The sequence below is a fragment of the Sphingomonas crusticola genome (assembly GCF_003391115.1).
In the GTDB taxonomy this organism is placed as follows: Bacteria; Pseudomonadota; Alphaproteobacteria; order Sphingomonadales; family Sphingomonadaceae; genus Sphingomonas_I; species Sphingomonas_I crusticola.
This window is the reverse complement of the sequence record NZ_QTJP01000001.1, coordinates 1529717-1979946: the sequence shown is the minus strand read 5'-3', so window position 1 is coordinate 1979946 and position 450230 is coordinate 1529717. Positions and strand designations below refer to the sequence as shown.

At 65.5% G+C, this 450230-nt stretch carries 440 protein-coding genes, 4 tRNA genes and 1 pseudogene (2 of these 445 running past the window's edge); 228 read left to right on the top strand and 217 right to left on the bottom strand.

Annotated features, from left to right (window positions below; all coding sequences use genetic code 11):
* A protein-coding gene (locus DX905_RS09340; RefSeq protein WP_116091107.1) for a serine hydrolase crosses the window boundary here: on the top strand, nt 1-732 show its final stretch. The gene continues 873 nt to the left of window position 1, outside the view; 732 of the gene's 1605 nt are visible here — the last part of the coding sequence; its start codon lies beyond the left edge, outside the window; the stop codon is at nt 730-732.
* 9 nt (nt 733-741) lie between these two features.
* Here the strand turns inward: DX905_RS09340 and DX905_RS09335 are convergent, their stop codons facing one another.
* Nucleotides 742-1758, bottom strand: coding sequence for a histone deacetylase family protein (locus DX905_RS09335; protein WP_116091106.1), 1017 nt, complete (start codon nt 1756-1758; stop codon nt 742-744).
* Between the two features lie 172 nt (nt 1759-1930).
* Between DX905_RS09335 and DX905_RS09330 the strand changes: the two genes are divergently transcribed.
* Entirely contained in the window at nt 1931-3895 is a 1965-nt protein-coding gene (locus DX905_RS09330; protein WP_116091105.1) for a serine hydrolase domain-containing protein, read from the top strand.
* Between the two features lie 245 nt (nt 3896-4140).
* Here the strand turns inward: DX905_RS09330 and DX905_RS16045 are convergent, their stop codons facing one another.
* Nucleotides 4141-4665, bottom strand: a complete 525-nt coding sequence (locus DX905_RS16045; RefSeq protein ID WP_162875542.1) for an inorganic diphosphatase — start codon at nt 4663-4665, stop codon at nt 4141-4143.
* 120 nt (nt 4666-4785) lie between these two features.
* Between DX905_RS16045 and recQ the strand changes: the two genes are divergently transcribed.
* On the top strand, nt 4786-6537 hold the full coding sequence (recQ, locus tag DX905_RS09320; RefSeq protein WP_420822152.1) for a DNA helicase RecQ: 1752 nt from the start codon (nt 4786-4788) through the stop codon (nt 6535-6537).
* Nucleotides 6538-6549: 12 nt separating this feature from the next.
* On the opposite strand, the gene DX905_RS09315 is transcribed toward recQ, so the two are convergent.
* Entirely contained in the window at nt 6550-7479 is a 930-nt protein-coding gene (locus DX905_RS09315; protein WP_116091102.1) for a DUF808 domain-containing protein, read from the bottom strand.
* An 89-nt stretch (nt 7480-7568) separates the two neighbouring features.
* Nucleotides 7569-8549 (bottom strand): YihY/virulence factor BrkB family protein, encoded by a 981-nt coding sequence (locus DX905_RS09310; protein ID WP_116091101.1) that lies wholly within the window; start codon nt 8547-8549, stop codon nt 7569-7571.
* Between the two features lie 72 nt (nt 8550-8621).
* Between DX905_RS09310 and thiL the strand changes: the two genes are divergently transcribed.
* The 4 genes from thiL to DX905_RS09290 all read left to right on the top strand — a co-directional run bounded on the left by thiL (nt 8622) and on the right by DX905_RS09290 (nt 15198).
* Nucleotides 8622-9557: a thiamine-phosphate kinase gene (thiL, locus tag DX905_RS09305; RefSeq protein ID WP_116092452.1), complete on the top strand. Its 936-nt coding sequence runs from the start codon at nt 8622-8624 to the stop codon at nt 9555-9557.
* Between the two features lie 158 nt (nt 9558-9715).
* Nucleotides 9716-11848: a sodium-translocating pyrophosphatase gene (locus DX905_RS09300; protein ID WP_116091100.1), complete on the top strand. Its 2133-nt coding sequence runs from the start codon at nt 9716-9718 to the stop codon at nt 11846-11848.
* Nucleotides 11849-12212: 364 nt separating this feature from the next.
* Nucleotides 12213-13886, top strand: coding sequence for an alpha/beta hydrolase family protein (locus DX905_RS09295; RefSeq protein WP_162875541.1), 1674 nt, complete (start codon nt 12213-12215; stop codon nt 13884-13886).
* A gap of 76 nt (nt 13887-13962) precedes the next feature.
* Nucleotides 13963-15198 (top strand): NupC/NupG family nucleoside CNT transporter, encoded by a 1236-nt coding sequence (locus tag DX905_RS09290; protein ID WP_116091098.1) that lies wholly within the window; start codon nt 13963-13965, stop codon nt 15196-15198.
* Between the two features lie 9 nt (nt 15199-15207).
* On the opposite strand, the gene DX905_RS09285 is transcribed toward DX905_RS09290, so the two are convergent.
* From DX905_RS09285 to argH, 6 genes are read right to left on the bottom strand one after another with little or no spacing between them, the layout of a single operon-like run.
* The gene (locus tag DX905_RS09285) at nt 15208-16173 is read right to left on the bottom strand and encodes a zinc transporter ZntB (RefSeq protein ID WP_116091097.1); all 966 of its coding nucleotides are present in this window, start codon (nt 16171-16173) and stop codon (nt 15208-15210) included.
* Complete coding sequence (locus tag DX905_RS09280; RefSeq protein ID WP_240320799.1) at nt 16170-16898, bottom strand: precorrin-2 dehydrogenase/sirohydrochlorin ferrochelatase family protein; 729 nt, start codon at nt 16896-16898, stop codon at nt 16170-16172. The genes DX905_RS09285 and DX905_RS09280 overlap by 4 nt, the downstream gene beginning before the upstream one ends.
* A 28-nt stretch (nt 16899-16926) precedes the next feature.
* Nucleotides 16927-17799, bottom strand: coding sequence for a UTP--glucose-1-phosphate uridylyltransferase GalU (gene galU / locus DX905_RS09275; protein ID WP_205412231.1), 873 nt, complete (start codon nt 17797-17799; stop codon nt 16927-16929).
* Between the two features lie 7 nt (nt 17800-17806).
* On the bottom strand, nt 17807-19066 hold the full coding sequence (gene lysA / locus DX905_RS09270) for a diaminopimelate decarboxylase (RefSeq protein WP_116091096.1): 1260 nt from the start codon (nt 19064-19066) through the stop codon (nt 17807-17809).
* The gene (locus DX905_RS09265) at nt 19067-19303 is read right to left on the bottom strand and encodes a flagellar basal body L-ring protein FlgH (RefSeq protein ID WP_116091095.1); all 237 of its coding nucleotides are present in this window, start codon (nt 19301-19303) and stop codon (nt 19067-19069) included.
* Nucleotides 19300-20664, bottom strand: a complete 1365-nt coding sequence (gene argH / locus DX905_RS09260) for an argininosuccinate lyase (RefSeq protein WP_116091094.1) — start codon at nt 20662-20664, stop codon at nt 19300-19302. Before argH ends, DX905_RS09265 begins: the two co-directional genes overlap by 4 nt.
* Nucleotides 20665-20680: 16 nt before the next feature.
* On the opposite strand from argH, the gene DX905_RS09255 reads away from it, so the two are divergent.
* Nucleotides 20681-21241, top strand: coding sequence for a TlpA family protein disulfide reductase (locus DX905_RS09255; protein ID WP_240320798.1), 561 nt, complete (start codon nt 20681-20683; stop codon nt 21239-21241).
* Nucleotides 21242-21420: 179 nt separating this feature from the next.
* Here DX905_RS09255 and DX905_RS09250 read toward each other — a convergent pair whose 3' ends face one another.
* The 3 genes from DX905_RS09250 to DX905_RS09240 all read right to left on the bottom strand — a co-directional run bounded on the left by DX905_RS09250 (nt 21421) and on the right by DX905_RS09240 (nt 25315).
* A complete protein-coding gene (locus tag DX905_RS09250) occupies nt 21421-22179 on the bottom strand; it encodes a glutaminyl-peptide cyclotransferase (RefSeq protein ID WP_116092449.1) in 759 nt (252 codons plus the stop codon).
* Entirely contained in the window at nt 22176-23066 is an 891-nt protein-coding gene (locus tag DX905_RS09245) for a DMT family transporter (RefSeq protein ID WP_205412230.1), read from the bottom strand. Before DX905_RS09245 ends, DX905_RS09250 begins: the two co-directional genes overlap by 4 nt.
* Nucleotides 23067-23281: 215 nt before the next feature.
* Nucleotides 23282-25315 carry a M13 family metallopeptidase gene (locus tag DX905_RS09240; protein ID WP_116091091.1) on the bottom strand — a complete coding sequence of 678 codons (2034 nt, stop codon included), beginning with the start codon at nt 25313-25315 and terminating at the stop codon, nt 23282-23284.
* 355 nt (nt 25316-25670) lie between these two features.
* Between DX905_RS09240 and DX905_RS09235 the strand changes: the two genes are divergently transcribed.
* Nucleotides 25671-26972, top strand: coding sequence for an alpha/beta fold hydrolase (locus DX905_RS09235; protein ID WP_116091090.1), 1302 nt, complete (start codon nt 25671-25673; stop codon nt 26970-26972).
* On the opposite strand, the gene dapD is transcribed toward DX905_RS09235, so the two are convergent.
* The 3 genes from dapD to DX905_RS09220 form a co-directional block, all read right to left on the bottom strand.
* Nucleotides 26950-27768 carry a 2,3,4,5-tetrahydropyridine-2,6-dicarboxylate N-succinyltransferase gene (gene dapD, locus DX905_RS09230; RefSeq protein ID WP_116091089.1) on the bottom strand — a complete coding sequence of 273 codons (819 nt, stop codon included), beginning with the start codon at nt 27766-27768 and terminating at the stop codon, nt 26950-26952. The two genes, DX905_RS09235 and dapD, sit on opposite strands and share 23 nt — an antisense overlap.
* Nucleotides 27765-28430, bottom strand: a complete 666-nt coding sequence (locus DX905_RS09225) for a pyrimidine 5'-nucleotidase (protein ID WP_116091088.1) — start codon at nt 28428-28430, stop codon at nt 27765-27767. The genes dapD and DX905_RS09225 overlap by 4 nt, the downstream gene beginning before the upstream one ends.
* 210 nt (nt 28431-28640) lie before the next feature.
* Nucleotides 28641-30956 carry a DNA translocase FtsK gene (locus tag DX905_RS09220; RefSeq protein WP_116091087.1) on the bottom strand — a complete coding sequence of 772 codons (2316 nt, stop codon included), beginning with the start codon at nt 30954-30956 and terminating at the stop codon, nt 28641-28643.
* Between the two features lie 200 nt (nt 30957-31156).
* Between DX905_RS09220 and DX905_RS09215 the strand changes: the two genes are divergently transcribed.
* Nucleotides 31157-31711 carry a hypothetical protein gene (locus DX905_RS09215; RefSeq protein ID WP_162875540.1) on the top strand — a complete coding sequence of 185 codons (555 nt, stop codon included), beginning with the start codon at nt 31157-31159 and terminating at the stop codon, nt 31709-31711.
* Between the two features lie 15 nt (nt 31712-31726).
* Here DX905_RS09215 and purH read toward each other — a convergent pair whose 3' ends face one another.
* Nucleotides 31727-33298 carry a bifunctional phosphoribosylaminoimidazolecarboxamide formyltransferase/IMP cyclohydrolase gene (purH, locus tag DX905_RS09210; protein WP_116091085.1) on the bottom strand — a complete coding sequence of 524 codons (1572 nt, stop codon included), beginning with the start codon at nt 33296-33298 and terminating at the stop codon, nt 31727-31729.
* A gap of 111 nt (nt 33299-33409) precedes the next feature.
* Here purH and nhaA point away from each other — a divergent pair, with 111 nt between their 5' ends.
* Nucleotides 33410-34588, top strand: coding sequence for a Na+/H+ antiporter NhaA (gene nhaA, locus DX905_RS09205; RefSeq protein WP_420822151.1), 1179 nt, complete (start codon nt 33410-33412; stop codon nt 34586-34588).
* A gap of 11 nt (nt 34589-34599) precedes the next feature.
* Here nhaA and DX905_RS09200 read toward each other — a convergent pair whose 3' ends face one another.
* The 6 genes from DX905_RS09200 to DX905_RS09175 form a co-directional block, all read right to left on the bottom strand.
* Nucleotides 34600-34857, bottom strand: a complete 258-nt coding sequence (locus DX905_RS09200) for a ribbon-helix-helix domain-containing protein (protein ID WP_116091083.1) — start codon at nt 34855-34857, stop codon at nt 34600-34602.
* A gap of 9 nt (nt 34858-34866) precedes the next feature.
* On the bottom strand, nt 34867-35589 hold the full coding sequence (gene phbB, locus DX905_RS09195; RefSeq protein WP_116091082.1) for an acetoacetyl-CoA reductase: 723 nt from the start codon (nt 35587-35589) through the stop codon (nt 34867-34869).
* Between the two features lie 32 nt (nt 35590-35621).
* Nucleotides 35622-36629: a ferrochelatase gene (hemH, locus tag DX905_RS09190; protein WP_116091081.1), complete on the bottom strand. Its 1008-nt coding sequence runs from the start codon at nt 36627-36629 to the stop codon at nt 35622-35624.
* Complete coding sequence (locus DX905_RS09185) at nt 36626-38830, bottom strand: xanthine dehydrogenase family protein molybdopterin-binding subunit (protein ID WP_116091080.1); 2205 nt, start codon at nt 38828-38830, stop codon at nt 36626-36628. Before DX905_RS09185 ends, hemH begins: the two co-directional genes overlap by 4 nt.
* A 42-nt stretch (nt 38831-38872) precedes the next feature.
* Entirely contained in the window at nt 38873-40117 is a 1245-nt protein-coding gene (locus DX905_RS09180) for an acetyltransferase domain-containing protein (RefSeq protein ID WP_116091079.1), read from the bottom strand.
* Between the two features lie 63 nt (nt 40118-40180).
* A complete protein-coding gene (locus tag DX905_RS09175) occupies nt 40181-42295 on the bottom strand; it encodes a prolyl oligopeptidase family serine peptidase (protein ID WP_240320797.1) in 2115 nt (704 codons plus the stop codon).
* 104 nt (nt 42296-42399) lie between these two features.
* Here DX905_RS09175 and lgt point away from each other — a divergent pair, with 104 nt between their 5' ends.
* From lgt to DX905_RS09155, 4 genes are all read left to right on the top strand, one after another.
* Entirely contained in the window at nt 42400-43302 is a 903-nt protein-coding gene (lgt, locus tag DX905_RS09170; RefSeq protein ID WP_116091077.1) for a prolipoprotein diacylglyceryl transferase, read from the top strand.
* Nucleotides 43286-44332, top strand: a complete 1047-nt coding sequence (locus DX905_RS09165) for a class I SAM-dependent methyltransferase (protein WP_116091076.1) — start codon at nt 43286-43288, stop codon at nt 44330-44332. Before lgt ends, DX905_RS09165 begins: the two co-directional genes overlap by 17 nt.
* Before the next feature lie 2 nt (nt 44333-44334).
* Nucleotides 44335-45096 (top strand): peptidoglycan editing factor PgeF, encoded by a 762-nt coding sequence (gene pgeF, locus DX905_RS09160; RefSeq protein ID WP_420822141.1) that lies wholly within the window; start codon nt 44335-44337, stop codon nt 45094-45096.
* Between the two features lie 73 nt (nt 45097-45169).
* Nucleotides 45170-45712: a hypothetical protein gene (locus DX905_RS09155; protein ID WP_116091075.1), complete on the top strand. Its 543-nt coding sequence runs from the start codon at nt 45170-45172 to the stop codon at nt 45710-45712.
* Between the two features lie 53 nt (nt 45713-45765).
* Here the strand turns inward: DX905_RS09155 and DX905_RS09150 are convergent, their stop codons facing one another.
* Entirely contained in the window at nt 45766-46527 is a 762-nt protein-coding gene (locus DX905_RS09150; protein ID WP_240320796.1) for a DUF1134 domain-containing protein, read from the bottom strand.
* A gap of 117 nt (nt 46528-46644) precedes the next feature.
* On the opposite strand from DX905_RS09150, the gene DX905_RS09145 reads away from it, so the two are divergent.
* Nucleotides 46645-46734: transfer RNA gene (locus DX905_RS09145), tRNA-Ser, on the top strand.
* Nucleotides 46735-46771: 37 nt separating this feature from the next.
* Here DX905_RS09145 and DX905_RS09140 read toward each other — a convergent pair.
* Nucleotides 46772-48010, bottom strand: a complete 1239-nt coding sequence (locus DX905_RS09140) for an MFS transporter (RefSeq protein WP_240320795.1) — start codon at nt 48008-48010, stop codon at nt 46772-46774.
* 149 nt (nt 48011-48159) lie between these two features.
* On the opposite strand from DX905_RS09140, the gene rutB reads away from it, so the two are divergent.
* From rutB to rutA, 5 genes are read left to right on the top strand one after another with little or no spacing between them, the layout of a single operon-like run.
* A complete protein-coding gene (gene rutB, locus DX905_RS09135) occupies nt 48160-48888 on the top strand; it encodes a pyrimidine utilization protein B (RefSeq protein WP_116091074.1) in 729 nt (242 codons plus the stop codon).
* Complete coding sequence (locus DX905_RS09130) at nt 48885-49400, top strand: DUF3828 domain-containing protein (RefSeq protein WP_116091073.1); 516 nt, start codon at nt 48885-48887, stop codon at nt 49398-49400. Before rutB ends, DX905_RS09130 begins: the two co-directional genes overlap by 4 nt.
* On the top strand, nt 49400-49783 hold the full coding sequence (rutC, locus tag DX905_RS09125; RefSeq protein WP_116091072.1) for a pyrimidine utilization protein C: 384 nt from the start codon (nt 49400-49402) through the stop codon (nt 49781-49783). The genes DX905_RS09130 and rutC overlap by 1 nt, the downstream gene beginning before the upstream one ends.
* A gap of 19 nt (nt 49784-49802) precedes the next feature.
* Entirely contained in the window at nt 49803-50615 is an 813-nt protein-coding gene (gene rutD, locus DX905_RS09120; protein ID WP_116091071.1) for a pyrimidine utilization protein D, read from the top strand.
* A 5-nt stretch (nt 50616-50620) separates the two neighbouring features.
* Complete coding sequence (rutA, locus tag DX905_RS09115) at nt 50621-51679, top strand: pyrimidine utilization protein A (protein ID WP_116092445.1); 1059 nt, start codon at nt 50621-50623, stop codon at nt 51677-51679.
* On the opposite strand, the gene DX905_RS09110 is transcribed toward rutA, so the two are convergent.
* Nucleotides 51676-52584: an AraC family transcriptional regulator gene (locus tag DX905_RS09110; RefSeq protein WP_116092444.1), complete on the bottom strand. Its 909-nt coding sequence runs from the start codon at nt 52582-52584 to the stop codon at nt 51676-51678. The genes rutA and DX905_RS09110 overlap by 4 nt on opposite strands.
* A 143-nt stretch (nt 52585-52727) precedes the next feature.
* On the opposite strand from DX905_RS09110, the gene DX905_RS09105 reads away from it, so the two are divergent.
* Entirely contained in the window at nt 52728-53453 is a 726-nt protein-coding gene (locus DX905_RS09105) for an SDR family oxidoreductase (RefSeq protein WP_116091070.1), read from the top strand.
* 9 nt (nt 53454-53462) lie between these two features.
* On the opposite strand, the gene arfB is transcribed toward DX905_RS09105, so the two are convergent.
* Nucleotides 53463-53876 carry an alternative ribosome rescue aminoacyl-tRNA hydrolase ArfB gene (gene arfB / locus DX905_RS09100; protein WP_116091069.1) on the bottom strand — a complete coding sequence of 138 codons (414 nt, stop codon included), beginning with the start codon at nt 53874-53876 and terminating at the stop codon, nt 53463-53465.
* A gap of 133 nt (nt 53877-54009) precedes the next feature.
* On the opposite strand from arfB, the gene DX905_RS09095 reads away from it, so the two are divergent.
* The 3 genes from DX905_RS09095 to DX905_RS09085 all read left to right on the top strand — a co-directional run bounded on the left by DX905_RS09095 (nt 54010) and on the right by DX905_RS09085 (nt 57351).
* The gene (locus DX905_RS09095; protein WP_116091068.1) at nt 54010-55485 is read left to right on the top strand and encodes a circularly permuted type 2 ATP-grasp protein; all 1476 of its coding nucleotides are present in this window, start codon (nt 54010-54012) and stop codon (nt 55483-55485) included.
* The gene (locus tag DX905_RS09090) at nt 55486-56421 is read left to right on the top strand and encodes an alpha-E domain-containing protein (protein WP_116091067.1); all 936 of its coding nucleotides are present in this window, start codon (nt 55486-55488) and stop codon (nt 56419-56421) included. It begins immediately after the preceding gene.
* Between the two features lie 117 nt (nt 56422-56538).
* Nucleotides 56539-57351, top strand: a complete 813-nt coding sequence (locus tag DX905_RS09085) for a transglutaminase family protein (protein WP_116091066.1) — start codon at nt 56539-56541, stop codon at nt 57349-57351.
* A 14-nt stretch (nt 57352-57365) separates the two neighbouring features.
* Here the strand turns inward: DX905_RS09085 and DX905_RS09080 are convergent, their stop codons facing one another.
* Nucleotides 57366-58091, bottom strand: a complete 726-nt coding sequence (locus DX905_RS09080) for a hypothetical protein (RefSeq protein WP_162875539.1) — start codon at nt 58089-58091, stop codon at nt 57366-57368.
* Nucleotides 58092-58248: 157 nt separating this feature from the next.
* Here DX905_RS09080 and acnA point away from each other — a divergent pair, with 157 nt between their 5' ends.
* A complete protein-coding gene (acnA, locus tag DX905_RS09075; protein WP_116091064.1) occupies nt 58249-60933 on the top strand; it encodes an aconitate hydratase AcnA in 2685 nt (894 codons plus the stop codon).
* A gap of 86 nt (nt 60934-61019) precedes the next feature.
* On the opposite strand, the gene ygfZ is transcribed toward acnA, so the two are convergent.
* Entirely contained in the window at nt 61020-61754 is a 735-nt protein-coding gene (gene ygfZ / locus DX905_RS09070) for a CAF17-like 4Fe-4S cluster assembly/insertion protein YgfZ (RefSeq protein WP_116091063.1), read from the bottom strand.
* Between the two features lie 130 nt (nt 61755-61884).
* On the opposite strand from ygfZ, the gene DX905_RS09065 reads away from it, so the two are divergent.
* From DX905_RS09065 to DX905_RS09055, 3 genes are all read left to right on the top strand, one after another.
* Nucleotides 61885-63210, top strand: a complete 1326-nt coding sequence (locus DX905_RS09065; RefSeq protein ID WP_116091062.1) for a dihydroorotase — start codon at nt 61885-61887, stop codon at nt 63208-63210.
* Nucleotides 63211-63371: 161 nt separating this feature from the next.
* Nucleotides 63372-63653, top strand: a complete 282-nt coding sequence (locus tag DX905_RS09060; protein ID WP_240320794.1) for a DUF3297 family protein — start codon at nt 63372-63374, stop codon at nt 63651-63653.
* A 153-nt stretch (nt 63654-63806) separates the two neighbouring features.
* Nucleotides 63807-65123, top strand: coding sequence for a cystathionine gamma-synthase family protein (locus DX905_RS09055; RefSeq protein WP_116091061.1), 1317 nt, complete (start codon nt 63807-63809; stop codon nt 65121-65123).
* Here the strand turns inward: DX905_RS09055 and DX905_RS09050 are convergent.
* A complete protein-coding gene (locus DX905_RS09050; protein WP_162875538.1) occupies nt 65120-66643 on the bottom strand; it encodes a glycosyltransferase family 39 protein in 1524 nt (507 codons plus the stop codon). The two genes, DX905_RS09055 and DX905_RS09050, sit on opposite strands and share 4 nt — an antisense overlap.
* 102 nt (nt 66644-66745) lie before the next feature.
* Here DX905_RS09050 and DX905_RS09045 point away from each other — a divergent pair, with 102 nt between their 5' ends.
* Entirely contained in the window at nt 66746-68362 is a 1617-nt protein-coding gene (locus tag DX905_RS09045; RefSeq protein ID WP_205412229.1) for a hypothetical protein, read from the top strand.
* Here the strand turns inward: DX905_RS09045 and DX905_RS09040 are convergent.
* The 3 genes from DX905_RS09040 to DX905_RS09030 are packed head-to-tail and all read right to left on the bottom strand — an operon-like array spanning nt 68272 to nt 70438.
* Nucleotides 68272-69024, bottom strand: a complete 753-nt coding sequence (locus DX905_RS09040; protein ID WP_116091059.1) for a class I SAM-dependent methyltransferase — start codon at nt 69022-69024, stop codon at nt 68272-68274. The two genes, DX905_RS09045 and DX905_RS09040, sit on opposite strands and share 91 nt — an antisense overlap.
* Nucleotides 69024-69998, bottom strand: a complete 975-nt coding sequence (locus DX905_RS09035) for a glycosyltransferase family 2 protein (protein WP_116091058.1) — start codon at nt 69996-69998, stop codon at nt 69024-69026. The genes DX905_RS09040 and DX905_RS09035 overlap by 1 nt, the downstream gene beginning before the upstream one ends.
* Nucleotides 69999-70036: 38 nt before the next feature.
* Entirely contained in the window at nt 70037-70438 is a 402-nt protein-coding gene (locus DX905_RS09030; protein WP_116091057.1) for a GtrA family protein, read from the bottom strand.
* 68 nt (nt 70439-70506) lie between these two features.
* On the opposite strand from DX905_RS09030, the gene DX905_RS09025 reads away from it, so the two are divergent.
* Nucleotides 70507-72288, top strand: a complete 1782-nt coding sequence (locus DX905_RS09025; RefSeq protein WP_240320793.1) for an AcrB/AcrD/AcrF family protein — start codon at nt 70507-70509, stop codon at nt 72286-72288.
* A 1-nt stretch (nt 72289) separates the two neighbouring features.
* On the opposite strand, the gene DX905_RS09020 is transcribed toward DX905_RS09025, so the two are convergent.
* The 3 genes from DX905_RS09020 to DX905_RS09010 all read right to left on the bottom strand — a co-directional run bounded on the left by DX905_RS09020 (nt 72290) and on the right by DX905_RS09010 (nt 75828).
* Nucleotides 72290-73498: an NAD(P)/FAD-dependent oxidoreductase gene (locus tag DX905_RS09020; RefSeq protein ID WP_116092441.1), complete on the bottom strand. Its 1209-nt coding sequence runs from the start codon at nt 73496-73498 to the stop codon at nt 72290-72292.
* Between the two features lie 166 nt (nt 73499-73664).
* Nucleotides 73665-74456, bottom strand: coding sequence for an arginyltransferase (locus DX905_RS09015; protein ID WP_116091056.1), 792 nt, complete (start codon nt 74454-74456; stop codon nt 73665-73667).
* A gap of 127 nt (nt 74457-74583) precedes the next feature.
* Entirely contained in the window at nt 74584-75828 is a 1245-nt protein-coding gene (locus tag DX905_RS09010; RefSeq protein ID WP_116091055.1) for a threonine ammonia-lyase, read from the bottom strand.
* A 134-nt stretch (nt 75829-75962) separates the two neighbouring features.
* Between DX905_RS09010 and DX905_RS09005 the strand changes: the two genes are divergently transcribed.
* The 3 genes from DX905_RS09005 (at nt 75963) to DX905_RS08995 (ending at nt 79363) form a co-directional block, all read left to right on the top strand.
* Nucleotides 75963-76829: an NAD(P)-dependent oxidoreductase gene (locus tag DX905_RS09005; protein ID WP_116091054.1), complete on the top strand. Its 867-nt coding sequence runs from the start codon at nt 75963-75965 to the stop codon at nt 76827-76829.
* Nucleotides 76826-78520, top strand: a complete 1695-nt coding sequence (locus DX905_RS09000) for an amidohydrolase (RefSeq protein ID WP_116091053.1) — start codon at nt 76826-76828, stop codon at nt 78518-78520. The genes DX905_RS09005 and DX905_RS09000 overlap by 4 nt, the downstream gene beginning before the upstream one ends.
* A 93-nt stretch (nt 78521-78613) precedes the next feature.
* On the top strand, nt 78614-79363 hold the full coding sequence (locus tag DX905_RS08995) for an SDR family NAD(P)-dependent oxidoreductase (RefSeq protein WP_116091052.1): 750 nt from the start codon (nt 78614-78616) through the stop codon (nt 79361-79363).
* A 2-nt stretch (nt 79364-79365) separates the two neighbouring features.
* On the opposite strand, the gene DX905_RS08990 is transcribed toward DX905_RS08995, so the two are convergent.
* Complete coding sequence (locus DX905_RS08990) at nt 79366-81381, bottom strand: protein-disulfide reductase DsbD family protein (protein ID WP_205412228.1); 2016 nt, start codon at nt 81379-81381, stop codon at nt 79366-79368.
* The gene (locus DX905_RS08985) at nt 81381-82337 is read right to left on the bottom strand and encodes an ArsR/SmtB family transcription factor (RefSeq protein ID WP_116092439.1); all 957 of its coding nucleotides are present in this window, start codon (nt 82335-82337) and stop codon (nt 81381-81383) included. Before DX905_RS08985 ends, DX905_RS08990 begins: the two co-directional genes overlap by 1 nt.
* Before the next feature lie 95 nt (nt 82338-82432).
* Here DX905_RS08985 and DX905_RS08980 point away from each other — a divergent pair, with 95 nt between their 5' ends.
* Together DX905_RS08980 and DX905_RS08975 are read left to right on the top strand one after the other, a co-directional pair.
* Nucleotides 82433-83392 (top strand): MlaA family lipoprotein, encoded by a 960-nt coding sequence (locus DX905_RS08980; protein WP_116092438.1) that lies wholly within the window; start codon nt 82433-82435, stop codon nt 83390-83392.
* Complete coding sequence (locus DX905_RS08975; protein ID WP_205412227.1) at nt 83389-83706, top strand: hypothetical protein; 318 nt, start codon at nt 83389-83391, stop codon at nt 83704-83706. The genes DX905_RS08980 and DX905_RS08975 overlap by 4 nt, the downstream gene beginning before the upstream one ends.
* A gap of 6 nt (nt 83707-83712) precedes the next feature.
* Here DX905_RS08975 and DX905_RS08970 read toward each other — a convergent pair whose 3' ends face one another.
* Genes DX905_RS08970 through DX905_RS08960 form a run of 3 tightly spaced genes read right to left on the bottom strand, consistent with a single transcriptional unit; the run spans nt 83713 to nt 86584 of the window.
* Nucleotides 83713-84939: an SAM-dependent methyltransferase gene (locus tag DX905_RS08970; RefSeq protein ID WP_116091050.1), complete on the bottom strand. Its 1227-nt coding sequence runs from the start codon at nt 84937-84939 to the stop codon at nt 83713-83715.
* 20 nt (nt 84940-84959) lie between these two features.
* Complete coding sequence (gene rlmN / locus DX905_RS08965; RefSeq protein WP_116092437.1) at nt 84960-86144, bottom strand: dual-specificity RNA methyltransferase RlmN; 1185 nt, start codon at nt 86142-86144, stop codon at nt 84960-84962.
* An 8-nt stretch (nt 86145-86152) separates the two neighbouring features.
* Entirely contained in the window at nt 86153-86584 is a 432-nt protein-coding gene (locus tag DX905_RS08960; protein ID WP_162875537.1) for a hypothetical protein, read from the bottom strand.
* 217 nt (nt 86585-86801) lie between these two features.
* On the opposite strand from DX905_RS08960, the gene DX905_RS08955 reads away from it, so the two are divergent.
* From DX905_RS08955 to DX905_RS08925, 7 genes are all read left to right on the top strand, one after another.
* Entirely contained in the window at nt 86802-87353 is a 552-nt protein-coding gene (locus tag DX905_RS08955) for an outer membrane protein (protein ID WP_116091048.1), read from the top strand.
* A gap of 125 nt (nt 87354-87478) precedes the next feature.
* Entirely contained in the window at nt 87479-88588 is a 1110-nt protein-coding gene (gene dnaN, locus DX905_RS08950; RefSeq protein WP_116091047.1) for a DNA polymerase III subunit beta, read from the top strand.
* A gap of 34 nt (nt 88589-88622) precedes the next feature.
* Complete coding sequence (recF, locus tag DX905_RS08945) at nt 88623-89711, top strand: DNA replication/repair protein RecF (RefSeq protein WP_116091046.1); 1089 nt, start codon at nt 88623-88625, stop codon at nt 89709-89711.
* Nucleotides 89712-89749: 38 nt separating this feature from the next.
* Nucleotides 89750-90640 (top strand): alpha/beta hydrolase, encoded by an 891-nt coding sequence (locus DX905_RS08940; protein WP_240320791.1) that lies wholly within the window; start codon nt 89750-89752, stop codon nt 90638-90640.
* 117 nt (nt 90641-90757) lie between these two features.
* On the top strand, nt 90758-93232 hold the full coding sequence (gene gyrB, locus DX905_RS08935) for a DNA topoisomerase (ATP-hydrolyzing) subunit B (protein WP_116091044.1): 2475 nt from the start codon (nt 90758-90760) through the stop codon (nt 93230-93232).
* A 127-nt stretch (nt 93233-93359) separates the two neighbouring features.
* Entirely contained in the window at nt 93360-94616 is a 1257-nt protein-coding gene (locus DX905_RS08930; protein ID WP_116091043.1) for a glycoside hydrolase family 172 protein, read from the top strand.
* Between the two features lie 399 nt (nt 94617-95015).
* On the top strand, nt 95016-95954 hold the full coding sequence (locus DX905_RS08925) for a DUF5996 family protein (protein ID WP_240320790.1): 939 nt from the start codon (nt 95016-95018) through the stop codon (nt 95952-95954).
* A gap of 40 nt (nt 95955-95994) precedes the next feature.
* Here the strand turns inward: DX905_RS08925 and DX905_RS08920 are convergent, their stop codons facing one another.
* A complete protein-coding gene (locus DX905_RS08920; protein WP_116091041.1) occupies nt 95995-97107 on the bottom strand; it encodes a TolB-like translocation protein in 1113 nt (370 codons plus the stop codon).
* Between the two features lie 256 nt (nt 97108-97363).
* On the opposite strand from DX905_RS08920, the gene DX905_RS08915 reads away from it, so the two are divergent.
* From DX905_RS08915 to DX905_RS08895, 5 genes are all read left to right on the top strand, one after another.
* Nucleotides 97364-97795, top strand: coding sequence for a hypothetical protein (locus DX905_RS08915; RefSeq protein ID WP_162875536.1), 432 nt, complete (start codon nt 97364-97366; stop codon nt 97793-97795).
* Nucleotides 97796-97867: 72 nt separating this feature from the next.
* Entirely contained in the window at nt 97868-98140 is a 273-nt protein-coding gene (locus tag DX905_RS08910) for a PadR family transcriptional regulator (RefSeq protein WP_116091039.1), read from the top strand.
* On the top strand, nt 98137-98778 hold the full coding sequence (locus DX905_RS08905; RefSeq protein ID WP_116091038.1) for a hypothetical protein: 642 nt from the start codon (nt 98137-98139) through the stop codon (nt 98776-98778). Before DX905_RS08910 ends, DX905_RS08905 begins: the two co-directional genes overlap by 4 nt.
* Before the next feature lie 272 nt (nt 98779-99050).
* The gene (locus DX905_RS08900) at nt 99051-99857 is read left to right on the top strand and encodes a COG4705 family protein (RefSeq protein WP_116091037.1); all 807 of its coding nucleotides are present in this window, start codon (nt 99051-99053) and stop codon (nt 99855-99857) included.
* The gene (locus DX905_RS08895; RefSeq protein WP_116091036.1) at nt 99854-100609 is read left to right on the top strand and encodes a hypothetical protein; all 756 of its coding nucleotides are present in this window, start codon (nt 99854-99856) and stop codon (nt 100607-100609) included. The genes DX905_RS08900 and DX905_RS08895 overlap by 4 nt, the downstream gene beginning before the upstream one ends.
* A 197-nt stretch (nt 100610-100806) precedes the next feature.
* Here the strand turns inward: DX905_RS08895 and DX905_RS08890 are convergent, their stop codons facing one another.
* Together DX905_RS08890 and DX905_RS08885 are read right to left on the bottom strand one after the other, a co-directional pair.
* Entirely contained in the window at nt 100807-101601 is a 795-nt protein-coding gene (locus DX905_RS08890) for an SDR family NAD(P)-dependent oxidoreductase (RefSeq protein WP_116091035.1), read from the bottom strand.
* Between the two features lie 136 nt (nt 101602-101737).
* Nucleotides 101738-102883 (bottom strand): L-lactate dehydrogenase, encoded by a 1146-nt coding sequence (locus DX905_RS08885; RefSeq protein WP_116091034.1) that lies wholly within the window; start codon nt 102881-102883, stop codon nt 101738-101740.
* Nucleotides 102884-103056: 173 nt separating this feature from the next.
* Between DX905_RS08885 and DX905_RS08880 the strand changes: the two genes are divergently transcribed.
* The 10 genes from DX905_RS08880 to DX905_RS08835 all read left to right on the top strand — a co-directional run bounded on the left by DX905_RS08880 (nt 103057) and on the right by DX905_RS08835 (nt 116282).
* Complete coding sequence (locus DX905_RS08880; RefSeq protein ID WP_116091033.1) at nt 103057-103950, top strand: ABC transporter ATP-binding protein; 894 nt, start codon at nt 103057-103059, stop codon at nt 103948-103950.
* 5 nt (nt 103951-103955) lie between these two features.
* Nucleotides 103956-107543 carry an ABC transporter permease/M1 family aminopeptidase gene (locus DX905_RS08875; protein ID WP_116092436.1) on the top strand — a complete coding sequence of 1196 codons (3588 nt, stop codon included), beginning with the start codon at nt 103956-103958 and terminating at the stop codon, nt 107541-107543.
* Nucleotides 107544-107574: 31 nt separating this feature from the next.
* Complete coding sequence (locus DX905_RS08870; protein WP_240320789.1) at nt 107575-108051, top strand: OsmC family protein; 477 nt, start codon at nt 107575-107577, stop codon at nt 108049-108051.
* Between the two features lie 107 nt (nt 108052-108158).
* Nucleotides 108159-108911: a class I SAM-dependent methyltransferase gene (locus DX905_RS08865; protein ID WP_116091032.1), complete on the top strand. Its 753-nt coding sequence runs from the start codon at nt 108159-108161 to the stop codon at nt 108909-108911.
* Nucleotides 108912-108917: 6 nt separating this feature from the next.
* Nucleotides 108918-110300 carry a glycoside hydrolase family 47 protein gene (locus DX905_RS08860; RefSeq protein ID WP_162875535.1) on the top strand — a complete coding sequence of 461 codons (1383 nt, stop codon included), beginning with the start codon at nt 108918-108920 and terminating at the stop codon, nt 110298-110300.
* Nucleotides 110301-110358: 58 nt separating this feature from the next.
* Nucleotides 110359-111237: an aldose 1-epimerase family protein gene (locus DX905_RS08855; RefSeq protein WP_116091031.1), complete on the top strand. Its 879-nt coding sequence runs from the start codon at nt 110359-110361 to the stop codon at nt 111235-111237.
* 64 nt (nt 111238-111301) lie between these two features.
* Nucleotides 111302-112351 (top strand): type III polyketide synthase, encoded by a 1050-nt coding sequence (locus DX905_RS08850; RefSeq protein ID WP_116091030.1) that lies wholly within the window; start codon nt 111302-111304, stop codon nt 112349-112351.
* Nucleotides 112348-113043 carry a methyltransferase domain-containing protein gene (locus DX905_RS08845; RefSeq protein WP_116091029.1) on the top strand — a complete coding sequence of 232 codons (696 nt, stop codon included), beginning with the start codon at nt 112348-112350 and terminating at the stop codon, nt 113041-113043. Before DX905_RS08850 ends, DX905_RS08845 begins: the two co-directional genes overlap by 4 nt.
* Nucleotides 113022-114092, top strand: coding sequence for an NAD(P)/FAD-dependent oxidoreductase (locus DX905_RS08840; protein WP_116091028.1), 1071 nt, complete (start codon nt 113022-113024; stop codon nt 114090-114092). The genes DX905_RS08845 and DX905_RS08840 overlap by 22 nt, the downstream gene beginning before the upstream one ends.
* 141 nt (nt 114093-114233) lie before the next feature.
* Nucleotides 114234-116282, top strand: coding sequence for a transglycosylase domain-containing protein (locus DX905_RS08835; protein WP_240320788.1), 2049 nt, complete (start codon nt 114234-114236; stop codon nt 116280-116282).
* Between the two features lie 247 nt (nt 116283-116529).
* On the opposite strand, the gene DX905_RS08830 is transcribed toward DX905_RS08835, so the two are convergent.
* The 3 genes from DX905_RS08830 to DX905_RS08820 are packed head-to-tail and all read right to left on the bottom strand — an operon-like array spanning nt 116530 to nt 118313.
* Nucleotides 116530-117264: a M48 family metallopeptidase gene (locus DX905_RS08830; RefSeq protein WP_116091026.1), complete on the bottom strand. Its 735-nt coding sequence runs from the start codon at nt 117262-117264 to the stop codon at nt 116530-116532.
* 3 nt (nt 117265-117267) lie between these two features.
* Nucleotides 117268-117699, bottom strand: coding sequence for a YcgN family cysteine cluster protein (locus DX905_RS08825; RefSeq protein ID WP_116091025.1), 432 nt, complete (start codon nt 117697-117699; stop codon nt 117268-117270).
* Nucleotides 117696-118313, bottom strand: coding sequence for an SCO family protein (locus tag DX905_RS08820; RefSeq protein ID WP_116091024.1), 618 nt, complete (start codon nt 118311-118313; stop codon nt 117696-117698). The genes DX905_RS08825 and DX905_RS08820 overlap by 4 nt, the downstream gene beginning before the upstream one ends.
* 50 nt (nt 118314-118363) lie before the next feature.
* Here DX905_RS08820 and DX905_RS08815 point away from each other — a divergent pair, with 50 nt between their 5' ends.
* Nucleotides 118364-118969: an ankyrin repeat domain-containing protein gene (locus DX905_RS08815; protein ID WP_116091023.1), complete on the top strand. Its 606-nt coding sequence runs from the start codon at nt 118364-118366 to the stop codon at nt 118967-118969.
* Here the strand turns inward: DX905_RS08815 and DX905_RS08810 are convergent.
* The 7 genes from DX905_RS08810 to aroE form a co-directional block, all read right to left on the bottom strand.
* Nucleotides 118966-119448, bottom strand: coding sequence for an MmcB family DNA repair protein (locus DX905_RS08810; RefSeq protein WP_116091022.1), 483 nt, complete (start codon nt 119446-119448; stop codon nt 118966-118968). The genes DX905_RS08815 and DX905_RS08810 overlap by 4 nt on opposite strands.
* Before the next feature lie 147 nt (nt 119449-119595).
* Nucleotides 119596-119922 (bottom strand): DUF1491 family protein, encoded by a 327-nt coding sequence (locus tag DX905_RS08805; protein ID WP_205412226.1) that lies wholly within the window; start codon nt 119920-119922, stop codon nt 119596-119598.
* 2 nt (nt 119923-119924) lie between these two features.
* Nucleotides 119925-120392 (bottom strand): PTS sugar transporter subunit IIA, encoded by a 468-nt coding sequence (locus DX905_RS08800; protein ID WP_116091020.1) that lies wholly within the window; start codon nt 120390-120392, stop codon nt 119925-119927.
* A gap of 48 nt (nt 120393-120440) precedes the next feature.
* Nucleotides 120441-121013 (bottom strand): ribosome hibernation-promoting factor, HPF/YfiA family, encoded by a 573-nt coding sequence (gene hpf, locus DX905_RS08795; protein WP_116091019.1) that lies wholly within the window; start codon nt 121011-121013, stop codon nt 120441-120443.
* Nucleotides 121014-121077: 64 nt separating this feature from the next.
* Nucleotides 121078-121782: a DNA polymerase III subunit epsilon gene (dnaQ, locus tag DX905_RS08790; protein WP_116091018.1), complete on the bottom strand. Its 705-nt coding sequence runs from the start codon at nt 121780-121782 to the stop codon at nt 121078-121080.
* A 7-nt stretch (nt 121783-121789) separates the two neighbouring features.
* Nucleotides 121790-122389 carry a dephospho-CoA kinase gene (gene coaE / locus DX905_RS08785; protein ID WP_116091017.1) on the bottom strand — a complete coding sequence of 200 codons (600 nt, stop codon included), beginning with the start codon at nt 122387-122389 and terminating at the stop codon, nt 121790-121792.
* Nucleotides 122390-122402: 13 nt separating this feature from the next.
* Nucleotides 122403-123257: a shikimate dehydrogenase gene (aroE, locus tag DX905_RS08780; protein ID WP_116092433.1), complete on the bottom strand. Its 855-nt coding sequence runs from the start codon at nt 123255-123257 to the stop codon at nt 122403-122405.
* 128 nt (nt 123258-123385) lie between these two features.
* Here aroE and DX905_RS08775 point away from each other — a divergent pair, with 128 nt between their 5' ends.
* Complete coding sequence (locus tag DX905_RS08775) at nt 123386-123574, top strand: hypothetical protein (RefSeq protein ID WP_116091016.1); 189 nt, start codon at nt 123386-123388, stop codon at nt 123572-123574.
* Between the two features lie 25 nt (nt 123575-123599).
* Here the strand turns inward: DX905_RS08775 and DX905_RS08770 are convergent, their stop codons facing one another.
* Both DX905_RS08770 and DX905_RS08765 read right to left on the bottom strand, forming a co-directional pair.
* Entirely contained in the window at nt 123600-124199 is a 600-nt protein-coding gene (locus DX905_RS08770) for a Maf family protein (RefSeq protein ID WP_116091015.1), read from the bottom strand.
* A complete protein-coding gene (locus DX905_RS08765) occupies nt 124196-125017 on the bottom strand; it encodes a pyruvate, water dikinase regulatory protein (protein ID WP_116092432.1) in 822 nt (273 codons plus the stop codon). Before DX905_RS08765 ends, DX905_RS08770 begins: the two co-directional genes overlap by 4 nt.
* 345 nt (nt 125018-125362) lie before the next feature.
* Here DX905_RS08765 and hemE point away from each other — a divergent pair, with 345 nt between their 5' ends.
* The 4 genes from hemE to DX905_RS08745 all read left to right on the top strand — a co-directional run bounded on the left by hemE (nt 125363) and on the right by DX905_RS08745 (nt 129262).
* Complete coding sequence (gene hemE, locus DX905_RS08760; protein WP_240320948.1) at nt 125363-126397, top strand: uroporphyrinogen decarboxylase; 1035 nt, start codon at nt 125363-125365, stop codon at nt 126395-126397.
* Complete coding sequence (locus DX905_RS08755) at nt 126394-126852, top strand: CopD family protein (protein ID WP_116091013.1); 459 nt, start codon at nt 126394-126396, stop codon at nt 126850-126852. The genes hemE and DX905_RS08755 overlap by 4 nt, the downstream gene beginning before the upstream one ends.
* Nucleotides 126853-127197: 345 nt before the next feature.
* Nucleotides 127198-128454, top strand: a complete 1257-nt coding sequence (gene rho / locus DX905_RS08750; protein WP_116091012.1) for a transcription termination factor Rho — start codon at nt 127198-127200, stop codon at nt 128452-128454.
* 163 nt (nt 128455-128617) lie between these two features.
* Nucleotides 128618-129262 carry a TerC family protein gene (locus DX905_RS08745; protein ID WP_116091011.1) on the top strand — a complete coding sequence of 215 codons (645 nt, stop codon included), beginning with the start codon at nt 128618-128620 and terminating at the stop codon, nt 129260-129262.
* A gap of 25 nt (nt 129263-129287) precedes the next feature.
* Here DX905_RS08745 and DX905_RS08740 read toward each other — a convergent pair whose 3' ends face one another.
* Nucleotides 129288-130004 carry a dienelactone hydrolase family protein gene (locus tag DX905_RS08740; protein WP_116091010.1) on the bottom strand — a complete coding sequence of 239 codons (717 nt, stop codon included), beginning with the start codon at nt 130002-130004 and terminating at the stop codon, nt 129288-129290.
* 101 nt (nt 130005-130105) lie between these two features.
* Between DX905_RS08740 and DX905_RS16180 the strand changes: the two genes are divergently transcribed.
* From DX905_RS16180 to DX905_RS08710, 7 genes are read left to right on the top strand one after another with little or no spacing between them, the layout of a single operon-like run.
* On the top strand, nt 130106-130342 hold the full coding sequence (locus tag DX905_RS16180) for a DUF6489 family protein (RefSeq protein WP_205412225.1): 237 nt from the start codon (nt 130106-130108) through the stop codon (nt 130340-130342).
* A complete protein-coding gene (mnmE, locus tag DX905_RS08735; protein ID WP_205412224.1) occupies nt 130339-131634 on the top strand; it encodes a tRNA uridine-5-carboxymethylaminomethyl(34) synthesis GTPase MnmE in 1296 nt (431 codons plus the stop codon). The genes DX905_RS16180 and mnmE overlap by 4 nt, the downstream gene beginning before the upstream one ends.
* Nucleotides 131635-131686: 52 nt before the next feature.
* The gene (mnmG, locus tag DX905_RS08730) at nt 131687-133480 is read left to right on the top strand and encodes a tRNA uridine-5-carboxymethylaminomethyl(34) synthesis enzyme MnmG (protein WP_116091009.1); all 1794 of its coding nucleotides are present in this window, start codon (nt 131687-131689) and stop codon (nt 133478-133480) included.
* Nucleotides 133477-134103, top strand: coding sequence for a 16S rRNA (guanine(527)-N(7))-methyltransferase RsmG (rsmG, locus tag DX905_RS08725; RefSeq protein WP_116091008.1), 627 nt, complete (start codon nt 133477-133479; stop codon nt 134101-134103). Before mnmG ends, rsmG begins: the two co-directional genes overlap by 4 nt.
* Nucleotides 134103-134882, top strand: coding sequence for a ParA family protein (locus DX905_RS08720; protein ID WP_116091007.1), 780 nt, complete (start codon nt 134103-134105; stop codon nt 134880-134882). The genes rsmG and DX905_RS08720 overlap by 1 nt, the downstream gene beginning before the upstream one ends.
* A 16-nt stretch (nt 134883-134898) precedes the next feature.
* A complete protein-coding gene (locus DX905_RS08715) occupies nt 134899-135777 on the top strand; it encodes a ParB/RepB/Spo0J family partition protein (protein WP_116091006.1) in 879 nt (292 codons plus the stop codon).
* Nucleotides 135778-135833: 56 nt separating this feature from the next.
* Nucleotides 135834-136220 (top strand): hypothetical protein, encoded by a 387-nt coding sequence (locus DX905_RS08710; RefSeq protein WP_162875534.1) that lies wholly within the window; start codon nt 135834-135836, stop codon nt 136218-136220.
* A 60-nt stretch (nt 136221-136280) separates the two neighbouring features.
* Here the strand turns inward: DX905_RS08710 and DX905_RS08705 are convergent, their stop codons facing one another.
* The 4 genes from DX905_RS08705 to DX905_RS08690 are packed head-to-tail and all read right to left on the bottom strand — an operon-like array spanning nt 136281 to nt 141248.
* The gene (locus DX905_RS08705; RefSeq protein WP_116091004.1) at nt 136281-137333 is read right to left on the bottom strand and encodes a PepSY-associated TM helix domain-containing protein; all 1053 of its coding nucleotides are present in this window, start codon (nt 137331-137333) and stop codon (nt 136281-136283) included.
* Between the two features lie 8 nt (nt 137334-137341).
* Nucleotides 137342-138013, bottom strand: a complete 672-nt coding sequence (locus DX905_RS08700; RefSeq protein WP_116091003.1) for a Fe2+-dependent dioxygenase — start codon at nt 138011-138013, stop codon at nt 137342-137344.
* Nucleotides 138010-138753: a tetratricopeptide repeat protein gene (locus DX905_RS08695; RefSeq protein WP_116091002.1), complete on the bottom strand. Its 744-nt coding sequence runs from the start codon at nt 138751-138753 to the stop codon at nt 138010-138012. Before DX905_RS08695 ends, DX905_RS08700 begins: the two co-directional genes overlap by 4 nt.
* A gap of 2 nt (nt 138754-138755) precedes the next feature.
* Nucleotides 138756-141248 (bottom strand): TonB-dependent receptor, encoded by a 2493-nt coding sequence (locus DX905_RS08690; RefSeq protein ID WP_116091001.1) that lies wholly within the window; start codon nt 141246-141248, stop codon nt 138756-138758.
* Nucleotides 141249-141445: 197 nt separating this feature from the next.
* Between DX905_RS08690 and DX905_RS08685 the strand changes: the two genes are divergently transcribed.
* The gene (locus DX905_RS08685; RefSeq protein ID WP_116091000.1) at nt 141446-143563 is read left to right on the top strand and encodes a RelA/SpoT family protein; all 2118 of its coding nucleotides are present in this window, start codon (nt 141446-141448) and stop codon (nt 143561-143563) included.
* 25 nt (nt 143564-143588) lie between these two features.
* Here the strand turns inward: DX905_RS08685 and nusB are convergent, their stop codons facing one another.
* Genes nusB through hisG form a run of 3 tightly spaced genes read right to left on the bottom strand, consistent with a single transcriptional unit; the run spans nt 143589 to nt 145976 of the window.
* Nucleotides 143589-144044, bottom strand: a complete 456-nt coding sequence (gene nusB, locus DX905_RS08680; RefSeq protein ID WP_116090999.1) for a transcription antitermination factor NusB — start codon at nt 144042-144044, stop codon at nt 143589-143591.
* Entirely contained in the window at nt 144041-145324 is a 1284-nt protein-coding gene (gene hisD, locus DX905_RS08675; RefSeq protein WP_116090998.1) for a histidinol dehydrogenase, read from the bottom strand. The genes nusB and hisD overlap by 4 nt, the downstream gene beginning before the upstream one ends.
* Nucleotides 145311-145976, bottom strand: coding sequence for an ATP phosphoribosyltransferase (gene hisG / locus DX905_RS08670; protein ID WP_116090997.1), 666 nt, complete (start codon nt 145974-145976; stop codon nt 145311-145313). Before hisG ends, hisD begins: the two co-directional genes overlap by 14 nt.
* Before the next feature lie 197 nt (nt 145977-146173).
* Here hisG and DX905_RS08665 point away from each other — a divergent pair, with 197 nt between their 5' ends.
* On the top strand, nt 146174-146428 hold the full coding sequence (locus DX905_RS08665; RefSeq protein WP_116092430.1) for a GCG_CRPN prefix-to-repeats domain-containing protein: 255 nt from the start codon (nt 146174-146176) through the stop codon (nt 146426-146428).
* A 140-nt stretch (nt 146429-146568) separates the two neighbouring features.
* Here the strand turns inward: DX905_RS08665 and DX905_RS08660 are convergent, their stop codons facing one another.
* The 4 genes from DX905_RS08660 to DX905_RS08645 all read right to left on the bottom strand — a co-directional run bounded on the left by DX905_RS08660 (nt 146569) and on the right by DX905_RS08645 (nt 148232).
* Nucleotides 146569-147207 carry a general stress protein gene (locus DX905_RS08660; RefSeq protein WP_116090996.1) on the bottom strand — a complete coding sequence of 213 codons (639 nt, stop codon included), beginning with the start codon at nt 147205-147207 and terminating at the stop codon, nt 146569-146571.
* A gap of 24 nt (nt 147208-147231) precedes the next feature.
* Complete coding sequence (locus DX905_RS08655; RefSeq protein WP_116090995.1) at nt 147232-147540, bottom strand: hypothetical protein; 309 nt, start codon at nt 147538-147540, stop codon at nt 147232-147234.
* Between the two features lie 156 nt (nt 147541-147696).
* Complete coding sequence (locus DX905_RS08650) at nt 147697-147957, bottom strand: hypothetical protein (protein ID WP_116090994.1); 261 nt, start codon at nt 147955-147957, stop codon at nt 147697-147699.
* A gap of 86 nt (nt 147958-148043) precedes the next feature.
* Nucleotides 148044-148232: a DUF3606 domain-containing protein gene (locus DX905_RS08645; protein ID WP_116090993.1), complete on the bottom strand. Its 189-nt coding sequence runs from the start codon at nt 148230-148232 to the stop codon at nt 148044-148046.
* 161 nt (nt 148233-148393) lie between these two features.
* On the opposite strand from DX905_RS08645, the gene DX905_RS08640 reads away from it, so the two are divergent.
* Entirely contained in the window at nt 148394-149299 is a 906-nt protein-coding gene (locus DX905_RS08640; RefSeq protein WP_116092429.1) for a histone deacetylase family protein, read from the top strand.
* Nucleotides 149300-149323: 24 nt separating this feature from the next.
* On the opposite strand, the gene DX905_RS08635 is transcribed toward DX905_RS08640, so the two are convergent.
* Nucleotides 149324-149713 carry a GFA family protein gene (locus DX905_RS08635; protein ID WP_116090992.1) on the bottom strand — a complete coding sequence of 130 codons (390 nt, stop codon included), beginning with the start codon at nt 149711-149713 and terminating at the stop codon, nt 149324-149326.
* A gap of 150 nt (nt 149714-149863) precedes the next feature.
* Between DX905_RS08635 and DX905_RS08630 the strand changes: the two genes are divergently transcribed.
* The 6 genes from DX905_RS08630 (at nt 149864) to DX905_RS08605 (ending at nt 153688) form a co-directional block, all read left to right on the top strand.
* Nucleotides 149864-150058, top strand: a complete 195-nt coding sequence (locus tag DX905_RS08630) for a hypothetical protein (protein ID WP_116090991.1) — start codon at nt 149864-149866, stop codon at nt 150056-150058.
* 1 nt (nt 150059) lies between these two features.
* Nucleotides 150060-150542: a hypothetical protein gene (locus DX905_RS16275; protein WP_240320787.1), complete on the top strand. Its 483-nt coding sequence runs from the start codon at nt 150060-150062 to the stop codon at nt 150540-150542.
* Complete coding sequence (locus tag DX905_RS08620; RefSeq protein ID WP_116090990.1) at nt 150539-151048, top strand: hypothetical protein; 510 nt, start codon at nt 150539-150541, stop codon at nt 151046-151048. Before DX905_RS16275 ends, DX905_RS08620 begins: the two co-directional genes overlap by 4 nt.
* Before the next feature lie 457 nt (nt 151049-151505).
* Nucleotides 151506-151943 carry a hypothetical protein gene (locus DX905_RS08615; protein ID WP_240320786.1) on the top strand — a complete coding sequence of 146 codons (438 nt, stop codon included), beginning with the start codon at nt 151506-151508 and terminating at the stop codon, nt 151941-151943.
* A gap of 11 nt (nt 151944-151954) precedes the next feature.
* On the top strand, nt 151955-152956 hold the full coding sequence (locus DX905_RS16175) for a hypothetical protein (protein WP_205412223.1): 1002 nt from the start codon (nt 151955-151957) through the stop codon (nt 152954-152956).
* Between the two features lie 225 nt (nt 152957-153181).
* Nucleotides 153182-153688 carry a hypothetical protein gene (locus DX905_RS08605; protein ID WP_162875533.1) on the top strand — a complete coding sequence of 169 codons (507 nt, stop codon included), beginning with the start codon at nt 153182-153184 and terminating at the stop codon, nt 153686-153688.
* Between the two features lie 47 nt (nt 153689-153735).
* On the opposite strand, the gene DX905_RS08600 is transcribed toward DX905_RS08605, so the two are convergent.
* Complete coding sequence (locus DX905_RS08600) at nt 153736-154332, bottom strand: DUF4328 domain-containing protein (protein ID WP_116090987.1); 597 nt, start codon at nt 154330-154332, stop codon at nt 153736-153738.
* Between the two features lie 155 nt (nt 154333-154487).
* Here DX905_RS08600 and DX905_RS08595 point away from each other — a divergent pair, with 155 nt between their 5' ends.
* The gene (locus DX905_RS08595) at nt 154488-155258 is read left to right on the top strand and encodes an SDR family NAD(P)-dependent oxidoreductase (protein ID WP_116090986.1); all 771 of its coding nucleotides are present in this window, start codon (nt 154488-154490) and stop codon (nt 155256-155258) included.
* A 31-nt stretch (nt 155259-155289) separates the two neighbouring features.
* Here DX905_RS08595 and DX905_RS16170 read toward each other — a convergent pair whose 3' ends face one another.
* Together DX905_RS16170 and DX905_RS08590 are read right to left on the bottom strand one after the other, a co-directional pair.
* The gene (locus DX905_RS16170) at nt 155290-155463 is read right to left on the bottom strand and encodes a zinc-binding dehydrogenase (RefSeq protein ID WP_205412222.1); all 174 of its coding nucleotides are present in this window, start codon (nt 155461-155463) and stop codon (nt 155290-155292) included.
* Entirely contained in the window at nt 155460-156140 is a 681-nt protein-coding gene (locus DX905_RS08590) for an NADP-dependent oxidoreductase (RefSeq protein ID WP_205412221.1), read from the bottom strand. The genes DX905_RS16170 and DX905_RS08590 overlap by 4 nt, the downstream gene beginning before the upstream one ends.
* A 424-nt stretch (nt 156141-156564) precedes the next feature.
* Here DX905_RS08590 and DX905_RS08585 point away from each other — a divergent pair, with 424 nt between their 5' ends.
* On the top strand, nt 156565-157740 hold the full coding sequence (locus DX905_RS08585; RefSeq protein ID WP_116090985.1) for a zinc-dependent alcohol dehydrogenase: 1176 nt from the start codon (nt 156565-156567) through the stop codon (nt 157738-157740).
* Nucleotides 157741-158076: 336 nt separating this feature from the next.
* Here DX905_RS08585 and DX905_RS16040 read toward each other — a convergent pair whose 3' ends face one another.
* Together DX905_RS16040 and uvrA are read right to left on the bottom strand one after the other, a co-directional pair.
* Nucleotides 158077-158979: a hypothetical protein gene (locus DX905_RS16040; RefSeq protein WP_162875532.1), complete on the bottom strand. Its 903-nt coding sequence runs from the start codon at nt 158977-158979 to the stop codon at nt 158077-158079.
* Between the two features lie 508 nt (nt 158980-159487).
* Nucleotides 159488-162520 (bottom strand): excinuclease ABC subunit UvrA, encoded by a 3033-nt coding sequence (gene uvrA, locus DX905_RS08580; RefSeq protein ID WP_116090984.1) that lies wholly within the window; start codon nt 162518-162520, stop codon nt 159488-159490.
* A gap of 276 nt (nt 162521-162796) precedes the next feature.
* On the opposite strand from uvrA, the gene DX905_RS08575 reads away from it, so the two are divergent.
* The 4 genes from DX905_RS08575 (at nt 162797) to DX905_RS08560 (ending at nt 168282) form a co-directional block, all read left to right on the top strand.
* Nucleotides 162797-163300 carry a DUF1993 domain-containing protein gene (locus DX905_RS08575; RefSeq protein WP_205412220.1) on the top strand — a complete coding sequence of 168 codons (504 nt, stop codon included), beginning with the start codon at nt 162797-162799 and terminating at the stop codon, nt 163298-163300.
* Between the two features lie 51 nt (nt 163301-163351).
* Complete coding sequence (locus tag DX905_RS08570; protein WP_240320785.1) at nt 163352-164407, top strand: quinone-dependent dihydroorotate dehydrogenase; 1056 nt, start codon at nt 163352-163354, stop codon at nt 164405-164407.
* Between the two features lie 174 nt (nt 164408-164581).
* Nucleotides 164582-166324, top strand: a complete 1743-nt coding sequence (gene ggt / locus DX905_RS08565) for a gamma-glutamyltransferase (protein ID WP_116090982.1) — start codon at nt 164582-164584, stop codon at nt 166322-166324.
* A 212-nt stretch (nt 166325-166536) separates the two neighbouring features.
* Nucleotides 166537-168282: an AMP-dependent synthetase/ligase gene (locus DX905_RS08560; RefSeq protein WP_116090981.1), complete on the top strand. Its 1746-nt coding sequence runs from the start codon at nt 166537-166539 to the stop codon at nt 168280-168282.
* Between the two features lie 10 nt (nt 168283-168292).
* Here DX905_RS08560 and DX905_RS08555 read toward each other — a convergent pair whose 3' ends face one another.
* From DX905_RS08555 to DX905_RS08525, 6 genes are all read right to left on the bottom strand, one after another.
* Entirely contained in the window at nt 168293-168685 is a 393-nt protein-coding gene (locus DX905_RS08555) for a hypothetical protein (protein ID WP_116090980.1), read from the bottom strand.
* 49 nt (nt 168686-168734) lie between these two features.
* Nucleotides 168735-169463: a hydroxyacylglutathione hydrolase gene (gene gloB / locus DX905_RS08550; protein ID WP_116090979.1), complete on the bottom strand. Its 729-nt coding sequence runs from the start codon at nt 169461-169463 to the stop codon at nt 168735-168737.
* On the bottom strand, nt 169460-170512 hold the full coding sequence (locus tag DX905_RS08545) for an NAD(P)H-dependent flavin oxidoreductase (protein ID WP_240320784.1): 1053 nt from the start codon (nt 170510-170512) through the stop codon (nt 169460-169462). Before DX905_RS08545 ends, gloB begins: the two co-directional genes overlap by 4 nt.
* Nucleotides 170509-170925, bottom strand: a complete 417-nt coding sequence (locus DX905_RS08540; protein WP_116090978.1) for a VOC family protein — start codon at nt 170923-170925, stop codon at nt 170509-170511. The genes DX905_RS08545 and DX905_RS08540 overlap by 4 nt, the downstream gene beginning before the upstream one ends.
* 480 nt (nt 170926-171405) lie before the next feature.
* Nucleotides 171406-172137 carry a tetratricopeptide repeat protein gene (locus DX905_RS08530; RefSeq protein ID WP_116090976.1) on the bottom strand — a complete coding sequence of 244 codons (732 nt, stop codon included), beginning with the start codon at nt 172135-172137 and terminating at the stop codon, nt 171406-171408.
* The gene (locus DX905_RS08525) at nt 172134-172868 is read right to left on the bottom strand and encodes an alpha/beta fold hydrolase (protein WP_116090975.1); all 735 of its coding nucleotides are present in this window, start codon (nt 172866-172868) and stop codon (nt 172134-172136) included. Before DX905_RS08525 ends, DX905_RS08530 begins: the two co-directional genes overlap by 4 nt.
* Before the next feature lie 197 nt (nt 172869-173065).
* Between DX905_RS08525 and DX905_RS08520 the strand changes: the two genes are divergently transcribed.
* The 10 genes from DX905_RS08520 (at nt 173066) to DX905_RS08475 (ending at nt 185527) form a co-directional block, all read left to right on the top strand.
* Nucleotides 173066-173977, top strand: coding sequence for a sulfite exporter TauE/SafE family protein (locus DX905_RS08520; protein ID WP_116090974.1), 912 nt, complete (start codon nt 173066-173068; stop codon nt 173975-173977).
* On the top strand, nt 173974-174735 hold the full coding sequence (locus DX905_RS08515; RefSeq protein ID WP_420822140.1) for a TIGR02186 family protein: 762 nt from the start codon (nt 173974-173976) through the stop codon (nt 174733-174735). The genes DX905_RS08520 and DX905_RS08515 overlap by 4 nt, the downstream gene beginning before the upstream one ends.
* Before the next feature lie 107 nt (nt 174736-174842).
* Nucleotides 174843-175529 (top strand): ribose-5-phosphate isomerase RpiA, encoded by a 687-nt coding sequence (gene rpiA, locus DX905_RS08510; RefSeq protein WP_116090973.1) that lies wholly within the window; start codon nt 174843-174845, stop codon nt 175527-175529.
* A gap of 107 nt (nt 175530-175636) precedes the next feature.
* Nucleotides 175637-177712 carry a transketolase gene (tkt, locus tag DX905_RS08505; RefSeq protein ID WP_116090972.1) on the top strand — a complete coding sequence of 692 codons (2076 nt, stop codon included), beginning with the start codon at nt 175637-175639 and terminating at the stop codon, nt 177710-177712.
* Between the two features lies 1 nt (nt 177713).
* Complete coding sequence (locus DX905_RS08500; RefSeq protein ID WP_116090971.1) at nt 177714-180518, top strand: bifunctional transaldolase/phosoglucose isomerase; 2805 nt, start codon at nt 177714-177716, stop codon at nt 180516-180518.
* A gap of 136 nt (nt 180519-180654) precedes the next feature.
* On the top strand, nt 180655-181632 hold the full coding sequence (gnd, locus tag DX905_RS08495; protein ID WP_116090970.1) for a phosphogluconate dehydrogenase (NAD(+)-dependent, decarboxylating): 978 nt from the start codon (nt 180655-180657) through the stop codon (nt 181630-181632).
* A gap of 61 nt (nt 181633-181693) precedes the next feature.
* Nucleotides 181694-183127: a glucose-6-phosphate dehydrogenase gene (gene zwf / locus DX905_RS08490; protein ID WP_116090969.1), complete on the top strand. Its 1434-nt coding sequence runs from the start codon at nt 181694-181696 to the stop codon at nt 183125-183127.
* Nucleotides 183124-183939 (top strand): Cof-type HAD-IIB family hydrolase, encoded by an 816-nt coding sequence (locus DX905_RS08485; protein WP_116090968.1) that lies wholly within the window; start codon nt 183124-183126, stop codon nt 183937-183939. The genes zwf and DX905_RS08485 overlap by 4 nt, the downstream gene beginning before the upstream one ends.
* Nucleotides 183936-184685 carry an HAD-IIB family hydrolase gene (locus DX905_RS08480; RefSeq protein ID WP_116090967.1) on the top strand — a complete coding sequence of 250 codons (750 nt, stop codon included), beginning with the start codon at nt 183936-183938 and terminating at the stop codon, nt 184683-184685. Before DX905_RS08485 ends, DX905_RS08480 begins: the two co-directional genes overlap by 4 nt.
* Before the next feature lie 170 nt (nt 184686-184855).
* Nucleotides 184856-185527, top strand: coding sequence for a phosphorylase family protein (locus tag DX905_RS08475; protein WP_116090966.1), 672 nt, complete (start codon nt 184856-184858; stop codon nt 185525-185527).
* A 10-nt stretch (nt 185528-185537) separates the two neighbouring features.
* On the opposite strand, the gene DX905_RS08470 is transcribed toward DX905_RS08475, so the two are convergent.
* The 6 genes from DX905_RS08470 to DX905_RS08445 form a co-directional block, all read right to left on the bottom strand.
* Nucleotides 185538-186287 (bottom strand): Crp/Fnr family transcriptional regulator, encoded by a 750-nt coding sequence (locus tag DX905_RS08470; RefSeq protein ID WP_116090965.1) that lies wholly within the window; start codon nt 186285-186287, stop codon nt 185538-185540.
* A gap of 56 nt (nt 186288-186343) precedes the next feature.
* Entirely contained in the window at nt 186344-187450 is a 1107-nt protein-coding gene (locus DX905_RS08465; RefSeq protein WP_116090964.1) for a glycerophosphodiester phosphodiesterase, read from the bottom strand.
* 1 nt (nt 187451) lies between these two features.
* Complete coding sequence (locus tag DX905_RS08460; RefSeq protein ID WP_116090963.1) at nt 187452-190043, bottom strand: TonB-dependent receptor; 2592 nt, start codon at nt 190041-190043, stop codon at nt 187452-187454.
* A gap of 128 nt (nt 190044-190171) precedes the next feature.
* Nucleotides 190172-190876 (bottom strand): DsbA family protein, encoded by a 705-nt coding sequence (locus tag DX905_RS08455; RefSeq protein WP_116090962.1) that lies wholly within the window; start codon nt 190874-190876, stop codon nt 190172-190174.
* On the bottom strand, nt 190873-192252 hold the full coding sequence (locus tag DX905_RS08450; RefSeq protein ID WP_116090961.1) for a M48 family metalloprotease: 1380 nt from the start codon (nt 192250-192252) through the stop codon (nt 190873-190875). Before DX905_RS08450 ends, DX905_RS08455 begins: the two co-directional genes overlap by 4 nt.
* 86 nt (nt 192253-192338) lie before the next feature.
* The gene (locus DX905_RS08445; protein WP_205412219.1) at nt 192339-195011 is read right to left on the bottom strand and encodes an Rne/Rng family ribonuclease; all 2673 of its coding nucleotides are present in this window, start codon (nt 195009-195011) and stop codon (nt 192339-192341) included.
* 569 nt (nt 195012-195580) lie between these two features.
* Here DX905_RS08445 and DX905_RS08440 point away from each other — a divergent pair.
* From DX905_RS08440 to DX905_RS08420, 5 genes and pseudogenes are all read left to right on the top strand, one after another.
* Nucleotides 195581-196399: pseudogene (locus tag DX905_RS08440) on the top strand (N-acetylmuramoyl-L-alanine amidase family protein); the annotation flags it as partial.
* On the top strand, nt 196396-197148 hold the full coding sequence (locus DX905_RS08435) for a class I SAM-dependent methyltransferase (RefSeq protein ID WP_162875531.1): 753 nt from the start codon (nt 196396-196398) through the stop codon (nt 197146-197148). The pseudogene DX905_RS08440 and the gene DX905_RS08435, both read left to right, overlap by 4 nt.
* A 120-nt stretch (nt 197149-197268) precedes the next feature.
* The gene (locus DX905_RS08430) at nt 197269-199752 is read left to right on the top strand and encodes a penicillin-binding protein 1A (RefSeq protein ID WP_116090959.1); all 2484 of its coding nucleotides are present in this window, start codon (nt 197269-197271) and stop codon (nt 199750-199752) included.
* A 107-nt stretch (nt 199753-199859) separates the two neighbouring features.
* Nucleotides 199860-200987 (top strand): peptide chain release factor 2, encoded by a 1128-nt coding sequence (gene prfB / locus DX905_RS08425; RefSeq protein WP_116090958.1) that lies wholly within the window; start codon nt 199860-199862, stop codon nt 200985-200987.
* Entirely contained in the window at nt 200984-201682 is a 699-nt protein-coding gene (locus DX905_RS08420) for a class I SAM-dependent methyltransferase (protein ID WP_116090957.1), read from the top strand. The genes prfB and DX905_RS08420 overlap by 4 nt, the downstream gene beginning before the upstream one ends.
* A gap of 31 nt (nt 201683-201713) precedes the next feature.
* On the opposite strand, the gene DX905_RS08415 is transcribed toward DX905_RS08420, so the two are convergent.
* From DX905_RS08415 to hflK, 3 genes are all read right to left on the bottom strand, one after another.
* Nucleotides 201714-203273, bottom strand: coding sequence for a Do family serine endopeptidase (locus tag DX905_RS08415; RefSeq protein ID WP_116090956.1), 1560 nt, complete (start codon nt 203271-203273; stop codon nt 201714-201716).
* A 142-nt stretch (nt 203274-203415) separates the two neighbouring features.
* A complete protein-coding gene (gene hflC / locus DX905_RS08410) occupies nt 203416-204276 on the bottom strand; it encodes a protease modulator HflC (RefSeq protein WP_116092422.1) in 861 nt (286 codons plus the stop codon).
* 5 nt (nt 204277-204281) lie between these two features.
* Nucleotides 204282-205310, bottom strand: coding sequence for an FtsH protease activity modulator HflK (gene hflK / locus DX905_RS08405; RefSeq protein WP_240320945.1), 1029 nt, complete (start codon nt 205308-205310; stop codon nt 204282-204284).
* Nucleotides 205311-205434: 124 nt separating this feature from the next.
* On the opposite strand from hflK, the gene dapF reads away from it, so the two are divergent.
* The 4 genes from dapF to DX905_RS08385 are packed head-to-tail and all read left to right on the top strand — an operon-like array spanning nt 205435 to nt 209040.
* On the top strand, nt 205435-206232 hold the full coding sequence (gene dapF, locus DX905_RS08400) for a diaminopimelate epimerase (RefSeq protein ID WP_116090954.1): 798 nt from the start codon (nt 205435-205437) through the stop codon (nt 206230-206232).
* A complete protein-coding gene (gene mtaB, locus DX905_RS08395) occupies nt 206229-207491 on the top strand; it encodes a tRNA (N(6)-L-threonylcarbamoyladenosine(37)-C(2))-methylthiotransferase MtaB (RefSeq protein WP_116090953.1) in 1263 nt (420 codons plus the stop codon). The genes dapF and mtaB overlap by 4 nt, the downstream gene beginning before the upstream one ends.
* A complete protein-coding gene (ftsY, locus tag DX905_RS08390) occupies nt 207488-208432 on the top strand; it encodes a signal recognition particle-docking protein FtsY (RefSeq protein ID WP_116090952.1) in 945 nt (314 codons plus the stop codon). The genes mtaB and ftsY overlap by 4 nt, the downstream gene beginning before the upstream one ends.
* Nucleotides 208429-209040, top strand: coding sequence for an inner membrane-spanning protein YciB (locus DX905_RS08385; protein ID WP_116090951.1), 612 nt, complete (start codon nt 208429-208431; stop codon nt 209038-209040). The genes ftsY and DX905_RS08385 overlap by 4 nt, the downstream gene beginning before the upstream one ends.
* Nucleotides 209041-209143: 103 nt before the next feature.
* On the opposite strand, the gene DX905_RS08380 is transcribed toward DX905_RS08385, so the two are convergent.
* Both DX905_RS08380 and tpiA read right to left on the bottom strand, forming a co-directional pair.
* Nucleotides 209144-209764 carry a superoxide dismutase gene (locus DX905_RS08380; protein WP_116090950.1) on the bottom strand — a complete coding sequence of 207 codons (621 nt, stop codon included), beginning with the start codon at nt 209762-209764 and terminating at the stop codon, nt 209144-209146.
* A 74-nt stretch (nt 209765-209838) separates the two neighbouring features.
* Complete coding sequence (gene tpiA / locus DX905_RS08375) at nt 209839-210585, bottom strand: triose-phosphate isomerase (protein WP_275896064.1); 747 nt, start codon at nt 210583-210585, stop codon at nt 209839-209841.
* 107 nt (nt 210586-210692) lie between these two features.
* On the opposite strand from tpiA, the gene DX905_RS08370 reads away from it, so the two are divergent.
* Both DX905_RS08370 and trpE read left to right on the top strand, forming a co-directional pair.
* The gene (locus tag DX905_RS08370) at nt 210693-212681 is read left to right on the top strand and encodes a SurA N-terminal domain-containing protein (RefSeq protein WP_162875530.1); all 1989 of its coding nucleotides are present in this window, start codon (nt 210693-210695) and stop codon (nt 212679-212681) included.
* Nucleotides 212681-214198, top strand: a complete 1518-nt coding sequence (gene trpE / locus DX905_RS08365; protein ID WP_116090947.1) for an anthranilate synthase component I — start codon at nt 212681-212683, stop codon at nt 214196-214198. Before DX905_RS08370 ends, trpE begins: the two co-directional genes overlap by 1 nt.
* 63 nt (nt 214199-214261) lie before the next feature.
* On the opposite strand, the gene DX905_RS08360 is transcribed toward trpE, so the two are convergent.
* Both DX905_RS08360 and DX905_RS08355 read right to left on the bottom strand, forming a co-directional pair.
* Nucleotides 214262-214639, bottom strand: coding sequence for an ammonium transporter (locus DX905_RS08360; protein ID WP_205412218.1), 378 nt, complete (start codon nt 214637-214639; stop codon nt 214262-214264).
* Nucleotides 214636-214932 carry an autorepressor SdpR family transcription factor gene (locus tag DX905_RS08355; protein ID WP_116090946.1) on the bottom strand — a complete coding sequence of 99 codons (297 nt, stop codon included), beginning with the start codon at nt 214930-214932 and terminating at the stop codon, nt 214636-214638. The genes DX905_RS08360 and DX905_RS08355 overlap by 4 nt, the downstream gene beginning before the upstream one ends.
* A gap of 127 nt (nt 214933-215059) precedes the next feature.
* Here DX905_RS08355 and DX905_RS08350 point away from each other — a divergent pair, with 127 nt between their 5' ends.
* The 10 genes from DX905_RS08350 (at nt 215060) to DX905_RS08305 (ending at nt 222371) form a co-directional block, all read left to right on the top strand.
* Nucleotides 215060-215647, top strand: coding sequence for an anthranilate synthase component II (locus DX905_RS08350; protein ID WP_116092420.1), 588 nt, complete (start codon nt 215060-215062; stop codon nt 215645-215647).
* A complete protein-coding gene (trpD, locus tag DX905_RS08345; protein WP_116090945.1) occupies nt 215644-216636 on the top strand; it encodes an anthranilate phosphoribosyltransferase in 993 nt (330 codons plus the stop codon). Before DX905_RS08350 ends, trpD begins: the two co-directional genes overlap by 4 nt.
* Nucleotides 216637-216814: 178 nt before the next feature.
* The gene (gene trpC / locus DX905_RS08340; protein ID WP_116090944.1) at nt 216815-217609 is read left to right on the top strand and encodes an indole-3-glycerol phosphate synthase TrpC; all 795 of its coding nucleotides are present in this window, start codon (nt 216815-216817) and stop codon (nt 217607-217609) included.
* Complete coding sequence (gene moaC, locus DX905_RS08335) at nt 217606-218079, top strand: cyclic pyranopterin monophosphate synthase MoaC (RefSeq protein WP_116090943.1); 474 nt, start codon at nt 217606-217608, stop codon at nt 218077-218079. Before trpC ends, moaC begins: the two co-directional genes overlap by 4 nt.
* A 9-nt stretch (nt 218080-218088) precedes the next feature.
* A complete protein-coding gene (aac(6'), locus tag DX905_RS08330; protein WP_420822150.1) occupies nt 218089-218529 on the top strand; it encodes an aminoglycoside 6'-N-acetyltransferase in 441 nt (146 codons plus the stop codon).
* A complete protein-coding gene (locus DX905_RS08325) occupies nt 218526-219704 on the top strand; it encodes a molybdopterin molybdotransferase MoeA (protein ID WP_116090941.1) in 1179 nt (392 codons plus the stop codon). Before aac(6') ends, DX905_RS08325 begins: the two co-directional genes overlap by 4 nt.
* Before the next feature lie 57 nt (nt 219705-219761).
* Nucleotides 219762-220439, top strand: coding sequence for a transcriptional repressor LexA (lexA, locus tag DX905_RS08320; RefSeq protein WP_116090940.1), 678 nt, complete (start codon nt 219762-219764; stop codon nt 220437-220439).
* Between the two features lies 1 nt (nt 220440).
* Nucleotides 220441-220785, top strand: a complete 345-nt coding sequence (locus DX905_RS08315; protein ID WP_420822139.1) for a VOC family protein — start codon at nt 220441-220443, stop codon at nt 220783-220785.
* Nucleotides 220786-220796: 11 nt separating this feature from the next.
* Complete coding sequence (locus tag DX905_RS08310) at nt 220797-221312, top strand: DUF1697 domain-containing protein (protein ID WP_116090939.1); 516 nt, start codon at nt 220797-220799, stop codon at nt 221310-221312.
* Nucleotides 221313-221432: 120 nt separating this feature from the next.
* A complete protein-coding gene (locus tag DX905_RS08305; RefSeq protein WP_240320783.1) occupies nt 221433-222371 on the top strand; it encodes an alpha/beta hydrolase in 939 nt (312 codons plus the stop codon).
* Nucleotides 222372-222452: 81 nt separating this feature from the next.
* Here DX905_RS08305 and wrbA read toward each other — a convergent pair whose 3' ends face one another.
* Both wrbA and DX905_RS08295 read right to left on the bottom strand, forming a co-directional pair.
* Nucleotides 222453-223052 carry an NAD(P)H:quinone oxidoreductase gene (gene wrbA, locus DX905_RS08300; RefSeq protein WP_116090937.1) on the bottom strand — a complete coding sequence of 200 codons (600 nt, stop codon included), beginning with the start codon at nt 223050-223052 and terminating at the stop codon, nt 222453-222455.
* Nucleotides 223053-223075: 23 nt separating this feature from the next.
* The gene (locus DX905_RS08295) at nt 223076-223774 is read right to left on the bottom strand and encodes a pirin family protein (protein ID WP_116090936.1); all 699 of its coding nucleotides are present in this window, start codon (nt 223772-223774) and stop codon (nt 223076-223078) included.
* Nucleotides 223775-223891: 117 nt separating this feature from the next.
* On the opposite strand from DX905_RS08295, the gene DX905_RS08290 reads away from it, so the two are divergent.
* The 3 genes from DX905_RS08290 (at nt 223892) to DX905_RS08280 (ending at nt 227688) form a co-directional block, all read left to right on the top strand.
* Entirely contained in the window at nt 223892-224815 is a 924-nt protein-coding gene (locus DX905_RS08290) for a LysR family transcriptional regulator (RefSeq protein ID WP_116090935.1), read from the top strand.
* Between the two features lie 21 nt (nt 224816-224836).
* Complete coding sequence (gene ligA / locus DX905_RS08285; RefSeq protein ID WP_116090934.1) at nt 224837-226915, top strand: NAD-dependent DNA ligase LigA; 2079 nt, start codon at nt 224837-224839, stop codon at nt 226913-226915.
* An 80-nt stretch (nt 226916-226995) separates the two neighbouring features.
* On the top strand, nt 226996-227688 hold the full coding sequence (locus DX905_RS08280) for an SIMPL domain-containing protein (RefSeq protein ID WP_116092418.1): 693 nt from the start codon (nt 226996-226998) through the stop codon (nt 227686-227688).
* Between the two features lie 62 nt (nt 227689-227750).
* On the opposite strand, the gene DX905_RS08275 is transcribed toward DX905_RS08280, so the two are convergent.
* Entirely contained in the window at nt 227751-228008 is a 258-nt protein-coding gene (locus DX905_RS08275; RefSeq protein ID WP_116092417.1) for a GlsB/YeaQ/YmgE family stress response membrane protein, read from the bottom strand.
* Between the two features lie 164 nt (nt 228009-228172).
* Between DX905_RS08275 and mnmA the strand changes: the two genes are divergently transcribed.
* Complete coding sequence (gene mnmA / locus DX905_RS08270) at nt 228173-229279, top strand: tRNA 2-thiouridine(34) synthase MnmA (protein WP_116090933.1); 1107 nt, start codon at nt 228173-228175, stop codon at nt 229277-229279.
* Nucleotides 229280-229368: 89 nt separating this feature from the next.
* Here mnmA and DX905_RS08265 read toward each other — a convergent pair whose 3' ends face one another.
* From DX905_RS08265 to DX905_RS08250, 4 genes are all read right to left on the bottom strand, one after another.
* On the bottom strand, nt 229369-230151 hold the full coding sequence (locus DX905_RS08265) for a PhzF family phenazine biosynthesis protein (protein WP_116090932.1): 783 nt from the start codon (nt 230149-230151) through the stop codon (nt 229369-229371).
* Nucleotides 230148-230726 carry a pyridoxamine 5'-phosphate oxidase gene (gene pdxH, locus DX905_RS08260; protein ID WP_116090931.1) on the bottom strand — a complete coding sequence of 193 codons (579 nt, stop codon included), beginning with the start codon at nt 230724-230726 and terminating at the stop codon, nt 230148-230150. Before pdxH ends, DX905_RS08265 begins: the two co-directional genes overlap by 4 nt.
* A complete protein-coding gene (locus tag DX905_RS08255) occupies nt 230726-231913 on the bottom strand; it encodes an acyl-CoA dehydrogenase (RefSeq protein ID WP_205412217.1) in 1188 nt (395 codons plus the stop codon). Before DX905_RS08255 ends, pdxH begins: the two co-directional genes overlap by 1 nt.
* 171 nt (nt 231914-232084) lie before the next feature.
* On the bottom strand, nt 232085-232651 hold the full coding sequence (locus tag DX905_RS08250) for an HNH endonuclease (RefSeq protein WP_116090929.1): 567 nt from the start codon (nt 232649-232651) through the stop codon (nt 232085-232087).
* A gap of 190 nt (nt 232652-232841) precedes the next feature.
* Here DX905_RS08250 and gluQRS point away from each other — a divergent pair, with 190 nt between their 5' ends.
* The 15 genes from gluQRS (at nt 232842) to DX905_RS08175 (ending at nt 247809) form a co-directional block, all read left to right on the top strand.
* Nucleotides 232842-233696: a tRNA glutamyl-Q(34) synthetase GluQRS gene (gluQRS, locus tag DX905_RS08245; RefSeq protein WP_420822138.1), complete on the top strand. Its 855-nt coding sequence runs from the start codon at nt 232842-232844 to the stop codon at nt 233694-233696.
* Nucleotides 233697-233705: 9 nt separating this feature from the next.
* Nucleotides 233706-233945: an HIG1 domain-containing protein gene (locus DX905_RS08240; RefSeq protein WP_240320782.1), complete on the top strand. Its 240-nt coding sequence runs from the start codon at nt 233706-233708 to the stop codon at nt 233943-233945.
* 1 nt (nt 233946) lies between these two features.
* Entirely contained in the window at nt 233947-234519 is a 573-nt protein-coding gene (locus DX905_RS08235) for a cob(I)yrinic acid a,c-diamide adenosyltransferase (protein WP_116090927.1), read from the top strand.
* Between the two features lie 67 nt (nt 234520-234586).
* Nucleotides 234587-235855, top strand: coding sequence for an ergothioneine biosynthesis protein EgtB (gene egtB / locus DX905_RS08230; RefSeq protein WP_116092415.1), 1269 nt, complete (start codon nt 234587-234589; stop codon nt 235853-235855).
* Nucleotides 235855-236832, top strand: a complete 978-nt coding sequence (egtD, locus tag DX905_RS08225) for an L-histidine N(alpha)-methyltransferase (RefSeq protein ID WP_116090926.1) — start codon at nt 235855-235857, stop codon at nt 236830-236832. Before egtB ends, egtD begins: the two co-directional genes overlap by 1 nt.
* Before the next feature lie 183 nt (nt 236833-237015).
* Nucleotides 237016-237885 (top strand): 3-hydroxybutyryl-CoA dehydrogenase, encoded by an 870-nt coding sequence (locus tag DX905_RS08220; protein ID WP_116090925.1) that lies wholly within the window; start codon nt 237016-237018, stop codon nt 237883-237885.
* Nucleotides 237886-237961: 76 nt separating this feature from the next.
* Complete coding sequence (locus DX905_RS08215; protein ID WP_116090924.1) at nt 237962-238648, top strand: queuosine precursor transporter; 687 nt, start codon at nt 237962-237964, stop codon at nt 238646-238648.
* 10 nt (nt 238649-238658) lie between these two features.
* A complete protein-coding gene (gene argB, locus DX905_RS08210) occupies nt 238659-239528 on the top strand; it encodes an acetylglutamate kinase (protein ID WP_116090923.1) in 870 nt (289 codons plus the stop codon).
* 39 nt (nt 239529-239567) lie between these two features.
* Nucleotides 239568-239867, top strand: coding sequence for a YggT family protein (locus tag DX905_RS08205; protein WP_162875529.1), 300 nt, complete (start codon nt 239568-239570; stop codon nt 239865-239867).
* Nucleotides 239864-240754 carry a bifunctional methylenetetrahydrofolate dehydrogenase/methenyltetrahydrofolate cyclohydrolase FolD gene (gene folD / locus DX905_RS08200; RefSeq protein ID WP_116090922.1) on the top strand — a complete coding sequence of 297 codons (891 nt, stop codon included), beginning with the start codon at nt 239864-239866 and terminating at the stop codon, nt 240752-240754. Before DX905_RS08205 ends, folD begins: the two co-directional genes overlap by 4 nt.
* Complete coding sequence (locus DX905_RS08195; RefSeq protein WP_116090921.1) at nt 240751-241335, top strand: hypothetical protein; 585 nt, start codon at nt 240751-240753, stop codon at nt 241333-241335. Before folD ends, DX905_RS08195 begins: the two co-directional genes overlap by 4 nt.
* Complete coding sequence (locus DX905_RS08190; protein WP_116090920.1) at nt 241332-241967, top strand: MarC family protein; 636 nt, start codon at nt 241332-241334, stop codon at nt 241965-241967. The genes DX905_RS08195 and DX905_RS08190 overlap by 4 nt, the downstream gene beginning before the upstream one ends.
* 104 nt (nt 241968-242071) lie before the next feature.
* The gene (locus DX905_RS08185) at nt 242072-243697 is read left to right on the top strand and encodes a DUF5597 domain-containing protein (RefSeq protein ID WP_116090919.1); all 1626 of its coding nucleotides are present in this window, start codon (nt 242072-242074) and stop codon (nt 243695-243697) included.
* A gap of 46 nt (nt 243698-243743) precedes the next feature.
* On the top strand, nt 243744-245135 hold the full coding sequence (locus tag DX905_RS08180) for a glycoside hydrolase family 27 protein (RefSeq protein ID WP_205412216.1): 1392 nt from the start codon (nt 243744-243746) through the stop codon (nt 245133-245135).
* Between the two features lie 142 nt (nt 245136-245277).
* Nucleotides 245278-247809, top strand: a complete 2532-nt coding sequence (locus DX905_RS08175; RefSeq protein ID WP_116090918.1) for a TonB-dependent receptor — start codon at nt 245278-245280, stop codon at nt 247807-247809.
* Between the two features lie 16 nt (nt 247810-247825).
* Here the strand turns inward: DX905_RS08175 and DX905_RS08170 are convergent, their stop codons facing one another.
* On the bottom strand, nt 247826-248479 hold the full coding sequence (locus DX905_RS08170) for a response regulator (RefSeq protein ID WP_162875528.1): 654 nt from the start codon (nt 248477-248479) through the stop codon (nt 247826-247828).
* A 269-nt stretch (nt 248480-248748) separates the two neighbouring features.
* Here DX905_RS08170 and DX905_RS08165 point away from each other — a divergent pair, with 269 nt between their 5' ends.
* The 10 genes from DX905_RS08165 to DX905_RS08120 all read left to right on the top strand — a co-directional run bounded on the left by DX905_RS08165 (nt 248749) and on the right by DX905_RS08120 (nt 271608).
* On the top strand, nt 248749-250452 hold the full coding sequence (locus tag DX905_RS08165; RefSeq protein WP_205412215.1) for a ShlB/FhaC/HecB family hemolysin secretion/activation protein: 1704 nt from the start codon (nt 248749-248751) through the stop codon (nt 250450-250452).
* Nucleotides 250453-250463: 11 nt separating this feature from the next.
* Complete coding sequence (locus DX905_RS08160) at nt 250464-262493, top strand: MBG domain-containing protein (protein ID WP_162875527.1); 12030 nt, start codon at nt 250464-250466, stop codon at nt 262491-262493.
* A gap of 27 nt (nt 262494-262520) precedes the next feature.
* A complete protein-coding gene (locus DX905_RS08155) occupies nt 262521-263540 on the top strand; it encodes a transporter (RefSeq protein WP_162875526.1) in 1020 nt (339 codons plus the stop codon).
* A gap of 125 nt (nt 263541-263665) precedes the next feature.
* A complete protein-coding gene (locus DX905_RS08150; RefSeq protein WP_116092411.1) occupies nt 263666-264874 on the top strand; it encodes a PP2C family protein-serine/threonine phosphatase in 1209 nt (402 codons plus the stop codon).
* Nucleotides 264861-267017 (top strand): cache domain-containing protein, encoded by a 2157-nt coding sequence (locus DX905_RS08145; protein WP_116090914.1) that lies wholly within the window; start codon nt 264861-264863, stop codon nt 267015-267017. Before DX905_RS08150 ends, DX905_RS08145 begins: the two co-directional genes overlap by 14 nt.
* A 33-nt stretch (nt 267018-267050) precedes the next feature.
* Nucleotides 267051-267425, top strand: coding sequence for a response regulator (locus DX905_RS08140; RefSeq protein ID WP_205412214.1), 375 nt, complete (start codon nt 267051-267053; stop codon nt 267423-267425).
* 2 nt (nt 267426-267427) lie between these two features.
* The gene (locus tag DX905_RS08135) at nt 267428-267910 is read left to right on the top strand and encodes an ATP-binding protein (RefSeq protein ID WP_116090912.1); all 483 of its coding nucleotides are present in this window, start codon (nt 267428-267430) and stop codon (nt 267908-267910) included.
* The gene (locus DX905_RS08130; RefSeq protein WP_240320781.1) at nt 267891-268226 is read left to right on the top strand and encodes an STAS domain-containing protein; all 336 of its coding nucleotides are present in this window, start codon (nt 267891-267893) and stop codon (nt 268224-268226) included. Before DX905_RS08135 ends, DX905_RS08130 begins: the two co-directional genes overlap by 20 nt.
* The gene (locus tag DX905_RS08125; protein WP_116090911.1) at nt 268226-269992 is read left to right on the top strand and encodes a uracil-xanthine permease family protein; all 1767 of its coding nucleotides are present in this window, start codon (nt 268226-268228) and stop codon (nt 269990-269992) included. The genes DX905_RS08130 and DX905_RS08125 overlap by 1 nt, the downstream gene beginning before the upstream one ends.
* A gap of 173 nt (nt 269993-270165) precedes the next feature.
* Entirely contained in the window at nt 270166-271608 is a 1443-nt protein-coding gene (locus DX905_RS08120) for a sensor histidine kinase (protein WP_116090910.1), read from the top strand.
* A gap of 128 nt (nt 271609-271736) precedes the next feature.
* Here DX905_RS08120 and DX905_RS08115 read toward each other — a convergent pair.
* The 7 genes from DX905_RS08115 to DX905_RS08085 all read right to left on the bottom strand — a co-directional run bounded on the left by DX905_RS08115 (nt 271737) and on the right by DX905_RS08085 (nt 279368).
* Nucleotides 271737-271812: transfer RNA gene (locus DX905_RS08115), tRNA-Glu, on the bottom strand.
* 63 nt (nt 271813-271875) lie between these two features.
* A complete protein-coding gene (gene recJ, locus DX905_RS08110) occupies nt 271876-273639 on the bottom strand; it encodes a single-stranded-DNA-specific exonuclease RecJ (RefSeq protein WP_116090909.1) in 1764 nt (587 codons plus the stop codon).
* Nucleotides 273640-273846: 207 nt separating this feature from the next.
* Nucleotides 273847-274845: an inorganic phosphate transporter gene (locus tag DX905_RS08105; protein WP_116090908.1), complete on the bottom strand. Its 999-nt coding sequence runs from the start codon at nt 274843-274845 to the stop codon at nt 273847-273849.
* A 12-nt stretch (nt 274846-274857) separates the two neighbouring features.
* The gene (locus DX905_RS08100) at nt 274858-275973 is read right to left on the bottom strand and encodes a DUF47 family protein (RefSeq protein WP_116090907.1); all 1116 of its coding nucleotides are present in this window, start codon (nt 275971-275973) and stop codon (nt 274858-274860) included.
* Nucleotides 275974-276068: 95 nt separating this feature from the next.
* Nucleotides 276069-277100 (bottom strand): MerR family transcriptional regulator, encoded by a 1032-nt coding sequence (locus DX905_RS08095; protein ID WP_116090906.1) that lies wholly within the window; start codon nt 277098-277100, stop codon nt 276069-276071.
* A gap of 79 nt (nt 277101-277179) precedes the next feature.
* On the bottom strand, nt 277180-278364 hold the full coding sequence (gene argE / locus DX905_RS08090) for an acetylornithine deacetylase (RefSeq protein ID WP_240320780.1): 1185 nt from the start codon (nt 278362-278364) through the stop codon (nt 277180-277182).
* Between the two features lie 239 nt (nt 278365-278603).
* Nucleotides 278604-279368 carry a Rossmann-fold NAD(P)-binding domain-containing protein gene (locus DX905_RS08085; RefSeq protein ID WP_116090904.1) on the bottom strand — a complete coding sequence of 255 codons (765 nt, stop codon included), beginning with the start codon at nt 279366-279368 and terminating at the stop codon, nt 278604-278606.
* Nucleotides 279369-279452: 84 nt separating this feature from the next.
* Between DX905_RS08085 and pepN the strand changes: the two genes are divergently transcribed.
* Nucleotides 279453-282050: an aminopeptidase N gene (gene pepN, locus DX905_RS08080; RefSeq protein WP_116090903.1), complete on the top strand. Its 2598-nt coding sequence runs from the start codon at nt 279453-279455 to the stop codon at nt 282048-282050.
* Nucleotides 282051-282052: 2 nt separating this feature from the next.
* Here pepN and DX905_RS08075 read toward each other — a convergent pair whose 3' ends face one another.
* The 4 genes from DX905_RS08075 to DX905_RS08060 are packed head-to-tail and all read right to left on the bottom strand — an operon-like array spanning nt 282053 to nt 285594.
* Complete coding sequence (locus DX905_RS08075) at nt 282053-282646, bottom strand: ABC-type transport auxiliary lipoprotein family protein (RefSeq protein ID WP_116090902.1); 594 nt, start codon at nt 282644-282646, stop codon at nt 282053-282055.
* Nucleotides 282646-283581, bottom strand: a complete 936-nt coding sequence (locus DX905_RS08070; RefSeq protein ID WP_116090901.1) for an MlaD family protein — start codon at nt 283579-283581, stop codon at nt 282646-282648. The genes DX905_RS08075 and DX905_RS08070 overlap by 1 nt, the downstream gene beginning before the upstream one ends.
* 7 nt (nt 283582-283588) lie before the next feature.
* Nucleotides 283589-284485, bottom strand: a complete 897-nt coding sequence (locus DX905_RS08065) for an ABC transporter ATP-binding protein (protein ID WP_240320779.1) — start codon at nt 284483-284485, stop codon at nt 283589-283591.
* Nucleotides 284486-284490: 5 nt separating this feature from the next.
* The gene (locus DX905_RS08060; protein WP_116090899.1) at nt 284491-285594 is read right to left on the bottom strand and encodes an ABC transporter permease; all 1104 of its coding nucleotides are present in this window, start codon (nt 285592-285594) and stop codon (nt 284491-284493) included.
* A gap of 134 nt (nt 285595-285728) precedes the next feature.
* Here DX905_RS08060 and DX905_RS08055 point away from each other — a divergent pair, with 134 nt between their 5' ends.
* Both DX905_RS08055 and DX905_RS08050 read left to right on the top strand, forming a co-directional pair.
* Nucleotides 285729-286403 (top strand): HAD family hydrolase, encoded by a 675-nt coding sequence (locus DX905_RS08055; RefSeq protein WP_116090898.1) that lies wholly within the window; start codon nt 285729-285731, stop codon nt 286401-286403.
* A 214-nt stretch (nt 286404-286617) separates the two neighbouring features.
* Nucleotides 286618-286908, top strand: a complete 291-nt coding sequence (locus DX905_RS08050; protein WP_116092409.1) for a GIY-YIG nuclease family protein — start codon at nt 286618-286620, stop codon at nt 286906-286908.
* 136 nt (nt 286909-287044) lie between these two features.
* On the opposite strand, the gene DX905_RS08045 is transcribed toward DX905_RS08050, so the two are convergent.
* Genes DX905_RS08045 through DX905_RS08035 form a run of 3 tightly spaced genes read right to left on the bottom strand, consistent with a single transcriptional unit; the run spans nt 287045 to nt 289123 of the window.
* Entirely contained in the window at nt 287045-287404 is a 360-nt protein-coding gene (locus tag DX905_RS08045) for a DUF167 domain-containing protein (protein WP_116090897.1), read from the bottom strand.
* Nucleotides 287355-287909, bottom strand: coding sequence for a GNAT family N-acetyltransferase (locus tag DX905_RS08040; RefSeq protein WP_116090896.1), 555 nt, complete (start codon nt 287907-287909; stop codon nt 287355-287357). The genes DX905_RS08045 and DX905_RS08040 overlap by 50 nt, the downstream gene beginning before the upstream one ends.
* Nucleotides 287906-289123, bottom strand: coding sequence for an argininosuccinate synthase (locus DX905_RS08035; protein WP_116090895.1), 1218 nt, complete (start codon nt 289121-289123; stop codon nt 287906-287908). The genes DX905_RS08040 and DX905_RS08035 overlap by 4 nt, the downstream gene beginning before the upstream one ends.
* Before the next feature lie 133 nt (nt 289124-289256).
* Between DX905_RS08035 and DX905_RS08030 the strand changes: the two genes are divergently transcribed.
* Nucleotides 289257-289658 carry an EF-hand domain-containing protein gene (locus tag DX905_RS08030; RefSeq protein ID WP_162875525.1) on the top strand — a complete coding sequence of 134 codons (402 nt, stop codon included), beginning with the start codon at nt 289257-289259 and terminating at the stop codon, nt 289656-289658.
* A 176-nt stretch (nt 289659-289834) separates the two neighbouring features.
* Nucleotides 289835-290275: a GreA/GreB family elongation factor gene (locus tag DX905_RS08025; RefSeq protein WP_116090893.1), complete on the top strand. Its 441-nt coding sequence runs from the start codon at nt 289835-289837 to the stop codon at nt 290273-290275.
* A 58-nt stretch (nt 290276-290333) separates the two neighbouring features.
* Here the strand turns inward: DX905_RS08025 and DX905_RS08020 are convergent, their stop codons facing one another.
* The 3 genes from DX905_RS08020 to DX905_RS08010 all read right to left on the bottom strand — a co-directional run bounded on the left by DX905_RS08020 (nt 290334) and on the right by DX905_RS08010 (nt 293069).
* A complete protein-coding gene (locus DX905_RS08020; protein ID WP_116090892.1) occupies nt 290334-290924 on the bottom strand; it encodes a hypothetical protein in 591 nt (196 codons plus the stop codon).
* A gap of 127 nt (nt 290925-291051) precedes the next feature.
* Nucleotides 291052-291612, bottom strand: coding sequence for a DNA-3-methyladenine glycosylase I (locus DX905_RS08015; RefSeq protein ID WP_116090891.1), 561 nt, complete (start codon nt 291610-291612; stop codon nt 291052-291054).
* Nucleotides 291613-291734: 122 nt separating this feature from the next.
* The gene (locus DX905_RS08010; protein WP_162875524.1) at nt 291735-293069 is read right to left on the bottom strand and encodes an SGNH/GDSL hydrolase family protein; all 1335 of its coding nucleotides are present in this window, start codon (nt 293067-293069) and stop codon (nt 291735-291737) included.
* Between the two features lie 160 nt (nt 293070-293229).
* Here DX905_RS08010 and DX905_RS08005 point away from each other — a divergent pair, with 160 nt between their 5' ends.
* Nucleotides 293230-293664, top strand: coding sequence for a hypothetical protein (locus tag DX905_RS08005; protein WP_116090889.1), 435 nt, complete (start codon nt 293230-293232; stop codon nt 293662-293664).
* A gap of 25 nt (nt 293665-293689) precedes the next feature.
* Here the strand turns inward: DX905_RS08005 and DX905_RS08000 are convergent, their stop codons facing one another.
* Together DX905_RS08000 and DX905_RS07995 are read right to left on the bottom strand one after the other, a co-directional pair.
* Nucleotides 293690-294169, bottom strand: coding sequence for a hypothetical protein (locus DX905_RS08000; protein ID WP_116090888.1), 480 nt, complete (start codon nt 294167-294169; stop codon nt 293690-293692).
* Between the two features lie 226 nt (nt 294170-294395).
* Nucleotides 294396-296321 (bottom strand): transglycosylase domain-containing protein, encoded by a 1926-nt coding sequence (locus tag DX905_RS07995; protein WP_116090887.1) that lies wholly within the window; start codon nt 296319-296321, stop codon nt 294396-294398.
* Between the two features lie 227 nt (nt 296322-296548).
* On the opposite strand from DX905_RS07995, the gene DX905_RS07990 reads away from it, so the two are divergent.
* Nucleotides 296549-297820, top strand: coding sequence for a hypothetical protein (locus DX905_RS07990; RefSeq protein ID WP_116090886.1), 1272 nt, complete (start codon nt 296549-296551; stop codon nt 297818-297820).
* A gap of 519 nt (nt 297821-298339) precedes the next feature.
* Here DX905_RS07990 and groL read toward each other — a convergent pair.
* The 10 genes from groL to DX905_RS07935 form a co-directional block, all read right to left on the bottom strand.
* On the bottom strand, nt 298340-299992 hold the full coding sequence (gene groL, locus DX905_RS07980) for a chaperonin GroEL (RefSeq protein ID WP_116090884.1): 1653 nt from the start codon (nt 299990-299992) through the stop codon (nt 298340-298342).
* Between the two features lie 150 nt (nt 299993-300142).
* Entirely contained in the window at nt 300143-300430 is a 288-nt protein-coding gene (gene groES / locus DX905_RS07975) for a co-chaperone GroES (RefSeq protein WP_116090883.1), read from the bottom strand.
* Nucleotides 300431-300804: 374 nt separating this feature from the next.
* The gene (locus DX905_RS07970; RefSeq protein ID WP_116090882.1) at nt 300805-301473 is read right to left on the bottom strand and encodes an SdpI family protein; all 669 of its coding nucleotides are present in this window, start codon (nt 301471-301473) and stop codon (nt 300805-300807) included.
* Nucleotides 301470-301754 (bottom strand): ArsR/SmtB family transcription factor, encoded by a 285-nt coding sequence (locus DX905_RS07965; protein WP_116090881.1) that lies wholly within the window; start codon nt 301752-301754, stop codon nt 301470-301472. Before DX905_RS07965 ends, DX905_RS07970 begins: the two co-directional genes overlap by 4 nt.
* Nucleotides 301755-302120: 366 nt before the next feature.
* Nucleotides 302121-302993, bottom strand: a complete 873-nt coding sequence (gene phhA, locus DX905_RS07960; protein WP_116090880.1) for a phenylalanine 4-monooxygenase — start codon at nt 302991-302993, stop codon at nt 302121-302123.
* Between the two features lie 77 nt (nt 302994-303070).
* Nucleotides 303071-304093 (bottom strand): cupin-like domain-containing protein, encoded by a 1023-nt coding sequence (locus tag DX905_RS07955; protein WP_116090879.1) that lies wholly within the window; start codon nt 304091-304093, stop codon nt 303071-303073.
* Nucleotides 304090-305619 (bottom strand): tryptophan halogenase family protein, encoded by a 1530-nt coding sequence (locus DX905_RS07950; protein WP_116090878.1) that lies wholly within the window; start codon nt 305617-305619, stop codon nt 304090-304092. Before DX905_RS07950 ends, DX905_RS07955 begins: the two co-directional genes overlap by 4 nt.
* Nucleotides 305616-307202 carry a tryptophan halogenase family protein gene (locus tag DX905_RS07945; RefSeq protein WP_116090877.1) on the bottom strand — a complete coding sequence of 529 codons (1587 nt, stop codon included), beginning with the start codon at nt 307200-307202 and terminating at the stop codon, nt 305616-305618. Before DX905_RS07945 ends, DX905_RS07950 begins: the two co-directional genes overlap by 4 nt.
* Complete coding sequence (locus DX905_RS07940) at nt 307199-308683, bottom strand: tryptophan halogenase family protein (protein ID WP_240320778.1); 1485 nt, start codon at nt 308681-308683, stop codon at nt 307199-307201. Before DX905_RS07940 ends, DX905_RS07945 begins: the two co-directional genes overlap by 4 nt.
* Entirely contained in the window at nt 308683-310188 is a 1506-nt protein-coding gene (locus DX905_RS07935) for a tryptophan halogenase family protein (protein WP_116090875.1), read from the bottom strand. The genes DX905_RS07940 and DX905_RS07935 overlap by 1 nt, the downstream gene beginning before the upstream one ends.
* Nucleotides 310189-310410: 222 nt before the next feature.
* On the opposite strand from DX905_RS07935, the gene DX905_RS07930 reads away from it, so the two are divergent.
* On the top strand, nt 310411-313842 hold the full coding sequence (locus DX905_RS07930) for a TonB-dependent receptor (RefSeq protein WP_116090874.1): 3432 nt from the start codon (nt 310411-310413) through the stop codon (nt 313840-313842).
* Nucleotides 313843-314107: 265 nt separating this feature from the next.
* On the opposite strand, the gene DX905_RS16035 is transcribed toward DX905_RS07930, so the two are convergent.
* Nucleotides 314108-314428: a hypothetical protein gene (locus DX905_RS16035; protein ID WP_162875523.1), complete on the bottom strand. Its 321-nt coding sequence runs from the start codon at nt 314426-314428 to the stop codon at nt 314108-314110.
* 214 nt (nt 314429-314642) lie between these two features.
* On the opposite strand from DX905_RS16035, the gene DX905_RS07920 reads away from it, so the two are divergent.
* Entirely contained in the window at nt 314643-314876 is a 234-nt protein-coding gene (locus tag DX905_RS07920; protein WP_116090872.1) for a hypothetical protein, read from the top strand.
* 223 nt (nt 314877-315099) lie between these two features.
* Here DX905_RS07920 and DX905_RS07915 read toward each other — a convergent pair.
* Nucleotides 315100-315174 (bottom strand) — tRNA-Thr (locus tag DX905_RS07915).
* Between the two features lie 75 nt (nt 315175-315249).
* Here DX905_RS07915 and DX905_RS16030 point away from each other — a divergent pair.
* Complete coding sequence (locus DX905_RS16030) at nt 315250-315402, top strand: hypothetical protein (protein WP_162875522.1); 153 nt, start codon at nt 315250-315252, stop codon at nt 315400-315402.
* On the opposite strand, the gene DX905_RS07910 is transcribed toward DX905_RS16030, so the two are convergent.
* Nucleotides 315377-317170 carry an aminopeptidase P family protein gene (locus tag DX905_RS07910; RefSeq protein ID WP_116090871.1) on the bottom strand — a complete coding sequence of 598 codons (1794 nt, stop codon included), beginning with the start codon at nt 317168-317170 and terminating at the stop codon, nt 315377-315379. The genes DX905_RS16030 and DX905_RS07910 overlap by 26 nt on opposite strands.
* Before the next feature lie 53 nt (nt 317171-317223).
* Here DX905_RS07910 and DX905_RS07905 point away from each other — a divergent pair, with 53 nt between their 5' ends.
* Nucleotides 317224-317928, top strand: a complete 705-nt coding sequence (locus tag DX905_RS07905; protein ID WP_116090870.1) for a DUF899 family protein — start codon at nt 317224-317226, stop codon at nt 317926-317928.
* A 19-nt stretch (nt 317929-317947) separates the two neighbouring features.
* Here the strand turns inward: DX905_RS07905 and DX905_RS07900 are convergent, their stop codons facing one another.
* On the bottom strand, nt 317948-318412 hold the full coding sequence (locus tag DX905_RS07900) for a GAF domain-containing protein (RefSeq protein ID WP_116090869.1): 465 nt from the start codon (nt 318410-318412) through the stop codon (nt 317948-317950).
* Between the two features lie 98 nt (nt 318413-318510).
* Between DX905_RS07900 and DX905_RS07895 the strand changes: the two genes are divergently transcribed.
* Complete coding sequence (locus DX905_RS07895; RefSeq protein WP_116090868.1) at nt 318511-320562, top strand: S9 family peptidase; 2052 nt, start codon at nt 318511-318513, stop codon at nt 320560-320562.
* Between the two features lie 2 nt (nt 320563-320564).
* Here the strand turns inward: DX905_RS07895 and DX905_RS07890 are convergent, their stop codons facing one another.
* On the bottom strand, nt 320565-320981 hold the full coding sequence (locus DX905_RS07890) for a GFA family protein (RefSeq protein ID WP_116090867.1): 417 nt from the start codon (nt 320979-320981) through the stop codon (nt 320565-320567).
* Between the two features lie 137 nt (nt 320982-321118).
* On the opposite strand from DX905_RS07890, the gene DX905_RS07885 reads away from it, so the two are divergent.
* Nucleotides 321119-323203: a TonB-dependent receptor gene (locus DX905_RS07885; protein ID WP_116090866.1), complete on the top strand. Its 2085-nt coding sequence runs from the start codon at nt 321119-321121 to the stop codon at nt 323201-323203.
* On the opposite strand, the gene DX905_RS07880 is transcribed toward DX905_RS07885, so the two are convergent.
* Genes DX905_RS07880 through DX905_RS07870 form a run of 3 tightly spaced genes read right to left on the bottom strand, consistent with a single transcriptional unit; the run spans nt 323175 to nt 325766 of the window.
* Nucleotides 323175-324704: an ABC transporter permease/substrate-binding protein gene (locus DX905_RS07880; RefSeq protein ID WP_116090865.1), complete on the bottom strand. Its 1530-nt coding sequence runs from the start codon at nt 324702-324704 to the stop codon at nt 323175-323177. The genes DX905_RS07885 and DX905_RS07880 overlap by 29 nt on opposite strands.
* Nucleotides 324701-325459, bottom strand: a complete 759-nt coding sequence (locus DX905_RS07875) for an ATP-binding cassette domain-containing protein (protein WP_116090864.1) — start codon at nt 325457-325459, stop codon at nt 324701-324703. Before DX905_RS07875 ends, DX905_RS07880 begins: the two co-directional genes overlap by 4 nt.
* 13 nt (nt 325460-325472) lie before the next feature.
* Nucleotides 325473-325766 (bottom strand): 4a-hydroxytetrahydrobiopterin dehydratase, encoded by a 294-nt coding sequence (locus DX905_RS07870; RefSeq protein WP_116090863.1) that lies wholly within the window; start codon nt 325764-325766, stop codon nt 325473-325475.
* A 106-nt stretch (nt 325767-325872) separates the two neighbouring features.
* On the opposite strand from DX905_RS07870, the gene DX905_RS07865 reads away from it, so the two are divergent.
* From DX905_RS07865 to DX905_RS07855, 3 genes are read left to right on the top strand one after another with little or no spacing between them, the layout of a single operon-like run.
* Nucleotides 325873-326301 (top strand): metallopeptidase family protein, encoded by a 429-nt coding sequence (locus DX905_RS07865; protein WP_240320777.1) that lies wholly within the window; start codon nt 325873-325875, stop codon nt 326299-326301.
* Nucleotides 326302-326345: 44 nt separating this feature from the next.
* Nucleotides 326346-326867 (top strand): heme ABC exporter ATP-binding protein CcmA, encoded by a 522-nt coding sequence (gene ccmA / locus DX905_RS07860; RefSeq protein WP_240320942.1) that lies wholly within the window; start codon nt 326346-326348, stop codon nt 326865-326867.
* Complete coding sequence (locus tag DX905_RS07855) at nt 326864-327499, top strand: heme exporter protein CcmB (protein ID WP_116090861.1); 636 nt, start codon at nt 326864-326866, stop codon at nt 327497-327499. Before ccmA ends, DX905_RS07855 begins: the two co-directional genes overlap by 4 nt.
* 40 nt (nt 327500-327539) lie before the next feature.
* Here DX905_RS07855 and DX905_RS07850 read toward each other — a convergent pair whose 3' ends face one another.
* From DX905_RS07850 to DX905_RS07815, 9 genes are all read right to left on the bottom strand, one after another.
* Nucleotides 327540-328403, bottom strand: coding sequence for a class I SAM-dependent methyltransferase (locus DX905_RS07850; protein ID WP_116090860.1), 864 nt, complete (start codon nt 328401-328403; stop codon nt 327540-327542).
* Nucleotides 328400-329629: a M16 family metallopeptidase gene (locus DX905_RS07845; protein ID WP_116090859.1), complete on the bottom strand. Its 1230-nt coding sequence runs from the start codon at nt 329627-329629 to the stop codon at nt 328400-328402. The genes DX905_RS07850 and DX905_RS07845 overlap by 4 nt, the downstream gene beginning before the upstream one ends.
* Entirely contained in the window at nt 329626-331026 is a 1401-nt protein-coding gene (thrC, locus tag DX905_RS07840) for a threonine synthase (protein ID WP_116090858.1), read from the bottom strand. Before thrC ends, DX905_RS07845 begins: the two co-directional genes overlap by 4 nt.
* Nucleotides 331027-331191: 165 nt before the next feature.
* Nucleotides 331192-331842, bottom strand: a complete 651-nt coding sequence (locus tag DX905_RS07835; protein WP_116090857.1) for an SURF1 family protein — start codon at nt 331840-331842, stop codon at nt 331192-331194.
* Nucleotides 331839-332213, bottom strand: coding sequence for a DUF983 domain-containing protein (locus tag DX905_RS07830; RefSeq protein ID WP_116090856.1), 375 nt, complete (start codon nt 332211-332213; stop codon nt 331839-331841). The genes DX905_RS07835 and DX905_RS07830 overlap by 4 nt, the downstream gene beginning before the upstream one ends.
* Nucleotides 332214-332267: 54 nt before the next feature.
* Nucleotides 332268-333086 carry a cytochrome c oxidase subunit 3 gene (locus DX905_RS07825; RefSeq protein ID WP_116090855.1) on the bottom strand — a complete coding sequence of 273 codons (819 nt, stop codon included), beginning with the start codon at nt 333084-333086 and terminating at the stop codon, nt 332268-332270.
* A gap of 35 nt (nt 333087-333121) precedes the next feature.
* Nucleotides 333122-333685: a cytochrome c oxidase assembly protein gene (locus tag DX905_RS07820; RefSeq protein ID WP_116090854.1), complete on the bottom strand. Its 564-nt coding sequence runs from the start codon at nt 333683-333685 to the stop codon at nt 333122-333124.
* Nucleotides 333685-333807: a hypothetical protein gene (locus tag DX905_RS16385; protein ID WP_275896063.1), complete on the bottom strand. Its 123-nt coding sequence runs from the start codon at nt 333805-333807 to the stop codon at nt 333685-333687. Before DX905_RS16385 ends, DX905_RS07820 begins: the two co-directional genes overlap by 1 nt.
* The gene (locus DX905_RS07815) at nt 333804-334715 is read right to left on the bottom strand and encodes a heme o synthase (RefSeq protein WP_116090853.1); all 912 of its coding nucleotides are present in this window, start codon (nt 334713-334715) and stop codon (nt 333804-333806) included. Before DX905_RS07815 ends, DX905_RS16385 begins: the two co-directional genes overlap by 4 nt.
* Nucleotides 334716-334812: 97 nt before the next feature.
* On the opposite strand from DX905_RS07815, the gene DX905_RS07810 reads away from it, so the two are divergent.
* Entirely contained in the window at nt 334813-335556 is a 744-nt protein-coding gene (locus DX905_RS07810; RefSeq protein ID WP_240320776.1) for a class I SAM-dependent methyltransferase, read from the top strand.
* A gap of 93 nt (nt 335557-335649) precedes the next feature.
* Here the strand turns inward: DX905_RS07810 and ctaD are convergent, their stop codons facing one another.
* Both ctaD and coxB read right to left on the bottom strand, forming a co-directional pair.
* Nucleotides 335650-337326: a cytochrome c oxidase subunit I gene (gene ctaD / locus DX905_RS07805; RefSeq protein ID WP_116090852.1), complete on the bottom strand. Its 1677-nt coding sequence runs from the start codon at nt 337324-337326 to the stop codon at nt 335650-335652.
* Between the two features lie 11 nt (nt 337327-337337).
* Nucleotides 337338-338429: a cytochrome c oxidase subunit II gene (gene coxB, locus DX905_RS07800; RefSeq protein ID WP_420822137.1), complete on the bottom strand. Its 1092-nt coding sequence runs from the start codon at nt 338427-338429 to the stop codon at nt 337338-337340.
* Between the two features lie 169 nt (nt 338430-338598).
* Here coxB and pyrE point away from each other — a divergent pair, with 169 nt between their 5' ends.
* From pyrE to DX905_RS07770, 6 genes are read left to right on the top strand one after another with little or no spacing between them, the layout of a single operon-like run.
* Nucleotides 338599-339186, top strand: a complete 588-nt coding sequence (gene pyrE / locus DX905_RS07795; RefSeq protein WP_116090851.1) for an orotate phosphoribosyltransferase — start codon at nt 338599-338601, stop codon at nt 339184-339186.
* Nucleotides 339183-339908, top strand: a complete 726-nt coding sequence (locus DX905_RS07790; protein ID WP_116090850.1) for a pyridoxine 5'-phosphate synthase — start codon at nt 339183-339185, stop codon at nt 339906-339908. The genes pyrE and DX905_RS07790 overlap by 4 nt, the downstream gene beginning before the upstream one ends.
* Complete coding sequence (gene acpS / locus DX905_RS07785) at nt 339905-340306, top strand: holo-ACP synthase (protein WP_116090849.1); 402 nt, start codon at nt 339905-339907, stop codon at nt 340304-340306. Before DX905_RS07790 ends, acpS begins: the two co-directional genes overlap by 4 nt.
* A 16-nt stretch (nt 340307-340322) precedes the next feature.
* Nucleotides 340323-341201 carry a signal peptidase I gene (lepB, locus tag DX905_RS07780; RefSeq protein ID WP_420822136.1) on the top strand — a complete coding sequence of 293 codons (879 nt, stop codon included), beginning with the start codon at nt 340323-340325 and terminating at the stop codon, nt 341199-341201.
* A complete protein-coding gene (gene lepB, locus DX905_RS07775) occupies nt 341198-342067 on the top strand; it encodes a signal peptidase I (RefSeq protein WP_116090847.1) in 870 nt (289 codons plus the stop codon). The genes lepB (DX905_RS07780) and lepB (DX905_RS07775) overlap by 4 nt, the downstream gene beginning before the upstream one ends.
* 2 nt (nt 342068-342069) lie before the next feature.
* Entirely contained in the window at nt 342070-343125 is a 1056-nt protein-coding gene (locus DX905_RS07770; RefSeq protein ID WP_116090846.1) for an AI-2E family transporter, read from the top strand.
* A gap of 4 nt (nt 343126-343129) precedes the next feature.
* On the opposite strand, the gene DX905_RS07765 is transcribed toward DX905_RS07770, so the two are convergent.
* From DX905_RS07765 to DX905_RS07755, 3 genes are all read right to left on the bottom strand, one after another.
* Entirely contained in the window at nt 343130-343702 is a 573-nt protein-coding gene (locus DX905_RS07765; RefSeq protein ID WP_116090845.1) for an FKBP-type peptidyl-prolyl cis-trans isomerase, read from the bottom strand.
* 14 nt (nt 343703-343716) lie between these two features.
* On the bottom strand, nt 343717-343923 hold the full coding sequence (gene rpsU / locus DX905_RS07760; RefSeq protein ID WP_116090844.1) for a 30S ribosomal protein S21: 207 nt from the start codon (nt 343921-343923) through the stop codon (nt 343717-343719).
* A 123-nt stretch (nt 343924-344046) separates the two neighbouring features.
* On the bottom strand, nt 344047-344844 hold the full coding sequence (locus DX905_RS07755; protein WP_116090843.1) for a DODA-type extradiol aromatic ring-opening family dioxygenase: 798 nt from the start codon (nt 344842-344844) through the stop codon (nt 344047-344049).
* A 63-nt stretch (nt 344845-344907) separates the two neighbouring features.
* Here DX905_RS07755 and DX905_RS07750 point away from each other — a divergent pair, with 63 nt between their 5' ends.
* From DX905_RS07750 to DX905_RS07740, 3 genes are all read left to right on the top strand, one after another.
* Nucleotides 344908-345450, top strand: coding sequence for a (2Fe-2S)-binding protein (locus DX905_RS07750; RefSeq protein WP_116090842.1), 543 nt, complete (start codon nt 344908-344910; stop codon nt 345448-345450).
* A 105-nt stretch (nt 345451-345555) separates the two neighbouring features.
* Nucleotides 345556-346509 (top strand): RcnB family protein, encoded by a 954-nt coding sequence (locus DX905_RS07745; protein ID WP_116090841.1) that lies wholly within the window; start codon nt 345556-345558, stop codon nt 346507-346509.
* Nucleotides 346510-346659: 150 nt separating this feature from the next.
* Nucleotides 346660-347133 carry an RcnB family protein gene (locus DX905_RS07740; RefSeq protein ID WP_116090840.1) on the top strand — a complete coding sequence of 158 codons (474 nt, stop codon included), beginning with the start codon at nt 346660-346662 and terminating at the stop codon, nt 347131-347133.
* A gap of 61 nt (nt 347134-347194) precedes the next feature.
* Here the strand turns inward: DX905_RS07740 and DX905_RS07735 are convergent, their stop codons facing one another.
* Together DX905_RS07735 and DX905_RS07730 are read right to left on the bottom strand one after the other, a co-directional pair.
* On the bottom strand, nt 347195-347863 hold the full coding sequence (locus DX905_RS07735; protein WP_116092405.1) for a hypothetical protein: 669 nt from the start codon (nt 347861-347863) through the stop codon (nt 347195-347197).
* A 51-nt stretch (nt 347864-347914) separates the two neighbouring features.
* The gene (locus tag DX905_RS07730; RefSeq protein WP_116090839.1) at nt 347915-349489 is read right to left on the bottom strand and encodes a lysine--tRNA ligase; all 1575 of its coding nucleotides are present in this window, start codon (nt 349487-349489) and stop codon (nt 347915-347917) included.
* Between the two features lie 101 nt (nt 349490-349590).
* On the opposite strand from DX905_RS07730, the gene DX905_RS07725 reads away from it, so the two are divergent.
* From DX905_RS07725 to DX905_RS07700, 6 genes are all read left to right on the top strand, one after another.
* Nucleotides 349591-350160, top strand: coding sequence for a hypothetical protein (locus DX905_RS07725; protein ID WP_116090838.1), 570 nt, complete (start codon nt 349591-349593; stop codon nt 350158-350160).
* Nucleotides 350157-352880: a helicase C-terminal domain-containing protein gene (locus DX905_RS16165; protein ID WP_116090837.1), complete on the top strand. Its 2724-nt coding sequence runs from the start codon at nt 350157-350159 to the stop codon at nt 352878-352880. The genes DX905_RS07725 and DX905_RS16165 overlap by 4 nt, the downstream gene beginning before the upstream one ends.
* 3 nt (nt 352881-352883) lie before the next feature.
* Nucleotides 352884-353426, top strand: coding sequence for a SixA phosphatase family protein (locus DX905_RS16160; RefSeq protein WP_116090836.1), 543 nt, complete (start codon nt 352884-352886; stop codon nt 353424-353426).
* A complete protein-coding gene (locus DX905_RS07710; RefSeq protein ID WP_116090835.1) occupies nt 353423-353947 on the top strand; it encodes a GNAT family N-acetyltransferase in 525 nt (174 codons plus the stop codon). The genes DX905_RS16160 and DX905_RS07710 overlap by 4 nt, the downstream gene beginning before the upstream one ends.
* A gap of 57 nt (nt 353948-354004) precedes the next feature.
* Complete coding sequence (locus DX905_RS07705; protein WP_116090834.1) at nt 354005-354340, top strand: hypothetical protein; 336 nt, start codon at nt 354005-354007, stop codon at nt 354338-354340.
* 148 nt (nt 354341-354488) lie between these two features.
* The gene (locus DX905_RS07700) at nt 354489-357635 is read left to right on the top strand and encodes a TRCF domain-containing protein (RefSeq protein WP_116090833.1); all 3147 of its coding nucleotides are present in this window, start codon (nt 354489-354491) and stop codon (nt 357633-357635) included.
* Between the two features lie 46 nt (nt 357636-357681).
* On the opposite strand, the gene DX905_RS07695 is transcribed toward DX905_RS07700, so the two are convergent.
* Nucleotides 357682-357755 (bottom strand) — tRNA-Gln (locus DX905_RS07695).
* Nucleotides 357756-357933: 178 nt separating this feature from the next.
* Between DX905_RS07695 and DX905_RS07690 the strand changes: the two genes are divergently transcribed.
* Complete coding sequence (locus tag DX905_RS07690) at nt 357934-358995, top strand: Ppx/GppA phosphatase family protein (RefSeq protein ID WP_116090832.1); 1062 nt, start codon at nt 357934-357936, stop codon at nt 358993-358995.
* Nucleotides 358992-359687 carry an RlmE family RNA methyltransferase gene (locus DX905_RS07685; RefSeq protein ID WP_116090831.1) on the top strand — a complete coding sequence of 232 codons (696 nt, stop codon included), beginning with the start codon at nt 358992-358994 and terminating at the stop codon, nt 359685-359687. The genes DX905_RS07690 and DX905_RS07685 overlap by 4 nt, the downstream gene beginning before the upstream one ends.
* 64 nt (nt 359688-359751) lie before the next feature.
* On the opposite strand, the gene DX905_RS07680 is transcribed toward DX905_RS07685, so the two are convergent.
* The 10 genes from DX905_RS07680 to DX905_RS07645 all read right to left on the bottom strand — a co-directional run bounded on the left by DX905_RS07680 (nt 359752) and on the right by DX905_RS07645 (nt 367860).
* Nucleotides 359752-360171 carry a secondary thiamine-phosphate synthase enzyme YjbQ gene (locus tag DX905_RS07680; protein WP_116090830.1) on the bottom strand — a complete coding sequence of 140 codons (420 nt, stop codon included), beginning with the start codon at nt 360169-360171 and terminating at the stop codon, nt 359752-359754.
* Between the two features lie 5 nt (nt 360172-360176).
* Nucleotides 360177-361220, bottom strand: coding sequence for a sensor histidine kinase (locus DX905_RS07675; RefSeq protein WP_116090829.1), 1044 nt, complete (start codon nt 361218-361220; stop codon nt 360177-360179).
* On the bottom strand, nt 361220-361666 hold the full coding sequence (locus tag DX905_RS07670) for a response regulator (protein WP_116090828.1): 447 nt from the start codon (nt 361664-361666) through the stop codon (nt 361220-361222). Before DX905_RS07670 ends, DX905_RS07675 begins: the two co-directional genes overlap by 1 nt.
* Nucleotides 361663-363153, bottom strand: coding sequence for a sensor histidine kinase (locus tag DX905_RS07665; protein ID WP_116090827.1), 1491 nt, complete (start codon nt 363151-363153; stop codon nt 361663-361665). Before DX905_RS07665 ends, DX905_RS07670 begins: the two co-directional genes overlap by 4 nt.
* A gap of 160 nt (nt 363154-363313) precedes the next feature.
* Nucleotides 363314-364072: a hypothetical protein gene (locus DX905_RS07660; RefSeq protein WP_116090826.1), complete on the bottom strand. Its 759-nt coding sequence runs from the start codon at nt 364070-364072 to the stop codon at nt 363314-363316.
* A gap of 80 nt (nt 364073-364152) precedes the next feature.
* Entirely contained in the window at nt 364153-364326 is a 174-nt protein-coding gene (locus DX905_RS16020; protein ID WP_162875521.1) for a hypothetical protein, read from the bottom strand.
* Nucleotides 364327-364339: 13 nt separating this feature from the next.
* Nucleotides 364340-364510 carry a hypothetical protein gene (locus DX905_RS16015; protein WP_162875520.1) on the bottom strand — a complete coding sequence of 57 codons (171 nt, stop codon included), beginning with the start codon at nt 364508-364510 and terminating at the stop codon, nt 364340-364342.
* A gap of 241 nt (nt 364511-364751) precedes the next feature.
* On the bottom strand, nt 364752-365036 hold the full coding sequence (locus DX905_RS07655) for a hypothetical protein (protein WP_116090825.1): 285 nt from the start codon (nt 365034-365036) through the stop codon (nt 364752-364754).
* Between the two features lie 96 nt (nt 365037-365132).
* Nucleotides 365133-366467: a sensor histidine kinase gene (locus tag DX905_RS07650; RefSeq protein WP_116090824.1), complete on the bottom strand. Its 1335-nt coding sequence runs from the start codon at nt 366465-366467 to the stop codon at nt 365133-365135.
* Nucleotides 366457-367860 (bottom strand): sigma-54-dependent transcriptional regulator, encoded by a 1404-nt coding sequence (locus DX905_RS07645; RefSeq protein ID WP_116090823.1) that lies wholly within the window; start codon nt 367858-367860, stop codon nt 366457-366459. The genes DX905_RS07650 and DX905_RS07645 overlap by 11 nt, the downstream gene beginning before the upstream one ends.
* Before the next feature lie 226 nt (nt 367861-368086).
* On the opposite strand from DX905_RS07645, the gene DX905_RS07640 reads away from it, so the two are divergent.
* From DX905_RS07640 to DX905_RS07625, 4 genes are all read left to right on the top strand, one after another.
* A complete protein-coding gene (locus DX905_RS07640) occupies nt 368087-368389 on the top strand; it encodes a UrcA family protein (protein WP_116090822.1) in 303 nt (100 codons plus the stop codon).
* A gap of 135 nt (nt 368390-368524) precedes the next feature.
* On the top strand, nt 368525-369826 hold the full coding sequence (locus DX905_RS07635; protein WP_116090821.1) for an efflux RND transporter periplasmic adaptor subunit: 1302 nt from the start codon (nt 368525-368527) through the stop codon (nt 369824-369826).
* 16 nt (nt 369827-369842) lie between these two features.
* Complete coding sequence (locus DX905_RS07630; RefSeq protein WP_116090820.1) at nt 369843-370523, top strand: ABC transporter ATP-binding protein; 681 nt, start codon at nt 369843-369845, stop codon at nt 370521-370523.
* A 132-nt stretch (nt 370524-370655) separates the two neighbouring features.
* Complete coding sequence (locus DX905_RS07625) at nt 370656-373163, top strand: ABC transporter permease (RefSeq protein WP_116090819.1); 2508 nt, start codon at nt 370656-370658, stop codon at nt 373161-373163.
* Nucleotides 373164-373187: 24 nt separating this feature from the next.
* On the opposite strand, the gene rfbA is transcribed toward DX905_RS07625, so the two are convergent.
* The 6 genes from rfbA to DX905_RS07595 all read right to left on the bottom strand — a co-directional run bounded on the left by rfbA (nt 373188) and on the right by DX905_RS07595 (nt 378525).
* Nucleotides 373188-374060 (bottom strand): glucose-1-phosphate thymidylyltransferase RfbA, encoded by an 873-nt coding sequence (gene rfbA / locus DX905_RS07620; protein ID WP_116090818.1) that lies wholly within the window; start codon nt 374058-374060, stop codon nt 373188-373190.
* Nucleotides 374057-374935 carry a dTDP-4-dehydrorhamnose reductase gene (rfbD, locus tag DX905_RS07615; RefSeq protein WP_116090817.1) on the bottom strand — a complete coding sequence of 293 codons (879 nt, stop codon included), beginning with the start codon at nt 374933-374935 and terminating at the stop codon, nt 374057-374059. Before rfbD ends, rfbA begins: the two co-directional genes overlap by 4 nt.
* Entirely contained in the window at nt 374935-375990 is a 1056-nt protein-coding gene (gene rfbB / locus DX905_RS07610) for a dTDP-glucose 4,6-dehydratase (protein WP_116092404.1), read from the bottom strand. The genes rfbD and rfbB overlap by 1 nt, the downstream gene beginning before the upstream one ends.
* Nucleotides 375991-376004: 14 nt before the next feature.
* Nucleotides 376005-376568 carry a dTDP-4-dehydrorhamnose 3,5-epimerase gene (rfbC, locus tag DX905_RS07605; protein WP_116090816.1) on the bottom strand — a complete coding sequence of 188 codons (564 nt, stop codon included), beginning with the start codon at nt 376566-376568 and terminating at the stop codon, nt 376005-376007.
* Nucleotides 376569-376670: 102 nt separating this feature from the next.
* Nucleotides 376671-378056: an RNB domain-containing ribonuclease gene (locus DX905_RS07600; protein WP_116090815.1), complete on the bottom strand. Its 1386-nt coding sequence runs from the start codon at nt 378054-378056 to the stop codon at nt 376671-376673.
* 49 nt (nt 378057-378105) lie between these two features.
* Nucleotides 378106-378525 carry a lysozyme inhibitor LprI family protein gene (locus tag DX905_RS07595; RefSeq protein ID WP_116090814.1) on the bottom strand — a complete coding sequence of 140 codons (420 nt, stop codon included), beginning with the start codon at nt 378523-378525 and terminating at the stop codon, nt 378106-378108.
* Between the two features lie 116 nt (nt 378526-378641).
* Between DX905_RS07595 and DX905_RS07590 the strand changes: the two genes are divergently transcribed.
* The 5 genes from DX905_RS07590 (at nt 378642) to DX905_RS07570 (ending at nt 381495) form a co-directional block, all read left to right on the top strand.
* The gene (locus tag DX905_RS07590) at nt 378642-378992 is read left to right on the top strand and encodes a hypothetical protein (protein ID WP_116090813.1); all 351 of its coding nucleotides are present in this window, start codon (nt 378642-378644) and stop codon (nt 378990-378992) included.
* A gap of 115 nt (nt 378993-379107) precedes the next feature.
* A complete protein-coding gene (locus DX905_RS07585; RefSeq protein ID WP_116090812.1) occupies nt 379108-380403 on the top strand; it encodes an NRAMP family divalent metal transporter in 1296 nt (431 codons plus the stop codon).
* A 75-nt stretch (nt 380404-380478) separates the two neighbouring features.
* Nucleotides 380479-380676, top strand: coding sequence for a hypothetical protein (locus DX905_RS07580; protein WP_116090811.1), 198 nt, complete (start codon nt 380479-380481; stop codon nt 380674-380676).
* A 73-nt stretch (nt 380677-380749) separates the two neighbouring features.
* Nucleotides 380750-381154: a hypothetical protein gene (locus DX905_RS07575; protein ID WP_116090810.1), complete on the top strand. Its 405-nt coding sequence runs from the start codon at nt 380750-380752 to the stop codon at nt 381152-381154.
* 77 nt (nt 381155-381231) lie between these two features.
* Nucleotides 381232-381495 (top strand): DksA/TraR family C4-type zinc finger protein, encoded by a 264-nt coding sequence (locus DX905_RS07570; RefSeq protein WP_116090809.1) that lies wholly within the window; start codon nt 381232-381234, stop codon nt 381493-381495.
* A gap of 16 nt (nt 381496-381511) precedes the next feature.
* On the opposite strand, the gene DX905_RS07565 is transcribed toward DX905_RS07570, so the two are convergent.
* Entirely contained in the window at nt 381512-382276 is a 765-nt protein-coding gene (locus tag DX905_RS07565) for a hypothetical protein (RefSeq protein ID WP_116090808.1), read from the bottom strand.
* A 323-nt stretch (nt 382277-382599) separates the two neighbouring features.
* On the opposite strand from DX905_RS07565, the gene DX905_RS07560 reads away from it, so the two are divergent.
* Nucleotides 382600-382833, top strand: a complete 234-nt coding sequence (locus DX905_RS07560; RefSeq protein ID WP_116092403.1) for an HP1242/YdcH family protein — start codon at nt 382600-382602, stop codon at nt 382831-382833.
* A 54-nt stretch (nt 382834-382887) separates the two neighbouring features.
* Here the strand turns inward: DX905_RS07560 and DX905_RS07555 are convergent, their stop codons facing one another.
* The 5 genes from DX905_RS07555 to DX905_RS07535 form a co-directional block, all read right to left on the bottom strand.
* Nucleotides 382888-383304 carry a DUF2541 family protein gene (locus DX905_RS07555; protein ID WP_116090807.1) on the bottom strand — a complete coding sequence of 139 codons (417 nt, stop codon included), beginning with the start codon at nt 383302-383304 and terminating at the stop codon, nt 382888-382890.
* Nucleotides 383305-383420: 116 nt separating this feature from the next.
* The gene (locus DX905_RS07550; RefSeq protein ID WP_116090806.1) at nt 383421-385700 is read right to left on the bottom strand and encodes an FdhF/YdeP family oxidoreductase; all 2280 of its coding nucleotides are present in this window, start codon (nt 385698-385700) and stop codon (nt 383421-383423) included.
* 84 nt (nt 385701-385784) lie between these two features.
* Nucleotides 385785-386717, bottom strand: a complete 933-nt coding sequence (locus tag DX905_RS07545) for an L-threonylcarbamoyladenylate synthase (RefSeq protein ID WP_116090805.1) — start codon at nt 386715-386717, stop codon at nt 385785-385787.
* Nucleotides 386718-386757: 40 nt separating this feature from the next.
* Nucleotides 386758-387105, bottom strand: a complete 348-nt coding sequence (locus DX905_RS07540) for a GntR family transcriptional regulator (protein WP_116090804.1) — start codon at nt 387103-387105, stop codon at nt 386758-386760.
* Between the two features lie 81 nt (nt 387106-387186).
* Complete coding sequence (locus tag DX905_RS07535) at nt 387187-387765, bottom strand: nitroreductase family protein (RefSeq protein WP_116092402.1); 579 nt, start codon at nt 387763-387765, stop codon at nt 387187-387189.
* A 123-nt stretch (nt 387766-387888) separates the two neighbouring features.
* Between DX905_RS07535 and DX905_RS07530 the strand changes: the two genes are divergently transcribed.
* From DX905_RS07530 to thiD, 6 genes are all read left to right on the top strand, one after another.
* Nucleotides 387889-389688 carry a peptide MFS transporter gene (locus tag DX905_RS07530; RefSeq protein ID WP_116090803.1) on the top strand — a complete coding sequence of 600 codons (1800 nt, stop codon included), beginning with the start codon at nt 387889-387891 and terminating at the stop codon, nt 389686-389688.
* On the top strand, nt 389678-391099 hold the full coding sequence (locus DX905_RS07525) for an amidohydrolase (protein ID WP_116090802.1): 1422 nt from the start codon (nt 389678-389680) through the stop codon (nt 391097-391099). The genes DX905_RS07530 and DX905_RS07525 overlap by 11 nt, the downstream gene beginning before the upstream one ends.
* Nucleotides 391096-392385: an amidohydrolase family protein gene (locus DX905_RS07520; RefSeq protein ID WP_116090801.1), complete on the top strand. Its 1290-nt coding sequence runs from the start codon at nt 391096-391098 to the stop codon at nt 392383-392385. Before DX905_RS07525 ends, DX905_RS07520 begins: the two co-directional genes overlap by 4 nt.
* 108 nt (nt 392386-392493) lie before the next feature.
* Nucleotides 392494-393891, top strand: a complete 1398-nt coding sequence (gene pdxR, locus DX905_RS07515) for a MocR-like pyridoxine biosynthesis transcription factor PdxR (RefSeq protein ID WP_162875519.1) — start codon at nt 392494-392496, stop codon at nt 393889-393891.
* Nucleotides 393892-393968: 77 nt separating this feature from the next.
* Nucleotides 393969-395306 (top strand): phosphoglucosamine mutase, encoded by a 1338-nt coding sequence (glmM, locus tag DX905_RS07510; protein WP_116090799.1) that lies wholly within the window; start codon nt 393969-393971, stop codon nt 395304-395306.
* Entirely contained in the window at nt 395303-396130 is an 828-nt protein-coding gene (thiD, locus tag DX905_RS07505; protein ID WP_116090798.1) for a bifunctional hydroxymethylpyrimidine kinase/phosphomethylpyrimidine kinase, read from the top strand. The genes glmM and thiD overlap by 4 nt, the downstream gene beginning before the upstream one ends.
* On the opposite strand, the gene DX905_RS07500 is transcribed toward thiD, so the two are convergent.
* Nucleotides 396127-397218: an AI-2E family transporter gene (locus DX905_RS07500; protein ID WP_116090797.1), complete on the bottom strand. Its 1092-nt coding sequence runs from the start codon at nt 397216-397218 to the stop codon at nt 396127-396129. The genes thiD and DX905_RS07500 overlap by 4 nt on opposite strands.
* Nucleotides 397219-397322: 104 nt before the next feature.
* Here DX905_RS07500 and DX905_RS07495 point away from each other — a divergent pair, with 104 nt between their 5' ends.
* From DX905_RS07495 to DX905_RS07480, 4 genes are all read left to right on the top strand, one after another.
* On the top strand, nt 397323-397964 hold the full coding sequence (locus DX905_RS07495) for a ribonuclease HII (RefSeq protein WP_205412212.1): 642 nt from the start codon (nt 397323-397325) through the stop codon (nt 397962-397964).
* A 94-nt stretch (nt 397965-398058) separates the two neighbouring features.
* A complete protein-coding gene (locus DX905_RS07490) occupies nt 398059-398301 on the top strand; it encodes a hypothetical protein (protein ID WP_116090796.1) in 243 nt (80 codons plus the stop codon).
* A gap of 7 nt (nt 398302-398308) precedes the next feature.
* A complete protein-coding gene (locus tag DX905_RS07485; protein WP_116090795.1) occupies nt 398309-398686 on the top strand; it encodes a PRC-barrel domain-containing protein in 378 nt (125 codons plus the stop codon).
* Complete coding sequence (locus DX905_RS07480) at nt 398686-399345, top strand: HAD family hydrolase (protein ID WP_116090794.1); 660 nt, start codon at nt 398686-398688, stop codon at nt 399343-399345. The genes DX905_RS07485 and DX905_RS07480 overlap by 1 nt, the downstream gene beginning before the upstream one ends.
* 4 nt (nt 399346-399349) lie before the next feature.
* Here DX905_RS07480 and folP read toward each other — a convergent pair whose 3' ends face one another.
* Both folP and DX905_RS07470 read right to left on the bottom strand, forming a co-directional pair.
* The gene (gene folP / locus DX905_RS07475; protein ID WP_240320775.1) at nt 399350-400429 is read right to left on the bottom strand and encodes a dihydropteroate synthase; all 1080 of its coding nucleotides are present in this window, start codon (nt 400427-400429) and stop codon (nt 399350-399352) included.
* Between the two features lie 5 nt (nt 400430-400434).
* The gene (locus tag DX905_RS07470; RefSeq protein WP_116090793.1) at nt 400435-401130 is read right to left on the bottom strand and encodes a VIT1/CCC1 transporter family protein; all 696 of its coding nucleotides are present in this window, start codon (nt 401128-401130) and stop codon (nt 400435-400437) included.
* A gap of 152 nt (nt 401131-401282) precedes the next feature.
* Here DX905_RS07470 and DX905_RS07465 point away from each other — a divergent pair, with 152 nt between their 5' ends.
* The 3 genes from DX905_RS07465 to DX905_RS07455 all read left to right on the top strand — a co-directional run bounded on the left by DX905_RS07465 (nt 401283) and on the right by DX905_RS07455 (nt 403713).
* Nucleotides 401283-401852 (top strand): septal ring lytic transglycosylase RlpA family protein, encoded by a 570-nt coding sequence (locus tag DX905_RS07465; protein WP_116090792.1) that lies wholly within the window; start codon nt 401283-401285, stop codon nt 401850-401852.
* Nucleotides 401853-402039: 187 nt separating this feature from the next.
* Nucleotides 402040-403134 (top strand): zinc-dependent alcohol dehydrogenase, encoded by a 1095-nt coding sequence (locus DX905_RS07460; protein ID WP_205412211.1) that lies wholly within the window; start codon nt 402040-402042, stop codon nt 403132-403134.
* 12 nt (nt 403135-403146) lie between these two features.
* Nucleotides 403147-403713 carry a hypothetical protein gene (locus tag DX905_RS07455; protein WP_205412210.1) on the top strand — a complete coding sequence of 189 codons (567 nt, stop codon included), beginning with the start codon at nt 403147-403149 and terminating at the stop codon, nt 403711-403713.
* 38 nt (nt 403714-403751) lie between these two features.
* Here DX905_RS07455 and DX905_RS07450 read toward each other — a convergent pair whose 3' ends face one another.
* A complete protein-coding gene (locus tag DX905_RS07450) occupies nt 403752-404876 on the bottom strand; it encodes a site-specific DNA-methyltransferase (protein WP_116090790.1) in 1125 nt (374 codons plus the stop codon).
* 284 nt (nt 404877-405160) lie between these two features.
* On the opposite strand from DX905_RS07450, the gene DX905_RS07445 reads away from it, so the two are divergent.
* From DX905_RS07445 to DX905_RS16155, 5 genes are all read left to right on the top strand, one after another.
* Complete coding sequence (locus DX905_RS07445; RefSeq protein WP_116090789.1) at nt 405161-405295, top strand: aa3-type cytochrome c oxidase subunit IV; 135 nt, start codon at nt 405161-405163, stop codon at nt 405293-405295.
* 5 nt (nt 405296-405300) lie between these two features.
* Nucleotides 405301-406428, top strand: a complete 1128-nt coding sequence (locus DX905_RS07440; protein WP_116090788.1) for an NAD(P) transhydrogenase subunit alpha — start codon at nt 405301-405303, stop codon at nt 406426-406428.
* 13 nt (nt 406429-406441) lie between these two features.
* Nucleotides 406442-406879 (top strand): NAD(P) transhydrogenase subunit alpha part 2, encoded by a 438-nt coding sequence (locus DX905_RS16455; RefSeq protein WP_116090787.1) that lies wholly within the window; start codon nt 406442-406444, stop codon nt 406877-406879.
* 39 nt (nt 406880-406918) lie between these two features.
* Complete coding sequence (locus DX905_RS07430) at nt 406919-408328, top strand: NAD(P)(+) transhydrogenase (Re/Si-specific) subunit beta (protein ID WP_116090786.1); 1410 nt, start codon at nt 406919-406921, stop codon at nt 408326-408328.
* Nucleotides 408329-408600: 272 nt separating this feature from the next.
* Nucleotides 408601-409137, top strand: a complete 537-nt coding sequence (locus DX905_RS16155; protein WP_205412209.1) for a helix-turn-helix domain-containing protein — start codon at nt 408601-408603, stop codon at nt 409135-409137.
* 18 nt (nt 409138-409155) lie between these two features.
* Here the strand turns inward: DX905_RS16155 and DX905_RS07420 are convergent, their stop codons facing one another.
* Nucleotides 409156-410088: a methyltransferase gene (locus DX905_RS07420; RefSeq protein WP_240320774.1), complete on the bottom strand. Its 933-nt coding sequence runs from the start codon at nt 410086-410088 to the stop codon at nt 409156-409158.
* On the opposite strand from DX905_RS07420, the gene DX905_RS07415 reads away from it, so the two are divergent.
* Nucleotides 410045-411469 (top strand): hypothetical protein, encoded by a 1425-nt coding sequence (locus DX905_RS07415; protein ID WP_205412208.1) that lies wholly within the window; start codon nt 410045-410047, stop codon nt 411467-411469. The two genes, DX905_RS07420 and DX905_RS07415, sit on opposite strands and share 44 nt — an antisense overlap.
* On the opposite strand, the gene DX905_RS07410 is transcribed toward DX905_RS07415, so the two are convergent.
* A complete protein-coding gene (locus DX905_RS07410) occupies nt 411466-411852 on the bottom strand; it encodes an SET domain-containing protein (protein ID WP_116090783.1) in 387 nt (128 codons plus the stop codon). The genes DX905_RS07415 and DX905_RS07410 overlap by 4 nt on opposite strands.
* Nucleotides 411853-411946: 94 nt before the next feature.
* Between DX905_RS07410 and DX905_RS07405 the strand changes: the two genes are divergently transcribed.
* Nucleotides 411947-413125, top strand: a complete 1179-nt coding sequence (locus tag DX905_RS07405) for an alanine racemase (RefSeq protein WP_338053753.1) — start codon at nt 411947-411949, stop codon at nt 413123-413125.
* Nucleotides 413126-413145: 20 nt separating this feature from the next.
* Here DX905_RS07405 and DX905_RS07400 read toward each other — a convergent pair whose 3' ends face one another.
* The 5 genes from DX905_RS07400 to DX905_RS07385 form a co-directional block, all read right to left on the bottom strand.
* Nucleotides 413146-413343 carry a hypothetical protein gene (locus DX905_RS07400; RefSeq protein ID WP_162875518.1) on the bottom strand — a complete coding sequence of 66 codons (198 nt, stop codon included), beginning with the start codon at nt 413341-413343 and terminating at the stop codon, nt 413146-413148.
* 314 nt (nt 413344-413657) lie between these two features.
* Complete coding sequence (locus tag DX905_RS07395) at nt 413658-414305, bottom strand: retropepsin-like aspartic protease family protein (RefSeq protein ID WP_116090781.1); 648 nt, start codon at nt 414303-414305, stop codon at nt 413658-413660.
* A 197-nt stretch (nt 414306-414502) separates the two neighbouring features.
* On the bottom strand, nt 414503-414955 hold the full coding sequence (locus DX905_RS07390) for a hypothetical protein (RefSeq protein WP_116090780.1): 453 nt from the start codon (nt 414953-414955) through the stop codon (nt 414503-414505).
* A 14-nt stretch (nt 414956-414969) separates the two neighbouring features.
* On the bottom strand, nt 414970-415128 hold the full coding sequence (locus DX905_RS16010; RefSeq protein ID WP_205412206.1) for a hypothetical protein: 159 nt from the start codon (nt 415126-415128) through the stop codon (nt 414970-414972).
* Entirely contained in the window at nt 415119-415781 is a 663-nt protein-coding gene (locus DX905_RS07385; protein ID WP_162875516.1) for a hypothetical protein, read from the bottom strand. Before DX905_RS07385 ends, DX905_RS16010 begins: the two co-directional genes overlap by 10 nt.
* 71 nt (nt 415782-415852) lie before the next feature.
* On the opposite strand from DX905_RS07385, the gene DX905_RS07380 reads away from it, so the two are divergent.
* The gene (locus tag DX905_RS07380; RefSeq protein WP_116090778.1) at nt 415853-416077 is read left to right on the top strand and encodes a hypothetical protein; all 225 of its coding nucleotides are present in this window, start codon (nt 415853-415855) and stop codon (nt 416075-416077) included.
* The gene (locus DX905_RS16005; protein WP_162875515.1) at nt 416074-416238 is read left to right on the top strand and encodes a hypothetical protein; all 165 of its coding nucleotides are present in this window, start codon (nt 416074-416076) and stop codon (nt 416236-416238) included. Before DX905_RS07380 ends, DX905_RS16005 begins: the two co-directional genes overlap by 4 nt.
* A 9-nt stretch (nt 416239-416247) precedes the next feature.
* On the opposite strand, the gene DX905_RS07375 is transcribed toward DX905_RS16005, so the two are convergent.
* From DX905_RS07375 to DX905_RS07355, 5 genes are all read right to left on the bottom strand, one after another.
* Nucleotides 416248-417120, bottom strand: coding sequence for a PEP-CTERM sorting domain-containing protein (locus tag DX905_RS07375; RefSeq protein ID WP_240320773.1), 873 nt, complete (start codon nt 417118-417120; stop codon nt 416248-416250).
* A gap of 100 nt (nt 417121-417220) precedes the next feature.
* The gene (locus DX905_RS07370; RefSeq protein ID WP_116090776.1) at nt 417221-417823 is read right to left on the bottom strand and encodes a phosphatase PAP2 family protein; all 603 of its coding nucleotides are present in this window, start codon (nt 417821-417823) and stop codon (nt 417221-417223) included.
* A 6-nt stretch (nt 417824-417829) separates the two neighbouring features.
* Nucleotides 417830-418450, bottom strand: a complete 621-nt coding sequence (locus DX905_RS07365) for an energy transducer TonB (RefSeq protein ID WP_116090775.1) — start codon at nt 418448-418450, stop codon at nt 417830-417832.
* Between the two features lie 63 nt (nt 418451-418513).
* A complete protein-coding gene (locus tag DX905_RS07360) occupies nt 418514-418804 on the bottom strand; it encodes a hypothetical protein (protein ID WP_116090774.1) in 291 nt (96 codons plus the stop codon).
* Entirely contained in the window at nt 418801-420885 is a 2085-nt protein-coding gene (locus DX905_RS07355; protein ID WP_116090773.1) for a portal protein, read from the bottom strand. The genes DX905_RS07360 and DX905_RS07355 overlap by 4 nt, the downstream gene beginning before the upstream one ends.
* Nucleotides 420886-421177: 292 nt before the next feature.
* Between DX905_RS07355 and DX905_RS16150 the strand changes: the two genes are divergently transcribed.
* Entirely contained in the window at nt 421178-421426 is a 249-nt protein-coding gene (locus DX905_RS16150) for a hypothetical protein (protein ID WP_205412205.1), read from the top strand.
* A gap of 110 nt (nt 421427-421536) precedes the next feature.
* Here DX905_RS16150 and DX905_RS07345 read toward each other — a convergent pair whose 3' ends face one another.
* The 7 genes from DX905_RS07345 to DX905_RS07305 all read right to left on the bottom strand — a co-directional run bounded on the left by DX905_RS07345 (nt 421537) and on the right by DX905_RS07305 (nt 427561).
* Nucleotides 421537-422013 (bottom strand): hypothetical protein, encoded by a 477-nt coding sequence (locus tag DX905_RS07345; protein ID WP_116090771.1) that lies wholly within the window; start codon nt 422011-422013, stop codon nt 421537-421539.
* 141 nt (nt 422014-422154) lie between these two features.
* Nucleotides 422155-423117: a hypothetical protein gene (locus DX905_RS16000; RefSeq protein ID WP_162875514.1), complete on the bottom strand. Its 963-nt coding sequence runs from the start codon at nt 423115-423117 to the stop codon at nt 422155-422157.
* 265 nt (nt 423118-423382) lie between these two features.
* The gene (locus DX905_RS07330; RefSeq protein ID WP_240320772.1) at nt 423383-424687 is read right to left on the bottom strand and encodes a phage terminase large subunit; all 1305 of its coding nucleotides are present in this window, start codon (nt 424685-424687) and stop codon (nt 423383-423385) included.
* Entirely contained in the window at nt 424659-424913 is a 255-nt protein-coding gene (locus tag DX905_RS07325; RefSeq protein ID WP_116090767.1) for a hypothetical protein, read from the bottom strand. The genes DX905_RS07330 and DX905_RS07325 overlap by 29 nt, the downstream gene beginning before the upstream one ends.
* Before the next feature lie 133 nt (nt 424914-425046).
* Nucleotides 425047-425358 (bottom strand): hypothetical protein, encoded by a 312-nt coding sequence (locus DX905_RS07320; protein WP_116090766.1) that lies wholly within the window; start codon nt 425356-425358, stop codon nt 425047-425049.
* Nucleotides 425355-425555 (bottom strand): hypothetical protein, encoded by a 201-nt coding sequence (locus DX905_RS07315; RefSeq protein ID WP_162875513.1) that lies wholly within the window; start codon nt 425553-425555, stop codon nt 425355-425357. The genes DX905_RS07320 and DX905_RS07315 overlap by 4 nt, the downstream gene beginning before the upstream one ends.
* A 599-nt stretch (nt 425556-426154) precedes the next feature.
* Nucleotides 426155-427561, bottom strand: coding sequence for a hypothetical protein (locus tag DX905_RS07305; RefSeq protein ID WP_116090764.1), 1407 nt, complete (start codon nt 427559-427561; stop codon nt 426155-426157).
* Nucleotides 427562-428172: 611 nt separating this feature from the next.
* Here DX905_RS07305 and DX905_RS07300 point away from each other — a divergent pair.
* Nucleotides 428173-428517, top strand: coding sequence for a hypothetical protein (locus tag DX905_RS07300; RefSeq protein ID WP_116090763.1), 345 nt, complete (start codon nt 428173-428175; stop codon nt 428515-428517).
* Between the two features lie 87 nt (nt 428518-428604).
* On the opposite strand, the gene DX905_RS07295 is transcribed toward DX905_RS07300, so the two are convergent.
* From DX905_RS07295 to DX905_RS07265, 7 genes are all read right to left on the bottom strand, one after another.
* Nucleotides 428605-428811 (bottom strand): hypothetical protein, encoded by a 207-nt coding sequence (locus DX905_RS07295; protein ID WP_162875512.1) that lies wholly within the window; start codon nt 428809-428811, stop codon nt 428605-428607.
* A complete protein-coding gene (locus DX905_RS07290) occupies nt 428804-429208 on the bottom strand; it encodes a hypothetical protein (RefSeq protein ID WP_116090761.1) in 405 nt (134 codons plus the stop codon). Before DX905_RS07290 ends, DX905_RS07295 begins: the two co-directional genes overlap by 8 nt.
* Nucleotides 429205-429876: a hypothetical protein gene (locus DX905_RS07285; RefSeq protein WP_162875511.1), complete on the bottom strand. Its 672-nt coding sequence runs from the start codon at nt 429874-429876 to the stop codon at nt 429205-429207. The genes DX905_RS07290 and DX905_RS07285 overlap by 4 nt, the downstream gene beginning before the upstream one ends.
* Nucleotides 429877-429990: 114 nt before the next feature.
* Nucleotides 429991-430719 (bottom strand): Crp/Fnr family transcriptional regulator, encoded by a 729-nt coding sequence (locus DX905_RS07280; RefSeq protein WP_116090759.1) that lies wholly within the window; start codon nt 430717-430719, stop codon nt 429991-429993.
* A 261-nt stretch (nt 430720-430980) separates the two neighbouring features.
* Nucleotides 430981-431418 (bottom strand): DUF2721 domain-containing protein, encoded by a 438-nt coding sequence (locus DX905_RS07275; protein WP_116090758.1) that lies wholly within the window; start codon nt 431416-431418, stop codon nt 430981-430983.
* 99 nt (nt 431419-431517) lie between these two features.
* Nucleotides 431518-431916 carry a DUF3291 domain-containing protein gene (locus DX905_RS07270; protein ID WP_116090757.1) on the bottom strand — a complete coding sequence of 133 codons (399 nt, stop codon included), beginning with the start codon at nt 431914-431916 and terminating at the stop codon, nt 431518-431520.
* Between the two features lie 83 nt (nt 431917-431999).
* Complete coding sequence (locus tag DX905_RS07265) at nt 432000-432656, bottom strand: DUF6629 family protein (RefSeq protein WP_116090756.1); 657 nt, start codon at nt 432654-432656, stop codon at nt 432000-432002.
* A gap of 152 nt (nt 432657-432808) precedes the next feature.
* Here DX905_RS07265 and DX905_RS07260 point away from each other — a divergent pair, with 152 nt between their 5' ends.
* Nucleotides 432809-433087, top strand: coding sequence for a DUF6894 family protein (locus DX905_RS07260; protein WP_162875510.1), 279 nt, complete (start codon nt 432809-432811; stop codon nt 433085-433087).
* On the opposite strand, the gene DX905_RS07255 is transcribed toward DX905_RS07260, so the two are convergent.
* Nucleotides 433084-433929, bottom strand: coding sequence for a LytTR family DNA-binding domain-containing protein (locus DX905_RS07255; RefSeq protein ID WP_116090754.1), 846 nt, complete (start codon nt 433927-433929; stop codon nt 433084-433086). The genes DX905_RS07260 and DX905_RS07255 overlap by 4 nt on opposite strands.
* Before the next feature lie 145 nt (nt 433930-434074).
* On the opposite strand from DX905_RS07255, the gene DX905_RS07250 reads away from it, so the two are divergent.
* Nucleotides 434075-435121 carry an SAM-dependent methyltransferase gene (locus DX905_RS07250; RefSeq protein ID WP_116090753.1) on the top strand — a complete coding sequence of 349 codons (1047 nt, stop codon included), beginning with the start codon at nt 434075-434077 and terminating at the stop codon, nt 435119-435121.
* Nucleotides 435122-435131: 10 nt separating this feature from the next.
* Here the strand turns inward: DX905_RS07250 and DX905_RS07245 are convergent, their stop codons facing one another.
* Genes DX905_RS07245 through DX905_RS07235 form a run of 3 tightly spaced genes read right to left on the bottom strand, consistent with a single transcriptional unit; the run spans nt 435132 to nt 437199 of the window.
* Entirely contained in the window at nt 435132-435818 is a 687-nt protein-coding gene (locus DX905_RS07245) for an RES family NAD+ phosphorylase (protein ID WP_116090752.1), read from the bottom strand.
* 5 nt (nt 435819-435823) lie between these two features.
* Nucleotides 435824-436255 carry an antitoxin Xre-like helix-turn-helix domain-containing protein gene (locus DX905_RS07240; protein ID WP_116090751.1) on the bottom strand — a complete coding sequence of 144 codons (432 nt, stop codon included), beginning with the start codon at nt 436253-436255 and terminating at the stop codon, nt 435824-435826.
* 56 nt (nt 436256-436311) lie between these two features.
* Complete coding sequence (locus DX905_RS07235; RefSeq protein WP_116090750.1) at nt 436312-437199, bottom strand: DMT family transporter; 888 nt, start codon at nt 437197-437199, stop codon at nt 436312-436314.
* Nucleotides 437200-437451: 252 nt separating this feature from the next.
* Here DX905_RS07235 and DX905_RS07230 point away from each other — a divergent pair, with 252 nt between their 5' ends.
* Nucleotides 437452-437880 (top strand): hypothetical protein, encoded by a 429-nt coding sequence (locus DX905_RS07230; protein WP_116090749.1) that lies wholly within the window; start codon nt 437452-437454, stop codon nt 437878-437880.
* 19 nt (nt 437881-437899) lie between these two features.
* Here the strand turns inward: DX905_RS07230 and DX905_RS07225 are convergent, their stop codons facing one another.
* Together DX905_RS07225 and DX905_RS07220 are read right to left on the bottom strand one after the other, a co-directional pair.
* Nucleotides 437900-438514, bottom strand: a complete 615-nt coding sequence (locus DX905_RS07225; RefSeq protein WP_116090748.1) for a hypothetical protein — start codon at nt 438512-438514, stop codon at nt 437900-437902.
* Nucleotides 438514-439242, bottom strand: coding sequence for a hypothetical protein (locus DX905_RS07220; RefSeq protein ID WP_162875509.1), 729 nt, complete (start codon nt 439240-439242; stop codon nt 438514-438516). The genes DX905_RS07225 and DX905_RS07220 overlap by 1 nt, the downstream gene beginning before the upstream one ends.
* Before the next feature lie 101 nt (nt 439243-439343).
* On the opposite strand from DX905_RS07220, the gene DX905_RS07215 reads away from it, so the two are divergent.
* From DX905_RS07215 to DX905_RS07195, 6 genes are all read left to right on the top strand, one after another.
* Nucleotides 439344-439580 carry a hypothetical protein gene (locus DX905_RS07215; RefSeq protein ID WP_162875508.1) on the top strand — a complete coding sequence of 79 codons (237 nt, stop codon included), beginning with the start codon at nt 439344-439346 and terminating at the stop codon, nt 439578-439580.
* Between the two features lie 267 nt (nt 439581-439847).
* Entirely contained in the window at nt 439848-440582 is a 735-nt protein-coding gene (locus tag DX905_RS07210) for a S24 family peptidase (RefSeq protein ID WP_116090745.1), read from the top strand.
* Between the two features lie 451 nt (nt 440583-441033).
* Nucleotides 441034-441390, top strand: coding sequence for a hypothetical protein (locus DX905_RS07205; protein WP_116090744.1), 357 nt, complete (start codon nt 441034-441036; stop codon nt 441388-441390).
* A 29-nt stretch (nt 441391-441419) separates the two neighbouring features.
* Nucleotides 441420-441569, top strand: coding sequence for a hypothetical protein (locus DX905_RS15995; protein ID WP_162875507.1), 150 nt, complete (start codon nt 441420-441422; stop codon nt 441567-441569).
* Nucleotides 441570-441712: 143 nt separating this feature from the next.
* Complete coding sequence (locus DX905_RS07200) at nt 441713-442711, top strand: sensor histidine kinase (RefSeq protein WP_116090743.1); 999 nt, start codon at nt 441713-441715, stop codon at nt 442709-442711.
* 199 nt (nt 442712-442910) lie between these two features.
* Nucleotides 442911-443456, top strand: coding sequence for a DUF3617 domain-containing protein (locus DX905_RS07195; RefSeq protein WP_162875506.1), 546 nt, complete (start codon nt 442911-442913; stop codon nt 443454-443456).
* Nucleotides 443457-443902: 446 nt separating this feature from the next.
* Here the strand turns inward: DX905_RS07195 and DX905_RS07190 are convergent, their stop codons facing one another.
* Nucleotides 443903-444553 carry a hypothetical protein gene (locus DX905_RS07190; protein WP_240320771.1) on the bottom strand — a complete coding sequence of 217 codons (651 nt, stop codon included), beginning with the start codon at nt 444551-444553 and terminating at the stop codon, nt 443903-443905.
* Between the two features lie 135 nt (nt 444554-444688).
* The gene (locus tag DX905_RS07185) at nt 444689-444913 is read right to left on the bottom strand and encodes a DUF3072 domain-containing protein (protein ID WP_116090740.1); all 225 of its coding nucleotides are present in this window, start codon (nt 444911-444913) and stop codon (nt 444689-444691) included.
* A 141-nt stretch (nt 444914-445054) separates the two neighbouring features.
* Here DX905_RS07185 and DX905_RS07180 point away from each other — a divergent pair, with 141 nt between their 5' ends.
* Genes DX905_RS07180 through DX905_RS07170 form a run of 3 tightly spaced genes read left to right on the top strand, consistent with a single transcriptional unit; the run spans nt 445055 to nt 447587 of the window.
* On the top strand, nt 445055-445483 hold the full coding sequence (locus tag DX905_RS07180) for a DUF2231 domain-containing protein (protein ID WP_205412204.1): 429 nt from the start codon (nt 445055-445057) through the stop codon (nt 445481-445483).
* A gap of 20 nt (nt 445484-445503) precedes the next feature.
* Complete coding sequence (locus tag DX905_RS07175; protein ID WP_116090739.1) at nt 445504-446820, top strand: PQQ-dependent sugar dehydrogenase; 1317 nt, start codon at nt 445504-445506, stop codon at nt 446818-446820.
* A gap of 11 nt (nt 446821-446831) precedes the next feature.
* Nucleotides 446832-447587: a TonB family protein gene (locus tag DX905_RS07170; RefSeq protein WP_240320770.1), complete on the top strand. Its 756-nt coding sequence runs from the start codon at nt 446832-446834 to the stop codon at nt 447585-447587.
* A 12-nt stretch (nt 447588-447599) separates the two neighbouring features.
* Here DX905_RS07170 and DX905_RS07165 read toward each other — a convergent pair whose 3' ends face one another.
* A complete protein-coding gene (locus DX905_RS07165; protein ID WP_116090738.1) occupies nt 447600-447881 on the bottom strand; it encodes a hypothetical protein in 282 nt (93 codons plus the stop codon).
* Nucleotides 447882-447995: 114 nt separating this feature from the next.
* Nucleotides 447996-448202 (bottom strand): hypothetical protein, encoded by a 207-nt coding sequence (locus tag DX905_RS07160; protein ID WP_116090737.1) that lies wholly within the window; start codon nt 448200-448202, stop codon nt 447996-447998.
* A 94-nt stretch (nt 448203-448296) separates the two neighbouring features.
* Here DX905_RS07160 and DX905_RS07155 point away from each other — a divergent pair, with 94 nt between their 5' ends.
* Complete coding sequence (locus DX905_RS07155; protein ID WP_116092396.1) at nt 448297-449919, top strand: NAD(P)/FAD-dependent oxidoreductase; 1623 nt, start codon at nt 448297-448299, stop codon at nt 449917-449919.
* A gap of 92 nt (nt 449920-450011) precedes the next feature.
* On the top strand, nt 450012-450230 hold the 5' end (the start) of the coding sequence (locus DX905_RS07150) for an aldo/keto reductase (protein WP_116090736.1). 813 nt of this gene lie beyond the right edge of the window; only the first 219 of its 1032 coding nucleotides appear in the window; its start codon is at nt 450012-450014; the stop codon falls past the right edge of the window.

The window sequence follows — 450230 nt, the reverse complement described above, 5'->3', positions numbered from 1 at the left end:
CGCTTGTTCAGCGAGGCCGCCTCGGCCGAGATGTGGAAGCCGGTCGTGCCGCTGCCGATCTCGCAATTGCCCGGACCGCTCAAGGATGCGTCGCCGAACTTCGATGCGTACGCGCTCGGCTGGGATGTGCAGGATTATAAGGGCGCCAAGATCGTCTCGCACAGCGGCGCGGTGTTCGGCTTCCAGGCTCTGGTGGTGCTGATCCCGGAAAAGAATGTCGGCTTCACCATGCTGATCAATTCGGAAGACGGCGAGCTGATCAAGGGCATGCAATATGTGCTGCTCGATCATTATCTCGGCAAGCCGACCCAGGATTGGCCGGCGGCGTGGCGCGCGTTCAAGCGCGAGCGACAGGCGCGCGCGATTGCCGCGCTTAACCAGCCGAGCGCGCAGCCGGCCAAGGTTGGTCCGTCGCTGCCGCAGGCGACCTATGCCGGTAACTATGCCGATCCCTGGTACGGGCCGATCTCGATCCGCGAAGAAGCGGGCAAATTGCGTATCGACTTCAAGCAGACGCCGCGCATGACCGGCACGCTCGAACATTGGCAATATGACAGCTTCCGTACGCGCTGGGACGACCCCGCGATCGAGCCCGCTTTCGTTACCTTCGCGATCGGGCCGACGGGCAAGATCGATCGCGTGACGATGAAGGCGGTGTCGCCGCTGGTCGACTTCAGCTGGGACTATCAGGACCTGCTGTTCACGCCGGTGGCGGCCGCAGCCGGCAAGTAGCGGGATCAGCTAGGCGGCTGCGTCGAACCCGCTCAGGAAGCTGGCGACATTGTCGCCGAGTGCGTCGACGGCATAGCCGCCTTCCATGACGATCAGCACAGGTAGGCCGAGCTCTGCGATCCGGGAGGCGATCGCGCGATAATCCTCGGTCCTGATCGCGAAATGGCTGATCGGATCGCCCTCGAACGTATCCGCGCCGAACGACACGATCAGCAGGTCCGCGCCGAAAGCGCCGATGCGGGCGAGCGCGGTTTCGAGCGCGGGCATATAGGCCGCCAGGTCGGTCCCTTGCGGCAAAGGCAGGTTGAGCGTGGCGCCCGCACCCGCATCCTCGCCGACCTCGTCGGCATGGCCCCAGAAGAAGGGATAATCGGTCGCCGGATCGGCGTGGATCGAGGCGAAGAAGACGTCGCCGCGTCGCCAGAAGATGTCCTGGGTACCGTTGCCATGATGATAATCGACATCCAGCACCGCCACGCGACGGCCCGCGCGGGTTGCCGCTTCGGCCGCGATGGCGGCATTGTTGAGATAGCAATAGCCGCCGAGATAGTCGGCGCCGGCATGATGGCCGGGCGGCCGGCACAGGGCAAAGGCGTACGGGTCGCGTCCGTCGAGCACAGCCTGCAACGCCGTCAATGCCGTCTGCGCGCCGCCATAGACCGCCTCCCACGTGCCGGGGCCGAGCGGCGTGGCGGCATCGAAGCTGAAGCGGCCGAGCAGCGCATCGATACGATCGAGCTTGCGCGGCTGCCGCGCCACCACCGGCCAGGTATAGCCGATCGCCTGCCCCGGGCGGCCGCTCGCCTGCCAGCGTTGGTAGCCGGTGCGCAGGAACTCGATATAATCCGGATCATGCACCGCGAGGATGGGTTCGAGTCCGAAGTCTTGCGCCGGCGCCAGCGGCGGTAGCGCGGCGACGATCATGTCGGCCCGCGCCGGAACGTCCGAATGCGGCATCCAGCCGCCATTGTGCAGTTCCTGGGCCGGTACGTGATCGCGTTGGACCGGATCGAACACCCCGTACATCAAATCCTCCACCCTGCTTCAGCGCAACGCATCGCCGCGACACGCCGTAATAACAATAGCAGTCCCGCTGTTGACATTTTTTCCGATTGGAGTGCTTATTTTCCGATGAGGATCGGAGCGCAATAGCTTACAGTCAGGGGATGACGGTGCGTAGCCGACAGCGGAGGAACAGATGAAAAAGATCGCCATGAAAGCCGTGCTGGCATTGGGACTGACCAGCTTGTCCGTGGCCGTCATGGCGCAGGCGCCGGCGGACACGCCGGGCAAGAGCGCGGCGGGACTGAGCTATGTCCAGCCGGCGGAGTGGGCGAAATCGAGCGATGGGCCGATCACGTTGTTCACCGCACCCGAAGGGGATCTGAAGATCGCCGTCGTCGAGGTCGGCAAGGCGAGCGATGCGCAGGCGGCGGCGGCGCAGGCGTGGGCCCGGTATCGCCCCGCGATGGTCCGCCCGATTCAGCTCGCCGCGGCCGGGGCGCGTGGCGAGGGATGGGACGAAAAGGTCAATTTGGTCTATCTGACCTCACCCGCGGAGCATGTCTCGGTGTCGGCAGTGGCCTTGCGCAACGGCGAGCTATGGACGGTCCTGCTTCAGGAAGGCTCCGAGGCGACCCTGAACAAGCGATCCGCCGCCAGCTCGGTCATCGCCCAAGGCCTGCGCCCGGCAGGCTATGAGCGCGAGAGCTTCGCGGGTCGGACCGCACACCGCCTGACCCCCGAACGGATCCAGGCGCTGCGCGACTTCGTCGCCGCGTCGGCGCGTGCACTCGAGGTGCCCGGCGTCGGACTCGCCCTGATCGATCAGGGTAAGGTTGTCTGGCAGGGCGGCATCGGCGTGCGTGCGCTCGGCTCGCCCGAGCCGGTGACCGCGCATACCAAGTTCATGGTCGCATCCAACACCAAGGGCATGTCGACCTTGCTGCTTTCGGTGCTCGCCGACGAGGGCAAGCTACGCTGGGACCAGCGCGTGATCGATCTTTATCCTTCGTTCCGGCTGGGGGGCGACGAGACGACACGGGCCACGCTCGTGCGCCATCTGGTGTGCGCCTGCACCGGCCTGCCGCGCAAGGATTATGCCTTCATCCTGGCCAATGAAGGGGCACCAGCCAGCAGCACCTTCACCGAGCTCGCGCAGACCGTGCCAACCAGCAAGTTCGGCCAGTTATTCCAGTATAACAACCTCATGGCAGCCGCGGCCGGCTATGTCGGCGGGCACCTGGCCTATCCCAAGCTCGAACTCGGCGCCGCCTATGACAAGGCGATGCAGACCCGCATCTTCGATCCGCTCGGCATGCGCGATTCGACTTTCGATTACAAAAAGGGCGAAAGCGGCGATTGGGCGCGCCCGCACGGGCTCGACATCGATGGGCGCATGACCCTCATGTCGAACTATTTCAATCTTGCGCCCTATCCCTATCGCCCGGCCGGCGGCGCCTGGTCGTCGACGGCAGACATGGCGCGCTACGCGCAGCTCGAATTGTCCAAGGGGCTGTCGCCGGAGGGCAAAAGGATCGTGAGCGAGGCGAATCTGCTCGAGCGGCGCAAGCCCGGCGTCGCGGTCGATCGCGACACCCGCTACGGCATGGGGCTGTTCGCCCGCGATGCCTGGGGCATTCCGGTCGTCACCCATGGCGGCACCCTGCTCGGCTATCACAGCAATTTCTACGTGCTCCCCGATGCCGGCATCGGTGCCGTGCTGCTGACCAATGCCGACCCCGGCGCTGCGATGCTCGGGCCGTTCCTGCGGCGGCTGCTGGAGGTGGTCTATGACGGCAAGCCGGAGGCGGCGGACGATATCGCCGCCGCCGCCGCCCGGTCCAAGGTGCAGGTCAAGGCACGGCGCGCGCGCCTGACCTACCCGGGCGATCCCGCGGTCCTGGCTGCGCTGGCGTCCACCTACCGCAGCCCCGAGGGCTCGCAGATCACATTCCGTGAGCGCAACGGCGCCAAGTGGATGAAGGCGGGCTTCATCGAAGGCCCGGTCGCGACCCGCAAGAACCCCGACGGCAGCGTTTCGGTCGTTTCGGCCGGCCCGGGATCGATCGGGGCGGATGCCCTGGTCGGGACCAAGGACGGTCTGCGCACCCTCCTGATCCGCGACAGCCAGCACGAATATTTCTACACCGAGGTTCGCTGAACAGCGCGTGCCGCACTGCGCCGTCGGTTCGTCCCGAGAGGCGAGCCGACGGCCCGGGCCGGCCTAATAGCTGATAGGTCTATCGAACGAGGCTACGGCCTTCCCGCTTCGGCGTCTTGTCCATGACGCCGACGACGATCGCGAAGATCATTCTGAACATGGCGCGGCTCCCCTGCTGCACAGTCCGCCGCTAACCGATCCGCGTTGCGATTTGATGACGCGCGTGCAGCGTGCCCACTTCCGCCTCAGCGGCTTGCCTGCGCGATGAGAGCACAGGCGCGGGCGGGATCGCTTACCGCCTTCACCTCGAAATTCTTGCCCTTGAGATCGTTATAGGTCTCGAAGAAGCGGGTCAGCTCGCGCACCATCGCCTCGCCCAGGCAATCCAGGTCGTGGACATCCGCATACATGCGCGATGCGGTGATGCGCGCGATCAGCCGGTCGTTGCGATTGGTCCTGCCGTCACGCTCGGTCTGCACCGCTTCGATCACGCCCAGCAAGGTGACGACCGCCAGGCAGCCGACCGGCAGGGCCTCGTCGGCCAGGATCAGGATATCGACCGGGTCTCCGTCCTCGGCGAGCGTGTTGGGGACGAAACCGAAAGCGAGCGGAAATGCCATCCCGGCCGGCAGCACGCCGTGCAACGCGAACAGGCCGCTTTCGGCATCATAATCATATTTGGCGCGGCTGCCCGCGGGCGTTTCGACGATGGCGCGGACGGTGCGGGCTGCCTGGTCCAGCGCATGGGGATGCAATAACAGGTCGGGCAAGATCGATGCTCCAGAATGTCCGGCTCCAAGTCGCGAAGCGGCCGAATGATCCACGACCCGGCAAAACTGCCGCAACGCCGTGGACTTCCGGCGAGGGTCCGTACAAGCGTCATGCCGACCATGACCCCCCAGGAAGCGCTGCACGACACGTTCGGTTACCATGATTTCCGCGGCCGCCAGGCCGAGGTGATCGATCGTGTCATGGCCGGGCAAAATACGCTGGCGGTGATGCCGACCGGGGCAGGCAAGTCGCTGACCTATCAGATACCGAGCCTGTGCCGGCCAGGGACCGGACTGGTCATCTCGCCGCTGATCGCGCTGATGCACGATCAGGTGCGCGCGGCGGAGGCAGCCGGGATCCGCGCGGCCGCGCTGACCTCGGCGGATGCGGACCGCGATGAAACCATGCGGCGTCTGCGCGATGGCGAGCTCGACCTGCTCTATGCGGCGCCGGAGCGTGCCAACACCGATGGCTTCCGCCGCCTGCTCGATCGCACGCAGCTGGCGCTGATCGCGATCGACGAGGCGCATTGCGTATCGGAATGGGGCCATGACTTCCGGCCCGATTATCGCCAGCTGCACAGCTTGTTGGATGCGCATCGCGACGTGCCGCGGCTGGCGCTCACCGCCACGGCCGACAAGCATACCCGCGCCGACATCCTCGCCCAGCTCGGCATACCGGACGAGGGCTTGATCCTCGCCGGCTTCGACCGGCCCAACATCCGCTATGCGGTCAGCCCGCGCGATGGACTGGCGCGACAGCTCGCCGCCTTCATCGCCGAGACGCCCGGCCCGGGCATCATCTACGCGCAGAGCCGCGCCGAAACCGAGAAGCTCGCCGCCGCGCTCGCCGCGTCCGGCAGGCCGACGCGCGCCTACCATGCCGGGCTCGAGCCCGCGCAACGCCAGGCCAATGCGCGCGCCTTCGTCTCGTCGGAAGACATGGTGATGGTGGCGACGATCGCGTTCGGCATGGGCATCGACAAGCCCGACGTACGTTTCGTCGCGCATGCCGGCATCCCGAAATCGATCGAGGCTTATTATCAGGAGACCGGCCGCGCCGGCCGCGACGGCGATCCGGCGGTCGCGCAATTATTCTGGGGGGCGGAGGATTTTGCCCGCGCCCGCCGCCGCATCGAGACCGAGGTCGAGGATGTTCGGCGCGGCGGCGAACGCCAGCGTCTCAATGCGCTGGCCGGCCTGGTCGAGGCGACCGGCTGCCGCCGCGCGATCCTGCTGCGCCATTTCGGCGAACATCCGCCCGAGACCTGCGGCAATTGCGACAATTGTCTCAACCCGCCCTCGTCGGTCGATGCGACCGAAGTCGCACGCAAATTGCTGTCGGCCGCGTTCCGCACCGAAATGCGGTTCGGCGTCACGCATCTGACCGACGTTTTGTCGGGCAAGGAGACCGACAAGGTGCTCGGCCAGGGCCATCACCGCCTTTCGGTATTCGGCATCGCCGACGAGGAGGAGGTCAAGCTGATCAAGCCGGTCGCGCGTGCCTTGCTCGCCCGCGACGCGCTGCGCGCCGACGATTTTGGCGGGCTGTCATTCGGTCCCGCCGCAAAGCCGATCCTCAAGGGCGAGGAGAAGGTCGCGATCGTGTTGCCGCCCAAACGCGCCGGACGCCGCCGCGACCGCGACAGCGGCCCGGCCGATCCGCTGTTCGACGCTCTGCGCGACCTGCGCCGCGAACTCGCCAAGGGCCAGGGTGTGCCGCCCTACGTCATCTTCCACGACGCGACCTTGCGCGAGATGGTCGCGGCAAAGCCGCAAAGCCTGCACGCGCTCGGCCAGGTCAGTGGCGTCGGCGCGCGCAAACTTGAGACCTATGGCGATGCATTCCTGGCGGTGATCCGCACCTTCTGATTGCGCCGCCCGTCAATGCTTGCGCGGCACCAGATGCAGCAGGGCCACGATCGCGCCGCCCACGATCAGGCCGACGATGGCGGAGCCGAGCGCCGTCGTCACCCAGGCCGCGATCGCGCCGCCAATGGGCACGACATGCTCGACCGCCTTTGCCGCACCATGCAGCCAATGCGCGATCGCGCCCCAGCCGAGCACCTCCAGCCCATGGACGAGGATACCGCCGCCGACCCAGATCATCGCCGCCGTGCCGATCCCCGCCAGCGCGCGCAGCAGGACCGGCATCGCCGCCACCAATCCGCGCCCCGCCGCGCGCACCGCATGCGCCTTTCGCTGGGCCAAATGGAGACCGACATCGTCCATCTTCACGATCAGCGCCACCACGCCATAGACGCCGACGGTGATCGCAATTCCGACCAGCGCGAGCACGATCGCCTGCGAGAGGATCGACATGCCGGGCAGCTGCGCCAATGCGATCGCCATGATTTCGGCGGACAGGATGAAGTCCGTGCGCACCGCCCCGCCGACCTGACGATCCTCGAGCGCCTTGGGATCGGTGATCTCCACCACCTCCTCGGCATGGTGCACCCCGGTGATCGCCTCGATCACCTTTTCCGTGCCTTCGAAGCAGAGATAGGCACCGCCGATCATGAGCAGCGGCGTGATCGCCCATGGCAGCCAGGCGCTCAGCGCCAGCGCCGCGGGCAACAGGAACAGCAATTTGTTGCGCAGCGATCCGACCGCGATCTTGGCGATGATCGGCAGCTCGCGATCCGGCGACAGTCCGGTGACGTAACGCGGCGTGACCGCGGTATCGTCGATCACCACGCCGGCCGCCTTGGTGCCCGCGCGCCCGGCGGCGCCCGCGACGTCGTCCAGCGACGCCGCCGCCAGCTTGGCGATCGCCGCCACGTCGTCCAGCAGGGCTACCAGTCCCCCGGCCATTCAAACTCCTTCCCCAATCGATGCGACGCGGTAGCGTGGACGCCAAGGGGACGCACTCAAAAAGCCGCGAAGGAGATATCGCCAAGCCGCTAGCTTGGCGGCGCCACCTGGTCGGCGACGGTGGCGCCACGCTTGCCGAGCGGCTTGGCCTTGCCGGTGGTGGTATCGCTTTCGACCTGGCGCTCGGTCTCGGCGTTGACCGAGGCGCCGAGCAGGATGGCGTAGGCCGAGACATAGAGCCACATCAGCAGCACCACGACCGCGCCGAGCGAGCCATAGGTTGCGTTATAATTGCCGATCGTCGCGGCATAGGCTCCGAAGCCCAACGTCGCCAGCAACCACAAAAAAGTGGCGAGGACCGAACCGACCGAAATCCAGCGCCAGCGGGCGTCGTGACGATCCGGCGCATAGCGATAGGCCGCGCCGATCGCGACGCAGGCCAGCCCTGCCGCGATGAGCCAGGTCGCCGCGCCGATCGTGATCGTGGTCACCTCGCCCAGCCGGTTCGCCCATTTGCCGAGCAGCGCCAGCACCGACGCCGCCAGCAGGCCGACGATCGCCACCGCGATCGCGGCGATGATCATCACGAATGAAATCAAGGTCGTGCGCAGCAGCGAACGGCGCTCATGCTGTTCGTAAACCACGTTCAGCGCCATGATGATCGCCCCGCTCGCGCGGGTCGCGCCATAGATCGAAACGAGCAATGCGACGAGCAGGCCGAGCCCCTTCTTGCCGGTGGACGCGGTCACCAGGCTGACGATCTGGTCGAGGATCAGCTTGGCCGCATCCTTCGGCACGAGCCGGATGATCGCGCGCATGTGATCGGCGATCGTCGAAGGATCGGCGATCAAGCCGTAGGTCATCACCAACGCGGCGAGCAAGGGGACGAAGGCGAGGAAGGCGTAGAATGCCACCCCTGCGGCCATCAGGCTGATATTGTCGTCGCCGGTTTTGATCCAGACCCGCCCAAGCACTTCCCGCCAGGCATGGCGCGGGAATCCCAATGGGCTCTCCGCCTCGCGGCCGTGCGGGTCCTCTACCGGCGCCGCCATGCTCGCGGTGCTCGCCATCCGTTTAACTCCCTGTTCCCACGCCTGAACGCATGAGTGGCCGGGCCGATGCGTCGCCGCTATGATTTGTCCGTGTCGCGCGAGAATGATTTCATCAATCGGCTGAAGCCTTTAGCGCGGGACCCCGCGGCACGTGGTCTTGCCGACGACGCGGCGCTGCTCAGCATCGGCGGTGCTAGCCTGGTGCTGACCCACGACATGCTGGTCGAGGGCGTCCATTATTTGCCGGACGATCCGCCGCAGGATGTCGCGTGGAAGCTGGTGGCGGTGAACCTGTCGGACCTCGCGGCGAAGGGCGCGCGGCCGATCGGGATCCTGCTCGGCTATGCGCTGGGCAGCGACGAATATGACGCCGCCTTCGTCGAAGGACTGCGTGAAGCGCTGGACAGGTTCGACGTACCGCTGCTCGGCGGTGACACCATTCTTATGCCCGACGGCGCGCCACGCGCATACGGCCTCACCGCAATCGGCGAGGCGGGCCCGGGCGGCACCCCGTCGCGCGCGGGCGCGCAGCCAGGCGATATTCTTTATGTCACGGGCAGCATCGGCCTGGCCGGGCTGGGGCTGGCGATTGCGCGGGGGACACGCGCCGGGCCTGCGGAGTGGCTGCAGGCCTATCGCCGCCCTTGGCCGCGCCTGGCCGAAGGACGGGCCCTTGCGCCGCTGGTCCATGCCATGGCGGATATTTCAGACGGTTTGCTGATCGATGCGACGCGGATGGCCAAGGCAAGCGGGCTTGCCGTCCAGATTAATCTCACGGCTGTCCCGGTGGCGGAGGGTTCGAACCGGGCGGCGCGCCTCGCCGCGATTACCGCCGGCGACGATTATGAATTGCTGTTCGCCGCACCCCCCGGCCTGGCGCTGGGGCAGCCGGGATTTGCCCCGATCACCGCGATCGGCAACTTCGCCTCCGGCAGTGGGCTGCTGCTGACCGATCGCGAAGGCGAAGTGCCGCCGCCGGGACGACTTGGCTATGAACATGGCGCCCGATCAGCCGGCCCTATCTAATAGTCGCCCGAGGCCGCCGGGGAAGAATCGCAGCCTCGTCTCAACTGCATCAATTACCCTCTCCGCTTGGCTTGCCGATAACGCCAAGTCGCACTAAGCCCTCCCTCAACCCGGCCGCGCAATAAAGCGGCGCCAAACCTTTTGGGGGAATTAGGAAGATGCTGATCGTCGAACTGGCCATTCTCTTTGGCCTGCTGGCTGTGCTCTACGGAATCATTACCGCGATGCAGGTGCTGCGCGCGCCGGCGGGCAATCAGCGGATGCAGGACATCGCCGCCGCCATCCAGGAAGGTGCCGGCGCCTATCTCGCCAAGCAATATACCACCATCGCTGTTGTCGGTGTCGTGGTCGCGATCCTCGTCTTCTTCTTCCTCGGTCTCATCCCGGCCGTCGGCTTCGCGATCGGCGCGATCCTGTCTGGCGTGACCGGCTTCATCGGCATGAACATCTCGGTGCGCGCCAATGTCCGCACCGCGGAGGCGGCGCGTCACTCGCTTCAGGGCGGCCTGACCATGGCGTTCCGCTCGGGCGCGGTGACCGGCATGCTCGTCGCCGGCCTGGCGCTGCTGGCGATCGCCGGCTATTTCTTCGCACTCGTCCATAGCGGCCTCACGCCGACCAGCCGGCCGGTGATCAATGCGCTGGTGGCCTTGTCCTTCGGCGCCTCGCTCATCTCGATCTTCGCGCGCCTTGGCGGCGGCATCTTCACCAAGGCGGCCGACGTCGGCGCCGACATGGTCGGCAAGAACGAGCTCGGCTTCGACGAGGATGACGATCGCAACCCGGGTGTGATCGCGGACAATGTCGGCGACAATGTCGGCGACTGCGCCGGCATGGCCGCCGATCTGTTCGAAACCTATGTCGTCACGCTCGGCGCGACGATGGTGCTGGTGGCCTTGCTCGTCGCCGGCGCCGACGCCGCCAAGCTGATGACGCTGCCGCTGCTCGCAGGCGGCGTCTGCATTTTGACCTCGATCATCGGCACCTTCTTCGTCCGTCTCGGCGGCGGTTCGATCATGGGCGCGCTCTACAAGGGGTTCATCGTCACCGCCGTCCTGTCGATCCCGGCCTTGTGGTGGGCGACCCACCTGATCTTCCCGGACATGAATGCCGTCATCGGCAGCGCGGCCGAGGCGACCAGCCTCGACACCGCGCCTGCCGTCGCGGCGCATACCGCCTTCACCGGCATGGACCTGTTCTGGTGCATGCTAGTCGGGCTCGGCGTCACCGGCCTGATCGTATGGATCACCGAATATTATACCGGCACCAATTATCGCCCGGTCCAGTCGATCGCCAAGGCATCGGATTCGGGCCACGGCACCAACGTCATCCAGGGTTTGGCCGTGTCGATGGAATCGACGGCCATGCCGACGTTGGTGATCGTGGTCGGCATCATCGCCAGCTACCAGCTCGCCGGCCTGATCGGCATCGCCTTTGCCGCCACCGCGATGCTCGCGCTCGCCGGCATGGTGGTCGCGCTCGACGCCTACGGCCCCGTCACCGACAATGCCGGCGGCATCGCCGAAATGGCCGGGCTTGAGGGTGAGGTGCGCGAGCGCACCGACGCGCTCGACGCGGTCGGCAACACCACCAAGGCGGTAACCAAGGGCTATGCGATCGGCTCGGCCGGCCTCGCCGCTTTGGTGCTGTTCGCGACCTATACCGAGGATCTGTCGCAATTCTTCGGCAATGTTGCCGTCAACTTCTCGCTGTCCAATCCCTATGTCGTGGTCGGGCTACTGCTCGGCGCGCTGCTGCCTTATCTCTTCGGCGGCATGGCAATGACGGCGGTCGGCCGCACTGCGCAGGCGGTGGCGCAGGACATCCGCGCGCAGTTCAAGGAGAATCCCGGCATCGCCGATCGCAGCGTGCGGCCTAACTATGCCCGCACGGTCAGCCTCGTCACGGCCGGCGCGATCAGGGAGATGATCGTCCCGTCGCTGCTGCCGGTGCTGGCGCCGATCGCGGTCTATTTCGCGGTCACCGCGGTAGCTGGCCAGGGCAATGGCTTCGCCGCACTCGGTGCGTTGCTGATGGGTGTGATCATCTCGGGCCTGTTCGTCGCCATCTCGATGACTTCGGGCGGCGGCGCGTGGGACAATGCCAAGAAGGTGATCGAAGTCGGCGCCTATGGCGGCAAGGGCTCGCCCGCGCACCAGGCGGCGGTGACCGGCGACACGGTGGGCGATCCCTACAAGGACACGGCCGGCCCGGCGGTCAACCCGATGATCAAGATCACCAACATCGTCGCCTTGCTGCTGCTGGCGGCGCTCGCGGCGCACGGCGGCTGATCGGCAGGCGGGTGCGCGTCAGCGCATCCGCCCCGCTTGCTATCGTTGCGCGCCTGAGCCAATTTCCCTTGGGGGGACTTGGATGCCGCGACGGAATCGCACGATCAGGGTGTTAGCGAAATACATCGCTGCGGTTTCCACCCTCTCTGCTTTTCCTGGAACCGCCGCTCATGCGGCTGATGCCGCAGCCGCTCCGCCACCGGAAGCCTTCCTCAAGAAGGCGACATTTTCCGGCCCGATGATCTCACCGGACGGCCGGACGCTGGTAGGGCGTTTCGACGGGGGTACCACCTTATGCGTATTGAGCGCCGCTGACCTCGACGCAGGGTGCCAAAAGCTGATCAAAGGCGTCGGCTCTTCCCCGATGAGCTGGCTCGGCAATGGCCGGTTGCTCACGTCGTGGGCAGCGTTCGTGCCGTTCGGACCGTTTCTCATCCCGTTTCCGGTCCCGGTCACCGTCGATGTCACCTCCGCGAAGGTTGACACCTTGTTGCCAAAAAAAGCGCCCTATCGCGCGGGTGCCGTGATCTGGACAGCGCCGGACGGCTCGAGCGTCCTGTTGAGCGCGACCCGCAACTCGAAGGAGTGGCCCGAAGTCCTTCGCGTCGACTTGGCGTCCGGGCTGGTCACCACGGTGCAGGCCAGTCAATCGCCGATACTGGCCTGGTTTGCGGACGCTAATGGCGTTGTCCGGGCGGGGATTGGGCGCGATGGGAAGCACCCTGCCATCTTCTACCGCACAAAGGCCGATGAACCGCTGCGGCGGTCGACGCCACCGCCGCCGCCAAAAGGCAAAGCGGATGACGGCGGCGATGACATGCTCGAAACGATCCGTTTTGACGGCCCCGGCAATACCAAGCTTGCCATCAGCAATCGTCAGACCGGGCGCTTTTCCGTTTACGAATATGATCTGGAGCACGACACGTTCGGCAAAGCCCTGTTCGAGCATCCCAAGGTCGACGTCGACCGCTTGGTGATAGATGCAGGCGGCTATACCGTGTCCGGTATCGCCTATGAGGATGACCGCCCCCGCGTAAAATGGCTCGATGCGGAACAGGGCAGGCTTCAAGCGCAGATCGATCGGATCTTCCCCAACACCGTCAATACCATGACCAGCCGCAGCCAGGACGGAAACCTTGTCGTCGTCGAGACGATGGGGCCGGACAGCGCAGGCATGTCTTATCTGTTCGATCGCAAGGCGCGTATCATGAAGGGTCTGCTGCCCGCGTTCGACAATCGCGAGACGCTCCACCTTTCCCCGGTTAGGGCATTCGATTTCAAAGCGCGCGATGGGCTTGAGATCCCCGGCTACCTCACACTACCGGTTGGTAAAGCAACCAAGGCGTTGCCCCTTATCGTTATGCCGCACGGCGGACCGTTCGCGCGCGATCGCTGGGGCTATGACCCCTATGTCCAGTTCCTCGCCAGCCGCGGGTATGCCGTGCTGCAGCCGCAATTCCGCGGGTCGACCGGCTTTGGCCGATCCTTCGTCGAAAAGGGTTATGGCCAGTGGGGCGCGGCAATGCAGGACGATTTGCTCGACGGAATTGCCGCTCTCGCGCGGGAGGGCACGATCGATCCCAAGCGCGTGTGTATCGTGGGCATATCCTATGGCGGCTATGCCGCGGAATGGGGCGCGGCGCGCGACGCCGCTCATTACCGGTGCGCAATCAGCCTGGCCGGAGTCAGCGACATACGTGCACAGCTCCGTCATGACCGTTCTCTATTCTACGCCCCGCGCTACGCCGCCGCCTGGGCGAAGAAGGTCGAGGGCGAAGAGAAACGCGACCTGGACGCTTTCTCCCCGCTTCAGCAGCAGACCGCCATCACTATCCCGCTGCTGATCGCGCACGGAGAGGCGGACAACAATGTTCCGGCCAACCAATCCCACCAGCTGGTAAAGGCGCTGCAGAGGCGAAACGCGACGGTCGAAGGCCTTTTCTACAAAGGCGAGGGCCATGGCCTGACCGACGCCAAGAACCAGGCGGACTTCCTGTCTCACGTCGAGGCGTTCCTCGCGAAATACAATCCCGCTTGACGATCGTTGGTCTGAGCTGGCCTCAGCGATCCGAGCGTGTATCGTCACGCGTCGGCTTGAGGGGAAAGTAGCGCGCATGACCGGTCATCTGCTCAGCCTGGCGGGCATCGTCCTGATCCTGGCGGTGGCGTTCGCCTTGTCGTCGAACCGCCGCTGGATCCAGTTGCGCGTGGTCGGCGCGGCGTTTGCGTTACAGGTCGGGATCGCCGTGCTGGTGCTGTACGTGCCCGCCGGCCAGCGGGTGATCGCCGGCATGGCCGGCGGCGTGAGTGCGCTGCTCGGTTATGCGGGCGAGGGCACGGCGTTCCTGTTCGGGCCGTTCGCCGCCTCGCCGCTCGGGCAGAATTTCGCGCTGCAGGCACTGCCGGTGATCATCTTCTTCGCCAGCCTGGTGTCGATCCTCTATCATCTCGGCGTGATGCAGCGGATCGTGCGCTGGCTCGGCGGCGCGATCGAAGCGGTCGTCGGCATCAGCAAGGTCGAAAGCCTGTGCGCCGCCGCCAACATCTTCGTCGGCCAGTCGGAATCGCCGCTCGTGATCCGTCCCTATCTCGCCGGCTTGCGCCCCTCCCAGCTGTTCCAGGTGATGACGAGCGGCATGGCCGGCGTCGCCGGCACGATCCTCGCCGCTTATGCGTCGATGGGGATCCGGATCGAATATCTGCTCGCCGCCAGCTTCATGTCCGCGCCGGGCGCGATCCTGATGGCGAAGATGATGATGCCGGACGATCCGGCCGATCTCGATCTGCCGATCAACGAGATGGTCGACACCAGCCATGCGGACGAGGACGAAAAGCCCGCCAACGTCATCATGGCGGCCGCCCAGGGCGCGCAGCTCGGCGTACGGCTGGCGGTGATGGTCGGCGCGATGGTGTTCGCCTTCGTCGGGCTGGTCGCGCTCGCCAACGGTATCTTGTCGGGCGTGGGCCACTGGTTCGGGATCGCCGATCTGACCTTCCAGCATATGCTGGGCTATGTGTTCGCGCCGGTGATGTACCTGATCAGCGTGCCGTGGGATCAGGCCGGCGCCGCAGGCGGCCTGTTCGGCGAGAAGATCGTGCTCAACGAATTCGTCGCCTACATCCATCTCGGCAAGATCGCCTCGACGCTGAGCGCGCACAGCCAGGCGGTGGTGACCTTCGCCCTGTGCGGATTTGCCAATTTCAGTTCGATCGCGATCCAGATGGCGGTAACCGGCGGGCTCGCGCCCAATCAGCGGCCGATGATCGCCCGGCTCGGGCTCAAAGCGTTGCTGGCCGGCAGCCTCGCCAACCTGATGTCGGCGGCGCTGGCGGGGATTCTTATCTCCTGAACGCTAGCCCTACCGCCTGAACCAATGGGCGTAACCGAACCAGGCGGTGATGCCGCCGGCGATCGCTGCGCAGAAGCCCACCACGCCCCAGAAGGCCCAGGGCTCATGTGCCGCCGGGATGCCCTCGACATTCATCCCCAGCAGCCCGGTCAGGAACGTCAAGGGCAGGAAGATCAAGGCGACGATCGACAGCAGCAACGCACGATTTTCAATCTGTTCCGAGCGGAGGTCGGTCAACTGCTCGTGGATCAGCGCGGATCGCTCGCGCACCGCATCCAGCTCTTCGGCCATGCGCGCGAACCGGTCCGCCGCTTCGCGCAGGTGTAGCCGGTCGTCATCCTCCAGCCATGGCGCGTCGAGCTCCGCCAGCCGCGACAGGGCCTCGCGCTGCGGCGCGACGAAGCGGCGATAGACGATCGCGTCGGCGCGCGCCTCGGCGATCTTGCGGCGGGTTTCGTAGGCATGCTCCGGCGCGATGGCGAGTTCGCAATCGTCGACGAGGTCGCCGAGGTCGCTGATGACCGGGTCGACCCGCTTGGTGATGATCATGGCGAGATGCGAGATGAGATCACCGGGATCCTTGATCTCGCCGGCCACCATCTGCTCGCGCAGCACGTCGAGCCCGTCGAGCGGATGGAAGCTGACCGAGATAGCACGCCCCTGCTCGACCCAGGCGCGGATCGAAACCAGCCGGTCGTCCACCCCTTCCCCGCCCCCCGCGGCCGGGCCACGCAGGTTGATCAGCGCGCCCTGCTCGATCGCCTCGCTGCGCGGACGGGTTTCGGTCGCGGTCAGCGCGTAGATCACGGTGGTCGGCATGCCGCCGTGATCCTTCAGCCATTGCAGCGTATCCTGTTCCCGCCCGTCGAGATGGACCCAGACGAAGGCAGCCGGCACCGCGCGGCTGCACGCCGCGGCCGCATCGACCTCATGGCCCTTGCCGTCGGATTGCAGTTCGAGCGCCCAGTGGTTCATTGCGGTTTCCAGATGAGGTGGAGCGTGAGCCCCGGTGGCGGCGCCGCAGGCGGTTCGCCGACAACGCGCTCGGCGTCGGCGCGGGCCCGGTCGAGGATCGCATTCGGCACTTGCCGGTCATGATAGACATGATCGGCCAGCCCGAGCAGACGCGCCGCACGCAAGGTCAGCGCTTCGGGATCGCCCGAAACGACAACGACCTGCTCGCAGCGATCCCCACGGCGTTCGGCCGAGGCGATCGCGGCGGCGGGATCCATATGTTCCACCAGCGGATCGAGCGGCCCGCCGGCGGCGAGCAGCGCCCCGATCGCGCGCCGCCGTTCGTCGATCGCGGGAAAGCGATGGCGCAACCGCTCGCGCGCGCCGAACAGCGCCTCCGCCAGCCGCCCCAATCCGGCCGGCAACAAAGTTTCCAGCCGCTGGCGCAACGCCGCCGCCAGGCCGGCGGATGCGCCCCCCGTGCCGATCGCGATCAGCACCGGATCGCGATCGATGATGGCGGGCAAGGTGAAGTCGCACAGATCGGGCCGGTCGACCGCATTGACGAGGATACCGCGCGCCTTGAGCCGCGCCACCGCCGCTTCATCGTCCGCGGCGACGACCGCCAGCGACGCCTGCGCCTCTTCGCCGACCAGGATCGCCCCGGCCCGCTCCAGCAGCCGCGCTTTGGCATCGGCCATCGGCCTGGCGCCGACCAGGATGACCGGGCGCCCCTGCAGCCTCACGAAGATCGGCAGGCTGTGCGTAGCCGCCTCAGATCGATCGCACGTAAGCGCGGATCGTGTCGGCAATGTCCGGCCGTTCCAGTGCGAGCGCGATATTGGCGATGATGAAGCCGGCTTTCTCGCCGCAGTCGTGGCGGACGCCGTCAAACGTCTGGGCGTGGAAAGGCTGCTTGCCGATCAACTCCGCCATCGCATCGGTCAGCTGGATCTCGCCCCCCGCGCCCTTCTTGCCGGCCGACAATATGTCGAGCACCTCGGGCTGCAGGATATAGCGGCCGACCGCCGCCAGCCGCGACGGGGCGGTTCCCGCCTTGGGCTTCTCCACCAGGCCCCTGACCTCGGTGACGGCGCCCTCGCTCTCGCCTGGCGAAACGATGCCGTACCGGTCAGTATGCGCTTGCGGCACCTCGACCACAGCGATGACGTTGCCGCCTTTGGCTTCGTAGGTGTTGCACATCTGCGACAGACAAGGCCGCTGCGGATTCCACAGCAATTCGTCGGGCAGCAGCACCGCGAACGGCTCGTCGCCGATCAGCTGGCGGGCGCACCACACCGCATGGCCGAGGCCGGCCATCTGCTGCTGGCGCACGAAGGCGGCCTGGCCGGGCTCGAGCCGGGTCGGGCCCATCGCCTCCAAAATGGCATGTTTCGCCTTGGCGTTGAGGTCGTGTTCGATCTCGAACGCGCTGTCGAAATAATCCTCGATCGCATGTTTGCCGCGGCCGGTGACGAAGATCATCTGCTCGATCCCGGCGGCACGCGCCTCGTCGATCGCATATTGGATCAGCGGCCGGTCGACCACGGGCAGCAATTCCTTGGGCACCGCCTTGGTCGCGGGAAGAAAGCGCGTGCCGAAGCCCGCCACCGGAAACACCGCTTTGCGCACACGCTTGATGGTCATGCTGTCCTCAGAGCCAGGGTGGAAGGCGATCGGCCGCGATCAGGGCTTCGATCGGCTGGCGATCGCGGACAATTGCCCATTCCTCTCCCGAGACCATCGCTTCGGGCACGAGTCCCCGCGAATTATAGGTGTTGGCCATGGTGGCACCATAAGCGCCCGCGGTCATGAAGGCGACCAGGTCTCCGGCGGCAACTTGATCCATTTCCCGGGCGCGCGCGAACGTGTCGCCGGTTTCGCAGATCGGGCCGACGACATTGGCGACGAACTTTGCGCCGTTCGGCTCGACCGCGCGGATATTATGCCAGGCGTCGTACAGGCTCGGGCGCAGCAGGTCGTTCATGCCGGCATCCAGCACCACGAACGGGTAATTCTTCCCCTCCTTGATCCGGATCACCCGCGTCAGCATCACGCCGGCATTGCCGACGATCACCCGCCCGGGCTCGAAGATCAGGCGGACGTCCCAGCCCGCCGTGACCTCGCGCACCATCGCGCCATAATCGGCCGGGCTCGGCGGCACGGGGACCGCCGGATTATAGGGCACGCCCAGCCCGCCGCCCAAATCGGCGCTGTCGATCGCGTGCCCCGCCGCGCGCAAAGCGGCGATCAGCGCGCCGACGCGCTCGAACGCCGCACGGCTGGGCGCGAGATCGGTCAGCTGGCTGCCGATATGGACCGCGACGCCCACCGCCGCGATGCCGGGCATGGCCGCCGCGCGCGCATAGGCATCCGGCGCACGGTCATAGGCCACACCGAACTTGTCGTCGGCCCGGCCGGTCGAGATCTTGCTGTGCGTGCCCGCGTCGACATCCGGATTGACGCGGAAGGCGACCCTGGCGGTCACACCGCGCGCGGTGGCCACCTGCGACAACATCTCCGCCTCGGCCACCGATTCCAGATTGAACTGGCCGATCCCTTCATCGAGACCCAGCGCCATCTCCTCGGCGGTTTTGCCGACCCCGGAAAAGACGATCTTGGCGGCCGGTATTCCCGCCGCGAGCGCGCGCTTGAGCTCGCCGCCCGAAACCACATCGGCGCCGAGCCCGAGCGCGGCGAGCGTCGCCAGCACGGCGCGGTTGGGATTGGCCTTGACCGCGAACGCGATCAGCGGATCGTCGATCCCCGCGAGCGCCTCGCGGAACACGCGCACATGGCGCTCGATCGTCGCCGCCGAATAGACATAGATCGGCGTCCCCGCCTCGGCCGAGATCCGCGCCAGCGGCACGCCTTCGGCATGGAGCATGCCGTCCTTGAGCTCGAAATGATCCATCTATTTGGGCGGCAGATCGAACGGATCGTCGGCGCGGGGCTGCGACTTGGTCAGCAGCTCGTCGCTCCGGGTCGGCCGTACCGCCGCCGGCCGCTTCAGCAATTCGGTCGGTGTCGGCGCCACGGGCGACGTCGCGGGCTTGGGCGGGAGCGCCCCGCCGGCGGGCGGATGCAAAGTCTGCTCATTGCCGCACGCCGTGAGCAGCAGCAGGCCGACGAGGGGGATCGAACGCTTCATGCCGGCTTTCTAGCCTCGGCGATGCGCTTGCGCACCTGTTCAGGCGCCGTGCCGCCATGCGAGGTGCGGCTGGCGACCGAGGCGTCGACCGTCAGCACGCCGAACACGCGCGCGTCGATGCGCGGATCGATCGCCTGCAGCGCTTCCAGCGGCAGGGCAGCGAGCGCCACGCCTTCGCTTTCGGCGAGTTTCACCGCCCGGCCGGTGATGTGATGCGCCTCGCGGAACGGGATATTGCCCTCGCGCACCAGCCAGTCGGCGAAATCGGTCGCGGTCGAGAAGCCGGCTTCGGCCGCGGTCCGCATCCGCTCCGGCACGAACCGCGTCGTCTCGGCCATGCCGGTCATCGCCGCGATCGACAGCGCGAGCAGATCGTGCGCCTCGAACACCGGCGGCTTATCGTCCTGCATGTCCTTCGAATAAGCGAGTGGCAGCCCCTTCATCGTCATCGTCAGCGCGACCATGCAGCCGGCGATGCGGCCCGCATGGCCGCGCACCAGCTCGGCCGCGTCGGGGTTGCGCTTCTGCGGCATGATCGACGAGCCGGTCGAATAAGCGTCGGGCAATGCGATGAAGCCGAACGGCTGGCTCGCCCAGATCACGAACTCCTCCGCCATGCGCGAGAGGTGGAGCGAGCATTGTGTCGCCGCCATCAGATAATCGAGCGCGAAATCGCGGTCGGATACCGAATCAAGCGAATTGTCCGTCGGCCCGTCGAAGCCGAGCGCAGCCGCGGTCGCATGGCGGTCGATCGCGAAGCCGGTCCCGGCCAGCGCCGCGCTGCCGAGCGGCGAGCGGTTGAGCCGCGCGCGCGCATCGGCGAAGCGCGAGCGATCGCGCCCGATCATCGCGTGCCACGCCATCAGATGGTGGCCGAGCGTCACCGGCTGCGCGACCTGAAGATGGGTGAAGCCGGGCATGATCGTCGCGGCATGCTCCTCCGCGCGCGCCAGCAAAACCGCCTCGAATTCGTCCAGCCCGGCGAGCACCGCATCGATCGCGTCGCGTACCCACAGTTTGAAGTCGGTCGCGACCTGGTCGTTGCGCGAGCGCCCCGTGTGCAGCCGTCCCGCCGCCGGGCCGACCAGTTCGGCCAGCCGGCTTTCGACCGTCATGTGAATGTCCTCGAGCGTCAGATTCTCCGGCGGACCGTCGCGCTCATATTCGTCGGCGATCTGCGCCAGCCCCTGGTCGATCGCGGCAACATCGGCCGCATCGACGATGCCTTGCGCACCCAGCATCGCGACATGGGCACGGCTGGCGGCGATATCCTGCCGCCACAGGCGCTTGTCGAATGGGATCGAGGCGTTGATTTCGCGCATGATCGCGCTAGGCCCATCGGCGAACCTTCCGCCCCACATGGCATTGGAGTCCGACATGCGGCGTCTAGCCCTCGCTTCTCTCACGCTGCTGGCCGCGCTCGGCGGCTGCCATAAGCAAGCCGCCCCCGCGCCGCAAGCACAGGAGGCACCGACGCCTGCGGCCGCCCCTGCGCCGGCAGCGCCGGATATGTCCCTGAAGGGCAAGCCCATCCCCGAAGCCGAGATCAAGAATGATCAGGGCGCAACCGCCAAATTGTCCGATCTCAAGGGCAAGCCGCTGCTGGTAAATCTGTGGGCGACCTGGTGCGTGCCGTGCATCAAGGAGCTGCCGACGCTGGACGCGCTCGCCGCACGCGATGCCGCCAAGCTGCAGGTGATCGTCGTCAACGAGGATCTGGAGGGCCCGCGCGTGGTCACGCCCTTCCTCCAGAAGCGCCCGCTGAAAACGCTCAAGCCGTGGATGGACACCGGCAACGCGCTGATGATCCCGCTCAAGACGGCATCTTTGCCGACCACGATCCTGTACGATGCCAACGGCAGGGAAGTGTGGCGCGTTTCGCGCGACATGGACTGGACCAGCAAGGAGGCCGCGGCCTTGCTGGCGCAGGCTGGGTGATCGGAGATCTTCGATCGATTGCATTCATCATTGCGAGCCGATGATATAAAATGCGGGCCGCCGCTCGCGCATCGGCCTGGATTGCTTCGTCGCTACGCTCCTCGCAATGACGACAATATTTGCGGACATCACTCGCCGCGAGGCGAGCCAAAAGTTCGCGCCGGCTTTAGCGAAGGCTACTACCGTCCGCCCGGCAGCTTGATCTCGAACAAGGTCGGCCAGTTCTTGCCCGTCACGAACAACCGCCCGCTTTTCTTGTCGTAAGCGATGCCGTTCGGCACCGCGTCGTCATTGGCCACCTGCACCCGCGTCCACAACGCCGCCAGGTCGATCCACCCCTTCACCTTGCCGCTGTTCGGATCGATCCGGGCGATCAACGCCGTCTGCCACACGTTGGCGAGGATCTCGCCGCGGACATATTCGAGCTCGTTGAGCAACGCGACCGGCTGTCCCTCGGCGGTGACCGTCAGCCGCCGCGTCACCTTCATCGTCTTGGGATCGAGGAAGCGCAGCACCGGCGTGCCGTCGGACATGATGATCTGGCGCCCGTCCTGGGTCATTGCCCAGCCTTCGCCGCTATAGGTCCAATTGCCCGCCGCCTTCAGACCCGGCAAGGTCCAGATGAAGCCTTTGCCGCCGTGCCAGACGAAGCTGTACAGCCGGTTGCCCCAATCGACGATGCCCTCGCCGAACAAAGGGCGCGGGATGGTGATGCTCTGGACGATTCGCCCGGTCGCCAGCTCCTTCTTGCGGATGAAGCTCTGCCCCTCATAGCCGGTGCTCTCGTACAGCCAGCCGTCGCGGATCAGCAGGCCTTCGGTAAAAGCGCTCGTGTCATGCGGATAGGTCCGCACGACCTGCGCCTGCGTGACGGGCAGCGCCGCCGCCGCCGGCCAGCCAAGCAGGACGAGCATAAGGGACAGGATCCGGCATATCATCGCCACCGCCCTAACAGGCGACCGTCGATCGCCGCCAGCCCCATTGCGATCAGCCCCATTCCCGCAAAGTGGCGCGGCGCGAGGCTCTCGCCCAACAGGAATGTGCCGAGCAGGATTGCGGTGACCGGGATCAGGAAGGTCACGAGCAGCGAATTGGTCGCGCCCGCCGACGCCAGCAGCTTGAAATAGAGGATGTAGGCGATGGCGGTCGAGAAGAAGGCAAGTCCCGCCAGCGCCGCCCACGCTTCGGGCGCCGGCGCGGTCGCCTGCCATGGCGGCTCGAACAGCAGCACCAAGGGCAGGAGGAGGACGGCCGCCGCCGTAAGCGATCCGCGTGCGACCGCCACCGGCGGCACCCCCATCACCCGGAAGCGCCGCCCCCATATTCCGGCCAGCCCATAGGATAAGGTCGCCGCCAGACAGGCGAGCTGCGCCAGGACATTATCGCCGATCTGCCCAAGCAGGTCGGCACCGATCATGACGGCCACCCCGCCGAAGCCGAGCAGGACACCGGCGACCTTGGCGGGCGTCATCCGCTCGTCCTGTGTGAAGAGATGCGCGACGATCACGCCCCAGATCGGCGTGGTGGCGTTGAGGATCGAGGCCAGCCCGGACGGGATCGTCCGCTGCGCGAAGGCGAACAGGATGAACGGCAGGGCATTGTTGAGCAACGCCAGCAGGAACAGGGCCGGGACCGCACCGGTCGGCAGCGCCAGCCGGTCCCGGCGGAGCGCCCGCCACGCCCACAACAGGCCCGCGGCAAGGCTGACGCGCAACAACACCAACGTCAGCGGCGCGACCGAATGGATCGCAATGCCGATGAAGAAGAACGAACCGCCCCACAAGACCGACAGGATCAGCAGGATCGCCCAATCGGCGCGGCTCATCTGCCTGTGCATCACCCCACCATGACGAACGGCAAGCGGCAAGTCACCTCGCCGCTTGCGCTCAAAACCGCCGGCATTCGGGCACATCCTCCGTCACCCCGGACTTGTTCCGGGGTCCACTGTGCCTCGCGCGCATCCCTTCAGCTTCTTACGCGGCTCGCGCCGCCTGGTGGACCCCGGAACACGTCCGGGGTGACGCTAAGGGTGGACAACAATCACCAGACGTGGACGCGCTCTTCCGGCGGCAGATACAATTTGTCGCCCGGCTTGACGTTGAACGCCGCATACCAGGCGTCGACATTGCGCACGATGCCGTTGACCCGGAATTCGGCCGGGCTGTGCGGATCGGTCAGCAATTGCTGGCGCAACGCCCCCTCGCGGCGCTTGCTGCGCCACGCCTGGGCGAAGGCGAGGAAGAAGCGCTGGTCGCCGCTATAGCCGTCGATCACCTTGGGCTCGCCATGCTCCGCCACATAATGGCGATAGGCCTGGTACGAAGCCTCGAGCCCGCCGAGATCGCCGAGATTCTCGCCGAGCGTCAGCTGGCCGTTGATCTTGGTGCCGGGGATCGGCTCATAGCCATTATATTGGCCGACGAGGCGCTGAGCGCGGGCGGTATAGCTGTCGGACGTGCCCTTGCTCCACCAGTCGCGCAAATGGCCGCTGGCGTCGAACTTGCGGCCCTGATCATCGAAGCCATGGCCCATTTCATGGCCGATGATCGCGCCGATCTCGCCGTAATTCACCGCCGGGTCGGCGGCCGGATCGAAATAAGGCGGCTGCAGGATCGCGGCCGGGAAGGTGATCTGGTTCATCAGCGGGTTGTAATAAGCGTTCACCGTCTGCGGGGTCATCGTCCACAGCGAGCGATCGACCGGCTTGCCGAGCCGCGACAGTTCCAGCTTCCATTGGAAATCCTGCGCGTTGATCGCGTTGGCGAGCGGATCGCTCGGGCTGATCTGGATAGTGGAATAATCGATATATTTGACCGGGTGGCCGGTGCGCGGCTCGAACGCCGCCAATTTGGCGAGCGCTTCCTTGCGGGTCGCGTCGTCCATCCAGGTCGCGTGGCCGATCTTGTCGGCATAGGCGCTCCGCAGATTTTCGATCAGCTCCGCCATCTGGCGCTCGCTTTCCGGCGGATAATGGCGCGCGATATAGGCCTGGCCGACCGCCTCTCCCATCGCGCCGTTGACCATCTGCACGCCGCGCTTCCAGCGCTCGCGCTGTACCGGCACGTCATTCAGCGTGTGGCTGTAGAAATCGAAGCGCGCATCGTCGAACGCCTTGGGCAGTACCGAGGCATTGTCGCTCACGAAACGATAGGCGAGATACTCTCTCCACGTCGACAGTGGCACGTCGTCCAGTCGCTGGCCGGCGGCGGTAATCGCGCTGGTCTCGGCGGCGATCACCGTCGGTATGTTGCCGAGGCCCTGTACGTCGAGGAATAACGGCCAGTTGAACTGCGGCGCCAGCGCGGTGAGCTTGGCCCGATCCATCGGATGATAGATCGCCTGGATGTCGCGCCTTTTGGCCACGGGCCACTGATCGGTCGCGAGCCGCGTCTCGAGCGCGATGATGCGGTCGGCGCGCGCCTGCGCGTCGGCAAAGCCCGCAAGCTGCTGGATCTTGACGACATAAGCGCGATAGGCGGCGCGGATCGCGTCATATTTGGCGCCGGGCAGCAGATAATAATCGCGGTCCGGCAGGCCGAGATCGGCCTGGCCCGCAAAGGCGACATAGTGCGTCGGATCGGCGAAATCGGGAATGATGCCGACGCCGATCGGCGCCGCATAACCCGGCGTCGCGAACAGCCGGACCAGATCGTCGCGCGTCTTCACCGCATCGATCTTGGCGAGATACGGCTGAAGCGGACGCGTGCCCGCCGCGTCGATCGCCGCCTGATTCATCCACGCGCCGTAAAAGGCCCCGACCTTGCGATCGACGCCGCTGGCATTGGGGTCCTTGGCCAGCCCGTCGACGATGTCGCGCACGTCGATCTCGGCCTGGTCGGCGAGCACCACGCCCACGCCCGCGCTGGCCCGATCGGGCGCGAACTGCGTCGTGCGGTTCCACGTCCCATTGGCATAGGACCAGAAATCGTCGCCCGGTTTCACCGCTTTATCCATGCCGGGATAATCGACGCCCCAGGTACCGAACTTGGGCTGGGCGGCTTGTGCGGCCAGCGCGGGGGAGAGTGCAAGCACGAGCGCAACGAGCGCGACATTGCCCTTTAACGACATTTTCATGCGGAAACCTCGATAGGAAAGATGCGCCTTTCTATGGGGGCGGCGCGGCGCGCGCCAGTGGCGGTTGAACGCCGTTCCGACGCACCCTCACCGCCATTGCTCACGTGGCCCCAGCGGCGGGCGATCGAGCTTCATGGCTTGGTCGCGCAGTCCCAAAGGCGGGCACTGTGGAAACCGGCATATTGCTGCCAGCAAGAAGGAATATCGAGGCTGGATGGGCCCGATCTCGGCATTGCGCGGCACGCTGCCGGTCGACCGGATCCCCCGACCCTAAACCGGGCCGAGGTCGCTCGCACCGACATTTGTGCTTCTCGCATGCCGCGCTTAACGTCGCGTCCAAAGCGGGGTGGAAGCGATGGCGGCCTTTCTCGGGAGAGTGGTGAAGGCGGCGATGCTATCCGCCGGGCTGGTGGCCATAGCGCCGGCATTTGCCGCACCGGCATCGACAGCGACGGCGTGCAATCCGGCGATACTCGCTGTCGGCGGCAACCGTATATGGGCGAGCAAGGCCGGGGCCGGCACGATCACGGTGGTGTTCGAGGCCGGCTTCGGGAATGATTCGACCGTCTGGTCCGGGATCGAACCCCGCATTCGCGCGGCCGGCGTTCAGACTTTCGTCTATGACCGGGCGGGCATGGGCCGCAGCGTGATCGACACGCGCCAGCGCTACAGCCTCGACAATGATGTCCATATCCTGCGGACGATCCTCTCGCGCTGCGGCATTGCCGGGCCGATCATCTTCGTCGGCCATTCCTATGGCGGGGCTATCGGTCTTGCCGCCGCGCGCCACGACCGCCGCCTGCGCGCAATGGTGCTGCTGGACGCCGTCGTTCCCGGCGTCTGGACGCCGGCCGAGGTCGACCGGAATCTGAAAAGCATGCGGCCGCAATATGACGAGATCCGCAGGCAGGCGCCCGCGCTTGCCAAGGTCGCGATCCCCTTTGCCGAGGCGATGCCGAGAATCGCCGCGGCAGTGAACGCGCTGCCCGTGTCCGAACGCCTGCCGATCACCGACATCAAGGCGGAGAAGGGGCAAGCTGATCCCGACAGTGCCAGGGTCTGGTACGACGCGCATGTCGCCTTCACGACGGGGCATCCGGCGCGCCGCTTCATCTTTGCCAAAGGCAGCGGCCACAAGGTGATGGCCGACGAGTCCGGTCTGGTGGTCGGCGAGATTCGCAAGATGATCGACCGCGTTGCAACGCCGCCGATTGTCGGATCGGATTTGGGTGGCGACAGGATCGATTACGAACTCGGCCCTGGCTTCTGCATGGGCTTCTGCCTGTCGCTCAAGCTGGTGGTTTTTTCAGACGGCAGTGTTCGGGTGAGACAGGCATTGGGGCGTGGCCGGGACCAGCTCCCCCAGATCCTCAATCGCGACGTGCGCGTCACCGCCGATCGGATCGCGGCCTTCCGCGACCGGCTGGCCGCCTATCGACCGGAGGGCAAGCAAGCGCTTGTGGAGCCGCCGCAATGCCGGGAATATGTGACCGACCAGGGCGACATCCGCATCAGCTGGGTCGATACCAACGGCGTCGCGCAGCTCGCGTATAATTTCGGTTGCGATCCCGAGCTCCGCAAGGCGATGGCGCAGGCGCTCTACACCGCGCCGGCACTGCTTGGGATCGGCGACCTCAGTCGCGCAGCAGCTCGTTGATGCCGGTCTTGGAGCGGGTCTGCGCGTCGACCCGCTTGACGATCACCGCGCAATAGAGACCGGGGCCGCCGTCCTTGCCCGGCAAAGTGCCCGGCACCACCACCGCATAAGGCGGCACGCGGCCCATGAAGACTTCGCCGGTGGCGCGGTCGACAATCTTGGTCGAGGCGCCGAGATAGACGCCCATCGACAGGACCGCACCCTCGCCGACATGGACACCCTCGGCCACTTCGGAGCGCGCGCCGATGAAGCAATTATCCTCGATCACGACCGGCCCCGCCTGGAGCGGCTCGAGCACACCGCCGATGCCGACGCCGCCCGAGATATGCACGTTTCGCCCGATCTGCGCGCAGCTGCCGACCGTCGCCCACGTGTCGACCATCGTCCCTTCGCCGACATAGGCGCCGATATTGACGAAGCTCGGCATCAGCACCGCACCCTTGCCGATGAACGCACCATGGCGGACGACGCAGCCCGGCACCGCACGGAAGCCGGCCGCGCGGAAATGCTCCTCGTCCCAATGCGCGAACTTGGTCGGTACCTTGTCGAATGCCGGCCCGCCGGCCGCGCCGCCGACGATGCGCGCATTGTCGTTGAGCCGGAAGGACAGCAGCACCGCCTTTTTGAGCCATTGATTGACCTGCCAGTCGTGGCCCACCTTTTCGGCGACGCGCAGCGTGCCCGCGTCCAGCCCGGCCAGTGCGGCTTCGACCGCCTCGCGGATCTCGCCGGCGGTCGCGGGCGTCAGCGTGTCGCGCGCTTCCCAGCCGGCGTCGATCGTGGCTTCAAGCGTCATGTATCCCCCAATATTTCGTGCAACCATTGGCCGAGGTCGGCGGTCCGGTAATCGATCCCGTCGCCCTTGTCGTCTCCGACCTGCTCCGAGCCGTTATCGATCCACAAGGTCGTGATCCCGAGCGCCTTGGCCGGCGCCAGATTGCGGGCCAGGTCGTCCGCGAACAATGCGCGCGCCGGATCGATTCCGAACGCATCGACCATCGATCGATAGGCGCGTGGATCGGGCTTGGGCTGATAGGCCATGGCATGGATATCGTGGATCGCTTCGAACGTCTGCGACAGCCCGACCCGGGCCAGCACGCGCTGCGCGTAAGGCGTATCGCCGTTGGTGAAGATCAGCTTGCGTCCGGGCAGCCGCGCGATCGCATCCACCAACCGCCGATCCTCACGTAGCACGTCCATCTCGATCGCATGGACGTCGCCGAGGAATTCGTGCGGATCGACGCCATGTTCCGCCATCAGTCCGGAAAGCGTGGTGCCATGCTCGCGGAAATAGCTCTTCTGAAGCTGATAGGCCTCGTCGTGCGGCAACCCGGTCAGCCGCGCGACATAGGCCGTCATCCTTTTGTCGATCAGCCCGAACAGATCCGACGATGCCGGATAGAGCGTATTGTCCAGATCGAAGATCCAGGCATCGATATGGGCAAGGGCCGGAAGCATGCCGGGCTGGTAGGCGCGACGGTTGTTCAGGGCAACGTGCGACCTCGAACCCCTGACCCGCTCATCCTGAGTAGGGATCTAGTAGCGGCATAGCCGCGTATCGAGAGCCCGTATCGAAGGACCTTGCCGGCAAGCGTGCTTCGATACGAGCCCTCGATACGCCCCTTCGGGGCTACTCGGTCTCTACTCAGCATGAGCGTACAATAGAAATTAGAGATAGCTCGCCAGGTCGCTCGGCTCGATCAGCACCTCGCGCCGCCCGACATGGTCGGGGGTCGAGATGATGCCCTGCTTCTCCATTCGCTCGATCAGCCGCGCCGCGCTGTTATAGCCGACGCGCAACTGGCGCTGGAGCCAGGAGGTCGAGGCCTTGCGGTTCTCGACCACCAATTGAACCGCCTTGCGATAGGTCGCGGTCTCCGGATCGTCCGGCCCCGACGGCGCGCCCTCGATCTCGTAGCCGCCTTCCAGCGGCTCTTCGGTCACCGCGGAGATATATTCCGGCGGACGCTGCGCCTTCCAGTGATCGGCAACGCCGCGCACTTCGTCGTCGGACACGAACGGTCCGTGCACGCGCACGATCTGCTTGCCGCCGGCGACGTAGAGCATGTCGCCCTTGCCCAGCAATTGCTCGGCGCCTTGCTCATTGAGGATCGTGCGCGAGTCGATCTTGGACGCGACCTGGAAGCTGATCCGGGTCGGCAGATTGGCCTTGATCACGCCCGTGATGACGTCGACCGACGGGCGTTGCGTCGCCATGATCAGATGGATCCCGGCGGCGCGCGCCTTCTGCGCCAGCCGCTGGATGAGGAATTCGACTTCCTTGCCGGCCGTCATCATCAGGTCGGCCAGCTCGTCCACCACCACCACGATCATCGGCAGCGGCTCGAATTCGAGCTTTTCTTCCTCGTAGATTGGCTGGCCGGTGTCGGCGTCATAACCGGTCTGCACCCGCCGGCCGAGCGCCTGGCCCTTGGCCTTGGCCGCCTTCACCTTCTCGTTGAACGAGGCGAGGCTGCGGACCTGGATCGTCGCCATCATGCGATAGCGATCCTCCATCTGCTCGACCGTCCATTTGAGCGCGCGGATCGCCTTGGCGGGCTCGGTCACGACCGGTGACAGCAGATGCGGGATGTCGTCATAGACGCTCAATTCCAGCATCTTGGGATCGATCATGATCATGCGGCACTGGTCGGGCGTCAGCCGGTACAGCAAGGACAGGATCATCGCGTTGAGACCGACCGACTTGCCCGACCCGGTCGTGCCGGCGACGAGCAGATGCGGCATCGGCGAAAGATCGGCGATCACCGGATCGCCCGCGATATTCTTGCCCAGGATCAGCGCGAGGTTGCCCGGTCCTTGGTTTTCGAACTGATGGGTTGCGATCAGCTCCGACAGGACGACGCTCTCGCGCTTCTGGTTGGGCAGTTCGATGCCGATCACCGTGCGCCCGGGGATGGTCGCGACGCGCGCCGACAGCGCCGACATGTTGCGGGCAATATCGTCAGCCAGCGCGACCACGCGGCTAGCCTTGATGCCGGCCGCCGGCTCCAACTCGTACATCGTCACGACCGGGCCGGGACGAACCTCGGTGATGTGGCCGCGCACGTGGAAATCCTCGAGCACCGTCTCGAGCAGGCGCGCATTGCGCTCGAGCGCGGCCTTGTCGAGCTGGCCGGTAACGGGTGGCGGCGGTGGCGAGAGCAGATCGAGCGTCGGCAGCACCCACGTATCGCCGAGCGCCAGCTTGGCCTGGCGCTCACGCTGGCCGCGATTGCTCGGCTGGGTCTGGCGGACGGGCGTGTTGATGGTCGGCCGCGGCGGTTCGGCCTCCTCGACTTCGGGCATGGTCGCCGCGCGCGCCTTGGCCGGCGCCTGACGCAGCGGGCGGGTCACCGCCACGCGTTCGTCACGCGCGACACGTTCGCGCCGCCGAAACAGGGCCGCGCGCTCTTCGGCGTCCAGGCCAAGCGACCACAAAGCCATGGTCGCGCCGATAATGCCGAGCAGCAACACGGCGGCGATACGAATGCCGATCGCCCAGGCCGGCTCCAGCAAGGCGAGGCCGCCGTCGATCAGGCTCGCGGCGCCCAGGCCGATAGCGCCGCCCGCGCCTGCCGGCAGCGAGCCGGATAGGCCGATATGCACCAGGGCGAGTGCGACATCGCACAGCAGCATAGCGAGAATCGTGATCGGCAGGGCGCGCTTCCACTGGCCCGGATGGACGCCCCGCCACAGCCGCAGCGCCACCACCACCAGCGGCGGGATCAGCAACGCAGTGGGCAAGCCGAACAGGGTCAGCAACAGATCCGCACCCCAGGCACCGACCGGGCCGAGCACGTTGCGCACCGGGCCGCCGGCGGCGGTCATCATCGCCGGGTCGGTCGGCGAGTAGCTCACCAGCGCAAAGGCCAGCAGCAGCGCAAAGGCCAGCACGGCCAGCGCGCTCAGCATGGCGCCTCCGCGCTGGCCGATCCGCCGCATCTGGCCCCGCCAATTACCCCCGCCCGCGATCTGCGTCGCCATGATCGAAATCCCTACAGAATGCGCGCAAGTGTGCCTGAAATGTTCCGGCCGTGCAAACCCGCCTGGGGCAGAAGGTGCGGATTGCGCGTTTCCCAAGAGGCCCCCGCCCGATCCTTGCCAGGATGGGAACTGCGGGTGCATGATGCGCATTCTGACCATGAGTATTTTGCGTTGCGTGCACGCCAGCAATGGAGGTTCGCATGGTTCGCCGGTTCGTTGCCATCACCACGCTTTCTGCCGCGCTTCTTGCCAGCCCCGCACTGGCGGTCGGCAAGCCTGGCAACATCAGCTGGGGCAAACCCAACGTAACCTATGCCACCTACAATGCCGACGCGCAGCAATGTGCCAACCGCGCGTTCGGCGTGAAAGTAGGGATGAAGACATCCACGGCGGAGGCGCTCGGCGCGATCCAGTTCGCGGCCTTCTATTCCTTCTTCGACAGCCAGAACTTCTACGCGAACCGCAATAGCGAGGCCGGTAATATGATGGCGGTGGATGCGGTTCGCCCTGACCGCGTGCCGTTCCGTACCACCCTCTACAAGGGCATGTTCGATCATGCCGCCTGGGTCGATATCGTCGAGCAGCTCCAGCAGGTCGTCGACTCCTGCCTGGTCGAGCGCGGCTATCAGAAGTTCCGGCTGACCGATGCGCAGCGGAATCGGCTAAACCGGCTCAGGATGGGCACGGCCGAACGGGAGCATTATCTCCACAATCTGGGTTCGAACCCCGAGGTCCTTGCAAGCCAGCGGATCTAGCGCGACGCCTCCGGTCTAGTGCCGGAAGTGGCGCATCCCGGTGAAGACCATCGCCAGACCTGCCTCGTCGGCGGCGGCGATGACCTCATTGTCCCGCATCGACCCGCCGGGCTGGATAACCGCCGTCGCCCCCGCCTCGACCGCCGCGAGCAGGCCGTCCGCGAACGGGAAGAAGGCGTCGGATGCCACGGCGGAGCCGATCGTGCGGGGTTCCGGCCAGCCCGCCTTTTCGGCGGCGTCCCGGGCTTTCCACGCGGCGATGCGGGCGCTTTCCAGCCGGTTCATCTGGCCTGCGCCGATCCCTGCCGTAGCCCGGTCCTTCGCATAGACGATCGCGTTCGACTTCACATGCTTGGCGACGGTCCAGGCGAAGCGGCAGTCCGCCAACTCCTGCGCGGACGGTGCGCGCTTGGTCACGACCTTGAGCTGGTCTTCACCAACCGAGCCATTGTCGCGCGTCTGCAGCAATAAGCCGCCTGCGATCGACTTGATCTGCAGGCCGGGACGACCGGGATCGGGCAATTCGCCCGTGATCAGCAGGCGCAGATTCTTCTTCCGGGCAAACACTTCCCGCGCGGCCGCATCGGCAGCGGGCGCCGCCACCACCTCAGTGAAGATGCCGGAGATCGCCTCGGCGGTCGGACCGTCGAGCGGCCGGTTGACCGCGATGATCCCGCCGAACGCCGATACGCCGTCGCAGGCCAAGGCCGCTTTATAGGCATCGATCAACGTGTCCGCGGTGGCGACGCCGCATGGATTGGCATGCTTGACGATCACCACGGTCGGCGGCCCGTCGCGAAACTCGCTGACCAGTTCAAGCGCCGCATCGGCGTCATTATAATTATTATAGCTGAGCTCCTTGCCCTGGAGCTGTTCCGCCTGGGCGATACCGCGCGCCGAAGGGCCGAGTGGCACGTACAGCGCCGCATGCTGGTGCGGATTCTCGCCATAGCGCAATTCGCTCGCTTTACGGACCGGCACCGACATCGTCTCGGGAAAGGCCTGACCCTGGTCGGCGAACGCGAACCAGGATGAGATCATCGCGTCATAGGCGGCGGTCGCCGCGAACGCCTTGGCGGCGAACATCCTGCGCTGATCGAGGTTGGTGGTGCCGGCAGCGACCGCGGCATAATCGGCCGGGTCCGTGACGATTGCGACGAATGCATGATTCTTGGCGGCTGAACGCACCATCGACGGGCCACCGATATCGATATTCTCGATGATCTCGTCGCGCGCAGCCCCCTTCGCGACCGTCTGTGCAAACGGATAGAGATTGACCACCACCAGGTCGATCGCACCGATCGCATGCTCGGCCATGGAGGCTGCATGAGCAGGGTCGTCGCGCACCGCGAGCAACCCGCCATGGACCTTGGGGTGGAGGGTCTTGACCCGCCCGTCCATCATCTCCGGAAAGCCGGTCAGTTCGGACACGTCGAGCACGGTCAGCCCCGCGTCGCGCAACGCCTTCGCCGTCCCGCCGGTCGAGACCAGCTCCACACCCTTGGCGGCGAGCGCCTGCCCCAGTTCGGCCAGCCCGGTCTTGTCGGAAACGGAAAGCAGCGCGCGCTTGATAGCAATGTCGGTCATGCGCGCGGCCTTTAGCGAACGACCACGCGAAGGCCAGCCCCAAACGCGGTTGCAAGACGTGGCACGCAGCCCGTTTTTGGATGCGGCAGCGGCGCGGCTCGCTTAGTGCGAATGCCAGTCATGACGCGCGAACGCCCAACCAACGCTCTGCAAGCTTTCCTTCAAGGGGAAGCCGCGGGAGGCATCCTGCTGATCGCGGCCGCGGCGCTTGCCCTGATCGTCGCCAACAGCAGCCTTGGCGCTGCCTATCACGATGCGCTCCACTTCGAGCTGGGCGGGCTTTCCGTGCTCCACTGGATCAATGACGGGCTGATGGCGATCTTCTTCCTGCTCGTCGGGCTGGAGATAAAACGCGAGTTCGCGGTCGGCCACCTCGCTCGCTGGCCGGACCGGCTGTTGCCGGTGATGGCAGCATTAGGCGGAATGGCAGTGCCGGCGGTCGTGTATTTGCTGGTCGCGGGACGAAGCGCGGGCCTGGCACGCGGCTGGGCCATCCCGTCCGCGACCGACATCGCCTTCGCCCTCGGCCTCGTCGCCATGCTTGGCAAACGCGTGCCGACGTCGCTCAAGATCTTCCTTACGACCGTGGCGATCGTCGACGACATGGGCGCGGTCGCGATCATCGCCTTCGTCTATACGGCGGGGATCAGCGCGCCGGCGCTGCTGGCGGCTGCGGGGGTGATCGGCGTGATGTTCGCGCTCAACCGCGGCGGCGTGAGGTCGCTCTGGCCCTATCTGATTTGCGCCGTCTTACTCTGGGTCGCCGTACTGATGTCGGGCGTGCACGCCACGATCGCAGGCGTCTTGGCGGCGATGATGATCCCGGTAAGGGAGGCCACGGCAGCGGACACCGAATCCTCTCCCCTGCATCGCCTGGAACATGGCCTGCATCCGTGGAGCGCATTCCTGATTGTCCCCTTGTTCGGCTTCGCCAATGCGGGCGTTTCGTTCGTCGGCCTGACCCCCGCCGGCCTTCTCGCGCCGCTGCCGCTCGGCGTCGCCGCGGGGCTGTTCGTGGGCAAGCAGATCGGCGTGCTCGGTTCGGTCTGGCTGGCGATCAAGTGCGGCCTCGCCGCCAAGCCGGCGGAAGCGAGTTGGGCCCAGATTTACGGAATAGCCCTGCTTTGCGGGATTGGCTTCACGATGAGCCTCTTCATCGGCGGCCTCGCTTTCCGCAATCCAATCCTGGTCGACGAGGTGAAGATCGGGGTCCTGCTCGGTTCGCTTCTCTCGGCCGCGGCGGGATATACGCTGCTCAGGATCGCCGCCAATCGCGCATCGGTTGAATAGCTGCGCAAAATTCAGCCGGTCCCCGCGGGATCCTCCGCCACGGTCAGCCGGCGCTGCGCCTCCTCCATCAACCACACCCGGATCGCGCTGGCGAGGTTGACCGGCTCCCGGTCCGCAATCCGGCGCGCATCGATCTGCGCCACCAGGGCGCTGATCGGCAGGGCTGCCGTATCGGCCGCCCGCTTCAATGCCTCCCAGAAGATCGGCTCGAGGCTGACCGACGTGGCGTGCCCCGCGATCATGACCGAACGTTTTACGGGACCCGCCATCAAGTGGGCTTAATACATATGCTGCCCGCCGTTGATCGACAAAGTCGATCCGGTGATGAACGCGCCATTCTCCGAGCAGAGGAAGGTGACGCCGCGCGCGATTTCGTGCGCCTGACCGAGGCGTCCGACCGGGATTTTGGCGACGATCTTCTGCAGCACCTCGGCCGGGACGGCGGCGACCATGTCGGTATCGATATAGCCGGGCGCGATCGCGTTGACGGTGATGCCGAAGCGCGCGCCTTCCTGCGCCAGCGCCTTGGTGAAGCCGTGTATACCGGATTTGGCCGCGGCATAATTGACCTGGCCATATTGGCCCGCCTGTCCGTTGATCGAGCCGATATTGACGAAGCGGCCGAACTTGCGGTCCTTCATGCCCGGGAAGGTCGCCTTGGCCATATTGAAGCAGCCGCCGAGATTGGTGTCGATCACGGCCTTCCAATCGTCGTAGCTCATCTTGAGCAAGGTCCCGTCGCGGGTGATGCCGGCATTGTTGACGACGATATCCACCGGGCCGAGCTGCTGCTCGACCGCGGATACGCCGGCGATGCAGGCTTCGTGGCTGGACACGTCCCATTTGAACACGGCGATGCCGGTGCGGTCGCTGAATTCCTGCGCGCGCGCATCATTGCCGGCATAATTGGCAGCGACGGTTACGCCTTCCTCCTTGAGCGCGAGGCTGATGGCCTCGCCAATGCCACGGGTTCCGCCGGTCACGATCGCCACGCGCGCCATCTGTCTCTCCTCAGTTTTTCTCGTTGGCCAGCCTAGGAAGCGGCGACCCAGCCCGCAAGTTCCCGCTGCAGCAAAAGTTGCAGCATTTCGATGCCCGGAGCGCTGTCATTGAGACAGGGCAGGTAGGCAAAGTCGGTGCCGCCTGCTGCCAGGAATGTTTCACGGCCGCGGATCGCCAATTCCTCAAGCGTTTCGAGACAATCGGCGGAGAAGCCGGGCGACAGGATGGCGATGCGCTTGATGCCCTTGGCCGGCAATGCGGCGAGCGTGACGTCGGTCGCCGGCTCCAGCCACTTCGCGCGGCCGAAGCGCGATTGGAACGTGACCAGCAGCTCCCGCCCCAGCGCCGCGCCGAGCAAGCGCCCGGTCTTCTGGCAATGGCAATGATAGGGATCGCCGAGCTCCAGCGTCCGTTGCGGCATGCCATGGAAGCTGGCGAGGATCGCGTCGGGTTCGAACGGCAAGGCGGCGAGCGACGCTTCCGCGCTCGTCTTCAACGCGGCGATATAGGCAGGATCGTCATAATAAGGCGGCAGCGTCCGCAGCGCCGGCTGCCAGCGCATCGCGGCGAGGGCAGCAAAGGCCGCGTCGTTGGCCGTCGCCGTCGTTGCTGCACAATATTGCGGATAGAGCGGCGCGATCAGGATGCGTTGGCATCCGGCTGCCTTCATCGCCGCCAGCTTCTCGGCAATCGCCGGACGGCCATAACGCATCGCATGCTCGACCATCACGTCGCTACCGAACGTACCGCGCAATGCCGCCGCCTGCAGCGCGGTGATCGCGGCGAGCGGCGATCCATCTTCGCGCCAGACCTGCGCATAAGCATGGGCGGATTTCTTCGGCCGCGTGCGCAGGATGATGCCGCGCAGGATCGGCTGCCACAGGATTTGCGGGATTTCCACAACGCGCCGGTCCGACAGGAATTGGGCGAGATAGCGCCGCACCGCGCGTGCGTCGGCAGCGTCCGGCGTACCGAGATTGGTGATCAGGACCCCGATCTTCGGCGTCGGGATCGATGGATGATCGGATGGCGGGTTCATGCGAGGCTGAGCGGCAGGCTGCGCAGCCGCTTGCCCGTTGCCGAGAAGATCGCATTGGCGATCGCCGGCGCCACTACCGGAACTCCCAGTTCGGCGACGCCGCCGGGGGCTTCGTGCGACGCGACCATTTCGACGTGGATGTCGGGGATGTCCTTGAGCCTGGGCAGCGAAAGGCTGTCGAAGCTGACCTGGTCGGGCAAGCCGCGCGTGAAGGTGATGTCGTCGCCCAATGCGGAAGCGAGGCCCCAGACGAGCCCGCTCTCGATCTGCTGGCGGACGATGTCGGGATTGATCAACCGCCCGGCATCCACCGCCGCGACCATTCGCGCGACCTTGATCCGGCCCCCTTCATGCGCAGCCTGAACATACAATGCGATGTGGCTGCCGAAGGCGGAATGGCAGGCAAGGCCCTCGCCGGCATGCGTCTTGCCGCTCCACCCGCCCGCGCCGGCCGCGGCCGCAAGGCAATGTGCCAGCCGCGGCGCATGCGCGAGCATCGCCTCGCGAAATGCGAGCATATCCTTGCCCCTATGCGCGGCCAGTTCGTCGACGAAGCTTTCGGTGAAGAAAGCCGTGTAGGAATGCGCTCCGGAGCGCCACACGCCGCTTTCGATGCCGATGTCAGCCGCGGCATGTTCGATGGCGACTGCCGGGATCGCGTAGGGTGGGAGCGCTCCGTCGACCATGGCATGGCCATCGCTGGAAGATCCGTGCCCCGTCAGCCGCCGCACCCCATCGCCTGCGCCGGTAGCGATGCGCGCACGCCAGGCCGCAATCTCACCGCGGGCGCCAAGCCGTGCCGTCAGCCGCGCTTTGGCGGGCGCGCCGTGGCGGCCACGGCGCATCTCCTCGCCACGGCTCCACATCACCTGCACCGGCCGCTTTGCGCGGATGGCGAGCGTCGCGGCCTGGACCGCTGCGTCATTTTCCAGCTTGCGGCCGAAGCCGCCGCCGACGAGCGTGGGATAGACGATGACGTTGCCGAACCCGGTCGCCGCCGCGACCGCAGCCCGCGCCAGGCCGGGCGCCTGCGTCGGCACCCACACTTCCAGACGGTCGCCGTCGACCCGCGCGGTCGCTACCAGCGGCTCGATCGTGGCATGGGCCTGCAGCGGCACCGCATAAACGGCGTCGATCAGGCCCGGGCCCGAAAAGGCTTCCCCCGCTTTGCCGACCGAAACCAGCGTCTCGCCCGCGCCACCCAGCGCCGTGTCCAGCGCACGCGCGACGCCCGCGCTATCGGGCAGCGTGCCTCCGGTCGCGAAGCGCGGGCGCATTTTGTCCAACGCATGATCGGCCGCCCACCAATTGTTGGCGAGCGCCGCGACCCAGCCGTCGCCGCGCACCACCGCGCTCACACCCCACACCGTGTCGGCCGCAGCCACATCCTCGCCCACCAGCCTGGTGTCGCCGAGCGGCCCGTGACGGACGCTCGCGAACAGCATGTTGGGGAGCCGCACGTCGCCGGCGAAGCGGGCGCTGCCGTCGACCTTGGACGGCAAATCGAGCCGCGGCATCGACTTGCCGGAAATATTGCCCTCGCCCGGTTTGCGCAGCGGGGCCTTGACCGGCGGGGTGAAGCCGGCCGCCTCCGCCGCCAGTTCGCCGAAGCGGAAACGATCGTCGCCGCGAACGACGAACCCCGCTTCGGTGTCGCAAGCCTGCCAATCGACACCCAGCCGCTTGCCCGCCGCCATGCACAGCAGGGCGCGGGCGAACGCACCGGCGTCGCGGAACGGCCGCTCGAACGCGCGTATCGACGTGGAGCCGGCGGTGATCATCAGCGCGTTGCGCGTCGCCCATTCGCCTGCCGCCCAGCGACCCACGCCGCGCAGGAAATGCGGCACATGCGCCTCGCCATAGTCGCCCGCGATCAGGCGATTGGCATAAAGCGGGCTGATCGGTGCCGGCTCGACTCCCACCTGGCGCCAATCCGCGCCAAGCTCATCCGCCAGCGCCTGCGGCAGGGCGGTCCAGATGCCCTGGCCCATCTCGGCCTGTGGCACGATCACGGTGACGCGCCCGGCGGTGTCGATCTTGAGGAAGGCGCCCATCACCGTTTCGCCCGGAGCGGCGGCGACGTTGGCCGGATAGTCGCGCGGCCACAATTCCCAGGCGAGCAGCAGACCTACGCCGAGCCCGCCGCCGATGAGCAACGTGCGCCGATCCAAGCCCTTGTCCGTAATATCCGCCGCCGCCATCCCCGCCTGATACGGCGCGTGTCGCGGCCCGTCACCCTCTTCCTAGAGGTAGGACAACCACCAGTCGCGTCGCCGCGCCTTGATGGCCGAAAACCATATCGAAAGCGGCGCCAGCGCGAGCAAGACAAGCACCCAAACCGCGTAGACGACCGGCAGGCCGAAGCCCCAGTTGAAGTCCTTCACCTTGGTCGACAGGACCACGTCCGTCGCGGTGCCGAGCGGGAAGCCCAGCGCCAGCACCGCCGCCAGCATCAGGAGGTGCAGCATGTAGATATGGCAAATGTAGGTGAATAAGGGCGTGCGACCGAAAGCGAGCAATATGCGCGCCACCGGGCCGCGCAATGCCTCGAGCGCTAGGAACAACAGGATCGAGATGCCGAGGGTCGCGAACACGAAATCCGGCGAGGGCGGATATTTGGACAGGTTCATGAAGGACATGAAGGTCCGCAACGGCGTCGCCTGATAGCTCCAAGGTGCCGGATCGCCATAGGAATCGATCAGGCGCAGCAAGACGAATCCGGCCAGCAGGCCGATCGCGATCGGCAACAATCGCCGGGTGCGCGCGGACCGGTCGAGACGATAGATCGGCCCAAGGCCAAAGCCGAGACACATCACGGCCAGCCAGGGCAAAACCGCATAATAAGCCAAAATTCTGGTGCCAATCACACCGGGCGCCAGTGCCAGCGTGCGGATGATATCCAGCGCATCGGTCGCCCCCGCCCCGGATGATGCCCTGGTCGCATCCACGGAACCTGCCGTCGCCGAAAGAACCAGTGGGTAGAGCAATAATATACCCAGCCCGAGCGCCAATACCCAGCGCGCCGGCAGCCGCGCGATCAGGCTCATGCAGATCATGCTTACGCCGATCGCCCAGATTACCTGCAGGAAGACGAACGGCTCGGCGAAATTGAAGCCGAAGCTGATCACCGTCACTTCCAGGAGGATCAGCCATGCGCCTCGCTTAAGCAGGAAGGCGGAGAGATGCGGCTTGCCGTTCGCCTTTTGAAAATAGATCGAGACGCCCGCCAGGAAGACAAAGGTCGCCGCACAAAGATGCGTGACCCAACGCGTGGCGTAGAGCGCAGCCCAGCTGTTGGCGGGATCGGTCGGATCGAGACGCAGCGCATAATAATGGAAATAATCGCGCGCATGGTCGAGCACCATGATCGCGATGACGAGCCCGCGCAGCATGTCGATCGCATCCAGGCGGTGGGCGCCCGCGCGCGTCAGGCCCTTCGGTTCGGGCTCGACCAGAACGTCGTCATTCCTCCGCGCCGCGGTCGCCATCTCATCCTCCCCATTCCCCCGCGTTGACTATCACGGCGGAGAGGCGGGGTGTAGCGCGATCCGCTATCGCACGGGGGCCGACGGCGGCTCGACCGGGTCCATCAATTTGCGCGTGAAATAGGTGATCTCCAGCGCCACCGCGCGCGCGGCCTGCTTCAGGTTCGCGCCCGCCGCATGGCCGCCCTCGGTATTTTCCCAATAAAGGTAAGGCAGCCCATATTCCTTCATCCGCGCCGCGAACTTGCGCGCCTGCACCGGGCCGACCCGATCGTCCTTGGTGGTCGTCCAGATAAAAGGCTCGGGATATTTCGCGCCCTTGCGCAGCGCCTGATAGGGCGAGGTCTTCTCCCAGAAGGCGCGCTCGGCCGGCACGCTCACGCTGCCATATTCGCCGACCCAGGACGAACCTGCCGACAATTTTTCGTAGCGCAGCATGTCGAGCAGGGGGATCTGGATCGCCACCGCGTTCCACAGGTCCGGGCGCTGCGTCATCTCGACGCCCATCAGCAATCCGCCATTGGAGCCGCCATAAATGCCCAGCCGGCGCGGCGAGGTGATGCCGCGCTTGATCAGATCCTCGGCCACGCCGGCGAAATCGTCATAGATGACCTGCCGCTTCGTCTTGAGCCCGGCCTCGTGCCACGCCGGGCCGAACTCGCCGCCGCCGCGGATATTGGCGAGCACGTAAGCGCCGCCCCGTTCCAGCCAAAGCTTGCCGCGCAGGCCCTGGTAAACCGGCGTCTCGGACACCTGGAACCCGCCATAGGCATTCAGCAGCGTAGGCGTGCTGCCGTCATATTTGATGTCGGCGCGATGGACGACGAAATAGGGAATGCGGGTGCCGTCCTTGGAGGTCGCCTCGAACTGCTCGGTGACCAGGCCGGCGGCATTGAAGCGCGACGGCATCGCCTTGATCTGGCGCGCGCTCGCCTCCGTCGCATTCGCCAGCCACAAGGTGGTCGGAACCGTGAAGCTCTGCACGTTGAGGTAGGCGTCCTCACTCAGCCGATCGGTGCTCACAATCCCGACCGAGGCGTTGTCCGGCAAGGCGATGCGCCTCGTGGTCCAACCGCGCGCGGTGGGAGCGAAGCTCCACGCCTGGCCGCGAACATTGTCGTAGATCACCGCCAGCACATGGCCGCGCGTCGTCGCCACCTCATCGATCGACTGTCGCGGCCCGGGCGCGAACAGCAGGCGCTGTTCGGCGACCTTGCCACCGGCGATGCGATAGCCGACCAGCGACCCCGCCTTGAGGCCCTTCCAATCCTGGTCGATCCGCAGCAGCAGTTGGTTCGCGGCAAAGCCTTGCATCCGGAATTTGGTCGGCAGATCGAGCTTCGTCACCCGCGGCCCGTCGACCACGAACAATTCGGATTCGAAGAAGGTGACGCCGCGCTCGATCACGACAAGGCGATTGCCGTCGCCATCGACCAGGCTTGTCGGGTCGGCGCTGACGTCGCTCGCCTTGCCACGAAAGATCTCGACCGCCTGATCGAGCGGCTGGCCGCGGCGCAGGCGCTTGATCACGAACGGATAGCTCGATGCGGTCATCGTGCCGGGTCCCCAGTCGCGCGCCACCAGCAGGCTGTCGGCGCCCTCCCAGGCTACGCCCTGCTTTGAGGTGGGCAGGGAAAAGCCGCCGGCCACCAAGGATCCTGCACCGAAATCGAACTCGCGCAGCGTGGTCGCGTCCTCGCCACCGTTGGACAGGTTGAGCAGGCACAGCCGCTCGCCGACCGGCTCGCAATTGGCGCCCTTCCACACCCAGCCGGTATTTTCGGCGGTGCTGAGCGCGTCGAGATCGAGCAATGTGCGCCAACGGGGCGTCGCGGTCAGATAGCTGGCCGCTGACGTCGTCCGCCAGATGCCGTGAACATGGCCGGCGTCCTGCCAAAAATTGGTGATCTGGTCGCCGATCTGGTTCGGCATCGGGATGCGGTCCGTGGCCTCCGCGATCGTGACGGCGTCGGCATAAAGGCCGGCGAAACGCGGATCGGTTTCGAGCACGGCCAGCGAACGCTTATTCTCGGACTCGACCCAGGCAAGCGATTCGGGCGAGGAGATTTGCTCGAGCCAGATGTAGGGATCGTTGGCGGGAACGGGATCGGCCGCGACGCTCATCGCGGGCAGGGAGGCGAGCAAAGCGGCAGCAAGCAGTCGGCGGCGGGGCGAAACCATTGGTATTCCTTTTCGATCATGCCCGTTCCTCGCGCGCTCACAAAGAGCGGTCAATGGCGCGCTGTTGGTTTGCCGCTGCGCCCTCCCTCGGTTAGAGCGCGGCCATGAGCCTTGCTATCCTCGCCGCCACCGCTGCCGCGGGTCACCTCTCTTATACCGACCTGAATCTGTCGCCGGTGGCGCTCAACCTCGGAATCTTCCAGATCCGCTGGTATAGTCTGGCCTATATTGCCGGTATCCTCGTGGGCTGGTGGTATCTCACGAAATTGATCGATCAGCCGGGCGCGCCGATGGCGCGGCGCCATGCCGACGATTTCGTGTTCTACGCGACACTCGGCATCATCCTCGGCGGGCGCATCGGCTACATCATTTTTTACGGAGAAAGTCCGGGGCCGGGCGAACCGGCTTTATGGGCCACGCCGCTGCAGTGGTTCAAATTGTGGGACGGCGGCATGTCGTTCCATGGCGGGGCGTTCGGTGTCGTCATCGCGATATGGTGGTTGGCGAGGCGCAACAATCTCTCGATGCTGCGCTTCCTGGACTATGTCGCCTGTTGCGGTCCGTTCGGCCTGTTCTTCGGGCGGATCGCGAACTTTGTGAACGGTGAATTGTGGGGCCGGCCGACCGATGAGCCATGGGGCATCATCTTTCAGAACACGATGTCAAACGGCCTGCCCGAGCCAGCGCGCCATCCCAGCCAGCTCTACGAAGCGGGGCTGGAGGGGATTGTTCTCTTCGCGATCCTCTCTTTCCTCTTCTGGCGGACGCAGGCACGCTACAAGCCCGGCCTGCTTCTGGGCGTATTCCTGGTCGGCTACGGCGCCGCCCGTTTCCTTGTCGAATATTTCCGGGTGCCCGACGCGCAGCTCGGCATCCTGCCTTGGGGCATATCGATGGGGCAGACTTTGTCCGCACCAATGATCTTGGTCGGCCTATATTTCATCATGACCGCCAACGGCCGGCGCGTACGAGTGGAGCCCATTGCCGGCGATGCCAGCGTCGCCTGACATCGGCGACGAACTCGCGGCCCTGATCAAGGCGGAAGGGCGGGTCTCGATCGAGCGGTTCATGGGTGCCGCCAACGCGCATTATTATGCGACGCGCGATGCGATCGGCGCGGCCGGCGACTTCATCACCGCGCCCGAGATCAGCCAGATGTTCGGCGAGATTATCGGCCTCGCGCTTGCCGATCTGTGGCAGCGCGCCGGGAGCCCTGACGATGCGGCGCTGATTGAACTTGGACCGGGCCGCGGCACGCTCGCGAGCGATATGGTGCGCGCGATGAAGGTGGCCGGGCTCACGCCGCCCGTTCATCTCGTCGAGACGAGCCCATTGCTGAGGCAGAAGCAGCTCGACCGGCTGCCGCACGCCTCCTGGCACGAGACGATCGAGACATTGCCGGTCGACCGCCCCCTGCTGATCGTGGCCAACGAATTTTTCGACGCGCTGCCCGTCCGCCAGCTGATCAAGACCGAAGACGGCTGGCGGGAGCGGAGCGTGCGCCTCGGCGAAAGAGGCTTCGAGGCGGTGGCCGGCGATGCGGTTCCCGCGGAAATCGCGGCACATGGGGCTGACGCCGATCCTGGCACGATTGTCGAGCGCAACCCGGCCGCGCTCGCGCTGGCCGGTGCGCTGGCCGGGCGACTCGGCAAGCAGGGCGGAATTCTGCTGATCATCGATTATGGCTATACTGGCGACGGACATGGCGACACGCTTCAGGCGGTCCGCGAGCACGCATTCGCCGATCCGTTCGTTGCACCGGGGGCAAGCGACCTAACCGCGCATGTCGATTTCGCGGCACTCGCGCGGGCGACAGAAGCCGCCGGATTGCGGGTCTGGGGCCCTGTCGAGCAGGGCCAGTGGCTGCTCGCGCTCGGCTTGACCAACCGCGTAGCGGCGCTGACGCGCGCCGCGCCGGATCAGGCGGAGGAGATCGGCGCGGCTTATCGCCGCCTGACCCATCCCGGCGCGATGGGCCAATTGTTCAAGGTAATGGCGGCAACCGCGCCCGGTTGGCCGGAGCCGGGGGGATTCTGAGCATGATCGAGCCCTATCGCGCGCGCGCTCTCGCCGCTGTGCCACATGGCTTTCTCGGCCGGAGGGGCGGCGTTTCCACCGGCATTCTCGCAGGGCTGAACGTCGGCCTGGGCTCGAGCGATGACCGCGCCGCCATCGTCGAGAATCGGCGACGCGCGGTTGGGGCGGTGCTGCCTGGTGCGTCGCTGGTCACGGTCCATCAGGTTCATTCCGCCGAGGCGGTGATCGCGACCGGACCCTTCGCCGAAGACGCGCGTCCGCACGCCGATGCACTCGTCACCGATCGCCCCGGATTGCTGCTCGGCATCCTCACCGCCGATTGCGTGCCTGTCCTGTTGGCGGATGTGCAGGCGGGTGTGGTGGGCGCCGCGCATGCCGGCTGGAAGGGCGCGCTTGGCGGAGTCACCGACGCCACGGTCGCCGCCATGGAGAAACTGGGCGCGCAGCGCGACCGCATCGCCGCCGCGATCGGCCCCTGTATCGCGCGCACGTCCTATGAGGTCGACGACACTTTCGCTGCGCGCTTTGAACAGGCGGATCCGGCCAACGAACGCTTCTTCACACCCGGCCGCAGCGGCCACCAGCAATTCGATATCGAAGCCTATGTGCTGTCCCGTCTGGCTATGGCAGGCATCCGCACCGTCGAGGCGCTCGGACTGGACACCTATGCCGATCCGGAAGCCTTCTTCAGCTTCCGCCGCGCCACGCATCGCGGCGAGCCTGATTATGGTCGCGAAATCTCGCTGATCGGCTTGCCTGCCTAGGCTCTGCTTAGTTTTTGTTGACCTTTTGTTCCGGCCGCGCTCCTTATGCACATCGCCGGAAATGGGGGAGGCTATGAAGCTGTGGCAGTTGGTGATGCTGGCGGGGATGACCGCCGCCCCGCTAGAGGCCAGGGATCCGCCGACAGGCAGTCTTTCGTCCGACGCGATCGAGATGCCGCTTAGTTCGACAATCCAGCAATATAAGAAGTGGCGGATCGAGCAGAACAAGCTGTTCGTCGCTGCGGTGACGACCAACGAAGCCGGATCGCTGTTCGGACTGCTCTGCGGAACGACCTGCAGCTATTATATCAACAACGGTAAAGCGTGCGAGGTAGGTGTCACCTATCCCGGCCTGATCAGCGGCGCGAACGGGGCGCTCGCAGTTACGCTGCGGTGCCTGCACGTCAGGGAAGAGGGTGAGGAATATGCCGTCTTCCTGGTCGACGAGGATGTGACAGAGATGCTCGGGGAAGCAGCGGAGATCGGCATCGTCGTGCCGCTCGCGAACGGTCAGTTCAACGTTTCGCGATTCTCCATGGCCGGCGCCTCCGAAGCCTTGGACGACATGTTCAAGATCGCCGACAAGAAGATCGGCGCGACCGACTTCACCCTGTAACGAACCGCGGCATAGGAACTTCCACCCCGCGAACCCACCGACGCCGATACCGGTTAGAAGGGCAGCCAGCTGCCCTTTTCTCGAAAGCGCATATAGCCGAGGTTGGCGCCGAGCCGCAGCCCGACCCCCAGCCGGATCGGGATCACAACGATATGGCCGCGCCGCAGGTAGGAGGCGGTGAATCCGCCAATGGCGTAAACGTTACCCTCGGCGGCAGGGAAGCGGTGGTAAAGTTCCTGACTGTCGTCGAGATTGTAGACGAGCACGAACGTCTTGGAGGCGTTGGCGCCCAGATCGAAGCCGATCGACGGCCCGGTCCAGAAGACCGGACGCTGGCCCTCGATCTTGTGGAACAAGGTGCCCGATCCGTAGCGCACGCCGATCGCAACCGCGCCGCCCGCCTCATTGCCGGCGATATAGGCGTTGGGGCGACCCTGCTCCTTGAAGATCTTCTCGATCAGATTCGCGAGCCCTGCCGCGCCCTTGCCGAAGACGCCTTCGGCGGCGCCGACGACGTCGCCTTCCTCGAACGTGCCGCCTGCCGAAGCGTCGCGCGCGGCAATCTCGGCCTGGGACGCGGGCGGGGGCGGCTGGGTACCGGCGGGCTGCTCGACCGGGGCCGCCATGGTGCTGGGCGGAGCCGATGCGGGCGCCTCCTCTTCGGCGGGAGGTGGGGAAGCCTCGGCCGGTGCTGCTGTCGGGGCAGGCGCCGCCATCGCACCAGCATTGTTGGGATCGACCGTGCGGACCTGCGCGACTGCGGCCGATGCCGTCAGCAGCGCTGCCAGGATCATGCTTGCCGTTCTGCCGATCATTCCTACCCCCATATTGGACGCCCTATGATAGGCGCCGGCGCGCTTTCCCTGCAATGAACGGCGAAGGCGTTGATTGGCGCGGATCGTCTCGCTATAGCCCGCCGCCTGCCAGGATCCGGAGACGTGGGTGAGTGGCTGAAACCAACGCTTTGCTAAAGCGTCATATGGGAAACCGTATCGAGAGTTCGAATCTCTCCGTCTCCGCCATTCCGCCAAGGCCGCTCCCGAACCGCTCGCTCTAACTTCACTCGGCCGCTGCGGCGCAGGGTTCGCGCACCGAGCGGGCACGGTCCACCAGCAACGCGACCGCCCAAATCGCCAGCCCTGCAAGCGCGAGGCCGCAACCGACCCAGCCGGTCGATGCCCAGCCGTAGCCCGCGGCGATCGCACTTCCGCCGAGCCATGGTCCCAGCGCATTGGCGGTGTTGAACGCGGAATGATTGAGCGCCGCGGCCAACCCCTGCGCATCGCCGGCAACATCCATCAGGCGGGTTTGCAGCACCGTGCCGAGCGCTCCGCCAATCCCGATCGCCAGCACGGCCAGCGTGATCGACCAAAGATGCGGCGTGGCGAACGGGTAGATCGCCAATGCCGCCGCGCTCCAGGCGAGCAGGCCGCCCGCGGTCGGCATCAGCGCACGGTCCGCGAAGCGCGGCACGACGATATTGCCCAATGTCAGCCCGACCCCGAACACGGCGAGCACGAGGGGCAGCGCGTAACCCGGCGCGTGGGTCACCGCCGCCAGCGTCGAAGCGAGGTAGGTATAGACCGCAAACATGCCGCCGAAGCCGATCGCGCCGATCGCCAGCGTCAGCCACACCTGGCTTCGCCGCAGCGCGCCAAGCTCACGCAACGGCGACGCGTTCGCGGCCGGCGGCGTGGCCGGCACGACCGCAAGTACCAATATCGCGGTCAGCAAGGCGATGATCGCCACCACGCCGAAGCCCCAGCGCCATCCCAGCCACTGGCCCAGCGCATTGGCGAGCGGCACGCCGACGATCGTGGCGACGGTCAGCCCCAGCATCACCCGGCCGACCGCAATCGTGCGCCGTTCGGGTGGGACGAGCCCGGCCGCGACGAGCGCGGCAGTGCCGAAATATGCTCCATGGGGAAGCCCGGCCAGGAAGCGAAAGACGAGCAGCACGCCGAATGTGGGAGCCAGCGCGCTCAGCAGGTTCCCCACCGCGAAGGCCGCCATCAGCAGCATCAACAAGGTCCGCCTGCCAAGACGCGCGCCCAGCACGGCAAGCAAAGGCGCGCCGACAACCACCCCCAAAGCATAGGCGCTGATGACGTGGCCGCCCGTCGGCTCGTCCACGCCCAGGCCGTGGCTGAAAGCCGGCAGCAGGCTCATGGTCGCAAATTCGGTGGTGCCGATCGCGAAGCCGCCGAGCGCCAGCACCAGGTGAACGAAACCAGGCGAGAATGCCCGCCGCGGTGCGGACGTGACGGGTTCGGGCGAATCGGTTCGTTCGCGGCTCACTCGCTACGATTCCTCAGAGACGGGAAGAGTCCTTGTCGGTGCGGTTCCGACGAACCTGCGCCGGATCGCAGATGGGCCCGGGGCCGGCAACCCCTGATCGGCCGCAGGGAGGGCTTGCAGTGGGTAAGGTTAGCCGTCACGATCCAGTGATGCAGAGCGATAGCGTCGTCGAACCTTCCATCGCGCCGGGCACGCGGATGGTGACGTTGCCGGCGCGGCCCGAGCCTTTGCGCCTCGCGGCCGATCAGACCGCGGTGGTCGTGATCGACATGCAGAATGCCTATGCCTCCCCCGGCGGCTATGTCGACCTGGCGGGCTTCGACATTGCCGGCGCAGCGGGGACGATCGAGAAGATCGCGACGGTGCTCGACACGGCGCGCGGGGCGGGCGTGCAGATCGTCTACCTCCAGAACGGCTGGGATGCCGATTATGTTGAGGCAGGCGGCCCAGGATCGCCCAACTGGCACAAGTCCAACGCGCTCAAGACGATGCGCGCGCGGCCCGAACTCAAGGGACGATTGCTGGCGCGCGGCGGCTGGGATTATGCGCTGGTCGACCGCCTCGCCCCCCAGCCCGGCGACATCACGCTCCACAAGACGCGCTATTCTGCCTTCTTCAACTCGCAGCTCGACCAGACGTTACGCGCGCGCGGCATCCGCAACATCGTGTTTGTCGGCATCGCCACCAACGTCTGCGTCGAAAGCACGCTGCGCGACGGCTTCCACCTCGAATATTTCGGGGTGATGCTGGAGGACGCGACCCACCATCTCGGCCCCGACTTCATCCAGCAGGCGACGGTCTATAACGTCGAGAAATTCTTCGGCTGGGTTTCGAGCGTGGCCGATTTCTGCGGCAGCTTCGGCCAGATCGGGGAATGAAAACCGGGGCGCCTTCGGGGGTCCGGTCGCTACCGGCTGTCCTCGCCTCACTCCCGCTTCTTCTTTGTCTCGCCGCCGCCGCGCCGCCGCTGGCGAATGCCGAAGCCTATGTCATTGGCATCTACCGACAGATTCCAGGCGACTTTAATTTCAGGATGGTCCGCTATTCCTCGAAACTCGGCGCACTAATGCGGCGTGACGACGCCCTGGCGCGTCGTACTGGGGGTGTCGGCGCACTCGACTGGGTGCCCTTTTGCGAATGCCAGGACACCGATCCAAGTTATCGCATCCGCTCGTCTTCGGTCCAGCCGCGAGGCTCGAACGGCGCGATCGTATCGATATTGCTTCGCAACGGATCGGACGAGCGTTTCACTGTTGATCTTGTCCGCGAGCGCGGCCTGTGGCGCGTTGCCGATGTGCACGGACCCAGCACGCCAAGCTTGCTTGCGTTGCTCCAACGACAGATCCCGCGCGAGGAAAAATCCCTCAGGCAGCAGGAAGGTAAAGAATAGTGCCCTTTGAAGCCATCAACCCGCCCCAATTCCCGACCCCGATCGCGCCTTATTCCGCGGGCGCCAAGGCCGGAAATACGGTTTACGTCTCAGGCGTGCTGGCGCTGGGCGAGGGCGGCGCCGTGCTGCATGTCGGCGATGCCGCTGCGCAGACCCGCCACGTGCTCGAGGTGATCAAGACTACGCTGGAAGCGGCCGGCGCCACCATGGCGGACGTGGCGATGAACCACATCTTCCTCAAGGATCTTGCCGATTATGCCGCCTTCAATGCCGTCTATGCCGAATATTTCCCGGGCGCGAAGCCGGCGCGCTACTGCATTAAATGCGAGCTGGTGAAGCCCGATTGCCTGGTCGAGATCGCGTCGGTAGCGCATCTGTCGTGAGCGGCGCGGAGCCGATCTGATGCCGCATGCCGCCGGGCTCTATTACGAACTGCATGGCCCGGAGGACGGCGAACCCTTGCTGCTCTCGCCCGGCCTCGGCGGCTCGGCGAGCTATTGGCAACCCAATCTCGCGGCCTTCGCCGAACGCTTCCGCGTCATCCTCTACGATCATCGCGGCACCGGCCGCAGCGACCGCGCCCTGCCCGATATGCCGAGTGTCGAGGAAATGGCGCAGGACGCGCTCGGCCTGCTCGATGCGCTCGGCATCGCCCGCGCCCATTTCCTCGGGCACGCGCTGGGCGGTTTGATCGGCATGGCGCTGGCGCTGGCCGCGCCCAAGCGGATCGGCCGGCTGATGGTCGTCAACGGCTGGGGGCGGCTGGAGCCGCACACCGGCCGTTGCTTCGATGCGCGCCTGATCCTGCTGCGCGCCGGCGGCCCGCAAGCTTATGCCGAGGCGCAATCGATCTTCCTCTATCCGGCGGACTGGATCGCGGAGGAGGAGGCGCAGGTCGCGGCCCAGACCCGCGCCAGCATCGACCATTTTCCCGGCATCGACAATGTCGAGAAACGGATCGCCGCGACGCGTGCTTTCGACATTCTCGACCGGATCGGCGAGATCGTCTCGCCCCTGCTCGCGGTCGCCGCCAGCGACGACATCCTCGTGCCGTCGATCGCGTCGGCGCGCATCGTCGATGGCCTGTCCCCCTTCAACGGCGGGACGGAGGTGACGATGCGGTGGGGAGGCCACGCCTGCAACGTCACCGATGCGGACAATTTCAACGAATTCGCGCCCGCCTGGATCGCCGGCGAGCCTTTAATCGAGGAGTGAGCATCATGCAGGTCGGTGTCTTCGTCCCCATCAACAACAATGGCTGGCTGATCAGCGAGACCTCGCCCCAATATATGCCGAGCTTCGATCTCAATAAGGAGATCGCGCTGCGCGCCGAGAAATATGGCCTCGATTTCCTGCTTTCGATGATCAAGCTGCGCGGCTTCGGCGGCAAGACCGAATTCTGGGAATATGGGCTGGAAAGCTTCACGCTGATGGCGGGGCTCGCCGCGGTCACCAGCAAGATCAAGATCTACGCCACCTGCCCGACCTTGGTGATCCCGCCCGCCTTCGCCGCACGAATGTGCAACACGATCGACTCGATCAGCCACGGCCGCTTCGGGCTGAACCTGATCACCGGCTGGCAGCGTCCCGAATATAGCCAGATGGGACTGTGGCCGGGCGACGAGCATTTCCGCAACCGCTACGACATGCTCGGCGAATATGCCCATATCCTGCGCGAATTATGGGGCACCGGCGTGTCCGATTTCTGCGGCCAATATTATCAGATGGACGATTGCCGCGTTCGCCCGGTGCCGACCGGCGACATGAAGATCATCTGCGCCGGCTCGTCCGACGCGGGCCTCGCTTTCTCGGCGCAATATGCCGATTACGCCTTCTGCCTCGGCAAGGGGGTCAACACGCCGAAGGCCTTCGCGTCGAACAACGAGCGGCTCGCGCTCGCCACCGCCAAGACCGGTCGCGACGTCTCCGTATTCGTGCTGATCATGATCATCGCCGCCGAGACCGACGCGGAGGCGATGGAAAAATGGATCCATTATCGCGAAGGCGTCGATCAGGAGGCGATCGCCTGGCTCGGCGAGCAGGGCGCCGCCGACAAGACCAGCACCACCACCAACGTCCGCCAGCTCGCTGACAAGGAAAGCGCGGTCAATCTCAACATGGGCACGCTGGTCGGCAGCTACGAAACCGTCGCGCGCCTGCTCGACGAGATGGCGGAGGTCCCCAACACCGGCGGCGTGCTGCTCACCTTCGACGATTTCATCGAGGGCGTCGAAGCCTTTGGCACGCGCATCCAGCCGCTGATGAAGAGCCGCGGCTAACCAGCAGCGAGCGTCGCGCTGAGGTAATCCCGACCGACTTGCAGCCGTTCGACATCCTGGCGCGGCGGCGCGCCGAACAGCCGGCGATATTCGCGGCTGAACTGGGACGGACTGTCATAGCCGACCGCGAAGCCTGCCGTTCCGGCACTCGCTCCTTCCGTCAGCATCAGGCGGCGCGCCTCCTGCAGGCGCAGCTGCTTCTGATATTCGAGCGGCGTCATGCGCGTCACCGCCTTGAAATGGGCATGGAGCGAGGAATCGCTCATGCCGGCAGCGGCGGCGATCTCGCGGATTCTGAGTTGATCGCGGAAATTGCCGCGGATCGCGGCGATGGCGCGGCTCACCTGGTTGAGGTGGCTGTCGGCGGCGGCGATCTGCCTTAGCGTCGATCCGTGCGGCCCCATGAGCAGCCGGTAAAGGATCTCGCGCTCGATCAGGGGCGCAAGGGTCGCAATGCTTGCGGGCTGCTCGATCAGCCGCACCAGGCGGCAGGCCGCATCCACCAGATCCGGATCGCTCGGATATACGGCCAGCACCGTCGCACCGTCGCGACGCCCCGTCCGCCCCTCCGCTATGATCAGGTCGGCCAGCGCGCGCAGGTCCAGGTCGATCTTGCAGCACAGATAGGGTTCGTCGGCGCTCGCTTCGACGATATGCCCCGTCAGCGGGAGGTCCACCGAGACCACAAGATAATGGGCCGCATCGTATAGCAGGCTGGTGTCGCCGATCGACACCCGCTTCGCCCCCTGGGTGATCAGGCAAAGCGACGCTTCATAGACCGAGGGGATCGGCAGGGTGGGCTGGTCTGCCCGAAACAAGGATAGACACCGCACCGGCGTGGCATACATGCCCGTGGCCGGCGCATGGCGCGTGATGATCGCGCTGAGTTCGGCCATTTGATCCATGATTGCTTCTTCGATCACGAAGTCCACCACCGCAAGTCGCCACGCCCAGTTTCAGAGGATCGTGCAATTTCCTTGGGCGATCAATCTACCGCCTTCAGCCGCTCCGGCACCATTTTGCCGTGACCCAATCGAAAGGAACCGACATGACCGGAGTAACCGACAAGACTGTGCTTATCACCGGGGCCTCGAGCGGCATCGGCGAGGCCGCCGTGCGCGAGCTGGCGCAGGCGGGCGCTCGGCTGTTCATCGGCGCGCGCCGTGGCGATCGCTTGGAGGCGATGGCGCAGGAATTGGGCTCGCAGGTGGCGTGGCAGGAACTGGACGTGACCGACGCCGCGAGCTTCGACGCCTTCGCCGCCGCCGCCAGGGCGCGCTTTGGCCGCATCGACGCGCTGGTCAACAATGCCGGCGTCATGCCGCTGTCGCCGCTCGCCGCGCTGAAGCGCGACGAATGGAAACGGATGATCGACGTCAACATCCACGGCGTGCTCAACGGCATCGCCGCGGTCCTCCCGGACTTCGTGGCGCAGGGGAGCGGGCATATCGTCAATGTGGCCTCGATCGCCGCGCACATGGTGATGCCGACGGCGGCGGTTTACTGCGCGAGCAAATATGCGGTTTGGGCGATCACCGACGGCCTGCGGCAGGAGCATGACAATATTCGCGCGACGATTATCTCGCCGGGCGTCGTCGCGACCGAACTCGGCCACGACATCACGGACCAGGGGGTCGCGGCAGCACTCCAGGAATGGCGCAGGAAGTCACTGACTCCGGACGCGATCGCACGCGCGATCCGCTTCGCGCTTGAGCAGCCCGACGGGGTCGACATCAACGAGATCATCGTCCGCCCGACCGCCGCGGGCATGTAAGCGGGCCACTTAGTCGAGCGCGGGTTTTCCCCGCCCGCGCTTGATCGCCCCGGTGCGCGCCTTGGTGTCGACCCGCTTCGCCTTTGCCGCCTTGCTCGGCTTGGTCTTGATCCGCCGTTCGGGGCGGACGTGCGCGGCGGCGACCAACTCCGCCAGGCGCGCGCGCGCGTCGGCGCGATTGGCTTCGCGCGTCCGGAAACGTCGGGCGGTGACGATGATGCCGCCGTCCAGCGTCCAGCGGCTACCCGCCAGCCCCTTCAGCCGTGCGAACACGTCCGGCACCAGCCGCAGGGCATAAACGTCGAGGCGTAGCTGCACGGCCGTCGCCACCTTGTTGACATTCTGCCCGCCGGGGCCGGTCGCGGCGAGAAAACGCTCTTCCAGCGCTTCTTCCGGCAAAGGTGGGGGAGCGGGGCTTGTCATATTCCTCGCGGGCCACGCTAATGGCCTGCAACGCTTTGGCAATTCCGTTCGTTCTGGCCCCACTACTCTTTCTCTTGTGCATTGCAGCGAACAGCGGCAGTCTGCACTTGCCGAACACGATACCAGGAGCGGAATGCGCGACGCATTTGATGAAGTGTGGGGGACTGGCGGCGACCGTACCGGACGGCCGGGATTCACCGAATTGGCCGGCTGGATCGCCAACACGCCGCTGCACGAACTCGACCGTCGCCAGAAAGCGGCCGAAGCCGCCTTTCGCCAATTGGGGATCACCTTCGCGGTCTATGGCGAGGAAGAGAGCGCGGAACGTATCATCCCGTTCGACATCGTGCCCCGCATCTTCACCCACAATGAGTGGGAACGGCTGAAAGCGGGGCTGGTCCAGCGGGTCGAGGCGATCAACGCCTTCCTCGGCGACGTCTACGGCAAGCAGCAGATCATCGCCGATGGCGTCGTCCCGGCAGAGCTGGTGCTCGCCAACGCCCAGTTTCGTGGCTTCCTCCATGGCCAGAAGCCGCCCCACGGGGTGTTTGCCCATATCTGCGGCATCGACCTTGTCCGCACGGGCCCCGACGACTTCTTCGTGCTGGAGGATAATGCACGGACGCCTTCGGGCGTCTCCTACATGCTGGAAAATCGCGAAGCGATGCTGCGGCTGTGCCCGGAAATCTTCCATCGCTTCCCGGTCTGCCCGGTGGATCGCTACCCCGATCAATTGCGCGACACGTTGCGCTCGGTCGCACCGCGCGGCAGCGGGTCGGAGCCGGTATGCGTCCTGCTCACGCCGGGCCATTTCAACTCCGCTTTCTACGAGCATAGTTTCCTCGCCGATTCGATGGGAATCGAACTGGTCGAGGCCGCGGACCTTGAGGTTGACGACGATGTCGTGTGGATGCGCACGATCGACGGCCGCGTGCGCGTCGACGTGATCTATCGCCGCATCGACGACGATTATATCGATCCGCTGGTGTTCCGGCCGGATTCACTGCTTGGCGTGCCGGGGCTGATCGCGGCCTATCGCGCCGGCAACGTCGCATTGGTCAACGCGCCCGGCACGGGCATCGCCGACGACAAGGCGATCTATTCCTACATGCCCGAGATCGTGAAATATTATTCGGGCGAGGACGTGAAGCTCCCCAATGTCGAGACGTATCGCTGCCGCGAGCCCGAGGCGCTGCAATATACGCTCGACCATCTCGACCAGCTGGTGGTCAAACTGGTCGATGGTTCGGGCGGCTATGGCATGCTGGTCGGGCCGACCGCGACCCGCAAGCAGATCGAGGATTTCCGCGCCGCGCTGATCGCCGAACCGCAGCGTTACATCGCTCAGCCGACGCTGGCGCTGTCGACCGTGCCGACGCTCACCGACAAGGGCGTGGCGCCGCGTCACGTCGATTTTCGTCCGTTCGTGCTCACCGGCGCGGAGGGGGTTCATATCGTGCCGGGTGGCCTCACCCGCGTCGCCTTGATCGAGGGCTCGCTCGTGGTGAATTCCAGCCAGGGTGGCGGCACCAAGGACAGCCTGATCCTGTCGGACGTCACCCAATATCAATCGCAAGGCCCCGACGGGCAGACCCAGCGGCAGTCCTAGATGCTGAGCCGGACCGCCGCACAGCTTTACTGGATCGGCCGCTACGTCGAGCGTGCCGAATTCACCGCGCGCCTGCTGGAGGCGACCTTGCGGCTCGATGCCCTGTCGGCGCGGCCGGCGGGACAGGTGGCGTGGGAAAGCGCGCTGCGCGTCACCGCCTGCGACAAGCGATATAAGGCGACCGGGCTGCCGGTCGATCCGCAATCGGTCGCCGGCTATCTCACGCTTGCACCCGAAAACCCCAACTCGATCCGCTCATGCCTCGATGCGGCGCGGTCAAACGCCAAGTCGGTCCGCACCGCGCTGACGCGCGACGCGTGGGAAGCGATCAACCGCGCCTGGCTCGGCCTGCGCGGCCTCGCCACGACCGGCGGCTATGAGGAGACGCTGGCGCTGACCGCGATGATCCGCGCGGAGACGCGCGGTTTCGAGGGCGCGCTCAATCATATGCTGCGCAACGAAGCCTATCACTTCATCGGCCTCGGCGCCGCGATCGAACGGGCCGACAACACCGCGCGGCTGATCGACGTCAAATATCACCTGCTCTTGCCGGAGGGCGAGAAGGTCGGCGGCGTGATCGATCGCGACCAATGGACCACGATCCTCCACACCGTTTCGGCCAATACCGCCTATCGCTGGCTCTACCGCGAAGGCCTCAAGCCGTGGCTGGTCGCCGACATGCTGATCCTGCGCAGCGAAGTGCCGCGCAGCCTGGCCGGCGCGATCGAAGAGGCGGTCCAGCACCTCGCTTATATCGGCAAGAGGTTGGGGCGGCAGGGCGAGGCCGACCGGCTCGCCCGGCGCTGCCAGACGACGCTCAGCCGGACCAGCATCGACGCCGTCTTCGGGCAGGGCCTGCACGAATATCTCGAGGCGTTCGTGGTCGAGGCCAGCCAGATCGACCGCGCCATCGGCCAGCAATTCAGGTTTGCTTAGGGCATTTCGCGCCGACATTGCGCGACAGCGCTTGCCGTCACCCCCGACATGTTTCGGGATGACGTGACAGAAGCTTCGGGGCTTTTTCCCTCGCCCGCCCTGCCCTAAGCTGAAGCCATGCGCCTCTACGTCTCCCACCGGACCGAATACCGATTTAGCGAGGCGCAGAAGCGGCTCGTGCAGCTGCTGCGGCTGACACCCGGCAATCATGCCGGGCAGAGCGTCGTGTCCTGGTCGATCGATGTCGATCGCGACGCCCGCCTGAAGCCGGGGCGTGACGGTTACGGCAATGAGACGACGATGCTCTATGTCGATGGACCGCTCGATCGCATTGCCATTTCGGTTTCGGGCGAGGTGCTGACGGAGGATCGCGCCGGGCTGCTCGGTGCGGCCGCGGAGCCGCTACCGCCGCTCCATTTCCTGCAGCCAACTGCGCTCACCCGCGCCGATGCCGCGCTTCACGACTATGTAGCCAGCCTGCAATTGCCGGGTGATCCGCTGGCCGGCGCGCATATGCTGGCCGAAGCGGTCCACGATCATCTCGTCCTCGACGAGCCCTATGTCGGCGGCGATCACAGCGCCGCCATTGCATTGGCGGATCGCAAGGCCGACGCGCAGGGGGCGGCTCACCTGCTGATCGCCGCCGCCCGTACCGCGCATTACCCCGCGCGCTATGTCGCCGGTCATCTCTACCGGCCTTATGAGACGGATACCCACGCCGCCCATGGCTGGACCGAACTCTACGTCGAAGGTTTCGGCTGGATCGGCTTCGATCCGCATGAAGGGCGCTGCCCGACCGAATCCTATGTCCGCGTCGCCATCGGCCTGGACCATAGCCAAGCGGCCCCGATATCGGGTGCGCGCATTGGCGGGGGTGCCGAGGCGCTGGCGGTCGATGTCCATGTCGGCCCGGAGCCCGGGCCGCAATAGACCTGACGGCGGCGCTAAGCGTCGAGCCTCGCCGCGAGCGCACGCAGCACGGCCGCCGGCTCGGCCGTAATCGGCTCGCCATGCGAGACGATGATCCGTGCCAGAGAAAGGTCGGATGCCCAGAGCCGGAACTGCGCCGCCAGGGCCTCTGGGTCCGTGATGAGCAGCCTTTTCATATCGCGTGGAATCTGCGGCCCGGACGCGCCGAAGCCGAGCAGCCGGGTCAGCACATGCGCGACGATGCCGCGCGGATGGCGAACATGGCCGATCACATCATTGACGATCAACGTCGATCCGGATGCACGCCGAACGAAAAGCGCGCTCTCACGCGCGCCGCTTCCCGGCACCACCTGGAACCGCGCGTCGGAATCGTCGAGAATGTCATCGGTCGCTTCGACCGGCACGACTTGCGCGACACGCTCCCGGGCGCCGGGGGGCGTGATCACCTTGATGTCGGGATAACGCGCCTTCCAGATCGGTGCATCCATGCGATGATAGCCACTGGGGACGATCAGGAAGGAGGGCCGGCCGAGCGCCTCGATCCGGGCCATCTCCGGCTCGCCCAGCGCCATTGCGCTCCAGATCGCGGTGCGGCCGCCGGAAAGGCCGATCACCGTCATGCGCCGCGGGAAATTGCCGAGCGGCATGGGGATGTCGCCGGAGACGGTCAGCAGCCGATCGTCAATCTGCTCCAGCGGCCCATGCGGAAATACCGTCCAGCGATCGAGTATCTTGGGCATCGCAAGCTCCTCGGCGCAGGAAACCGGCGATGCCGGCGATCGATCCCGCTGCCCATGCCGCAAAAGCCGGAATTTCGATGGCCAAACGCCTTCCCCCACCCCCATCCCCTTGCTAGTGCCCCCGCCATATACCGCATCGCTGTGAGGGATCTCGCCCATGACCGCCGTCGGCCACGACACGCTCAACACTCGTTCGACGCTCGACGTCGCTGGCCGTACGGTCGCTTATTATTCGCTCGCAAAGGCGGCTGAGACACTCGGCGACATTTCACGCCTGCCCTTCTCGATGAAGGTGCTGCTCGAAAATCTGCTGCGGTTCGAGGACGGCAAGACCGTCACCACCGACGATCTTACGGCGATGGTCCAGTGGCTGACCGATCGCACCTCCGAGCGCGAGATCCAATATCGTCCGGCGCGCGTGCTGATGCAGGATTTCACCGGCGTCCCTTGCGTGGTCGATCTTGCCGCCATGCGCGATGCCATCACGGCGCTGGGCGGGGACGCGCATAAGATCAATCCGCTCGTGCCGGTCCATCTCGTCATCGATCACTCGGTGATGGTCGACGAGTTCGGCACGCCCAAGGCGTTCGAGAACAATGTCGAGATCGAATATGCCCGCAATATGGAGCGCTACGAATTCCTGCGCTGGGGCTCCAAGGCGCTCGACAATTTCAAGGTGGTCCCCCCCGGCACCGGCATCTGCCACCAGGTGAATCTGGAGAATATCGCCCAGACGGTGTGGGTGTCCAAGGGCACCGACGGCGTCGACATCGCCTATCCCGACACCTGCGTCGGCACCGACAGCCACACGACGATGGTCAACGGCCTGGGCGTGCTCGGCTGGGGCGTCGGCGGGATCGAGGCCGAAGCCGCGATGCTGGGCCAACCGGTATCGATGCTGATCCCCGAGGTGGTCGGCTTCAAGCTCACCGGCACGCTCGCCGAGGGCATTACCGCCACCGATCTGGTGCTGACCGTCACCCAGATGCTGCGCCAGAAGGGCGTGGTCGGCCGCTTCGTCGAATTTTACGGCACCGGCCTCGACGCGCTCAGCCTCGCCGACCGCGCGACCATCGCCAATATGGCACCCGAATATGGCGCGACCTGCGGCTTCTTCCCGGTCGATCAGGCGACGATCAACTATCTGCGCCTCACCGGCCGCGACGAGGCACAGATCGATCTGGTCGAAGCCTATGCGCGCGCCCAAGGCCTGTGGCGCGACCCGACGCTGCCCGATCCGGTGTTCACCGACACGCTCGCGCTCGACATGTCGAGTGTGCAGCCGAGCCTCGCCGGCCCCAAGCGCCCGCAGGACAAGGTGCTCCTCACCAACGTCGACGAGAATTTCAACAACGAGCTGGTGACCGGCTACAAGAAGACCGGCGACAGCGACGTGCGGGTCGATGTCGAGGGCGAGGATTATCAGGTCGGCCATGGCGATGTCGTGATCGCGGCGATCACGAGCTGCACCAACACCTCGAACCCCAATGTGCTGGTCGCGGCCGGGCTGGTGGCGCGCAAGGCCCGCGCGCTCGGCCTGAAGCCCAAGCCGTGGGTCAAGACCAGCCTTGCCCCCGGCAGCCAGGTCGTCACCGATTACCTCAACAAGGCCAAATTGTCGGAGGACCTTGACGCGATGGGGTTCAACCTCGTCGGCTATGGCTGCACCACCTGCATCGGCAACTCGGGCCCGCTGCCCGCGCCGATCAGCAAGGCGATCAACGAGCATGATCTCGTCGCCGCCTCGGTGCTGTCGGGCAATCGCAATTTCGAAGGGCGCGTGTCGCCCGACGTGCGCGCCAATTTCCTCGCTTCACCCCCACTGGTCGTTGCCTATGCGCTCAAGGGCACGGTGCGCGAGGACATCACCACCACCCCGATCGGCACGACCGAAGACGGCAAGCCGGTGATGCTGAAGGATATCTGGCCGACCAATCACGAGATCAGCGATCTGATCACGTCGGTGATCGACAGCGATATGTACCGCACGCGCTATGCCAACGTCTTCGAGGGCGACCGCAAATGGCGCGCCATCTCGATCGAGGGATCGGATACCTATAGCTGGTCGGCGGGGTCGACCTATGTCCAGAACCCGCCTTATTTCGAAGGCATGACGATGACGCCGAAGCCGGTCGAGGACATCGTCGATGCCCGTCCGCTCGCCATCCTCGGCGATTCGATCACGACCGACCACATCTCGCCGGCCGGCTCGATCAAGGCCGACAGCCCGGCCGGTCGCTATCTCAACGAGCATCAGGTCTCGAAGGCCGACTTCAACAGCTACGGCGCGCGCCGCGGTAATCATGAGGTGATGATGCGCGGCACCTTCGCCAACATCCGCATCCGCAACGAGATGGTGCCCGGAGTCGAAGGCGGGATGACGCGCTATGTGCCGACCGGCGAGACGCTCGCCATCTATGACGCCGCGCAGAAATATAAGGAAGACGGCACGCCGCTCGTCATCGTCGCCGGCAAGGAATATGGCACCGGCTCGTCGCGCGACTGGGCGGCCAAGGGCACGACCTTGCTCGGCGTGAGGGCGGTGATCGCCGAAAGCTTCGAGCGTATCCACCGCTCCAACCTTGTCGGCATGGGGGTGCTGCCGCTGCAATTCCCGGACGGCACCGATCGCAAGACGCTCGGGCTCGACGGCAGCGAACAGTTCAGCATCGACAATGTCGCTGGCCTGCGCCCGCGCCAGATGGTCACGGTTCGCCTCAAGCGGGCCGATGGCAGCGAAGCCACGTTCGAGGCGCGCTGCCGGATCGATACGGTCAACGAGCTCGAATATTTCCTCAACGGCGGCATCCTGCCTTACGTCCTGCGCAAGCTGGCGGCCTGACCCTCGTCATTGCGAGGAGCGGACGCGACGAAGCAATCCAGACCCCAAGCTGGATTGCTTCGCTACGCTCGCGATGACAGTCGTTTCTAAGCGACGGTCGTGGGACCGATCGCATTCGCTAGCCAGTCAGGCACGATCAGCCCATCGTCCCCCGCCGCAATCCGCTCGACCTGCACGCGCTTCACCGCGAGCCCAAGCTCCGGATAATAAGCATTGGCCGCGTCACCCGGGTCCTCGGCCGCGCGCGTCACGACCAGCCGGCGATTGACCTTCTGCCGCCAGTTCATCCGCGCCGTATTCTCCTGCCCGACATAGCAGCCCTTCGAGAAGCTCACGCCGTTGAGTTCGACCGCATTGGTTTCGAGCCACAATGTCTTGTCGGAGCCCAGCTCGGCCGCACCCTCGGTAACTCCACGCGCCAGGCGATGGGCCCGCCATCCCTCCACAGGCTCATCGGGTGGGGCGACCCAGCGCCGGCCAAGCGCGGCCAGACGCGGATCGGCCACGCCCATGTCGCCCTCGCGCGCCCAATGCACCGCCAATTGGTGGTCGAGCGCAATCGTGATCGCCCGCCGCAGCCGGTACAGTGAGAGGCGCCGTGCCAGCGCCTCCGCCTGATCCCGCTCGCAATCGATCAGCAGATCCGCGCCATCCTCCCACACCAGGAAGTCGAACAGCGCCTTGCCCTGTGCGCTCAGCAGCCCTGCCCAGACCGGCAGCGGCCCAGTCACGTCATTGGTCACCAGCCCCTGGAGGAAACCGCGCACATCTTCACCCGAGAGGCGGAGCAGGGCGCGGTCGGCAAGGGTGGTCGCGGTCATGGGAGTCTATGTAGAGGCAGGCTTCCGACTTACCACTTTCTCGTCGCCCCAGCCGGGTCTATCGCCACCCGCGGCGACGCTAGCTGCAAAAGACATGGTCCCAGCCTGGCTGGGATGACGGGAGTGATTGATGGCGACTTACGATCTCCTGCTCAAGAACGGCACGGTGTGGACGCCCGGGGGGCCGGTGGAAGCCTCGGTCGGGGTCCGCGACGGCAAGATCGTCGCCATCGGCGAGTCGGGCGATGCCGGCGAGACGGTCGACTGCACCGGGCTGACCGTGCTTCCGGGCGTGGTCGACAGCCAGGTCCATTTCCGCGAGCCCGGGCTCGAGGCGAAGGAGGATCTCGAAAGCGGCAGCCGCGCCGCCGTGCTCGGCGGGGTGGTCGCCGTGTTCGAGATGCCGAACACCAAGCCCAACACCGACAGCGAAGCCGCGATCGCTGACAAGCTCGCCCGCGCCGAGGATCGCATGTGGTGCGATCATGCTTTCTATGTCGGTGCGACCAGCGCCAATGCCGAATTGCTGGGTGAACTGGAACGGCTGCCCGGAACCGCGGGCGTCAAGATCTTCATGGGTGCCTCGACCGGCGACCTGCTCGTCTCGGAGGATTCGGAACTGGCGCGTGTCCTCGCGCACGGCCGCCGCCGCGTCGCGATCCATGCCGAGGACGAGCCCCGCATGCAGGCCCGGCTCGGCGAGCGGGTCGCCGGCGACCCGTCCTCGCATCCGGTCTGGCGGGATGACGAGAGCGCGATGCTGGCGACGCAGCGCATCCTGCGCCTGGCTCGCGCCGCGCGGCGCCCGATCCATATCCTGCACGTGACCACGCCGGCCGAGCTGGAGGTCATCTCCCGCAACAAGGATATCGCCACCTGCGAGGTGACGCCGCAGCACCTTACCCTTGCGGGGGAGGACGCCTATCCGCGGCTCGGCACCTATGCCCAGATGAACCCGCCGATCCGATCCGCCGCGCATCGCGACGGGATCTGGAACTGGCTCAATCAGGGCGTGCCGGACGTGCTCGGCTCCGATCACGCGCCGCATACGATGGAGGAGAAGGCAAAGCCTTACCCCGATTCGCCGAGCGGCATGCCGGGCGTGCAGACCTTGCTGCCGCTGATGCTCGATCATGTCGCCCATGGCCGCCTGAGCCTGCAGCGACTGGTCGAACTGACCTCGGCCGGACCCCAGCGCGTGTTCGGCATGACCGCCAAGGGCCGCATCGCCGCGGGGTATGACGCCGATTTCACCTTGGTCGACCTCAAGGCGAAGTGGACGATTGAAGAGGATTGGCTGGCGTCGCGCTGCGGCTGGTCCCCGTTCACCGGCATGAATATCACCGGCCGCCCGGTCGGCACGATCGTGCGCGGCCGGATCGTGATGCGGGATGGCGCGCTCGCCGCAAAGGCGATCGGCCGGCCGATACGCTTCGACTCGGCAGCGTGGGATTGACTTTCTGTTCGTGATATGTTCTGTCGGACCCTCGGTTCCAGACCGAGATCATTAAGTTCGTTTCTGGTGTTTTTTTATTTTCCGATGCGGAGCGGCGGTAAACCGGCCGGGTCCCCCACCCCCTGGGCCGCCCCGGGATGACGCAATAAAAGAAGCCCGCTATGGCCGGCACCATGAGCGAAACCACTCCCACCCCGCCCGACCGCCTCTCGGTCGATCCCCGCAGCCCGCATTATGACGGCGATGCCCTCGCACGCGGCATCGGCATCATCTTCAACGGTACCGAGCGGTTCAACGTCGAGGAATATTGCATCAGCGAGGGCTGGGTGCGCCTTGCCATGGCCAAGACGCGCGACCGCAAGGGCAATCCGCTGACGATGAAGCTCAACGGCAATGTCGAACCCTTCTTCCGCGACAGCGCGCCCGAGTCGGAACAGGCGTGAGTCCCGCTCGTTTCGGTTCCGTAGCAGGCTCGCTGGGAGCGTGCCGACGGGAGAGTTCGGATGGGCAAGGGTCTGATTTTGTGGCTGCTGGGCGTCCCGGGCGTCGTCATCATCGCGCTGTTTCTGTTCCGCATCATCTAAAGGTGAATTGACATGGCCGAGGACGACAAGACCGAGGCCGACCTGACCGGGGGCGGGCTGCGGCGTCGTCCACGCCATCAGCCGCTGGAGGTTGGCGGACGCCGCCTCAGCCCCGCGACCCTGATGATGGGCCACGGCTTCGATCCCGCCCTGTCGGAGGGCTCGCTCAAGCCACCGGTCTTCCTCACTTCGACCTATGTTTTCGACAGCGCGGCCGCGGGCAAGCGCTTCTTCGAAGGCGTCACCGGCAAGCGCCCGGGCGGAGCCGAAGGCCTCGTCTATTCGCGCTTCAACGGCCCCAACCAGGAAATCCTCGAGGATCGCCTCGGCATCTGGGAAGAGGCCGAAGACGCGCTGACCTTCACGTCCGGCATGGCCGCCATCGCGACCGTGTTGCTGGCTCTGGTCCAGCCGGGCGATACGATCGTGCACTCCGCGCCGCTATATGCCGCGACCGAGACGCTGATCGGCAAGATCCTCGGCCGGTTCGGCATCAAATGGCTCGATTTTCCGGCCGGCGCGACCCGCGAGGAAATCGATGCGGTAATGGCCGAGGCCAATGCCAGCGGCCGCGTCCCGCTCATCTATCTCGAAAGTCCCGCCAATCCGACCAATGCTTTGGTCGACATCGACGCGGTGACCGCGTCGCGCGACGCGCTCTTCCCAGGCGAAAAGCCGCTGATCGTCATCGACAACACTTTCCTCGGCCCGCTGTGGCAGCAACCGCTCAAGCACGGGGCCGATATCGTCATCTACAGCCTGACCAAATATGCCGGCGGGCATAGCGATCTCGTCGCCGGCGGCGCGGTCGGCTCGAAGGCCGCGATCAACCCGATCCGGATGATGCGCAACACGATCGGCACGATCCTCGATCCGCATCCGGCGTGGATGCTGCTGCGTAGCCTCGAGACGCTGGAACTGCGCATGAGCCGCGCCGGCGAGAATGCCGCCAAGGTCTGTGCCTGGCTCCGCGATCAGCCCAAGGTCGAACATGTCGGCTATTTAGGCTTCCTTGAGGAAGGCTCGCGTCAGGCCGACATCTATAATCGCCATTGCTCGGGCGCGGGCTCAACCTTTTCGCTCTATTTGAAGGGCGGCGAGGCAGAGGCATTCCGCTTCCTCGACGCGCTTAAGATCGCCAAGCTCGCGGTCAGCCTCGGCGGCACCGAAACGCTCGCCAGCCACCCGGCCGGAATGACACATCTGTCGGTACCCCAGGCGCGCAAGGACGCGCTCGGCATCGGCGATAATCTCGTCCGCATCTCGATCGGGGTCGAAAATGCCGACGATCTGATCGCCGATTTCGAGCAGGCGCTCGCCGCTATCTAGGGGCTATTGGGAGAGGGTTTCCGGGTCGCCGGCAATCGCCTGAGGCCGACGATATCGATCGGTCCGTCTTGCCAGTGCCGCACGACATAGCGACCGCGACGTAGCTCCAGCAGGAATATATCGCCTCGATCGAAAGTCGTCGGTCCAAGGCGCAGCAGCCAGATGGTCGGGATCGCCTGCGTCGCCGGCTCCCGCGCGATTGCGCGCAGCTCCCCGCGCGGCAATGACGAGACGCCGCGCGTGCCCGTCGGATGCCAGCCGTGGCGCGCTTCCAGCGCCGGCATGTCGGTCGGGATCGCCCGGATCGGGTAAGCGAGTCCTTTGTCGCGCAACGCATAGACAAGCGGCAATTTGCCCTCATTCGGATAAGCGTAAACCGCGTCGCCGGGCCGGAACCGCGCTGCCAGCCAGTCGACCGTGCGATACCAATCCTGCATCGGCCCGCGCTGGAGCCCCTGCACGTCCGCCACGAGCATCGCTGTGGCAAGCAGGACCGCGCTGCCCCTTCCTATCCATCGATAGCGCCCGGGAGCGGCGGCGCCGATCGAGAGCAGCAGCAACGCGGGCACCGCGACCGGCGTCATGGTCCGGGTGATGAAGACCGGTGCCACCGTCAGGGACAAGATCACTGCGAGGATGACCGGCAGCAAGGCGAGCACCGCGAGACTGGCGAGCAGCCGCGGGCCATTTCGCGCCCGCACCAGCGCGGCTGCGGCAAACCCCGCCAGCACCAGACTGGCGATGCCAGGCCAGCCGGGCGCGGCGTACAGCGTCTCCAGCCGCCCCACGAACCTGCCGTCGAACTGGAAGCGCAGCCAGGTGGACGCGACCCAGGTCGTGGCCTGGCCACGCAGGATCGCCAGCCCAGGCAAATATGCCAGGGCAACCAGCCCATACCCGCCGGTCAACCATAGCCAATCGCGACCTGTCACGCGCCGCAGCAGCGCAATCGCGAGCGCGCAGGTAAGAGCTACGCCGTAAAGCGGGCCCAGATTGTGCAGCCACAACAAGGCCTCGAGCAGCAAAAGGTAGCCGGCAAACGCCGCGCTTGCGACCGGCCTGCCTCGCTCTACGCGTCGCGCGAGCTGCAGCAGCAACAGGATGGCTCCGGCGAAAACCAGGATCATCAGCGGATAAGGCCGTGCCTCGCGCGCCATTTCGACCAGCGCCAGCGACAGACAGGACAGCCCCACCGTGATGAGCTGCAGCCGCCGGCGGTCCGCAGCTCCCCAGCCGATCCAGCGGCCGGCCTCGCCCGCGGCCAGCGCCATCACCGGCAGGGTGGCGAGGCTCGACGCCCACCCAAGCAGGCGCAGCACGATCAGCCCGTCGCCAAACACTCCCACCCACAGATGCAGCAGGCTATAATAAAAAGGCGGGTGGCTCTCATAGAGCGGCACGATCCGCCATAGGAACGCCCAATCCTTGTCCGCGGCATAGGCGCTATACGCCTCGTCCAGCCATAACGGCGCGGCGCCCAGGCCCCAGCTCCGCACGCCGATGCCAATTGCGACCAACAAGCCGATCGCCGCCCAATATCCCCGCCCCAAGCGCATCGCGACGTTGATTAGGGTTGTTACGAGCACTTGTCGCGCGGGCTGACGGCGCCATAAGGGCGGGACATGTTCCGCTCAGCGCTCCCCGAAAACGAGACGCCTGCCGGCTGGTGGAACAGCTGGTGGTTTCTGGCCGCTTTGGTTCTGCTCTCGGCGGTGCCGCTGATCATCCCAACGGTGCCGCCGCTGACCGATCTGCCCGAGCATATGGGCCGCTACCGGATCCAGCTGTCGGATCCGACCTCCCCACTCCGAACGGAATATTTCGACTTCCATTGGGCCTTCATCGCCAATCTCGGCGTGGACCTGTTGATCGTGCCGATGGCGGCATTGTTCGGGCTGGAGCTCGGCGTGAAGCTGATCGTGATCGGTATCGTCATGCTCACCATGACAGGAATGTTGTGGATCGCGCGCGAGGCGCATGGCCGCGTGCCGCCGCCGGCCTTGTTCGCCCTGCCCCTGGCCTATGGCTTCCCGCTGATCTGGGGTTTCGTCAATTTCCTGCTGTCGATGGCGCTGGCGCTCAACGCCTACGCGCTGTGGCTGCGGCTGGGCCGTCAGCAGCGCTGGCGCCTGCGCCACGCTTTGTTCGTGCCGATCGGCCTGATCCTGACGACCGCCCACATCTTCGGCTGGGCGGTGCTCTGCCTGCTGGCCTTCGGTGCGGAAGTGGTGCGCGAGCGCGATGCAGGCCGGACGTTGATACCCAGCCTGTGGCATGGTGGCCTGTCCTGCCTTTCGCTGTCGCCGCCCTTATTGTTGCTGGTCGCCTGGCGCAGCGGGGATGCCGGCGGGCGCAACGTCGACTGGTTCTACTGGCGCGCCAAATATGTCTATCTGGTCTCCAGCCTGCGCAATAGCTGGATGTCGCTCGACCTCGCCAATGTCTACCTGCTGTGGGCGTTGATCGCGCTGGGTTTGGCGGGTCTGTGGGTGCGTATGAACCGGACGCTTGGCATCGCTGCCTTGATGCTAATCATTGCTTATGTCCTACTGCCGCGCATCCTGCTGGGATCAGCCTATGCCGACATGCGGCTGGCGCCCTATGTGTTGCTGATTGCGGTTGTCGCCATCGCGATGAAGGCGCAGTCGCGGCGGCGGGCGGCAATCGTTGCGGCCGTCGCCACCGCAATCTTCATCGGCCGGATCGGCATCCTGACCGCAAACTTCGCACGGCATGAAGCGGACAACCGCCGTCAGCTGGCCGCGCTCGATCACGTCAAGCCTGGCAGCAGGGTTTTCGTCCAGGTGTGGCTGCAATGCCTGGGCCGTTGGGAGACCAGCCGCATGGACCATCTCGGCGCCATGGCGATCGTCCGCCGCAACGCCTTCGCCAACGGTCAGTGGACCGATCCGGGCGCGCAGCTGGTGCGCATCAAATATGCGCCAGCCAAAGGCTATGCGGAGGATCCCACCGAGATTTTGCGGCCGCATGGCTGCCGCGACCGGCGGGCCAAGCCCTATCCGGAGGGCATCAACACCCTGCCGCACGACGCGTTCGACTATGTCTGGCTGATCGACATTCCGCGCGCGCGCTGGAACAGCTTTCCGGGGCTGGAACCGATCTGGACGGGCGGCCGCAGCGGTATCCTCTACCGCGTGCTGCCGCTCCCGCCTGGATCCGGCTCAGCTACCAACGCCAGTGATACGCCGGCTGGCAACAGGCCGCGCACCGCCGCGTGACGCTCGGCCGCGAATAAGGCGCCGAGCAGGCGGTTGACCGGCTTCGGCGGAAGCCGGTCCTCATCCCCGCCCTTGCGACCAAGCAGCCGATTGACGAGGCGCACGCCGACAATCGCGGGCAATAGCAGGCTGTTGAACGCCGCGCGATGCAACCGGCGGAAGCCGGCGGCCCTCACCACCGCATCCAGCTTACGGGCGGTATAGCGGCGCTGATGATGGTGAGCGACATCATGGCCGCTCCACAAGGATGGCATCGCCGGCACCGCCAGCAGCAGGCGCCCGCCCGGTGCGAGCTTGGGTCGCAATGCCGTGAGCGCTCCGATGTCGTCGGGAATATGCTCGAGCACGTCGAGCAGAACGATCAGGTCATATTGCCCGTCATGCAGCGGTACGTTCGGAAGATAGCCGCCTTTGATCGCAAGCCCGGTCCGTTGGGCAGCAAAAGCGCGGGCATGATCGTCCGGCTCGACCGCATCAACGGTGCCGAATTGCTGGAGCATGGCGATGTTCGAACCCGTCCCGCAGCCGACCTCCAGGATGCGCAAGGGGCCGGACTGGGGGCGGAACCGCTCGATCAGCGCCGCCAGAATCCGCCGCCGTCCGACAAACCACCAATGATCGCGGTCGATCTCGGCCATGCGGTCATAAACGTGGCGTTCCATTACTCCTGAACGCCTGCCTCGCCGATCCGCTGGCGGACGATGTAGATTGGTCGCCGCTTGGTCTCCACCAGGATGCGGCCGACATATTCGCCGAGGATTCCGAGCGAGAGCAATTGCACCCCGCCCAGGAACAGCACCGCGACCATCATCGAGGCATAGCCGGCGACGTCGACGCCGTAGAGGATCACGCGCGCGATCAGGAACAGGGCATAAAGCAAGGCGATGCCGGCGATCACGAAACCGATATAGGACCAGACGCGCAGCGGCGCGGTCGATGCGGAGGTAAGCCCGTCGATCGCGAGCTTCCACAACTTGAGATAATTGAACTTGGTGCGGCCGACGGCGCGCTCGGCGCGGTCATATTCGACCGCCGCCTGGCGGAATCCTCCCCAGGCGAACAGGCCTTTCATGAAGCGATTGCGCTCCGGCATCGCGCGGATGACGTCGACCACCTTGCGATCGAGCAAGCGGAAGTCGCCGGCATGTTCGGGGATCTTGTCCTCGCTCAGCCAATTGTGCGCGCGATAATAAAGGTCGGCCGTCAGCCTTTTCGGCAGGCTGTCGGTCATACGGTTGCGACGCACGCCGAACACAACCTCGTGGCCTAGCCGCCATTGATCGAGCATCGCGCCGATCATTTCCGGCGGATCCTGCAGATCGACGTCGATCGGCACCACCGTCTGCCCGCGCACATGATCCAGTCCGGCGGACAAAGCCGCCTCCTTGCCGAAATTGCGCGACAGCGCGATGCCGACGACACGCGGATCGGCGCGGTTCGCCGCCATGATCGCGGGCAAGGTCGCATCCGAACTGCCATCGTCGACGAACAGTATCTCCCACAACACGGGAGCGCCGTCGGGATCGCGCAGATCCTCCAGCACCTTCCCGACCCGCGTCACGAACGGCTGGATTGCCTCTTCCTCGTCCTTGACCGGGACGATCACCGAAATGAGCGGGACTTGCTGCGGAGCCATGATCGCTTGTGGCGCGCTTGCGGGGGCGGAGGCAAGTTTCACCGGAATACCCACCAGCGGTTAAGCGCGAACAGAAGTGCCGGGGTTACCAGCCATATCGGAAGGTAGAGCGTCCAATGGGGCAGCCTGAGCGCCTCCGTTAGCAGCCAGGCCCAAAAGGCGTTGAGCGCGAAACTCGGCAGGGACGCGATCACGAATCGGACCTTGCTGGCATGGTCGCGACTGCCATGATTGCGGAATGTCACCCGGCTATGGAGCACATAGCCGAGCGAGACCGCTGCCACGTAGCCGGCGAAATTGCAGATTTGCAACGGCAGGTGCGTCCAGCTGTCGAGCACGACCAGCACCGCCGAATAGAGCGCCGTGACGATGCTGCCGTTCACGCCATAGCGCACGATCTGCCAGAACATCTCGCGCCGCTGTTGCGCCACCGCGGTCATTGCCGAACACTGTCCCTTGCTCTTTGTCCCCGGGCTCGTAGAGCGCCGCCAGCGGCGAGGGAAGTGCGGTGATCGGCGAAAACTGGGTTCGAGGTTTCGGCAAGCCGGCGCATTGGCGGCGTTGGTTCCTGCTCTTCTGGGCCGCGACCGCAATCTACATGCTCTATTACAAGTGGAACGCGATCCACTGGTTTGCGCTGAGCGACACTGACGACAATCTGCGCTTCGCCCAGGTGCGCGCACTGCTGCAGGGCCAGGGCTGGTACGATCTGCGCCAGCATCGGATCGATCCGCCTAACGGCATTTCCGTTCATTGGTCGCGGCTGGTCGATCTGCCGATCGCCGGCCTGATGCTGATCCTGCGTCCATTCGTCGGCTGGCAGGAAGCCGCGCGCTGGGCGTGCGCGATCGCGCCAATGCTGGCGTTCGGCGCCGCGCTTTACGGCATGATGCTCACGGTACGGCGCCTCGTTGACCGCTGGGCCTTCTTGCTGGCCGCGGCGATCCTGGTCTGCGCCAATTCCAGCATGCTGATGTGGATGCCGCTGCGGGTCGATCATCATGGCTGGCAGCTCGCGAGCCTGATCGTCACCGTCGCCGGCATGGCCGACGCCCGCAAGCTTCGCGGCGGGCTGACGGCCGGCCTGGCCACCGCCTTCTCGCTCACGATCGGGCTGGAGCTGCTTCCCTATCTCGCGGTCGCGGGGGCACTCATCGTTTTGTGGTGGGTGATCGATAACGAGCAGGCGGAGCGGCTGCGCGGCTACGGCCTCAGCCTCGCTGCGGGAGCGGCGCTCGGCTATGCGGTCTTCGCCTCGTATGACAACCGGCAGCTCCTGTGCGACGCGCTGACGCCGGTCTATCTGTCGACCTTGCTGGTAACCGGCGGCCTTGCCGTTGCTTTCGGATCGCTACCGTTCGCCCGGCGCTGGCTGAGAATCGTCGCGGCGCTCGCGGGGGGTGCCGCGATCTGCGCGGGCTTTGCACTTGCCTTCCCGCAATGCCTCGGCCGGCCCGAGCATATCTCTCCGGAACTTTATCAATTGTGGTTCAGCCACATTAAGGAAGCGAAGCCGCTTTACCAGCATGGCTGGCGCATCGCTTTTCCCACTTTGTCGCTATCGATCATCGGTGTGATCGGATCGGCCTGGGCTTTCTGGCGCGCGCGGGGCACCGACAAGGCGGTCCCCTGGGCGTTGGTCGCCTTATTATCGTTATTCTCCGCATTGCTCCTGTTCTGGCAGACGCGGGCCGGCCCGGGTTCGCAGATGCTGGGGGTGATCGGCGCGACCGCACTCGGCTGGCCGTTGCTGCGCTGGACGCTGGCGCACCGTAATATGGCGGTGCGCGTGCTGGGTTCGGCCGCGGCCTTCCTGTTCGTGTCGGGCGCCTTCGCCGGGATCATCGTCCAGAACGTGCGCGAGCAGCGGCCGGCCTATCGCAAGAAGGTGGATATGGCGAACCGCCGCTGTCCCACCCTGCCGGCGTTACGCCCCATCGGCGCATTGCCGCCGGCGACGATCCTGACCTTCATCGATCTCGGTCCGCGCCTGATCGCGGTGACGCATCACAGCGCCATCGCCGGCCCCTATCACCGCAATGGCGGCGACATCCTCGACGTCCAGCACAGCTTTCGTGCGACCGATCCTGAGGTCGCACACGAGGTGATGCGGCGGCATAGCGCCGGCCTGCTGCTGATCTGCCCCGGCCTCTCGGAATCGACCGTCTATGGCAGCGAGGCGCCGAAAGGATTCTACGTTCAACTGGTCAAGGGGAAGGTGCCGAATTGGCTGGCGCCGATGGAGCTGCCGAAAGGCTCACCTTACCGTCTGTGGCGCCGGCTGAATTAGGTCATGCCTTTTCGCGAGCCTGCTTGTCCTCGGACGCGCCGAGCAGGCCTTCGGTAACGAGGCGCCGCCCCTCGACGAAGGCCTTGATGTCGTTGACGCAATCGACGCTGATGACGCGTCCTGCCTTGCGGTAGAGGATGGAAAAGCTGCGCGTGGCCGGATCCCCGCGGACGCTCGCCTCGTCGTGCCCGCTGGAAAGGCCCGCGGTCTGCAGCTTCAGATCATATTGCTGCGACCAGAACCAGGGCAGGGCGGCATAAGCGACGTCCATGCCGATGACCGTCTTGGCGGCGACCACTGCCTGGTCATGTGCATTCTGCACCGATTCGAGCCGGATCATGGCGCCATCGGCATAAGGGTTGGGATGGCGCGCGCAGTCGCCGATCGCGAAGATGTCGGGCAGACTGGTCCGGCATTGCGCATCGACATCCACGCCGTCGCTGCCTGCGGCGCCCGCAGCCAGCAAAGGGCCGACAGCGGGCACGATGCCGATACCGACGATCACCATCTCGCACGCGATCGAGGAACCGTCCGAAAGGCGCACCGCGCGGACTCGATCCTCCCCCGTGATGCAATCGACGAAAGCGCCCAGGCGCAGGTCGACGCCGTGGGCGCGATGTTCGTGCTCGAAGAAGCGCGACAAGGCCTCGCCCGCAACGCGCGCCAGCACGCGGTCGAGCGCCTCCAGCACCACGACCCGCTTGCCGAGCTTGGTGAGCACCGCGGCCGCTTCCAGCCCGATATAGCCGCCGCCAACCACCACCACAGTCGCGACGCCGTCGAGCTCGCTCGCCAGCCGATCGACATCGGCCCGGTTGCGAATGCCGTGAACACCCTTCAAGTCATTGCCCGCGCAGCCGAGCAGCCGCGGGCTTCCGCCTGTCGCCCAGATCAACTTGCCATAGCCGATGGCTGCGCCATCCGCGGTACGGGCGATGCGCGCCGCGGCGTCGACGGCCACGATCTCGCGCCCAAGCAGCAGCGCTACCTGCCGACTTTCCCAGAAAGCCGCCGGGCGGATGAGGATGCGCTCGAACGCCTTTTCTCCAGCCAGATATTCCTTGGACAAAGGTGGCCGCTCGTACGGCAGCTCCGGCTCGTCGCCGACGATCGCGATCGATCCGGTGAAACCATTCTGGCGGAGCGCGATCGCAGCCTGGGCGCCTGCATGGCCGCCGCCAACGATCAGGACATCATAATGTAGCGTCATCATCCGCTACCTTGTGCGCTATCCCGGTCCACCTCAACTCCTGCCGCAGTACGCAGGCGCGGAAAAGCCCGACGCGCGCGGCTTCGCGAGCTGCACGCGTAGACGGCCAGGTCGACCTCTTTCTGTCTCTGGCGGCTGGGAACAGCCCGCCACCCTGATGGATGAATTAGAGCTTGGGAAATTTCATGCCGCCCCTGACGGGCGGCAGCTCCGGTCCGGTCTCGGCCGTATCGAACCGGCGCCAGCCATTGGGGCCAAGCCGCTCGATCGGCTGGAAGCGGACCTTATATTGCATCCGCGCCGAGCCCTTCACCCAATAGCCGAGATAAACGAACGACAGGCGCGCGGCGCGAGCGCGCTGAATATGGTCGAGAATGATGAAGGTCCCGAGCCCCGGCCGCGTCTCGTGCGCGGGATCGAAGAAGCTGTAGACCATCGACAGGCCGTCTGACTGCTGATCGGTCAGGCAGGCGCCGACCAGCTTCCCAGGCCGTCCACCCTGCGGCGGCTCACGATATTCGATCATGAAGGTGGTGACCGGCGTCTGCTCGACCATGTCGGCAAAATCGAGCTCGTCCATCTCGGCCATGCCCCCGCCCGGGTGGCGCGCGGCGAGATAGCGACGCAGCAGCGAGAATTGCTCTTCGGTCGTCCACGGCTCGCACATATTTACCACGAGATCCGCGTGGCGGCGCATCTGCTTGCGTTGGGTAGCATTGGGGCTGAACTCACTTGCCACCACCCGCACCGAGACGCAGGCCTGGCAATCGGTGCAACTCGGGCGATAGGCAACACCCTGACTGCGCCGAAAGCCGATCCGGCCCAGCGCTTCGTTCAACTCGGCGGCATGACTGCCGGCCAGTTCGGTGAAAACCTTGCGCTCCGTCCGCCCCGGCAGATAGGGGCATGGCGCAGGCGAGGTGACGAAGAACCTCGGAAATTTGAACTGCGCACTCACCGCTTACACGCGCCTCGCCCTATGGCCCCGGTCTGTCGATTATGCCGTTCCCGGAGTGGGATGAAAAGCCGATTCACCACCTAAGTTATCGACGGCGCGTCAATTCACCGCATAGTCGTTACGGTCCTCAGGCGAGTTCGACCGGGCTGGCGTCATATCCCTCTGCCTCGAGAGCCGCCATCAGGCGCGCGAGATGGGCCGCATCGCGCGTTTCGCACTCGATATCGGTGATCAGGCCCTTCGCCGGCAGCGTCGAAAAGACGCGCTGGTGATAGACCTCGATGATGTTGACCTGCTCTTGATCGAAGATGCGCGCGACATTGTAGAGCGCGCCCGGCCGATCCTGCAGCTTGATGCGCAGGCGCGCGAGCCGGCCGGAGCGGGCAAGGTCACGCAACAGCACGTTGGCGAGCAGGCGGGTGTCGATATTGCCGCCGCATAGCACGATGCCCACGGTCTTGCCGGCAAAGCGGTCGGGATAGGCGAACAACGCAGCCAGCCCCGCCGCGCCCGCGCCTTCGACAACTGTCTTCTCGATCTGCAGCAGCAGCGACACTGCCTGCTCCAACGAGCGCTCCGAGACCAGGACGATATCGTCGACAAGCTGCGTGACGATCCCCGATGTGATCGAGCCCGGTTCCTTCACCGCAATGCCCTCGGCGAGCGTGTCGCCGTGGCAAGGCAGGCTGGTGCCCTTGATGCGATTATACATGGACGGATAGAGCTCGGCCTCGACGCCGATCACCTCGATGTTGCCCTGCGCCTTGGCAACCGTCGCGCAACCGGAGATCAGCCCGCCGCCGCCAATCGGGATGATCATCGTGTCGATGTCGGGCGCCGCCGCCAGCATCTCCAGCGCGACCGTGCCCTGGCCCGCAATCACCTGCTCGTCATTGAACGGGTGAACGATGGTCAGGCCGCGCTCGGACGCCAGTTCGCGCGCATGCGCCAGCGAATCGTCCACATTCTCGCCGTGCAGGATCACGGTCGCGCCATGGCCCTGGGTCTGGCTGACCTTAACGTTGGGGGTGGTGCGCGGCATCACGATCGTGACCGGAATGCCGAGGCGTGCGCCATGATAGGCTAGCCCCTGGGCATGATTGCCGGCCGAGGCCGCAATCACGCCGCGGGTGCGCGCGGCGTCGTCCATCTGCAGCAACTTATTGAGCGCGCCGCGCTCTTTATAAGCGGCGGTGAACTGCAAATTCTCGAATTTGAGATAAACGGTCGCGCCCGTGAGCTGACCCAGCGTGCGGCTAATAAGCGTCGGCGTCCGCACGATCGACGCGGCGATGCGCGCGTGCGCGGCACGAACATCGTCGAGAGTTATGGGCAGCGGGTCGGCTGCGGCGGACTTGGTAAGCGTGGCCATAGGCCTGCCCCTAGGCGCATCGCGCCGCTTTTTGAACCCCGGGTGCTGGCGCGCGTCCCAGCGCCGCCGTAAGGGACCCATTCTGCGCGTTGTGGACGGCAGCGACAGGCGACGCGCGAAGCATCGGGAGCACCATGGCAAAAATTGGGTTCATCGGAATGGGCGTGATGGGCGCGCCGATCGCCGGACATCTCGCCGCTGCCGGACACGACGTGACCATCTATAATCGCAGCGGCGACAAAGCCGCAGCATGGCTGGCCAAATATTCCGGCAAGAGCGCCGCGACCCCGGCTCTTGCTTCTGAGGGTGCGGATGCGGTTTTCGCCTGCGTTGGGGCGGATCATGATCTGGAAGAGGTGACGCTTGGCGAAGACGGCGCCTTCGGGGCGATGCGTCCGGGTGCACTGTTCGTCGACCACACGACCGTCTCCGCCCACATCGCCCGCCGACTTGCCGTGGAGGGGCAGGAGCGCGGCTTGCTGGTGGTCGATGCGCCGGTATCGGGCGGCCAGGCCGGCGCGGAAAATGGCAAGCTCGCCATCATGTGCGGCGCAACGCATGAGGCGTTCGACCATGCCGAGCCGCTGATGCAAGCTTATGCCGCGCGCATCGTCCATGTCGGCGAAGCCGGCGCCGGCCAGACGGCCAAGATGTGCAACCAGATTGCGATCGCGGGGGTAATCCAGGGTGTGGCCGAATCGCTGCGCTTCGCCCAAGCCGCGGGTCTCGACACCGGCAAGGTATTCGAGGCGATCTCGGCGGGCGCCGCGGGAAGCTGGCAGATGCAGAATCGCTGGGCGACGATGGCGCAGGATCAATTCGATTTCGGCTTCGCGGTCGATTGGATGCGCAAGGATCTGGGCCTCGCGCTGGAGGAGGCGCGCAGCAACGGCGCGACCTTGCCGGTCGCGGCATTGGTGGACCAATTTTACGCCGAGGTGCAGCAGCTGGGCGGCGGTCGCCAGGACACATCCTCGATCGTGCGGAGACTCGGCCGATGAGGCGCGTGATCACTCTCACCCTCATCATGCTGCTCGCCGCTGCGCCAGTGGCGGCGCGCAAGCAACTGCCCGCACTTGAAATCCCGGTCACGCCGCAGGGACTGGTGGATAACGTCAACGGCTACACGATCGACGCGCAGGGAAACCTTGAGCGCTTTAACGGTCTGCTGATCGGCCGCGACGGGCGCGTGGCCAAGCTGCTGCACGATGGCGAGGCGAGGCCCGAGCGGCCCGATTTTCGCCTCGACGGCCAGCGCCGCACCTTGCTCCCCGGTTTGAACGACGCACATGGCCACATTTCCGGCCTCGGCTTCCAGGCGCTCAGCCTCGACCTGACCGAGACGACCACTTTGGAAGACGCCCAGCGTAAGCTGCAACGCTACGCAGCCGAGCATGAGACGCCTGCCTGGATCCGCGGCGGCGGCTGGAACCAAGAGAAGTGGAAGCTCGGCCGCTTTCCTACGGCAGCCGACCTCGATCCCTTTACCAAGGACCGTCCAGCACTGCTGGAGCGCGTCGACGGCCATGCCATCCTCGCCAATAGCGCGGCAATGGCGGCGGCGGGCATTACTGCGCGCACGCAGGATCCGCCCGGCGGCCGGATCGAGCGCGATGCGAAGGGCAGCCCCACCGGCCTCTTCGTCGACGCCGCGAGGGCTCTCGTCGAGAAAGCCGCGCCGCTGCCTTTGCCGCGCGAGCGCGATGCCGCGATCGCCAAGGCACAGGACATATTGATCGCCGACGGCGTCACCGCGACCAGCGACATGGGCACCGACGTCAACGATTGGGAATCGATGCGGCGGTTGGGCGACGCCGGCCGTCTGCGTGTCCGCATCACCAGCTACGGCATGGGCGTCGATGCGGTGCTCACCATCGCCGGATCCCAGCCGACGCCGTGGCTCTACGACGGTCGGCTGCGGATGATCGGGGTGAAGCTTTATGCCGACGGCGCGCTCGGCTCGCGCGGCGCATGGCTCAAGCAGCCGTATAGCGACATGTCCAACACCCGCGGCCTGCAATTCCTGGATGATGCGAAGATCAAGAATCTGATGAGCCGCGCCGCGATGGACGGGTTCCAAGTGGCGGTTCATGCGATCGGCGACGCCGCCAACGCGCAGGTGCTGGATGCGATCGAGGAGTTGTCGGCGACGTACGAAGGTGACCGCCGCTGGCGGATCGAGCATGCGCAGATTATCGATCCCGCCGATCTGCCGCGCTTCGCCAAATATAAGGTCGTGGCATCGATGCAGCCGACCCACGCCACCTCGGATCACATCATGGCGGTCAAACGGCTCGGGCCGGGCCGGCTCAAGGGCGCATATGCGTGGAAGACGATGCTGGACAATCACGTCACGCTCGCCTTCGGATCCGACTATCCGGTCGAAAATCCCAACCCCTTCCCGGGCATGGCCGATGCAGTCACGCGGGAGGACGCGGCGGGCGATCCCCCGGGCGGCTTTCTGCCCGAGGAGAAGATCAGCCTGACGCAGGCCTTGGCGGCCTTCACCACCGGCGCCGCTTATGCCGCCAAGGCCGAAGATCGCATTGGCAGCCTTACGCCCGGTCATTTCGCCGATTTCATCCTGCTCGACCGCGATCCGTTCCAAATCGATTCGCGCGCATTGCGGGAGACTAAGGTATTGGAGACATGGATCGGCGGCGTTCGCGCCTGGGTACGGACTGGCAGCTAATCCACTAAACATTCTGTAACGTATGGTATAGAATCTGTGCGTGGGGTCCGTAACGAATAAGCTTATCTGGCAGTTTCCTCAGGGAGACGTACCATGACCGACCTTACCAATCAGATTGCCCTCGTGACCGGTGCCTCGCGCGGCCTTGGCCGTGCCACCGCCGCCCGCCTGGCCGAAGCCGGTGCCCGGGTGATCGTCCATTACAGCGCCAGCCGCGACGCCGCCGACAGCCTCGTCGCCGATATCCGTGCCAAGGGCGGCCAGGCCGAGGCAGTCGGCGGCGACCTCGCCGCCGCCGACGGCGCTCATAAACTTGCAGACGCCGTTCGTGGGCTGGGCATCGACCGGCTCGACATTCTCGTCGCCAATGCCGGCGTCGCCAATCTCGCGAGCATCGAAGAGGAAACGGTCGAAGAGTTCGATCGCCAATTCGCAGTGAACGTTCGCGCGCCCTTCTTCCTCGTTCAGCAATTGCTGCCGATCCTGGGCGAAGGTTCTCGGATCATCTTGCTCTCGTCGGTGGTCGCCCGGGCCGCATTCGATGGCACGGCCGCTTATTCCGCTACCAAGGGCGCAATCGAGGTTCTGACCCGCAATTTCGCGAAGGAACTCGGGCCGCGCGGTATCCGCGTGAATGCCATCGCACCGGGCGCGATCGACACGGACATGGCGCAAGCCTTCCTCGGCACCGAAGAGGGACGCGATTATATCAAGAACCTGCAGGCGCTGAAGCGGATCGGTCAGCCAGACGACATCGCCGATGCCGTATTATTCCTTGCTTCGGATCAGTCGCGCTGGGTTGACGGTCGCTCGCTGGAAGTCAGCGGCGGCGCCAACCTCTAAATTCAGCTCAATCCCGCGAGCAGTCCCGGCGTCAGGATCTGGGGCAGCTCGCGGGGTTCGCCTCCGCCGGCCGGATAGAAGAGGTAGAAGGGCACGCCCGAGCGCCCGTGTTGCGACAGGAAGCGGCTAATCGCCGGGTCCCCCCGGGTCCAGTCACCGACCATCACCGCGACATGTTTGGTTGCAAAGGCCTGTTTCACCTCGTCGCGCTCGATTGCCGCCTTTTCGTTGACCTTGCAGGTCAGGCACCAATCGGCGGTGAAATAGAGCAGGACCGGACGCCCTTCCTTGCGCAGCTCAGCCAGACGTGTCTCGCTGAATTTCTCATTGCCCTTGCTTACCGTCGCTGCCACCGCCCCATCGCGCGGCATGATCGCGATCAGGCCAGCCGCCAGCAGCAAGGCCGCAAAGACCGGCCACCACGCTCCGGATTTCATTGCCGTCTGACGTAGCCCGGCCCACCACAGCCCAAGAGCGATCGCCAACGCCGCCGCCAGACCGACCGTCATTCCGTCCACTCCCGCTTGCCTCCCCAGGATCCACGCCAAACCCAACGCGGTGACCAGCATCGGCACGGACAGGATATGCCGAAACAGGTCCATCCACACGCCGGGCCGCGGCAGCCAGCGCCGCAGTGCGGGGACGAAGCCCAGCAACAGGAAGGGCAAAGCCAGTCCCACGCCTAGTCCGATGAAGATCGCCATTGCTCCGGCGGCGGGCAACAGCAGCGCGGCGCCGAGCGCCACGCCCATGAACGGTCCGCTGCACGGGGTGGCGACGAAGGCGGCCAGCGCCCCCGTCCAGAAGGCGCCCTGCAGCCCGCCGGCTCCGGCCAGCTTGCCGCCTCCCGAAAGCACCGGCAGTTCAAACAAGCCGGCCAGGTTCAGCCCGACCGCCAGCACCAGCAGCAGCAGCACGGCGATCACACGCGGATCCTGCAGCTGGAATGCCCATCCGGCCAGGCCGCCCGCTGCGCGCAGGGCCAGCAAGCCCGCACCGAGACCGGCGCATATCAACACCACCCCGGCCGTATAGGCCAGCGCCTCGCGCCGCGCTTCGTGCTCGGTCCCTCCGGCCCGTGCGAGGCTCAGCGCCTTGAGGCTCAGGATCGGGAAGACGCACGGCATGATGTTGAGCAACAGCCCGCCCAGGATCGCCCCGCCGAGGGCCGTCAGGAAGGTCCGTAGCCCGCCGTCGCCACTTGCCTGCGAGACAGGCGTGATCTTGCCCGGCATGGCGGTCAGCATCAGCCCGGTGCTCGGCCCGACCCGCAATAGCCCCTCGACTTTGCCCGGTACATTGGCCTTGGCCGCGGTCTCGATCACCAGCCGGTCGCCGTCGCGAGACGCCGTTTGCGGCGCGGCATAATCGATCGCGCCATCGGTCAACGGGAAGAAATAAGGCCGATCCGTTGCCGTCGCGGCCGGAAACGGGACCTCCAACCGAAAGCGCCCATCTGCAACGGCGAAATGGGCGTCGGCGCCAAGCGGCTTGGGCAAAGCAGCGCGCCAGCGATCGAACTGGCTGCGCGCCGAAGGCGCGACCGCACCGTCGCCGGTCGTGAGCGTGATCGCGAGCGTCGCCGTCTCCGGCACGCAGGTCTGCGGATTGCATGCCAGCCAATCGAGCTTCACGGTGATCGGCAGCGTGGTGCCCTTGGCCAGTCCTGCCGGCACATCAAGCTTCACCAGTTCGGCATAGTCGCGTTCGTAGACATAGTTCATCAGCCCGGCGATCAGCAGGGTTTGCGGCACCGGATATTGCAGCGGCCCGAACGCAAGCCCTTTCGGCGCGGTCCACGCCACCCGTGTCTCGAGCCCGGCATCTCCGGGATTCTTCCAATAGCCATGCCATTGCGGCGCGGGCTTCATGATGAACGCCAGCGCGACCTTGCTGCCCGCCGCCGGCGTCATCGTCTCGGCAACGAGGCTTGGCGTAATATGATTGGGCTCCAGCTGTGCCGCCTGCGCGGGCACCGCCATCAGCGCCAGCAACGCGGCCCAGAAAATCCTGATCATCAACCCACCGCCCGCAATCGCCGCGTGTCGACGCTGCGCCGCGCCAGCCACAGTTTGACGGTCAATTCGCCGCCCGCCAGTTCCACCGTCCGCGCCGGCTCCAGGCCGGCGGCCGCAAACCACGATGCCATCTGCTCGTCGTCGAAGCCGAGGCGCGCATGGCCCTCGCGTTCACGCAAATCGTCGCGGTCATGCGCGGCAAAGTCGACGATCAGTAGCCGCCCGTCGGGGCCGATCAGCCGCGCCGCCTCCGCGATCGCTGCGGCTGGCGCCTGCGCATAATGCAGGACCTGGTGCAGCACGACCATATCGGCGGCTCCGTCGTCGAGCGGTAAGGCATACATATCGCCCTGGCGCAGATCGACGCGCTCGATGCCGGCGCGGCCCATGCGAGCACGGGCGAAACGCAACATTTCGGGCGAGCGGTCGATGCCGATCGCGCTGGTGGTGGTTGCGCCCAATAACTCGATCATGCGGCCTGTGCCGGTCCCGATATCAACCATCCTGCCGATCGGCGCATCCGCCAATAGGTCCGTAATCGCCGTCTCGACCTCGTCTTCGGCGACATGAAGCGAGCGAATCGCATCCCATTCGGCAGCATGAGCATCGAAATAGGCCTGCGCTGCGGCCGCTCGATCGGCATGGACCGCCTCCAGCCGGGCCCCGTCGGCCACTTCCCAACGTTCGGCTGCCGCGTCGCGCCAACCGTCAATCATCGCCAGCAGCGGCGCGCTCGCGGCCCGGCCCAGGCCTAGAAAAACCCAACTGCCCTCGCGCCGCCGGTCGCAAAGGCCGGCGTCGGCGAGAATGCGCACGTGGCGCGAGACCCGCGGCTGGCTCTGGCCAAGCACCTGAGCCAGTTCCCCGACCGACAATTCCATGCGCCGCAACAGCGCGATGATGCGCAGCCGCGTCGGATCGGCAAGCGCGCGGAAGATGGCAAGCGGAGAGGTCATGGCCTTGCCAGCCTTCCTGCGCGAGGGCGTGCCGTCAAGCGCCAAGCGCACGCTCATACTTGTGGAGCGCGGCCCGCTATGGCAGGCGCAGCGCCATGATCCCGCGCCGCAACGCAGCACGGCTGCTCGCCCCCGCCACCGCCATGCTTGTGCTGAGCGCCTGTGCGACCGTCCCCGGCCAGAATCGCCTGGCCGAGCGCGATCCACTGGAAAAGTTCAACCGCGGCGTGTGGGGGGTCAACATGGCCGCCGACAAGGTTCTCATCAAGCCGGTCAGTCAGGCCTATCGAGCCGTGGCGCCCCGCCCCGTGCGGCAGGGCGTGACCAACGCGTTCGCCAATCTGACCGAGCCGTGGTCGTTCATCAACAACATCCTGCAGGGCAAGCCCAAGCGCGCGGTGCGCAACCTCAGCCGGTTCATCGTCAACACGACGATCGGCATCGGTGGCTTGTTCGATCAGGCAAGCAAGATGAAAATCCGGCCGGCTCCGGAAGATTTCGGACAGACGCTTGCGCGCTGGGGCGTGAATGGCGGCCCCTATCTCGTCCTGCCGCTGCTCGGTCCATCGACGCTGCGTGACGGTGTCGGCACCGGTGTTGCTTCCTATGCCGATCCGGTGCGGGTCGCGGTCAACCAGGCGGACGTGGACGTATGGTACAAGCGCGGCTTCGTAGCGGCGCAGGTGATCAGCGGGCGATCCGACCTGACCGAGAGCGGGGGCGACGCGTTCCTCCAGAGCAGCCTCGATCCCTATGCAGCGGCGCGCTCCGCCTTCCTGCAACGGCGGGCAGCCGCGATCGTGGACCAGGGCGAAGAATCAGACTCGGATCTGCCCGCGGGCAGCCAGCCTGTTTCCGAATCGGTCCCGACTCCGGCAGGCGATGCTGCGACTTCGCCACCCGCTCCGGATGCAGCCTTGCCGGAAACGGCGGCCCCGATGCCGGGCGACGAGCCGGGTGCTGCGCCGGCGCCGTCGGCAACGCCGCTGCCCGACAGCGCCGCTCCGATGCCGGGCGACGAACCCACGCCGCCCGGTAGCAAGCCTCAGACGTGAGCCGTCCTCTTGCCCTCGGACTTCTGTTTTTGGTGGCCGCTTGCAACCGCGGTGGCGTGGCCGACGTGACGCTGGACGCGGATGCGGCTCAACGCAACGCTACCTCCGCCAAAACGCTCGACGATCTGGCGGCGGCGACCGCGGCAAGCCGGGGACCGGCCCCGATCGTGCACGACGCCGAGCCGGTCAACGTCCAGGCTAAAGCGGAGACCGAGCACGCGGACGAACCGCGGACGGTTGAGCCGGCTGCAGAAGAAAACCAAGGCACGCCGCCATCCAACGATACGGCCGAGCCGGACAGCGAGGTGCGCTGACGGGGCTCAGCCCCTCAGCTTGGCTTCCGCCTCGGCCATATAATCGCGCGTGATCGGCAAGGCATAACGATCGCGGATATATTGCACCTGGTAATTGACCATCGAGCTGTTGACGAACCCGGTCAGCGCCCCCGCCAGGTAGAATTCCCACATGCGATAGAAGCGCGCATCGTACATCGCTTCGATATCGGCCTTGTGCGCTTGCGTACGGCGCAGCCAATGCTCCAGCGTATAGGCGTAATGCAGCCTTAGCGTTTCAACATCCGCCGTAATCATCCGCGCGGATTCGGCGGCCTCCGACATTTCCGAAAGCGTGGGGATATAGCCGCCGGGGAAGATATATTTGGTTGTCCATGTGTCGGTCGTGCGGCGCGTGCCGATGCGCCCGATCGTGTGCAGTAGCATCACCCCGTCCTCGACCAGCAGGGAACGGCATTTGGCGATGTAGGTGCGGAAATGCGCCGGGCCGACATGCTCGTACATGCCAACCGATACGATCCGGTCGAACTTGCCGGTGACCTTGCGGTAATCGATCAGCTCGAACCTCACCTTATCGGCGACGCCGGCCTTCTGCGCGCGCTCACGCGCGATCTTAAGTTGCTCTTCGGACAAGGTGATGCCGAGCACCTCGACGCCCGTCTTCTCGTGCAGGTAAAGTGCCATGCCGCCCCAGCCGCAGCCGATGTCGAGCACCTTCAGCCCGGGGCGCAGGTTGAGCTTGGCCGCGATATGCGCCTTCTTGTCGAGCTGCGCCTGTTCGAGACTATTGTCGCGATCCGTGAAATAGGCGCAGCTATATTGGCGGTCGCTGTCGAGGAAGAGGTCGTAAAGCCGCGCCGACAGATCGTAATGATGCGCGACGTTACGCTTGGAGCGCCGCTCCTGATTATAGGTGCGCAGCCAGCCGAGCGGATCGCCCAGGAGCTTCGACTTCGACTCAAGGTTGCGTTCGTCGGTGCGCTTTTCGAAACGGTTGTTCCAGGTGACCAGATCCAGCAAAGCGTGGATATCGCCCTGCTCCATCACCAGGCGGCCGTCCATATAGGCTTCGCCTGCGCCGAGCGATGGCGACATCACAATCTTGCGGGAGGTCGATTTGTTGGTGAAGCGGACCGCTACCGGATCGCGCCCCGGGTAAGGCGAGCCATAATGATAGACTTTGCCGTCGGCGTCGGTGACGGTCAGCTCGCCCTGGCTGATGAGCTTCTTGAAAGCGCGATCGAACAGCAGCATGGCGCTTATCTAACGCCTAGTTACGCGCCTGCCAGTGCTTTTTCGGCAGCTTCCCTGTCCCTTTCGGCACGACTCTTCTTTTCCGCCGCCGTCTTGAGTTGTCCGCACGCCGCATCGATGTCGCGCCCGCGTGGCGTGCGCACGGGGGCGGAGATGCCGCCCTCGAAGATGATGTTCGAAAATTTGCGGATCCGCTCCGGATCGGAGCATTCATAGGCAGCGCCCGGCCACGGATTGAACGGGATCAGGTTCACCTTGGCAGGCAGCTGATACTTCCTGAGCAGACGGACCAGCTCGCGGGCATCCTCGTCGCTGTCGTTCCGCCCCTTCAGCATCACATATTCGAAGGTGATGCGGCGTGCATTGTTGGCACCGGGATAAGCGGCGCATGCACCGAGCAGCTCTTCGATGCCGTATTTCTTGTTGAGCGGGACCAACTCGTCGCGAATCTCTTTGGTCACGCCATGGAGCGAGACGGCGAGGTTGACGCCGATCTCCTCGCCCGCCCGCGCCATCATCGGCACCACACCGGAGGTCGACAAGGTGATCCGCCGCTTTGACAGTGCGAGGCCGTCGCCGTCCATCACCAGCTTGAGCGCATCGCGGACGTTATCGAAATTGTAGAGCGGCTCGCCCATGCCCATCATCACGATGTTGGTAAGCAGGCGACCTTCGGGCTGACTCGGCCATTCGCCAAGCGCGTCGCGCGCCAGCATGACCTGGCCGACAATCTCGCCCGCGGTAAGGTTGCGCACCAGTCGCATCGTGCCGGTGTGGCAGAAGGTGCAGGTGAGCGTACAGCCGACCTGGCTCGATACGCACAGCGTGCCGCGGTCGGCATCGGGGATGAACACCATCTCGTAATCGTGGCCGTCGGGCGAGCGCAGCAGCCATTTGCGCGTGCCATCGCTCGACACCTGCGCCTCGACCACGTCCGGCCGCCCGATAACGAATCGCTCGGCAAGCCAGGGATGCATAACCTTGGAAATGTCGGTCATGACCGAAAAGTCGGTCGCGCCACGATTGTAGATCCAGTGCCACAATTGCTTGGCACGCAGCTTGGCCTGCTTCGCGTCGAGCCCGCCTTCCGCCAGCATTTCGCGCAGCGCTTCCTTAGAGCGGCCGAGCAGATCGCGCCGTCCGTCGGCGCGCACGACCGCGTCACGCGGGACGGGAACCGGATCGACCAGACCGGGGATAGGCATGACAGCGTTCATGGAAGTCCCCTACTTAAGCGAAATGCCCGGGTTTTTCCACCCCGCACACCGGCGGCGGCGATCGCGGCGGCATCGATCGCTGAGGGTGCGCCCGACAGCAGATAATGATGACGGAAATGACGACCGGTGGTGGACGTGCCGACGATCGTCAGGGCCTCCCCCGTCCGCATTGCCGCAACGATAAGGCGGCTTATGCGCGCGTCGGCGGCTGCTCCCTCCCCGGCTGCGGACAGGTCGAAGCTGAGTGCGCCGACACGCAACTTCGCTACCCGCACGGGCGCGCCGATATACGCTTCCACGCGCAGGTCGCGTCCCACCAGAATATTCAGAAATGGATTGCCCCGGCGCTCGACCGGCTGGGAAATCGCGAAACATTTGCTCGGCTCGTCGCAAAACGCCGCCCATGTGCCAAATCCGCCGATCAGCACGCGTGCGCCGAGCGGAGCTGCCAGCGCGCCGATCAGTAACATTCCAGGGACGAAATGATGGAACCGCATCGGCCTCCCATCCACCGCCACAATCCTGCCCGCAACCTAAACCTCACCTGACCGAAGCATTCATAAAAATGTCAGCCGTACAGGCTCTTAGCGCCGGCCCCGCTCTGGGGACGAGCGGCTCGTCAAGAAGAATGTGGAGTATCAAGTCATGTCGAAAATCATCATTGCCGCCCTGCTGGCCTCGGCCGCAGCGGCCCCCGCTTTCGCGCAGGACACCGCGTCCGGCCCAACCTTCACCGGCGCCCATGTCGAGGCGCTCGGCGGCTGGGACCGCCTTCAGGCGAATAATGGCCACGACGATGGCGTTCTGTATGGCGTCGGCGCCGGTTACGATATCCAGCGCGGCGGCGCCGTGATCGGCATCGAGGGCGAAGCGACCGATTCGACGCAGAAAGAGCGCGTCGGCGCCCTGACCGAGCATGCCTCGCGCGACCTTTATGCCGGCGCCCGCGTCGGCGTGGTCGTCGGCGGCACCAACCTGCTCTACGCCAAGGCAGGCTACACCAACGCCCGCTACGGCGTGAGCGGCACCGGCACCGACACGTTCGCGCACGGCAATCTCGATGGTGTGCGCGTCGGCGCCGGGGTCGAGCATGCGCTCGGCAGCCGCGCCTTCGTCAAGGCCGAGTATCGCTACTCGAACTACGAGCAGGGCGTGACGCGCAACCAGGTGGTCGGCGGGATCGGCCTGCGCTTCTGAAGCCTCAGCATTGCGAGGAAGGGCCGGCGCGCTGCGTCGGCCCTTTTTCGTGGCGCCCCCTCTGGCCAGCCCCGAACGCCGCGCTATAGTGGCCGACCAAATTCTACCGGGGACCGGGGGACACGATGAAGGCGACGATCGAACGGGCGATCCTGCTCAGGGCGCTGGGCCATATCCAGTCTGTCGTCGAGCGGCGCAATACTATCCCGATCCTGTCGAATGTGCTGATCGAGGCGTCCGAGGGCGGGCTTCGCCTGATGGCGACCGATCTCGACCTGCAGGTGGTCGAGACGATCGAGGCCCAGGTCGAGACTCCCGGCGCCACCACGGTTGCCGCCCACACCCTGTTCGATATTGCCCGCAAGATGGCGGAGGGCAGCCAGGTCCAGCTCACCGCCGCCGAAGGCAAGATGCAGGTCGTCGCCGGCCGCGCACGCTTCAATTTGCAGACGCTGCCGCGCGAGGATTTTCCGGTGATCGCGGAAGGCGAATTGCCGACCCGCTTCGATCTTCCGGCCGAGACGCTCAAGCAGATCATCGACAAGACCCGCTTCGCCATCTCGACCGAAGAGACGCGTTATTATCTGAACGGCATCTTCCTGCACGTGTCCGACGATGCGACGCCAGTGCTGAAGGCGGCGGCGACCGACGGTCACCGTCTCGCCCGCGTCACGGTGGCGCGCCCCGACGGGGCGGAGGGCATGCCCGACGTCATCATCCCGCGTAAGTGCGTGGGGGAACTGCGCAAGCTGCTGGACGAAGTCGACGGCTCGGTCGAGGTATCGCTGTCGCCGACCAAGATCCGCTTCGGCCTCGGCACCGCAATCCTGACGTCCAAGCTGATCGATGGCACCTTCCCCGACTATTCGCGCGTCATCCCGACCGCCAACGACAAGTTGCTGCGCATTGACCCGCGCAGCTTCGAGGAAGGCGTCGATCGCGTCGCCACCATCGCCAGCGAGAAGACGCGCGCCGTCAAGATGAGCCTCGATCGCGACAAGATCACGCTTTCCGTAACCAGCCCGGAAAACGGAACGGCGGCGGAAGAAGTGCCGGGCGACTATGCCTCAACCGCGTTCGATATCGGCTTCAATGCGCGCTATCTGCTGGACATCTTAAACCAGATCGACGGCGACATGGTGGAGGTCCACCTTGCCGACGCCGCCGCGCCGACATTGATCCGCGAGAATGACAAGGCCCCCGCGCTCTACGTGCTGATGCCGATGCGGGTGTGACCGCCCGGCTCGAAATGCTAGTTCGAGCCGGTTCATGGTTGCCCTTTCCCGCCTTTCGCTTGCCGATTTCCGCAACCACGCCGAGGCGCTGATCGCGCCCGGCGTGGGATTCGTGATCCTGACCGGCGAGAATGGCGCAGGCAAAACCAACATCCTGGAAGCCGTCTCGCTGCTGACGCCCGGGCGTGGGCTGCGTGGGGCCACCCTGTCGGAGATGGCGCGCAGCGACGGGCCGGGCGGGTTCGCGATCAATGCGCGGCTGGCGAGCAAGGTCGATATCGGCACGGGCACGCTCGCGACCGCGCCCAAGCGGCGGCAGGTGCGGATCAACGGTGCCGACAAATCCGCGGCTGCCTTGGGCGAATGGCTGTCGGTGCTGTGGCTGACGCCGGCGATGGACCGGCTGTTCGCCGAAAGCGCGGGGGGCCGGCGGCGCTTCCTGGACCGGCTGGTGCTCGCTCGTGAACCCAGCCATGCCGCGCATTCCAATCGCTACGAGGCGGCAACGCGGGCGCGCAACAAGTTGCTGGCCGAGCCGGAGGGCGCCGATCCGGCCTGGCTGACGGCGTTGGAGGCGGGCATGGCCGAACATGGCGCCGCGATCGCTGAGGCGCGTGCGCGTACGGTTGCCGCGTTGCGCGAGCGGCTGGCGGCGCAAACGCCCGGTCCGTTCGCGCGCGCCGGCATTGCACTTACGGGTTGGACGCCCGCCTCCGCCGACGCCCGCTCCGCGCTCGCCAGCGAATTGCGCAACGGCCGCGGGCGCGATGCCGCCGCCGGACGTGCGCTGGCGGGGCCGCACCGTTCGGACCTGACGGTGACGCATCTCGACAAGAACATGCCGGCCGAAACGTGCTCGACCGGCGAGCAGAAGGCGTTGCTGCTCGGGCTGATCCTGGCGCATGCCGATCTGGTGGCCGAGCAGGGAGGGAAGCGCCCGGTCGTGCTGCTGGACGAGGTTGCGGCGCATCTCGATCCGTTGCGCCGCGCCGCCTTGTTCGATCGGTTGGCGGTCGCGGGCGGTCAGACGTGGATGACCGGCACCGAGCCCGGCCTGTTCGCCGATGCGCCCGCCGCCGCGACCCGGCTGCTCGTCTCGGACGCGGGGATCGCCGCTGCATGAACGCGCCGCCTCAACCGCGGCGAAGCATTCCCGCAGGCATGGCCTTCGATACCTGGGTGGCTGCTGATGGGTGGGCGCTGCGTAGCTTCGCTTGGCCGCAGCCCGGGCCGGCGCGTGGCAGCATCCTGTTCCTCAATGGGCGCGGCGACTTCATCGAGAAATATCTCGAGCCGCTGATCCATTGGCACGAGCAGGGCTGGACCGTCGCAGGTTTCGACTGGCGCGGGCAGGGCGGATCGGGGCGGCTGCTGGCCGATCCGTTGATCTGCCACCAGCTCGATTTCGATCCGATGGTGCAAGACCTGGCCGGTTTCGTCGCACAATGGGCGGCGACGACGCCTGCGCCGCATGTGATCGTCGCCCATTCGATGGGTGCCCATCTGACGTTGCGGATGCTGGCGCGCGGGACGCACGTGATCGATGCCGCAATCCTTGCCTCGCCGATGATCGACATCCGCGTGATGGGCGTGCCCGGCTGGGCGCTCCGCTGGCTTGCCGGCCTCGCCAGTCTGGCCGGGCTCGCCGAGCGCCCGGTATCACGAAAGGACATCGGCGACGTGGGCGGGCGCATGACCTCCTGCCCGGAGCGGCGCGCCGACAAAGCGTGGTGGAAGGCTTCGCGCCCGGAGCTGGCATCGGGGGTGGCGAGCTGGTCGTGGGTGCGGGCGGCGCGCACGTCGATCCGGCGCCTGCGCCGCCGCGATATCGCTGCGCTCGACATCCCCGTTCTGGTCATAACGTCGCAGCGCGATCCTGTGGTCGACGTGCGCGCGATCGCGCGGCTGGCGCGGACATTGCCCGAGGCCGAACTGATGCAGGTGCCGGGCGGCGGCCACGAATTGCTGCGCGAGGCTAACGCCCGGCGGCTGCCCATCATGGCGCGGATCGATGCTTTTCTCGACCGGATCGGGCCGCCGCTGTCCTGCTAGCAGGGAATTTGCAGCGCCATAACGGGGACAAAATGCGCAATATTGCGCGACGGAGGAGGGTGCGGTGGCCGGCCCATTTTGCTTGGGTTTTGCGACCTGAATCCCTATATACTTGTCATGGCAATATCCCAAGAATCCGAAGATTACGGCGCATCCTCGATCAAGGTGCTCAAGGGCCTCGACGCGGTTCGCAAACGGCCCGGCATGTATATCGGCGATACCGACGACGGCTCCGGCCTCCACCATATGGTGTTCGAGGTGTCCGACAATGCGATCGACGAGGCGCTGGCCGGTCATTGCGACAAGATCGTCATTACTTTGAACCCCGACGGATCGGTCTCGGTCGAGGATAATGGCCGCGGCATTCCCACCGGCATCCACGAGGAGGAAGGCGTTTCCGCGGCCGAGGTCATCATGACCCAGCTGCACGCCGGCGGTAAGTTCGAGAATACGTCCGACGACAATGCCTACAAGGTATCCGGCGGCCTGCACGGCGTCGGCGTGTCGGTCGTCAACGCGCTCAGCGAGTTCCTCGACCTCACCATCTGGCGCGATGGCGAGGAGCATTATATGCGCTTCGCCCATGGCGATGCGGTCGCCCCGCTCAAGGTGGTCGGCGCGGCGCCTCCGGGCAAGAAGGGCACGCGCGTCACCTTCCTGCCGAGCCCCGCCACCTTCAAGATTCTCGAGTTCGATTTCGAGAAGCTCGAGCACCGCTATCGCGAGCTCGCTTTCCTCAATTCGGGCGTGCGCATTTTCCTGGTCGATGCGCGCCATGCCGAGCGGGTCGAGCATGAACTCTTCTACGAGGGCGGCATCGCCGCGTTCGTCAAATATCTCGACCGCACCAAGGCGCCGCTCTTTCCCGAGCCGATCTCGGTCACCGGCCAGCGCGACGATATCGGGATCGAGGTCGCGCTCGAATGGAACGACTCTTATTACGAGCAGACGCTCTGCTTCACCAACAATATCCCCCAGCGCGAGGGCGGGACGCACCTGGCCGCGTTCCGCGCGGCACTGACGCGTACGCTCAACAATTATGCCGAAAAGTCGGGCATGATGAAGCGCGAGAAGGTGTCGCTGACCGGCGACGACATGCGCGAAGGCCTGACCGCGATCGTATCGGTCAAGCTGCCCGATCCCAAGTTCGGCTCGCAGACCAAGGACAAGCTCGTCAGCAGCGAAGTGCGCCAGCCGCTGGAAAGCCTGATGGCGGACAAGCTGGCCGAATGGCTGGAGGAAAATCCGGGCCATGCACGCTCGATCATCACGAAGATCATCGATGCCGCCGCCGCGCGCGAGGCCGCCCGCAAGGCACGCGAAGCCAGCCGCAAGAGCGTGATGGGCATCGCCTCGCTGCCGGGCAAGCTCGCCGACTGCCAGGAGCGCGATCCCGCCAAGTCCGAACTGTTCCTGGTCGAGGGCGATTCCGCCGGCGGCTCGGCCAAGCAGGGCCGCGACCGCAATATCCAGGCGATATTGCCGCTCAAGGGCAAGATCCTCAACGTCGAGCGCGCGCGCTTCGACCGCATGCTCTCGTCCAAGGAGGTGGGCACGCTCATCCAGGCGATGGGCACGGGCATCGGCCGCGACGATTTCAACATCGAGAAGCTGCGCTATCACAAGATCGTGATCATGACGGACGCCGACGTCGACGGCGCGCACATCCGCACCTTGCTGCTGACCTTCTTCTACCGCCACATGCCGGAGATCATCGAGCGCGGGCACCTCTACATCGCCCAGCCGCCTTTGTTCAAAGTCACCAAGAGCCGGTCGGAGACTTATCTGAAGGATCAGCAGGCGCTCGAAGCCTATCTGCTGGATAACGGCCTTGCCGCGGTGATGCTGGACGGACCCGGCGGCCAGCGTTCGGGCAACGATCTGCGCACGCTGGTGGAGCATGCCCAGCGCATGGCCCGACTGATGGCCTATGTGCCGCGCCGTTATGCGTTCGACCTGATCGAAGCGCTGGCGCTGGCGGGCGCGTTCGACCCGACCTTGACCGACCGCAGCGTGGTGTCGGGCGAAGTGGCCGGCTGGCTCGGCCGCGCCGACCCCGAAGCCAAGTGGGAGGTCGAGCCGACCGGCGACGGCGGCTATCATGCGCGGCGCCTGTGGCGCGGCGTGACCGACCATCATGTCGTCGATGCCGCGTTCGTGCAGTCGGCCGAGGCGCGCAAGCTGCACGGCCTCGCGACCGAGCAGGCCGAAAGCTATGTCTCCGTGGCCAAGCTGGTGCCGATCGGCAAGGCCGAAGCCGAGGAGCCTGCGGCCGAGGGCGACGACGATGCGCCGGTGGTGGACAGCAAGGCGGCCAGGCGCATCTCGCGCCCGTCCGAACTGCTGGAGGCGGTGCTCGCCGCAGGCCGCAAGGGCACCGCCATCGCGCGCTACAAGGGCCTGGGCGAGATGAATGCCGAGCAATTGTGGGAAACCACGCTCGATCCCGCCAACCGCGCGATGCTGCGGGTCGAGGTGAGCCAGGCCGACGTTGCCGACGAGATCTTCACCCGCCTGATGGGCGACGTGGTCGAGCCGCGGCGCGAATTCATCCAGGACAATGCGCTGAGCGTGGCGAACCTGGACGTTTGAGGGGGGTGGCCGAGCGGTAGTCAGCCATGATTATCGGCCATCTTCGCCCGAGAACGCCGTCCATCAGGATAATTATTCTAGGTTCGGCGAAGGCCATCTCGCGCCTTACCAGCAGAGGGAGGTTGCGATGCGGTCAAGCTGCGCTGCCCTGATCGCCTTGGTCGCTTTGTGCGCTTCGCCGGTCCGCGCGCAAGATTCGCGCGAAGCCTGGTATCGCGCGCAGCCGGGAACCGTCACGCGCTGGGCCAGCCCGGAAAACCCAACCGCGCAGAAGGGCGCCGGCGGGGTCGAGAATGCGGGTGCGAAGGGGCGTGCATACCAAACCATCCCTGCGGGCCAGGCGCTCGTGCTGGCGGATGTCGCGGGCGCCGGCATAATCGATCGTATCTGGATGACGATCGACGACCGGTCTCCCGAAATGCTGCGCGCGTTGCGGCTCGACATCTATTGGGACGGCGCCAGCACGCCCGCTGTATCGGTACCGCTTGGCGATTTCTTCGGCGCCGGCGCCGGCGCGCTTGTGCCGATGGATAGCGCGCTCATTGCGAGCCCGGAGGGCAGGTCCTTTATTTCCTATATCCCGATGCCGTTCCGCAAGCGCGCCCGCATGGTGGTGACCAACGAATCCGCCAGGGAATTGGCGATGCTCTTCTATGATGTCGACATGCGCAAAATGGGCAGCGTGCCGGCGGACGCGCTGTATTTTCACGCCCATTGGAGCCGCACTCGCGCAACCACGCCCGGCGTGGCGTTCCCGATATTGCCGCCGGTCAAAGGTCATGGCCGGTTCCTCGGCAGCATCGTGACCGTATTTGCGGACCCGCGCTATGGCAGGAGCTGGTTCGGCGAGGGAGAAGCCAAGGTCTATATCGATGGCGACGGTGCTACGCCGACATTGGTCGGAACCGGGACCGAGGATTATATCGGCACGGCCTGGGGACAAGGTGCTTTTGTTGGCCGTTTCCAGGGCTCGCCGGTCGCGGATGAGCCGCATGGCCGCTGGACCTTCTATCGTTTTCACGTGCCCGATCCGATCCTGTTCGATCGCGATATTCGGGTCGACCTTCAGCAGATCGGCGGCGCACCGAAGGCGGACGTCATCCGCATGCAGGGCGCCGGCGTGCCCCTGCGACCCATTACGGTCGATCCGGGTCGGCGATCGGATTTTCGGCAGCTGATCGCCAAGCCGGTTGATCTGACGGATCCCAGCGTGCCCGACGGGTGGACGAATTATTATCGCAGCGACGACGTGTCGGCCGTCGCCTATTTCTACCTCGATCGACCCGCAGACGGCCTGCCATCGCTGGCAAACGTCGCGGATCGGACGGCGGCGCTGCGTCCCCCCGCATCCGACGACAAGAACCCCGAAGCGGCCAGAAAATAACTTCCGCCTTAAACGCGCGGAGATTCCAACACCGACGGAGCTCGAGCGCGATCTGCCGATGTGCGCGTCGCGAAGCTGCGCGTCCGGGGTGAGAGCAATGGCAAGAAGCCGATGCCGTCGGCGCGAAAAAAAACACCAGAAACGAACTTGATGATTTGCGGTAGCGGCGAGCGTCTGCAGGCCGCGGAGACGCGGCAATCCGGCGCGGGCGACGCACGCACCCACCGATCCGCGCCGCCGTCACGCCACTACCAATCTGAGAAAGAGCCGAAAGTGCGTCACGTCGTACGCCTTATGCGTACAAATGTCAAGTTTGACCGGGCGCCAGGTGGTATATGACAATGCGCTGAGCGTGACCAATTTGGACGGGTGGGAATGCCGCCAGTAAGGATTGAAGCGGTGACCCACGGTTGGCCCGATCTGTCATCGCTCGATCTCGCGCCGACGATCGAGGCGCTGCATCTCTGGTCGCAGGTGGTGGGCAAGGTCCGCCTGAGGATGACGCCGTGGGAAAATCACGCCTGGCATGTGCCGCTCTATCTGTCGGCGCGCGGGCTGACGACCGGGCTCATCCCCGCCGACGGGCGTTCGTTCACGATCGAATTCGATTTCATCGCCAGCCGGCTGGAGCTGCGGGCGAGCGATGGCGCGCATGCCGACGTGGCGTTGCGGGCGCAAAGCGTGCGCGACTTTCACGAAGCGACCATGGCCGCGCTGGCGGAGATCGGCATCGCCGTGCGGATCGACCGCATGCCGTCCGAGATTCCCGATGCGGTGCCGTTTCACAAGGACACGAGGCCGCGCGCCTATGATCCGGACGTGGCGGCAACCTATTGGCGCGCGTTGGTGGAGATCGGACGTGTGTTCCAGATTTTCCGGACGCGGTTCGTGGGCAAATGCAGCCCGATCCATTTATTCTGGGGCGCGTTCGATCTCGCGGTCACGCGCTTTTCGGGGCGCGCGGCGCCGCCGCATCCCGGCGGCGCGCCCAACATGCCCGACGCGGTCGCGCGCGAAGCCTATTGCCGGGAGGTGTCGAGCGCCGGCTTCTGGCCGGGCCTGGAGATCGCCGCCGGCCCCAGCTTCTACAGCTACGCCTATCCGGCCCCGGCGGGCTTCGCGCAGGCGCCGGTCCGGCCATCCGCCGCGACGTTCGATGCGGCCCTGGGTGAATTTTTGCTGCCTTATGCGGCGGTGATCGCCAGCGGCGATCCGGACGCGGCGCTACTGGAGTTTCTGGAAAGCACCTACGAAGCCGCCGCCAATCTTGCCGGCTGGGATCGCGCGCACCTTGAGCGATCGTCCGGACCGCTCGGCCACCCGCCGCTGGGGAGCTAAGGACTCAAACGCCGCGATAAACGCCGCACCGCGCCACAGTCTATGAAGGCGGCAATTTGATGAGCACGATGCCGTTGCCCGTTCCGGCATCATCAGCCAGGGTCGCGAGCTGGGCGGCGGCCCATTTGCCGTCGCGGCTGACGACGGGATTGGAGATTTTATAGGGTCCGTAATCCTGCCCGAAGGTTACGCGCGACAGAATCTGGTCCGGGCCTTTGGCGAAGTCGAAGCGGCAGAGATCGAGCGGACCGGCGAGCCGCGGCCCGCATTCGATCAGCGCCCATTTGCCGTCGGGCGCGGTGCCTTCGATCTCGGCATACATGTCGGTCTTGGTATAATATGTGACGACCTTCCCGGTCGCGACGTTCACGCCGACGATCTTCTCGCCGAGGAGCGCGGGGGCGCCCTTGTCGCCCCGCAGCGCGGTGCGGTTCGTCATGTAGCAGGGGGCGAGGATCTCGCTGTCGCCGTTGCGGAAATCCTGCGGCTCCCAATAGCAGTCCGCGATATCCATCGCCTTGACCAGCTTGCGATTGGCGAGGCTGGCATGGAGCCCGTCCGGCGCAACCCGCACGTCGGCGACGTACATGTTCGCCCAGGCGTGGCCGTCGACCGTCTGCGTCATGTCGTGCGGCACGTTTTCCGCCCAGGCGATCTTGTTGGCGGTGCGCGACAAGGCGAAGCCCTCGTGCAGCTGCGCGTCCAGCGGCAGCAGCGGCGCGCCGGGCCTCTTGCCGAGGAAGAACAGATCGGTGTCGGTCGCGCGCACCTTGCGGGTTTCGTCGCGCGTGGCGAATTGCAGTTTGCCGAGGCTGCGGAAGCCCGAAATGATGAAGTTGCCGTCGGCGAGATACTGGACGCGCAGGATGGTCTTGTGCGCGATATGCGCGGTGAGGTTGCGCGTCAGCCCGGTGCTCCGATCATATTCGAAAGCGTCGTAATCGCCGACGAAGGCGATCTTGCGGCCGTCGGGCGAAAAGGCCGCGCGCTCGCCGAAATAGGAGATCTGGCTGGAGCCGGGCGGGAGCCCCCGGGTCGGACCGGAATCGGGATGCTTCACGGAGAAATCGAGCGGCGGCTGGGCCGGCGCGGCACCCGCCGCGAGCAAAGCGGCCGCGACACCAAGGCTCATTTTGAAAAGATCGATGCGCATGACATCCCTCCCTGTCGCGATCCGCTTTCGCCCGATCGCCCGTTGAGGACGTCTCCGGCGGCGCGCTTCCCACGACCCTTTGCTACCGCACCGCCGCTCGGGCGGCTACGACGCGCGGGCATCGTCGTGCCCACCAGATGGGAAAGACCGGCATCGCGACGGCGATCGTCACGCGCCGGCCGTGCAAGCCTCACACGCACGCGCTTGACTCTTAAATCTACATATGTCGTACTTTGCCCGCCTGCAGGGGGAAGCCATGACGATCGAGGTGTCACCGACCGGGAAAGTCGCGCGGTTGGGGGCGCATCATCGGTGGACGATCGGGGCGGCGGGCGTGGTCGCGGTCGTGCTGACGGCGCTCATCGTCCTGATGAAACCGTCGGCCCCGCGAGGATGGGAGAATGGCAGCTTTCTCAACGATTGCTGCGGAGGTCTGACGTTGCACGATGGGGAGATGGCCCTCAACGGCAAGCCAGCGACCCGCTACACAATTGGGCGCGACGCAGGCGGCTTTTATGTCCTGCCCCGCTTCTATGTCGGCGGCATGGACAATCTCGGTTTCGAGATCGACGGCTCGCGCCCGGCGGCCAAGCTGCGGCTCGATCGCCTTCCCGATCCGCAAGAGGTGCAGGTCCCGGGCGCCCGCGAGACCTTCCTGTTCGAGCGACGACCGGGCGTTGTTCCTTGATGGCCAACTTGACATCTAATTCTACCTAGGTTGTTTTAGCCCGTGGCCCGCAACCGACGACCGTCCAGGCAGATGCTCATCCTCCTCGAGGCGCTGGCCGCGCGCGCGCAGCAATGGCATCATGGCTACGAGCTGATGAAAGAGACGGGGCTGCTGTCGGGCACGCTCTATCCGCTGCTGATGCGTATGGCCGACCAGGGGCTGATCGAAGCCGAATGGCGCGAACCGGCGCAGCTCGGCCGGCCCGCACGCCATGCTTATCGGCTCACGTCAGCGGGGATCGCCCTGGCGCAGGCGACGGCCGATAAATGCGTCGCGACACCCGCCAAGCTTGCCTTAGCATGACCATAGCCGCTGCGCGGGGGGTGCTGGCATTGGCCGTCCGCTGTCTCGGCACGGATCGCGGGGAGTGGGGCCTGGCGATGGAAGCGGAGTTCGAAACGGCGGTCGAAGACGGCAAGCCATTGGTCTTCGCGAGCGGCTGCCTGATCGCCGCATGGCGTGAAATGGTCCGACAGGGCGAAGGGCGTCTGGTGCTCGCAAAATACGCACTCGCGCTCGGGCTGCTCCTGCCGATGGCCGTCCTCCAGTTCGAGCGGGCGATCGGCTTCTCGTCCTTTTTCTGGGGCGCCGCTGCCTATGGCATGCCGGGGTCCGGCGCGGGACCGAACCCTTATCTGGTCTGGTCCCAGATCAGCGCGGTGCCGGTGCTGCTGATCCTGTGGCTTTCGCTCGCCATGGCACATCTTGGTCTGGCGTGGGTCGTGGTGGACGGGGACTGGCCGCGTGTCGTCAAGTTCGTCGCCCTGATCGGCGCGGCGACGATCACGTTGTTCCTGTTCATGGGCGTCCTGTTGCTGGATCTGTCGCCGCTGATTTCGCAGGGCACGGCATTGGCAATCGAGCTCGCCGCAATTGTCGCCGCCGCACGATGGCATGCCCGACTGTTTTCGGCCGCGTCGCCCGAATTGCTCGCCCGCTAAGCGTCACGCGGAGCGATAGCCGAGTCTTAACCAAGCTCAAGCGATCGTCGGCGAGATCACGCGCTCCGCTCGGATCGCCGAGCCGGAGGTGCAAGCGGACGTCCATGCTTATACCGGCAAACAGGCCTATAGGGCGTGCGTCGGCCGACTTGCCTGAGCAACCAGGCGTCGGATCGTCACGGTTTTAAGCTGCGGATTTGGCGCGACGCCGCCGTCCTCTGAGGCGCATGGCGGCAGGCCGTCCGGCCACGTGATGGGAGCAAGGAAGCGCTATGGATGACCGCACGAAGGACATGCTCGCCAAAGTGCCGGCGGTGACGCTCGGTTTCTGGGTCATCAAGATTCTCGCCACGACCTTGGGCGAGACCGGCGGCGACGCGGTCTCGATGACCTGGTTGGGCGAGACCACGCCCAGCGCGGAGCAATCGTGGATCAACGGCTATCTTGCCGGTACCCTGCTGTTCGGGCTGTTGCTGGTCGGTCTGGTCTGGGCGCAGATCCGCGCGCGCCGCTTCAACCCCTGGCTCTATTGGGCGACGATCGTCGCTTCCACCACCTGCGGCACCACCTTGGCCGACTTCGCCGATCGCTCGCTAGGCATCGGCTATCCCGGCGGCACGCTCCTGCTGCTCGCCTGCGTGCTCGCGTCGCTGTTCGCCTGGCACCGCACGCTCGGCACGATCGCGGTCGACAGCGTGACGAGCCCGCGCGCCCAACTCTTCTATTGGATCACCATCACCTTCTCGCAGACCCTGGGCACCGCGCTCGGCGACTGGGCGGCCGACGCCGGCTTGGGCTATGCGGGCGGTGCCATGCTGTTCGGGGCCGGGCTGGCGGTGCTCGCCCTTCTCTATTTCGCCACCGGCATCAGCCGCGTCGTGCTCTTCTGGACCGCCTTCATTCTCACGCGCCCGCTCGGCGCCACCGTCGGCGATTTCTTCGACAAGCCGCGCGATCATGGCGGCCTCGATATCAGCCGGCCGCTCGCCTCGCTGATCCTCGCGGTGGCGATCGTCGCGCTGATCCTGATCCTGCCCCAACGGGCGGGCCGCCATCCGGCCGGTGACGCCGCGCGATGACGCAGCCCGGACGGCGACGCCGCGGCCGCCGCACTGGCGCGCTCCTGCTCAGCCTAGCGTTGGCCGGGGCTGCCAGGGCCGGCCCACCCTTTCTGACAGACGATCCCGAGCCGACCGACACCGGCCATTGGGAGATTTATGCCCCCTTTGCCGACGTCGACGGGCGCGGTGGCGATTATGGCGGCGGCTTCGGCGCCGAGCTCAATTACGGCGCGGCCGAGGGCGTGCAGCTGACATTCGGACTACCGGTCAGCTACGCCCATGACGCAAGCGGCCTGCACGCAGGGCGAGGCGATCTCGAAGCGTCGGTCAAATACCGCTTCTATCATGATGAGACCGCCGCCCTGTCGGTCGCGTTTTTCCCCGGGGTGACCCTGCCGACGGCACGGCGCGGCTTCGGCCACCGCCGGGTGACGGCTTTGCTGCCGCTGTGGGTGCAGAAGGATGCCGGTAAGTGGTCCGTCTTCAGCGGCGGCGGCTATGCGATCAATCCCGGCGTCGGCAATCGCGGTTATTGGACCGGCGGGGCCGCGCTTGCGCGCGCCGTAAGCGAGCGCCTGTTGATCGGAGTGGAGGTCAACCGCACCGGCGCCGATGCCGTCGACAGCCGGGCGACGACCAGCTTCGGCCTGGGCATGATCCTCAAGCTCGGCGGCCCTTTCCGATTGCTCGGCTCGGGCGGGCCGACCTTCACCGACGGCCATGCCGGGACCGGCTTCCACGCCTTCATGGCGTTGGGCATCGATATTTGAAGACGACGGCGCGCGACCGGCTGCGACCCTGTGGAGCGCTGCACCTCGCGCCCCTGCACAAGTCGTACGGCGACCCATCGCCGATGGCGCGGCGCGGCGTTCGGAATAAGCGGCACTGCCATGACGGGCGCCGATTGGGCGCTTAGCTGCCTTACGTTGTGGCCTGAACGAACGTCACTGATCGCGCCACCGAGCGCTCAAGCGATAGTCGGCACGATCCCACCCTCCGCCCGAATGGCGGCCCCGTTGGTGGCCGCCGCAAGCGGGCTGGCGAGGAAGGCGACCATCGCGCCGATCTCGTCCGCTTCGATGAAGCGGCGGATCAGCGAGAGCGGGCGCATTTTCTCGAAGAACAATTTCTCCGCCTCCTCATCCGACTGCGCTTCGGGCAGCACGCTCTTCACGAAATCGACGATGCCTTCGGAGCGGGTCGGGCCGGGCATGACCGAATTGACGGTGACGCCGGTGCCGACGGTCTGCGCGGCGAGGCCGCGGGCGATGGCGAGCTGCGCGGTCTTGGTGGTGCCGTAGTGGATCATCTCCTGCGGGATGACGAGGCTGCTTTCGGACGAGATGAAGATGATGCGACCCCAATTGCGGGCGAGCATCCGGGGGAAATAATGGCGCGCGAGCCGCGCGCCGGAGACGACGTTGACCTCGAACAGATGATGCCAGTCGGCGTCGCTGATGTCGGTGAAGGCCTTGGCTTCGTAGATGCCGAGATTGTTGACCAGGATGTCCGCGTCCGGAACCGCCGCGATCAAGGTTTCGGCGCCCGCGGCGGTGGCGACATCGGCGAGGATGGCGCGGACCGTGCCGGCGCCGTCGGCGAATGCGGCGATCTCGCGCGCGGCGGCATCGAGCTTGTCCTGGTTGCGGCCGGTGATCGTGACCGCGACGCCTTCGGCGGCGAGCCGCGCAGCGATGGCGAGGCCGATGCCCGCGGTCGATCCGGTGACGATCGCGCTTTTGCCGGCGAGTTTCAGATCCATGAGATGCTCCTGTTCAAGCGCGGATATGGCAACGCCGGCCTGGGAAGGCGGGCGCCTAGCAATTTTGGGACATGTAGGTGTTCGGGTCCGGCTAAGGAACCCGCGGAGGCGCGCCGGCGAGGCGCCGCGTATGGGTTCAGCCGTCGACGAGAATGTCGCGGCTGACGGTACGAACGTCGCGCTGACCGGTCAGCGCCATCGCCACCGCCAATTCATGACGCATCAGTTCGAGCATGCGCGTCACGCCGGCGCCGCCCTGCGCGCCGAGGGCGAAAGCCCAGGCCCGCCCGAGCAATATGCCGCGCGCGCCGAGCGCGAGCGCGCGCAGGATGTCGACCCCGGAGCGAATGCCGCCGTCCATCAGCACGTCGGCGCGGCCGGCGACCGCCTCCACCACCGCCGGCAGGGCCGCGATCGACGACGGCGCGCCGTCGAGCTGGCGGCCGCCATGGTTGGAGACGATGATCGTCCCGGCGCCCGCCGTGATCGCATCGCGCGCATCGTCGGGATCGAGAATGCCCTTGATCGCCAGGCGCCCATGCCAATGCTGCCGCAGCCAATCGAGATCGGCCCATGTGATCGAGGCATCGAAATTGCGCCCGACCCAGGCGGTGAACTCAGCGAGACCGGCGCCGTCCGGCATGCAGGGCGCGAAATTGCCGAGCGTATGCGGGCGGCCCCAAAGGCCCACGTCCCACGCCCAGGCGGGGTGGCGCGCTATCTCGACCGCGCGCGTCATCCGGGCGGCAAGCCCCTGCTGCCCGGTCAGGCCGGTGCGCAGGTCGCGGCGGCGCGGCGAATGGACGATCAGGTCGACGGTGAGGATCAAGGTCTCGACCCCCGCCGCGGCGGTGCGCGCGAGCAGCTCGGCCATGAAGCCGCGATCCTTGATCATGTAGAGCTGGAGCATGACCGGTTTGGTGACGCCGCGCCCCACCTCCTCGATCGCGCAACAGGACGAGGAGGAGAGGATGAAGGGGATGCCCGCCGCTTCGGCCGCGCGCGCCGCCTGGACCTCGCCCCGGCGCGCATAGAGGCCGGCGAGCCCGATCGGGGCGAGCGCGACCGGAAAGGCCGCTTCCTGCCCCAGCATGGTCGTGCCGGGCGAAATTTCGGACACGTCGCGCATCACGCGCTGGCGCAGCTTGAGCTGCCTGAGGTCGGCCTCGTTGGCGCGCAGCGTATCCTCGGCATAGGAGCCGCCGTCGATATAATCGAACAGGAAGCGCGGCAGCCGGCGGCGGGCGAGTTCGCGAAAGTCTTCGATCGAGGCGGGGGTCATCGGCTACCCATCAGCGTGCGGGCCACACGGATGTCTCCCTGGCGAGGCAAGGGCAAGTCCCACGTCGACGAGGCCGTGAGAAGGTGAGCGCCGATGCCGTCGGCATCCCGCGATTTAGTGCTTTAGCTTTCTAACACACGCGCTAGAATTGCTCCCCACAGGGAGAATTTCGCGTGCTCGAACTCACCGCCGTCACCCATATCTATGCCAACGGAACGCGCGCGCTCGACGACGTGACGCTCAGCATCCCGAAGGGCATGTACGGCCTGCTGGGACCGAATGGTGCGGGCAAGTCGACGCTGATGCGCTCGCTCGCGACATTGCAGACGCCGACCAGCGGCAGCATCCGCTTCGGCGAGCTCGACGTCATCGCCAACCCTGAGAAATTGCGGGAGCGGCTCGGCTACCTGCCGCAGGATTTCGGCGTCTATCCGCGCGTGTCAGCCTATGACATGCTCGATCATATGGCGGTGCTCAAGGGCATCGCCTCGGCCCCCGAACGCAAGGAAACGGTCGAGACCCTGCTCAACCAGACCAATTTGTGGAATGTGCGGAAGAAGGCGATCGCCGGCTTTTCGGGCGGCATGCGGCAGCGCTTCGGCATCGCCCAGGCGCTGATCGGCAATCCCGATCTGATCATCGTCGACGAGCCGACCGCAGGGCTCGACCCCGAAGAGCGCAACCGCTTCCTCAACCTGCTCGCCGAGATCGGCGACCGCGTCGTCGTGATCCTGTCGACCCACATCGTCGAGGACGTGTCGGACCTGTGCCCGCGCATGGCGGTGCTCGCCGCCGGCAGGATCCAGCTGGAAGGCGCGCCGCTGGAACTGATCCGGCAATCGCGCGGCACGGTGTGGGCCAAGACGATCGAGCGCGACCAGCTGGACGAATATCGCCAGCGCTACGAACTGATCTCGACCCGATTGTTCGCGGGCCGCACGATCGTCCACATATTGTCTCCCTCCGATCCCGGCGAGGGTTTCGAGGCGGTCGATGGCGGGCTGGAGGACGTCTATTTCTCCACGCTCGCGCGCACGCGCCGCGCGCCCGTCGCCGAAGCGGCGTGACGTCGATGTTCGGCAAGATTGCCAGCTTCGAGCTGCGCTACCAGCTGCGCAACCCGGTCTTCTGGGTGGTCGCCATCCTGTTCTTCCTGCTGACCTTCGGGTCGGTCACTGTCGAGCAGATCCAGATCGGCGGCGGCGGCAATATCCACAAGAATGCGCCGGTCGCGATCGCGATGACGCACCTGATCCTGTCGATCTTCTTCATGTTCGTGACGACGGCATTCGTCGCCAACGTGATCGTGCGCGACGACGAAAGCGGCTTCGGGCCGATGGTGCGCTCCACCCGCGTCAGCCGGTTCGACTATCTGTTCGCGCGATTCCTCGGCGCCTTCCTCGCCGCCGCGATCGCGTTCGCGACCGTACCGCTGGCGATGTGGCTGGGTTCGCTGATGCCGTGGATCGATGGCGAGACGCTCGGCGCCAATCGCTGGCACGATTATCTCTACGCCTATTTCGTGCTCGCTCTGCCCAATCTGTTCCTGACCGCGGCGATCTTCTTCGCGGTCGCGACGATGACCCGCTCGATGATGTATTCCTATCTCGCGGTCGTCGTCTTCCTGGTGCTCTACGTCGTGCTCAACACGGTGATCCGCGCCAAGCCCGAATTGCGCGACCTGTCGGGCTATATCGAGCCGTTCGGCATCGGCGTGTTCTCCAACGTCACGCGCTATTGGACGGCGAGCGAATCAAACGCGTCGACCCCGGCCATCAGCGGGGCGTTGCTGCTCAATCGCGCGATCTGGTTCGCGGTCGGCCTCGCCGCGCTGGCGCTGGCCTATTCGCGCTTCCGCTTCTCCGAGCGCGGAGCGTCCAAGCGCGCGATCCGCCGCCAGGCGCGGCGCGAAACCAAGCTGGCCGCGACGCAGCCGCTGCTGGTGACGCAGCTGCCCGCCGCCCGGCCGTCGGCGGCGGCGTGGAGCCAATTATGGGCGCGCTGCCGGTTCGAAATGCGGCTGGTGTTCCGCAGCCCCGCTTTCTTCGTGCTGCTGCTGGTCGGGCTGTTCAACGCGGTCGGCGCGATGCTGTACGCCAACGAGATTTACGGCACGCCCGCGCGACCGCTGGCCTTCGCGCTGATCGGCGATCTTGCCGGATCGTTCAGCATCATCCCGATCATCATCGCCATCTATTATGCGGGCGAGCTCGTCTGGCGCGATCGCGAGCGCAAGATGCACGAAATCATCGACGCGACCGCCTTACCCAACTGGGCCTATATGGTGCCCAAGACGCTCGCGGTGACCGGCGTATTGTTCGCCACCCTGCTGATTTCGGTCGTCGCGGCGATCATCGTCCAGGTTGGGCGCGGCCAGACCGACATCGCGCTCGGCCAATATATCGGCTGGTATCTGCTGCCGCAGACGGTCGACATGGCGATCCTCGCGATTCTCGCGGTCTTCATCCAGGCGCTCAGCCCCAACAAATATGTCGGCTGGGGCATCATGGTCGTCTATCTGGTCGGCACCATCACGCTCCAGAATATCGGCCTCGGCTACCCGCTGTACAATTATGACAGCACCGGCAGCGCGCAGCTTTCCGACATGAATGGCGACCAGATCGGCGGTGCGCTCGGCTGGTGGCTGCGGCTTTACTGGGGCGCGTTCGCGGTGATGCTGGCGGTGCTGGCGCATCTGCTGTGGCGCCGCGGGACCGAAACGCGGTTGCGGCCGCGCCTCGCGCAATTGCCGCGGCGGCTGGTCAGCCCGTCGGGCGCGATCCTGGCGGCTGCGCTGGTCGTGACGGTGGCGACCGGCGCCTTCCTCTATCACAATATGAACGTGCTCAACGTCTACCGCACGCGCGAGGACAGCGACAAACGGCTCGCGCATTATGAGAAGAAATATCTAAAATATGAAAAGCTGCTCCAGCCGTCGCTGACCGACATCAGCATGAAGGTCGCGCTTTACCCGGCCGAGCGGCGCGCGGAGACGCAAGGTACCTACCGCTTCGTCAACGATACCGGCGCGCCGCTCAAGGTGCTGCACGTCCGGCTGCCGAGCGAACAGACGCGGATCGTGGCGATCGACATCCCCGGCGCCAGGCTGGCGATGAACGATGCCGACTTCAAATATCGCATCTACCGTTTCGACACGCCGCTTGCGCCCGGTGCGACCGGGACCGTGTCTTTCCGCACCGAGCGGTGGCAGCGCGGGATTCCGGCCAGCAACGACGACACCAGGCTGGTCGCCAACGGCACCTTCCTCGACAATTCCGAGATCGCGCCGCAGATCGGCATGACGCGCGACGGACTGCTGAGCGATCGCGTCAAGCGGCGCAAATATGGGCTGCCGGGTGAACTGCGCAAAGCCAAGCTGGAGGATGTGTCGGCGCAGCGCCGCAATTATGTTGGCGATGCCGATTGGGTGCGTTCGGACATCATTGTCTCGACCGATGCCGGCCAGGTGCCGATCGCGCCGGGCCGCAAGGTCAGCGACATCACCCGGGGTGCGCGCCGCACCGCCCATTTCGTCTCGGGCGCGCCGATCCTGGCTTTCTTCTCGGTCCAGTCCGCAGCCTATGCCGAGAAGTCGGAAATGGCCGACGGCGTCAAGCTGACCGTCTATTACGATCCGAAACACAGCTTCAATGTCGATCGGATGCTGGCGGCGATGAAGGTGTCGCTGGCTTATTACCGCGCCCATTTCGGGCCCTATCAATTCGATTATGCGCGCATCATCGAATTCCCCGGCTATGCCAGCTTCGCGCAGGCCTTCGCCGGCACCATCCCTTATTCCGAAAAGATCGGCTTCATTGCCGACACGCACGATCCCGAGAAGATCGACTATGTGACCTATGTCACCGCGCACGAACTGGGCCACCAATATTGGGCGCACCAGATCATCAGCGCCGACATGCAGGGCGGCACGATCCTGGTGGAGACCATGGCGCAATATTCGGCGCTGATGGTGATGAAGCACCTCTATGGCGAGGACAAGATCCGCCGCTTCCTCAAATATGAGCTCGACAATTATCTGCGCTCGCGCGGATCCGAACGGATCGAGGAACTGCCGCTCGATCGCGTCGAGGATCAGGGCTACATCCATTATCGCAAGGGCGCGGTCGTGATGTATTTGCTGCAGGACCGCTTGGGCGAGGACCGCGTCAACCACATGCTGGCGCAATTGCTCGACAAATATCGCTTCAAGAGCCAGCCTTATCCGCGCTCGCTCGATCTGGTGAACGGCTTCCTGTCGCTCGCGCGCACAGCGGGGGAGCGCCAGCTGGTGCTCGACCTGCTCGATCGCATCACCGTCTACGATCTCAAGGCCAAGACCGCGACCGTGCGCAAGCTGGCCGACGGCAATTTCGAAACCGCGATCTCCATCGATGCCGCCAAATATTATGCCAATGGCACCGGCGTCGAGAAACAGGCGCCGCTCGCCGATCAGATCGACATCGGCCTGTTCGACCGGCGTCCCGGGCTCGGCGCCTTCGCGGCGAAGGATGTCATCTCGATGGAGCGGGAACCCGTCAGATCGGGCCAGCAGCTGATCCGGGTGATCTCGAAGCGCAAGCCGGCGTTCGCGGGCGTCGATCCCTATAATAAATATATTGACCGCAACAGCGACGACAATGTGGTGGCGGTCGCCGGTTGAGGCATGGAAGGTGCCGGAAAGGCGGAAGCACGTGGGCCTGCTGAAGCAGCATGAATATTCCAGCCATGTCGCGTGGACCGGCAATCGCGGCGAGGGCACGGCCAGCTATCGCGGCTATGACCGGACGTGGGACATCGCGATCCCCGGCAAGCCGGTCGTCCATTGTTCGAACGATCCGCTGCTGGGCGGCAATCCCGCGCTCGCCAATCCGGAGGATCTGCTGCTGTCGTCGCTCGCGGCATGCCACATGCTCTGGTATCTTCATTATGCCAGCGAGGCCGGCATCGTGGTCGAATCCTACAGCGACACGCCGATCGGTATCGGCGAAAGCAGCCCGAGCGGCGCGGGGCGCTTCGTGCGCGCGATATTGCGGCCGCAGATCGTCGTGCGCGCGGGCAGCGATCTCGCGCAGGCCGATGCGATCCATCATCGCATCCACGAGGTTTGCTTCATCGCGCGTTCGGTCAATTTCCCGGTTGAGTATCAGCCGCATTGTACCACCGGCTGAAATAGTCGGCAGGCGAGCGCGTCGTGTCGCGAACGACACCGGGTGGCGCGACGGCTCGCACGGAAATTGTTATGGACGCGCATCGATCCAGGGAAGGGGAGAAGGATATGACCAGGTCGCTGAAGTTTGCCGCCGTCGCTTTATTCGCGACCGCGCCGCTCGTCGCGCACGCCGCGGCGCTCCCGCCCGCCATCGCCCGGGCCGCCGCCAATCCCGCGCGCGGGGATCAGGTGAAGCAGGATGCGCGTCGCCACGGCCCCGAAATCCTCGCCTTCGCCGGGGTCAAGCCGGGCGACAAGGTGCTCGATCTGATCCCCGGCGGCGCTTACTGGACGCGGCTGTTCGCCGGCACGGTCGGCCCCAGGGGCCACGTCTACGGCATCTGGCCCAAGCCCTATGCCGACGAGGCGGGACGCGACACGCTCAATTATGCGTCGCTGCCCAAGCAGGGTTATCCTAACGTCACGCTGGCGATCCAGCCGGCGAACGCGCTGACCGTGCCGGAGAAGGTCGATCTGGTCTTCACTGCCCAGAATTATCACGATTATCCCGACGCCTTCATGGGCAAGCTCGACCCGTCGGTGTTCAACAGGGCGGCTTATGCCGCGCTCAAGCCCGGCGGCGTGCTGCTGATCATCGATCATCAGGATGCGCCCGGCACCGGCATGCGCAACACCGACACGCTCCACCGGATCGAAGGGGCGATCGTCAAGCGCCAGGTGATCGCAGCCGGCTTCCGCTTCGTCGGCGAAAGCCGATTGCTCGCGAACCCCGCCGACGACCACAAGAAGAAGGTGTTCGATCCCGCCATCCGCGGCCGGACCGATCAGTTCATCTACAAATTCCGCAAGCCGGCCTGAGTGGCGATGGCCCGCATCGCCCGGCGTAACTTCCTGGCCGCAAGCGCGGCAATGCTCGGCGGCGGCGCGGTGGCACGCGCCACCGCGTCCGCGGACAGCGATTGGGCGGCGCTGGGCGAGGCCGTTAAAAGCGAGATGGCCTGGGCGTGGGATCATTATCGCCAGCGCGCGTGGGGCAAGGATGAGATCAGGCCGGTCAGCGGCGGCGTCTCGAGCTTCCCGCTCAAGACCCACCATCTCGGTCTTAGCCTGATCGAGGCGCTCGACACCTTGTGGGTGATGGGGCTCGACCGGCAGTTCGAGGAGGGCGTGGCGTGGGTGAAAGCCGCGGCCGATTTCGACGTGGACGGCGAGGTCTCCGTGTTCGAGACGTCTATCCGCCTGGTCGGCGGACTGCTCTCGGCGCACCATGCGTGCGGCGATCCGATGTTGCTGGCCAAGGCGCGGGACCTGGCCGACCGGCTGCTGCCGGCGTTCGCGACGCCGACCGGCTTCCCCTATCGTTTCGTCAACCTCCGGACGGGGGCGGTACGCGATCCGCAAACCAATCCGGCGGAGATCGGGAGCTTCCTGCCCGAATGGGCGACGCTCAGCCGGCTGACGGGCGATCCGCGCTATGGCGATGCCGCGCGCAAGGCGCAGCGCGCCTTGTTCGCGAAGCGCTCCAGGCTCGACCTGCTGGCGGTCAAGATCGATGCGCTGACCGGCCAGTGGCTCGATCGCCGTGCGACGGTCGGCTCCTATGCGGACAGCTATTACGAATATCTGTGGGACGGCTGGCAATTGCTCGGCGATCGCGAATGCCTGCGCATGTACCGCGTCTGCACCGCCGCGATCCTGCGCCATCAGCAGGTCCGCCGCGATGGCCAATTGTGGATCGCCGACGTCGATTTCGAAACGGGCGGGGTCATCAGCAGCGAGCAGGACGAACTCGCCTCTTTCTATGGCGGCCTGCTCGGCCAGGGTGGCGCGCGGGCGACAGGGGCAAAGGTGACCGAGAGCTGGGCGGCGCTGCAGGACCGTTTCGGCGTGCTGCCGGAGGCCTATGATTATGCCAGCGGGCAGCCGACCGCCGTCACCAACGCGCTGCGGCCCGAACTGGTCGATGCCGCCTTCAATCTGTGGCTGCTCGACCGCAATCCCCGCTGGCGCGCGATCGCGCGCACGCATTTCCAGGCGATGCAGCGCTGGAACAAGGCGCAATATGGCTACACCGACCTCGCCGACGTGACCGCCACCCCCAAGCGGCAGGCGGATCATTGCCCAGGCTATTGGTGGTCGGAGCAGATGAAATATTATTATCTGCTGTTCGCGGACACGCCGCGCTTCGATTATCGCCGCAATTACCTGACGACCGAGGGCAATATCCTGCTGGGCTTGCGCAAATAGCGGCCGCGACCCCGTCTGCATGGATGCGCTGGCCGCCGCGTATGCATAAGGACGACGCATGACCGACACGATCCGCATCGCCACCGACGCGTTGAGCGCCGAGTTCAGCCTATTGGGCGCGGAGATGCGCGTTTTGCGGGACGAGGCGGGGCGCGACCTTTTGTCCGATGGGCCGCGCGAATATTGGACGGGGCGCGCGCCCTTCCTCTTCCCGATCGTCGGGGCGGTGAATGAGGACGTGATCCATGTCGAGGGGCAGGCCTATCCGATGGCCAAGCACGGCTTCGCGCGGAAAAGCATGTTCACGCTGATCGACCATCAGCCTGCCGCTGCGACCTTCCGGCTCGAATCGAGCGGGGCAACGCGCGCGCAATATCCGTTCGAATTCCGGCTCGACATCGCCGTCGCGATCGAAGGGGCGGCGCTTCACACGTATGTCACCATCTTCAATCCCGGCGACGAGCCCCTGCCCGCGAGCTTCGGCTTCCACCCCGCTTTCCGCTGGCCGCTGCCATGGGGCGGCACGCGCGCCGACCATCGGCTGGTCTTCGCCGAAGACGAACCCGCCCCGATCCGCCGCATCGATACCGCCAACGGTTTGGTCCTGCCCGAACCCCGCGCGACGCCGGTCGAGGGCAAAATGCTGGCGGTGCGCGACGACCTCTTCGTCGACGACGCCATCATTTTCGACGAACTCCACTCGCGCAGCGTCCGCTTCGGCGTTCCCGGCAATCGCATGATCGAGGTTGCGTTCACCGACCTGCCGCTGCTCGGGGTGTGGACCAAGCCGGGTGCGCCATTCCTATGTATCGAGCCCTGGCAGGGGCTGGCCGATCCGGTCGGCTATCGAGGTGAGTTCCGCGCCAAGCCCTATGTGGTCGAGGTGGCGCCGGGCGCCAGCCACGTCCTGAACATGACGATCAGTCTCAAGAACTAAGCAATCGTTCATCTCCGCCGGCGCAAGTGGATCGCTCTCGGTCGGCGACCGTTCTAAGCCGGGGATGCTCCCGATCATTGCCCATATAAACCGAATCGGCACTGCGGTGCCCGACCACGACATTCACGGCCTGTTCGTCGACTGGGCGCATGCGCGCATCGAAGATCCACGCGCCGCCAAGCTGTTCCGGCGCATGGCCGATCGCGCCGGGATCGAGCGACGCTGGTCGGTGCTGACCGCCCCGCCGGGCGGATCCCAGATTGACGGCGGCTTCTATGATGGCGGCATGCCGCCCACGTCGGCGCGGATGACCGTCTATGCCGAAGAGGCGCCGCGGCTTGCGCTGGCGGCGATCGCCCAATTGGGCGAGCTCGGCGAAATCAGCCATATCGTCGTCGCCAGCTGCACCGGCTTCGTCGCGCCCGGCATCGACCAGATCCTTGCGCGCGAGCTTGGGCTGGCGCCGACCGTCGAACGCACGCTCGTTGGTTTCATGGGCTGTTATGCCGCAATCGCCGCCTTGCGCGTCGCGCACCACATCGTCCGCTCGACCCCCGACGCGCGCGTGCTGGTGGTGATGGTGGAGCTTTGTACGCTCCATCTGCAGGGCACGACCGAGCTCGAGCCCTTGCTGGCGATGCTGCAATTCGGCGATGGTGCGGGAGCGGCGATCGTCAGCGCCGAACCCACCGGCTTCGCGATCGATCGCTTCTTCGCCCACACCTTGCCCGACAGCGCCGAACTGATCGGCTGGAAGATCGGTGACGAGGGCTTTGTCATGCATCTTGCCGGCGCGGTGCCCAATCGCATCGGCGAAGCGCTGCACGACGAGATGACCCGCAACGCGTTGCTTGGCGAGGATCGGATCGACCGCTGGGCGGTGCATGCCGGCGGGCGATCGGTGCTCGACGCGGTCGAACGCTCGCTCGACCTGCCGGAAGACGCGCTCGCAGACTCACGTGCGGTCCTGGCGGAAAAAGGCAATATGTCGTCGGCGACCGTCATGTTCGTGCTGGAGCGGATGTTGGCGCGCGGCGGCACCGAAAACGGGCTGACGATCGCTTTCGGGCCCGGCCTTGCCGCCGAAGGCTTTCACTTCCGGAGCGTGGCATGAATCTCGCCGTCCGCTCGCGCGAGCCCGAGCAGATGGATGCGGACGATCTGCCGCCCGACATATTGGCACAGGTTCTCGCCGACCTCGGTCAGGTCAACAGCCTGACCCTGGCACGCCGTCCGACCATCGCCTTCCTCAGGCGCGCGCTGCGCGGCCGGCGCAGCTTCCGCCTGCTCGACGTCGGCTTCGGCGAGGGGGACATGCTGCGTGCCATCGCCCGCTGGGCCGACCGGCACGATATCGACGCCGAACTGGTCGGGATCGATCTCAACCCCAATTCGGCGCCGGCCGCGACCGCGGCGACGCCACCCGACATGCCGATCGCCTATCGCACCGGCGACTATGCCGACCTCGCCGGGCGCGGCTTCGACCTGATCGTCTCGAGCCTGGTCGCGCATCATATGACCGATATGCAGCTGGTCGCCTTCCTGCGCTTCATGGAAGCCGAGGCGCGGCTTGGCTGGATGGTCAACGACATCCACCGCCACCGGCTCGCATATTTCGGCTATCCCATTCTCGCGCGGCTGATGCGGTGGCACCGCATCGTGCGTGAGGACGGCACGCTCTCGATCGCGCGCGGCTTTCGCCCCGCCGAGTGGCCGCCCTTGCTGGCGCAGGCCGCCATTCCCGCCAACGCCGCGCGGGTCGTCCGCCGCTTTCCGTTCCGACTGTGCGTCGAACGGCTCCGCTGATCGTCGGCGGCGGGCCGGCCGGCACGGCCGCCGCGATCACGCTGGCGCGGGGAGGCGTGCCCGCCGATCTGATCGAGCGCACGACGCAGGCGCATGATCCAGTGTGCGGCGGCTTTCTGGGCTGGGATGCGATCGGCGCGCTGCGGAAGCTCGGCATCGACCCCTGGGCATTGGGTGCGCGCCGCATCACCCATGTCCGCGTCCTCGCCGGTGGGCGCCAGGCGGAGGCGGCGCTGCCCCATCCCGCTGCCGGCCTGTCGCGCCGCACGCTCGACGCGGCGCTGCTGGCGGAGGCGGCCAGGCTCGGCGTCGCGATCAGCCGCGGCACGACGGTGCGCCGGATCGAAGGGGGCGAAGTCCACCTCGCCGATGGCGCCGTGCTGACGCCCGACAGCCTGTTCCTCGCCACCGGCAAATATGAGCTGCGTGGCGCCGCCCGCGGATCGGGCAAGCGCGCGCGTGTCGGCCTGCGCGCCGCCATTCCCGCCCAGCCCGATCTGGCCGGCTGGATCGAGCTGCACCTGCTCGATGGCGGCTATGCCGGACTGCTGGTGCAGGATGACGGCCAGGCCAATCTCTGCCTCTCCATCGCCAGCGAACGCCTCGCCGCCGCGGGCGGATCGCCCGAGCGGCTGATCGCGGCGCTCGCGGAGGAAGCGCCGCGTCTGGCGGCGCGCATGTCCGCCCCCGCAACGGCATGGTCGGCGATCGCTGCAGTTCCCTATGGCTGGCGGACGCGGGAGGCGGTGCCCGGCCGCTTCCGCATCGGCGATCAGGCGGCGGTGATCGCGTCGCTCGCGGGCGACGGCATCGCCATCGCGCTGACCAGCGGCCGCAGTGCCGCCGAGGCGTGGCTGGCGGGTGGCCCCGAGGCCGCGTCCACATTCCAGCGTGGCTTCACCCGTCGCTCGGCATGGCCGATCGGCGCCGCCGAAACGCTACGCTACGCATCGGAGCGCCCGTCGCTCGCCAGCCCTTTGCTGTCGCTGGTTGGGATCTTACCGGGCTCGCTCGGGCTGGCGGCGCGCTTGACCCGCATCGGCGCGTGATGCTCAGGCTCGCGCCGAACCGAGCGCAACCGCCGGTGTGGTGGGGTTGTAGGACAGCATGATAGGTTATAATCCGGCGCGGCCTCCATGCCCGATCCGCAAAGTCCTTCCGCGCCTGCGCGCGCCCGCCATACCGGCCGAATGATCCTTCGCGTCATCCTGTTCGGCTTCCTCGCGGCTGTCGTCGCGGTGGTGATCGCCGTGCTCGTGACGATGGCCTCGCTGCCGTCGTTCAGCGATCTGACCCAAAAGCCCAATGGGCAGACCGTGCGCGTCCATGCCGCCGACGGCAGCCTGCTGGTCTCGCTCGGGCCGAGCTATGGCGACTGGCTGACTTATGACCGCATTCCGCCGGTGATGCGCGACGCGATCGTCGCGGTGGAGGATCGGCGCTTCTACAGCCATCCCGGCATCGATCCGGTCGGGGTCGCGCGCATGGTGTGGGTTGCCAAGCGGCTGCACGACAATGGCCGCCGGCTGCAGGGCGCGTCGACCATAACCCAGCAGCTGGCGCGCAACATCTTCCTGACCAACGCCTATAATGCCGGGCGCAAGGTGCGCGAGGCGATCCTGGCGCTGGCGATGGAACGCAAATTCTCCAAGCAGCAGATCCTCGAACTCTACCTCAACCGGGTTTATTTCGGCGGCGGCGCCTATGGCGTTGATGCCGCCAGCCGCAAATTCTTCGGCCATCCGGGCGATCATATGAGCCTGGAAGAGGCGGCGGTGATCGCCGGCCTCGTCAAGGCGCCGTCCCATTACTCGCCGTCGGCCGACGCCCAGGCCGCGCGCGACCGCGCCAAGGTCGTGCTGGAAGTGATGGTCGACGCCGGCGCGATCACGCCGGCCCGGGCCGCCAGCGCGCACCTCGAACGCGTCGTGTTCGCGCCCGAGCCGAAGCAGAATAGCGTGCGCTATTTCACCGATTGGGCGCTGGCGCAGCTCGACACGATCGTCGACGAGCAGAATGTCCCGCTCGATATCTGGACCACGCTCGATCTGCGCATGCAGCGCGCGGCCGACGCCGCCATCCGGCAGAATACGCCGGCCGGGCTGCAGGGCGCATTGGTGTCGATGGAGAATGACGGCGCGGTGCGCGCCATGGTCGGCGGGACCGACTATGTCTCGTCCATCTACAATCGCGCGACCCAGGCGCAGCGCCAGCCGGGATCCGCGTTCAAATTGTTCGTCTATCTGGCGGCGCTGGAGTCCGGCATCAAACCGGGCGATCCGGTCGTCGACCAGCCGATCACGATCGACGGCTGGAGCCCGCGCAACAGCTCGCGCCGCTATCTCGGGCAGATCGACGTGCGCAATGCCTTTGCACTCTCGATCAATACCGTGGCCGCCGCGGTCGGCCAGAAGGTCGGCTTCGACACGGTCGCCGACATGGCGCACCGCTTCGGCATCACCACGCCGATCAACACGCATCCGTCGATGGTATTGGGCACGTCCGACGTCCGCCTGATCGACATGACGCGGGCTTTTGCGGCGATCTCCGCCGGCGGCAACGCGGTCACGCCTTATGGCATCACCAAGGTCAGCACGACCGACGGCAATGTGCTGTACCAGCGCAACGCCGAGCAGCCGCGCGTGCTGGTCGCGCCGTTCGTTGCCGCGGAGATGACCGATCTGCTGCAGACGGCGGTCAATACCGGCACCGCGCGCGCGGCCCAGATCGGGCGGCCGGTGGCGGGCAAGACCGGCACCACCTCCTCCAACAAGGACGGCTGGTTCCTGGGCTTCTCGTCGGGTCTGACGACCGGCGTGTGGATGGGCCGCGACGATGCCAAGCCGATCCCCGGCCTCCAGGGCGGCCGCAACCCGGCGCAGGCCTTCTCCGCCTACATGAAGGATGCGCTGCAGACCCGCCAGCCGCAGGAGTTCCAGACCGAGGTGACCTTGCCCGAATGGCAGCTCGAACCGGACGAGGAAGCCTATTTCGGCGATCCGGATCAGCAGGTCGGCGGGGATCCGGCGCTCATGCCCGACGACGCGCAGGATCCGGCCGTTCCGCCCGACGATGCCGGCGTGCCCGACGAGGAGCCGGCGCCCGCACCCGCGCCGACGCAGGCGCCGCGCCGTCCGGCACCGGCCGATCGCCCTCCGGCCAGCGCTCCCCGCCAGCCGCAGATCGATCAGCGCTGGCTCGACAACGTCCTGAGGGACCAGCCGCGCCAGCCGCGCTAGAGGCTCGTTCCTATTCCGCTCATGCCTAGTGGAGACCGAGTAGCGGCATAGCCGCATATCGAGCTTGAGCCGGTGCGCATTGCCCCCGGCAATTCCCAGCCATGTCCGGGGGACATGGCGTGCCTGCTTCACGCGTATCGAAGCAGCGGTGAGGCAATAGTGCTTCGATACGAGTCCTCGATACGGTCCTGCGGACCTACTCGGTCTCTACTCAGCATGAGCGGATAAAGGTGGGTAAACTGCGGAGTTACCGCCCCACCCGCTGTACTGCCGCGCCATGCGCCTTGAGCCAGGCGCGTTCCGTCTTGGGTGCACGCCCCAGCAGCTGTTCGACCGCCTGGTGGAATTCGGGTCCGTGATGCATGTGCAGGCGATGCGCGACCTCGTGCACGACCGTCGCCTCGCGCACCGCGGGCGGCATCAGGATCAGCCGCCAGCTATAGGCGATGTCCCCGCTCGACGAGCAGCTTCCCCAACGCGTGCGCGGATCGCCGATGCGCACGCGGCCAATCGTCACCCCCGCTCGCAGCGCGACCGCCCGCGTCTCCGCTTCCAGCGTCCGCGCCGCCTCGGCGCGCAACCAGCGTAGCACCCGGCCCGCCACCATCTCTTCCGGGCCGCCGACGATCAGTCGGTCGCCGTCGCGGCGGACCGTGCGCGATCCGGCAGGTTGCCAGTCGATGGTGAGCAGAGCTCCCTCAAGCGGGACCTGCGTACCGGGCCCGATCGGCGCAGACACCGGCAATTTGGCGAGGACCTGTTCGATCCAGGCGCGCTGGCCCTCCGCCCATAATAAAGCGGGCTTGAGCGCGGCGCGGCGCGGCAAGGTCAGCCGCACCGCGCCGTCGCGCGGATCGACTGCGAGCCGCATCCGCTTGGCTTGTGCCGAACGCCGCACCGTCAGCGGCCGGCTATGGCCGCCGCCGGAAAAGGTCAGCTCGGTCTCGGTCAGGCTGTCGCGCGGCGGCCGTGACAGGAACATCGCCTAGAGCTCGCGTTCGACGATATGGAGTTCGAGTTCGCCCGCGTCGACCTCCGACACGGTCCAGCCGCGGGTCGACATGCCCGCGGCATGAACCGTCTCGCGACTGCCGCTGATCAGATGATGCCAATCGTGGAGCGGCTTGCCCTCGAACACGAGCCGGTAGGCGCAGGTCGAGGGTAGCCATTCCAGCTCGTGAAGCTTGGAGGCGCTCAACTGTACGCAATCGGGCACGAAGCGCTTGCGATTGGGATAATCGCGGCACGATCCGTTGCGGCGGTCGAGCAGGCGGCAGGCGACGTTGGTGGGGTAGACCGCGCCCGTCTCCTCATCCTCCAATTTGTGCAGGCAGCATTTGCCGCAGCCATCACACAGCGATTCCCATTCGGGCCGGCTCATCTGCTCGAGCGTTTTTTCTTCCCAGAAGCGGGTCATATCACCCACTTTTCCAGCTCGGCCACCACCGCGTCGGCATTGGCATCGACCGGCAGCAGCTCGATCGGCTTGCCATGCGGATCGAACAGGATGGCGGTGCGCATATGATCCATCAGATAGCCGGACGCGCCCGCCGGAGCCGGCTGTTTGCTGTAGGTGGTCGCATATTCCTTGGCCACGGCGGCAATCTGGGCGTCGCTACCCGTCAGCCCGATCAGGCGCGGATGGAAAGCGCCGACGAACTGCTTGAGCGCGGCCGGGGTGTCGCGCGCGGGATCGACCGAGATGAAGATCGGCTGGACCTTGGCCGACCTTTTCGGATCGCTGGCATCGAACTGGCGCATCGCCTTGCCCAGCACCTGCATGTCGGTCGGGCAGGCATCGGGACAGAAAGTGTAACCGAAATAGACGATCCGATAGCGGCCCTCCAGCGCGGTGCTGGAGAAGCTTTTGCCGTCCTGATCGGTCAGCGTGAACGGGCCGCCGATACGCGCGCCGGCAAGCGGCGCCGTTTCCGGCGGCTGGCGGCTGCACGACGCCAGCGCCAATGAGGCAGCACCGCATGCCGCAAGTCCGAACGCCGCCAATGTCTTGTTCATGGTGTGCTTAGCCATGCTTTGCTATCAGGCCGCTGACAAGCGCAGCGAGCGACGGGGATACTCATATGGCATTGAAGAACGGCGTTTCCAGGGCGATGCTGTGCGGGCTCGCGCTCGCCTGGGCCGTGCCGGCGGCGGCGCAATTCTCCGACAGCTACAATTTCCTGAAGGCGGTGCGCGATGCCGATGGCGACAAGGCGACCGAGTTGCTCGCCAAGCCGGGCGCGCCCGTACTCAACACGCGCGATCCCAGCACCGGCGAGAGCGCGCTGCACATCGTCATCAAGCAGCATAATGACAATTGGGTCGCCTTCCTGCTGAGCAAGGGCGCGATTCCTGACCTCAAGGACCGCCAGGGCAATACGCCGCTGCATGTGGCGGCGCTGGCGGGGGACCCGACCGCGGCCAATTATCTGCTGCTGCAGCGGGCCAAGGTCGACGTCGTCAACAATAATGGCGAAACGCCGCTGATCCTGGCCGTGCATCGCAAGGATGTGGTGGTGGTGCGGCAGCTGGTGGAAGCCGGCGCCGATCCGAAGATCGCCGACACGATCGCGGGCAAGAGCGCGCTGGATTACGCCAATGACGATCCGCGCGGCGCGGCGCTGGTCAAGATCCTTTCCGATGCCAAGCCGGCGCCGAAGAAGGCCATTTCCGGCCCGGTCCGCTAGTCCAGGCCGGCCAGGCCGGGATCGAGCGACCCCAGCAGCCGCTGCGCCGCGCGGCGCGCGAACCGCAGCGTCTCGACCTTGCGCCGCGCGGCCGCGAGCGGCCGCACCTGCGGCGCGCGCAACATCTCCGCATCATAGCGGTCGGCGACGATCAGGCCGGCGATATCGGGCCGGAAATGCGGTTCATCGAACGGCTCCAGCGCAAAGCCGGCCGGCACCGCCCACAGGAAGCGGTCGCAATAATCGAGATATTCGTGCCACTTGCCGTCGCCCCGCAGATCGGCGCGCGAGCATTTGATCTCGACGATGGTGATGCAGCCCTTGGCGTCGATCGCCATGATGTCCGCTCGCCGGCCATTGCCGAGCGGCACTTCGCAAATCCCGACCAGATCCTGCCGCCACAGCAATCGCGCGACGCCGCGCGCGACATCGGCCGCGCATAAAGGCGCGTCGTCGAAGCAGTGAGGCAGGCTGGCCATGATTCGTTGAGATTAGAACAGGTCGGGAACGGGGGGAAGGCATGACAGATTGTCATCCGGGCTTGTTATCGTATCCATCCGACCACGCACGCGGGACGCTATGCGCGGTGGACCCCGGACCAAGCCCGGCGTGATGTTTAGGCTGAGCTAATTGGCAATATCCTCGACCAGCGTCATCGCCTCTGCGACGTCCAGTTCGATCACCCACAAGTCAGGATCCGTCCGCCGCCGACGGGCAATATAATCGCTGCGTTGATCGACATCTTCCGGGCCGGTGGGTGACCATCGATAGACGCCCGCCTCGTCCAGCCGCCGTTCGAGCAGATCGCCGGGCACGCCGCGTTCGGCCAGTTGGATCAGGATCGCGCCCGCGGTCGCATCGCCTTTGGCGAGCACCATGCCGTTGCCGCCCAGCTCCTCGGCGCGGCGGATCAGTGCGGATACGAGCATCCCGGCGGTAAGCCGGGGAGTCACGGTCAGGCCGCGTCGCGCGTGTCGGTGTGGGCGAACAAGGCGTAGAGCGCATCGGGTGAAGCGGCGCCGCGCAATTTGGCGACGAACGCCCGGTCGCGCAGCTTGCGGCTGACGCGCGCGAGCGCCTTGAGATGCTCAACCCCGGCATCGGGCGGCGACAGCAGCAAGAACACCAGATCGACCGGCATGCCGTCGATCGCCTGGAAATCGATCGGCGATGCCAGGCGGGCGACGAGGCCGGTCACATGATCGAGCCCGTCCATCTTGCCGTGCGGAATGGCGACCCCGCCGCCGAACCCGGTCGACCCCAGCCGTTCGCGTTCGAGCAGGCGCTCGACGATGACGCGCGCGTCCAGCCCGGTCAGCGTCGCGGCACTGGCCGCGAGCTGCTGGAAGAGGGCTTTCTTGTTGGGAGCGGCGACGCCGATGAGGGCGGCGTCGGGATTCAGCAGGTCGGAGAGATCGTCCATAATCTTACAAAGTCCGTCGAACAGATGGTCGTGCGGGGCGCGCCCGGATCAGGCGGCGCGCTGCGGTTCCACCCAGCCGATCGTGCCGTCGCCGCGCCGATACACCATATTGAACGCGCCGGTGCCCGAATTCTTGAACAGCAGGGCGTTGGTGTTGCGCAGGTCGAGCATCATGACCGCGTCGGACACGCTCGCCTCCGGCACGTCGACCCGCGTTTCGGCGACCACCGGCGGATGATCGCCGCCAATATCCTCTTCCTCCGCCGGTGGCTGGAAGACGGTATAGCCCGCGCTCGCCTCGATCTCGCCGGCCGCGGGCCCCGCATGGCGGCCCTTGAGGCGGCGCATATAGCGGCGCAGCTGGGTCTCGATCCGGTCGGCGGCCTGGTCGAAGGCAGGATGCGCCTCATTGCCCTGTCCGGCACCCTTCAGGATCACGCCCTGCATGACATGCGCGACGATATCGCACGAGAAGCTGTTGTGCGGACCCTGGCCGAACGTGACGTGGGCCGAGATCGAGCGGGAGAAATATTTCTCCGCCAGCGCCTGCAGCCGCTCCTCGACATGAACGCGCAGCGCATCGCCGGTATCGACCTGATGACCAGACACCCGGATATCCATAACATTCTCCTTACTCGGCGCTGGATGGGAAAGCGGCGCTTACAAGCCCCGCCGCTCGCCCGCGTCAACCCACGGCGGGGACGAGCTCCCACACCGGATCGACCAGCTTCTGGATAAACGCTGCGTGACGCGCCAGTTCCACGTCGCTCGCTTTATGCGGTCGAGCCGGACGCGCAATGCGCTGCACCGCCGCCGAGGCGACCGCGAACGAGACCGCCTCTTCGACCGCGCGCTCTTCGGCGAGCGAGAGGCCGATCTGCCGGCCACCGCACAATTCGACATAGACCTGCGTCAGCAGCTCCGCGTCGAGCAGCGCGCCATGCTTGATGCGCTGGCTGCGATCGACACCATAGCGCGTGCACAGCGCATCCAGGCTGTGCTTGGCGCCCGGGTGACGGCTGCGCGCCATCACCAGCGTGTCGATCATGCGGCTGAGGCAGATCGGGTCGCGCCCGCAATTGGCGAGCTCCCAGTTGAGGAAGCCGAAATCGAACGCGGCATTGTGCGCGACCAGGGGACTGTCGCCGAGGAATTGGATCAGGTCGTCGACGATCGCGTGGAAGCAGGGTTTGTCCGACAGGAAAGTCGCCGAGAGCCCATGCACCGCCTCCGCCTCGCTCGGCATGTGGCGCTCGGGATTGATATAAGCGTGGAACGAGCGGCCGGTCTCGCACCGGTTGAAAATCTCGACGCAGCCAATCTCGACCAGGCGATGGCCGTCATGCGGGCTGAGGCCCGTGGTTTCAGTGTCGAACACGATTTCGCGCATGGGCAGACTATCCGCTTATGCCGCGCGCCATGCAAGCCGCGATGATGCGGCGGACGGCGGCTCGCGTCGTCTGGATCGAGCCTCCGGTCGGGATGACGAAATCGGCACGGCGGCGTTTGGCGGCGTCCGGCAGCTGCAGTGCGCGCACCTGTTCCAGCCGCGCCCAGCTCATGCCGGCCCGCCCGAGCACGCGCGCATTCTGCTTCCAGGCGGGGGCCGACACGACCGCGATCAGATCCACGCGCCGCCAGAAGCCTTTCTCGAACAGCAGCGGCACGTCCGCGACCACCAAAGGCCGCGCGCGATACCGCCGCAGGAACCGGCGCCGCTCGCGCTCGACCTCGGGATGAATCAGCCTTTCGAGCCGGTGCAAGGCGATCTTGTTGCCCATGACCGCCGCGCCGAGCCGCACGCGATCGACGCCGCCCGGCCCGGTCACGCCCGGATGGAGCGCCTCGATCGCGGCGAGCAGCAATCCGCCCGGTCCCTGCAGGCGGCGCACCGCGGCATCCGAATCGAACACCGGTATGCCCTTCTCGCGAAACATCGCCGCGACCGTGGACTTGCCCATGCCGATCGAGCCGGTCAGGCCAAGCACGATGCTCATGCGGCCCCCTTATTCATGCGGTGAGCCGCGCCCGCAACTCGGCTTCGCTGTCCGGGTCGGACGGCGGCACCGCCCCGAAGAAATGCTCGAACGCGATCCGCCCCTGGCCGATCAGCATGCTGAGACCGTCGATAGTCGGATGACCGCGCGCCTGCGCTTCGGCGAGCAAAGGCGTGACCAGCGGCGCGTAGATCGCATCATAGACGATGGCGCCCGGTGGCAGGTTTGAGAAGTCGATCGGCAATGGCGGCTTGCCGGTCATGCCGAGCGAGGTCGCGTTGACCACCAGGTCGAGCCGGTCGCCCGCCTCGCCCCAGTCGAAATCGAGCGGGCGCGCGAACGTATCGAGCGTGCAGACATGCACGTCCTGCGGCCCGAAGGCGTCGGCCAGCGCCTGGGCTTTGGCGAGATCCCGCCCGGCGATGATCAGCGTGAAGCCTTCCTCCCACAGCGCATGCGCGATCGCGCGCGCGGCGCCGCCGGTGCCCAAGATGCGCGCGGTGCGCAGCAAATGCCGCTCGGCCAGCTGCGGCCGCAACGGTTCGAGGAAACCTGGCGCATCGGTATTGTGGCCGATCAGCACGCCGTCGCGCGACACGATCGTATTGACCGCGCCGATCGCCTGCGCCGTCGGATCGATGCGATCGAGCAAGGGCATCACCGCCTGCTTGTGCGGCAGGGTGACGTTGCACCCGCGCCAATGCGGATCGCTACGCCGCGCGGCGAAGAAATCGGGCAAGGCATCGGTCGTCAGATGGCTGCGGCCATAGCTCCCGTCGATCCCGGCTTGCTCCAGCCAGAAGCCGTGCATGATCGGCGACTTGGATTGCGCGATCGGGTCTCCGATCACTTCGGCAAAAGCGTTCATAGGATTTCGTTCGAGCCCGCCGGACATTTTGACAAGCAAAGAATCGCCCATGGAACTTGCCTCGAAGCTGCGGATTCTGTTGTCGAGACGAAACAAGACCTGCCAACCTGAAATAAGAGGGGCGTGTTATGGTCGCCGAGATCTGGGAAAGCCGCACCGGAGCCTGGTTTGGACGGATCGTCGACGAACGAACCGGCTCGACGGTCAGCAAATTATATGAAGCGGGTAGCCGTGGCGGCGTGATCGCCACCATTGTCGGCCTCTATCAGCAAGCGGCATTTGCCTTCCGCGACCGCGTTCAGCCGACGGAATTCTGAGCCCTGATAACGGCGCCGATACGCGCTACGTCGCGACCACTTGGCGCACCCTCAGCCAGTCGAGCAGCGGCAACAGCGGCAGGCCGAGGATGGTGAAATGATCGCCGTCGATCCGGCTGAATAATTGGGCGCCGCGCCCCTCAATCCGGTAGCCGCCGACACATCCGCCGATCGCCGGCCATTCGGCGTCGAGATAGGCTTCCAGGAACTCGTCTGAAAAGGCGCGCATCGTCAACTTGGCGGTATCGACATGGCGCCAGACCGGTACGCCGCTCTGGGCCACTACGGCTGCGCTGGTGAGCCGGTGGGTGGTGCCGGCAAGCGTACGGAGCTGGTTCGCGGCCTCCTCGCGCGTCTCGGCCTTGTCGATCAGGTCGCCGTCGGCGGCGGTTACGGTCGAATCGCATCCCAGCACCAAGGCGGTCGGATGACGCTGCGACACTTTGATCGCCTTCATCTCGGCCAGCGCATCCGCCAGGCGGCGGCCGTCCGTGCCCTCGCTCAGCATCGACTGCTTGATCGAGTCTTCGTCGACCCGCGCCGCCTCGGCCGTGAACGGCACGCCCGCCGCCTCCAGCATGGCGCGGCGCGACGCGGATTGCGAGGCGAGGATCAGTTCGGTCATGCCGGGCCCGCGCCGTCGCGTTCGCCGATCAGGTTGATGATCGCCGCCGCGGTCTCCTCGATCGAGCGGCGGGTGACGTCGATCACCGGCCAGCCACGGTCCGCAAATATACGTCGTGCCGCCGCCAGCTCGCGCGCGACGGCCTCCTGATCGACATAGGCGGTCTCCGTCACCTGGTTGAGCGACAACAGGCGATTGCGGCGGATCTGGATCAGCCGGTCGGGGCTGGTGGTGAGGCCGACGATCAGCGGCTTGGTCACCTCGAACAATTGCCTGGGCGGCGGCGATTCCAGCACGAGCGGGATATTGGCGACCTTATAACCGCGATTGGCGAGATAGATCGACGTCGGCGTCTTCGACGAGCGGGAGACGCCCGCCAGCACGATGTCCGCCTCCTCCCAATCCTCGGGCGCGATGCCGTCGTCATGCGCGATCGTGAACTGGATCGCATCGACCCGCGCGAAATAGGCGGCGTCGAGCGCGTGCTGGCGGCCGGGCTTGGCCTTGGCCTCCTGGCCGAGCAGGCGCTGCAACGCCTCGGTTACCGGATCGAGTGCCGCCACCAGCGGCAACCCCGCCATGCGACAGCGCGCTTCGAGCGTGCGGCGCACCTCCGAATTGACCAAAGTATAGATGATCAGGCCGGGGCGCTGGATGATCTCGGTGAGAACGCGGTCGAGATGGCCTTCGGAGCGCACCATCGGCCAGAAATGCTTGATGACCTCGACCCCGTCGAACTGGGCGACGCCCGCCTTGGCGATCACTTCCAGAGTTTCGCCGGTCGAATCCGACAGGAGATGAAGATGCAGCCGCATCAGCAAGCGTCGATTTTATTGGATAATTGCCTGTGGAGAACCATGGGGGCAGAGCTAGCGGATTAGGTGGCGGGGCGGCAAGGCGATCGGATCATGCCCGACTTGCGAAAGTCGCCGACATGGCCATCCACAGGGGATTCACGCTATGCCCTTGCCTGTGGATATCGGGGGAAGCTTGCGGGACTCGCGGCGAACCGCCACGTCCGGGCATGTCAAGCTGTTGGCAAATCTGGGTGGCGGGAATAAGCCCCGCTAAACGCCAGCCTACTGACTCCTCCAGAATCCTTTTAAACTCTTATATTAAGTAAAAGGATGCATTGCGTGGTCACGGTTCCGGAAAAGATCGCCCTGGAAAATCGGCATGCGTTCGACCGGCCCTTGCTCGGGGTATTGAGCGGGGAACGGCGCGATCCGCCGCCCGTCTGGCTGATGCGTCAGGCGGGGCGCTATCTGCCCGAATATCGCGCGCTGCGGGCGGAGAAAGGCGGGTTTCTCGCTTTGTGCTACGATCCGGTAGCCGCGGCCGAGATCACACTCCAGCCGATCCGCCGCTTCGGCTTTGACGGCGCGATCCTGTTTTCCGACATCCTCGTCATCCCCCAGGCGCTCGGCCAGGATCTGTGGTTCGAAACCGGCGAGGGGCCGCGGCTCGCGCCGCAATTGCTCGACGGCGACATGAGCGCGCTTTCGCCCGAGCCGGCGATGCTCGCGCCGATCTTCGAGACGGTCCGCCGCGTGGTAGCCGAATTGCCGCCGCACACCACGATGCTCGGCTTCGCAGGATCGCCGTGGACGGTCGCGACCTACATGGTGGCGGGGCAGGGCACCAAGGACCAGAATCCCGCCAGGCGGCTGGCCTACCGCGACCCAGCGGCATTCCGGCGGCTGATCGACGCCATCGTCGCCGCGACCGTCGACTATCTGTGCGACCAGATCGACGCCGGCGTGGAAGCAGTGCAATTGTTCGACAGCTGGGCCGGCAGCCTTGCGCCCGAAGAATTCAAGCGTTGGGTGATCGTCCCGAATCGCGCGATCGTAGAAGCGCTGCGCAGCCGGCGGCCGGGGATTCCGATCATCGGTTTTCCCAAGGGAATCGGTGAAAAATTGCCCGTCTATGCGCGCGAGACGGGGGTCGACGCGCTGGGGATCGACGAGACGATGGATCCCGTCTGGGCCGATGGTGCGCTACCGGCCAGTCTGCCGGTGCAAGGCAATCTCGATCCACTCGCGCTGGTGGCGGGCGGCGATGGGCTCGCCACGGCGGTTGCCGGCATTCGCGCGGCGTTTGCGAAACGGCCCCATATCTTCAATCTCGGTCACGGCATTTTACAGGACACACCGATCTCGCATGTCGAGCAACTGCTCGCTATGCTGCGCGCATGAGCCTCCCCAGCCTGGGATATATCCTCTCGTTGACCTACCTTTGGATCAAGGCCGCCCACATCATCTTCGTGATCTTCTGGATTGCGGGGCTGTTCCTGCTGCCGCGTTATTACGTCTACCATCAGGAATCGACGCCCGGCAGCCAGGAAGAGCGCCGCTGGATCGAGCGCGAGGCGAAGCTGCGCAACATCATCATCACGCCGGCGATGACCCTTGTCTGGATCCTCGGCATCACGCTCGCCACGGTCGGCCATTTCTGGAACAGCGGCTGGCTGATGGCCAAGCTTGCGCTCGTCATCGGCCTGTCGGGCTATCATGGCTACATGGTTGGCTATGGCAAGAAGCTCGCACGCGGCGAACGGCCGGTGAGCGGCAAGGCGCTGCGCATCATGAACGAGGTTCCCGGCATCGCGACCGCGGCGATCGTCATTCTGGTGGTTCTAAAGCCGTTCTAGGTTTGGATACCGCTCATCCTGAGTAGCGGTCGAGCAGCTGCGCAAGCAGCGTATCGAGAACGCGTATCGAAGGGTCGTGCTTCGATACGAGCCCTCGATACGGCCTTACAGGCCTACTCGGTCTCTACTCAGCATGAGCGGGGTTGAGAGCTCCGGATCGCCTGCCGCCTTGAACCCGATCCATGCCGACACCATCTCCCGCTTGACGATGGCGCCGGCGTAACTTACGCCCCGAACCACCTTGGGCCCGCATTCCTTGCGAGCGCCCGATCAGCCATCCAGCTTTGAACAGTCGCTTCGTTCGCGCCGTTCCTCCCCCACATCGCACCACCGGATACGCCCCCAATGCATCTCAAAGACCTCAAGAAGAAGACCCCGGCCGAGCTGGTCGCGATGGCGGAAGAACGCGGCGTCGAGGGCGCGTCGACGATGCGCAAGCAGGATCTGATGTTCGGCATCCTCAAGGCGGAGGCCGAGGAAGGCGAAACCATCCTGGGTCTCGGCACGATCGAGGTTTTGCCCGACGGTTTCGGTTTCCTGCGCTCGCCGGAAGCCAATTATCTGGCGGGTCCGGACGACATTTACGTCAGCCCCAACCAGGTGCGTAAGTTCGGCCTGCGTACCGGCGATACGGTTGAAGGCGAGATCCGCGATCCCAAGGATGGCGAACGCTATTTCGCCCTGACCAAGCTCCTGCAGGTCAATTTCGACGACCCGAGCGTGGTGCGTCACCGCGTCAATTTCGACAATCTGACGCCGCTTTATCCCGAATCGAAGCTTACGCTCGATCCGGCGGACCCGACCGTCAAAGACAAGTCGGCGCGCGTGATCGATCTGATCTCGCCGCAGGGTAAGGGCCAGCGCACCTTGATCGTCGCGCCGCCGCGCGTCGGCAAAACCGTGATGCTGCAGAATATGGCCAAGGCCATCACCGACAACCATCCCGAAGTCTTCCTGATCGTGCTGCTGATCGACGAGCGGCCGGAGGAAGTTACCGACATGCAGCGTTCGGTGAAGGGCGAGGTTGTCTCCTCGACCTTCGACGAGCCCGCCACCCGCCACGTCCAAGTCGCCGAGATGGTGATCGAGAAGGCGAAGCGGTTGGTCGAGCACAAGAAGGATGTCGTCATCCTGCTCGACTCGATCACGCGCCTCGGCCGCGCCTACAACACGGTCGTGCCATCGTCGGGCAAGGTCCTGACGGGCGGCGTCGACGCGAACGCCCTGCAGCGTCCCAAGCGCTTCTTCGGCGCCGCGCGCAATATCGAGGAAGGCGGTTCGCTCTCGATCATCGCCACCGCGCTGATCGACACCGGCAGCCGCATGGACGAAGTCATCTTCGAAGAGTTCAAGGGCACCGGTAACTCGGAAATCGTGCTCGACCGCAAGGTGGCCGACAAGCGCATTTTCCCGGCGATGGACGTCGGCAAGTCGGGCACGCGCAAGGAAGAGCTGCTGCTCGACAAGGGCAAGCTGTCCAAGATGTGGGTGCTGCGCCGCATCCTCATGCAGATGGGCACGACCGATGCGATGGAGTTCCTGCTCGACAAGATGAAGGATTCGAAGACCAACGAAGACTTCTTCGATTCGATGAATCAGTAGAGCTTGCCGCTAAGATAACCCGTCGCCCCAGCGCAGGCTGGGGCCCATGGCTCTCATCCCGGAGGCGCCCTTCGGTGGATAGAGATATGGATCCCGGCCTGCGCCGGGATGACGAAGGCGGGTTATTCTCGACACCGCGCCCGACGCTTCATATCAGGCTGCCATGACCGAGCTCTGGCAACATATCATCGCGGACTTCTCCAACATCGGCTCGCCCGCCGCTTTGTCGGCGTTTCTGCAGGTGTTGATGATCGACATCATGCTCGCCGGCGACAATGCCATCGTCGTCGGCGCGATCGCCGCCGGGCTGAGCGTCGAGCAACGCCGCAAGGTCATCCTGATCGGCATCATCGCGGCACTCGTACTGCGCATCGCCTTCGCGCTTGCAGTGACGCAGCTGCTGCAGGTCGTCGGATTGACCTTCGCCGGTGGCTTGCTGCTGCTGTGGGTCGCCTGGAAGATGTGGCGCGAATTGCGCGGCGATCATGCGCAGAGCCACGACGGGCTCAAGCCCGCTCGGAGCTTCGCCGCCGCGGCCTGGGCCGTCGCCATCGCCGACGTGTCGATGAGCCTGGACAATGTGCTCGCTGTCGCTGGCGCCGCGCACGCCCACCCGGGCATCCTCATCATTGGGCTGGTCCTCTCGGTCATCCTGATGGGCGTTGCTGCCAGCTTCCTGGCGCGGCTGATCGAGCGGTATAGCTGGATCGGTTATGTTGGCCTGGCGGTGATCTTCTTCGTCGCGCTGAAGATGGTCTACGAGGGCGTGGTCAATCCCAAGGTCGGCGTGCTGACGTTGTTCAGTTGAACGCGCACCGCATTGTTATCCCAGCCTAGCTGGATCGTAGGAAGTTATGCCTAATCTGATGCTCGAAGAATTCATCGGTTAGCGCGTCCGCATGCTGCGCAGCATTTTCGTTGCGGCGCTTGCCGAAGGCCGCTGCGAAGCCATGTCCGGCGCCGGCATGTTCGTGGATCGTGACGCGCGGGTTGGAAGCCAATGCCTCGCTGATCTTTGCGCGTACATCCGTGGGAATTGACGGATCCTCCTCGCCGAAGTGCAGCATCAGCGGCCTCGCGATCGCGTGCGCTTCGTTGAGGTGCTCGGCGATCAGGCGGCCATAATAGCCGACGCTGGCGTCGGCATCGGTGCGGGTCGCGGCGAGATAGGCGATCGCGCCGCCCCAGCAGAACCCCACCACGCCGACCTTGCCTACGCCGATCGCGCGAGCGTGGCGCAGGGCGGCTTCGACATCGGCCACCGCCTTGTCCGTATCGAACTGGCTGCGCTGCGCCATGGCCTGTGCCAGCTGCTCGGGTATGTCGGGATCGACATCATAGCCGGGCGCAAACCGCCAGAACATGTCGGGCGCGAGCGCAAGATAGCCCTTTGCCGCCCACTCATCGACCTTGCGACGGATGTTGGCATTCACCCCGAATATCTCCTGGATGACGATGATTGCCGCCCTCGGAGCGCCTCCCGGCTCGGCCAGATAGGCGGCAAAGCGCGCTTCGCCGTCGAGTGTCGGGATTTCGATCATCTCACCCATGGATCACCTATATTGCGCGGTCAGCTGCAGCATGGACGCTCCGCTCCGCTTGTTCTACCATCCGCCCCGCGCGCCTCAACCGCAACCGGAGCCAGCGGCCGATGAACATCACCATGAACGTCGATTGCACGCCGGAGGAAGCGCGCCGCTTCATGGGCCTGCCCGACATGTCGCCGATCCACGAACTGTATCTGGAGAAGGTGCGGGAGGCGATGACCAACGGCATGACGCCCGACATGCTCGAGACGATGATGCGCACCTGGTCGCCGATGGGCGAAATGGGCATGAATGCGTGGCAGAAAATGATCGAGCAGATGACGGGCACCGCCAAGACGTGAGCGGGAGCGCCGAGGCGCGGCCTACCATCTTCGCGCTTTCGAGCGGTGCCTTGCCCGCCGCGATCGCCATCGTTCGGATCAGCGGGCCGGCCGCGGGCGAGGCACTGACCTATCTCGCCGGACGCCTGCCGTCGCCGCGCCGGGCGGTTTCGGCGACGTTACGCGATGGGGAGGGCGAGCTGCTCGACCGCGCGCTGATATTGTGGCTGCCCGGCCCTGCAACCGCCACGGGGGAGGATAGCGCCGAGTTGCACCTCCATGGCGGCCGCGCGGTCGTGGCTGCGGTGCTGGCGGCGCTAGGGGTAATGCCCGGACTGCGCATGGCTGAGGCCGGGGAATTCACCCGGCGTGCCTTCACCAACGGTCGCCTCGATCTCGCTCAGGCGGAGGGGCTAGCCGATCTGCTCGCGGCCGAAACCGACGGCCAGCGGCGGCAGGCCTTGCGCTTGGCCGAGGGCGGCCTTGGGCGGCTGGTAGCGGAATGGCAGGAGAGGCTGCTGGCGCTGAGCGCGCGCGTCGAGGCGGCGATCGAGTTTGGCGAGGAGGAAGAGGATGTGCCCGCGCTTGGGGAAGGGGAAAAAGCAGCGCTTGCTACCCTGGTCCAAGATTTGGCTGAGGCACTCGCCCAGCCGCCCGCCGAGCGCCTGAGGGACGGCGTACGGATTGTCGTCGCGGGTCCCACCAACGCCGGAAAGTCAAGCCTTATCAATGGTTTAGCCGGACGAGAGGCGGCGATTGCCTCCCCCGTTGCAGGAACGACGCGCGATATCATCGAAGTGCCGGTCTTACTCGGAGGCGTGGCATGCCTGCTGATCGACAGCGCCGGGCTTCGTACGTCGACGGGCAAGGTCGAGCAGATCGGTGTGGCGCGCGCCAAAGCGGCGATGGAAACGGCCGACCTGATATTGTGGCTTGGGCAGCCCGACGCTTGCCCATATCCCGAACGCGCGCTCCTGATCCGGGCCAAGTCGGATCTCGGCAGACCGGGCGCTGGCAGGAGCGATATTGCCGTCTCGACGTTGACCGGAGCCGGCCTCGCCGAGTTGAAGCTGCTGTTGGGTGCGCGCGTGGCGCGCTTGTTGCCGGCAGCGGACGCGGTGGCGCTCAACGCCCGGCATCGGCAATTGATCGGCGAAGCCCACCGGGAGCTCGACACCGCCCGCTACGACGATCCGATCCTGATCGCCGAGCATCTCCGCCACGCGCGGTTGGCGCTGGACCGGATCACCGGCCGTGCCGGGGTCGAGGATATGCTTGATGCCTTGTTCGGTCAGTTCTGCATCGGCAAGTAATGTTTCACGTGGAACAATTGACTCCAAGTCCAGCCTGCCGTTAGCGAAACCCATGCGCCAGTTTGACGTGATCGTGGTCGGCGGCGGCCATGCCGGATGCGAGGCCGCGACAGCGTCCGCTCGTCGCGGCGCGCGGGTCGCCCTCATCACGATGGACGTTGACCAGATCGGCGCCATGTCCTGCAACCCGGCGATCGGCGGGGTAGGGAAGGGCCATCTCGTCCGCGAACTGGACGTGTTCGACGGTCTGATGGCACGCGCGGCGGATGCGGCCGCGATCCATCACCGCATGCTGAATCGCAGCAAGGGTTCGGCGGTTCATGGCCCGCGCATCCAGGCCGATCGCAAACGTTTCCGTCACGCGACGCAACAGATGGTCGCCAGCCAGGCGGATCTCTTCCTGGTGCCTGGCGCCGTCGACGCGCTGCTGATCGAAGGTGGCGAAGTCACAGGCGTAGCGCTCGCCGATGGCGCGCACATCAGGGCAAAGGCGGTCATTCTCGCTACCGGCACCTTCCTGGGCGCCAAGCTCCACTGCGGACTTGAGCAGACCGCCGGCGGCCGTAGCGGAGAGGCGGCAGCGATACCGCTCGCCGCGCAATTGCGTGAACTCGCCCTGCCGATGGGTCGGCTGAAGACCGGCACGCCGCCGCGGCTCGATGGACGGACGATAGATTGGGCGAAGCTGGAACGGCAGCCTTCCGATGTCGATCCCTGGACGATGTCGCCGCTGAGCAGCGGACGCGCCTTGCCACAGGTCGAGTGCGCGCTGACCAGAACCAATGCGCGAACGCACGACATCATTCGCGCGGGCCTGTCAGATTCGCCGGTGTTCAGCGGCGCGATGGAGGGCTTTGGGCCGCGATATTGCCCGTCGGTCGAAGACAAGGTCGTTCGGTTCGGTGACCGCGACGGACACCAAATCTTCCTTGAGCCGGAAGGGTTGGCCGATCATCTCGTCTATCCCAACGGCATTTCCACTTCGCTACCTGCTGCCGTCCAGCACGACATGGTTCGCTCAATCGAGGGACTGGAAAGCGCCAATATTGTGCGGCCGGGCTATGCCGTCGAATATGATTATCTCGATCCCCGCAGCCTCACCCCCGCCTTGGCGCTGCGCGCGATCCCGGGCCTTTATTGCGCTGGCCAGATCAATGGCACCACCGGCTATGAAGAGGCCGGCGCTCAAGGCTTGATCGCGGGACTCAATGCGGCCGCTCACGCCTGCGGGCTGGCGCCGGTGCTGCTGGACCGTGCCGATTCCTATATCGGGGTGATGATCGACGACCTCACCTTGCAGGGTGTTACCGAACCGTATCGCATGCTTACCGCCCGTGCCGAATATCGGCTGCGGTTGCGCGCCGACAATGCGGTGAGCCGCCTCGGTGCGATTGCGATGGCTTGTGACGGGGTAAGCCTAGCGCGCCGTCGCGCAATCGAGGCGCGGCTCGCGCAAATCGGCCGCGCCGGCGAAGCAATTGCCCGCCGCGAACGCGGCATCTCGCTTGGCGAGCGCATCCGGCAGGGAGAAGATGTGCAATCGGAGCTGAGCGCTTCGCTGGGCGATGATTTTGCCAGCGACGTCATTGTCGAGGCGATCGACGATGCGCGTTATGCGCCTTACCTCGCCCGCCAGCATGCCGAGGTCCAACGGCTGCGTGCGGACGCCAATACCAGCCTCGCCCACATCGCCAGTTATCGGGCGATCGGCGGCCTTTCCAACGAAATGGTCGAGCGGCTCGAAGCGGCACGCCCGTCCGATCTCGCCGCTGCCACGCGTATTCGCGGTATCACACCCGCAGCCTTGGCAGCGATCCTGGTGGCCGCGCAGCGCCGCGCCGCATGACTGAGGACGAGGCCAGATCCTGGCTAGTTGCTCGCAATGTTCCACGTGAAACATTCGACGCGATCGAGCGCTTCATTGCCTTCCTGCGTATCCAGTCGACCGCGCAGAACCTTATCGCCGCTTCGACGCTTGATGCGATTTGGGCCCGCCATATAGTCGACTCCGCGCAGCTGCTCGATCTTGCGCCCGATTGGAATACATGGCTCGACCTGGGCTCCGGGGCAGGGTTTCCCGGGTTGATCGTTGCCCTGCTGAGCGAAGGCCGAAAGGTGACATTGGTCGAATCGCGCGCCAAGCGCATTGCCTTCTTGCAGGGCGCGGCCTTGACCGCAGGTATCGTCGACCGGGTCGAGATCATCGGCAGCGCGCTCGAAAAGATGAAGCCGCGCCGCTTCGACGTCATCAGCGCGCGTGCGTTCGCGCCGCTGGACAAGCTGCTGACGCTGGCGACACCGTTCGCCGATAAAACCACACGGTGGGTATTACCGAAGGGGCGGAGGGCGGCGGAGGAACTGGAAGCGACGCACGGATCGTGGCAGGGTGTGTTCGAACTCGTTCCGAGCGTCACCGATTCCGAGGCGGCGATCATCGTCGCTACGGACGTCACTCCGAGGAAGCGCTGATGATCCGGATCGCGATTGCCAATCAGAAGGGCGGGGTCGGCAAGACCACCACGGCGATCAACCTCGCAACCGCACTGGCCGCGACCGGATTTCGCGTGCTGCTGATCGACTTCGATCCGCAGGGTAACGCCTCGACCGGCCTTGGGGTCGAGCGTTCCGCAAGAAATGTCTCGGTTTATCAAGTGCTTATCGGAGAGTCCGGTTTGTTGGACGCGGTCATCCCGACCCAAGTTCCGCGGCTCGACATCGTCGCCGCGACGCAAGACCTGGCGGCAGCCGAGGTTGAACTCGCCGATCTGCCGGATCGCACCCACCGGCTCGATCGGGCGCTCGCCGGGTCGGAGGCGCGCTGGGACGTCTGCCTGATCGATTGCCCGCCGTCGCTCGGCCTGCTCACCATCAATGCCCTAGTCGCAGCGCGCAGCCTGCTCATCCCGCTGCAATGCGAATTCTTTGCGCTAGAGGGGATGAGCCAGCTCCTGCAGACGGTCGAGCGCGTGCGCGGCCGCTTCAATCCGGATCTCTCCATCCTGGGCGTGGCGCTGACCATGTATGATCGCCGCAACCGCCTGTCGGAGCAGGTAGCGGAGGACGTGCGCGCCGTGGTCGGCGACCTAGTCTTCAAAACCGCCGTACCGCGCAACGTGCGCCTGTCGGAGGCGCCGAGCCACGGCCTGCCGGCCCTGGTCTACGATCACCGCTGCCCCGGCTCGGAAGCCTATATCGCGCTGGCGGGCGAGATGATCGCGCGCCTGCCGGTGCCGGCGGTGGCGGCATGAACCTGAAGGAAGGGCGATGAGCGAGGTCAAACGCGGGCTGGGCCGGGGGCTGTCGTCGCTGCTCGGCGAGGTTGCGCGCGAGCAACCAATCGCCGGGGAGGCGCAGCGCCCGGCCGGTATCCAGATGATGAGCACCGCCCGGCTCACCCCCAACATGGCTCAGCCGCGCCGCCATTTCGACGATGCCGCGATCGACGAACTCGCCCAATCGCTGCGCGATCGCGGCCTGATCCAGCCGATCGTCGTGCGCCCGTCCGAGGCGGGCTATTATCAGATCGTCGCGGGCGAGCGGCGCTGGCGGGCGGCCCAACGCGCCCAATTGCACGAAGTGCCGGTGATCGTCCGCCAAATGGGCGATGCCGAGACGCTGGAAATCGCGATCATCGAAAATATCCAGCGCCAGGACCTCAACGCGATCGAGGAGGCCGACGCCTACCACCGGCTTTCGCGCGATTACGGCCATAAGCAGGAGGCGATCGCGAAGCTGGTCGGCAAGTCGCGCAGCCATATCGCCAATCTCTTACGCCTGCTCGACCTGCCGATGAGCGTGCGCCAGGCGGTGGCCGACGGCCGGCTCAGCATGGGCCATGCGCGCGCCCTGATCGGGTCGGCCGATCCGGAGGCGCTGGCGGAGCAGGTCATCAAGCGCGGCCTCTCGGTTCGCGAAACCGAGCAACTGGCGCGTGGCGGCAAGGCCAAGCGCGCCGAACAGCCACCGCGCGCCGCCCCAGCGGCGGATGCCGATGTCGCGATGCTCGAGCGCCAGCTGCGCGACCAGCTCGGCCTGAAGGTCAGCATCGCCCACACCGGCAAGGGCGGCAGCGTGACGATCGGTTACGCCACGCTCGACCAGCTCGACATGGTCTGTCAGCGGCTCAGCGGCGAGAGCATCTAGTCGGCATGCCGCGGTTACGCCTCGCCGGACTGTCCTTGGCCAGGGCGAGAGGCGTCGTGAATCCGTTTCTGAGGCAGACACACCGCGAGAAGCTGGCAACGGTGGATGGTATCAACCTCTTCTTCGGGGCGCTGCTAGGAGCCAATCTGGGAAGCCTCGATGGCTTGGCATTGGGCGATTATGTGAAGGTGATCATACTTCTGGCCGGAACGGTCATGGCGCTGCGTAACGTGTCGAGCTCGGAGCGAAGGGCCTATGCTTATGTGACGATGGCGCTTTGGGCGGCGATCGTCGCCTCCAGCCTGTTCGTACCTTCGTTCAGGCCGCAAGGCTTGCCCTGGCGCGACGTGCAGCGTCTGGCCGCGACCATAGCCGTCTGGATCGCGGCCGTTCTCGTGATCGAGCTTTCGCCGACGGGTAAAGCGCCCGACGAGAGCCACTAGCGCCGAGATTCCTCGGCACATGCCGATCTCGATCCGGTGGATATCGCCCGACTCGCTTCCTCAGCCGCGCACGCCCGCGCGGCGCTGCGCGACCTGCCCGCGCCACTTGCGGGTCCGCAGCCACATGATGATGCCGGTCACGCCCAATATGGCGGGGGCAATTCCGGCCAGGAAGATGACGATCTGGAAGATCACGCCCATATTGGTGCCGTCGTGGAGCCGCCGATAGAGCGGACGCGCGCGCGGAGGCTCCGGCTTGTTGTCCGCGGTTGCGAGCGTGCCCGTCGCATCATCGATCTTCACAGGGGCGCCGCGCGCCGGCTTGATCGTCCACGGCGTCTTGTCGGTCGGCCATGTGATCGTCACCGGCCCTTTGACGGAAGCGGCGGTCAGCGCCCGATCGACCGTGAGTTGCGGCGTGGCGAGCGGCGCGGACATCGGCCGCCGCATGCCGCCGCCGCCCATCATCTGCGGCCACGCGATGATCACGCCGGTGAGCGACAGCAACGCCAGCGGTAACGATATCCAGAAGCCGATCATGTGATGGAGATTGGCGTCGAGCGCCGGCTGGCGCTGCCAGCGGAAGCCGCGCGTCCAGCGCCCGGACAGCGGCCACCACAACCAGATGCCGGTCAGGGACGAGATCAGCATCAGCACGCCGAGCCAGCCGACGACCGCCCGCCCGGAGCCTGGAATCTGAAGGCTGCCGTGGAAGATGTGCGCCCATCGCAGGACCGGGCTGGCCGATAGCCCGCTGTCGATCAACCTACCGGTGGCGGGATCGATCCATGCCGCCAGCCGCAGTGGCGGCCCGCGCATCTTGCTCGGCTGGGGTGGCGTGGCGGTGACCATCACCGGGCCCTTTCCAATCGCCAGGCTGACGATCGTGCTGCCGGCGGGCAAGCTCTGGCGCGCGGCGGCGACATAAGCCGAGGCGGGCAAAGCCGCAGGACCGGTTTCCGCATAATGCGACGGCTGAAGCAGGCGATCGAGCGGCTCGTCCCACACCAGCATCGATCCGGTAAAGGATAGGGGGATGAATATGATCGCGAGGATGATGCCGATCCATTTGTGGATCTGAAACCAGACGTTCCTCAACTGCACTTTCGTCATATTGCCCCTCAGAGTTCCGCCCAACGGCGCAGCAGATTGTGATAGACGCCGGTCAGTCTTACCAGCGCGGGCGCGCCCGGACCGGCCGACGCGGTCAGTTCCTGGATCGAGCGGTCGAGATCGAACAACATCGTGCGCGCGCTGTGGTCGCGGACCATCGACTGGATCCAGAAGAAACTCGCCGTCCGCGTCCCGCGCGTGACCGCCGTCACGCGATGCACGCTCGAGGCCGGATAGACAATCATATCGCCCGCCGGCAGCTTGATCGGCGCCTGGCCCTCGGCGAGCAACTCCCCGCCGTCATAACTGGCGGGATCGCTCAGAAAGAGCGTTGCCGACAAGTCGCTGCGCACCCGGAAGTCGCTCCCGCTGCGGATGCGTACAGCGCTGTCGACATGATCGCCAAAGCCTTCGCCGACACCGTAGCGATTGAACAACGGTGGATAGACCTTCAGCGGCAGCGCGGCGGCGATGAACAGCGGCGAGCGGCTGAGGGCGTCCAGCACGATCTCGCCCAGTGCACGCGCCTCGGCGCCATCCTCGGGAAGCTGGCGATTGGCCTTGGCCAGCGCGGACTGATGGCCAGAGGTGGCGTTGCCGTCGATCCACGATGCTGCATTGAGCCGGTCATTCATGCTGCGCAGCATTTCGCTATCGATGACCTGCGGAATGACGATCATGCGGCGCGTCCGCTCAGCCGCGCGATGGCCGACAAATAGGGTTCGCCCTGGCGCAGCAGATAGTCGATCATCTGCGCGCGGAAGCGGGCATTGCCGCCATCCCAGGCGCGTTCCATCCAGTGCAGCGCATCTTCGGTTTCTCCGCGCAAGGCGAGCATGCGGCCATGATTGAACTGGCCGCGAAAGTCGCCGCCGGCTGCCGCGATCGCGTAGCGGCGGGCGGCTTCCGCCAGGTCGGGTGCGACCACCCAGCCATCCTCATGAAAGCTGCCGACGAAATTATGCGCCTTGGCATAACCATCGTCGGCGGCCTCGCTAAACAACGTCAGCGCCATTGCCCGGTCCCTCGGCACACCCCGGCCCAACGCCAGCATCGTCGCATAATTATATTTGGCCCAGGTAAGGCCGCGCGCGGCTGCCTGACGGAACCACGCGGCGGCCCGAACCTTGTCCGCCGGCACGCCCCAGCCGAGATCGTAGCAGCGCCCGACCATGTTGGCCGCCTCAAGGTGGCCCGCATTGGCGGCGCGCTCGAACCAGGTGAAGGCCTGGCGCGGATCAGGGGGAATCCCGTCGCCGTCGAGGAGCATCTGGCCGAGCCGGGCCTGAGCCTCGGCCGAGCCGGCTTCGGCCGCTTCGCGCACGAAGGCAGCGACGTCTTCGCGCGGTCCGGACAAGCGGCGCGCGAGCTCATCCGCGCTGAGCGCGTTGATGCTTGCGATCGCCGCTTGGTCCGCCATCCTCAATAATCGACGCTCAGCGTGCCGAACACGGTGCGGCCCGGGGCAACCGAGGCATAGTGGCTGGCATAGGCCTGGTTGAAGTAGCGCTTGTTGGTCAAATTCTGCGCGTTGACGCTTAGCTCGATATGCTTGTCGAGCTTGTAGCTCGCCCGCGCATCGAAGCGCCAATAGCTTGGGATCGAGCGGGCCAATATTGTCGTTGCAGGGTTGATCGTCACCACGCCTGCCGCATTCTGGGTGGCGGTGCGGTTGTCGCTATAACCGCCGAACACGCGGCTGGTGTAGAAGGCGCCGCCGCCGATCGAGAAGGCGTTGGTCTCGTAGGTTGTCCAGGCCGTGAAGCTGTCCTTGGCGGTCTGCGGGAAGCGCTTGCCGTTATTGATGGACGGCACATAGACCGTCTTGGCCGCCTGGCCGGGCACCGCGGCGGCCGTCAGCGCGCTCAGGCCGGCTTCCTTGATCTTGGCATCGAGGTAGGAATAACCACCGAAGATGGTCCAGCCCTTGGCGATGCGTCCGTTGAAGCCGAGCTCGAACCCCTCGACCTGCTTCTTGCCGATGAAGGCAACCGTATTGGCGTCGATCGATACGCGTGCATTGCTGCTCTCGGTGCGGAAGACGGCGGCGGTCAGCGACAGCCGTTCGCCCAATATGTCGGCCTTGGCGCCGGCCTCGAGCGACTTGGTCTTTTCCGGCTTGAGCTGGTCGAGCAGGGGCGTGACGGTCGTTCCGACCGAATTCTGTTCCGACCCCTCACCCAGCAGGCTGTTCGGCGGCGTGACACTGGTCGCGTAGGAAACGTACAGGCTGCTATTCCTGGTCGGCTTGGCGACGAGCCCTGCCTGATAGCTCCAGTCGCGGTCGCGGCGGCGCAGCTCGATCGACGGCGCGGTCACGGTCGCGCGACCCGGCCGCACGGTCGAAGTGAAATCGTCATAACGCGCGCCGACATTGGCGATCAGCCAGTCGCCGAACGAAACCGTATCGAACAGGTAAGCGGCGCGCGTGATGCCCTTGTTGAAAATGTCGCCATAGCCGGGGCTGCGTACGACGGGCGTCGGCACGCTCGACGTGTCGCTTGCGTAATTTACCCATGGATCATTGGGGTTCGGGGCGAACAGCGACGTGCAATAATAACGCGCGATCGTATTGCTATTGCAGCGCGGGCTGATCGTCGATCCTGTTGCCATCACATAGGTGCCGCGGTGCGCATCCTCGCTCGAAAACTCAACGCCGGTGGCGACACTATGCTTGAGCGGCCCGGTATCGAACTTGGCGGTAAGATCGGTCTGGTTGATCAGGGTGTTGGTGACGCCGGCGCGGGTATTGGCGCGCCGCCAGACATAGCCGCCATTGGTATATTGGGTGACGCCGCCGGTGGTGGCGTTGGTGGTCGTGGTGCCGATCACATTGCCGGTCGAATCGTCGGGCAGCAGGAAGCTATAGCCTTGCCAGGTGTGGCTGAAGCGCGCCGTGTTGCGCAGCATGATGTCACTGCCGAAATCATGTTCGGCGCGCATCGTGAACTGGTCGGTATTGGACTTGCGGAAGTCGCGATCCTTGAGCCCGTAAAAGGTGGAATAAGGCACGGTTCCGGTGATGCCACCCTTGGTGGTGACGTGATGGACCGGCTCCGACAGGACGAAGTCGCCAGCCGGTGCGTTGCAGACCGTCGCCGAGCAGACATAACCGTAAGGCAGCCCGCTGTCGGGCAATTCGTTCGAGTGGAGATGGTAATAGGATGCCGTCAGCCGCGTCGGCGTGCCGAGCCCGATCGTGATCGACGGCGCGATGCCCCAGCGCTTCTGCCAGATCGCATCGCGCCCCGCGACATCCTGGTCGTGCCACATGCCCTCGACCCGCACCGCGATGATGTCGTTGAGCTTGTGGTTCACGTCGATCGTGGCACGCTTGTAATCGGCATTGCCATAGCTGACGTCGCCGCGCGCAAAATCGGCGAGCTTGGGCAGCTTTGAAACGATGTTGAGCGTGCCGCCGGCGGAGCCGCGCCCGCCGAGGACGCTGTCGGATCCCTTCACCACCTCGATCTGCTCGATCGCGAAGACCTCGCGGGTTTGCGCGCCGATGTCGCGCACGCCATCCACATAGGTCGAGCCCTGGCTGTCGAAGCCGCGGATGAAAGGGCGGTCGCCGATCGGGTTGCCGCCTTCGGCAGCGCCGAAAGTAATGCCGGGCACGGTGCGAAGCGCGTCGACCAGGCTGGCCGAACCCGTGTCCTTGATCAGCGTCTCAGGCAGGATCGTGATCGAACGCGGCGTGTCGATCAGCGGCGCGGTCAGCTTGACGTTGGCGGGCTTGTCATCGTGGCGGCCGGTGACGACGACTTCAGGCCGGTCGGCAGCGTCCGCTTCGGCCGTGTCGTTGGCGGCATCCACCGCGGCGTGCGCCGAGGAAACGAAGCCGACACAGGAAAGCGCCAGGAAGGCGGGCTTGGCCCAGTCGGAAGGCTTGGTTTCGGCGGTGCGGGCCATGGTTTCCCTTTGCGAAGCTGCCGGCGATTGTTTCGCCCTCGATGCCTGTCCGCTAATGAGAGTCGTTCGCAACGTCAACCTTATTGCGAACGTTTCGCATTCTTAAATGAGGCTGTTTCGCCGCTTCCTGCGCTTTTAAAGCGGCAGAGGAGGCTTGGCGCTTGCCTTGTGCCCGCAGGAAACCCCATCTTGAGTCGATGTTGCGCCAATATGAGCTGGTCGATCGGGTCCTGAGTTACGATCCCACCGCCGACGAGGCCTTGCTCAACCGCGCCTATGTCTTTTCGATGGCGGCGCATGGCAGCCAAAAGCGCGCCAATGGCGACCCTTATTTCAGCCATCCGATCGAAGTCGCCGGTATCCTCACCGACCTCCACCTCGACGACGAAACCATCGCCACCGCGATCCTGCACGATACGGTCGAGGACACGCTCGCCACGCCCGAGCAGATCGAGAAGAGCTTCGGGCCCTCCGTGGCGCGGCTGGTCGACGGCGTCACCAAATTGTCGAAGATCGAGGCGCAGAGCGACAATGAGCGCGCCGCCGAGAATCTGCGCAAATTCCTGCTCGCCATGTCGGATGACATCCGCGTGCTGCTGGTCAAGCTTGCCGACCGGCTGCACAATATGCGGACGCTGAAATTCATTCCGTCGGAAGAAAAGCGCCGCCGCATCGCGCGCGAGACGATGGATATCTATGCGCCGCTCGCCGAGCGCATCGGCATGTACGAATTCATGAAGGAGATGCAGACGCTCGCCTTCGCCGAACTCGAGCCCGAAGCTTATGATTCGATCACCAAGCGGCTCGAGCAGCTCAAGCAGGGCGGTGGCGACCAGGTCGCGCGTATCGCCTCGGGCATCCGCCTGCTGCTAGCGCAGAAAGGGATCAAGGCCGAGGTCGAGGGGCGCGAGAAGCATCCTTATTCGATCTGGCGCAAGATGACCGAGCGCCACATCAGCTTCGAACAATTGTCCGATGTGATGGCGTTCCGCGTGCTCGTGGACGAAACCGAGCAATGCTACCGCGCGCTCGGCCTGCTGCACGAGCGCTGGCCGATGGTCCCGGGCCGGTTCAAGGATTATATCTCGACGCCCAAGCGCAACGGCTATCGCTCGCTCCATACCGCCGTGATGCACCATGAGCGGGTGCGCATCGAGATCCAAATCCGCACGCAAAAGATGCACGCCGAGGCCGAGTTCGGCGTCGCCGCGCACTGGGCCTACAAAGCAGGCGGCATGATCCAGCCCGACGTCAATTCGCGCTGGATCCGCGATCTCGTCGAGATCCTCGACCATGCCGCCAGCCCGGAGGAGCTGCTCGAACATACGCGCATGGCGATGTATCAGGATCGCATCTTCGCCTTCACGCCGCAGGGCGAGCTGATCCAGCTGCCCAAGGGCGCGACGCCGGTGGACTTTGCTTATGCGGTCCATACCGATCTCGGCGACCAAACGGTCGGCGCCAAGATCAACGGCCGGGTCGTGCCGCTGCGCACGCAGATCATGAATGGCGATCAGGTCCAGATCCTGCGCTCCAAGGCGCAGGAGCCACAGGCGGCGTGGATGGGTTTCGCCGCGACCGGCAAGGCGCGCGCCAAGATCCGCCGCTTCGTGCGTCAGAAGGAGCATGCCGAGATGGTCGCGCTCGGCCGGCGCTTCTACGACGCGATCGTCTCGCGCATGCCGGCAACGCTCTCGCCCGATGCGCAGGCAGAAGCGCTCAAGCGGCTCAAACTTCCGGACGCGGACCGTCTGATGGAGAATATCGCACGCGGCACGCTGACCGACGCGCAGGTGATGGAGGCGCTAATGCCGGGCTCGACCGGCGGGCTCGGCGCCAATGTCCGCCCGTCGCAGCAGAGCGCGATCTCGATGAAGGGGCTCACGCCCGGCGTCGCCTTTACGCTCGCACCCTGCTGCACGCCGGTGCCGGGCGACCGTATCGTCGGCGTGCGCCGCCCCGATGCGGCGGTGGAGGTGCATGTTATCGAATGCCCGGTGCTGCAGGCCGCGCCGGAGGGGGATTGGGTCGATCTCGCCTGGGGCGACGGCAGCGACGGCGGCACCGCGCGCCTGTGCGTGATCGTGCGCAATCAGCCGGGCTCGCTCGGCATCATGGCCGGCATTCTCGGCACGCAGGGCGCCAACATCGTCAATATCAACCTCGCCGAACGCGACGAGAGCTTCCACACCTTCCAGGTGGTGATCGAGGTCCACGATGTCGCCCATTTGATGCGCATCGTCGCCGCCCTGCGCGCGGCCGACGGGATCGTCAGCGCCGAACGAATGGAGCCGAGGGCGCCGCTGGCGGCTTGACCTCTCCCCGTTCGGAGAGGGGCGGTTAAACCCGCACGTCCTTCGCTACGGAATCCAGCAGCCCGTTGACGAAGCCCGTTTCGCGCTTGTCGTAAAAGGCGTCGGCGACATCGACATATTCGCTGATGATGGTCGCGGTCGGCACGTCGGCGCGGGCGATCAGCTCATAAGTGCCCGCGCGCAGGATCGCGCGCATCGGCCGGTCGAGCCGCGGCAGGTTCCAGCCTGACGTCAGCCGCTTCGTGATGGCGGCATCGATCTCCTCGCGCCGTGCCTCGGCGCCACGCACGACATCGTCGAAAAAGTCGACCTCGGCATCGGTATATTCGACATCCTCGATCGTCGCCCCGAGCCGGTGGCGGTGGAATTCGTCGAGCAGCCGCGCCAGCGGCGTGCCCTCCATCTCCTGCTGGTACAAGGCCTGCACCGCCGCCAGCCGCGCGGCCGAGCGCGAGCGCGACCGTCCTGCGCCGCGCTTCACAGCCGGACCGCCACGGAGGCGGCGTGAGCCGGCAGGCCCTCCGCCTTGGCGAGCGCGACCGCCGCCGGCCCGATCGCAGCCAGGCTGGAGGGCGTGCAGGCGATGAAGCTGGTCCGCTTCATGAAATCGAGCACCGACAGGCCGGACGCGAAGCGCGCGCGGCGACCGGTGGGGAGGACGTGATTGGGTCCGGCAACATAATCTCCAACAGCCTCGGGCGTGTAGCGTCCGAGGAAAACCGATCCGGCGTGGCGGACCTTGGCGAACAAAGCTTCCGGGTCGTCGAGCGCGAGCTCGAGATGCTCGGGCGCGAGCCGATCGACCAACGGCATCGCCGCGTCGAGCGAAGGTACCACGATCACCGCACCATTGTCGCTCCACGCGGTAGCGGCGGTGGCGCCGGTCGCGAGCGCGGCGAGTTGTGCGGCGACCGCCTGCTCGACCGCGGCGGCGAAGGCGGCATCGTCGGTGAACAGGATCGACTGGCTGGTCGGGTCATGCTCGGCTTGGCTGAGCAGATCGGCGGCGATCCACGTGGGATCGTTGGCCCCATCGGCGACCACCACGATCTCGGACGGGCCCGCGACCATGTCGATCCCGACCACGCCGTAAAGCTGGCGCTTGGCCTCGGCGACCCAGGCATTGCCCGGGCCGACGATCACATCGACCGGGCGGATCTGCTCAGTTCCGTAAGCAAGCGCGGCGATCGCCTGCGCGCCGCCGACGCGCCACACCTCGTCGACGCCCGCGATCTCCGCCGCTGCCAGCACGAGCGGATTGATCTCGCCATTGGGGGTGGGCGTCACCATCGTCACGCGCCCGACGCCGGCGACGCGCGCCGGAATGGCGTTCATCAGCACGGTCGAGGGATAGGCCGCGCGGCCGCCCGGCACGTAGAGACCGGCGGCATCGACCGCATTCCAGCGCGCGCCGAGCCGCACGCCGGCGGCATCGGTCATGTCCCGGTCGGCGGGCTTCTGGTCGCAATGATAAGCGGCGATGCGCGCGGCGGCGAGCTCCAGTGCACCCCGCAACTCGCGGTCGAGCCCGTCGAGCGCAGCGCGGCGTTCCGCGCGGCTGACGCCCCAGCCCGTCACGTCGAGATCGTGCCCATCGAAATCGCGCGTATAGTCGCGCAGCGCGCCGTCGCCGGCGACGCGTACCGCCCGGACGATGGTGGCGACATCGCGCGAGACGTCGCCATCCGCCTCGCGCCGCGCATTCACCAGATCGGTAAAGGCCGCCTCGAATCCCGGATCGGACGCATCAAGCCGCACGATTGGCTCCCGCGGCTTCGCGAAACGCCTCGATCAGCGGCAGCACGTCGCGGGCGCGCGTCTTGAAGGCGGCGCGGTTGACGATCAGGCGGGCCGAGACCTCGGCGATCGTCTCCACCTCGACCAGCCCGTTCTCCGCCAAGGTGCGCCCCGACGAAACCAGATCGACGATGCGGCTGGAAAGGCCGAGCACCGGGGCGATCTCCATCGCCCCGTTGAGCTTGACGCATTCCGCCTGCACGCCGCGCGCCTCGAAATGGCGGCGGGTGACGTTGGGATATTTGGTCGCGACGCGGACGTGGCTCCAGTCGCGCGGATCGTCGCGCTCCGCCAGTTCGCGCGGCTCGGCCACGCTCAACCGGCAATGGCCGATGCCGAGGTCGACCGGTGCGTACAGTTCCGAATAGTCGAATTCCATCAGCACGTCCGAGCCGACGATGCCGAGCTGGGCGGCACCATGCGCGACGAAGGTGGCGACGTCGAAGGCGCGCACCCGGATCAAGCCGATGTCGGCGCGGTTGGTGGCGAAGCGCAGCGCCCGGCTATCCTCGTCGGCGAACGCGGCCTCGGGCTCGATCCCGGCGCGCGCGAACAACGGCATCACTTCGGCAAGGATGCGCCCCTTGGGAATTGCGATGATGATCGGCTCGGCCATAGCGGCGCGGCTTTACGGGCCTTACCCGGGAGGGGCAACCATTGGCCGCCTGCACGGCCCGGTCGGTCGGCCCGCCGATGAACCGGATCGCGCGCAGCGGGTTGAGCAAATCGGCAGCGACGGGAATCGCCCGCCTGCCGCGTTCAAGCACTGCCCGGCGCGGGGCTGCGTCCGCCGGGCCAGTAAAGGAGAACGTCATGAAGAAATATCTGTTGTTGGCCCTCGCTGCCGGAGCCACGCTCGTTGCCGCCGCACCCGCCGATGCGCGTCAGGGCTGCGGCCCGGGCGGTCATCGCGACTATTACGGTCATTGCCGTCCCAATCGCGGACCCGTTTATGCCGGACCACGCACGCTGGTGATCGGCACTTATTATCCGGGCCGCGGCTATTGGGATGGCCGCCGCTATTACCAGCATCGCGAGCGCTGGCATCGCGGCTGGCGTTACCGCTAGGCGAAACCGGGACGGGCGGCGGACACGCCCGGCGCCCGCTCCCACTTGGCCAACGGCAACGCGTGGAAGCGACGCGAAGCTGGGGACAATCGGGAAACGGACGCAGGCCGGCAGCTTGCGCCACCGGCCTGCGTCTCAGATTACAGCGAGTGTTCGCGGCGATAGGTCGCGCGATCGCGGTCGATCTCGTCCGCGCCATACGGCGCGGCGGTCTCGTCGAATGCGGTCCAGCCGGACTGGCGATAATCGGCGCCGCGCGTTGTTGCGCTCACGCCGCGGTTGCCGTCGAGCACGGCTTCAGTCTCGCCAACCAGATCGTCGTCGACCTTGGCGCTAACGAGCGTGCCGCCCCGACGCACGCCTTCCGAATAGACGTTCGCCTCGTCCTCGCTATGGCCGGCATTCTTCAATGCGCCGACGAGGCTGCCCGTCGCAGCGCCACCGGCGCCGCCGATCGCGGCACCGGCTGCGGTCGATGCCAGCCAGCCGGCCGCTACGATCGGGCCGAGGCCGGGGATCGCCAGCAGGCCGAGGCCTGCGAGCAGGCCGCCGACGCCGCCGAGCACCGCGCCGGTCGAAAGACCGCGGCTGACGTCGCCATGGTCATTGACGTCGGTCACGTCATGATCGCCATCCTGATCGTGGCGGCCATGCGTGCCGTGGACATTGTTGGCGACAATGCTGAGGTCGCTATGCGGAACGCCGAGGCGCTCGAGTTCGGTCACCGCCGTCTGGGCGTCGGCATAATCGTCAAACAGCCGCGTGAGGGTCCTGGACATATCTATACTCCTGAGGGGCAGTGATTAGCGGGCGGTAACGTTGCCCTTATAGTCGAGCGTGACGATCACGGCGTGGCGGTGACGCATGGCGCGGCCCTGCCAGCTACCGGCGCTGGTCTTGCGCAGATCGCCGATGTTGGTGAAGCCCGCCTTGGGGATGCGGCCCTTGGCCTGGTTCTCGGTAAAGGAGCTGCGGCCGCGCGCCGGCGTCGGCACGGCGTGGACACGGCTGTCCTTGACCACGGGATTGTGCGAGCCCCGCTGATCATGCTCCTGTGCGATCGCGCCGGTGCTGACAGCAGCCGCAATCGCGGCCAGAATAGCAATCTTCATTCGATTTCCTCTCGATATTGACGGGTGGCGGCCACGGTCGGGCACCCGCCTGAACAGACGGGCGGCGCCGCGGCGACGTTGATGGGATTATGCTGTCGTGAGGGAGTAACCGACGGGCCACGCCGTCGGGGGCACCGCCCCGAAATAAAGGTGCGGCTAGTGCAGCGGCGCCGCGGCTCCGGACCGCATATGCTCGACATAAACGGTCTCGACGCCATGGCTATCAGCCCAGGCGAGGCCGGCGGCTTCGGCTTCTTCAAAGGTCGCGTAAGGCCCGCCACCGACGATCGCGACCGATTCTTCCACGTCCAGTGCGGAGGCGTTCAGCCGGAATTTGCCGTCGCTGCCTTCCTCGATCAGGATACAGTCGGTCTCGGGCGGTGCCTCCTTGCCGATCGCCAGTTTCTCGATCTTCATAAAATCTCCGTCCAAAGCCGCTGCATCAACGGCGCGGCCGGACGATCGATCCTTCCCGGCCTTATGCGGGCGAGGCTCCGGCCGGCTCAGTCATAGTCGGAACGGCCGAGGTGACGCGCGACCGCGGCGGCGCTGTGGCCGGCGGCCTTCACCGCCGCAGCCAGCTCGTCACGCGTGATGTTCCACTTATTGGTCCAGTAACGGACCTCATAATCTTCCTCGAGCGAGATGCGGCTCGCATCCTGCGGGCGGCGCGCGCTGGTATCGTCGGACATCGGGCATCCTCCTGTTTGAGAGGGGGAAACGAGCGACCGTGACGGCGTATCCCCGCACCGCGCCGGGCCGAGTCGCGGGCGCGGCGAAGCGCGTCACGTTATGCCCAGACGGGGCGCATATCCCTCTGCCGCCGCCCCCGTCGATCCTCTAGGGTGTGGCGGTGCTGCACGTCGTCCACCATCCCGATTATGTCGCGCCGGCCGCGCCCGGCAGCAGCTTTCCCCACGACAAATATGGGCTGGTGATGCTGGCGCTGGAGGAAGCGCGCCTGCCCTACCGCGTCCATGCGCCCGAAATCATGCCGCGCGCCTGGCTGGAGGCGGTGCACGACCCCGCCTATGTCGAGGAGGTGCTCTCCTGCGCGGTTCCGCCCGCCAAGGAGCGGCGGATCGGCTTCCCGGTGACGCCCCGCGTCTCGCGCCGCTCGCAGCTGTCGCCGGGCGGCACCTGGCTCGCGGCGCACCTTGCGCTGGAGCATGGCTTCGCCGCCAACAGCGCCGGCGGCAGCCACCATGCGCTCGCCGATACCGGCGCCGGCTATTGCGTGTTCAACGACCTGATGGTCGCCGCCAACCGCCTGATCGCCGAAGGTGCGGTCGGCCGTATCCTGATTCTCGACCTCGACGTCCACCAGGGCGACGGCACCGCCGCGCTCGCCGCCGGCCGCGACGACATCTTCACCCTCTCGATCCATGCCGAGAAGAATTTCCCCGCCCGCAAGGCGCAGTCCACGCGCGACATCGGGCTTGCCGACGGCACCGGCGATGCCGATTATCTCGCCGCGCTGGCCGAGGCGCTGCCGTCCGCGCTCCACGATTTCCGCCCCGATCTGATCCTGTTCCAGGCCGGCGTCGATGCCCATGCCGAGGACCGGCTCGGCCGGCTGGCCTTGTCCGACGCGGGCATGGAGGCGCGCGACCGCTTCGTCGCCGCCGCCGCGCGTGATCGCGCCCTCCCGCTCGCAAGCGCGCTCGGCGGCGGATATGGTGCCGACCGCATGGCGGTGGCGCGGCGCCACGCTTGCACCATGCTCACACTAGCCGCCGAATATGGCGCGGCGGGCTAGCGCGCGATCCGGACAGCCCGCCGATCAATCATGCTCGATATTATCGCCGACGATCTCGACCCAGCGATGCTTGCGATTCTCGTAAACCGAGAAGTTCGGCGCGGGGAAATCCGGATCGGCAAACGCGCCGATCGGGATCGCCACCAGCCCCTCCATCCCTTCGTTGCGATAGGCGATGGTCGCCCCGCATTCCGGGCAGAAGTGGAAGGTCGCGACCCTGCCGCTGTCGCCGGCCTGGCGATAGGCGCGGGCGGCGCCCTCGATCGTGACGTCGCCCTCGGCGAAGCGCGCCTGCGCGGAGAAGGCGCTGCCGGAGCGGCGCTTGCACGGCAGGCAGTGGCACACCGAAATCCGAACCGGCTCGCCGACGCAGCGCGCCGTCAGCGCGCCGCAACGGCATTGTGCGATACGCATGATCCAGGCCTCCTCCGCGCCTCGTACACCAGCGCTTAGCCGTTTTGAACAGGCGCGGCACGCTTTCCGCATTGCCCAACGTTCTCGCTATGTTCTATCCATAATGGATGCCGCGAGTCGGCGAGTCGTTACCAGTATGGAGTAAGAGACATGCGGCACGATGTGCGGCTGCGCGAGGCGGTGCGGGCGATCTTCGACGCCTGTTATCCGTCCGACGATTGGTCCCCGATCCGGTTCGAGGAGGCCGAGCGCTTCGGCACCGTCCATTATCGCCAGGCGGTCGAGGCGGCGTTGCGCGCGCGCGCGACCTTCACCGCGCACGCCACGCAATTGGAGCTGATCTGACATGGCCTCGGCAATGCCCGATCCGGCGGAGCGCCCGTGCCAGCAATGGCTCGACATCGCCCGCCCGATCCAGCCGCGCCTGCCGCGCGATCGCCCGGCGCCGGCGCGGGCGCCGCGCCGTCCCGACGACGTGCTCGCGGCCCGCCAGATGGAATTGCGCATGACCGCCCCCGCGCCGTCGGCCGCGCCCCCCGCGATGGCCGCGCCCGTGATCGCCCCCAAGGCCGAATCGCGAGCGGAGGTGACGGCACCGCCTGCCGCGCCGGTCACCCCGCCCCCGCCATCCTTCGTGAAATGGCTGCTCGCTCAGAACAAGAGCGGCGGTGCGGTCGGCGAGCTGGCCAAGGCGGCGCGCCTCGACCCGCTCTTTCCGAAGGACGGCAACGCCGACGCGGTGCGCGCGCGCTTCAACCAGGCCGGCGCCGACGGCGACGCCTTTGCCGCGCTCGACGATGCGGAGCGAGCCTATGACCGGCTGGCATGAGCAAGGCCCCGCCGCCGCTTCGCATCGAGCGGCACAAATTGGTGTTCATGGGCCTGGTCGCGCTCGATGAGGTCGCCGAACATTGCATTCGCGACACCTATCCGCGCACCTTCGCGCTGCGCGTGACGCTGGCGATGCTCTACGCCTTCAGCGACGGCACGCGCGAGCCCTATGACGATTTCTGGCGCGAATGCGCCGCGCCCGATTCCTCCGACAATCGGCAGATGGCGATGGGCATGCGCAGCAATGCGGTCCACAGCACCTATCACCGGATCTGCCGCACGCTGGGCGTTGCCGACACGATCCGCTTCAGGTCGGACGTCGATGCCGCACGCCGCGATAGCGGCCCGCACGCCCGCGCCTATGACGCGCTCCATCGCGCGCTGCAGAGCGAAGGCGAAGCCGCCCGCCAGCGTTTCGCCGAAATGCTGCGCATCAGCACACGCGAACGCAACGATGCGCGCGAACAGGGCCGGCAGATGCGGGCGTGCAAGCTGAGCGGGTGAGGGCGACCGCATCGCGCACCTACGTCCCGACGCCGGGCCGGATTTTAAAAAAACACCAGAAACGAACTTGATGATCTGGGGGTCGTGGCGATCGGCGGGGCAGCGCAGAGGCGGCAATCCGGGGAGCACGGCGGCGTTGCGCGGCACGAATGCCCGATCCAGGCCGCTGTGACGTCACTGCCCAATCTGAGAAAGAGCCTAAGGTTGCGGTGGGGAAGGATGCCATCCGCGCCCGAACCTCATCATGAGAGCGTACGCTTTGTACGTACGAATGTCAAGTCAGTCAATGCGGACTGCCCGGGTAAGCTGCAGCGCCCCTGGGGGTCGCCTCGTCGATCGTGAGCGGCCTGCGCACTGCCGGGATGTGGGCTTTCATTCCGGAAGCTTAACCACTTGACGACCTGATAAATCGGACCATTCTACTCATAAGCGCGGAAGCGCCTGCCGGGGGGGACCCATGACCAGACTGCTCTGCGCCGCCATCATGGCAGGCCTGATCGCATCGCCGCTGTCCGCGAAACACAAGGACGATGCGGACAATGCTCCCAATATGCTGACGCACGGCATGGCGCAGATGACCCTGCATGTCGGAACGACCACGCAGGAAGACGTGATCACCACCTTCGGCGCCCCCAATATTACGACGCTCGACGCGCAGGGGCAGGAAGTCTGGATTTACGATCGACAGGCGACCGTCACCAGCAGCGGCAGTTCGGGCTTCTCCATCGGCATGCTGATCGGTGCCGGCGGCAGTGGTGTGGCCGGCGGGGGCGGACTCGGCTTCGGAAAGTCGAAAAGCCATTCGTCCGAGACGCAGCGGACGATGACTCTGATCATCAAATTCGGTCCGGATAAGAAGGTTGTCGATTTCAGGAGCCGCAGCAGCTCGTTCTGAGGGGGGGAGCGATGAAACGGGGTGTCGTGTTGCTGGCGCTTTACGGCGCCTTGATATCGAGCGGCGCGAGCGCAAAGAAGCCGCAACTCAGCGGCCTGGAGCTTCAGCAAATCCAGGCGCGCGACTTCGAGGCGTCGAAGAACGTGGCTTTTGCGGCGGTGATGACGGTCCTGCAGGATGCAGGTTTCCGCATCGGATCGGCCGACAAGGATACGGGCCTCATCACCGGCATCGGTACGAGCGAGCGGCACATGACATGGGTGCCGTTCGTCGGCTTCGGCAGCTCCAAGAAGAATCCAGTGATGACGGCTTTCATCGAGGAGCGCGGGCGCTCCGCGCGGGTGCGTCTTAACTTCGTGATGGCGAAGGTGAAGGGCAATGCCTACGGCAACTGGTCCGACGAAGAGGCCATCAACGACGTGGCCGTTTACAAGGACGCGTTCGAGAAGATCGAGAAGGAGATCTTCATTCGCCAAGCGGAAGACGCACCAACCGCAGCTGTAGCCAGCGTCAGCCCCGCACCTGCACTTACCGTGAGCGCCGCGCAGATGGTTACCGCGGTCGCGCCGGCTACCCCATCGTCTCCGCCACCCCCGGCGCCGAAGCCAGCGCCCGTTGCGGCAACGGCCCCGGCTGCGGCACCGACAGTCGCTCCGGCGCCGGCGCCTGTGGTGACTCCGGCGGTTGTGACCCAAGTCGCCAGCGTCTCGCATACCGTGAGCGCACCGGTGGCATCCCTGCCCGTCTATCTGGGCGACGTAGATCGCAAATATCAGATCATCGGCGCGGTGCAGGTCGCCGCCAACAACATCAACCCGAATACGCCTGCCGGTCAGGCCAAGATATTCGGGAAGCTTTGGGACAAGGCCAAGGCTCTGGGGGCGGATGCGGTCATCCACGCGAACATCGGCGAGCCGCATATGACGGCGATGGTGGCGAAGAAAATGGATGTCACGGGTGTCGCGGTGAAATTCGAGGGAGGTCCGGCTGCGGAAATGGCGAGCCGGCCCTAGCGCTGCGCGAAGGGGTGAGGACGTCAGGTCGCGCCGTTCACTTGACGTCCGGCCCGCTACCACGCCGGACCCAAGTGCAGGGCATCATACGCTATATGCTTCAAGCCGAAGGTCTATGACATGCTGCGAGCTTTGCTGCGCGGCATAAGGCCGATCAGCTTCCCGTTGGAGCCTTTCAGCCGCCGAATCGTCCTGTCCACAGGCGCACCCAGATTGGAGGCGAATATGCGCGCGATGATGGTCCTGCCGCTGATGGCGGCGACGATCCAGGCCGGCCCGGCCGCCGCGGTAACGCCCATGTCCCCCACCGCCGGCGCGGACGTGGAAGGCCATGCGATCTTCTATGCCTATCGCCAGCGCAAATGGGACGAGATCGGGGTAAAGCTTCCACCGCCGAGCCGCCTGAGGACGATCATCCCCTTCGCCGAGGGCCGCTTCGGCATGATCAGCTATGAATGCGGCATCCTCAGGAAGAGCGGCCGGCTGTCGGGCTGCCAGACGCGGATCGATCCCGCCAACCAGGGCTATGAAGGCGCGGCGAGGAAGCTGCTGCAGGAGCTGCGCGTGACCGGCCAACCGCCGGCCTCGTCGAGGCCGCCGATCACCTATGTGTGGGTGCAACTGCGCCTGTATAATACGATCCGGCCGGCGCACAGCGGACCATGTTGGCCGCCTGCCTGTGTGGCCACGCCAGCGCCCCCGCCCCCGCCCCCTGCTTCTCCACCCCGGTAGAGCGAAGCTTCCTCGTTTCCCAGGCCCCGCGGATCCTTGTCGCGAGCTCAGGCGAAGGCTGCTTCGCCGGCGGCTTGCCGTTGCGCGGCAGTCACCCGGCGGAAGATCATGACCAGCGCCACGCATAGCGGGACGCCGAAGATGCCGCTGGCGAGATCGAAGGAGGCGGCAAGCGCGGCGTCCTTAATCCTGAAGCTTGCCTGCCCAAGGACATTGTTGAGCAGCCAAAGACCCCACCAGACCGACAGCAACGTCGGTGCGTCGCGGCCGTGCCCCGTGCGATAATGGCTCGCTAGCCAGGTTTCCTTCATCGCCTGGAACGGCCTCACCAGATTGGCGAATGGCACGAAGAACCAGCCCACGGCCCAGCCGGGCGCGATCGTCAGGTCGCTCGCCAGCGTGTGCGCGTTGCTGCTCGCGCGGTAGATCCATCGCCCGACGAGGATGATCGTTGCCGCCAAGATCAGTAGATAGAGCAAGGCGAGATATTCGACCGGGCCGACATGATCCGGCGCGGGGGGTGCTGCCGCGAGATTCAGCTCGTAGAAATTGCCCATGCCGAACAGCAGGTTCACCGCCATGAAAGCCCACACGGCGATGCCTGCCGACCGCGTGATGCCGGACAGATCCTTATAGTCCTTCATAACCCCAAGCCCCTCGCCCCGATTCCACGCACAAGCTTGCACCGAAAAGCCGCTGTCGCAAGCGGAATGTTCTGCCTCTGTTCGGCGGACGGCGTCTCTCGCATCCGGATCGTCATCCCCGCGTTGGGCCCCCGTTGGTATTCAGGGAAGCGGCCATGGCACGGATCTTCATCACCGGCAGTACGGACGGCCTCGGGCTTGCGGCGGCGCAGTCGCTGATCGCGGACGGCCACGATATCGTGCTCCACGCGCGCACGACCGAGCGGCGGGCGGCGCTTGGCGAATTCGCGGAGCGGGCCGCCGGCGTGGCGATCGGCGATCTCAGCCGGGCCGAGGACGTTCGCCGCATCGCCGGACAGGTCGACGCGATCGGGCGGATGGACGCGGTCATCCACAATGCCGGCGTCTACAATGCGCCCGCGCGCGGTTCGACGCCGGAGGGCCATGCCGTCACGCTCGCGGTCAATTTGCTCGCGCCCTACATGCTGACCGCGCTGATGCAGCGGCCGGACCGGCTAGTCGCTATGAGCAGCGGGCTGCATCGCGGCGGCGGCGACGGCGCGCTCGACGATATCGACTGGACGGCGCGGCGCTGGGATGCGGGCCGCGCTTATGGCGAGAGCAAGCTGTACATCGTCGCGCTCGCCTTCGCGCTGGCGCGGCGCTGGCCGGAGGTGCTGAGCAATGCGGTCGATCCCGGCTGGGTGCGCACCAAGATGGGCGGGGCCTCCGCGCCGGTCGACATCGCCACCGGCGCCGCCACGCAGGCGTGGCTGGCGGGAAGCGACGATCCCGCCGCAAAGGTCAGCGGCCGCTACTGGCACCATATGCGGCAGGAGGAGCCGGCGGCGTCAGCGATGGACGAAGGCGTGCAGGATCGGCTGCTGGCGCGGTTGGCGGAGCTGACCGGCGTCGAGCTCGCCTGACTTTACGGGCGGTCGGTGACGTATCCGCTGCTCAGGTGAGCAGCACGATCTTTCCGCCCCCGCCTTTTTCCAGTGATTCGTGCGCGGCGGCGACGTCGTGCAGCGGCATGCGGCGGCTGATCGGCACGACGAAATTGCCGTCGCGCATATCCTCGGCAAATGTGCGGAGGCGGGCGGGATCGGGCTGCGCGAACACGCGGGTCACCTCGACCGACGCGTTTTCGCGGCCTCTTCCGGGAGCACCGACGCATAGCCGAAGCGGCCGCCGGGCTTCACCTTGCCGAGAAGCTTCGCCGCGGTCTCGCCACCGACCGTGTCGGCGACGCCATCGACGGGCTCCAGCCGCGCGATGGCATCGTCGTCGTCGAGGGCGACGGTGGCATCGGCGCCCAGACTTTCCGCCTCGGCCAGCTGGCGTGCGCGGACGCCGGCGATGACCCTGGCGCCGAGCGTCTTCGCGCTGTGGACGGCCGCGCGGCCGACGCTGCCGAGGGCACCGCTGACGAGGATCGTCTGCCCCGGCTGCGCCTGGGTGGCGCGCCGGACGAGCTGATCGCCCGTCAACGATATGAGCGGGATGGCGGCCGCCTCGATCGGATCAAGGCCGTCGGGCAGGTGCGTCACCAACGCCGCCTTGACCGCCACGATCCCGGCATAGGTCGCATCCGCCATGGCGATGACGGTGTCGCCGGGCTTGAAGTCCCGCACGTCACTGCCGACCGCCGTCACCACGCCGCTCACATCCTTGCCGAGAATGGCGGGCAGGTTCAGCGGGAAATCCTTCTGCCGGGCCCCGGAGCGAACCTTCCAGTCGATCGGGTTCACGCTCGTCGCGACCGATTTGATCAGCACGATATCGGGGCCCAGCTCGGGTTCGGGCACGTCGTCCTCATATTCAGGACGTCCGGCCCGCCATATTCATAGATCCGCACCGCTCGCATCGTCGCGCCTCCATATTGTCGCCGGCAGGGTTAACGCACGGGCGCGGATCGTGGCGCTGGCAAAGGCGGCCTGACGGCTCGGTCCGGCGCGATCCGGGCGCGGTGTGGCCTGCCGGGCCACTCTCCGCGTCATGCCAAGGGCTGGCATCCCTCTCTTCGCGCACGTGTGGCGTGCGTGGAGAGAGCCATGGACCCCAGCCTGCGCTGGGGTGACGTGGTCGTGACGCGGCAGGAAAGTCTTTTGATCACATAGGTTAAGATGATCCGCGCCGGGACGATTGTGCGGGCCCGATCGCGCCGAGCGCACGTTGTCCGCACTCATGCACCGACGGCCGGTGCCCTCAATTCGAAATTGGAGAATCCCGATGCGTGCACTCGTCTGGCATGGAAAAGGCGACGTGCGCGTCGACAATGTCGCGGAGCCCGAGATCCAGCATCCGCGCGATGCCATCATCAAGGTCACCGCCTGCGCGATCTGCGGATCCGATCTGCATCTGCTGGACGGATATCAGCCGACGATGGAATCGGGCGACATCCTTGGCCACGAGAATATGGGCGAGGTCGTCGCGCTCGGTTCCGAGGTGACCAATCTCAAGATCGGCGATCGCGTGGTCGTGCCGTTCACGATCAGCTGCGGCGATTGCTGGTTCTGCCGCAAGGGCCTCTTTTCGGCCTGCGAGCGGACCAACCCCAATGCCGAGATGGCGATCAAGGCGATGGGCCATTCGCCCGCCGGCCTGTTCGGCTTCAGCCATATGCTGGGCGGCTATTGCGGCGGTCAGGCGGAATATCTGCGCGTGCCGATGGCCGATATCGGCCCGATCAAGGTGCCGGACAGCGTCTCCGACGAGCAGGCATTGTTCCTGTCCGACATCTTCCCGACCGGCTATATGGCGGCCGAGAATGCGCAGATCGAGCCCGGCGACACGGTCGCGGTGTGGGGTTGCGGGCCGGTCGGCCAGTTCGCCATCCGCTCCGCGCTGATGCTGGGCGCGGGCCGCATCATCGCGATCGACAAAGTCCCGGAACGGCTCGCCATGGCCGAGGCCGGCGGCGCGGAGACGATCGATTTCTCGCAGGTCGATGTCTATGACGAGCTGCAGTTCCGCACCAAGGGGCGCGGCCCGGACAGCTGTATCGACGCGGTCGGGTGCGAGGCGGCCGGCCATGGCGCGGTCGATGCGGTCGTCGACAAGGTGAAGGCGGCGACCTTCCTGGCGACCGATCGCGTGCATGTGCTGCGCCAGGCGATCATGAGCTGCCGCATGGGCGGCACGGTCTCCGTCCCGGGCGTCTATGTCGGCATGGGCGACAAGATCCCGATCGGCGCGATGATGAACAAGGGCCTGACGATCAAGAGCGGGCAGACGCATGTGCAGCGTTACACCAAGCCGCTGCTGGCGCGGATCGAGGCGGGCGACATCGACCCGAGCTTCGTCGTCACGCACCCGGCCAGCCTGGAAGACGCCCCGGAGATGTACAAGAAGTTCCGCGACAAGGAAGACGGCGTCATCAAGGTCGTGATGCGCCCGCACGGGTGACGTAGAGCGCAGCGCCCGGATATTATGTCCGGGCGCTGCGGCGCGTTTTTAGAAGCGAGTTGCCGCATCGCGCGTGGCGAATCTGCGAAGAGCCATGTTGAGCGCCGCCTTGCTGCTGCGATATACTCGCCTCGGCCATTCTCGTTATTGGCAATGCTGCCCTGGCCGGGCGCCGCTGCCGAGCGTTAGAATTGCGTATTGTGTCCCCGGAACTGTCGACGTCCGCGACCACCTCGAAGCCAAGCCGAAGATCAGGATGGATCAGCCGCGCGTGACATGCCGGGCCCGGACGGCTGATGACGTCGTGCGCTGCATCTCTTCCTCCGACCACCTGACTTAGGAGCTTTCTGCGTCCGCAATTATTTGTACAACACGGCTCATAATTGATTGAGCATCAGCGTCAGATGCTTCCATCATGTGAATGTCGATTTCGAACTCATTCTCGCCTATGTTTGTTATAATACAATAAACGTATGGAATTAGATCAATAAGTTTTTCTACTTCATCAGCTTTTTCTTGATCAAAATTTCCTGTCAATTCCGCAATTTTCTTGAATCTCGAAGGAGTTGCGTTTGCTCTTGATCTAGCTCTCGGTGGTGAAGGCGCGCGCTGAGAACGCTCTATCCGCGCGACAGCAGCAGTTAATTCATCAATTCTGTCTTTAATGTATTCGTCAGATGTGAGAGTAACAGTTGCCGGCGTCACGGTCTCAAATCTAAACTGTTCAACAAATGATTGGTAATTTCCGGCCTCAGCCGCAACAGTTACACTTTTAATCTTTTTAGATAATTTCTCTATGAAGTCTTCTATGGAGTTATACTCTAAGTTTCTTTGATATTCTATATATCCAATCGTGCTTATATCAAAAGGTGGCTTCTGAACACGGTCCGTTACTATAATTGTAGGCCGCTTAGTTGAAAGTCTGAGCCCAGCCTCAAGCATTACATTGGGATTAAGTGCGCTAACGTCACATACAACAACATCGTTCTCATAGAGATTTTGCAATATCGCCGATTGTATTACGTCTATTTCGGCATTCTCCCATACGAGCTGAGATCGTAAGCCGGCTCGCTCGATTGCTCGTTGCAAGATTTTTCGCACCCGGCGCCAGTGTTCTTCGGAATATTCATCATCAATCCCGGCAATCGGCATGACGATCCCGCACACTTTGCGCACATCAGACCGCAGCTCAGACGCAGCGGGCTGCTCGTCGGCTAACATTTGCTCCTTTTCAGCCATAATCGTTGCCTTGTTAGCGGGATGACTGTGAACCTGAAGGAACACCAATCCAGATAATAAGCGGGAACAAAACTCCCACTCGCTTATATCCTAGTCCATCTTTTCTCTAAAAGTTGCGCTTATCCTTCTGTGGCTGTCGATAACCGAGTCGAACGTCACTTCTTCGTCCGACATAGCTGCGGCGACAAACTTCATATTCCCGCTCACCGGCTCCGCAACACCGTTGCTACATAGAACGTCACTTCTCCAGCGCGGTCAAGCCACCCAGTTTGCTGCGCAACATTCTCGCTCGACTTTCGCCCCTCCTCCCGCGAATACGACCGCACCAGACGGTTCTCGACGCCCGCGTTGGGCACTGATCAGGATGCTTAGGATCAACTAGCAGGCGCAGCGCTGACGGTGCGCGCAGCAGCGCCAGGGCGGCGAGCCGGCCGGCCTTTCCTTTTTTTCAGGAACGGTCAAATTGGGACTCCCCCTCTCAAACTCCTCCCCGCAAGCGAGAGGAACATCACTCCGCCGCCACAGCCTCGCGCTTCTGATCCAAAAGCGGCTTGAGGTAGTGCCCCGTATAAGACCGCGCCTCCTTAACCACCTGCTCCGGCGTGCCGGTCGCCACGATCTCGCCGCCTTTGTCACCACCCTCCGGCCCGAGGTCGATGATCCAGTCGGCGGTCTTGATCACCTCCAGATTATGCTCAATCACGACGACGGTATTGCCCTGCTCCACCAGCGCGTGGAGCACCTCCAGCAATTTGCGGACGTCGTCGAAATGGAGGCCGGTGGTCGGCTCGTCGAGGATGTAGAGCGTGTTGCCGGTGGCGCGGCGGCTGAGTTCCTTGGCGAGTTTGACGCGTTGCGCCTCGCCGCCTGAGAGCGTCGTCGCCTGCTGGCCGACCTTGACGTAGCCGAGGCCGACCTCGGCGAGCATCGCCATCTTGTCGCGGATGCTGGGCACCGCCTTGAAGAATTCGACCGCATCCTCGACCGTCATGTCGAGCACGTCGGCGATGCTCTTGTCGCGGAACTTCACCTCCAAAGTCTCGCGATTGTAGCGCTGGCCGTGGCACACGTCGCAGGTGACGTAGACGTCGGGCAGGAAGTGCATCTCGATCTTGAGCACGCCGTCGCCCTGGCACGCCTCGCAGCGGCCGCCCTTGACGTTGAAGCTGAAGCGGCCGGGCTTGTAACCGCGCGCCTGGCTTTCCGGCAGGCCGGCGAACCAGTCGCGGATCTGGGTGAAGCTGCCGGTATAAGTGGCCGGGTTGGAGCGCGGGGTGCGGCCGATCGGCGACTGATCGATGTCGATCACCTTGTCGAGATATTGCAGCCCCTCGATCTTCTCATGATGGCCGGCGAGCATGCGCGCGCCGTTGAGCTGGCGCGCGGCGCTGGCGTAGAGCGTGTCGATCGTGAAGGTCGACTTGCCCGATCCGGACACGCCGGTGATGCAGGTGAAGGTGCCGAGCGGGATCGACGCGCTGACATTCTTGAGGTTGTTGGCGCGCGCGCCCTTGACCGTCAGCTTCTTGCCATTGCCCTTGCGGCGCTTGTCCGGCAGCGGGACCATGCGGCGCCCGGTGAGATAATCGGCGGTGAGGCTGTCGGTGTTGGCGAGCACCTCTTCGAGCGAGCCCTGCGCGATGACCTCGCCGCCATGCACGCCCGCGCCCGGGCCCATGTCGATCACATAATCGGCGGTGCGGATCGCATCCTCGTCATGCTCGACGACGATGACGGTATTGCCGAGATCGCGCAGCCGCTTGAGCGTGACGATCAGCCGGTCATTGTCGCGCTGGTGCAGGCCGATCGAGGGCTCGTCGAGCACGTAGAGCACGCCCGACAGGCCGGAGCCGATCTGGCTGGCGAGGCGGATGCGCTGGCTCTCGCCGCCGGACAAGGTGCCGCTGGTGCGATCGAGGTTGAGATAATCGAGCCCGACATTGTCGAGGAAGCCCAGCCGCTCGACGATCTCTTTCAGGATCGGGGTCGCGATCTGGCTCTGCTGCGGGTTGAGATGCTCCGGCATCGCGCGGAAGAAGGCGAGCGCGGGGCCGACCGCGCGGCGGGTCGACATGGAGATATCCTCGCCGGCGATCTTGACCGCGAGTGCCTCGGGCTTGAGGCGGGCGCCGTGGCAGACCTCGCACGGGGCGGCGGATTGGTATTTGGAGAGCTCCTCGCGCATCCACGCACTCTCCGTCGAGAGCATGCGCCGTTCGAGATTGCCGACCACGCCCTCGAACGCCTTGGTGACGGTGTAGCTCTTGCGCCCGTCGATGAAGGTGAGCGGGATCGCCTTGCCCTGCGTGCCGGTGAGGATGGCGGCGCGCTGCTCCTCGCTCAGTTCGTTGAACGGCGTGTCGAGGCTGAAGTCGTAAGCCTTCGCCAGGCTGGCGAGCACCTGCATGTAATAAGGGCTGGGCGGCTGCGACTTGGCCCACGGCACGATCGCGCCCTTCTTGAGCGAGAGATGCTCGTTGGGCACGACCAGCTGCGGGTCGAAATAGAGCTTTTCGCCGAGGCCGTCGCACGCCGGGCAGGCGCCCTGGGGGGCGTTGAACGAGAAGAGCCGCGGCTCGATCTCGGCGATGGTGAAGCCGGAGACGGGGCAGGCGAATTTTTCGGAGAAGACGATACGGTTGGCGGGGATGCCGGTGTTTTTCATCCCCGTTCGTGCTGAGCTTGCCGAAGCATTGTCCTTCCCTTCGCCGGAAGAAGAAGGCAGCCCCCGTTCGACGCCGCCTTCGGCGTCGCTCAGGGCAGGCTTACCAGGCTCAGGGCGAACGGATTTGTTACCGCTCAGCGCTTCCTCGACCGTGCCCTCGGCGAGATCGATATAGACCAGGCCGTCGGCCAGCTTGAGCGCGGTCTCGAAGCTTTGCGCGAGGCGCGTCTCGATGCCTTCGCGGATGGCGAGGCGGTCGACCACGACCTCAATGTCATGCTTGTATTTCTTGTCGAGCGCGGGCGCTTCCTCGATCTCCATCATCGCCCCGTCGATGCGGACGCGGGTGAAGCCGGCCTTCTGCCATTCGGCGAGCTCCTTCTTATACTCGCCTTTGCGGCCGCGTACGGCGGGGGCGAGCAGGTAGAAACGCGTGCCCTCGGGCAGCTGCATGACGCGGTCGACCATCTGGCTGACGGTCTGCGCGCTGATCGGCAGGCCGGTCTCGGGCGAATAGGGAATGCCGACGCGCGCCCACAGCAGGCGCATATAATCGTAGATTTCGGTGACGGTGGCGACGGTCGAGCGCGGGTTACGGCTGGTCGTCTTCTGCTCGATCGAGATGGCGGGCGAGAGGCCCTCGATATGCTCGACGTCGGGCTTCTGCATCAGCTCGAGGAACTGGCGGGCATAAGCCGACAGGCTCTCGACGTAGCGGCGCTGGCCCTCGGCATAGATGGTGTCGAAGGCGAGGCTGGACTTGCCCGAACCGGACAGGCCGGTGATGACGGTGAGCGTCTCGCGCGGAATGTCGACATTCACGCCCTTGAGATTGTGCTCGCGGGCACCACGCACGGAGATGTGGGTCAAGGCCATGGGTCGAGTTTGTTCCAGTTATGTTCGGATTACAAGCACGCCCTCGAAGACTTTGGGCGCCCGCACCTTCCAGATGGGAACGCAGGACGGGATTTGAAGATGCGAAGCTTCTTCCGTCATCCTGAACTCGTTTCAGGATCCATTGTCCCACGCATCCATCGGCCTGGGTTCCTGCGTGCCGATGGATGCTGAAACAAGTTCAGCATGACCGGCGGTTGTATGGTTCCGCGAGCGCACCATCTCGGCGGCTCAATCATAATTCACAGGGAGTCACCCATGCTTTCGCTCTACGATATCAGCGTTCCGGTCTTCATCCGCGCGTTCCGCAATATGGACGCCTTCCTGGCCAAGGGCGCGGACTGGTTCGCGGAACAGGGCCGGCCGGAGAGCGAGCTCACCACCGCGCGGCTGATCGCCGACATGGCCCCGCTGACCGGGCAGATCCAGCGCGCGAGCGACAGCGCCAAGGGGGTCGCGGTGCGCGTCGGCGGGGTGGAGAATGTCGCCATGGCCGATGAGGAGGTGACGATCGCCGATCTGCGCGCGCGCATCGCCAGGACGATCGCATTCCTGGAGGCGACACCGCGCGACGGTTTCGACGGCAAGGAGGATGCGACGGTCGAGATCAAGACGCCCAACCGCACGATGACCTTCAGCGGGCGCGATTATGTGCTCGGTTTCGCGGTGCCGAATTTCTTCTTCCACGTCACCACGGCCTACGCGCTGCTGCGCAGGGAAGGCGTGCCGATCGGCAAGATGGATTATCTCGGCGCCGCCTAGCCGCATCAGGATGGGCCGCCCCGCAACCAGTCCGGGGTGACGAACAAGAAGATGGCGATCTATAGCGCGGGCATGGCGCTTTATCCGCTCGTCCGTCCGTTGCTGTTCACGCTCGATGCGGAGCGTGCGCACGGGTTGGCGTTGCGGATGGCGCGGGCCTTGCCGGCGCGGCCCGCGCGGCACGATGCGCGGCTGGCGGTGGAGGTGGCGGGGCTGAGCTTCCCCAGCCCGATCGGCCTGGCGGCGGGTCTCGACAAGGATGCCGAGGCGCCGGACGCATTCCTGGCGCTGGGCTTCGGCTTCGTCGAAGTGGGCACGGTGACGCCGCTGCCGCAGGGGGGCAATCCCAGGCCGCGCCTGTTCCGGCTGGTCGAGGATCGGGCGGTGATCAACCGCATGGGCTTCAACAATCAGGGCCAGCCGGCGGCGCTCGCGCGGCTGCGCGCCCGCGCCCGCCGGCCGGGTATCGTCGGGGTCAATATCGGCGCCAACAAGGATGCCGCAGACCGCATCGCCGATTATGTGCAAGGCGTGCGGACGATGGCGCCGGTCGCGGATTATCTGACGGTCAACATCTCCTCACCCAACACGCCGGGCTTGCGCGCGCTGCAGGACGAAGGCGCGCTCGACGCCCTGCTGGCGGCGGTGATGGCGGCGCGGACGGACGGGACGCCGATCTTCCTCAAGATCGCGCCGGATCTGGAGCCGGCGGATGTGGATGCGATCGCACGGGTGGCGATGGCGCAGCGGGTGGATGCGCTGATCGTCAGCAATACCACCATCTCCCGGCCGCCGCTGCGGAGCGCGCATGCCGGCGAAGCGGGCGGCCTGAGCGGCGCGCCGCTGCGGGATCTCGCACTGGCGCGGTTGCGGGATTTCCGGACTGCCACCGGCGGCGGCCTGCCGCTGATCGCCGCCGGCGGCATCGCCAGCGGGGCGGACGCCTTCGCGCGGATCAAGGCCGGGGCGAGCCTGGTGCAATTGTACAGCGCGCTGGTTTATCATGGGCCGGGGCTGGCGCGGCGGATCGAGCGCGAGCTGGCGGCGCTGCTGGCGCGCGAGGGCTTTGCCGACGCCAAGGCGGCGATCGGCGCGGATTATCGGTGATTTGGCGGACCGTGGCACTCGTCCTGCGGAGGGCTGAGCCTGTCCAAGCCCGTCTCGAAGGACGTCCTTCGATACGCCACTTCGTCAAGCTCAGTGGCTACTCAGGATGAGCGGTTGTTGGGCGGTTGCATTTTGCACGCTTGCCCGAGGGAGGCCGCGCTCTATCAAGGCTCCATGATTCAACGCCTGTTGCTCGCGCTGTGCGCCGTCGTCCTGCCGCTGTCGGCGGCATCCGCCAAATCCCCGGCCGTCACCTCGGGCATCGTTTCGGCGGCCGATCCGCGCGCGGCGGCGGCGGGGGTGGCGATATTGCGGCAGGGGGGCAGCGCGGCCGATGCGGCGATCGCGATGATGCTCGCGCTTAACGTGGTCGAGCCGCAGAGTTCGGGCATTGGCGGCGGCGGCTTCATGGTCCACCACGACGCGCGCGCCGGCAAGGTCGACAGCTATGACGGGCGCGAGGCGGCGCCGGCGGCGGCCAACGGCTATTGGTTCTACAAGGACGGAGCGCCTCTGCCGCACAATGACGCGGTACCGGGCGGACGCAGCGTCGGCGTGCCCGGCAATCTGCGGATGATGGCGCTGGCGCATAGTCAGCATGGCCGGCTGGCCTGGGCGGCCTTGTTCCAGCCCGCGATCGCGCTGGCGCGGGACGGTTTCGCGATCACGCCGAGGCTCCACAATTCGCTGGCGAGTTACGGCAAGGCGATCATCTCGGACTGGGGCCGGGCGCATTTCTTCAATGCGGACGGGTCGGCCAAGGCGACCGGCACGATCCTCAAGAATCCGGAGCAGGCGGCATTGCTGGCGCAGATCGCCGCCAAGGGCCCGGATTATTTCTACCATGGCGAGCCCGCGCATAAACTGGTCGCGGCGGTCAACGGCGCGTCAGTCAATCCATCGCAGATGACGCTCGCCGATCTCGCCGCCTACCAGGCCAAGCAACGGCCGCCGGTGTGCGGCACCTATCGCGTGTATCGCGTCTGCGGGATGGGGCCGCCATCCTCGGGCGGCATCACGGTGCTGCTGATCCTCAAGCAGCTCGAACGGTTCGACCTTGCCAAGCTCGGCAAGGACTCGCCCGTCGCCTGGCATCTGCTCGCCGAGAGCGAGCGGCTCGCTTATGCCGATCGCGATGCCTATCTCGGCGATGGCGACCATATCGTCATTCCGCAGAAGGGCCTGCTCGACCCCTCCTACATCGCCGCGCGATCGGCGCTGATCGCGCCGCAGACGACGATGGCGGAGGTCGCGCCCGGCATGCCGGCTGGAGCGCCGCCGCGGGTGCGGGTCGCGCCGGGGCCGGAGCATGGCACCACCGACATGGCGGTGGCCGACGCGCAGGGCAATGTCGCCGAGGTCACTTCCACGATCGAGAGCGTGTTCGGATCGGGGCTGAGCGTCGACGGCACCATGCTCAACAACGAACTCACCGATTTCGATATCGAGCCGACCAAGAACGGCTATCTCGCCGCCAACCGGGTCGAGGGCACCAAGCGCCCGCGCAGCTCGATGGCGCCGACGATCGTTTACGGACCCGACGGCAAGGTACGGATCGCGCTCGGCGCGGCCGGCGGATCGACCATCATCGCGCAGGTCGCCAAGGCGCTGATCGGCGTGCTCGACTGGAAGATGAGCGCGCAGGACGCGATCGCGATGGGGCTGATCTACACGCCTTATCCCGGGGGCGTCGTCGAGAAGGGGACGCAATTGGAGCCGATGCTGCCGGCGCTTGCGGCGCTGGGCGAGCAATTGCGCGCGGCGCCGCTGGGGCTCAAGGCCAATGCCATCGAGCAGGTCGGCGGCCGCTGGAGCGGCGCTGCCGATCCGCGCAGCGAAGGCGTGGCGATGAGCGTCACCGGGCAAGGCACGATCATCCATCGGATCGAACGGGGGCCGAACGCACCGCACGAATAACCAGAACACCAGCCCCGATCGCAGCCATGTCCGGGGGACATGGCGTTCCTGCTTCACGCGTATCGAGCACGGGACCGGTCCTTCGATACGGGCTCTCGATACGCCGCTTCGCAGCTACTCGATCCCTACTCAGGATGAGCGGGTGGGAATCGACATGGTTCGCCCTATAAGGGATTTCGATCCGGCGAAGACCGTTACGTCCAGGAGAGGCCATGGCGCTCGAGCACTTCCCCAATCTGGTGGCGATGTTTTTCGCGCGTGCTGCGCAGCATCAAGACGCGCCATTATTGTTCTGGAAGGAGGGCGAGACCTGGCGGTCGCTGAGCTGGGCGGAGACCGCGCGGCAGGTGGCGGCGCTGGCGGAAGCCTTGCGCGGGCTGGGGCTGAAGCGATGCGACCGGGTGCTGCTCGTGTCCGAGAACCGGCCCGAATGGGCGATCGCCGACTTCGCGATCATGGCGGCCGATTGCATCACCGTCCCCGCTTATACCAGCAACACCGTCGGCGATCATGCGCACGTGCTGAACGATAGCGGCGCCAGGGCGGCGATCGTGTCGACCGCGGCATTGGCCAAGACATTGCTGCCGGCGGTGGCGCGCTCGTCGGAATGCGAGATGGTGATCGGGATCGAGCCGCTGCAGCGCGAGCGGATCGGCGCGGTGCGAATCCACGAATGGAGCAAGCTGGTCGCCGATCAGCCGGGCGACGTCGCGGCGGCGGCGGCCCGCGCGACCTACAAGCGCGAGGATATCGCCTGCGTCATCTATACCAGCGGTACCGGCGGCTCCCCGCGCGGCGTGCGCCAGCATCATGGCGCGATCCTGCAAAATTGCGCGGGCGCGGGCGACGTCATCCGCGGGGATTTCAAGACCGGGCTGGAGATATTCCTGAGCCTGCTGCCGATGAGCCATGCCTATGAGCATACGTTCGGGCTGCACTTCCCGATCAGCCTCGGCGGGCAGATCCATTATGCCGAGAGCATCGAGAAGCTCGCGTCGAACATGGAGGAAGTCGGGCCGACGATCATGATCGTGGTGCCGCGCCTGTTCGAATTGCTGCGCGGCCGGATCATCAAGCAGATCGAGAAACAGGGCAAGGCCGCGCAATGGCTGCTCGCCCAGGCGCTCGCGCTCGATGCCAAGCCGAAGAAGAGCGTCGCCGACAAACCGCTCGACCTTCTGCTCGACCTGACGGTGCGCAAGAAGGTGCGCGCGCGCTTCGGCGGGCGGGTGAAGGCATTGGTGTCGGGCGGTGCGCCGCTCAATCCCGAGGTCGGCCGCTTCTTCCGCGCGCTCGGCGTGACCTTGCTGCAGGGCTACGGCCAGACCGAAGCGGGGCCGCTCATTTCGGTCAACCGGCCGCGCGCGGGCATCGCGATGGAGACGGTCGGGCCGCCGGTGATGGGCACCGAGGTGAGGATCGCGGCCGACGGTGAGATCCTCGTGCGCGGCGAGAATGTCATGCACGGCTATTGGCGCAACGATGCCGAAAGCGCGCGCGTGCTGATCGACGGCTGGCTCCATACCGGCGATGTCGGCCATCTCGACGAGGCGGGCCGGATCGTGATCACCGATCGCAAGAAGGACCTGATCGTCAACGACAAGGGCGACAATGTCTCGCCGCAGCGGGTCGAGGGCATGCTCACGCTCGAGCCCGAAATCGCGCAGGCGATGGTGGTCGGCGACCGGCGGCCCTACCTGGTCGGCCTGATCGTGCCCGACAGGGAATGGGAGGCGTCGCTGCCGGACGGGAGCGACGTGACCAAGGCCGTGATGGCGGCGGTCGACCGGGTCAATGCCGGCCTGTCGGTGATCGAGCGCGTCCGCCGCGTCATGATCGCGGACGAGCCGTTCACGATCGAGAATGGCTCGCTCACGCCGTCGCTCAAGGTGCGTCGCCATGTGCTGCGCGATCGTTACGGTGCGCAGCTCGACGCGCTATACGGGGCGAAGGGATAGCTCCCGTCGGTCAGCCTTTAGGACGCGTGTAAGGGACGAAATCGCCGAAGATGCATGCGCCGACGGGGAAGCGCCCGGTGGCGCTGATCAAGTCGGCGCTGTCGCCGCGACATAAGCGTGAGCCTATCGTGTGCGTGACCAGAATCGTGTCCTCGCTCAATTGCGTGCAGTCGTCACTGAAGCGATTGACGTACCACGTTCCGCCCTGGCGATAGGCCATGGCAAGGCCCGGTATCTTCATCGAATCACTGCTGGATCGGCTAAGGCTGATACAGCTCACCGGCTTGCCGGCGACGCGGCCCTGGAGCAGCTTGGCAAGCTGTTTCTCTGGGGTCTGGCGGGCCGCTGCGACTGGAGCCGCGACGAGGCTGGCGGCGAGCAGACCATAGACAAATTCGCGCATCTCACATCTCCTCTGCATCAACGCTCGTCGCGGCTTCCGGAGCCGAGCTTTACCCGCGAAAAACATCCTTGGCCGCGCGCCGCCGGGCGAGTTCCTCGACGCTGCCGGCGCGCATGAACGGGTTGGTCGCGCGTTCCAGGGCGATGGTGGTCGGTACGGTCGCCAGGCCCTGGGCACGGGCGGTATCGACCTCCCGCATCCGTTCAACGACCGCCTGATTGTCCGGCTCGGCCACCAGCGCATAGCGGCCGTTCGACTGGGTATATTCGTGCGCGCAATAGATGCGCGTCGCGGGTGGCAGCGCCGCCAGCCGCTGCATATTCGCCCACATCTGCGCGGGCGTTCCTTCGAACAGCCGGCCGCAGCCCATCGCGAACAAGGTGTCGCCGACGAAGGCGATGTCCGCGGCCGGCAGATAATAAGCGATATGCCCCGCGGTATGGGCAGGCACTTCCAGCACAATCGCCTCGACCGCGCCGATGCGAACCGTATCGCCTTCGCGCACCAGGCGATCGAGCGTGGCGATCCTGGACGATTCCGCCGCCGGCCCGGTGATCGTGCAACCGGTGGCGGCCTTGATCGCGGCGTTGCCACCGACATGATCGGCATGCCAGTGCGTGTTCCAGATCTGCCCTATCCGCCAGCCGCGCGCTTCGGCCTCGGCCAGCACCGGTGCCGCTTCGGCAGGATCGATCACCACCGTCTCGCCGCTGATGTCGTCATGCGCCAGCCAGATATAATTGTCCTGAAGCGCCGGGATGCGGACGACCTCGATCATGCGAGCAACTCCAGCGTCTCGGCGGCAAGGCGCCGCGTCAGGATTTCCGCGCCTTCGGGCCGCGTCAGCCGCGCCGCCTGGCCTGCCCACATATTGGCGAAGGCAGCCGGGTCGGCCTTGCGCAATTCGGCCAGCGCGTCGCCGCCATGCGGGAAGGGCGGAACGACAAGACTGGTCGGGCCCAATTCGCGCGTCAGCCGGGTCGCCATTCCGCGTGCATGCCGCCCGGTGAAGACGTTGGTCGAGACGGTCGCCTCGGCCGCCTCCTCGCCCAACAATGTGCGGTGGAGCGGGCTGATGCGGCTTTCGGGACAAGCCAGAAAAGCGGTGCCGATCTGAACCGCACTCGCGCCGAGCGTCAGCGCAGCGGCGATGCCGCGCGCATCGGCAATGCCGCCGGCCGCGATCACCGGCAGGCGAACGGCATCGGCGATCTGCGGCACCAAAGCGATCAGACCCATGTGGGACGAGGGATCCGCTGGCAGGAAACGGCCGGCATGGCCGCCGGCCTCCCAGCCCTGGGCGATCACGGCGTCGACGCCGCGCTCCGCCAGCCAGCGCGCTTCGCCTGGGCTGGTGGCGCTGGCCAGGATCATCGCACCGGTGGCACGAATGCGGTCCACCAGCGCCGGTGCGGGCAGACCGAAGTGGAAGCTCACCACCTCAGGCAGAAGCTCTTCCACCAGCGCGCACGTCGCATCGTCGAACGGCCGTCGCAGCGGCGGCGGCGCGGCAGGTTCGCCTACGCCATATTCGTCATAATAAGGCCGCAGCGCCGCCAGCCACGCACGATCATCAACGCGATCCGGCAGGTCATGACAGAAGAAGTTGAGATTGAGCGGGCCCGGCGCCGCGGCGCGAACCCTGGCGAGCTGGTCGCGGACGGCATCGGCGGCAAGCAACGCACAGGGCAGCGAGCCGACCGCCCCGCCGAGTATCGCCGCAATCGCCAGTGCCTCGTCCTGCGCGCCGGCCATCGGCGCCTGCACGATCGGCGTCTCGATCCCCAGCCGATCGAGCAGCCTGCGATCGCGCCAGCCTCGCCTCACCAGCTGCCCGTATTCGGCATCGACACCCAGGGCTCCTGCGGCGGCAGATGGCCATCCTGCAGCAGCTCGACCGAGATATTGTCGGGCGTGCGCACGAACGCCATGTGGCCGTCCCGCGGCGGGCGGTTGATCGTCACGCCCGCATCCATCAGGCGCTGACACGTGTCGTAAATATCGTCGACGCGGTAGGCGAGGTGGCCGAAATTACGACCGCCATCATAGCCCGCCTCGTCCCAATTGTGGGTGAGCTCGACCTGGGCATGTTCGTCGCCGGGCGCGGCAAGGAAGATGAGGGTGAAGCGGCCTTTGTCGTTGTCCATCCGCCGCAGCTCGCGCAGGCCGAGCAGCTCGAAGAAGCGAATCGTCGCGGCCGGATCGGACACGCGGATCATCGTGTGAAGATATTTGGTCATAGCGGCGATGCTGTAGCGTGGCAGGTTGCCGAACTGAACCGCTGTCGCGCTTTGCTCAGCTACAATATGCCAAGATAGAATGCCGCTCCCGCGACCGCCATCGACGCCATCGCGGCCAACAAAGTGGAAGGCAATTCGATCGAAGGCGGAGACTGCGCCGCCCAGTCGGCAGGCAGCTGTTCAGGCCGGGCACGCCGCCAGCCACGGCTCGTCCTGATCAAGTCGCTGCCGCAGCGATAACATTCGGAATAGAGGCGATGATCAAGATGAACGACCGGACCGTGTTTGTGCCTGCCCAGCAGGCAGCCCAGTTCGGTTCTGCGACGTGGTCTTCGCATCGAACGAATCCCCTGATCAACAAGCGCCAGAATAACCTTTTCCCGCTGATGCCGCAACGCAACATGACGAATTACACGAAGATTTGGATCATTCTTGTTGCAGCGCGACGGAAACGCGCGCGTGCTTGTTGCGCCCTCGTGGCTATTGCGATGGCGGCTGCGCCAGCGAAGCCGCGGCGGCCTTGCCCGCCGGGTCGGCCGGGCCGATTTGTGCGGCCCGGGTCCAGGCCGCGCGGGCGGCGTCGGTCTGTCCGGCTGCGGCGGCGATATTGCCTGCCTCATATTGGACGGAAGGATCGTCTGCGGCCGATTTGAGCGCGATCGCGATATCCTTCTGCGCGCGCGGCAGGTCCTGTTGGCGGCGGGCGAGCGTGGCCGACAGCAGCCAGGCGAACGGATCCTGCGGCACCAGCGCCAACCCCTTGTCGAGATCGATCCGCGCCTGTGGCAGTTGATCGAGCGCGACGTCGGCGCGGGCGCGGTCGATCCATGCTTCGCCGGCGAGCGTCGGCGGCAGCGCAGGAATGGCGAGCGCCTGATCGATATTCTGACGTGCCTTGGCGGGCTGATCGGCGGCGAGCGCCGCGTTGGCCGCCTGGCTCCACAATTCGGCGGGGCGGCCGATATGCTGGGCCTGCGCGTCGGCCGCCGCCTGCTCGAACGCGGCCTGCGCCGGTGCCCACCGTTCGACAGCAACGAAGGCGAGTCCGAGGCATTGGCGTGAGGCAACGCTCTTGTCGCGCTCGGCCCATGCGCTCGCCTGCTCGACCGCCGCGGCGGGGTCGCGCGCGGCCAAGGCCTGGCAGGCCGCACTACGCGCGGCGTCGCCGGATATATCGGTCAGGGTGGCGGCAAGCAGCAGGAGAGGGATCATAAACTCTCGATGAGGGCGGCGACGGTCGTCAGCAGCAGGCCGAGATCGCCCGGCCGCGACAGGCGGTGCTCACCGCCTTTGACGAGCATCGTCTGCATATCGGCTGAACGGAGGGCGCGGCCCAGCCGGAAGGCGATCGAGGGCGGAACGTCGCTGTCATCGAGGCCGTGCAGAAGACGGACAGGACAATCGATCGGGATCTCCCCATCCAGCAGGAGCTTGGCCTGACCGCTTTCCCAAAATGCCCGGGTGGTGATCTCCGGCGTCTCGTAATCGGGATGATTGCTGACGATCAGTCCATCACTGGCAAGTGCCGCGCGTTGCGCCTCGTCATAGCCCCATTCCGTGAAATCGGGCGCCGCGGCCACGCCGACCAAGCCCATGACGCGCGTCGACCGCTCGAGCGCGATCAGCAGCATCAGCCATCCGCCCATCGACGATCCCACCAGGATCAGCGGCCCCTGGGTGAGGTGGTCGATCGCATCGAGCGCATCGTCGCGCCAATCGTCCAGCGTCGCCTCCCCGAACACGCCCTCGCTCTGCCCGCAGCCGCGGTAATCCAGCCGCAGCATCGCCTGGCCGTGCGCCTCCGCCCAGGCGTCGAGCGCGACCGCCTTGGAGCCCGCCATGTCCGAGCCATAGCCCGGCAGGAAGACGATGGTCGGGCCATCGCCGTCGCGCAGCTCGTAGGCGAGGCGGGGGAGGCCGGGGCGATCGAGATATTGGGTCATGAGGGTTTCTACTCGCTATCAAGGCCGTCATGCCAGCGGAGGCTGGCATCCATGGCTCTTTCAACACGGAATGCCGCCGGCGCGTTGTTGCTACCTCACCGTCCCAGCCCAGCCCTGAGCGACATGGGCCCCAGCCTTCGCTGGGGCGACGGAGAGTGCGGGTTGAAAGGCCAGCCGGGAGCGGGTCTAACGCCGCCATGCACCTTTACCTCCCCATCGCAGGCCTGTCGGTCAACGCGCTGGTGATCGTGCTGCTCGGTGGCGCGGTCGGCATCTTGTCGGGCATGTTCGGGGTCGGTGGCGGCTTTCTGACGACGCCATTGCTGATCTTCTACGGGGTGCCGCCGGCGGTCGCGGTGGCATCTTCGGCGACGCAGATCACCGGCACCAGCGTCTCCGGCCTGCTGGCGCACAGCAAGCGGCAGGGCGTTGATTTCCGCATGGGGGCGGTGCTGGTCGCGGGCGGTGCGGTCGGCTCGGTGATCGGGGGTTTCATCTTCCGCCTGCTTCAGTCGACCGGACAGATCGATACGATCATCGGCCTGCTCTATGTCGCGATGCTGGGTTGGATCGGCCTGACGATGGCGCGGGAATCGATCCGCACCGCGGCGGCGCAGAAACGGGGGACATCGCCCCCCGCGCAGAAACGGCATCGCCGGCTGGTGGCGGCGCTGCCGATGCGGTGGCGCTTCTATGGCGCGGGCCTCTACATTTCGCCGCTCGCACCCTTCCTGCTGGGGCTGGTGACCGGCTTGCTGACGGTGCTTATGGGGGTCGGCGGCGGCTTCATCCTGGTGCCGGCGATGATTTACATCTTTGGCGTATCGACGCGGGTGGTGGTCGGCACCTCCCTGTTCCAGGGGCTGTTCGTAACCGCGACGACGACCCTGGTCCATGCGCTCACCACGCATGCGGTGGATCTGGTGCTGGCGGGGCTGCTGCTGATCGGTTCGGTGATCGGCGCGCAGATTGGGTCGCGGCTGGTTCAGCGGGTGCGCCCCGAACGGGCGCGGCTGATGCTCGCGCTGATCGTGCTGGCGGTGGCGATCCGGATGGCGATCGGCCTGACCTGGCGGCCCGACGCCATCTATACGGTACAAGGCCTGTGAGACGCCGGCTCGCCTGGCTCGCCGCGTGGCCGCTGCTGATGGGTGCGGCCGAGCCGCGGCTGGTGCCCGACGTGTCCGATACCAGGATCGACATTGCCTACAGCTTCACGGGAGCAGACCTGCTGCTGTTCGGGGCGATCCTCTATCCGGGCGGGCGGGCGCCGGCGCCGGATACCGACATCGTGGTGGTGATCAAGGGCCCGTCAGAGCCTCTGCTGGTGCGGGAAAAGGCCATGGTGGCCGGCATCTGGGTCAATCATGCGAGCGAGCGTTTTCGTTCGGTTCCGAGCTTCTACGCGGTCGCGACCTCACGCCCGCTCGATCAACTCGTGTCGCCGCGCACGGCCGCCATTTACGAGATCGGCATCGGCAACCTGCTGCTGTCGCCGGCGAATGGCTCCAGCGCGAACGAGCAGGCGCGGTTTCAGCGCGGCCTGGTGGAGCTCAAGCGTCGCGGCGGGCTTTATACCGAACATGTCGGCACGGTGTCGGTCCGCGAGGGCGTGCTGTATCGCGCGCTGGTGCCGATCCCGGCGCGCGTGCCGATCGGCAATTATACCGCCGAGACCTATCTTATTCGCGACGGCCGGATCGTGGCGGCGGCAACGCGCGAAATCGCGATCGGCAAATCGGGGTTCGAGCGCTTCGTGGCCACGGCGGCGGAGACCTATCCCCTGCTATACGGCCTGGCCGCGATCGCGCTGTCGTTGTTGCTCGGGTGGCTGGCGGCGCTCGGTTTCGGGCGGGTGCGGCGATAGGCGAGGGCGGCCGGAATGGTTTCGCACGCCGAGCTTTGCCATGCGCCGGAGCCCGCCTGAAAGCGCCGGGCTTGTTTGCAGCCTGGCGACGGCGCATCTGACGCGCCATGCCCCAGGATGATGATAAACGCCTCGCCGCAATCGCCGCCGCCGATGAGGTGAAGGACGGTATGCTGGTCGGGCTGGGCACCGGCTCGACCGCGGCGTTCCTGATCGACGAACTGGGGCGGCGGCATGCGGCCGGGCTCAAATTCCGGGCGGTGGCGACGTCGCTGAAAAGCGAGGCGCAGGCCAAGGCGCTGGGAATAAGCGTCCTGCCGTTTTCGGAAGTCTCGTCGGTCGATCTTGCCATCGACGGCGCCGACGAGATCGATCCGCACATGCGCGCGCTCAAGGGCGCAGGCGGGGCGATGCTGCGCGAGAAATGCGTCGCGGCATCGGCCCGGCGGATGGTGGTGATCGCGGACGGATCAAAGGCGGTCGCCCAGCTCGGCGCGATGCCGGTGCCGTGCGAGACGCTGCCGTTCGCGCAGGCGTTTGTGGCGGCCGCGCTGGAGCGGCTGGGTGCCAGGGTCGTCCTACGCCTCCGGGACGGCCAACCGCATCGCACGGATCAGGACAATATCGTCTTCGACTGCCATTTCGGCATGCTGGCCGACCCGGCCGCGCTTGCCGCGCAGCTGTCATCGATTCCCGGCATGATAGGGCACGGTCTGTTCATCGACGAGGTGGACGCGCTCTATTTGGCCGATGCCGGGCAAATAATCGTCCGCGAACGGCTTATCTCGGGCTAAAGCCGCCCTACCTTGGGAGAAAGGGTTAATAGCCCCTGCCAGGCGTTGCACCTGCCGCAATATCGGGTCTATCGGCCCTCTGCCCGACGTCCACAGAAGGGAATCACATGTCGACCCAGCCCGCGCCCACCGACCTTCACGAGGACGGCTCGCCCGACCGGCTAGCGATCGACACGATCCGCACGCTTTCGATGGACGCGGTCGCCAAGGCGAAGTCCGGCCATATCGGCACGCCGATGGGGCTGGCGCCGGTGGGCTATACCTTGTGGTCGCGATATCTGCGTACCGATCCCGACCGGCCGGATTGGCCCAATCGCGACCGTTTCGTGCTGTCGGTCGGCCATGCCTCGATGCTGCTCTATTCGCTGATCCATCTCGCCGGGATCAAGGAGATCGACAAGGACGGCAAGTTGAGCGGCGCCGAAGCGGTCAGCCTCGACGACATCAAGAATTTCCGCCAGCTTTCGTCCAAGACTCCAGGCCATCCCGAATATCGCCACACGACCGGGGTCGAGACGACGACCGGGCCGCTGGGCGCGGGCTGCGGCAATTCGGTCGGCATGGCGATCGCCGAGCGCTGGCTGGCGGCGCGCTATAATCGCGACGGCTACACGCTGTTCGATCACGACATTTATACGTTGTGCGGCGACGGCGACATGATGGAGGGCGTGGCGAGCGAAGGCGCGAGCCTCGCCGGTCATCTGAAACTGTCCAACCTGTGCTGGATCTACGATTCGAACCATGTGTCGATCGAGGGCGGCACCGATCTCGCCTTCGACGAGGATGTCGGCAAAAGGTTCGAGGCCTATGGCTGGAACGTTATTCACGTGAACGACGCCAACGATACCGCTGCCGTCGCGGCGGCGATCGAGACGTTCAAGGCGACCGACGACAAGCCGACCTTCATCGTCGTGCACAGCATCATCGGTTATGGCAGCTCGATCCAGGGCACCGCCAAGGCGCATGGCGAGGCGATGACCGCCGACGATATCCGCGGCACCAAGAAGGCCTATGGCTGGCCGGAAGATGCCCAATTCCTGGTGCCGGACGGCGTTGCGGAGCGCTTCCACGCCGCCATATCCGGGCGCGGCAAGCCGTTGCGCGAGACATGGTTCGAGATGCTTGAGCGCTACAAGGCGGCCGAGCCGGAACTGGGCAAGGAACTGGGCGCGCTGCTCGCCGACAAATTGCCGGAGGGCTGGGACGCGGACATCCCGACCTTCCCGGCAGACGAAAAGGGCATGGCGACGCGCGATGCGGGCGGCAAGGTCCTGAACGCGATCGCGCCCAAGCTGCCGTGGCTGGTCGGCGGATCGGCCGATCTGGCGCCTTCGACCAAGACGCTGATCGATAATGGCGGCTCGTTCCAGGCGGGCAGCTATGACGCGCGCAACCTCCATTTCGGCGTGCGCGAGCATGGCATGGGCGCGGCGGTCAACGGCATGGCGCTGTCGCACCTGCGATCCTATTCGGCGACCTTCATGGTCTTCTCCGATTATATGCGGCCGCCGATCCGGCTTGCCGCGATCATGGAGATTGGCGTTGCGTTCGTGTTCACGCACGATTCGATCGGTGTCGGGGAGGATGGCCCGACCCATCAGCCGATCGAGCAGCTGGTGTCCCTGCGCGCGATTCCGGGCCTGAACGTGATCCGGCCCGGCGATGCGAACGAGACGGCATGGGCCTGGAAGGCCGCCTTGCTTTCGGGCGACCAGCCGACCGCATTGATCTTTTCGCGTCAGGCGATGCCGACGCTGGATCGCACCAAATATGCCGGCGCCGAGGGGCTGATGAAGGGCGCTTATGTGCTTGCCGGTTCGGACGACCCGGAAGTCGTGCTGATCGGCACCGGGTCCGAAGTGAGCCTGGTCGTTGCTGCGCACGAGAAGCTGATCGAAGCGGGCGTGCGCTCCCAGGTCGTGTCCATGCCGAGCTGGTACCTCTTCGAGAAGCAGGACCAGGCCTATAAGGATGCGGTCCTGCCGCCCGGCATCGACGCGCGGATCGCCGTCGAGATGGGCAGCGAGGTCGGTTGGGATCGCTATGTCGGCCGCACCGGCCGCACCATCACCATGTCGACCTTCGGCGCGTCGGCACCGATCGCCAAGCTTCAGGACAAGTTCGGCTTCAGCGCCGACCATATCGTGAAGGTCGCCAACGAACTGCTCGGGAAGGGCAATTAAGATGACCAGTCTGCTCGATCAGCTGCGCGCCAGCGGCCAGGCGCCGTGGCTCGATTTCGTCGACCGCACCTTCCTGAAAGAGGGCGGCCTCAAGAAACTGGTGGAGGAGGATGGCGTCACCGGCGTCACCTCCAACCCCTCGATCTTCGAGAAGGCGATGGGCCATGGCGAGGCCTATGACGAGGAGTTCAGCCAGTTCGTGCAGGCGCATGCCGGCGCCTCGATCACAGACACGTACGAAGCGCTCGCGATCAGCGACATCAAGGCGGCGGCGGATACGTTGCGCCCGGTCTACGACCGCACCGGCGGGCTCGACGGCTATGTCAGCCTGGAAGTTTCGCCTTATCTCGCCAACGGCACCGAGACGACGATCGAGGAAGCGCGCCGCCTGTGGCCGCAGGTCGACCGACCCAATCTCATGATCAAGGTGCCGGGCACCAAGGCCGGCGCGCCCGCCATCCGTCAGCTGATCGAGGACGGGCTCAACATCAACGTCACGCTGCTGTTCAGCCTGGAAAGCTATATCGCGGTGGCCGAAGCCTATGTCGCGGGTCTCGAAGCGCGCGTGAAGAAGGGTGAGCCGATCGACAAGATCGCGAGCGTCGCCAGCTTCTTCGTCAGCCGCATCGACGCGCAGATCGACAAGAAGATCGATACGCGGCTGGCCGCCAATGATCCGGAGTCCGACGCGCTGAAGGCGGTCCGCGGCAAGGTCGCAATCGCTAACGCCAAGATGGCCTATCAATGGTATCTGGCGTTCGTCGCGTCGGACCGCTGGAAGGCGCTCGCCGCGAAGGGCGCGCAGCCGCAGCGGCTGCTATGGGCGTCGACCGGGGTCAAGGATCCGGCCTATCCCGACACGCTCTATGTCGACAGCCTGATCGGGCCGGAGACGGTCAACACGCTGCCGCCCAAGACGATGGACGCGTTTCGCGATCACGGCACGCTGGCGCGGACGCTGGATGCCAATGTCGACGAGGCCAAGCATGTGCTGGCCGAGGCGGACCGGCTCGGGCTCGACCTGCCCGGTGTGACCGAGGCGCTGGTCCATGACGGCGTGAAATTGTTCGCCGATGCGGCCGATGCGCTGCTCGGCGCGATCGCGGCCAAGCGCGCGGCGCTGGCGGGCGACAAGCTCGCGACGCTGGATGCGTCCTTGCCCGACGCGCTGGGCAAGGCGGTCGAGGCGCGGCTCGAGACGGCGCGGGCCGAAGCCTGGACGCGGCGGCTGTGGCAGCATGACGCGTCGCTGTGGACCGGCGGAGACGAGGCTAAATGGCTCGGCTGGCTCGCGGCCGGCCAGGGCAAGCAGGTCGATCATGCGGCGCTCAAGGCGTTGGGCGAGAAGGCCAAGGGGCATAAGGATGTGGTGTTGCTCGGCATGGGCGGCTCCAGCCTCGGGCCGGAAGTGCTAGCCGAGATGATCGGCGCCGCGCCGGGCTCGCCCACCGTGCACGCGCTCGATTCGACCGATCCCGGCCAGATCCGCACCATCGCCGGCAAGATCGACCCGAGCGAGGCGCTGTTCCTCGTCGCCTCCAAGTCGGGCTCGACGATGGAGCCGGAATTGCTGCGGGCTTATTTCTGGGAGCTGGCGGGCAAGGATGGCAGCCGCTTCATCGCGGTGACCGATCCGGGCTCGAAGCTCGAGAAACTCGCCAGGGAGCATGGCTATTCCGCCATCTTCCTCGGCGACCCGGCGATTGGCGGTCGCTATTCGGTATTGTCGGTGTTCGGCATGGTGCCGGCGGCGCTGATGGGCATCGACGTCGACGATTTCTTCGCCAAGGCCGCGCCGATGGTGCAGGCCTGCGGGCCCGATGCGCCTCCCGGCGTCAATCCCGGCTTCCACCTCGGCGCCATTCTCGGCGAAGCGTCGGTTTCGGGGCGCGACAAGCTCACCATCCTGACCACGCCCGAGCTGGAGCCGGTCGGCGCCTGGTTGGAGCAGCTCATCGCCGAATCCACCGGCAAGCATGGCAAGGGCATCGTGCCGGTCGACCTCGAGCCGCTGAGCCCGGCGGAAGACTATGGCAGGGACCGGATCTTCGCGGTGCTGTCGCTCAAGGGCGACGAGGATGCGGAGCTTGACGCCCATGTCGATGCGTTGATCGCCGCCGGCCAGCCGGTGGTGAAGATCGGTCTGTCCGACAAATATCTGATCGGCCAGGAATTCTTCCGGTGGGAGATCGCCACGGCCGTCGCGGGTGCGGTGATCGGGATCGATCCGTTCGACCAACCCGACGTCGAGGACGCCAAGATCAAGACGCGCGAGCTGGTGGATGCCTACGAGCAATCCGGCAGCCTCGCCCCGGAGACGCCGTTCCATGAGCATGCGGAACTCGCCTTCTTCGCACCGGGCGAGCATGAATTCGCGCCGAGCGATCCGGTCGAAATCCTGCGCACCCATTTGGCCAGCGCCAACCCGGGCGATTATGTCGGTTTCCTGGCCTATATCGAACGCAATGACGAGCATGAGGCGGTGATCGCCCGCATGCGCGAGGCGGTGGTCGAGGCCAGAGGCGTCGCCACCATTGCGGGCTTCGGCCCGCGTTTCCTCCATTCGACCGGCCAGGCCTATAAGGGCGGACCCAAGAGCGGCGTGTTCATCGAGATTACGCGCCACCCCGATCCCGACCTCGCCATACCGGGGCGCAAGGCGACGTTCGGCAATGTCCAGATTGCGCAGGCGCGGGGCGATCTCGACGTGCTGGCGGAGCGCGGACAGCGCGTGCTGCGCGTGCACCTCAAGACCGGCGACCTCAGCCGGCTCGAAGCGTTGGTGACCGAAGCGTTGAACAACTGACCTCCTTTTATCGTCATGCCGGGCCTGGCCCGGCATCCACCGCGACGCGAATCCGGGTGACTTGATCGCGCGGCGCGGTGGACCCCGGAACAAGTGCGGGGCGACGAAGTAGAAGTGTCGCAAGCTGGAGAAGTTTATGCGGATCGCGATGATCGGCCTCGGCCGGATGGGTGCCGGCATTGTCCGGCGGTTGATGAAGGCGGGTCACGAGGCGGTGGTCTATGACCGCAACCAGCAGGCGATCGACGATCTGGTGAAGGAGGGCGCGGTCGCTGCCTCGGGCCTCGACGATCTGCGCGGCAAGCTGGAAAATCCGGCGATCTTCTGGGTGATGCTCCCGGCCGGCGATCCGACCGAGCAGACGATCGCGGCGCTGGCCGACCATGCGACAAGCGGCGACATCATCATCGACGGCGGCAACACCTTCTACAAGGACGATATCCGCCGCGCCAAGTCGCTGCGCGAGAAAGGCGTCGAATATGTCGATGTCGGCACCTCCGGCGGCGTGTGGGGCCTCGAGCGCGGTTATTGCATGATGATCGGCGGGCCGGTGGCGGTGGTCGATCACCTCGACCCGATCTTCGACGCGCTGGCGCCGGGCATGGGCACGATTCCGCGTACGCCGGGTCTGGCCCAGGAAGATCTGCGGGCCGAGAAGGGCTATATCCACGCCGGCCCGGCGGGCGCAGGTCACTTCGTCAAGATGATCCACAACGGCATCGAATATGGCCTGATGCAGGCCTATGCCGAGGGCTTCGACATCCTGAAGGGCAAGAAGTCGGACAAGCTGCCCGAAGAGGAGAGGTTCGACCTCAACCTCAAGGATATTGCCGAAGTGTGGCGGCGCGGCTCGGTCATCTCCTCCTGGCTGCTCGATTTGACCGCGATCGCGCTGGCCAAGGACCCCATGCTCGAGAATTTCTCCGGCCGCGTGGCCGATTCCGGCGAGGGCCATTGGACGGTCGAGGCGGCAATGGAGGAAGCGGTGCCGGCCAACGTGCTGACCACCGCCTTGTTTGCGCGCTACCGCAGCCGGGTGGATCACACCTTTGCCGATCAGGTGCTGTCGGCGATGCGCTTCGGCTTTGGCGGGCACGTCGAGATGCCGCAGTGAGGATTGCCGGGGCTTTTGATCTTGCCGCGTGCGTCCTCTTGGCCGGTAGGGTTGCGGCCTAGTGGCGGCGACCAAGCTCAAGCCATCGCCTCCCGCCACGCTGGTGATCTTTGGCGCGACCGGCGATCTCGCGCGGCGGCTGCTGGTGCCGGCGATCGCCAATCTGTGTGGCGACGGGCTGATCGGTGAGGATCTGCATATCCTCGGCATCGGCTCGCGCGACGGCAGTGATGAGGATCTGCGTGCGGGTCTCGACGAGTTCGCGCCCAAGACCGAATGCTGGTCGAAGTTGCGCGGCCGGATCACCTATCTGCAAGGCGACTTCACCCAGCCGCAGGTGTTCGACGACCTCAAGCAGCGATTGGGCGAAGGCAATGCCGCTTTCTACCTCGCCACGCCGGCGCAATTTTTCGGGCCGATCATCGAGAGCCTGACGAAGGCAGGCCTGATGGAGGAAATCGACGGGCGTTTTCGCCGCGTAGCGGTGGAAAAACCGTTCGGTCACGATCTCGCCTCGGCGCGCGCGCTCAACGCGCAGATCCTGGCACAGGTCGCCGAGACGCAAGTCTACCGGATCGATCATTTCCTGGGAAAGGAAACGGTCCAGAACATCATGGTCGCACGCTTCGCCAATCCCTGGATCGAGGCGGTGTGGAATAATCGCTATATCGACAGCGTGCAGATCACCGCCGCGGAGACGGTCGATGTCGGAACGCGCGGCGCTTTCTATGACGCGACCGGCGCGCTGCGCGACATGGTACCCAACCATTTGTTCCAGCTGCTGGCGATGGTCGGGATGGAGCCGCCCAACGATCTTTCCGCCGATTCCGTCCGCACTGAAAAGGCAAAGGTCCTGGTGGCCGTGCGCGAACCGACCCCGGCCGAGGCGCGCGCGGACAGCGTGCGCGGCCAATATGAAGGCTATCGCAAGACCGCAGACGTCGCCGCCAAGAGCAATGTCGAAACCTATGTCGCGGTGAAGCTGTTCGTCGACACGTGGCGCTGGGCAGGCGTCCCCTTCTATCTGCGTACCGGCAAGGCGCTGAAGGCGCGCGACACCGAGGTTGTCGTCACGTTCAAGCCGGTGCCGCTGGCGCTCTTCCGCGACACCCAGGTCGCCGACCTCCCGCCCAGCCGCCTGGTCCTGCAGCTTCAGCCCGATGAAGGCATCGCGCTGGATTTCATGGTCAAGAAGCCGGGGCCGAAGGTGCAGGCGGTGCCGGTCGCGCTCGATTTCCAATATGCGGACAAGTTCAAGATTGGCGGCCGGACCGGATATGAAACATTGCTGTACGACATGATGATGGGCGACCAGACGCTGTTCCAGCGTGCCGACCAGATCGAAGCGGGCTGGTCCGCAGTACAGCCTTTCCTGGACGCCTGGGCCAAGGGAAAAGGCAAGGTCGAACGCTACAAGCGCGGATCGGATGGCCCTGCGGGTGCCGCCGAACTGCTCGCGCGCGATGGGCGCCAGTGGCACGAGATCGGCGAATGACGCTGCGCTTCGTGATTTCCGACGTCGACGGGACGCTCGTCAACAACGCCAAGCGACTGACCCAGCCGACGATCGACGCCGTTGCCAAGCTGCAGGCAGCAGGCGTGCCTTTCACCATCATCAGCGCGCGGCCCCCATCGGGCATTGCCTTCCTGGTAGAGGCGCTGAAGCCGACCGGGCCGATCGCGGCCTTCAACGGCGGCACGATCATCGCGCCGGACGGATCGGTGGTCGAGCGTCACATGCTCGACCGGGACGTGGTCGAGAAGAGTTTCGCCATTGCCGGCAAGTCGGCGGCGACGCCGTGGATCTTCGCCGAGGGGCGCTGGCATATCGTCGACCCGAACAACCCGCACGTGCCGCACGAGGTGTTGGCGTCGGCGCAGCAGCCGGTGATCGAAACCGACATGACGCCGCTCTTCGGCGAAGTCGACAAGCTCACCTGGGTCAGCGACGATCCGGCGCTGCTCAAGGAGCTCCACGCCCAGATGGACGCGGCGATCGGCAAGGCCGCGACCGTCGGGCAAAGCCAGACCTATTATCTCGATCTGACGAGCCCGGTCGCCAACAAGGGCGAGGGCGTCGCGACGCTAGCGCGCACGGCGGGCGTCGACCTGAGCGAGGTCGCCGTGCTCGGCGATCAGTTCAACGATGTGCCGATGTTCGAACGTGCCGGCATTGCCATCGCGATGGGCCAGGCGCCCGACGCGGTGAAGGCAAAGGCCGCCTATCTTTCAACCAGCAACGATGACGATGGCGTGGCGCATGCGATCGAAACGATCCTGCTGCCGATGCTGAAGGGGCAACAATGAAGAAGCTGATTGCATTCGATCTCGACGGTACGCTCGCGCTGAGCAAACAACCGCTGGATGACGACATGGCCGACCTGCTCGGTCAGCTCACCACCGTCGCCATGGTGGACATCATCTCCGGCGGCGATTGGCCGCAATTCGAAAAGCAGGTCATCAGCCGTATGCCGGGCCATGCCAATCTGGCCAATTTCATCGTCCAGCCGACGACAGGGACGAAGCTCTACCGTTACCAGGACGGCGCCTGGACGCAGATCTATGCCGAGCTGTTCAGCGACGAAGAGAGTCAGAAAATCCGCGATTCGCTCAAGGCTGCAGTGGAGCAGGCCGGCTATGCGGGCGAGCAGACCTGGGGCGAGCAGATCGAGGATCGCGGCAGCCAGATCACCTTCTCCGCGCTCGGCCAGCAGGCGCCGCTCGAGGCGAAGGACAAGTGGGATCCGGACCACGCCAAGCGCAAGACGTTGCAGGCGATCCTGCAGGGCATGCTGCCCGACCTGTCGATCAATATGGGCGGTTCGACCTCGATCGACATCACGCGCAAGGGTGTCGACAAGGCCTATGGCCTCAAGCATCTGAGCGAGACGGTCGGCGTCGCGCTGGACGACATATTGTTCCTGGGTGACGCGATCTTCCCGGGCGGCAACGACTATCCCGCCAAGACGCTCGGCCTCGACACGGTGCGCGTGCGCGACGTCGAGGAGACGAAGGCGGTCGTGACGGGGCTGATCGCCTGTTTGAAATCGTAAACCGGGCAAGCCCATTTACCCAGCCCGCTCATGCTGAGTAGAGACCGAGTAGGCCTGTAAGGCCGTATCGAGGGCTCGTATCGAAGCACGCGGTCATGTCCTTCGATACGGGCTCTCGATACGCGGCTGCGCCGCTACTCGATCCCTACTCAGGATGAGCGGGGAGTATCATGAGCAACAAGCCCATCATCGTCGTAACGGGCTTCACGCGTGAGGTGCGCACCGTCGAAGGGCCCGGGATCGTCGCGATCGCCGGTGGCGGCGTGGCCGCGCGGCTCGAGCAGGCGCTGCACGAGGCGGTCGCGGACGGCGCATGCGGGATCCTCAGTTATGGGCTGACCGGTGGTCTGGCCGAAGGACTGCATATCGGCGACTGGATTGTCGGCGACCGCCTCACCGGGGCGATCGAGCATGACTGCCATCGCGGCTGGCGCGATGCGATCGCCGCACGATTGCCGGGCGCGACGGTCGGCACCTTCTTTGCCGACGGGCGGATGATCGACACGATCGCGGAAAAGCGCGCGCTCGGTGTGCGCCATGCCGCCCTGGCAGTCGATATGGAGAGCCATGTCGCGGCGGCGGTGGCCAAGGCGCACGATCTGCCGTTCGCGATCGCGCGGATCGTATCGGATGAAGTGGGCCATCTGCTGCCGCACGCAATCACGGTATCGATGCGGCCGGACGGCGGCTTCGATCGGACGGCGATGCGCCGCTCGCTCGCCAACGATCCTTCCCAGATGCGCGATGTGACCCAGACGATGGCGCAATTCGCCGTCGGTTTCCGCGGGCTACGGCGTGGTGCGCGATTGCTGGGACAGCGGTTGGCGTTTCCCGCCGCCTGAAGCCTGCCGGTCAGAGTAGCGCTGAGACCGGATTGCTATCGAATTGCAGGTAGAGCGGATCGAAATCCGCCGCCGATCTAAGCGCATTCCAGTCCATCACCTTGACCATGCGGCCGCCGATGCTGACGATCTCGGCCTTGCGCAACGCGGCGAGCGTACGGTTGATGTGGATCGCGGTCAGTCCAAGCGCATCGGCAAGATGGGTCTGGTTGATCGGGAAGGGAAAGCTCATGCCCTCCAGCTTGCCGATCCGCTCGTAGCGGGCCGCCATTTCGCACAGCAGATGCGCGACCCGGCTGCGGGCATTGCGTCGGCCGATATTGAGGATCCACTCGGCGGTGATCGCGCCATCCAGGGTACAATCGCGCCAGAATGCCCGTCCGACCGCCGGGTAGCGCTCGACGATGTCGTGGATCGCGGAATGGAGCACGCGGACGGTCGTCGTCTTCGTCAGCGCTGTCAGTGCCCAACTCGATCGTGGCAGCACGTACGAATAGAGGTCGGGCATGTCGCCGGGGATGTAGAGCGCAGATATCTGGCGGCTGCCATCGCGGGTCTCGCCGAAGCGCGCCATGAGGCCATCCGCTACCAGGCAAGTGCGATCGACGATCTCGCCCATGCTCACCAGATCGCGGTTGGGTTCGACCAGGGTGACCTCGCCCGGCAGATTGAGGATCGCGGCCCGTTCTTGGTCCGACAGCTGGGACCGCCCCGCTACCCGGTTAAGAAACAGCGTCAATGCGGCGGTACGGGCGTCCATCGGGTCAGGTTGACCGAAAATCGTGCGAACACAAGTCGAATGCGTCCGCGCCGGGCTTACATGGCCGCCAGGGCCCGTCGGCCAATTCCAGGGTCGTCGCTGAAGAAGCCGTCAATGCCCGCGCGAACATAGGATTGGATCTCGCGGATGGAGCCCGGCTCGTTGCGGAAGGCGGGGTCGCTGCCCTCGCGAAAATCGGCGGCAAGGAAGTAATTTTCGGGGCGGAAGGTCCAGATATGGACGAGCAGCCCCGCTTTGTGCGCGTCGGTAACGAGGGAGGTTGGCGCCCCGAGTTTCCCGTCGGCGTCGAGCGGTATGATGGCGCGCGTGGGGGGCGCGATCACGTCGGCATAGCGCGCCACTTCGGCAAGACCGGCGGGGGTCACCATGTCGGCATAGCTCGGGCCATTGCGCGCCACCACAATATCCGCGGGTTTGCTCGCGGCCGGCTCGACCAATTGCATCAGCCGGACGTTGCCAGGCCGCCCGAGCTTGCTGCGCAGATATTTGAGGTTGGCGATTTCGAACGACTGGATTTCAAGCGGGCAGCGCCTTGTATAATCGTGCGCCGCCAGGCTCGCGAGGAAGCGGTCTTCCAGCGGCAGGCCGATCGACGCGAAATAGGTGGAATGCTTGAGCTCGGGCACCAGCCCGACCATGCGGCCGCGTGCGGCGGACTCGGCGGCGGTGAAGTCGACGATTTCCTGCCAGGTGGGCACGTCGAACTGGCCGTCCATCTTCGCATTTTGCGGACGTAGCTGCGGCAGCCGCTCGATCGCGCGCAGCGTCTTGAGTTCGGCGAGCGTGAAATCCTCGACGAACCAGCCTTCCTGTTGCTGGCCGTCGACCATCTTGGCTGTCTTGCGGTCCGCAAATTCCGGACGCTTTACGATGTCGGTGGTCTGGACGATATTATTCTCGTGCCGGGCCACCAGGACACCGTCCTTGGTCGCGCACAGATCGGGCTCGATATAGTCGGCGCCGTCCGCGATCGCCTTGGCATAGGAAGCGAGCGTGTGCTCGGGCCGCAGCGCGGAGGCGCCGCGATGTCCGAACACCTCCACCGTGCGCGCTGATGCCGCGGCGAAGGCATTACCGGCGCCTGCGGCGAGCGCAGCCAGCCCCATCATCTGCACCGCCTCCCTGCGGTTGAAAGCCATCATATCACAGTCCCAAGGAGAGGGTCAGGAACCACTGGCGCGGCGCAATCGGATAGGCCGAATAGCTGTTGGTGGCAGATCCGACCGAGATCGTCGACAAACCCTTCTTGTCGGTCAGGTTGGTGACGTTGAGCGCAATCTCCGCCTTGCGCAGGTGGAGCCAGTCGGCCGGCACTTGCGCGGCAATGCGCAGCGACGTCAGGAAATAAGAGGATATGACGGCATCGTTGCTGAAGGTGGCGGGCCGGCGACCCACATAATCGCCGATAAGCTGCGCCTCGAAGGGGCCTGCAGACACGGTCGCGACCGTCTTGTTCATCCACTTGGGGATACCCGGCAACTGCTTGCCGCAGGTCGGCACGACGCCGCCCACGACCAGATAGCCGCCGATGCAGGTGCCGGTCGCGGCCCCGATACCGGTCGCCGCCGAAGTATAGTCGCTCTGATATTTCGACAGATTGTACGAAGTCGCATTGTAGAGCGAGGCGCGGCCGAGGCGCAACGTGAAGGCGGCATCGACGCCGTCGGTGTGTACATCGCCGACATTCACCAGGATCGAGGTACCGCCGGTGATGCCGCTGCCCGCAATTCCGCCGGGATTGGTCGAGATGGCGAGCAAGCGGTTGTTGAAGACGACGCGATAATAATTGATCTGCGCCTGCAGGCCGATGCCGTCGCCGAAATTGCGGTTGGAGCGCAGGCCGCCTTCGTAGGTCCAGCTCGTTTCCGGACGCCCTTCGGTCTTGAACGCGTCGAATGCCGCCTGGCTGCCGGTGAACCATGGGCCGCCCCCGCCGGCGAGATAGGCCTGATACTGGCGCAAATTCTTCTGGATGTTGAAATAGACCTGTTCCTGGCTTGTCAGGTCGTAGGTCGCGCCGACAGCGGGCAGGAACCAGCGCTTTGTGTTGATCTGACCCTGGGGCAATCCGCCGGCAAGGCCGGACAGCGAGCCCGCCTTGGGCTGCACGGGAAAGCGGCCGTCGGCCCATTGCGCGCTGGTCTTGAAGCCGGCCTGGACGAGCAGAGATGGAAAGACGCGCCAGCTGTCCTGGAGGTGCAATTGCAGCTGTTCGATGGTCGCGTCGCCCTGATATTGCGTGAACAGCGGATTCGCGACGTCGCGGGGACGGATGTAAGGCGTGCTCGAATCCGGATTGTTGACGTCCACACCGTACCAGCGGCGCCATTGCGTCGTGCTGTTATGCTCGTACCAGCCGCCGAACTCGATCTGATGCGCGCCGAGATCGATGCTCATCGACGAAATCACGCCGTAGCGCGCAATGCGATATTCGGTGGTGCGCGTGATCAGCCCCGATCCGCCGGTGGCCGCAACCAGCGCCGCTCCAGCCGCTGCCGCCTGCGCAGTCGTGAGCGCGGTACACGCCGCCGGGCGAACCCCATTGGCATTGGCGCCGAAGCGGCAATTGGCCGGAATGCTGGCATAATTCGGGTCGAGATAGGCCTGCGCGGTCGTGATGGACTGGCCGAGCGGGCCGGCCACCACGCCGGCGCCGTCATTGTGATGATAATAGCCGGTGGTCGACCAGGTCACATGGCTGGAAAGATGCGCGTCGTAGCGCGCATAAGCGAGATAATCGGTGCGCTGCGCGTCCGAATAATAATTGCGATAATTGCTGCCTACGTTCGCCGGAGAATTGCCGAGCGCGTTGAGGTAGCTGGTGCGGTAGGTTGCGAAGTCGGGATAGAAGAACGGCTTCGTATAAGGCGTGTAGAGCTGGACCGGGGTGGCGGTCCCGCCGGCGGAGGGACGGAAGAAGACGGTCGCGTCCTCGTTCGGCTGCTTGAAATCGTTATAATCGAAATAGAGGGTCAGCTTGCCGGCGCTGTCGTCGTGGACGAACTTCGCATTCGCCTGCCAGCCGCCCTGCTTGCCGTCGAAATCCCACGCGCGGGCGTGCTGCCGGGCACCGGAGAGATAGATCGAATTGGCGCCGTTGGCCCCGAAGCCGCCGCTGTCGACGCGCACGAAGCTGCGCGAGGCGCTGTAGCTGCCGAACGTCTGGGCGGCACGAATGCCGAAGCTTGCCTGCGGATCGGACGAGAAGGTCTCGACCGTGCCGCCGAGATTGCTGTTCGACGCGGTGGCGAGATCGCCCGCGCCGGCCGCCACGACCACGCGGGCGACGTTTTCCGAGATCACCGCGCGTTGGGGGGAGAGACCGTTATAATTGCCGTAGCTCTGGTCGCCCAATGGCAGCCCGTCCATCGTATAGCCCAGCTGATTGGCAGCGAAGCCATGGATGAAGATCTGCGCATTCTGCTCATTATAGCCCCACGGATCGGCGGTGATGTAGAGCACGCCGGGAAGGGTCTGGATCGCCTTTAACGGCGAGACGCCGGGCAGGATCTTCTGGATCTCAGCCTGCGAAATCGCGGTGGCGGAGCGGGTCGCCTTGGCGCCGGTGACGATGATAGTCCCCTCGTCGGCGTCGCCTGCGGCATCGGTCGCCGGGGCGGCCGGATCAGCGGCAGCGCTCGGTGCCGGCGCGACGTCGTTGGTCTTTGCCTGCCCAACGCCGGCTGCCAGGCTCGCGGCCATCAGAGCGATCAACGAAATGTGCGTGCGGACCATGAATTCCCCCCGGATTGCTGCGCTGCAAGATCGGGGGTCGGTAGCGGCTGCTTTGTAGGATTTCCGTGACGGCGGCGTTTCGATTTTATGACGTGGTGCCGGCGTGCAAAAATGCCACGGGGGCGGGATTAGCGGGCCGGCTTGCGTGCCTCGGCAATGGCGGCGACGAGGCCGTCATAGCCAATCGCTCCCTGATACGTGCGGTTGCCGATCACGAAGAAGGGCGTGGCCGCAATCTGCATGCGCCGCGCCAGCGACAGGTTGGACGTAAGCTCGGCCGTAACGTCGGCGGCGCGGGTGTCGGCGGCGAAGCGGGTAGCGGCGAGGCCAACCGATCGAGCGGCGGTGGCGATGCCGTTACGATCCGGATGGTTGCCCGCAAACAGGGCGCGATGGAAAGCGAGATATTTGCCCTGTTTGGCTGCGGCGAGCGCCGCCAGTGCGGCGGCATCGCTGTCCGGCCCGAGCACGGGCATCTCGCGCCACACCACCTTGAGCTTGGGGTCTTCCTTCAGCAGCCGGTCGATCTCGGTCGCGCTCGCGCGGCAATAGGGGCAATTGTAATCCGAGAACATGACCAGCGTCACATCGCCGCGCGGGTTGCCCGCCCAGGCGCTGGCAAAAGGCGTTTCGATCGCGCGGCGGTCGGAGCCGATCCGCAGACGGTCGATCGCCTCGGCAATGATCTCGGGATGGGCGACCGCATAATCGCGTGCCGCGACGTGGCTGGAGGGCACGCCGGGGCGGGGTAGCGCCCAACCGATGGCGAGGCCGGCAATGGCGGCGAGGGCGATCCCGACCAGCGCCACAGGCAAAGTTACCGTCCGGCTCATTTCTTGTGACGACGCTGGCGATCGGCTTCGTCGCGGGCGGTCAGCGCGAGATCCTGCGCGCGGATATAATCCGGCGTGCCGGGCGGAATGCCGCGCATCGCGATCTCGGCATTGGCAGCCGCCATTTGCGGCTGATCCTGCAAGCTATAGCGCTCGGCGCTGGCAAGGCTGGCGCGCGCCTCGTCGCCCATGCGCGTATAGACCAGGCCGAGATCGTACCAGGCCTGCGGATTTTCATTGTCGCGCTGCACGGCGACCCGCAGCACCTGCGCCGCTTCCTTGAGATTGACGGGATTCTCCGTTGCGACCAGCGCGTTACCGAGCAGAGCGGCGATGAGCGGCGTCGAGCGCGACTGCTGCACCGCCTCGCGCAGCGCCGGGATCGCCTCGGCCGGCTTGCCGCTTTCGAGCAGGATCTGACCCTTGAGCTCGAGGAAATAGGGATCGTGCGGCGCCGTCGCCAGCAATGCGGCGACTTCACGATTGGCGGCGTCCGGATAGCCGCCGCGATGCCACGCGTAAGCGCGCGCATAATGGGCGGGCATGCTCTGGTCGCGTTCCGGGAATTTGTTCATCACCACCGGCGGATCGTCGAGATAGCCGACCAGCTTGGCCTTGATCCGCAGGAAACGCGCATGCTTGGCCTGATCGACCGGCGCGTTCCACCACGGCGATTTCTCGAGATCCCCCATCAGCGCCGCCTGCCGCTCCGCGGTCATCGGGTGGTCGACGGCGAACGGGTCGATAGAGGTATAGCTCGGGGTCAGGCGATATTCCTCCTGGCGAAGCTTGCCGAAGAAGCTGATCATCCCCTTGCCGGAATAATGCGCATCATTGAGGTGGCGCACCGCCGAGGCGTCGGCGCTGCCCTCCTGCTGGCGGCTGTAGGCGAGGAATTTGCCCATCGCCGCGCTCTGGCCGGCGGCCATGGCGAGCATGCCGACCGGGCCCGCGACCACGGTTGCGGCAATGCCCGCGAGCAGCGACAGCAAGGTGACGCGGCTGGCGGCTGCGATCGCGTCCCCGCTGCGGACCGCGTCCCCGCCTTCGATATGACCGAGCTCATGCGCGATCACACCTTCCAGCTCGTTGGCATTATCGGCATGCTGGATCGTGCCGGAATTGATGTAGATCGCCTGGCCGGTGGCGACGAAGGCGTTAATCTCGGGATCGTTGATCACATATAGTTTGAGCGCGCCGGGCGAGAGGCCGGCGGACACCGCCATCGGCGCGCTGATATCGGACAGGAATTGCTCGGTCTCGGCATCGCGCAGGATCGATGGCCCCCCGCTTTGCGCGCACGCCTGCTGGGCGGGGAGCGCAAACGACAATGCGGCGGCGCAGGCGATCCGGATCAGGCGTCTGGACGAAAGCATCGGGCGTTACTCAAACGCGCGCCGCTGAACCGCGGCTGAAAACATGCCAGTCCCGCCCCGCCGATGCGACGGAGCGGGACATGGCATCAGGCGCCGAAGGTCCGCTGCCACCAGCCGCGGCGCGGTTCGCCATTGGCATCGAGCCCGCTGGCGTCGCCTTCCGGCTCGGCATCGCCGGGCGTCGAGCCGTTCGGTGCCGCCCCATTGCTCGCCACGACGGGGGCTGCCTCGGGCGCAGGCTCGGCCGGGGCCGCAGCGGCCGCTGCCTTGCTCGCGCGCCGCCGACGCGGTGCCGGTGCGGCTTCCTCGACCGGTGCCGGAGCTTCGGGCTCGACGACCGGCGTAGACGCCTCGGGCGCCTCCGGTGCCGCCTCAACCGCCTTGGTGCGGCGTCCGCGGCGTGGCTTGACCGGAGCCTCTTCCGCCGGGGCGGCGGCTTCAGGTTCCGGTGCGGAAGCGGCCGGTTCGGCTGGTGCAGCCTCGACCGCTTCTACCGCCTTGCGAGCGCGAGGACGGCGGCGTGCGGCAGGCTTCTCCGGCTCGGCAGCCACCACCTCTTCGACCGAGGCGGCTTCCGGCAGCGGCTCGGCCACGGGGTCGGTTTCGGACGATCCGTCTGGCGCTGCTTCGGCGCCTTCGCTGGCACCCGGCGCATCGCCGCGGTTCCTGCGGCGGCCACCGCGACGACCGCGACGGCCACGACGGCGTTCCTCGCCGCCGGCCTCGCCTTCGCCCGCTTCGGCAACAGGACGAGCCTCATCGGCCTCTTCGTCCAGACCGGCCTCTTCCGAAGCTTCGGTGCCGGTCCCGCCCTCACTTGCTTCGTCGCGACGACCGCCACGGCGGCGACGACGACGGCGGCGGCGGCCGCCTTCGCTATCGTCGCGCGGTTCGCGCTCGCGGCCATTCTGCTCGACGGTTTCGGGCTCCTCGGCCTCTTCCTCATAATCCTCGATCAGATCGTCGTCCGGCTCGGGGGCGATCTGCTGCGGCAGGCGCGGTGCGTGGCTCGGCGGCGGGCCGCTCGCCTCGACCGTCATGCGCGAGCCGTCGGGCTGGCCGTCGCTCAATATCTCGATCAACACGCCGTAGCGGTCCTCGATGTCGGCGAGCTCCGCGCGCTTGCGGTTGAGGACGTACAGCGTGGCTTCCTGGCTGGCGCGTAGCGTCAGGCGCGAGCCGCGGCCGCGCGCGGCCTCTTCCTCGAGCAGGCGCAGGGCCTGCAGGCCGGACGAAGACGGGGTGCGGATGAAGCCCGAGCCGTCGCAATGCGGGCAAGTCCGGGTCGAAGCTTCGAGCACGCCGGTGCGCAGGCGCTGGCGGCTCATCTCGAACAGGCCGAAGCCGGAAATGCGGCCGACCTGGATGCGCGCGCGATCGTTCTTGAGCGCGTCCTTCATCGCCTTTTCAACCTTACGGTTGTTGGAGCTGTTCTCCATGTCGATGAAGTCGATCACGACCAGACCGGCCATGTCGCGCAGGCGCAGCTGGCGGGCGATTTCCTGCGCGGCCTCAAGGTTGGTCGCGGTCGCGGTCTGCTCGATATTATGCTCGCGCGTCGAACGGCCGGAGTTGATGTCGATCGAGACCAGGGCCTCGGTCGGGTTGATGACGATATAACCACCGGACTTGAGCTGGACGACCGGCTGATACATCGCCGCCAGCTGATCCTCGACGCCGAAGCGCTGGAACAGGGGAATCGCGTCCGAATAGGGCACGATCTTCTTGGCGTGGCTCGGCATGAGCAATTTCATGAAGGTCCGGGCCGCGCGATAGCCCTCCTCGCCCTCGACGATCACCTCGTCGATATCCTTGTTGTAGATATCGCGGATGGCACGCTTGATGAGGTCGCTGTCGCGATAGATTTCGGCCGGCGCCGACGAATGCAGCGTCTTGTCGCGGATCTCGTCCCACAATCGGGCCAGGTAATCGAAGTCGCGGCGGATCTCAGGCTTGGTGCGCTGCAGGCCCGCGGTGCGCACGATGCAGCCCATCGTGCGCGGCAGATCCAGCTCGGCGAGGATCGACTTCAGCCGCTTGCGGTCCGACGCGTTGGAGATCTTGCGCGAGATGCCGCCGCCATGGCTGGTGTTGGGCATGAGCACGCAATAGCGGCCGGCGAGGCTAAGATAGGTGGTGAGCGCGGCGCCCTTATTGCCGCGTTCTTCCTTGACGACCTGGACCAGCAATACCTGGCGCCGGCGGATCACGTCCTGAATCTTGTAGCGGCGGCGCAGGTTCATCCGCTTCTGGCGGAGCGATTCCACGGCATTGCTGTCGTCGCCGGCAGTCGACGTGGCCTGCGGCGCGGGGGGCTGATCGCCCTCTTCATAATCGCCGTCATGGTCATGATCGGCATGGTCTTCGGCGGCGTCGAGATATTCGCGCGCGCCGTCGTCATCGAGGCGCTCATTGCCCTCGATCTCGTCTTCTTCGTCCTCGCGGGCGCGCAGCGCCTCTTCCTCGGCGGCGTGCTCGGCTTCCTCCCGCAGCAGGGCCTCGCGGTCCTCCTTCGGGATCTGGTAATAATCGGGATGGATTTCCGAGAAAGCGAGGAAGCCGTGGCGGTTGCCGCCATAGTCGATGAACGCCGCCTGGAGCGACGGCTCGACCCTGGTCACCTTGGCGAGATAGATATTCCCCTTGAGCTGCTTGTGCTCTTCGGACTCGAAATCAAACTCCTCGATGCGGTTTCCCTTGACGACGGCCACACGGGTTTCTTCCCGGTGGCGCGCGTCGATCAACATGCGCATGGACATCAAATAGTCTCCGAGCGCCCGTCCTGGCCGGCATGCGGCGGCGGGCGCGATTAAGGTAAGGCCCGGGACTGGCGCAAAAACGCGCTTCTCCCGACCCGACGATGCTTGAAAATGCCTCTGCCGCAACACCATCCGGAGCGCGTTTCGCTCCGGCAAAGCCCGTCACCCGCGCGCCCAGAGCCGGTTCGGCTCGACGGACGGGAGAGGAAAAATGGTACATGCAGCTTCAACCTGGGATGACGGCCGCGAATTTGTTCGCGCCGGAACGGTTCGGGGAAACGATACGCTACGCGCCGTGCCGAACCAGGGGTGCGTAGCATCTGCCCTGGGGCGCGGCAACCGAAAGCTCCGCCGTCCCGGACCTCGATATGGCAATGCTAACCCGACCCCGCAATGCCGGGCGGGGCCCACCGCGCGGGCGGGAGCACTCACGTGTTTGGCAATAGTCGCGGACACAAACCGGCCGGCCAGCTGCGGGATTCCCAGCGACTCGCGACTTTGCTACGCTGGTAGCGATGCCGAACCGCGCTCGTGCACTCCTGTCCCTGCTTGCGCTGCTGCTTGCGGCCGTGCCGGCTCAAGCCGCGCGCACGCCCAACAGCGCCACCGCCGCCATCCCGCCGCGCCCGTCGCGCCTGTCGCTGCCGATGGTGCAGGGACCGCGCCGCGCCGATGCGCCGCTGGTGGTGATCGACGCCGGTCATGGCGGGCACGACCCCGGCTCGTCCTCGTCCGATGGCGGCGAGCAGGAAAAGGATGTCGCGCTCAGGATAGCGAGGGCGATCCGCCAGGAATTGCTGGAGGGCGGCAAGGTCCGCGTCGCGCTGACACGCTCCGACGATCGGTTCCTCGTGCTGCAGGAGCGGCGCGAGATTGCCCGCCAGCTTCGCGCGGATTTGTTCATTTCCGTCCATTGCGACAGCGCGCCCAATGCGGCGGCGCGCGGCGCCAGCATCTACACCTTGTCGGAAACCTCGTCCGACCGCGTCGCGGCGGCCCTGGCCGCGCGCGAGAACAAGGCTGACGTGATCAACGGCATCGACCTGTCGCGCGAGACCAGCGACGTGTCTTCGATCCTGATCGACCTCGCCCAGCGCGAGACGCTCAACACCTCCTCCGCCTTCGCGGCCGTGCTACAGCGCGAGCTGTCGCCCCTGATCGGACTTAAATCGACCTTTCACAAATATGCCGGGCTGATGGTCTTGAAGGCGCCGGACGTGCCGTCGGTATTGCTCGAAACCGGCTACATCTCCAACGACGACGATCTCGCTTTGCTGATGTCGGAAGAGTATCGCCAAAAGATCGCGCTGGGCGTTCGCCGCGCGGTCGAAGCGCATTTCGCGCGCCAGCTGGTCGGCAAGGCCAGGGACCGGGAGGAATTGCCATGATTCGCACCGCCAGCCTGACCGTGGCATTGTTGCTCACGGCCATGCCCTCGCTTGCTGCCGCACCGGCGCCGTCGATCGCCGCTGCCGTCGCGGATCCGGGGCGACCCGCCGCCGACCGCGATCGCGATCCGGAACGCAAGCCTGCCGAGATGCTGGCGTTCGCCGGGGTAAAGCCCGGCATGGTGGTGGTCGATATCCTGCCGGGCGGCGGCTATTTCACGCGCCTATTCTCCACTGCGGTCGGCCCTACCGGCAAGGTGATCGGCTATGTGCCGGACGAGATGTATGCCGGGCGGCCGAAGTCGCTCGACGCCGTTCAGGCGCTTGCCGCCGATCCGGCCCACAAGAATGTCGAGGCATTGCACGATCCCGCGCTGGCCCCCGGCCCGGCCAATATCGCCGACCTGGTGTGGACCTCGCAAAATTACCATGACCTGCACAACATTGCCGGACTGGATGTGGTCGCTTTCAACAAGGTGCTGTACCGGATCGTGCGGCCAGGCGGCGTCTATGTCGTGCTCGATCATTCGGCACCGGCAGGATCGGGCGTGACCGATACCAATACGCTCCATCGCATCGAGGCCGCGGCCGTCCGCAAGGAGGTTGAGGCGGCCGGCTTCAAATTCGATGGGGAGAGCAAGGTGCTCGCCAATCCGGCCGACCCGCGTACGGCCAAGGTGTTCGACCCTTCGATCCGTGGCCATACCGACCAGTTCATCCTGCGCTTCCGCAAGCCGGGCGGGAAATAGGCCGACGGTTGCCTGCGCCGCTCGCGATCAGGCTTCAGAACGGAATAGAGCCTGATCCACGCCGGCCGCGGACGCGCTAAGCGCTTCCACCGCCGACAATCAGGCTCTAGACGCGATTCGGTGAAGCTCACCCTACCCCGTTTCCACCTTCCCGACGGAGCGATCAGGAACGTGCTGGCCCAGCGGCGCGTGCGCTGGCTGCTGGGAATCGTCGGCTTCCTGATCCTTGCCTATGTCCTGTTCTGGCTGATCTTCCTGCGCGGGCTGCCGTCCACGGACAAGTTGCTGAGTTATGAGCCGCCGCTGCCGACGAACGTGCGCGCGCTCGATGGAACGCCCGTCTATAGCTTCGCGCGGGAACGGCGCGTCGAATTGGCCTATGATGAATATCCGCCGCAGCTGATCCACGCCTTCCTCTCGGCCGAGGACAAGACCTTCTTCTCGCACCACGGGATCGATCCATCGTCTTTCCTGTTCGCGGTGTTCGACTATGCGCGCAAAAGCGGCACCGGCAAGCGTGCCCACGGCGGCTCGACCATCACCCAGCAGGTCGCCAAGAATTTGCTGATCGGCAACGAATATTCGCCGACCCGCAAGGTCAAGGAAGCCGCGCTTGCCGTCCGCATCGAAAATGCGATGTCGAAGCAGCAGATCCTCGAACTCTATCTCAATCAGATCTTCCTCGGTCGTAACGCCTATGGCGTCGAGGCCGCAGCGCGCGCCTATTTCGGCAAGAGCGTCAATGAGCTCACGCTCCCGGAAATGGCCTATCTTGCGACGCTGCCCCGGGCGCCGGCCAATTACGATCCGGACCGCCATGCCGAACGCGCGATCGAACGGCGCGCCTATGTGCTGCGCGAGATGCAAGCCAACGGCTATATCACGAAGGCGGAGGAGCAGTCGGCCGCCGCTGCCCCGCTCGGCACGGTCCAACGCTCGGACGCCCGGCGCGACGCGGAAAAGCCGTTCGAAGGCTATTTCATGGAGGAGGTTCGGCGCGAACTGATCGCCAAATACGGCACCGACATCGGGGACGGCGCCAACAGCGTCTATGCCGGTGGGCTCTGGGTGCGCAGTTCGCTCGACCCGAAGGCGCAAAAGGCGGTCGAGCAGGCATTGCGCGACGGCCTCGTCCGCTACGATACCGGCGGCGGCTGGCGCGGGCGATCCGGCCAGATCGATGCCGGCCCCGGCTGGCCTGCGCGGCTCGCCAACGCTCCGGTCGAGGTCGGCTATTCCAATTGGCGTGCGGCGCTGATCCTCGGCAAGTCGCCTAGTAGTGCCGAACTCGGCTTTGCCGACGGCACCACCTCGCAACTCTTCCCGTGGGGAGCCGCGGCACCCAAGCGCGGTGTCGGCGGGCGCGCCTTCGACTTCCTGCAGCGCGGCGATATCGTCATCGTCGCACCCGCCGGCAGCGGCTGGGCGCTGCGCTCGATCCCGGCCATCTCCGGCGGCATGGTCGCCGAGAATGTCCACACCGGCCAGGTCGTCGCGATGCAGGGCGGATTCGACTCGCGCAACAGCTTCAATCGCGCGACGCAGGCGCTGCGCCAGCCCGGCTCGTCATTTAAACCCTTCGTATATTCAGCAGCGCTCGACAGCGGGATGACGCCGGCGTCGATCATCGTCGACGGCCCCTTCTGCGTGTTCCAGACGGCGTCGCTCGGCACCAAATGCTTCCGTAACTTCACCGGCGGCTATGCCGGGCCGCAGACGATGCGCTGGGGTGTGGAGCAATCGCGCAATTTGATGACGGTTCGTGCCGCGAGCGCGGCCGGGATGAGCAAGGTGGTGGCGCTCGCGAAGAAAATGGGTGTCGGCGATTATCCGCCCTACATCGCTTATTCGCTCGGCGCGGGCGAGACGACGGTGCTGCGGATGGTCAATGCCTATGCGATGCTGGCCAATCAGGGGCGCTCGGTCAAACCCACCCTGATCGACTATGTCCAGGATCGGCATGGCAAGGTGATCTGGCGGGCGGACAATCGCCCGTGCGAGGGCTGCAATGCCAAGGACTGGAACGGCGGCCGGATGCCGCGGCCGCGGCCGCGCTCCACCCAGGTCATGGATCCGCTGACGGCCTACCAGATGGTGCATATCATGGAGGGCGTCGTCCAGCGCGGCACCGCCACCGTGCTGCGCGATCTCAACCGGCCGCTGTTCGGCAAGACCGGTACCAATACCGGCCCGACCAACGTCTGGTTCGTCGGCGGCTCTCAGGACCTGGTCGCCGGCGTCTATATGGGCTTCGATCGTCCCCGCCCGATGGGCGGCTATGCGCAGGGCGGCACGCTTGCCGCGCCGATCTTCCGCCAGTTCGCGCAGATCGCGATGAAGGACATGCCGGTCGTCCCGTTCAAGGCACCACCGGGTATTCGCATGGTGCGCATCGATCGGCGCTCGGGCAAGAAGGTGTTCGGCGGCTGGCCGAACGACGCCGATCCGAAATCGGCGATCATCTGGGAAGCGTTCAAGCCCGAGAGCGAGCCGCGCCGCGCGATCGGCAAGCGCGATCTGAACCCGCCTCGCCCCAAGGTCGTGCATCGGGCGCGGACCAACAATGACAGCGACTTCTTGCAGCAGCAGGGTGGCATTTACTAGGTAAGCGCCACGCCAACGCTCCCCGGCGAGAGCCGGGGTCCAGCTCCAACCGTCGAACTGGACCCCGGCCCTGGCCGGGGAACGGAATTCCAAAGGACGTTTCTGATATGCGCGCCGAAGCGCAAGCCCATATTGCCCAGATCGATGCAGCGCTGGCGCTGGTGCGCCGGTTTCTCGACTGGGATCGCGCCGTGCGCCGGCTCGACGAACTCAACAACCGCGTCGAGGATCCGAAGCTGTGGGACGATCCCAAAGCGGCGCAGGCGGTGATGCAGGAGCGCCGCCGCCTGGAAGGCGCGATCGCTGCGGTCAACGCGATCGACCAGGAGCGCACCGACACGGTTGAGCTGATGGAAATGGCCGAGGCCGAAGGCGACGAAGCCCTGGTGGACGATGGCGTACGCGCCCTTGCGGAGCTGGCGGAGCGGGCCGATCACGACAAGGTCATGGCCTTGCTCGCGGGCGAGGCCGACGCCAACAATAGCTATATCGAAGTCAATGCCGGCGCCGGCGGGACCGAAAGCCAGGATTGGGCGGGCATGCTCCAGCGCATGTATACGCGCTGGGCCGAACGCCACGGCATGAAGGTCGAACTGGTCGATTTCCACGCGGGCGAGCAGGCGGGCATCAAGTCGGCGACGCTGCTGATCAAAGGCGAGAATGCCTATGGCTATGCCAAGACCGAGAGTGGCGTGCATCGCCTGGTCCGCATCAGCCCCTATGACAGCGCCGCGCGCCGTCACACCAGCTTTGCCAGCGTGTGGGTCTATCCCGAGGTCGACGATGATATCGATATCGTCGTCAACGACAGCGACCTGCGGATCGATACCTATCGTGCGTCGGGCGCGGGCGGGCAGCATATCAACACCACCGATTCGGCGGTGCGCATCACCCACATCCCCACCAACATCGTCGTCCAGTGCCAGAATCAGCGCTCGCAGCACAAGAATAAGGCGGAGGCGATGAAGCAGCTCAAGGCCCGGCTCTATGAGGAGGAGTTGCGCAAGCGCGAGGCGGAAGCCGACGCGACCAACGCGAGCAAGACCGACATTGGCTGGGGTCATCAAATCCGGTCCTATGTGCTCCAGCCTTATCAGCTGGTGAAGGATCTGCGGACCGGAGCGACATCCACCGCGCCCGCCGATGTGCTCGACGGCGACCTCGACAAGTTCATGGCCGCCGCCTTGTCGCAGCGCGTGACCGGAGAGACGGTCGAAGTGGAGGATGTCGAGTGACCCGGCGCTTGCTGGTCGCGGCCTTGCTGCTCGCCGGCTGCAGCCAGGCTGCTCCGGAAGAGCAGCGCACGGCGGCAGGCTTTCCGAAGGCCGAGCGGCCGGTGGCGGCAACGGTGTCGGGCGGCTGGTCGACCGAGCCCGACCGCGACCGCCTCAAAGAGGCGGAGGCGGTGATGACCGCCGCCGGCATACGGCCGGGCATGACCGTCGCCGACATCGGCGCGGGTGAGGGTTATTATACGATCAGGCTTGCCGCGCGCGTTGGCGCCAAAGGCCGCGTGCTGGCCGAGGATATCGTGCCATCCTATCATGATCGGCTGGCGGAGCGCGTCTATCGCGACCGGCTCGACAACGTCTCGGTCAAGCTCGGCAAGCCGGCCGATCCGGGTCTGCCGCCGCACAGCTTCGACCGGATCTTCATGGTCCACATGTACCACGAGATTGAGGAGCCGTACGAATTCCTGTGGCGGCTGCGGCCGGCGCTTGCGCCGACCGGCATGGTGGTCGTGGTCGATGCCGACCGTGCGACCCAGGCGCACGGCACCCCGCCGGCGCTGCTGGACTGCGAATTCAAGGCGATCGGCTATGCGCTGGTCGAGCGCAAGCCGATGCCGCAGGCAGGCGGCTATCTCGCATTGTACAAGGCTGTTGGCCCCCGGCCGAAGCCGGCGGACATGCACGCCTGCCGCGCATGAACGTCGCCCCGGCCCGAGGCCGGGGCGGGAATTACTTGCCGGTCAGATCGACACCGATGTAGCGCGCCGGGCCAGTGCCGCGCTGAACCAGCAACAGCACGGTCTTGTATCCGGCCCGCTTGGCGGCATCGACCGCGGCGGCGGCCTCGGCCGCGGTCGCAACCGGGCGCTGGGCAATGGCGAGGATGACGTCGCGCGGCTGAAAACCCTTCGATCCGGCGTCGCTCGACTGATCGACACCAGTCACCACCACGCCCCGCGTGCCGGGGGCAAGCCCCAGCTGCTGCGCGATCTGCGGCGTCAGCGTCTGCAGCGACAGGCCCAGCGAATTGCGTAGCGTGGACGGCGAGCTCGAGCCGTTGTCGGGCACCGCATCGTCTTCGCTGCCGCCATTGGCTGCCGCCAGCTGATCCTCCGGCGGGCGCTCGGCCAGCACCGCATTCAGCGTGACCGGCTTGCCGTTGCGGATCACGTCGATCCGCACGCGCGAGCCGACCGGCTGACCGGCGACGATGTAGGACAGCGTGTTGTCGGGAGTGATGTCCTGGCCGTTGACCTTGACGATCACGTCGCCCTGCTGGACGCCCGCGCGTGCCGCCGGCTGGCCGGGCTCGACCCGCGACACGATCTCGCCGCGATCCTTGGGCAGGTTGAGGCCCGCCGCGACATCATCGGTCATCGGCTGGATGCCGACGCCGAGATAGCCGCGGTGGATACGCTGGCCCTTCATCAGCTGCAGAACGACCGGCTTGGCCTGCTCCGCCGGGATCGCAAAGCCGATGCCGACGTTGCCGCCCGAGGGCGAGAAGATGGCGGTGTTGATGCCGACAACGTTGCCGGCAAGGTCGAACATCGGGCCGCCCGAATTGCCCTGGTTGATGGCGGCGTCGGTTTGGATGTAGCGATCATAGGGACCGCTGCCGATCGACCGATGGATCGCCGATACGATACCGGCGGTGACGGTGCCGCCTAGCGCGAACGGATTGCCGATCGCCACGACCCAATCGCCGACCCGGGTCTTGGTCGAATCGCCGAATTCGACGAACGGCAGGCCGGTCGCCTGAATCTTGAGCACCGCCAGGTCGGACGCCGCGTCCTTGCCGACGACGGTCGCCTTATATTCCTTGCGATCGGGCAGCGTGACGGTGATCGAGGAGACCGTGACCTTGCCCTGATCGGTCGGCACGCCCGAAATGACATGATTATTGGTGACGATATAGCCGTCGGCCGAGATGATGAAGCCGGAGCCGAGCGAGGTCGCCTCGCGCGTCACCGGCTGGGTGGTGCCGCTATCGTCGCCACCCTGCTGGCCGCCGAAACGGCGGAAGAAATCCTCGAACGGCGAGCCGGCGAACGGATTTTGCTGCTGGCGGTTGAGCTGAACCTTCTGCGTGGTCGAAATATTGACCACCGCCGGCTGGAGCTTGGCGGCGAGATCGGCGAAACTCATCGGCGCGCCGCGCGGCGCGACGGCGGCCATTTGCGACGGCGCGTTCTGCGCCACTTGCGCGCCCAACGGCGACTGGGTCACCACGGTCGCGGCAGCCCCGCCAAGGAGCATCGCGGCAGTTACAGCATAGGCATAACGCACTGGTTAACTCTCCTGAGACTTACGGCCGGCCTGCGGACGCGGCGCCGTTATCCTGAAACGGATGGCAAAGTGTGGCGATCCACGTCTGAATGCAAATTGAATGGGCTATTGGCGGGCGCGGCATCCTGGAGCGCCGACCGCCTCATGGCTTCTTGCCGGCGAACTCACGCAGATAATCATTGTCGGGTGACAGCAGGATCGTCGCCGATCCACGCGGCTGGGTATCGTCGGTACCGAACGTGTAACGATAGGACTGCATGGCGCGGTAGAAATCGTAGAAAGCCGGATCCTTGCCGAAGCTTGCCGCATAGGTATTGGCCGCGACCGCATCGGCATCGCCCCGGATGATCGAGGCCTGCCTTTGGCCCTCGGCCTGAATGGAGAGAGCCTGCTGCTGACGCGCGGTTCGCATGCGGTTGAAGGCGCTTTCGAGCGGAGTGCCGTCGGGCAGATCGGCGCGCTTGATCCGGACATCGACGATCTCGGCGCCATATTGTGCGGCAACCCGCGCGAGCGAGGTGCGGATATTGTTCATCACCACATCGCGCTCAGGGCTGAGCAGGATGCGGAACGGGCGCTTGCCGAGCTCGTTGCGCAGCGCCGAACCGAGGATCGGCTTCAATGCGTCGCTGACCCGCCGTTCGCTGCCGGCGGAGACATACATGCGCACCGGATTGACGATGCGGTAACGCGCGAATGCGTCCACCTCGACCCGCACCTGATCGGTCGAAAGCACCGCCTGGCGCGGCATGTCGAAATCGAGCACGCGCTTGTCGACCCACACCAGATTTTCGACGAACGGCATCTTGAGCGCGAGCCCGGCCCCCGTCCGCCCGAATTCCTCCCGGCGGTCATAAGCGTTGATGATGCGGATCGGTTCGCCGAAGCGCAGCACCAGCGCCTGGCGGGTTTCGGGGACGATCGTGAGTGAGCTCAGCACGACCGCGAGCACCAGCAAAGCGGCACCGGCCCAAATCACGGGATAGCGCCGCAGCGCGCTGATCAGGCTCACTTGGCCGGCTCCTGCGGCTTGGCCACCGCCGCCGGCGGGGCAAGATAAGGCACGACGTTACGCGGCTCGACGATCGTCTTGTCGCTCTTGGCCAGCACCCGCTCCATCGTGTCATAATACATGCGCCGCCGCGTCACTTCGGGCGCCAGCTTATATTGCGCATAGACGGCGTCGAAGGCGGTCGACTCGCCCTGCGCCTTGGCCTTGACCTGGGTCGCATAAGCGCGCGCCTGATTGAGGTAGGATTGCGCATTCTGCTGCGCGGCCGACACTTCCTTGAAGGCGTCGACAACCTCGCTTGGCGGGTCGGCCTGTTTGATCGCGACGCCCTGGATGACCACGCCGGCATGGTAGGAATCGAGCGTTTCCTGGGCGCGCTGGGCAACCTGCTGCTCGATCTGGCCGCGTTGGGCGCCGATCGCCTGATCGAGCGTGACGCGGGCGATCGCCTCGCGCATCGCGCTCTCGGCCACCTCCTTGATGGTCCCGTCGGGATCCTGCAGCTCGAACATATAGAGTTCCGGGTCGCGAATGTTCCAGCGCACCGAGTAGGCCAGATCGATGATGTTCTCATCGCCGGTCAGCATCAGATTCTGGCCGGTGGCGCCGTCGACGCCGGTGTCGATGTCGATGACGTGGATATTATCGACGTCGATCTTGCTGACGATGTCGATCGGCGCGGGGAACGACAGTCCAAGCCCGGGCTGGAGCGTGCCGACATATTTGCCGAAGCGCGTGATGACGCCGCGTTGCTGCGGGCCGATCGTGTGCGCGCTAGTGAGCGCGACCCACAACAGCAGCAAGGCGAGAATTCCCCAGCGCCAGGCGCCGCCGATATGGAGTCCTGGCGCCCCGCCGCCGCCATTGCCGCCGCCGAGCCGCTCCCGGCCGCGCTGGATCAGCGCGTCGAGCGCCGAGGGGCCGGCGCCGCCGGCGGGTGCCCGCCACGGCGTCTTGCCGCCTTCGCCGCCATCCGAGCCACCGCCCCATGGGCCGTCCTCGCTCAGTACCGCTCCCGCTATCATGTCGTGCATGGGCGCCCTTATAGTGGCCCACAACGGGAAAAATAGTGTTCGTTGGACGGAGCGGCATGGAGACGAAGTGCAAAGCGCTTCCACCGCCACCCTTCACCCTTTACGGCGCCGGGCCATGTCCTTCCGCTTTCACAAGATGCACGGGCTCGGCAACGACTTCGTCGTGATCGATGCGCGCACGGCGCCGATCGCGATGGATCCGGCGCGCGCGCGCGCCATCGCCGACCGGCGCGAGGGGATCGGCTGCGATCAGGTTATCCTGATCGAACCCTCCGAAATTGCCGATGCACGCATGCGGATCTGGAATTCCGACGGCGGAGAGGTCGAGGCTTGCGGCAACGCCTCGCGTGCCGTCGCGCTGCTGCTGGGCCGCCAATCGACGCTCGAGACGCTGGCCGGTACGCTGCACCTCGTCGCAGATGGCGGTCTGGCCACGGTGGACATGGGCAGCCCGCGTTTCGACTGGGAGCGGATCCCGCTCGCTTACGCCATGGACACGGCGCACCTGCCGGTCGGCTGGGACGAATTGAACGACCCCGCCGCGGTCAATGTCGGCAATCCGCACGTCATCTTCTTCGTCGAGGATTGCGATCGGGTCGATCTGGAACGGCTCGGCCCGCAAATCGAGCATGATCCGCTGTTCCCGGACCGGGTCAACGTCAACGTCGCGACGATCGAAGCGGCCGACCGCATCCGGCTGCGCGTGTGGGAACGCGGCGCCGGGCTGACCCGCGCCTGCGGCACTGGCGCCTGCGCGACCGCGGTTGCGGCGATCCGTGGCGGCAAGGTCGAGAGCCCGGTCACGGTCGCCCTGCCAGGCGGCGAATTGCTGATCGATTGGGCGCCCGGCGGCAGCATCAGCATGTCGGGCCCCGCCGCCCATGTCTTCACCGGCGAGTCAGAAGAGTTGTGAGCGGGCCGACGCTGATCAGCCACGGCTGCCGGCTCAACATCGCCGAAAGCGAGAAGATCGCGGCGATGCTCGCTGGCGAAAGCGACCTGGTGGTGGTCAACAGCTGCGCGGTAACGGCCGAGGCGGTGAAGACCGCGCGCCAGGCGATCCGCCGCGCCAAGCGGGAGCGCCCCGACGCGCGCATCCTGGTGACGGGATGCGCGGCCGAGATCGAACCGGAGACGTTCACCGCGATGGCGGAAGTGTCGGGGGTCGTGCCGAACACGGCAAAGTTCGAGCCATCCCGTTATTTCCCGTCATCCCAGCGGAGGCTGGGATCCATGTCTGGCGTGGCCGAAGGCGGCGCTATGCGGGGCAATGACCTTGGGCCCCAGCCTGCGCTGGGGCGACAGGGAGGGGGCCATGCCCGCACCTTCCTTCCGGTGCAGAACGGTTGCGATCATCGCTGCACCTTCTGCATCATCCCGTTCGGGCGTGGCCCGAGCCGGTCGCTGCCCGCCGGCGGCGTGATCGAGGAGGCGCACCGTGCCGTCGGCCAGGGCGCCCGGGAGATCGTATTAACCGGCGTCGACCTTACCGCTTACGGCGCCGATCTGCCCGGCCAGCCTTCGTTGGGCAGCCTGGTCGCGCGCATCCTGCGCCACGTGCCCGATCTGCCGCGCCTGCGGCTGTCCTCGCTCGATCCGTGCGAGGTGGACGCAGCTTTGCTCGAGCTTATCGCGCATGAGCCGCGGCTCATGCCGCACGTCCATCTTTCGCTGCAGGCGGGCCATGACCTGATCCTCAAGCGAATGAAGCGCCGGCACAGCCGGGCGCAGGCGGTGGCGCTGGTTGCGCGGCTGAAGGAGGTTCGCCCGGATATCGTCATCGGGGCCGATCTGATTGCAGGCTTCCCGACGGAGGATGCGGCGATGTTCGGCGAGACGCTCGCCCTGATCGACGATTGCGCCATCGCGTTTGCGCACATCTTTCCCTATTCGCCCCGCGCAGGAACGCCTGCCGCGCGGATGCCGCAGGTCGCCCGGTCGTTGATCAAGGAACGTGCCGCGCAGCTGCGCGCGGCGGGAGCGCGGCGCAAGGCCGCATGGCTCAAGGAGCAGGTTGGAACGGTGAGGCAGGTCTTGGTCGAATTGGATGGCGTGAGTGGCCATGCGGACAATTTCGCGCGCGTGAAGTTTCCGCCGGCGCGGCCAAACAGCATTGTCGCAATCCGCATGGTCGACACCGACGGGGACATGCTGACGGGTATCGCGGCATGAGCACCCCCTGGCACGAGCGGCTGCTCGGCGGGTTCCGCCGCACGTCCGACAAGCTTGGCGAGAACCTGTCGGGCCTGTTCGGCAAGGCGGCGCTCGACGAGGACACGCTCGATCAGATCGAGGAAGCATTGATCGCTTCCGACCTCGGCCCCGCCACGGCAGCTCGGGTGCGGGCGCGGCTGACCGGCGAGCGCTTCGCGCTCGGGCTGACGGAGGCGCGGCTGCGCGAAATCGTCGCCGAGGAAGTCGCCGCAATTCTCGAGCCGGTCGCCAAGCCGTTGGAGATCGAGGCGTTTCCGCGCCCGCAGGTGATCCTCGTGATCGGTGTCAACGGATCGGGCAAGACCACGACGATCGCCAAGCTCGCCCATCTCCTGACCGAGCAGGATTATTCGGTGATGCTGGTCGCGGGCGACACGTTCCGCGCCGCCGCGATCGGCCAGCTCAAGATATGGGCCGAGCGGATCGGTGTGCCGATCATCTCCGGCAACGAAGGCGGGGACGCCGCGGGCCTGGTCTATGAAGGGGTCAAGCGCGGTACCGCCGAAGGGATCGACGTGCTGATCGTCGACACCGCCGGGCGGCTGCAGAACAAGGCGGGGCTGATGGACGAATTGTCCAAGATCCGCCGCGTGCTCGGCCGCCTCAATCCGGCCGCACCGCATGACGTCGTGCTCGTGCTCGATGCCACCACCGGCCAGAACGGGCTCAATCAGATCGAGGTGTTCCAGAAGGAGGCGGGTGTCACCGGCCTGGTCATGACCAAGCTTGACGGCACCGCACGGGGCGGCGTGCTGGTCGCGGCGGCCGAGAAATACGCTTTGCCGATCCACGCGATCGGCGTGGGCGAAACCATTGATGACCTGCGCCCGTTCGACCCCCGTGAAGTTGCCCGAGCGATTGCCGGGATCGAACGCCTCGCCCCGGAGAAATCACGATGAGTAACGCCTCCGCCCAGCGCGCCGATCCGGGCATGGGCATGCGCCTCGCGCTCGATCTCGGGCCGATCGTGGTCTATTTCGCGGCTTTCGCGCTGACCCACCAGAATATCTACGTCGCGACCGGGCTGTTCATGGCGGTGACGGCGGTGGCGATGCTGGTATCGCTGGTGCGCTTCGGCAAGGTCTCGCCCATCCAGATCTTTTCGGCGGTCATGGTGCTGGTGCTCGGCGGCCTGACCATCTGGCTGCACAAGGACTGGATCATCAAGATCAAGCCCACCATCTATTATGTGACGGTCTCGTCGATCCTGCTCTGGGGCATGGCGACCGGCCGGCCGACGCTCCAGATGGTGCTCGGCCAGGCTTATCCCGGCCTGTCGCCGGAAGGCTGGCGGCAGCTGACGCGCAACTGGGCGTTCTTCTTCCTGGCGTTGGCGATCGCCAACGAACTGGTCTGGCGCAACTTCTCGACCGCGACGTGGCTCGGCTACAAATTGTGGGGTTCGATGCCGGCGACCGTGATCTTCGCCGCCTGCAACGTGCCCTTGCTGATGCGCCACGGGCTGGCAGCGGACGATAACAAGGTCGTGCTGCCGCCCGAGGAATAAGCGCCGGCCCAAAATTCGTCATTGCGAGCGTAGCGAAGCAAACCAGGTCCGGTCGACTTGGATTGCCGCGTCGCTACGCTCCTCGCAATGACAACAGAGTGCCTTACTGCTGCTGGTCGGCGCGCGCCGCACCCTGGCCATCGAGATTCTGCGAGACGAAGTCCCAGTTGATCACGTTGGCGAGGATCGTCTCGGCGAACTTGGGCCGCGCGTTACGATAATCGATATAATAAGCATGCTCCCACACATCGAGCGTGAACAGCGGGGTCACGCCATGTGCCACCGGGGTGTCGGCGTCGTGGAATGACGTCACCTTGAGCGCGTCGCCTTCCAGCACCAGCCATGCCCAGCCGCTCGCGAAGTGGGCGACCGCCTCGTCGGCGAGCTTCTTGAGCAGGGCTTCCTGGCCGCCGAAACCGTCGATCAGGCCGGCAAGCTTGGCCGACGGGCTGGTCGACCCGGCCGGTGCAAGGCAATTCCAGAAGAAGGTGTGGTTCCACACCTGCGCGCTGTTGTTGAACAGGCCCTTGTCGCCGGTCGTCTTGGCCTTGTCGATGACCTGGAGAAGCGAGAGGCCGGCAAGGCCCTTCTCTTCGATCCAGCCGTTCGTCTTGTCGACATAGGCCTTGTGATGTTTGCCGTGGTGGAAGTCGAACGTCTCGGCGGACATGTGCGGCTCCAGCGCCGACTTGTCGAACGGAAGGGGGGGAAGTTCGAAGGCCATAAGGTTGCTCCTGCGCGGGCTAGAGAGTCGCGAGCCCCTAACGCCCGACGCCGCACAGGGTCACGCGAAAACGACTATTGCGAGACGTTCGCGGCAGCTTGGACAATCGGAAGGAACTGGTCGGCAGTGAGGCTGGCGCCGCCAATCAAGGCACCGTTGACCTCGGGGCAGGTGAGAATCGCGGCGATGTTGGTGCCGTTGACAGAGCCGCCATAGAGGATCCGCACGCGGGCCCCTTCCTCGCCGATCAGCTGCAGCAGCTTGGCGCGGATGATGAGATGCATTTCGCCGATCTCCGCCAGGGTGGGCGTTCGACCGGTCCCGATCGCCCAGGCGGGCTCGTAAGAGATGACAAGATTGGCGGCATTCGCGTTCGGCGGCACCGATCCTTCGAGCTCGGCTGCGACCACCATCAACGCGCGGCCCTCGTCGCGTTCGGCTTCATCCTCGCCGATGCAGACGATCGCGGTAAGGCCCGCTCCCAGGGCAGCGTGCGCCTTGGATCGGACCAGTGCGTCGCTCTCGCCGAACTCGGCGCGGCGCTCGCTATGGCCGCAGATGACGAAGCGTGCGCCCATCTCGACCAGCATGCCTGCCGAAATGCAGCCGGTATGCGCCCCCTTCGGAGCGGAATGGCAATCCTGCCCGCCGATGACGACGCCGCCGGCACGCGCCGCGGCTTCGGCCAATAGCGTGAACGGCGGAGCAATTGCGACGTCGACCGCAGGCGCGGCGGCGGCGGCTGCCGCGATCCGATCAAGCTCCGCCAGGATCGCTCGGCCGCCGTTCATTTTCCAATTGCCGGCAATCAACGTGCGCAAGCGGTTTCTCCCAATCGTGCCCGGCGGTTAGCAAGTGTCGCACCGACCGCCTAGCCATATGACGGTAGCGCTATCGTACCGATCCGGGCGGGTCGGATGCGCGGCGCTTGAAGCCGGGTCCGCGCACCTCTATTGGGTTCGCCTTCCTCCACGGCCCCGGAACCTCCATGCTCGCCTTCTTCCGTCGTGCGCTCTCCTCCTGGCTGGCGGTCGGCCTGCTTGCCCTGATCATGCTGGCCTTCGTCGTCACGGGTGTCGGCACGCCTGGCGGCCTCACCGGCGGGCCGAGTGCGGACGCGGTAGCGACGGTCGGCGGCAGGCCGATCCCGGTTACCGCGATTTCGGAGCGGACGCAGACCGCCTTGCGGCAGGCGCGCGAGCAGCAGCCGACGATGACGATGGCACAATTTCTCGGCTCGATCGGCGGGCTCAACCCGATCGTCGAGCAATATATCGGTGCGACCGTCCTGTCGGTCTGGGCCGATCGCCACGGCCTGGCTGCGAGCGAGAAGCTGATCGGGGGCGAAATCGCCTCCTTCCCGGCGTTTCGCGGGCCAACCGGCCGGTTCGACGAGAATGTGATGAACAATCTGCTCAGCCAGCGGCGGATGAACTTCACCACCTTCCACGATGATATTCGCGACGACCTTATCCGCCGCCAGTTGTTGGGCCCGATCATGGTTGGCGCGCGGGCACCCGAAGGCGTGTTGCGCGCCTACGCCCAGAGTCTGATCGATAAGCGTGAAGGTGCTGTCGGTATCGTAAAGGCCGATCCGCAAGGATTGGCGGCGCCGAGCGACCGCGAGATTGGCGACTATTACAGAAGCCATATCGCGCGTTACTCGCTGCCCGAGCGGCGCGCGCTGCGCTACGCGCTGATCGGGCCGGAGAGCGTTACCCCGCCAGCCCCGACCGAGGCCGAAATCGCGGCACAATATAAGACGGATGCGGCGAAATATGCCGCGCGCGAGACGCGCACGATCCAGCGCGTCGTGCTTCCCAACGAGGCCGCCGCCCGGGCATTCGCGGCGAAACTGGCGCGTGGTACCAGCTTCGCGCAGGCAGCCTCCGAACAGGGGCTTGCCGCGGCCGATATCACCGTCGGCCCGGTTGCCAGGGAGGCCTTCGCTGGCAGCGATGGTGCGGCGATCGCGGCGGCGGCATTTGCTGTGCCGGCGGCCGGAACCACTGCGCCGGTCAAGACCGCGCTGGGCTGGACGATCGCGCACGTCGACGCGATCCAGCGGCTGCCGGCGCGCTCGCTCGATCAGGCTCGTGCCGAAATCGGTGCGGCGCTCGCCAAGAAGAAGGCCGACGATGCGCTCAATCTGCTGGTCCAGCAGGTCGAGGATGCCGTCGGCGATGGCGCCAATTTCAACGAAGTGGCAGCGAAATATAAGCTGCAGGTGGTCACCACGCCGCCGCTTTTGCCGAACGGCACCGCGCCGGACAATCCGGCTTACAAGCCCGATCCAGTATTGCCGCCGCTGCTGAAGGCCGTCGCCGACGCGACCGCGGACGACGCGCCGACGGTGGAGACGATCGATCCGAACGGCCACTTCGCGCTATTGGGCGTTGCCAATGTGATTCCCGCGGCGCCGGTGCCGCTCGCGCAGGTCAAGCCGCGCGTTGCGCAGGAGATGCTGTTCGAGCGTGCGGCCCTGCGCGCGCGCGATCAAGCGCGGGCCTTGCTTGCCAAGGCCAATGGAGGCGGGCCGCTCGCAGCCGCATTTGCTGCCGCCGGGCTCCCGGCGCCGCAACCCTTTGGGCTGACGCAGATCGACCTGTCACGCGCGGGTGCCGACGTGCCGGCGCCGATCCGCGTCCTGTTCCGGCTCGCGCCCGGCAAGAGCGATGTGGTGCAAGGGCCCAATGGCAGCTGGTTCGTCGTCAAGCTCGAGCGGATCACCCCTGGCGACCCTAAGATCCTGCCGATGGTGATCGGTGCGACCCGTGGCGAGCTGCAGCGCAGCCTCGGCGATGAATATGCCCAGCAATTCGCCAATGCGGCGCGCGACGAAGTGACCGTGAAACGCAATCCTGCGGCGCTTGCCAAGCTGGAGCAGGAGCTGCGCGGCGGCGGTAACGCCCAATAATGGACGGTGCCGGCGCGGAGCATGATGCCGGCGCTGCCGCCAGCCTCGCCGCGGGCCGGCCCGCGCTCGTGTGGCGGCGCCAGCTCGCGGATACCGAAACGCCGGTCGCGGCGGCGCTCAAGCTGATCGAGCCGGGGCGGGGGGATTTCCTGCTGGAATCGGTTGAGGATGGGGCGACGCGTGGTCGCTATAGCCTGCTCGGTCTCGCGCCCGATCTCGTCTTCCACGCCAATGGCAAGGCGGCGGAGATCAACCGCAATTGGCTGCTCGATCGCGAAACCTTTTCGGCTGTCCGCGGCGGTCCGCTCGAAGCGTTGCGCGCGCTCGTCGCCGAATGCCGCGCGGAGGTGCCGGATGGCCTGCCTCCGGCGCTGGCCTGCCTGGTCGGCTATTTCGCTTATGAGACGGTCGGGCTTGTCGAAGCATTGCCGCGCCCCGCCCCCAACCCGCTCGCCTTGCCCGACATGCTGTTCGTGCGGCCGACCCTCATATTGGTGTTCGACCGGCTGGCCGATGCCCTCTTCCTGGTGGCGCCGGTGTGGCCGGGCACGGCGCAGCCCCAGCTCGCGATGGACCGTGCGCTGGAGCGGATCGAGGCTGCCGCCGCTAAACTCGCCGGCGCGGTGCCTGTGGAGCGCCGTGATCCAGGCGCGCTTGCGTTGCCGGCGGCCACGCCGCAGCTGGCACCGGGGCGCTATGGCGAGATGGTGGCGGCCGCGAAGGACTATATTGCCGCCGGCGACATTTTTCAGGTGGTGCTCGCCCAGCGCTTCACCACGCCGTTCCCGCTGCCGCCGTTCGATCTCTATCGCGCGCTCCGGCGGATCAATCCTTCACCCTTCCTCTACCATCTCGACTTGCCAGGCTTCGCCCTGACCGGCTCCTCGCCCGAAATCCTCGTGCGGGTGCGCGACGGCGAGGTCACGATCCGCCCGATCGCCGGGACCCGCCCGCGCGGCGCCACCGCCGCGGAGGACACTGCCAATCGCGACGCCCTGCTGGCCGATCCCAAGGAGCGTGCCGAGCATCTGATGCTGCTCGATCTTGGCCGCAACGATGTCGGGCGGGTCGCGGAGCGCGGCACGGTCGCGGTCACCGACAGCTACACGGTCGAGAAATATAGCCACGTCATGCACATCGTCTCGAACGTGGTCGGCAAGCTCGCCTCGGATAAGGATGCGCTCGACGCGCTGTTTGCGGGCTTTCCGGCGGGTACGGTTTCGGGAGCCCCGAAGGTGCGCGCATGCCAGATCATCGCCGAGCTCGAGCCGGAAACGCGCGGTGCTTATGCCGGCGGCGTCGGCTATTTCTCGCCCGACGGCAGCATGGACAGTTGCATCGTGCTGCGCACGGCGGTGGTGAAGGACGGCGTGATGCACGTCCAGGCCGGGGCCGGCATCGTCGCCGACAGCGATCCCGTGTCCGAGCAGAAGGAATGCGAGGCGAAAGCAGGGGCACTGTTCGCGGCGGCACGCGAAGCGGTCATACGAGCAGGGGAAGCTGGCTTCGGGCAATGAAGCAAAATGCGACCCTGGAGGGTCCCGATCGCTAGCCGACAGCCCGTCCGACTGGGGCCGTGATCAAGCAGCCTTCGTCTTGGCTCGCCGCGATACGCAATAGCCGAGGGTCACCGCGACCCCGGCAAGGACCGCACCCGCCCCGCCCAGCGCCGCGACCCTGATCGGCGCGAACACAAACAGTCCCGTATAGACGAGCCCGCTCAGCACTTGCGACCAGGCCGCCACCCGCTGGGCCTGGCGCGCGTGGGCGCTGCGAGCGATGACGGTCTTGGGAATCCGGTTGCCGTACCAGACAATCAACAGCCCATTGATGCACATGACCAGTCGCGTGACCGTGTCGCCGTCGAGATAGCCCAGCTTGCGCGCGGTGACGGCGCCGAACGACAAAGCGAGGATAGTGCCGGCCCAGATCAGCCCCGCTTTGATTTCCTTGTTCATCGTGCAATCTCCCCTTTGGGCGCCGGCGCCTCCGCACCGAGGCCGAACGAATCGACGAAGCCCAGCAGCGCTTCTTCGAGCACCGAGAGCTTCAAATGGTAGATGACCGATTTGCCGGTCTTCTCGGCGTGGACCAGATCGGCCTCCTTCAGCACGGCGAAATGGGCCGACATGGTCGGCTTGGAGACGTCGAACTGCTCGCTAAGCTCGCCGGCGCTGAGCGGCCCCTTGCGCAGGAGCTGCAGCACCCGACGGCGGGTGGGGTCGGACAATGCCTTGAACACGCTGCTCATGATAAGACAGTTAGCTAATCATCGAACTATCGTCAAGCGTTTTGCAGTTCCCGGGGTGAAGCGCGGCTTCGTCGGCCCCAACCCTCTCTCGGTTGCCTTCGCCGAAGGCGCCGCCTACCTCGCGGCCATGATCCTCGTCATCGACAATTATGACAGCTTCACCTGGAACCTGGTTCATTACCTGCAGGAGCTCGGCGCCGAGGTAGAGGTGGTGCGTAACGACTCGATCGGCGTCGGCCAGGCGATGTCGTCCGGCGCACAGGCCTTCCTGATCTCTCCCGGCCCGTGCACGCCCAACGAAGCGGGGATCAGCCTGGAGCTGGTCGAGGCTTGCGCCGACCAGAACAAACCCCTGCTCGGCGTGTGCCTGGGTCACCAGGCGATCGGGCAGCATTTCGGCGGCACGGTGGTGCGGGCCAAGGCGCTGATGCACGGCAAGACCTCGCCTGTGCTGCACGATAATAGCGGCGTGTTCGCCAATATCCCGACACCGTTCACCGCGACGCGCTATCATTCGCTGGTGGTGGAAGGCGCGCCCGGCACGCTGATCGCCAATGCGCATACCGACGATGGTACGGTGATGGGCTTCCGTCACGCGACTTTGCCGATCCACGGCGTGCAATTCCACCCCGAGAGCATTGCGACCGAATATGGCCACGATTTGCTGGCCAATTTCATGGCGCTGGCAGGGATGAAGGCGGTCGCACGCGCATGACCACGCTGGCGCTCCTGCCCGACCCGGGCTCGCCGTTGGAGCATGAGACGGCTGAACAGGCGTTCGCCGACATTCTCGACGGCAAGGTGGACGACCAGGCGGTCGCCGAATTCCTGACCGCGATGACGATCCGCGAAGAGACGAGCGTCGAGATCGCCGCTGCCGCCCGTGCGCTGCGGGCCCGCATGATCGAGGTACGCGCTCCCGAGGGCGCGATCGACGTGTGCGGCACCGGTGGCGACGGCGCGCACAGCCTCAACATCTCGACGGCAGTGGCGATCGTGGTGGCGGCCTGCGACGTGCCGGTCGCCAAGCATGGCAATCGTGCCGCCTCCTCGAAGGCGGGCGCGGCCGACACGCTGGAGGCGCTCGGCCTTGATCTCGACCGCGCCTCGGCGCGGGCGGAGGAGAGCCTCGCCGATCTCGGCATCGCCTTCCTGTTCGCGCAAAAGCATCATCCCGCGCTTGGCCGGCTGGCGCCGATCCGCAAGGCGATCGGGCGGCGCACGATCTTCAACATTGTCGGGCCGCTCGCCAATCCGGCGCGGGTGACGCGGCAATTGGTCGGCGTCGCGCGGGTCGATTATCTTGCCACCGTCGCCGAGGCGCTCGACCTGCTTGGCACGGAGGCCGCATTGGTCGTGTCGGGCGAGGAGAGCCTTGACGAGCTTTCGATCGCAGGACCAAGCCGCGCGGTAGCGGTGGGGCTGTGCTCGATCGGGACGACGATTTCACCCGAGGATGCCGGGCTGGAACGTCACGGGCTGGATGCGATCCGCGGTGGCGATGCGGCCTACAACGCCGCCGCCTTGCGCGCGCTGCTGCAGGGCGAGCCGAGCGCCTATCGCGACGCGGTGCTGCTCAATGCCGGCGCTGCCCTGGTCGTCGCGGGCGCGGCGACGGACTTGCGCGAAGGCGTGGCGGAAGCGGCCGAAGCGATCGACAAGGGCCTCGCCAACGCCCTCCTCAACTGCTGGATCGCGTTTTGATGGTCCGCGACATTCTTTCCTCTCCGTTCATCCTGAGCAGGGATCGAGTAGCTGCGTCAGCAGCGTATCGAGAGCCCCTATCGAAGGACGGGCGCGGGAGTGTGCTTCGATACGAACCCTCGATACGGTGCTCACGCGCCTATTCGGTCTCTACCGAGCATGAGCGGGGCTTTGGGGTATGACCCAAACCAACCGACTGACCGAAATCCTGGCCGCGAAGCGGGATCATGTCGCCATTGGTAAGTCCCGCCGCACGATCGCGGATCTCGACGCCGCTGCCACCACGCAATTCGGCCCGCGCGGCTTCCGCGCGGCGCTCGAAGCGAAGGCTGCCAACGGCTATGCGCTGATCGCCGAGATCAAGAAGGCGTCTCCTTCCAAGGGGTTGATCCGCGCCGACTTCGATCCGCCGGCCCATGCCCGCGCTTATGAGGCTGGCGGTGCCGCCTGTCTGTCGGTGCTGACCGACCAACCTTATTTTCAGGGTGCGGATGCCTTTCTCGTCGCGGCCCGCGCCGCTTGTTCGCTGCCGTGCCTGCGCAAGGATTTCATGATCGATCCATGGCAGGTGGCGGAGGCGCGCGCTTTGGGCGCCGACGCGATCCTGATCATCGTCGCCGCGCTTGACGACGGCCAAATGGTGGAAATCGAGTCAGCCGCGATCGAGCGCGGAATGGACGTGCTGGTGGAAGTTCACGATGCAAGCGAACTGGAGCGCGCGCTGCGGCTTCGTTCCCGCCTGATCGGAGCCAATAATCGCGATTTGCGCGATTTCTCGGTCGATTTCGCGCGGACCTATGAGTTGGTCGCGCGCGCTCCCCCAGAATGCTTGTTCGTCGCGGAAAGCGGCATCGCCAGCCATGCCGATCTGGAAGCGATGGCCGCGCACGGCGTACGCGCATTTCTGGTCGGCGAGAGCCTGATGCGGCAACCGGATGTCGAGGCGGCGACGCGCGCCTTGTTGGCGGCATGACAAGGCTGACTCACCTCGACGAGGCGGGTGCTGCGCACATGGTCGACGTCTCGGCCAAGGATGTAACGCGACGCGAAGCCACGGCGGTGGGCCATATTGCCATGTCCGAACAGGCGCTGTCGGCGATGAAGGCGGGAGCACTCGCCAAGGGCGATGCGCTCGCCGTCGCGCGCGTCGCCGGGATCATGGCGGCGAAGCGCACGTCCGAGCTGATCCCGCTGTGCCATCCGCTGCCGATTTCCTCGGTCAGCGTTGAACTGAGTTTTGCCGACACCGGCGTGGATTGCAGCGCGACCGTTGCGACCACCGGACAGACGGGCGTGGAGATGGAGGCGCTTACCGCCGTGTCGGTCGCGTTGCTGACGCTCTACGACATGGCCAAGGCGATCGACCGCAGCATGGTCATCGGTCCGGTACGGTTGCTCGCCAAATCGGGCGGCCGATCCGGGGACTGGCACGCGGAGGGCTAAGCCGTGCGGATAGAAGGCGCATCGCACGCAACGCGCGACGCATGGCTGGCGCTGCGCCTCGCTTTATGGCCGGACGAGGATGCCGGAGCGATGGCTGAGGAAATCGATGCCATCCTGGTCGATCCCGGGGCAGGCAAGCTCGCCTGGCTCGCGCTCGACGAAAGCGCCGTGGTCGGCTTCGCGGAAGCCTCCATCCGCCACGATTATGTCAACGGCTGCGAAACCTCGCCCGTCGCCTTTCTGGAGGGCATCTATGTAGCGCCGCATGTGCGGCGGCAGGGCGTTGGCCGCCAGCTCAACGAGGCAGTGATCGCCTGGGCTCATCGGCAAGGATGTCGCGAATATGCATCCGACGCGCTGCTCGAAAATCGCGCCAGCCACGCCTTTCACGCGGCCTTGGGGTTCATCGAGACCGAGCGCGTCGTCTATTTCCGGCAGGCGCTGGCATGAACCTGCTGCCGGTCGCGGAGGCCCAGGCGCGGCTATTGGCGCTGGCGCCGCCGCTGCCGATCGAGACGCTGGCTCTGGTCGAGGCGGCCGGCCGCTGGGCCGCCGAAGACGTCGTCGCGCGCCGCACGCAACCCGCTGCCGATCTCTCTGCGATGGACGGCTATGCCATCCGCTTCGCCGATCTTCCCGGGCCGTGGCAGATGGTCGGCGAAAGCCGGGCCGGCGCCGGAAGCGATCGCGCTGTGGACGTGGGCGAAGCGGCCCGAATCTTCACCGGCGCGCCGATGCCACAGGGCGCCGACACCGTCCTGATCCAGGAGGAAGCCGTCCGCGATGCGGACCTGTTGCAATTGGCGGGGGAAGGACCGCCACGCCAGGGCGCGCATGTTCGTTGCCGCGGATCGGATTTCTTCGAGGGCGCCGCATTGGTCTCGGCGGGCGAGCGGCTCACGGCGGGGCGCATCGCCGCGGCGGCGATGGGCGGTCACGGCAGCCTGGCGGTCCGGCGTCGCCCGCGTGTGACCCTGATCTCAACGGGAGACGAGCTGGTTCCACCCGGCGCGCCGGCCGAAGGCGTGATGCTTCCGGCATCGAACGGCGTGATGCTGCAGGCCATGATCGCCGACGTTGCCGATGTTATAGATGCGGGGCTGGTGCCGGACCGGCTCGATGCCCTCGTAGCCGCCCTGACCGGGCATGAGGCCGACATCATCGTCACGATTGGCGGTGCATCGGTCGGCGATCATGATCTGGTGCGCCCGGCGCTGCTCGAGGCGGGGGCCGCGCTCGACTTCTGGAAGATCGCGATGCGGCCGGGCAAGCCGCTGTTCGCCGGACGGCTGGGCGGAGCGCTCGTGCTGGGACTGCCCGGCAACCCGATGTCGGCATTCGTGACTGCCCATCTTTTCCTGCTGCCCTTGCTCGCCCACCTCGGCGGCGCGCGCGATCCGATCCCCAAAACCGCCCCCGTGCCGCTCGATGCCCCGCTGCCGGCGGTCGGCCAGCGCGACGATTATATTCGCGCGATCATGGTCGATGGCCGTGCCCGCCCCCTCTCCAGGCAGGACAGCGGTGCCGTCGCAGCGCTGACACTGGCCGACGCATTGATCGTTCGCCCGGCCGGCGCACATCCTGCCGCTGTGGATGAACTTGTGGATATTCTGCGCGTCGCTTGACAGATATCACAACGTTTCCTACACGTTCCCTGTACGTTCCTTCCTAGGGGAAACGCTGTGCTGACCCGCAAGCAACATGAGCTGCTCTGCTTCATCAACGACCGTCTCAACGAGACGGGAGTGTCGCCCTCGTTCGAGGAGATGAAGGACGCGCTCGACCTTAAATCCAAGTCGGGCGTTCATCGCCTGATCTCGGCATTGGAAGAGCGCAATTTCATCCGCCGTCTGCCCAATCGTGCACGTGCGCTCGAAATCCTGCGCCTGCCCGATCAGATCAAGACGACCGGAACGGCGACCCCGGCCAAGGCGAATGTCGCGACCCCGCCGTCGCGCGTGATGCCGCCTGCCGCCAACGACGTGCTCGAACTGCCGCTGCACGGCCGCATCGCCGCGGGCATGCCGATCGAGGCGCTCGAGGGGCAGAATAGCCTGTCGGTGCCGGCGGCGCTGCTCGGGCCGGGCGAACATTATGCGCTGGAGGTTTCGGGCGATTCGATGGTCGAGGCGGGCATCCTCGACGGCGATTATGCTTTGGTGCGCAAGGCTGAGAGCGCACGCGACGGCGAGATCGTGGTCGCGTTGATCGACGATAGCGAAGCGACGCTCAAATATTTCCGCCACGAAGGCTCGATGATCCGGCTCGATCCGGCCAATCGCAGCTACGATCCGCAGCGTTATCGTCCGGGTCAGGTGCGGATCCAGGGCAAACTCGCCGGCCTGCTGCGGCGCTACTGACATGGCCGATCTGCCGCGTCCGGACTTTCTGGAGCTGCCCGTTGCGGACGTCACCGCGGCACAGGCCTTTTATAGCGCGGCCTTCGGCTGGACCATGACCGGCTTCGGCCCGACCTATGCGTGCACCTTGACGGGTGACGTCGATATCGGGCTGCAAGCGGACCCGGCCGAACAGACGCAGGCGCCGCTGATCGTGATCCAGGTCGCGGATCTGGAGGCGGCGCTGGCTGCGGTCGAGGCGGCGGGCGGCGCGGTCACCCGGCCGATCTTCGCTTTCCCCGGCGGGCACCGCTTCCATTTCCGCGATCCCGACGGCAACGAACTGGCGGCGCACAAACCCGATTGAGGGAGGCAAAAGTGACTGCCTATGTCGCCCTATTGCGTGCGGTGAATGTCGGCGGCACCGGCAAGCTGCCGATGACGGAACTGAAGGCCATGTGCGAGGCGGCCGGTCTGGCGCAGGTGCGCACCTATATCGCCAGCGGTAATGTTGTCTTCACCAGCGACAAATCCGAAGCGGCCGTGCGCGCGTCGATCGAGGCCCCGCTTGAAGCCTATGCCGGCAAGCGCGTGGGTGTGCTGGTCAGAACGGCGGCGGAAATGGCGGAAACGCTCGCGCACAATCCGTTTGCCGACAAGCCGGGCAATCGCACGGTTGCGTTGTTCGTGGACCAACCGATCCCAGGCGATGCTCTCGCGAGCGCCAAGAACGTCAAGGATGAGGAGATGCGGCTGGGCAAGCGCGCAATCTACATTTTCTACGGCGACGGCATGGCGGACTCGCGGCTGGCGATCCCGGCCGCCAAAACCGGTACAGCGCGCAACATGAACACCATTGCCAAGCTGGCGGAAATGGCGGCCGCGCTCGGCTAAGTCCGTCGCGGACATCCAGTCCGGGGAATGCGCGGCGCCCCGCACCGTCTTATTGCCTCGACCGGGTTACGCCGTCATTCTCCCCGAAAAGAGAGAGGCGTCTTGATAGACCGGAGAAACGTGCTGATTCTTGCTGCGGCGAGCGCATCGGTGGGGGTGGCGGCCGGCCCAGTTCCCGGTGATCCGACCGAGATCCTGCCGCTGTGGCCGGCATTGCCGCCCGGCGCCCCGGCCACCCTGCCGCCGGAGCGCTTTATCGAGCGTGCGACCGCAGGCCAGCCGCACGATCGCTATGCCGAGCAGATTGCGCGTCCCACCATCACCGTGTTCCGCCCTCAACGACCGAACGGCAATGCGGTGCTCCTCGTGCCCGGGGGCGGCTATCACCTCGTGGTTACCGACAAGGAGGGCTACGAGACCGCACGCTGGCTGAATGCACGCGGCATCACCGCCTTCGTGCTGCGGTATCGCCTGCCGGGCGGCGGCTGGGCGCATCGCGCCGACGTGCCGCTGCAGGATGCGCAGCGCGCGATCCGGCTGGTCCGCGCGCATGCGGCCGGTTTTCAGATCAATCCCGAGCGGGTGGCAGTAATGGGCTTTTCCGCGGGCGGCCATGTTGCCGCATCGCTCGCCGTTCGCCATGCGGCTTCCGTCTACGAGCCAGTCGACGCCGCCGACCGGCTGTCGGCGCGCCCCGATGTCGCGGCATTGCTCTATCCGGTCATCAGCATGGGCGAACATGCGCATCCCGGCTCGCGCGACGAACTGCTCGGCAAGGCGCCGGCGGCGGCGGACGTTGCGGCATATTCACCCGATCGCACCGTCGGCGCGGGCACCCCGCCGACCATCCTCGTCCATGCCGTGGATGACGATGTCGTGCCGGTCGAGAACAGCCTGGCGATGTTCGGGGCGCTACGCGCCGCGCATATCCCTGCCGAACTGCATGTCTTCGAAAAGGGTGGTCACGGGTTCGGCTTACGCCTCCCGCAGACCAATAGCGCGGCGCGGTGGCCCGACCTGTTCCTCGCCTTCGCCCAGACGCATGGCTTCATCGGCTGACGGGGAATTCGCCTCGCCGCCCCGCTTGCGCGGGGCGACGAGGGAGCGAGGCCGGGAAGGGGGGCACCCGGCCTCTAACGCTTAAGCAAACAGCTTGTTGGCGATCTCGGCGACATGCTTGCCCTGAAAGCGGGCGCCATCGAGTTCGACCTGGCTCGGCTGGCGGCTGCCGTCGCCGGCAGCGATGGTCGTCGCGCCATAAGGCGTGCCGCCATGAATCTCGCTCAGGCCCATCTGGCCGCCGAAGCTGTACGGCAGGCCCACGATCACCATGCCGAAGTGGAGCAGATTGGTGATGGCCGAGAACAAGGTCGTCTCCTGCCCGCCATGCTGGCTCGCGGTCGAGGCAAAGGCCGATCCGACCTTGCCGTTGAGCTTGCCGCTCGCCCACAGCCCGCCGGCCTGGTCGAGGAAGGCGGCGATCTGCGATGGCAGGCGGCCGAAGCGGGTCGGCACGCCCAGGATGATCGCATCATAGTCAGCGAGATCGCCGACGCTGGCGATCGGCGCTGCCTGATCCAGCTTGAAATGCGCCGCCCTGGCGACCTCCTCGGGCGCCGTTTCGGGCACGCGCTTGATGTCGACCGTGGCGCCGGTCTCGCGGGCACCCTCGGCCACCGCCTGCGCCATCTGCTCGATATGGCCGTAGCTCGAATAATACAGGACCAGAACCTTGCTCATCTTCAATCTCCCTGGGAAGCGGTTTAGGCGGCGTCGACCATCACCAGCTCGGCATCTTCGAGCGCGGTGACCGACAGTATTTCGGTGTCTCTGATGGCAACGCCGTCGCGGGCATTGGCGGCCACGCCGTTAATCTCGATCTTGCCGGTGGCCGGCACGAGATAAGCGTGGCGGTCGGCGCCGAGCGCATAATCGGTGGTTTCGCCCTTCTTGAGCGTCGCGCCGAGCACGCGGGCCTCGGTCCGGATCGGCAGCGCCTCGCCATCTTCGGCAAAGCCGGACGCCAGCGTCACGAACTTGCCCGAGCGATCGCCCTTGGGGAACGGCCGCGCGCCCCAGCTCGGCTTGCCGCCGCGCTGACTCGGCATGATCCAGATCTGGAACAGCCGGGTGGTCTCGTCCTCAAGATTATATTCGGCATGGGTGATCCCGCTACCGGCCGACATCACCTGCACGTCGCCCGCTTCGGTGCGGCCCTTGTTGCCGAGACCGTCCTGGTGCGTGATCGCACCCTCGCGGACGTAGGTGATGATCTCCATGTCGGAATGGGGATGCGCGGGAAAGCCGCTCTTGGGAGCGATCGCGTCGTCGTTCCAGACGCGGATATTGCCCCAGTTCATGCGCTTGGGCTCGTAATAATCGGCGAAGGAGAAATGGTGGTGCGCATCGAGCCAGCCGTGGTTGGCGGCGCCGAGCGTGTTGAAGGGGCGGACGTCGATCATGTCTATCTCCGTGCCGGGCGCTGTGCCCGACGTTCCTGACCTAGATAGTTGACGCCGCCGCATAGAAAATAGAATTGAAGGCAAGGCACCGTTTCCCAAAGTTGGTGGATAACGATCATGCGGCTTCCCGATTTCGACGCTTGGGCGATCTTCGCCAAGATCGCGCAGACCGGCTCGTTTGCCCGTGCGGCGAGCGAATTGCGCCTGTCCAAGCCGACCGTATCGAAGGCGGTGGCGCGGCTGGAGCAGAGGCTCGGCGCACCTTTGCTCCATCGCACGTCGCGTCGGCTGTCGCTGACGGAGACGGGGAAGGCCGCGCTTGGCCGCGCGGCGCGTATCCTGGCCGAAGGCGAGGCGGCCGAGGCGGAAGCGTCGGATCAGGCCGAAACGCCGCGCGGGTTGGTGCGGATCGCCGCGCCGATGTCCTTCGGGTTCGAGCATCTCGCCCCCGCTTTGCCGGATTTCCTGGCGCTATATCCCGACGTCGATCTCGATCTGCAGCTGAGCGACAGTTTGGTCGACCTGATTGGCGATGGCTTCGACATCGCGCTGCGGATCGCGGCGTTGGCCGATTCGAGCCTGCGCGCCCGCCGCTTGTGCGCGATCCGAGCGCCGATCGTGGCTGCGCCGAGCTACCTCGAACGGCATGGGCGCCCCAGCCACCCGCGCGAGCTCGTCGATCATCAGGCCATGATCTATACCGGCGTCGCCAATCCGGAACTGTGGCGGCTACATCATCCGCGCGAAGGCGAATATGCAGTGCCGCTGCACGGCCGCATCCGATCCAACAATGGCGATGTCTTCATGCCGGCGGTTTGCGCCGGCCACGGCATCGCCATGCTGCCCGACTTCATCGTCTGGCGCGGGCTGGCGGACGGGCGGCTTGAGGAAATATTGCCGGACTGGTCGGCGCCGCCGATCGCGCTCAACCTGCTGACGCCGCCCAACGCGCTTCGCCCGGCGCGCGTGCGCGTGCTGATCGACTATCTCGCCAGGCGCTTTGCCAAAGCGCCCTGGGCGAAGGGAGTTGACCCGGTTTAGAGCGCGTGGAAAGCGCGTCGCATGGCCGAGCCCGACACGCTGACCGAAGCTGAAGCCGCCGCCGAGCTGGAGCGGCTTGCGGGCGCGATCGCGCATCACAACCGCCTCTATCACGATCAGGATGCGCCCGAGATTTCGGATGCCGACTATGATGCGCTGATGCGGCGCAACGCCGCGTTGGAGGCGCGCTTTCCGGCACTGGCGCGGGACGACAGCCCGTCGCGAAAGGTCGGCGCAACGCCCAGCGGGCCGTTGGCCAAGGTGCGCCATGCGCGGCCGATGCTCAGCCTCGACAATGCCTTTTCGGATGAGGAGGTGGTCGAGTTCCTCCAGCGTGTCCGCCGCTTCCTGCGCTTGGACGCGGACGAATCTGTGGTGCTGACCGCCGAACCCAAGATTGACGGCCTGTCCTGCTCGCTTCGTTACGAGCAGCGCCATCTGGTGCAGGCGGCGACCCGTGGCGACGGCACGGTCGGCGAAGACGTCACGCCGAACATCGCGTTCGTGACCGGCGTGCCGCAGTCATTGCCGGACGATGCTCCCGACATCTTCGAGGTGCGCGGCGAAGTCTACATGGCGAAGGACGACTTTGCGGCGCTGAACCAGCGCATGATTGATGCCGCGCGTGAGGCGGGCGACGAGAGCAAGGCGCGCCAGTTCGCCAATCCGCGCAATGCCGCGGCGGGCTCGCTGCGGCAGAAAGACGCGACTGTGACCGCAAGCCGGCCGTTGCGCTTCATCTACCATGGCTGGGGCGAAGCCTCGGCCCTGCCAGGCGAGACGCAGACCGCCGTGATGGACGCGCTGGATGCGTGGGGCTTCGCCGGTACGCCGCTGCGCGTCCGCTGTGCCGATGTGACAGGCGCGCTCGAACGCTATCGGCTGATCGAGGCGCAGCGCGCGGACCTCGAATATGATATCGATGGAGTCGTCTATAAGGTCGATCGGCTCGATTGGCAGGAGCGGCTCGGCCAGGTCGGCCGCGCACCACGCTGGGCGCTTGCGCACAAATTCCCGGCGCAACAGGCGCAGACCACATTGCGCGCGATCGACATCCAGGTCGGCCGCACGGGCAAGCTTACCCCGGTCGCGCGGCTGGAGCCGGTCACCGTGGGTGGCGTCGTCGTCACCAACGCGACGCTCCATAATGCCGACGAGATCGAGCGGCTGGGCGTGCGGCCCGGTGACCGTGTGCTGCTGCAGCGCGCGGGCGACGTCATCCCCCAGATCGTCGACAATCTGACCCGTGACGAACCGCGCGAACCTTGGACCTTCCCGACGCTGTGCCCGGTCTGCGCGTCGACCGTGGAGCGCGAGGAAGGTGAGGTCGATTATCGCTGCACCGGCGGGCTGATCTGCCAGGCGCAACGGGTCGAGCGCCTGATCCATTTCTGCTCCCGTGGCGCGCTCGATATACGCGGGCTCGGCTTCCAGCAGATCGAGGATTTCTTCAACGACGGGCTGATCCACTCGCCCGCCGACATCTTCCGCTTGACCGAAGAGCAATTGCTGCCGCGCAAGAAGAAGGGCGACGTGTGGGCGGCCAATCTGCTGCAGGCGATCGCGGAGAAGCGTACGCCGGATCCGGTGCGGTTCCTGTTTGGGCTTGGCATCCGCCATGTCGGCGCGATCACGGCGCGCGATCTACTCAAGGCATTCGGTACGGTGGAACGCATCGCCGAAGTCGCGACTGCCGCGCAGGACGATCCGCAGGCGCGTGCCGAGATCGAAGCGGTGTCCGGCGTCGGCCCGGTCGTGGCCGAGGCGCTGATCGACTTCTTTGCCGAACCGCATAATCAGGAAGCGTGGGCCGATCTTTTAAGTGAGGTCCACCCGCTGCCCTTCGTCAGCGACGTTCGCCAGTCGGAGATCAGCGGCAAGACCGTGGTCTTCACCGGCGCGCTTGAGACGATGAGCCGCGACGAAGCCAAGGCGCAGGCCGAGCAATTGGGCGCGCGTGTGTCCGGATCAGTCTCGGCCAAGACCGATCTGGTGGTGGCCGGGCCTGGCGCGGGATCGAAGGAAAAGAAGGCCAAGGAGCTTGGCGTGCGCGTGATCGATGAAGCCGCGTGGGCGCAGATTGTCGCGGGCGCCGCCTGAACAAATTCCATATCGTCCGTTCAGCGCGGATGCAGCGCATTTCGCCGATCAGCGGGACTACCAATGGAGGAACATTCGCGATGAAAATTCTACTGCCTTTGGCGCTGCTGGCCGCCACGCCGGCGCTGGCGGATGTGACGACCACGCCGATCGCGGGAACCGAGCTGGACGTCTCCGCCACCGGCATTGCGACGCGCACGCCCGACCTGATGGTGATCAACGCCGGCGTGGTCACCCAAGCCAACAAAGCGGGCGAGGCGATGCGCGCCAACGCGGCCGCGATGACGACCACTGAGGCGGCACTGAAGCGCGCCGGGGTCGCCGATCGCGACATTCAGACGCAGTCGATCAACCTGCAGCCGCAATATCGCTATGGCGACAATGTGCCGCCGGTTCTTACCGGCTACCAGGCGAGTAACCGAGTCTCGGTGCGGCTGCGGGATCTCAATAATGCCGGCAGCGTGCTCGATGCGCTGGTCGCGGCGGGCGCCAACCAGATCGATGGGCCGACGCTCTCGGTCGACCGACCCGAATCGGCGTTGGACGAGGCGCGCGCCAAGGCATTGGCAATCGCTCGTACCCGCGCCGAACTCTATGCCAAAGCGGCAGGGCTGAGGGTGCGCCGGATCGTGCGTATCAGCGAAAGCGACGGTGCGCCGCCGGTCGTGCGGCCGATGATGATGTCGCGCGCCAAGGCGGCGGATGCCACGCCGGTCGAAGCTGGTGAGCAGGAATTGACCGTCACGCTCTCGGTGGTGTTCGAGCTCAACTAGGCCAGATACGACAAGGGCCGCCACGCCTGCGCGTGACGGCCCTTGCGTAACGAAAGATCGTCTTAGCGGACGGAGCCGCGACGGATCAGATTGACGATCGCGAGCAGCACCACGGCGCCCACCAGCGAAGTCAGGAACGTGTAGAGGTTGAGCGGCTGATTGTTGATGCTGCCGCCCGAGAAGATCAAGCCAGCGATGAACGCGCCGACGATGCCGACGACCACATTCAGCAGGATGCCCTGCTGCGCATCAGTGCGCATGATGATGCTTGCGAGCCAGCCGACGACGCCGCCGATCACCAGCCAAATAATAAGTCCAATCATATCGGTCCCTCCTGTTCGCCGCCGCCGAACAGATACGCATACGGCGATCTGGTGGTGGATACGCGCCGGAAACGAAATTTGTTCCGGGTCCGCTAAGATTGCTACGCCTCGCAATCGGGCAAATCTTTCCCATTTGGCGTGCAATCGGCTAAGGCGGCGGCATCGTGGATGATCTGTTTCAGCTTGGAAGCGCCCCGCGGCGCCGGATCGTCGTCGCCATGTCGGGCGGCGTCGACAGCTCGGTTGTCGCCGCGTTGGCGGCCGCGAGCGGGGCCGAGACGATCGGCGTCACGCTCCAGCTCTACGATCATGGCGCGGCGGCCGGCCGCGCCGGCAGCTGCTGCGCGGGCAAGGATATCGCGGATGCGCGTGCGGTCGCCGAACGGCTTGGCATCGCCCATTACGTGTTCGATTATGAGAGCGCCTTTCGGGAGGCGGTGATCGATCGCTTCGCCGACGATTATGTCGCCGGCCGCACGCCGATCCCGTGCGTGCGCTGCAACCAGAGCGTCAAATTCACCGATCTGTTCAGGCTCGCGCGCGAGCTCGGCGCCGATTGCCTGGCGACCGGCCATTATGTCCGCCGTATTGTCGGCACGCGGGGCACGGAACTCCACCGCGCGCACGATCCGGCACGCGACCAGAGCTATTTCCTGTTCGCGACGACGCGCGACCAGCTTGATTATCTGCGCTTCCCCTTGGGCGGCATGCCCAAGCAGCGCGTGCGCGAGATCGCCGCCGAATATGGTCTTGTCGTCGCGGCCAAGCCCGACAGCCAGGATATCTGTTTCGTGCCCGACGGCGATTATGGCGGACTGGTGCGCAAGCTGCGTCCGGAAGCCGCCGCCCCCGGCGAAATCGTCGACCTGGCCGGGCGCGTGATCGGGCAGCATCGCGGCGTCGCCGGTTTCACAGTTGGGCAGCGGCGCGGGATCGAGATCGGCGGAACGCCCGAGCCGCTATATGTGGTACGGATCGAGGCGGGCGAGCGCCGCCTCGTCGTCGGCCCGCGTCAGGCGCTGGCGGTGCGCGCCGCGCGCTTGAGCGAAATCAACTGGCTTGGCGGAACGCCGGGCGGCGATCTGTCGGTCAAGGTGCGCTCGCTCGCCAAGCCGGTGCCGGCGCGCTTCGACGGCGAGACCGTCTGGTTCGAGTCACCCGAATATGGCGTCGCGCCGGGCCAGGCGGCCGTGCTGTACGATGGCGACCGCGTGCTCGGCGGGGGCTGGATCGAGGAGACGGTCGCAGCGGAGCTGGAAGCGGCTTAATTCGCTGCCGTCACGCCACACTGGTTCCCGGGTCCACCGCGCAACGAGTCTCGGCGCACCGATGGATGCCGACAAGTCCGGCATGACGATTAGAGCGTGAACCGCCCCTCGATTACCGTCACGCACTTACCCCCGAGGACGACGCGATCATTCTCGACCGTACAGGTCATGCGACCGCCCCGCGCCGATGCCTGGAACGCGGTGAAATGGGCGCGGCCCAATTTCTCCGCCCAATAAGGCGCCACCACCGCATGCGCCGATCCGGTCACCGGATCCTCGTCGATGCCGGCGCCGGGCGCGAAGGCGCGGCTGACGATGTCCGCCGTCTCCCCACGCGCAGTCGCGATGTAGAGCACGTCGCCCAAGGGCCGCAGCGCAGCGAAGTCCGGCGTTAAAGCGCGCACCGTTGCCTCGTCGTGGTAGACCAGCACCGAATAGCGGCCGGGATGCCACAATGTCTCGACCGGCACCGGGCCGATCGCCTGGGCGATTTCGGGCATGGGCTTGGGCTCCGGCTTCCATGCCGGCAACGACATGGCGTAGCCGTCGCCGTCGCGGCGCACGGTCAGCACGCCGGCCTTGCGTGTGCGGAAGCGTATCTCCTCGCGGTCGCCGATCAGTGCATGCGCGGACGCCAGTGTCGCGTGGCCGCACAGCGCCACCTCGCTGTTCGGCGTGAACCAGCGAAGTTCGAAATCGGCGTCACCGCTTGCTGGAATGGTGAAGGCGGTTTCCGACAAATTATTCTCGGCGCCGATCGCCTGCAGCATTTCGTCGTCGAGCCACGCTTCGAGCGGCATCACGGCGGCCGGATTGCCCGTGAACGGGCGGTCGGCAAAGGCATCGACCTGGGTGAATGGCAGCGTGGTCACGGGTAGAGCAATCCTTCGTCCCAGCCGCCGTCGGTGCGGGTGAAGAGGCGGCGTTCGTGCAAGCGGTGCGGGCGATCCTGCCAGAATTCGATCGTGAGAGGCTCCACCCGGAAGCCCGACCAGTGCGGCGGACGCGGCACCGCCTGGCCGTCGAAGCGTGCCTCCATTTCGGCGAAGCGCGCCTCGAATATCTCGCGTGACGGCAAGGGCTGCGACTGATCGGAAGCCCATGCGCCGACTTGTGAATCCCGCCCGCGGGTCGCGAAATAGGCATCCGCCTCGTCCTGCGACACCTCTCCCACCGGCCCTTCGATCCGCACCTGACGGCGCAGCGACTTCCAGTGGAACAGCAGAGCCGCCTTGGGCCGATCGATCAGCTCGCGCGCCTTGCGGCTCTGGAGATTGGTGTAGAAGACGAAGCCACGCGCATCGTGACCCTTGAGGAGCACCATGCGCGACGATGGTTGACCATCGGCGCCAACGCTCGAGACCGTCATCGCGTTGGAATCGTTGATCTCCGATTCACGCGCCTCGGCATACCAGCCGTCGAACAAGGCGAAAGGATCGTCCGCCATCAGCCGAACGCCTGCAGCCCGGTCTGGGCGCGGCCGAGGATCAGCGCGTGGACGTCATGCGTGCCCTCATAGGTGTTCACCGTCTCCAGATTCTGGGCGTGGCGGATGACATGATATTCGCCGGTGATGCCATTGCCGCCGTGCATGTCGCGCGCCATCCGCGCGATATCGAGCGCCTTGCCGCAATTGTTGCGCTTGATCAGGCTGATCATCTCGGGCGCCATGCGGCCCTCGTCGAACAGCCGTCCGACGCGCAACGCCGCCTGCAGGCCCAGCGTGATCTCGGTCTGCATGTCGGCCAGCTTCTTCTGGACGAGCTGGGTTGCCGCCAGCGGCCGGCCGAACTGGCGCCGGTCGAGCGTGTATTGGCGCGCGCGATGCCAGCAATCCTCGGCCGCGCCCATCACGCCCCAGCCGATGCCGTAACGCGCGCGGTTGAGGCAACCGAAGGGGCCGCCTAAGCCTTGCGCGTTGGGCAGGAGATGGTCCTCCGAGACCTCGACGCCCTCCATGACGATCCCGCCGGTAACCGAGGCGCGCAGCGACAATTTGCCCTCGATCTTGGGCGCGCTCAGCCCCTTCATGCCCTTTTCCAGCACGAAGCCGCGGATCTTGCCGTCATGCGCGTCGGACTTGGCCCACACCACGAAGACGTCGGCGATCGGCGAATTGGTGATCCAGATCTTTTCGCCGGTCAGGCGATAGCCGCCGTCGATCTTTTCGGCGCGGGTGCGCATGCCGCCCGGATCGGAGCCCGCCTCAGGCTCGGTGAGGCCGAAGCAGCCGATCGCTTCGCCCGAGGCAAGCTTCGGCAGCCAGCGTTCGCGCTGGGTGTCGGAGCCGTAAGCATGGATCGGATACATGACGAGCGAGGACTGCACGCTCATCATCGAGCGATAGCCCGAATCCACGCGCTCGATCTCGCGCGCGACCAGCCCGTAGCTGACATAGGAAGCGCCGACGCCGCCATAGTGCTCGGGCAGGGTGACGCCCAGCAGGCCAAGCGCGCCCATCTCGTCGAAGATGGCGCGATCGGTATGCTCGTTGGCATAGGCCTCCTGCACGCGCGGCGCGAGCTTGTCCTGCGCATAGCCACGCGCGGTGTCGCGGATCATTTTATCTTCCTCGCCGAGCTGGTCTTCCAGCAACAGCGGATCGTCCCATTGAAATGCGCTACCGGCGGCCACGGCCAACTCCATCGAATATCTGCGAAGACCGGGCGTCGCCAACGCCCAAGCCGTTCGTCCCGAGTGCCATCGAGCTTGTCGAGATGGCGTATCGAGGGATCTGTCTCGATACGGGTTCTCGACAGGCTCGAACCCTACTCGACACGAACGGTCCGGGTCAGGACAGAACGCCTAAGCCTCCAATTCGATGTCCCAGTAAAGCCAGTCGCGCCAGGAGTCGTGCAGATAGTTGGGCGGGAAGCTGCGGCCATTTTCCTGCAGCTGCCACGAGGTCGGGCGATAGGGCAGCTCGTCGAGCTTCATGCCGGCCTGGCGTGGCGTCCGCCCGCCCTTGCGCAGATTGCACGGCGCGCAGGCGGTGGAGACATTCTCCCACGTCGTGCGCCCGCCCTGGGCGCGCGGGATGACATGGTCGAAGGTCAGGTCGCTCAACGTCCCGCAATATTGGCAGGAGAAGCGATCGCGCAGGAACAGATTGAACCGCGTGAACGCCGGATGCGCGGAAGGGCGCACATATTGCTTGAGCGCGATCACCGACGGCAGCTTGATCGTATGCGTCGGGCTTCTCACCTCGCGTTCGTAATGCGAGATGATGGCGACGCGATCGAGGAACACCGCCTTGATCGCGGTCTGCCACGGCCAGATCGAAAGCGGGTAATAAGACAGCGGCGTATAATCCGCGTTCAACACCAAAGTGGGGCAGCTGTCCGGATGTCGAATGAGATCAGGATGATACATGGAACGACCAAGCCCTCCGCGTCGGCGGAGCACATCGGCCAGGATCGTCACTCGGTCCCGTCGCACTCGGGAGGCGAGAGGCTGTTGCCGCTGCGTCTCCGTCGTCCTGCCGCCTGCCAGAGCAGCGTGACGGAAGCATGACACCATTGTCGCGACTCGCGGTCAAGCGCCGTTTTCGAAAGAGTCCATAGTGTTGCGCATTTCCCGCTTCGCTCCGAGCCCGACCGGGCGGCTGCACCTCGGTCACGCCTTTTCCGCGGTACGCGCCCATGATCTCGCCCGTGAAGCCGGCGGCCGCTTCCTGCTGCGGATCGAGGATATCGATGGCACACGCAGCCGCGAAGCGTTCGTCGGCGGTATTGAGGAGGATCTGCGCTGGCTCGGGCTGGCATGGGACGGCCCGGTCGTGTGCCAATCCCGCCGTATGACGCTCTACGGCGCAGCGTTTGAGCGGTTGAAGGCGCTGGGCCTGGTCTACCCCTGTTTCTGTACGCGCGCCGAAATTACCGCCAGCGCGAGTGCGCCGCATGGCGATGCGGGGCCGATTTACCCGGGAACATGCCGTGCGCTGACGGCGGCGGAGCGCGAGCGCCGCGCTGGTGAACCGCATTGCTGGCGGCTGGACATGACGGCAGCACATGCTCGAACCGGCGCGCTGCGCTGGCATGACGCGACCGTCGGCTGGGTCGACGCGGACCCGCTGCCGCAAGGCGATGTGGTGCTGGCGCGCAAGGAAACGCCGACGTCCTACCACCTCGCGGTGACGATCGACGACGCGGCGCAAGGCGTGACCGACGTGGTGCGCGGCGTCGATCTGTTCGCCGCGACCCATGTCCACCGGCTGCTCCAGGCCCTGCTCGGCCTGCCTACCCCGCGCTACCATCATCACCAATTGCTGCTTGGAGCGGACGGCCAGCGCCTCGCCAAGCGCAACGGCGCGCGGTCACTGGCGGACCTTCGTGCGCACGGAAGCGACCCGGATATATTGCTGGCTTCGCTGCGCGCGGGACAAGTCCCCATTGGCGCGGACGCGGGCGACGCCTAGATAGCGTGGATGACCATGCAAACCTTCCTCTTCATCCTCATCATCCTGTGCGCGATCGGCGCGCTCGTCTCGATCGTGCGGGGCGTGATCCTCATGCTCAAGGCCAATCATGAGGAAGTGAACAATCAGGGCGTCAGCAAGTCGGGCCTCGCCCAGAACAAGATGATGTGGCGCCGTATCCAGTTCCAGGCGATTGCGGTCGTGCTGGCTGCCCTGTTCCTGATGATCGCGCGCGGCCACGCGGGCTGACGTGGTCAAGCTCAACCGCATCTACACCCGCACGGGCGATGCCGGGGACACCGGCTTGGTTGACGGATCACGCGTCAGCAAAGCATCGCCTCGCATTGCCGCGATCGGCGATGTCGACGAAGCCAATAGCGCGATCGGCGTAGCGGCGGCGAGCCTGAGCGAAGGTCCCGAGCGCGAGATGCTGGAGCGCATCCAGAACGAAATGTTCGATCTCGGTGCCGATCTCGCCACTCCGGGCGAGGATTTCACGCCCTCGGAAATGACGTTGCGTATCACTGACGCGCAGGTCTCGCGGCTGGAACATGAAATCGACCGCATGAACGAAGGGCTGGCCGATCTGACCTCCTTCATCCTCCCCGGTGGCCTGCCCGCCGCCGCCCAGCTCCATCTTGCGCGCGCCATCACGCGCCGTGCCGAACGAACCGCGGTTGCGGCTGCTTGCGAGGTCGCGCTCAACCCGCAGGCGCTTGCCTATATCAATCGCCTGTCCGACCATCTGTTCGTGCTCGCGCGATTGCTCAATGCGCAGGCCGGCGGCGACATATTGTGGAAGCCCGGCGCAACGCGGGGTTGATTGGAGCGTTCTCGTAACGATCTAACCGGGGAAGGCGCTAGCTCGCGCCAGGCTGATGGGGCACCGCATGGCCGCTCGCGCTCACGACTTTGTCGACACTTCTGCTCTGAACGCGGCCTTTCGGCGCACTCGTACCTTGTCAGTGGCGATCGCGGCACCTTTGTCCGATGCCGATGCCTCGATCCAGCCGCATCCCGATGCGTCGCCCGCCAAATGGCACCTAGCCCATACCACCTGGTTCCTCGAAACGTTCGTGCTGCGCGACCATGTCGCCGGGCACCGGCCGTACGACCCGCGCTTCGCCTTCCTGTTCAACAGCTATTATGAAGCGGAAGGCGCCCGCCATGCGCGCGATCGCCGCGGCATGCTGGCCCGGCCGAGCCTGGCCGAGATACTCGCCTGGCGCGCCGCCGTCGACGCACAGGTCGAAGCGGCCCTGCCGACGCTTCCGCCGGAAGCGCTCGAGCTGATCACGCTCGGCATCAATCATGAGCAGCAGCATCAGGAATTGATGCTGACCGATCTCGTCGCCAGCTTTGCCGCCAACCCGCTCGATCCGGCGGTGTGGGATCATCCGCGCAACCAGCCGGTGCCGATGCCGGCACCGCTCGCCTGGAGCGAAGGCCGCACCGGGCTGGTCGAAATCGGCCATGACGGTTCGGGCTTCGCCTTCGATGCCGAAGGGCCGCGTCATCAGACCTTCCTATCGCCGCACGCGCTCGCCGATCGGCCGATCACCAATGCCGAATGGAGGGAGTTCATGGCCGATGGCGGCTATGAGCGGCCCGATTTCTGGCTGGCCGACGGCTGGGCATGGGTGAAGCGCGAGAAGATCGATGCGCCGCTCTACTGGCGGCGCAGCGACGACGGCTGGCGGGCGTTCGGGCTCGACGGCCTGCATCCGGTTCATCCCGCGGCGCCCGTGACGCATATCAGCTTTTACGAGGCCGACGCCTTTGCGCGCTGGGCCGGCGCGCGGCTGCCGACCGAGGCGGAATGGGAAAGTGCGGCGCAGGGTCTCGATCCTGCCGCCGGCACCCAGCTCGACGAGGCCGGCCCGGTACGGCCGCGCGCCGCGCGGTGGAGCAACGCGCCCGGCCAGATGTTCGGCGACGTGTGGGAATGGACCGCCAGCGCCTTCCTGCCTTATCCCGGCTTCAAGCCTGCCGCGGGCGCAGTCGGCGAATATAATGGCAAGTTCATGAGCGGGCAGGCAGTCCTCAAGGGCGCCAGCTGCGCCACCCCGCGCGGGCACAGCCGTGCCTCTTATCGCAACTTCTTCTATCCCTGGCAGCGGTGGCAGTTCACCGGCGTGCGGCTGGCGAAAGACCTATAATGCTTCAGTCCCAGACGGTACCGCCCGAAACGACCGAGGCGGATCCTGCTTTTCTCGCCGACGTCCTGGACGGGCTGTCGCAACGCAAGAAGGCGATTCCCGCGCGCTGGTTCTACGATCGCCGCGGTTCCGAACTGTTCGAGGAAATCACGGCGCTGCCGGAATATTATCCGACCCGCACCGAGCGCGCGTTGCTCGCGGCGCATAGCGGTGATGTCGGGCGGATCGCGGGCAAAGGCCGGGCGGTCGTGGAGTTTGGCTCCGGCTCCTCGGTGAAGACGCCGCTGCTTCTGTCGCAAGTGGCACCATCGGCTTACGTGCCGATCGATATATCCGGCGATTTCCTGCGTGAATCCGCTGCCGCCTTGTCGGGCCGCTTCCCGGATCTGACGGTGCTGCCGGTCGAAGCCAATTTCATGCATCCGGTCCGCCTGCCTGCCGAGATTGCCGGCCTGCCCAAGCTCGGCTTCTTTCCCGGCTCCACCATCGGCAACCTTGTGCCGCGTTCGGGCGTGAACCTGCTGCGCGACATGATCGAGACGATGGGCGTCGGATCGATGTTGCTGATCGGGATGGATCAGGTCAAGGACACCGACATTCTGATCGGCGCCTATGACGACCCGGCTGGCATCACCGCGGCCTTCAACCTCAATCTACTGGTGCGCATCAACCGCGAGCTCGATGGCGATATTCCGATCGATGCCTTCAAGCACCGCGCCATCTGGAACGACACCTGGTCGCGGATCGAGATGCATCTCGCCGCGACGCGCGACGTCGGCTTCATGATCGCCGGCCGCCATTTCGAAATGGGCGCCGACGAGACCATCCACACCGAGAACAGCCACAAATATACCCCGCGTAGCGGCCGCCAGCTGCTGGCGGCGGGGGGGTGGACACCGCTGCGCGAGTGGAGCGACGACAAGGGCATGTTTTCGCTGATCCTGGCCGAGGCCAGGCCCGAGCCCATCGCGCCCTGAGTTTTCTGTCAATTCCCAAACCCGCTCCTGCTGAGTAGAGGCTGAGCTTGTCGAGGCCTCGTATCGAAGCACGTTCTTCGAGACGGCATTTCGGCAAGCTCAATGCCTGTCCTGAGCGCCTGCCTTGACAGGCAGTCGAAGGGCCTCCTCAGGACGAGCGGATCAGCTATGGTTGGAGTCGCTATGAAAACGATCGGCGTAATCGGCGCGGGACAGATGGGGGCGGGTATCGCCCAGGTCGCGGCGCAGGCGGGCTACCGCGTGCTGCTGTCCGACGTCAGCATCGAACAGGCCGAAAAGGGCAAGGCGGGGATCGCCAAGCGGCTCGCGCGCGCGGTCGATAAGGAGCAGGTCGGCGCGGCCGAGGCGGATGCGGCGCGCGATCGGATCGAGCCCCAGCGTGAGCATGCGGCTTTCGCCGAAGCCCATATCGTCATCGAGGCGGCGACGGAGCGGGAATCGATCAAGCGCACGATCTTCGCCGAGGTCGGCAAGATGATGCAGCCCGATGCCATCCTCGCCAGCAACACTTCATCCATCCCGATCACGCGACTGGCGCAGGCGGCGCCCGATCCGGCGCGCTTCATGGGCGTGCATTTCTTCAATCCCGTGCCGGTCATGAAGCCGATCGAACTGATCCGCGGGCTCGCCACGTCGGACGCCACCGTCGCCACGGTCGAGGCATTCGCGCAAAGCCTCGGCAAGATTGTGGTCCACGCCAACGATGCGCCTGGCTTCATCGTCAACCGCGTATTGCTGCCGATGCTCAATGAGGCGATCTTCGCGCTGGGCGAGGGCGTCGCCACGGTCAGGGATATCGACGCCGCCGTCAGCCTCGGTCTCAATCATCCGATGGGACCGCTGACGCTGGCGGATTTCATCGGGCTCGATACCTGCCTCGAAATCGCGCGGGTGCTGCACGAGGGCACCGGCGATCCCAAATTCCGCCCCGCGCCGTTGCTGATCAAATATGTCGAAGCGGGCTGGCTCGGGCGCAAGACCGGGCGCGGCTTCTACGATTATTCGGGGCCGGAGCCCGTGCCGACGCGCTGAGCTTTGACAGGTGGCCGCTGACAACCCAGCATTACGGCAGGGTTTACACGTTCGGCGCACCCGTTACGCAGGCTTCATGGAAACAGCCACGCCCGCCATCCCCAAGTCCCTCTTTGTCTTCTCGATCTTCTATGGCGGCATGGTCTGCATTGCGGGCGTGCTCGGCAACAAGCTGGTCGGGCTCGGGCCATTGTCGGATCTGGGGCCGGCACTCGGCCTTGGACCGCTCGGCATCGAAGCGGGCATCTGCGCTTTCCTGCTGCTGGTGATCGTGTCGAGCGCGATTGCGGAACTGCACGGTGGCGCGGTGGCGACACGGCTGGTGCGCTGGGGGTTCGTGCCTCTGATCGCAACGATGGCGCTGATCGAGCTGGTGCTGGCGCTGCCGCCCGCGGCGGCGATGGAGCCGGCACGCCTCGCCGCCTTCGAGACGATCCTCGGCCAGAGCGCACGGCTGATGCTGGCCGGGCTGATCGCCTACGGAACCTCGCAGACACTCAACGTCACCATCTTCGCCGCGCTCAAGGGGCGCGAAGGGTCGCAATTGCTGTGGCTGCGCGCCGGGATCGCCAGCGTGCTGTCGCAGATCGTCGACACATTGCTGTTCATCACGATCAGCTTCTACGGCGTCTTCCCCATCGGCGGGCTGCTCATCGGCCAGATGATCGTCAAGGTCTTGCTGTCGGCCGTGCTGGTGCCGCCATTGGTCTATCTGTTCGTCGCGATTGGCCGGAAACTGGACGGAACCGCTACCCCCGCTTAAGGGCGCGCGCATGACCGAACACGCCGTCGATCCCGCATTGCTGTTCAAGGCCGAGACGCTGGCCGAGGCGCTGCCTTATATGCAGCGCTATGCGGGCAGCACGTTCGTCGTGAAATATGGCGGCCACGCCATGGGCGATGCCGAGGCGGCCGAGGATTTCGCCGAGGATATCGTGCTGCTCAAGGCGGTCGGCATCAATCCAATCGTGGTTCATGGCGGCGGGCCGCAGATCGGTGCCGCGCTGAAGGCGCAGGGGATCGAAAGCCGCTTCGTCGACGGGCTGCGCGTGACCGATGCCGCGACGATGAAGGTCGCCGAAATGGTTCTCTCGGGCGCGATCAACAAGGAAATCGTGTCGTGGATCGCGGCCGAGGGCGGCCGTGCGGTTGGTATTTCCGGCAAGGACGGCCGGCTCGTCACCGCCACCAAGGTGCAGAGCGAGCATGATCTGGGCTTTGTCGGCGAGCCGGACGACGTGGATACGCGCATCCTCGACACGATTTCCAAGGCGGGCATGATCCCGGTGGTGGCGCCGATCGCCGTCGGCGCCGACGGCCAGACCTATAATATCAATGCCGATACGATGGCGGGTGCGCTTGCCATCGCCACCGGCGCCGAGCGGCTGTTCCTGCTGACCGACGTTCCGGGCGTGCTCGACAAGAACAAGAATTTGCTGAGCGACCTGACGCCGGCGGACATCGCGATCCTTCAGGACGACGGCACCATCCATGGCGGCATGATCCCCAAGCTGCAGACGTGTATCGATGCGGTTGAAGGGGGCGTAGATGCCGCCGTCATTCTCGATGGGCGGGTGCCGCACGCGATGCTGATCGAAATCTTCACCCGCCAGGGTGCGGGCACGCTGGTTCGGCGCGGCTGAAGGGTGGCGCCGGGTGCCCCACTCGGCTAGGACAGTGGCATGCTGATAATCACGCTCATCCGTATCGTCGATCTGCTGCTCTCGGTCATGATGTGGATCATCATCGTCCAGGCGGTCCTGTCGTGGCTGGTCGCGTTCAACGTGGTCAACACGCACAATGATTTCGTGCGGCAATTGCTCTACGCGCTCAGTCGCATCACCGAACCGCTCTACCGGCCGATCCGGCGGATCATGCCGGATTTCGGGGCGCTCGATTTTTCGCCGCTGGTGGTGCTGCTGATCATCCAGGTGCTGCGCCAGATCGTGCTGCCGGCGATCGTGGTTTCAGCGGTCACGTGAGCGCGGCGATCATCGACGGCAAGGCCGCCGCCGAGCGCCTGCGCGGGCGCGTCGCCGCCCTCGTCCCCGACTTTGCAACCAAGGCCGGCCGCCAACCGGGTTTGACGGTCGTGCTAGTGGGGGAGGATCCCGCGAGCGCGGTTTATGTCCGCGCCAAGGGTAAGGCCACCGAAGCCGCGGGCATGAAGAGCGATACGATCCGCCTTCCCGCCGGGACGGGCCAAGATGAACTCCTCGATCTGGTCCGGGCGCTCAACGCCGATGCGAGCGTCGATGGTATCCTCGTCCAGCTGCCGCTGCCCGCGCAAATCAACGAGAATGCGGTGATCGCCACGATCGATCCCAACAAGGATGTCGACGGCTTCCACCCGGTCAATGCCGGGCGGCTCGCGACCGGGCTTTACGGCTTCGTGCCCTGCACGCCGCTCGGCTGCCTGATGCTCCTCAAGGAGCAGCTTGGCGATCTGGCGGGCAGGGAGGCGGTCGTGATCGGCCGGTCGAACATCGTCGGCAAGCCGATGGCGCAATTGCTGCTCGGCGAAAGCTGCACCGTCACTATCGCCCATTCCAAGACCCGCGATCTGCCGGCGGTGGTGCGCCGAGCCGACATCGTGGTGGCCGCGGTCGGCCGGCCGGAAATGGTCAAGGCCGACTGGATCAAGCCCGGCGCGGCCGTGATCGACGTCGGCATCAACCGCATCGACGCGGGCGAGGGCAAGACCCGATTGGTCGGCGACGTCGCCTTCGACGAGGTGGCGCAGGTCGCGGGCGCGATCACGCCGGTTCCGGGCGGCGTGGGGCCGATGACGATCGCGGTCCTGCTCCGCAACACGCTGGTCGCGGCGCATCGCAATGCCGGCGTGCCGCTGGACAAGGGCACGATATGATCGGCCCCCTGCTGCTCGCCGCGGCGGTCGTGCCGCCGGTCGAGACGGCAGAGCGCGCCTTCGCCTCGATGGCGCAAACCAGGGGTCAGTGGACCGCCTTCCGCGCCTTCGCCGCGCCCGACGCGCAGATGCTGCTCGACGGACCGCGGCCGGCCGCACCTTTCCTCAAGGATCGGAAGGATCCGCCGGTCGCGGTGATGTGGTGGCCCGCGCACACGATAACGTCGTGCGACGGCAGCATGGCTTACTCGACCGGACCGTGGCGACGCGACGGGGGCCGCACCACCGGGCGGTTCTTCACCATCTGGCGCCATGGGGCCGATGGCTGGCGCTGGGTTTATGACGGCGGCACACAGGATAATGCCGGTACAGCCGCGGGCGACGGCAGCGGCGCCGTGCGCGCGGCATACCGGCCTGGCCGCGCCCCCGCCGTCGACGCGGGATCAGTCGCCGGGGGCGGCGCCCGCGACGGCAGCCTGCAATGGGAATTGCGGCCCGCCACACCGGGCCAGTACCGACTGACCGTCACCTATCGCACGCACGCCGGCTGGAAGAGCGAAAGCGCGGTCGTCGGCGGATGATCTCCCTGTTCCTCTCCGCCTTCGTGACCTTCTTCGTGGTGATCGATCCGCCGGGTTGCGCACCGATCTTCGCCAGCCTGACGCGCGGCGGCAGCAAGGCCTATAGTCGCGCGATGGCGCTGCGTTCGGTGGGCCTGGCCGCAGTCGTCCTGATCCTGTTCGCGCTGGTGGGAGAACCGTTGCTGACGACGCTCGGCATCAGCCTTGACGCGTTCCGGGTTGCGGGCGGCATCATGGTGTTCCTAATCGCGCTGGAGATGGTGTTCGAGAAGCGCACCGAACGGCGCGAGGGGCGCGCGGAAGAAATCAACCGCCGTCAGGTGGAGGAAGCGCGCGAGGAGCCGGAAGACATATCCGTCTTTCCGATGGCCATTCCCATGATCGCCGGGCCCGGCTCGATCGCCACGGTGATGCTCGTCACCGCGCGCAATCACGGCCTGCAGCTTATCGTCGTGCTGTGCGCATTGGCGGCGGTTCTGGTCATCAGCGCCATCGCGCTGCTCGCGGCCGGGGCGATCATGCGCGTCCTCGGCGACAAGCTCGAAGCGATGATCACGCGCATCCTGGGCGTCCTGCTTGCCGCGCTGGCCGCGCAATATGTGATCGACGGCCTGAAGGCGAGCTTCAGCTAGGGCACCCATCCCAAGCCTCGTCCGCAGTTGATCGGGGTGCGTGAAGCGCTATGGTCTTGTCATACAATTAGGGGCGGAGCCAATTACGCCCGGGGAGGATCCATATGACACGTCGCTCTCGCCGTGCCCTCATGCTGGCGGCTACGCTTATCCTCTGTGAGGGCGGTGCCAGTGCGGCGGCTCCGACAGCCCCTCCTCATCTCGTCAAGCAAGGCGGGCGTTATGCGCTGGTGGTGGACGGCAAGCCGTTCCTCATGCTCGGCGCACAGGTCAACAATTCCTCCAATTATCCCGCGGCCTTACCCAAGGTGTGGCCGATCATCGATCGGCTCGGCGGCAACACCCTCGAAGTGCCTGTCGCGTGGGAGCAGATCGAGCCGACCGAGGGCAAGTTCGACTTTTCGTGGGTCGACATTCTGCTCGCGCAGGCGCGGCAGCACGATCAGCGACTGGTTCTGCTGTGGTTCGGCACCTGGAAAAATACCGGCAACAGCTATCAGCCCGAATGGGTGAAGCTGGATACCAAGCGCTTCCCGCGCTTCATTTCCGCCAAGGGCGAGACGCAATATACCGCCTCGCCGCATTTTCGGACGACGCTGGAGGCCGACAAGAAGGCGTTCGTCCGGCTGATGGAGCATCTCAAGACCGTCGATCCGCAGAATACGGTCATCATGGTGCAGGTCGAAAACGAGACCGGCATCTATGGCGGCGTGCGCGATCATTCGCCGGTGGCGCAAAAAGCGTTCGAAGGTGCGGCACCCGCGGCGCTTGTGCGCGCGCTGGGGGCAAAGCCGGGCACCTGGTCGCAGGCGTTCGGCAAGGATGCCGACGAATATTTCAACGCCTGGGCGATTTCGACCTACGTCAACGAGATCGCGGCCGCAGGCAAGGCGGTGAAGCCGCTGCCGATGTACGTCAACGCCGCGCTGAGCGACCCGTTCAAGAAGCAGAATCCGGATACATACGCATCCGGCGGGCCGACCCATGACGTGCTCGCGGTGTGGAAGGCGGGCGCTCCGGCGATCGATCTCGCCGCGCCCGACATCTACAATCCCGATTACGCCACCTACATGCGCTACCTCGACCTGTTTCAGCGTCCCGACAATGCGCTGTTCGTGCCGGAAACCGGCAATGCCAGGCCTTATGCGCGTTACTTCTTCCCGGTCGTCGGCCGCGGCGGAATCGGCTTCTCGCCATTCGGGATGGACGCGACCGGCTATATGAACTTCCCGCTCGGCGCCGAGAAGCTCGACGATGCGACGCTCGGCGCCTTCGCCGCCAATTACGCCTTGTTCAGGCCGCTGCAGACCATCTGGCCGGCGCTGGCGCTGGAAGGGAAGACCTGGGGCGTGGCGGAGCCCGGACCCGACGATCCCAAACATGCCGCGACGATGGAGCTCGGCCGCTGGCGCGCGACCGCGACCTTCGGGCGCGCGCAATTCGGCATGAAGCCGCCGACCGGCAACGAAACACCGTCAGGCGGCGCTGCGATCGCCGAGATCGGGCCTGACGAATATCTCGTGACCGGCTATCATGTCCGCGTCGAGTTCGCCTTGGCCAAGCCCGATCCGGGCGATCACGTGATGATGGCCCGCGTCGAAGAGGGCCATTACGATTCCGCCGGGCGCTGGGTGTTCGAACGCGTCTGGAACGGTGACCAGACCGATTACGGCCTGAACTTTACCTCCATCCCGCAATTGCTGCACGTGAAGCTCGCCGCCTACCGTTGACCTTGCTTGGCCAGTTCGTGGATCGCCGCAGCCGAAGAGGGGGACGATGATGCCGAAAGTCACGGGAAGGCTGTTCTCATGGTTGCTCGCGCTCGCGCTCCTACACCCCGCAGCCGCGTCGGCCGCCGGCGCTAAGGCCACAGGGGGCAGGGCGGCGGCGCTGGCGCCACGCCCGCCGATGGGCTGGAACAGCTGGGATGCCTATGGGCTGGCGATCACCGAGAGCGATTTCCGAGCCAATGTCGACGTCCTCGCCAAATCGCTGAAGCCCTTCGGATGGAACTACGCCGTCATCGACGAGGGCTGGTTCATGCAGAATCCGCAGGATCGGCCGACGCCTGAAAAGCTGGTCTACGTGCTCGACGCCAATGGCCGCTACATCCCCGATCCCGCACGGTTTCCGTCAGCCCTGGCCGATGGCCGCAATCAGGGTTTTGCCGCGATTGGCGCGGCGGTCCATGCGCGAGGCCTGAAGTTCGGCATCCACATCGTGCGCGGCATTCCGCGGGAATCGGTCGCCCGGAATTTTCCGGTCGCCGGCAGCCGCTTTCGCGCGCAGGACGTGGCCGATACTTCGGACGCCTGCCCGTGGGATCCGACCAATTGGGGCGTAAAGGATAGTCCGGCCGGACAGGCCTGGTACGAGTCGCTGATTGCGCAATATGCGCAATGGGGTGTCGACTATCTCAAGGTCGATTGCATCTCCGACCATCCCTATAAACCCGCCGAGATCAGGATGATCCACCGCGCCATCGCCAAGGTGGGACGGCCGATCGTGCTGAGCCTGTCGCCGGGGCCGACCTCGCCCGGCATCCTGTCCGAAATCCGGCCCCATGCGCAAATGTGGCGCATCTCCGACGATGTCTGGGATATGTGGTCGAACCGCGCCGCCTGGCCGCGCGCGCTGAAGGAGCATTTCGATCTCGTATCCGGCTGGGCGCCATTGGCCGGTCCGGATGGCTGGGCCGACGCCGACATGCTCCCCATCGGCTATCTCGGCCCGACGCCGGGCTATGGCGAGCCCCGGCACACGCGACTGACCGCGGCCGAGCAGCGCACGATGATCACTTTATGGGCAATCGCGCGTTCCCCGCTCATCCTCGGCGCCAATCTGACCCGGCTCGATCCGGCCACGCTGGCGCTGCTGACCAATCGGACCGTGCTGGACATGAATCAATATGGCCGCGATCCCCGCCAGGTCACGCGCGAGGGTCCCTTTGCCGTCTGGACCTCGACCGGGCGAAACGGCACGCGCTATCTCGCTTTGTTCAATCTGGGCGATGATCCGGCCGCAGTGCGCCACAGCTACGACTTCTACAATCTCGCGAAGAGCTACCGGACGCGCGACGTCTGGGCCTACACGGATCTCGGCCGCCGCGATGGCGTGGATTTCACGATAGCGCCCCACGCGACGCTGCTTCTGGAGCTTACGCCCTGAGCTTTGCGGAGCTTGTCGCATCAGCGGCTCAATGGACGGCCGGCGGCAGGTCGATTACAATCGATATATAGGTTCCGGTAAAGTATTCGTCATCGCACATCGCCTTAGAAGTTGTTGCAAAAAGCAGCATGCCGGGGGGCTTATGAGAGGATGGTTCATCTGGCTTGGCGTCGCCGCGTTTGCGGGCGCGCCCGGCGTCGCGGCGGACAAGCCTGCGATCGCCGCGCCCATCGCCGCCGACGAAGGAACGATCGTCGTCACCGCCCAACTGCGCAGGCAGAATGCGCTCGATGTGCCGTTCGCGCTCACGGCTTATAGCGGCGACTTCCTGGAGAAGCTCGGCATCACCGAATTCGACCGGCTGAGCGCCTACGTTCCCGGGCTGCTTGTGCAGAACCAGTCGCCCAACAATCCGGCCTTCGTGATCCGCGGGATCACATCGGACAGCAACGCCGCGTTCAACGAACCGCGCATTTCGGTGTTCGAGGACGGCGTTTCGATTTCCAAGTCGCCCGGCGCTTATGTGGAATTGTTCGACCTGGATCGGGTGGAGATCGCCAAGGGGCCGCAATCGACACTTTATGGACGCGGGGCGCTGATCGGCGCGATCAACGTCATCGAGGCCAAAGCCGATCCGTCCGCGCCAGCGATGACGGAATATCTCAGCTACGGTAATTTCAATGCCATACGCGTGGACGGGATGGCGAACCTGCCGCTTGGCGACGGCATGGCGCTGCGCCTTGCCGGGCGATATAAAATACGCGACGGCACGATCGCTAATCTGCTCGGCGGTGACGATTACAATTCGCAGAATAGCGGCGCGCTACGCGCCTCCTTCCATGCCGACGTCAACGCCGATCTCGGCTTCGACCTTATCGGCAATTACCAGAATGACGCGCCTTCGGGCACGTCGTTCAAGTCGATTGCCTACCTGCCGACCGATCCCCGCACCGGCGCGCCGATCGGGACACGCAGTCGTACTTCGGGGGCGGCCCTGGCGGCGGCGGCCGGCTTCGAGGGCGGCCGCCCGCTCGGCCTGCGCCGCAACCTGGTGGGCGTGAAGGCGCTCGCGAGCTGGAATATCGACACCAACCTGACGCTCAGCTCGATCACCGGCTGGCGGAAATTCCATACCAACGAGCTGTTCGACGCGGACGGCATCTCATTGGCGAGCCTTACGGCCGGCGAGGAGGCACGCGGGACGCAGGCCAGCCAGGAACTGCGCCTCACCTACGAGTCCAAAGTCATCACGCTGTTCATCGGCGGAAGTTATTTCCACGAGAAGGGGTCGGTTCGGACCCCAGTCGCGTTCAATGAAGCCCAGTTGCTTGCCCGGGCCGCCGGGGCGCTCAATGGCGGCGGCGCCGTTCCCGGCCTAGCGGCAGACAATCCCGCCCCCGCAGCGTTGTTCGCCAGCCCTGCCTTCACCGGCCGGCTGGTACAGGGCTTCGCCGCCGCGCGGGGGGTGAATCTGACCGGCCCGCTGGCGCAAGCGATCGCAGCCAATCTCCGGCCCGATCATCTGGAAACGTCCACTAATTATGCGCGCTCCAACTCCGTCGATCTCTTTGGTGACGCTACCTTGCATCTCGGCGATCGATTCGATCTGGGAGCGGGCCTACGCTACAGCCATGACGACAAGCGCTCCGGCATCAGCGCAGCGGTCGCGAACCGCTCGGTGCTCGCCGGGCTGATCGCCGCGGTCAGCCAGCCCCAGGCCTCGCAACGGGCGCTGCTGCAGGCGCTGGCAACGCCCGGTGCCGGCGCAATCCCCACCTCCCCGACTTTTCCCGTGCCGATGTTCGGCCTCGGCTTTCAGCCCACGGCCAATAATGGCGACGCCCTTTATCAGTCGGCGAGCAACGGCGGTTTCGCCTTCCGTGCGACCGCCCGCTACAAGCCCGCCGATAACGGCACCCTCTACCTCACCTATGCGCGCGGCCGCCGCCCCAGGATCCTGTCGGTCGCGACGCCGACAGCGCCCGGAGCCGCGCCCATATTCGAGCATTTGCCGGCGGAGATCGTCGACAGCTACGAGGTTGGCGCCAAGACCTCATTGCTCGACCACAGGCTCTCGGTCGACGGCGCGGCCTTTTATTATCGCTACAGCAATTTCGGCACGGTGGTGCAGCAGGGAACGCAATTTCTCAACGTCAATGCCGGCCGCGCGGACAGCTTTGGTTTCGAGGGTCAAATCGGCTGGCAGGCGGCCGACTGGATACGCTTCTTCGCAAACTACTCTTACAATCACAGCCGCTTCAAATCCGGCGCCTTTCGCGGCAACCACTTTCGCCTGTCGCCCGACAATGCCGGTGCGCTGGGCGCGACATTAGGGCGTCGCACACCCGATGGAGCCGGTTTCGACCTGACGCCGAGCGTCGCGCTCCAGTCGAAGGAGTTTTTCGACGACAATAATGACCGGCCTGATCTCCAACAGGCCCAGATCGTGCCCGACAATGTGCAGGACGAGGTGCAGAAGGGCTTCGCGCTGGTGAACCTGCGGGCGGGCTACAGCTTCCCCGGCCGCCATTTGCGGGTCGAGCTTTGGGCCGATAACCTGCTCGACAAGCGCTATATCAAGGATGCCGGCAATACGGGTGACACGCTGGGGCTGCCGACCTTCATCGCCGGTTCTCCGCGCTTCTATGGGGTCGGCCTCAGCTACAAGTTCTGAAGGCAAGCGAACGGCGTCAGCTCTCGACCACCGAACTGCGCGCCAATTCCTCGAGCGTCCGGGCGCTGGTCAGCGCCAGCTTCTCCTTGATCCGCTCGCGATAGGTGCCGATCGTCTTTACCGACAGCTGGAGTGCGCGGCCGATCTCGCCGGTCGAAAGCCCCTCGCCGATCATGCGCAGCACCTGCAATTCCCGATTGGAAAGCAGATCGAAGCCCGCCGATTCCTGATCCTCGTCGACGCCGAGGAAATCCTCGATCAAGCGCCGCTGAACACCCTCGCTGAGGAAGGTCTCGCCCGAAGCCAACACACTGATGGCATGTTCCACCACCACTAACCCTTCCGATTTGGCGACATAGCCCTTGGCTCCCGCCTGGAGCGCGCGCCGTGCGAAACGCCATTCGTTCTGACTGGAATAAATCAGGATGCGCGCCGCAGGAGCGGCCGCCATCAGGTCCTTGACCAGATCGATGCCGTCGCGACCGCCAAGAACCAGATCAAGGACGATATAATTTGGCTGCAGTTGTTGCGCGAGATGGCGCGCGGTTTCGGCATCGCTGGCTTCGCCGCAGATGGTGAAGCGCGCATGATGATCAAACAGAAAGCGCAAACCATAGAGCACGATCGGATGATCATCGACGATCAGGACATGATCTATGTGCTCGGTCAAAGCTTTTCCCTCACCTGACACGACCGCGTTTGTATCACCTTTTGGGCGGGCGTCTGTGCCTTTGCGATGAAAATCCGCATTTGTAGGTTATCGCCCTACAGCCAATGATCCGCGCTCCCCTTATAGCTATTTCATTGGGACGATTGGCAATTTTCCCGGTGCGCTAAATTACTGCGCAACGCCTCGACATCTCGGCTGGTGGGCGGCGAGGGTTGAGTGAGGCCATGGGGGTTGTTGTGGTCATCGAACGGCTTGCGGACGCTCGTGTCTTGATCGCTATCATCGCGATTGCGCCCGCGCCCGCGCTTCGCGCCCAGACGGCATCGCAAATCACGCCACCCACTTTCGCGCCGCCGCCGGCGGTGCGGGGTGCGCCGATCGTCATTCCCGAGGGGTCGGGCGCAGCCGCGCCGGCGGGCGCGGAGGCGCTGGAGGTGAAGCTCGCCGCTGTGGCGATCGAGGGTGCGCCGGTAGCGGGCAAGGCGGTCGACGCGGCGCAGGCCGCGCTGCGCGCGCAGCTGGTCGGGCGCAGCGTCAAGGTATCGGAGATCTTTGCCGCCGCGCGTGCGCTGGAGAGCGCCTACGCGCGTGCCGGACGGGTATTGGTGCGGGTGACCGTGCCGCCGCAAAGCCTGGCCGACGGCGCGACGCTGCGGCTGGTGGTGATCGACGGCTTCGTCGAGCGCGTCGACACCGCCGCGGTGCCTGCGCGCGTACGCACGCGCATCGCTGCCCTGCTGGCACCGTTGGTCTCCAGGCCCGGCCTCACCTTGTCCGAGATCGAGCGTCAGCTGCTGCTCGCGTCGGACGTGCCGGGGGTGAGCCTGCGCTCGACGCTGGCGGCGGGCAGCACGTCCGGCGGCAGCGTGCTGGTGATCGAGGCGCAGCACCGCCCGGTCACTGCCTTCCTGACGATGGACAATACGCTGCCGCGCACGCTCGGCCATTACGGCTATGGCGTGGGCCTCAACTTCAATTCGGTGCTCGGGCTGGGTGAGACGATCTACCTGCGCGCGAGCAGCCTGCCCAATACGGGCCATGACGGCATGCTCGATCCGACCCCCCGCAACCGCGCGTTGGCGGCGGGCGCGATCCTGCCCTTGCCCTATGACTTGACCTTCAACCTCGAAGGCACCGACGCGCGCACGACGCCGCGCCGCCAGCTCGGTGCGCCGGCCTTCGCCAGCCGCTTCCAGCGCCTGTCGGGCCGGCTGCGCTATCCCGCGGTGCGAACGCGCGCGCTGACGATGGCGCTCGAAGCCGATCTCGATGTCGAGAATGAGCGTGTGCGCATTGTCGATCCGCTGGTGCTGCCACTGTCGCTTGATCGGCTGAGGGTGGCGCGGCTCGGCAGCGACATCAGCCTGGCATTGCCCGGCGCGGGCCTGCTGCGGACGCGGGCGACCTTGTCGTTCGGTCTCGATGCGCTCGGTGCCCGCTCGGCAAGCGATGCCACGCCGGACCTGCCGTTGTCGCGCCAGGGGGCCGATGCCAGCTTCCGCAAGCTCGAAGTTTCGGCGGAGCTCGACCAGCCGCTGGCGCCGCATCTGCGCATCGACCTGCGCGCGCGTGCGCAGAGCGCGTTCGGCGATGCGCTCGCCAATTCCGAGCAGCTCGGCATTGCGGCGCTCGACGCAATCTCGCCCTTATCGTCGGGGCTGCTGCAGGGCGATGCGGGCTATGTCGCGCGTGGCGAAGTGCAGACGCCATTCGGCACGCAGCTGAACGGCGGCTCGCTGCTGATCAGCCCCTATGCATTCGGCGCCCACGGCCGGGTGCGGTTCGAGCAGCCGACTTTCCTCGAGCGGCGGCAGACCGATGCTACTGCCTATGGCGTCGGCGCGCGCTTCGCCGCTTCGCCGGGATCCATCCTCTCCAATCTTGGCGCGACCCTCGAATGGGGTCGCGCCGAAGTCGATGGCCTGCCCGGCCACACCCATCGTCTGTCGTTCACCTTCGTCGTGCAGTTTTGAAAGACCGCATCATGACCCGTCGTAATCTCGCTTTTGCGCTCCTTGCCTCCACCACGCTGATCCCGGTGGCGGGACGAACGCAGACGCTGCCGTCGGGCGGCCAGGTCGCCGCCGGTCAGGCCAGCATCGCGGGTGCAGGCAATGCGATGACGATCACCCAGACGAGCAACCGCGCGGTGATCAACTGGCAGGATTTCTCGATCGCGGCAGGCAATCGCGTCGACATCCTCCAGCCGGGCGCCAACGCGGCGCTGCTCAACCGCGTCACCGGCAGCGCCACATCGACCATCGCCGGCCAGCTCAGCGCCAACGGCCAGGTCTATCTCGTCAACCCCAATGGCATCCTCATCAGCAAGTCGGGCAGCGTGAATGCCGCCGGATTCGTCGCGTCGACGCTCGATCTCTCGGACAAGGCCTTCATGGACGGCGGCGAGATCGTCGTCACGGGCAATGGCGGCCATGTCGCCAACCATGGCACGATCAGCATCGTCAAGGGCGGTTATGCCGCGCTGATCGGCGGCAAGGTCGACAATGCCGGCCTGATCGTCGCACCGCTCGGCAAGGTTACGCTCGCCTCGGGCATGCGCGCCACGCTCGATCTCGAGGGCGACGGCTTTCTCCAGGTGGCGCTGCCGGCGACGCAGACCGAGGACGGCGTGAACATGTCCGGCCGCATTGCCGCCGAAGGCGGCAGCGTGCTTCTGACCGCCGGCCAGGCGCGCGATGCGGCACGCGCGATCGTCAACCTTTCGGGTGCGATCGAGGCCAAGGGGGTGGAGGGCCGCAACGGCGCGGTCACGCTGACCGGCGGCGACATCACGCTCGCCGGCGCCAGCATCGACGTCTCGGGCGCAGCCGGCGGGGGCACGGTGCGCATAGGCGGCGACCGCCAGGGCGGCGGCACGCTCGTCCATGCCGATACGCTCCGCGTCGACGCGGCAACGACCATCAACGCCGACGCCACCGTCCAGGGCAAAGGCGGCGACGTGGTTTTATGGTCGGATGGGAGGACCGGCTTCGCCGGCGCGATCAGCGCACGCGGCGCCGGGAGCGGCGACGGCGGCGAGGCCGAGGTTTCTTCCAAGGGACTGCTCGGCTTCACCGGCACCGCCGATCTGCGCGGCGCGCGCTTCGGCACGCTGCTGCTCGATCCCTATAATGTCAGGATATCGAGCGGCGCCGACAGCAACCAGACGGGTTTCACCGCCACCGGCAACGACAGCGTCATCAACGCCTCCACGCTTACCAACGCGCTCGCCACTGCCGACGTCACCGTCTCGACCGGGTCTTCCGGCAGCCAAGCAGGCAACATCACCGTCAATGCGGCACTCTCCTGGGGCAGCAGCGGCACGCTCACGCTCAACGCCGCCGGCACCATCGCACTGCTCAACAGCATCACCGCCCCGTCCGGCGGGCTGACCCTCGCCGCCGGCGGCAACATCAACACTTTAGACACGGTGTCGGTCGCGCGGTTCACGCTCAACTCGGGCAATTGGAGTCAGATCGGTTCGACCCTGCCCTCGTTCGCGGCCAGCGATTTCAGGCTCGCCGGCGGCACCTTTGTGCGCGCGGCAGCAGGCAATGGCACCGGCGGCAATCCTTACCAAATTACGGACGTCTACGGCCTTCAGGGCGTGGACACGCTGCCCACCGCCAATGTTATTCTGGCCAATGACATCAATGCACATGGAACAGGGAGCTGGAACTCGGGCGCGGGATTCGTCCCCATTGGTCATAGCCAGTCATTTCAGGGTAACTTCGACGGCGCCGGGCACGTCATCTCAGACCTTACCATCAGCAATTCGGCTGCTGCTGCCACAGGGCTGATCGCCAGGCTCTATGCCAATGCCAACGTAAGGCGGGTCGGCCTTACCAATGCGAACATCTCGGGTGGACCGAACACCGGAGGGCTTGTCGGCTCCAGCTTCGGCAATGTCAGTTATTCGTACGTCAGCGGTTCGGTGACCGGCACGACCCATGTGGGCGGTCTGGTCGGCATCAATAATGGCGGCAGCATCGTCTATGCCTATTCCACCGCATCCGTTTCGGGCACGAATACGATCGGCGGCGCGATTGGACTGAACGCCGGCACCATCGCCCACGCCTATTCGACCGGCGCCGTTGCGAACGTCTCCAATAGCGGTGGATTGATCGGCGGGGCTGAGGGAGGGACCCTTATCGCCGTTTTCTGGGATACGCAGACAAGCGGTAAGTCGTCCGCCGCCGGCTATGTCTCGGGCAGCGGCAGCACCGCTGGAAGTACCGGCCTCACCAGCGCTCAGGCGCGCGATCGTACCAATTACGCCGGGCTCGACTTCACCAACGTCTGGTTTCAGAGCGGCGACATGCGGCCGATCCTCCGGTCGGAAGCGGCAGTGCCGGTCAACGGCGTCATCCCGATCTCCAATCTTCATCAGCTCCAGCTGATATCCACCAATCTTTCCGGCAGCTATGTCCTGGCCGCGGATATCGACGCGAGCGGAACCGCCGGCAGCGCAGGCTCCGCCGACATCTACGGCGCGGGCGGCTTCATCCCGATCGGACTGGATCCGCCCGGCTTCTCGCTTGGGACGTTTGGCGGCAGTTTGGACGGCGCCAATCACGTCATCTCGGGCTTGACGATCAACCGTTCGGATCTTGGTAACCTGGGCCTCATTGGGTCGCTTGGCGGAAGTGGGAGGATCGCCAACCTCGGTGTGGTCAATGCGACGATAACCGGCGCCAGTGACCGCATCGGCGTGCTGGCGGGGGCGAGCAGCGGACAAATATCGTCTTCGTTCAGCACCGGCCAGGTTAGCGGCCGTCAGGAGATCGGGGGGCTCGTCGGCGAGCAGGGTGGCGGGAGCATAACCAATTCGCACAGCAATGCCGTGGCGAGCGGCAATTGGAGCGTCGGCGGCCTGGTCGGCTGGAAATCAGGCGGGACCATCACCGGGTCCTTCGCGACCGGCAATGTAAGTGCCCCTTCGTCGGCCGGGGGATTGCTCGGCTTTAATTCCAGCGGCGGGCTGATCAGCAATGTCTACGCGACCGGAGCGGTATCCGGCGGACAATATGCCGGCGGACTGATCGGTCAAAATTATGCTGCCGTTAGCGACGCCTATGCAACCGGCGACGTCAGCGGAGGCAGCTATGTTGGCGGCTTGATCGGGCTGAGTTGGTATTCCGCGATCAGCAACTCCTATGCGACCGGCGATGTCACGGCGACGGGCGATCATGTCGGCGGGCTGGTTGGCGAGAGCATACAATCCGGCGCCGCAGTCAGCGACAGTTACGCGACGGGCTCGGTCACCGGTAAAAATTATACCGGTGGCCTGATCGGCGATGCGCAGGGAAGCATCGCCCGGTCCTATGCGACCGGCGTCGTAACAGGCACCGACCAGGTCGGCGGTCTGGTCGGCCAGAACGGCGCCGGCATCAGCCAATCCCATGCGAGCGGCAGCGTCACGGCCAGCACCGGCAGCGCCGGCGGGCTGATCGGCTACAATAGCGGAGCGATCAGCAAGACCTACGCGACCGGCAACGTCTCCGCCGGAACCGACGCCGGAGGCTTGGTCGGCATCATGCCCTCCGGCGGTATCGATCAATCCTTCTCCACCGGCACGCCGACCGGCACGCGATTCGTCGGCGGACTGGTAGGCCAGGAACAATTCGATCCCATGTTCGGATGGCCCGCGCCCATCACCGCCAGTTATTGGAACAAGGAGACGAGCGGTCGCTCCGAGCCCGTCGGCAATCTCGTCGGAGACTTCGGCGTGGTTTTCGCGACCGGCCTGACGACGGCGCAGATGCAGGACGGCGCGAACTATCGCACAAATTTCGCTGGGATCGACTTCACCGACACCTGGGCTCCGCCGGGCGGCGGCTATTATCCCGAGCTGTTCGCCACGTCGAACGTGCTCGCGGTCAATGCCGGCGGAACCTTCGTCTATGGCACCACCCCGACCGCTATCTACAAGGGCCTGCATACCGGCGATACTCTCGCAACGCTCGCCACGATCAGCGGGGTGAGCTCGGCGAGCGCGGTCGGCACCTATTCCGTCACCGCTTCGGGCGCGCTCGTTAGCAGCACGAGCGGCCGCAACTATCGCTATGTCTATATTCCCGGCACAGCCACCGTTACGCCGCGCGCGCTCACCATCACTACAACGGCCGGCAACCAATCGAAAACATATGGCGATGCGCTGACGCTCGGCACCGGCAGCTTCACCACCGGCCTCGGCCAACTCGTGAACGGCGACACTGTCGGCGCAGTGACGCTCGCCAGCCTCGGCGCCCCGGCGGCCGCTAATGTCGGAACTTATGCGATCACGGGCAATGCCACCGGCACGGGCCTTTCAAATTATACGATCAGCTACAGCAATAATGGCGTCCTCACCGTCAATCCGGCGACGCTGACCTACACCGCGAACGGCGCGACGCGCACCTATGGCGCCGCCAATCCGACCTTCACCGGCACCGTGACCGGGTTCAAGAACGGGCAAAGCCTGGCTGATTTGGGTGGCTCGCTGGCCTGGACCAGCCCCGCCATCACCTCCAGCAACGTCGGTTCCTATGCCATCAACGGCAGCGGCCTTACCTCGACCAATTATGTCTTCAGCCAGGCTGCTGCCAACGCGACCAGCCTGTCGGTCACTCCGGCGGCATTGGTGCTCACCGGCAGCCGCACCTATAATGGCGGAAGCGACCTAACCGCCGCGCAATTGTCGTTCAGCGGGCCCGTCAATGGCGAGACGGTAACGGTCATTAACGGGGGAATGACGACCTGGTCCGCAAATGCCGGCAGCTACGCCGGCTCCATGGCATGGGCCTATTCGAACGACGGCAGCCAGATCATCGCCAATGGCAGCGGCCCGCTGGCGTTAGGCTCGATCGTCGTCGCCATCCAGGGCGGCAATGCAGATCTTCACAATTATTCGCTGGCGCCGAGCGTCAATCTCGCGATCACGCCCGCGCCGGTCACCATCACCGGCAGCAAGACCTATGATGCCGGCGGCAACTTCACCGCCGGCCAGCTGGTCCTGAGCGGTGGCGTCAACGGTGAGCTATTGTCGCTCACCGCCGGAAGCGGTGCTGCGGGCTCGGCCAATGTCGGCAGCTATGCCGGCAGCACCTTGTCGGGGTTGACCCTCGGGGTCAGCGGCGGTCCTGGCCTTGCCTCAAACTATCAGCTGCCCGCGACAGGCACGCTAACCATCAATCCCGCGACGCTCACCTATACCTCCGATAGCGCCAGCCGGACCTATGGCGCCGCCAATCCGGGCTTCGGCGGGACGCTCACCGGCTTTGCGGCGGGCGAGACGCAGGCGACGGCGACCTCCGGCACGCTTGCCTGGACCAGCGCTGCCGGCGCCACCAGCAACGTGGGAAGCTACGCGATCAACGGCGTCGGCCTGACCGCGAACAACGGCAACTACGTCTTCGCCCAAGCGGCGGGCAACGCGACCGCGCTCGCCATCACCCCGGCCACGCTGACCTATACGGCGGATGCCGTGAACCGCGTCTATGGCGCGGCCAATCCGTCGCTGAGCGGCTCGGTCAGTGGCTTCGTGAACGGGGAGACGCTGGCGACGGCGACCACCGGCACGCTGGGATGGACGAGCACGGCCGCGGCCACCAGCAGCGTCGGAAGCTATGCGGTCACGGGCGGCGGGCTGGCCGCCAATAACGGCAATTACAGCTTCGTTCAGGCGGCGGGAAACTCGAGCGCGCTGACGATCAATCGGGCGACGTTGACCTACACGGCCGACGCCGCCAGCCGCACTTATGGCGCGGTGAATCCCGCATTCGGCGGCACCGTGACCGGCTTCGCCAATGGCGAGACGCTGGCGACGGCGACCACCGGCACGCTGACGTGGGGCAGCACGGCGAACCTGCTCAGCAATGTCGGCGATTATGCCATTACCGGCGGCGGCCTTGCCGCAACCAATTATGTGTTTGAACAGGCGGCCGCCAATGCGACCGCGCTGACTGTCACTACCGCGCCACTGACCGTCAGCGGCACCCGCATCTATAACGGCGCCACCACCTTCACCGCCGGCCAGATGGCGGTCGCGGGCGGCGTCAACGGGCAGGTCATCACGCTCAACGCGGGAAGCGGCGCGACGAGCTCCGGCAATGTCGGCACATATGGCGGCAGTGCCTTGTCGAACCTCGACTGGGCGATCAGCGGCGGCTCGATTTCCAACTATCAATTGCCGACCACCGCCACGCTGACGATCACGCCGCGCGCGCTGACGGTGACGGCAGATGCGCTCAGCCGCATCTATGGCGATGCCAATCCGACCAGCGGCACTGCCGCCGGCGACGATCTGGTGGCGGGCGACAGCATCACGTCGGTAACATTGGCGACGCCGGCCACGGTGGTGAGCAATGTCGGGAGCTACAACCTGACCGGCTCCGCGGCGACCGGCACTGGCTTGTCAAACTATACGATCACCTATGCGACGAGGGCAGGCGGCCTCACCATCACTGCCCGGCCGATCCAGGTGTTGGCCGGTGCGGCGACGCGCACTTATGGCGACGCCAATCCGACGCTGGGCTACACGCTCGGAGGATCCGGCCTCGTCAACGGCGACACCCTGTCCGGCGCGCTCGCGACAACGGCAGCATTGACGAGCAGCATCGGCAATTACGCGATCACGCAGGGGTCGCTTGCGGCCGGCACCAATTACAGCCTCACCTTCACCGGCAATACTCTGACGATCACGCCGCGCGCGCTGACGGTAACCGCGAATGCGGCGAGCCGCGTTTATGGCGATGCCAACCCAATCATCGGGGCTGCCACAGGCGACAATCTCGTCAATGGCGATACGATCAGCGGCGTCACCCTCGCAACATCGGCAACGGCGGCGAGCAACGTTGGCAGCTATGACCTGATGGGCTCGGGCGCCACCGGCACCGGCCTTACGAATTACGCGATCAATTATGCGACGCGTACCAACGGGCTGACGGTGACACCCCGCGCCTTGACGGTGACGGCGGATGCCGCCAGCCGCATCTATGGCAATGCCAACCCGGCAAGCGGAACGGCCACGGGTGATAATCTCGTCAATGGCGACGCGATCACAGCGGTCGTGCTAACCACGCCGGCAACCGCCGCCAGCAACGTCGGCAGCTATGATCTGATCGCCTCCGCGGCCACCGGTACGGGGCTCACCAATTATACAATCAACTATGCGACGCGCACCAGCGGGTTGAGCGTCACGCCGCGAGCGCTGACGGTGACGGCGGATGCCGCCAGCCGCATCTACGGTAACGCCAATCCCGCCACCGGCACCGCCACGGGCGACAATCTCGTCAATGGCGATACGCTCGCCGGCGTCACGCTCACGTCGTCGGCGACCGCCTCCAGCAATGTCGGCAGCTACGACCTCACCGGTTCGGCCGCGACTGGCACGGGCCTCACCAATTATGCGATCAGCTATGCAACGCGCGCCAACGGTCTGACCGTCACGCCGCGTGCGCTGACGGTGACGGCGGATGCCGCCAGCCGCATTTATGGCGATGCCAACCCGGCAAGCGGAACGGCCACGGGCGACAATCTGGTCAACGGCGACACGATCACATCGGTAGCGCTGGCGACGCCTGCGACGGTGACCAGCAATGTCGGCGGCTATGACCTGACCGGCTCCGGGGCGACCGGCACCGGCCTTGGCAATTACACGATCAGCTATGCGACACGCGCCAACGGACTTAGCATCACGCCGCGCCCGATCAGCGTCGAGGCCGATGCGCTCAGCCGCATCTACGGCAATCCCAACCCCGCTTTGACCTATGCCATCCACGGCTCCGGCCTGGCCAATGGCGACACGCTCAGCGGCACGCTCGCGACGCTCGCCGCGCTCACCAGCGGCGTGGGCAGCTATGCCATCACCCAGGGCTCGCTTGCGGCAAGCACCAATTACAGTCTCAGCTTCACCGGCGCCAACCTCTCCGTCACCCCGCGTGCGCTGACCGTCACCGCGGACGCGCTCAGTCGGATCTACGGCGACGCAAACCCCGCCACCGGCACCGCGGCCGGCGACAATCTCGTCAATGGCGATACGATTATCTCGGTCGCCCTGAACACTCCGGCCACCGCCGCCGCTAATGTCGGCAATTACGACCTGACCGGCTCTGCCGCGACCGGCACCGGTCTCGGCAATTACACGATCAGCTATGCGACCCGCAGCAACGGGCTGACCATCACCCCGCGCGCGATCACGGTCGCTGCCAACCCGCTCAGTCGCGTCTATGGCAACGCCAATCCCGGCCTGACCTACACCGTCGGGGGGCTGGGCCTGGTCAATGGCGACACCTTGAGCGGCGGGCTGGCCACCGCTGCCGCCGCCGCCAGCGGGATCGGCAATTATGCCATCACCCAGGGCAATCTGGGTGCGAGCACCAATTACAGCCTCGCCTTCACCGGGGCGAATCTCTCGGTCACACCGCGCGCGCTGACGGTGACCGCGGATGCGCTCAGCCGCGTCTATGGCAATGCCAACCCAGTCAGCGGCAGTGCGACCGGAGACAATCTCGTCAACGGCGACACGATCACGTCGGTGGCGCTTGCGACGCCGGCGACGACCATCAGCAATGTCGGCAGCTATGACCTGACCGGCTCGGCCGCGGCCGGTACCGGCCTCGGCAATTACACGATCAGCTATGCGACGCGCGCCAACGGGCTCACGGTCACGGCGCGGCCGATCACGATCGCAGCCAATGCGCTCAGCCGCATCTATGGCGATGCCAATCCCACGCTGACCTATGCGGTCGGTGGATCGGGGTTGGTCAACGGCGACACGCTGTCCGGCCTACTTGCCACCAATGCCGGCGTCGCCAGTGGTATCGGAACCTATGCGATCGGCCAGGGCAGCCTTGCCGCCAGCGCCAATTACAGCTTGTCCTTTATCGGCGCCGACCTTTCGGTCACGCCCCGCGCGCTGACGGTGACAGCCGACGCACTCAGCCGAATCTATGGAAACGCCAATCCGGCGAGTGGCACCGCGAGCGGTGACAACCTGGTCAATGGCGACACGATCACATCAGTAGCGCTGACGACGCCTGCGACGGTGAGCAGCAATGTCGGCAGCTATGATCTCACCGGCTCGGCCGCGACCGGCACGGGCCTTGGCAATTACACGATCAGCTATGCAACCCGCGCCAATGGCCTGACCGTGACGGTGCGCCCGATCACCGTCGCCGCCGATCCGCTCAGCCGCATCTACGGCGATGCCAATCCCGGACTGACCTACACAATCGGTGGGTCCGGGCTGGTAAACGGCGATACATTATCGGGCCTGCTGGCTACCGCCGCGACACCGACCAGCAATGTCGGCACCTATGCGATCGGTCAGGGCAGCCTCGCGGCGAGCTCCAATTACAGCCTTGCTTTCACCGGCGCGAATCTATCGGTCACGCCGCGTGCCTTGACCGTAACTGCCGACGCGCTCAGCCGCATCTACGGCAATGCCAATCCAGCGACCGGCACCGCCACCGGCGACAATCTCGTCAACGGCGACACGGTTGCCTCGGTCGCGCTCGCAACGCCGGCGACGGTCACCAGCAATGTCGGCGGCTATGATCTGACCGGTTCGGGAGCGACTGGCACCGGCCTTGCCAATTACACGATCAGTTACGCCACGCGCGCCAACGGGCTCACCATCACGCCGCGCCCGATCAGCGTCGAGGCCGATGCGCTCAGCCGCATCTACGGCAATCCCAACCCCGCTTTGACCTATGCCATCCACGGCTCCGGCCTGGCCAATGGCGACACGCTCAGCGGCACGCTCGCGACGCTGGCGGCGCTCACCAGCGGCGTCGGCAGCTATGCCATCACCCAGGGCTCGCTCGCGGCAAGCACCAATTACAGCCTCAGCTTCACCGGCGCCAACCTGTCGGTCACCCCGCGTGCGTTGACCGTGACGGCCGATGCATTGAGCCGCGTTTATGGCGACGCAAATCCCTCCCTGACCTATGCCGTCGGCGGATCGGGCCTGGTCAACGGCGATACGTTGTCGGGCGCGTTGGCGACGACCGCAGCATTGACCAGCACGATAGGGAATTATGCGATCGGCCAGGGCAGCCTCGCTGCGACCCCGAACTACAGCCTCGCGTTCACCGGCGCGACGCTGGCAGTCACGCCGCGCACGCTGACGGTGACGGCCGATGCGCTCAGCCGCATCTACGGCGATGCCAACCCGGTCATCGGCACCGCGACCGGAGACAATCTCGTCAATGGCGATACGATCGCCGCGGTTGCGCTGACGACGCCGGCGACGACGCTCAGCAATGTCGGTAACTATGATCTGACGGGCTCGGCGGCGACCGGTACGGGCCTCAGCAATTACACGATCAGCTATGCGACACGCGCGGGCGGCCTCACCGTTAGCGCGCGGCCGATATCGGTGGCAGCGAACCCGCTCAACCGCATCTATGGCGATGCCAATCCCGCGCTCACTTACACGATCGGCGGATCGGGCCTGGTTAATGGCGATACGCTGTCCGGCCTGCTCGCCACCACGGCAAGCGTGGTCAGTAATGTCGGCGACTATGCCATTACGCAGGGTAATCTCGCGGCGTCGTCGAACTACAGCCTGGCTTTCATCGGCGCCAACCTGTCGGTCACGCCGCGCGCCGTGATCGTGGCGGCCACGCCGCTGAGCCGCATCTATGGGGACGCCAATCCTGCGCTCACCTACACGGTCGGCGGATCGGGCTTGATGAATGGCGACAGGCTCTCGGGCCTGCTGGCCACCAACGCCGGCATCACGAGCGGCATCGGCGATTATGCGATCACGCAAGGAAGTCTCTCCGGTGGCGCGAATTACAATGTCGCCTTCACCGGCGCCAACCTGCTCGTCACCCCCCGCGCGCTGACCGTGACGGCCACGCCGTTGAGCCGTACCTACGGCGATACCAATCCTGCGCTGACCTACGCGGTCGGCGGCTTGGGGCTCGTCAACGGCGACACGCTCTCCGGCCTGCTTGCCACCGACGCCAGGGTGACAAGTGGCGTCGGCAGCTATGCGATCGGCCAGGGCAGCCTTTCGGGCGGAGCGAATTACAGTCTCGCCTACAGCGGCGCCAATCTGGTGGTCACCCCGCGCGAATTGACCGTCACGGCTGATCGGCTGAGCCGCATCTACGGCGACGCCAACCCCGCACTCACCTATGCGGTCGGCGGGCGTGGCCTCGTCAATGGCGATACATTGTCGGGCCTGCTGGCCACGAGCGGGACCACAGCCAGCGGCGTCGGCACTTACACGATCACGCAAGGCAACCTGGCGGCCAACGCCAATTACAGCCTCACCTTCACCGGCGCGGACCTGACGGTCACCCCGCGGGCGCTGACCGTGACCGCCGACGCCATCAGCCGCACCTATGGCAATGCCAATCCGGCGAGCGGCAGCGCCAGCGGCGACAATCTCGTCAACGGCGACACGATCCGTGAGGTTGCGCTTATCACGCCCGCCACGGCCGCAAGCAATGTCGGCAGCTACGATCTGGCGAGCGCGGCGGCGACCGGCACCGGCCTTGCCAATTACCGCATCACCTACGCCACCCGCACCGGAGGGCTGACAGTCACTCCGCGCCCGTTGACCATCACCGCCGACACACTCAGCCGCCGCGCGGGCCTACCCAATCCTTCGCTGACCTACGCGATCGGCGGGGCAGGCCTGGTCAATGGCGACCTGCTGAGCGGCAGCCTCGCGACCGACGCGACCCTCCAAAGCGTCCCCGGTTCCTACGCCATCAGCCAGGGCACGCTCGCCGCATCGTCCAATTATCGGGTCAGCTATGTCGGCAACATGCTGCTGGTGGAAATCCAGCCGGCGTTACCGGCAACCGCACTGGTCGGCAGCGCGCTCGCTCGCGACGCATTCAGCATGGGCAACCGGCCGAACCCTCAAGGGGGCGTCCTTGTCGATGCCGATCCTGCGTCAGGCATCCTGCTGGAGACGCCGGAAGGCCCGGGCGAGGAAATATGCTCCAAGAGCAATCTGTGTCGTGCCGCGGCGGGCCAGTCGTTCCGCGCAGGATCCAGCGGTGGCAGGTGACCGCGCGCTGACATGCGCGCGGCGCGCATGACCATGGCGCTTGCCTGCTCGCTCCTCGCTGCGGCGCTGGCCGAGGCGGCACCCTCCGCAGCCGGCGCGCCGCCGCAGGTCGGCGGCCTGGTCGCAGACAAGGCGGCGCAAGACGGGGAGATCTGGCTCACCGGCTCGCTCTTCTCGAACACTGCCGCGACTTTGCCCAAGGGCCACATCCTGATCGAGCCCTATCTGTATGATTCCATCACGACCGGAAGCTTCTCGGCTGCCGGCAGTCGCAGCGCGCAGCCCGTCCAGCACGGTGTCCGACAGCTTACGCTCATTCTCTACGGGTTGACGGATCGCCTCACGCTGGGGGCGCTCCCTCAATTCGGATATAATGACACATCGGCGCTGTCCGGACGCAGCCGCGTGGGTTTCGGCGACCTGCCGCTGCGCGTTCAATATAAAATCAACGATTTCACAGCGGGGCGGTTCATGCCGACCGTCTCTGTGGCTTTCGACTTGATACTCCCCACGGGGGCATATCAGAATTTAGGCAGCTTTGCGCCGAACGCTCTGGGTACCGGCGCCCACACGGCGCGGCTGGCAACGTATCTTCAGCGCAATTTCCCAATACCGGGCATCAGGACGCTGCGTGCCCGGCTCAACATCTCTTACTCGATATCGAGCAGGCCGTCCGTGGCGGGCCGTTCCTCCTACGCAACGCCGCCGCGATTCAGGGGCCAGGCCCGGCTTGGCGACGCCTTCTCGCTGCTTGCCGCAACCGAATTCAGCCTGACCCAGAATTGGGCGGTGGCGCTCGACTATATCTATGCCCGCGCAGGCAAGACCGTCATTTCGGGCGACGCCGCAACACGCACCGGCGCTCCTGAGGGATATGTCTCCTATCGACGCATATTTCCGCGCTCGGAATCGTTCGAACTGGCACCGGCGGTTGAATATAATCTGTCCTCGCGCGTCGGCTTGATAGCCGGGGCGAGCATCTCCCTGTGGGGGCGTAACAGCCCGGCCGGCATCAGGCCGGCCATCGCGCTGAACACGGTATTTTGATGCCCTTGGCGGCAGACACTGCGGTCCAGCCGCGAATGGCGGCGGCTCAGCCCGATGGGGGCGCAAGCGTGTCGCCGGCGGCCGCCCGCCCATCAGCAAGCGAGGCCTTCCAGGAGGAGACGGGCATGAACCACGTCGCCCTGAACGGCCCCGCGCCGCTGCTCCAGCGGGCGCGCGTGCTCGTGGTCGATGACGTGGAGGCGAACCGGGATCTCCTGGTGCGTCGTCTCGCGCGGCTTGGGATTGCCAATGTGATCCAGGCGGCGGACGGGCAGGCCGCGCTCGACATCATTCGCCGCCAGCCGCTCGACCTGATCCTGCTCGATATCATGATGCCGGTCGTGAATGGCTTCGAAGTGCTCGAGGCGATGAAGCGGGAAGGCTTGATCGAGCGGCTGCCCGTCCTCGTCGTCTCGGCCATGGGCGAGACGGATGCGGCGATCCGCGCCATCGAGTTGGGCGCCGTCGATTTCCTGCAGAAACCCTTCAACCCGACCCTCCTGCGCGTCCGGGTCTTGGCGACGCTGGAGAAGAAGCGGCTGCGCGACGGCATTCGCGACGAACTCGCCAGGCGGCGGGCCGAGTTGCTCGAGGCGCGCCAGCTGCAGCTTGCCCTCACCCCGCCGCATTATTCCGACGAATGGCTGTCGGTCGCTGCGCTGATTGAGCCCGCGCGCGAAGTGGGAGGCGATCTCGTCGATCATGTCCGCCTGCCTGACGGGCGCCACCTTCTGGTCGTCGGGGACGTCTCGGATAAGGGCGCCGCGGCGGCTTTGATGATGGCGCGGACGCATTCGCTCATACGCAGCCTCGCCACCGGCTCCACCGCAGTCCGGTCGCTCAACGATCTCGGCGCGGCAGCCCACTCGCTGAATCAGAGCCTGGCGGCGGGCAATGATGGTTGCATGTTCGTGACGCTCTTTGTGGCGTTATACGACCCTGCCGCGGGATGGCTCGACTATGTCCGCTGCGGCCACGTGCCGCCGTTCGTGCATCGCTCCGTCGGGCGCATGGAGCGGCTCGAACTGGCCGGCGGCCTGCCCTTGGGGGTGAGCGATGCCGCCACCTATCGCGCGGGCAGAATCGAGCTCGCGGCGGGAGACACGCTGCTGGTGCTGAGCGATGGTGTGACCGAGGCAGCCGCGCCGGACGGGCTGCTCTTCGGCGAGGAACGCGTGGAAGCGTGGCTTGCGGCCCGTCCCGCCACGATCGCGCCGCTGGTTGACGACGTGCGCGATCACGAAGCGGGCGGCCCGCCTTCCGACGATCTGGCGATACTCTTTCTCACCGTGAATTCGCTCAACAGCTCAGCGAGAAAATATGCCGATTCGTAACTTGCCCGCGATGTGGCGAAACAATCCGATTGTCCGCGGTATCGGGCTGTCGTTCCTCAGCGTGCTGCTGGTCGGTCTGATCGTCAGCATCGTCACCGGCCATATGCTGCATCGGAATGCCGAGAAGGCAGCGCTGGAACGCGTCGACGCGGATATGCGGGTGGCGTGGGATGTTCTTCGGCAAAAGGGTGCCGCATTTCGGGTCGAAAAGGGCAGCCTGATGGCGGGCGGCTTCCGGCTGAACGGCAACAACGAGGTCGTCGACAAGATCAAGCGTCTGGTGGCCAGCGCGACGACCGTCTTTCAAGGCGATGAGCGGATCTCGACCACCATATTGAAAAGCGATGGGCAACGGGCGATCGGAACCCGGCTCGCCGCCGGTCCGGTTCGCGACGCAATCTTCGCGGCCCACCGCCCCTATCGCGGAAAAGCGGATGTTTTGGGCGAACCCTACATGACCGCCTACGACCCGATCCGCGGGCGCGACGGAAAGGTGATCGGGATCCTGTTCGTGGGGGTGCGGCAGGCCGATTACACGAAGCCGGCGGACGCAGCTTCGCTCGCGGTTATCATCGGGGTTCTGCTTTCGGGAATCCTGTCGCTCGGGCTGACCTATGTCATAACGAAGAACAGTCTCCAGGATCAGGCTCGCAAGATCCTCGACATGAGCCCGGTCGCGGTCGCGATCGTCAACGAGGATGGCGATCTTCTCTACGTGAACGATGCGGCAATCGCGGCTTTCTATCATCAGGCGGCGAAGGAGTTGTTGCGGCCGCAGGATCTCTATGCCGACCCGGGCCAGCTCCAGCGCCTGATGGCCCAGTTCCGCGCCGAGGGGGAGGTTCGCGACGTCGAGGTTCTTTATCGTCGGAGCGACGGCTCGACCTTCTGGGCGTTGGTGACCTGGCAGAAGCTGATCTATAAGGATCAGCCGGCGATCGTCCGCTGGATCTACGATGTCAGCGAGCGCAAGGCTGCGGAACTCGCGATGGCGGAAGCCCGCGATCTGGCCGAGCGCACCAATCAGACCAAATCCGAATTTCTCGCCAATATGAGCCATGAGCTGCGCACACCGCTCAATGCGATCATCGGCTATGCCGAGCTCCTGCAGGAGGACATGGTCGATGCGGGCTTGGACGATGCCTTGCCCGATCTCAAGAAGATCGAGGCGGCGGGCAAGCATCTGCTCGAATTGATCAACGAAATCCTCGACCTCAGCAAGATCGAAGCGGGACGGATGGAGGCCTATCTCGAGCCTGTCAGCCTGCCCCGCCTGATCGAAGAGATCGACGCGATGGCACGCCCGCTGGCGACCACCCGCAACAATCAGCTTGAGATCGTCTCGGATGTCGACGCCGTGCCCATCCGTACCGATTATACCAAGCTGAAGCAGAGCCTGCTCAATCTGATCAGCAATGCCTGCAAGTTCACGCAAAACGGGGTCGTCCGCCTGGAGGTCGAACGCGGCGCAGGCGAGGTCAGGTTCCGCGTGAGCGATACCGGCATCGGCATGACCGAGGAACAGACGGCACGGCTCTTCCAGGCATTCACCCAGGCCGATGCCAGCACCACGCGCGAATATGGTGGCAGCGGACTTGGTCTCGCGATCACCAAGCGTTTCTGTCAGCTGCTCGGCGGCGATGTGACGGTCGAAAGCGTGCCGGGGCAGGGCAGCACCTTCACGATCGTTCTTCCGCTTGAAGAGGAGGGACCGTCGGAACTGGAATCGATCAAGACGGCATCGACGGGTCCGTCCGCCGCAACCCTCGTCCTGCTGGTGGATGACGATCCGCAAATCCATCACCTGGTGGGCACGATGCTGAGCCGCGAAGGGTATCGCGTCGAATATGCGGGTGGCGGCGCCGAGGCGATTGCACGCGCGCGCAGCCTGCGCCCGGCCGTCATCCTGCTCGACGTGATGATGCCGCAAGTGGACGGCTGGACCGTTTTGACGGCGCTCAAGGCCGAGCCCGAACTCGCCGAGATTCCGATCGTGATCATAAGCCTCCTTGACGAGCGTCCGCTCGGATTGTCGCTCGGCGCGGCCGAGTTTCTGACGAAGCCGGTCGATCGCAAGCAGCTGATCGAGACCGTCCGTGCCTTTGCCGGCGGTGCTGCCGAAATGGCGGCGAGCGATGCGTGAGAGGCGCAAGGACCGACGACCATGGAGGCGTACGTGAGCCTGCGTATCCTGTTGGTGGAGGACAATGACGAGAATCGCGAGATGCTGGGACGGCGTCTCAAGCGGCGCGGCCACGAGCTCCATTTCGCGGTGAATGGGGCCGAAGCTGTGGCGCTGACCAAAGCGGAAACGCCCGGGATCGTGCTGATGGACCTCAGCCTGCCGGTGATGGACGGCTGGGAGGCGACCCGTCAGGTCAAGGCCGACCCGGCGACCCGGGCCATCCCCATCATCGCCCTGACCGCGCATGCCATGGACGGCGATCGCGAAAGGGCCTTTGCCGCCGGAGCGGACGATTACGATACCAAGCCCGTCGATCTGGAGCGGCTGCTTTCGAAGATCGCCGCGCTGACGGGGAGCCCCGCCTGACTATGGCGGTCGCGGGAGACATTGGCAGCACGGCCCGGCTTGAACTGGTGCTTGCCAGCCGCCTGGATGAGATTGCGCGTCTGGCCGCGGCGGTCGAATCCTTTTGTGAGCTCCATGGGCTGCCGGCCCGCAGCGCCCATCTCTTCAATCTCTGTTTTGACGAGCTCATCACCAATATCGTCATCCATGGGCTGAAGGAGGCACCGGATCACGCGATCGCCGTGACGCTGGCGCTCGGGCGCGACTGGCTTCGCGGGACGATCGTCGACGATGGTCCGCCCTTCGATCCGCTCGGGATCGGGCCGCCGGATCTGCACGCGGCGCTTGAGGATCGCGCGATCGGCGGGCTCGGCACCCACTTCGTCCGCACGCTGATGGATGAGGTCGGCTATCGTTACCAGGACGGTCACAACCACTTCACGCTCGCGCACCAGATTCCTGGCCGAGCCGTTCCGGAGAATGATCATGTCAATCCAGATCGCTGACGAACGAGCCGGAGAATTTCCTGTCATCGTGCTCAGGGGCCGGCTCGATAGTACAACATCCAGCCTGCTCGACGCGCGGTTGGGCGAGGATGCGAGCGCCTCGGCCGCGACGATCATCGACATGACTGGACTGGATTATGTCAGCAGCGCCGGGCTGCGCGTGCTGCTCAAGGCAGCCAAGCAAGCCAAGGCGCGATCGGCCAGGCTGCTGCTCTGTACGCTCCACCCCAATGTGCAGGAGGTGTTCGACATTAGCGGCTTCTCCGCGATCTTCTCGATTTATCCGGACCGCGCAGCGGCAGCTGCGGCAGCCTGATGCGGCAACTGGCCTGGCTGCTGCCGCCGGTGGCTCCTTCGCGCCGGACGAAGCCGGAAGAGATCGTCTACGGTTTCGACGAACGACCGCCGACCTTTACGCTCGTCTCGGTCGGTGTGCAGCATGCGGTGCTGGCGCTGATGCTCGGTATCTATACGGTGATCGCCGGCCGGGGGATCGGGCTCACCGGCCCGGCGCTGGTTCATTATACCGGATCGTGTTTCTTCGTGCTCGGCATCGGAACCATGCTGCAGGCGTGGCGCAGCCGGCTGACGCCCGGGGTGCCGCTGGTTTCGGTGCCGAACATCATTACGCTCGGCGCCTACACCTCCGTGGTCGTTCATTACGGCCTGGGCGCCGCGATGGGTGCCATCATGATCGCCAATCTCGTCGTCATTGCGCTGGCGCGCCGGCTTCCCAGAATGCGCGCCATATTCCCGCCGGAGGTGATCGGCGTGGTCGTCCTGATGCTTGGCTTGTCCATGGTGACGGGCGGGGTACGGCGCAGCGTCGCGGTGAGCACTAATATGCATTCTTCCGGGTGGGCTGTCCTCGCCGCGGTGACGACAATCGCCTGTATCATTGGCTTGTCGGTGTGGGGCACGCGCCAATTGCGCACCATGGCAGTGCTGATCGGAATGGTGGCCGGCGTGGTGGTGGCAGTGCTGACCGGTGTCGCCCATCCCGCAGCCTTGCGCGGCATAGCCGATCTTCCCGCGATGACCTTGCCGATCATCTCCAGCAGCCTGCCTTTGCCAAGCTTCGTGCCGACGGCCGTCGCCGCAATTCTGCTTACCGAATTGCTCTCGGCGATGGACCAGTTTGCCGGTGTGCTGACGCTGGACAAGCTGAACGACGCGCATTGGCGCCGGGCCGATATGCCGATGGTGGCCCGTTCCGTCGTTACCATGGGGATCGAAAATTTCCTCCACGGTCTTACCGGCACGCTCACCGGCGGTTCGTCGGCTGCCAATATCGGGCTCGCCAATTCGACCGGTATAATGTCCCGTCATGTCGGCTTCGTGGCGGGCGCTACGATCTGCCTGGTCGCGTTCGTGCCGGTCATTCCCGCGTTACTCGTGATGACTCCCGAACCGGTTATCGGGGGCATCCTGATCTATACGGCCGCCTTCATGATCGTGGCGGGCATGGACCTTGTCCTCTCGCGCCTGCTCAACCCCCAACGCACTTACACGGTCGGGCTGTCCGTGGTGCTTGGGACCGCGATCATGCTGTCGCCCGACCTCGTCCAAGGTGCTCCGCTGTGGAGTCAGGCGATCGTCGGATCGGGGCTTACGATAGGCTCGATTGCGGCGATCGCGCTCAATGCCCTGTTTCGGATCGGGGTTAAGCGATCCGCGGAAACCGCTCTCGCGGAAACGCATCCGACCGCCGAAGCGGCATCGTTCATCGAGCATAACGGCAAAGTCTGGGGCGCGCGGCGCGAAGTGGTGATGCGTGCCGCCATGGCCGTGGGGGAGGCGCTCGAAGCGATCGATGCCGAGGCGCTTCGCCGGGGGCCCGTGCGGCTCGTGGTGACCTTCGACGAATTCAACCTGGCCTGCCGTCTCTGCTATCCCGGGGTCGCACCGATATTCACCGACCGGCCGGTCGATGCGGTGGCGTTGCTCGATGAAGATGACAGCGACGCGCTCATTGCAGCTGGTGCCCGATTATCCGCCTTGCTGATCGTGCGCCTCGCGGACCGGGTACATGCGTCAACCCGCAACGGCGCTGCCGAACTGGTGCTCAACTTCGACCATTAGCTTTTTTCACCCTTTGCCAGAGCCTGTTTGATCTGCGTGAACGGTTCGGCGTCTCATTCAAGCTTGCAAGGAACGGCCAAATTATTTGGGAAAGCCGCTGAAGGATCGCGATGGTCTAAAAAAAGCCTGGCTCGACAACTTCAGCATCCAGGATCACTGATTGGACAGAAGCCATGACCGCGGATGTCGAACATTTGCACCCGCCGGGCGAGCCGGTCGCCGCGGACGAAGCGGGCAGCCGGAAGGCGACCGGAGAGGCTTGGCCCGATTCCCCGGCGAAAACCCTTCCGGACAGCGTCCTTCCCGAGGATCACATTCTGGATCCCCGTGCCGGCTATCGTTTGCCCCATGGCGAGGACGATATCCGCGTCGATTATCGCCGCGTCGAACTCGGTTCGCTCATTGCCTTGGCCGCTGCCGCCGTCGAAATCTCCGTCAATCTGGTCCGCAATGTCGCCGCCATGTGGGGCCTCATCGCCGTCGCGCTGGTCTGCGCGCCCATCTTCTGGTTTCTCGCTCGGCGCGCCCAGCGTTCGCGCACGCACGGACCGCCATTCCTGGTCGAATCCTTCGTGATTTTCGCACTGCTGAGCTCCAGCGGAGCCGGCTATCTTGCCGGGCTCGAGGGGCGGCTCACCAGCGGTTACTCGCTGACATTCCTCACCGTATCGGCATTCTACATGATACCGCCGCGGCGATTCATCGCCATCGGCGTAGCCACCTATGCCTTTTACGTTACCTGGCTGTCGTCACTCGACCTTCCGCTGCTCAGCAAGGTCTTCCCGCTGACCAACACCGGCTTCGCTGTCCTGGCGGGATGCTTCGCGCGAAGTGGCATCGATCGCATTCAGCAAGTCGGCCGCCTCCAACGCCGCCAGATCGCGGAGCGGAATGCGGCCCTGAGCCGCCAGGTAAGCGAACTCAACGACCTGATGGCGATCGCGGCGCACGACCTGCGCAGCCCGTTATTCGGTCTCGCCAACCTGCTTGATTTGGCCCGGCACCGGCCCCCCGCATCGCCGGAGGGAATGTTCCGCCTGCTCGACGCGGCGGGCGGCTCCGTCACGGCGATGCTGGCATTGGTCGGACGCCTGCTCGACGCGCATGAAGTTGAGGGACGTGCGGCGCCGGCGATCAAGTGCAAGGACCTGGGCGTCCTTTTGACAGCTTCGGTGCAGCGGGTGGAACCGCTGGCGCGCGCGGCCGGCGTGGCCATCAAGACCATAATCCCCGATCAGCCGGTGCTTGCCTGGGGAGACGCCGACAATATCGGGCAGATACTGGACAATCTGCTGTCCAACGCGGTCCGCTACTCCCTCAAAGGCTCGGCCGTGCGGGTCGTCACCGGTCTTGCGGATGCCCATGCCTTCATTGAAATCGAGGACCACGGGGTTGGCGTACCCGCAGGGGAGCGCCCGATGCTGTTCGCCAAGTTCCGACGCGGTTCGACGCCGCCGCCGAGTGGGTCGCGAGGATCGGGTCTCGGCCTCTACATCGTCAAGATACTTGCGCAGACGATGGGCGCGGAATGCACCTACAGCCCCAATCCTTCAGGGGGCTCGATCTTTCGACTCACCTTCCAGATCAAAGGCCTTCCGAGCGAAGCCCATGGCTGAAGGCGCCTTCCCCATTGGAACGCTTGCCGCCGACCACTACTCGCGTCGCGAACTCGGGCGGGTTCAACGCGCGGCTGAATCTGTGATTTTCGCGAATCTCGCGCGCACGTGCCGTTTTCGGCAGTGGATGGTGACCCCTACGGGAATCGAACCCGTGTTTCAGCCGTGAAAGGGCCGCGTCCTAGACCGCTAGACGAAGGGGCCATCCGGGCGTCCGCTTAGGGGTGGGAAACAAAGAGGTCAATCGGCGGCGACGCTTCGGCCCCGTCAATCTGCCCAGGCGGCGTCATCAATATGCAATTCCGCCTGGCCGCCGCCGTTCCACAGATCGATGCGGGCGCGTCCGGCCAGCCACAGGCGGCGATGCGGGCCTGCGCCCAACAGGGCCTGGCCGAGCGCGCTTTCGGCCTGGCGGAACGCGATCGTCTTGATCGAGCGCCCGTCCTCGCCCGCCACGACCGCGCGCACATGGCCATTGCCGACGACATCGCATTTGATCACGCGCACCGGCCCAGCGGCGACGCGCGGGCTCGGCCAGCCCGCGCCATAGGGGCCGCCGGCTTCCAGCGCCTCGACGAGTGCCGGTGCGACACCGCCGCAGCTCAGCACCGCGTCGAGCAGCAAAGCGCGGTCGTCGCGCGATAGGGCGACGTCGTTGGCAAGGCGCTGGTCGAGGAAGTCGGCGAGCGCTTCGATCTTGTCGGCGGCGACCGTCAGTCCCGCTGCCATCGCATGGCCGCCGCCAGCGATGAGCAGGCCCAGATCCTTGGCCGCGAGCACCGCCGCGCCTAGATCGACGCCGGAAATGGATCGGCCCGAGCCCTTGCCGATGCCGTTGCCATCGATCGCGATGACGATCGCCGGGCGGCCGAGCTTTTCCTTGAGGCGGCCGGCGACGATGCCGATCACGCCGGGATGCCAGCCTGGACCGGACATGATCGCCACCGCGCGATTGCCTTGCGTGTGCACCATTGCTTCGGCGGCTTCGGTCACCGCGGTTTCAATCGCGCGGCGTTCCACGTTGAGGCGGTCGAGTTCGGTCGCGATCTCCTCCGCCTCGCTTTCGCTGGTGGTGGTGAGCAGCCGCACGCCGAGATCGGCCTTGCCGACGCGGCCGCCGGCATTGATGCGCGGGCCGAGCGCAAAGCCGAGATCGGTGCAGGTCACCGCCTTGGTCAGGCCCGCGGCGCGGGCCAGCGCCGTCAGGCCGATATTGCGGCCCTGTGCCATTACCTTGAGCCCTTGCGCGACGAAGGCGCGATTGAGCCCCCTGAGCTGGGCAACATCGGCGACCGTGCCCAGGGCCACCAGGTCAAGCAGGTCGATAAGGCGCGGCTCGGGCCGGTCGGCGAACCAGCCGCGCGCGCGCAAGGTGCGGATGAGGGCCGCCCCCAGCAGGAAGGCGACGCCGACCGCGGCGAGGTGGCCGTGGGCCGCCCCTTCCTCCTCATCCAGCCGGTTCGGATTCACCAGCGCGAACGCCTTGGGCAGCTCGGACGCGCATTTATGATGATCGACCACGATCACGTCCACGCCTTCCGCCGCGGCCATGTCGAGCGCGTCAAATGCCTGTGCGCCGCAATCGACCGTGACGATCAGCCGCGCCCCGCCGCGCGCGATCCTGACCAGAGCTTCTCCCGAAGGGCCGTAACCCTCCATCAGCCGGTCGGGGATATAGGCCTGCGGATCGAGGCCGAGATCGCGCAGCAGACGGATCAGCAGGGCGGCGGAGGTGGCGCCATCGACGTCATAATCGCCGAAGATCGTGACCGGCTCTTTCTCCAGCACGGCGGCGGCAAGCCGCTCGGCCGCGACGTCCATGTCGCGGAAGATGGAGGGATCGGGCATGAAGCCGCGGATCGTGGGGATGCGATGCCGTTCGAGCGCGTCGCGCGCAACGCCGCGTGACAGCAGCAATTGCGTCACCAGATCATCGGGTGCGAATCCCTCGTCGCGGCGCTCGCCTTCCAGCCCGCGCCAGCGCCATGGCTGGCCGAGGATTGAGCGGGTCACGGAGAGCGCGGGCGTCATCGCCGCATCCTACACCGCATCCGAGTCCGCGTGAATCCCTTAGCTTTCGTCCCATTCCGCTCATGCTGAGTAGGGGCCGAGTAGGCCCATAGGGCCGTATCGAGGGCTCGTATCGAAGCAGCGTCCTTCGATACGGGCTCTCGATACGCTGCTCGCGCAGCTACTCGATCCCTACTCAGGATGAGCGGTTTAGGTGATCGATCGTGCTCAGAACAGCCGGGTCAGCTCGTAAAAAGCCGCGCCGACCAAAGCCGCCGCCGGCAGGGTCACGAACCAGGCGACGACGATGCTGGAGGCGACGCTCCAGCGCACCGCCGACATGCGCCGCGCCGCGCCGACGCCGACGATCGCGCCGGTAATGGTATGCGTGGTCGAAACCGGGATACCGCCGATCGTCGCCAGCGCCAGCGTGATCGCGCCGCCGGTCTCTGCGCAGAAGCCCTGGGTCGGCGTCAGGCGTGTGATCTTCGATCCCATCGTATGGACAATGCGCCAGCCGCCAACGAGCGTGCCGATGCCCATCGCCGCCTGGCAGGAGATCACGACCCACAAGGGGATATGCCATTCGCCCGACAGCATGCCCTGCGAGTAGAGCAGGACGGTGATGATCCCCATCGTCTTCTGGGCGTCATTGCCGCCATGGCCGAGCGAATAGGCGGCGGCCGAAACCAGCTGCAGCTTTCGGAACAGCCGGTCGGCGGCGGCCGGCGTCTGACGCACGAATAGCCAGCTGGTGATCAGCACCATGATCAGCGCCAAGCCCATCCCGATCAGCGGCGACAGGAAGATCGCCGCCACCGTCTTGCCGACGCCCGACCAGATGATCGCGGCCATGCCGCCCTTGGCCGTGCCCGCGCCGATCAAACCGCCGATCAGCGCATGGCTGGACGAGGACGGTATGCCGAGGCCCCAGGTCACCAGATTCCACGTGATTGCGCCCATCAGCGCGCCGAAGATCACCTGCGCGTCGATCACGTCGATCGAGATGGTGCCCTTGCCGATCGTGTGGGCGACGCTGTGGTTGAACACCAGGAAAGCGATGAAATTGAAGAAGGCGGCCCAGAACACCGCGACCTGCGGGCTGAGCACGCGCGTTGAAACGACGGTGGCGATCGAATTGGCGGCGTCGTGCAGCCCGTTCAGCAGGTCGAACAGCAAGGCAATGCCGATCAGTCCGAACAGCAGTAAGATGGGGATATGCGCCAAATCGCTTATCGCTCAGGCGTGGTCGAGCACGAGGCCCTGGACCTCGTTGGCGACATCCTCGAACCGGTCGACGACGCGCTCGAGATGGCTGTAGATTTCGCGCCCGACGATGAACGCCATCGGCCGCGCGTCGCCTTCGGCCGCCTTGTAGAGCGCCTTGAGGCCGGCATCGTGGATCTCGTCGGCATGGCCTTCCAGCTGCACCAGCCGCGCGGTCAGTTCCAGGATACGCGTGGCATTGTCGCCGATCGAGCGCAGCAGGGGCATGACTTCTGACGTGACGCGCGCCGCCTCGACGATGATCCCGCTCATGTCGCGCATCTGCGGCTCGAAATCGCTAAGCTCGAACAAGGTGATCGCCTTGGCGGTGCCGTTCATCTGGTCGATCGCGTCGTCCATCGCCGCGATCAGGCCGGTGATGGCGGTGCGGTCGAACGGCGTGATCAGGATACGGCGCACGTCCTGCAGCACGTCGCGCGTGATATCGTCCGCCTGATGCTCGCGGTCGTAGATCTCCTTGACGTGGAGCGCGATGTCCGGCCCGCCCTGCAGCAGGCGCGCGAGCGCGTCCGCGCCGGCGACGAGCGTCGCGGCATGATCCTCGAACTGGTCGAAGAAGCGGCCCTGCTTGGGCATGAGCGCCTGGAACCAGCGCAGCATCGGCAAATTCTCCCCTTGTCTGCGCGCCCATGACAATAACCGCTCGCGTCGTCCAGTGGGACGGCGTGGTGCGCGGAAGCCGCCGATCAGCCGCGACAGGTCGGGTTCGTCGACCGCAGCCGCCGCCCCGGCGAGATCGAACCACTGCGTATCGCGCTCGTCCTGCTCGGGCCATTCCTCGGCCTGCTCGGTCACCGCCAGCGGGAACAGCGCGACCGTGGCGCGCTTGATCTGCCCGTTACGGCGCCTCTTCCAATAGGCATACTGGCCGAGCGGGGTTGGACAGGCGATGCCGCTGACGCCCGCTTCCTCGAACGCCTCGTGCGCGGCCGCCTCGTGGCTCGCCAGTCCGCGGATCGGATTGCCCTTGGGCAGCACCCAGCGGCGCGTGTCGCGGCTGGTGATAAGCAGCACGCTCACCGCGCCGCTGTCATCTGTCTTGTAGGGAAGCGCGGCGACCTGTCGGATGGCAGGATATCTCCTTTCGTTTCCCTTAGCTTATCCGGACTCCCAAGTGAATCCCGGCACGGCACTCTTTCGCCGCGCCAGTCCTGGACAGGGCTTCACGCTGCTTGCGGCCGCCATGCCAGGGCTCCGGCGGTGCGCGCACGGACCTCGGGCGAGGCCAGGCAGGACGCGACGGCTTCATAGCCGGGCGCGCCGGGATAGGGGGCGACGATCGTCGGCGGGCTGTGATTTGCGGGGCAGAACAAAATGGCTTCGTCGCTGCCCATGGCCGCCATGTCGAGGATCGACGACGAACGCGTCATCAGGAAGAGCAGCCGCCGCTTTCCGGTGCGCTGGCGCAGATAGGCGATGAGCGCCTGTTGCGTGGCCCGGTCCAGGCCCTGTTCCACCATGTCGATGACGAGGATTTTCGGGCCTTCGGCCTCCAGCGCGGTAACCAGCGTAACCAGCGCCTCCGAAACTTCCGCGCCGTTGCCGGCGAGCCAGGCAAGCGCATGGTCGACCCGCGAGCCGTGCGCGGGCTCGGCGTCCATCTGCGCCCGTGCGCTTGCGCCCTTATTGCCCAGCCGATCCAGCCCGACGAATGCGGCCTCGGGCAGCGCCTCGGCAAGCCGCTCGGCCAGGCGTGTCTTGCCGCTGCCGAGCGGGCCGATGATGAAGGTCAGCGCGGCAATGTCGCGCAGCTCGAAACGCTCGCCGCCCCATGGCCACGGCAGGTCGAAGGCGATGGCGGGGCCGCGTGGCGACCGGGCGATGGCCGGCAGTTCCTCCGCCGCCGGCTTGCCATAAGCGAGATCGGACTGAAGCCGGCGGAGCTTCGCGATGCTTTCACTGAGTTCGGCGAAGCGGGTCTCCAGCGCAGCGCCATGGGTCGTCAGGGCGGCTTGCAGATGGCGCGCATCGCCGTCGACGACATGCTTTATCTGGCCGAGGCCGAGACCGAGCGCGCGTAGCGCCACGATCTCCCGCGCGCGCGCCATTTGCGCGCTATCGTATGTCCGCCACCCGGCGCCGGTTCGATCCGGGGCGAGGAGGCCGTTCGCCTCGTAAAGCCGCAAAGCCTTGATCGAGACGCCCAATGTCCGGGCTGCCGCAGAAGCATTCAGCACGCTTACGGAGGAGCCCACGAATCACCTCTTTTGCTGGTTCACCGCTTTATCGGGGCGGACCCAAGGGACGGGTCAAGGGCAGTTCTTAGCGCTCGCATCAGCTCCCGAGCATCTCAGCCAGCCGCAGCATGAAGCCCGCGCCGCGCTCGATCTGGGCGCGTTCGACATATTCGTTGGGCTGGTGCGCCTGCTCGATCGAGCCGGGTCCGCAGATCACGGTCGAGAAGCCGGCTTCCTGGAACTGACCGGCCTCGGCGGCATAGGCCACCACGCGGGGCGGACCATTGTCGCCGGCCAGGCTGCGCGCGATGCGCTCGGCTTCGCCGTCCGGCTCGGGCGCGAAGGCGGGGGTCAGCGAACGGCGGACCGCGCGCACGCCGGCTTCGGGGAAGCGCGCCTTCATCTCCGCATCCAGCGCCCGCGCTTCCGCCAGGAAGGGCGCCAGCACCGCCTGCGGGTCGATCCCGGGCGGGCAGCGCAAGTCGAACACGAACACGCATTCCCGCGCGAGAATGTTGACGGCGGTACCGCCGTTAATCTGGCCGATGGTCAGCGTGGGGTGCGCCGGCACGAACGGCGAGGCTGGATCCGCCTCCCGCTCCAGCCGCTCGGCGAGCGCGCTCAGGCTGTGCATCAGCCGGATCGCGGCCATGTTGGCCGAGAGCCCCAGATGGGTCAGGCTCGAATGGGCCTCATGGCCGGTGACGGTGACGAAATAGCTGGTGATGCCCTTATGGCCGTGGACCACCTCCATGTTGGTCGGCTCGCCGACGATCACCGCCGAGGGCCTCGGCAGGTGGCGCGCGATTTCGGCGATCATCGCCGGCGCGCCGAGGCAGCCGACCTCCTCGTCATAGGAGAGCGCCAGATGGACCGGGCGGCTGAGCCGCCTCGGTTCGGCGAATATCGGTGCGGCGGCGAGCGCGAGCGCGATGAAGCCCTTCATGTCGCACGTGCCGCGCCCATATAGCCGCCCATCGCGCTCGGTCAGCACGAAGGGATCGCTCGTCCACGCCTGGCCATCCACCGGCACGACATCGGTATGCCCCGACAGCACGATGCCGCCCTCCACCGGCGGACCCAGGGTCGCATACAGATTGGCCTTGCTGCCGTCTTTATTGGGCACTCGGGTCGTCGCCACGCCAACTTGGCCCATCAGGCCTTCGACATGCTCGATCAGGGCCAGGTTCGAATCGCGCGACGTGGTGTCGAACGCGATCAGCCGCGCGAGCATGGCGACGGCATCGGCACCGAGCATATCGACGGAGGGCAGCGGGTTCATCATCCGATGCTAGGCGCGCCGCGCGCCGAGGAGAAGCGGGAAGGCCGCGCGATTCGGATGAAATGGGCGGCCTGCCCGAACCGCGTTGGCTTCTGCCGGCTGCGGTGCGTGCGTCGGGCCGAATTCAGCAACGGCTGGGCGTGCCGTATCTTTTCTGACTCGACCGCGCGCCGGGCGTGCTTACTATGATTTTGCGTGCGCCGGTCATTTCAGACTCCCTGGCCGGCGTTCGCATCCTTTCATTCGCTGACGACCGAGGCCAGCCCTTCGCGATAGGTCGGATAAAGCGGCCGCCACCCGAGCAGCCTCTTGGCCCGGCCGTTCGCGACCCGGCGATTCTCGCTGTAGAAAGCGCGCGCGGCGGGCGAGAGATCGAGCTGGTCGAGTGTGCGCAGCGGCGGCACCGGCAGGCCAAGCAACTGGCAGCCATATTCGACCACATCGTTTTGCGCGGCGGGCAGATCGTCCGTCAGGTTATACACTCCCGCCGGCCCGCGATCGCTCGCAGCGAGCACGCCGCGCACGATATCGTCGACATGAATGCGGCAGAAGACCTGGCCGGGCAGATCGATGCGATGCGCCTGGCCCGCGCGCAGCCGCTCGATCGCGGTGCGTCCTGGGCCGTAAATGCCGGGCAGGCGGAAAATCCGCGCGCCGATCGCCTGCCACGCCAGATCGGCCGCGACCCGGCCGCCGCGTCGTCCGGCGAGCGCGGCGCTTTCGTCGACCCAGGCGCCTTGCGTGTCCCCATAGACGCCGGTGGAGGACAGATAGCCGATCCAGCCGACTCCACCGATCGCGTCGTGATATGCGTCCAGCACCGGATCGCCATCGGCGCCCGGCGGGACGGTCGATACAATATGCGTCGCCTGCCGCAGCCAGTCGCCCACGGTAGCGGCCGGTGTCATGCGGCTGACCCGGTCGACGGTCCAGCCCCGCGCGTCCACCGCTGCCGCGATGCGCGCGCCGGTATAACCGGGGCCGAACAGGACGAGGCGTGCCATGATCGGCAATTAGGCCGATCCCCCGCGGATTGGCCAGTGCGCCGCAGGCTGGCATCCGTTGCCCATCCGCCATAGAGGCACGGCATGGATGCCCCGTCTGCCGCTGCTGCCCCGCTCGCCCCGATCAAGCGCGAGGATTATCGCCCGCCCGATTGGCTGGTGCCCGAGGTCGCGCTCGATTTCCGCCTCGATCCGGAGGAGACGCAGGTCACCGCCCGGCTGACGGTGCGCCGCAATGGCGCGCACAGCCATCCGCTCCGCCTCAATGGGGAGGGGCTGCACCCGTCGCGCGTGCTGGTCGACGGCAAATCATTGCATGATGCCTGGCGCATGGACGGCGCCGATCTGGTGATCGATCTGCCCGGCGAGGATCATCTGATCGAGACCGAGGTCGCGATCGCCCCCGCCGCCAACACCAAGCTGATGGGCCTGTACGAATCGAACGGCCTGCTCTGCACGCAATGCGAGGCGGAGGGCTTTCGCCGCATCACCTTCTTCCCCGATCGGCCCGACGTGCTGAGCCGCTATGCTGTCCGGCTGGAGGCGGACAAGGCGCGCTTCCCGATCCTGCTCGCCAACGGCGATCCGGTCGACAGCGGCGATTGCGCGGGCGGCCGCCATTACGCCTTGTGGCGCGATCCCTTCCCCAAGCCCTGCTACCTCTTCGCGCTGGTCGCCGGCGACCTTGTCGCCAATCGCGACACCTTCACCACCCGCTCGGGCCGCGACATCGCGCTCGGCATCTGGGTGCGCGCCGAGGATGTCTCGAAAACGCATCACGCGATGAACGCGCTCAAGGCGTCGATGGCATGGGACGAGCGCGTTTATGGCCGCGAATATGATCTCGCCATCTTCAACATCGTCGCGGTGAGCGATTTCAACTTCGGCGCGATGGAGAATAAGGGCCTCAACATCTTCAACTCGCGCTACGTCCTGGCCGATGCCGAGACCGCGACCGACGCCGATTTCGACGCGATCGCCGGCGTCGTCGCGCACGAATATTTTCACAATTGGTCGGGCAATCGCGTCACCTGCCGCGACTGGTTCCAGCTGTCGCTCAAGGAAGGCTTCACCGTCCTGCGCGACCAGCAATTCTCGGCCGATCAGGGTTCGCCCGCGGTCAAGCGGATCGAGGATGTGCGCGCGCTCCGGGCGGCGCAGTTCCCGGAGGATGCGGGGCCGCTGGCCCATCCCATCCGCCCGGAATCCTATATCGAGATTTCCAACTTCTACACCGCAACCGTCTATAACAAGGGCGCGGAGATCATCCGCATGCTGCGCAGCATCCTCGGCGAGGAAGGCTTCCGTGCCGGCACCGATCTCTATTTCGATCGCCACGATGGCCAGGCGGCCACCTGCGAGGATTTCGTGCGGGCGATGGAGGATGCGACGGGTTCGGATCTGACCCAGTTTCGCTTGTGGTATAGTCAGGCCGGCACGCCACGGGTGAAGGCATCGCTGGAGCATGACGCGCCCGGCGGCCGCGCGCGGCTGAAGCTCGAGCAATTCGTCCCGCCAACCCCGGGTCAGCCGGACAAGAAGCCGATGCCGATCCCGTTGCGCGTTTCCCTGTTGGGCGAGCAGAGCGGAAAGCCAATGAGCGGCGAGCAGCTCATCATGCTCGACGCCGCCAAGTCGGAACTGCTGTTCGATGGGCTCGCCGAAACGCCTGTGCTGTCGATCAACCGCGGTTTTTCGGCGCCGATCGTGTTGGAGACCGATCGCGGCCCGGCCGAACTCGCCTTCCTGTCGGCGCACGATGACGATCCGTTCGCGCGCTATGAAGCGATGCAGCAATTGATGCTCGATACGCTCATCGCCGACGTGACGCTCGGCAAGGCCGATCACGCGCCGGTGCTGGATGCCGTGCGCAATACGCTGACCGATCCCGCGCTCGACGCGGCGTTCAAGGCCGAGGCGGTATTGCTGCCGGCCGAAGCGCTGATCGGCGACCAATTGTCGGAGGTCGATCCCGACAAGATCGCCCGCGCCCGCGAAACACTGCGCACCGCCATCGGCGCGACCATGATCGATGCGTGGCGGGATGCCTATTCGGCCAATCGCGCCAATCGCTACGAATATACGCCCAGCGCCAAGGGAGCGCGCCGGCTGCGCACGGTCGCGCTCGGCTATATTGCGGCGAGCGGCGCCGAGGATGCGGCGCGGCTCGCTTACGAGCAATTTGCCGGCGCCGACAATATGACCGATCGTCAGGGCGCGCTCGGCGTGCTCGCCAATGGCGATTCGCCTGAACGCGAACAGGCGCTGGCGGATTTCTACGCGCGCTTCGCCGCCGATCCGCTGGTGCTCGACAAATGGTTCAGCGCGCAGGCGCTATCGACACGCGGCGATACGCCGGCGGCGGTCGCGCGGCTCGCGCAGCATCCCGACTTCACCTTGCTCAACCCGAACCGCATGCGCGCGCTCGTCGGCGCGTTCGCGGCCAACCAGCGCGCCTTTCATGACCTTGCCGGCGGCGGCTACCGCTTCCTTGCCGACATGATCCTGGCGGTCGATCCCCGCAACCCGCAAAGTGCCGCCCGCCTGGTCGCCGCGCTCGGCCGCTGGCGCCGGTTCGAACCCAAACGCGCAGCAGCGATGCGGGAGCAGCTCGAGCGGATCATGGCCACGCCCGGCCTGTCGAAGGACGTCGGGGAACAGGTGTCGAAAAGTCTGGGCTGAGCTTAGCGCCCGATCCAGTCCGCGACTTCCCCCGCGACCTGGTTGGCGGCCTGGTTGAGCGCGCCCGCCACCACGTCCGGCTGCTCCGACGCCACCGGCACGCGCGCCGAGAAGCGGCGGCTCTGGATAGAGCTACCGCCGCTATGCGCGATGGTGCCGTCGAACGTCACCACCACCGCCATGCCCGGCCCGTCGAGGCCGAAGGCGGAGAGCTGACCGGACAGGCGGGTGTCGGGCTGGATCGCGAGCAGGCGCGGATCGGGCACGACCCGGCCGGTGCGGACCGTGATCGTCTCGGCCAACAGGCTGCGGAACAGCAAGGTCGGCTGCGACGCCCACAGCCCGCCCTTGAGATAGGCAACTGCCGTCGGACCGTCCGTCACCAATACCCGCTGGGTGGCAAGCTGCGGGATCGCGCTGAGCGGCGCGACCGCGACCGCGCGATTGTCGGCCGAGGTGATCGCCGGGCCGGCCGTGAGTGGCGTCGTCGCGGTCAAGGACATGAGTCGCGGCGGCGGCTTGGCGCCAAAGCTGATGCAGCCGCTAAGCGGTAAGGCGGCGAATACGGCCAGCAAGGCGAGGTTCGGTTTCTTCATCACTTCCTCGGCTTGTAATCGGGGAGTTTCGGACCGCCCAGCAATCCGGTCGCACCGCCATTGTCGAGCTTGCCCGACAAGGCCGAGAGCGATGCGGCCGTCTGGCCGAGGTCGCGCACGAGCTGGTTGATCGCCGGCACGGTCTGCGTCGACAGCGCCTTCAGGCCCGGCTTGGCGTCCGTGATGGCGGAATCCAGATTGGCCATGCTGTGCTTCGCCGACGCGACCGCATCGTTGAGATTGGCCAGCAGCGGCCGGATATTGGCATTGGTCGTGTCGGCCAGCTGGCCGAACTTCTCCGCGGCATCGCCGGCCTGGCGGATCGCGACATGCGCATCGGCCAAGGTGGCGGCGATATCGCCGCTGCGGTTGGCGAGCGCGCCCGAGATCGTATCGATATGCGCCAGGATATTGGTGATCGACCGCTGGTTCTGCGGGTTGAGCACATCCGTCAACCGCTCGGTCAGGTTGCTCAGCCGGTCGAGCAATTGCGGCGCATTGTTCAGGATCGCGCCGAGCCCGCCCGCTTTGGGCGGGATCAGCGGCAGTCCGAACGGCCCGGGCTGATCGATCGGTGGCGCTCCGGTGACCGCGCCGTCGAGGTTGATCTCGCTCACGCCGGTGAAGCCCACGCCCGCGATCGTCGCCGTCGTCCCCTGCAGGATCGGCGTGTCCTTCTTGACCGCGATCCGCACGCGGATCAGCTCGGGCTGGTCGGGCATGACGACGATGTCGTCGACCTTGCCGACCGGCACGCCGGAGAAGGTGACCGCGGAACCCTTCGCCAAGCCCTCGACCGAGGTCTTGAACAGGATGTCATATTTCTTGTCGTCACTGCCGCCGAAGCCGGCGAGCCAGATGGTGAAGGCGAGTGCGATCGCGATCAGCGCCAGCACCACGCCGCCGACGAGAACATGGTTCGAGCGGTTTTCCATCAGCGCGTCACGCCCCCATATCCTTCACCGCCGAATCGCCACCGGCCGATTCCATTGCCGCCCGCCGCCGCCTGAGATTTTCGGCAGGATCCTGATCCGCCTGACGGTCCGCCGCCGCTTGCGCGACGCGACCGCGTGGACCGTTGAAGTATTCCTGAATCCACGGATGGTCCAACGCCAATAATTCCGGGATCGTTCCGACTGCGACCACCTTGCGATCGGCCAGTACCGCGACGCGGTCGCAAATGGCATGCAGCGTATCGAGATCGTGCGTGATCAGGAAGACGGTCAGCCCGAGCGTTTCCTTCAGGCTTTTGATCAGGTCATCGAACGCCGCCGCGCCAATCGGGTCCAGCCCGGCAGTCGGCTCGTCGAGAAACAGCAATTCGGGGTCGAGCGCGAGGCTGCGGGCGAGGCCGGCGCGCTTGCGCATGCCGCCGGACAATTCGGACGGAAATTTGGGCCCCGCATCGGCGGGCAGGCCCGTCATTGTCACCTTGTAGGCGGCGATCTCGTCCAGCAAGGTCGGGTCGATGTGCGGGAAATATTCGCGCACCGGCACCTGCACATTTTCCGCCACGGTCAGCGTCGAGAATAATGCGCCGCCCTGGAACAGCACGCCCCAGCGCCGCCGCACGTCGCGCGCTTCGGTGTCCTCGCGCTCGATCATCGGCTCGCCGAACACCTCGACTTCGCCCGCCTGCGGATCCTGCAACCCGATGATCGACCGCATCAGCACGGACTTTCCGGTGCCCGATCCGCCGACCACGCCCAATATCTCGCCGCGCTTTACGTCCAGATCGAGATTCTCGTGGACGGTCTGGTCGCCGAAGCTGTTGGTCAGCCCGCGCACGCGGATGACGACGTCCCCCGCACCAACCCGTGTGCCGTCTTGGCCGCGCACGCCGCTCATATCCACCCGACCGATGCGAAGAAGACCGCGAAGAAAGCGTCGAGCACGATCACGAGGAAGATCGACTGCACCACCGCCGCCGTGGTGCGCAAGCCGACCGCCTCGGCATTGCCCTCGACCTGCATGCCCTGGAAACAACCTGCGGTCGCGATGATCATGCCGAACACTGGCGCCTTCAGCAGGCCTTGCAGCAAATCGGTGATCGGCACGACTTCGCGCAGCCGCGCGATGAAGGTGATCGGCGGGATACCGAGCGAGAACCAGCAGAACAGGCCGCCGCCGATGAGACCGATCATCGCCGCGTAGAAGGCGAGCAGCGGCATCATGATCACGCCCGCGAGGATGCGGGGAATGACCAAGGCCTCCATCGGCGCGACGCCGATCGTGCGCATCGCGTCGACTTCCTCGGCGAGTTTCATCGATCCGATCTGCGCGGCGAAGGCCGAGCCCGATCGACCGGCGACCATGATCGCCGTCATCAATACGCCGAGTTCGCGCAAATCGAGCCGGCCGACGAGATTGATGGTGAACACCTCGGCACCGAACTGCCGCAGCTGGATCGCGCCCTGCTGGGCGATGACGATGCCGATCAGGAAGCTCATCAGACCGATAATGCCGAGCGCATCGACGCCGACGACCTCGAACTGGCGAACGACCGCATTCCAGCGGATGCGGCGAGGATGGCGCACCAGATCCCACATCGTCACCAGCACCGCGCCGAAGAAACCGACGAGGCCGACCAATGTCGTGCCGGAGCGCGCGACCGAATCGCCCATCTGGCCGAGTACGCGCCTGAAGGCAGGGGTATGGTCGGGGCGGATCTTGAGCGGCTGATCGGCGGCGGCGACCTGCTCCAGCAGATGCGCCTGATCCTCATTGGCACCGTCAACGGGAATATCGCCGTCACGCGCGATGCGGTGGATCAGCCAGGCGCCGACCGTATCCATCCGTTCGACCGGGCTGATATCGATCTTGGTCGGCGACGCTTCGAGCTCGTCGAGCCGCTGCGGCAGCGTTCCCAACGAGGCAAGCGTCAGCGATCCGGTGAAGCGCAGCGTCTTGGCATTGTCCGCCAGTTCGTAATCGGCCGGTGCGCTCATATGCCCCAGACTATTGGAGATGCGCGAAAGCGCAACTGGCGGCATGGGAACATCGCCTGCGGAGACGCGTACGGGTGCGTAATGTTCCGTGCAAGCCCTTGTCTCCTTATCGCGAATCGGCTGAGGCGGTGTCGATGACCGAACTCGCCATCTACGATATGGACCGCACCGTCACCCGGACGGGCACTTATACGCCGTTCCTGCTGCATGCCGCCAAGGCGCTTAATCCGTGGCGGCTCGCTTTGGTGCCGCTCGTGCCGCTGACGATGGCGGCCTATGCCGTCAAGCTGATCGACCGGCGGCGGCTGAAGGAGTGGAATCAGCGCCTGCTGATCGGCAGCGGCATTCCGCGCGCCAGGCTCACGCCCGCGGTCGAGGCGTTCGCCGACCTCATCGTCAAGACCAACATCCATCCCGGCGCGCTGCGCCAGATCGAGGCCGATCGCGCGGCCGGGCGGCGACTGGTGCTCGCGACCGCCTCCTATCGCTTCTACGTCGAGGCGATCGCCGGGCGGCTGAAGTTCGACGACGTCATCGCCACCGGCAGCATCACCGGCCTGGACGACATCATCCACGCCAAGGTCGACGGCGAGAATAATTATGGCCCGGCCAAATTACGCCTGATCCAGGCGTGGATGGAGAAAGAGGGCATCCAGCGTGAGGCCGTGAAGATCCGCTTCTACTCCGACCATGTCTCCGATTGGCCGGCGATGGAATGGGCCGACACCGCCATCGCGGTGAACCCCAGCAAGGGCCTGCGCCACATGGCCGCCAAACGCGGCTGGGAGGTTGTGGACTGGGGTTTCTAGGAGACCCGCGCCCCCAAACCGTCATGCCACCCTTGGTCGTCATCCCAGCGAAGGCTGGGATCCATGTTACTTCCGCCCGGCGGCATCGCCAGGAATGAGGTTACGGACCCCAGCCTTCGCTGGGGTGACGTTCAAGGTGAGAGGCGACCCACATCGGCCTCGTCATGCCAACGCAGGCTGGCATCCATGTCTCTCTCCATGCACGATGCCGCCGATGAAGCGCGGCTACGTCTACATCATGACGAACATGCCGAACGGTACGCTCTATATCGGCGTCACGTCCGACATTGCCGCGCGCATCACGCAACATCGCACGGGTAGCGGCTCCGATTTCTGCAAACGCTACGATCTTACGCGACTGGTTTACGTGGAGCTCTATCCAACCATCCAGGAGGCCATCGCCCGTGAGAAGGCAATGAAAGCGTGGCAGCGCGCCTGGAAATTGAAACTTATCTCGGCGGCTAATCCCCGCTGGGACGATCTTTATCTCACTCTCAATGCCTAACCGTGATTAACCTTCCGCCGTCATGCCAGCGAAGGCCGGCATCCATGTCCTCCCCCCCCCGGCGGCATCGCTAGGAACCAGGTTATGGACCCCAGCCTTCGCTGGGGTGACGGCTATTTTCGCCGGGCAGCTGTCTCTACTTCCGCACCAACCCCGCCAGCCGCGCCGCCAGCACCGGTCCGTCGCCGGACACACGCACAAGCTTGAGCCGCGCGCTGGCGCCCGCTCGCAGCGAGATCGCCGACCGCCCCACGCCCAGCGCCTCGCCGAGGAAGTCGATCAGGGTGGCGTTGGCCTTGCCCTCCGCCGGCGGTGAGGCGATGCGGACCGCGAGCGCGACGCGGCCGTCGCTCATCGCGTGCACGCCGAGAATCTCGGTACGGGCCGCGCGCGGGGTCACCCGCACCGCCAGCGTCACACCATCGGCGTCGGCCGCGAATGGCAGCTCAGCGTCCGTGGTGCCGCTCCAGCGGCTTGGCCAGCACCTGATCGGCATAGCTTTTGCCGCCGACGTCGAACATCCGTTCGGCGATCGGCACAAAACCGTGGCGGGCGTAGAAGGCGAGCGCGCGGTCATTGCCCTTGTAGACGCCGAGCAGCAGCCGCGCGGCCGCCTGGTCTCGCGCATGCGTCAGCGCCGCGTCGATCAACGCCTTGCCGAGCCCGCGCCCGTGGAAGCGCGACAAGGTGTAGATGCGCTTGAGTTCCAGATCGCCCGGCTGCGCCCCCGGCAAGGCGGGCTGCGCGACGAGCGCGAAGCCGATCGGCGCCCGCCCTTCGTCGGTCTCCGCCAGCCACGCGGCGGCGCCGCCGGCCAGATAGGCGCGATAGGCGGCCTCTTTATGCTCCCGCGCGCAATGCGCGACGATCGCCGCGCCGTCGAGCAGGCCCGCGAACGTCTCGAGGAAGGTCGCCCCGCCGACCAAAGCCAGCGCCGCCGCATCGTCCGGCCCGGCGCGGCGCACCGCCCAGCCACCGCGTTCGGTCGCGCTTGGCGTCACCGTCCGTCGCGACGGCCCAGCAGCCGCAGCCGCAGCGCGTTCAGCTTGATGAAGCCGGCGGCGTCGCGCTGATCATAGGCGCCCTGATCGTCCTCGAACGTCACGACCTTTTCCGAATAAAGCGAGAAGGGCGATTTGCGGCCCGTCACGATCACGCTGCCCTTGTAGAGCTTGAGCCGGACCGTGCCCGTGACCTTCTCCTGGCTATGGTCGATCGCCGCCTGCAGCATCTCGCGCTCCGGCGAGAACCAGAAGCCGTTATAGATCAGCTCCGCATAACGCGGTGCGAGTTCGTCCTTGAGGTGGGCGGCGCCACGATCGAGCGTGATCTGCTCGATGCCCCGGTGGGCGAGATGATAGATCGTGCCGCCCGGCGTCTCATACATGCCGCGCGACTTCATCCCCACGAAGCGGTTTTCGACCAGGTCGAGCCGGCCGATGCCGTGGGTCTTGCCGAGCTCGTTGAGCTTGGCGAGCAGGTCGGCCGGGCCATAGCCGACGCCGTCGATCGCGACCGCGTCGCCGCGCTCGAAATCCACCGTGATCACCTGCGGCGCGTCCGGCGCGTCCTCGGGATTGTCGGTGCGCGAATAGACATAGTCCGGCACCTCGTCCCACGGATCCTCCAGCACCTTGCCCTCGGACGAGGTGTGCAGAAGGTTGGCGTCGGTCGAGAAAGGCGCTTCGCCGCGCTTGTCCTTGGGCACGGGGATCTGATGCGCCTCGGCATATTCGATCAGGCGGGTGCGGCTGGTCAGGTCCCATTCGCGCCACGGCGCGATCACGCGGATGTCGGGCGCCAGCGCATAATAGCCGAGCTCGAAGCGCACCTGATCATTGCCCTTGCCGGTCGCACCGTGGCTGACCGCATCCGCGCCAACCATCTTCGCGATCTCGATCTGGCGCTTGGCGATCAACGGCCGCGCGATCGAGGTGCCGAGCAGGTACAGGCCCTCGTACAGCGCGTTGGCGCGCATCATCGGCATCACATAATCGCGCACGAATTCGTCGCGCAGATCGTCGATGAAGATATGCTCGTCCTTGACGCCCATCAGCTTGGCCTTGGCGCGCGCCGGCTCCAATTCCTCGCCCTGGCCCAGATCGGCGGTGAAGGTCACGACCTCGCAGTCGTAGGTCTCCTTCAGCCATCGCAGGATCACGCTCGTGTCGAGCCCGCCCGAATAGGCCAGCACCACGCGCTTGACGTCGCTCATTCTCTTACCTCCAGGGGAATTGCGCGCCTTTGGCATGCAGGGTCAGGCGGCGCAACGCATACGAAAGATTTGGCGCCCGCCACCCGCCTGCCGCGTTAGACAACCAAGCGCCTTTTGCGCAGAGAGGATTTCGATGACGAAAATGATGATGATCGCCGGGCTGGCGCTCGGCGTCGCGACGCTGGCCCAGGCACAACCGCAGGCCGCGCCGCAAACTATCCCGCGCGCGGATTTCCTCGCCCAGTCCAAAAGCCAGTTCGACATCGCCGATGCCAATCATGACGGCTTCCTCACCAAGCCGGAGGTCAAGGCGGTGATCGCGATGGCGATGGGCGCGGAGGTTCCGCCGGCAATGATCGACCAGGTTTTCGCCGCGCTCGACACCAATGGCGACGGCAAGGCGACCGCCGCCGAGGTCGAAGCGCACGATCTCGCCCGCTTCGATCAATGGGACACCAACCACGACCGCCAGCTTTCCCGCGACGAGATGATGGCCGGCCGCCAGGCTCTCGATCGCGCCCCGCCCAAGCCGTGACGATGGCACACCACCTATCCGCTCATGCTGAGTAGAGACCGAGTAGGCCTGCAAGGCCGTATCGAGGGCTCGTATCGAAGCAGACCCTTCGATACGCGTTCTCGATACGCTGCTTGCGCAGCTACTCGACCGCTACTCAGGATGAGCGGGATGGGGTGGCAGTTTAGGACAGTAACATGAGCGTAGCCTTCCGCCGCGAGAGCGACGAGGAACATCTCGAGCCGAAGTTCGAGCTGCCGGTCCCGCCCGGCCCCAATCTGGTTACCGAACGCGGCCTCGCCCTGATCGAGGCGCGCGTGGCCGAATATGAAGCGCTGGACGCCGCCACCGACGATCAGAAGCGCACCATGCGCTACTGGCGCCGCCGCCTCGCCAGCGCCCAGCTTGCGCCCCCGCCGCCCGCCGGTGAGGTCGGTTTCGGCAGCCGCGTCGCCTTCACCCTCAACGGCAAAAAGCGCGAGGTCCGGATCGTCGGCGAGGACGAAGCCGATCCCGCCGCCGGCCTTATCGGCCTGCAGGCGCCGCTCGCCCAGGCGCTGATCGGTGCGGGCGCGGGCGAGATCTTACCCTTTGCCGGCAAGGAGGATGCGATCGAGATCGTCGCGATCGGCCAATAAAAAGGGCGGCCCCCGCGGGACCGCCCTCCTTCGTTCCGGCGCGAACCATGTCGGCGCGCTAGATGATCGGCCCCTTGGCTTCCGGCGCCTTTTCCTGATGCAGCACCACCGGCGTCACCTTGGGCGCGGCGGGCTTGGCCTGCTGCACCGCCGGTGTTGGGCCCTGCCGGTTCATCGCGTTGCAGTCGCCCGCGCTCTGCTTGATCACCTTGGGCGCCTGATTGGCGCCGAGCGAAGTCACCTGCACGCTCTGGCTGCACTGCGCGCCGTTGCCGCTCCAATAGGATGTGTAGCTGTAGCTCACCGTCCCCGGCGGCAGGCTCCGCAGCGCCGCTTCGCTCACCTGGCCGCCGGCAGGCGCGGCTTGGGCGAGCAACGCCGCTTGGCTCAGCATCGCATCCATCTGCCGGTCCATCGCCAGCGAGATGCGGTCGAACATCGCGAACGGATCGCCCGCGACCAGGGCGACCGGCACCGCCTGCGGCGCCACCACCACCTGGGGCGCGACATCGCCCGTATAATGGACCTGCGCGATGCTGCCGTCGGGCAATGCCACGTTGAGCACATGCCCGCGATCGGCCGCCATGCTCGCGCCGGCCACCGCCGCCGCGCCGGCGCCGGCAAGAAGAAGCTTCGTGAAAGTCCGCATCGACTCCTCCTTCGTTGATAGGACGCGGCGGATTCTGCGCGAATCTCCTGAACGCCAGATGAAAATCGCGTGGGGCTGCGCCGAGTTGTGGCGCCGGCGGCTCGGCCACCTCGCCGGGATGACGAGATTAAACCTGGTCGCGCCGAAAACAGCCTGGTGCATGATCGTTGACCATCCCCACCGCCTGCATCCACGCATAAGCGATGGTCGGCCCGACGAACTTGAAGCCCCGGGCCTTGAGTGCGCGCGAGATCGCCTCCGACACGGGCGTCCTCGCCGGCACATCCACCCCGTCATTCTTGACCGGCTTGCCCCCCGCCAGCCCCCACAGCCAGCCTGCGAAATCCTCGCCCGCATCGCGCATCGCCACATAGATGCGCGCGCCCGCGATCGTCGCCTCGATCTTGGCGCGCGCCCGGATGATCCCCGGATCCGCCATCAGCGCCTCGACCCGCGCCGCATCGTACCGCGCCACCTTGTCCGGATCGAACCCATCGAACGCCGCGCGAAACCCGTCGCGCCGGTGCAGGATCGTGCGCCAGGACAGCCCGGCCTGGAACCCCTCCAGCACCAGCATCTCCCACATCATGCGCGGATCGCGCACCGGCACGCCCCATTCGGCGTCGTGATAGGCCTCCATTTGGACATCGCCCTCGGCCCAGGCGCAGCGCTTGATCGAGTCGGTCATGCCTTTCTCCCGTCACCCCGGCGAAGGCCGGGGTCCATCGTGCCCCAAGCGCGAAGGCTGCGGCTCCGTCGAACGACCAGTCCTGCTGAGCCCCGCGAACGTAATATTTTCGCGGGAAACCCTTACTCCCCCGTCACCATGTTCAGGTCGATCGCATCCCCCATCGCGCGATAGCCCGCATCGTTGGGATGGAGATGGTCCGTGTCATTATAGGCCCTGTCGAACGTCAGCGGATCGCTCTTGTCCGCCACCACCGGCGCGAAATCGATCACCCCGTCATAGGCGCCCGACGTCCTGATCCAGCCATTCAGCGCCTGCCGCACCGCCTCGCCCGGCTCCGCCCAATAGGTCGCGCCCTTATAGGGCGTCAGCGTCGCGCCGATCACGCGGATGCCATGTTCGTGCGCACGCTCGATGATCTGGCGTTGCGCCGCCTGCAGCGCCTCGGCCGTCGCCGGCTCGACCGAACCCTTGGTCGTATAGCCGCGCCCGATATCGTTGATCCCCTCCAGCAGGATCAGCACCTTCACCCCCGGCACGCTCAGCACGTCGCGGTCGAAGCGGGCGAGCGCGTTCGGCCCGCTGCCATAACGCAGCAGCCGATTGCCGCCGATCCCGGCATTCACCACCGCCCAGCGCGTCTTGCCCGGCCGCGCCGCCAGCCGCTCGGCCAGCCGATCGGGCCAGCCGCGAAAGGCGTTGGCGGTCGATTGCGATCCCTCGGTGATCGAATCGCCGAGCGTGACGATCACATTGGTCGGCTGCGTCGCCGCGACCTCGACCCCAGTCACCAGCCCCGGCGCGCGCGCCAGCCGCGCATTGGGCAATTGCGCCGCGCCTGTGCTGTCGCCCGCCTCGCCCGCAACATAGTGAAACAGGCTGCGCGCGCCCCGCACGATCAGCCGATCCGGCACGTGCAGCGATATGGCGAGCCGGTCGAGCGCCTTGACCGGCAGCGCGATCGGATCGCTCAGCAACGGCGCGCCTGCCGGAATCATCACGCCATTATGGCCGCCAAAGGTGACGACATGATCGCTGCCCGGCTGCACGCTGCCGTCCGGCTCGGCGAGCCCGACATGGACCGCGCCCAGGCTCAGCGGCTCGACCCCGCTTTCGTTCGACAGCCGCAGGCGGATGGCATTGCCCGCCGCCGAGACGCGCACGATCTGGCGGATGGTGGCATTGGCCAGTTCGGCGCTGCTGCCGTCGACCGGCAACCCACCGGGATTGTCGAGTTTCGGGATGGGCGCGGGCGGCGGCGAGGCGGCGGGCGGCGCGGCGAGCGGCACCAGCGGCCCGGCGGTCAGCGCGATCGGCGTCGGCGGCAGCTGCCCCGGCGGATTGGGCGAAACGGCATAGCCCCATGCGCCGACCCAGCGGGCGGGCTGCTCCCTGGGCGCGGCCGTCGCGGCGCTGGCGCACAGCGCCATCCCCAGCATGATCAGGCGCAGTCTCATCCATCCTTCTCCCGGCATCTTCGCGTGTTCGCGGCGATTGTATCCGCTGCGGCCGGAGCGGCAATCGCCTTGCCATCCGTCCGTCGGAGATCGCCCGCACGCACATGCCACATAAGCGCCACGATCCGGCGGATAATAGGGCCGAACAGGGAGGATATTCATGCTGCTCATGCGTCTCGGCGCGGTCCTGGCCATCGCCTGCGCCGCGCAGCCCGCTTTATGCGCCACGCTCGCCCCGGACGGCGGCCGCCCCGCCTTCGGCCTCGCCGGAAAGGCCTATTTCCGCCTGCCGCTCGACAAGGCGCGCGATGCACGGCCAATGCTGGGGCTGGCCACCGCCGTCTCGCGCCAGGATCGGGACATCGCCGGCCTGCCGCGCGGGCTGCGTCGGGATGTCGAGACGGTCGGCCTCCGCCTCGGCTTCGATGGCGGGCCCGCGCTCACCTTGGCCGGCACCCCGATGCGCGGGCCCTGGCGCGAGACCCGGCACAATGTGCGCTGGGGCACCGTCGCGATCGTCGCCGGCGGCCTCGTCCTGGTGGCGGGCGCGACCTTCGCCTATTTGCTGCACGAAGCGGAGAAGAATTCCGACTGACGCCGATCCCCTCCGCGGTCGTCTGCTAGCGGTGCGCCACGGCGGCGCGTTGCGAATCGTGCGCGACCGACAAGCCGAAGGGGCGCGGCCGGCGCTTGAGCACCATCCAGCCCGTATCGCCACCCACCCGCGCGAGCAGAATCTTCGCCGCCGGCTTAAGCTCCACCGCTCGCGCCTCGATCGTGATCCGCCCGCCCGGATTCACCACCTTCTCATGCAGGTCGTAGACGATCGATCCGCCCCGCCAGGCATAGGTCGTGCGGTCGCTCGCATTGCACCACCCCTCGCAAAACACGGTCTCCACCTGTCCCGTCCTGCCGATCTCGACTTCCAACCCGTCGAGATCGCCCGTGTCGGGGCTGAGGCGGACGTTGCTGTAGATGCCGGGCTCGATCGGCGCGCGCGGGGTGCGGCTGTCCGCCTCGCTGGCCGGCACCACGGCCGCGACCACGATCAGGCTCGCGAAACCGACAATTGTGGCCCAGCGGCCCGATCTGCCCTGCATCCTCGACACCTCCCGCCGAGCGCCCCTAGCGCGCCGCTCGACGCGGAATGATCACCTTCACCCGCCGGTTCCGCGCGCGCCGGTCCGGATTTTGCCACCGTCAGGCAGCTCTTGCGAAGCACCGGCTCGCGCTTGCGGCGCCCTCAACCGTTTGAGCGCGCTCGCCCCGACACACTCGCGTCCTTGAATCCGGAGGACAATGCGGCGGCCGCCAAGGTGCGGCGCCTCAAAGATGAATGTCGATCTTGATGCGCTCGAGCAGCGATCGCACGAAGCCCCCCACGCCTTCGCCCGCATCGGGATCGACCGCGCGCGGCACGTGCGCGCCTGCCGGCCGGGCGCCGATCGCGTCGGCGGTGAAGCGGCGCCAGATGCTCGCCGGCAGCCCCCCGCCCGCGATGCCGGGCAAAGGCTGATTGTCGTCGCGGCCGACCCACACCGCCGTCACCAGCCCGCCCGCAAAGCCGACGAACAACGCATCGCGATTGTCCTGCGAGGTCCCGGTCTTGCCATAGGTATGCACGTTCAGCGCCGCGCCGCGCCCGGTGCCGCGGTTCACCACCGTCGACAGCAGGTCCAGCAGCATCGCCCGCTCGCGCGTGTCCATGCGGTGCGGCGCATCCGCCGGCGCCCGCCGCCCCGCCTGCTCGGGCAGGCCATAAGGCCGCACCGGATATGCGCCGCCCGCGACCGCCGCATAGGCGCTGGTCAGCTCCAGCAGGCTGGTGCCAGACGTGCCGAGCGCGATCGCGGGCTCCGCCTTGAGCGGGCTCCGTATCCCCATATCCTGCGCCGCCCGCACGACCGCCGCCGGCCCGACCTTCTGCGTCAGCCGCACCGCGGCGGCGTTGCTCGATCGCGCAAAGGCTTCGCGCAACGTGATCGCGCCGCGATAGCGCCCGTCGCTGTTGCGCGGCGACCAGGTGCCGATCGTGATCGGCCGATCCTCGACCAAATCGTCGGGCGTCATCCCATCGCGCAGCGCCGCCAGATAGACGAACAATTTGAAGGTCGATCCCGGCTGCCGCCGCGCCTGCACCGCGCGGTTGAAGCTGCTCTTCGCATAATCGCGCCCGCCCACCATCGCCACCACGCGCCCGTCTGGCCGCATCGCCACCAAAGCGACCTGCGCGCCGGCCGGGCGCGCTTGCGCGACGGCATGGTCCGCCAGCCGCTGAAGCCGCGCGTCCAGCGTGGTGCGGACCGTCGTCGCGGCAAAGGCGTCGTCCGCGTCCCCACGCACCGCGGGCATCACCCAATCGCTGAAATAGGTCGCCTGCGTCGCTTCGGGCGCGCGCTTCAGCCGCAGGCTCGCCGGCGATGCGCGCGCCGCCTCGGCCGGCGTCAGGAAGCCCGCTTCCCGCATCGCCCCCACCACCAAAGCCGCGCGCTGCTGCGCGCCCGCCAGGTTGGCGCTCGGCGCCAGCCGCGACGGCGCCTTCATCAGCCCCGCCAGCAACGCCGCCTCGCTCACCGTCAGCGCCTCGGGCCTTTTGTTGAAATAATGGCGCGCGGCGGCGCGCAGCCCATAGACATTGTCGCCGAAATAGACGTCGGACAGATAGCGCGACAGGATCTCGTCCTTGCTCAGCCACGCCTCCAGCCACATCGCGATCAGCATCTCGCGCAGCTTGCGCGCGGCGGTGCGATCGGAACTGAGATAGACCAGCTTCGCCAGCTGCTGCGTGATCGTACTGCCACCCTCCTGCATCCGCCCGGCGCGCGCATCGTGCCACGCCGCACGCGCGATGCCGCGCGGATCGACCCCGACATGACGGTAGAAGCGCCTGTCCTCGATCGCGAGGAAGGCCTCGCTCACATGCGCCGGCAGGCGACGGACGTCGACCGGGCTGTCGGTCACGGCCCCCCGGCGGGATATCAAGCTGCCGTTCGACGCCAGCAAGGTGACGCTGGGCGGCGCGATCGGCCGCAACGTCCGCGACGGCGGCGCGACGATCGCGAGCCAGGCCACGGTAATGAGGAGCAGGAGGAGCAGGGTTGCAAGGAGCCACCGCGCGATCCGCCACCGGCTGAAGCGGCGCTTGGCGGGCGGCGGCGGGGCGGCAGGTTGCGCCACCTCGGGCGAGCCCTGCGGGAGCCCGCCATTGGCCGCGACATCCGCGCGCGGGTCATCGAAGGGTGCCTGGAACATTGACTGTGTTATAGGAGCAAGACACGCGCGGGGGAAGGGCCTGGGCGCGGGCGGTGGTGGTGTCGGCGCGGGGCTTGGCTCGATCCTTCTCTGCTTCGTCATCCCAGCGAAGGCTGGGATCCATTCCGCGGCTAGGCGCGCCGCCAATTGCTTTAGCGCGGCCGCCCCGACACACTCGCCTCCTTGAATCAGGAGGGACAATGCGGCGAACGGCAATAGAGCGAGCGGTGGCGGCCATCATCCTCGCCACCCTTTCGCTGGGCGCCGCCCCCAGCCCACATCCGTTGCTTCCGGACACGCGCATCACCGCCACCGCTGGCGCGGCCGATTGGCGCGTCGACTATGTTTTTCCCGCCCCCGTCGCCGCGCTCCATTTCGCCCGTTCGCCGGGCGACCGTCGCACCACCAGCTGGACCGCGCCGCCCGGCTTTGAGATCCTCCGCCTCGACGAGGACGAGATCGTTCGCCGCCGCGATCGCGGCCCCTTCGCCGCGGTCACGCTGGCGGTGCCGCCGGTCTATGGCGATCTGCCCAAGGATTACGCGCCCTTCTCGCGCTTCGGCGATGGCGGCATGCTATTCCACAGTGGCCGTTTCTTCGCCTGCTCCGCCCCGTGCGAGGCGACGGCGCGCTGGCCGATCACGCTCGTCGCCCCGCCCGACACGCCAATCCTGCTCGACGGCCGGCGCTACACCGGCACGGTCCGCTGGGTCGATCGCGACGACGGCCGCAACATCTATCTCGGCCGGAACAAGCCGGTGGAGACACCCGATCTGGTGGCAATGCTCGACGGCGCGCTCCCACCCGCCATCCGCACCCGCCTGATCGAACAGCTCCCCGCTTTCATGCATTTCTTCGCCGCCAGGCTCGGCCGCTTGCCGCAACGGCCGATGCTGTTCGCGTCCTACGACCTCGCGCACCAGGGCGGCTATGGACGCCAGGGCGGCACCCTGCCGGGGCAGGTTTTCGTCCATTTCTACGGATCACGCTGGCCGGAACTGATGCAGGCGCCCGATTTCGCGCAGGATCTCGCCTGGTTCTTCGCGCACGAGGCCGGCCACCTCTATCAGCGCCAGGTTACCACCAGTGACGAAACCGGCGCCTGGATCCACGAAGGCGGCGCCGAAGCCTTCGCCAGCCTCGCCACAAGCGCCGCCGCGCCGGCCTTCGCGGAGGCCAAGCGCGCAAAGGCGCAGGCGGATTGCGCCAAGCGGCTGGGCAACCGCTCGCTCCATGACGTGCTCGCCGCGCACGATTTCGACGCAAGCTATTCGTGCGGCCTGCTCGTCAACCTGTGGCTCGACCAGGCCGTCCGCGCGCGCGATCCCGATGGGCTGTTCGCGGTATGGCGGGACTATATCGCGCGGGCGGAGAGGGGCGGGGGATCGGAGGCGGGGTTCCTGGCCTCGGTCGCGGCAGTGGGCGGCGCCGGCGTCGCGACGCAGGTCGCCCGAATGATCGACCGGCCAAAACGTATGCAAGCGCTGCTAACGGAATAGCGGGGGCCGTCCCTCCGCCTGCAGGCGTTACGGCCTTACGAACCAAACAAACTAATCAGGAAACCAGTCGCTACCAATATCGTCATAACGCCCACAATGATAGCTGTGACCGTTCTGATAACTCGGCTTTGGATATGGTGGTGCTTCGCAGTTACCGCTCCAAAGATGGCAGCCAGCGCTGAGCCGCCAATAAGTGGAAGATATGTCCCGCCCGCTTCGGGGCGTACATGGTGCAGGACAGCGTAGGTAGCAACGGTAAGAGACGACGCGAGCGCGACGACTGCGAACTCCGCCCCGAGCAGCAGCAAAACGCGCCTGCTTTTCTTTGTGAGCATTGTTCCCTCGCGCCGCAATCTTCCGGATGGGGTAACATATATAGCAGAATAGGGTGACCAAAGTCGGAGGGATTACCGCACTAGCGATGCCGCGATCTGCCACAGCGGCTGGTACAGCAAAAAGGCCCGGAGGATTTCTCCCCCGGGCCCTCTTTGTACGGTGGTTCGGTAAGGGTGTCCGGACTTAGAAGTCCATCCCGCCCATGCCGCCCATTCCGCCGCCGCCCATGCCGCCGCCGGCAGGGGCCTTGTCGTCGGCCGGAAGCTCGCTCACCGCCGCTTCGGTGGTGATGAGCAGGCCGGCGACCGAGGCCGCATCCTGGAGCGCGGTGCGCACGACCTTGGTCGGGTCGATCACGCCGGCGGTCACCAAATTCTCGTACGTGTCGGTCTGGGCGTTGAAGCCGACATCGTGGTCCTGGCCGTCGAGCAGCTTGCCCGAGATGACCGCACCGTCATGACCCGCATTGGCCGCGATCTGGCGGACCGGCGCGTACAGCGCCTTGCGGATGATATCGATGCCGCGCGTCTGGTCGTCATTGGCGCCCTTGAGGCCTTCGATCGCCTTGGTGGCGTACAGCAAAGCCGTACCGCCGCCGGGGACGATGCCTTCCTCAACCGCGGCGCGGGTCGCGTGCAGCGCGTCGTCGACGCGATCCTTGCGCTCCTTCACCTCGACTTCGGTCGAACCGCCGACCTTGATCACGGCAACGCCGCCGGCGAGCTTGGCGAGACGCTCCTGGAGCTTCTCGCGGTCGTAATCGCTGGTCGTGCTTTCGATCTGGCGACGGATCGCTTCCACGCGGCCCTTGATCGAATCGGCTTCACCCGCACCGTCGACGATGGTGGTGTTGTCCTTGTCGATCGAGACGCGCTTGGCGGTGCCCAGCATGGCGAGCGTGACGCTCTCCAGCTTGATGCCGAGGTCTTCGCTGATCACTTCGCCCTTGGTCAGGATCGCGATGTCTTCCAGCATCGCCTTGCGGCGATCGCCGAAGCCCGGTGCCTTGACCGCTGCGACCTTCAGGCCGCCGCGCAGCTTGTTGACGACGAGCGTGGCCAGAGCCTCGCCCTCGATATCCTCGGCGATGATCAGGAGCGGACGGCCCGACTGGACGACCGCTTCCAGGATCGGGAGCATCGCCTGCAGGTTCGACAGCTTCTTCTCGTGGATCAGGATATAGGGGTCGTTCAGCTCGACCGTCATCTTGTCCGGGTTGGTGATGAAGTAAGGCGACAGGTAGCCGCGGTCGAACTGCATGCCTTCGACGACGTCGAGCTCGAACTCGAGCCCCTTGGCTTCCTCGACGGTGATCACGCCTTCCTTGCCGACGCGGTCCATCGCCTCGGCGATCTTCTCGCCGACGACGGTGTCGCCGTTAGCGGAGATGATGCCGACCTGGGCGACTTCCTTGGTGCCCTGGACGGGGCGCGAGCGCGCCTTGATGTCCTCGACGACCTTGGTGACGGCCAGATCGATGCCGCGCTTCAGGTCCATCGGGTTCATGCCGGCCGCAACCGACTTCATGCCTTCCCGTACGATCGCCTGGGCGAGCACGGTGGCGGTGGTGGTGCCGTCGCCGGCGACATCGTTGGTCTTCGAGGCCACTTCGCGCAGCATCTGCGCACCCATATTCTCGAACTTGTCCTTGAGCTCGATCTCCTTGGCGACGGTGACGCCGTCCTTGGTGATGCGGGGCGCGCCGAACGACTTGTCGATCACGACGTTGCGGCCCTTCGGCCCCAGCGTGACCTTCACCGCGTCGGCGAGGATGTCGACGCCGCGCAGAATGCGCTCACGGGCGTCGCGCGAAAACTTGACGTCTTTCGCTGCCATGTTCCTAAATCCTTCTTTCGTTCCCCGGCGAAGGCCGGGGTCCAGTTTCTAACCAACCCCGCTCGTGCTGAGCGAAGTCGAAGCACGTTTCCCCACCCGCCGATGCGTCCCTCGACTTCGCTCAGGACGAACGGTGGCTGGGGTTTGAAATCAGGCGACGATCCCCAGGATGTCGCTTTCCTTCATGATCAGCAGGTCTTCGCCATCGAGCTTGACCTCGGTGCCGGACCATTTGCCGAACAGGATCTTGTCGCCGGCCTTGACGTCCAGCGGGTTGATCGAGCCATTCTCGGCGCGCAGGCCACCGCCGACGGCGACGACTTCGCCTTCCTGCGGCTTTTCCTTGGCGGTGTCCGGAATGATGATGCCGCCGGCCGTCTTCTCTTCAGCCTCGACGCGACGAACCAGCACGCGATCGTGCAGCGGTCGGAAACCCATATTTGTCCCTTTCCTGCAATATGGACGGGGTAAGCAGCCTCACGCCGCGCTCCGCCCTAATGCCGTAAATTGCTGGCACTCACATTGGGCGAGTGCCAAGCCGCATATGTGCAGCCTGCGTTAAGCTGTCAACGGGCGCCCGGGCGAAGTTTTCGCCAGAACGGTCAGGCCCCGGGGCAGGGCACTTGCGCTTGGACACGGCACCGCCGCCCACGCTACACCACGCTACCTTCCGTGAAGAAGGTACTGCTTCCCCCGCTCATGCTGAGTAGCGACCGAGTAGCCCGCAGGGCGTATCGAGGGCGCGTATCGAAGCACACGCCCCCGTTGTGTCGAGCGAAGTCAAGACACAGGCTCGAGCGAAGCCGAGAACCCTACCGCGCCGGCCGCCCCGGCAACCGCCGCCACAAAAGATAAGAATAAACCACCGGCACGATCGCCGCCGCCAGGAGCAGCCCAAGGCCGACCAGCAACGCCACGTCCGACCGCACACCCGCCAGCGCCATCACGCAGCAGGCCGCGCCCGCAATCACCATCAGCTTGCCACCCAGCCGGTGCGTCGCGATCCACACATCTGCGTCCGCCAGCGTCCATGGCGTGCGGATGCCGACCATGTACATCGGCCGCGACTTGCCGAGCTGGTCGCCGATTCCGACGAACAAGAGGCCGATCGCGCCCAATATCACCCGCGACACCGCCAGCTTCCAGCCGAGCGCCGCGCTGATGACGACCAGCTCGGTCACCCAGAACACGCCGATCATGCCGACCCAGATCGCCCGCAACAGCCCCCTGCTGAGCGCCACGCTCTGCTGCATCGGCTCGATCCGCGCGGTGATCGCCAGAATGCCGGTGACGATCGCGGCGAACAGGGCCGGCAGGAACAAGGCCGACCATTTGCCGGCAAACCCGTCGGGCTCGCCATCCACGTTCCAATGGATCGGCAGCCGCGCGGTCTCGGGCAATTGCATGCCGACGACCAGGCCCGCGATCAGCATCGCCGCGATCGCCGCCACCGACCAAAGGACCAACTTCCGGTTCTTCATGTCTCGTCTCCCTGTTCCGCGCGCGCCGCGCCCACCCGGCGCATGAAGCCCAGCAGCACCTCTTCCAGCACCGACAGATTGAGGCTGTAGATCAGGCTCGCGCCGCGCTGTTCGCTCTGGATCAGGTTGGCCGCCTTCAGCTTGGCGAAATGCCCCGACATGGTCGGCTTCGACACCGGAAAGGCGTCGGCCAGCGCGCCCGCCGACAGGCTGCCCCGCTTGAGCATCTCCAAAATCTCGCGCCTGATCGGATGCGACAGCGCATCGAACACCGAATCCATGGCGTGCCTATATTAGGCATTTAGCTAAATAGCAAATATATAGCCGCCCCTGACCCAACCCCCGTTCATCCTGAGTAGGGATCGAGTAGCGGCAAAGCCGCGTATCGAGAGCCCGTATCGAAGGACGCCTTTCACCGTCATCCCAGCGAAGGCTGGGATCCATGACCGCTCAGGCACTAGGTGACGTTTGAGGGATGCCAAACGCCATCGCCCAAGCTTGACAATCGTACGCATATAGCGTACGAGCCTCACGGCTCTTTCTCAAGTCCGGCAAACCCAAACTCGCACCGCTCCGAGCCCGCGGACCCCAGATCATCAAGTTCGTTTCCGGTGTTTTTTTATTTTCGCCTTCGACCGAAGGGGCGCTCAGGCCTTGGCCAGCGCATAATCCTGCGTGCCGCGCGTGATCAGCCGGTCCCCGGGCAGGATGTCCGCCACCGCCAGATCGGGCAAGGTCTCCAGTTTCTCGTACAGCGGCGCGAAGTCGGTCTCGAGCGTGTCGCGCAGCAATTGCTCGAAACTGTCGATCACGAAATAGGCCTGCTGGTAATCGTCGATGCGATATTTGGTCCGCATCACGCGCTCCATGTCGAACGCGATGCGGTTGGGCGAGGGGTCGTCGAGGGCGAACAGGCTCTCGCCGCGCGAAGAGACGATGCCCGCGCCATAGATATTGAGCTTGTCGCCGCCATCCTTGCCCTTGGCGCGGATCAGCCCGAATTCGACCGTGTACCAGTAAAGCCGCGCCAGCTTCTCCAGCCCGCCATGGCGCATGGCGCGCAGTCCGCCTTCGCCATAGGCCTGCATATAATCGGCGAAGACCGGGTGGGCGAGCATCGGCACATGGCCGAACACATCGTGGAAGACGTCCGGCTCCTGCAGATAATCGAGCTGGTCGGCGCGGCGGATGAAGCGCCCGGCGACGAAGCGGCGATTGGCGAGATGCTCGAAGAACACCTCGTCCGGCACCAGCCCCGGCACCGCCACCACCTGCCACCCGGTCGCCTTGCCGAGCTTTTCCGACAGCTCGGCAAAGTCGGGAATGCCCGGCCGCGACAAATGGAGGATATCGAGCCCGGCGAGGAATTCCGGCGCGGCGCGCCCGGGCAGCATCGCCTCCTGCCGCGCGAACAAAATGTCCCACACCGCATGCTCTTCGGGCGTGTAGCGATCCCACTCCTGCGGGATCGTCCAATCCTCGGCGGCTTCGGGTGGGCGGGTGAGCGAGTCGGCGGCCATGCCGTCACCTTTATCGCGGCTTGGTATCGTTTGAAACCAGTTGCCGCGGCTCATTGCTTGCCCGCCGCCAAGGGCAGCTATTGCCGCTGGAGCGCGTCGATCAGCGTCGCCCGCATCCGCGCCGCCAGCTGCGGAGTCACCGGCCCCAGCACGCCCTTCGCCGCGTCCGGCAGATGCTCCACCGGATCGCCATTGGCGCCGAACACATAATGGTCGAGCAGCATCCGCCACACGCCACGCTGGTCGTCGGGCAGCGCGCGCAACGCCATCAGCGCCAGCATCAGCGCATCATAGGGATTGCCCAGGCCCGCCGGTGCCGGGTTCCACCAATAATTGACGAACGCATTGACCGGCTCGAGCGAATCCACCCCGTGCCACCAATGGAATGGCAGGTAGATCGCGTCGCCCGGCTCCAGCACCGCCGACTGGGCGGTGGCGGCCGCCGCGGCGAAGCGGGGAAAGCGGCCGAGGTCGGGCGCGGCGAGATCGACCAGGCTGACCGGCGTGCCCGCCGGCGTCAGCTCGAACGGGCCGGTATAGAGATTGGCGATCTGCTCGGGCGGGAACACCGTGAAGCGCCGCCGACCGGCGACGACGATGCCGATATTCTCCATCAGGTCGTAATGCGTCGCTACCCGGATCTCATTGCCCAGCCAGATGCGCGGGACGATGCTGGCATCGAGCAGGTCGATCGCATTCTCGTCGACGAAGCCCGGCAGCAATTCGGGCAGGGGGATCGACTGCACCGCCATCGCGAACGGCCTTTCCGCCCCCTGGTCGCGCAGCAACCGGTCGAGGAACGGGTCGAGCGGGGTCTGGCCGCGCTGGAAATTGAGTGCGGTCAGATCGGGCGTGTAGAAGAAGCGCCCCTCGATCTCGGGCGCGCCGAGGATCGCCGGTACCGGCTGGCGATGGCTGAAGCGTTTGAGATAGGCGATCGCCGCTGCGGGCGATGCGCGGCCGGCCTCCACCGCCGGCCAGTCGCGCGCGAGCCCGCGGATCACCACCGGCTGGCGCGCCGGGCGGACCTCCGCCTCGAACGCGGCACGGTCGATGCCGCCGATCTCGCGGATCGGTTTGGGCTCGGGCAACCCGCTCATGACGCGCGGCGGACCTCGCCCGACCAGCTGCCATGCGCGCGCAGGAATGCATCCTGCGTCGGCAGTGCCTGCGCCGTCTCGGCGATGACCGCCCGGATATGCCGCAACCGGGCGAGCGTCTCGGCGTCCGGCAGCAGATCCGCGGCGGGATGATAGCCTCCCGCCTCGATCCCCTGGCCGACCATCACCGCCAGCCAGCTCGTCTCGGTGAACAATTCCTCATGCTCGCGGAAGATGCGGCCATTGGCGCGGAACATGGCAAGCTTCTCGGCCAGCGCCGCCGGCGGCGCCAGCGCGCGGCAATAGTCCCAGAAGGGGGAATCGCTGCGCTCCGTCGCCTTGTAATGCAGCACGAGGAAGTCGCGGATATCGACATATTCCCGCGCGGTCTGTTCATTGTAGCGGTCGATCTCGACTTGGTTGATGGTGCGCGTCGGGAACAAGGTCATCAGCCGCGCGATGCCGGTCTGGACCAGGTGAATGCTGGTCGATTCGAGCGGCTCGAGAAAGCCCCCCGCCAAGCCGAGGGCCACGACATTCTTGACCCACGCCTGCTTACGGTGGCCCGCGGTGAACCGCAGCTGCTTCGGTTCGGCCAGCGGCCGCCCGTCGAGATTGGCGAGCAAAGTCGCCGCCGCTTCGTCGTCCGAAATGTGCGCGCTCGAATAGACATAGCCGTTGCCGATGCGGTGCTGGAGCGGGATGCGCCACTGCCACCCGGCGCTGCGCGCGGTCGAACGGGTGAGCGGTTGGTGATCGCCGCCAAGCTCGCACGGCACGGCGAAAGCGCGGTCGCACGGCAGCCAGCTGCTCCAATCCTCGAACCCCGCGCCGAGCGTCTGCTCGATCAGCAGGCCCCGGAAGCCCGAACAGTCGACGAACAGATCGCCCTCGATGCGACTGCCGTCCTGCAAAATGACCGCTTCGACAAAGCCTGTCTCCGCATGCTGCGCGACGTCGACGATGCGGCCTTCGCGCCGCTCGACGCCACGATGCTCGGCGAGCCGGCGGAGGTAACGCGCGTAGAGGCCGGCATCGAACTGATAGGCATAGCCGACCTTGGCGAGCGGCGAATTGGGCTGGTCGGGGCGGGGGTGCTCGAACTTGCCCGCCAGCCCGGCGACGACGCTGAGCGAATAAGCGTCGAGCGGCGTTTGGTCGCCGAGCGTCCGGCCTTTGAGCCAGTGGTGGTGGAATTCCACCCCCTTCATGTTGATCCCGTAAAAGCCGAACGGGTGGACGTAGCGATGGCCGATCCGCGTCCAGTCGACGAACTCGATCCCCAATTTGTAGGTGGCATTGGTGGCGCGCACGAAATCATGCTCGTCCAGCTCGAGCATGGCGTTGAATAGGTTGATCTGCGGGATCGTCGCCTCGCCGACCCCGACCGTGCCGATCTCGTCGGACTCGACCAGGGTGATCCGCATGCCGGTTTCGCCCATGATCTTCGAGATCGCGGCCGCGGCCATCCAGCCGGCGGTGCCACCGCCGACAATCACCAACTTCCGGATCGGGTCGGCGATCACGTGCCCGCGCCGGTGAAGGGCATGAAGCCCGGATTCTCGTCGGCAAAGGAGAAGGTCGGCGGCTGTGCCGCTTGAGGTGGCGGTGCGGCGCCGGTTGCGGCGATGAATTCGGCATGGCTCGGCAGCTGCTGGGCCACGCCGAGATAGCCGAGCCGCATCTCCTCCAGCGCCTGCGCCACCTTGTCCTCGTCGAGCGCATCGACCGCCGGCTCGTGCTCCTCGGGCACGATATGCTGGCCCAGCATGACCGCGACATAGGATGTGGTCGCAAACAATTCGCGGCCTTCCCGGAACAGCCGGCCCTTCGCGCGGAACAGGTCGATCTTGCGGCGGAGCGTCGCCGGGATTTCCATGGTCCGCATATGGTTCCAGAACGGCGAATCCGTACGTCGCGTCGCATTATAGTGGAGCACGATGAAGTCGCGGATATCCTCGTAGAGGTCGCGCATCTGATCGTTAAACTCGTCGCGCTCCACCGGATTGAAGCGCTTGTCGGGAAAGAGCGCGATCAGCTTGGCGATCGCCGCCTGGATGACGTGGATGCTGGTCGATTCCAGCGGCTCAACGAAGCCGCCGGCGAGGCCCATCGCCACGACATTCTTGTTCCAGCTGAGCGTGCGGCGGCCGGTCGTGAAGCGGATGCGGCGCGGATCGGCGAGCGTCTTGCCGTCGAGATTGGCGAGCAGCGTCCGCTCGGCGGCATCGTCGTCCAGATATTGGCTCGAATAGACGATGCCGTTGCCCATGCGGTGCTGCAGCGGGATGCGCCACTGCCAGCCGGCTTCATGCGCGGTGGCGCGAGTATAAGGATCGGGCTCGCCCGTCAGCGCGGTCGGCACCGCGATCGCACGGTTGGCCGGGAGCCATTGCGTCCAATCCTCATAACCGGTGTTGAGCGCTTCCTCGATCAGCAGCCCGCGAAAGCCCGAGCAGTCGATGAACAGGTCGCCCGCGATCACCTGCCCGTCGGCAAGCGTGACCGATTCCACGAACCCGTCCTCGCCACGCAATTGCGTGGCGACGATCTTGCCTTCGATCCGGCGCACGCCGCCGCGTTCGGCATAATTACGCAGGAACTTGGCATAGAGCGCGGCATCGAAATGGAAGGCGTAGAACAGGTCCTTGATCGGCGACCTGGCCTCACCGGTGGGGCGTGCGAACCTGCCGAGCGAGGCGGCGACACCGCTCATCGACCAGCTGGAGATGTCCTGCATCACGCGGCGCTTGCGCTCGCGCAGATAGAGCTGATGGAAATGGATGCCGTGCAGGTCCTCGCCATGCGATCCGAACGGGTGGAAGTAGCGTTCGCCGACCCCGCCCCAATTCACGAATTCGATACCCAATTTATACGTGCCCTGGGTGGCGCGCAGGAACTCGTTCTCATTGATGCCGAGCATGCGGTTGAAGGTGATGATCGGCGGGATCGTTGCTTCGCCGACCCCGATCGTACCAATCTCATCCGACTCCACCAGCGTGATCCGCGTCACGCCGTTGTTCATGAAGCGTGACATCGCCGCTGCCGCCATCCAGCCGGCGGTGCCGCCGCCGACGATGACGATGTGCTGGATGGTATGCTCGTTCATCGGGCGATCTGCCTCTGCATTTGGAGAAGATAGGCGGAATGCGTCGGCAGCGTCGACACGGTTGTGGCGATGCCGGCGCGCATCGCCGCCATGGCCTGGTCGGACTGCCCGGGCGGCACGGAATCGATCAGCGGATCGGTGCGGCGCGGGATTATCCCCTGCCCCAACAGCACGGCAAGCCAGCTATCGCGCGAGAAGGTCTCCTCCTCGTAAAAGGGCAGCCGTCCCCGTTCGCCGAATAAGGACAATGTGTGCGCAAGCGAATCCGGCGGCGGCACCTCTCTCACCGCGCGCCACATCGGTTCGGTCCGCGAGGTCGCGCGGTAATGGAGCGCGAGCAAATCGCGCACCCGATCGGTCTCGTTGGCGGTTTGACGGTTATAATCCCACAGCTCGACGGGCGCGAAGTCACGGTCGGGCATCATCGCCACCAGCCGGTCGATCGCGCTGTGGGCCAGGTGGAGATTGGTCCATTCGAGCGGATCGAGCGCGATCGCGGCATCGCCGATTGCGACACAATTGCGCAGCCACGGTGCGGGCCGGCGGCCCGGCCGTATCGTCGCCGCAGCGCCGGAAGGTGCAAGCGGCAATGATCGGGCAGCATCCTCGTCGCTGAGATGAGCGGACGCATAAGCGAGGCCGTGTGCGGTTCGCGCAGGTCCGGTGCTCGTCCAGCGCCAGCCGGCCGCCATGGCGGCCGCGTGGTCGAGCGTGGGGAGGTCGGCGGGGGGCGCACTCTCGGCGAACAGGATGCGGTCGCACGGCAGCCACCGGCTCCAATCGTCATAGGCCGCGTCCAGGGCGGAGCGCACGCGCGCTGCGGGACCAGTACAGTCGACGAAAAGATGGCCGCTGACGTGGCTGCCGTCCGCCAGCACGAGCGCCTCGACAAAGCCGGTGTCGCCCGCCAGCCGCACCTCGGCGATCTCGCCCGAGCGTTCGGCAACGCCCAGGTGGAGCGCATAGGCGCGCATCATTTCGCGGTAGCGCGGGGGATTGATCACGAGGCCATATTCGAACCCCGCGAGCGGCGAAGCCGGATCGGCGTGCGGATGGGTGAAGCGGCTGGCGCGGCCAAGCGCGGCGGCTGGCGCGTGCGCGTCATACGGACCCGCTGTGCCGTTGCGGTAAGCCCGCACCCAATGATGATGGAAGGACGCGGTGCCGAACGGCTGGCCATAACTGCCATAGACATGGGCATAGTCGCCCGGCCCCCAATCCTGGAACAATGTGCCGAGCCGGAAGCCGCTGCCGGCGCGCACCACCGTGTCGGCCTCGCTCAGCCCGATGTCGCGATGGAAGCCGGTGGTTGACGGAAGCGTGCTGGCCATGCGCTCGGCGAGCGCATCGTCCGGCACGGCGGTCGCGACTATAGTGACCTTCACGTCCGCAATCTGCCGCTTGAGCGCGGCCGCGCAGCTCCAGGCAACGATGCCCCCGCCCGCAACGACAATGTCCCGAATGGGGCGCCCGCCAGCCATCAGGCGGCCGCCATGGCGCAATGCTGCGCTATATAAGTGCGATGATCGGGCATGCTGGCGGCAGTCCGGGCAACCTCGCCACGAAGCCTTTCCATCGCCTGCAGCAACTGGTCCGCCGGCGGCGCATCGGCACGCATGTCATGGCCTTGCGGAAACACGCCCTGGCCGAGATAGACCGAGACCCAGCTCGCATCGAGGAACACGCCTTCACGATATTTGACGACCCGGCCGCGCCTGCGGAACAGCTCCATCTTTTCGGCCAAGCTGTCCGGAATGGACATGGTGCGAACGTAGTTCCAGAACTCCGAATCGTCGCGCCTAGTCGCGTGGTAATGCAGGATCAGGAAGTCGCGGATACGATCATATTCCAGATCGATCATGCGGTTGAATTCGTCGCGATCGACGTCGGAAATTTCTCGCTCGGGAAACAGTTCGAGCAGCAGCGTGATCGCTGCCTGGATCAGATAGATGCTGGTCGATTCGAGCGGCTCGAGAAAGCCGGACGCGAGGCCAACGCCGATGCAATTGTTGACCCAGCTGCGCCGCCGCCGCCCGGCCTTGAAACGCAACGGACGCGGGTCCGCGAGCGGCTCGCCCTCCACGGCCTGCCGCAGCGCATCGGCAGCCGCGTCGTCCGACAGAAAGGCGCTTGCATAGACATAGCCGTTGCCGGTGCGGTGCTGGAGCGGGATGCGCCACCGCCACCCGCCGGGCATGGCGATCACCCCGGTATAGGGCGTGAGCGCGGTCTCGGTCCGGCACGGCATCGCCATCGCGCGGTCATTGGGCAGCCAATGGGACCAGTCCTCGAACGGCTCGCTTAGCGTCTCGCCCAGCAGCAGCGAGCGAAAGCCCGAGCAATCGACGAACAGGTCGCCTTCGATCCGCTCGCCATTCTCGAGCGTGACCGAGGCGATGTCGCCGCGCTCGCCGTCGCGTTCGACCGTGACGATCTTGCCTTCCGTGCGCCGTACGCCCGCCCCTTCGGCGACGGTGCGCAAATACGGGCCGAACAGATTGGCGTCGAACTGATAGGCATAGCCGAAAGTAGAGCTCAGTTCCTCCGCGTTGCGCGAAGGCGGGGCGAACCGGTTCAGGCGCGCCGTCATGCAGCCGACGGAATATTGCTCGAGGGGCGCCACATCGACTCCTGCCTGCTTCAGCCGGAGCCAATAATGGTGGAAGGGAATCTCCCCTTTGCCGTCCCCGAACGTACCGAAAGGATGGATATAGGAATCGCCGATCGCGCCCCAATTGGTGAATTCGATGCCGAGCTTGAAGGTGGCGCGCGTCGTGGCCATGAACTCGGCCTCGTCGATGCCGAGCCTGTCATTGAAAGCGCGGATGTGCGGCAGGGTCGCTTCGCCCACGCCGACGATCCCGATCGCCTCGGATTCGACCAGCCGGATCGCGCAACGACCCGGCAGCAGCTTGGCCAGCGCGGCGGCCGTCATCCAGCCTGCAGTCCCGCCGCCAACAATCACTACTCGCCGCAAAGCGGCCATCCTCCATCCCCTTTTCCGCGATCATGCGGGCAAGCGACAGCGCTGGTCAACCATGCCGCCCATCGCGATGTTGCGATGGAGCGTTGCAAAATGACAACGCTAGCCACCTTTGTCATGTCCTGTCGAAACGAGGCTTGCGCACGGCCAATGGTAGCGATAACCGGGTGCCAACCAAGACGCGCGACCGATGTAGTCAGCGCTGTCATAAGGGGAGGGTGCTAAATGTTCCGAGCTTTTTCCGGTGAATTGCGTGCTGATCAGGCCGAGTTCGGCAAGATCCTGAAGTGCGGCGTGTCCGCAATGGCATTGTGCGCCGTTGCCGCGGCTACACCCGCCATGGCGCAGACCGGTTCGGTATCGGGCAGCGGTACTGCAGGCTCGACGACCGAAACCTCGTCGGGCGCTTCGGCAGCCACGTCCAGCACGTCCAGCACTGGCGCTGCGGGCACCGAAGCGGGCGAGGTCGTTGTCACGGGTATCCGCCAGAGCCTCGCCAACGCTCAGAACATCAAGCGCAACTCCGATACCGTCGTCGACGCGATAACAGCCTCCGACATCGGCGCGCTGCCGGATCGTTCGGTGACCGAAGCGCTGCAGCGCGTTCCCGGCGTCGCGATGAATCGCTTTGCCGGTTCCAACGACCCCGATCACTTCTCGGTCGAAGGTTCGGGCGTGGTCGTTCGCGGACTCAATTATGTCCGCTCCGAATTTAACGGCCGCGACACCTTCTCCGCCGGCGTGGGTGGCCAGTCGATCAATTTCTCGGACGTTCCCTCGGAGCTGCTCGGCTCGGTCGAGGTCTACAAGAATCTTACTGCGGAGCTGATCGAAGGCGGCCTTGGCGGCACGGTCAATCTCAACACGCGCAAGCCGTTCGACAATAAGGGCTTCCATCTCGGCTTCGATGTCGAGAATAATTATAGCGACTTCAGCAAGAAGTGGTCGCCGACCCGTTCGCTGCTCGTCAGCAATACCTGGGAGACCGACGCCGGCACGTTCGGTGTGCTCGCGGACGTATCCTATTCGCGGCTGCGCAGCCGCGCCGACGGCATCCAGATCACCAACTTCCAGACGCGCGACAATTCGTCCGTCAACGCGGCCAACTCGACCGGCGTGGCAATCTGCCGCAACCCGCTGCCCGGCACGACCGACACCACCGGCCTGCCGACGGCTGGCGGTGCTGCAGCGACCAATCCCCTCTGCGGCGCTGCCAATCGGCCGGGCGCCGATGGTCTCGCCGATCCGCTGGGTACCGCCTATGCGCCGCTCGGCGGCCAGTTCCGTACGCAGGATTACGACCGTAAGCGCCGCGGTGCTGCGGTCTCGGCGCAGTGGGAAAGCAATGATCGTCGCGCGCTGTTGACGGTCCAGGGCCTGGCGACCAAGTCGACCAACGATTGGGGCGAGCACACGTTCGAGAGCGCCCCCGACCTTGCCGAATATAACACCTACCCCAAGGGCTGCGTGCAGAACGGCAATGGCCCGGCGACCAACGGCAACACCACGACACGCGCGGAATGCCCCGTCGGCACCTTCCAGAATTATCAATATGGCGCCGACAACGTATTCGAGAGCGGCTTCATTACGCTGCCAGGCAGCGGCTGGCGCACCGCAAGCAGCGGCCAGGCAACGACGACCGTCCCGACCGGCGGCATCCAGCAATCGCTGTCGCGTCGCCAGGTGCACGAAGTCAGCAAGGTCCAGGATCTGGGCGTCAACTTCAAGTTCACGCCGAACGACCGTTGGTCGTTCAATCTCGACGGCGATTACACGCATGCCGAGCATAACCAGCTCGATATGAGCGTGTTCGGTTCGACCTTCGCTGACGAGGAAGTCGACATCACCGGCGGCACGCCGAGCGTGGTGGCGCATAAGCCGCTGACGCTCGCTGCGGGATGGGCCACGCCGAATCCGGCAATGGCGGCCGCGACCGACTCGCAATATTTCGCCAACCGGGACTTCCAGTTCTGGCGTGCGGCGATGGATCATATCGAGCACAGCACCGGCCACGAATGGGCCTTCAAGGGCGATGTCCGGTATAATTTCGAGGACGGCTCGTTCCTGAAGCACGTTAAGTTTGGCGCGCGCTATGCCGATCGCGACGAAACGGTGCGTTACACGGCCTATAATTGGGGCGCGATCTCGGAAGTCTGGTCTGGCGCGCCGGTGACGTTCAACCAGGGCGACACCAGCCGCTCGTCCTTGTTCAACTTCAATAACTTCTTCCGCGGCGACACGGGCGCCCCGCCGGCCGCTTATTATTATAATGGCGATCTGCTGAAGGGCTATAATTCGGCGGCGACCTACTTCAAGAGCCTGAACGATATTTGGCACACCACCAATGGTGCCACGTCCACCAACCGCTGGGTTCCGGCGGCAGAACGCGCGGGCGTGGTGGCTGGAACGCCCTACCTGCCGTCCGAAATTCAGAGCGTGCGTGACCGCGACTATAACGCCTATGCGATGCTGAGCTTCGGCCAGAACGAGCCACTCTTTGGCGGTGTACGGCTCGAGGGTAATATTGGCGTCCGCTACGTTCGCTCCAAGGTCGACTCGGATGGGTCGATCCAGATACCGACGCAGACGAATTTGGGCGTTCAGGATCCGTTCGCGACCCGCTGCGCGCCCTCGGTTCCGGCGGGCGCACCCCCGGGAACGCCGCCTACCACACCCGGCGGCGTCTGCACTTTGGGCGCTACGGGTTACGCCCAGTTGCAGCAGTTCGCGACGGGCGTGAACACGCCCAACCTCGCGCATCAGAAGTATGATTACTTCCTGCCCAGCCTTAACCTGAAGTTCGGCCTGTCACGCGATCTGGTGCTGCGCTTCGCCGCATCGAGAGCGTTGGCTCGACCGGATCTTTCGAACATCCGCAACTTCCTGACCCTGGGCTACGACACTGCCAGCAGTGCGCTGTCCGCGACAGCAGGCAATCCATTCCTGAAGCCGGCGCTCGCCTGGCAGTTTGACGGCACGCTCGAATGGTATTTCGCCCGGGTCGGTTCGCTGACGTTGGACGCCTTCTACAAGAGCATCGACAACTTCTTCTATTCGTCGGTGACGAGCCGCGACATCACCAGCAATGGGGTGACGCAGGCGGTCCGCGTGCGCGGTCCGGCCAACGCCACCAAGTCGGGTTGGATCCGCGGCTTCGAAGTGGCGTATCAGCAGACGTTCGACTTCCTGCCGGGCGCCTTCAGCGGGCTGGGCACGAGCCTGAACTACACCTTCCTGCAGAGCCGGGGCGTACCCAATTCCGCGCTCAACAACGGAAACCCGGTTACGGAATCGACCATTCCGAAGGGCAATTTGCCGCTCGAGCAATTGTCGAAGCATAACTTCAATGCGACGGTCTTCTACGAAAAGGGCCCGATCTCGTTGCGTGCGGCCTATAACTGGCGCTCGCGCTTCCTGCTGACCTCGTCAGACGTGATCTTCCCGTTCACGCCGGTCTTCAATGACAAGACTGGCCAGCTCGATGCGTCGATCTTCTTGAACCTCACTAAGAACGTCAAGATCGGCGTGCAGGGCGTGAACCTGACGAACGAGACCACCAAGACGCTGCAGCAATATACAGTGGACGGACGCCTCGCGCCGCGCTCCTACTTCGTGAACGATCGCCGTTATTCGTTCATCCTGCGCGGCAACTGGTAACCAACGCGGCTTCGGCCGTCACGACCCCCTCCGCCTAGCGGAGGGGGTTTTCTCTTTAGAGAATTTTGCCCAATCAGGCGAAATTTCGCTGTGGTATGGGCGTCGGATCGGCTATGAAGACGCCGCGGCCATCGCCGCAGGGTGTAATCAGTGGCTCAAGCAACCGCGCAATATGGCATCGCAGCCCGGCTGATTACCGGTCGCACGGTGCTGGCCGTCGCTGAACGGGCCCGGCCCAGTATTCGAATTACCAGCGAGCGCTGACTCAGCTTCGGCCGGACCTAAGAATCCGGTCGGCGCTGACCTCGGCGCGGAAGCGCGAGCGGCAGCTCGCCTCCAACAAGCCCAACAGCCCGGCTCGTTTCCAAGGTGGTTCATGGTGCATTCGGCACATCCAATAGCCTTTTCGTACAGCGCATCTTCCCCGTTGCCGCGTATCGAAATCCATGCCGAGCGAGGCCCGCAGACGCTCGCGCGCATCATCGGCATTTTCGCAGCGCAGAATTTGATGCCCGCGGATGTCCTGGCGCGTCAGAGCTGCGGCGGGATGTGGATCGGCCTCCACATCGATGTCGAGCAACGCCATGCCGAGCGGCTTGCAGAGAAGCTGCGGTCGCTGGTGTGTGTGGATGCTGTCGTCCTGGTAGCGGGCGGCCGAGACGCAAGCGCGGAGAGCGCGGGCGAGGATCTGGACGATCCTATCCTGGTCCGCTCCGGCCCTTGACGCGTGCCGGCCAGTCACCAAATTTCCCCGGGCTAACCGCCATCCCAGAAGGAGCGACAGGAAAGGAGGATTTGCCATGTCGCAGCCACTGTCCCGATATACGCACCCGTTCGACGTCGCGCGCCATCCGACGCTGGAACCGGAGGTGAAGCGCGCCATCCTTGCCTCTTGGGCTTCCGACGCCGGCGCGATCCCGAACCAGCCCGCCTTGCGCCATCCAGAGGATCTCGAGCAACCCGTGCCAGTCGATGACGTCCTGGCGGCCTTGCAGGCGCTCGATGGCGACCGCGTCGCCTTGCCGCGGCATTGACCGGCTGTCGCCTGCGCCGTCGATAATGAAAGCCCCCGTCAGCTGCGGCGCGAGCGCGGGAGGGCACCTTTCGCTTCGCGGCTCAATTCGACGAGATCATGGAAATACGCTGGCGCTGCTCGCTTGCGGAGTAAGGTGGCCGCACCGCAACGCGCGTGGGCGCGCTGGCCCGGCACCCCAATCACCCCTTGAGGGGGATATATTCATTTCCGCCAGAAGATGCTGGTGCTGCCGGTGAGGATTGAACTCACGACCTCAGCCTTACCAAGGATGCGCTCTACCACTGAGCTACGGCAGCATCGGCCAGCGTGGGGTGACCCGTAAGGGTCGGGTGCCTATGGAGAAGGCCGCACCCAAGGTCAAGGAACCATCCATGGTAAAGGACGATCCCGAACGCGCGGCGCGACTGGCCGAAGCGTTGCGGGCCAATCTGCGGCGCCGCAAGGCGCAGTCGCGGGCGCAGGAGGCACATCCGGCGGCACAGCCCCTCGCCGTCGATCCTAAAGCGGCGCCGTCTCAATCCTGAGCCAGTCGGCGGCGGCGCCATCAAGCTGCGGGCCGACGATCGCCGCCACCTGGGCGTGATAGCCATCCACCCAGGCGCGCTCTTCATCCGTCAGGAGATCGAGGTCGATCAGACGCCGGTCGAGGGGGGCAAAGGTGAGCGTGCGGAAACCGAGCAGCTTCTTTTCCGCACCCGGTGCGTCGCGCGGCTCGACCAGCACCAGATTCTCGATGCGGATGCCATATTCGTGCGCCCTATAATAACCCGGCTCGTTGGACAGGATCATGCCGGCCTGGAGCGGCTCGTCGCCGCCGGCGAAGCCGCTGCCGCCGGGGGCGATCCGTTGCGGCCCCTCATGGACGGACAGGAATGAGCCGACGCCGTGGCCGGTGCCGTGGGCATAATCGAGGCCGGCCGCCCACAGATATTGCCGGGCGAGCGTATCGAGTTGGCTACCGCGCGTGCCCTGCGGGAAGATGGCGCGGGCGAGCGCAATATGGCCCTTCAGCACCAGCGTGAAGCGGGTGCGCATTTCCGTCGTCGGCTCGCCGATCGCGACGGTGCGCGTCACATCAGTGGTACCGTCCTGATATTGGCCGCCCGAATCGACCAGATACAGCGAATTCAATTCGAGCGGACGGTTGGTTTCCTCGCTCACGCGGTAATGGACCACCGCCCCGTTGGGGCCTGCGCCCGAGATAGTGTCGAACGAAAGATCCTTGAGCGCGCCGGTTGCCTCGCGAAACTCGCGCAACTTGGTCTGGGCGGAAATCTCGTCGACCCCGCCCTTGGGTGCCTCGATCGACAGCCAGTGAAGGAAACGACTGAGCGCCGCGCCGTCGCGTGCCTGCGCGGCGTCCTGACCGGCAATCTCGGCCTCATTCTTGATCGCCTTGGGCAGCACCGCCGGATCGCGCAGTTCGAGCACGGTCGCGCCTGCATCTCGCAGCGTCGCAAAGATCGCGGAGACAGCCCGCTCGGGATCAGCGGCAACCTTCTTGCCGTTCAGGCCAGCGAGATGCGGCGCAAAGGTGTCGCGCGCATGGATCCGTACGGCATTGCCGAGATGCTGGGCGACATCCTCGCCAACCTTCTCCGGCGCGACGAACAGGTCGGCGGTGCCGTCCGAATTGACCAACGCATAGGCTAATGCCACCGGCGTGTGATCGACATCGGCGCCGCGCACGTTGAATGTCCAGGCGATCGAATCGAGTGCCGACAAGACAGTGGCATCGGCGTTACGCGCGATCAGCCAGTCAGCAATCTCCTGGCGCTTGTCGGCGGACGAGCGGCCAGCGAGCGCGTCGGGTTGCACCACCAACCTGGCATTCGACGGCAGCGGCCGATCAGGCCACACCGCATCGATCGGGTTGGTGTCCACCGCGACCAACTCGGCGCCTTTATCTCTAAGCGCGCGTGTCGCCTGCTCCACCCAGGTCTTGGTGTGGAGCCAGGGGTCGTAGCCGATCCTGCCCCCTTTCGGCGCGTGCTCGCCCAGCCATTCGGCCACGCTAGTCTGCGGCACCGACTGATAGCTCCATTGATCGGCCGAGACCTGTTCGCGCACCTGCAGCGTGTAGCGCCCGTCGGTGAAGATCGCCGCCTCGGCCGGCAGGACGGCGGCGACCCCGGCCGAGCCCTGGAAGCCGGTCAGCCATGCGAGGCGCTGCGCATAAGCGCCGACATATTCCGACATATGCTCGTCGGTGAGGGGAACGACGAAGCCGTCAAGACGGCGGCGGGCAAGCTCTTCGCGCAGAGCCCGAAGACGATCGGCATAGCTGGACATGCGGCTACAATAGTCTGCTACGATCCAGGTTCAAACCTGGGCAGGAGAGAATCATGGCCGATCTCACACCCGCGGAGGAATTGGCGCGTGCGGTGGACATCCGCCTGCCCAACGAAAGCCCCGAATATCGTGCCGCCCGCACCGCATTGCTGGCTGCGGAGATCGAGTTGCGCCGCCAGATAGAGCGGGTTGCCGCGCAACGCCGCGCGCTGCCGCCGGGCGGAATGGTCCCCGACGGCTACCGTTTCATCGACGAAAATGGCGATGAGGTCGGGTTGGTCGACATGTTCGGGCCGCACGACACGCTGATCACCTATCATTGGATGTTCGGGCCCAAGCGTGTGCGCCCATGCCCGATGTGTACCTCGTTCCTCGGCGGGCTGGCGGCGGCGACGGACGATCTCACCCAGAAGGTCGCGGTTGCGGTCATCGGCGGCTCGCCGATCGAACGGCAGATCGCATTCAAGCTTGAGCGCGGCTGGGGTGCGATGCCGCTCTATCAGCCGACCAGCGACGCCTTCTTCCAGGCCTATGGCGGTCTGGCGCCCGACGGTTCGGATATTCCCGCGCTCAACGTGTTCGAGCGCAGCGACGCGGGCGTCCGCCATTTCTATGCGGGCGAGATGACCGGCGAAACTGCCGATCCCGGCCAGGACCCACGCGGTGCGCCCGATCTGCCGCTGATCTGGACATTGTTCGATCTCACCCGTCGCGGCCGCGATCCGAACTGGTATCCCTCGCTGTCCTATCCTGGCTGAGTGGCCTTCGCGAGCTAGATCAGGATGAGGAAAGGATGTCGGCGACGGCCAGCGCCAGGCGCTTCATGCGGGATATCGTAGCGGGTGCGCTCAAGGCGCGCGGTTGCGGATCGATCGCGCAAAGCGTGCCGAAGAAGCGGCCATTGTCGAGCGTGACTGGGATCGAGACATAGCTTTCGAAGCCGTAAAGCATCGGCGTGTGATGCGTTCGCCAGCTTGGATCGTCGCCGACATGGTCGATAATCACCGCTTCGCCGGACTGTCGAATCTCGTCGCAGATGGTGGTCTTGAGATCCAGCTCGTCGCCCGGATTGAGGCCGAACTCGATCTTGTCGAGCACCTGGCAGACGATCCATCGGCTGTCGGTCACGCGCGCGACCGCAGCGAAGCCCATCTGCGTGATTTGGCAAACCTCTTCGAGGATGGCACGAATCTCGTCATTATCGCCGAGCGCGGCAGTCTGCGCCGCGAGTTCGTCTCTCATATGCTCCCCCCTTCCAACCTTATGAAGGCAAAGCGCGGGAGCGCAACCTGCGCAATGCACCGCTTGCGGCACTGGCGATCCGTCCCCACAGAGCGGGCATGACCGAGACGCTTCCGCCGCCGCCCATCGCCCCTACCAAGCCCTGCACCTACGAACGCCATGGCGTTACGATCGAGGACCGCTGGGCCTGGCTCAAGGACCCTGCTTATCCAAACGTGTCGGACCCAGCCGTGCTGTCCTACCTGCGCGAGGAAAACAGCTATTTCGAAGCGGCGATGGCACCGCACGGGCCGCTGATCGACACAATCTTCGAAGAGATGAAGGGGCGCGTGAAGCAGGACGATGCCTCGGTTCCGCAGAAGGACGGCGACTGGGTCTATTGGTGGGCGTACGAAACCGGCGGCCAATATCCCCGCTGGTGGAGACGGCCAGTGGCCGGTGGCGATGAGCAGCTGATCCTGGACGAACCCACCGAGGCTGCCGGCAAGGAATATTTCCGGGCTGGCGCGGTCGCGATCAGTCCCGATGGGCGACTGATGGCGTGGAGCGCGGACGATACCGGCGCGGAACGTTATGTGCTGCGGATTCGCGATCTCGCGACGGGCGAGGATGTCGAGACGATCAGCGCGTTCACCAATGGCGGCGTCGCCTGGAGCGCGCGATCCGACGCGGTCGCCTATACCGAGGTCAATGATAACTGGCGCAGCTATCGCGCCCTTCTGCACCGGCTGGGCACTGATCCTTCGGAAGACGTGGTGCTGTATGAAGAAGCGGACGAAGGCTTTCGTGTTGCCGTAGGGGGCACGCGCGACAGGAAATGGATCGAGATCGCAACCGGCGACAACCAGACGAGCGAGGTGCGCTTGCTTCCCGCCGACGATCCTTCGGCAGCGCCGATTCTGGTCAGCCCACGCCAGCTGAAGCGGCAATATAGCGTCGATTCCGCCCATGGCAGCTTATGGATCCTCACCAACGACAAGCATGTGAATTTTCGCGTCGCGCGCGCCGATCCGGCCGCGCCCACAGATTGGGAGGAGGTCGTCGCCGGATCGGACCGGGTCTATCTCACGGGTATTGCGGCGTTCGACCGCCATCTGATGATCGCGGCGCGGATCGAAGGGCTCGACCAGATCATCCTGCGCGACTGGAGTGGCGGCGAGCGTCAGGTCGCCTTTCCGGAGGCTAGCTACAGCGCTGCCGCATCGAACAATCCCGAATTCGCCCCGGCTGCCTATCGCTTGACCTATTCCTCGATGGTGACGCCGCTAACGGTGTACGAGGCCGATGCCGATACGTTGGCGCTCACCACGCTCAAGGTGCAGGAAGTGCCGTCAGGCTATGACCCGACGCGATATGCAACCGAGCGGCTGACGGTGACCGCCCGCGACGGCGCCAAGGTGCCCGTTTCGATCGTCTACCCGATCGGCTTCCCTCGGGACGGATCGGGCAAATTGTTCCTCTATGCCTATGGCGCCTACGGCCACGCCATTCCGCCGAGCTTCTCGGCCGCGCGGCTGAGCCTGCTCGATCGCGGCTGGGCCTTCGCGATCGCGCATATCCGCGGTGGCGACGATCTTGGCTACGATTGGTATCTGCAGGGCAAGGCCGAGGCGCGCTGGAATACTTTTCGCGACTTCACCGACGCCGCCAACGGGCTGATCGCGGCGGGCTTCACTTCGGCTGGCAATATCGCGATCAACGGCGGTTCGGCCGGTGGCGAGCTCATGGGTGTGGTCGCCAATACCGATCCCGAATTGTGGGGCGCTGTGGTGGCGGATGTGCCGTTTGTAGACGTGCTCAATACGATGCTCGACGCCGAACTGCCGCTCACGCCGGGCGAGTGGCCCGAATGGGGCAACCCGATCACCGACAAGGCCGCGTTTGATCTGATCCGCAGCTACAGCCCCTATGACAATGTCGAAGCCAAGGTTTACCCGCCGATGCTGATCACCGGCGGGCTTAACGATCCGCGCGTGACCTATTGGGAGCCGGCGAAATGGGCGGCACGGCTGCGCGCGACCAAGAAGGACGCCAACACGCTTTTGCTCAAAATCAATATGGGCGCGGGCCACGGCGGTAAATCGGGCCGGTTCGAAGCGCTGCACGAGCGGGCCGAAGCCTATGCATTCGTGCTGACGCAAATGGCCTGACCTTAGTCTGGCATCGTCGCGAATTCCTGCAAGCCAGGACGAACTTCGGCCCAGGAGGGCCGATCGCGCACGAACAACGCCACCTGCGGCTGGAACGAAGAGGGATCGTCCAGCGATCCGGCATAAATGGTGATGCTGTCGCTCTCGCCGGCGATCCCGCCGAAGACGAGGCTGCCGCAATGTCCGCAATGGTTGCGGGTGGCGATACCGCCGCGGAGGCTCGGCACTTCGGACCGGCGCGTCTCGCCGGTAATGGTAATTACATTGGCGGCAAAACCCAGAAACGGGATGAAGCCCGAACCTGAAGCCTTGCGGCAATCGGCGCAGTAGCACAGCCCGGCGTACAGCGGCGCGCCATACGCCACGTAGCGCAGCGCGCCGCACAGGCAGCCCCCTTCAATCGGTGCGGAATCGGTCATATCGCAAGTCTATGCCACCGCTGCCGTCACGCAAGCCCGGCCGGCTTGCGACGAAGCGTGCTGCATCTGCGAAAAGATGTATTGATATATTGTATCATCCGACTATTCCCACTCCCTGTATTTGCAGGAGCGGCGTAATGCGGAAGTTGATTGTGGCGACGATGACGGCGGTGTTAGTCCTGCCGCTCGCGGGCGCGCAGGCCGCTGAGGTTACGCCGCCCGATCCGAACGAAATTGTCGTCACCGCACCGCTCGCGCGCACCCGTGAGGATGTCATTGCCGGCACATCGGTGATCAGCGGGACCGATCTTGCCCGCGATCTGCGGCCGACCATCGCCGATACGCTTTCCCACCTGCCGGGCGTTTCCTCGAGCTCGTTCGGGCCGAGCGCGTCGCGGCCGATCCTGCGCGGCTTTCAGGGAGCGCGCGTGCGGGTACTGAGCGACGGCGTGGGCAGCTTCGACGTGTCCAGCACCAGCGTCGATCATGCCGTCATCATCAACCCGCTGCTTGCCGACCGGATCGAGGTCGTGCGCGGGCCGTCGGCGCTGCTTTACGGCTCGGAAGCGATCGGTGGCGTCGTCAATGTGATCGACACGCGCATTCCCCGCACGATCCCTGCGTCGGGTTACCGCTTGCAGGGTCAGGCGACCTACGGCAGCGCGGCCGACGAACGCTCGATCGGCGCGGCCGCCGATGCGAAAGTCACCGACAATATCGTGCTCCATGCCGACGGCAGCTACCTGAAGTCGGGCGATCTGCGGATTGGCGGCTATGCGCTGCGGCCGGAGCTGCGCGCGCAGGCGCTCGCCTCGGCGGCAGCGGTCGGCACGCCCGATGACGCGATCGACTTCGCCGCCAATGCCGACGTGAAAGGCAAATTGCCCAACACCCAGTCGAAAACGTGGGACGCGGCCCTCGGGGCGTCCGTCATCACGTCGACCGGCAATTACGGCATCGCCGTCAGCCATTATGACAGCCTCTATGGCGTTCCGGTCCGTTACGCGACGCAGCCCGGCGAGGAGCAGGAAGCGCCCCGCCTCGATGTTAAGCAGACGCGCGTCGATGCGCGCGCGGCGGTCGACACCGGCGGCAATGTGCTGGAGCAGATTCGCTTTCGTCTTGGCGCGGCGCGCTATCGCCACTTCGAACTGGAAGAAGACAATTCGATCGGCACCGCTTTCTATTCGCAGGGGATGGAAGGCCGCGTCGAGCTCGCCCAGGCGCAGCATGGCGCATGGCGCGGCGTAACCGGCGTCCAATTCTCCTATCGCGATTTCAACGTGATCGGCGACGAAGCCTTCCTGCCGCGCAATAGCACCGACAATTTGGGCGTATTCACGCTCCAGCAACTCGACTTCGGAAAATTCAAGATCGAGGCTGGCGCGCGCTACGAACATGCGATGCTGAAGGCGATGCCAGGCGAGGAGCAGCCGCAATTCTTCGGCGGCGAGCGCAATTTTAGCGCGATCTCCGGATCGATCGGCGGTTCCTTCACGGTGCTCGATGGGTGGAAAGTCGGCCTCAACCTGTCGCACAGCGAGCGCGCGCCCTCGGCGGAAGAATTGTTCGCCAACGGCCCGCACGCCGGCACCGAAGCGTTCGAGATCGGCCTGCCGACGCTCGCGAAGGAACGCGCCAACGGCATCGAGGCGGTGCTCCATGGCCATGGTCGCGATTACGACATCGAGGCGTCGGTCTATTACAACCGCTTCTCCAATTATGTGGATGACTTCGCCACCGGTAGCCTCGAAGACGGGCTGCCGGCCTACCAGACCTCGCAAGGCAAGGCGCGCTATTACGGTATGGAGATTGAGGGTTCCTATACGCTGGCGCGCTTCGGTGACACGCAGATCCTGGCCGACGCGCTTGCCGATTATGTCCATGCCACGATCGTCGATGCCGGCCCCGCGCCGCGCATTCCACCGCTGCGCCTGCTCGGCGGGTTGGAAGCCCGCGGCGGCCGCGTGTTCGGCCGCGCCGAGGTCGAATGGGTCAATCACCAGAACCGCATCAGCGATTTCGAGACTGCCACGCCCGGCTTCACCATGGTCAACGCCTCGATCGGCCTGCACCCGCTCCCCGACAATCCCAAGTTCAGCCTGATCCTGTCGGGCAACAATCTGCTCGACGTGACGGCGCGGCGCCATTCGAGCTTCCTGAAGGATTATGCGCCGCTCGCCGGCCGCGACATCAGGGTAACGGCGCGCTTCGCGATCTAATCTTCTGGTCGAGCCAGGCCGCCGCCGCTTCCGGCGTCGCCTTGGCACTATCGCGATCGACCGAGAGATTGGCGGCCCGCATATCCTCCACCCGGATCGCCCCGATCAGCGGCTTGAGTGCACCCACGAACCGAGCGTCGTGCGCATAAGCCGGCGAGGCGAGCAGGATCGCGTCATAATGCGGAACCGCGCCCTTGGGATCGGTGAGCACGGTCAGATGGTCGGCGGCGATCCGCCCGTCCGACGAGAAAGCTGAGATTACGTCGGCCTGGCCGGACGCCAGCGCCCGATACATGAAGGTCGGGCTATAGGCGCGCGTCGCCTTGAAATGCAGGCGGTAGGCGTCGCGGATCGCGCGCCATTCCGGCCGATCGAGGAATTCGAGATCGGCGCCCAGCGTCAGCTGCGGAGCACGGGCAGCAAGGTCGGCGATCGAAGCGAGGCCGCTGCCGGGCCGAGCCGCAAGCGCATAGGCATTTTCGAAGCCGAGCGCGCCGATCAGCCCGGTCTTAGGCCCCGCCGCCATCCACTTGGCGATCCCGTCGAGCATGGCCTGGCGCGGCGGCGTGTCGTGGCGCCCCATCGCGCCGGTCCACAGCGTGCCGGAATATTCGACATAGACGTCCACATCCCCGCTCTGCAGCGCCCGGAACGCCACCGCGGATCCGAGCCCCTCGCGATAGGATACGCGATAGCCGGCTTTCTCGAGGCGCGTACCGATCAACCGCGCGAGGATATATTGTTCGGAAAAATTTTTGGCGCCGACGGTGACGGTCCGTAGTGGCGCCCGCACCAGCGGCGCCATCGCCAGCAGCAGCCCGAGCGCGAGCAGGCCCACTCCCGCGAGCGTCAAAGCCGATTGACGCCGCCCGATGCCGCGCTCGATCAGGCCAAGCAAGGCATCGGTCGCCAGGGCGAGCAGGGCAGCGGCGATGCAGCCGGAAAGGACAAGGTCCCAGCGTTCGATCTGCAGGCCGGCAAAGATCGGGTTGCCCAGGCTGGGATAGCCTACCGTGGTCGCGAGCGTGGCCGCACCGATCGTCCACACCGCCGCAGTGCGGATGCCCGCCATCGCCACGGGCGCGGCAAGCGGTGCCTCGACTAGCCGCAGCCGCTGCCAGGGCGTCATGCCGACCGCATCTGCGGCCTGCAGCACCGCCGGATCGATGCCGTTCAGGCCGGCCACCACGTTCCGCAGGATGGGCAGCAGTGCGTACAGCGACAAAGCCAGCAAGGCCGGCAAGAAGCCGAGCGCGGGCACACCGCCGCCGACCAGCGCCGACAGCGCCAACAGCAACGGGTAGAACAGCGCCAGCAAAGCCAGGCCGGGAATCGTCTGGACCAGACTGGCGAAGCCGACCGCAACCGAAGCCAGCCGCGGCCGACGAGCCGACGTCAGGCCGAGCGGCAAGCCGACGATCAGTGCCAAGGCGAGCGCGGCGGCGGCCAGCAGCACATGGCTTGCGATCAGCGGCGGAAGCTGGCCGAGCGCTTCGCTCATTCCGCAAGCCTCCGCAGTCGTTCCGCCTGCTCGCGCGGGATTGCGACTAACGCGTCCGCGCCCGGCCCGGCCAACCCGCCAAGCATCTCGCGCGGCGTCGCGTCACCGACGATGCAGCCGCGCGCCATCACCACGACCCGGTCCGCGAGCAGCAAGGCTTCGGCCATATCGTGCGTGACGAGGATCGTGGTGAGGCCGAGCACGTCGTGCAGCGCCTGGACGGTGCGGCCGAGCGTATCGCGCGTGACCGGGTCGAGTGCGCCGAACGGCTCATCCATCAGCAGCAATTTGCCTTCTCCGGCGAGCGCGCGGGCGATGCCGACGCGCTGTTGCTCGCCGCCCGATAATTGCGCCGGCAGCCGCCCGGCGTAATTGGCGGGCAGGCCGACGCGATCGAGTGCGGCGGCGATATCAGTCGGCGGCCGTCCGGCGAGCCGGGGCACGATCCCGATATTCTCGGCGATCGTCATGTGGGGAAAGAGGCCGATATTCTGGAAGACGTAGCCCACGCTTCGCCGCAGTTCGATCGGGTCGAGCGTGGCCACGTCGCGGCCGTCGATCAGCACCTTGCCCTGGTCGGGTCGGTCGAGCCGGTTGACCAGCCGCAGCAAGGTCGACTTGCCCGATCCGGAAGTGCCGACCAGCGCCACGAAGCTGCCCTCATCGATCTGCAACGACAGTGCGTCCACTGCCGATACGCCGTCATAACGGCGCGTGACGTGATCAAAGGCGAGCTTGGGTTGCGCCGCCCCCATCCGGCTGTCGACCCTAGTCGACAAATGCGTCGATCGCTTGCGCAAGCGCGATGTCGCGTGCGGAAAGCCCGCCGCAATCGTGGGTGGTCAGCAATATGTCGACACGATTCCAGACATTGGACCATTCGGGATGATGGTCGGCGCGCTCCGCCACCAGCGCCACGCGCGCCATGAAGCCGAACGCTTCGGGGAAATCCGCGAAGACGAAGCGGCGCTGAATCGCGTCGCGCCCTTCGTCATAATCCCAGTCGGGCAGGCCATCGAGCGCATCGGCACGTTCCGTCTCGCTCAACGCTTCGATCGCCATGCTTGTCCCTCCTGCTGGCGCGGTCGCTATCCCCCGTATGGGGTGGAGCCCGCTTTAACGCCGTCCGTGAAGCGCGAAACGCTATCACGGCCGCCGATCAGGCTCTATGTCGCGGATGATGGAGGCAGGTCAAACAGCGGCTTGGGGAACGTCGCCCGACGCCGAGGCGATCGAACGGCTCGCGCGCGCGGCGATCGATCGCCTTCCCGCTATATTTCGCGAGCATCTCGACGATGTCGTGCTGCGGATCGAGGAGTTTGCCGACGAGGACACGTTGCTGGCGCTTGGCATCGAGGACGCGTTTCAACTTTCCGGCCTCTATCGCGGCCGCCCGATCGGGGAGAAGTCGGTCAGCGACAATGGCGCCCTGCCCGACATGATCACTCTCTATCGCCGCGCCTTGCTCGACGAATGGATCGAGACCGGCGAGACGCTCGAAAACCTGGTCTCTCATGTGTTGGTGCACGAAGTCGGCCACCATTTCGGCCTGAGCGACAACGATATGCACGCGCTCGAAGAAGCGGCAGGGCGGTGACGCGGCTGCTGCTGGACGAGATTTCGTGCTTCCGTGGTGGGCGGATGCTGTTCGAGCGCAGGCGGCTGGCGCTCGCACCGGGCGGGGCGGCGCTGGTTACCGGGCGCAACGGCGTCGGCAAATCCAGCCTGCTGCGCATTGCGGCGGGCTTGCTCCCGCCGACGGCGGGCCGGGTCGTGCGGGAGGGACGGGTGGCGTTGGCGGCGGAAGCGGCGGCGCTCGACGAGGATCTCAGCCTGTTTGCCGCGCTTGCCTTCTGGTCACGGCTCGAGGGCGGCGGCGACGAAGATGTCGCGGGCGCCTTGGCGGCAGTCGGACTCGCATCGATTGCGCTGGTGCCCGTGCGCTTGCTCTCAACCGGCCAGCGCCGCCGCGCGACGATTGCGCGCGTGATCGCCAGCGGCGCGCCGATCTGGCTGCTCGATGAACCGGCGAGCGGGCTCGACACCGGCTCGATCGACGCACTGGCGGGCATCATGGCCGGGCACCGTGCCGGCGGCGGCATCGTCCTTGCCGCCAGCCACCAGCCGCTCGGGCTCGACGATGCGCAGGAACTTGCCTTGTGACGGCGTTCGCCACCCTCGTCCGCCGCGATCTACTGAGCGCTTTCGCTCATGGCGGGGGGTGGCTGCCCTTGGTCTTCTATCTGTTGGTGGCGACCTTATTTCCCTTCGCAATCGGGCCGGACGCGGCTTTGCTCGCCCGGATCGGCGGCGGCGCGCTGTGGACGGCCGCCTTGCTGGCGGCATTGCTTCCTGTCGAGCGGCTGGTGCGGCCGGATCTCGGCTCGGGCGTGCTCGATCAGCTAATGGTGCGCGGCCAGAGCGACGAACTGATCGCCGCCGCCAAGCTTGCAGCGCACTGGCTCAGCTTCGGGCCGCCGTTGATGGTCGCGACCTTGCCGGCGGCGGCCTTGCTGGACCTGAACGCTGCGACATTGCTGCGCCTGGAGATCGGTCTCGCGCTCGGCACCCCCGGTCTTGCCGCGCTTGGCCTTGCCGTCGCGGCGCTGACGGCGGGCTTGCGCGGAGCGAGCGCGCTGATCGGCTTGGTGATGCTGCCGCTGGCGGTGCCGCTGCTCATCTTCGGGGCTGGGACGGGACCCGGCGCGCTGGAATTACTGGGCGCGACGACTTTGCTGTTCGTCGCTGGGGCGCCATTCGTCGCAGGTGCGGCCATGCGCGCAGCTCGCAGCTAGCCTTCTTCCCGGGCGAAAGGCCGATTGCAGGTCGGAAGCGCTATCGACTCCACCGCGCGAAAATCGCGGTCGGCAACAGCAGCCCGCGCGCTTCCTCGCGCACCGCCATTTCGCCGACCTCGACCGTGCCACCGAGATCGGCCAGCGCCTGGCTGAGCAATTCGCCGATCGCCAGTGCCGACATGCGCACCGCATAGACGGTCAGCACCAGATATTTACTGTTCTCGTCGAGCAACCGCCGGCAGTGCGCGATCAGGCCGGGAAGATGCTCCTCGATCCGCCAGATCTCGCCATCAGGGCCGCGTCCGAATTTGGGGGGGTCAAGGAAGATGCCGTCATAGCGCCGTTCGCGCCGCACCTCCCGCGCCGCGAACTTGACGGCGTCGTCGACCATCCAGCGGATCGGGCGATCGGTCATGTCGGACAGGAAGGCGTTGGACTTGGCGATGTCGACCGACTTCTTGGACGCATCGACATGGGTCACGCGCGCGCCTTCAGCGGCGAGCGCGAGCGAGCCGACCCCGGTATAGCCAAACAGGTTCATCACCTCGTCGCCCTCGCCCGTGCGATCGCGCATCCAGCTCCATTGCGGCGCCATGTCGGGAAAGAAAGCGAGGTGGCGAAAGGGCGTATTCTGGGCCGTGAAGCGCAGCTCTTCCCACTTGATGTGCCAGCCGCCGCGCGGCACGTCGCGCGACAAATGCCATTTGCCGCCGCCATCCTCGTCGGACGCGGCGATGAAGTCGCCATCGGCTTCCCAGCTCAGATTGGCGGGCGCCCACATCGCCTGCGGCTCGGGCCGGATAAAGCGAAAGCGGCCGAATCGCTCGAGCTTGCGGCCGTGACCCGAATCCACCAGCCCGTAATCGTCCCACGGTTCGGTGACGAGGGTGAGCAGGCTCATGCCGCCTTTGCCAATTTACCGCCGACGGTGGCCAGCGCCTCGCCACCGCCAAGCGCCTTCGCCCCTGCCGCGCGCGCCTGCGCCAGCGTGACCGCATCGAACCGCTCGACGCCCTCGCTCAGGGGCGCGATGCGGCCATGGATCTGGATGCCGCGGGCAAGATTGTCGCAGCGCGCCTGGACCGATTCAGCGCCCATCAGCAGCCCGGCCTTGGCCTGGGTCTTGCCACGCTGGAGCTCCGCCTCAGTCATTTCATCGGCCGTGCGGGCGAGTATTTCGCGCGCCAGCGCCAGCGCCTTGGCGCCATCGCGGCGCGAGGCGGCCAGATAGACGCCGAAGACGCCGGTGTCGGCATAGCTATGGTTCCAGGCATAGACCGAATAAGCCAGCCCGCGCTGCTCGCGGACCTCCTGGAACAGCCGCGACGACGCCCCGCCGCCGGCGACGCCGGCAAAGAGGCCGAGCGCATAGGCGTCTTGGTCGAGATAGCCGACACCGGGGAAGGCCAGCGCCAGGTGAAGCTGGTCGAAGCGGCGGACATCGTGATGCACGCCGGGTGCAAATGCAGCGGCGGGAATGGCGGGCGGCGCTCCCGGCGCCATGTCTCCGAACCGCGCTTCCGCCTGCCGCAACAGCGCCTCCTCGTCGATCTTGCCCGCGGCGGCGAGAACCAGCGCGTCGGGACGATATTGCTCGGTCAGCCAGCCGCGCAGCGCGCCGGTGTCGATCGCAGCAATGCTGGCCTCGTCGCCCAGCACCGGTAAGCCGAGCGATTGATCGGGAAAGGCCGCTTTTTGGAGGTGATCGAAGATGATGTCGTCGGGCGTGTCGCGCGCTTCGCCGAGTTCGGCGAGCACCACGCTCTTCTCGCGCTCGAGCTCGTCTGCGTCGAAATGGGGCGCGCGGATCAGATCGGCGATAATCTCCACGCCCAGCGGCAGATCGGCGGCGAGCAGACGGGCATTGAACACGGTCTGGTCGCGCGCCGTCCAGGCGTTGAGCGAGCCGCCGACATCCTCGATATCCTCGGCGATGGCCCGCGCATCGCGCCCGGCCGCGCCTTTGAACACCATATGCTCGACCATATGCGCCAGCCCGGCCAGGCCCGCCGGTTCGGAGCGTGCGCCGACGGCGGCATAGAGTCCGACCGCGGCCGTCTCCACGCCCGCCATAGGCTCGACGGCGACGGTCAGCCCGTTGGCCAGCCGATGCAGCCGCGCGGTCATGCCGCCGTCGCCCGTTCGGCGATATACGACTGGATCGCCCCGAGGTCGCTCGGCAACACGTCATAGCGTTCGGTGCGATCGAACAGGTCGCCGACGCGCAGCGGCAGCGGCGGCCGCTTGCCGGTCGCGCGCTCGACCGCATCGGGGAATTTGGCCGGATGGGCGGTGGCGAGCGTCACGATCGGCACGTCGCGCGGCAGATCGGCGACATGCGCGGCGGCAAGGCCGATCGCGGTATGCGGATCGAGCAGCATGCCCGATTCCTCGGCAGCGCGGCGCATCGCGAGGTCCATCGCCTCCGGATCGATGCGCGCACTGGAAAAGATCTGCGAGGAGACCTCGCGCATCGCCGGCGTCAGGTTGAATCGGCGATTCGTCTCGAAGCCCAGCATCGATCCCGCTAACGCTTCGCCGTCGCGATCGTGCAAATCGAACAACAACCGCTCGAAATTGGAGCTGACCTGGATGTCCATCGACGGGGCCTGGGTCGGCGTGACCGTGCCGACCGAATAATCGCCTTCGGACAAGGCGCGATGGAGGATGTCGTTGACGTTGGTCGCAACGATCAGCTTTGCCACCGGCAGGCCCATCTTGGCGGCGGCGTAGCCTGCGAACACATCGCCGAAATTGCCCGTCGGTACCGAGAAGGCGACCGGCTTGTCGGGCGCACCGAGCCGCACCGCCGCGTAGAAATAATAGACGATCTGCGCCGCCAGCCGCGCCCAATTGATCGAATTGACCGCCGACAGCGCGAAACGCCCGGCGAAATCCTGGTCGGCGAACATCGCCTTCACCATTGCCTGGGCATGATCGAAGCTGGCGCCTTCGATCGCGATATTGTGGATATTGGGCGCGAGCACGGTCGTCATCTGCCGGCGCTGAACTTCGGACACGCGCCCCTTGGGGTGGAGCATGAACAGGTCGACCTTGGCGCGCCCGGCGAGCGCATCGATCGCGGCTGAGCCGGTATCGCCCGACGTCGCGCCGACCACCGTCAAATGGGTGTCGCGGCTCGACAGGAAGCGTTCGAACAGCAGGCCGAGCAATTGCAGCGCTACGTCCTTGAAGGCGAGCGTGGGGCCGTGAAACAATTCCAGCACCCAATTGCGCGCATCGAGCTGCACCAGCGGCGTCACCGCTGCATGGGCGAATCGCCCATAGGCCGTCTCGCACAAGGCGCGCAGTTCGGTCGGGGCAAGCGCACCGCCCACGAATGGCGTCAGCACCGCCACCGCTGTGTCGACATAGGAAAGGCCGGCCAGAGCGGCGATCTGGTCGCGCGTGAAGGTCGGCCAAGCCTCGGGCACATAGAGACCGCCATCAGAAGCAAGGCCGGCGAGCGTCACCGCCTCGAAATCGAGCACGGGAGCGTGCCCGCGCGTGCTGACATAAAGCATGGCCGCCCGGTTAGCGGGCGGAGCCGGTTAGGGCAAATTTATCGATCAAGCGCTTCCGGCGACCGAACTCATCGCAAGGCGCGGAATGCGCCGCGCGATCCGGACCCGCATTAGAGCTGGATTGCTTTGCTTCGCCCGCAATGACGAATTCAAAAACAGCGCGGTCTAAGCCGCCCCGTCGCTCCTTCGACCCTCGCGCGTCCGCGCCCTCTGCCACAAGGCGACGCCGTAGATGATCAGCGCGAGCGCGGCGAAGATGAACCATTGCACCGCGTAGGACAGGTGATTGTTGGCAATATCGGCGGGATTCGGCTGCGCCGTCGGCACGAGGCCGGGCGCGGCCGCTTCGCTGACGATCATCGGCGATGTGGCACCGGGCCCGGATGCGAGCCGCGCGATCAGCGGCAGATCGCTCGGTGCCCAGGTGAGTCGGCCGCGAACCGTCCCGCCGTTCCACCGCGGGGTCGCGGGCGCGGACGAAATGCCAACATCCACCTTTATGCCCGGGCCTTCGGCACCGGTGCGGCACGATGCGATATGCCGCCACCCAGACCTGCCATCCGTCCCGCGACCCGCCTCGGTCGTCCAGCCGACCACCTCCAGGCAATGGGCGCTGGTCCGGCGGTAAAGCGCATCGTCGGTGACCGGGAACAAGGCCACGAGCGGAAACGCAGGCTTGGTGACGTTGGCCGCATAGCTGGCGAGCAGCGCCTCCTTCTCATGCAAGCGGTGGATTTGCCAAAAGCCCAGCCGCACCATCAGCAGCGCCGCCAGCAGCACGACGATGGTCGGCAAGATCGGAATTACGCGTCTCATCGCGGGGGGCTGATCCGTCCTTCGCGCGCCGCATTGCGATATTCCAGCACCAGCAGCATGCCCTTGGAGGCGCGCAGGCTGGCGAGGATCAGCGCGAGCGTGATCGGCGGCCATAACAGGAAGTGCACCCAGAAAGGCGGCGAGAAAATCAGCTCTACCGCAATCGCCATCGCCGCGACCAGGGCGCCGAGGATCAGCGTCAGGAACGCCGCCGGCCCGTCACCCACGTTGAAGGACGAGAAATCGAGCCCGCATTGTGCGCAGCGATCGGCGAACTTGATCCAGCCCGCGAACATCGTGCGCGCGCCGCAGCGCGGGCAACAGCCCTTGAGGCCGGCCGCGATCGGGGAAGGCGCTTCCACTTCGGTCATTCACTCATCCGTTCGCCCGGTCCCTCGAGATCGCCCGGGACGAACGGCGCGGGCTCACCCGGCGATTTGTGCGCCCCAGCCGCCCCAAACGTAGATCGACACGAACAGGAATAGCCACACCACGTCGACGAAATGCCAGTACCAGGCAGCGGCCTCGAAGCCGAAATGCTGCTTGGGCGTGAACGCGCCCTTATAGGCGCGCACCAGGTTCACGGTCAGGAAGATCGTGCCGATCAGGACGTGGAAACCATGGAAGCCGGTCGCCATGAAGAAGGCGGCGCCATAATTCAGGCCTTTGAACGGGAAGGGCGCGTGGGCATATTCATAGGCTTGGATGCCCGAGAAGGTAATGCCGAGCAGGATCGTGCACCACAGACCCTGGATCATCCCCTTGCGATCGCCATGCAGCAAAGCGTGGTGCGCCCACGTCACGGTCGTGCCCGAGCAGAGCAGGATCAAAGTGTTGAGCAGCGGGAAAGCGAAGGGATTGATGACGGTCAGGCCCTTCGGCGGCCATACGCCGCCGACCACGTCGACCGTCGAGGGGAAGAGCGAGAAATCGAACCACGCCCAGAACCAGCCGACGAAGAACATAACTTCGGACGCGATAAACAGGATCATGCCGTAGCGAAGGTGGAGCGACACAACCGGCGTATGATCGCCGGCATTGGCCTCGCGGATCACGTCCGCCCACCACGAGAACATCGTATAGAGCACGCCGATCAGGCCGGCGAAGAACACGAAGCCACCATAAGCGGCGCTGTGCATCCACATGATGCCGCCCGCCGCCATCGCCAGAGCCGAGAAGGCGCCGATCAGCGGCCAGATGCTCGGCGGCAATATGTGATAATCGTGGCTCTTCGCTCCGGCCATGCTCGTCGGTTCCCGTTGGCTGTGTTGAACGCCCCTTAGCTTGCCGTTTTCGGCTTCGCCATGGGATAAAATGTGTAGGACAAGGTTATCTCGCTGATGTCGTTGGCGTTGGGATCCCTGGCGAAGCCCGGATCGACGTAGAACACCACCGGCATGCGGATGCGCTCGTGCGGCCGCAGGGTCTGCTCGGTAAAGCAGAAGCATTGGATCTTGACGAAATACTGCCCGGCCTGGGGCGGAGTCACGTTGAACGCGGCCGTGCCGGTAATGGCGTGGTCACTGTTATTGACCGCCGTGAAGAATGCCATCTGCCGGGCGCCGACGGCGACGCGCGTTACATATTGATCGGGCTCGAAGCCCCAGGGCAGGTTGGGCGAAACGTTCGCGTCGAACCGGACATTGACGAATCGGCCCACCACCGGGCCGGGCGCGATCGCGTTCAATCGTTCCTTGACCGTGCCGTTCCAGCCGGTCGCCTGGCAAAACATGCGGTACAGCGGTACGCTGGCGAAGCCGAGCGCCACCATGAAGGCGACGAGCAGCAGCATGATCAGGCCGGTACGCTTTTTGGCGCGTTCCAGGGGCAGCGAGGCCGCCATCAGCCGATTCTGACGATCGCGATCGCGAAGAACAGGATGACGAGCGCGCCGAGCAGGAGCGCGGTCACTTTGGCGCGCGACTGCTGGCGACGACGATATTCCTGCTCGAATTCGGGGGTCATGTCAGCACCAATTTATCGACGACGAGCGCCCCAAACAGGGCGAACAGGTAAAGGATCGAGAAGCGGAACAGGGCGCGCTCAGGCTTCATCAGCGCCTGATCGGTCTCGCGGCTGGCGCTGACGCGGACCGCAAGGATCACAAACCACGCGGTCAGCAGGCTTGCGGCGACGCCATAGATCGCGCCGGTCTCACCGAGCGGCCACGGCGCGACCGCGGCTGCCGCCATCGGGATCGTATAGATCAGCACCTGGCGTCGGGTCGCAGGCAGACCGGCGACCACTGGCAGCATCGGCACGCCGGCGGCGGCGTAATCGGTGCGCACGAACAGCGACAGCGCCCAGAAATGCGGCGGCGTCCACAGGAATACGAGCAGGAACATAAGCACCGGCAAGATGCCGATGTGACCGGTCGCCGCGGCCCAGCCGATCAGCGGCGGAAACGCGCCCGCAGCTCCGCCGATGACGATATTCTGCGGCGTCCGGCGCTTCAGCCACACCGTATAGATCAGCACGTAGAACAGGATCGAGGCGGCGAGGATGGCGGCCGCGAGCAGGTTCACCGCCAGGCCCATCACCAGCACCGAGCCGACGCCGAGCGCGACTCCGAAATGCAGCGCGGATTGACGCTCCATCCGTCCCGCGGGAAGCGGTCGCTTCTGGGTGCGCTTCATCTGCGCGTCGAGATCCGATTCGTACCACATGTTGAGCGCGCCGGAGGCGCCCGCGCCGACCGCCGTGCACAAGATGGCGGTGAAGGCGATCACCGGGTGAACATGGCCCGGTGCGGCCAGCAATCCGCACAAGGCGGTATAGACGACCAGCACCATCACGCGCGGCTTGGTCAGCGCGAGAAAATCGCGCCATTCGGCCGGAAGGACCGGTGATATCGGAACGGCGGGGGAGGGCATGGGCCGCCTATAGGCGCGCGCGAGGGTTCGCGAAAGCCATTGCGCCTTACCGCGGCCGGCGGGCGATGCTAATCGGCATCCATCCGGGGAGGGGCAGTTGGCCGTCGACGAGAAATTCCTGCGTGAGGTAACCGCCTATATCCAGAAATGGGACGGGCACCTCGACACCTATTTCGGTACGCTCGACCTGACCGGCAAGCGCGTGCTCGTGATCGGGGCGGGGTGGGGCACCGAAATCTTGTGGATCTTGCGGCGCGGCGCGGCGCACGTCGTGGGTATCGATCCGCGCTCAGGCGAGCGCGCCTTCGTCGAGAACGCGCTCGCCCAACACGGCATGAGCGCGCTTGCCGATCGCTTCACGTTTTTACAGGGCACCGTGGTCAACGTCGGCGACATCGGCCGATTCGATCTGGTCATGTCGAACAACGTGTTCGAGCATGTCGATGCCCTTTCCGCCAACCTCGCAGCGATCGCCCCCCTGCTGCCCGACAAGGAGGCGCGGGTGCACATCTTCGCCGATCCGCTCTTCTATTCCTCGCAGGGCCACCATCTGCCGATCGGCGCGTGGGAGCATCTCAGCCAGACGCAGGAGTCGATCCGCGCGCGGGTGACGCCCAATCAATGGCGGGAATATCGCACCGGTATGAACGGCATGACACTCACCGATTTCCTCGGCGCGGTGCGCGAGGCGGGGATGATCCTGCTCGATCTGGCCGTCCGGCCCGACCCCAATCTGGGGCGCTTCCCGGAGCTGCGCGATACCTTGCCGTCGGCGATGAAGCCGATGGATCTGTGCCTGTCGGGCCTGCGCTGCACGCTCGCCTTCCCGCATAATATCTAAATGCAGTGCCGATTGGCCTGAGCCAATCGGCAGGCAAAGAAAAAGCGCCCCAGGTATCCCCGGGGCGCTCGTTCTTGATGCAGTGCTTGTCCGTCAGTCGATGCGGGGAAGCTGCTCGAACTGGTGGTAGGGCGGCGGGCTCGACAACGTCCACTCCAGCGTCGTCGCGCCCTCGCCCCACGGATTGTCGGGCGCCTTCGGGCCGGCCAGCAGCGAGTAGATCACGTTGACGAAGAAGATGGCCATGCCGACGACCATGATCTCATAGCCATGGCTCGCCACCGAATTCCAATGCTCGAAGGCATCGGGATAATCGGGGTAGCGGCGTGGCATGCTCTCCATGCCGAGGAAGTGCATCGGAAAGAACAACACGTTCACGCCGATGAAGAACACCCAGAAGTGCAGCTTGCCGAGCAGCTCGTTATACATCCGCCCCGACATTTTCGGGAACCAGTAATAGAAGCCGGCGAACAAGCTGAACACCGCACCGAGGCTCAGCACGTAGTGGAAGTGCGCCACCACGTAGTAGGTGTCCTGGAAATAATTATCGATGCCGCCATTGGCGAGCAGCACGCCCGTCACGCCGCCGACGGTGAACATGAAGATGAAGCCGATCGCCCACAGCATCGGCGTCTTGAAGGACAGCGAGCCCTCCCACATCGTCGCGATCCACGAGAAGATCTTGATGCCGGTCGGCACCGCGATCACCATCGTCGCGGCGGTGAAGTACATCTTGGTGTCGACCGACAGGCCGGTGGTGAACATGTGGTGCGCCCACACGATGAAGCCGACGACGCCGATCGCCACCATGGCATAGGCCATGCCGAGATAGCCGAAGATCGGCTTGCGGCTGAAGGTCGCGATGACGTGGCTGACCATGCCGAAGCCCGGCAGGATCATGATGTACACTTCGGGATGGCCGAAGAACCAGAACAGATGCTGGTAGAGGATCGGATCGCCGCCGCCCGACGCATCGTAGAAGGTCGTGCCGAAGTTACGATCGGTCAGCAGCATCGTGATCGCGGCGGCCAGGACGGGGAGCGCCAGCAACAGCAGGAAGGCGGTGACCAGCACCGACCAGGCGAACAGCGGCATCTTGTGCAGCGTCATGCCGGGGGCACGCATGTTGAGAATGGTGGTGATGAAGTTGATCGCACCCAAGATCGACGATGCGCCGGCCAAGTGGAGCGAAAGGATCGCCATGTCGACCGCCGGTCCCGGCGAGCCGCTGGTCGAAAGCGGCGCATAGACCGTCCAGCCGGTACCCGCGCCAGGCCCGGTGCCGCCGGAGAAGAAGGTCGAGCCGAGCAGCAGCGTGAAGGCCGGCACCAGCAGCCAGAACGAGATGTTGTTCATGCGCGGGAACGCCATGTCCGGCGCACCGATCATGATCGGAACGAACCAATTGCCGAAGCCCCCGATCATCGCCGGCATGACCATGAAGAACACCATGATCAGGCCGTGCGCGGTAACGAGCACGTTCCAGAAGTGATGGGCCTGGTCGGCGGTGCCGGCACCGTGCAGCATCTCATACCAGGTGCCGAGATATTGAATGCCGGGGTGCGCCAGCTCGGCGCGCATCAGCCCCGAAATGCCACCGCCGATGATGCCCGCGACGATCGCGAAGATCAGGTAGAGCGTGCCGATGTCCTTGTGGTTGGTCGACATGAACCAACGCGCGAAGAAGGCCGGCTTGTGATCCGCATCATGGTGATGCTCATGCCCATGGTCCGCTTGGAAGTGGCTGGGGCTGGCGGCAATATCGGTCATTTACTCTGGCCTCAGTTCTGCGCGACGGCAGGCTGTGAAGTGGTGGCGGGCTTGCTGCCGGTACCGGCGATCGGCGTGTCGGTCCCAACCGGGCCGCTCGCGGGCTTGGCCGCCGCTGCCGGCGACGTCGCGGTCGCATCCGGATTAGCGGCGCCCTTCGGGCCGGGCATAGTTCCGCCCTTGAACGCGACCCATTGTGCGAACTGAGCCGGAGGCACGACCTCGACCGCGATCGGCATGAAGGCGTGGCGCGCGCCGCACAATTCGGAGCATTGACCGAAATAGACGCCGGGGCGATCGATCTTGAACCAGGTCTCGTTGAGGCGGCCGGGGACGGCATCCATCTTCAGCCAGGCGGCGGGCAGCGCCCAGCTGTGGATGACGTCGTTGGAGGTGGTGATCACCTTCACGACCGCGCCGGCGGGCACGACCATTCGCTCGTCGACCGCGAGCAGGCGCGGGCCATCGGCGTCGGTGCGGGGCTTCTCCTTGCCGGTAACCTCGTTCTTTTCCTTGAGCATGTTCGAGACGACTTCGAAGTCGCCATTGTCGGGATATTGATAGGTCCAATACCATTGGTTGCCGATCGCCTTGACCGTCAGATCGGCCTTGGGCGGCGAATATTGGTGCGCCAGCAGCTTGATCGAGGGCACGGCGATGCCGACCAGGATCAGCACGGGCAGCAAGGTCCACACAATTTCGATGATCGTATTGTGGTGTGTCCGCGAGGGCGTGGGGTTGCTGCGCGCGTTGTAGCGCACGATCACCCACAGCAGCAGGATGAGCACGAATATCGAGATGATCGCCATCATCGGGACGAGGATGATGTCGTGGAAGCGCACCGCCTCGTGGCCGATCGCCGTATATTGCGGCTGCAGGCCGATCCGATCCGCGCTGGGCATACCGACGCCCGGGGTCGGGGCCAGATGGACGATGTCGCCCGGCTTTGCGGCCACGACCGGCGCCGCAGGGCTCTGCGGAGCGGGGCCGGGATTCGGCGTCACCGTCTGCGGAATCGGCGCCTGGGCGGGCGCGGAGGCGGCCCCGAATGCGGCCAACCCCAGAAACATTGCGAGGACGGTGCCCCGGATCGTCTTCAACACTCGGATCGTTCCCCAGCTGGAGACCTTGGGTAATGGCGTCGCCTGAAGCCTTGCGGCTGGCGCGCCCGGGGGCCGTCTCAACACCGGTTCGGGCGCAAATGCAAGCTGTTGAAGGCTGGCTATGCCCCGTCTATCGCCCTTTGAGCATGTTTGCCGAGGAACCACAGGAATGACCGACGAGGAGGTGCTGGCGGAATTCCGCGCCGCGGATGCGTTGCTGGAAGGCCATTTCATCCTGTCGTCCGGGCTGCGCAGCCCGCGCTACCTGCAATGCGCGCGCGTCCTGATGAACCCGGCCAGGGCAGCCAGGCTGGCCGACGCACTCGCGGCGCGTATCCCGGTGGAGATTCGCGACCAGCTGCAGGCGGTGGTCTCGCCGGCTATGGGCGGCGTGATTGCCGGGCATGAAATGGGCCGCGCCCTCGGCATGGACGCGATGTTCGTCGAACGCCCGACCGGCAGTTTCCAGCTACGCCGCGGCTTCGCGCTCAAGCCGGGGCAAAAGGTTTTGCTGATGGAGGACGTCGTCACCACCGGCCTGTCGTCGCGCGAGGCGATCAAGGCGGTCGAGGAGGCCGGCGGCCGAGTGATTGCGGCGGCGGCATTGGTCGATCGCTCGAACGGCAAGGCCGATCTCGGCGTCCCCTTCTTCCCGCTGATCCGGATCGACGTGCCGACCTACTCGGCCGATTCATTGCCGCCCGAATTGGCGGCGGTCCCCGCGATCAAGCCGGGGAGCCGGGCAAACCCGTCATGAATGGGCTCCGCCTCGGGGTGAATATCGACCATGTCGCGACGGTGCGTAACGCCCGCGGCGGAATGCATCCGGATCCGATCCGCGCCGCCGCGATCGCAGCGCAGGCCGGCGCTGACGGTATCACTGCCCATCTGCGCGAGGACCGGCGGCACATAACAGATGGCGACATCGATCGCCTGATGGCGGGGATTGCGTTGCCGCTCAATCTTGAGATGGCCGCGACCCCGGAGATGGTTGCGATCGCGCTGCGCCACAAGCCGCACGCCGCCTGCATCGTGCCCGAACGGCGGCAGGAGCGCACGACCGAGGGCGGGCTCGACGCCGACGGGCATCGCGAGACGCTGGGGCCGATGATCGGCGCCCTGGGGGACGCCGGAATTCGCGTCAGCCTGTTCATTGAGCCCACCCCATCGCAGGTCGAGGCCGCGATCGCGCTCGGTGCGCCGGTGGTGGAATTCCACACCGGCCGTTACGCTCATCGTACCGGCGCCGCGCGCGCCGACGAATTGAAACGGATTGCCGACATGGCCGCGCTCGCCGCCAAGAACGGGATCGAGCCGCACGCCGGTCACGGCCTGACCTATGACAATGTTGCCCCGATCGCCGCGATCCCGCAGATCGCCGAACTCAATATCGGCCACTTCCTGATCGGGGAGGCGATCTTCGTCGGGCTGGACGAGGCCGTGAAAAGGATGCGTGCGGCGATGGATGCGGCGCGATGATCATCGGGCTGGGATCGGATCTATGCAACATCGAACGGATCCAGAGCTCGCTCGACCGTTTCGGCGATCGCTTCATCGACCGGGTCTTTACGGCAACCGAGCGTGCCAAGGCCGAGCGGCGGACGATGACCCGCGCCGGCACCTACGCCAAACGCTTCGCCGCCAAGGAGGCTTTCTCCAAGGCGATCGGCACCGGGTTCAACCAGGGCGTGTTCATGAAGGATATCGGCGTGGTCAACCTGGCGTCGGGCGCGCCGACGCTTGCGCTCAGCGGGGGAGCGAAGGCCAAACTTGACGCGTTGACGCCACCGGGCCACGCGGTCGACATTCATGTGACGCTCACGGATGACCACCCATGGGCGCAGGCGTTCGTCATCCTCTACGCGCGCAAGATCTGAGCCAAGGAATTTTGAGTTGAGCGAGCCGGAAGCGACCATACCCCTTACCAAAGGCTCGACCGACAAGCCGGCGACCGACTGGTGGGCAGAGATTAAGAGTTTCGCCTGGCTTATCCTCGCCGTGCTCGCGGTGTGGAGCTTCATCGCCAAGCCCTTCTACATTCCGTCCGAATCGATGATGCCGACCCTGATCAAGGGCGACCGGCTGGTCGTGACCAAATATCCTTACGGCTGGTCCTATGTCTCGCCGGCGCCGATGCACCTCTTGCCGTTCATCCATGGCCGGCTGTTCGGGAAAATGCCGGAACGCGGCGACGTCGTGATCTTGAAGCCGCCGACGGAGGATTCGGACTATATCAAGCGCGTCATTGCCTTGCCTGGGGACCGGATCGAGGTGCGCGAAGGTCTGATCATCCTCAACGGCGTACCGATCAAGCGCGTGCAGATTGCGTCGGCGATGATCCCGATCGATGCCAATGTCCCCTGTGCCAGTGCACAGGAAGCGCCGTTCCTGATCACGGGCAAGGACGGCAAGCGCTATTGCGATCTGCCACGCTTCCGCGAAACCTTGCCGACAGGCGTCAGCTACGACACGATCGACGTCGGCTATCATCCGGGCATTCCGGACGACTTTCCGGAGACGACCATTCCCGCCGGCCATGTCTTTGTGATGGGCGACAATCGTGACGAATCAGCCGACAGCCGCGTGCCGGCCTTCGAAATGGGCCTCGGCGGCCCGATCCCATGGGAAAATCTGGGCGGTCGCGCCGAGTTCATCAGCTTCAGCTATGACGGCTCGACCAACTTTCTGAACCCGCTCACCTGGTTCAGTGCGCTGCGCCACGGGCGCGCCGGCACCAGCCTCCATCCCCACCGCGAGACGCCCGCGGGATGAGCGGGGCGGCGTCCGATCCCACCGGTGCCTCGGCTCCAGCCGTGCCGGACGGCCGGAACCGCTTGATCGATGAGGTTCGCGGGCTCGCCTGGATGGCACTGGCCGTGTTCGCGCTGTGGACCTTCATCGCGAGGCCCTTCTACATCCCGTCCGAATCGATGATGCCGACGCTGATCAAGGGCGACCGGCTGGTCGTAACCAAATTTCCCTACGGCTGGTCCTATGCCTCCCCGGCCTTTCACATTCTGCCGTTCATGCGTGGCCGCCTGTTCGGTCGCCTGCCGGAGCGCGGCGATGTCGTTACGCTCGACCGCGACGGCGAGGAACTGATCAAGCGCGTCATCGGGCTGCCGGGCGATCGCATCGCTGTCCGCGGCGGCGTGATCATTCTCAACGGCGTGCCAGTGCGGCGCGAGCGGGAAGCGCCGGCCACGCTGCCGATCGATGCCAATCTGCCCTGCGATACGATGCTGGAACGGCAGTTCCAGGCGGTCGGTCCAAACGGCAAAGGCACGTGCGCCTTGCCCCGCTACCGTGAAACTTTGCCCAGTGGCGTCAGCTATGACACGATCGACATGGGCGATTTCGGCGCCGGGGGGTATGACGATTATGCGGAGATCACCGTGCCCAAAGGCCACGTCTTCGTGATGGGCGACAATCGCGACGAATCGGCGGACAGCCGGGTGCCCCGCGACAATAACGGGCTCGGTGGACCGATCCCGATCGAGGCGCTGGGTGGTCGCGCCGAGTTGCTGACCCATAGCTATGACGGCAATGGCGCCTTGTGGAACCCGGTAAGCTGGTTCACCGCGCTGCGTGGTGGCCGCGCCGGCACGAGCCTGCGTCCCCAGGCAGCGGGAAAGTAACCGTGCCCCGCCGCCCACGCGAAGAGCCGGGCCCGTCAGATTTTACGGCGCCTAGCACCACCCGCGAATTCCACGATGCGGTCATCTGGATCGGGTTGGCGGTTGCGGTCGCGCTGATCTGGCTGCTCGCCCAACCCTTGCTGTTGATCATCGGCGGCGTGGTGTTCGCCGCGCTGCTCGATGGCGGCGTGCGCCTGCTGGGCAAGGTCACTTCGCTCGGCCGCGGGCTGCGGCTGGCGATCGTCGCCGTGCTGGTTGCCTGCTTCCTGGTCGGCTTCGCCATCCTGATGGGTAGCCAGCTCGCCGGCCAGTTCGAGGCGCTGCGTGCGGTGGTGATGGACCAGGCCAATCGCGTGGTTTCTTATGGTCATAGCCTTGGGCTGGTCCCGCCCAAGCAGGGGGCTGCCCAGATTGGCCGGCAGCTGGTCGGCTCGTTTGGCGAGGTGACAGCCGCGCTCGGCACCGCGCTTGGTGCGCTATCCAGCCTGCTTGCGATCATCGTGCTCGGCCTGTTCATCGCGATGGAGCCGCGCCTCTACGAGCGCGGCGTGGCCTGGATGCTGCCGATGAAGAAGCGCCGGGATTTCTATCACACCTCCGAAAAGATGGGCCGGACTTTGCGCCGGCTAATGGCAGGCCGTCTGGTCGGAATGGCCGTCGAAGGCGTGTTCGTCGGTACGGCCCTCTCTCTAATCGGCGTGCCGATGGCGCCTTTGCTCGGCGTCCTTACCGGACTGCTCGCTTTCCTGCCGAACATCGGCGGGATCGTCTCGGGTGCTCTGATCGTGCTGGTAGGCTTCTCGGCGGGCACCCATATCGGGATCGGCGCGATCTGCGTCTATATCGCCGTGCAGACATTCGACGGCTATGTCGTCGTCCCGATGGTCGCACGGCGTGCGGTCGATCTGCCGCCCGCATTGGTGCTCGGCTGCCAGCTTCTGTTCGGCGCATTGTTCGGCATCCTCGGCCTGGCCCTGGCCGATCCAATCGTCGCGATGGTGAAAGTGCTGCTCGAGGAAAAGAGCGAGCTCGCTGCCGAGGACGCCGCGGCGCCCTGAGCCGTTACATTCCCGGCTGCTGTCCCGGCATGCCGGAAGGCATCGGCGCGAAATCATGCATGGTGATGTCGAACACCAGCACCGAACCGGGCGGAATTGTGCCGGCCTGGCGATCGCCATAAGCGAGCTGCGGCGGCAGCCAGACGCGATATTGCGAGCCCTTGCGCATCAGCATCATCGCCTCGGCGAAGCCGGGCACGACCTGGCCGACGGGAAGCTGCGCCGGCTCGCCGGGCTTGGTCAGGTCGAACACCGTGCCGTCGGTCAGCGTGCCGCGATAGTCGATCAACGCGATATCGGCCGCCGTCGGAGTCGGCCCCGAGCCAGGCTTGATCACCAGATATTCGACGCCCGATGCCGTCGTCCTGACGCCGCGGCGCTTGCCGTTGGCGGCCAGAAAGTCCGGCGCCGACAACTTGGCCATAGCCGGTGAGGCCACTGCGGCGCGGCGGGCAGCCGTGCTGGCATAGACGCCACCGCCGATGCCGGCTGCAAGCAGAAGAGCGACACCCGCCCAAAGCGCGGTAACGCCGCTCTTGCCAACGGGGCGCAGCGGAACCGCAGTTATATCGGACATGAGAGTATCAGACCTTAACGGGCCTGGTCGCGCTCGGTGCGCTTACGCTCCAGCTTGCGGGCGCGGCGGATGGCGGCGGCACGCTCGCGCGCACGCTTTTCCGACGGCTTCTCGTAATGACGGCGCAGCTTCATTTCGCGATATACGCCCTCGCGCTGCAGCTTCTTCTTGAGCGCGCGCAGTGCCTGATCGACATTGTTATCGCGAACGATGATCTGCATAAATAAACCAGTTCTCCAGTCGGGCTGGCGCGTCCGTCAGCCGGCAATAAAAGATTGTCGCCGCGAGCAGTGCCCGCGTCGGAAGCGGCGCCCCTAACAGCGCGAGGGTGATTCTTCAAGCCTTCAGCCGAAGCGGAAGGCGGAAACCGTCCAGCCGATAACATGGTCGCGATGATCGTTCACGGCCGGATCGTCTCCGCCTGCGCCGAGTGCGACCATCAACGGCAGCAGATGCTCCTCGCGCGGGTGGGCGAAGCGCGCCTGCGGCAACGCCGTCCAATCGGCGATACGCGTACGTCGCTGCACGGGGTCCGGATCGGTGACTGCCGCGCTGAGGCCAGCGTCGAACAGGTCCGCCTGCGGCGCCACGTCGCGTCCGAGCATGCGCATGTTGTGGAAACTCATGCCGGATCCGACGATCAGTACGCCTTCGTCGCGTAGCGATTCGAGGGCCTGGCCGGCACGGATGTGCGCGGCAGGCTCAAGATCGGCGCGCAGCGAGAGCTGCATCGTCGGGATGCAGGCATTCGGCACGACCACCTTCATCGGCACGAACACGCCATGATCCCAGCCGCGCGTCGCATTCTCGCTTGTCGCGAAGCCCGCGCCCTCGAGTAGGGCCTTTACCCGTGCTGCTAGAGCGGGCGCGCCAGGCGCATCCCAACGCAGGCGATACGTATGTTCGGGAAAGCCGCGATAGTCGAACAGCAGATCGGGCTGTTCGCCGGTATGAACGGTGAAGTCGGCTTCCTCCCAATGGCCCGAAACGATCAGGATCGCCCGCGGTCTTCCCGGCAGGGACGGCAGGATCGCGGCGAGATAATCCCGCATCGGCTGCCATTCCGGCGGGCAGCTGCCGTCGGGGTTTAGGAAGAAGCACGGTCCTCCGCCATGCGGGATGAACAGGCTGGGTTGGCGCATTTACCGCAGATGGGGGCGGCCTGCGCGCTTTCCAATTGGGCGCGCTCTTTCTAGGCTGCGGCGATGACCCGCTTCACCGTCAACGGCGCACCCGTCCATTACAAGATGGACCCCGAGACGCCCTTATTATGGGCCTTGCGCGACGCCTCGAACCTTACCGGCACCAAATATGGCTGCGGTGCGGGGCAATGTGGCGCGTGCACGGTCCATGTCGACGGCATCGCGCGGCGGTCATGCCAGGTGGCGATCGGCGCGATCGAAGGCAGCTTCGTCACCACGATCGAGGGGTTGACCAGCGACCGCAGTCACCCGGTGCAGCAGGCCTGGGTGGCGGAGAGCGTGCCGCAATGCGGCTATTGCCAGTCGGGGATGATCATGGCGGCTGCCGCGCTGCTGGCGCGCAATCCCAATCCCAGCGACGCGCAGATGGACGAGGCCATCACTAACCTCTGCCGGTGCGGCACCTATCCGCGGATCCGCCGCGCCATCCGCCGGGCAGCCGAGGCGGGCCATGGCGGCCGCGCCATCGCCGCCGCGCCGCCGCCGGACATCGATCCTGCCGACGCCGCCGCCGCCGTTCCGGCGCTCACGCCTGTCCATAAATAGCTTTCTGAACGCTGACGGATCAATTCAGCCGTCGATCACGCTCATGCGTTCATAGCGCCATCAATGACGGGCGCATTCGGCACCCGCAGCAGGAGTGGTGCAGAGATGAAGAGCGTGAAGCTCGCCTTGCTCGCCGCCGCGGCCGTCATGGTCGTGATGCCGGCAATGGCGCAAGATCGGGACGGCCGCCATGGCGGGCGGGAGAACCGGTCGTTCGATAGCGGCGAGCGGAATAATGTCCGCCCGACGCCGCCCCAGGCGGTAGCACCGCGGCCGCAGCCACAGGTTTCGGCGCCGGCTGCGCCGCAACAGCAGCAGCGCGGCACTTGGGGCGGCGGCAATCGCTTCTCCCCCGAGCAGCGCGCCCAGTGGCAAGCCGGCCGCGGCCAGCGGGAGCGTAACGATGCGCGGCCGGTGCCGCCGCAGGCCAACACCGGCACACCGCAGCAGGATGTCGGTCGATGGAGCCGCGGCGAGAATCGCGGCGATGTCGGCAGGTGGACCGGCAATGACAGGCGGCAACGCGGCGATCGCGACGCCGGCAGCGGCCGGGTCGATACGCAGCGTGACGAAGGCCGCTGGGATCGCGACAACCGCGGCGGTGCCGGCGACTGGCGCCGCAACGACGGTAACCGCGGCAACAACGACCGCCGTTGGGACAACAATAATCGCGGCAACAACAATGACGGTCGCTGGGACAATAACCGGCGCAATGACGGTCGCTGGGATCGCGACGGTCGCGGCAATGGCCGCCGGCCGGACCTCAACTGGCGCAACGACCACCGTTATGATTGGCGCGGCTGGCGCAACACGCATCGCGATATCTTTCGTCGCGGGCATTACAACGCTCCCTATGGCTACGGGTATCGCTCGGTTTACCGGGGGTTTTTCCTTGAGCCATTTTTCTATGCGTCAAACTATTGGCTAAGCGATCCATATGAATATCGCCTGCCGCCGGTCGAATGGCCTTATCGCTGGGTTCGTTATTACGACGACGCTCTGCTGGTGGATACAACTACCGGGGAAGTTGCCGACGTAATCCAGGGCTTTTTCTATTAGAAAATACTTGGCCGGTGCTCCAATGAGCATCGGCCATCTTTCTATACGCTGACTATTCCATTCGAAACCCGTTCAGCGAATCACCGCTAGGTAAGAATTTGACGGGGCGTTTGCGCCTCAGTCGGTACTTATAAGGGAAAGGAGTAGACGATGCGTAAAGCAATATTGGCCAGCCTTCTGGTTGCCACGATCGTTCCGACAATGGCGCAAGCCCAAAGCGGAGAATTGCGGCATGACCGGCGCCAGATCCGTGAGGAACAGCGCGACGTGAATCGTGCGATCCGCCGCGGTGACTCACCGCGCGAAATCCGCGAGCAGCGTCAGGATGTGCGCGAGGCGCGCCGTGAATATCGCGACGATTGGCGCGAACATCGCAGCCGTAACCCGAACATCTATCGCGCCGGACGCTGGGACGGCCCGCGCGGCTATCGCTACCGCCCGGTCAACGTGGGCTACCGCTTCGACCGCGCCTTCTACGATCAGCGCTATTGGGTCGATCCGTATCGCTATCATCTGCGCCCCGTGCTCGGCTGGCAGCGCTGGGTTCGCTACGGGAACGACGTCCTGCTCGTCGACGTCCGCAGCGGCCGCGTGCTCGAGGTCAACAACCGCTTCTTCTTCTAAGCTTGTACGTAGCGTAGCGTATGAGGGGCCCGGGCGGGAAACCGCCCGGGCTTTCTTTGGCTCAGAGCCGTCCGAACGGCAGCAATTTCCGCGCGAGCAGTTCGGCCGTGCGACCGTCGCCCGCGCGCAGCGGAATCAATAAGGCCTGTGCCTGACGTTTGGCGATCCGATCGAGCGCGGAGGGAGCCGGCGCGGCTGCCGCCTGCTCGGCCAGACGGAGTGCGGTCGCGACATCCTTCGGATTGAGGCGGATGCGCATCATCGCGGCAAAACCTGTGAAGAACGGCCGCCCTCCGCCAAGCGCCACCGCCCGGTCCAGCGCGGCGAGGCCAACCTCCTTCTTGGCGCCCAGCATCGTCGTCGCCAGGAAGCCGGATGCGACCGTATCGAGATGCCATGACGCGATCGCGAGATGCGCTTCTGGATCGCGCGGATTGGCAGCGGCGAAGTTTTCGAAGATCTGGCGCGCCATCTTGGCATCGCCGGGCGAGCGCGTCAGCCGCGCACGATCGCCGATGCCGACGCCGCGCTGCATCTGCGCCTCGCGATCATGAGGATTGGCTGCAAGCTGCGCCTGCGCCGCGGCCAGCGCCTGATTGACCAAGGCCAGCGCGGCCGCCTTGTCAGTGGTCTGGAAGGCCGCCTGCGTGAGCATCTCTCGCGGTGTCGCCGCCATGGCGGGGGCGGCCGCCAGCAGGGCTGCGCAGACCAGCCCGGCGCGAATCGTCATTTTCAAATTTGTCATAGGGTTGGAGAAAGCTTTGGGAACCGAAACGATCCGTCAGGCAGCTTGCGCAAGCGCTTCTGCGATTAGTCGGCGGCTATTATCGAGCCCGTAAAGGGCGATAAAGCTGCCCATGCGCGGCCCCTGTTCGGAACCGAGCAAAGTCTCGTAGAGCGCCTTGAACCAGTCGCGCAGCCGTTCCTGCCCGTAATGAACCTTGCCGACCTCGTAGACCTCGTTCTGTGCGGCGGCCGTCAGGTCCTCCACGTCACCCAGCCCGGCAAGGCGGGCATCCAGATCGCGCAAGGCCGTCGCTTCCTCGGCGGTGGGCGGGCGACGCTGCAGCGTCGGCGCGACATAGTCGCGGTGGTAGGCGAGGGCGTGGCCGATCAGCGCGTCCAATGCCGAATGCTGTGTGCCGGGGCGATACGCCTGGAGATAATCGCGCACGACCGCCTGATCGGCATTGCCGATCACGCCGACCAGATTGAGCAACAGCCCGAAGCTGATGGGCAGCGGCTCGGCCGGCACGTCGCCATTGTGAATGTGGTGGACCGGATTGCCGAGCTGCTGTGGCAGGCCCTGCGCCGGATAGTCCGCCACCGACTTCCAATAATCGTCGATCGCGCGCGGGATCACGCCGATGTGTAGCTGCTTCGCGCGCTTGGGCTCGCGATAGGCGAAATAGGCCAGGCTTTCGGGTGGGCCATAAGTCAGCCATTGATCGAGGCTGAGGCCGTTACCCTTCGACTTCGAAATCTTCTCGCCATGCTCGTCGAGGAACATCTCATAGTTGAAACCCTCGGGAGGTCGCGCACCGAGCACGCGGCAGATTTTCGAGGATTGGATGACCGAATCGATCAGGTCCTTGCCGGACATTTCGTAATCGACGCCGAGCGCGGCCCAGCGCATCGCCCAGTCGACCTTCCATTGCAGCTTGGCGGCGCCGCCAAGCGCGCTGGCGACAATCGTATCGCCATCGGGCGCGGTATAGCGGATCGTACCGGCATCCGCGTCGACGACCTCGACGGGAACTTGCAGCACGACGCCTGTCTTAGGATCGATCGGCAGCACCGGCGAATAGGTCGCCTGCCGCTCCTGTCGTAAAGTCGGCAGCATCACCGCCATGATCGCATCATAATGACGCAGCACGTTGCGCAGGGCATCGTCGAACCTGCCGGCTGCATAATATTCGGTCGACGACAGGAATTCATATTCGAAGCCGAACCGGTCGAGAAAGTCGCGTAACATCGCATTGTTATGGTGCGCGAACGATTCGAATTTGCCGAAGGGATCGGGGATGCGTGTCAGCGGCTTGCCGAGATTTTCGGTCAGCATCGCCTGATTGGGAACATTGTCGGGAACCTTACGCAGGCCGTCCATGTCGTCGCTGAACGCGACCAGGCGGGTAGGAATATCCGAGATCGCCTCATAGGCGTGGCGCACCATGGTGGTGCGGAGCACCTCGTTGAAGGTACCAATATGCGGCAAGCCCGAAGGGCCGTAGCCGGTTTCGAACAGGATATGGCCCTTGGCGGGCGCGCCGTCCGAATAGCGCGCCAGCAGCTTGCGCGCTTCTTCAAAGGGCCACGCCTTGGAGGCGAGCGCGGCGTCACGCAGATCGTTTGCCATTTGTTCCCGGTTTCACTAGCGTTCAGGCGAGCGGCTTTAGGGAAGCCGGCCAGACGTGGGAAGCGGCGTTGCACCGCTCCGGTGGAGGCGTAGCAAGCGCTATGGAGAGTGTTCGGCCCAACGCCAGTCTGCCCGTGCCCTATATGCGGCGGCTCAATCCGATTCCCGAGCGCACCTTCTACCTCGCGCGGCCGGGCGTGCGGGCGATTCCCTCCGGTGTGGCAACGACCGCGGTGTTCGTCAGCTTCCAGGGCTTCACCCTCATCATGTTGCTGTGGGCAATCTGGTGGCCCGCACCGATCAGCACGGGTGATTATGCGTTTGCAATCAGCTGCACGGCCGTGCTCGCCTCGCTCGTGATCGGCGTCTTCCTGTTGCTGCTCCGTAAATATCCGGGCTTTCTGATCGCAGTACTGCGCTCGCCCTTCATCAGCCTGCACGTGACCGATCGGCGGATCATGTGGACGCTGCCGTGGATGAAGGCGCCCCTGATGGAGATTGGTCGTGAGCGCGTGTTGGGCGGTATCGTCGGAATGCTCGACGCCAGGGGCAACGGCCCGGCGGCAGTGATCCTGGTGCCGGGCGATCCCAGCGCGGATATCGACGGCAATATTCATTTCGATCGGCTGCCCGATGCCGCCGCATTCGTGGCGGCGCTGCAGGGCCAGTGAGCAACCAGACGAGCCCGCCGCTCCCCGCGCTCCACGCGACCCATGGCGGCATCTGGCTGGCAAGCGCAGAGGGAACACGCGCGCTCGAGCGGGGCGAGGCGATCGCGCGTGTCTCCGAAACGCCGACAATTTTGCTCAACGCGCCGCTGGTGGCGGCAAGACTTGGGCTAAGCGAGCTGTCGGGACTCGACCTGCTGGAACTCTATGCCTTCGTCCATCCGGCGCGTTTCGCGGTGCCGACGCCCGCGGGGCTGGCGCGTGCGCTTGGGTTGGAGCCGCCGGAGGATGATAGCGCCGCCGCTTCTTTCCTGCGCGCCGCGGCAGCGACGTTGTTGGCGACGTTAGGTAACCCGCACTGGCCGGAGCGGGAGGGCGCGTGGACGGCGGCCCAATCGCTCGGCCGGATGCGCTGGCCGTGGGCCAATCTGATAGCCCCGCTGATCGCCAAGCCGGAGCAGGGGGAGCGTTGGCTGTTCGCCCGTCTGCCGCAATGGGAAGAAGCTGCGCCCCGCCCCGACCCGCGCCCGCACCGTCAGCAGGATGCTGACACGCTCGCGCGGCTGGCAAGGCTGGTGGGCTCCGGCGCGGAGCCGCGTGAAGGGCAAAAAGCCTATGCCGCGGCCGCAGCGCGCGCCTTCGATCCGCGTGAAGATGCCGGCCGTCCTCACTTTGTGCTGGCCGAAGCCGGCACCGGTATCGGCAAGACGCTGGGCTATCTCGCACCGGCCTCGCTCCATGCCGCTGAAGCGGGCGGCCCGGTCTGGGTATCGACCTACACCAAAGCGCTTCAGCGCCAGCTTGCCGCTGAGAGTGCGCGTGTTTTTCCAGACGACAGGATCCGGCGCGAGAAGGTCGTCGTCCGCAAGGGCCGCGAAAATTATCTGTGCCTGCTCAATCTGGAGGACGCGCTGCAGGGCGGCTTCCAAAATCGCGCCGCGATCCTGGCGCAATTGGTCGCACGCTGGGCCGCCTATACGCGCGACGGCGACATGGTCGGCGGCGATCTGCCCGGCTGGCTGGCGACCCTGTTCCGCCGGGCCGGCTCCACCGCGCTGACCGATCGGCGCGGCGAATGCGTCTATGCGGGCTGCCCGCATTACCGGAAATGCTTCATCGAGCGCGCCAGCCGTGCCGCGGAGCAGGCCGATCTGGTGATCGCCAACCACGCGCTCGTCATGATCCTTGGGTCGCGCCGGATGGATGAAGGTCGTCCGCTGGCGCGGATCGTGTTCGACGAGGGGCATCATCTGTTCGATGCCGCCGACTCGACCTTTGCCGCCGCACTGACGGGGCAGGAGACGATCGAGCTCCGGCGTTGGATATTGGGGCCGGAATCGAAGGCGCGCGGGCGGCGGCGCGGGTTGGCGGCGCGGCTGCTCGACCTCGCTTCCTATGACGAGGAGGGGCACCGCGCGATCGAGCAAGCCTCGGCCGCGGCGCGCGAATTGCCGGGCGACGGCTGGCTCGGGCGGCTTTCCGAGGATCTGCCGCTTGGCCCGCTGGAGAAGCTGTTCGCGGCAGTGCGCGGTACGACCTATGCGCGGGCGAGCGCCGCCGATGCAGGCTACGGCATCGAGACGCATGCTGCCGAACTAGACGTGAGCCTGATTGAAGCGGCGGCGCCCGCGGTCGAAGCGCTGGAGCAACTCGTGCGACCACTCGCGCGGCTGCGTCAGCGCCTCCAGGCGGTATTGGAGGATGCGCCCGACTGGCTGGATAGCGCCGCCCGCGCCCGGGTCGAGGGGGCGCTAGCGGGGCTGGTCAATCGCAGCCAGACGCTCGCCGCCTGGATTGCGATGCTGGTTCGGCTGGGCGGGCCGGCCGATCCCGATTTCGTCGACTGGCTTGCGGTCGATCGGGTCGAGGGACGCGAATATGATATCGGTCTGCATCGTCGCTGGCTCGACCCGACCAGGCCGCTTGCCGAAACCGTGCTCAAGCCGGCGCACGGCTTGATCGTCACCTCGGCGACGCTTCGCGGCGGCGAGGATTGGACGGGGGCGGAGGCGCGCAGCGGCGCGGTCCATCTCGATCGCGCGGCGATGCGCTTCGCGGCGCCATCCCCATTCGATTATGCGGCACAGGCCGAGGTGCTGATCGTCACCGACATCAAACGGGGCGACACCGCCGCGCTCGCCGGCGCCTATGCCCGGCTGATCGAGGCGTCGGGCGGCGGCACGCTTGGTCTGTTCACCGCCATCCAGCGGCTGCGTGCGGTCCATGCCCGTATTGCGGATCGTCTCGCCCGCGAAGGATTGCCGCTTTACGCGCAGCATGTCGATCCGATCGATACCGGCACCCTCGTGGATATCTTCCGGGACGATCCGCGCGCCAGCCTGCTTGGCACCGATGCCTTGCGCGACGGGGTGGACGTGCCGGGGGAATCGCTGCGAACGGTGGTGATGGAAGGCGTGCCCTGGCCGCGCCCGACAGTGCTCCATGCTGCCCGCCGTGCCGCCGGCGGGGGCACGGCACATGATGACCGTATTGTCCGCGCGCGCCTCGCGCAGGCGTTCGGCCGCCTGATCCGCCGGGCGGGCGATCGCGGTACTTTCGTGCTGCTCTCATCGGCAACGCCGTCGCGGCTGCTGGACGCTTTTCCGTCGGGCGTCACGATCGCGCGCGTCACGCTGCAAGAAGCGGTGAACCGCGTCGCATCGCGACTTCCTTCCGTCGCATCTTTGCGCCATCAGGAGGCCGGCGAGGAAGCGAAGGGTTAGGGCATGAAGCGGCTGACGCTGCTCCGGCATGCGAAATCGGGGGACGACGGCATGGTCGCGCGCGATTTCGATCGGCCGCTCAACGCCAAGGGCCGCCGTGCGGCGCGCGCCATCGGCCGACATATGCGCGATGCCGGGCTGCGCTTCGACGCGGTGGTGGCCTCGCCCGCAACGCGCGTCGCCGAAACCCTGCAGGAGGTCGAGGCCGGTTATGGCGCCGGACTTTCGCCGCAGTGGGAGCGGCGCATCTATCTGGCGACGGCGGGGGAATTGCTGGACGTGGTCCACGCCGCTCCGCCCGAAGCTGAGAGCCTGTTGCTGGTCGGGCATAATCCCGGGTTGGAACAGCTCGCGCTGATGCTGGTGCCGAGCCGTGACGAGGGCAGCCCGCGCGGCGAGGTCGCAGTGAAATATCCAACGGCAAGCCTCGCCGAGCTGAGCTTTGCCGTTGATCGCTGGGAAGATGTCGATGCGGATGCGGGCGAACTCGTCCGTTTCGTCCGGCCCCGCGATCTCGATCCCGAACTGGGCCCGGACTACGCATGAGCGAGCCGGTGCTGCGGCGCGCCGTACCGCAAGATGCGGCTCGGCTCGCGCTGCTCGGGGGGGCCACCTTTCTCCACAGCTTCGCGCATGATCATCCCGGCGATGCCCTCGTTGCGCATGTCGAGGCTTATCATTCGCGAGACTGGTATAGCCGGACACTGGCCGACCCGGCGTGCGCTGCATGGATATTGGAGACCCAGCTCGGAGCGCCGATCGGTTACGCCCTGCTCACTCCACCGGAGCTCGATTGCCCGACCGAATCGAGTGATCGGGAACTGAAGCGCATCTATCTGCTCGGCCCATGGCAGTCGGGCGGCTGGGGAGGGAAGTTGCTCGCGGCTGTCGAAGAGGAAGCGCAGGCGCGGGGTGCCGCGCGCCTGTTTCTGTGCGTCTATTCGGTCAATCACGGCGCGCAGCGTTTTTACGCGCGGCGCGGCTACGCCGAGACCGGCTATCGCCAGATTTTTTTGGTGGGCGACGTGCCGTTTGAGGACTTCATCTGGGCCAAGCAATTTGGCTGACGTTAAACGCTGCCGGCGCGCAAGGGCTCTTACAGTGCAGCCTAACAGGGGATCCATATGACCAGAATATATTTGGTAGGCGCCCTGTTGCTGGCGGGCTGCGCCAGCTCCAGCGTGATGGAGCAGCGCAAGCCGGACCGTCCGATCATGCGCAAATATACCAGTGTGGATGCCCCCGGGAAAATTGCGAGCTGTCTCCAGGCGACGATGCCCAACCTGGTGATGCAGTTTCGCGGCGAGCATGAGATCGTGATGCTGTCGCGAAACGAGGCGGGAACGACCTTGCTGGCCTGGTACATCGCCCCGTTCGGCACGGGCTCAACGATCGAGGTTCGCCGTGGCCAAAAGACAGGCCCGGGCATCGCGCGCGCCGAACGCTGCTTCCCGCAATAGCCAAGCAGCGTGATGGGAACGGGCTGACCAAGCGCGAGCCGGGGCCAGCTAGAACGAAGATCGAGACGATCGCCGCCAGGCGATGACTTTGCGCTTTCCTGCTGCAGCTTTTTCGAGCGCGCGACGTTCGCCAGCCGGGAGGATTTCCATGCCTGATGAAAACAAGGCTGTGGCGCCGTTGGCGCGTATTGCCACGCGCATCGCGGAAGCGATCGGTACCGGCGATATCGTCTATGTCGCCGCCGATGAGCGGGATGCGGAAGCGATCGCCGCGGCAGTGGCGGCGATCACTACCGATACAATAGTCCATGTACCGTCGAGCGATGCTCTGCCCGGAGACGATGCCCCGGCCAGCCCGAGCAATGCCGGTCGCCGCGCCGCCGCCCTACGCCGGCTGCACATTGCCGCGTGCGAAGCGCATCGTCAGCCGTTAGCCTGCATCGTCAGCGCGGAAGCAACCGCGCGGCTTTATCCCCCGCCTGAATCCTTTTCGGCCGCGCCGCCACTGCTGTCACCCGGTGAGCCGATCGACGTCGCCGCGCTCTCGGAGCATCTGTTCAGCATCGGCTATTTCAACGACGACCGGATCGACGAGCCTGGCGAGATCGCGGTGCGCGGCGAGGTGATCGACCTGTTTCCCGCCGACGCGGAATTGCCGGTCAGGATCGAGATTGCTGATGGACAGGTCGCCTCGCTGCGAACCTACGATCCGATGAGCCAGCGAACTGTAGCGGAGCTTGCGCGCGTTGAAGTAGGTCGCGCCGCGGAGCCGCCGGTCGGGGAAGGCACATGCCTGCTTGCCCACCTTAAGCCCGGGCGCATCATATTCGATCCCAAGGCGCATTCGCGACGGGATCGCTTTCTCGCGCTGGCGGCGGAGGCGGTCCGCCTGGGCGCGCGCGCCTCCATGGCCGTGTCCGAGGATAGGTGGAACGCAGCGCTGAAGGGCTGGGATACGCTCGACTGGAGTGAGGATGACAGCGAGTCCGTGCCGCGCTTCGTGGAGCGTAGCGCACCATGGGCTGCATTCCTGCGCTTCGCCCGTAAGGCGTTGGCCGCCGGCGCCAGACTCGTCATTGCGGGTGGTGCGCGTGACCTGCGCTTCATCCGCCGCCGGCTTGCCTTAGATTTTGGCGTGGAGGTGCATAGCCTTTCGACTTGGGCGGAGGCGCAGGCACTCGATCCCGGCGCGGTCGCGACCCTGCACATGCCGATTATGACGGGCTTTTCGCGTCCGGGCATGCTGCTCGTCGCCTCGGCGGACCTGCTGGGGAGCCGGGCGGTGCTGGACGCTGACACCGCCACTCGATCGATCGACATGCTGGGGGACATGACCGATCTGCGCATCGGCGACGTCGTGGTGCATGAAGATCATGGCATTGCCCGCCTCGCGGGGCTCGAGCCGATGCCGAGCGGCAACGGTGGCGAGAACGGCGACGCCATCATCCTGGAACATGCCGACAAGGCGCGGCGGTTGGTGCCGGTCGAAGCGGCGGACAGGCTGTGGCGCTATGGAGCCGATGCGGACGCGGTGGCGCTCGACAAGCTCGATGGCAGCAGCTGGCAGAAAAGGCGTAGCGCGATCGACGCCGCCATCGCTGAGAGCGCAACCGCTTTAGCCGCGCTGGCAAAGCAGCGGGCAGCGCTAACCGCGCCTGTCTTCGCACCCGACCCGGCGTCATACGAGCGCTTTGCATCCGGCTTTCCCTTTACCGAAACGAGCGACCAGGCACGCGCGATTTCGGCCGTCCGTGACGATCTCGCTTCGGGCAAGCCGATGGACCGGCTCGTCATTGGTGATGTCGGCTACGGCAAGACCGAGGTTGCGTTACGCGCGGCCGCGATCGTGGCGCTTGGCGGTGGCCAGGTCGCGGTGGCGGCGCCCACAACGGTACTGGTTCGGCAACATCTTGAAAGTTTCCGGCGCCGTTTTGCCGGCACGGATGTGGTGGTGGCGGGACTTTCCCGTCTTTCCTCGCCGGCCGAGAAGAAGGCGGTCAAGGCGGGCCTGGCAGACGGTTCCATCCACATCGTGATCGGCACCGGAGCGGTGCGTGGGAGGGATGTGGCTTACCGGTCGCTCGGACTGGTGGTGATCGACGAGGAGCAGCGCTTCGGCACTGCGGATAAAGCCAAGTTGCGGGGGGACGGCAGCATCCACGTGCTGACACTGAGCGCGACGCCCATCCCGCGCACGTTGCAGACAGCATTGATCGGCCTGCAGCAATTGTCGATTATCGCCACGCCGCCATCGCGCCGCCAGCCGATCCGCACCACCGTCGATCGCTTCGACGAGACGCGCGTGCGCATCGCCCTGATGCGAGAGAAGGCGCGTGGCGGGCAGAGCTTCGTGGTCGCACCCCGCATCGAAGACCTGGCGGGTCTGGCCGAGCGGCTCGGCCGGATCACGCCCGAACTCAGGATCGTGCAGGCACATGGCAAGATGCCGGCGGCCGATCTGGACGAGGCTATGGTGCGGTTCGCGGACGGGCAGGGGGACGTATTGCTCGCCACGAACATCATCGAAGCCGGGCTCGACGTGCCGCGCGCCAATACGATGATCGTGTGGCGGGCGGATCGTTTCGGGCTTGCTCAATTGCACCAGCTGCGCGGCCGCGTCGGGCGCGGGAGCCGGCGCGGGCAGATATTGCTGGTCACGGACGGTGAGCATGAAATTGGCGATCGCACGCTCCAGCGCCTGCGTACGCTCGAGGCGTTCGACCGGCTGGGCGCAGGATTCGCCATCAGCGCGCGCGACCTCGACATGCGCGGCGCGGGCGACCTGATCGGCGATGCCCAGGCCGGGCATATGAAGCTGATCGGCGTGGCGCTGTACCAGCATCTGCTCGAGTCGGCGCTTAGGCAGGCACGGGGCGAGACGGTGGAGCGCTGGTCGCCCGAGCTCCACCTGAGCCTCTCAGGCCGGCTTCCGGACGAGTGGATTCCCGAGCCGGAGATCCGCGTCGCGCTCTATGCCCGCCTTGCGCGGATTGAGGACGGGGCGGCGCTCGATGCGCTGGAGGAGGAGCTAGAGGATCGGTTCGGTGCACTTCCGCCCGACGCGGAGGCGCTGATCGCGGTCGTGCGCATCGGTTGCCTGGCGCGCTCCGCGCGACTGGCCCGAATCGATGCCGGTCCAGGCGGGATCGCGCTAACGCCTCGGCGCGACTTTGCGGGCGACCCGGATGGGCTCGGCCTAGTGGCCAAGAACGACCGGCTGATCCTGCAGGAGCGGATCGAGGACGAACATGCCCGCCTCCATCGCGTCCGCGAGGTTCTGGAAGCCATGGTCTAGAGGCTGCGCGACGAGCTTCGGTTTATCGGCGGATATCGCACAACGCTGGATGCCCCGTGAGGATTCGAACCTCAATTAACGGAGTCAGAGTCCGTAGTCTTACCTTTAGACGACAGGGCAGCAGCGGAGGCGGCGAAATAAGCAAGCGGCCTTGCGCTGTCAACGCGCAGTCGCGCCTTGGACCCAGCGGTCACTAGCCGGGACGGGTCGCGCCCTTGCCGGTAGGGCCTGTGCGGACTAATCAGGTCGTAAGTACCGGCGGCCCCGTGCCGATTCCGGAGAATATAAGAGACGGCTAATGGCTGAGCGCGCGCACCAAGCGACGCAGGCGGCCGGCGGATCCCGCCGCGACGCAGCGCCCCCGTCCCGCACCGCGCGGGCGTCGTCGATGCGCGGCACTTATGCGGCGCTGGACCTGGGCACCAACAATTGCCGGCTGCTGATCGCACGCCCCGCCGGCGACGGCTTCGTCGTGATCGACGCCTTTTCGCGGATCGTCCGCCTCGGCGAAGGGCTGGCGGCAACCGGCCGGCTGAGCGACGCTGCGATGGACCGGGCGGTCGCGGCGCTGACGATCTGCTCCGAGAAACTGAAGCGGCGCAACGTCACGCTGGTACGCTCGGTCGCGACCGAAGCCTGCCGCCGCGCCGTCAACGGTCGCGAATTCGTGGCACGGGTGCTCGCCGAGACCGGCATCCGACTGCAGATCATCACCGCTGAGCAGGAAGCGCGGCTGGCGGTGACCGGCTGCCACGCGCTGCTCGAGCCCGGCACTGGCCCGGCGTTGGTCTTCGACATCGGCGGGGGGTCGACCGAGCTGGTGCTTCTCGATGGCGAAAGCGGCGGGGCGCCTCATGTCGGCGACTGGTTCTCTGCACCGTGGGGCGTGGTGTCGCTGAGCGAGAGCGAGCCGCATATTGGCGATAGCGAGGAAGAGTTGCGCGCCGCCTATGCGCGGATGCGGGCGCGGGTGGCGGAGGCCTTTGCGCCGTTCGCCGCCACCCTCAAGGCGCGGGGCGTCGGCGACGGCGGGCGCTTGCTCGGGACGAGCGGGACGGTGACGACGCTTGCCAGCCTGCATCTGGAGCTGCCCAATTATGATCGGCGCGCGGTCGACGGGCTGATCGTACCGGCAGGATCGATGCGCGGCCTGAGCCAGCGGCTGGCGGGTATGAGCGTCGAGGAGCGGGCGCGGCTCGCCTGTATCGGCAACGAGCGCGCCGATCTGGTGGTGGCGGGCTGCGCGATCCTGGAGGTGATCCTCGATCTGTGGCCGGCGGAGCGGCTAAGCGTCGCCGACCGCGGCATTCGGGAGGGCATATTGCGGACGCTGATGGCGCACGAGTTCACAACTTCATGAGCCGCGGCGGATCAGGCGGACGGGTGCGGGTCAAGACCGGCCGCGGGCGTACGTCGGCATCGACGCGCTGGCTCGAGCGGCAGCTCAACGATCCCTATGTCCGGCGCGCCAAGGCGGAGGGGTATCGCAGCCGCGCGGCATATAAGCTGCTGGAGCTGGACGAACGGTTCGGCTTCCTCAAGGGCGCAAAGCGCGTGATCGACCTCGGCATTGCGCCTGGCGGGTGGAGCCAGGTGGTGCGGCGGCGCTCGGCAACGGCGCGCATCGTCGGCATCGACCTGCTGCCAACCGACCCGATCGACGATGTCGTGATCCTTCAGATGGACTTCATGGCCGACGACGCGCCGGCGCGACTGACCGGCGAACTGGGCGGCAAGGCCGACCTGATCCTGTCGGACATGGCGGCCAACACGGTTGGCCACCAGCAGACCGATCATTTGCGGACGATGGGCCTGGTCGAGGCGGCGGCGGAGTTTGTCGGCGAGGCGCTGGCGCCGGGCGGGGCGTTCGTCGCCAAGGTGCTGGCCGGGGGCGCGGACAGCACGCTCGTGGCGATGCTGAAGCGGATGTTCACGACCGTGAAGCACGCCAAGCCGGCGGCGAGCCGCAAGGACTCGTCCGAATGGTATGTGGTTGCGCAGGGGTTTAAGGGGCCGGTGGCCATGTCCCAAAATGAAGAGCTTCCTGATTAGCAGAGCATTTTTAGCTCTTTTTAGACGATAACAAGCAGGAATCCGCCCAAGGGGTGGTGGATTTTTACTCGCCTAAAAGATGGAGGACGACGCTGCGCCGATGGGGTTGGCGGCGGTGCTCGAACAGATAGATGCCTTGCCAAGTGCCGAGCGCAAGGCGGCCGTCGACCAGCGGGACGGTGAGCGAGACCTGCGTCAAAGCTGTCTTGAGATGGGCAGGCATGTCGTCGGGCCCCTCATCGTCATGTGCGTAGAGGCTGCGATCCTCGGGCGCGATGCGGCTGAAGAAGGCAACGATGTCGTCCTTCACCTCGGGCGCGGCATTCTCCTGGATCAGGAGAGAGGCCGAGGTGTGGCGGCAGAAGATGGTGAGCAGCCCTTGGCTAATGGCCTGCTCGCCGACCCAGCGGGCCACGTCGCGCGTAAATTCGTACAGGCGCGGGCCGGAAGTCGCGATCTCCAGTGTCCCCGACGCCTGTCGCATCCTAGTCAGGCCGCGGCGGCGACCAAGGTCGCCCGCACACCGTTATAGGCGGTATCGTAGGCGATCGCGGACTTAAGCGTCGCCGCCATTGCGCCCACCAGCTTCGAACCAAGGCCGGTGCCCTTGATCGAGCCATCGGCGGGCATGCCGCAGCCGTCATCCTCAACCCGCAACATGAACTTGTCGCCGTCGGCGCGCAGCTCGACCCTGATCTCACCGGTCGCGGTCGCCGCATAGGCATATTTGCAGGCGTTGGAGACGAGTTCGTTGACGATCACGCCGACTGCGACCGCCTTGTCGGTGCCGAGCTCGATCGGCTCGGCCGACAATGTCAGCGCGCGCGGCCCTTCCGGTGTCGACCAAGTGTCGCCAATCTCTTCGAGCAGCGACGCCAGATATTCGGCCATGTCGACCTTGTTGACCGAATTGCCGGTGTAGAGCCGGCGATGGACCTGCGCGATCGCAGCGATGCGGCGCTGGGTGTCGGCGAGCGCGGTCTTGGCCTCTTCATTGCCGACGCTGCGCGCCTGCATATGCACGAAGGCGGAGACGAGCTGGAGGCTGTTGGCGACGCGATGATTGACCTCGGTCAGCATCGCCTGCAGCCGCTCATTGCTCTCGCGCAACTGCTCCTCGGCGCGTTCCTTCTCGGCCTGCATCCGCACTCGCGCGAGTCCCTGCTCGATCGCGCGCGCGAGCAGGTCGAAAAACTCCTCGCCGACCGTCTTCACGACATAGTCGATCGCGCCGGCCTTAAGGGCGGCGACCGCCACGCGGCTTTCTTCCGAGCCCGTGACGTAGATGACCGGCGGCGGATCGGGCAGCTTGCGCAATTGCTGGAGCGTCGTCAGGCCGTCCTGACCGGGCATGTAGTGATCGACTGCGACCAGATCATAGCCATATTCGGCGGCCATAGCCGCGCCTTCCTTGCCACCGGTTGCGACATCGACGCGGAAGCCGCGCCGTTCGAGCGCGCGCGACACCAACCGCCGAAGACCATCATCATCGTCGATATAAAGGATGCAGGGGGCTTCGTCGGTCGGCGCCATCAGGCCTCGGGCAGGTCCGGCACCTGGATCACCGATAGGAACAGGCCGAGCTGGCGGATGGCGTCTGCGAAGCTCTCATAATTGACCGGCTTGGTGATGTAGACATTGCAGCCAAGATCGTAGCAGCGCTGGATTTCAACCTTGTCGTCAGTGGTGGTGAGCACCACGACCGGGGTGCGCTTGAGCGAACTGCCCTCGGCCTTGATCCGGGTAAGGATGTCGGTGCCGCTCATATCGGGCAGGTTAAGGTCGAGCAGGATCAGCGCCGGGCCGTTGTGGGTTGGGCCGTTGCTATCCTCGTACAGATAGTTGAGCGCCGACGTGCCGTCGGTGAAATGCTGAATGTCATTCGAGATACCGGCGCGGCGGATATTCTTTTCGATGAGGCGGGCATGCCCCTCATCGTCCTCGATCATGATGATGTTGACCGGCTGTTGATTGTTCATGCCATCGCCCCTTGATCACCCGCAAAGTGGATAGGCAGATTGATGCGGAAAGTCGCACCCTTACCCAATTCTGATTCCACGTTAATCGTCCCGCCGAGGCGATAGGCCAATGCGCGCGTATGCGCGAGCCCGATTCCCTCGCCCGGCTGGTCCTGCTGGCCCGAGCGGCGGAACAGATCGAAGATCCGCTCATGGTCCTTCGGATCGATGCCGCGGCCATTGTCGGCGATTTCGAAGGTAGCGCGCGCCCCTTCGCGCTGGCCGCGTATCTCGATCCGGCCCGGGCGCCCCGGCTGCAGATATTTGATCGCATTCTCTACGATGTTGGCCATCACCTGTTCGACCGCCAGCCGGTCGCTGGTCAGGCCGGGCAGGCTCGGCGCGATGGTCACTTCGATGCCGAGCTCGTCGATACGATGGCGAAGCGTGCCGACTACTGCCGCCATCAACCCATCCATGTCGAGCTGCTCCGGCGTGATCGGGCGGCGGCCCTCGCGTGACAGGCGCAGGATGGCGTTGATCAGCCGGTCCATCTTCTGGGTCGAGGTGCGGATGAAGCCGATCGCTTCGGGCAGATCCTCACGCGCTGCCAGGCGATCTTCGGCATCGACGATATCGGGTGCGCGCGCCTCGACACGGTCCATCATCGCGCTGAGCCGCTTGCTGGCGGCTTCGAGTTCGGCGGTGAACCCCATTACGTTGACGAGCGGGGAACGCAGATCGTGGCTGACGATATAGGCGAAACGCTGGATCTCGTCATTGGCGCGCTGCAGGTCGGCGGTCCGCTCGCGCACCGCGCCTTCCAGATTGGCGTTGAGTGCCGTGAGCGCGTCGCGCGAACTGGTCAGATCATTGGTGTAGCGGATGATGATCCAGATCGATCCTCCCGCCACCACAAGCAACAGTGCACCGGACGCAGAGAGGATAATGAAGAAGCGCAGCAAGCTCGCCCGCTGCTCGGCGTTGCGGACGGTGAGCAGCCGATCCTCTTCGGCCAGCATTTGATCGGCACCCTCGCGGATGGCGCGGATCATGGGCAGGCTGGAATCGTGGTTGAACGTCTCGACCGCTTCGGCGCGGCGCCCGGCGCTGACGAGCGCGACCGAGCGTGCCAGGGTCCGCATATGCTGGCGCGACAATTCGGTAAGGAAAGCGACATTTTCCTGCTGGCGCGGGTTGTCAGCCACAAGCCGACGAATTTCCGAAAGCGCCGGGCCGATCTCGTTCGCCGTATCAGTGAAGGTGGCGGACAGGCCATGTTCGTTGCGCAGCAGATATCCCCGCCGGGCCGCCTCCAGCCGCTCCTCGAGCACGCGGAAGCGCGAGATGGCGCGTTCCACCTGATAGGTATGGTTGACCCAGCGAGTCTGATCCTGATTCTGCAGGATCGCCTGGGTCGCGGCGAAGCCAGCCGCGATCAGCGCCAGGAAGCCGATCGAGACGGCCGCCACAACCAGCCGATTGAACCAGCGGTCGGTTACCTTCATGCTTCGAAGCGGACTGCGCACAGTGGCGCGATACTTGGATCAGCGATTGATGCAAGGGCCGGTGCTGATGTCGGACGGACCGGCCTCCCCGGACCCGGATATCAGGCATATCATCCACACGCGCCGATTGACCGATGCAGGCTCAAGCGCGAAGCGGGGATCAGGAGCGATCCACGAACCCCGTTGGCGTTAGTCGAACCGCACGCAAATCCACGCCATATTGCTTGCGGATCATCGCCGTCACGCCATCGGCATATTGGCGCTGATTTCCCTCGGTCTGTGCCGATTTGAAACCCGAATAAACGGTGACTATCAGCAGCTTCAGTTCCTCGCCGAGCTTCGCCCGATTGGCAAGGACGAGCGCGTTGCCGGCAATCCGCGCCGCAAACTGACGGCGCAGGCCGAGCGCCTCCGCGCGCGAAGGTTCGTGGGTGAAGCCGTTTGCGATCACCCACGTCACAGCCATATAGGCGGCCATGGCGTCCGAAACGGAATCGGAACGAAAGCCGGCGTCGCCGACGAGCTGCCGATACATCGTTTGATAATCACGCTTGCCGAACTCGCGCGCAACCTGATCCGCCAGCTGTGGATTCGTGCGGCGGACGCGTTGCACATAGGCCGCCACGGCTTCGCGGGCCAGCGCGCCGCTCGGCTGATACATGCCGACGCTCGCCGGCCCGTTCGGCGCCACTGCCGGCCCGCCGCGCGCGCCCGCGGCCGCCTTGCCCGGCCGTCCGCGGACACCTGCAGTGCCCTTCTGCGGTCCGCAAAGGCCCGCATTGCACATGTTCATGGTGACCGGGAAGGCTATGGCGTTCACCGCCGCACCGATTTGCGTGAAGTCCGGTTGAATTTGAGCCGACGCAGGGGCCGACATTACAGCCGCGGTCACGGCGAACAGAGCAACGGATTTGTGCATAGGAAGCCTCCACTGCGCCAAAGATCACGCCTTAACGCATGACCGGCCGAGAAGAGGCAGGCATGTCCGGTGCTTGCTGATCAGTCGCGAAAGGCGTGGGCGTGGCCACATGGCTTAACTACGATCCCACGCGCGTTCAGTTCTGCCGCGATCGCGTCGCAATGCGCGTCGCCGGTCTCATGCGCATGATCGTACATGTCGAGCAGGGTTTCGTCGTCGAAGGCGCGAAGTGCATCATTCGGGTTGCTTGTCACCGCGCGGCGTCCTTCAATATCCCTGTCCCGCATCCTTGGCGGCCGCATCGCTCGACCGACCGCCCGTTTCTATCGCCGCCTCCGGCGTCAGCCACACTACCACGCCATCGGGGCCGTCCACCCAAACCTCGCCGCCTTTGGCGTTCACACTGCTCGCATCGTCATACAGCTCGTGCTTTGCCATCGCCCTTCCCCTCAGGCGCTTCGTCGCGCCAGTCATCAGCTTTCCAACTCGTGATGGTCCGGATCGTGCCAACCTTAGCCGCAAAGGCGGATTCCCCTGGGCCCATCGCTGGGGACGTTCAAGGGCAACCAAGCTCTCGGATATATGTCGAACGACGGCTACGTTTCCTGGGGCTCGGCCGACACAGGACAGCCACGACAGAACGTCCATCGAGCAGACCGATTGTGACGGCTAAGGTGGTTTACGCCTGCGTTGAAGCGAACCATTCCGCATAAGGCGTGTTGCGTGCCATTCGCCGGTTGTAGTCAGGCGCGCCATCCGTCCACCAGACTGACCCGCGTTCTCCTAGCGCACGTTTGGCGCGATCCACGCCGGGGCGGTCACGCGCCCGCCGCGCCTTCATCAGATCCGCCACCAGCGCGACCCGTTCCTGCTCCGAAAGCGACGGGTTGGTCTTCCGCCAAAGCCTCCCGCGCACCACGAAATAGCGTCCGTCCGGCGTTACGGGATAGGGATCACCGGTCATCAACGACGCGACGCGCGGTATGCAATGCAGGACACTTCGTACAATCTCTCCGGATCGACGTAGGAACAGATCGGGGGATAACCGGCGAAGCGCCCATCAAATCACGATCTCGAAACAGGCGCCGTTTCCTGTCGGGCCCAGCGCGATCGTGCCGCCATGGGCGGTCAGGATGCGGCGGGCGAGGCTGAGCCCGACGCCGGTGCCGCCCGCTTTGGTGGTGAAGAACGGCAGGAAGATCTCGTCGGCCAGGCCCGGCGCGATCCCGGGGCCGTTGTCGCGCACCGTGATCAACGTACGCCCGCCGGGTAGCAGGCCGATCGCCAGCGCCACGCGGGGCGTCGCTCCATGATCGCGCGCTGCCTCCGCCCCGTTCTTAAGCAGGTTGATCGCCACCTGCGCGAGCAGATCGGGGTCGGCATCGATGGTGAGGTCTTCGGGTTCCACCGCCACGTCGAGCGGCACGTTCCGCCCGGCGTCGGATGCCGCAAACAGGCGCACCAGTTCCTGCGCCCACGGCGCCGCCGCGAAGCGACGCCGTTCGACCACCGGCACGCGGCTGAAGGCACGATAGGATTCGACGAAATGCATGATGCCACTCGCGCGGCGCGCGAGTGTTTCGACCGCCATGCGCGCATCGTCGATCGTCGGATCGCCATGCGCCACCTCGCCCATCAGGCGCGCCGCGCTTTCGGCAAGCGAGACGACGGGTGTCATCGAATTCATGATCTCATGCGTCAGTACGCGCACCAGATCGGCCTGGGCGGCGAGCTCGACCGCCGACAATTCCTGCTGGATAGGCTGGACCGCCACGATCGCGAGCGGCCGTCCGAGCCGGTCCAGCGCCGCACGCGATACCATCGCACGCTGAACCACACCGTCGATCCGCAGCGGCGTAACCTTGCGGAACCCCGCCTCGCCGCCCGCGTGCAGCAGCGCGACGAACTCGGCACCATAAGGGGCAAAATCCTCGACCCGCGTGCCTGCCAGCCGATAAAATGTCTTGCGCGCCGCCTTGTTGGCCAAAGTGACGCGACTATCCTGGTCGATCAGCAGCAAGGCGGACGGCGCCTCGTCGGCGAGCGCGGCGTGGACGCGTGCCTCGTCGCTCGCCTGGGCGCGTTCCGCGCGCAACTGGCGCATCGCATCGCCAAGCGCCTGCCCAAGCTCGTCGAAGCCGCCGCCGGCGGTGCGCCCGAAACCCTGGTTAAAATCGCCGTAGCGCAAGCCTTCGACGAAGCGCGCAATCTCGCGATTGGTGCGCCCGATATAATACCACAGGCTCCATGTCGCCCCGACGACGAGCAAAGCGGCGAGCAGCCGGGCCGCCCCCAGCCCCGGCTGCCACCAGGACAAAGCGAAGCCCGCGATCGCCGCCAGCAGGAGCAGCAGCCGCCAGCCGAAGCCGACGGCGAAGTTCCTCTCAAAGCCCATGCTTCTCCATGCGCCGGTAGAGCGAGCCACGCGTCAGGCCGAGTTCGGCAGCGGCGGTGGAGATATTATAGGCATGCTTCTGAAGCGCGCGCTCGATCATCTGCTTTTCGGCGCGGCCGAGATGCAGGCCGGGATCGGCGGCAGGTGCGGGCGGAGCCGCCTCTGCGCCGATCCGGATCGCGGGCGCCGCACGTGCCAGCGGAAAATCCGAAAGGGCATAGGTATCGCCTTCGGCCAGGATAACGGCGCGCTCGGCGGCGTGGCGCAACGCCCGGACGTTGCCGGGCCAATCATAACCGGACAAAGCCGCCAATATCGAGGTGGGCAAAGCGCGGGCGGGCTTGCCATATTTGCGCGCGTAGAAGCCGAGGAAATGTTCGAGCAGCAGCGGCACGTCCTCCGCTCGCTCGCGCAGCGGCGGCAGTGCGATTTCGACCGTGTTGAGCCGGAACAGCAGATCGGTGCGGAACTGGCGGGGATCCTCAATCTGCTCAGGCCGCAAGTTGGTGGCCGAGACGACGCGAATGTCGATCGGCAGCGGCTTGTTGGCACCAACCGGCGTGATCTGTCGCTGCTCCAGCGCGGTCAGCAATTTCGGCTGGAGGTGAAGCGGCAGATTGCCGACTTCATCCAGGAACAAGGTGCCGCCGTCGGCGGCCTGCATGCGGCCTATGCGATCGGTACGCGCATCGGTGAAGCTGCCTTTGACATGGCCGAACAATTCGCTGTCGATCAGCGGCTCGGCAATCGCGCCGAGGTCGACCGACAACATCACCTTGTCGGCCCGGCGCGACGCCCGGTGCAGCGCGCGGGCGACCAATTCCTTGCCGGTGCCATTCTCGCCGGTGATCAAGACATTGGCCTCGGTCGGCGCGGCACGATCGACCAAGGCGAGCACGCGCCGGATTGCGGCGCTGCTGCCCAACAGCGGAATCTCCCCGGCGGGCGCGGCAATCGCCTGGGCGCGCGCTTTCTCGACCCCGGTCGCGCGGCGGGAACTGCGTAACGAGGCGGCGGTGCGCACGGTCGCAAGCAAGCGCTCATTATTCCAAGGCTTGCTCACGAAATCGGTCGCGCCCTGCTTCATCGCCTCGACCGCGATCTGGACGCCGCCATGGGCGGTTATCAGCACCACTACCGCGTCCGGATCCTTCTCCAAGATGCGCCCAAGCCAGAGGAATCCTTCGCGCCCGTCAGTGGCGCCACGCACGAAATTGGCGTCGAGCAGGATCGCGTCCGGCGAGCGCGCGGCTATCACCTCCATCGCCTGCGCCGGCGAAGGCGTGGTCACGACCTCTGCGAAGAGTTCGCGCAACAGCAGTCGCGCCGCAAGCAATATGTCAGCATCATCGTCGATCACGACGCACAGGTCGAATGCGGGTTTGTCCGCCATGTTAACTCCCCAATGGCCGTGGTAGCCATCGGCGCTTCACCTATCAACAAACGTGCCAAGACTGTCCGCTCGCGAACGGCATCTGTCCGGATTTGCGCAGGCTCGTAACGCGGTGCGGAGGCACCTTTCTAGAATATCCGTTCTGGGAGAAAGACTTAACGCTCTGGCACGGACGATGCTCCTGATCCGTGCGGCAATGAAGCCGTCTCATTGAGGAGTCTCGATCATGATCCGCCTGTCTCCCTTCGCGCTCGCCGGGGCGCTGCTCGCAACCAGCGTCACAATATTGGCTGTGACACCGACGCAAGCGGCGAGCCGCCATGTCCGTTATGGCGACCTCGATCTAACCTCGCCGGCGGGGCGTGCGGCGGTGGAGGCGCGCCTCCACACGGCGGCCGGCGCGGTCTGCTGGTCCGATTACAACACGCTCTCGCTGATTGCGGCCTGCCGCCGCGCGACGATGAGCCAGGCCCGTGCCGACCTGAATCGCGCGGTGCGTGGCAGCCTCATCCAGGTGGCGGCACGCTGATGCCGCTACTAGGCCGCCTGTCCGGCAATGGACACAGAATTGTCCGGAAACGGACAGGCAGTCGCGTGCACAGCCTCCGGCGTTTTTCGAACAGCCATGTAAAGCTCCTGGCACGAACGCTGCATAGGTAAGGCGATGAGCGTCGTCCGTATTCAATCCGAGGCCAATAGCGCCACGCTGGCGACCGGCATGGACCGGGTCATTGCGCGCAGGAAATTGCCGCGCTGGGCCTTGGTCGCCGCCGGCGCGGTTATTTTGCTGCTGCTCGCACTGGCATGGTGGCTGGCGCCGCATGGCAACCGCCAGACCGTGCCCGCCGACCGGCTGACCATTTCCGAGGTGCGCAACGGCACGTTCGACGATTTTCTGCCGCTGCGTTCGCTGGTGACGCCCTTGCTCACCGTCTATCTCGATGCGGTCGAAGGCGGCCGGGTCGAAAAGAAGGTCGTCGAGGACGGCGCCTTCGTCGAGAAAGGCCAGCTGCTGGCGGTGATGTCCAATGCCGACCTTCAGCTTGCGACCCTGCGGTCTGAGACCGACGTGGCGCAGCAGCTCAACAACCTGCGCGTAACCGAGCTCAGCCTGTCGCAGACCCTGTCGGAAAATGAGCGCGCCGTCACCCAGGCGGAAAACGAACTGGCCAAGGCCAAGCGCCTGTACGACCTGCAGCAGCCGCTGGCGCAGCGTGGCTTCGTCGCGGCAAAGGTATTCGGCGACACCAAGGACGATCTCGTCTTCCAGCAGAAGAAGCTGCGCGAGGTGCGTGCTGCCCAGTCGACGCAGGGGCGGCTGCAATCCAGCCAGCTGACGCAGTTGCGCGCGACCGCCCGTTCGTTGCAGGCCGCGCTCGGCATCGCGCGCGGCAATCTCGATCAGCTCAACCTGCGGGCGCCGGTCTCCGGCCAGCTTTCCTCGTTTGCGATCGAAGTCGGCGAGAGCATGAGCCGCGGCGAGCGGATCGGCCAAATCGACAGTCCGGGGCGCAACAAATTGCGCGCGCAGGTCGACGAATTCTATTTGGGCCGGGTGCAGCCCGGCCAGGTCGCGACGGTCGATTATGCCGGCAAGACCTATCGACTGAAGGTCGCCAAGATCTTCCCGCAGGTGAAGAACGGCATCTTCGAGGCCGACCTGTGGTTCGTCGGACCCGAGCCGCAAGGCATCCAGCGCGGCCAGACGCTCCAGGCCAAGCTGACCTTCGGCGATCCGGCACCGGCCCGGCTGCTGCCCAACGGCGCCTTCTATAACGATACCGGCGGTCAATGGGTGTTCGTGGTCGCGCCAGGCGGCGGCAGCGCGGTCAAGCGCCAGGTCCGGCTCGGCCGCCGAAACACCGACTTCATCGAAGTGCTCGACGGGCTGGAGCCCGGCGAGAAGGTGGTCACCTCACCCTATACCGGCTTCGCCGACAAGGATCGGCTGGATATCTCACAATGAATCAGGGGAATGTTTCATGCTGACGCTGCGCAATCTCTCCCGCGTCTACCGCACCGACACGGTCGAGACGACCGCGCTCGACGCGATCGATCTCGATATATTAGATGGCGAGTTCGTCGCGATCATGGGCCCGTCCGGCTGCGGCAAATCGACCCTGCTCAATATATTGGGTCTGCTCGATAGCCCGTCGTCCGGCTCCTATCGGTTCGGCGAGCATGAGGTGGCGGGGCTGCCCGAAGCCAAATTGAGCGACATACGCAAGCGCCACATCGGCTTCATCTTCCAGAGCTTCAATCTGGTCGACGAGCTTTCGGTGCGCGAGAATATCGAGCTTGCGCTGCTCTATCACGGCATCGGCGGGGCGGAGCGGCGGGCACGAGTGGATGCTGTAATGGACAAGGTCGGCGTGGCGCACCGCGCGGATCATCGGCCAAGCCAGCTTTCGGGCGGCCAGCAGCAGCGCGTGGCGGTGGCGCGCGCGGTGGTCGGCAATCCCGACATGATCCTTGCGGACGAGCCGACCGGCAATCTCGACACGCAGCATGGCGAGGAAGTGATGCGCATGCTGCAGGCCCTCAATCGCGAGGGCACGACGGTGGTGATGGTCACCCATTCCCCAAGCCACGCCGATTATGCCGGGCGCATCGTCAACATGCTCGACGGACATGTGTTGGCGGAGCGTAAGCGCGCGGCGTGACAGAATACCCCTCCGTCGTCAGCGCGGAGGGGCGGGTGAGGGTCTCGCCCCGCGTCCCTTCCGGCGTGCCGGGCGGAGCGGGACCCTCATCGAACCAGAGTTGAAGGTACAGGATCGAAAGGCAGGCAGCAGATGCTCCGCAATTACATCACGGTCGGTCTCCGCGCGCTGGCGAAGAACAAGACCTATGCCTTCATCAATATCTTCGGCCTCGCGCTCGGCCTCGCCGCGGCGGTACTGATCCTGCTCTATGTCCGCTACGAGCTAAGTTACGACGCCGCGCTCAAGGATGCGGATCGTGCGTATCAATTCCAGACCTATTATCGCGGCGACGCGCGCGGCAACGAAGCGATGCCGATGCAGATGACGGAGTTCGTCGCGGGCCGTGCGCTGGCCAAGGACTTCCCTCAGGTCGAAAAGCTGGTCTACGTTCGCTCGGAAGAGCCGGTGATATTGCAGAATGGCGTCGCCAAGCAGACCGAGGACGTGCGGATCGTCGACGGCAATATCTTCGACGTGCTCAAATTCCCGTTCATACGCGGCAATCCCGCGCGCGCGCTGGACGACGCCAATTCGCTGGCGATCAGCGAGAGCGAGGCGATCCGCCGCTTCGGCACAGTCGATGTTGTCGGCAAGACGCTGACGCTGGTGCTCAACAGCGGCAATACCGATTATCGGATCACGGGGGTGTTCAAGGACATTCCCAAGAACAGCCAGTTCGCCGCCAATATCGTCGCACGGGTCGAGCCAAACACGGAGTTCAGCCAGTTCCCCACATTCATGACCAGCTGGGGCAGCCAGGGCGGCTGGTATTATGTGCGGTTGCGCGAGGGCGTGAAGGTTGAGGACATCAATGCCCAGCTGCCCGCCTGGAAGAAGCGCAACATCCCCGACGAGATCACCAATGGCGAGCGTATCAATGAGGGCGACCTGCAGGATTTCGCGCTCGTAAACGTGCGCGACGTCCACCTCGGCAAGGGCCAGCGGTTCGGCATCCGCCCGACCAATGACAAGCGTACCGTCCTGACGTTCGGCCTGGTCGCGTTGATGGTGCTGGGCATGGCGTGCGTGAATTTCACCAACCTCGCAACCGCGCGCGCCTCGCAGCGCGCACGCGAAGTCGCCCTGCGCAAGGTGCTTGGCGCGACGCGCGGGCAGCTAATCGCGCAGTTCATCGGCGAATCAATGCTCGTTGCGGGCATCGCGATGCTGATCGCGCTGGCCATTGTCGAAGTGTTGCTGCCACCGTTCAACAACTTCCTCAATGCGGACATCCACCTGCGTTATTTCGGCTATGACAGTGTCCTGCCACAATTGATCGCGCTGGTGCTGCTGGTCGGGGCGGCCGGCGGGGCCTATCCCGCTTTCTACCTGTCGCGGTTCGAGCCGGCGAGCGTGCTGCGCGCCAACAAATCGGCGGCGGACGCACAAGGCTCGGGCAAGTTGCGCAACGTGCTGGTGATCGGGCAGTTCGCGGTCTCGATCGCGCTGATCATCTGCACCACGATCATCTATGCGCAAACGCTCTACGCCCGCACCGCAGACCAGGGCTATCAGCGCGCGGGGCTGTTTCAGGTCCGCAACATCGATTCGCAAGGTGTAGACACGAAGGTGCTGCGGCTGGTCGATCAAATCAGGCGGCTGCCCGGCGTACAGGCCGCGGCCGCGACCGGCATTGCGCTGCAGCCCAACAATAACAGCATGACCAGCGTGTTCCTGCCGGGCAATCCGTCGTCAATCAACCTCGGCAATTATACAGTCCAGGCGGGCTTTTTCCGGGCGATGGGGATGAAGCTGCTGGCGGGCCGCGACTTTGACGAGCTTCGTCCGCGCGACGACGCAACCACGCCTTTTCCGGTCAACATGGAGGCGGAACGCGCCTTTGCCGCCCGCGGCGCCAATATCATCGTCAGCGAAAGCGCCGCGCGCCGGCTTGGCTTTCACTCGCCCCAGGAGGCGATCGGTAAGACGCTGGGGGCGAGCATCACGCTCAGGGAAATCGGGATAGTGCCCGTGACGATTATCGGCGTCGTCGGCGATGCCCGCTTCCGTTCGATGCACGATCCGCTCCAGCCGATCATGTACCTGATGGCGAAGAACGGGTTCACCCATGTCGATGTGCGCTATGCGGGAATCGCGCCCAATGTCCTGCGCGACGAAGTCCAGCGTGTGTGGGACCGGCTGCTGCCGCAGGTGCCGTTCCAGGGCGACTTCGCGGACGATATCCTGCGCAACGAATATAAGGTGGATACGGCGCGCGGCCAGCTGTTCGCCGGGTTCGCCCTGCTGTCGGTGGTGGTCGGTTGTCTCGGCCTGTTCGGTCTCGCCTCCTTCACCGCCGAGCGGCGCACCAAGGAGATCGGCATTCGTAAAGTACTGGGCGCGCGCACGCGAGACATCGTCCAACTGCTGGTGTGGCAGTTCAGCCGACCGGTGCTGATCGCGAATATCATCGCCTGGCCGGTGGCCTGGTGGGTGATGCGCGACTGGCTCAACAAGTTCGACGAGCGCATCGCACTCAGCCCGGTGCCGTTCCTGCTGGCGGGCGGGCTGGCGCTCACCATCGCGGTTGCGACGATTGCCAGCCATGCCTTCCGGGTCGCCCGTGCCAACCCGATCCTGGCGTTGCGTTACGAGTGAGCGCGCGCCGGCAGATCTGCCGCGTCAGCCATGTTCGTCGGCCAATTGCAGCAGATAGCGGCCATAGCCGGTCTTGGCGAAAACTTCGCCGCGGCGCCGCAGCTGGGCCGCGTCGATGAAGCCGCAGTCGAACGCGATTTCTTCGAGGCAGGCGATCTGCATGCCCTGGCGGTGCTGGACGGTACGCACGAATTCGGAGGCTTCGAGCAGACTGTCATGCGTGCCGGTGTCGAGCCAGGCATGGCCGCGCGACAATTGCTCCACGAACAGTTCGCCGCGCTCCATATACATGCGATTGAGGTCGGTAATCTCGAGCTCGCCGCGCGCGGACGGGCGGACCTGATGCGCGAATTCGCACACCCGCGCGTCGTAGAAATAGAGCCCCGTCACGGCATAATGCGACTTGGGTACCGTCGGCTTTTCTTCGATCGAAACGGCGCGTCCATCGCCGTCGAGTTCGACCACACCATAGGCCTCCGGGTGATCGACCCTATAGGAGAAGATGGTGGCGCCGTGCGTGCGCTCGCGCACCCGCCGCATGCGCGGACCAAGATCGGCGCCGAAGAAGATATTATCCCCTAGCACCAGTGCGCCGGGCCCGCCGGCAAGGAATTGCTCGGCGATGAGAAAGGCCTGGGCCAGGCCCTCGGGCTTGGGCTGGATCGCGTAGCTGATCGAGATGCCGAACTGGCTGCCATCCTCGAACAGCCGCTGGTAATTCTCCAGATATTCCGGCGCGGAGATGATCAGCACTTCGCGCAAGCCGGCCAGCATCAGCACCGACATCGGATAATAGATCATCGGCTTGTCGTAGATCGGGAGCAATTGCTTGTTGATCGCGAGCGTCGCCGGATGGAGCCGGCTGCCCGTGCCCCCGGCGAGGATGATGCCCTTCATTCTTCCGCTTCCCTCACCAGCGCGTCGACGATCTCGTCGACTGCCACCTGCCATGGCCGCGGTCTAATGCCAAAGTCGCGCGCAATCTTCGCCGTCGCGAGCCGCGAATTGGCGGGCCGCGCCGCGGGCGTGGGGTAATCGCTGGTCGCGATCGGCAGGATCGAGGGCGTGGCGCGGCCATGGCGCGCGGCGCGGGCAAACACGGCTTCGGCCAATTGGTGCCAGTTGGCTTCGCCAGCGTTGACGAAATGATAGGTGCCGTAAGGACCGCTCTGCAGCTGCCCTAGAATGCTAGAAATCGTGCGCGCGATATCATCCGCTGAGGTCGGGCAACCATCTTGATCGGCGACGACGCGCAATTCGGGGCGTTCGGCGCCGAGGCGGAGCATCGTCTTGACGAAATTGCTGCCGGTGGCGCTGACGACCCAGGCGGTGCGCAGGATGATGTGGCGCGGATTGGCGGTGCGGACCGCCTGTTCGCCGCCTTCCTTTGACGCGCCATAGACGCCGAGTGGCGCGACGGGGTCCTGTTCCTCGTAGAAACCGGGCGCAGAGCCGTCGAATACGTAATCGGTCGAGAGCTGGATGATCGGGATGCCAGCCGCAGCGGTCGCGGCGGCGAGCGCGGCAGGAGCGAGCGCATTGGTTTGCCAGGCGGCGACGACGTCATGCTCGGCGCGGTCGACGGCGGTGTAAGCGGCGCTATTGACCACCGCCGCCCACGGCCGCGATTGCACGAGGGCGGTGAGCGCGGCGTGATCCGCCAGATCGAGTTCGGCACGGCCTGGTGCGACCATTTCCATATCCGACGGCGCCAGCCGCAGCAGCGCGCTGCCGACCTGGCCTGAGCCGCCGGTGACGAGGATCGGTCCCATCAGGCGTTGAGCCCGACGCGGTCGACCGCGCCCTTTTTCTCGACCAGCGGACGCCACCAGCTCTCATTGGCGAGATACCAAAGGATGGTGCGTTCGATCCCGCTGTCGAAGCTCTCCTGCGCACTCCAGCCGAGTTCGCGCTCGATCTTGGCGGGGTCGATCGCATAGCGCTGGTCATGGCCGGGGCGGTCGGCAACATGGTCGATCTGGGAGGTGTAGGATTGGCCGTCGGTACGCGAGCGCAGGCGGTCGAGCGTTTCGCAAATGCGCGTCACAACGGCAATGTTGGTACGCTCCGAGCGGCCGCCGATAATATAGCTTTCGCCCGGAGTGCCGGCCTCAAACACGCGAGTCAGCGCGCGCGCATGATCCTCCACGAACAGCCAGTCGCGCACGTTGAGCCCGGCGCCGTAGACCGGCAATTTCTCGCCCGCCAACGCCTTGACGATCATCAACGGGATCAGCTTCTCGGGAAAATGATAAGGCCCGTAATTGTTCGAGCAATTGGTGATCAACACCGGCAGGCCGTAGGTGTCGTGCCACGCGCGGACGAGGTGATCGGACGACGCCTTCGACGCCGAATATGGCGAATGCGGATCGTAGGGCGTCTCTTCGGTGAAGAAGCCGCCATCGGGCAATGAGCCGAAGACCTCGTCGGTCGAGATATGGTGGAAGCGGAATGCCGCTTTGGCCTCCGCATCGAGTCCACGCCAATATTCCAGCGCCGCCGACAGCATATTGAAGGTGCCGACGATATTGGTCTGGATGAAGTCGGCCGGGCCGTCGATCGAGCGATCGACATGGCTTTCGGCGGCGAGGTGCGTGATCACCTGCGGGCGGAAACCGGCAATCGCGGCGGCCACTGCAGCGGCATCGCAAATATCCGCCTGGACGAAACGGTACCGCGGGCTGTTGGCGATCGGCTCAAGGCTGGCAAGGTTGCCGGCATAGGTAAGCTTGTCGAGGTTGAGCACCGAATGGGGCGTATCGCGCACGAGATGGCGCACCAGCGCCGAGCCGATGAAGCCGGCGCCGCCTGTGACGAGGATACGCAACGGGTTGGGTACGGTCATGCGTCGATCGGCTCGAGCGGGCGGCCGTCATAGTCGAACGGGCTGATGGCTTCGGACAGATCGGGCAATGTCTCATCCTTGGGAGACAGGATCGGGCCGCCCGCCGGCAGTGGCCAGGGCAAGGCGAGGCCGGGATCGTCCCAGCGCACGCCGCCCTCGCTGTCAGGTGCATACGGTGCGCTTACCTTATATTCGACCTCGGTTCCGGGTGCGAGCGTGACAAAGCCGTGCGCGAAGCCAGCCGGCACGAACAATTGATGGCCGTTGTCGGCGCTCAATTCGGCTGCGACCCACTGTCCGAAGGTTGGCGAGCCGCGGCGAGTATCGACCGCCACATCCCAAATCGCGCCCCGCACGCAACGCACCAACTTGTCCTGCGCGTAAGGCGGTGCCTGCCAATGGAGGCCGCGTAGCACGCCTACGTCGCGCGACATCGAATGATTATCCTGCACGAACGCGCTATCGATGCCGAGCGCGGTATAACGCGCCTGGCTGTAGGTTTCCGAAAACCAGCCCCGTGCGTCGCCGAAGCGGGGAGGGCGGACCAATCTAACCGGCATGTCTCTCCTGCCCCTGCCGAGCGCTGCCGCGCATGCGCCTGTGATGCGGCAGAGAGCGGGAAGTCGGCGCGAATGCAAGACTTGCTGTTGCAGCAGGTGCGTTCAGCCCACCCGTTCGAAGCTGATCGTGCGTTTATCGGGATCGGCGGAAGTGAGCCGCACGCCGATTGCATTGCCAGGCTCGACGCCGTGGGCATCGACCCGCGCAACCACGGGTTCGTCACGCAACTGGATACGCGCGCCACGATCGTCGACATCGGTGACGATGGCAGCGAACGACTTGCCGATGCAATTGCGCAACATCACCGCTTCGGCAAGGTCGATCACCGCCCGGTCGATCTGCCCACCGAGCGCATCGGCGCGTGCCATCACCGGCGGAAGTTTCGGGAAGGCCTGCGCCACGACATCGGGCACGGGCTGGCCGTTAGCGATGGCGAGCGCGGCCTGCACCACATAGCGATCGGCGAGACGGCGCAGCGGCGCGGTGGCATGGGCATAAGTCGCAGCCATGGCCGCGTGCCAGGGTAACACGCCGTCGCGATAGGGCGCGTAGGAGGCGCCCAGCCCGGCGCGCCGGATCGCCAGCATGAAGGCGCCTTGCTTCGGATCGGCGCCATTGAGCGTACGCTGATACTGGTCTAGCGATTCCTCGGCCGGCCATACCAGGCCGAAGGCGCGCGCCGTGTAGCGCAGCCGGCGCACCGCGCGCTCGTCGGGCGCGGCCATCACGCGGAACAGACCGGTATGATGCGCCTCGAGCGCGTCGGCGATGGCGAGGTTGGTCGCCAGAGACAAAGCTGCGTTGCGATCTTCCGATTGCAAGCGTGGACGGAACAGCAATTGGAAGTCGCTATCGCCGGCGGCAGATACCTCCTGCTCGGGCGGGTCGACGCGCGACGCGCCCCGGCGATCCTCCGCGCCCTGAATGCGGTCCGACAAAGCGGAGAAGTCCGGGGGCAGATCGGCGTCCTGGACGCTGTCATAAGCCAGCTTGGCCCGACTGCGGACGATCGCGTGCTCAGCGCCGTCGAGGCGGACGCCGCCATCGTCTGCAACCCGCACGGTGAAAATCACCGCAGGGCGCGGCCCGTCCGGTAACAGGCTGGCTGCCCCTTGGCTCAGCACCGGCGGATAAAGCGGTGCCTTGCCGTCGGGCAGATAGATCGTGGTACCGCGAGTCCAGGCCTCTGCATCGATGATGCCGCCATCGTCGACGAACCAGGCGACATCCGCGATCGCGTAATGGAGGAGCAGATCCTCGCCGCTGCGCTCGATCGAGAATGCCTGATCGAGGTCGGTGGAGCTGGCAGGATCGAGCGTGACGAACGGCATGTTGGTGCGATCGACATGCTGGGTGGGCGTGCGCTCAGCCGCCGCGTTGGCAGCGGCCACAACCGCGTCGGGGAAGACCGGCGGTACTTTATATTGCGTGCGGATTGCGGCGAGCCCGCGGGCAAGGGCGTTGGTGGGATCGAGCAGGGTCTTCATCGACCAAGCGCTATAGTGCGACAGGCTGGTTCGGGAAGCATGGGCCGCGTCACCCTTCGATGCGCAACGCCCGCAAATAGGCTTCGAGCTGAAGTGCCCGATCGCGCACTACGGCGGCGTCGCCATGCGCCTGCATCGGTACGTACATCGTGCCCTGCCGGCTTTGATAGAGGGTCGAGCGGGCCTGGGCGTCGGCCGAGCGGAATGCCAGCCAGGCGCGTTGCGCCACCCGCAGGCGCTGCGCCGCCGGCGCGGGAAGTCCCTTCAGCAGGGCGCGATAGGCGGCATTAAGGCGGCGATCATAATCGTGGGCCGCCCGGCCCTCGCAATCGGTCTGCGCCGCCGTGGAGGCGTTGCCGGGATCGTCGAGGCAGCGGTCGAGCGCGGCGGCGGTGGGGTCGCCGACCGCGGCCGACGCGGGCGTTGCCGTTACGGCGAGGAGGGTGAGAGCGAGCAAGCGAACGATCATAGGAGGGCTATATCATGGCTCGCCCGCTAACAGAGAAAGGCGGCGATCAGAACGGGAGGGGCACTTTCCGCGCTTCCGACGTTAGGAGGTCGGAATTGACGCCCGCGGAGGAAATAATGAAGAAAAGCCCGCTTCTGTTACTGGTCATCGGCCTACTGTTACTGGCCGTCGGCGGCGTCCTGACGATGGGAAGCGTATCGGCCGAAGCGGATCCCGCAATCGTGGCGCGGTGCGAGGCGCGGATGCAGGATCAAGGCGCGGAGATGATCGCGCATTGTAAGGAAAAGGCGTTCGCCACCGGCATGACCGCCACCGATGCCAATGAAGCGGCGCGTACGATTAGTGCCGCCAACAACAGCGAAGTGGGCCGCGGCGGTCTGGGCATGTTCCTGATCGGGCTGGGGGCGGTGCTGGCGATCGTCGGCGTGATCGCCTGGCGGCAACAGGATCGCGCGAAGGTCGGCTGAGCCGGCTCTGCAATCCTGCCGATCGGCCTGCCGTCCGACAGAGAGGTGTGACCGGGTTGTCGCCGTCGCCGCAATCGGCGGTGGACAAATTCGTTTCGCCGCCGGATGACCAGGCATGGAACCGGCAGCACCCAATCCGCACGAGGATGTGAAACAGCCCGAGCGGCCGAAGCTTCTGAAGGTGCTCGGCCCTGGCCTGATCACGGGGGCTTCGGACGACGATCCCAGCGGCATCGCCACCTATTCCCAGGTAGGCGCGCAATTCGGCTATCGCCTGAGCTGGGTGATGCTGTTCAGCTGGCCGCTGATGTGCGCGATCCAAGAGATCAGTGCGCGGATCGGGCGCGTCACGGGGCGTGGTATTGCCGGCAACCTGAAGCATCATTATCCGGCGGGAATTGGCTACGCGATCGTGCTGCTGGTGGTGGTGGCCAACGTCATCAACCTCGGTGCGGACCTCGGCGCGATGGGGGCGGGGCTCAAGCTGCTGATCGGCGGCCCGGCCTTGCTGTATGTCGCCGGCTTCGGCCTGATTACCGTCTTGCTGGAAGTCTTCTCGCGCTATTCGCGCTACGTATCGGTCTTGAAATGGCTGACCGTGTCGCTGTTCGCCTATGTCGCAGTCGCACTGGTCGTGCACATTCCCTGGGCGACGGTCGGCTATAATCTCGTCGTTCCGCAGATTACCCGCTCGGGCGCCTATTCGACGGCGGTCGTGGCGATCCTCGGCACCACGATCAGCCCATATCTGTTCTTCTGGCAGGCGGAGGAGGAGGTCGAGGAGATACGCGAGCGGCCTGCGGCCAAACCGCTGGAGCGCGCGCCCGAGCAGGCACGCGCTGAGTTCGGGCGGATCCGCGTCGATACCTATGTCGGAATGGGCCTGTCCAACCTTGTCGCATTGTTCATTATCCTGACCACGGCGGCAACGCTCAACGCGCATGGCGTCACCGACATCCAGACTTCGGCGCAGGCGGCCGAGGCACTGCGGCCGGTTGCCGGGCGCTTCGCCTTCTTCGTGTTCGCATTGGGCATTATCGGCACGGGCCTGCTCGCTCTGCCGGTGCTTGCCGGATCGTCCGCTTATGCTTTGGGTGAGATGTTCGGCTGGCATGTCGGCCTTGCCCGCAAACCTGGGCGCGCCAAGGCATTTTACGGCTGCATCGCGGTAGCGACCCTGCTCGGCGTGCTGCTCAATTTCAGCCCGATCGATCCGATCAAGGCCTTGTTCTGGAGCGCCGTTATTAACGGTGTCGTAGCGTGCCCCGTGATGGTGCTGATGATGCTGATGTCCAGCAACAAGGCGGTGATGGGCAATTTCCGGCTGCCGCCAGTGCTGCGGGCGGTCGGGTGGCTGGCAACCGCGGTCATGGCCGCCGCCGCGATCGGCCTGTTCGCTACGTGGCGGTGATCAGGACGGCGGCTCCGGCTTGATGCATCCGCCCGGCGGGCCGTGCGTTCTCCGTCTCTCTGATAGGAAAACATCATGGCGGACGAACCAGACGACGAAATGACCGAGGATGTCGGCGGTGTGCAGGGCAGCGAGCCCGAGGCTGCCGGGCTCAACCTTGATGGTCCCGCGCCCAAGATCGCCAGCGACGCGCCCGAACAGCCGGCGCCGGATGCGGGCGAGATCGAATGGGCGGGTACGCTGCTGAAGCGGCCGCCCGCCCCGCAGAATTGAGCTGCCCGGGAGTGGTCAACAGCGGTTCAGCCAGCGTGCGGTAAGAGCGCGGCCACCTCTGGGAGATGATGTCATGGTCCAGTTCTTGAAATTGTTGCCGGCGCTGGTGGTTATCGGCGTCGCGCTGCCCGCCGGCGCCGCGCCGCGGATTTCCGAAAGCGGCGAGGCCAAGCTCGCCAAGGCGCTGGAAGGGCGCATCCCGGGCAAACCGGTCGACTGCATCAGCCTGCGCGGCGCCAAATCCAGTCAGGTCTATGATGGCACGGCGATCGTCTATGAAGACGGCCGGACCCTGTATGTGAATCGTCCGGCGATCGGCGCGGAGTCGCTGCGGCGGGACGATATACTGGTCAGTAAGACGTATAGCGACCGGCTTTGCCGGATCGATACGATCCGTCTGGTAGATCAGGGCTCGCGTATCGAACACGGCTTCGTCGGCCTGGGGCAGTTCGTACCTTATACCAAGCCCAAGTCCTGAGCCGCGCCCCGCGGTGATTGGAACCAGCCGGTGGAATTCCTATCTACTGCAGTAGGTTGCCGTAGATTGGAGCTCACATGGCCGGTGGTTGGACGCGCGATGGTGCGGTGCAGGACCAGATCGACGATACGATTTTGGACGCGGTGATCAGCGCCCGCGCGCGCATCCCGGCGGGCGAAAGCGCACAATATTGCGACGAATGCGGCGACGACATTCCGCAAGGCCGCCGGGTTGCGCTGCCGGGCGTACGTACCTGCGTCAAATGCCAGTCTCAGCGGGACAGCAAGACCGTCTTCTCGGCGATCAACCGGCGAGGCAGCAAAGACAGCCAATTGCGCTAATGTGCTTGCGACCGCGTCAATGCGAGGCCGCCTTGCGCTCGGTATAGTCGATGCGAATGCGAACCCAGCTGCCGACCATCATGCGCCCGCCAATCCGTGGCGGAAGCACCAGGAATTGCCACGCAGCCTCGCGCACCGCGCGGGCATAACCGGAGCCGGGGGTCTCGCCGAGCTCCTCGCAATTATCGACATGATAGCGCGCGATCGTCTGGCAGGCGACCATGCCAAAGCCAGGGCCCGGCCTTGTATATTTCAGATAGAAGCCGAGTTCTGCGTCGGTCGGCTCGCGATACCATTGCGCTTCGTAGAGCGGCTGGCCCGCGCTGCCATAGGCGACCGGCCGATCCGAGCGCCCGGCGCCATCCCCGCTTGAGGCGTCGGTCGCGCTTGCATCGCTCAATTGCTCGCTGCGCGGCGATTGCGGCACTTGGCGCACGTCGAATTTTTCCAGACCGGGTGTGAGCACCCAGGGTGCCGCTGTGGTGGGGAGCTTGATCGGCGGCGGAGGCGGCGCCGCCGGCGGGGGCGTGACGGGCCGGGTTTCCTGCCGGCTCTTGGCCGCGCTCTTTGCCGGGGCGGATTCCTCCTGCGCCTCGGGAGCGACCGTGAAGGTGGTCAGCCGGCTATCGCCCTTGGGCAAGCCAAAGTGCGGCGGCGCGAGCCTGATCAGCAGGAGCAGCAACAGCAGATGCGCGAGGATGGTCAGCAGCAGCGACGTGGCACGTCGCCGCGCGGCTGGCCGATCGAGATCCGAAAAAGGCAGGAAGGACGCCAAACGCATCGGCGACTCGCCTAGGCGGCGTGGTGGCGTGCTGCAACCCGATCGCGACGGATTGAGAAAGACCGTCGGAAAGACTGTCAGCGCCGCCGCGGCACGCGACCATCAGAGCTGCAAAGGCGACGACCCGGGCAAAAGTCGCCTCCTATTCATCCGGCTGACAGTTTGGCGAGCTAAATTGGGTGTGCGGACCGGGCCCCTCTGGCGGCGGCTTATCAAGCCCCGTGATGTCGGACCGCATCGAGCAAGCTCGGTGCAGGTTCGGACGGCTTATGCCCTCCCACTCCATCGAGACCTCGATCGAAGTCACTTCGAAGGAGGATATGATGAACTCGCTTATCGAACGCCTGATCGCCACCCACCGGATGCTCAATCGCGAGATCCGGCGCGAGCTGCAGCGACGCATCCCCGACAGCCTGCGCCTGACCGATCTCAAGAAACGGCGGCTGGCGGTGAAGGATCAGCTGTTCCGGCACCGCCCCAACGCCGCCGATTTCCGGGCGGCGGCGCGCCAAGTACTGGCGCGTTTTCGCACCAAGCGGCTGACGCATGCTCACTAACTGAAGCCGAAGGCCAGCCCGGTTATTGTCCCGGGCTGGCCCCATCGGCATGGATCAATGCTGGCCGAAGACGGTCACGTTGGCGGTGCCGCGCAGCCACCCCTTGGTATCGTACCAGAAATCGATCTGGCGGATCGAACGCGTGCCGCCGCGCAGCGCGATCGCACGGCTGACGCCATTCTTGGGGATGTTGAAGCGGATCCGGATGTCCTGCGGCTCGCCATTGTCATAAGTCACTATCATCCGCTGCATGTGAAGCGGCGCGTCGGTTACGCGGACCTGCAGTGCGCGGAAATTGGTGTGCGGGCCGGTAACGATGATCGTGTCATGGTCGTTCATATGCTGGGCATGGGTCGTGCCGACATAGACCCAGCCGGCACCCGCTTCGGGGCGGACGACGTCGGCGCTGCTGACGGGGCCGGCGGCCAGGATGGTCGCTATCGCGCCAAAGGCTGCGAGTTTGATCTTCATGAATATGCTCCTCTTCCCGCTCTCGGTCCGGCCGTGATCGGCCCTTTCCCGAAAGCGCGGAGATGCAACGCACGAGCTGCGCTTTTGTAACCTGGATCAGTAATGCAGTCTCGCGCCTAGCTGGTCGCGATTCGCACCGGCACCGCCTTGCCGGCCGGCGTCTTCGATTCCTGATCGTGATACCACAGCGGGACCAGCGGGTTCATCTCCGGATAATAGCCGCCGAGGCAGCCATCGGGCAGGTCGAACGGGGTGACACGCAGTCCGTCCACCTCGCGCACCTCCTCATCCTCCGCGTCGCTCACGAGCTTGACGATCTGGCCGGGCTTGAGGCCGGCGGCGTCCATATCCTTGGGGTTGATCAGCACGACGTGGCGCGTCCCGCTGACACCGCGAAAGCGATCGTCATAGCCATAGATCGTGGTGTTGAACTGGTCGTTCGAGCGCAGCGTCATCAGGCGATAGCGGCCAGGCGCATCCTTCACGCCGGTCGCGGCCATGTGCGTCGGCGTGGTGAATTCGGCCTTGCCGCTCTCGGTCTTCCATACGCGCTCGCGCGCGCTGTTGCCCTTGTAGAAGCCGCCGGGCTGCCACATCCGCTCCTCGAAATCGTGGAACATCTCGGGATAGGTCTGCTCGATCAGCTGGCGGACCTTGGCATAATCGCCGGCCCATTCCTGCCAATGCACGTTCGGGTTGGGCGGCAGGCTCGCCGCGGCGATGCCGCACACGATCGCGAGTTCCGAGCGGAGATGCTCGCTCGCCGGCTTATGCTTGCCACGCGAGGCGTGGATACACGACAGGGAATCCTCGATCGTCACCACCTGCTCGCCGCCGGCCTGCATGTCGCGCTCGATGCGACCGAGGCAGGGAAGCAGATAGGCAATCTCTCCGTTGACGAGGTGATTGCGGTTGAGCTTGGTCGCGATCTGCACGGTCAGGCGCAGCTTGGGCCAGGCCGCTTCCATCTTGCCCTGTTCAGGCACCGCGCGAATGAAATTGCCGCCGAGGCCGATGAACGCCTTAATCGAGCCGTCGATCATACCCTCGCAGACTTCGACGGTCGTGGTGCCTTTCTCCATCGGCGGATCGAAGCCGAACAGCGCCTTGAGGCGCTCGTTTGGGACCAGCTCCGGCTTCTCGGTGATGCCGACAGTGCGCTGGCCCTGGACGTTGGAATGGCCGCGCACGGGCGAGATGCCGGTGCCCTGCTTGCCGATATTCCCCTTCATCAGCATGAGATTCACGAACATTGCGATATTGTCGAAGCCGTGGACATGCTGGGTCAGGCCCATGCCGTAGATGCCGATCGTCTTCTCAGCTTCGACATAAACCTGTCCCGCTTCCTCCAGCGCGGCGCGGGTCAAGCCGGATTCGGCCTCGATCTCCTCCCACGAGGTCGCCCGCACGCGCTCGGCGAATTCGTCGAAGCCGTGCGTATGTTGTTTGATAAAGTCGACGTCGATGACGTGGACCTTCTCCGCCGCCCATTTGGCGTCGTCAGCGGAGAGCACGTGCTTGGCGAGGCCCACGAGCGCCGCAATGTCGCCGCCCGCCTTGACCTGATGATATTGGCACGAGATCGGCGTCGCGCGCTGCGTCACCATCTGTACGGGATCCTGGGGGTTGATGAACTTGATCAGCCCGGGCTCCTTGATCGGATTGAAGGTCACGATCTTGCAGCCGCGCTTCACCGCCTCCTGCAGCGGATGGAGGAAGCGCGGGCTGTTGGAGCCGGTATTCTGGCCGAAGAAGAACATGGCGTCGCAATGGTCGAAATCGTCGAAGATGCAGGTGCCGACCGGCGCGCCGATCAGCTTCTTGAGCGCCACCGAGGTGGTTTCGTGGCACATGTTGGAGCTGTCGGGCAGGTTGTTATGGCCGTAGAGTCGCGCGAACAAAGCGTAGAGGTAGGACGTCTCCAGGCTGGCGCGGCCGGAGGCGTAAAAGACGGTGCTTTTCGGATCGAGCGCCTTGAGCTCGGCCCCGATCGCAGCGAACGCTTCTTCCCATGCGCAGGGCACGTAGCGATCGCTGGCGGGATCGTAGCGCAGCGGGTGTGTCAGGCGACCTTGCTGTTCGAGATCGTAATCCTTCCATGAGCGCAATTCGGTCAGCGTGTGGTTAGCGAAGAATTCGGGCGTGCAGCGGCGTGGCGTCAGCTCCCACAAAGTGGCCTTGGCGCCGTTCTCGCAAAATTCGAACGGGTGCGGCTTGGCCGGCTTGCCCCAGGCGCAGGAAACGCAGGCGAAGCCGTCCGGCTTATTCTGCCGGTACAGCGTCGCCGCGATCGACGGGCTGTTCCATTCCTTGCCGTAGATTTTGGCGATGCCGGTCAGCGAACCGATCCCGCCCGCTGGCCCGTCATAATGGGCAACATCCCGCTTCTTCGCCATGGTGTCAGCTCCGAAATCCTACCTGCCATCAGCTACGCCCCAACGCCCCGCGCGGTCCATGGGTCTTGCGAAATTCCAGCGTGATCAGGCGGCGGCGCGTCTCAAGCGGTCGTTGATCGCCACGCCGAGGCCGACATCGGGAATCGGCGCGACCGCAATCGTGGCGGCCTCGTTCGCGTCGGCCAGGTGGAGCAGATCGAATAGGCGAACGGCGGCCTCCCGTGTATCGCCGGATCGCGACAGCGAAACATCGCCAGCGATGGCGCCGAAGCCGATGAGCCATTCGCCGTCGCGCGCTGCATCTGCGTTCAGGCGGAGCGGTTTGGATGGCGCATAATGCTGCGCCAGCTGGCCCGGTGCTTCGATCGCGGTGGATGTACCCTGGTCGATCGGCAGGCCCGCCACCTCCGCAAGCTGTTCTGCGGTGATCGGGCCCGGGCGGAGGATGCGGATCGCATCGGCGCCGATGGCGACGATGGTCGATTCGAGCCCGACCGACGCGGGGCCGGCGTCGACGATCAGCGGGATCGCAGCGCCGAGCGAGCCGAATACGTGCCGCGCGCGTGTGGGGCTGATGGTCCCGCTGGCATTGGCCGATGGAGCCGCCAGCGGCCTCGCAGTAGCCGTCAGTAAGGCGCGCATCGCCGGATGGGCCGGCACACGCAGCGCAATGGTCGGCAGACCTGCCGTAGTGAGCGTGGCGATGCCCGCGCCGGGCTTGATAGGTGCCACGATGGTCAAGGGTCCTGGCCAGAATACCCTGGCCAGGCGTCGCGCGGCTTCGGGCATATCGGCGAGCCGTTCGGCCGTGGCGAGATCGAGCACGTGCACGATCAGCGGATTGAACGATGGCCGCCCCTTGGCGGCATAGATTGCCGCGACCGCATCGCCGCGGGTGGCATCGGCGGCGAGCCCGTAGACCGTCTCGGTCGGCACGGCGACGGGCTGGCCGGCGGCGATCAGGCGTGCGGCTTCGGCGATCGCAATATCATCGAAGGGGAGGATGCGGGCGGTCATCACCCCGCCGCGCCTAGCAAAGCTGCGGCTATCGCCCAAATCAGGCGGTGACGCGGTCGATCAATTCGGCAGGGTCTATATCCAGCCGGCGGATACGCGATACGATCTCCGGCCATTCCTCGTCGAGGAATTGGGAGCGCGCCGCGGCGCGCAGCCGCTGGGTGGCACCCTGATCAACAAACATACCGACACCGCGGCGGACGGTGACGAGGCCATCTTCCTGGAAGGACTGATAGGCCTTGGCGACGGTCAGCGGGTTGGCGCCCTGATCGGCGGCAAAGGCACGGACCGATGGCAGCGCGTCGCCCTCGCGGATTCGCCCGTCGAGGATCATCGCAACGATTTCGTCACGGAGGCGAAGATATACAGGGCGATCGGATGTGGCCATTGCGTTATGCTGTGGTAACACAGTGCGGCAGGGATAAGCAAGGATCGCTGCCGTATTTCTGTCCGGGAATGGACAGGGGCTTTAGGGCTGCCATTCCGAGATGACCTTCTCCCGGTCGGGGCGCGGCCGTTCGTCGAGTTCGCGGGTCGGCGTACCGATGAAGATAAAGCCCGCGATCCGCTCGCCGGGCACGCCAAAGGCATCGCGGACAATGTCGGAATAGGCGGCCCATCCGGTCAGCCAGCCGCCGACCAGCCCTTCGGCATGCGTCGCGACCAGCAGGTTCATGCAGGCAGCGCCCGCCGACAATTCCTGTTCCCAGATCGGAATATGACTGGCGTGGGCCGGGGCCGACAAGGCCACCACCAACGCTGGGGCCTGCATCGCGAACTGCCGGACCGCTTCAAGTTCGACCTTGCCGGGGTCGGGCCGTTCGGCTCGGTAGGCGCGCTCGAGCAATGCTGCCAGCGCCTCGCGCCGATCGGCTGGCACCACCACGAAGCGCCAGGGAGCAAGCTTGCCATGGTCCGGCACGCGGGTAGCGGCATTGAGGATGCGCGTCATCTGCTCAGGCGTCGGCCCTGGTGCGGCCATGTCGCGTGGCTTGCCCGAACGGCGCGTTGCCATCAGTGCTGCGGGGGAAGAAAGGTCGTTGAACAGTTGGGGCATGCCGTCTGCGCTACCAGCGCCCAGTCTGCGCAACAATCTTCTTCCCACGCGCAATTTCGCAGCTAGTCTCCGCCGCAATCGCGCATCGAGCGCCCGTCTATTTGAAAGGTCCGCATGGAGACCCCGACCGAAGCCTCGCCTGCCGAGCCGGATATCAGCCATATCAACCCTGCCGACGAGAAGACTTGGTTTGGCCACCCCCGCCAGCTCGCGCGAATGTTCACCACCGAAATGTGGGAACGCTTCGGCTTTTACGGCATGCGGGCGCTGCTGACGCTCTATCTGACCAAGCATTTCGTGTTCGGCGACCGTGAAGCGACCGGTCTATATGGCGGTTATACTGCGCTGGTTTACCTGACGCCGCTGATCGGCGGTTATCTCGCGGATCAATATCTCGGTTTCAAACGCGCGGTGAAGTTCGGCGCGATCCTAATGTCGTGCGGCTATTTCGTGCTGTGCTTCGGCGGCCCCGCCGCCAAGCCGTTCGCGACGATCGAGGGCCAGCGTTACGACGTCCAGATCGAGAATGTCGCGGGCACCGAGACGCAATATCTCGTCGATCACGGTAAGCTCTTACGCATCAAGGGAAATGACGACGGCTCGATCGCGCTGATGGACGGCGCCACCGTGGCGCGGTCCTTGCCAAAGGACGGGCTGGTCGCTGGCGGAGACCGCAACCCATTCTATGTCATGATCCTGCTCACAGCGCTCAGCATGATCTCGGTCGGTAACGGCTTCTTCAAGCCCAACATCTCGACGATGGTGGGTGAGCTTTACGCGGTCGGCGACCGACGACGCGATACCGGGTTCACCATCTTCTACATGGGCATCAACCTCGGCTCCTTCTTCTCCCAACTGCTGTGTCCGCTGCTGGCGGAGACGGTCGGCTGGTGGGCCGGCTTTGGCCTCGCCGCAATCGGCATGGCTTTCTCCTGGAGCCTGATCCAGTTCGATGGCGGCAAGCTCAATGGCTATGGCGATCCGCCTGTACGGGCGGGGCCGAACCGCGCCATTCCGATCTATATCGGAGCGCTGTGTGTCGTTCCGATCTTCTACTTCCTCTACGTCAATCTGATGAATGCAGAGCCGCAGGTGCCCGGATCGGGCCTCCTCGGCTACATCGCGTCACTTTCGCTGATGGGCAAATTGCTGTTCGGCACCTTCATCATTGCCGTGCCCGGCATCTTGATATGGTCCGCCAAGGCGGGGGACCGGCGCGAGTTTCAGATGATGCTCGCCGCCATGGTGATGATCGTATTCAACGTCGTGTTTTGGACGCTGTTCGAACAGGCGGGATCGTCGCTGACGCTCTTCGCCGACCGCAACACAAACCTGCACATCGTCACGCTGCTTGGCCATGACCTGCGAATAAACGCTGGCCAGACCCAATTCTTCAACGCGGCGTTCATCATCATCTGCGCGCCGATCATGAGCCTGATCTGGAACGCACTCGCGCGGCGTAACCGCGAGCCGTCGGTGCCGGTCAAGTTCGCGATGGCGCTGATCCTGGTGGGCGCGGGATTCCTGTTCCTCGTGTGGGGCGCATCGATGGCCGGGCCGACCTTCAAGGTCGCGATCTGGTGGCTGGCAGGCCTTTACCTGATCCACTCGGTCGCGGAACTCTGCATCTCGCCGGTCGGTCTATCGATGGTCACCAAGCTGTCGATCGTGCGCATTGTCGGCATGATGATGGGCCTGTGGTTCCTGTCGATCTCGGTCGCGCAATATGTCGCCGGCATCGTCGCACAGGTGGCGAGCGTCGAAACGGTCGGCGGGCAGGTGACTAACCTGCAGGTCAGCCTCAACACCTATACTAACGTGTTCTGGACGATCGGTTGGGTGTCGGCCTTAATCGGTCTCGTCCTTCTCGCCATCTCTCCGATCATCAAGAAGTGGATGCACGGTGTCCAATAAGCTCGCAGTTCTTGCTGCCGCCATCCTGTTGGCGGGCTGCGCGACCCAGCCGGGCGCCAGGCCACGCAGCGGCTCGTCCACCGCGTCCGCCAAATCGGACCGTGTGGCAGAGCCGTGGACGGGCGACCCGTTCCCGTCGACCTATCGCGCCTATCCGGGCGTTCCGACCCTGATCACGAACGTCACCATCTATGATGGCGAGGGCGGGCGGATCGACGGCGGATCGGTCCTGTTCGCCGACGGCAAGATCGCTGCGCTCGGCAGGAGCGTGGCAGCGCCGGCGGGTGCGGCCGTGATCGACGGCACGGGCAAGTGGGTCACGCCGGGGGTGATCGACGTGCACAGCCATCTCGGTGTTTATGCTTCGCCCAGCGTCAAGGCGCTCTCGGACGGCAACGAGATGACCAATCCGACAACGCCGGAAGTCTGGGCGGAACATAGCGTCTGGCCGCAAGACCCGGGATTCAGCCGGGCGCTTGCCAATGGTGGTGTCACCACGCTGCAGATATTGCCGGGATCGGGCAATCTGATGGGCGGCCGCTCCGTCGTGCTCAAGAATGTCTATGCCCGCACCACTCAGGGCATGAAGTTCCCCGGCGCTCCCTATGGCTTCAAGATGGCGTGCGGTGAGAATCCCAAGCGCGTCTATGGCGGCAAGGGTCGCGCGCCTTCCACTCGCATGGGCAATATCGCGGTCGATCGAGCGACCTGGCAGCAGGCGGTGGAATATAAGCGCCGCTGGGACAAATATGAGAAGGATGGCGGCGATCCGCCCGGCCGCGACCTCGGCATGGACACGCTTGCCGGCGTAATCGATGGCAAGATCCTGGTACACAACCACTGCTATCGTGCCGATGAAATGGCCAACGTCATCGATATGGCCAAGGAGTTCGGCTATCACGTGACCGCCTTCCACCATGCGGTTGAGGCTTATAAAGTCGCCGACCTGCTCAAGGCGAACGACGTGTGCGGCGTGGTGTGGGCGGATTGGTACGGCTTCAAGATGGAAGCCTATGACGGCATTCCCGAAAACCTCGCCATCCTGCAGAAGACCGGCACCTGCGCGATGATCCACTCGGACGACGAAAATGGCATTCAGCGCCTCAACCAGGAAGTCGCCAAGGCACAAGCTGCCGGCCGCCGCGCTGGGATCGTCATTCCGGACGAGATCGCATGGGAATGGCTGAGCTTCAACCCGGCCAAGGCGCTCGGCATCTCCGACCGCACCGGGAGCTTGAAGCCCGGCAAAATGGCGGATGTGGTGCTGTGGAACGGCAATCCGCTCAGCGTATACACACGGCCTGACAAGGTCTGGATTGATGGGGCGCTGCTTTATGATGCGCACGATCCCAAACGCAGGCCGGTATCCGACTTCGAACTCGGCCAGCCTGGTGAAGGAGACGTGAAGTGAAGCGCCTCCTGCTCTGCGCGACGGCGCTTATTGCCAACCCGGTCTTCGCCGACACCTTCGCCATCACCGGCGGCACGGTGGCGGTCGGTGACGGTTCGCAGCCTATCCCCAACGGCACGGTAGTGGTCCGTGACGGGCGGGTCGTCGCGGCCGGCGCCAATGTGGCGGTGCCTGCCGGCGCGCCCGTGATCGATGCGAGCGGCAAGTGGGTTGCGGCGGGTATCGTCGCGGGTTTCACAAGCGAGGGCATCGTCGACGGCGAAGGTATCGATGAAACCTATGACGGCGCTGCCGGCAAATCGGTTTTCAATGCCGCGATCGACGTGTCCGCGGCGATCAATCCGACCAATCAGTCGATCGCGGTCGACCGCGCCTGGGGCGTGACCCGAGCGCTGGTTTCGCCGGAGGCAGGCAATTCGATCTTTGCTGGCCAGGGTGCGGTGATCGACCTCGGCGCCGACGACATGCCGGTCACGAAGGCCCGCGCCTTCCAATATGCAGAACTGGGCGAGGATGGTGCCGGCAAGGTCGGCAGCCGGCCAGCAGCCTATGTCATGCTCCACGATGCTTTGGCCCAGGCCAGGGAAGTCGCCCGCGGCGGTGATTGGGGGCGCAGCAAGGATTCGTTGATCACGCGCACCGATGCCGCGGCATTGGTGCCGGTGATCGACGGGCGCATGCCGCTCGTCGTCCATGTCGAGCGCGCGAGCGACATCCTGCAGGTGTTGTCGCTCAAGCTGGCCTATCCGTCGCTCAAGCTGGTGCTGCTTGGCGCAAGCGAAGGCTGGCTGGTGGCGCCGAAGATCGCCGCCGCCCACGTGCCGGTTATTGCAGCCGCGCTCGGCGATCTGCCCGGCGCGTTCGAACGGACCGCCGCGACCGAGTCCAATGTCGGCCGGCTTGAAAAGGCTGGCGTCGCCGTCGCCATCTCGACGATCGACGTCTCCACCGAGGGCGGTCAGCGCAACCTGCGCCAATATGCCGGCAACCTCGTCGGCATTGCGCGCGTGCCGGGCATGAGCGGCCTCGATTGGGGCGCAGCTTTCGCCACCGTGACCTCTGGACCGGCAGCGGTAATCGGCATGGATGGCGAAATTGGCTCGCTTCGGCCCGGCCGCCGCGCCGACGTTGTGATATGGGATGGCGATCCGCTGGAATTGGCGTCGGCACCGGTTGCGGTGTGGATCGATGGTGTCGCCCAGCCGCTGACCAGCCGCCAAACGCGCCTGCGCGATCGCTACCTGACCCCGCAGGAAGGCGCGCTTCCTAAAGCATATGAGCGATAACTGGCCGGCCTGCCGAGGATCGCCGAACACGATTCGGGGGATGGTATCTTTGTTTTTTGGCTAAGCGTTTGCTGCCGGAAGAGCGTAAACGACTAGGCCATGAACATCATGGCCCCTCCCCCGTGCGGTCCGCTCTACCGCCAGATCTACGATCGCGTGCGCGGCTCGATCGTCGATGGGCAATTGGCGCCCGGGGCTCGCCTCCCCTCGGCAAGGGTGATGGCGCAGGAGATGGGAGTCGCGCGCGGCACCGTGGACATGGCCTATGCCATCCTGGCCGGTGAGGGTTATATCGAGACTGCGGGCCGTGCCGGCACGCGGGTCGCACCTGACATTGGCCAGCCCGCCTCCCAGCCTATACCCCATCGGGCCGCCCGCGGCGGCAGCGACCGGGCGCCTTCGCTCCCGCTGACATTCTTGCCGCTGACGCCCGGCGTCCCATCCTTCGATCTGTTCCCACGCAAGGCTTGGTCGCAACTGGTGCGCCGCCATGCCCAATCGCTGAGTCCGGCGAGCATGGCCTATCCGGATGCCCAGGGCAGCCCGCAGCTGCGCGAGGCGGTTGCGGCCTACCTCGCCGTCGCGCGCGGAATACGCTGCACCCCGGATGAAATCATCATCACCGGGGGGTTCCAGGGCACGCTTGGGCTGGTCGCGCACGAACTCGGCATTGGTGGCGGCAGTGTGTGGGTCGAGGATCCGGGCTACCCCCGTATTGTTAGCGCTTTGAAGCATGCCGGCGCCCGGCCGATCCCGCTGCCGGTCGATGGTGATGGCGTCGACGTTGCCGCGGGAATCGCCGCCGCTTCGGACGCCCTGCTTTGCGTCGTTGCCCCCGCGCATCAATTCCCCATGGGAGCGACGCTGTCGCTCGCCCGCCGGATGCAATTGCTGGAATGGGCCGACACGGCGGGTGCCATGGTGTTGGAAGACGATTTCGACGGCGAGTTTCGTTATCAGGGGCGGCCGCTGCCGGCACTCAAGAGCCTCGATTGCAACGGCCGCGTGCTCTACGCAGGGACGTTCAGCAAGACTTTGTTCCCCGGCATGCGGCTCGGCTATCTGGTCGTGCCGCCGGCTTTGCTCGCCCGCTTCCGCAATGCCGCCCGCTATATGGAGGGAGGACGCCCGATGCTCGACCAAGCGGTCGTCGCCGAATTCCTGGCGCAGGGCCATTTCGGCCGCCACATCAAACGGATGCGCAACGCCTACCGGTCCCGCCGCGCAGCGCTGGTGGAGGCGTTGGCCGCACGCTTCGCGGTGCCTAGCGAATTAATGTCCGGCGCGGGCGGCCTCAATCTGCTGCTGCCGGTCAAGGAAGGCCTGGGCCGGTTGGCAGCCGTTCCGTGGGGCGAGGGGCGGTTTTTGGGGGCACTCCCGATGGCGCAACTGACCGGGCAACCCGCAATGGCCGATACCATGCTCGTCGGGTTCACCAACGTCCCGGAGAAACAGGCGGCGGCAATGGCCGGGCGGCTGTACGAGGTGATCGTGGGAGGGCGCTGATAAATCGACCGCAGACGGCTTTGCCACCGGCGCCCGATCCGCTGTAGGAGCCTCGCAAACCATCGGATCCCTGGCTTATGGCGCGTAAATATTTCGGCACGGACGGCATTCGCGGTCGCACCAATGAAGGCCCGATGACGGCCGAGATCGCGATGAAGGTGGGACAGGCGGCGGGCGCCTATTTCCTGCGCGGTAAGCATCGCCATCGCGTGCTCATCGGCAAGGATACGCGCCTCTCCGGCTATATGATGGAAAGCGCGCTGACGGCGGGCTTCACCTCGGTCGGGATGGATGTGGTGCTGGTCGGACCGATGCCGACGCCGGCGGTGGCGATGCTGACCCAGTCGATGCGCGCGGATCTGGGCGTTATGATCTCCGCCAGCCACAATCCGTTCGCGGACAACGGCATCAAACTGTTCGGGCCCGACGGCTATAAATTATCCGACGAGGCCGAGGCGAAGATCGAAAAGGCGATCGAGGCGCCACCCAAGCTGGCCGCGGCGGAACAGATCGGTCGGGCGCGACGCGTCGACGACGCCCAGGGCCGCTATATCAGCATCGCGAAATCGACCTTTCCCGACCATCTCCGCCTCGACGGTCTCCGGGTCGTGATCGATTGCGCCAACGGTGCCGCCTACAAGGTCGCGCCCGATGCCCTGTGGGAATTGGGCGCCGATCTCATCCAGATGGGCGTCACGCCCAACGGCACCAACATCAACGACAAGGTCGGCTCGACCGCGCCGGCCGCGCTTCAGGCCAAGGTGCTGGAGACGCGCGCCGACATCGGCATCGCGCTCGACGGCGACGCCGACCGCCTGATCGTGGTCGACGACAAGGGGCAGATCGTCGATGGCGACCAGCTGATGGCGCTTATCGCAACCTCGGCGGCGCGCGACAACAAATTGCGCGGCGACGGCATGGTGGCGACCATCATGTCGAACCTCGGCCTCGAACGGTATCTGTGGGGGCAGGGTATCGCGCTTCACCGGACCCCGGTCGGCGATCGTTATGTGGTCGAGGCAATGCGCGCCGGCGGCTATAATATAGGCGGCGAGCAATCGGGCCATATCGTCTTGGCCGACCACGCCACTACCGGCGACGGCCTGATCGCGGCGCTGCAGGTGCTGGCGGAACTGGTGACGCGCAAGGAGCCTGCGCACCGCATGCTCAAGCTATTCGACCCGCTGCCGCAATTGCTTAAGAACGTCCGCTTCACCGGCGGTAAGCCGCTGGAAGACGCTCGGGTGAAGCAGGCGATCGCCGATGCGGAGAAAGAGCTGGAGGGGACGGGCCGGCTAGTGATCCGCAAATCGGGTACCGAGCCATTGATCCGGGTAATGGCCGAAGGGGAGAATGATGCGCAGGTGAGTGAGATCGTCGACCGCATCTGCGATGCGGTGCGGAAGGCGGCGTGATCCCGCGAGTCCTGGCCATTGCCGGATCCGATTCCGGGGGTGGAGCGGGCATCCAGGCCGACATCAAGACGATCACGATGCTCGGTGGCCATGCCATGACCGCGATCACGGCGATCACCGCCCAGAATACGCTGGGCGTGACGAAGGTGATGCCAGTTCCGACCGATATGGTGCTCGCCCAGATCGATGCGGTGGTGGGCGACATCGGCGTCGATGCGGTCAAGATCGGCATGATCGGGAGCGCCAGGACGGCATGGGCCCTCGCCGAGCGGCTCGATCCGCAGCGCCCGTGCCATGAATCGGCGCCGCCGATGCAAGTCGTGTTCGACCCTGTCATGGTGGCGACGTCGGGTGCGGTTCTGGCCGATGACGAGACGATCGCGGCATTCGAAGCGCTCATGCGGCGGTCCACCTTGGTCACGCCGAATGTGCCCGAGCTGGAGATCCTCACCGGTCGCAAGATCGCCACGGTGGAGGAGTTACTGGCAGCGGCGCTGGTTCTGGCAAAACGGACCGGCACTCAGATTCTGGCTAAAGGCGGGCACCTGCCGACAGACGAGGTGTACGACGTCCACGTGATCAGCGACGAATTGAACAGCTACGGCTACGGCCCGCGGCCGCGAATACAGACCCGGCATAGTCACGGCACCGGATGTACCCTGTCGAGTGCCATTGCCACCGGGTTGGCGTCAGGTCGCCCTATTGCCGAGGCGATATTAGACGCGCAAAATTATGTGCGTGCCACGCTCGAGGCCGCCCCGGGGCTAGGGGCCGGCCATGGGCCGATGGGGCATGGCCTCGGCCGCGCCCATTTTCCCGTCTAGTCCCCCGCGGGCAACGGCCGCGTCGGGTTCTTTTCCGCGCCGGCGATATAGTCGCGCCACAGCAGGATGAGCATTGCCATCGTCGCCGGGCCGACGAACAGCCCGAGCAGCCCCAGGCTCTCGACACCGCCGAGGATGCCGATCAGCACCCACAGGAAAGGAAGACGGGTCGAGCCCCCAATGAGAAAGGGGCGCACGAAATGATCGGCAATACCCACCACGACCAGGCCGATGATGATGATCGCGATGGCCCAGCCGACCGCGCCCTGGCCAAACAGCATCAATGCGGCCACGCCGAATAGAACAGCCGCGCCGAATGGGATCATCGCTGCCACGGCGGTCAACAGGCCCAGTAAAAGCGGGTGAGGCACGCCGGCGATCACATAGAAGACCGCCATCACTGCGCCCTCGCCAATGCCGACCAGAACCAGTCCGTCGATCGTGCCCCGCACCGAGCGGATCAATTGCGCGCCGAGGCGATCTCCGCTGCTGCCGAACAATCTCTTGCCGGCGGTCTGAAGCTGATCGACGAAGCCGTCACGCTCGCGCAGCAGGAAGAACAGGGCGATCAGAGTGAACGCGAACACGACGCTGCGGTGGAGGAGGTTGCGCCCGACTAACTCCGAGCTGCCGCCGAGTACCGAGCCACGCACGCGATCCCATTGCAGCGCCGTGCCCTCGGGAGTTGCGAGATTGTCCTGCCACCAACCCGAAATCTCGTTGGCAAAGGGCAGTTGCCGGACCCAATCGGGCTCGGCCAGGCCATTGGCGCGCGCATCGGCCAGCCAATGGAGGACGGTACGTGCCTCACGCGCCGCCTCGACCACGCCGATAGTGAGCGGGGCGAGGACAAGCAGCGCGATCAGCAGGGTGGCGAGCGTGGGCAGCCAGATCTTGCGCCCCCCAGGCCAGCGTGTTTCCGCGCGGGCATACAGCGGGTCGATCGCGATCGCGATGATCACGGCCCACAATAAGGCTGGGATGAAGGTGGCACTCAGCCATATGCCGAACAATACCAGCACGATGCCAAGCGACGCCTTGGCGATGCGATGCGCGCGGGCATGGCTGTGCGTGTGATCCTCCACCATTGGCGCTGTCTGCGCCGGGGCGGTGACGCGCGCAAGCTGTGGATAACGGGGATGGCATGCGGATGGGACGTGACGAGCCGTTTCTGCTTTGACATAGTGGTGTCGTGGCCGTGACCCGACCCTTCTATCGCAAGCGAGCGAGCCTGTTCCCGCCGGTGATCGGCTGCGACGAGGTCGGCCGCGGCGCGCTGTGCGGTCCGGTCGTGGTCTGCGCCGTTTGGTTCGAACCGGAAGCCCTGCCCAAAGGCGTGCTGGGACGGCTGGACGACAGCAAGAAGATCGATCGCACCGAGCGGGAGGAGCTTTATCCGGTGATTGCGCGCGTCAGCCGGGCGTCGTTCGCGGCCCGCTCGGCCCGCTATATCGACGTCTACAATATCCGTAACGCCACCTTGCAGGCAATGACCCAGGCGGTGAACCGGCTGGAAATCGACGCGCCGGTGCGTATCGACGGGATCGACATACCGCGCGGACTCTCGGGCGACGCCAAGGCAGTGATCAAAGGGGACGGTAAGGTCCCGCAGATCGCAGCCGCGTCGATCCTCGCGAAGGTCCTGCGCGATCGGCTGATGGCAAAGCTGGGCCGGCGCCATACCCATTATTGCTGGGATTCCAATAGCGGGTACGGCACTGCGGCGCATCGCAACGCTATCGTCGAGTTCGGCTCGACGCGGCATCACCGCCGCAGTTTCGGCGATCTTTTTGCGACGCTCGACGACGTAAGGCTCGAACCGTTGGTCGGCTGAAGCGCCGACGCCGCTTTGTCCGTCAAATGAATTACTTCGCTGGGGGAACCGGGCCGACCCGCCGGGCGCTTTTGCCAGCGAAGGAGATACCGGCATGAGTAACCTGCTCGGCGCCCTGATCGGCGCGGCGATCGATCGCCAGGACGGTGATAGCGGCATCAAGGGTGCGATCATCGGCAGCGTCGCCGAAAGCGCGATCCGTGTGATCGCGCCATTGGTGGCGACTTTTGCGCTTGGCTGGGCGGTGCAATATGGCATCCGCAAGGGCATGCGTGCCGCCCTTGGCCGTGATCCGGTTGATCCCGCGAACGGTCAGCTCCGCGACGCGCGGGCTTGAGGCGGTCATGGAAGACACCCCAAGTGCAACACCCGATCCCGCGACAAGCTCGCTGATCGCGTCTGATCGCGTCGAAGGCACCAAGGTGTTCGGCCGGGACGGTGGGAAGCTCGGCGCGGTTCATAATTTCGTGGTGGATAAGCGCAGTGGTCAGGTCGCCTATGTCGTCGTCTCGACGGGCGGCTTTCTCGGGCTCGGGCAGGCCTACCACCCCCTGCCTTGGTCAGCCTTTGCCTATGACGAAGTGCAAGGCGGCTATGTGGTGCAGGTGGATCGCCGAATGCTCGACGGCGGGCCGAGTTTCCGGCCGGACAGCGCGCCGGTGTTTGACGACGCTTATGGCCGCCGCATTAGCGAATATTATGCTTCGGCCCCTGCTGCCTGATGGCCGGGATCAAGGCTGCGTTGTTCGACATCGATGGCACGCTGATCGACAGCAACGATCTTAATGTTGCCGCCTGGTTCGACGCGTTTCAGGAGGCGGGGATCGCGATAGCGCGCGACGCGATCCACGGCCAGATTGGTAAGGGAGGCGATAATCTGCTGCCCGCCCTCGCCCCGCACTGCGACAAGGCCGAGCAGGAAAGACTGAAGACGCGGCAGGGCGAGATCTTCAAGGCGAATTATATCGCGCGCGCCAAACCGTTCCCAGGCGCGCGGGCGTTGCTTGAGCGCGTGCGCGAGACGGGGGCAAAGGTGGTGCTCGCATCCTCTGCCGCGCGGGAGCAACTCGATCATTATATCGGGCTGATGGATGCTCACGATCTGATCGATGCGGTCACCAGCATCGACGATGTCGAGAGCAGCAAGCCGGCGCCAGATATCTTCGCGACCGCTTTGCGCAAGGCGGGCGTCGCGTCGGGCGAAGCGGTCGCCATCGGCGACACACCCTACGACATCGAAGCTGCGGGCAAGGCGGGCGTAGGTACGATCGCGCTGCTGTCGGGAGGCTTTGCGGCAGAAACATTGTCGGGCGCGATCGCCTTGTACGACGATGCTGCCGACCTGCTGGCGCGTTTCGACCAATCGCCGCTTGCGGCTTAATCTATTACGGTGTGAGCGCCGCGTCGCGCAGACCCTGCCATACTCGCAGCGCCTGGACCGTTTCGAATACGTCGTGAACACGCAGCAGCTGCACGCCCTGAGCCGCCCCGAGCAGCGCGACGGCAATTGAGCCGCCCAGGCGTTGTTCGACTGGCGCATCGTTGAAAAGTGCGCCGATCAAGCGCTTCCGGCTGGCACCCAGCACGATCGGGCAGCCCAGGCCGTGGAACAGCGCCAGTCCGTTGAGGATCGCAAGATTATGGCGCAGCGTCTTACCGAAGCCGATGCCGGGGTCGACCAGGATGTTGGTGCGATCGATACCGGCGCGCACCGCGGCTTCGATCCGGTCCTCTAACCAGTCATAAACGTCGAGCAGGACGTCATCATAATGTGGATCCTGCTGCATCGTCTCAGGCGAACCTTGATGATGCATCAGCACAACCGGGCAACCGCGCGCTGCAACCAGGCCAAGCGCGCGCTCGTCCCAGGTCAGGGCCGAAACGTCGTTGACGATACCCGCCCCAGCGGCAAGCGCCGCTTCCATCACCGCCGCCTTGCGGCTGTCGATCGAGACGCCGGCGCCCTCAGCAGCGAGGGTCTCGATCACGGGTCTGACCCGAGCGATCTCGTCCGCTTCGGCCACCGGTTTTGCCCCTGGTCGGGTGGATTCGCCGCCGACATCGATCACTGCCGCCCCCGCCTGCAGCATGGTGCGTGCGCGCGCTGCCGGATCGCCTGCCGTGCCGCCGTCCGAGAAGCTGTCGGGCGTCACGTTGACGATGCCCATGACCTGCGGCCGGTCGAAGGAAATTGCGTGCGCGCCGAGCTTGATGGGCGCGCGCGACGCGGTCAGCCGAACGAGTAAGGCCCGAGCCCTTGCGCTCTGCTCCACACCCAGCGTCGGGAGCAATTCGTCGAGCCGCGCAACGGGCACGAATGTTTGTGTTCGCTTGCCGTCCGTGACGCTGATCAGCTCGAGCGCCGAAAACCAGGTGAGACCGCCCGCCAGCGCTAAAGCCTGCCCCGCGTCCCCTTGCGCGCCATCGACGAAGGCGGTCGGACGAAGATAGATGCGGCGCGCCACGATGCCTATATGCTCGTGCCCAGCATACGCCCGAGCCCGATCGTGAGCAGCATTGCCGCCGCGCCGAGGATCACCGCGCGCGCTACGGCACGGGCGACGGGGGCGCCGCCCGTGCGCGCGCCGAACGCGCCGAGAATGGCAAGCATCGCCAGCGAAACCAAAACTACGGCGGGAGATGCCTGTGCAAACGGCGCTAGCGCCGCGGCCGCGAGTGGGATAGCCGCGCCGACCGCGAATGCGGCCCCCGACGCCAAAGCGGCCTCGATCGGCCTCGCCGCAGTGGCCTTCGAAAGGCCGAGTTCATCGCGCGCGTGTGCGCCCAGTGCGTCATGCGCCATCAATTGGGAGGCGACTTCACCGGCGAGCTCGCGCTCGAGCCCCCGTTTCACATAGATTCCGGTAAGCTCGCGGTGTTCTCCGACCGGGTCATCGTGGAGCTCGCGCGCCTCGCGATGAAGATCGGCCCGCTCGAGATCGGCCTGGGAGCTGACGCTGACATATTCTCCTGCCGCCATGGAGAGGGCCCCCGCCACCAGCCCCGCGCCGCCCGCGATCAGCATGGCTCGCGGTTCCGACGAGGCGCTCGCCACGCCGACGATCAGGCTGGCGGTGGACAGAATACCATCATTGGCGCCAAGCACCGCCGCGCGCAGCCAACCGAGATGGTTGATCGCATGGGTCTCGTAATGACGGTGCGGCATCGCATTCCTATCCGCCGGCAGGGACAACGCATTATCTCTCAACGCAAGTCGGCCGCCGTGGCAAGAGCGGTAGAGGCCCGCTCCGCTATGAAAAGCCGCGCGACGGATGAGGCATCCTTTATGCCATCCCGGCGCACGTCTAGGGAGAGCCAATGGCAAGCTCTCCATCCCTGCGCGGTATCTTCGCTAGTGGCGCGTATCTCGCGCTAGCAGCTTGCACGAGCGGTAATTTCCGTCCCGTGAGCGACATACCGGTGCGGATCGGCCAGCCTTACAAGGTCCGCGGCGCGACCTTCGTACCCGCTGCCGACCCTTCTTACGACGTGCTGGGCTATGCGAGCTGGTACGGCTCCGAATCGGGCAATCGCACTGCCAATGGCGAGCGGTTTCGTCCTGCCTGGATCACCGCGGCACATACGACCTTGCCGCTGCCCACCTATGTCGAGGTTACCGCGCTTGGAAGCGGCCGGCGGATCATCGTGCGCGTCAATGATCGCGGTCCGTTCATCAAGGGGCCGCGCATCATCGATCTTTCCCGCGGTGCGGCCGAGCAACTCGGCATCCGCGCACTAGGGACTACGGCGGTACGTGTGCGACGGGTCGAGCCGACCGAGCAGGATCGCGACCGTCTCCGCCATGGTAAACCGGCGCGCGAGCTTCCGCCCGTACAGGAAGATGTGCTGCGAAATCTGCGGCAGCAGCTTTCGGTCGCCGACTTTTAGCAAGCTGCGCAGGCGCCTATTATCCTAAGTTAAATATCAGGAAAGATTTAGCTTTCTTTAACACTGGGACGCGCTGCACAGGAACAACCCGAGGCCCCCTCGGTTTGCGATCTAGGCGTCTAGGGAGCGTGACATGTGGGCGATGAATTATCGCGGCCCTTACAGGGTCCGTGTCGAAGAGAAGCCGATGCCGCAGATCTTGCATCCGCGCGATGCAATTGTCCGGGTCACCCGATCGTGCATCTGCGGGTCGGACCTCCATCTCTATCATGGGCTGGTGCCCGATACGCGCGTGGGCATGACCTTCGGGCATGAATTTTGCGGAATTGTGGAAGAGGTCGGGCCCGAAGTGCCGAACCTTAAGCCCGGCGATCATGTGTTGGTGCCCTTCAACATCGCGTGCGGGCAATGCCACTTTTGCAAGCAGGGGCTGTTCGGCAATTGTCACGAGTCCAACCCGCAGGCGACCGCAGTGGGCGGGATCTTCGGCTACTCGCACACCGGCGGCGGATATGATGGCGGACAGGCGGAATATGTCCGCGTTCCTTATGCGGATGTGGGCCCTACCATCATCCCCGACTGGATGGATCCTGACGATGCCGTCCTTCTTACCGACGTCGTCCCGACCGGATACCAGGCGGCTGAGATGGGCGGCATTCAGCGGGGCGACACGGTCGTGATCTTCGGTGCCGGACCGGTCGGCATCATGGCTGCGCGATGTGCCTGGCTGTTCGGTGCTGGCCGCGTGATCGTGTTCGACCACCTCGATTACCGCTTGGAATTCGTGAAGAATTACGCCCCAGCCGAAGTGTACAACTTCAAGGAAGTCGACGACGTCGTCGTGTTCATGAAGAAGACGACCGACGGGTTGGGTGCGGATGTGGCGATCGATGCGGTTGGCGGCGATGCTAAGGGCAACTTTCTCCACACGCTGTTCGGTCCCAAGCTTAAGCTGGAAGCGGGCTCCGCAATTCCGCTTCATTGGGCGATCAACTCCGTCAAGAAGGGCGGGATCGTCTCGATCGTCGGGGTCTATGGGCCAACCGGCAACATGGTCCCCATCGGCAATGTGGTGAACAAGGGGCTGACCGTGCGCGCCAACCAGGCATCGGTGAAGCGGCTGTTGCCGCGGCTGATCGAGCATGTTCGCGTCGGACACATCAACCCCAAGGCGATGATCACTCATCGCGTGCCGCTGGATGACGTCGCCGACGCCTATCACATGTTCGCGGCCAAGCTCGACGGCTGCATCAAGCCCGTCCTCATCCCGAATGCAGGATAAGGAGAAATGGCAATGAACGCGATCGTGGAAACGTCGGCGATCCACGGCTGGGGCGTGGATGCCGATCCCGAAAACGATCCGACCTATCCGATGCGCGACCAGTCCAGCGAGGGCAATCTCAAGAGCAGCTGGACGCCGCCGCAGATGCAGGAAACCCAGGTCGAGATCCTGCAGTCGATTGAATATATCCGCAGGCCGGCTGTGGCCGGCACCTCGACGCCGCCGAGCGGCATCAGCGGCATCATCCGGCGGGCGGCATTCACCTACAGTGAATCCCATTGGTTTCATTGGCTGATGCTGATGGGGGCGGACCGCATCAACGTGGTCGAAGGTGTCCTGCACGATCTCACCCGCGGCAAGATCCCAAATATTCCGCGCGAGATGGGCGTGCGCGCGGAATGGCGCCACAACAAGCAGGGGCGGGTCAAGAAGATCGCGGTGACGGCCTCGCTCTCAGGCGCACTTGCAGCCTTCGCACTCTACAAACGCAAGAAGGAGCCGGCTCCCTCGGCCCTTCCCGCCGAACGCGCGAGCGGCGCACCCCGCCGCCGCCTTCCTGCGCAGGATAAACCGGACTGATATTGGCAGTAGGTCTGAGGGTGTCCTTCCCGCCGAAATCAGATCGCCAATTCCGCGAGATGCTTCTGCCGGAGCGTGTCGATCGGGACGAGATTGCCGCTTTGCTCGATGTGCCAGAAGGTCCAGCCGTTGCAGGACGGCGCATTCTGAAGGATGGATCCCAGCCGGTGGATGGAGCCGCCCTGCGCACCGCAAAGTAGCGATCCATCGGCCTTCACCTCGGCCTGCCACCGGCGCCGTGCGTCCGTCAAAATCGTGCCCGGCGCGACCAGTCCACTCTCCACCAATAGGCCGAACGCGACCCGGGGCGTTGCCGCCTTTTCCGGAACGCCGACCATCGCGCTCTCGTCGAGCGGCAATGTGGAGTCGATGCGCTGGCGGGCCGCCTCCACGTATTTCGTTTCGCGATCGATCCCTATCCAGCGGCGGCGCAAGCGCCGCGCGACCGCGCCAGTCGTGCCCGTGCCGAAAAAGGGATCGAGCACGATGTCGCCGGGTTTGCTCGCGGCCAGCATCACCCGATACAATAATGCCTCGGGCTTTTGCGTCGGATGGGTCTTGTGGCCGTCATCGTCCTTCAGCCTTTCCGCGCCGCCGCAGATCGGCAGGCTCCAGTCGGAGCGCATCTGGACGTCGTCGTTGAGCCCCTTCATGGCGCGATAATTGAAGGTGTAGCGCGCCTTCTCGCCCTTGGAGCACCAGATCATCGTCTCGTGCGCATTGGTAAACCGCGTGCCCTTGAAATTGGGCATCGGGTTAGCCTTGCGCCAGATGATATCGTTGAGGATCCAGAAGCCGGCATCCTGCACCGCGGCGCCGACCCGAAAGATGTTGTGATAGCTGCCGATCACCCACAAGGTGCCGTCGTCCTTCAGGATACGGCGTGCCTGCTCCAGCCATGCGCGGGTGAAGCGGTCATACGCTTCGAAGCTGTCGAACCGGTCCCAATGGTCCATCACCGCGTCGACCCGTCCACCCTCGGGACGATGGAGGTCACCGCCGAGCTGCAGATTATAGGGCGGATCGGCGAAGATCATGTCGATGCACTTGTCGGGCAGCTTAGCCATTTCAGCCACGCAATCCCCGGTGAGGATCGTATCGAGCGGAAGCAGCGCCAGCGACGGACGCGCATCTGCTTTCCGTATCGGCCGCAGCACACCCACCTAACGAACCCCCAAATCCGGACGAAGCGTGCCTGATGGATGCGGCCGGAGTCCGCGGTCAAGCCCGTGACGCAGCGATACGAGCCGATCAGCGCGGGCAGATTGGCCGTCTCACCAAAAGTTATCCACAGGATGTGGGAGTCCGCCCCCGTGTTCCAACTCAACCTGTTGTGGGTGTTGCGGAAAAGACTCGCCTGGGGTCCGATCGACGGACGATCAGTGCTTGAGGCGCGTCCGGGCTCGGGCTAACACGGCGCAAAGACGTCAATCATGGGGACGGACAGATGGCCGAAAGCGGCGCTCCTATCGATCTTCCCGCGCATGAGCGGGCCTATTCGCGCTTTATCGGGCTCTTTAAATATGGCGCGATCGCCTGCTTCATTATCGCGTTTCTCATCATCTTTCTGATTACACGCTGAGCGGCATGGCCGTTCGCATCGCCGTTCTCAAAGAGAAAGCGGCAGGAGAGAAGCGGGTCGCCGCGACGCCTGAGACGGTTAAGAAATTCATCGCTTTGGGCGCAACGCTCGCAGTCGAGGCGGGTGCGGGCGAGGCGGCATCGATCTCCGATCAAGCCTATGCCGATGCAGGTGCAACGATCGGGGATCGCACGGCCACGCTGCCGGGCGCAGACATCATCCTTGGCGTGCAGGGTCCCGATCCGGCGGGTCTTGCCGGCGCCAAGCTGGGTGCGTGGATCGTGGCAGGCCTCAACCCTTTCGGCGATCGCGCTCGGATCGATGCTTACGCCCTCGCTGGCTACGAGGCACTGGCGATGGAGTTCATGCCGCGCATCACGCGCGCCCAGTCCATGGATATCTTGTCGTCACAGTCGAACCTGTCCGGGTACAAGGCGGTGCTCGATGCGGCGTCCGAATATGGCCGCGCCTTCCCGATGATGATGACCGCCGCCGGTACCGTTTCTGCCGCGCGGGTCTTCATCATGGGCGTGGGCGTTGCCGGCCTCCAGGCGATCGCCACCGCGCGGCGCCTGGGCGCGCAGGTCTCCGCCACCGACGTACGCTCAGCTACCAGGGAGCAGATCCAATCGCTGGGCGCCAAGCCGATCTTCGTCGAGAATGTCGCCGGCATCGAGGGCGAGGGGTCGGGCGGCTATGCGACCGAGATGTCGCCGGAATATCAGAAAGCCCAGGCCGAGCTGGTGTCGAGCCACATCGCCAAGCAGGATATCGTCATCACCACGGCGCTCATCCCCGGGCGCGCCGCACCGCGGCTGATCAGCGACATGCAGATCGCCAGCATGCGCCCCGGCAGCGTGATTGTCGATCTTGCAGTCGAGCAGGGCGGTAACGTCGAAGGCGCCAAGGCCGGTGAGGTGGTCGAGGTCCACGGCGTCAAGATCGTCGGCCACCGCAACGTGCCCTCGCGTCTCGCAGCCGACACCAGCGCCCTGTTCTCCCGCAACCTTTTCAACTTCTTGTCGGCTTTCTGGGACAAGGATGGCGGGTTGCCAGTCCTCGATGATGAGATCGGCAACGCTATCCGCCTGACCCAGGGCGGCAAAGTGGTGAACCCGCGACTCTTGAGCTGACGGAGACGGCGCAATGGACTTCATCTCGATCCTGTCGATCTTCGTGCTGGCCTGCTTCGTCGGTTATTACGTCGTCTGGTCTGTCACGCCCGCCTTGCACACGCCGCTGATGGCGGTGACCAATGCCATCTCGTCCGTGATCATCGTCGGGGCCCTGATCGCCAGTGCCGCCGGTGTCTTGCCGGTCCTGCCTGCAAAAATAGTAGCAACCAGCCCCGCCCAGCCGGTCGCCGTTGACAAGGACATTGCGCCGACTGGTGTCGCGCTGGCGGAAAAGGTCGTGGTGGCGCCACCGGTTCAGGCTGCATCCGGCACCGGTCACGCTTTGTCCAAATGGCTCGGGCTGATTGCCGTGGCGCTGGCGAGCGTGAACATCTTTGGCGGCTTCGCGGTCACGGCGCGTATGCTGGCAATGTATAAGAAGAAAGATCGGCCGGCAGTCGCCAAGTGAGGCGGGTGTAGCTGACAATAAGGGGCTGAAGGGAAGCAGATGGAGCAGGCGGTAAACCCCTGGGCGATGCTCGCCTACCTGATTGCGGGCATTTGCTTCATCCTCGCCCTGCGCGGCCTGTCGAGCCCGACCAGCAGCCGTCGGGGCAACCGCTTCGGCATGTTTGGCATGGCGCTGGCGGTGAGCACCACGCTCGTCATGCATCATGTCGGCTCGCTGTGGGAAATCGCCGTCGCCATCCTGATCGGCGGCGGCGTCGGCTTCGTAATCGCCCGCCGGATCGCCATGACTGCGATGCCGCAGCTCGTGGCGGCTTTCCATTCGCTCGTCGGTCTGGCGGCCGTGCTCGTTGCGTGCGCTGCCTACCTCAATCCGCAAGCTTTCGGCATCGCCGATGCGGACGGCATCATCCACCGTGTCAGCCGGATCGAAATGGGCTTGGGGGTCGCGATCGGCGCGATCACCTTCTCGGGATCGGTCATCGCCTTCCTCAAATTGAACGGCAACATGTCGGGCAAGCCGATCATGCTTCCCGCGCGCCACGTCATCAACCTGGCCGTGCTGGCGGGAATCCTTGGCCTGATCGCCTACTTCCTTACCGATCAGGCGCCGTGGGTGTTCTTCACCGTCACCGCCTTGAGCTTCGCGATCGGCTTCCTGCTGATCATCCCGATCGGTGGGGCGGACATGCCGGTCGTCGTTTCGATGCTGAACAGCTATTCCGGTTGGGCGGCGGCGGCGATGGGCTTCACGCTTCACAACAGCGCGATGATCATCACTGGCGCTCTGGTCGGCTCGTCGGGCGCGATCCTGTCCTATATCATGTGCCGCGCCATGAACCGCAGCTTCATCTCGGTCATAGCTGGTGGCTTCGGTGGGGATAGCGGCGGGGCCGCCGGCGCCGCCGCGATCGATCGGCCGTGGAAGCGCGGTTCGGCCGAAGATGCGGCTTTCTTGATGAGCCAAGCCGAGCAGGTCATCATCGTCCCAGGCTACGGCATGGCGGTCGCCCAGGCTCAGCATGCTCTGCGGGAAATGGCGGATCAGCTGAAGGCGCAAGGCGTGACGGTGAAATACGCCATTCATCCCGTCGCCGGTCGGATGCCCGGCCATATGAACGTGCTGCTCGCCGAAGCTAATGTCCCCTATGACGAGGTGTTCGAGCTGGAGGACATCAACTCGGAATTCGCGCAAACCGATGTTGCTTTCGTGATCGGCGCTAATGATGTCACCAATCCCGCAGCCAAGACCGACAAGAGCTCTCCCATTTACGGCATGCCCGTGCTTGACGTGGAGAAGGCCAAGACGGTGCTGTTTGTGAAGCGGAGCATGGGGGGCGTAGGCTATGCCGGCGTCGACAATGAAGTCTTCTATCGCGACAACACCATGATGCTGCTCGCGGACGCCAAGAAGATGGTCGAGGATATCGTCAAGGCGATGGCCCACTAGCGCGTACGGGCGCCAGGTCGCCGTCGGTCGGCCGATCAGCGATTTTTTGCCTTTCGTTCCAGCCGGGCAGGCGCATTCGAGCCCTCTCTTGGCCTTTAATCCGATACGGACTATATCCTTTTGTTCGTCTTAGTCGTAGCGTTCATTGGTCAATCCGAAATGGTTCAAAATTACGGCCACCTCGGGTCGAGTGCCGCTAGGCTCTCTCTCATGTCGCAAGGGGGCGTCAAACTGCGGCTATCGCACGCCGCGCAGCGCGGACGTCGCGCCTGATGAGCGAGCCTGCCGACGAGGGTTCGCCACAGCTGCGCCAGTTGAGTGCTGAGGTCGATCGCATCGCCCGGGCACTCGCCAAGCTGTCCCAGCCGAAATCAGATGAGCCGCCGCCGAACGTGCTGGAGCGCCGCCAGCAGCCGGATCGGCGTGCCCAGCCCGATCGCCGCGATACTGCGCGCGCCGAGATGCTCGCCACGTTGCGCGGGATCATGCGCGCCCGGCGGATGCGAGAGCAATTCTTCAACGCGGATTTGTTCGCCGATCCGGCATGGGACATGTTGCTCGATCTGCTGCATGCGCGGCTTGAGCAGCGGCCAGTAGCGGTTTCCAGCTTGTGTATCGCCGCGGCGGTGCCGCCCACCACTGCGCTCCGCTGGATCAAGCGGTTGACCGACGAGGGCGTTTTCATTCGCACGGCCGATCCGCATGACGGTAGGCGTATCTTCATCGATCTTTCGGACACGGCCGCGGACGGCATGGCAGCCTATATGCAGCAGGTCGGGCGCATGGGCTTCGGGTTTCTCCAGCAATAGACGCGTACGGCCGGCGCCTTATGGCCCCCTGCGCAGCGTCGCCGCGACAAGCGCGATACGATCGACATCGCGATAAGCAGGCCCATCCAGTTCCTCGCCGAACACGTCGGGATCCAGTTCTCGATAACAGAGAGAACAGCCGGCGCTGGCGGCCCTTTGGGCAAGAGCCGTGCGCAGCGCATCCTGCCCGCCCACAATTGCACTGCCGGTATAAAGGATAACGCGCCCCCCCGGCGCCACCCGGTCGAGCGCAGCCGTCGTCAGTTCGAGCGACAATTCGGCGCCGTGCATTCCGCCTCCGTCGCGATAGGTGCGTGCGCCGTCATCGACGATATATGGCGGGTTGATCGTGGCGATATCGATTGGGCCGTCCACACGCTCCAGTCCCGCGGTCTCGATTATATCGATCCGCGCCCCCGCCGCGGCGGCATTAAGTCGCGCGAAGCGGAGCGCCCGGGCGTTGATGTCGGTCATCGTGACACGCGCGTCCGGACAGGCAGTCGCAGCGACAATCGCGCCGGCGCCAGCGCCAGTGCCGATATCGACGATCCGGGCATCCGCTGCGGGCGCCTCGCACGAAAGTTCGCGCGCAATCAGATCGGCAAAGCGATAGCTGTCTGGTCCGAAGAAAACCGCCTCCTGCGTGACGGTCGGATAGGCCGAGTGGAGATAAAGCTTGCCGCGAAGGGCGGAGACGCGGATTCGGCTGCGCTGGCCGCTCGCGGCTGCTTCCAGCATGTCTGCCGTCGCCAGACACTCTAGAAGATCGGGCGGCATGACCCCGGGCTGAAACGGCAGGCTCCAACCGAGCACGTCTTCTATGGTGTGCGCAACCTGCCGGTCAGGTCGTGACAGGACGCGCGCGTGCGTCGCTGGGGTTGGCGTCACGAACGTATAATTTCGCTGCTTGAGCAGGCGCAGCAAATCCAGCAGCGCTGCGTCGGCTGGCATAGCGCGCGCCAATGTGGGGGTTTCCATAGAGCGGGATTGCCGCACCGCGGGCGATCGCGCAAGCAAGGCCCAGGGAGTAATTATGCGTTTTCTCGGTGTTACCGAAACCTGCGATCTGGCGGCGCTGTACCTGCGGCTGTTGGCCGAAGGGCACGAGGTGCGCGTGGCCATCTCGGAACCGCTGGCACAAGGGACGCTTGCCGGCTTGATCGACCAGGTCGCCGATTGGCGAGCCGAACTCGATTGGGTGCGCGCTGCCGGCCGGGACGGCGTGATCCTGTTCGAAAGCGTGTCCGAAGGTTTTGGTGCCCTGCAGGATGATCTCCGCCGGGACGGCTTTCAGGTCATCGGCGGCAGCGCCTATGGCGACCGCCTCGAGAACGACCGCGCCTTTGCGCAGCAATTATTGGCCGAGTTAGGCTTCCCCCGCGGCCATGTGTGGGAATTTTCATGCGCAGCGGAGGCCGGTGCTTTTATCGCGGCGAACCCGGCACGTTACGTCCTTAAATTCAGTGGCGCAGATCATAGTGCGGACGACACCTACGTCGGTGAACTGGCGGACGGAAGTGATGTGCGTGCGATGCTAGTCCATAAAGTCGCGCACCGGGGTAAGGTACGCTTCATCCTTATGGAGCATCTTGAGGGGATCGAAGTGGGCATCGGCGCCTACTTCGATGGCGAGCATTTCCTCACCCCGGCCTGCCTAGATTGGGAGCATAAGCGCTTCTTCGCCGGCGATATCGGAGAACTCACCGGAGAGATGGGCACGGTGGCCACCTATGATCGCACGGATCATTTCTTTGAAAGCACGCTTGCGCGGCTGGAGCCGCATCTGCGCGGGCGCGGCCACGTCGGCTATATCAACCTCAATACCATCGTGAATGCACGCGGCATCTGGCCGCTCGAATTCACCTGCCGCTTTGGATATCCGGGCTTCGCAGTGCTGGAGCCGCTGCAGGCTCTCTCCTGGGGTCTGCTGTTCCGACAGATGCTGGACGGCGTGGGAGGGCGCTTTCCGCATCACCCCGGCTTTGCGGTCGGGGTTGTCATGACGACGCCGCCCTTTCCTTATTCGCGGCATCAGGTGTCCGCCCCGGTCGGGCTGCCAATTTTGCTCGATCCGAGCCTCGACGAAGCCGAACGTCGTCATTTCCATTTCGGGGAGATCGGATCAGGACCAGGTGGCCTCGTCACCAGCGGCGTATATGGCTGGACCATGGTAATAACCGCCGTCGCGCCGACGGTCGCGGCGGCGCAGGCGCTCGCTTATGCGCACATAGGTCGGATCACCATCCCTAACGCGCGCTATCGGCGCGACATTGGCGATCGTCTGGCCGCGACGGATCTTGCCGCGCTCGAACAGCTCGGGCTTTTCGGCTAGAAGGTCAGACCGTTGGTGCGCACGCTGTCGCAGATCGTGCGATAATCCGAGGTAAGTTCGGTCCCCTCCGGCAGATTGTCTGCGGCGAAGTCTCGGCCAAAAGCGATGCCATCCGAAATCGTGTTGGGCGTTTCCGAATGGTTGAAGTGGCGACCGTTATCCCCGCACAGCACCCATAAACCGGTCTGCGCATGCCACGTGGAATATGTATGCAGGTAAGCCTGCATTGGGGGCGGCAAGCTGGCAATCTCATCCTTGGTATAGACCCGATCGATACGGCTATCATATTGCCAGATCAGGTCGCCCCTGCGCACCGGTTGCAGCAGGAAGATGCCGATTCCGTGGATGCCGCTCGGCTTCAACTCCGTCTCGACGATCATCATGCGGCACGGCCTTTCCCAAACAATGCAGCTGCATTGTCTCGGAATAGCGCAGCGTCAATTAACCTAGGCTAAGCCTGCCATTTCGTAAGCCCGGATGGTCAATTTGTCGCGGTGGCGGAATTCATCGTTTGGCCTCGTGCTTGGCGGGATTGCGCACGCGTTCGATCCCGGCCATCCCTTGACGATGGCGCTTCCCTCAACCCCATGCCTGGTGCTGGATGTCGACGCGTTGCGTCGCAATGTGGCTCGGATGGCGGAGTTCGCAAAGGACCGCGGCCTGCGATTGCGACCCCATGCAAAAACTCACAAAAGTCGGGAGGTGGCAGCTCTGCAGGCGCAGGCGGGGGCTGTCGGTATCTGCTGTGCGACATTGTACGAGGCCGAACAGCTCGCCGGCGCGGCGCCATCTATCCTGCTGACCTCGCCGATCGCAGGTCCGCAGGCTATCGCGCGTGTTGCGGCGCTGGTGGAGCGCGGTGTGGATTTGGCGGTGGTCGCCGATCATCCGGCCTTCCTCTCCGCACTGGCTACCGCGCTCCCAGCGGAAGGTCGGCTCAGCGTATTGGTCGATATCGATCCGGGCATGGGGCGAACCGGTGTGGCGTCCCCGGCTGATGCGGTGGCACTCGCCAGGGCGATCACAGCTCACGCCAGCCTGCGCTTCGGCGGCATCCAATATTACTGTGGGGGAGAACAGCACATTCCGGCGCTGGCCGCGCGGCGAGCGGCGATCGGTATGCGCAACATCCGCCTTGCCGGAACGATATCCGCGTTGACTAGCGCCGGCTTGCAACCGGCTGTTGTTACCGGCGGGGGAACCGGAACGCATGGCATCGATGCGGATGCTGGCCTGCTAACAGAGCTGCAGGCTGGTTCCTACGTCTTCATGGATCAGGATTATGGCGCATGCGAGTTGGGCGGCGCCGGCCCGTTCGAATTGGCGCTTACCGTCCACGCAACTGTTGTAAGCGCCAACCAGGCGGGATGGGTCACGATCGACGCGGGTATCAAGGCGATCGCTACCGATAGCGGCCGGCCGGCCGTGATGAGGGGAGCGCCTACCGATAGCGTCTATGGGTTCACCGGCGATGAATTCGGCCGTCTTGATTTGCCTGCGCAAGGCGCGCCGCTTGCAGTCGGCACGCGCATCGTCATGGCGGCATCGCATTGCGATCCTACCGCCAATCTGCATGGAATCTATCATTTGATGAAAGATAATGCTGCGGCCGGGATTTGGCTTGCGGAGGCTCGCGGCTACGGACCAACGCCCTGATCGGCGATAAAATTGTGATCTTACGGGTGTAAATCGCGCTCCGCGGCGTCGATAGCGGCAAGAAGCTGATGAAAATTGTGCCCGTCGTCGATGCGATAAATGCGTCGGAAACCCTGACCCAGGACCGAAAGGTCATGTTCTGTTAGCAGGCCCACCGCTACGACGCGATGCTCCTGCGCCTCATCGCGCCTCTTTCCGGCATACGCGTCGCTACTCATACTCATGGGTCCTTAACCGGCCAGAAGGGCTTAAGGTTGCCATCGTTCCGCAGGCGCGGCGATCATCAGACCATTGGTGCAGGCCTGCGCCGGAACAGGGCGGGCGACCGGCAGGTAGTGCAGCGGGCAAACGTACTCGCGTCATGCCGCGCCGGAGCCCGCCACCGATGAAAGCCTAACATGCACAAAAATTTCATGATTTCTTACTCCCCCAGCAACACGGGCGCGGCAAAGACGCACGAGGCGAGCAAATGATCCGCTACGGGCGCGCCGATCGTGCACGCTACTCGCACGGCCACTAAGCGCCGTTGCAGCTAATCCTTGGATCGCGCTTGTTCATTCAGCGGCTGCGGGTGATGGGGCACAAGGATCAGTGTTCGCCCCTCCACCCGCCAGCTTTGCAGACGCGATAGGAAGTTCATCCCGACGACCTCTGTCTGTTCCAAAGTGGGTGAAACCACCACTCCCAGGTCGCGCGCGACTATGTTACCAAGGCGCAGCTCTGACGCGGTTGCCGTTCTGGCCGTGATCGCGCCATTGGCGGTCTTCAGCACTACCGGGAACAATGCTGGCGTGGGTTTCAGTCCGGCTGCGATTGCCGTGGTCTCCGACACCGCGGTGAAAGTCGCGCGACTGTCCACCAGCATCCGGCGTTCCACCCCGTCAATCGTGACGCGAACCCAGAAGTGCCCATCGGGCGACATCGGGATGCGCATTTCCGTACCGGATACTTGCTGCTCGCCGCCGTCCAGGCGCAATATCCGGGTGAGATGCGCGAATGTGGGGTCGAACATCTGCCGTTGTTGCACGGTACCAAATAGCAGCACCAGCAGAAGAGCCCAGCAGGCCAGCCGCAGGAGAGTGCCGATGATTGGAATGCGCCGCGTCATCAAGCTTATCACGATCAAGGCAGCGAACGTGATCCCGGCATAAGCGAGCAGGCTGGGGGTAAGCGAGGACATTGGGTTTGGAGATGTCGTCGGAAAGCAGTCTGTACAAGGGCCTGTCGACAGTATCGACCCAGGGTCTCTCTTCGAGAGGGTAGATCGGCTAGTCTGCGCGACCGGTCGCCGGCCATGCGGTACGATAGCGATCACGGTCTGCTCGGCAGCGCGCGAGGTCCAAATCTCCATTGCGGATAGCAGCTTCCGCGCTGGCTCTACTCATTCCGCCGATTATTCCCTTCGGTAAGGGAGTCGGCAGGCACGGGTCCGGGCTCATCGCGGGGGGCGGAGCCGGGCTGGACAAAGAGAGCGGCGCGACCGGCTTCGATGTGACGCACGCGCTCAGCATCAAGGCAGTCAGCACCACCGGCGGCAGTCGCGGCATAGCTATATAGCTCCTGGTCGGACCGGCGGGCGAGCGTAGAAATGCGGGTTAGCTCGGCGGCGTGGCGTGCGTCGGCATCGATGATGCGGTCGCGCCCCTCCAATGCTATCTGGGCGGCGGCGACGTGGCTTGCCAGGACTTCGGGGAATTGCCGCATCTGGCCATCGGCCAGGCCGGCGTGATAACGCGCCTCTCCATAGGCCGCGATCGTCCGCTCTCCCAAAACGGCAAGGACCGCCGCCGCCAGTACGGCCGCGACGGTCCAGATCAGCTTGCTCCACATCGGCGTTCAGTCGGTTATGCAATGACGTGTTTGGTGGTGAGCCGTAGTACGACGTTGGCGACGGCGACCGCGCCCATGATTGCCGTCACGACCGTATCCTGGTCGATACCGGCGGGGAGCAGCTTGGTTGTGCCGAGCAGCGCGAAAAGCGTTGCAACGATATTCACCCACATCGTGCGACTCTGCCACCGGTCCAGTCTTCGCCGAGTTGGGCGCCGAGTGCCGCATGATCCTGCGCGAGCGCGTGGTGGTGGTTGATGATGTCGCGCTGATTGGCTTCGGCCTGCGCCTGCTGGGCCCGCTGGGTCAGCGCATGATGTTGGGACGCCTCGCTCTCGTAGATCGCCTGCAGCTGGTAAAAGGCCTGCGGGTCCTCCGCTAACAGCGCCGGATCGGGGCGCTGCGGCGAATAATTGGCCGCGATCTGCTCCAGATGGGCGGCATAGAGACGCTGTTGCTCGGCAAAGGCGGCATTGGCTTCGGCCATTGCGTTGCGCTTGGCTTCGGCCGCCGCCATCGTCGCCGATTGCAGGGCACGTTCGCGCTGGGCTTCCCGCTCGGCGACCTTCGTCTGAAGGTCCGGCGGCAGCTGCTCGAACAAGTCTTTGGCGTCGCTGTCCCAGGATATTGGCGGCGCGATGGCCGGGTCGCCCGGTTCCGCCGCCTGGTCCTGCTCGTTCTCGCCGGGCTCCTGCCCGGTCTCGTTTGAAGAAATCTCGTCCTCGCGCTCGTCCTCGAGCTGGTCGAGGAACTCCGCGAAATCTTCGACCCGGTCGTCCGCGGACGCCGGTGCGGAGGCCTCCGCATCATGCTGCAGATCGGCCATGCGCATCTCCTGTTGGTTGCGTTGGGAAAAGGATAGGGGCTACGAAATCGGTTCGACGAAAGGGGACGCGCATGCGCATCAGGAACAGGCAGGCCGCGCTGATCGCAGCCTTGATGGTGCTGGTGGCTGGTTTCGTGCTGTTCGTGCTGCCGCCCGCGGCTACCGATTCCGAAAAAGCGTTCCGTCTGGTCGTCGCCGTCGCTGCGTTGCTTGCCGCCGCGCTGCGTTGGCGCCGGGCCATTCGCGACGACGGTACTGTGGACCGTCCCCGTGACGGCGACGGGGAGGCGCGATGAGGAATATCGATTCCCGCACGCTCGCCTTCGGCGTCGCCATGCTAATTCTGGGCGGCGTCCTGCTGTACGCTGCCGCCAATCCGATAATGCGCTACGCCGGCGGTATCAGCGCTTTCGCGATCGGCTTAGGCGCCGTGCGCTACGGCCTCAGGCTCGAGTAAACGATCGGTTCAGCGCCCTGCGCGGGTGCCGCTCGCATTGCTGAGTTCCTCCGCCGCGATCCGCTGCAAGGTCACGGCGGTGGCCGGGCTCAGCCCGATTTCGTCGGCGGCTTTCTCGCGCGTTCCCAGCGTCCGGGGATCCACGCCGGTAACCCGGCCGAAGATCACCAGCGCCGCCAGATAATAGCCCGCAGCGCTCGCGTGATAATGGTCCCACGTCCACAGATCGATCTTGCCGAAGGCGATGCCGTCATAGGGATTGGGGTCCGCCACGCCCTGGTCCATCGCCCGCAACCATGCCTCGCCCACCGGCAGCGTGCCCGCGAACAGCTCGCCATTGGCCGCGATCGCCAGCGCATTGCCGCGCGCGATATCGTCGGTCATCGCCCGGATCGGTTTGCCCCGCCACGGTGTCCCCGCCGGGTAAGTCAGGTCGGCCCGCGACCAGGTCGTCTCCAGCAGCACCCGCACCCTTGGGTTGGCGGTCTTGAACATTGTCGCCAGCCGCGCCGCGTCGCGCACATGCGCCGCCGGATCGCCCGGCCGGACCTTGTCGAGCGTGCTGTAATCCTGCAGCACCACCACGTCCCACGCGCCGGCTAGCTGCGGCCGCTTGTTGGCGAGGTGGAAGGCGAAATCCTGCCCGCTCGCCGTCTCCAGGCTTACGTCCCACCCTGGCGCCGCCTGTTCGGCGAACCGCTTGAACAGCGCCGGCACGCCGCCAACGCCGTCCCGGTTGAGATCGTGCACCAGATCCGGCCGATAGGTTTTCACCGCCGATCCCGCGCCAAAGGTGAAGCTGTTGCCGACGAACAGGATTCGCTCGGCCGTCCCGGCGGCGGCCGGCGCGCATAACAATGCGATTGCGGCCGCGATTTTCAACAACCCATGCCTAAGCGCTGGCGGAACGAAGGAGATAAGCATCGTCTTCTCCCCTATCCGTTTCCAACGGCCCGGCAACGATCTGTATTTGGGCAAAGCTTTATGGTTCAAGCGCCCCTGCTTTGGCTTTGTCGTGTTTGGCAATCCGCCCGATCAGCCGCTCCGCCAGATAAACGCCCGCCTCCGCGACCAGCCCGACCGCCAGGCCCGCCAGCACGTCGCTCGGATAATGTTTGCCGCGCGGAATCTGGATCGCGCCCGTCGCCGCGGCAATGCCATAGGCCGTTGCCGCGCGCTCCGGATATTCGCGCGCATAGGCCCGTGCCACCGCCACCGCGCCGGCGGTATGGCCGGACGGGAAGCTGTTCAGCGCGCTGGCGTGCGCGTGGCCTTTCTCCGCTTTGTAGCGGCCGCCATTCGCGCGCACGAACGGCCGGGTGCGATCGATCCGGTGCTTGACCGCGCTCTTGATTTCCGTCGCCAGCAATTCGGCCGCCAGCATCCGGCCACCCGCACGTGCCAGCCGTCCGTTGCCCAGGATCAGCCCCGCCGCGAACGTTATCGCGCAGATCGTGATCAGCGGAGGCTGGTCGGCCAGCTCGCTGGCCTTTCCCGCCGCCCGGACAAACAGGCTGTTCCGCCCCGGTGCGACTGCATCGCCCACGGAAATGTCGGCCTTCTCGGCCGTGCTGCGTTTTCTCATGCGGTCTTAATGCTTGGCCGCGCCTTCCGTGCCTTGATCGGGAATCAGCGACATGATGTAATAGCGCACCCCGGCGGCAGGCTCGGCCGAGGCGGTTTTCGGCGCCTTGATCACCAAGGATTGCGTCACCGATCCGCACACTGCCGCATCGGTCTGCCCATTCCCGCTCGAGGCCATGATCTCGCATTCCAGCGCACGCCCATCCTGGCCGAACACCACCATCAGGCTCACCGGCTGCACATAGCCGGGCGGGAGCGCTGCGACCCTGGTCTTGGCATAGATCCGCGCGCGCGGCTGGTTCTGCTCCATCGTCCAGGTCATGGCGAGCCGGTACTCGCCCGCGATCGCCTTGCCGTCGGCGTCGCGTGCCGGCTCGAACCGGCTGCGCGTCTGCGCCAGCGTGCAGGTCGCGCTGTCGAGCGATACCGATTTGCTGCTTTCGGTCACGGCGCAGCGATCGACCCGTCCGTCAGGCCCGATATGCAGCACGGCGGACACGATGCCGGTCTCGCCGCGCTTCATCGCCTTGGCCGGATAATCCTCGAACGTGATGCGCCCGCTGTCGCTCAACCGTTGTGGCGGATGGGCGAAGGCGACGGCCGCCTGCAGCGCCATGATCATCAACATTTCAGCCCCCGACTCCCCAGCGGTGCTCCATTGTAGGGCAAATCGTGGCCTGAAAACCAGCCGTTACAGGAATCGCCGCCGCGCCTCGGGCAATCGGGCGATGCGGTCGGCATGGTCCTGCGCCGCCTGTTCCAGCTTGCCGGCGTTGACGATGTGCGTGACGTGCGCCTCGATCTGGTCGACGATCTTGGCGGCCATGCCCAGCTTGAGCAAAGCGGCCGTGTCGCTCGGCATCAGATCGGCGGCCCGGTCGAAATAGGCGCGGCGCAACGTCGCCAGCACCTCGCGCAACCCGCCATCCTCCTCGTAAAACGCCTGCCAGCGCGCACCGCGGTGGATCGGGTCCTCGTTCATTGGTCGAGCGCTCCGCCCTGCCGCAGCGGCGCGATATCGCCTGGCGGACGCCGCCCGCAGCCGCGCCGTCGCGACCCCGTCTGCTCCGCTTCGAAGCGGCGTTCGGCCAGGCTGAACTCCATCGCCATCCGCTCGCGCGCCAGCGCCGCCTCGGCGGTGGCCCTGTCGCGCGCCAGCGCGACCTCCGCTGCGGAGGTGTCGCGCTCCAGCTGCAGCTTGAGCGCGCTTTCCTCGCGCAGCGCGTCCAGCTTGGCCTGGCCTTGCTGGCGCCCGAGCATCAGGTCCGCCTCGGCCTTCTGCCGTTCGAGCATCAGCCGCTGGCGCTGCGCCTCGGCATCGGCCTGCGCCTTGACCATCGCCGCATCGGGCGGGGCGGGGGCCTGGCCCTGGCCGGCGGCGGGGTCCTGGAAATAATCGGTGGGAATGCCAAGCCCCGCATCCCGCACCATCGCCGACAGATTCTTGAAGATGTTGCGCGGCGTCGCCAGCCCCACCGGCAGCGCTTCCTTCTGCATGTCGAGCATCTGCGCGCGATATTGCAGTCGTTGGTCCTTGCGGCCGGAGCCCAGCCCCACCCGCGCCGTCGCCGACAGGCCGCTCGGCCACCGCCTTGGATCCACCGTCCGCGCCTGCCCGTCCACGCGGATCGCGAACGGCTTGCCCACCGCCACCATCAGCCGCAATTTCTTGGCGAACAATCGCGCCAGCGCTTCGGCGAAGTTGCGCGCGACATATTCCTCCATCTGCTGGCCCTGCGCCTGCATCAGCGCGGTACCGGTCGCGGTCTTGTTGAGCGCGTCCGCGTCCAGCCCCTGGTTCAGCCGCGTGATCCCGGTCCGGCTCTCGCGCTCGCCGGTGATATATTCCAGCATGGTCATGCCCTTGGCCATGTCGAACGCTTCGTACAGCGGCTCGGGCTTGCTCGGCCCGCGCCCGCGCACCAGCCCGCCCGGCCGCACCATCAGCAGATCGTCGATCGTGTCCTCGGTCATGCATTCCTGCGGCACGTACATGCGCGGATTGTTGGTCAGGTACAGGCCGTTGAGCTGCTGCCGCAGGATCACCGATTTGATCCGCTGCAAATCCATCACCTTGTCCGCCAGGCTGTGGCCGACCATGCGGTGCGCGCGCGGGAACGGGCACCACACCACGAACGGATTCTCGTCCACCTCCTCCACCTCGAGGATGACGTCGTCGACGCGGAAGATCTTGACCAGCTCGTCCACGCCGTCGCCGTCCAGGTCGATGCGTTTATATTCCTCGCGCAGCCACAGCTTGCGCGTGGTCGACGGCGCGATCTGCGTCTCGTCCAGCCAGCGCGCATTGCTGCGCATGTCGAGCCGGATCGGCATGCTGTCCGCCGGCAAACTCTCCACCAGCGCGCGGTCGAAGCCCATCGCGATCAGGTCGCTCACGCTCTTGGCCGATCGGTGGCACAGATAGTCGCTGTCATCCTCGTGCCGCGTGCGGCTGGCGAACAGGAATTCCTCCGATGGGATCGGATAATCAACGAAGCGCACTTCCTGCGTCCGCTCGACCGCCTCGATCAGGAAGCTGCCGTCGCCATTGTCGGTCGCCGCCGATATCTCCGCGCCATTGCCGTGCAGCGCCGCCAATTGGTCCTCGCTTACCAGCCCGCGCCTTTTGACCACCTTGTCATGCGTCTCGGCGCAGGTCTTGGCGATGCCGATCTTCTCGATCAGGCCCGACTGGATCCAGTCGTGGATTACGCGATAGCCGTCCTGCCCCTTCATGAAGCTATAGGTCACCGCCGCCGTCGCCTCCTCGGCCGCCGCCTCGCCCTCGGCCTCGGCGCTCTCGAACTCGACCACGCGGTCGCCGGCGACGATCGTGCGCGACGTGCTGATCGTCATATAATCGACGACCTCGGCGACGTCGGGCGTCACTACCTGGCTCAGTCCCTCCTCCTCGTCGCCGAACGGCCGCGCCTCGTAATAATCGATCGCCACCGATTGCTCCTCGGCCAGCGTGCTGTCGCGAAACGACAAGGCCAGCCGCTCATCCTCCGCCAGCAGGGCGGCAAGCTCGGCATGCGTGATTGCGTCGGGCATGGTCGCCATGAACGATCCTTTCAGAAATTATCGTCGCCCAGCGAAGGCTGGGGCCTCAGGAGGAGGCGCAGATCCTCAACTGCATCGACCACCTCGGCACAGTGGCGGCTCGGGGTGGCACGGACCTCGCCTAAAGCCGTCATCCCGGCGCAGGCCGGGATCCATTCCGCGGCGAGGCGTCCAGTCCGGAAGCGCGTCCGCCCCACCGCCGTTCGTGCTGAGCGAAGTCGAAGCACCGCTCTTCCTCGCCCGGTCAGACATGTTCTTGCTCGAACCGCCCCCCCCGGTGCAGCCTCGTCCCATGAGCGACAACCAATATCGCGGAGGACCGAGCGTCGGTGGGATGTGGGGCTGCGGCGTTGCGGCCCTGCTCGGAGCGCCCTTGTTCGCCGTCTTGATCGTCGGTGACGCATTGGGTGACTGCGCTCCGGACATAAACTGCCACAAGGGCTTTCTCAGCCACGTTGCGCTTCCGACAGCCATCGCCGTAACCTTGATATTCGTCGCAGTCCGCGCGCTCGTCGGCTTCATTCGGCGAGACGGCCGTTAACCGCCCGCCCTCTCCCGCACGCGCCGGAAGCTTAAGGCCCGGCTAGGCAACACTGGCCCCGTCACCCCGGCGCAGGCCGGGGTCCACTCAGCGGCCAGGCTAATTCGCCTTTACGACGCTAAGCCTGCCCCACCATCGCACCGCATCGCCGATCGCTCATCCAGTGGCGTATTCGTCCGCTTCCCCGGTGGCGTAAACGCAATCGAAACCCGGTAGCATGCCGGCCGCCCGGCCAGCGGATAATAGATCACCCGATCCAGCCGCGCCGGCGCGATCCGCCCCGCCGCCAGCAATTCCCGCGTCCACACCTTGCCGACCTCGCGCGCCTGCAAAGGGCCGCGGCAATTGTCGACATGGAACAGCCGTGGAAAGCGCACCCCTTCGGTCATCACCATCACCGCGCAACCGTTCAGCCGCCGAACGCTGTCGCCATGATAATCGCGGGCAATGAGATACCGGCGGTTGCCGCACCGCGCGCTCGTCACATCTCCTGCTTCGGGGTAGGTATATTGATAACTGATCACGCACCTCGTGGCCGGCCCGTTCAGGCCGGCCAGTATCTCCGGCGGCGGAAGAGCATCGATCACTAATCACCTCAGCGCGCACGAGTGCTCGGCGGACGATGCCCGGCCAGCGGGAACTCAGATCATAACAGGAACAATACACTCAGGGAACGGTTAGCTTGGTGATGCACGCTTTCTGCCCAACCTGACTTCGTGCGATCGGCCCTAATTCCGCAAGTTTCGCTCTCGGCGCTGCCACTCGTCTTGCAAATGGTATCCAGCTAAGCCGGCAGGGTATCCGTGAAGGAGGCCCATGTCTTGTGGCAGGAAATGGTCGACTAGAAAGTTGTCGCCCAATTGCTGTTTAGCCTTGGGTTGCCATCGCTTCAGGCGAGCCGATATGCCGGCTTTGGATTCCCGTCGCACTCCGGAGGCCAAGCTGAAATCGGGAATGACGCTCCCACCGCCCTTCAGAAAAACACGCTGCTTCTTTCCAGGCAGGACCGTGTCGCCGGCGGCCCAGATTCTCGCTTTAGACAAGCTTTCGCCGATCTCTTCTTTATTGAGCGGGGGTTTGTAGCCCTGAGGCATTGCAGCGAGGTCCGCTTTAGCCATTTGCTGACCAGGGAGCCTTTCGAAAAGCCTCCTTCCGGCCGCACCGCCTGCTGATCCCCACAGCCTTGCCGTTGATGCGTTCTCCAGCGCTTTTTGAAGCGATGGCCTTCGCCCGTTAAACGCGTCCTGAGCCAACGAGCTTACGAATCCTCCTACCGTGCTTGCTTGGCCCGGCTGGCCCCGCGGGGCCATCAGACCTTCAGCCACTCCACCTAGCCCTGCACCAGCATAGTCGCCCAGCGTGCTGTGAGGGTCCGCTAAATATTGACCGCCGATACCTGCCAGGCCTCCGGCGCCAGCGAGCGTCTTCAGTTCCTTGGCGATGATCGGTGCGGTCTCAGCCAGACGAACGCCGCCTCGTCCGATGACGCTGAGGCCACCGGAACCAGCAAGTTGAAGAGCTGCGCCCAACCCTTTGCCCCAGCCGCGGGCGACCGGGTGCTCCTTTGCATCGAGCCGATCCAGTTCGTGCTGCGCTTGAACGCGATGCCGATATGAATCAAAGATGGGTTTGCCGTGATAAGCGTCATAAAATGCGCCGGCTCCCGCAAACAAATGATCGTCGATACCCAATGTTAGGTAATCAAGAGCGCCGTCAATTAGGGCGCCGCTAGCGGAGCGCGGAGCGATTGCTGCCGGGAGGCGGCCGCCGTTAAAGACAAGCCCTCCGCGGCGACGAAGTCGATTCTGTAGCAGCATTTCAACCTCCCTCTGACGACGAGTGAGCGCGGGGGCTCGGGCACCGACGTGAAATGCTGCGATCTAAAAGCCGACGTGGAAGCGCTATAGCCTGGCAACGGTTGGGCAGCGGATGCGCAGTCAGAGTTAGCGTCGCGCTTCAAACAATCCCCCTGTTCGAATACGTAATCCGCCGCTTCGCCATCGGCGCCTCATACGCCATGCACATCAGCCCGAACGCGTCCGCGCCATGGCTCGACCAATCATGTGCCGGCCCCAGGCCAATCCCGCGCACATCGTCCTTCTTCTCATGATACCAGCCGAGCGCATCGCGCCCGCCCGCGGTCGTGTCCGCGTCGAACCACACGCTCGGCATCAGCCGCCGTGCCGCCTCGATCCGGGCCGACGCCGCGCCCTTGCCCTGGTTGGCCACCACCGTCACCCGATAGCCGGCGGCCCGCAGCGCGCTTTCGTAGGAGACGTCATACACCTTGTCCTGCGTCGCGCCGTCGTGCGGCAGCCAGAATTCCGCGCGCTCCGGGCCATAGCCTTGGGCGCGCAGCCAGGTGAGGTGCACCGCCAACGGCTGCCCCACCGCCTCGTAATAATCGCGCACCCGTATCTCGCGGCCCACGAATTGCGCCGGCCAGCAGGCGAAGGCATCCGCCCGCGCGCCGGTGCCGCCAATGTCGCAGAACAGGCGCACCGTCAGCAGCGGATCGAACGCCACGTTGCCGATCCGCCCCTCCGCCTTGGCCGCCGCCAGCGGCCGCGCCAGATAGGCGCCGGCGGTCGCGCTCACATAGCCGCCTTCCCAGATATGGTCATATTGGTCGGGCTGGATGCGCAGGCAATCCTGCCGCTCCTGCTCCAGCTCGGCGGTGAACCACGGATTGTGGCGCCAGTTCGCCTCCACCACGCACGCGCCGGTCGGCAGCTCCGCCCCGCGCAGCATCGCGTCGACCGCATCGGCCTTGCGCCTGGGGTTCCAGCTCCACCACATTTCCGCGCCGCTCGCGCGCATCGTTGGCCGCAACAGGTTGATGCTGTGCTGGGTCGCGCCCTGCGCTTCTTCCCACCAGCTCCGCTTGAAGCCTTCCAGCGATTTGATGCTCTCGGCATTCGCATCCTGCATGCCGCGGAATTCGATCAGCCCGTCGCCGGGCGTGCGGATCACGTCGCGATAGACTTTGAAGCCGTCGCGCTCGCCGAGAACGAACAATGCCAATTTGGCCTCGATCAACGCTTTGGATGATTGCGCCAGATCCCTCTGCACCTCGCGGATGCACACGCTGCGCAGCCCTTCGCCGCCATTCTCACCGGGATGGCGCAGACTGTCGTCGATCATCAGCCCGGCAAAGAAATGCGACTTGCCCGATCCGCGCCCGCCCCACGCCGCCTTGTCGCGCGCAGGGGCGAGCAGGGGATGGAAGGGCTTAGCCGTCTTGATGTGGAGCCGTGACAATCTGCCGCTCGATGACGTGATAGGTCGGGCCGGAGGCTGGGTCATTCGGGTCCTCCTGCTGCAACATGGCGGTGATCATCTTCAGATAATCGACCGGCTTGTCGGCCCGCATCCTGGCGATCACCTCCGCGCCATGCGCATCGAAATCGGTGACGAGATGCTTGGTCAGCGCGCCGCGCAACTTGGTGCGCGGCGACGCCGGTGCGGCACGCTTCTTCTGTGTCATTCTGTCCCCCCGAGTTTGTCAGCTAGATGGCATACGGAATATCGAGATCGCCCCGGGTCAGGGCTTTCCATGACCGTCACCCCGGCGAAGGCCGGGCCCCATCCAGCGGCCTGGTGAATCAGCACCTGGTCCGTCACCCGCCGGTCAGCCGAAGGACCTCTTCGAGTTCAGGCGACATCCGCAGCTCTTCCGGTACGGGGCGTGAATTATAGGCGCGCATGGAATGTCGGCCTGCGCTGTTGCTGCTCGGCGCCCGGCTGATTGGCCGCGCGCTCTCGCTCTGAAACGCCGTTGTGACCATCTTCAGATAGTCCGCGGGCTTTTCGTTGCGCAGATTGGCGATCACCTCGGCGCCATAGGCCGTGAAGTCGTTGATCAGATGGTCGGCGAGCGCGGCGTTTAGCCGCTCGCGTGCCGTTTCCGCCTGGCGCTTCCGCGTGCTCATGCCGGGTGCCGGACGGGCGATGCCGGTCCTCCCCGAAACACCGCCCGGATCGCCGCCGCCACCCGCTCGCCCTCGGCGATCCGCCGCTCGGCTTCCTCGGCGGTCCACGCCGGCTCCGCGCAGCGCGCGGTCAGCCGATGCAGGTCGCGGCTCAGCGGCAGTAGCCGCCCCGCCATATCGCTTCGGGCACCTGCCATCGCTGACCCTCCCCAAACGCAAAAAGCCCGCCGGGTGGCGGGCTTTCTGACGCAGTCCTACTGCTCAAATATTGCAGTACATAACAAGAACGGATTTGTCAAGAGCAAAGTCGGCCGGGCATTTCTCGGTGCGCTTTTACGCCGTCCAAATTGTACCGAGGCCGCTTGATCGGCGGCTGGCCGCTGAACCTACCACCGCCCGCGACGTTCACTCGCAATGCCACACGCCAGCAACATCATCGTCTGTAATGGCCCCGACAGCCCGCACGCCTTCGACATCATCCCGCTCCAGCCGAGGAACGGCACGCTCGATGCCGAATGCCCGGTCTGCAAAGGCTATGGCCAGTGGAATTCCGAATTCGATCTGGTGAGCTTCCGCTGCGAGCGGGTCATCTGCGGCCGCTGCTATGGCGCCGGCCTGAGGCCCGCTTCGACTCTACGATCGCTCGGCGCATGTCCGCATCGCGTTGTAAGATTCCCGGTCCGGCGGAAGACCGACAATGCGACCGGGACATTGTGGATCCCGGTCGCATCGCCATTCTCGCCGCCGGCAAAACCGATGCACGCCGACCGCCCATCTTCGGCATCGACGCTCGGATCTAGGGGCCGACGTTGGGGCTGGTTACATTGTGCCCCCCGGCACTTTGGTTGACGATGCCGGCAGAGCAGGCATTGTTGCTCCCGGAAGGCGCGGTGTTGTAGGAAAACAGATTGGACGTCCAGATGGTGTAGTCCACACCGGGCAGTATGAGTCCGGCGTTCATGGGCCACGTTACGTCGTTGAGCCAATCCCCGCCGCAAAACTGATTGCCGGTGACAACAGCTCGATTGGCCCGTATCTCCACACCGGGATACAACGTCTGGTTGCTCTGATAATATTTCCCACAGCCGTAGATATGGTTATTGGCGATCGTCGTCATCGCGGAAGAGATATACAGGCAAGATCCTCCTGCGAACTTAAGCCAATTGTTGGACATGGTGACCCCGAGGTTTCCACCTGTCGGGGGCGGGAAGCGACCTGGCAGCACACTGACGAGATTGTTCGCCACGGCACCGCTGTAAAAGCCTCTCAGCCAAGAGTCGGACATCTTGAAGCCGTCAACAAGATCAGTCAGGTCGATCATATTATCGCCGGTGCCGAAACTCTCCGCTTCAAAATCGTGCAACGTGAAGAAGCCAGGGCAATAAAGTGGGCTGCTCATTGTGGGGCAGCTAGACTTCAGCGCATACCCGTTTGTTTCGCAGGTGGTGTTCGTCCACCAGACCGTCTGAACGCGATCTTGAACGTCGTAGCAAACCGAATGAGAGCCGGCATTTGCCATGGTCCGGTTGAAGGCAACGACGTCTAGCGTGGAATAAGTATTTGCTACCGAACCGGTAAGCCGGAACGCCGCGCAGCTGAGGCCCCCTGAAACGGTGGGCTCATAGCTTTTGATCATGACGTCTTCGAAGGTTACGAAAAAACCGCCGTTGACCTTGGCACCTATGCAGGGAGCATACATGTTGACCCGCGCAACGAGCACCTGCTGCCAGTAATTGATCTCAAGAAAGGCGCCGCTCCTCCCGTTGCTGACCGATCCGAAATTGTTCACCATCGTAATATCGTGAATATATAGGCCGTTGGCGAAGTTGTTTGGTCCGTTTGGGCTCGGAAGATGTGAACTATTATCCACCAGCGCTTTGATCATCGCTAAATCATCGGTGCGATGGCCGGCGACAAATTCCGTGCCGCTGCCGACTGTTCCGTTGCCCGTGCCGTCTGGGGGCGGCATCTGCGGGTACCGATCGCCCGCGCCGGCGCCGGCCAGTTCGAGGCCAGAGCATTTCAGCAGAACGGTCCCGTCGATCCGATAAATCCCTGCCGCGAAGGAAAGCACTCCTCCAGGTCCCGGGATGGTGGCGGCGTTGCTGTTGCATATTGAATCTACGGCTGTCTGAATGCATCCGGTGGCATCCGCTTGGCCGGTCAATTGCGTGCCGCTGCAAAAATTGGTCACCTGAAGCATATTCGCGCCGATGCTTGGAGAAACTGCGGCCGGCGCTACACCTGCAGACATGACCTGCTGGCGGTTTTGGGCCGCTACTGGCGGAGCGACTACCAAGAAAACAAAAAGAAGCTTTAGAAGGAGGCTTGGTATGTTATGGAACAATAGGTGTGTTAAGTACCTCATCGTACTACTCCGAGTTACTCGAGTGGGAAAAGGTAGGTAAAGCTGCTTGATAAGGCAGACGCGAAGCTACTGGCGCAGCTTTAGCTGCGCAGTTATACCAAGCGAAACGCGCACGCTTGGATTAACACCTGTTCTGCGACTGGCGTTTGTGGTGATCGGGGATTATGTCATGCGCGCCGGCGGCGGCACCGAGCCTTATCAGGCATCTCATGTCCCCGGATCGGCCTGAAATCGTTGAGCTTGCCGGCCGACCGTCCGTCGCGCGTCAGCCCAGGCTAGGCACGAAGCCCGCCGGATGGGTGGGCCTTTGCGCAGTCCCACTGCTCAAATATCGCGGTACATAACAAGAACGGATTTGTCAAGAATAAAGCCGCATCCCCACGCCGTTAAGACGTCGGCGGCTCATGATTAAGTGAACCTCCCACTGCCAGCGACGTTCATCCAAAATGCCGCACGCCAGCAACATCATCGTCTGTAACGGCCCCGACAGCCCGCACGCCTTCGACATCATCCCGCTCCAGCCCAGGAACGGCACGCTCGATGCCGAATGCCCGGTCTGCAAAGGCTATGGCCAGTGGAATTCCGAAATCGATCTGGTGAGCTTCCGCTGCAAGCGGGTCATCTGCGGTCGCTGCTATGGCGCCGGCTGGGTCGAGACCGGCAGCGATCCGATCGCCCTGCCAGACATCGAGGTGACGGCGGAGGGCTATCCGAAATGGGTCGTGCGATACCTGTCTGCCGAAGAAGCCGAGGCAATCAAGGGCTCGGTGCCGCTCGCCACCAAGCCATAGGGTTCGCTGCCGCAGAAACGCCGCGGCGGGCCCGCCAGCTCCCTGTCTCCGCAATGCTGTCGGCGCGCGCTGCTCAGGTTGGCGCCGTCAGCTAACCTCTGTCGCCGCAGTCACCGCTCGCTTGCGCGGCCGACAAACGTAAATCTGCAAGATCGCCAGCCCTATCCAGAACCAGTCGATCCGCGGCGTTACGAACGCGTCGTAACATTCGATCGTCAGCAGCGCCGCCCCGATCGTGAACGCGATCCAGCGCAAAATGATCAGCCACTTTATGCGGCGTATCGCCTCAATCATTGCCGGCCGCCCCGTCGTCATCCCGACGTATTTCCACCTGGCTAATCTCAAGCTGTCCATTGCCCCAATTGGCGCTCAGATAGCCGCCCTCGCCGTTCTCATGGCCGCAGGGCGGGAGACCGTCATAGGGCCAGCGCGGATCGGGCGGCAGGCATGTCTTCGGCGGCGTGGGGACGTTCGGCTGCGCGAACGTCCAGTACATGTTGATCTCAGGCGACACGAAGATATCGGCGTTTCGCAACTGCCAGGGATAGGCGACGATCCGCCCGAATATCTTCTGCTGGACATCGATCGGCTCGAGCAACAGCATGTGGATACGCTCAACCGTCCGCAGGGCGCACAACAGCGGCAGCGCCACGAAAAAGAAGATTCTCAGCTCGACCCACGATCTGCTCACCGCACGCTGCCTCCGGTGATCCGGATCGGGTTGCTGCTGCCCGGACAGAAGATATTGGCATCGCGCTGCGCCAGATAGACGGCTTGGCTGGCGGCGGCATTGGCGGCGCGCGCCAGCCGCCCGTTACCCAAGCCGACCTCCCTCGGTGCAGCATCGAAATCAAACGTGTCTCGAATTCCTGTCAGCCGGTCGTCCTTGTCGAAAAAGCCGGTCGCCGTGCCGAGCAGCCCGTCCAGCTCATCCGCACCATAGGATCCGGTGAAATTGACGTTCCGCCGATAGGCACCATTCGCCATCGGGAATTTCCGCCCGCTGACGACATGGTCTCCATATGTACGGTACTGGTCGATCGCAGCCTTCATTTCCGCCGGGCTTAGCCGGTAGGCGCCGCCGCCGCCTCCGAAGTAACGGCGCATCATCGTGCGCTCGGTCGGTGTGTTGAGCGTGGTCCCGGCAACGTTGGCCACGCCCGTCCAGAAATTCCTGGCGACGTTGCAGAACAATGGGTTGCGCAGCGGCTCGGCGGATAAGACCGCATTGATCCTGCCAAGAACGCCGTGTTTGCCGCCTGAGGGCGTCTGACGGGGAGGGGACGCAGGCCGCGGCCCAAGCGGAGAAAGATATTTTGAAACGAGCCCGAAATAATCGGTTTTGACCGGTTGCGGCATCGCATTCTCCACATCATGGAGTCGAACTGAGCCGGTCGAGGCGCAATCCTACTGCTCAAATATTGCAGTACATAACGAGAACAAATTTGTCAAGCCGGTTCTTGCTCGGCCGCGTCACGCCACTGCGTGCAGATAGCGCGCGTCGAAGTCGGCGATGCGCTGCAACGCCGGCCAATCGGTGATGCGAATGTCGCGCTTGTCGCGCACGATCACGTCCATCCGGTCCAGTTCCTGCAACATGCGGTTGACGTGGACCGGCGTCAGGCCGGTCGCGTCGGCAATGTCGTTCTGCGTCATCGGCAATTGGATCCGGTCCGGCGCGCTTCTGCCGGCGGCTGCCCGTACCGCGAATTCGCACAGCATGTGGGCGATGCGCGCGCGCGCGCTCCGCCGGCCGACATTGAGCACCCATTCGCGATATATTGATCCGTCGATCAACGTATCGCACCACAATGCGTCGGCAACATTGGGACGTTCCCGTATCAGGGCACGCAGCGCCGTCGTCGGCATCCACCCGATCTTCGCTGGGGTGATCGTCTGCACGTCATGATCGGCGCGCGGCAGCATCACCGTCTGCAGATCGACGATATCGCCCGGCAGGTGGAAAGACACGATCTGGCGGCCGCCGTCGCCCGCGGCGCGCTGGCGGCAGGCAAAGCCGCCCAGCAGCAGTGCGCACTGCGTCGTCTCCTCGCCGTTGCGCACCAGCACGCTGTTGGCCGGCACGGACCGCACATCGCAGGGCAGCGCCCGGATGGCGGCCCTGTCCTGATCGTCGAGTTTTGCTAGCCGTTCGAGTTTGGCGATGGCGGCGCCAAAAATATCGTCGTCGTTCGTCGCCATGCGGCTCCTCATCAATGCCCCTCCGCGGGGGACAACACCCAAGCATAATACTGGTTTCCGCCAGCGCGGGCTCACTCTCGCGGAATGTTCACTCACACTGATTGATTCTGAAATATGCGTGCGAATATAATAAGATGAACGTGTGCTGCAACGTCGGTTGGGTGCCGGTTCATGCGCCCTGCGCCAAAGCCCCCCTGCGGTCGTCGGCGCGATTACAGCCCTAGGAGCGTCGGCGGCCGCACCCCCACCTTCACGAACGTTTTAGCGGTCGAGTGCTTCGGCGGCATCGTCCACCTTGTCGCGGATCGTCCGGCCCGACAGGATCGTCTCGATCGAAAAGGCGGCGAGCGCGGCGATCGCACAAACCAGGGCGCCGCCGAACGCGGTGAACAACACCGCTCCCCACGCCACCTGCTGGAGCGCCCCCAGGAACATGGTCAGGGCCGCGCAACAGGTCAGCGCGCCGGAGCAGGCTGCGAACAGCACCGCGGCGTCCAGGATGCGCGAGCGCAGATTTAGCCGTCGGAGCTCGGTGCGGTCGCAATGCGGGTCGCCCAACAGCCCGTGCGCCCGGTCGGCGATCCTGCCCAAGCGCGTCGTGAAGACATTGAGCAGCGAGGCGATGCCCGCCAATAGAAAGATCGGCGTCAGCGCGAGCTGCACGACATGAGCTGCGGTATCGAGCGTGTTGCCGGGCATGGCCGCAGCCTAGCCGCCTGCGACCGCGAAGCAAGCCGCGGATCCGACGCTTGGTCGATGTTCAGCCTTTGCCGTTCGGTGCGATCCGCGTGGCGCGGTTCAAGCGCGCCGGCGCAACGTCATCGCGGCATGGTCCGGGCTGGGATGCCGCACCTTGGACGGTCGCCCTTCGCTCCGCATGCGCGCTTCCGCGTCGGCCCAGCCGGGCAGGATAGCGGCCCCCTGATCCCAATGCGCAACGCTTGCCTCGTCGCACCACTCCATCAGCTTGGGCATAGCGATGCGGTGGGCGCCGGTCGTGATATAGCTACGCATGCTTTCCGCGCTGTCCCACAGGGTCAGCGTCCAGAACGTCCATTGCCGGTCGGGCAACAGCCCGCCGTCCAGGAATCCCGGTGCCGCCGCCACCTGGCTGCGCGTGCGCATGGTCTGGACGAAGAAGGCGGGCAGGAACCGCAGCGCGCGGATTCTCAGGCGGGTGACGCTGACGAATGGCATGGGGCTGGATATCCAGGTTGACCGACGCGTGATGCACCCGCCGCTTCCCGATAACCACCGAATAGAAGGGAAGCGCGACCGCCTCAGCCGGCGGGGACGATGCTCACGCTGATCCGCTGCCGCAGGAATTGCCAGTAGATCATCACGCTCAGCGCCGCGGCATAGAAGCACCATACCGACGCGAACGCATATTCGCGCACCAGCTGCACGATCGTCAGGCCGATGATGTTGAGGATGCCGTACCACTGCACCACGCGATGGCTCGACAGCAACAGCGCACCGCACGTCGCCAGGATATACAACAGCGATATTCCGAAATTGCCGGTCAGCGGATTGCGGTAGGCGATCATGTGATGATCGATGAACACCCGGCTGGGGTAGCAGAGCAGGCCGTACAGATCCCACGCGCTCACCACCGCGCCGATCATGGTGAGGCCCCATATCGCAGTTCGCCGCCGCCCGGGCGGCTCCATCAGCGCCACCGCCGCCGGCATCAGCGTCGGCAATAAACCCTGGGCATAAAGCGTGAACAGGAATGCCGCGCGGTGCAGCCCAGCCGGCCCGATCGTACCGTTCAGGCCGAGCCACACCACGCCCTCGGTGAACTGGTGCAGTGCGAACAACAGCGGCATCGATGCGAACAGCAAGGTCCTCGGCTCGCGTACATGGCGCAACGTCGCCACGCCGATCGAGGCCAGCGCACCGCCGGCGAAGAAGCTCGCCGTGGGCGAGAAGCACATGCGATTTCTCCAAGGCGATATCTGCTCTGAAGCGCTCCCGTCGCCCCGGCCGCCAGCGTGCAGCACCGCGTCGGTCGGGTCTACAACCTATGGAAGGAACATGATTATTCTGGGCGGACGCAACCTATAATCGTGAAACGGGGTTACTTTTCGTGGCAAATGCCCGCAGGGCGATTCGAAAGGATGCCAGCGTGAGCCTGTATTTTTTTAATCTGCATGAATGCGGCACCGTAGTGCGGGATGAAGAAGGCCGCGATCTGGATCTGGCCGCGGTGCGCGAAATTGCGATCAAGGATGCGCGCTTCATCCTCAGCAGTGAAATCCTCAACGGCGCCATCTGTCTCGATTGCTGCATCATCGTCGAGGACGAACAACGGCGTGAGGTGATGCGCGTACCGTTCCGCGACGCGGTCTCGATCGGCGGCTGCTAGCGCGCCGTTCCCCAGGCTGCGCCTTGCTGAGCATGAGGCTGGCTCGTGGGCACGGCCGGTAACGGGTCGAGCCAGCCGGCGGCGCGGATCGCGGCGATCCGCGCCCGTGCGACCGGCACCTCGATCCCGTTGCTGAGCTTCAATTGTAGCGAGCGGCTGTCCCCCGCAGCGCCGCGCACGGCCGCCTGCGCCACCCACCACGAACGGTGCACCTGCAGGCCGCGCGCGCCAAGCTGGTTCACCGCATCGCGCATCGACGCGAAATAAAGCTGCGATCCCGCGCTCGTATAGGCCCGCACATGATGGTCCTCCATCTGCAGGCACAGGACCAGGTCCAGCAGCCGCTCCGGCAGGCGTGCCGCGCTTTCCACGCCCTCGGCTTCGATCGCCGCGCCGGCGCGGACCGGCCCGGCGACCGCCTTTCGCGCACCCGCGAACCGGAAATTCTCGAGCCACAGCGCCAATGCCACCGACGGCGCTGCCAGGATCAATGTCAGCACATACCATTCGTGGGGTCTGATGCCGGAAGCATGGACCGGCCAGAACAGGCTGCAGATCAAAGCCGCAAATGCTGCGAGCGGGATGCAGGCGATGAGCGTCGTGCCCGCGCCGGCAAACAAGGCCGGCAAATGCCTGCGCTCGGCGAAGGCGATGGCGCTGGTGACGCTCGGCCACAGGATGAAAGTCCCGGCCCAGAACACCGCGACCCAGAAGCAAAGCCGGCTGATCGGGTTGCCGATGAAGCTGCCATAAGGTCCCACGAAACCGCACAGCAGTCCGCCCAGCGTCGTCCAGCCCAGCAGCCTCGCCCAGCGATGCGCATTGCCGATCGGATAAGCCATGCCCCAAGCCCACCTTGCGCTGCGGTTGGCGGCCGCGCGGTTCGCCCGGCTGCCCGTTTGCCGGTTCACGAAGAGCAAGTCGCACAAGCCTGCCACGCCTTGCAAGCGCCCTCCGGTCCGATGTGGTGACGGTGGGGGGAATGAAATGTTCGGCAGATTGCGCCGCAAGACGCGGGAGATCGCGGATCAGCGGCTTGGCGAATTGCTGTCGCTGTCCACCTCCGCCGGCCAGCCCAACCTCCACCAGCTCAGGCTGATCGCCAACGCGATCGAACCGCTGAGCCTCAACATCAAGCAGATGGGCTATGGTCTGGCGCGCGAACTCGCCGCGGCGCTGCCGCCCCCCGGGCCAAGCCGGCCGCGGCGAATGAACCTCCCCAACAGCCTGTCGACGCAGGCGGCGATCGAAAGCGATTGGGTGGCGCATTGGTGCAACGAGCTGCGCATCCCGGTCGTCTTCCACCGCAAGATCTGGGAATTATGCTTCGTGCTGCAGGCATTGTACGATGGCGGCCATATCCGGCCGGGCGCGCGGGGCCTCGGCTTCGGTTGCGGGACCGAGCCGATCCCCAGCTATCTCGCCGCGCATGGCGTCTCCGTCACCGCGACCGATCAGTCCCCCGTCTGCGCTGCCGGGACGGGTTGGATCGAGACCGGGCAATATGCCTCCGCCGAATCCGCGTTCATGCCGCATCTGGTCGGCCGCCCCGATTTCGATCGTCACGTGGCTCTGCGCGTCGTCGACATGAACGCGATTCCCGACGATCTGCGCGGTTTCGACTTCTGCTGGTCGATCTGCGCGCTGGAACATCTCGGTTCGATCGACCACGGCCTGCGCTTTATCGAGAATTCGTTGGCGACGTTACGTCCCGGCGGCCTGTCGGTGCACACCACTGAATTCAACATCCGCGACGATGGGCCGACGATCGATCATTGGCCCTCTGTCGCCTTTCAGCGCCGCCATATCGAACGGCTCGCCGCCCGCCTGCGCGCGCAAGGTCATCGCGTGCGGCCGTTCGATTTCGCGCTTGGCGACAAGCCGCTCGATCGCTTCATCGATCTGCCGCCCTTTCATAATGATCTGCCCGACAATATCGGCGATCTGCTCGGCCCGATCGCGCATCTCAAGGTGGCGTTCGAAAGCGCGGTGGTCACCTGCATCGGCCTCGCGATCGAGAGGGGCGAGGATTGAGCGGGGGCGTCTAGCCGATCCTGTCCACTGTCGGTTGCGGAGCGCCATGCCATGCCATCCGATAGACATCGCCCTGCGCCACCGATTGCACGGCATGCGGCACCAGCGCGGCGATGCAGGTGCCGCCGCGATGGCGTACCGACGGATAGAGCACCCCGTTGAGCCCTGCCGCGCGCACCTCGGCCGCGATCGCGTTGCCGACCGGATATCCGACCGCCGGATCGGGGTGCAGCGCCGCATGATCCGGGTGCGCGCGCAGGTCGAGAAATTCCCCGGCGAAGCTCGCGAACAATTCGGCATAGTCCACAGTCGCCTCGAACACGCCCGTCGCTGCCAGCATCTCGGTCAGGTGGAAGCCCACTTCGGCCAGGCAGGTTTCCACCTCGAGCGCGGCATACCACGCCCCCCGATCCGCGCCGTTGAACCGATTGGGCGCGCGCGGCTTGGCGTAAGCGAAGGCGGCATTGATGTGCGCTGCGTGGGGCACGCCATAGACCAGTTCATAAGGCTGGACCGCGCCCGCGCCGCGCGCCTGCGCGATCAGCCGGTTGCTGGTCGCGCCCTCGATCTCGGCCAGGGCCGCCATGTCATCCGCATCGCCAAGGCCCAGCAGCACCGGCTCGCGCAGCCGCGCGCTCGTCACCAGACGCACGGTACGCGCCAGCGCCACGCGCGTGACCGTCAGTCCCTCGATCATGGGAGCTACAGGCCGCCGCGCACCGCATCGACATAGCGCCGCGTCTCCAGCATCATCGGAATGCCGCCCTCGACCATCGCCTCGACCGGGCTGCGCCGCCCGAAGATCGGGCCATTATTGGCCAGCCGCGGCCAACGATCCGCCATCCCGTCGGCGAACAACAGGTGCAGGCCCTTATAGACGCCGATCGCCGCCGAGGCGCGCGTCATCTGGTCCTGCGACAAGGGCTGGCCCCAGCTGCCGCGCTTGATCCGGTCCCATGTGCTTTCGGACACGCCCAGCAACGCCGCCGCCTCGGCATTGCTCAATCCCCAATGGCGGCACAAATTGCGGAAGCCCCTCATCGCCACCGCCGACAACCGCGCCCGATCCTCGGCCCGCGCGAAGGTCTGCAGATCGAACGTCGGCACGTCGGTTGCTGAGAGCGTTGCTTCCATGGGGTGGACTTAGTCTAAAAAGTGAGTGGCGTCAATTGGTGCGGCATGTCGCGTCATCAGAGGGGTGCGGGCCGGGGTGAGGTGCCAGAACTGGGAGGCCTTATGGACGCGCCGGAGTGGCCGATGCAGATCGCGCCGATTGCTACGACGATACACGCGGCGATGCGATAAGCGGTCAGCCGCTCGTGCAGGAAGAAACGGCCGATCAGCGCAGCGAACACCACGCTGGTCTCACGCAGCGCCGATACCGGGCCCATCGGTCCGAGCGACATCGCGAAGATGATGATCCCATAAGCGACCAAGGAGACCACGCCGCCGGCCGCCGCGATCCCTGTCTCCCTCGGCGAGCGGATCAGGCTGCGCCAGTCGCGCATGAAACCATAGACGGGCGGCATCAGCACGCCCCACAACAGGCACATCCAAATTGTGTAGCCGGCGGGTGTCGCCGACAGTCGCACGCCGATTCCGTCGGTCACGCTGTAAGCGCCAATAAAACATCCAGTGCCCAGCGCATAAGGCAGGCTGTCGCGCCCGATCCGTCCGCCCTGAAAAGCGAGCGAGAGGATCCCGCCGGATACGAGCACTACGCCTGCCAGGCTGATTGCGTCGGGCAGCTCGCCTGCGAACAGTGCCGCGCCAAGCGACACCAGCAAAGGCGAGGAGCCACGCGCAATTGGATAGGTCTGGCCCAGATCGCCGCTGCGATATGTCCGCACGAGGAACAGGTTGTATCCGATGTGGAGCAAGGCCGACAGAATCACGCACCCCCAACTCGCCCGCGCCGGTAGCGGCAGGAAGAAGACCAGCACGGCACAGACAAGCGCGATGGCAATGCACATCACGGTCATCGACCACAGCCTGTCCGTGCCCGCGCGCAGCAGCGCGTTCCAGCTGGCATGGAGCAGCGCGGCCAACAGGACGATGAAGCTGATTCCGATCGACATTCACATCCGCACGTTAGCCCGACACCCAACCCCCTTTGCCGCCTTGATCGGACGAACGCTACGGCAAGCGGCGAGAGTTGCAGGCACGGGGACTTGGGCAGCTGCATCAGGATTGGGCACAGCTTAAACCTTGCAAGATCAAGCGGATGGCCGCTCCCGGCTGAATATATGCTGCCAATGTCGTTCCCAAGTCGTTAACCCCTCCAGGGCCATAAACAGCGCAACCCATTCAGGGCCGTGTAGGAGAGTAATATGAGTGCGGTTTTCAAAGGCATCGTCGCCGCGACTGTTCTTGTGGGCAGCAGCCTTGCTGTAACCGCACCGGCAGAGGCGCGTTATCGTCACCATGGCAACGGCAATGCCGCGCTGGTTGCTGGCATCGTCGGCCTCGGTGTCGGCGCCGCGATCGCTTCGGACCACGGTTACAACCGCGGCGGTTATTATGGCTATGATAGCGGGCCCAATTATTACGAGCCGGCTTATTATGGCGGCGGCTACAGCTACGGCTACACGCCCGTTTATTATGGCGGATACGGCTATAATTACGGCGGCTATGATCGCGGCTATTATGGCCGGGGTCATCGTGACTGGAATCGCCGCGGGTACGACCATTACCGTGGCGGCCGAGGCCATGACCGCGATGATCGCGGCTATCGCGGAGACCGCGGCTACCGCCGCTAATGGATAAGGCACCCGGCCGTCATGGCCGGGTGCCGTCCCTCCGCCGTCCTTCCACCATTGCCACCAGCGCCTCCAGCGCCGCATTCAGCTTTACGCGATCGCCGACGTTCGCCGGTTCGCCCCGCGTGCACCCGCTTGCATCCCCTATCGCTTTATTGATCAGCCGCGCGACCCATGGTTGATCGGTGTCGGGAAACCACCAGCCATCGACGCACAAACTGTGCATCGCCGCTACCGCGTCGCGTCCAGCGGTGCGGGCTAGTGTGTCGAGCGTGCGAAAATATTCGCCTGCGCGATCCTCGCCGCTATCGTTGGCCGCCGCGCGATCGCGCCGCTCGAGCGCGCCGGTGTTGGGGGCCATCGCCGCAAATTCATGCCAATAGAGGCTGCCGTAGCGCCGACCGATGTCGCGCAGGATCGCCGCGTCGCAGCCATGTCCCTCGAGCAGGCCCGTCGCCCAGGCCCGGCCGATCTGATCGGTCACCTGCTGATCGGCCTTACCGTCCTGAAATCGGGCAAAGCGTGCCGCCCGCGCCTGCACAACATCGTTGCCTCGGTCGGGCAAAGCGATCAGCCGACCCTTGCTGTTGCGCGCGCCGGTTTTGCGCGGCCGTCCGCGTCGTGCTTGTGCCATCACGTCTCTCCCTGGCTATTGGTGGTGCGCAGGCTCGCCGCCGTCCGCCGCATGTCGGCGGCCTCGTCAGAACGGCCCATGCGTTCAAACAGGGCGGCCGAGCGCTCGGCCGCCGCGGCACGCTCGGTCGCACTCATCCTCGGCGGCAGCGCGGCGGGAGGCGGGGCCAGCTCAAGCATCTTCTGGAAATTTTCCGGTGACGTCAGCAGCCAGCCCAGGCTTGCCCGCCAGCCGCGATCATTGGCGCCGCAGTGGAAAGGGCTCGCCGCCAGATGGGCGATGGCTTCGAAAACCGCCGCCTCGCCATGCTCGCTCATCCGCGCCTTGAGCGATTGCCGCCGCCGCGCCGTTAGCCCGCGTGACGGCAATGCGCCGGCGGGCGCCGCACCGCCATTCCAGGCTGCCACCACCCTGTGCTCGATTGAAACCGCGCCATGTGCCGGGGGCCAATCCTCGTCAGAGGATTGGGGAAGAGGGGGGTTAGATTTATTCTCATCGGGGGGAGTGTCCGCACTGTCCTGCGGAGTCACGGCGATGCTGTGTGACGCGTCGCCATCAAGGCGTGCACGGCGTGCACGGCGCACCCGGCGCTGGCGCTCAGCGTCCTTGGCGCGCCGTTCTGCCTTGTGCGTTTCCGTTTCGCGATTTGCCGCCTTGACCGCCTCGACGATCATTTCCGCCGAAGCGCCCGCAGCAAGCAGGGCATCGAGCACCGCCGCCCCGATCATGCCGCGATCCTCCACCGGATGGTCGCAAAATGTTGAGATTGTTTGGCCCACCCGCGGGCGTTCCATGCGTTAGGCTCGCAAGAACCACGAAGGGGTGCGCGATGATGGCCATGACCGGACGATATATTTCGGGCGCGGGCGGTTTGGCGCTCCTCGTCAGCCTGTCGGGATGCGGCAGCGATACGTCGATGCAGCACACCAACGCCACCACGACCGAGCAACTCAACCAGATTGCGGATAACACGTCGAGCACCGCCGGCGCCGACCAGACGCGTGACGGATCCGCCGCAGACATCGCGGCGCAGAGCACCCGGCCCTCGAAGCCACGTCGTTATTGATCCCGCTGGGGTGGGAGCCTGCGAACGCGAATATCGATTGGGACGGCCATCGAACAGGCGGACCCGCACAAGTAGTTGCGTCACCGGCCGGTTCCCCGGATCGAGCGGAAGTTCGTCTTGCAGAAGTTCGCACAAGCGTGCGCACCCGCTGGATGCGCTGCGGCGTTGGAAAGATTCATGTTGTCCTCGAATCGCCGCCAGATCGTACGCATAAACGTACAAAAGTCAATCTAGACTGCGTACGTTTTTTGTCCCATATGGACGTACATGGCGAATCAAGAAACTACCGGCGGCGCCGTTAACCGGCTGCGGGATCGGGCGGGCCTCTCCCTCCGCGCCTTGGCAGCGAAAGCGGGTTATGCAGCCGCGTCCAGCATTCAGCGTTACGCCGATCCGGATTATGACAGTCCGCTCGGCGTCGAGGTCGCGATGCGCTTTGCGGATGCGATGCAAGGACAGGGTGATCCGCCGATCACGCGTGCCGAAGTCTTGGCCCTGACCGGCCTTGTCACCGACAGCAACGCAACGCCGTTCCGGATGGAAGGCGCCAGCTCCGATCGAATGAATCGCGATCTTCCCATTTACGGTACCGCTCTGGGGGCAGACGAGATCGTCAATGGCGAGGCGATCGAGCAGACCACGCTCAACCGTGGCGAGGTGGTCGAATATAAGCGCCGCCCGCAGATTTTAGACGGCCGCGCCGATGTCTATGGTCTCTACGTTCAGGGTTCGTCGATGCATCCGCGCTTTCGCGACGGAGAGACCGTGTTCGTCGAAAGCCGCAAGCGCCCTTCGGTCGGCGACGATGCGGTCATCTATTTGCGCACCCCGGACGAGGTGGAAGGGGAGCGCGCCAGTTCGGTTCTGATCAAGACGATCGTCCGCAAGACGGCGTCCTATGTCGAGCTCGAGCAATATAATCCGGCCCAGACCTTCCGCATCGAGATGGGCCGCGTCGAGCGTATGGACCGCGTCCTCACCCTGGATGATATGATCGGCTAGAGGCGCGCTGCTCTCGCCATATGTCCCCGCGCGTTCCCGCATCGGAAAAGCGCCAACATCTCCTCAGAGAAAGCCAGGCTGATCGGGCTCGGGCGGAGCGTCCCTCTCCCATCGGTCGATAAACTTCGCAGCAAGGCAGCAAGGCAGCCAGCCGCGCTCGGCGCATCCACTCGTCCCGGATCGCCAGCCCGAGCCGCGCCCAGGGCGGCGAATCAACGCGGACTTCCGAGATCCGGCGGGCTTCGATTCGATCCATACGCTCATGAGAACAAAAACAGAACTAAGACGCAAGAGCCGTCGATCATGCGGTGATCGGCGCCGGGGCCTCCGAACGGATCGCGTACCTAGAAAACGTACAAGCAATTGACAAATCGTACGTTCTGTGAGTACATAACGGGAACGCCACCGACTCGCCAGCCTGGCACGATCGGGGCATCGCGGAGGGGGTTCCATGCTGCAACAGCCTGTTTTGGCGGCGATTCGTGCTGCCTTGTGCGATCGCATCGACGAAGCGGCGGTCGCTGCGCAACGCCAGGCCAGGCCCAACGTTTCGATGCCATCGGCATTGCTCGCCGCCGGTCTTTACCTGGCCGCGGCGGGTTTGGATGAAGAGCCCAGCGCCGGCGAGCAATATTTCGCATGGGGACCCCGCGCCTACCGACGCTATTTGGACAGGCTCTCGCCGATCGCTCGCGCTGCGGAACTGGAAGCCGGGCGTCGCGTGATCTTCCACGGGCGGGGCTCGCGGCCTCCGCTGGTCTCGCGTGGCAATGTCGACGCCGCCGACTCCCGCTACGATGCCGCGTGATGGGAGCGTCTTTCCCACCGGCGCGATCGGTGGTCGACGTCACCCGCAACCTGATCCGCGCTGCCGATGCGCTGGCAGAGCAACGCCGCCAGACGGATCGCATCGTCGCAGCATTGGAAGAACGTTGGGCGGCCAACCGGCTCCTTGCCTCCGGCGCAGCCACGGAGGACGCCACATGAATGTCCATATAGCGTACATCCATCTGCGAGACGACCAACGTCAGAGCGTTAGTCCGCGGGACCGCCCATAGCAGCAGGCGAATCCATTTGCCCTCTCGCGCGAACGCGCCCACGTCACCTGTGGCCGCATTGGGGGCGGCAACATGTCTGATACGTCGCCGCAGCTGGTATGGAGTTCCGCGCACCTTGCCCTTGCGGTTGAGGCGGCCGGCGTGGCGCTGTGGTCGTGGAATGTGGACGATAACGGCTTCGCCATGGACCGGCAGGGATTTGATCTGTGGGGCCTGCCGGAGGCGGCATCGGTTTCGTTCGAAGAGCTTTCGGCCCATATCCATCCCGCCGACCGCGATCGGGTTCGCGCCGCCTTCATCGCCACTCGATCCGTTGCCGGCTCCTACGAAATCGATTTCCGCATCATCATCGGCAATGACGTAAGGTGGATCTCGGCGCGTGGGCAGGGCGCGGATGCCGGCATCGTCGACCGCCGCATGTTCGGCGTGTTCCTGGATGTGACCGGTCGCAAGCAGGCGGAGGAGGGAAGCGAATTGCTTGCCGGCGAGATGAGCCATCGCGTCAAGAACCTGCTTGCGCTGGCGACCAGCCTCACCGAGCTCACCTCGCGCTCCGCCGGCTCTATCGCCGATATGACGCGCGAACTCACCCAGCGTCTGACCGCGCTTGGCCGGGCGCACGATCTCGTGCGGCCGCTGCCGGGTCAGCAGGGCAAGGCCGCTCTGCTTGGAGACCTGCTGTCCATCCTGCTCGCGCCATATGACGATACTGCGGCCTTCTCCGGCCGTATCCGGGTTGCCGTGCCCAGAATGGGTGTCGGCGAGCGGACGGCCACGACGCTGGCTATGGTTGTGCACGAGCTTGCCACCAATTCGGTCAAGCATGGCGCTTTGTCGTCAGCCGAGGGCACGTTGGACATTTCCAGCCGTGCCGACGATGCGGATGTCGAGCTGATCTGGGCGGAAACTGGCGGCCCGGCCGTGTCCGCACAGCCGGACATGACCGGCTTCGGCAGCAAGTTGATCGCGCGCAGCGTCGCCAGCCAACTGGGCGGCTCGATCGACTATGACTGGCAGCCCACTGGGCTCGTCGCCACGCTCCGGATGCGCAAGGACCGGCTCGCGGCCTGACGAGCGGATTGCCCCGCAGATCTGCCTTTAACATCTATAAAATCCGCGCTGCTCAAAGGCTTACGGCAACGCAATTGCGCTTAGTCCAGGCTCGCGGAAATCGCCGATCCTCTGGCAGCAACAAACGCTGGGATCATTGGTTCTCTTATGCGGTACCAGTCCTCTACTGGTCAGAGCAATCGCCATCATGGGAGACATTATGCGTTCGATTAAGCTGGCTTCGGTCGCGGCACTTGCCGGCGCCGTCATGCTCGCCGGTTGCGGCAAGAAGGCGGATGACGTCTCGCTCAAGAACGCCTCGGTTGAAACCGTTGCCAATTCTGCGAAGGGCGCGGTCAAGATCGAGCCCGGCCAGTGGGAAATGAGCTTCCTGATCGACAAGATGGAAATTCCCGGCATGCCTGCTGGCTCTAACCCGCCCCAGCAGGCGCAAAAGGCTTCGACCTGCATCACTCCGGAGCAGGCGGCCAAGCCGGCTGGCGATCTGTTCGCCGGCAAGGGCGCCGGGGACTGCAAGTTCGACACGTTCACGATGAACGACGGCAAGATGAACGCGACCATGTCGTGCAAGATGCCGAACATGCCGGGCCAGTCCAAAACTGTGATGTCCGGCAACTATGCATCCACCCATTTCGACAATGAGGTGACATCCACCGTCTCGGGTATGCCCGGCGGGCAGACCGTGACGATCCACGCAACATCGTCCGGCCGCCGCCTTGGCGAATGCCCGGCCAAGTCAGGCTGATCGGATTTCATAGAGGCGGGAGCCCGGCGGGATCTTGCCTTCCCCTGTGCCTGCGTGAACGCGCGCGGCTGCGTCCTAGGGTGCGTGCAGCGTCGGGCGGGGGAGCGATAAGCCTTGTCAGTCTGCCCCGATCATGACCATGTCCGATTATCGCGATTGACTGATACCGACTGAACCGACGCGGTGACCAACTCTCACACGACGGGACATGATATGGGCCAGCTGCGCACCGCAAATAAACGCCACAATCGCGCGATCATCGCCGCGCAGGCTGCTAAGTCAGCCCAGGTCGTCCCGGTGGCTAGCCGAAAAGCGGCCGAGAAATCAGTCTAACAAGGATCGCCCGCGCCTCAGGCACGGGGAGTAAATCCGGCTAACAGGTTTGTCGCCGCCATCTTCCAAGAGCGGCGGGGCGCAGGCTGTTAAGCCGCGCCCCGCCGTGTAGTTCAATTGGGCGTGGTTGTGACGGTAGTCTTCGTGGTCTGGGTCGCGACCGGCCGCGAGCGCACGGTGGTCGTGCGAACGGGCGCCTTGCGTACCGCCGGCCGCGCGGTCGTTACGGCTGCCGCAGTGCGCTTCGTCGTCTCGGTCGTCACGGTCGTGGTGGGCGCCGGCGCGGCGGCAGCGACGACGATCGGCGGAGCGTTACGCGCCGCCTGAGCATCGGCGGCGGCGGCAGCCGCAGCCTGCTCGGCCGAGTCCGCGCGCGCATTGGCGGCAGCAGCCTGCTGTTGCGCGGTTGCGGCGGCATCGGCGGCGTCGGCCTTCTGCGCCTGATCGGCAGCCGCCCGGTTCTGCTGGGCCTGGCCGATTGCGGTATCGGCGAGCTGCGAGGCACGGATCGCTTCCTGGATCGCGCGCTCCTTGTGCCCGGACGCGAGATCCTCGCGCGCCATCTTCAGCGCCGCTTCGGCCGCTGCAGTCGCATGCGGTGCTTCGCTCGCGGTGCCGACCTTGTTGGCGGCGTCGATCTTGCCGCGAGCTTCGGCGATCGCCTGCTCGGCGCGGTCATGCTTGCCGGCCAGTGCAGGCGTCGCTGTGAGGGCGAGAGCCGAGGCGGCACACAGACCGCGCATCACAAAAGTGAAGCTACGCATAAAATCTCCTGCTGAAATGATATGCGCCAAACGAGCTGAGCCGGGGCGAGTTCCCGCTTGGATGCCGTGATGGCAATGCTTGGCAGGTCTGTGACCAGACCTGCCTTTGCTTTGCGCTGCTCATATTAATCGCCGCTAAAGGTCGAGCTTGGCCTTGAGTTCGTCAATCTTTTTCGATGCTTCCGCCTTGGTTATATCCGCCGCTGGCGGATCGATGCCCGCTTCCTCGCTCAAAGTCGTGAGATAGGATGCCTGAGCGCCGGTGATGGGATCGTCGCCCGAAACCCAATTGTCGGGGTTCTTCTCGGTGTTCGACCCGGGGTGCTGCTCGAGCTTGGGGTTGTGGACCGCTTCAGACATTTGACGCCTCCATGTTCATGAAACGTTCCAACGAAGTGGAGCGCGCCGGGTTCCGCGGCGCCACTGCTGATGGACTCGTCTCCCCGGAACCGAGCCGGAGCCCACGCGTAGCGCTTCGTAGAGATTTCAGGGGTTTGGCCCATGCCGACATCATATCGTTCCGCTTCCGCCAATGACGCGCCTCGCGCGCTCTTTCCCGGGTTGATGACGTTCCCCGCAGCCTGCTTCATCGTGACCTTGATCACCGACATTCTTTACGCGCGGTCCGCCAATATGACGTGGGAGACATTCTCGATTTGGCTGCTCACCATCGGCCTGATCGCGGCGGGCATTTTCGTGGCCGTCGGACTGGTCCAGGCCTTCGGCCAGAATCGCTGGCCGACGATGACGCTCAGGATCGGCTATGCGATCGCGCTGGTTCTCGCACTGTTCAACGCCTTCGTTCACAGCCGCGATGCCTACACCTCGGTCGTGCCGACGGGACTGACACTGTCGGTCCTTACTGTGCTGGTGCTGCTCATTACCTGGGGTCTGAGCCTCATCGCCGTGCGCCGCACCTTTCCCGCCTGAGCGAACAAGGACATTTTGCCATGCGAATCCGCTCTTTCCTGATGCTGTGCGCGGCGCTGCCCGCGCTCGCGCTCGGCGCGTGCCACAAGCAGATCGCCGGCCCGGAAAGCCAATATGGTCCCAATCCGCCGCTGCCCGAACCACAGCAATATCTGCTCCCGCCGATGAAGATCGCCTCGCCGCAGCCATGGACCAGCGGTCAGGTGCCTACCGCCGGACCAGGCCTGAAGGTCCAGGCTTTCGCAAGCGGGCTGATACACCCGCGTTCGGTCTACGTGTTGCCGAACGGCGATGTGCTGGCGGTGGAATCGGACGGCCCCCATGCGCCGGTCAATCGCCCCAAGGATTTCGTGATGGGCATCATCAAGGGCCATGCCAGCCCCGATGGTCCCAAGGCGCCCAACCGCATCACCTTGCTGCGCGATACGAATGGCGACGGTATTGCCGATCAACGCTCGGTCTTTCTCGAGCATCTGGCCTCGCCGTTCGGCATCGCCCTTATCGGCAACGATCTCTACGTCGCCAACACCAACGCGCTGGTCCGCTATCATTATGCGGCCGGGCAGACCAGGATCACCGAGCCTGGCGTCAAGCTGACCGATCTCCCCGCCGGTGCGATCGACCATCACTGGACCAAGAGCCTGCTCGCCAGTCCCGATGGCACGAAACTATATGTCGGCGTCGGTTCGAACAGCAACATCACCGAAAACGGTATCGACGCGGAGATTGAGCGCGCCTGCATCTGGGAGGTCGACCGCGCGACCGGCGCGCATCGCCTGTTCGCCACCGGCCTGCGCAATCCCAACGGACTGACATGGGAGCCGACCACCCACAAATTGTGGGCGGTGGTGAACGAGCGCGATGAGCTCGGCCCCAATCTCGTCCCGGATTATATGACGTCGGTGCAGGATGGCGGCTTCTATGGCTGGCCCTATTCCTATTGGGGCAAGCATCTCGACCCGCGTGTGAAACCGCAGCGGCCGGACCTCGTCGCACGTGCGATCGTGCCCGATTACGGCCTAAGCAGCCATGTCGCTCCGCTCGGCATGGCCTTTTCCACCGGCGCGACCATGCCGCCGCAATATCGCGGCGGTGCCTTTGTCGGGGAACATGGCAGCTGGGATCGCGCGCCTCTCAATGGCTATAAGGTAATCTATGTGCCGTTCGCCAATGGCCGGCCGAACGGCAAGCCGATCGACGTGCTGACCGGCTTCGTAACCGGCGGCAGCACCGCGCATGGCCGGCCGGTCGGTCTGGCCACCGACGCACGCGGCGCGCTGCTGGTGGCGGACGATCTGGGCAAGACGGTGTGGCGGGTGAGCGCCGCCGGCGGATAGGTCCGGCAAGCGTGGCGCGTCTCGCGCGCGATCGCCTCGTCGCGGGCACCGGCGTGGTCCTGATCGAGGCCGCGCTCGGGCTTGCATTGCTTCTGGGACTTAGCGGGCGCCTCACCACGCGCGCGGAGCAACCGGTAACCATGCTTGACCTCCAGCCGCCGGTGCTCCGTTCAACGCCGCCCGTCATTCCGCTCAAGGCTAAGGCGCGCTCCGGCGCCGCCGCTCCCCGCAACCTGCCGGCGTCGCCTTCCGACATCGTCGCCCCACCGCCCGTGATCACGCTCGCGCCACCACCGCCGATCCTCGCGGCGCCAATAGTAGGCCCCGGCGTCGCGCCGATTGCAGGGGCGTCGGACCTGCCCGGGCCGGGCACGGGCGCCGGCGGCGCCGGCAACGGGCGCGGTGGCGGACTGGGCGGCGATGGCGAGGGAGGTGGCGGCGGCGGTATTCCCCCGCGGCGGATCCGCGGGCGGATCAGCGATTCCGATTTCCCACGCGCGATCGCGGAGGCCGGCGAGGGCGGTACGGTCGCCGTCCGCTACCGGGTCGGCACTGACGGGCGGGTGGGCGAGTGCGTCGTCACCGGGTCGAGCGGCAATGGCGATCTCGACGCGCTCACCTGCCGTCTGATCCAGCAGCGCTTCCGCTTCGCCCCGTCGCGCGACGCCGCCGGCCGCAAAGTGCCATCGATCATCATCGAGAATCACAGCTGGGTGATTGAGCAGCTGCCGCCGCCGGGCTCAGCTGTGCCCGGACTTCCACGTTAGGATCGGCGACACTCAGCCGGTGATGTGGGGATGATCCATCCGGATTTCGTCGACCGCGGCGTTGACCGCCTTCACGTCGGCGGCATTGCCCGCCGCATAGACGTCCCAATTGCAATGCGGATGGGTCTTCATCGAATAGACGCGGATCTCGCCAATCGCGCGCCGCCAATGCTGGCGCGTGCCGCCGCTGGAGCGGACCAGCCGGGCAAGGATCAGACTTTGTATCTGGCTGGCGTGCATCGCCTGCAGATTGCGTGCCGCTGTCCCGCGCGCAAGGTCACCGGGTGATATCAAGCCAGACGGACCGCTCAATAGGCCGAGTTAAGCGCGGGCCAAGACCGCGCACGGACGCCTGGCTGGCCGCGCTAGCCACCTCGGGCCGATCAATATCGGGCGTTACGCAATCGATCAGATGACGGATGCGTCGTCATCGTCGCCGAGGCCACGCCCGGCTTGCGCCTTGTCCCGCGCCTCGGCTCTCGCGTCGGCAAGGTCCGGGCTGGTCGGATCGCCCGGCCGGGGCGCGACCCCGCCTACCGCTTCGCCGCCGCGGCGCACGGTTGCGTTCTGCAGTTCGTCGTCCCGGTGGTGCTGAGGCTCGTGTTTCGTGGTCATGCTCGTCTCCCGCTCAGCCAACGGCGCGGCGGAGGCCGGAGTTCCGTTACGCGCCGCATGGCAGTCGCGCATCAATCAGGCTAATTGCGCGGACATGCTCCGCATCACCGATCTTAAGCTGCCCCTGGGGCATGCGCCCGAAGCCTTGCGCAATGCCGTCATGGCGCGGCTCGGCATCAGCGCAACCGAGCTGATCGATTTGGCGATCGCGCGGCGCGCCAACGATGCGCGCAAGAAGTCGGCGATCCTGATGGTCTACTCGCTGGACGTAACCGTGCGGGACGAGGCGGCGGTGCTGGCGCGCCTCACCGGCGACCCGCATGTGCGCCCAACCCCGGACACCAGCTATCGCTTCGTCGCGCGTGCACCGACAGCTGCGCCGCGACCGGTGGTCGTCGGCGCCGGCCCATGCGGTCTGTTTGCCGGGCTGATCCTCGCTCAAATGGGTTTCCGCCCAATCATCCTCGACCGCGGCAAGATCGTGCGCGAGCGGACCAAGGATACGTGGGGCTTGTGGCGACGCGGCGAGCTCGACCCCGAATCCAACGTCCAGTTCGGCGAGGGCGGAGCCGGCACCTTTTCCGACGGCAAATTGTGGAGCCAGATCAAGGATCCGCGCTTCCTGTCGCGCAAGGTGCTGACCGAATTCGTCGCCGCCGGTGCGCCCGAGGAGATTTTGACCGAGGCGCACCCGCACATCGGCACCTTCCGGCTGGTGACGATGGTCGAGCATATGCGCGCCACGATCGAAGCGCTCGGCGGCGAATATCGCTGGCAGCATCGGGTCGAGGATGTCGTGATCGACACCGCGCCTGACGGCGGGCGGCGCCTGACGGGCCTGAAATTGCACGACGGCGAGGTGCTGGACGCGAGCCATGTCGTGCTCGCGGTCGGCCACAGCGCGCGCGACACGTTCGCGATGCTGCACGAGCGCGGCGTCCACATCGAAGCCAAGCCCTTCTCGATCGGCGTCAGGATCGAGCATCCCCAATCGTGGATCGACCGCGCCCGTTTCGGCGCGTGCGCGCGCCATCCCGATCTCGGCGCTGCGGCCTACACGCTGGCGCATCACTGCGCCGATTCGCGCACCGTCTATAGTTTCTGCATGTGCCCGGGCGGGCGGGTGGTGGCGGCGACTTCGGAGCCGGGCCGCGTCGTTACCAACGGCATGAGCCAATATTCGCGTGCCGAGTTTAACGCCAATTCGGGCCTGGTCGTCGGCATCGATCCCACGCGTGACTATCCGGGTGATCCGCTTGCCGGCATCGCGCTTCAGCGCGAGCTGGAAGAGCGCGCCTTCGTTGCCGGCGGCTCCAATTACAGGGCGCCGGCGCAGCGGCTGGGAGATTTCCTCGCCGGCCGGCCCTCGAACGCGCTCGGGGAGGTCACGCCCTCCTACAAGCCCGGCGTGACGCTGACCGATCTCGCCACCTGCCTGCCCGATTATGCGGTTGCCGCGATCCGCGAGGCTTTGCCCGTGTTCGGCCGCCAGATCGCCAATTACGATCATCCCGATGCGCTGCTGACCGGCGTCGAGACCCGCACCTCATCCCCGATCCGCATCACGCGCGGCAAGGATTTCCAGAGCCTCAACACCGCCCGCCTGTTCCCCGCCGGCGAAGGCGCGGGCTATGCCGGCGGCATCCTGTCCGCCGCGATCGACGGCATCAAGGTCGCCGAAGCGGTCGCGCTCAGCATCACCGGCGTCGCCGCCTAAGAGAGAGCCGCTTGCTGGCGTTCAGGCCTTGAACCGCCTTCACCATACCCCATTTGCCGCCCACTCCCATTCCTCCGCACAAGGGCTTCCCCATGGAAAATCGCCAGCTCGGCCGCTCCGGTCTCAAGGTTCCCGTGCTCAGCTTCGGCACCGGCACGTTTGGTGGCGGCAACGCATTTTTCGACAAATGGGGTGCCGTGCAGACAGAGGAGGCGACGCGGCTGGTCGACATCTGCTTGGATGCCGGCGTGACGCTGTTCGACACCGCCGACATCTATTCGCAGGGCCGCTCGGAAGAGGTGTTGGGCGCC

Bases quoted from the DNA above. Each gene is read 5' to 3' on its own strand.
- DX905_RS09335 (WP_116091106.1), bottom strand. From the start codon at position 1,758: ATGTACGGGGTGTTCGATCCGGTCCAACGCGATCACGTACCGGCCCAG.
- DX905_RS09330 (WP_116091105.1), top strand. From the start codon at position 1,931: ATGAAAAAGATCGCCATGAAAGCCGTGCTGGCATTGGGACTGACCAGC.
- recQ (WP_420822152.1), top strand. From the start codon at position 4,786: ATGACCCCCCAGGAAGCGCTGCACGACACGTTCGGTTACCATGATTTC.
- DX905_RS09315 (WP_116091102.1), bottom strand. From the start codon at position 7,479: ATGGCCGGGGGACTGGTAGCCCTGCTGGACGACGTGGCGGCGATCGCC.
- DX905_RS09310 (WP_116091101.1), bottom strand. From the start codon at position 8,549: ATGGCGAGCACCGCGAGCATGGCGGCGCCGGTAGAGGACCCGCACGGC.
- DX905_RS09300 (WP_116091100.1), top strand. From the start codon at position 9,716: ATGCTGATCGTCGAACTGGCCATTCTCTTTGGCCTGCTGGCTGTGCTC.
- DX905_RS09295 (WP_162875541.1), top strand. From the start codon at position 12,213: ATGAGCTGGCTCGGCAATGGCCGGTTGCTCACGTCGTGGGCAGCGTTC.
- DX905_RS09290 (WP_116091098.1), top strand. From the start codon at position 13,963: ATGACCGGTCATCTGCTCAGCCTGGCGGGCATCGTCCTGATCCTGGCG.
- DX905_RS09285 (WP_116091097.1), bottom strand. From the start codon at position 16,173: ATGAACCACTGGGCGCTCGAACTGCAATCCGACGGCAAGGGCCATGAG.
- galU (WP_205412231.1), bottom strand. From the start codon at position 17,799: ATGACCATCAAGCGTGTGCGCAAAGCGGTGTTTCCGGTGGCGGGCTTC.
- lysA (WP_116091096.1), bottom strand. From the start codon at position 19,066: ATGGATCATTTCGAGCTCAAGGACGGCATGCTCCATGCCGAAGGCGTG.
- DX905_RS09265 (WP_116091095.1), bottom strand. From the start codon at position 19,303: ATGAAGCGTTCGATCCCCCTCGTCGGCCTGCTGCTGCTCACGGCGTGC.
- argH (WP_116091094.1), bottom strand. From the start codon at position 20,664: ATGTGGGGCGGAAGGTTCGCCGATGGGCCTAGCGCGATCATGCGCGAA.
- DX905_RS09255 (WP_240320798.1), top strand. From the start codon at position 20,681: ATGCGGCGTCTAGCCCTCGCTTCTCTCACGCTGCTGGCCGCGCTCGGC.
- DX905_RS09250 (WP_116092449.1), bottom strand. From the start codon at position 22,179: ATGATATGCCGGATCCTGTCCCTTATGCTCGTCCTGCTTGGCTGGCCG.
- DX905_RS09245 (WP_205412230.1), bottom strand. From the start codon at position 23,066: ATGAGCCGCGCCGATTGGGCGATCCTGCTGATCCTGTCGGTCTTGTGG.
- DX905_RS09240 (WP_116091091.1), bottom strand. From the start codon at position 25,315: ATGAAAATGTCGTTAAAGGGCAATGTCGCGCTCGTTGCGCTCGTGCTT.
- DX905_RS09235 (WP_116091090.1), top strand. From the start codon at position 25,671: ATGGCGGCCTTTCTCGGGAGAGTGGTGAAGGCGGCGATGCTATCCGCC.
- dapD (WP_116091089.1), bottom strand. From the start codon at position 27,768: ATGACGCTTGAAGCCACGATCGACGCCGGCTGGGAAGCGCGCGACACG.
- DX905_RS09225 (WP_116091088.1), bottom strand. From the start codon at position 28,430: ATGCTTCCGGCCCTTGCCCATATCGATGCCTGGATCTTCGATCTGGAC.
- DX905_RS09220 (WP_116091087.1), bottom strand. From the start codon at position 30,956: ATGGCGACGCAGATCGCGGGCGGGGGTAATTGGCGGGGCCAGATGCGG.
- DX905_RS09215 (WP_162875540.1), top strand. From the start codon at position 31,157: ATGGTTCGCCGGTTCGTTGCCATCACCACGCTTTCTGCCGCGCTTCTT.
- purH (WP_116091085.1), bottom strand. From the start codon at position 33,298: ATGACCGACATTGCTATCAAGCGCGCGCTGCTTTCCGTTTCCGACAAG.
- nhaA (WP_420822151.1), top strand. From the start codon at position 33,410: ATGCCAGTCATGACGCGCGAACGCCCAACCAACGCTCTGCAAGCTTTC.
- DX905_RS09200 (WP_116091083.1), bottom strand. From the start codon at position 34,857: ATGGCGGGTCCCGTAAAACGTTCGGTCATGATCGCGGGGCACGCCACG.
- phbB (WP_116091082.1), bottom strand. From the start codon at position 35,589: ATGGCGCGCGTGGCGATCGTGACCGGCGGAACCCGTGGCATTGGCGAG.
- hemH (WP_116091081.1), bottom strand. From the start codon at position 36,629: ATGAACCCGCCATCCGATCATCCATCGATCCCGACGCCGAAGATCGGG.
- DX905_RS09185 (WP_116091080.1), bottom strand. From the start codon at position 38,830: ATGGCGGCGGCGGATATTACGGACAAGGGCTTGGATCGGCGCACGTTG.
- DX905_RS09180 (WP_116091079.1), bottom strand. From the start codon at position 40,117: ATGGCGACCGCGGCGCGGAGGAATGACGACGTTCTGGTCGAGCCCGAA.
- DX905_RS09175 (WP_240320797.1), bottom strand. From the start codon at position 42,295: ATGGTTTCGCCCCGCCGCCGACTGCTTGCTGCCGCTTTGCTCGCCTCC.
- lgt (WP_116091077.1), top strand. From the start codon at position 42,400: ATGAGCCTTGCTATCCTCGCCGCCACCGCTGCCGCGGGTCACCTCTCT.
- DX905_RS09165 (WP_116091076.1), top strand. From the start codon at position 43,286: ATGCCAGCGTCGCCTGACATCGGCGACGAACTCGCGGCCCTGATCAAG.
- pgeF (WP_420822141.1), top strand. From the start codon at position 44,335: ATGATCGAGCCCTATCGCGCGCGCGCTCTCGCCGCTGTGCCACATGGC.
- DX905_RS09155 (WP_116091075.1), top strand. From the start codon at position 45,170: ATGAAGCTGTGGCAGTTGGTGATGCTGGCGGGGATGACCGCCGCCCCG.
- DX905_RS09150 (WP_240320796.1), bottom strand. From the start codon at position 46,527: ATGATCGGCAGAACGGCAAGCATGATCCTGGCAGCGCTGCTGACGGCA.
- rutB (WP_116091074.1), top strand. From the start codon at position 48,160: ATGCAGAGCGATAGCGTCGTCGAACCTTCCATCGCGCCGGGCACGCGG.
- DX905_RS09130 (WP_116091073.1), top strand. From the start codon at position 48,885: ATGAAAACCGGGGCGCCTTCGGGGGTCCGGTCGCTACCGGCTGTCCTC.
- rutD (WP_116091071.1), top strand. From the start codon at position 49,803: ATGCCGCATGCCGCCGGGCTCTATTACGAACTGCATGGCCCGGAGGAC.
- rutA (WP_116092445.1), top strand. From the start codon at position 50,621: ATGCAGGTCGGTGTCTTCGTCCCCATCAACAACAATGGCTGGCTGATC.
- DX905_RS09110 (WP_116092444.1), bottom strand. From the start codon at position 52,584: ATGGATCAAATGGCCGAACTCAGCGCGATCATCACGCGCCATGCGCCG.
- DX905_RS09105 (WP_116091070.1), top strand. From the start codon at position 52,728: ATGACCGGAGTAACCGACAAGACTGTGCTTATCACCGGGGCCTCGAGC.
- arfB (WP_116091069.1), bottom strand. From the start codon at position 53,876: ATGACAAGCCCCGCTCCCCCACCTTTGCCGGAAGAAGCGCTGGAAGAG.
- DX905_RS09095 (WP_116091068.1), top strand. From the start codon at position 54,010: ATGCGCGACGCATTTGATGAAGTGTGGGGGACTGGCGGCGACCGTACC.
- DX905_RS09090 (WP_116091067.1), top strand. From the start codon at position 55,486: ATGCTGAGCCGGACCGCCGCACAGCTTTACTGGATCGGCCGCTACGTC.
- DX905_RS09085 (WP_116091066.1), top strand. From the start codon at position 56,539: ATGCGCCTCTACGTCTCCCACCGGACCGAATACCGATTTAGCGAGGCG.
- DX905_RS09080 (WP_162875539.1), bottom strand. From the start codon at position 58,091: ATGCCCAAGATACTCGATCGCTGGACGGTATTTCCGCATGGGCCGCTG.
- acnA (WP_116091064.1), top strand. From the start codon at position 58,249: ATGACCGCCGTCGGCCACGACACGCTCAACACTCGTTCGACGCTCGAC.
- ygfZ (WP_116091063.1), bottom strand. From the start codon at position 61,754: ATGACCGCGACCACCCTTGCCGACCGCGCCCTGCTCCGCCTCTCGGGT.
- DX905_RS09065 (WP_116091062.1), top strand. From the start codon at position 61,885: ATGGCGACTTACGATCTCCTGCTCAAGAACGGCACGGTGTGGACGCCC.
- DX905_RS09060 (WP_240320794.1), top strand. From the start codon at position 63,372: ATGGCCGGCACCATGAGCGAAACCACTCCCACCCCGCCCGACCGCCTC.
- DX905_RS09055 (WP_116091061.1), top strand. From the start codon at position 63,807: ATGGCCGAGGACGACAAGACCGAGGCCGACCTGACCGGGGGCGGGCTG.
- DX905_RS09045 (WP_205412229.1), top strand. From the start codon at position 66,746: ATGTTCCGCTCAGCGCTCCCCGAAAACGAGACGCCTGCCGGCTGGTGG.
- DX905_RS09040 (WP_116091059.1), bottom strand. From the start codon at position 69,024: ATGGAACGCCACGTTTATGACCGCATGGCCGAGATCGACCGCGATCAT.
- DX905_RS09035 (WP_116091058.1), bottom strand. From the start codon at position 69,998: ATGGCTCCGCAGCAAGTCCCGCTCATTTCGGTGATCGTCCCGGTCAAG.
- DX905_RS09030 (WP_116091057.1), bottom strand. From the start codon at position 70,438: ATGACCGCGGTGGCGCAACAGCGGCGCGAGATGTTCTGGCAGATCGTG.
- DX905_RS09020 (WP_116092441.1), bottom strand. From the start codon at position 73,498: ATGACGCTACATTATGATGTCCTGATCGTTGGCGGCGGCCATGCAGGC.
- DX905_RS09010 (WP_116091055.1), bottom strand. From the start codon at position 75,828: ATGGCCACGCTTACCAAGTCCGCCGCAGCCGACCCGCTGCCCATAACT.
- DX905_RS09005 (WP_116091054.1), top strand. From the start codon at position 75,963: ATGGCAAAAATTGGGTTCATCGGAATGGGCGTGATGGGCGCGCCGATC.
- DX905_RS09000 (WP_116091053.1), top strand. From the start codon at position 76,826: ATGAGGCGCGTGATCACTCTCACCCTCATCATGCTGCTCGCCGCTGCG.
- DX905_RS08995 (WP_116091052.1), top strand. From the start codon at position 78,614: ATGACCGACCTTACCAATCAGATTGCCCTCGTGACCGGTGCCTCGCGC.
- DX905_RS08990 (WP_205412228.1), bottom strand. From the start codon at position 81,381: ATGATCAGGATTTTCTGGGCCGCGTTGCTGGCGCTGATGGCGGTGCCC.
- DX905_RS08985 (WP_116092439.1), bottom strand. From the start codon at position 82,337: ATGACCTCTCCGCTTGCCATCTTCCGCGCGCTTGCCGATCCGACGCGG.
- DX905_RS08980 (WP_116092438.1), top strand. From the start codon at position 82,433: ATGATCCCGCGCCGCAACGCAGCACGGCTGCTCGCCCCCGCCACCGCC.
- DX905_RS08970 (WP_116091050.1), bottom strand. From the start codon at position 84,939: ATGCTGCTGTTCGATCGCGCTTTCAAGAAGCTCATCAGCCAGGGCGAG.
- rlmN (WP_116092437.1), bottom strand. From the start codon at position 86,144: ATGCCTATCCCCGGTCTGGTCGATCCGGTTCCCGTCCCGCGTGACGCG.
- DX905_RS08955 (WP_116091048.1), top strand. From the start codon at position 86,802: ATGTCGAAAATCATCATTGCCGCCCTGCTGGCCTCGGCCGCAGCGGCC.
- dnaN (WP_116091047.1), top strand. From the start codon at position 87,479: ATGAAGGCGACGATCGAACGGGCGATCCTGCTCAGGGCGCTGGGCCAT.
- recF (WP_116091046.1), top strand. From the start codon at position 88,623: ATGGTTGCCCTTTCCCGCCTTTCGCTTGCCGATTTCCGCAACCACGCC.
- DX905_RS08940 (WP_240320791.1), top strand. From the start codon at position 89,750: ATGGCCTTCGATACCTGGGTGGCTGCTGATGGGTGGGCGCTGCGTAGC.
- gyrB (WP_116091044.1), top strand. From the start codon at position 90,758: ATGGCAATATCCCAAGAATCCGAAGATTACGGCGCATCCTCGATCAAG.
- DX905_RS08930 (WP_116091043.1), top strand. From the start codon at position 93,360: ATGCGGTCAAGCTGCGCTGCCCTGATCGCCTTGGTCGCTTTGTGCGCT.
- DX905_RS08920 (WP_116091041.1), bottom strand. From the start codon at position 97,107: ATGCGCATCGATCTTTTCAAAATGAGCCTTGGTGTCGCGGCCGCTTTG.
- DX905_RS08915 (WP_162875536.1), top strand. From the start codon at position 97,364: ATGACGATCGAGGTGTCACCGACCGGGAAAGTCGCGCGGTTGGGGGCG.
- DX905_RS08910 (WP_116091039.1), top strand. From the start codon at position 97,868: ATGCTCATCCTCCTCGAGGCGCTGGCCGCGCGCGCGCAGCAATGGCAT.
- DX905_RS08905 (WP_116091038.1), top strand. From the start codon at position 98,137: ATGACCATAGCCGCTGCGCGGGGGGTGCTGGCATTGGCCGTCCGCTGT.
- DX905_RS08900 (WP_116091037.1), top strand. From the start codon at position 99,051: ATGGATGACCGCACGAAGGACATGCTCGCCAAAGTGCCGGCGGTGACG.
- DX905_RS08895 (WP_116091036.1), top strand. From the start codon at position 99,854: ATGACGCAGCCCGGACGGCGACGCCGCGGCCGCCGCACTGGCGCGCTC.
- DX905_RS08890 (WP_116091035.1), bottom strand. From the start codon at position 101,601: ATGGATCTGAAACTCGCCGGCAAAAGCGCGATCGTCACCGGATCGACC.
- DX905_RS08885 (WP_116091034.1), bottom strand. From the start codon at position 102,883: ATGACCCCCGCCTCGATCGAAGACTTTCGCGAACTCGCCCGCCGCCGG.
- DX905_RS08875 (WP_116092436.1), top strand. From the start codon at position 103,956: ATGTTCGGCAAGATTGCCAGCTTCGAGCTGCGCTACCAGCTGCGCAAC.
- DX905_RS08865 (WP_116091032.1), top strand. From the start codon at position 108,159: ATGACCAGGTCGCTGAAGTTTGCCGCCGTCGCTTTATTCGCGACCGCG.
- DX905_RS08860 (WP_162875535.1), top strand. From the start codon at position 108,918: ATGGCCCGCATCGCCCGGCGTAACTTCCTGGCCGCAAGCGCGGCAATG.
- DX905_RS08855 (WP_116091031.1), top strand. From the start codon at position 110,359: ATGACCGACACGATCCGCATCGCCACCGACGCGTTGAGCGCCGAGTTC.
- DX905_RS08850 (WP_116091030.1), top strand. From the start codon at position 111,302: ATGCTCCCGATCATTGCCCATATAAACCGAATCGGCACTGCGGTGCCC.
- DX905_RS08845 (WP_116091029.1), top strand. From the start codon at position 112,348: ATGAATCTCGCCGTCCGCTCGCGCGAGCCCGAGCAGATGGATGCGGAC.
- DX905_RS08835 (WP_240320788.1), top strand. From the start codon at position 114,234: ATGATCCTTCGCGTCATCCTGTTCGGCTTCCTCGCGGCTGTCGTCGCG.
- DX905_RS08830 (WP_116091026.1), bottom strand. From the start codon at position 117,264: ATGTTCCTGTCACGGCCGCCGCGCGACAGCCTGACCGAGACCGAGCTG.
- DX905_RS08825 (WP_116091025.1), bottom strand. From the start codon at position 117,699: ATGACCCGCTTCTGGGAAGAAAAAACGCTCGAGCAGATGAGCCGGCCC.
- DX905_RS08820 (WP_116091024.1), bottom strand. From the start codon at position 118,313: ATGGCTAAGCACACCATGAACAAGACATTGGCGGCGTTCGGACTTGCG.
- DX905_RS08815 (WP_116091023.1), top strand. From the start codon at position 118,364: ATGGCATTGAAGAACGGCGTTTCCAGGGCGATGCTGTGCGGGCTCGCG.
- DX905_RS08810 (WP_116091022.1), bottom strand. From the start codon at position 119,448: ATGGCCAGCCTGCCTCACTGCTTCGACGACGCGCCTTTATGCGCGGCC.
- DX905_RS08800 (WP_116091020.1), bottom strand. From the start codon at position 120,392: ATGGACGATCTCTCCGACCTGCTGAATCCCGACGCCGCCCTCATCGGC.
- hpf (WP_116091019.1), bottom strand. From the start codon at position 121,013: ATGGATATCCGGGTGTCTGGTCATCAGGTCGATACCGGCGATGCGCTG.
- dnaQ (WP_116091018.1), bottom strand. From the start codon at position 121,782: ATGCGCGAAATCGTGTTCGACACTGAAACCACGGGCCTCAGCCCGCAT.
- coaE (WP_116091017.1), bottom strand. From the start codon at position 122,389: ATGAGCATCGTGCTTGGCCTGACCGGCTCGATCGGCATGGGCAAGTCC.
- aroE (WP_116092433.1), bottom strand. From the start codon at position 123,257: ATGAACGCTTTTGCCGAAGTGATCGGAGACCCGATCGCGCAATCCAAG.
- DX905_RS08775 (WP_116091016.1), top strand. From the start codon at position 123,386: ATGGTCGCCGAGATCTGGGAAAGCCGCACCGGAGCCTGGTTTGGACGG.
- DX905_RS08770 (WP_116091015.1), bottom strand. From the start codon at position 124,199: ATGACCGAACTGATCCTCGCCTCGCAATCCGCGTCGCGCCGCGCCATG.
- DX905_RS08755 (WP_116091013.1), top strand. From the start codon at position 126,394: ATGAGCCTCCCCAGCCTGGGATATATCCTCTCGTTGACCTACCTTTGG.
- rho (WP_116091012.1), top strand. From the start codon at position 127,198: ATGCATCTCAAAGACCTCAAGAAGAAGACCCCGGCCGAGCTGGTCGCG.
- DX905_RS08745 (WP_116091011.1), top strand. From the start codon at position 128,618: ATGACCGAGCTCTGGCAACATATCATCGCGGACTTCTCCAACATCGGC.
- DX905_RS08740 (WP_116091010.1), bottom strand. From the start codon at position 130,004: ATGGGTGAGATGATCGAAATCCCGACACTCGACGGCGAAGCGCGCTTT.
- DX905_RS16180 (WP_205412225.1), top strand. From the start codon at position 130,106: ATGAACATCACCATGAACGTCGATTGCACGCCGGAGGAAGCGCGCCGC.
- mnmG (WP_116091009.1), top strand. From the start codon at position 131,687: ATGCGCCAGTTTGACGTGATCGTGGTCGGCGGCGGCCATGCCGGATGC.
- rsmG (WP_116091008.1), top strand. From the start codon at position 133,477: ATGACTGAGGACGAGGCCAGATCCTGGCTAGTTGCTCGCAATGTTCCA.
- DX905_RS08720 (WP_116091007.1), top strand. From the start codon at position 134,103: ATGATCCGGATCGCGATTGCCAATCAGAAGGGCGGGGTCGGCAAGACC.
- DX905_RS08715 (WP_116091006.1), top strand. From the start codon at position 134,899: ATGAGCGAGGTCAAACGCGGGCTGGGCCGGGGGCTGTCGTCGCTGCTC.
- DX905_RS08705 (WP_116091004.1), bottom strand. From the start codon at position 137,333: ATGACGAAAGTGCAGTTGAGGAACGTCTGGTTTCAGATCCACAAATGG.
- DX905_RS08700 (WP_116091003.1), bottom strand. From the start codon at position 138,013: ATGATCGTCATTCCGCAGGTCATCGATAGCGAAATGCTGCGCAGCATG.
- DX905_RS08695 (WP_116091002.1), bottom strand. From the start codon at position 138,753: ATGGCGGACCAAGCGGCGATCGCAAGCATCAACGCGCTCAGCGCGGAT.
- DX905_RS08690 (WP_116091001.1), bottom strand. From the start codon at position 141,248: ATGGCCCGCACCGCCGAAACCAAGCCTTCCGACTGGGCCAAGCCCGCC.
- DX905_RS08685 (WP_116091000.1), top strand. From the start codon at position 141,446: ATGTTGCGCCAATATGAGCTGGTCGATCGGGTCCTGAGTTACGATCCC.
- hisG (WP_116090997.1), bottom strand. From the start codon at position 145,976: ATGGCCGAGCCGATCATCATCGCAATTCCCAAGGGGCGCATCCTTGCC.
- DX905_RS08665 (WP_116092430.1), top strand. From the start codon at position 146,174: ATGAAGAAATATCTGTTGTTGGCCCTCGCTGCCGGAGCCACGCTCGTT.
- DX905_RS08660 (WP_116090996.1), bottom strand. From the start codon at position 147,207: ATGTCCAGGACCCTCACGCGGCTGTTTGACGATTATGCCGACGCCCAG.
- DX905_RS08655 (WP_116090995.1), bottom strand. From the start codon at position 147,540: ATGAAGATTGCTATTCTGGCCGCGATTGCGGCTGCTGTCAGCACCGGC.
- DX905_RS08650 (WP_116090994.1), bottom strand. From the start codon at position 147,957: ATGAAGATCGAGAAACTGGCGATCGGCAAGGAGGCACCGCCCGAGACC.
- DX905_RS08645 (WP_116090993.1), bottom strand. From the start codon at position 148,232: ATGTCCGACGATACCAGCGCGCGCCGCCCGCAGGATGCGAGCCGCATC.
- DX905_RS08635 (WP_116090992.1), bottom strand. From the start codon at position 149,713: ATGCGTATCGCACAATGCCGTTGCGGCGCGCTGACGGCGCGCTGCGTC.
- DX905_RS08630 (WP_116090991.1), top strand. From the start codon at position 149,864: ATGCGGCACGATGTGCGGCTGCGCGAGGCGGTGCGGGCGATCTTCGAC.
- DX905_RS16275 (WP_240320787.1), top strand. From the start codon at position 150,060: ATGGCCTCGGCAATGCCCGATCCGGCGGAGCGCCCGTGCCAGCAATGG.
- DX905_RS08620 (WP_116090990.1), top strand. From the start codon at position 150,539: ATGAGCAAGGCCCCGCCGCCGCTTCGCATCGAGCGGCACAAATTGGTG.
- DX905_RS08615 (WP_240320786.1), top strand. From the start codon at position 151,506: ATGACCAGACTGCTCTGCGCCGCCATCATGGCAGGCCTGATCGCATCG.
- DX905_RS16175 (WP_205412223.1), top strand. From the start codon at position 151,955: ATGAAACGGGGTGTCGTGTTGCTGGCGCTTTACGGCGCCTTGATATCG.
- DX905_RS08605 (WP_162875533.1), top strand. From the start codon at position 153,182: ATGCGCGCGATGATGGTCCTGCCGCTGATGGCGGCGACGATCCAGGCC.
- DX905_RS08600 (WP_116090987.1), bottom strand. From the start codon at position 154,332: ATGAAGGACTATAAGGATCTGTCCGGCATCACGCGGTCGGCAGGCATC.
- DX905_RS08595 (WP_116090986.1), top strand. From the start codon at position 154,488: ATGGCACGGATCTTCATCACCGGCAGTACGGACGGCCTCGGGCTTGCG.
- DX905_RS08585 (WP_116090985.1), top strand. From the start codon at position 156,565: ATGCGTGCACTCGTCTGGCATGGAAAAGGCGACGTGCGCGTCGACAAT.
- DX905_RS16040 (WP_162875532.1), bottom strand. From the start codon at position 158,979: ATGGCTGAAAAGGAGCAAATGTTAGCCGACGAGCAGCCCGCTGCGTCT.
- uvrA (WP_116090984.1), bottom strand. From the start codon at position 162,520: ATGGCCTTGACCCACATCTCCGTGCGTGGTGCCCGCGAGCACAATCTC.
- DX905_RS08575 (WP_205412220.1), top strand. From the start codon at position 162,797: ATGCTTTCGCTCTACGATATCAGCGTTCCGGTCTTCATCCGCGCGTTC.
- DX905_RS08570 (WP_240320785.1), top strand. From the start codon at position 163,352: ATGGCGATCTATAGCGCGGGCATGGCGCTTTATCCGCTCGTCCGTCCG.
- ggt (WP_116090982.1), top strand. From the start codon at position 164,582: ATGATTCAACGCCTGTTGCTCGCGCTGTGCGCCGTCGTCCTGCCGCTG.
- DX905_RS08560 (WP_116090981.1), top strand. From the start codon at position 166,537: ATGGCGCTCGAGCACTTCCCCAATCTGGTGGCGATGTTTTTCGCGCGT.
- DX905_RS08555 (WP_116090980.1), bottom strand. From the start codon at position 168,685: ATGCGCGAATTTGTCTATGGTCTGCTCGCCGCCAGCCTCGTCGCGGCT.
- gloB (WP_116090979.1), bottom strand. From the start codon at position 169,463: ATGATCGAGGTCGTCCGCATCCCGGCGCTTCAGGACAATTATATCTGG.
- DX905_RS08540 (WP_116090978.1), bottom strand. From the start codon at position 170,925: ATGACCAAATATCTTCACACGATGATCCGCGTGTCCGATCCGGCCGCG.
- DX905_RS08530 (WP_116090976.1), bottom strand. From the start codon at position 172,137: ATGATCCCTCTCCTGCTGCTTGCCGCCACCCTGACCGATATATCCGGC.
- DX905_RS08525 (WP_116090975.1), bottom strand. From the start codon at position 172,868: ATGACCCAATATCTCGATCGCCCCGGCCTCCCCCGCCTCGCCTACGAG.
- DX905_RS08520 (WP_116090974.1), top strand. From the start codon at position 173,066: ATGCACCTTTACCTCCCCATCGCAGGCCTGTCGGTCAACGCGCTGGTG.
- rpiA (WP_116090973.1), top strand. From the start codon at position 174,843: ATGCCCCAGGATGATGATAAACGCCTCGCCGCAATCGCCGCCGCCGAT.
- tkt (WP_116090972.1), top strand. From the start codon at position 175,637: ATGTCGACCCAGCCCGCGCCCACCGACCTTCACGAGGACGGCTCGCCC.
- DX905_RS08500 (WP_116090971.1), top strand. From the start codon at position 177,714: ATGACCAGTCTGCTCGATCAGCTGCGCGCCAGCGGCCAGGCGCCGTGG.
- gnd (WP_116090970.1), top strand. From the start codon at position 180,655: ATGCGGATCGCGATGATCGGCCTCGGCCGGATGGGTGCCGGCATTGTC.
- DX905_RS08485 (WP_116090968.1), top strand. From the start codon at position 183,124: ATGACGCTGCGCTTCGTGATTTCCGACGTCGACGGGACGCTCGTCAAC.
- DX905_RS08480 (WP_116090967.1), top strand. From the start codon at position 183,936: ATGAAGAAGCTGATTGCATTCGATCTCGACGGTACGCTCGCGCTGAGC.
- DX905_RS08475 (WP_116090966.1), top strand. From the start codon at position 184,856: ATGAGCAACAAGCCCATCATCGTCGTAACGGGCTTCACGCGTGAGGTG.
- DX905_RS08470 (WP_116090965.1), bottom strand. From the start codon at position 186,287: ATGGACGCCCGTACCGCCGCATTGACGCTGTTTCTTAACCGGGTAGCG.
- DX905_RS08465 (WP_116090964.1), bottom strand. From the start codon at position 187,450: ATGATGGCTTTCAACCGCAGGGAGGCGGTGCAGATGATGGGGCTGGCT.
- DX905_RS08460 (WP_116090963.1), bottom strand. From the start codon at position 190,043: ATGGTCCGCACGCACATTTCGTTGATCGCTCTGATGGCCGCGAGCCTG.
- DX905_RS08455 (WP_116090962.1), bottom strand. From the start codon at position 190,876: ATGAGCCGGACGGTAACTTTGCCTGTGGCGCTGGTCGGGATCGCCCTC.
- DX905_RS08450 (WP_116090961.1), bottom strand. From the start codon at position 192,252: ATGCTTTCGTCCAGACGCCTGATCCGGATCGCCTGCGCCGCCGCATTG.
- DX905_RS08445 (WP_205412219.1), bottom strand. From the start codon at position 195,011: ATGTCCATGCGCATGTTGATCGACGCGCGCCACCGGGAAGAAACCCGT.
- DX905_RS08435 (WP_162875531.1), top strand. From the start codon at position 196,396: ATGATTCGCACCGCCAGCCTGACCGTGGCATTGTTGCTCACGGCCATG.
- prfB (WP_116090958.1), top strand. From the start codon at position 199,860: ATGCGCGCCGAAGCGCAAGCCCATATTGCCCAGATCGATGCAGCGCTG.
- hflK (WP_240320945.1), bottom strand. From the start codon at position 205,310: ATGATAGCGGGAGCGGTACTGAGCGAGGACGGCCCATGGGGCGGTGGC.
- dapF (WP_116090954.1), top strand. From the start codon at position 205,435: ATGTCCTTCCGCTTTCACAAGATGCACGGGCTCGGCAACGACTTCGTC.
- ftsY (WP_116090952.1), top strand. From the start codon at position 207,488: ATGAGCACCCCCTGGCACGAGCGGCTGCTCGGCGGGTTCCGCCGCACG.
- DX905_RS08385 (WP_116090951.1), top strand. From the start codon at position 208,429: ATGAGTAACGCCTCCGCCCAGCGCGCCGATCCGGGCATGGGCATGCGC.
- DX905_RS08380 (WP_116090950.1), bottom strand. From the start codon at position 209,764: ATGGCCTTCGAACTTCCCCCCCTTCCGTTCGACAAGTCGGCGCTGGAG.
- trpE (WP_116090947.1), top strand. From the start codon at position 212,681: ATGGACGGTGCCGGCGCGGAGCATGATGCCGGCGCTGCCGCCAGCCTC.
- DX905_RS08360 (WP_205412218.1), bottom strand. From the start codon at position 214,639: ATGAACAAGGAAATCAAAGCGGGGCTGATCTGGGCCGGCACTATCCTC.
- DX905_RS08355 (WP_116090946.1), bottom strand. From the start codon at position 214,932: ATGAGCAGCGTGTTCAAGGCATTGTCCGACCCCACCCGCCGTCGGGTG.
- DX905_RS08350 (WP_116092420.1), top strand. From the start codon at position 215,060: ATGATCCTCGTCATCGACAATTATGACAGCTTCACCTGGAACCTGGTT.
- trpD (WP_116090945.1), top strand. From the start codon at position 215,644: ATGACCACGCTGGCGCTCCTGCCCGACCCGGGCTCGCCGTTGGAGCAT.
- trpC (WP_116090944.1), top strand. From the start codon at position 216,815: ATGACCCAAACCAACCGACTGACCGAAATCCTGGCCGCGAAGCGGGAT.
- moaC (WP_116090943.1), top strand. From the start codon at position 217,606: ATGACAAGGCTGACTCACCTCGACGAGGCGGGTGCTGCGCACATGGTC.
- DX905_RS08325 (WP_116090941.1), top strand. From the start codon at position 218,526: ATGAACCTGCTGCCGGTCGCGGAGGCCCAGGCGCGGCTATTGGCGCTG.
- DX905_RS08315 (WP_420822139.1), top strand. From the start codon at position 220,441: ATGGCCGATCTGCCGCGTCCGGACTTTCTGGAGCTGCCCGTTGCGGAC.
- wrbA (WP_116090937.1), bottom strand. From the start codon at position 223,052: ATGAGCAAGGTTCTGGTCCTGTATTATTCGAGCTACGGCCATATCGAG.
- DX905_RS08295 (WP_116090936.1), bottom strand. From the start codon at position 223,774: ATGATCGACGTCCGCCCCTTCAACACGCTCGGCGCCGCCAACCACGGC.
- DX905_RS08290 (WP_116090935.1), top strand. From the start codon at position 223,892: ATGCGGCTTCCCGATTTCGACGCTTGGGCGATCTTCGCCAAGATCGCG.
- ligA (WP_116090934.1), top strand. From the start codon at position 224,837: ATGGCCGAGCCCGACACGCTGACCGAAGCTGAAGCCGCCGCCGAGCTG.
- DX905_RS08280 (WP_116092418.1), top strand. From the start codon at position 226,996: ATGAAAATTCTACTGCCTTTGGCGCTGCTGGCCGCCACGCCGGCGCTG.
- pdxH (WP_116090931.1), bottom strand. From the start codon at position 230,726: ATGGCGGACGATCCTTTCGCCTTGTTCGACGGCTGGTATGCCGAGGCG.
- DX905_RS08250 (WP_116090929.1), bottom strand. From the start codon at position 232,651: ATGTATCATCCTGATCTCATTCGACATCCGGACAGCTGCCCCACTTTG.
- DX905_RS08240 (WP_240320782.1), top strand. From the start codon at position 233,706: ATGACCATGCAAACCTTCCTCTTCATCCTCATCATCCTGTGCGCGATC.
- egtB (WP_116092415.1), top strand. From the start codon at position 234,587: ATGGCCGCTCGCGCTCACGACTTTGTCGACACTTCTGCTCTGAACGCG.
- egtD (WP_116090926.1), top strand. From the start codon at position 235,855: ATGCTTCAGTCCCAGACGGTACCGCCCGAAACGACCGAGGCGGATCCT.
- DX905_RS08220 (WP_116090925.1), top strand. From the start codon at position 237,016: ATGAAAACGATCGGCGTAATCGGCGCGGGACAGATGGGGGCGGGTATC.
- DX905_RS08215 (WP_116090924.1), top strand. From the start codon at position 237,962: ATGGAAACAGCCACGCCCGCCATCCCCAAGTCCCTCTTTGTCTTCTCG.
- argB (WP_116090923.1), top strand. From the start codon at position 238,659: ATGACCGAACACGCCGTCGATCCCGCATTGCTGTTCAAGGCCGAGACG.
- DX905_RS08205 (WP_162875529.1), top strand. From the start codon at position 239,568: ATGCTGATAATCACGCTCATCCGTATCGTCGATCTGCTGCTCTCGGTC.
- DX905_RS08195 (WP_116090921.1), top strand. From the start codon at position 240,751: ATGATCGGCCCCCTGCTGCTCGCCGCGGCGGTCGTGCCGCCGGTCGAG.
- DX905_RS08190 (WP_116090920.1), top strand. From the start codon at position 241,332: ATGATCTCCCTGTTCCTCTCCGCCTTCGTGACCTTCTTCGTGGTGATC.
- DX905_RS08185 (WP_116090919.1), top strand. From the start codon at position 242,072: ATGACACGTCGCTCTCGCCGTGCCCTCATGCTGGCGGCTACGCTTATC.
- DX905_RS08180 (WP_205412216.1), top strand. From the start codon at position 243,744: ATGATGCCGAAAGTCACGGGAAGGCTGTTCTCATGGTTGCTCGCGCTC.
- DX905_RS08175 (WP_116090918.1), top strand. From the start codon at position 245,278: ATGAGAGGATGGTTCATCTGGCTTGGCGTCGCCGCGTTTGCGGGCGCG.
- DX905_RS08160 (WP_162875527.1), top strand. From the start codon at position 250,464: ATGACCCGTCGTAATCTCGCTTTTGCGCTCCTTGCCTCCACCACGCTG.
- DX905_RS08155 (WP_162875526.1), top strand. From the start codon at position 262,521: ATGACCATGGCGCTTGCCTGCTCGCTCCTCGCTGCGGCGCTGGCCGAG.
- DX905_RS08150 (WP_116092411.1), top strand. From the start codon at position 263,666: ATGAACCACGTCGCCCTGAACGGCCCCGCGCCGCTGCTCCAGCGGGCG.
- DX905_RS08145 (WP_116090914.1), top strand. From the start codon at position 264,861: ATGCCGATTCGTAACTTGCCCGCGATGTGGCGAAACAATCCGATTGTC.
- DX905_RS08135 (WP_116090912.1), top strand. From the start codon at position 267,428: ATGGCGGTCGCGGGAGACATTGGCAGCACGGCCCGGCTTGAACTGGTG.
- DX905_RS08130 (WP_240320781.1), top strand. From the start codon at position 267,891: ATGTCAATCCAGATCGCTGACGAACGAGCCGGAGAATTTCCTGTCATC.
- DX905_RS08125 (WP_116090911.1), top strand. From the start codon at position 268,226: ATGCGGCAACTGGCCTGGCTGCTGCCGCCGGTGGCTCCTTCGCGCCGG.
- DX905_RS08120 (WP_116090910.1), top strand. From the start codon at position 270,166: ATGACCGCGGATGTCGAACATTTGCACCCGCCGGGCGAGCCGGTCGCC.
- recJ (WP_116090909.1), bottom strand. From the start codon at position 273,639: ATGACGCCCGCGCTCTCCGTGACCCGCTCAATCCTCGGCCAGCCATGG.
- argE (WP_240320780.1), bottom strand. From the start codon at position 278,364: ATGAACCCGCTGCCCTCCGTCGATATGCTCGGTGCCGATGCCGTCGCC.
- DX905_RS08085 (WP_116090904.1), bottom strand. From the start codon at position 279,368: ATGGCACGCCTCGTCCTGTTCGGCCCCGGTTATACCGGCGCGCGCATC.
- pepN (WP_116090903.1), top strand. From the start codon at position 279,453: ATGGATGCCCCGTCTGCCGCTGCTGCCCCGCTCGCCCCGATCAAGCGC.
- DX905_RS08075 (WP_116090902.1), bottom strand. From the start codon at position 282,646: ATGAAGAAACCGAACCTCGCCTTGCTGGCCGTATTCGCCGCCTTACCG.
- DX905_RS08070 (WP_116090901.1), bottom strand. From the start codon at position 283,581: ATGGAAAACCGCTCGAACCATGTTCTCGTCGGCGGCGTGGTGCTGGCG.
- DX905_RS08060 (WP_116090899.1), bottom strand. From the start codon at position 285,594: ATGAGCGCACCGGCCGATTACGAACTGGCGGACAATGCCAAGACGCTG.
- DX905_RS08055 (WP_116090898.1), top strand. From the start codon at position 285,729: ATGACCGAACTCGCCATCTACGATATGGACCGCACCGTCACCCGGACG.
- DX905_RS08050 (WP_116092409.1), top strand. From the start codon at position 286,618: ATGAAGCGCGGCTACGTCTACATCATGACGAACATGCCGAACGGTACG.
- DX905_RS08045 (WP_116090897.1), bottom strand. From the start codon at position 287,404: ATGCCGATCAGGTGCTGGCCAAGCCGCTGGAGCGGCACCACGGACGCT.
- DX905_RS08035 (WP_116090895.1), bottom strand. From the start codon at position 289,123: ATGAGCGACGTCAAGCGCGTGGTGCTGGCCTATTCGGGCGGGCTCGAC.
- DX905_RS08030 (WP_162875525.1), top strand. From the start codon at position 289,257: ATGACGAAAATGATGATGATCGCCGGGCTGGCGCTCGGCGTCGCGACG.
- DX905_RS08025 (WP_116090893.1), top strand. From the start codon at position 289,835: ATGAGCGTAGCCTTCCGCCGCGAGAGCGACGAGGAACATCTCGAGCCG.
- DX905_RS08020 (WP_116090892.1), bottom strand. From the start codon at position 290,924: ATGCGGACTTTCACGAAGCTTCTTCTTGCCGGCGCCGGCGCGGCGGCG.
- DX905_RS08015 (WP_116090891.1), bottom strand. From the start codon at position 291,612: ATGACCGACTCGATCAAGCGCTGCGCCTGGGCCGAGGGCGATGTCCAA.
- DX905_RS08010 (WP_162875524.1), bottom strand. From the start codon at position 293,069: ATGAGACTGCGCCTGATCATGCTGGGGATGGCGCTGTGCGCCAGCGCC.
- DX905_RS08005 (WP_116090889.1), top strand. From the start codon at position 293,230: ATGCTGCTCATGCGTCTCGGCGCGGTCCTGGCCATCGCCTGCGCCGCG.
- DX905_RS08000 (WP_116090888.1), bottom strand. From the start codon at position 294,169: ATGCAGGGCAGATCGGGCCGCTGGGCCACAATTGTCGGTTTCGCGAGC.
- DX905_RS07995 (WP_116090887.1), bottom strand. From the start codon at position 296,321: ATGTTCCAGGCACCCTTCGATGACCCGCGCGCGGATGTCGCGGCCAAT.
- groL (WP_116090884.1), bottom strand. From the start codon at position 299,992: ATGGCAGCGAAAGACGTCAAGTTTTCGCGCGACGCCCGTGAGCGCATT.
- groES (WP_116090883.1), bottom strand. From the start codon at position 300,430: ATGGGTTTCCGACCGCTGCACGATCGCGTGCTGGTTCGTCGCGTCGAG.
- DX905_RS07970 (WP_116090882.1), bottom strand. From the start codon at position 301,473: ATGAAGAACCGGAAGTTGGTCCTTTGGTCGGTGGCGGCGATCGCGGCG.
- DX905_RS07965 (WP_116090881.1), bottom strand. From the start codon at position 301,754: ATGGATTCGGTGTTCGATGCGCTGTCGCATCCGATCAGGCGCGAGATT.
- phhA (WP_116090880.1), bottom strand. From the start codon at position 302,993: ATGGCCGCCGACTCGCTCACCCGCCCACCCGAAGCCGCCGAGGATTGG.
- DX905_RS07955 (WP_116090879.1), bottom strand. From the start codon at position 304,093: ATGAGCGGGTTGCCCGAGCCCAAACCGATCCGCGAGATCGGCGGCATC.
- DX905_RS07945 (WP_116090877.1), bottom strand. From the start codon at position 307,202: ATGAACGAGCATACCATCCAGCACATCGTCATCGTCGGCGGCGGCACC.
- DX905_RS07940 (WP_240320778.1), bottom strand. From the start codon at position 308,683: ATGGCTGGCGGGCGCCCCATTCGGGACATTGTCGTTGCGGGCGGGGGC.
- DX905_RS07935 (WP_116090875.1), bottom strand. From the start codon at position 310,188: ATGGCCGCTTTGCGGCGAGTAGTGATTGTTGGCGGCGGGACTGCAGGC.
- DX905_RS07930 (WP_116090874.1), top strand. From the start codon at position 310,411: ATGTTCCGAGCTTTTTCCGGTGAATTGCGTGCTGATCAGGCCGAGTTC.
- DX905_RS16035 (WP_162875523.1), bottom strand. From the start codon at position 314,428: ATGGCGTTGCTCGACATCGATGTGGAGGCCGATCCACATCCCGCCGCA.
- DX905_RS07920 (WP_116090872.1), top strand. From the start codon at position 314,643: ATGTCGCAGCCACTGTCCCGATATACGCACCCGTTCGACGTCGCGCGC.
- DX905_RS16030 (WP_162875522.1), top strand. From the start codon at position 315,250: ATGGTAAAGGACGATCCCGAACGCGCGGCGCGACTGGCCGAAGCGTTG.
- DX905_RS07910 (WP_116090871.1), bottom strand. From the start codon at position 317,170: ATGTCCAGCTATGCCGATCGTCTTCGGGCTCTGCGCGAAGAGCTTGCC.
- DX905_RS07905 (WP_116090870.1), top strand. From the start codon at position 317,224: ATGGCCGATCTCACACCCGCGGAGGAATTGGCGCGTGCGGTGGACATC.
- DX905_RS07900 (WP_116090869.1), bottom strand. From the start codon at position 318,412: ATGAGAGACGAACTCGCGGCGCAGACTGCCGCGCTCGGCGATAATGAC.
- DX905_RS07895 (WP_116090868.1), top strand. From the start codon at position 318,511: ATGACCGAGACGCTTCCGCCGCCGCCCATCGCCCCTACCAAGCCCTGC.
- DX905_RS07890 (WP_116090867.1), bottom strand. From the start codon at position 320,981: ATGACCGATTCCGCACCGATTGAAGGGGGCTGCCTGTGCGGCGCGCTG.
- DX905_RS07885 (WP_116090866.1), top strand. From the start codon at position 321,119: ATGCGGAAGTTGATTGTGGCGACGATGACGGCGGTGTTAGTCCTGCCG.
- DX905_RS07880 (WP_116090865.1), bottom strand. From the start codon at position 324,704: ATGAGCGAAGCGCTCGGCCAGCTTCCGCCGCTGATCGCAAGCCATGTG.
- DX905_RS07875 (WP_116090864.1), bottom strand. From the start codon at position 325,459: ATGGGGGCGGCGCAACCCAAGCTCGCCTTTGATCACGTCACGCGCCGT.
- DX905_RS07870 (WP_116090863.1), bottom strand. From the start codon at position 325,766: ATGGCGATCGAAGCGTTGAGCGAGACGGAACGTGCCGATGCGCTCGAT.
- DX905_RS07865 (WP_240320777.1), top strand. From the start codon at position 325,873: ATGTCGCGGATGATGGAGGCAGGTCAAACAGCGGCTTGGGGAACGTCG.
- ccmA (WP_240320942.1), top strand. From the start codon at position 326,346: ATGCTGTTCGAGCGCAGGCGGCTGGCGCTCGCACCGGGCGGGGCGGCG.
- DX905_RS07850 (WP_116090860.1), bottom strand. From the start codon at position 328,403: ATGAGCCTGCTCACCCTCGTCACCGAACCGTGGGACGATTACGGGCTG.
- DX905_RS07845 (WP_116090859.1), bottom strand. From the start codon at position 329,629: ATGACCGCGCGGCTGCATCGGCTGGCCAACGGGCTGACCGTCGCCGTC.
- thrC (WP_116090858.1), bottom strand. From the start codon at position 331,026: ATGCTTTATGTCAGCACGCGCGGGCACGCTCCCGTGCTCGATTTCGAG.
- DX905_RS07835 (WP_116090857.1), bottom strand. From the start codon at position 331,842: ATGAGACGCGTAATTCCGATCTTGCCGACCATCGTCGTGCTGCTGGCG.
- DX905_RS07830 (WP_116090856.1), bottom strand. From the start codon at position 332,213: ATGACCGAAGTGGAAGCGCCTTCCCCGATCGCGGCCGGCCTCAAGGGC.
- DX905_RS07825 (WP_116090855.1), bottom strand. From the start codon at position 333,086: ATGGCCGGAGCGAAGAGCCACGATTATCACATATTGCCGCCGAGCATC.
- DX905_RS07820 (WP_116090854.1), bottom strand. From the start codon at position 333,685: ATGGCGGCCTCGCTGCCCCTGGAACGCGCCAAAAAGCGTACCGGCCTG.
- DX905_RS16385 (WP_275896063.1), bottom strand. From the start codon at position 333,807: ATGACCCCCGAATTCGAGCAGGAATATCGTCGTCGCCAGCAGTCGCGC.
- DX905_RS07815 (WP_116090853.1), bottom strand. From the start codon at position 334,715: ATGCCCTCCCCCGCCGTTCCGATATCACCGGTCCTTCCGGCCGAATGG.
- ctaD (WP_116090852.1), bottom strand. From the start codon at position 337,326: ATGACCGATATTGCCGCCAGCCCCAGCCACTTCCAAGCGGACCATGGG.
- pyrE (WP_116090851.1), top strand. From the start codon at position 338,599: ATGACCGACGAGGAGGTGCTGGCGGAATTCCGCGCCGCGGATGCGTTG.
- DX905_RS07790 (WP_116090850.1), top strand. From the start codon at position 339,183: ATGAATGGGCTCCGCCTCGGGGTGAATATCGACCATGTCGCGACGGTG.
- acpS (WP_116090849.1), top strand. From the start codon at position 339,905: ATGATCATCGGGCTGGGATCGGATCTATGCAACATCGAACGGATCCAG.
- lepB (WP_116090847.1), top strand. From the start codon at position 341,198: ATGAGCGGGGCGGCGTCCGATCCCACCGGTGCCTCGGCTCCAGCCGTG.
- DX905_RS07765 (WP_116090845.1), bottom strand. From the start codon at position 343,702: ATGTCCGATATAACTGCGGTTCCGCTGCGCCCCGTTGGCAAGAGCGGC.
- rpsU (WP_116090844.1), bottom strand. From the start codon at position 343,923: ATGCAGATCATCGTTCGCGATAACAATGTCGATCAGGCACTGCGCGCG.
- DX905_RS07755 (WP_116090843.1), bottom strand. From the start codon at position 344,844: ATGCGCCAACCCAGCCTGTTCATCCCGCATGGCGGAGGACCGTGCTTC.
- DX905_RS07750 (WP_116090842.1), top strand. From the start codon at position 344,908: ATGACCCGCTTCACCGTCAACGGCGCACCCGTCCATTACAAGATGGAC.
- DX905_RS07745 (WP_116090841.1), top strand. From the start codon at position 345,556: ATGAAGAGCGTGAAGCTCGCCTTGCTCGCCGCCGCGGCCGTCATGGTC.
- DX905_RS07740 (WP_116090840.1), top strand. From the start codon at position 346,660: ATGCGTAAAGCAATATTGGCCAGCCTTCTGGTTGCCACGATCGTTCCG.
- DX905_RS07735 (WP_116092405.1), bottom strand. From the start codon at position 347,863: ATGACGATTCGCGCCGGGCTGGTCTGCGCAGCCCTGCTGGCGGCCGCC.
- DX905_RS07730 (WP_116090839.1), bottom strand. From the start codon at position 349,489: ATGGCAAACGATCTGCGTGACGCCGCGCTCGCCTCCAAGGCGTGGCCC.
- DX905_RS07725 (WP_116090838.1), top strand. From the start codon at position 349,591: ATGGAGAGTGTTCGGCCCAACGCCAGTCTGCCCGTGCCCTATATGCGG.
- DX905_RS16160 (WP_116090836.1), top strand. From the start codon at position 352,884: ATGAAGCGGCTGACGCTGCTCCGGCATGCGAAATCGGGGGACGACGGC.
- DX905_RS07710 (WP_116090835.1), top strand. From the start codon at position 353,423: ATGAGCGAGCCGGTGCTGCGGCGCGCCGTACCGCAAGATGCGGCTCGG.
- DX905_RS07705 (WP_116090834.1), top strand. From the start codon at position 354,005: ATGACCAGAATATATTTGGTAGGCGCCCTGTTGCTGGCGGGCTGCGCC.
- DX905_RS07700 (WP_116090833.1), top strand. From the start codon at position 354,489: ATGCCTGATGAAAACAAGGCTGTGGCGCCGTTGGCGCGTATTGCCACG.
- DX905_RS07690 (WP_116090832.1), top strand. From the start codon at position 357,934: ATGGCTGAGCGCGCGCACCAAGCGACGCAGGCGGCCGGCGGATCCCGC.
- DX905_RS07685 (WP_116090831.1), top strand. From the start codon at position 358,992: ATGAGCCGCGGCGGATCAGGCGGACGGGTGCGGGTCAAGACCGGCCGC.
- DX905_RS07680 (WP_116090830.1), bottom strand. From the start codon at position 360,171: ATGCGACAGGCGTCGGGGACACTGGAGATCGCGACTTCCGGCCCGCGC.
- DX905_RS07675 (WP_116090829.1), bottom strand. From the start codon at position 361,220: ATGGCGCCGACCGACGAAGCCCCCTGCATCCTTTATATCGACGATGAT.
- DX905_RS07670 (WP_116090828.1), bottom strand. From the start codon at position 361,666: ATGAACAATCAACAGCCGGTCAACATCATCATGATCGAGGACGATGAG.
- DX905_RS07665 (WP_116090827.1), bottom strand. From the start codon at position 363,153: ATGAAGGTAACCGACCGCTGGTTCAATCGGCTGGTTGTGGCGGCCGTC.
- DX905_RS07660 (WP_116090826.1), bottom strand. From the start codon at position 364,072: ATGCACAAATCCGTTGCTCTGTTCGCCGTGACCGCGGCTGTAATGTCG.
- DX905_RS16015 (WP_162875520.1), bottom strand. From the start codon at position 364,510: ATGGCAAAGCACGAGCTGTATGACGATGCGAGCAGTGTGAACGCCAAA.
- DX905_RS07655 (WP_116090825.1), bottom strand. From the start codon at position 365,036: ATGACCGGTGATCCCTATCCCGTAACGCCGGACGGACGCTATTTCGTG.
- DX905_RS07650 (WP_116090824.1), bottom strand. From the start codon at position 366,467: ATGGGCTTTGAGAGGAACTTCGCCGTCGGCTTCGGCTGGCGGCTGCTG.
- DX905_RS07645 (WP_116090823.1), bottom strand. From the start codon at position 367,860: ATGGCGGACAAACCCGCATTCGACCTGTGCGTCGTGATCGACGATGAT.
- DX905_RS07640 (WP_116090822.1), top strand. From the start codon at position 368,087: ATGATCCGCCTGTCTCCCTTCGCGCTCGCCGGGGCGCTGCTCGCAACC.
- DX905_RS07635 (WP_116090821.1), top strand. From the start codon at position 368,525: ATGAGCGTCGTCCGTATTCAATCCGAGGCCAATAGCGCCACGCTGGCG.
- DX905_RS07630 (WP_116090820.1), top strand. From the start codon at position 369,843: ATGCTGACGCTGCGCAATCTCTCCCGCGTCTACCGCACCGACACGGTC.
- DX905_RS07625 (WP_116090819.1), top strand. From the start codon at position 370,656: ATGCTCCGCAATTACATCACGGTCGGTCTCCGCGCGCTGGCGAAGAAC.
- rfbA (WP_116090818.1), bottom strand. From the start codon at position 374,060: ATGAAGGGCATCATCCTCGCCGGGGGCACGGGCAGCCGGCTCCATCCG.
- rfbD (WP_116090817.1), bottom strand. From the start codon at position 374,935: ATGGGACCGATCCTCGTCACCGGCGGCTCAGGCCAGGTCGGCAGCGCG.
- rfbC (WP_116090816.1), bottom strand. From the start codon at position 376,568: ATGCCGGTTAGATTGGTCCGCCCTCCCCGCTTCGGCGACGCACGGGGC.
- DX905_RS07600 (WP_116090815.1), bottom strand. From the start codon at position 378,056: ATGAAGACCCTGCTCGATCCCACCAACGCCCTTGCCCGCGGGCTCGCC.
- DX905_RS07595 (WP_116090814.1), bottom strand. From the start codon at position 378,525: ATGATCGTTCGCTTGCTCGCTCTCACCCTCCTCGCCGTAACGGCAACG.
- DX905_RS07590 (WP_116090813.1), top strand. From the start codon at position 378,642: ATGAAGAAAAGCCCGCTTCTGTTACTGGTCATCGGCCTACTGTTACTG.
- DX905_RS07585 (WP_116090812.1), top strand. From the start codon at position 379,108: ATGGAACCGGCAGCACCCAATCCGCACGAGGATGTGAAACAGCCCGAG.
- DX905_RS07580 (WP_116090811.1), top strand. From the start codon at position 380,479: ATGGCGGACGAACCAGACGACGAAATGACCGAGGATGTCGGCGGTGTG.
- DX905_RS07575 (WP_116090810.1), top strand. From the start codon at position 380,750: ATGGTCCAGTTCTTGAAATTGTTGCCGGCGCTGGTGGTTATCGGCGTC.
- DX905_RS07570 (WP_116090809.1), top strand. From the start codon at position 381,232: ATGGCCGGTGGTTGGACGCGCGATGGTGCGGTGCAGGACCAGATCGAC.
- DX905_RS07565 (WP_116090808.1), bottom strand. From the start codon at position 382,276: ATGCGTTTGGCGTCCTTCCTGCCTTTTTCGGATCTCGATCGGCCAGCC.
- DX905_RS07560 (WP_116092403.1), top strand. From the start codon at position 382,600: ATGAACTCGCTTATCGAACGCCTGATCGCCACCCACCGGATGCTCAAT.
- DX905_RS07555 (WP_116090807.1), bottom strand. From the start codon at position 383,304: ATGAAGATCAAACTCGCAGCCTTTGGCGCGATAGCGACCATCCTGGCC.
- DX905_RS07550 (WP_116090806.1), bottom strand. From the start codon at position 385,700: ATGGCGAAGAAGCGGGATGTTGCCCATTATGACGGGCCAGCGGGCGGG.
- DX905_RS07545 (WP_116090805.1), bottom strand. From the start codon at position 386,717: ATGACCGCCCGCATCCTCCCCTTCGATGATATTGCGATCGCCGAAGCC.
- DX905_RS07540 (WP_116090804.1), bottom strand. From the start codon at position 387,105: ATGGCCACATCCGATCGCCCTGTATATCTTCGCCTCCGTGACGAAATC.
- DX905_RS07530 (WP_116090803.1), top strand. From the start codon at position 387,889: ATGGAGACCCCGACCGAAGCCTCGCCTGCCGAGCCGGATATCAGCCAT.
- pdxR (WP_162875519.1), top strand. From the start codon at position 392,494: ATGGCCCCTCCCCCGTGCGGTCCGCTCTACCGCCAGATCTACGATCGC.
- glmM (WP_116090799.1), top strand. From the start codon at position 393,969: ATGGCGCGTAAATATTTCGGCACGGACGGCATTCGCGGTCGCACCAAT.
- DX905_RS07500 (WP_116090797.1), bottom strand. From the start codon at position 397,218: ATGGTGGAGGATCACACGCACAGCCATGCCCGCGCGCATCGCATCGCC.
- DX905_RS07490 (WP_116090796.1), top strand. From the start codon at position 398,059: ATGAGTAACCTGCTCGGCGCCCTGATCGGCGCGGCGATCGATCGCCAG.
- DX905_RS07485 (WP_116090795.1), top strand. From the start codon at position 398,309: ATGGAAGACACCCCAAGTGCAACACCCGATCCCGCGACAAGCTCGCTG.
- DX905_RS07480 (WP_116090794.1), top strand. From the start codon at position 398,686: ATGGCCGGGATCAAGGCTGCGTTGTTCGACATCGATGGCACGCTGATC.
- DX905_RS07470 (WP_116090793.1), bottom strand. From the start codon at position 401,130: ATGCCGCACCGTCATTACGAGACCCATGCGATCAACCATCTCGGTTGG.
- DX905_RS07465 (WP_116090792.1), top strand. From the start codon at position 401,283: ATGGCAAGCTCTCCATCCCTGCGCGGTATCTTCGCTAGTGGCGCGTAT.
- DX905_RS07460 (WP_205412211.1), top strand. From the start codon at position 402,040: ATGCCGCAGATCTTGCATCCGCGCGATGCAATTGTCCGGGTCACCCGA.
- DX905_RS07455 (WP_205412210.1), top strand. From the start codon at position 403,147: ATGAACGCGATCGTGGAAACGTCGGCGATCCACGGCTGGGGCGTGGAT.
- DX905_RS07445 (WP_116090789.1), top strand. From the start codon at position 405,161: ATGGCCGAAAGCGGCGCTCCTATCGATCTTCCCGCGCATGAGCGGGCC.
- DX905_RS07440 (WP_116090788.1), top strand. From the start codon at position 405,301: ATGGCCGTTCGCATCGCCGTTCTCAAAGAGAAAGCGGCAGGAGAGAAG.
- DX905_RS16455 (WP_116090787.1), top strand. From the start codon at position 406,442: ATGGACTTCATCTCGATCCTGTCGATCTTCGTGCTGGCCTGCTTCGTC.
- DX905_RS07430 (WP_116090786.1), top strand. From the start codon at position 406,919: ATGGAGCAGGCGGTAAACCCCTGGGCGATGCTCGCCTACCTGATTGCG.
- DX905_RS16155 (WP_205412209.1), top strand. From the start codon at position 408,601: ATGAGCGAGCCTGCCGACGAGGGTTCGCCACAGCTGCGCCAGTTGAGT.
- DX905_RS07420 (WP_240320774.1), bottom strand. From the start codon at position 410,088: ATGCCAGCCGACGCAGCGCTGCTGGATTTGCTGCGCCTGCTCAAGCAG.
- DX905_RS07410 (WP_116090783.1), bottom strand. From the start codon at position 411,852: ATGATGATCGTCGAGACGGAGTTGAAGCCGAGCGGCATCCACGGAATC.
- DX905_RS07405 (WP_338053753.1), top strand. From the start codon at position 411,947: ATGGTCAATTTGTCGCGGTGGCGGAATTCATCGTTTGGCCTCGTGCTT.
- DX905_RS07400 (WP_162875518.1), bottom strand. From the start codon at position 413,343: ATGAGTAGCGACGCGTATGCCGGAAAGAGGCGCGATGAGGCGCAGGAG.
- DX905_RS07395 (WP_116090781.1), bottom strand. From the start codon at position 414,305: ATGTCCTCGCTTACCCCCAGCCTGCTCGCTTATGCCGGGATCACGTTC.
- DX905_RS07390 (WP_116090780.1), bottom strand. From the start codon at position 414,955: ATGTGGAGCAAGCTGATCTGGACCGTCGCGGCCGTACTGGCGGCGGCG.
- DX905_RS16010 (WP_205412206.1), bottom strand. From the start codon at position 415,128: ATGTGGGTGAATATCGTTGCAACGCTTTTCGCGCTGCTCGGCACAACC.
- DX905_RS07385 (WP_162875516.1), bottom strand. From the start codon at position 415,781: ATGGCCGATCTGCAGCATGATGCGGAGGCCTCCGCACCGGCGTCCGCG.
- DX905_RS07380 (WP_116090778.1), top strand. From the start codon at position 415,853: ATGCGCATCAGGAACAGGCAGGCCGCGCTGATCGCAGCCTTGATGGTG.
- DX905_RS16005 (WP_162875515.1), top strand. From the start codon at position 416,074: ATGAGGAATATCGATTCCCGCACGCTCGCCTTCGGCGTCGCCATGCTA.
- DX905_RS07370 (WP_116090776.1), bottom strand. From the start codon at position 417,823: ATGAGAAAACGCAGCACGGCCGAGAAGGCCGACATTTCCGTGGGCGAT.
- DX905_RS07365 (WP_116090775.1), bottom strand. From the start codon at position 418,450: ATGTTGATGATCATGGCGCTGCAGGCGGCCGTCGCCTTCGCCCATCCG.
- DX905_RS07360 (WP_116090774.1), bottom strand. From the start codon at position 418,804: ATGAACGAGGACCCGATCCACCGCGGTGCGCGCTGGCAGGCGTTTTAC.
- DX905_RS07355 (WP_116090773.1), bottom strand. From the start codon at position 420,885: ATGGCGACCATGCCCGACGCAATCACGCATGCCGAGCTTGCCGCCCTG.
- DX905_RS16150 (WP_205412205.1), top strand. From the start codon at position 421,178: ATGAGCGACAACCAATATCGCGGAGGACCGAGCGTCGGTGGGATGTGG.
- DX905_RS07325 (WP_116090767.1), bottom strand. From the start codon at position 424,913: ATGACACAGAAGAAGCGTGCCGCACCGGCGTCGCCGCGCACCAAGTTG.
- DX905_RS07320 (WP_116090766.1), bottom strand. From the start codon at position 425,358: ATGAGCACGCGGAAGCGCCAGGCGGAAACGGCACGCGAGCGGCTAAAC.
- DX905_RS07315 (WP_162875513.1), bottom strand. From the start codon at position 425,555: ATGGCAGGTGCCCGAAGCGATATGGCGGGGCGGCTACTGCCGCTGAGC.
- DX905_RS07305 (WP_116090764.1), bottom strand. From the start codon at position 427,561: ATGCTTCAGGTGACCAATTTTTGCAGCGGCACGCAATTGACCGGCCAA.
- DX905_RS07300 (WP_116090763.1), top strand. From the start codon at position 428,173: ATGCCGCACGCCAGCAACATCATCGTCTGTAACGGCCCCGACAGCCCG.
- DX905_RS07295 (WP_162875512.1), bottom strand. From the start codon at position 428,811: ATGATTGAGGCGATACGCCGCATAAAGTGGCTGATCATTTTGCGCTGG.
- DX905_RS07285 (WP_162875511.1), bottom strand. From the start codon at position 429,876: ATGCCGCAACCGGTCAAAACCGATTATTTCGGGCTCGTTTCAAAATAT.
- DX905_RS07280 (WP_116090759.1), bottom strand. From the start codon at position 430,719: ATGGCGACGAACGACGACGATATTTTTGGCGCCGCCATCGCCAAACTC.
- DX905_RS07275 (WP_116090758.1), bottom strand. From the start codon at position 431,418: ATGCCCGGCAACACGCTCGATACCGCAGCTCATGTCGTGCAGCTCGCG.
- DX905_RS07270 (WP_116090757.1), bottom strand. From the start codon at position 431,916: ATGCCATTCGTCAGCGTCACCCGCCTGAGAATCCGCGCGCTGCGGTTC.
- DX905_RS07265 (WP_116090756.1), bottom strand. From the start codon at position 432,656: ATGTGCTTCTCGCCCACGGCGAGCTTCTTCGCCGGCGGTGCGCTGGCC.
- DX905_RS07255 (WP_116090754.1), bottom strand. From the start codon at position 433,929: ATGGCTTATCCGATCGGCAATGCGCATCGCTGGGCGAGGCTGCTGGGC.
- DX905_RS07250 (WP_116090753.1), top strand. From the start codon at position 434,075: ATGTTCGGCAGATTGCGCCGCAAGACGCGGGAGATCGCGGATCAGCGG.
- DX905_RS07245 (WP_116090752.1), bottom strand. From the start codon at position 435,818: ATGATCGAGGGACTGACGGTCACGCGCGTGGCGCTGGCGCGTACCGTG.
- DX905_RS07240 (WP_116090751.1), bottom strand. From the start codon at position 436,255: ATGGAAGCAACGCTCTCAGCAACCGACGTGCCGACGTTCGATCTGCAG.
- DX905_RS07235 (WP_116090750.1), bottom strand. From the start codon at position 437,199: ATGTCGATCGGAATCAGCTTCATCGTCCTGTTGGCCGCGCTGCTCCAT.
- DX905_RS07230 (WP_116090749.1), top strand. From the start codon at position 437,452: ATGAGTGCGGTTTTCAAAGGCATCGTCGCCGCGACTGTTCTTGTGGGC.
- DX905_RS07225 (WP_116090748.1), bottom strand. From the start codon at position 438,514: ATGGCACAAGCACGACGCGGACGGCCGCGCAAAACCGGCGCGCGCAAC.
- DX905_RS07220 (WP_162875509.1), bottom strand. From the start codon at position 439,242: ATGATCGGGGCGGCGGTGCTCGATGCCCTGCTTGCTGCGGGCGCTTCG.
- DX905_RS07215 (WP_162875508.1), top strand. From the start codon at position 439,344: ATGATGGCCATGACCGGACGATATATTTCGGGCGCGGGCGGTTTGGCG.
- DX905_RS07210 (WP_116090745.1), top strand. From the start codon at position 439,848: ATGGCGAATCAAGAAACTACCGGCGGCGCCGTTAACCGGCTGCGGGAT.
- DX905_RS07205 (WP_116090744.1), top strand. From the start codon at position 441,034: ATGCTGCAACAGCCTGTTTTGGCGGCGATTCGTGCTGCCTTGTGCGAT.
- DX905_RS07200 (WP_116090743.1), top strand. From the start codon at position 441,713: ATGTCTGATACGTCGCCGCAGCTGGTATGGAGTTCCGCGCACCTTGCC.
- DX905_RS07195 (WP_162875506.1), top strand. From the start codon at position 442,911: ATGCGTTCGATTAAGCTGGCTTCGGTCGCGGCACTTGCCGGCGCCGTC.
- DX905_RS07190 (WP_240320771.1), bottom strand. From the start codon at position 444,553: ATGCGTAGCTTCACTTTTGTGATGCGCGGTCTGTGTGCCGCCTCGGCT.
- DX905_RS07185 (WP_116090740.1), bottom strand. From the start codon at position 444,913: ATGTCTGAAGCGGTCCACAACCCCAAGCTCGAGCAGCACCCCGGGTCG.
- DX905_RS07180 (WP_205412204.1), top strand. From the start codon at position 445,055: ATGCCGACATCATATCGTTCCGCTTCCGCCAATGACGCGCCTCGCGCG.
- DX905_RS07175 (WP_116090739.1), top strand. From the start codon at position 445,504: ATGCGAATCCGCTCTTTCCTGATGCTGTGCGCGGCGCTGCCCGCGCTC.
- DX905_RS07160 (WP_116090737.1), bottom strand. From the start codon at position 448,202: ATGACCACGAAACACGAGCCTCAGCACCACCGGGACGACGAACTGCAG.
- DX905_RS07155 (WP_116092396.1), top strand. From the start codon at position 448,297: ATGCTCCGCATCACCGATCTTAAGCTGCCCCTGGGGCATGCGCCCGAA.